The organism is Desulfomonile tiedjei (genome assembly GCA_016212925.1).
Taxonomy (GTDB): domain Bacteria; phylum Desulfobacterota; class Desulfomonilia; order Desulfomonilales; family Desulfomonilaceae; genus JACRDF01.
Window position 1 is genome coordinate 1 of record JACRDF010000047.1, and the last position, 460120, is coordinate 460120.

A 460120-nucleotide genomic window follows, 5' to 3' on the forward strand; every position below is an offset into this window, starting at 1 on the left:
ATCGGCGGAAGCTGCACTGCCGGCCATGCTATAGAGTTTTTTGAAGGGGGTCCGGGGGAAAGCTTTTTTGCACAAAAAAGTTTCCCCCGGAAATTCCCTTCTAAAAAATTTGAGGAATGCAAAATGGAAAAACGAATAAGGGTAGTGGTAGCGAAGCCGGGGTTGGACGGCCACGATAGAGGCGCCAAGGTGGTGGCCCGTGCGTTGCGGGACGCGGGCATGGAGGTCATTTACACGGGATTGAGGCAGACGCCTGAAGCCTTGCTCAAGACCGTGGTACAGGAAGACGCGGACGTGTTGTGCTTGAGTTCTCTTTCAGGGGCCCATGATTATCTCTTCCCGAAGATAGCTCAGACATTCAAGGACAACGGCATTATTGACGTATTGATCCTTGGCGGCGGTATAGTACCGGAAGAAGACATCCCCCACCTGAAGGAGTGCGGCATAGAAGAGATCTTCGGGCCCGGCACCAGAACCGACGACATCGTCGAATACATCCGTACCCACCTGAAGAAGTGAACTGTGGAACCGGCGACCCGACAAGCGGTCAGGCCGACGGGATCGGATGGGAATATGCTTCCGAGCCAGGGGCCTGCGGGAAGATACTCTCAAGGTTTCTTCCGGCAAAACCCTGGGCATGAAATAGCTTGATTGCAGGAGGTTTAAACATGGCGGACATTACCATGCCTATGAACGGCAAGGTTATAGCCCTAAACGCTGAAGTAGGCCAGGCTGTGGCCGAAGACGATGAACTCGTAATCATAGAGGCCATGAAAATGGAACTCCCCGTGGTGGCGACGCAGAGCGGCACAGTTAAAGAGATCAAAGCCAAGGTCGGCGAATCATATCAGGTTGGGGATGTGCTGGTCATAGTCGGTTAGCAGTGAGACGGTGAGGCCTTGTGAACTCAGTGAGGAGGCATCGAAACTTATGTTGCAGCCTCAAAGTGCGATGCCCCTTCGGTGCTCTGATCGTTCGCGTCCGGAACCGGCAGGTTCATGCGTGGAGGTGAATCGTGTGGGATGATTTCAAGGAAAAGACGGTCAAATGGGAGAGTGAAATCCGGGAAAAAACAGCCAAGAAGCCCGAACGGAAGGCCGAATTCTCTACGGTCTCCGAGTTGCCCGTGCAAAGGGTTTACTGGCCGTGGAGCGCGGAGAACTTCGTTCTCGAACAGGATCTGGGTATTCCCGGCTCGTACCCGTTCACTCGCGGAGTGCAGCCGAATATGTATCGAGGCCGTTTGTGGACCATGCGTCAGTACGCAGGATTCGGCAGTGCCGAGGAGACCAACAAAAGGTTCAAGTACCTAATTGAACAGGGCCAGACAGGACTATCCGTGGCATTCGATCTGCCGACCCAAATCGGGTACGACTCCGACGCTGAATTGGCCGCGGGTGAAGTAGGAAAAGTGGGCGTGGCCATAGACAGCGTCGATGACCTGAAGTTGCTCTTCCAAGGCATAGATCTTTCGTCGGTCAGCACCTCCATGACCATAAACGCGCCTGCGTCTATCTTGTTGGCCATGTACATTGCCGCGGCCGAAGAGCAGGGCACGAATGCCGCTAAGCTAAGAGGCACGATTCAGAACGACATACTCAAGGAATACCCGGCAAGGGGCACGTACATCTTTCCTCCAGCGCCCTCGATGCGTATAATCACGGACCTTTTTGCCTTTTGTAATCAGCACGTTCCTCTGTGGAACACCATAAGCATCAGCGGATATCATATAAGAGAGGCGGGCTCCACTGCGGTCCAGGAAGTAGCGTTCACGCTTGCCAATGGTATTGCCTACGTTCAGGCCGCGGTAAGCGCAGGGCTTGACGTGGACAGCTTTGGCGAGCGGCTGAGCTTTTTTTTCAACGCCCACCAGGACTTCTTCGAGGAATGCGCCAAATTCCGCGCTGCCCGCAGAATGTGGGCCCGTATCATGAAGGAACGTTTCCACGCCAAGAATCCTCGGGCCATGATGCTGCGATTCCATACGCAAACGGCAGGGTGCACTTTGACTGCGCAGCAGCCCGATAACAACGTGGTCAGGGTGGCCTTCCAGGCGCTTTCAGCCGTGCTCGGAGGGACTCAATCTCTACACACCAATTCCAGAGACGAGGCCTTCGCCTTGCCAAGCACGGAATCCGTGCAAATAGCGCTGCGCACGCAGCAAATCATCGGATATGAAACAGGGGTGCCTGATACGGTTGACCCATTGGCGGGATCGTACTATGTGGAAGCGCTAACCGATGAAATAGAGCGCCGGGCATTAGAGTACATCGAAAAAATAGATGAAATGGGCGGGGCTGTCAGAGCCGTGGAATGCGGTTATATCGAACAGGAAATACAGGATTCAGCGTATCGTTTCCAAAAAGCCGTGGAATCCGGGGAACAAGTTATAGTAGGGATGAATCGCTTCCAAACCGATTGGATTGCGCCATCCGGCCTGCTCAGAGTAGATCCCGCGGTCAGGCAAACTCAGATTCAGCGTCTCGAAAAGCTACGGGCTGACAGAGACTCAGCCGTAGCGGCTAATGCGCTGGGAGACCTCAAGAAGGCGGCTCAAGGTTCGGAAAACATTGTGCCTCCGATCCTGGAGGCGGTCAAGAAAAGGGTTACTCTCGGTGAGATCTGCGCGGTGATGCGGGAGGTGTTCGGCGAATATACTCACGCGTCCCAGTGCTGATCCATCAGCAAAGCAAGACAGTAACAATTCGCTTTCACATAGCATTTCTCTGCAGTTCTGTGGGAATGGCAGACCTCCGCCGGAATGACGCGCATAGGCAATCGGACATCATTCTCGGCATTTCCTCGAACGCTGCATGTTTGATCAAGAATCGGAGCGACGAGAGGAATCACTCGGCCTCTCTGCGATCAACCTATTCCCCAACCGAGGAAAGAGCCGAGCGAATTAACAAACATCGCAACGAAATAGGCCAGTGTAGTGGTATACAAAGCCGCGAACAGAGGCCATCTCCAGGTGCCGGTCTCCTTTTTTATGACGACTAAGGTGGTTATGCAGGGGGCATACAGCATCACGAAAACCAGGAGAGTAAAAGCTTTCAGAGGGTTCCATCCGGAATCTTGTTTGAGCGTATCGGAAAGATTACCAGCCTCTTTGGTGTCGACCTGGCCAAGGCCGTAAGCTATGCCCAAGGTGGAGACCACGACTTCCTTGGCTGCAAAGCCGCCGACAAGGGCAATATTGGTTTTCCAGTCAAAGTCCAGGGGCGCGAATATTGACTCGAGGGCCACACCGAGGCGGCCGGCTACGGAGTTTTTTAACTTTGCCGCCTGTTTCCAGTTTTCGATTTCTCCTTTTTCATCGGTGTATTTAGCATAGTCTGCAACCAATGCCGCCCCCGCAACCGAAGTATTTCCTTCCTTTTCAGAGTCCTTATTTTTGCTGTTAACTTCCAAGTCCTTTGCAAAGTTAAAAAAAACCGGGTTTTCCTTTTGAAGATCAGCGCCGGCCCCATTGTTGAATTCTTTTTGAAATTTCTCGAAAGCTTCAAGATCTCCTTCAGATTTGAACGTGTCCCGAACCGACGGCTTGGAGAGGAAATCAGAAACAAGCTTCGCTTGCCCATCTTCATAGGCTTTCATTTTGTCTGCAGGGAGTTCCGGAAACGTCATCAGTGCCCACAAAACGATTGATACCGCCAGGATGATGGTGCCGGCCTTCTTAATGTACATCCAGGTCCTCTCCCACGAGTGTATAAGCAGGCCCTTGAGCGTGGGAACCCGGTAGGGTGGTAATTCCAAAACAAAAGGAGCTGAAGGTCCACTCAGTATGGTTGAACGAATGACCCTGCCTGCCAGCAGGACCATGCCCCATGAGATAAGGGTCATATAAAACATGATGAGCGCCTTTTCACTGGAGAAAAAGGCACCGATCAACAGGGCATATACAGGTAGCTTGGCGCCGCAATTCATCAACGGCGTAACCAAAATCGTGGTGAGCCGCTCTTTGGGCTCTCTCATCGTGCGCGTGGACATGACTCCCGGGACCGCACATCCCCCAACAAGGCCGCCGGAAACCATGAGAGCGAGAATAGATGCGCCGTGCAAACCAAACGCGTGCATCAACCGGTCCATCATAAATGCAATCCTGGCCATGTAACCCGTGTCCTCGAGGAAAGCGATAGCCAGAAACATGAGGGCAATCAGAGGAGTGAACGAAAGAACTCCACCCACACCCTTGATAAGGCCATTTACGATCAAGGACTGCACCAGCCCCTCCGGAATGATGTCGGCCGCTACACCGGCCGTCCAATCAAAGAAAGCCTGGCAAGCTCGCTGAGCAGGATCACCGCCCTGAAAGGTCAAGGTGTAAACGCCATACAGCACCAGTAGCAGAATAATGGGCCCCAAGAGCCTGTTGGTAAGCACTTTGTCGATTTTGTCACTCAGATGCACGCGGTTGGCGCTGTCTACCTTGACCGCCTGCTTCATTGCGCCGGAAATGAAGCCGTATCGAGCGTCGGTAAGAGCAGTCTCAGGGGTATCGCCGATGATACCGGCCAAATGCTTGCGGCTGTCCTCCACTTGGCGAAACACCCCGTCGCGTCCGATCATCGCTTCGATTTGGCTGCCGATTTCGGTGTCTCCTTCCAGCAGTTTAAGGGCCACCCAACGGTGGGACGGCTGTTCATCCTCTATTCCCGCTTGATGCAGTTTAGTTTCGATCTTGCCTATTTCTTCTTCCGCCTCAGCCCCGTACCGAACCAGTTTCAAGCCCCTGACATTGCCATTCGAACGGGCAGAATCCACAGCCTTCTGCAGCAGATCTTGAATCCCTGTTTCCTTCTTTCCATTGGTCGAAACCACTGGCACGCCCAACAGTTCCGAAAGATGTTGCTCGTCAATATTGATCCCGCGGCCTTTTGCCACGTCTATCATGTTAAGCGCAAGAACCACGTTTACCCCCATTTCCAGGAGCTGCACCGTCAGGTATAGGTTGCGCTCAAGATTGGAGGCGTCCACCACGTCCACAACCACATCGGGTCCCCCATCGACAATGAAGTTCCGAGCGATGATTTCTTCCAGGGACAGGGCTGTCAAAGAATAGGTTCCGGGGAGGTCGACCACCTGTATCTCGTGGCTATCGTGAATCACCCTACCTTCTTTTTTCTCTACGGTTACTCCCGGCCAGTTCCCCACATGCTGCCTAGCCCCAGTGAGAGCATTGAATATGGTGGTCTTTCCCGAATTGGGATTGCCCGCCAGTGCTACGGTCAACTTGTTTCGAGGCATAAGCCTTCCTCCTTCAATTATCCGAGGCCGGTGTACTCATCAAGATTGACGCGGCCTGATATTTTCTAAGAACAACCAATGTTAGTTAGTCCTGTCTAATCAAGTTCGTGCTGCCTGTCAAGTATTTTTTTCCTCGCTTCGCCACAAGGACAGCGCATGGTAAATTCGAGGAAGGAATTGACCCGTAGGAAACGATCGTTCAAGCATGCGCAAGACATGCTGATAGCACCATCATGACCTTTTTCATGAAAACACTCCTCTGTGAAACTTGGGAATGCAGAAGATTCGGCCCGGTCCGAATTCCCCTGCCGACCGCTTGCACAAAGGGAGAAGCAGGGTCCGCGATGAACAAGGGCTTGACAAACCCGGCACCCTTGCTAAATTGGATGCAGGTCGAACACAGGACTGGGCCCCAAGAAGATAAGGAGCGATTTTCGTGCATTTGGGAACACGCAAAGCTTTGATGATTTGGATTACAGTGCTGGTCTATGCCCTTTCAGCGTGTGCATTCATCGCTCCGGGTCATTGCTGCTCCGGGCATTCCCACAGTGAGGGCGTGGCCCATGAAGATCACGATCACGTGATCGCTGGCTCTCCGTCTGATGAAGCCTTTTCCCACTTGTCGCCTCTTCCCAGTGAGCTCGCGTGGTCCCATAGACATTGCTGCGGACAGGGACTGCACGGCGAAGGAGAGAGAATCGCCTTTCACGCGGCGAGCCACCAAAGGTCAACCAACCCGAGCCGTCTGATAACATGGCTTTCACCGTCGGCCGAAGTGGTCCACGGGTCACCTGAATCTCCCCATGTTGACAGCTACGCAAGTTGCACTCTTAGCCGGGCCTCAGCCCGGAGCCCCGCACTGGAATCTATCCTCACGGTTTCTCTGCTTATTTGATCCCACCAATTAGCTGCCTGACGCTGCTCGGGGTTGTGTCGCGGCCTTTGGACGCGCCCGAGAATTGCGAGGTTTCCCATCTGTCGCGACTGAAAACTCAGTAAGCCGAAAGCCTTGCCTCGCGTTGAGACCGGTCGCCGCGTGAGCCATGCTGATTGTGCTCGTAGACCCATGTCGCAGCATAAGGGTTGAGCCGCAGTACAAGATTTCGGTCACGGCTGATATTCGGATTCCTGACCTCGCAAGGATATTCGCGTGTCGATAGATCGAGCAGCCCAGGAAGGCACGTCGTCTCATAAGAAAATCAAAGAACCTACAGTCTGCATGTTTCTGGATCGTTCCCGCAATCCGGGGCATCTAGGCAGATGAAACACTGAATCCAGGTTGATTCTGCTATCTGAGAAAAACCACGTGCAGAAGCTGGCTTTCAAAAGAATAAGGAGAACACCGTGAAAGGACTGATCACTGTTCTAGCGATACTGTGCCTACTAATTACAACGCAGGTGGCTTCCGCCAGAGGTGGAGCCAACTACCGTTCGGCCATCGACCGTAAGTGGAAAGAGGTTCAAGCGGAGAACAAGAGACGAGATCAACACTTCAAAAAAATCGAACAGGAAGCTAAGAGATCATTGCGTGGCATCCCTGGTCAGGACGGACCTGCTGAAAGCATTCCCTATCCCGGATGCCGTACGTGTCCTTAATTATAAGGAGTTGAACTGACCCTCTTTGGAGGAGCGCCGAGATCGGGATGACTTTGAGGAACCGAATCATGTTCAAAAGAGAATTCATAGGTATCTGCTTGGTACTTCTTGTCGGGATAGCCGCATTAGTATTCTTAGGCATGACGGAAAAGAAGGCTGTGGTGTCAAGCGGCGATCACGGTCATGGGCATGGGCACGGCCAAGATCAGGATCATGGTCATGACCATGCCGCCGATGTTGGTCCGAACGGTGGGAAACTACTGAAAGAAGATCCGTTTCAACTGGAGCTGGTGATTTATGAAAAGGGAACGCCTCCGCATTTCAGGGTATACGCCTCGAACGATCACAAACCCATAGACCCGCAGGATGTGACGCTATCAATAGAATTGGAGCGTCTGGGTGGGAGGCTCACCGTGTTTCATTTCAAACCCGGCCCGGGTTACCTCTTCTGCGAACAGGAAGTCGAGGAACCGCACTCCTTCTTCATAAAAGTCCTCGCCGAATGGAAGAGGCAGAAGTTTGACTGGCAGTACTCACAGTACGAAGGCCGGCTCGCCTTACCACCCGAACTGGCACAAAAAATAGGAATCGAATCCGCTATTGCAGGACCGGGGAAAATCAAATCCCTCAAGCAGTTGCCGGGTGAGATTGCTCTGAATGAAGATCGGCTTTCGCACGTAGTCCCTCGGGTGCCAGGGGTGGTCCTCGAATCAAAAAAGAACTTGGGAGACAAGGTCACCGAAGGGGAAATCCTGGCCATAATTGACAGTAGAGAGCTGGGAGAGGCCAGAAGCCGATATCTCGTGGCACTGGAACGAGAAAAACTTGCCAAGTACAACTTTGAACGAGCCCAAAACCTGTGGGAAAGGCAGGTCGTTCCAGAAAAAGAATTCCTAACGACACAGAAGGCGTTTCTTGAAGAAAAGATTGAACGGGCTGCGGCCGCCCGCAAGCTCCAGACTTTGGGGCTTTCGGAGAAAGACATCAGCGATCTCGCAGATGGGTCCCTCAAGAACCTCACCCATTTTATCATTCGAGCAGCATTCGACGGCGTTATTGTCAGGAAACACCTCTCTCCTGGAGAGTGGGTGAAGGAAGACGCCGAAATCTTTGCCATCGCCGACCTTTCCGAAGTCTGGGTTGAAATCACCGTGTATGAGAAGGACATGGAATCCGTCTATATAGGTCAGGAAGCAACCGTTCGAAACGGGGTTTCGGACCTGGAGGCTGTCGGAAGGGTGTCGTACATCGGCCCCCTCGTGGGCGAACAGAGTCGTACTGCCAAAGCACGAGTTGTGGTGCCGAATCCAGAAGGAAGATGGCGGCCGGGACAATTTGTCAAGGTTCATTTGGTGCGTGAGGAAATCACGGCTCCGGTGGTCGTACCCAATGAGGCGATCCAGAGTTTCCGCAATTGGTCAGTCGTTTTTTTTCAGCACGACGACCAGTACGAAGTTCGCCCTCTGGAACTCGGCAGAACCGACGGAAAACTCACCGAAGTGCGCAAAGGTCTCTCCTCTGGCGAGCGATACGTGACTCGAAATAGCTTCGTCCTGAAGGCCGAACTCGGTAAGGCCGGAATAGCCCATGAACATTAGGAATGCATAATGATAGCAAGAATCCTCAAGTTCTCGATTCAGCAACGATGGACCATGATCGGTCTGACTCTGCTAATGGCCGCGCTCGGCGTGTACAACCTCGGAAGGATTAACATTGATGCGGTCCCCGACATCACCAACATTCAGGTTCAGGTCAGCGCTTTAGGGCCTGGATTATCCGCTTTGGAGATGGAACAGAGAATCACGTATCCCGTAGAAACCGGACTTGCCGGGCTACCGGGACTCGTCCGGACTCGCTCAATATCTCAGTATGGGGTCACGCTGGTGACGGCAATATTTGAGGACGGGACCAATGTGTATTTCGCCCGCCAACTCGTCAGCGAACGTCTTCAAGAGATTAAAGGAAAGCTTCCGCCCGGGATTGAGCCAACTATGGGCCCTATTTCCACGGGTCTGGGCGAGATTTTCATGTGGACGGTGGAGGCTTTGCCTGGTGCCAAGAAGCCCGATGGAACGGCATACACGCTCATGGACCTGCGGACAATCCAGCACTGGATCATTCGACCGCAACTCAGGAACACTCCGGGCGTGACCGACATCAACACGATAGGAGGCTATGAAAAGCAATTCCACGTTACTCCTGATCCGTACAAACTCATTGCTCACGGATTGACCTTTACCGACCTTACAGCATCCCTGAATGCCAACAACTCGAATGTAGGAGCAGGTTATATCGAAAGGAGCGGGGGCTATTATGTGGTCAGGGCTCCAGGACAGGTGGCCGATCTCGAAGATATTCGGAAAATTATTGTGAAGAATGTCCGGGGTATCCCGATTCTTGTGAGGGATATTGCTACTGTCGAGCTTGGGAAGGAACTCAGAACGGGCGCAGCAACGAAAGATGGCGAAGAAACTGTCTTGGGAACGGTTTTCATGCTCATGGGTGAGAACAGCCGAGTTGTGGCGCAAAGAGCTGCCCAGAAGCTCAAAGAGATTAACCGATATCTTCCCGAGGGCGTTATTGCACGGGCCGTCTACGACAGGACAAGCCTGGTTGACCGCACCATTGATACGGTGCGCAAGAGCCTAACGGAAGGGGCGATACTAGTCATAGTGATCCTGTTCCTGTTCCTGGGAAATATCCGAGCGGCATTTATTACTGCGCTGGTCATCCCGCTGTCCATGCTCTTTACGGCCACCGGCATGGCCATAAACAAGCTGAGTGCCAACCTTATGAGCCTGGGGGCCATTGATTTCGGCATTATCGTGGACGGCGCAGTCGTCATTATCGAGAATTGCGCTCGCAAGCTTACCGAAGCCCAGGAAGAGCATGGTAGAACTCTTAACCAGGGGGAGCGCATCGACATCATCTGGAAAGCATCCCAGGAAGTACGCAAACCGATGCTGTTCGGGGAGCTTATCATCATCATTGTGTATTTTCCGATTCTGGCGCTCAGCGGGGTTGAGGGAAAGATGTTCACCCCCATGGCTCTCACGGTTCTCCTAGCCTTGACCGGCGCGCTTGTTCTCTCGTTCACTTTTGTCCCGTCGGCCGTAGCAATATTCCTGTCACGTGGACTCTCTCACGGAGAAAACTTCGTCACACGCAGAACGAAACAGTTGTATCGTCCGGTCCTCACAATGGTCCTAAATAACAAGAAATTGGTGGTCGTAGCAGCGGGAGTCATCGTGGCCATAAGCGCTCTCGCCGCCACCCGTATGGGAAGCGAGTTTATCCCCACTCTTGACGAAGGTGACGTCGCTATTCACACGTCGCGCATACCGGATACGAGTTTGACGCAAACGATAGAGTTGCAGTCGCTTGTGGAAAAGAACCTTCTCCAAACGTTTCCGCAAGTTGCCATGGTGTTCGGAAAAGTGGGAACGTCGGAGATTGCCACTGAACCTCACCCGCCAGGTACAGGAGAAAACGCCATTATCCTGAAGCCGCGCAGCGAGTGGCCCGATCCAAACCTCCCCAAAGCGGTACTTGTCAAACAAATTGAGGAAGAGGTAGGTAAAATTCCTGGCAGCAATTCGGAGTTCAGTCAGCCGATTCGTATGCGATTTAATCATCTGTTGGCCGGTGTTTTCAGTGACGTAGCGATCAAGGTGTTCGGTGATGATATGGAAGTCATGCTGCATAAGGCTGAGGAGGTAGCCGAACTGGTCAAGAGAATCCCTGGGGCCATGCACGTAAAGGTGGAACAGGTCTCGGGGTTACCGATGTTGACCGTGCAGATGAAGCGCGAAGAGATGGCCAGGTATGGCCTCAACGTCTCGGATGTCCAGGAGATAGCTGAGATGGCTGTCGGCGGAAAGACAGCGGGACTGGTCTTTGAGGGAGACCGCCGTTTCGACGTAGTGGTTCGTCTCCCAGAAGATCTTCGAACCGATGTCGAGGCTTTGCGAGAGTTGCCTATTCCCCTGCCACAGCATGAAACGTTTGAAGGGCCGATGTTATCGTCAGTGAGCAATCCCGAGAGAAAAAAACCGAGATTCTATACCACCTTGGGGTCCGTTGCCGATTTGGTAGTTGTCATGGGTCCCAATCAGATCACTCGTGAAGACGGCAAGAGACGGGTTGTAGTGACCACGAACGTCAGAGACCGAGACCTTGGTTCATTTGTGGAAGAAGCTCAGAAGATCGTTCGGGAAAAGGTCACGGTTCCAGGGGGTTATTGGATCACATGGGGTGGAGAATTCGAGCAGCTTATCTCTGCGGCGAAACGTCTTCAAGTTGTGGTTCCCTTGGCGTTGTTCCTCATCCTCGCATTGTTGTTTGCCGCATTTGGATCACTGCGGTACGCCTTCCTGGTCTTTACAGGAGTTCCTCTCGCCCTGACGGGAGGGCTGGCAGCATTGTGGATCAGGGATATTCCACTTTCCATATCCGCGGCTGTCGGGTTCATTGCCCTTTCTGGGGTCGCCGTGTTAAACGGGCTTGTTATGATCACATTCATCAACAACCTGCGGGAAGAAGGCAAGCCGTTGGAAGAAGCGATTATTCAGGGGGCACTCACTAGGTTGCGCCCTGTTCTGATGACTGCACTCGTGGCATCTGTAGGTTTCATTCCCATGGCAATTGCGACCGGTACCGGGGCTGAAGTCCAAAAACCTCTTGCAACAGTGGTTATAGGCGGTCTGATTTCGAGCACACTCTTGACACTGATGGTATTGCCTGCACTATACGCTCTCGTGGAAGGACGAGGACATAGCGTGATGAAATTGAGTGGTGATGACTGATGCGCCATTGCCTCGGGGGGTAATATGCCAATTTCATGTCCACTCGATCAAGAGGGACGATCCCAGTTTTGGAGTGTTCCATGAAGAACGGTTTCCTGTATATCTTTGCCATAGCGCTGTTTCTGTTAACGCCTCTCATCGCAGCTCCGCACGGACCAGCCAAGGATCAGAAAGGGGAAAGGGTCTTCTGTTGTCACGGGAAGGGGAAATGCGATAATCTGCACGGAAAAGCCGATTGCGAAAAGGAAGGCGGAAAGGTGGTCAAAAGCTGCAAGGAGTGTAAGTAGATCACTAGGTCGTCATTTCAGATAAGCCGTTTCAAGGCCCAGGAGAAGGCGTGGCAAGGATTCTGTGTTGCTGCAACGCTTTCTCCTAGACATGGTCACAAACCGTCATCTGATGCAAGAAGGGCAGAGCATCGAGCCTCTTGAAACGTCTCTGCTATCCGAGCTTTGCCAAGTCCCGAGGACATTTCGCTCGGAAGCCCTCGGGAGGTTCTAGCCGCAGCAAGCCACGTCCCATCGGCGGTCAAAACCTCCAGCGTCGCTGTCCTTGGCGTCCTTTTCTTCTTCGTCTTCTTCGGCCTCGCGGCCGTTGTTGTCATCGTCTTTCTTGGCCACGAGAAGCCAATTTCCGCTGCCGTCAGGATTCAGGACCCCATTCGGGAGAACGATTTCAGATTCGTGGTACCGTCCTTGGAGAGCCGCTTTGTCATAGCTCGTGATATTCTGCGGTCCCGACGTGCCCCGATCCGAAATCAAAAACAAAGAGAGAGCAGTGATCAATAGGACGCCGAGCAAGAATTTCACTTGGTTCTGCATGATTAAATCTCCTTATCGAAGTCGCACAGTCACGGGTTTTCAGAATGTCAATTGCATAGAGAATTCCCCGCCGATCACCGGGTCGATAGTACGGCCTGGACGGGTACCAAAGTTATTTCCAGCCGTACCAGCATTCCATCCCGGAACGGATCTGTCGATGCAAGCGTAGCTGAACCATTTCCCCGGCTGCCAGTAGCCGAGAACTATTGTCGCGGTCCAGCCTTCCAGAAGTTTCCAGTCAGCTCCACAGTCGATCTCGTAACCGAGTTCTCTGTCGGGAATATTGGGTGAGGCGGGGTAACGGTTTAAATTGGTAAAATCCACGTTGCCGTTAATTATGACGTCATTGAAGCCAGCCTCATTGGGGCCGAGGCAACCCCAGCTATATCCGTCAGAGGTTCTCCTCGCCCAAAAAAAGCTGCCGTACACGTTCAAGTTCGCTGCGACAGCGTAATCCATTCGAGCCCCCAAAACGAATGCGTCTCTCAAAAATCCTTGATCTCCCGCCAAGTTGTACGCGTTGAGGCCGAACCCGTAATCGGAGCCTAATATGTAGCCGTACGGCCTGATCACGCTGAAACTCGCGAGATGTCGGTCAAATACGTCGTGTCTGACGAACGCGGCGGCCTGCCTATCGATGAAACCACCGGCCCGACGATCAGGCCCAGGTGCATAGGCGCTCAAGAGGCTCACCTTGACTGGACCGGCGACTAAGCCTGTTTCAACCATGTATTTCCACTGCTCTACGTAACGGTTATTGGGAAGACCATACATCGCGGCCGAATTCGAAAGAGGCAAACCAAAGGGCGCAACCAAACCAAAGGGCGGCGGAATCGGAACCGGGGTCGTCAGAAGGTACCGGTCGGTCCAATAGAGCCAGGCCGCCTCCGCGTTGAAGAATAACCGGCCATTGTTGTACTTAACGTACGCGCAGCCGTGGAAGAGATTCGAGTCGAGAGCCCACGGGGGAGGAGATGCCAAAGGATCAGAGGAGTCCACCAGCACTGCCTCGGGACCGATGTGATAGCTCCCGTACGCAGCGACGACTCCAGCGTTAACAGGACCGCTAAAATAGTTCACGAATGCGAGGACATCCTTGGAGAATGACCCGCTCCTATCTGCCACGCTGAAATATTGGCCGGGAACAAAAAATCCTAATCCCGTCACATATGTCGGGAGATTGTAGGGATCACCGTATCCGATGGTGGAACTCCCAGCGAAGCGGTACGGATAGAAGCCAATACCGATATCAAGAGGACCGTATGGCGCCGCGAGAAGAAGAGATTCAGTCGTAGCCATCCCTGCTCCATCGTACTGGAGCCCGGTGCCGAACGCCCAGCGCCTCTTGCCAATCGCCACAACTCCCACGGGGGTGTTCACCGTGGCCCAAAAGAGGGTCCACTGACCCTCACTAAACGCGTTATTGAGTCCGGGAGCGTTTTGGGTGATATAATTCGGGGTCTGTGGCTGTCCGTACAAGCCAATGCGATACTTGCCCTGAAATCTCAGCGCCTCGTTGACCTTGATCTGAGGCAAAAACTCTACATTGAACCATGACCACCCTGCATCTGCACTGGTGGTGATGTTGGTGTCGAACTGACCGCCGTTCCAGAAGTTGAGATTGGCGGTTCTCGTGCCCGCACCATTGTCCACGTTGTACGGACCGAAGAATCCTTGTGTTCCGCGCTGGTTGTACCACTGGTAGGTCCAATTAAATGCACCGGCCAACTGAAACTCCCACGCGAAGACCGGCAGCGCCATCAAGACGAAGCATAGGCTCAAAGCAGTCACCAAAATTAAAGACCCGGTCGCTCGCATTTTAGTTTTCCTCCTTATCACGCCCCGTGTCCTCATCGTCCGAGCTGACGATGGCCAGGGCTTAACCAACAACAAATTGGATTTACAAACAGGCCGGATTCTCACAGATTATCACAGAGCCAGAGGAGATTCCCTTTAAATCTGTCTGCCCGTTACCTGATCAATCAACCCGATTTGTAAGAGCACTCGATAGTAGTTAGTCACGTCTAACTAAAATCGCGCTACCTGTCAAGAGTTTTTTCTCCCCCTCGTCGCAAGAATAGATGGAGGGAGGTATTGATTTTGCTTCTAGCTGCGCTGTACTATTTGAGACGATCCTGTAATACAAGGTATTACAATGCCTGTCAAGGATAATGTCGTTTGGCCACGAGACCCGGAACAAGCGGGCGCTCGGAGGCCTAAAGTGATTCTCAAAAGGTTTCGCGGAATGAAGCTTCAGTGTTGGTTGGGTCAACGGCGGCCAATAGGCCGCCCTACGGGGGATGAGACCAAGCCTGGGACGGCAAATGTAGGGCGGCCTATTGGCCGCCGCAAATTACGAGGATGGTCAAGTTCGAGCCGAAAGAGGCGCTCCCCAGCCAATCCGTGATTACTTTCGAGAACAGGTATAAAGGCCGCGAAACGCCAAGAATGGCGGCCCGGTTCTGTAGGTGCCGGCCTCCGTGCCGGCACATTTTGCACATACACATCAACTAGTTAGGCCCGGCAGAGACCCCGGATCGCGGTCCGGGGCAGGCTCTGGGCCCTACGGGGCTTCTTGGAACGCGGGCCGCGCACAGGGCTAAATTAGTGGCAACCGTTATAGAGCCGGAAAGCTATAGTCGAGGGATGTCCTTTTAGGATTTTCTGTGGCTTTGTTCCGCGGATTTCTTTTCTTGCGCTCTTTCGGCAAGGCGCCTGGCCCTTCTATCCGTCGCTTCACGATTACGGCGGAAGTCGTCTTCCGACTCCAAAACAAGATCCGGGACAGGAGCAGGTCTCCCCTGTTTATCTAGAGCTACAAAAGTCAAATACGCGGAGGCGGTATGGCGGACCTCGCCTGTGATGAGGTTTTCAGTCTCTACGCGTACACCGACCTCCATGGATGTCCTCCCAACCATGTTCAAGCTTGCCTTGAGGATAAGCAGATCGCCCACGAGGACCGGATAGTGAAAATCCAGCCTGTCTATGGACGCAGTGACGGCAATACTCCGCGCATGTCGGATCGCTACCGCGCCCCCGCAGGTGTCAATGTGCTTCATGATCACGCCGCCGTGGACCTTCCCTGCCGGATTCGCGTCCTGGGGCAGCATCTGGTGGGCCATGACGCACGCAGTCTCTTTAACGGTTTTGCTTTTCATCCTATTTGCCCCGGGAATCCCCATTTAGCGTTTAAGCATCTCAGCAATGTCCGTTAGGCCCTTCTCGGACGCTATCATGAGGGCCGTTTTCCCTTCCCAGTCTTCCGCAGCGGAGTCCGCTCCCGCTGCCAGCAATTGCTTAACTATCCCTTTGTGGCCGTTCCTGGCGGCCAGCATCAGTGCATTGGCCTGCTGACTGTTTTTCGCGTTAGTGTCCGCGGCCTTTTCCAGAAGTAGCTTTACCACGTCCTTGTGGCCGTTTCGGGACGCGCAGATCAAGCTGGTATTCCCCTGTTTGTCCTTTGCATTCACATTGGCCTTGGTAGCCAACAAGGCCTTTACCACCTCGGTGTACCCGTTTCCCGCTGCCGCGATTAAAGCTTCGCCCCGATTATCATTGATCTGCCTTGTGTCTGTTTGGGATGACAAAAGCCTCACCGCCTCGGCATGACCGTTCCTCGCCGCCAGCACCAGGGCGGTAGCTCCGTTCTTGTCCCCAGCCTCCACATATGCTCCAGCCTCCAGCAGAAGGCGCAAAATCTCGGTGTTTCCCGATGCCGCAGCGAGCATGAGGGCCGTGGTTCCGTTGGGGCCTACAAAATTGGCACCGGACCCGCGGGAGAGGAGAAGCCGAACCACCTTGTCGTGTCCAAGCCCGCACGCAAAAATAAGTGCGGACTCCCCTGACTGTGTTTCAAAATTTGTCTGCCCGCCCAGAGCCAAGAGTTCCTTTAATCGCTCAATATCTCCCCGAAGCGCGGAAACCACCACATCGTGTTCCAGGTACCCGCCTCGTTTCATCTTGATCTTCGCGTTTTTTGCAAGGAGGAGACTGACGATATCCGTGTACCCGTTCAAAGCGGCATAGCTAAGAGCTGTTCCGCTATGGAGGTCAGTAGCGTTGACCTCCGCTCCCCACTTCAGCAGGGCCTTCACCACTTTGGTCCGGCCTTTGGATGCGGCCAGAATCAAAGCCGTTTCTCCGGCATTGCCGCGCGCTTTGACATCCGCGCCCTCGTCCAAAAGGAGCTTGACAGCGTCCAAATGGCCCCCCAGTGAGGCAAGGGCCAGCGGCGTCAAACCATCGGCATTTCTGGTGTCTACTGCTGCGCCTGCGTCCACCAGCAGCCTCAGCACCTTGACATACCCACCTTGTGCAGCGGCCGATACCGAATCGGCCCGGGAATTGTTGGTAGCCCCTACATCCGCACCTTTCCCGAGAAGAATTCGCACGGTTTGATCGTGTCCGAACCTGGAAGCTACAATCAGTGGGGTGTCGTTTTCTTCGTCCCGCGAGTCGACATCGGCCCCGGTATTCAGGGTTTGTTCAACCTTCGAGGCGTTTCCTGCCTTGGCCATGTCCAGAAGACCTTTTCTTAATTCGGATATGGGCACGGCCGATCCCACGAAGGAAAGCGGGAACGCGCCGGAAACCTTTCCTTCCCATTGAGGGTGCTGATGCCCCTTGGTCGCTTCCCTGGTGTGGGCGTCCAAGTACTCGTATGCTTCGCTAAGAGTCACTACTCCGTCCCGGTCCTTGTCCGCGTTACCTTTCAAGCCTTCGATCAGGTAATGCGTAAATACGCTGTTCTTGAGGTTTGGCACCTCCCACGACAACTGTTCGTCCTTGGTCGAATGAATGACCACCTTTCCCGTGGACTTTTTGACTTCTTGAACGAATAGTTCCACCGGTGCCAGCCCTTTCGGCTTCATTTCAGAAAACCCTCCCGAGTGGCACGCGTCTGCTATTATGAGGACCCTCTCAGCGCTTATCCGTTTGAGAAAATCCAGCCCGCTCATCTTGACGGCTGTAGTTCCAAGAAAATCCGGCTCCGAATCATGCGACAGGAACAGGAAATCCGTGGAACTCATTGGGTCGCGGGCCCCATGGCCGCTGAAATAAAGAATGACAGTGTCGTCCTTTCCGGCCTTGGGCAACGTATAATACAGATACTTCTCAATTTCCGACTTTGTGGCCTTCTCGTTGATCAAGTAGGTAACCTTGGTTTCCTTGAAAACCTTATTCTGGGTCTCAAGAAATTCGCCGAAGGCCTTGGTGTCTTTGTCTGCAAGAAGAAGCTTGGGAATCTTCGGGTCTTTGTATTTGGATACACCTACCATAAGGGCGTACAGATTTCCCCCACCCAAGGCCAAGTTGGCTTCTTTGAATTTGACAGGGGCTTTGGGCTCTGCTTTGGCCGTTTCCGCGGCGACCACCTGGAGCAGCAGCAAATGCGACAGAGCCACCGCGACAGCAAGTTTCCAGGCCACCCGTACCAGTCGTATCTTGTAAAACCCTTTTAGACCTTGATTCCGTAGGACGCGCTGGTTCAGCATGGGCGTCTCCCTCCCTGCGGACGGCTTATAGAATTGTATCGGGATAATTGAAACGCGAAGGGTGTGTTGACAACAGGCAAGCGAAGCATCAGGCAATCCTTCACATCGCACCGCAAGATAGTGTGCCACGTGGGGACATTGCGCCAAGATTCAATGCGCTGCGCAGCTATCATAAGGAGAGTATTGCCTTTCGGCGGCTCTAATTTTCCGGATAAGTCAAATCGCAGACCAGAGCATCACAGGTCCACGCTTTGGTCCTTTCGACACCGGCAATACGTAGGAGTTCCTTGTTTTACGCAAATTTCCCCACCGTGAAGAAGCGTCCAAACACGGTTTAGATTCCGGGCTATTTTGCTTCAGGGCCTAGCAAAAGCTCCCAGACAGCGTCGCGAACCGTTGGAGCAAGCTGAGCCTCGCTCACACCCCTTACTATTTTGTCCTTCAACATTGTTCCCTCCGGCGCGCGAGCGAGATTGCAGGTGACATCAAACCCTCGAGCAGCAGGCTCCACGGTAACAAGAACTGCTGTTGTCACATCAAATTCGTCGTTAAGATTTTCCAGCAGTTTTTCTCTGTTGAAGGGATCGACTTTTCCACGTTTGATGGCCTTCGTCAGAGTTGCCGGCGGTATTACGTCGAATCGTTCGTTGACCTCGATGGAGGGTTCGAGGGCCTGGTAAAGAGTATCGACCTTGTCCCTCGACAACGGCTCTTTGAAGTTCCTGAAGAACATCAAGACCGCGGAGCGCTGTCCGGTGGATTCAACGCCTGTCTTAGGCCTTGGAACGTTTTCCCAAGCCACAGAGCTGAGCCCGACCATATATTCCATTTGCTCGCGAGGATAGATGAGCACCACGATGAGGATCGCTGCCACTGCCGCGGCAACTCCGAACGCCGGCCTTCTAAAGTGCTCTGTAATCCACTCCCAAAGCTTGAAAGGTTTTTTCTCCGGTGCCTCAGCTTTTTCGGAAACGGGGGATCGCTCAAGGCGTTCTTTTACCTTGGCCAGAAGTTGTGGTGGCATGGCCTCCGCGGTCGCAGTATATGACTGAAATTCCTCGAAACAACGAGGACATTGCTTGAGATGAACCGACAGAGATGCCTGAGCCGCGGCGCCACTCCGGACAGCTTCGTATATGTCCCATGCTTCCGGGCAGAATGCCTGCTTGTTGTCTCTCAAAGATGCAATTATGGCTCGCAGGCCCTCGACCTCTTTAGAGCACCTGGAGCAATGATCCACGTGCTCCTGGACGATCCGCCTTTGTTCAGGGGCCAGTAGGTCCTCTACGTACGGGAGCAGAAGCTCATCGCAGTGTTCGGAGGAAGTTTTTGTGTTTGAGTTGCTCACCGTCCGATTCCTTTGAGTTAAAGACCGCCGTAGATGCCTCTTAATTTATCCAAGCAGCGTCTTATTCTCACCGTTACAGTATTTTCCGTCGCGTCGAGCATGCTCGCGATCTCGCTGAAGGGAAGCTCATTGTAGTACCTGAGGGTTATCAGTTCTCGGCATTTCTCATCCAGCTCCCGCAGGGCCGTTCTGAGATGCGATGCAAGTTCGGCCTTTTCCATCTCCTCGTCTTGCCCGGCCAGATCCGAGGGGACCATTGTGGTCCCTTCCCCGTCGTTGTCGTGGTGCTCGACGCTCTGGGTGTCGGCGCTTCTTTTTGCAGCTTTTCTCTTCCTATATTCGTCTATCAGCACCCTTTCAGTCACCAGGCAAACGAAAGTCCGTAAAGGCTGCTCCGAATCGTAATTACGCAAAGCGGTCGTAAGCTCGAGAAAAGCCGACTGAGTAATGTCTTGAACGTCTGAGCTAGAAAGGTTCAGACGTCGCCTTACTACGCTCCTCATCAGTCCTATGAATCGGGAGTAAAACTCGTTCCATGCTTCTTCGGAGCCGCGCAAGCACTCCTGCACCAGCAGGTAGTCCTTGTTTTCGCTTCTCTTGTCCATGCCAGAGGGTCTCCCGGTGAATGCCGACGTTCGATGCGGATTTCATATTAGCATCCGATCCACCGGAAAAACAGTGTGCCTCGACCCAAATCGGTTTGCCGCCAACGGCCTTGGAGAATCTGCAAAGCAAGCCCCTTTGTGTCGGAAAGCCTGCCCCGCGCTTCTGAAGAAAAAACGCCAGGGGCGTGCGAAGTCCGGCCCCTGGCGTTTGGGGAAGCGGTCGGTCAGGGGTTACTTGCAGTCCTTGCAGTCTTTGACGACCTTTCCTCCGCCCTTGGTACAGTCCGCCTCGGCCTTCACCTGAGAGCATTTACCGTCTTTGCAGCAATTGATGACCATGGGCTTTTCGCCACCGGGCTTTGCCGCAGGGGGTTGATCAGCGGCCATTGCCAGGGGAGCCGCCAAAGCGAAAGCTACCAGCGTGAGTACCACCAACAAAGTTTTCATCTGAAGCCTCCTAAGTATTGCCGTGAAGCTGAACAGCCTGTCTCGGCTGTTTGGCGGCCTTTTTCAGCCGGCCTATCCAACAATTCGCAGCGGGTGAAAAAACCTGACATCAAAAATGACAAAAAAATGAAAAAGCACCTGGAGGTCTTGTCCTGGCAAGGGCATTCGTTCGCAACTCATGACTGAACGGGGCAGGCGTATGCAGCCATTCGTTTGCGGGGAGGTGGTATATCGCGTGCCCGAATCCTTTACCGGTTCCGCGCACCCGGACATATGAGGAAGTCACCCAGAGAAGGGATGGACAGGAATCCCACGGTCTATCAAGGGGCCGCCCCATCGCCGGAACCCTTCGATTACGATGGGTAGGGCGCGCCCCACGCGCAACAGAGGTTTCCACTGATCGAGAGCAGTGCTACGCTCCGTCACACGGATCCATCGGCCACCTCGGGATCCTTCAACGCTTCTCTCAACGAATCGAACAGAAAGATCTCGCAATAGTCGCAGAGGTAGTTGAGTTTCTCATCCAGTTCCAGGAGGGTGTTGGACGCGCGCATGACGCACCGGTCCGTGTGGCAATGGCGAAGGTTAAACGTGTGGCCTATCTCATGAATAGCCACCTTTACTACTCGATCGAGGAACTGTTCACGGGAGACCGGTTCCCCAAGTAGACCCGCCTTCAGTCGAGCCGAAGACATAACAGCCGACCGGCCGCCCATGTAGGCCTCGCCAAATACATATGTCAGAATAGGATTGCAGATATCGTTTGCGGTTATTCCCAGTATCTTTAGGCTGTTATGAGACAACTCCCGGTCCAGGTACTTTATGAGAGCCATTGCATTGTACTGGTTGCGCGATTCCATAAAAGCGTCTTCAGGAACCGCGATGGGATCACGTAGATCTACCGGAAGGCGCAGGATACCCTGGAGACCGTCCGCCACTACGCGTAGAATATCCTCTCGAACCCTGCCCAGAGGCAAAACTGCAATGATTGCCTTTCCGGGAGTGCGCGGCTCTGGTTTTTTCTCGTGTTCAATCATTCAGCGGGTGGGATACCTTTTGTCAGCGGTTGAGGCCGTATTTGCGGATCTTCTTGTGAAGCGTGGTTCGGTCCACTTCGAGAACTTTGGCTGTCCTGCTGATATTCCACTCTTCTTCCTCCAACACTCGTCGAATATGTTCGATTTCGACCTGCTCCAGTGAACGAGGCGAAAACCCCGCGCCCGCGCAGATGTCTTGACCGGTGAGATACGCGAAAGCTTCCGGTGTTACTATTCTCCTTTTGGAGGTGACCACCGCGCGCTCGACAACGTTTTCAAGTTCTCTGACATTCCCGGGCCAGTCATATTCCACTAATATTTTCATCGCCTCATCATTTATCGAATCCACGTCCCGGTTGGTCTCCCTCGCGAAACGCTGAAGGCACCTTGTGACCAACAGGGGGACGTCTTCTCTCCGGTCCCTCAATGGGGGGACTCTGAGGGTTATCACGTTGATGCGATAGAAGAAATCCTGCCTGAAGGTACCCTGAGCCACCTCGTGCGGGAGGTCGCGATGGGTGGCGCTGATAAGCCTAAAGTCGGCTCGGATCGGCTCCACTCCCCCCACCCGGTAGAAGAGTTTGTCTTGGAGTACGCGCAACAGGTCCACCTGCATCTTAGGAGTTATTTCGCCCACCTCGTCGAGAAACAGAGTCCCATTCTCAGCAACCTCGATTAATCCTTTCTTCGGGCGGACAGCCCCTGTGAAAGAGCCTTTTTCGTGGCCGAAGATCTCGCTTTCCATGAGTGATTCGGGGATCGCACCGCAGTTGATTGGGACAAAGGGCCCGCCCATCCTCTTGCTATGGGCGTGTATGGCCCTGGCAATAAGCTCCTTTCCCGTGCCGGTCTCTCCCAAGATCAGGATGGAAGACTCGCTGGGCGCGACCTCCTTGATAGTATCGAAGAGTTCAAGCATGGGTTTGGACTGACCTATTATTTCATCAGGGCCCCCCCAGCATCGGGTGACTTCATCCCGCAGATACTGTGTTTCCTCCAGTAGCCTTTTGTGCTCCATCAGCTTGGCCACCATAATGCCGAGCCCTTCAGGTTCGAACGGCTTCACAAGGAAATCGTTCGCGCCGAGCTTCATTGCCTGAACCGCGTGATCTACTGTCCCGTAGGCGGTTATTATGACCACCACAGTGGTGGGAAAGGACTTCTTTGCTCTTTCCAAAAGCCCGAACCCGCCCATTCCAGGCATCTTGATGTCTACGAAAAGGATGTCGTAGAAGTTCTCTTGCATGAAGTCCAAAGCCTGCTCGCCGGATTCGGCCCTATCCACGACGGCCCCTTCCTGTTCGAGCCACGCGGCCAGGGATTCCCGCACGATCAGCTCATCGTCGACCACCATAAATCTGTTTTTTCGGCTCATGACCAGATCGACACCTCCACCACCGAACGGCTCAGCCTGCGGATTCCTCAAGGTCCTTCTTGGAAATCGGCAAGGTCAGGGTAAAGAAGGCCCCTTTTCCTTCCTCGCTTTCCACCTCCACATTTCCTCCATGCTGAGCAATTACTCCGTACACCACGCTCAGTCCGAGACCCACACCCTTGCCATGCTCTTTGGTTGTGACAAACGGTTCAAACATACTGCCATGAAGTTGCTTGGGGATTCCATGACCCGTATCGCCAACACGAATTCTCAAGTGCTCCGAATCGGGATATAGGTCCACGGAGAGGCTTATCGTCCCCCCGTCGGGCATGGCCTCAACGGCATTCAATACAAGATTTAACAGAGCTTGCTTAAGCCTGTTCCTGTCGCCGAAAACAGCTGGTAGATTCTCGGCTATTCGTCTGTCGAGCTTTATATTCTGGAGTTCCATTCGATTGCCTATCAGCAGAAAGATCTCTTGGAGCATTGTGCCGAGGTTAAAGAAGGATTTCTCCAGGTCGTCCTGTCGGGCGAAGGAAAGCAGATTGCGGAGGATCTGGCCGCATCGCGCGGATTCCTCGGCTATCAGGTCCAGGTAGTTTTTGAACTTGTCCAACTCCTCCGCAGAAAGAGCGTCGCGGTCCAGGCCCGTACGCATTATTTTGGAAAAAATAAGTATCCCTTGAATAGGGTTGTTGATCTCATGAACAGCCGCGGCAGCCAACTTGCCGAGCGCCACCATTTTGTCCTGATGGACCACGTGAGAGAAATCCCTTGTAATACTGTGTGCTTTCCGGTCGAGTACGGGCGTCATGCCTTTGGTGACGTCTTTCCACACGATGAGAACGCTTTTTTTCCCTTCCGCATTCTCCTTCATCGGATAAGTGCTGACCGTGAAATAACGGTTGGTCCCGTCGGTCCTTGTCTCTTCTCTGACGCTGTGAGTCGAGCGCCCGGTTCGTAGCACTTCCAGGACCGAGCAGTTCATACCTTTCAGATGGCACGGCTCCATGTATCTGTGAATAACCCAGTGGCATGGCCGGTTCAGACAAGCTTCTGCGGACATCTTGGTTCGGTCCAGTATTGCCCTGTTGATGTCCAGCACCTTAAAGTCTTCGTCCACGACCATAATGCTCACCTCGGACCCTGCCATAAGCACTTCCTTGATCAATTCCACACTCTGGAGTCTGTCTTGGGTGGTGCCCAGTTGGCCCGCGACTGTCTTGAGCGTTTGCAGCACATCGACTGCAAAGGACCCGAGGATTCTGGTTTCAGACGGGATTATGTTCATGACATGCTTGCGCAATTCGTGGTCATGCGAAGTTACGATAAGAAGATCGGGCTTTTGCTCCTGAATCAGCGAAGTGTATTCATCGTAGATCGGGAGGTCGGAACTGATTTCTGGTAACTGGGAACGATCGTTTGTGCCCCGATAAACTATTCCCACCGGATCCAGGTTGAATCCCATAGTCTTCAGGGATTCGAGAATGTCGCGGCTCTTTTCAAGGGCTTCATTCCCCCCTATAATCAGTACCTTGAGAGGCGTCTGAAGAGCGTCTTCCTCAAGGTCTCTCTCTTTTGCGGGGCCGCGCGGTCTTGTCATGTTCGTTCGCACCTGTTGACATGATTCTAGCAAAACGTATGGTTGAAGCAAGTGGTGTGTTATAGATTCAGCGACCGCGTTCACTCTTTCCGCGGCGTCAGTCTCATTGGCATCTTGAGTGTTGGCTCAGGGTAAAGCAAGGTGAACATTGTGCAATGGCATAGTGGAAAAACAATCTGGTTTACCGGTTTATCGGGGTCCGGGAAATCCACCGTATCCTCGATGGTAAAAAATATCCTGGAATCTCGAGGAGTCTCAACGGTTCTGCTCGACGGCGACATGCTCAGGTCAGGATTGAATCGAGACCTCGGTTTCTCGGCCGCCGACAGGGCGGAGAACATCCGCCGTGCAGGGGAAGTGGCAAAGATCCTCTCCGATGCAGGCCACACGGTTCTTGCCGCGTTCATAACACCTCTGGAGAGTCTGCGGAGAGCCGTTCGCGGGCTGTTCGAGCCGGGCCGTTACGTGGAAGTATTTCTGGAATGTCCTTTGTCCGTGTGTGAAACCCGCGACGTCAAAGGCCTTTACTGCCGCGCCAGGAGCGGAGAAATCCCGGAGTTCACCGGCATCTCCTCTCCATTCGAAATTCCCGTTGCGTGCGATTTGACCGTCCCCACGGGCGAACAGACTGTCGAGGAATCGGTAAACATGACACTTGGATGGTTGGAAAACCGCTTTCCCGACCTGAGGTTAAGTTGCTCTCCTTGGTTCGGCGGGTCGCGACCGCGGCGAAAGGTAGTTGTTATCGGCCTGGACAGCGTTGCGCCGGCCCTGGTTTTTGGGGAGGCAGGCAAGGATCTGCCAAATCTGAGGGCATTAATGGGTCACGGAATATGGGGACCCTTGGCCTCCACAGACCCGCCCATAACCATTCCTGCCTGGACTACCATGACCACGGGAAAGGACCCTGGAGAGCTGGGTTTCTACGGCTTCCGCAATCGCGCAGATTACGGATACGGCGAGATGTTTACCGTGAACGACTCGCATGTGGAAACCCCTCGTGTTTGGGACTACTTAGAGGATGTTGGACTCTCATCCATTCTCATTGGGATACCTCAAACGTATCCGCCGCGAGCCCACCAAGGCATTACGATTGCCGGCGTCCCGTTACCGGATGTTGAAACGCCGTCAACCTATCCGGCGGATGTGGCCCCCGAGGTCGCCCGTGCTGCAGGCGGAGAATATCTGGCCGACGTGAAAGACTTCAGAACCGCTGACAAAGATCGTTTGCTCGGCGCCCTATATGACATGGTGAACACGCGGTTCAGCGTAGCGCGGGACTTTCTGGTTCACAAGCCTTGGAATTTCTTCATGATGGTGGAAATTGCGCCGGACAGGCTTCACCATGGGTTCTGGCGGTACTTCAATCCGGACCACAGGTTGTACCAACCAGGCAATCCTTATGAGTCGGCCGTTCGGCTTTTCTACAACCACCTCGATTCGTGCATTGGCTCCCTGCTTGCCGTATTGGAAGACGACACCACAGTGCTGGTGGTTTCAGATCATGGTGCACGAAATCTGGTGGGCGCGGTTTGTATCAATGAGTGGCTTATACAAAACGAGTTTCTGGTCCTGCACAGACAACCAGACTCTGAATGTCCGTTGACGCCGGAAATTGTAGACTGGACAAGAACCAAGGCTTGGGGTGAAGGAGGGTACTGCGGTCGAATTTTCCTCAATGTGAGCGGCCGAGAGCCACAAGGCGTCATTAAACCGGAGGAGTACGAACAAGTCCGCGACGAGCTTGCCCAAAGACTCCAGGCAATGAAGGGTGAAAACGGCAGGCCGCTTGCCAACCAGGTCCTGAAGCCCGAGGACATCTATCGCTCCTGCCGAAACATTCCCCCTGATCTCATGGTCTATTTTGACGACCTGAACCGTCGATCGGTCAGTACAGTAGGACACGGCAAGGTCTTCCAATCCGGAAATGCCACCGGCCTGGATGACGCCAACCACGATCGCTACGGCATTTTCATCGCCGCGCGAATGTGGGAGCTTCGTAAAGGGCTGAGAAAGGGCAAGCAAATCCAAAGCGCTTCATGCCTGGACATCACACCGACCATTCTTCACGAATTCGGCTTGACTGTGCCGAGCGACTTGGCAGGCAGAGTGATTACAATCGACGGGGCCGATTATGCTCCCGCCGAGGGCAGAACCAATCGGCCAGCCGTCCGGGATAACAAGGCACAGGCCATGGGGAGTTGCTCAGCGAAAGGGTACACGTCCGAAGAAGAGGAAGTTATAAAGAAACGGCTAATGGAGTTGGGATACCTCTAGCGGCTGGGGGCAACCTCCTGAGAAAGCGGCTTTTGCTGCGCGAGGGCATGAAGGGACATCACCCCCTCAAATCGGGCAAATTTCAGGACGGAATCATGCACTTGGCAAATAAGAGGCTGCTAGCTTGTCATCATACAGAGCCGCATCTCCAATTCTTGTAGGGGCGCATGGCGTGCGCCCGTATTAGGGCGACCACCGGTCGCCCCTACAGGAGCAGGCGATGAGAAACAAGCACTGATACCACGTGGTTGGCGCTATGATTTCCGCGAAAGTGACGCATTATTTGCAAAGTGAACAATTCCGTTTCAGGAAACGGATATGAAGGAGAGGCGCGGCCGAATCGGTGCGAAACACGAGGAAACCCCGCGCCTCCGCCTTTCGATTTAACGAGGTGTTCATCCACACCTTTGAAAGGTCACAGGGTTTTCTTTTCAGGCATCTTCTTTTCCAGGGTCTTCTTTTCCGGAGTTTTCTTCTCCGGCTTTGGGCACTCTTTCTCTTTTGCCTTCGTGGCGGCTTCCTTGGTCGGGAACGGGCCCGCGAGATACGTGGGGGTCTTTTCCGTGGCCTGAATCAACTTGCAAACCCCCTTTTTGTCTTTGATAACGTACCATTGTTTCTCCGCGGCAAATGCGCAAAGAGTGCAAGTGAGAGCAAAGACGGCGACGGTCATTAGCATTATGATTTTCTTCAGCATGTTACCTCCTATGATCGCACCTTAGGAAATCAGAACGATTATAGCTCCGGCTCTAACATGAATCATAATCGCCCGCAAGAGATAAAAATGGGCTCATCCGACATTTGCCGGCTTGAGCCTTCAACGGACATCCCTGCCGTTGAGCCCGCGACCGTTGACCGCAGACCCCTCTTCAGACTTTGCGCCGGTCGATTGCTTGACAAATAGCTCCAGCCGATATTACAAACGGATTTGGTAAATCTTCCGCAGATAGAGCCTTACCGAAGAGGTTTCTTGTCCTCTTAAGAGTTCCACAGAGCTGAGACGGTCCATATGAGTCGATCAACCCCTTCGTTGAATAGCCCCACAATCTCAGTAGTCACCGTCGTGAAGAACGGTGCGGCAACCATTGAACAATGCATCGAAAGCGTCAGAAGCCAGGATTATCCGGTGGAACACGTTTTTGTGGACGGTGCATCACGGGATGGAACGATCGAGATAATCCGACGTCACGCTTCCGAGGCTTCACGGATCGTGTCCGAGCCCGACGACGGGATTTATGATGCAATGAACAAAGGGATCTCCATGACCACCGGGGAGGTGGTCGGTATCCTTAACTCGGATGACTTCTACGCCAATAACCAGGTGATATCTACGATCGCCGGTGTGTTTCAGGACAACGACGTGGATGCCTGCTACGGAGACCTCGTTTACGTGGATCCTTATAAGATCGACTCCGTTATCAGGTATTGGAAGTCACGTCCGGTGACCGACCGGCTCCTTTATTGCGGGTGGATGCCCCCACATCCGACGTTGTTCGTGCGGCGCGATCTGTACGAAAAGCTTGGGGGGTTTCGTACGGATCTGGGATCTGCCGCGGACTACGAACTCACCCTCAGGTTTTTTTTGAAACATCGAATTCGAGCCGTATATATTCCGCAATTATTAGTGACCATGCGGGCTGGAGGGGCCAGCAACGCAACGTGGAGGAACCGGCTCATGGTCAATCTGTGGGTCTATAAGGCATGGAGGATCAACGGGCTGAAGCCCAAACCATGGACGATCCCGGCCAGACTCTTGTCCAAATTCGTGCAGTATTACTCGGGGCGATTGGGAACGGGGCGGATCAGATAAGGGAATTGGGTCAAGAAACCCTGAGACGGACCGCTCCGCGATTGTCGGTGACAGCCTCCCGGCAAAGTTCCTGCAACGCGGTCACGTTTCCCCTTCTTGAGACAATGGCGCGACCCGAGGCCCGCCGCGGCGAGGCAGGTCCGGGAATATCACGTCATAGATGGTGCTCTGTGGGGAAAAAACCATCCAGGCTGTGAGAAATACTATCTTCAAATCAACCCACGCGTTCTGATTCCGCGTATACCACAATTCCAGCTCACCTTTGTACGGCGCGATTTCATCTCTGTAGCATTCGAGAAACGGTTTTGAACTTTGCGCTATAATGGTTTCCTCGTCACGAAAAATAATGGATCCGATTCCGGTCAGGCCCGGTACCATAGTTGCGAGCTGTTGTTTTGCGTCATCGGGATACATTCCAAACGTTCTGGGTGTGAGGGGCCGCGGCCCCACGAGGGTCATCTCGCCCTTAAGGATATTGATTACCTGCGGGACTTCGTTGATTTTGAACTTGCGTAAAAACTTCCCGAGCGGCAATACACGGGGGTCGTCCTTGAGGGTGATGTCACCGGGCCCGATATTGGGGCTGTCTTCGAGCATGGTCGCGAATTTATACATCTTGAACAGTTGTCCGCCTTTGCCCAGCCTAGGTTGACGGTAGAAAACCTTCCCTTCGCCTGTAAATCGCAGGACCACCATGATCGGAAGGGCCAGCGGCAGGAACAGCGCTATTACGCATAATGAAAAAACAATATCAATGCAACGCTTCATGGCTACATTCTATCGTCGAGGTACTTGAACGTTTCTTTATGCGCGAACTCATCGAGCACATTGTTGAAAAGGTCCACGAGGTCGGATTTGGTCCATCTTTTCGTCCGGAGATGGTGCCGCAACTTTGAGAATAGCGAATCCAAGAGGTTGATATCAATAGTACGATCATCCTCTATGACACCGATGTCCACGAACCGATTCCAGTCAACGTGCTCACCGTCCGTGTAAAATTCCTCGAAGTCTTTTTCCCCGGTGGTGTCGCTCTTAAAAAAATAGCACGGCCATTCTCCACGCTCAGTGAGTTCGGCCATCCTACCCCGAGCCTCGTCCTCCGTGTCGCATATTACCGCAGCATACCCTAGATTATCCAGATATCTGACGGCGATGTCCGAAAACGTGACCAGATGCAGCTTGTCGCTGAGTTTGGGAAAAAAGATGTCCCGGTTGGACCCCAGAAACGCGGACAACAAGCACAACATGCCCGATTCATGCTCGGTGATGAAGTACCTTCTCACGTCATTGGGAGCCGATATAGGCTGCCGTTTGCCGATGCGATACCTGAATCCGTCCAGCAAACTGCCGTCCGAAAACGCCACATTTGCGAATCGAGCACTCGACACCCGGATGTGATCGCTTGCAGCCAGCAGGAACATCTCCATGACGCACTTTGAAGCCCCCATCATGTTGACAGGTCTTGTGGCCTTATCCGTGGACACGGAAAAATAGCTTCGTGCCCCACTCTCTTTGGCGTATTCGAGTAGCTTCACGCCGTTGAGAATGTTGATCCGGATCATGCGCATCAACGTATAAGGGTCCCGCTCGCTTCGCACATGCTTGAGCGCGGAGAAGTTCAAGATGTAGTCATAAGGCCCATGCGCGTCCGTGCATGAATCAAATTCCTCGGACCCGACATCCAAACAGAACGTGCGAAAATCTCCTTCGATGTACCCCAGTGAACTCCTGATGTCTCGGACCAGTTCCACAAGATTGTTCTCATTTATATCTATTACGTGAAGGACCCGCGGATTGCGCTGAAAGACCTCTCTTACCGTGGCGCGTCCAATACTCCCGGCTCCGCCTATAATCAGGATCTTCGATTGCTCAAGCAAACCTCGAAGCCGAGCCTCATGTTCGGCAAGGTCGTCCACAAAAAGCTCGACGTCACGCCCTATGAGTTTCAGTACATCATTCAACCGGATACCCTTCCTCGCCGTTCATCTGAAATGCTTGATGTACCACTGTCCCGTTCTGTTCAGTTCATCGCTGAGGCTATAACGGGGAGTCCATTGAAGGACCTCTCTGGCCGTGGCCGTACTTACCGTAAGGGATAGGGCCAGCCGTTTAAGCGACTCACTTTTGCCAACCAACCCAAGGGCGCCTCTGACCAGCCATAGCGGCACCGGTATCAAGCGAGCGGGCCGATCAAGGACGCGGGCTATGGCACGGATCAATTCAGGCGTCGAAATATCAGTCTCGTCGCTGACAAAGAATACGTTGCCGGCAGCGCCGGGGTGGCTGACGCAGCATTCCACCATGTGCGCAAGATTGCGCACCCCCACCAACGAGCGTTTGTTCTCAATGCAGGCCAGGGGCAACGGGACGCCACGATCCACGGCCCGCAAGAGTGCCAGGAAATTGGCGCGAACTCCTGGACCATATACCAGAGGAGGTCGAATAACAACTATCTCTAGCCGTGATTTTGCTGCAATCTCCTTCAATCCGTCTTCGGCCCGCCACTTGGAAGTCGCGTACGGACCAACCGGGTGCGGGTCATCCGCTTCCGAGAACTGACGATCACCCGAGGTTTCGCCGTTCACCTTCACGGTGCTCATGAAAACGAGGCGTCTAACCCCCGCATCTAACGCCTGTGAGGCCAGTTTCAGGGTTCCCTGAGTATTGACTCGCTCGTGAATGCCGGCACTTTGTCCCGGGGGCTCCTCCATCCGGTGAGCGTGGCCGGCGAGATGGACCACCGCCGAAACCTCCTTCAAGGCTTCCGACCAATCAGTGTCCGGCCCCACGTCCCCGATGCGGACAAGACGCGAGCAGCTCGTCTGATTGGAACGGCTGTCTCGAACCGCGCCGACCACCTCGTATCCCGCGTTGCCCAGAACCCGGCAAAGTTGGGAACCAATGAAGCCTGTTGCGCCCGTTACGAGAATTCGTTCCATGGCAGTTCTACCAATCCACACGGGGCCACTCGTTTATCTCGGAACTCAAATGCTTAGGCGTGCCGTGAAGTCATACCAATTGCTACAATTCTTGATCTTTTCCACAGCCCTGGCTCTGAGAGAACCCGTGGTGGCCATAGCTACCCCGGGCCGCGATCCGGGTTCCTTGCCGCCCCGAGCTAGTTGATTTGTAACCGAAAACTGTGCCGGCACGGAGGCCGGCACCCACCAACTTCCAAGAGGCACTTCTAACAATCGGACACTATTGTTGCCACTTGCTATAGCCTCACGCCAGTGCCGATTCACCTGCGCGCTCCCACCCAACCTAAGCGAACGATTACCCTTTCGCTATGACTTCAATTTTTCCACACGGAGGCCGAACCGGTCTATTGCGGCCGGCATTAGCTGCGCTCCGGCTTCTCTGAGCGCCTTTTCCACCGCATCGCGGCGCTCAGGGGGGGCGAGAGTGATCATGCACCCCCCGCCACCCGCTCCGCAGATCTTACTCGCCAGGGCCCCGGCATCCTTCGCTGCCCTGATGAAAGCCTCAATCCCGGGAGTACTGATACCAGGCGCCAGTGTCTTCCTTATTTCCCATTCACGCTGCACGAGTTTCGGCAGATCTTCATACTCACAGGAGAGGACAGCGCCACTCAGCTCGCGAGCCACCTCTCTGATTTGAATTAGTTTTTCTCTTACTGACCCTCTATCGTCTATAAATGCTTTTGTGATTTCCCAGTTGTTCATTCCGGAGAACCGGCCCTGGCCTGTGTAGGACAGCACGAGCCTTGCCTTCAGCCATTCGCTAAATCCGGACTCGTCCGGAGAAGGCCTGCGGGCAAATCCGCGGTACCCGAAATCAATGAGAGAAATGCCCCCCATTGCTGCCGCAATGTGGTCCTGTTTTCCCGTGGGGACACCTATTTGGGCCGCTTCGATGTTGGCCGCAAGGTCTATTATGCCGAGGCGGCTCTCTTCAACGCGCCCCCATTGCATGAGCCCTGCAAGCAAGGCGACCAGAAGAGCACTGGACGCTCCCAGACCCGAACCTGCCGGAGCCTGGTTGGCGGTAATAATCTCCACACCCTCTTCCGGTGGCAAGGCCCTCACGGCCCTGTTTATCAAACCGAGAGGGCCGTCCAGCGGAAGACCATCCGCTCCATGAGCCTCCAGGCTTGCCTTCAAATCTTCGGAAACGATCCTGATGCCATTATTGTCTAGGCCTCTAATCGTCACCGAACTATACAGCGTTATGGCCGCGTTGACCGTGCACCCACCTTCCATGAACAGGTATAGCGGGTACAAATCCGTGGTGCCCCCGGCCAAGTCGATCCGGTTGGGAGCGCTAACTCTGATTTCCATCCTTAGTACCCTAGGTCTTCGTCCAGAATCAGCACTGTAATCTTGGTCATCACCGGACGCTTATGTATGATGCTGGTGATCCTGCATATCCTTTCGGGAGAATCACAATCCATACAGTAGCCTGTCTTCACACAGGGTGTTTTTCTGTTGAGGCTCATGGCCCGAATGGGGGCAGCGACCTCTTCGATGCGCGCAATGGCCGCGTCAAGGTCCGAAACAATCTTGTTCCTTCCCGCTACGAGCACAACTTTACCGGGCCCGAAGGTCATGGCGTTGATACGGTTGCCGCAGCCGTCCCTATTGACAATCTGCCCGGTCATGGTGAGCGCGTTGACCGAGGAAAGGAACAAATCCGCCCGCGATTGATCTTTCCGGCACTGGAGTTCTTCAGGGGTCCCCAGTTTGAACTTCCAATGGTCGTACATCGTCTTTCCCGACTGCTCGAGTTTGGGAATTACGCCGAGCGCCCTTACGGTATGCGTTCCGGCCACACCCACGGACTGACAATCCTCAGCCAATTCCAGGATGTATTTCGCCGCTTCTTCCTTCGATGGAAAGACCAGGGCTTCGAAGCCGTTCTTCTTCAAAGCCTCCAAAGTGGTATCCAATATTATCTTTCGATGGGCCCGCACAAATTCGTCCATGAACTCCTCCTTGTCTAAAACTTTCTTTCAATCCTATTTTGCTTGTTTTGCTTGCGACTGAGTCGTACCCGAATCATGCCTATGCGGGCACCATTCCACAGGTTGGGTGCCCTTAAGAAAAGGCTCTCGGATGATCTTCGGACACACAGACGTAGAACGCAGGCCGGACTGAACACAGATTTTTCTGAAAACCACGTCAGAAGGGGCCTCGGGAGAAACGTCAGGTGTCGTCTCCGGACTCGGCAACAGACTGGAATTCAGCTTTCTAATAGCCGAGGCCCTTCCGTTGCCGCCGGGGACTCGGATCAACAGTAAGGCGTCCGCTCGATATGCGACGCTCCACACTCCAGCCTCGTCACGTACCGATAACAACGAATGGTAAGCAGCGCTCCTGTCCTCTCCCCGACCTTTGACTGTAACGGCGTCAACGCCTTTCATGAGATGGTTGACCAGAAATAATATGGCCGGATTGACTGAAACACTCTTTGGCCCTGCATCGCTTGACGGCGCCCCCCCGACCACGCGTATTCCCGGACCGATAGTCAGGGCAGTACCCAATCTTGCCATCAGACTGTAGCCTTGCGCCAACTCCATGGGGGTGTAGGCTTGGACGCGAACGCCATGATCCGAGGTAGATCGAGCCCCAACCCCAAACTCCTTTAGAACAGACAAGATCGCTTCCTGCGGCAACGCGGCCACGAGTCTTTGCGTCAAGAAGGACTTCTCACTGGTGAAAGCCTGCCTGAAGGTCATGGCTCCAGTCTCCCGGTTCGGAACAAAAACCTGAGACGTGAGAGTGAATCTCGGTTCGTCTTGTTTGTCGGGAATCAGAGCGGGAATGGTTATTACAGGCAAAAGGGCCTCCAAATTGTCGCCGGCGCCAGACCACTTTCCCGGCCCTGGAGCAATAAAAGCTTTGAGTTCACCTTTCGCCGGGTTCGCAAGAATGAGGTGAACCTGAGGGCCTGCGTCACCAAAAAACCTCAAATTCGATTCAGCCCTCGCCTGAAGCAAAGGGTCCAAAGAGGTGAGAACGTCCTGACGAAGAGAGGAAAGATCGCTTCCAGGCAAATCCCGGGGAAGTTGCTCCTTTGCCATGTCGAGCAAGGCTGCGGCTTTCACCGCGGCGGGGCCGGGTTTCCGCATCTTGACAGGGCTGTCCAAGGCTTCCTCGTACGTGTCTCGAGATATCCGTCCTGTTTTGAACATAAGGCCGAGGACCATGTTCCTTCTGCTAAGAGCCCTTTCCGGGTGGCGGTACGGATTAATTACGTTTGGTGCGCGGATCAAGGCTGCGAGCAGAGCGCACTCGCCGGGTTCAAGTTCCCCAAGGTCCTTTCCAAAGAAATGCCTGGTAGCCTCAGCGACCCCTCTGACCGGATATGCCCCCCAATGTCCGAAGTATACTCGGTTAGCATAGGCCTGTAGTATGGTCTTCTTGCTGTAAAGGGCGTCGGCTATGACGGCCAGAGCCATTTCGTTAACTTTACGGCCAAGCGTCTTGTCCGGGGAAAGCAGGGTCATCCTGATCAATTGCTGTGGAATGGTGCTTCCGCCTTGAACGTAACGTCCGGCCCTCAAATTGGTCCTCAATGCTTGTCCTATGGAGTCGATATCAATGCCGCAGTGAGTGAAAAATCGGGTATCCTCGGTGAGAAGAATCGCGTCTATCAGAAGGGAAGGGATTTTTTCCAGAGGGACAGGGCGGCACAATTCGGGTGGTTGTCCTGGTGGCGGAACAACAGCGAGAAGCTCCGGTTCAACAGTGATTTCAGCTACTTCTTCCAGGGACTGCATCACCCTGATGGAACTGATTCTGCGCCAATCCAGAGAAATGGTAACGGGCCCGGTTAATACGCCCTGACGTGACAAAGGCGAATGCCTCAAAAAAATAGTCAAAGCGGAGCCCGACCGACTCCACTGCCCCGGCTCCGCGACTGCGCTGGGGCTCTCGGTGTAGCCTAACCTGCCCAAGCGTTCCAACAGGGCGACTGTCTCGACATCATCGCCGGTCTTAAAGGAGTGGGGGGCTGCATGAATATATATGGGCCATTTGCGAAGCTTGAACTCGAAGGACCAGATTATCAAGCCGACCAGGACCAACGCATAGCATCCGGCAAGAACCATTACGATCTGGGCCACTCTTTTGAGAACTATCAAAAATCGTTTCGGCTTTGAATCCACCTGGTCTCTCTGCCAGCCCTGAGGATTGCTGCGAACCCGAAGCGTGCCGTCTCCGTCTCGCATCTGCCGTGGGAACTATAACAAACCTTGAAAAGAATCAACACCGGCACGGCAGCCCGACCGAGCGATAGGGTGCGCGTTCATACGATGAAGGGACCTCGCCGTACCGGAGGAAAATGCGCCCATGGAACGCGAATTCGTATGAGGAGGCCGCGCATGAACAAGCTAAGGCCGGCGGACCGGCACAGATGAACCAAGGGTGCTCTTTAGACTGGCCGCCAGGGCTGCCCCAACTTCGGGCCATGATCGGAAGAGGCCGGGCATAAGACGGTCAGTTGCGGCTCATCAGGTATGTCACGGCGCGGTCCAGCCCATCCAGTGTAAGTTCAAACATTTGAAAAATTTGGCCTATTACTCCTATGGTCCTCGTCATGGGCCACAAACGAGAGGGGGTCGGATTGAGCCAGGCCGAATGAGCGAACAGTTTGCGGAGCAGGTGAAGCCGATCGACGCTAGGCAGGCCGCTGCGCTCTTCTATGTGGATCGAGCCGTCGGTCGCCATCAGTTCATAAGGTGCCATGCTTGCGTCACCGAGGATAATGAGCCTCGAATCCGGATCCCAGCTTGCAAAGTCTTCGACGCGTTGCGGCTTGTATCTTCTGGGTGCGTCTTCCCAAACAAAGTCGTAGATTGTGTTGTGGAAATAGAAAGTCTTCAAGTCCTTAAACTGCGATCTGGAATAGTTGAACAGCGTCTGAACCACGTCTATGTATGGGTCCATGGACCATCCCCCGTTGTCTATCATGAGGATGATCTTCAGTCTGTCACGGAGGCTTCTATCGAAGACGATTTCGATTTCTCCCGCATTCCTGGTGGTAGCCCTTATGGTCTCGTCCACGTTGACCCAGTCCTTGGGGCCGACTGGAATCATCCTGCGGAGCCTCTTGAGCGCCTCCCCCATTTGGGCTTGGGTCAGGGGCCCTTCGATTGAATAATCCCTGTAACGGCGGTCCATGGCAACTTTGATGGCGGATCGGTTCATGGAACGGCCTCCCACTCGCATCCCGCCGGGATGAAATCCTGAATGGCCTACCGGCGAGGTCCCGCGGGTACCGATCCAGCGACTGCCGCCATGATGTTCTTCGGTCTGTTCCTTGAGTCTGTCCAGGAAATATTTGATCAGATCTTCCGGCGACATGCCCTTCAATTCTTCTTGGCTGATCCCGAGGGCCTGAGCCAGGGCTTCCGGGTCCTTGAGCCACTCCTCCAGCATCTCCCGGGCCGCGTCGGCCAGGTCGATGCCTTGGAAGTCGGGAAGTTCCGCACCGTGGAAAAAGTGAGCGAAAACGCGGTCGTAGATGTCGAAATATCGTTCGCTCTTAACCAGGATGGTCCGGGCCGCCGTGTAGAAGTCACCCAACCCCGTAACCAGCCCGACCTTCAAAGCCTGCTGCAAGCGAAGGAATGACGTGGGGGAGACGGGAATCCCGGAATCCCGGAGTTTGTAAAAGAAATCAACGAACATCGCAATCCCCGCGATCCTACGGTCAACCGCGCACGCGCCGGCTCTGCATGACCGCCTGCTGATAATCGGAGCTTTTTTTGAAAAGTATTCCCAGGAACGGGATCTTCCCCATTACCAGATCTTTGGAGGCAAAATCGGGGTCCTGCCGAAGCGCTCTGACCCAGTTGATCAGCTCTCGGGTAGCCGGCTTTTTTTCTATTCCTTGGAATTCGCGCAAGCGGTAAAAAGTCTTGACGCAGGTGTCCAGGATATCTCGATCAAGGTCCGGAAAATGGACGCGGATGATGTCCCGCATCATGCCCGGTTCGGGAAAGGCGATATGGTGAAAATTACACCGGCCCAGGAAGGGGTCCGAAAGGTCCTTCTTGGCATTCGAGGTTATGATGATTACAGGCCGCACCTTGGCTTTTATGGTCTTGTCTATTTCCATTATGTCGAATTCCATCTGGTCCAGCACATCGAGCATGTCGTCTTGAAAATCGGTATCAGCTTTGTCGATCTCGTCTATGAGCAGCACGACCTTCTCCTCGCAGACGAATGACTGGCCTATCTTCCCCATCTTTATATAATCCTCAATATTGCTTACGTCGCGTTCTGAATCGCCGAACCGGCTGTCATTGAGGCGGGTAAGCGTGTCGTACTGGTACAGCGCTTCTACAAGTTTCAGACTCGACTTCACGTTGAGTACGAGAAGAGACATGTTCAAGCTTTCGGCAATGGCGTGGGCCAGCATGGTCTTACCTGTTCCCGGCTCCCCCTTAAGCAGGAGAGGCATCTCCAGGGAAATCGAGATATTGACGATCTTGGCAAGCTCTTCGTCCAAGACGTATTTGGAGGCGCCTGCAAAAACGGGTTTCATCACGTGATCAGACATAAAATGTCGCTCCTCTTTTTTTTTGAACAGCCGGGATTCGACAATCCTTTTCAACGCAACGGGAAAAAATCTTCGCATGTGGTGAACTACCCATCCCGTAGGGGTCCGAATCCTCGAAACATACTGCAAACTACTTTAATAACCGGGCTGCGGAGCCGAGTCAATCCCCTTTCAACGAAACCGTTGCGCACCCGCACGCACACTCTCTTCTGAGGGGTGAGGAGCAGGGACGGCCTTGTAAGGGTAGGGCCAGACCTCCCGAAGCCGGCGGGGACGGCCTCGTAGGAAATGGCCGCTAGGCCCCGTCCCGGTACCCGGGTCAAGGGAGGCCAACCGGGTCCCCGGCGCGCCAAAACAGGCCACACGGCCAACTTAACGCGCTGTTGCCGCGGTTCACCGCGATTTTTAGCTTGACAACCAATTTTAATGATGGCTATCTTACTCGTCAAATGAAGGCGGCAGTTTGTCCCCGACGTTGACCGTTACGCAGGACAAAAAAAGGTTGACATCGGGGGTTATTTCTGCAATAAACTTTAATCACATCCGTAGCCATATTTTTTTGGAGGCAATCCAAATCTGGTTTGTAAGCTTCCTTTGAAAAGGATTTATGAAAGGAGGATGAGGGTATGGTAAAGAGGACTTTTGTTGTTCTCGGTGTTTTGTCACTGATGTTAATGGCGGCAGGGACGTCCTTCGCCATGTTCGGTTGGGGCGGCGGCTGCGGCGCCGATTGCGGCCCCATGTATGTTCCTGTTGATTGTCCCCCGGTTCCCGGATTCAAAACAATAGTCAAAACTTGGGAAGCCAAGATCGAAGGGCCTTGCCCGGCCCCTATGGCGTGCGGCCCGGCAGCCTGTGGCGATAAGAAATGGGGCCCCGGCCTTATTTGCTCGCTGGTGGCGGCCATTGCTACCCCCATGGACTGGATCTTTGGTGGCTGCGACGGCGTTTACGGCTGCTTCCCCGGCTTCGGCGGCGGCGGCTGCGGCGCGGGCGGTGACTGTGGCCCCTGCTTTGGACCGCTTCCTTGCGCGTTGGCGGCAGTGCCCATGGTTCTTGGTGCGCCCAGCACGATGTTCGAGCAACTCTGGTAATTTGCCCGGTCCGGAGACCGCACGATTCGGTACTGAAAATAGGGACCGGGCTCCTTCAGTTCGGTCCTTTTCACATCCGACAACGAGGCATGAAAACGCGGTCATCCACGGGTAGTGTCGACGAAAAAGAGCTTGACAAAAGCGTGTTTTTCAGATAAATAACGCAATATCAGATTGTGTTATAAATAGAATATCCGTTAGTTTCCGGTTTTATGAACTGGAAGGTCTTGACTGAAAGGAGGATGAGGGTATGGTTAAGAAATCCGCTGTAATTCTTGGAATCCTTGCTATAATGGTGCTAAGCGTGGGGATATCCTGGGGTTACACCGTAGCAAAATGGCCTGTGCCTGGTATTCCCAACACGGTCTACTGTGGTGGCCCTTCCTGTCTGCCTGGTTGCCCGGATGATTACATGCTGAAAGGCCCCGTGGCCCCCGGCTGTGAGTGCGCGTTGATACCTGGCGTCATCCATGCGGCCTTGAGCATTCCTTACAGGGCTCTCGCGTTGCCTTTGACTCCGGCCTTTACCGGGCAGTTCTGCCCCCAGGGATGCTGCCCTGTGGATCTCGGGGAGCCCGCGTATGTGACAGCGGCTGTTCCGTGCACCCCTGTCAACATTTATGTGCCGCCCAAAGGCTGGTAACTCAACAGACTGAAGTGAATACTTGATGCCTATAAAGGCCGGGCGTGCTTACTCCCGGCCTTTGGCGCGTTCTCGCGGCCCGACGCGATCAATAGAAGGCACCGCGCAAGAATGCGGCCCCTCGGATGATAACCAACCTGACCGCTCACCTTTGGCCGATTATTGCGCCGGCTAAATCCACATACCCTTAAAGCCTTAACGACAAACCGGCCCGCTTGGCACTTGGAAGTCGTGAAAACGCGTCCCTCGCCCTCCGGGGGCCTGGCGCGCCAAGACATGAAACGTTACGACTGTTAGGCAATTCCAGCGAAGCCTATCCCAACCCCCATGCCTAAACTTGCCAACAACGAATAGTGGAAATATGTCGCGGACTTGATACCGCGGACGTCGCAAGCTCATCCGCGCATGGACGCTCCTGGCGCGTCGGCGACACCATATGGAGGCTGGGTAGTGGGTCAGTTTGAATTTTCGGATTCGGTGGATGCGGCCCCACCGTCATCGCGGCGGAAGCCGGGGTGGCGGGTGGTGAATATAACAAGTGTCAAAAATAATGTCTGATGGCGCAAAGCGGTTCCGGGAAAGTAGTAGGTGCCGGCCTCCGTGCCGGCACATTTTGCCAATATAAATCAATCACGCCCCTGGCGTGACAGGGACGCCGGTCCCCACTGATTTTCTAGGAGTTCGGGTTGTACAAACGGTCAAGAATTGTGGCAAGTGGTATAAGCCATTACTTCTGGCAAACACTATGGGTGCCACTGACCTAGTGTCCAGGCCGGTGGGGCTTTTGCTGCGGAGTTATCTCCGCGGTTTGAAAGCGAGGTATGGCAAGAGCCAAGAACAGCTCTGCATCAGGCGATGGACCTTCGCTGACGGCAGGCAGGGGAGTGTCAAAACGGAGGCCTCAGCGGCTTTGTTGGGCGGGTTTGCGGTCGACGGCAGGGGCCTTTTTAAGCCGGCCTTCTTTGGGCAGGAAGAAAATGAACGCGCACACGGCTGCGCTCACGAACATGACAAGCCCCCCGATCAAGAACATGAATGCCAGTCCCTGGAGATTTGCAACCCATCCCCAGGCGAGGACTGAAACATTGATGCCTATGCCGAAGGATCCTGTGTACAGGGCAACAACAACGGCGCGGTTGTCTTGGTTCGCTCGGTCTACCATTCTGGCCATCATGGTCGGATAGGACAAACCCTGTACCACACCGAACAGAACGCCCAGGAGCACGGTCTCCGAAACTGAATCAATCTGCGAGGTTGACCCCAGCATCACCCCGAAACCAAGCAAACAGGCGATAATTATCTTTTCTCTGTTCGCTCGATCCGTGACCTGACCGAAAAAAACCCGTATGGCAATAAGGCTGCAGCCATAAGCAACGAAGAATATTCCAGCCTGCAACCCCAGAGAATTGGCGTAAAGAGGAAAGAAGGTGTTCATGGCCGCGAAACCGGACCCGAAGATCGCCGCCATGGTCATCATGGCGAGATGGCCGTCCTGACGTGCTGTAGGAAAGAACCCGGCAAGCGAGGTGCCCGCGGGCCTGCGGTCCGAATCCTTGACCATAAGAGCCAACAGAAATCCCAATAGCCCAAAGCCGGCTAAAAGCAGGAAATATGCGTCAAATCCCCAGGTCAGGTGAACCTTCTCGCCAAGATAAGGGCCCACCGCCACTGCAAGCGATCCTGACACTCCAAAGAGACCTATGCCTTGCGCCCTCCTCTCGGGGGGAACCAGGTCGATCGCCGCTGTCGCACAACCGTTAAAGCAAGCGGCAAAAGCGACCCCCTGGATCAGCCGGACAACGATCATCAAGGGGGAATAGCTTTGGAAGAACAAGAATGCCAGGTTCGTGAGGCCTATCAGGAGGATTCCCCCAACAATAAAAAGCCGCCTTCCGTAACGGTCGATCAGTGGCGCCACAAGTGGTAGGGAGCCTAACGAACTAATTCCAATGGAGCCCATCACCAAGCCCACATCGATATTGTTCCCTCCCAACTTAACGATGAACACCGGTAGAAAGCACCAGGTGGCGACCACGAGAAACAGACAACAATTGGTAGCAGTTATCAACAGGAATTGGGCATTCAACAAACCGGGCATTACCGAAACTCTCCATTACCTCCGCTGGCGCCATTACTAAAAGGTGACAGCAATTCCTAAGACCGGGAGCATACCATCTTGACGCTCATTTTCACAACAGGGATCAGATCAGCAGTTTCAACGCGGTGACCGCAGACCAAGAGCGCGGCGACCGCCATTAACATTTACATGACACATCAAGCCGAATATGGTTCGCGCGTTCCAGGAAAATTCATTCCTCGCTCCAACCGCCGATCTTTGAACGGCAGGCGTCGAGGGGGTCTGCTGCCTGGAGGAACATATTCTGCCGGCGGAGAGGCGGGACCTTCCAAATTGGAGGGAGCCTGATCGTCATCAGACTTAGGACGAACCGAACCGCTGTCCGGCACGTCCTCTTCGAGAATCTTTGGGCTTTCGGCCGGGACCTTTCTTTCCGGAAGAATTGTGGAGCAGCCTGAAATCCACAGTAGAACCGTTGCCAGCATTATCGAACGGACCAACCAAGTAAACATGAAGACTTCCCCTTGCACTGTCTTTGTGCGGGATGGACAAGGCATGAGCGATATACAGGCTCCTAATCTTTTCGTCATTCTCGAGTGTGGGGGACGCGCCCCGGCTCCGTTGAGAACACCTGAGCAGCATACACAATTCTGTTAGCGCATGGGGTGACGCCTATCCCAACGTAAGTAAACCGGGGATCAAGGATGTTCTTCCGATGTTGAGCGCTGTTCATCCAGCCCTTTACTATTTCCCTCGCCCACAATCGAGGCTCTGCCGCCACTGTTCGGAACGCTATGTTTTCTCCTCCGGAAGTGACGCCGACTATTTTCAACCTTCCGGCAAACTTTTGCCAACCTTCCGGGAACTTGTCCGATTCATGCTGCAACTTCCGAAGTTCGCACATGTTGGCGCTATGGGTGCTGGCCAAGAATTGAAGACCGCTGCCCATCATTAAGGGCGCGAGTTTGCGTTGCCGCCGTTCTTCATTAGTATACCTCAGAACCTCCCGTTGCATCGTCAAAATCGGCTCTTTAGCCGCCGAATTGGTCGCTTCTTTCTTATGTTTCTTCTCGAACTGGTTGCCCTGTTCCTTTGCAGGAGTATAATTTCCCGTGCACAAGATGCCCAATGCCAAAATGAGAAAGATCTTCACCTTCACAGTCACTATTCTACCATGCACACGGATTTAACGCCCGTGCGATCCTGATCCATTATGGAATTTCTCAGTGAGCCGCTAACCTCTCAAGTAATCGCGAGCGGCAATTGATAGCACAATATGAATTAATTGAGCCAAAATAGTCTAGCCCAAATTACATTTATTTCGCAATTTCCAATTGATATGTCTTTAAGGCAAGCTTATACTTGCCGGCGACGCTCTCGAAACAACCGTCACGGACCAGATCCCATCGAGCATTTTGTGGCCGGAGGGCATGTCCGAGCCAGGTCCGAAAATCCTTGCCGGGGGCCTCATAAGGTTCGGCTGATCGCCCATAGGCAAGCGGAATTCCATCCAGGTTAACAGTAGACGCTTGGAGGTCTAATTGCAGCCGGAAAATGATGATCAGCACCGAACCGTGTTGAAATGAGCGGCCTGATACCAATCCATTTGCACATGTATGAAGTTCCGCAACCGGTTCACGGGCGGTCCCTGGGGATCTCCTCCGGCACGAACGCCACGTTTGCGGGTCGGCCACTCGGGCTTTGGGCTCCCACCGGCGATCTTCAGGGTTTGAAAACCAAATCGTATCAGATCCTCCCTGCACTTTGGACGGCAATCCGGTTTTCGGTTCTCGTCCTCTTCGCTATCCTGATCCTGAACGGAAAAGCTGCATCAGCTCAGTCAAGAGGCAAGGATGCTCGAATCTCTTTGCTAATAGCGACCGGGATGCCTGGGGGAACGTACTACCAGGTGGGGCTCGGAATGGCTTCGTTGTGGACGACAAAGTTGCGAAAAATGGGAATAAGGGTTTCAGCGGCCATTTCGGAAGGCTCAAAGGAAAACATTGAAGCAATACGCATCGCAGACGCGGATTTGATCCTGGTAGAGCACCTTTTTTGTTCTATGGCATTCAACGGGACGGGCCTTTACCGGGGGCAGCCGTTAACCGAGCTGCGTAGCATCACAACTCTCTGGCCTGATACCGTCCAGTTGCTGATACGTTCCGACAAACTGGCGACTGGCAAGCTCAACGACCTTGAAGGATTGAGCCTTGCCATCGGGCTCCCTGATAGCGGCAGCAGATTTACGACCGAGATGTTGCTAGCGACTCTAAAAGAGGGAAAACAGAGGATCAGCCTGCGGTCCATGAGTCCCATGGCCGGCGCCGAGGCGCTCAGGAACGGTACGGTTCAGGCCATGGACGCGACAGGCGGGGTCCCGGTCCCGCTTGTGGAATCCCTTCTGGAAGATCGCAAGCCCCCGCTGGGGTTCCTTGCCATCACCGATGAACAAATGGAAGCGGTGCGCCAGGACGGATGGAAAGAGGTTTTTCGCTCAATTATTCGGGCAGGAACGTACCCCGGCCAGTCGGAAGACGTCAACACAATTGGTCAGATGAATCTTCTGGCCGTGGCGTCCTCTGTCAATTCAGAGGTGGTCTATGCCCTGACAAAGAGCCTTTTTGAGAATCTGGAGTATCTCGCCAAGGTTCATCCGGCCTGTCGCAGCATAAGCATACAAGGGGCTTTACAAGGGCTCGATCTCCCTCTTCACAAGGGTGCGGTTCGGTACTATAGGGAGCGAAAAATCAAGATCCCTGAACACCTTATCCGTTAAAAGAACGGACCGGTCGAGGCAAAATCGTTGCGTCGCGGATGAGGGCCTCGAATCCGCTAAGATCGTGGTATACTAAGGCCCATTGAAAGTGACACTTCACTGGATTGCCTCGTGTCCGGGTAAGAGCGTCCCCCGCCATCAGGGGATTGCGCCCTTAACAGCGTATCTGGGCGGCATTTTGGCCTCAATTTCAATGCCTTTTCGTACAGAGTCCCAGTGACGATCATACAATTTTCGCAACAAGAGGGATTTAACGCCCTAACAACATCGTAAATAGGCCGAGGAGGTTTTTTCATGAAGGAAGCTGTGATTATAGATGCCGTTCGCACACCGGTGGGGTCCTTTGGCGGCGCCTTGTCAGGAATCCCCGCAGTGGAGCTTGGCACTATAGTTGTGAAGGAACTGATCAAGAGAACCGGGATCAGCGCGGATCAAGTGGATGAACTCATTTTCGGATGCGTGTTGCAGGCCGGCCAGGGCCAAAACGTCGCCCGCCAGGTGCTCATTCGGTCGGGAATTCCGCAAGAAGTCCCTGCCATGACAATCAACAAAGTCTGCGCATCCGGCTTGCGAACGGTTTCCCTGGCTGCTCAGATCATCAAAGCGGGTGATGCGGACGTTATCATAGCCGGCGGCACGGAGAATATGTCCGCAACGCCATATGCCTTATCTAAGGCACGCTGGGGCGCCCGGATGAATGACGACACCCTGCTGGACCTGATGATTCACGATGGGCTCTGGGAAATCTTCAACAACTATCATATGGGAGTGACTGCGGAAAACGTTGCCGAACAATACAACCTGTCACGGAGCAACCAGGATGACCTTGGTCTTTTGAGCCAGCAGCGGGCCGAGAAGGCCATCAAAGAGGGACGCTTCAAAGACGAGATAGTGCCTGTCACCATCCCGCAACGCAAAGGAGACCCCAAAATCTTCGACACGGATGAGCATCCGCGGCTCGGCACCACTCAGGAAACTCTCACCAAGCTCAAACCGGCATTCAAGAAGGATGGGTCTGTGACGGCCGGCAATGCATCGGGGATCAATGACGGCGCGGCCGCTATTCTCGTTATGTCCGCGGACAAGGCAAACGAACTGGGTCTCAAGCCGATGGTCAAGGTAGTCTCTTACGCGTCGGCCGGAGTAGACCCCAAAGTCATGGGGCTGGGGCCCATCCCGGCCACAAGGAAAGCTTTGGACAAGGCCGGTCTGACCCTAAACGACATCGACCTCATCGAAGCCAACGAGGCCTTTGCCGCTCAAACATGCGCCGTGGCCAAGGACCTCGGGTTCGACATGGAAAAGGTGAATGTCAACGGTGGGGCCATAGCCCTGGGGCATCCCATAGGCGCTTCGGGGGCCAGAATATTTACCACCCTGCTCCATGAGATGAAGAAACGCCCGAATGTGAAACGCGGACTGGCCACGCTCTGCGTGGGCGGCGGCATGGGCGCGGCGTTGATAGTGGAGAAGGTGTAGTAAACAGATGCGAGAACGAGGAATTTGCGGGGAGGCCCTTTTTGTAAAAAGGGCCTCCCCGCACCCCTCCCCAAAAACTTCTGTATTCTTGCCGTAAATGGGAGCTTCCGCTAGCAGCGGAAGCTCCCATTTATGGCACGGTACACCGGGTCCTCGAAGCGGCCATGGGGGAAGCCCCGGCGGAGAGAGGCTTTGCCGGCTTTCTTCCGAAGGTCATCACCAGATTTGGGAAATGACGGCCTTGCGACACTGCGCACAGATTGAAGAGTGGGGCTGTGCCCAGTATCCATGAGCAAGGTGCTTGAGCGTGCACACAGACATATGTCATGCAAATGCTCCTTATTGAACTTCCTTGCACAGATTATTCAAAGGCTCTTGAAATCCAGCGCGGCCTGGTTGAAAAAAAGATCTCCCAGGGCGGGCCTGACGTCCTGCTGATCCTGGAGCACCCGCCCACCGTGACCCTTGGGACTCGAGGAGATGAGTCTCATCTGCTGGTTTCGGCCGACGCTCTTGGCCAACGGGGGGTCGAACTGTTCAAGACCGATCGCGGAGGGGAAGCGACCTACCACGGCCCGGGCCAACTGGTCTGCTATCCTATTGTGGATTTGCGAAGACTCAAGCTATCGGTGAGAGATTACGTCCGATATCTGGAAGAAACCATCATAAGATGCCTGGCAGCCTTTGGAGTGGAAGGATTTAGGCAACCCGGAAAGGTAGGCGTATGGGTGGGGCCTATGGAGAAAATAGCCTCCATCGGTGTAAGAATACAAAGGCGCATGACTTCCCACGGACTCAGCATCAATATTGACCTTCCGCTAGATCCGTGCGAACTGATTGTGTCTTGCGGAATGCCCGATGTAGGGATGGTAAGCCTGAATCAACTTATGTCCCCCGCAGTGGAGATCGGGGAGGTTCGGAAGGCAATAGCCTCCGCATTCTCAGATGTGTTTGCAGTCAGCCTCGAATCGAGTTCCCTCGAAGAAGCCATGAAATAACAGCCAATGGCCGTACCGTTCAACTATAGCTGGAGAAACCTGTGGACAAGGCGATTCACCACCATGCTCACCGCTGGCGGCATGGCCTTGGTGACCTTTGTTTTTGCGGCTGTCTTAATGCTGGCGCAAGGGCTGGAGCAAACCCTGGTGGACACCGGATCTCCTGACAACGCCGTGGTTCTGAGAGCCGCAGCGGAAACAGAAGTCTCCAGTGTGATCGACCGCTTGCCCGCGGATATCATTGTGGTCCAGCCGCAAGTGGCTCAGACGGCCGCGGGAGATCCCATCGCTTCGAAAGAAACACTGGTACTGGTTACGTTGCCCAAAAAGGATGCCAACAAACCCGCCAACGTGGTGATTCGGGGTATCGGTCCGCAGGGCATGAACCTAAGGCCGCAGGTCAAGTTGATTGCAGGAAGAAACATACGTCCAGGCACCCAGGAAGTGATAGCCGGAAAGAGCATCGCGGAGAGAATCCAAGGGGCGTCTCTTGGCGGCACATTGCGCTTTGCGATGACGGACTGGACCATAGTGGGGATACTTGACGCGGGCCGGACGGCTTTTGATTCGGAGCTTTGGGTCGACGTGGATCAACTGATGGCTGCTTTTCGCCGAAATCTTTTCTCAGCCATCATTATGAAGGTACCGGGGCAGGACGCGTTTAACGATCTGAAGAAGCAATTGGAAACCGATCCGCGCTTGACGGTTCAGGTAAAACGCGAAATCGAATTCTACAGGGAGCAGTCAGAAGTGATGGCCCGGTTCATCCGCATACTGGGCGTGGCCATGACGGTGTTCTTTAGCATTGGCGCGATCCTCGGTGCAATGGTAACCATGTACACCGCTGTAGCCAACCGGACCGCGGAGATAGGCACTCTCAGGGCCCTGGGATTTCCCAGGCGACATATACTGGCCGCTTTTCTGACTGAGTCGCTTTTTCTAGGCCTTATCGGAGGTGCGGCAGGAATCGGAGCCGGGTCGTTGCTGCAATTCCTTACCATTTCGACTGTTAATTGGGCAACTTTCTCGGAACTGGCCTTTGGCTTCGACCTTACCGCGTCGATTGCACTGTACGCTTTAGGATTTGCACTTGCTATGGGGTTCGTAGGCGGGATGCTCCCCTCCTGGAGGGCGTCCAGGCTGAAGATCGTGGATGCTCTCAGGGCTGAATAATGTATCGGCCCTGAATAAGTTCGGTTGTTTTCGGTCTGAATCCTACCAATGGGGCACCCAAATGGGGTGCCACTGCCGGCTTGTCCAGCAGTGCGACTCCATTCGGAAAAAACTTTTGAGAATCACTATAGAAAAAACCGTAGGAGCCTCTTCTGTCAAACGATGCCTTCTGTATTGGGTGCCACGGACCTGGGTCCTACCAGGTCCGTGCTTCCTGCCGGTTCTATCGCCACAACAACTCGGAAGATTCCTAGCTTTACCGTGCCATCGGCTCGCTTTTCAATGTGGTGTTCAATGCATGGGGCAACCTTGCTGTTTCCCAAGAAAGGCGGCACGGACCTGCCGGAGCCCAGGTCCGTGGCACCCGGGAGGCAATCCGCGAAAACCTTCGAGAACTGCTATCGACCACCATTTTTGAGAATCCATATAAGCGCTTTTGTCAAAGCCGGTTCGCTCTCCATCATCCTTGAACAGAGAATCCTTTGAACCTCAATCTGCCGTGGAGAGAGCCACTCCGGCACGCGTCTATGCACCTGGCGCAATTGGTGCACAAAAGGTCTCTGCCTTCCCGGAACGGCTTCAATCCCATAGGACAAGCCTGGGAACAAAGGTTTTCCTTGCAGCAAGGGGCTTTTGGGGTCTTGATGTCGGTCCCCACATGAAGGGTAAAACGGGTCCGAAAAAGAGAAACCAAAGCGCCCGTGGGACAAAAGAGCCTGCACCAGAAGCGCGGAAGGAAAGAAACCTCCAGGAGCATCAACAGGGCAATAAAGCCGAATTCCAGAGAAAGAGACCGCTCTTTTACAAAGATCATTGCTTCAGTGCTGGTTATTGCCGGAGCGTTGACGTAATTTAGCACCGGGATGCCAATAGCTCCGGCTATCACGGTGCCCGCAATCAGAAAACCGAACCGGCAGATGTTGGCCGGCAAGGCAACAGGCAAAGCCAGCTTCTGATCTAATTCTCTTCCAAGGACCCTCGGCACAAGAGCGCCGCGTAACCAGGCAGCGGCATCCGCGAGCAGGTGATAAGGGCACATCCAACCACACCATACGCGTCCCAACAACAATGCCAGAAACACCGGGAAGATTGCTGCCGTAAGCAGTGGTATGGTCAATTCCCCGGAAGCGAAAACGGCCTGGAAAATCACCACCGGGTCGGCGATTCCCAGACCGCCTATGTTGATTGCGTAGAAGGTTCCTGTGACCGCGTAGATCTCGTACAGATTAAGAACGGGAATCAAAAACATCACGGCGAAGACGCCTATCTGAACAATGCGGCGATAGGGCCTGTACATTAGTCCCAGCCCTCGATACCTTTAGGTGTTTCAAATGGGAATTGGAATTTGGGCGCTTCCGAGGAGCCTTGAATTTTGGATTTCATTTCCAGTAACTGCTCCCCTGTTAATGCCTGGGAGCCACTCGGTCTCTCCGTCGATAGGGTGGTTTCATGATGTTTGCGGGCCCTGCGGAAGTAGAAGCCCGCTTCGTCGGCTCGTCCGAGGCCCGCAGGGATCACATTGACCGCGCGGCGCGGTCTGGTAGGGCATCTTTCCACGCAGATTCCGCAACCCACGCAACCATCGAGAATGACCGGGAAGAGATTATCCTTCAGCGCTATCGCTTTATCCGCAAGAGGACAGACATTGTAGCAGGTGTTGCACAATGCCCCGATTTTTGTGCCGGTGTTTTCGGGCAGAACGTCATGCTCCAGGAATAGATGGCTGTAGCAGATCGTCGGGTCAATCCTCGCCTTGCCCATCGCTACATCTTCAGGGTTTTTCAGCAGCTTGTCCAAAGCGCCTGTAGGGCAGAGCCGGCAGCAAGCCATGCACAGGTAGCACGCCTTGTGTTCTGGCAAAACGTACGGAGTGCCTATGGTGGCTCCCAGTCCGGCGCGTTTAATGGAATTGTAAGGACAAACTTCCAGGCAGCGATTGCATCGTATGCAAAGCGCCATGAACCGTTTCTCGTCCACCGCGCCGGGTGGGCGGAGGCGATTTTCCCGGTAGTTGTTGGTCAAGGGATTTTCGCGTGAGCCGAATAGCCTTTGGAAAAATTCTCTTATATTGGGATTCAAGGTGTTCTTCTAGTAGAAAATCGTTCTTTTCGAAAAGCTTGGGAATCTACCTGTCAAATTTTGGCTTACGCAGCATGGTCTTGTCAATCTTGCCTGATTCGATCTTTTCGATTTCCTCTTCAAAATTGACATAAACGTGAGCAATATCTACGATTTCAGGTATGCTCTCCCGCAGCCGGTAACAAAGTTGTTCCAGGGCCTCATGATCTTCAGCTTCGAGATTTACCACCAGCTCCAATCCGGATTGTGACTTCACGTGAAAAGTCACCTCCGGGAAATCCTTCAGCCGCTCCAGCACTGTTTCATGGGAGCCAGGCTTTATCAGCAAGGCGCTTCCTGTAATGACCATAGAACCCATCTCTTATTAGATCGATTGCCAAGAATAATGTCCGTTGATCCCCAACGGCTCCCCTGCCATTACTGTTTTGCTCACCCGTCGTTCCCGCGAAAGCGGGAACCCAGGGAATCCCGCGAGACGCGGGACTGGATTCCTGCTTCCGCAGGAATGACGAACTGTCGTCCTCCCGAATCGGAAAAAGAGTTCTCACAACCAGTATAGATGCTTGCATTCCCGTCTTTGCAGAAGGGTCTCCCCGCAAATTCCTCCGAGCATCAAACCTTTTCCGGGAAAGGTTCGTCCACGCTGGAGATTATCCTCATGTCGGCCACATCCTTGGGATCTCCGACGCGCTCCATTTTCACCGCGCAGATCTTGAATTCAGGCTGTTTGGACCCTTCGTCGTACGCGTCGATGGTGACCCTGTTTATCATTCGATCCCAATCCTGATCGAACCACGGGACGAAGAGGATTCCAGGGAGCGAAATCTTCACCACGTGAGCGGGCAAAACGTTGAACCCCCGGCGGCTGATGATCTTAACAAGGTCGCCATTTTTGATGCCATAGGCCTCCGCGTCCTTTGGGTTTATTTCCACGTAAGCGTTCGGCTGGGCGCGAGCGATTTCCGGTACTCGCATGGTCATGGTGCCGCTGTGCCACTGCTCGATGACTCGGCCGGTCGTTAGGAAGAATGGATAATCCTTATCAGGCGGCTCTTCCGCTCCTTTGTAGGGCCGGAGGAAGACGTTTGCCTTGCCCTGATGCTTCTGGTCACCGTAGAAATAAATCAGGGCCTGCGGGGGAACTTTGACAATTTCCGGCATGTTTAACAGCGGGTCATGACCCCGAACGTATCGCCTTGCGGTTCCCGGACTCTTGACGTCGGGGCAGGGCCACTGGAGACCCTCCTCGCTCTTCAGGAGACGGTCGTAAGTTATGCCGTACAGTGTGTGCTCCGTCATTTTGACGCATTCGCGGTAGTCGTCCCACGCCATTTTGTAGGAAGCCGGGATATTGTCCGAATTCCACGGAATAAGTTTCTCCAAACCCATTCTTTTGGCAAGCTGGGCAGCGATCCACAAATCGGGCTTGGCCTCCCCGGGCGGCTCAACGCATTTGCCGGTCAGCTGGCTCCTTCTTTCGGAACAGCCGTACACACCGCCTTTCTCATATATGAAAGCCGCGGGCAACAAGACGTCCGCAAACTGCGTGGTGCGGGTGGGAAATATGTCCAGGACCACAAGGAACGCGTCTTTCATCCCCTTGAAGTACTTATGGCCGTTGGGAAGCGACTGGCCCGGATTCGTGGTGCAGACCAGCATTCCTTTAAGGGGTTTTTGGGCGTCATTTTCGGCCCCCAGTTTGTCGAACATTTCCATGGTGTGGAATCCGGGTTTGGGGTCGATTGAGCCCGCGGGGATGTTCCATGCTTTCTCCACTTGAGCCCTTACCTCAGGATTAGCGACCGGCCGCGTGCCGGGCAGAAGGTGGCAAAGGGAACCGGTCTCGCGAACTCCACCGCATGCATTCGGTTGGCCGGTGAGAGAAAAGGAGTCCGCCCCCTCCTTGCAGATGTTGCCCGAAATGAGGTGCAGGTTGTGAATCAGGTTGTTGGCCCAGACGCCCCGAGTCCTCTGATTGAGGCCCATTGTCCACAGGCTCATCGTCGGGGTCTGGGTTGCGAACAGCCGAGCGGCTTCCTTGATGTTAGCCGCCGGGCATCGGGTCAGCTTCTCGACCGCCTCGGGAGTGAATTGTTCCAAAAACTGGGAGTACGCCTGGAAGTCCACTTCCTGGGTGCCGGTGGTGAACCTGCAGAGGTTGTCGATATACCATTTATCAACCCAGTTGTTCTTTACGATCTCACGGGCCATGCAATGGAAGACCGCCAGGTCGGTGCCCGGGTCTGCCGGGAGCCATACGTCTGCAATTCGAGCCGTTGAGGTCAATCTCGGCTCGCAAACTATGACTTTGATTTTCTCCGGGTCTTTGAGCTTCTCCCTGGCCACGCGGCGGAAAATAATCGGGTGGCACTCCGACATGTTGGAGCCGACGATGAAGAACGTCCGCGCTTTTTCTATGTCCGCGTACGAGCCGGCCGGCTCGTCGGTCCCGAAGGTCGTGACGTATCCGCCTACGGCGGAAGCCATGCAGAGCCTCGGATTGCCTTCCACCATGTTGGAACGGAACCCGCCTTTCCACAGCTTATTGAAGGTATAGCTCTCTTCGGACATGCACTGGCCGGAACCATAGTAGGCAACGGAGTCTTTGCCGTGCTTCTGTTGTAACTCCTTGAACTTGCTGGCAACAGTGTCCAAAGCCACATCCCAGGAGACCCTCTTAAACTTACCGTCTCCCTGGCGGATCATGGGGTGCTGAAGGCGGTCCGGATGGTACATGCTCATGTACCCTTTGAAGCCCTTGACGCACAGGAACCCGAAGTTGGTGGCGGCCTGTGGATTGCCTCTGATACCGGCCACTTTGCCTTCTCTGACCCCAACGTACACTCCGCAGCCGGTACCGCAGAACCGGCAGGCGCCTTTGATCCACTTGTCCACGACGATGTCTTCCGCGGCGCCGGCGGCCCCGGCAAAAGGTATATTGAGAGCGCTTGCAGCGAATGCGGCTGCAGACAGTTTAATCATCTCTCTTCGAGTCATATTCATGATGTCCTCCAAAGAACTGAGTAACCTGGTCGGACGAATCTAGAATCCCGGGACATTGAAGCGGTGCTCTCGTCCTGGAGCGAATTTCTCGTAAGCCTGAATCTTGTGCACGGTGAACCAGTGGCCTTTGTGGCAAAAGGAGCAATTGGTAACAAGAGCGTGTTCAGGCATGTGACTAACCTGTGCGGAATGGCATCCGATACACACCGCCTTGTCGGGCCTGGCCCTGTAATTGTTTACATCGCCGTGGCAAATGCCGCATTTTACGCTATTTATTCCGTGCTTGGAGCCCAGCCACTGGTTGTATCCCACGGGGGTTTCCTTCTTGTGGCATTCCATGCAATCCTGCTTGCCGAACTGCACGCGATGGCAATCAGGCAGTTCGCCCGGTGCTAGAGGCGGCGCCTTGAATTCCTTCCACTTGGGGTCCAGGACACTCATGGGTGAGGTTTTCGGGCAGTCGGGACAGTCCTTATCTTGGCTCCCCGCAGGCACTGAAGGGCCGAAACAGAGAGCAAATATCATCAGGAAATAGACCGCCTTTTTCATCGTCTTTCCTCCTCCTTCGACTCTGAAGGACAGCACATGTGCAACTTTTTTGGCCAGTGTCATTACTCGGTCATCCGGGCCGGCGACAGCGAAGCATGCGTCGCCTCATATCCAAGGCTTCTTACCGCTTCCTTTTCAGAGCTTCGACAAGTGCCGGAACCGCGGAGGAACCTATCGCTGCGAGAGTATGTCCCGCCAGAGTCGCGGCCGGTTGCTTTCCAGTGGTTAGAACCTCTATCAAGGGCTCAACAGCTGGTTCCCCAATTTCCGCTAGTGCCTTTGAAGCAGCCGGTGAGGCATTCGGGTCGCTTTTTTTCAAGAGAGCCACGAGATCCGGCACGGCTGCAGCCCCCATTCTGCCCAATGCCTGTGCGGCCGTATCTCTTGCCATCGGATCTTTACTGCCGAGCGCTCCCAGGAGCGCGGGCAGGGCAGCCTGCTCCAAGCTCACCAGTGCGAGGATTACGGCATCCCTTACCTTTTTGTTGCGATCACCCAGGCATTGCACGAGAGAAGGCACTGAAGGGATTGACGCTTTCCCTACGCCAAAAAGAGCCAGTGCCGCGGCTTCCCGTACCATCGGGTCTTCATCTTTAAGCGCTTCCGTCAATGCAGGGACAGCCGGCGCGGCCTCGGGTCCGAGTTCGGAAAGCGCCTCTATGATCGTCATACGAACGACTTCGTTCGGATGCCTGATCGCCTTGGCCAAAGCCGGCACAGTTTCCTTCGCGACCGACCTTTGGCTCTTGACCGCTTTGGCAGCCTGCATGGCGACGGCCGGATCGGAACTGGCCAGGTCTTTGAGCAGGGAATTCAGGTCGTCGGGGGCCTTTGCCTTGTCTTGCGCCATGACGATGAGCGGCAGGAGAATAATCAGCACGGAAGACAGGGCGATCAGCCGCGCCGCATTCTTCCTACATCCGTTGGCAGGAATCTCTTGGGTCTCCCATGTTCCCGTCATGCCACCACTCCGCTCGGCCCGAGCCGCGTTGACGCTACTGTCCTTTGCGTGAATTCGCCCGTTTCAATGGGCACAATGATCTTCAGGATAAACGTCAATATCAGCAGGCCAATAGACCAAACGCCAATGGTTACAAGCAGTTCGATAGTGGTCGGAACATACTCCCAGACCTCTCCCAAAGGAGCGGGAATAAACCCCGGAATAATCAATCCCATGCCTTTTTCGATCCAAATTCCCACTATAGTAAGCACACAGCCGAAATTCAGGGTGGCGAAATTCTTACGCGTCGCAGGAACTATGAAAATGACGAAAGCGACCAGGTTGAAGGCCGTGGCGAACCAGATCCAGGAAACGAGAACGCCTTTGCCATGAAGCCCCACGTAGAGATACTGCAGAGGAGACAAATGATGGGTATCCGAGTAAAGCTCCTTGAAGAACTCGGCACAGAGCAGAAACAGGTTAATGGCCATGGCTATGGAGATCATTTCAGCGATTTTGAACAGCGCCTCGTCCTTGACGTGGAATCGCGAATATTTTCGGACTATCTGGTACAGGAGGATCACCAGTGCGGGGCCGGAACAGAAAGCGGACGCCAGAAACCGCGGGGCAAGAATAGACGCGTTCCAAAATGGCCTCGCAGCCAGCCCGTTGTATATGAACGCGGTTACTGTGTGGATGCTGACTGCCCACGGAATCGATAGCAAAATGAACGGCAAGATGAACCGCATGTCCGCGGGCTTCTCATGATAGGCCTGCCAGAGGATGTAACCAGGGATGATCAGGTTGAGGAACATGTAACCGTTCAAAACCACGATGTCCCATCCAAGCATAGACCGAGGGAGATTCAGTATCCCGAGGCCCGGTAACAGGTGCCAGATTCTGTCCGGTCTGCCCAAGTCCGCGGTCACGAACATCATGCACATGGCCAGAGCGCTGACCGCCAGTGCTTCCCCGACAATAACAATGTCTTTTATGGGACCGAAGTCGTACAGGTACGCTGGTATTATAAGGAGGACCGCGGCTGCCGCAACACCGACCAGAAAAGTGAAATTGCCTATGTAAAAGCCCCAGGACACGTAACTGGTCATCCCCGTGACGATCAGCCCCTGCTGGAGCTGCTTGGTGTACGCCACAATGCCTGTTGCCGCCAGGATCAGGAGGATTCCGACCCACGCGTAGTATACGGTTGGACCTTTCGCCAGCCTTCTGCCAACCTCGGATATGAATCCGAATCTCGCCATGACGCGCCTCACCTGTCAGATGGAGAAAAAGTAATAGAATTTCGGTTGAGTGTTCAAATCTTCCTTCAGGCGAAAAACTCGCTTGGTTCTGATGATGGTACTGATCTCGCTGTTCGGATCGAGGAGATTGCCGAACTTGCGGGCTCCCACCGGACAGACCTCAACGCACTTGGGGTACTTGCCCGCACGGACCCGCTGAATGCAGAAGGTGCATTTTTCCACTACATTACGCATCCGAGGACGATTTCCCAGATAATGGGTAACGGGATTTACCTGATCGCTGGGTATCACAGGCTCTGCGAAATTGAACCACCGCCCCATGTACGGGCAAGCTGCCATGCAGTAACGACACCCTATACACCAGTTGTAGTCCACGACTACCAGACCGTCAGGCTCGGTCCAGGTGGCCCTTACCGGACACACTTTCGTGCAGGGAGCGTTCGCGCAGTGTTGGCACTGGACGGGCATGTAATAGTACCCCTTTTCGGGCACTTCTTCCGGATCGTAATAGATGTTGGATTCCTCGAGGTCCATGTTCCCGTCTCGGAACCTCAAGACTCTGATATAGTGAATTTGAGGGTCTCGCGACTGATTGTTTTCTTCCACACAGCCGTAAACGCATCTCCGGCATCCGATACAACGCTGGATGTCGAGTGCGTATCCGAACAGAGTGCCGTCGATAGGGCTTTCCGTCCCTACCACGAAGTCCTTCCCGTATTTCTGTTTGTACTCGGCCTGTAACCGGTCTACGGTCTGTTCGATCTCCTTCTTGGTCATTCTTTGAAACTGTTGTTGAAAGAACTCCTGCCACGTGCAGGAACTTACAGCCATGGTTCCCAGAAGGCCGGCGATCCCGGTAAGAAAGGTTCGCCGATCAGGGAGCACGGCTTGCCTTTTGGCGGGTAGCGATCCTTCCGCCTGATCGGGGGCGGGGCCATCCGGAGAGATTGGAGCTTTCTTCGTAAGACTGTCCTGCGTGTCGCTCATGGATCTGAACCTTTAATGGCTTGCTACCTTTTCCTTGGGCGTCCAGGGCTTATGCGGAGGGGGCATAGGCTCTATGGGCTTGAATTTCGGAGAGTGTGGATCGTGGCAACTGATGCACAGGTAATAACTCTTCTCTCCGTTCCAGTTTCCCGTCCTCCGGCCGTGGATGCCGTTTCGCCAGTCGCGGTATTTGGTTCCGTGACACTTGCCGCACAAAAGATATGAGTGCTCAAAGCCGATCAAATTCCCGTCACTAAGCGGCAGAAGATAGTTGCGATCGTCGGGGTTGTGACAATCCAGGCACCAGACCCGAACTCCGCCGTGATTGAGCTTTACGTTCCGATGGACAAGGAGATCTTCCCGCCTCTTGAAATTGACGGGAAAATCCTTCTCCGGACCGTGGCATGCACGGCAAGGGGTAATGGTTCTTGGAAGGGGTTTGATCGGCACCGGGAATTCATCAGGACCCGGTGGGGCCACTTCCTCCGGCGGGGCCTCTGTCGGTCTCTGAATTGGGGACTGGGCGCCACCTATTCCGAAGTGGACGCACAGACCCAACAGAACCGCCAGGAGCATCACGAGAGCATTTCTTGGGATTCGGATGATTCTTTTCATGAATCCGCCCTTACATCTGGAGGCCGGCGGCCTCGACCGCTACTTGACTTCTTTTCCGCCGTACCTCTTCTTGTAGAACTCATCCAGTTTCTGCAGCTCTTCTTTGCTCATACCGTCCTTGTACCATTTGTGCTGCGGGTCTTTGAAAACGTATTCGTTAAGGATGGGCGCGGCCTGGTCCTTGCCTCCCATGATTTTCTCCACCTCAGGGAGAAAATTGACATAAAAGTGCTTGGCCACCTCGTAGAGACCGTGCCACCAGGCGTAGTCGGGTCCCATCATGGACGCACCGTGTCGGCCGCGGCGTCCCTCATGATGCCACAGTTCCCAGTAGGTCCAGTCCAGCTTGTCGTCGAAGTCAGCCTTGGAAATCTTGCCCATATCCATCAATTTCTGTCGGACATTGGTGGCTGGGATTGCGAACTTGTTATTGTACAGCTCAACGTAGTCATCGAACTGGCTGTAGAAGCCGTCAATCATGAAATCACCGTGACACTGACGACAGACGTCCTTCATCTTTTCTCTGCGGTCCTTCCATTGGGTCAGCTTTTTCGAAATGGCCGGCCGCAAAGTCCAAGAAATGCGTGTTCCGACATCGTGTGTGGCTGCTTGATTAGGCGTGGCGCCTATGTGACAAGTGGCGCAGGTCGCTGAATCTTGATAATCGATTCCGACCACCCACTCACCTTTGTCCATGTTCATTTTATCTCTGTGAGCCTGATACAGAATGCCATGTTTGGATTCGTTGTACACCTCGATCTGTGGGTGGTCGGGGCCGAGGTGACATTTGCCGCACGCGTCAGGTCGCCGCGCCTGCTCTTTGGAGAAGCCGTGCCGGGTGTGGCAGGCTGAGCAACTCCCTTTGCTTCCGTCGGGGTTAATGCGGCCGATTCCCGTGTTGGGCCAAGTGGTCGGGTCGAGCCTGCCGTTTGCCAGCACCTTTATGTTGGAGCCGTGACACTGGCGGCAACCGGTGGCCACTGCGGCAGCCCCCCCTAGCACCGTGCCCAGATAATTGTCCGCGGAATTCAAAATGTCCGCGCCCTTGGCGTGGTGGGACACCTGTTGTTGTTCGAACTGCTCTTTGTGGCAGCGCGAACAATCCTTGGGGCTCACCAGTGTTGCTATCCAAAAGCCTCGATGGTCATAGCCGTCCGTGTCTCCCGGCGCCTTCTCCGTCTTTTTTTCGGCTTTGTGGCAATCGTAACAATTGACCCCTGCCTGCCCCATTTTCCCTGACCGCCACAATTTGTGGAGCCCCGGAGTCTTCAGCTCATGGCATTTGATGCAAACCTGCCCTTCAGGTGACCCGTAAAGTTTGGGGTCTACCTTTACCGCGGCAACAGCCGGATGAGAACAGACCAAAAGCCCCAGTGCGACCAGGATGAGAAGTTTTCTCATGGCATCCACTCCCTGTATCCCTCCAATTAGTGCTTTTGAAGACTTGGGCTATGCCGGATCAGGCTCTACGGCATCCAAAACCATCGTGCAGACCATCTCTTTTGGCTGCCAATATGCCCTCCGGCATGCAAGGCGTTAACTCTCACCACAAATCAATGTTACACGGAACGTCGTAAGCTTGGTGTAAAAGTTTGTAAAGAAACTGTAAAATTCGGCGACCTCAATGCAACCGCCCACTTGATTGACAAGGGGTCGCAAAGACCATAGAATTTATTCACTTGACCTCTTGATCTTCTGCACTTCAATACCATATCGGATTTGCGTCACAAATGCTCAGCGGCTTGAAAACATTTACCGGTCACAAGATCTCTCTGAAATTTCTCTTGAGCAGCTCTGTGACCATCGCAGTAGTATTCGTATTAGTATTTCTATGGTTTTCCAGGCAACAAGAGAATCATATAATGGAGCAGGTCAAGAAGCAAGCCATAATTCTTCATAAGCAAGTTGTGTTGACTCGCCAGTGGGTCGCGGACCACAACACGGTTTTGATTCCGAAAACCGACAAAGTGCAATCGAATCCTTTTCTCAAAGACCCCGACATGGTGGCTGCGGACGGCTCTGTCTACACTCATTTAAGCCCGTCCGTGGTCACCAAACATTTGTCCGATCGCGCCGCGAAAGGCGGGGCGTATTCATTTAAACTGACAAATACCGATAGGCTCAACCCGAACAACGTTCCGGATGAATTGGAGACCGAGGCGCTCAACCTTTTTCGCTCCTCTCAGACGGAGGGGATTTTCAGGACCGAACAGAAGGACGGCAAAACCATTCTTCGGTATATCGCGCCGCTTTATGTAAGTGACAATTGTGTCCAGTGTCATATGGTTCAGGGTTACAAACCGGGCGACGTGGGAGGGTGTCTTAGCGTTTTCATACCCATGGATGAGGCGCGAGTGGCAATTAATGAGAATAAAGCCATTCTGTTGGGTGGAGGACTGGTTTTTGGAGGCTCCTTGATAGCGTTGCTGTTTCTCGCGACCCGGACGCTGGTTTTCAAGCGCATAGGGGATATTAGAGCTTCAATGAGCAGGCTCAGCTTGAATGAAGGCGGTCGTAGCCTCGGGGAAAAAGGTGATGAACTCAAGGAGATCGCAGATTTCTGCTATCTGCTTGACGAAAAAATGAAAAACCAACACGAAGAATTGGAGCGTAAGATCGACGAGGCCACGAGAGACCTTTCCGAAACCAACAAAAGCCTCGAGACAGCCAATAGAGAGCTTGAGCAGTTGAACAGGGCAAAGTCGGACTTTTTCTCCGATGTCTCCCACGAGTTGCGCACTCCTTTGACAAGTATCAAAGGCGCGGTGGATACCCTTGAAAGAAAATCTTCCTGCTCGGACCCCGTGTATCTGGACATCATAAAGAGAAACTCGAACCATCTCATCAAAATTGTAGTTGATTTCCTGGACTTCTCCAAAATGGAAGCGGGCCAACTGGACTTCAACTTCGAACAGGCTTCGTTGAAGGAAGTGGCGGAAGACGCAATACTTTCTCAACATGCTATCGCGCAAAAGAAATCAGTGGACGTGGTCCTCGACGCAGCAGAAGACATCTGGATGAATTTCGACCAACAACGGGTTTGCCAGGTTCTGGTCAATTTGTTGTCAAATGCGATAAAGTTTTCGCCGGATCACGCCACGGTTGTTGTAAAGTTGGAGTCCATCGACGACAAGGCGATGGTTTCGGTCGAGGATCAAGGGCCGGGTATAGATCCAAAATATCACGCTGCGGTTTTTGAAAAGTTCTATCAAGTCCCGGCACACAATCGGGATAAGATGCTTCGCGGCTCATCCGGCATCGGCTTGGCAATCTGCAAAGGACTAGTCAAAGCTCATGGTGGTGACATCCGGGTACAGAGCGAGCCGGGCAGGGGGAGTCGGTTCGTCTTTACACTCCCCAAACAGGGATCACATGGAATCCTGCCAGATACTCTTAGTTGATGACGATCCCGACATCCTCACGATTCTCAAGGACAATCTTGAGTTGGACGGATATCAGGTTCTTTCCACGGTGACAGGCCGAGAGGCCCTGCAGCTGTTTGAACGCGCCCGACCGGACCTTATCATACTGGATCTTTCCCTTCCGGACATTGACGGCATTCAGGTTTGCCGCTCTATCAGAGAGAAATCACAGGTGCCTATCATCATGTTGACTGCCAGAGATAGGGTTCCGGACAAAGTTCTCGGTTTGGAAACCGGCGCGGACGATTATGTGGTGAAACCTTTCGACTATTTGGAGTTGTCCGCTAGAGTGCGAGCCTGTCTGCGGAGGCGGCCGACCCCTGTGTCTGTTGAAGAAGTGTTGGAAATTGGCGATCTAAGAATTGATACAGGCAAAAACACGGTCTGGAGGGTGGGGGAAAAGATCTCCCTGACGCATCGGGAATTTCGTCTGCTTCTTCTGCTGGCCAGGAACGCGGGAAAAGTCCTTGAAAGGCGGGCTATTCGACTTGCGCTTTGGCCCGAAGGAGAGCTTTATAAGGATAGCCGTGCCATTGATGTTCACGTTCAGCATCTCAGATCAAAGTTACAAGACAATCCTACTAAACCCGAGTACATAAAGACCATACAAGGGGTCGGCTACATGTTGACGATCCCCGGAGAATAGACGGCCCGACGGATTTCCACACGACGAACGGCTTACAAAAGGGGGTTTGTAATGAAAAAGTTGATGATCTTGCTGTTGAGCCTGATCTGTAGCTGTTTTCTTTTTCTGGACATTGCGCCGGCCGGCGACCAAGAGGTCGTTGACGCCATAGTGGAAGCACGCGCTGCGGTGAAAGAGTTCGCTCTCCCGTCCGCAAAACTCCCTGACCTCACCGCGGACAAAGCATACAAACTGCAAAAGAGCTTGGCAAAGGCAATCATTGCTAAGGGCGACACCGTCAGCGGGTTCAAAGCAGGTCTAACCTCCGAGGCCGGCCAGAAGAGGTTCGGCGTCAGTGCCGCTTTGCTGGGCCCGCTATTCCATTCCGGCGAACTGGGACCTGGCGCTGTTGTGGACAGGAAAGACTTTGTTCGGTTGTTTATAGAGAATGAAGTCGGGTACGTGGTCGGCCAAAAGATCAGCCAGCCGGTCAAGGATGTGGAGTCTCTGAAAAAAATGATCAAAGAGGTCTTTCCGGCCGTGGAGTTGCCTGACCTCCGATTCGCGGACATGCAGAACCTCAAAGGACCGGACATTATTGTAGACGCGGTATCGTCGGCCAAGTACATCATCGGCCCGAGGGTCCCGGTGGACAAGGTTGACGCGTCCAAAGTCGACGTCACCCTTACCTGTGATGGAACGGTGGTGAACCACGGTAAGGCCGCAGACACCCTGGGCGATCAATGGAAGGCCTTGCTTTGGCTTGTAAATGGCGTTGTGGAGCAGGGCTGGACCATAGATCCCGGACAGATCTTAATCACCGGCGCAATGGGCAACATGATTCCCGGCAAGCCCGGAAAGTACGAAGGGGACTGGGGGCCACTGGGCAAGCTGTCCTGGACGGTAAAGTAACCCTGGTAGGTGCTGTGAAGAATGTGAACCGCTGCCCTGTCTGAGACGACACGATCGATGCGGTTCGCTTCTCACCGCATCCTACGGGCTGTCCTGGACGGTCAAATAGCGCCACGAAGCCACAGGATTTGTTTCTTATTCAGTTGCCATCGCCGAAATGGGGTTTCTGGGCAGTGGCACCCATGAGAAAGAAATTACGTGCGCTTGACGCATTGCTTTGGGGGCCGGCGCCTAGCGCGTAGGATACGGTCACCAGGGGGAGCCGTCCGGCGAAACGCGAGGTTCGCGTCCTCATGGGGCATCTATGTTCTTCCAGGACAAGTCACAGCTTTCCATTTCGAATACGTCGTCTTTCCCCTTACGCTGCCCGCTCGCGAGCATAAGATCATCTGGAACCGTCACAAGAAAAACATCAATTGCGTCGCTATTGGAAGGATCGGACCTGATTTTCTCGATGGGGCTCGGCGAAGGCATGGGCTCCCCATCCTCTATCATACCTTCTATGTGGAGGCACAGAGCTTCCAAGGCCAATTCACGTGCTGTCTCGGCAGAGTCCGCCGCGGTCACGCAGCCGGGAAAGTCCGGAAAGTCCACCCCATAGTCGCTGTCTGGGTCTTTGCTCAACAATGCAACGTATTCAGCCATTTGGATTTCCTCAGATCATAAGAGACTGAGCCCCGATTGCTTTTCGATGCTTTTCACGGTCCGTATCGTCATGTCCTTCTTGGGATGAGGAACCGTCACTTTGCCCTTCTTAGTGGCATGTTTGAACTGGATATGGCTCCCTCTTTGTCGAATTCTGAACCATCCGTCAGCCTCCAGTCGCCTGATGACTTCGTGACTGGTCATGAGCAAGTATGAACCTTTCTCCTGACCGCGTCAACACTGGACTTGCAGGACACCATAGTATCTCCCGTGGAGACAAAAGCGTATAAACACTGAATGGGTCAATAAAATCGCGTTGTTTTTGGTCTGCTCCAACTTGTTAGAAATACATACTATATTCATCACAACAAGTTCCGAGTCTTTATGTCCATATACCTTTCCAGGACCTGTACCGACATTCGATTCGGCGGGGTGTCTATCACCAGGACGCCAGCCGACTTGAGACGGGTTAGGGCACGCTCGCGGCGTTCAAGCATTTCCGCTGCGACCCCCTGGCGGTACAAATCCTGTTTCTCTTCCGGGACACTGTCCGCCAGTGCGGCTACCTCCGTGTCCGACATTGCCACCACAACGGGAAGATGACGCGGACGAAGCCCCAAGCTGTACCGAAGCAGCCCCTCCGACGCGCGTTCATCTATAAGGTCCGTAAAAAACACTATCAATGCCCTTCGTTTCAATCTCGCGGAAAGATCGGACAGGGCAAGGTAGAATCGAGGCTCTTCCATCCGTGGTTCCAGCGCGTATGTGGAATCGAGTATGCGGCCAAACTGATCCGGGGTTCGCGCGGGAGGCACCAGGCAGAGCACGTCCCGGGCAATCATCATGGCGCCGACTTTGTCCCCAAGATTGAGAGCTGCATAAGCCAGCAACAAGGCTGCATCGAGTGCGTAGTCAAGTTTTGTTTTGCCCAGCACTCTGGCGGTCATCATCCGCCCCGCGTCAAGGACGATAAAAATGGTTTGGCTCCGTTCCACGCGATTCTGTCGGACCACAGGGTTGCCCCTCCTGGCCGAGGTTGGCCAGTGGATCAGCCTGAAGTCGTCACCTGCCACGTAGTCTCGCAGGCTGTGGAACTCGGTCCCATGACCCTTTTTCCAGAGCGGGCGCGTTGCTTCCTGCGCCACACTTCGCCTCAGTTCCAGCTTTTGGCGCTCGATCAAAGCCAGCCCTGGGTAGAGCTTTATGTTCTGAGCGGCCGGAATCTCTCCTCGTTTCCAAACGAGCCCCATCGGTCCCGGCAGCCAAAAGTGGATATTGCCGAACCGCGCGCTCCCGCGCTCCAGGGCGGTCACCCGATAAACGACACGGGCGTCTTGAGCAGGATGCACTACAGCAGTCGCCGGAAGATGCTCTGTACGGCACTGGGGCGGCACATCGTCCTGAATGATGATGGACACGGGTTTCCCGGTCCTATTGGCTATTTCAAGGGCAACCTCGGTTGGGCGGTCCACAGCAAGGGGATACGGCAAAGGTCTCTGAATAAGGATGCCGTTTGTCGAAGGGCCCGCGAGAAGATCGAAAAAGGCCGCGAGCAGGAGCACGACATTTGCGAGCAGCGGGATTGCAAGCCCGAATGGGAAATAAAAATAGCCGGGAATCAGAGCCGCGGAAACGCACCCGAAGATGAAGAAAAATCTTCCTGAAAAAAAGAACGGGAGCCCCCGTATGCGATCTCCATTGCCGGCCCTGGTTGAATTCATCGGGGTACCGGTATGCGACCCAAGATATTGTCGAGAAAGTAGTCGGGAGTCAGCCCGTCTATGAGGGCTTCGGGCCTCAAGATCAGCCGATGACGGAGTACGGGAAGCGCCATGTCCTTCACTTCGTCCGGGGAGACGAATTCCATACCCCTCAAAGCACAAAGGGCCCTGGCAGCCTTAAGAAGGGCAACGGCAGCCCTGGTTGACGCACCCAACTGCACGTAGGTCGGGTCACGGGTTTCCGCGGTAATTCGCTGAATGTACCCCAGCACGTCATCCTTGATCACGATCTTCGGCAGGTCCCGCCTCAGGTCAAGGACGTCCTTTTTCGCAGTGAGTGGCTTGGGAATGAGCGCGTCCACATCGTGAAGATCAACTCCCTCCGAGTATTTCCGGACCACTGCAAGCTCGGCCTCTGGAGGAGGATAGTCCACGATGACCTTCATCATGAACCGATCCAACTGGGTTTCAGGCAATGGGTACGTCCCTTCGTATTCTATGGGGTTCTGCGTAGCCATTACGAAAAACACGTCCGGGAGTGGATTCCTAACTCCATTAATAGTTACTTGCCTTTCTTCCATGGCTTCCAGAAGCGCTGCCTGCGATTTTGGCGGAGTGCGGTTTATTTCGTCCGCGAGCAGAATTTCGGTGAAGATCGGCCCCTTATGTAGAGCGAATTGTCCGGTTTTGGCATTGAAAATATGCGTTCCTACGATATCGCTGGGAAGCAGATCCGGCGTGAACTGAATGCGCCGGAATTGCGCGTCGATCAGTCTGGCAAGCGTTTTGGCAAGGAGCGTTTTTCCCAGACCGGGGACTCCTTCGAGAAGCACATGCCCCCCCGCCAAAAAACACGTGAGCGTCTGTTCCGCCACCTGCCCCTGTCCCATAATGACACGGGCCATCGCCTGCTGAACCCTTTTCATCCCTGTTTGGTTGTGTCCAGGACCTTCCATTGTGCCTCCGACTATACGGGGATATTATTCCTCAACATTTTGCCGCAACCCCCAGACCCGTCAACGTTTAAAGGCCCACCCCTTCCTGATTCCCTCGCCAGGCAGACCATCTCCCAACTTCAGCTGCGCTTTGGCAAGCCTGCCAGCCAGTTGCACCACCCGCTCCGTATCTTCGTTGGTCTGGAGAGCATTGCGGCAGTCTCGCACAAGATCGGAGATTTCGTCGGCCTCGGAGTCGCCCGGCAGCCGGTTATGAATACCACCTTTTTCGATGGCGTTCACCGGCACACCTGTTCTTTTTGATAGTCTTGACAAGAATCGTTGCAGCATCGCTTCCAACGCCACAGATCCGGCTTTGCACGAAGCAAAGACGTTGGCCATCGAATCAACGTGTTCCAAGGAAGACCTTCCCACGGAACGGTCAAGCGGGCGGTACCTGCCGGTTTGGCCGGCCCTTCTGGAATAGAAGAAAAGCCCGACAAACAAAACGCTCTGAAGCATTATCCACGCGAATACCGAGGATCCAACGTAGCTCCACAGGCTTTCCGAGACTTGATGCCCGTGATGATACTCGTCAAAAAATATGTGCTCCGGCCGACCGTCGCCAAGCAGTAACGCGGGTACCAGCCTCACGTTCTGCGCTTGTCCAATGAACCGGTTTTGAATCATGGTAGAGTCGGATACGGCTATCATCTCCCCTTTTCCCATCTCTTTGGCAAGCACGACCGGGCCTGCCTCATCACCAGCCAGGGCGCTCCAGCCTTGGGGAGCAGATGTCCATCTATTGAGGTTCGATACGCTAAGCTCGGTTATGCCCTCCAGGTGCCGGGAAGAAACATCCACGTTGCCGCGGGAACCGCCGGGAAAAGTTTTCAGTCGCAGGCCAAACTTCAGCGCCAGTCGCCGCGCGGGTCCAGTCCGAGTCGAAGAGGAATCCCCTCCTGATCTGGCCGATTCCTTCTTGGCCGCCTTGGAAAATCCTCCTTGAAAGAATACAAACTTGTTGCCGCTTTTGATCCAATCCTCGAGCTTGGCCAGTTCACGTTCAGTGAAAGGTATTCTCCCTGCATCGACTACTATGAGAACGCTTTGCTGCGAGCCCAGATTCTGGAACGACTTGCGAAACCGGCTGACAGGAAGCTTGAATTCCTCCAAAAGCATATACAATGCTTTGCAGCCTTCGGGAGCTGCGGAATAAGAAGAAGGAATAGGAAGCCGCTCCAGGTCACTGGAGGACCCCAGGAGAGCTGCGGAAATTACGGCTGTTGCCAAAAAGCCCAAGAAAATCATCAAATTTTGGCGCAGAGAAGACATGACCGTCACGTCCCCTCCGGCAGACGAAGGCACAGGCTCCGGACGTGTTCGTATTCCGACCGATCGCAGGAGCCGTTGCCGTACCGTACCTGGTTGAAGCTCGGGATCATTTCTCTAACAAGTTCACGGAGCTTATCATTGCTGATGCTCTCAAGTATTTCTCGATTGGTTTTTCCACGATAGAATAACAAAATCCCCTGCTCGTTGAGCTTGAGCAGGGCGAACCGGAACAGGTTTATCAGTGCTTCCGAGTAGTCACCCTTTTCACCCAACCTTGTGGCTTCATCCCAGGCATCACGACTTCCTGAAACGCCGGCCTCTCCCGATTCAGGTCCAATAACGCTGGTGTTTAACAGGGCTCGCCTCCTTGCAAATAGGCCGAAAACAAGTACCAATATATAGATGACCAACAGCGCGGCAGAGCCTAGTAAAAGCATCTTCATAATCAGCCAGCCCGTGTGTTCATCAATCTTGGGGCTTGCCGACAGAGGCAGCCTTTTGAGGATTCGGGCCATCAATCTTGCCAACTCGTCGGACAACCGCTGCCACAGATCTTCTATGAAGGATAGCGTCGCATCTTCTTTGAACTCCGGCCTGGAGAGTATCTCCTCGAGCAAGGTCTCGGGCGCTTGCGGGAGATTGTATCTCTCTTGGAAGGTCGTATCAGCTGCGCTTGCGGGGGCGGCCGATAGGATAAGACACAAGAAAACAGCCGTGGCCCACTGGAGAACGGACATGAATATGCGCGAAGACAACTGACCTACCGATGAGATTCTTTCGTGTAATTCCAAGTCGCTGCTACAGACGTAGGCATGGAGAGCACCGAGCCTCGGCGTCGCCGCCAGGGTACCACGGTAGCCGTCGGCCCTCGACAGTGTTGCGCGGTCGACCGCGAACCGACCTAAGCGGGGGTTCGCACAATTCAATGAGGCAACCGCATATTGATATGAACGGCTTCCTAAAGGTTGTTGGGGTCTTGTCAAAGGGTAGCGCTCCTGAAAGCAATGCACTTCAGAATACGGAATGCAGAATTGCAGGATACTCTATCGGCCTGAACCTTCTCCAGGGGCAACATCTTACCTAAGTTTCGGCCTTGGTGGGAATCTGTTTTTGAGCCGCGTTGATTTAACGCGCTAACGGCTCTTAAGGGAAGGACCTTCCCCGCTACCGGTCATCAAGACGATCCTGATGGGGAACAGGACCCTGACGCGGAACACGAGTCCGAATCTACGCAGGTCTCGCAAGAAACGCCCATCACCCTCTGGGCCGTCTGTTCATCGGCTTGAAAAGTTGGACCCAATTCCTCCGGGTCAGAAGCTCTACAAACCGGGCATTGCCGCGGCGCATTCTCAGCCGTGAAGAAAATCTTCGAGAATTCCTTGCCGCATTCTCGACACTTGTAGTTGACGATCGGCATGGCAACCTCCAATGGGGCAATTCTCAGGTCGGCCTTTTGACTCCGTCACCTCGCTCCGGCTCCTCGATCGAGGAATCCTCAACGACCAACTGCTTTCTGAACTCAGCCACTGCCAACTCATGCCGCGCCGCAATTTTCAGCCGTTTCTTCCACTTCGGGTCCTCATCAAAGATCTCCATGTTGGCGGCCGCCCCCAGCAGCGCGTCAAAATCGGGCTCTCCCAATTCTTTCCATAATGCTAAATTAATAAGTTCCCAAAGCTTCATTCCGCGGTTGAGCGATTCTTCAATTGCCATGGCAAGAAGATATGAGTTCATGGTGAGCTTGACCGAAATGACCCCCTCCGGCCAGTTCTTCGAGGCTTCCGACTGCGTTAAGGAACATTGAGACATGAACACCTCCTGCGATAGCCACTTCGGGTTGAGGTCCTAAAATTCAGATGCGCACTTCTGCAGAAGAATTCAAAGAAATTTGGGACGAATCCACATTCGTCGATGCCGTCACCCGAAGTTTAATAAACTAAAGGACACGGCATACCGTGTCCTTTGAGAAACAATATCAACGAGTCTGCTTACTTGTGGGCTCGTCTCGCTATCTAGCTCGACCGCTTTACTTGAGCGCCATCAGACAACAAAACGGGCCCGCACCTAAGGCCGAGTTTCGCAAGGTGTTTCATGGTGACGCAGGGGCCCGGAATGCCGGGCCCCTGCGGGCCGGTGTTCCCGACGTTTTTCTATCAATCCAGGCGCTTCACCATCCAGGACCTTACTTCTCGGTCACGTGAAAAGCATCAGGGCTACCGTCGTCGGGTAAGAAACGATTACAAGCTCTATGTTCTTCGGCAAAAGCGTTCACCCAGACCAAGGTTTGTAATTTAGCACAGTCCAAACAATTGCTTCGGGGTCCGGGGTGTCACAAAGATTTACTTTTTGCCTTTACCCCAAACGCCGGGACAGTCTTTGCAATCGGAAACTTTTATTCCCTTCTTTAAGGAACAGTTTTCTTCCTTGGTTTCCAAACATTGTCCATCCTGAAAACAGCATTTGATGTTGGGTTGAATTTGCTTCTGTTGCTGCGGGTCTACGGCGAATGCTACCGTGGCTCCAGCCACAAAAGCCATCAAGGTCAATAATACCAGGATTTTCTTCATCACAATTCCCCCTTCAGTTCCAGAATTTGTCCCCAGGGTCAAAAACCCGCTTTTGGGGTGCTTAGCGCTGAACCAACAATGACCAAAACAGTCTTATATCAGATCGGCATGTTCCGGTCCAGGAAGAAACATTCAAAGCGGATTCAAACATCCTCAACAACACCTATCATATCTATTGGAGCTATCTTTGTTCAATTCTCGGGTATCACATACTGCTGCTCGGTCAAGTCTGCAACTGTTTTCGGCTCCGCCTGATTTCAGTCGCCCTGTCAGCCAGCTTCTTTGCCTCTTCGGGCTTTCCCATCTTTGTGTAAACGTCGGCCAAGTCGGTCAGCACGTTGGCGACCTTGGGATGGTCGCTTCCCAGGTTTCGTTCAAAAAGCATTAGAGCCCTGCGGTACAGGGGCTCCGCTTTCGAATATTGTCCTTCCGAGCAGTACAGGGCCGCGGACACGTATAGATTTGCCGCGTGGCCAAATGAGGCCTGTGTTTCCCCACCATGCTGGGAAAAATCCTGAAAAGCCAACACAACGCCTGTGAGGTTTCCTTTGGAATCGTGAACCGGCACCACATTATGTTCGATATTTATCTCAGTTTGGTTTTTGGAAACCAATATATGTCTCGCGCTGCCCTGTACCGTTCCGGCTTTTAAGGGCATCGGAACAGGGTTCTCCAATATCTCGCCGGTCTTTTGGTCCCTCAAAACATATACTTCGGTGAAATGTTTCCCAAAAGCGCTTTCTTGGCTCCAGCCGGTCAGAGTCTCGGCGGAATAATTCATGTGTTTTATGATGCCGTCCGAATCGCTAACTATAACCGCTTCTCCCAATATGTTCAAAGTTGCGGACAACCAGACGGCGCTATCCTTGATCTTCTTTTCTTGTTGGTGTCTGTAAAGGCAGACTTCGATGGTGGTCCGCAATTCGCGTTCGGAAGTGGGTTTTATAAGATAACCGTACGGCTCCGTCATCTTAGCTCGGTTCAGCCTATGTTCATCGGCATAGGCTGTAAGATAAACTACCGGGATATCGTGCCGCTCCCGGATTCGCCCCGCGGTCTCGATGCCGTCGAGATCGCCGTGCAGCTTAATATCCATCAGAATGAGGTCCGGTGGCACTTTGTCCACCCTCGATATGGCCTCTTCTCCCGACGAAACAATAGCGTTTACTCGATAGCCCATGGCTTTGAGAGCTTCTTCCAGCTCCATGGCCACGACCACCTCATCCTCGACGATCATTATTTCCGCACTTGCTGCCATCATGGGCCCTGCCTCATGTATCCAAGCCGCCCTCCAGTGCTTCAAACTCTATTCTGAACTCCGTTCCCGGTTCTGTCCGGAGTTCCATTGTGCCATGAAGCTGCAGCTCAGTAAGATTGCTAACCAACCTCAAACCCAGAGATTCCGAATTGCGATAATCGAAACCCGGTGGGAATCCCTGACCGTTGTCTCCTACTATAAGCCTGTACTTGCCGTTTGCCAGGCTACGAAGTGAGACTTTGATGTGCTTTGGCCCTTCGCTGCCAAAGGCATGCTTCAGGCAGTTGGATATCAACTCACTCACTATCAGGCTGCACGGAACAGCAGTCCTGATTCCAAGATAGATCTCATCCACGTCCATTTCAAGTGATATGCTGTCGGTGTCGGAAGAATACGAACGAAGCAGTTCTTCCGTGAGAGTTCGCAGATAGGCACGGTAGTCGATTCTCGAAAGCGTCCCCGAACGATAGAGCTGCTCATGAATCAGGGACATGGACCTGACGCGGCTTTGGCTGTCCTGCAGCGCACCGGCGACCTTTTCATCCTTGACCGCCCTACTCTGGAGCGCCAGAAGACTGATTATGACTTGCAGATTGTTTTTTACACGGTGATGAATCTCGCCAAGGAGGACTTCCTTTTCTTTTAGCGAAGCCCGAAGTTGATCTTCCACCTTCATTCGCTGAGCAACTTCAAGCTGGAGCAGCTTGTTGGTGGTTTCTCGTTCTCCTATTTCATTCTGGAGGCGCTCGTTGATGGTTTTCAACTCCAGGGTGCGCTGCGCCACGCGCTTCTCGAGTTCGTCTCTGGAATCGCTCAGTGCTTTCTCTTGCTTATTTTTCAGGACCAGTTCTCTCTTCTCGGCTGTGATGTCTTCCACAATCACCAGAATGGCCCTTTGTACCCCCAATCTGAGCGTGCGGAGGTGAATTCTTCCCCAAACTCTCCTTTTGCCTATCTCCAGGATGGCCTCAGCCACCAAGGCCTTCCTTGTCGTAAAGACCCTTTCCACCAAGCCTTGTGCCCTTTCGGCCACTCCCGCGTTAGCAAAAAGACTTGAAAAAGGCCTCCCCAGAACATCTGCGTAGTTGCTGCTGATTTTGCCGCAAAAGTGGTTGGCAAAGACAATGGAGAATGACTGGTCCACAAGCAATGCAGGTATCGGCAAGGCATGCAGGAGATTTCGGAATGAGGAAGCTCTGGCCCCGCCCACGTTAAAGCTTCCTGACTGGGTCAGGTTCTCTGTAAAGAGCGTGCTGAGATCTATCGTTTCCGTTCCGATGCGCCCTGTCTCAGGCTCGTCCCGCAGGTCATCGGACACGTCAAAGGACTCGAAAGTAGGTAGTGTTTTTTCACGCATTGGCTTTCGCCGACATTTATTCGGGATCAATGCTCACTGCAACCAATACCGTTACATGCTGACGGCACTTGCGCAAGCTGTTCTGCTCGAAAAGCCCTTTTTTGCGGCCAAATCACGCGCAAAATCTACGGCAAAACGTTCACCGGTCTTTTCCAAGATAGCGCGGACACAATAAGCAAAAGAATGATCTCGTTTTGCTACCAAAGGTCTTTCATGTTCCGCAATTAAAACAAATACAATCCGCCAAGCTATCCTTCACATAATTCTCACCCTCAGCATGATTGTACCAGCCCGTGTACAGATGTCAAGTAAAGCTTTTTATTCAGCCTTTGGCCTCGCCCGCCGCATGCTGGAAACCGCGCCTACATGACGATTGCCGGCCTGCAAAGAATCATCCGGTTTACCCTTACCGGAAATGTTTATGCGGTAACTTGACTGTGCAAGCTTGGGTGTCTATCCTCAAAGGCAGAGGATATTATAAATCAACATTTTTACCGAAAGAAACAATTGTTTCTATTTTTTGAGCGACCAAAGAGAGAATTGATCGGCGGACATAACGGAAAGGAGGAAAATAAATTGGAACTGAGCCGCTATGACCCGGGATTTACTGGGGAAGAACAGAGTGGTGTGCCGCTTCTTAAAGCTCATGATCGCTTTTCGAAAAGCGCATCCGTCGCTCGGGCGAAGTCGTTTTTGGAGAGACGACATCAGATGCTTCGGCGTCGACCCCGAGGTTGACTGGTCTTCCGAATCCCGCAGTTTGGCCTTTTTCCCAAGCGGAGAGTCTCTGCGAATATGGCCCAAGGAAAAACGATGTGAGCCGGTGAATTTGACCGATCCTCACCGCCGAGCACTTATCGCCAGTTTTCTCAGTATCTCCAAAACCTCTCCCTCGCTGTCGGTTCAACTACCCTAACCAGCAGAATTTTCTGAGGACTTCGTGTTGGTTCAACCGTGATGATGCCTCTGCATGAACAAGTCGACTCCATCCAACATTATGCTAACCCCGGAATACCCCCAACCTTTCCGCTCACCGGCTTCGTCATATCATCGGGAGACGCCTCAAAATGCCAGCACCAGGTCTCCTCCTATGCCCCAGAAATACTCCGACATATGTATTGTCTGGCCGACCGATTGCAAAAAAGTGTTTGACGGTGAAGCAATAACATTAGTGTCGGCGAACTGAATCTCCGGCGCAGAGCCTTTCATGCTCAGATAGGCCCATTTTGCCTTTACGTCCACGTTCAGGGAATTTCGCAACGGGAACTGAGCGGCCCCCCGGACTTCAAGATAGTACCGCTTCAGACCGGTTGCATTCGTCGTCTGACTGCCTTTGATAAACGCACCACCTGGTTCGGTTTGTATCCCGTCCCACGTGAACTCGTATCCTCCTAAAAGATAGGGGGCACAGAGAAAGTCAACATGCCATGCGCCAACCTGGGGGAACCCTATTACGGTATTCTTCAACCTTGCCCCGATGAGGAGCCCCTGGTAACGAAAGGCCTGGTTCATGGAAAATGCGTCGGTGGAAGGAGCGCCGGAAACGGTGAGAATACCGAAGTTGTTCTGCCAACCGGCCAGTCCCGGAAGAAAAATAAATAAGTTAGCAGGGTCCGAGGGTACGGCCGCGGAATAGGGGTCCAGACTGCTGGCAATCCTCGTGTACTTGTACCCGACAAGGAAGTCGACTCCCGGGAGAACAGGAACCATCCCAAGAATGTCCCAGTTCCAAACCCGGCTGCGGTTGTCGAGCGTGATCACCCCTTCCATGTTGTCGGGAAGAAAGAGGGTGGCCAGGGTTGCACGGCCCCCGGTAACAGCGCTTCCCAAGCCCATTCCCGGCGACGTGGTTTGCTTGAACTGGGTAATCCGGCCGATGTTCGTCTCAAAATTCAGAACCAGAATCTCGGCGTCCCCGGCTCGCAAACCCCATTGCAATGAAACGTAGGTGTCCTCAAGTCGGGTCTCCCTCCGGTGGCTGAAAGCGTCGAACTCCGTCTGTGTGTCAAGCTGTCCGGGACCGGCGGCTATGTTATGGTCAACGCGAATGTAGCCTCGTCCATAGAAAAGCCCGGCCTTGAAGTCCCCCGCTCTCAAGCTGGGCAGAGATGGCCACGATCCGAAGTCTCCGAACAGTGAAGTTCCCGGACCGGACGAGAAAGGGAGCGTCTGAGCCCCCGCAGTGGTTGCGAGAACAAGACTGAGCAGCAAAAAGACGACACCCCCCCACATACGACAACAGTTGCACATGCTACCCTCCTGAACATCCACACGCCAATGAGACCGTTGGGAAAACGTACAACCCGGCAACCCCTCCCAGGTTGCACCGGTAAACAGCAACAATCCAGTATCCTGGCCCGCACTTAAGATACCTAACGGGCCGCCTGTGGTCCTCCCGGCATTTCCCCCGGAATAATGCCGCTGTCTCCCCATTCTGCCCGTTTGGCACCCGTGAAGAGTGGAGGGATTGCTCCGCCGACCCTGAAAAGCTCGCCGTCGGAGTCCCACGCGGGCGTCCGCAGGCAAAACCGTCGTCACGTTGATGAAAAGGCCACTTTGTCCAGTCTCTGAGCCTACAACACCCTCCGTCACTCCGTCAACCATTTCTTCCACCGCGCTGTAACTCCTCAGTTACGGGTGGAATGTGAAGGGGCCTCGTTCTTTCTCACGATTTGTGGACGAATGGATTAGACAAGTGAGCCGCGTCGGGGGACGGAGCTTCTGTAAGGGCGGGGTGATGGCTATAGACAATTGTGCTCTGTGTTTGGAGAAGCAGCGCAGGATTGATGATCTCGAAGAGGCCCAACCCTCCCCGCGCGTAACTGAATGGTTACTATTCAACCTTTGGACCCGCCCATCCCGACCGATCGGAATATCATGCGCATTGCGCGAGGCTGTCCGAATTTCTCAAAAACCCGAATATGATGGAAATCGTGTCGCGATTCTACTGTCATCACATCCGGTTCAAGAGGAGCGGAAAGACCGTTAAACTGCTCCTACAGTCCCTGTCCTCTCTTGGAGATGATCGAGATGAGAGAAATAAAGTGCATGCCGGCCTCGCCCGTCGCGCACTGGAAATCACGCTTCCATGACGATTGCCGGCCTGCAAAGAATCATCCAGTTTACCCTTACCGGAAATGTTTATGCGGTAACTTGACTGTGCAAGCTTGGGTGTCTATCCTCAAAGTCAGAGGATATTATAAATCAACATTTTTACCGAAAGAAACAATTGTTTCTATTTTTTGAGCGACCAAAGAGAGAATTGATCGGCGGACATAACGGAAAGGAGGAAAATAAATTGGAACTGAGCCGCTATGAAGACAGGGTTGAAACTAAAATTCAAGAATGGAACGAGCGGATAGAGCAGTTGAAGATCGATGCGCAAGACGCCGGTTCTGAGAGAAGAAAGGCATGCGAGGAGGAAATCGAATCACTGATCGCCAACCGTGAAGCTGTCCGTCGCGGCCTCCTCCGACTGAGCGAAACCGGAGAGGAATTGTGCTCTTCATGTCCTGCGGAGCAGGCTCCTACGAAGGAAGGGCTGGGCGAGGAAGAGGGTTTACTGGAAAGGATCGTCTCTGAGCCCTACGACCCGATTAGATCGCCAAGGACCACTTACGGACGGGAAGACTGAGGCATATAAGCCGGCTCGATGCACACTTTTTTCTGCTGTGGCTCCAGGGGTCTCCTGTCCCGACGACAAAAGCACCTTTTGAAAGGAGGACCCGCAAGGTAAGGTCGTGGGAATTTTTTTGCCGCGTTCCTGGTTTTGTGGCAAAGTTGAATATAATGATTCTCAGAAGTAATTGCCGACACCTGCGATGAGACAGTGGGGACGGCCCCGCGTGCGGAACGCGGGGTTGCCCGTCCTTCATGCAGGGGTGAGCCGCCTGTCCCGACAATCCGTGGCCGGGCGGAGCGAGTTCCGGACAAGGCATTCAGCCAAGTCATCAGGGGGGAGAAAATACATTGTACAAAGATCTTTTTCGCCCCCCGGGGGGACGTCATGGACAAATGGACTGCGATCGAAGGTGCTCCGTATCCGTTGGGCGTCAGCTTTATTCAAGCTGAGAAAGCCTACAATTTTGCCCTTTACTCCAAACACGCCACCGGACTGATCCTCAATTTATACTCCGAGGACGATTCGGCGACTCCGGTGTTCATCCACCGCTTCAATTACTTGAGGAACAAGTCAGGCCGTGTCTGGCATTGCCGCATCCCGGCCGAGGTCGTGGACCAAGCCCTTTATTACGCATACCAGGTGGAAGGTCCGTTTGATCTGGCTGAAGGCCATCGCTTTGACGCGTCCAAAGTCCTGCTCGACCCATACGCCCGCGCAATATGTTTTCCACGTGCCTTCTCTCGGGAAGCGGCTATCGGTCCGGGGTCCAACGCGGGCAAAGCCCCACTAGGTGTGATCCGTTGCCCCGAGAAGCCGTTTGACTGGACGGGCGATCATAAGCCGATGCACACCAGCGACACGATCATCTATGAACTGCACGTTCGGGGCTTCACGCGCCGAGCCAACTCCGGGGTCGATCCCGACAAGCGAGGGACCTTCGCCGCGCTGGCCCTGAAGATCCCTTACCTTAAAGAGTTGGGTGTGACCGTGGTGGAACTTATGCCGGTGTTCCAGTTCGACCCTCAGGAGGGCAACTTTTGGGGTTATATGCCGATGAGCTTCTTTGCGCTTCATCAGGCGTATTCCGGGCGCAAGGACTTCTCCGAACAGCTCGACGAGTTCAAAGCAATGGTCAAGGCCTTTCATCAGGCGGACATCGAGGTTGTCCTGGACGTGGTGTTCAATCATACGGGTGAAGGCAAGGAAGACGGGCCGACGTATGGTTTTCGAGGCATTGACAACACCACGTACTACCTGCTGGAGGCAGATCGCAGCCGATATCGCAATGACGCGGGCACGGGCAATGTGCTGCACACCGCGAACCGTTATGTGCGCACCATGATCCTCGACAGCCTGCGCTACTGGGTTAAAGAGACCCATGTGGACGGTTTCCGTTTCGATCTTGCGACCATCTTCACCCGAAATAGCGACGGCTCCATCAACCTGGCCGACCCGCCGATTGTTTCAGCAATCCGCACTGACCCCGACCTTGCCAAGGTCCTTCTAATTGCTGAAGCGTGGGACGTTTCCTCTTATCAGCTCGGGCGAAACTTCCCGGGCTCCATGTGGTTTCAGTGGAACGGACAGTATCGGGATGACGCGCGCTCGTTTGTAAGGGGGGACTCGGGGCAAGTCGGCCGTTTGATGCAACGGCTTTACGGAAGTGACGACCTGTTTCCCGATTCCTTGATTGAGGCTTATCGCCCATTCCAAAGCGTGAACTATATCACCTCCCACGACGGATTTTGCCTCTATGACCTCGCTGCGTACGATAAGAAGCGCAACTGGGCCAATGGCCATCAAAATATGGATGGCACAGACAATGACCTGTCCTGGAATTGTGGCTGGGAAGGCGACGAAGGCCTGCTCCCGGCGGTGGCCGCGCTTCGGCGGCGGCAAGTGAAGAATTTCTTTTGCCTGTTGATGCTTTCCAACGGCACACCGATGTTCTGTGCGGGCGATGAATTTATGAATACGCAGTTGGGAAATAACAACCCGTACAACCAGGACAACGAGACCACCTGGCTCAACTGGGATTTGCTGGAAAGGAACAAGGACGTATTCCGCTTCTTCAAGCTCATGATCGCTTTTCGAAAAGCCCATCCGTCGCTGGGGCGCAGTCGCTTCTGGAGAGATGACATCAGGTGGTTCGGCGTAGGCCCCGAAGTTGACTGGTCTTCCCAGTCCCGCAGCATGGCCTTCTTCCTGAACGGAGAGTCGCAGAAGGATCAAGGCATCTATGTAATGATCAACTCTTCCTCGGAGGAACTCGAATTCGCTATTCAGAAGGGCACAAATTGGCGCCGCGTGGTAGATACGGCCCTGGACGGCCCTCACGACATCGCGGAGGCAGGGCAAGAAGAACCGCTGACTAGCCTCACTTACCGCGTGAAGCCCAGGTCAGTGGTTGTGTTGTTGGGTAAACCCGCCTGATAGGACTACGTGCTCTGCAACTGGAAAACCGTGACCTCGGGACGGACGTTAAAACGCACGTGCAGAAGGTGGCCCACGCCTCGGCTGATGTACATTCGGCGACCTCCGCTGAGGGCGAACTCCCCGGCAATATAACGTCGGTTGCGGCACGGCAATAGCGGCGGCCGAAAAAACGGCGGTTTGCACTGGCCCCCGTGTGTGTGGCCCGAGAGGATCCATCCCTCGTAACCGTCCCAGACCGGCAGATCAACCGTATCCGGATTATGACTCAGCACCAGTGCGGGTGATGCAGATTTCAGGAGGGCTGCCGCCCGCTCTTTGTCGAAACGCTTAGCCAGCAGGTCGTCCAGCCCTACGATCCGGAGCCCTTCGATCTCATGAATTTGATTGCGGAGCACAGTTATGCCGAAATCCGAGACAATATCGACTGCCTTTGCCGCGACCTCCGGGTGTGACCAATTAGGACCGTAATCGTGGTTCCCGAGAGTGGCCACCGTTGCCAGACGTCCCATTGGGAAATGCCGATAGACCGACTCCATCCTCTTGAAGGCTCCCGTATAATATGACATCAGGTCGCCCGTCACCACAACGATGTCCGGCCGAAGCGCGGCCACCCGCTGAAATGTGGCTGTCACGTACTCATCGTTTACTCCTCCCACGTGGATGTCGCTCAGGTGGGCCAGTGTTCGTCCCTGCAACGAACGCGGCAGTCCTCGAATCGGCAACGAACGGTGCACGAACTCCACCCAATGGGGCTCTATCTCGAAGGTATATATCCCGACACCTGCACCAGCAGCCAACGTGGCCCCCGAAGCCCAAAGAAATTCACGCCGTGTAAGCAATGAAACCTCTCTTTCGTGCCGCCTAACGGCAAAGCCGATCTGCCGAGTGCTTTAAGGAGCGGAGCACCCGATTAAGGTCAGCAATAGTCTCGCAAGATATGCCTCAGTATAATCACCTGGGGAGAAGCAGGCTCATCTTTGTGATTTTCACAACGTGCACTTACACTTTCGCAATACACTTGATTTCAACCATAAACTCGGGGAGCGCCAGTTGCTGGATTTGCACGAGAGTGCTCGCCACCACCGGCTCGCCTCCAAAGACCTCCTCCCGACACTTCGCCCTTGCGGCAGACGCTGCACGAATATCTGTTACAAAGAGCACCTCGTCCACGACGTTGTCGATGGTTGCGCCATACTGTTTGAGCAACTTCTGGACGTTAGCATAGGCTTGGAGCATCTGAACGTTCATATCTCCCGGCCCGACGATATTTCCCTTGTCGTCGTGGCTCACCTGGCCGGAGAGATAGATGGTATCCCCAACTTTGACCGCCTGCGAGTACCCATACTCCTTTTCCCAGGGCATACCAAGACCTTTCGATTCTTTGCTGATTGCCATAGCGCCTCCTTTTCGATTTGGAAAACCTAATGTGTGAAATTCGGCCACACCCTGATCATACCATTTACCTGAAAATCTCATCGTGGCAAATTTCTATTTATAGGGGATGAATTGTTTCCATGATTCCGCAGGCTTCGCTTCGGGAGATGGCACAATATTGTCATTGCGGGGACCGAAACCCCGCGTTCCGCGGGAAAGCAACCAGCTGATTAATCGCAGCAACATTAGGTTTGGGCTGCTCTCAGACCACCCGCGAAACTGATTGACAAATCAATCACCTGCTGGTATCCATTTCCTATGCAATATCCAAATAGTGTCAACGACAAGAAAGCCAAAGAGGCCGTTATCTTCGACGCGGCGTGCCGCGTAATACGCGAAAAAGGATTCCATCAGGCCCGAATAACCGATATCGCTCACGCCGCAGGAATTTCCTACGGCCTGGTGTACCACTATTTCAAAAGCAAGACCGACCTGTTCGATGCAATTCTCAAGGAATGGTGGGGCGGCCTTTTCTCCATGATGGACCGCTGCGACGCGGAAGCGGCATCCGTGGTTGAAAGGCTTTCGGCAATCGTGAATTACTTTCTCGACCAGTACGAGAAGCGCCCCGATATGGTCCATATCTTTGTAACGGAAATCTCGCGATCTTCCTCAAATCTCACTACACCCCGAGTTGAATGGCTCAGGAACTTCATGAAACGGACGGAGAAGATTATCGCCGTAGGCCAAGCGCAGAATATTTTGCGTTCGGATGTGAAGGCCTTTTACCTGACCTATATTTTCTTAGGCGCCATAGACAGCTTCGTATCGGTAATGGTCGTTGAAAAGCTCCCTCTGAAGGGACGAACACAAAAGCAACGAATCGCGGCCGCGCTACTGGAAGTCTTCCTGAACGGAGCACGTCCCGCCCGAGCGTGATAGGAATTTGGGCATGTTATAGGGAAGACTTCTTTACACAATAAAGGATTCCCCCGGAAGTCCGCTGGAGGCGATATTCATGGATTTTGCCTTCACCCCTGAACAACTCATGTTTAGGGAGCAGGTCCTCAAGTTTGCCCGCCGTGAAATCGTGCCACGAGTGCAGGAACATGACCTGAAGGGCGAGTTCGACTGGGAGTCGTGGCGAAAGCTGGGCGAATTCGGCATACTCGGCCTTCATTTTCCGGAAGAACTTGGGGGCTCCGGCGGGGACGTGGTGACATCGGTGATCGCCGCGGAGGCCTTGGGCGAGGCCGGAGTCGACGGCGGCCTCACACTGAGCTACGGCGCTCACACTTATCTTTGTGCCGACACTATCTTTCGCCACGGCACAGACACACAGCGACAGAGATACATTCCAAAACTTGCCCGCGGCGAATGGGTAGGCTGCATGGGATTGACCGAGCCGGCCGCTGGCTCTGATGTGGCTTCTCTGAGGACCCGCGCGGAGAGGCAAGGCGATTCCTGGGTCCTTAATGGGTCGAAGATGTTCATCACCAACGGCGCTATAGCCGATGTGGCCGTGATCTACGCCAAGACCGATCCCGCGGCAGGACACGCGGGCATCTCAGCGTTTATCGTTGAGAAAGGGACGCCGGGGTTTTCCGTGAGCCGCAGCCTCATAAAGATGGGGGTGAGGAGTTCGCCCACATCGGAGTTGGTTTTCGAGGATTGCGCGATTCCCCTGGAAAACCTTCTGGGCCAGCAGGGAAACGGATTTCTGATGGCCATGCAAACGGTGGAATGGGACCGGAGCGCTCTGCTGGCGCCGTTTGTTGGGGCTATTTCATTTTTGATTCAGCGCTCTTGTCGTTACGCTCAGGAACGCGAGCAATTCGGCCGCCCCATAGCGTATTTTCAGGGAATCAAGCACAAGATAGCGGACATGAAAATCTTCCTGGAAGCAGCGCGGTCCCTGGCGTATCGCATAGCGTGGTGCAAGGACCAGGGCAGGCCTTTGAACCATCTTGAAGCCGCGGTGGCAAAGCTTTTCGTGGGGGACTGGTCTCTTAGACCCACCAACGATGCAATGGTCCTGTTCGGAGGATACGGGTACTGTCACGAGTACGACATTGAACGAGTTTTCCGGGATGGCAGGTTGGCCCCGATAGGCGGCGGCACTTCCGACGTTCAAAAGGTGATCATTTCGCGTCTAATGTAAGGATTGTTTCTCATGAACTTTGACTGGACGCAGGAAGAGCTGGAGCAAAGAAACAGCATCACAGGTCTCTTGGATGAACCGTCCGTCGCGGAATTGCAGGCCCTGGAAGAGGCTGACACTGCGGAAATAAAGAGCATCACGTCCGAATGGCTCATGCGGTTGGCTAAAACGGGTTACCTTGCCCTGGGGATCGCGGGAGCGAGGCGAGCGGACACCTTAAGGCTAATAGCCGCCCAGGAGGAACTGGCTTGCGCGTCCGGTTCCCTGTTCCTTTCCGTTGAGACGACCGCGAGATTGTTCGGTGGGCTTATCACAGGCTTCGGCGAGGACTCGCAGGTTGGCGATTTGTCCGGGCCCCTGCAAAAGGGTGAAATAATAGCCGCGGTGGCAGTCAGCGAGGCCGATGAATCAAACGCGGGCACCGGCTTTCTTACTGAGGGCCGTGCCGCGGCAAACGGTTACGTTGTGACCGGTCGGAAGAGCTTCGTTACGAACGGGCCGATCGCAGACCACATCGCAGTCTTTGGACAGGTGAATGGCCAAACGGCCATTTTTCTCGTCCAGCCGGAGCTTCCAGGCGTGGTAATCGGGCCGCGAATCCGAACAATGGGTTTTGACGGCCTAACCGTGGCTTCTCTTGAGTTGGACGGTGTCCAACTTCCTGCAACAAGGGTGTTAGGCCCGTTTGATGACCGCGCGGCGTTAGAATTCCTCAGAAATATGGAAAACATGGTGCTGGCAGTAGCATCTGTAGGACTCATGGAGAGGACCATCTCAGCGGCCCTGTCTTACGCTCGGACGCATCAACGAGGGGGCAAGGCAATCTTCAATCACCAGGAAATTCGATTCAAATTGGCCGAAATGCTGACACTGAGCCAGTCTTCAAGGCTTTTGGCGTGCCGGGCAGGATGGCTTTTCTCGATCTCCGACCCCGAAGCGCTGACGGTTTTGCACTGCGCCAAAGTCTTTGCCGCGGAGGCCTCCGAAAGGGTCGCTTCCACGGCCATGCAAATCATGGCAGGGCAAGGCTATTGCCGGGGAAACGTGGTTGAACGCGGGTATCGTGAAGCAAAGTACGCAGCTATAGCTGGAACAACCTCTGAAATAGCTCGCATGTCCATCGCAGAGGATCTTCTGGAACGGTACAAGGTGTAGGCCGATGGAAGTCATAGATAGTCGCATCGACACTACCAGCGATGAATACAAAGCCAATTATGCCCATATGGAAAAGCTCGTCGCCGACCTCAAGGCCGAGCTGAAAAAAGCCAGAGAGGACCGCTCCGAAAAAGCGATCAAACGAAACGAAGAATTGGGGAAGTTGCCGCTTCAGAAGAGGCTCGACTTGCTGCTGGACCGGAATACTCCTTGGCTCGAGATAGCTCCGCTGGCTGCCAGGGGAATGTACGACACTAAAGTCCACGGTGCAGGCTCTCGCGGGGGTATAGGCATCGTTCAAGGCCGAGAGGTCTTCGTTCATGCCAACGATCCCATGATAAAAGGCGGGACTGTGTATCCGATGGGGGTCAAGAAGACACTCCGGTGTCAAACCATCTCCATGGAGAACAACCTGCCCATGATAATGCTGGTGGACTCAGGCGGCGCGTTCCTGCCGTTACAGTCCGAGATCTTCCCGGATGTGGACGACGGAGGAAGGTGCTTTTACAACCAGGCCTTGATGTCCAAAATGAACATCCCCCAGATTACTGCTGTCATGGGCTTGTGCACCGCGGGCGGCGCGTACGTTCCGGCCATGTCGGACCACGTCGTACACGTGACAAAAACCGGCGCGATCTTTCTGGGGGGACCGCCGTTGGTTAAGGCTGCCACGGGAGAAGAAGTGACAGCGGAAGAACTGGGCGGCGCGATGGTCCATTGTCGCGAGTCCGGTGTTTCCGATTATTTTGCAGAAGACGATGCTCATGCTTTGCAGATTGTCCGCGACATCGTTTCCATGCTGCCGACGCAAGAGAAATCCCGCATCCCCCGGAGACCTCCCGCCGATCCTCTTTACGACCCCCAAGAAATCTGGGGGATAGTGCCCCAGAAGGTCTCCACGCCCTACGATGTAAGGGAAATAATCGCCCGATTGGTGGATGGCTCGGAATTCCTGGAATTCAAAGCCCTGTACGGGCCCACCTTGGTTTGCGGCTGGGGCTACATCCACGGGTACCAGGTCGGAATACTTGGCAATAACGGTGTGTTGTTCTCGGACAGTTCCCTCAAGGCCACGCAGTTCATCCAGCTTTGCGACCGCCAGGGCATTCCGCTGGTTTTCCTCCAGAATATCAGCGGGTACATAATCGGCAGGGAATACGAGCGAGGCGGGATCACTAAAGACGGCCACAAGATGGTCCACGCTGTTTCAACCGCCACTGTCCCCAAATTTACTGTTATGATCGGCGCGTCTTTCGGCGCGGGGAACTACGGGATGTGCGGCCGGGCTTATTCACCTCGATTTCTCTGGATGTGGCCCAATGCTCAGATCGGGGTCATGGGAGGAGAGCAGGCCGCGGATGTTCTGGTCTCAGTGAAAAACGATCAGCTTGCGCGCGCGGGCGAACCTCCCTTGCCTGCTGAATTGGTCGACAGCATAAAGGGGCCGATCATTGCCGCGGCTTTGAAAGAAGGGGACGCGTACCACAGCACCGCGAACCTGTGGGACGACGGGATTCTCGATCCTGCAATAACTCGTGACGTCCTTGGCCTCGCTATTTCCGCTTCGCTTAACGCGCGGCTGGCCGACCGGGATCGAGGCCACGGCGTCTTCCGTATGTAAAGGTGTTTGCCGGATGTTTTCCAAGATCCTGATCGCCAACCGGGGTGAAATTGCAGTCCGGGTCATGCGAACCTGCCGAGAGATGGGCATCAGTACCGTCGCTGTTTATTCGGAAGCGGATCGTGAATCACTCCATGTTTTCACCGCTGATGAGGCTGTCTTTCTGGGTGAATCGGACCCTAGATCGAGTTACCTCAACATCGACAAGATCGTCGACGCTGCAAAACAATCCGGCGCTGAAGCCATTCATCCCGGCTATGGGTTCCTCGCGGAGAACCCCCAATTTGCCGCACGAGTCGCCGAGGAGGGCCTGGTTTTTATCGGACCGCCCGCGGACGTAATGGCCAAGTTGGGGAACAAGACCACCGCCCGAAGGATGATGGCGGAGAGCCATGTACCTATCATTCCGGGAATGACGACGTCAGAGGTTGATCCGGAAGGTCTCGTCGAAGCCGCGGACGCGATGGGTTACCCGGTACTTGTCAAGGCTGCTGCCGGTGGCGGCGGGAAGGGCATGCGCATTGTCGAACGCCCGGAAGACTTTGTCGAAGCAGCTGCAATGGCATCGAGCGAGGCTCTGAGCGCGTTCGGAGACGCGTCCATATACTTGGAAAAGTGCCTGGACCGGCCACGGCACATTGAATTTCAGGTCCTGGCCGATACTCACGGCAACGTGGTTCACCTGTTTGAGCGGGAGTGCTCCATCCAGCGGAGGCATCAGAAGATAATCGAGGAGACCCCTTCCACTGCTTTGGATGCCGGTCTTCGCGAACGAATGGGCGCATCCGCGGTAGCCGCAGCAACGGCCGCAGGTTATGTCAACGCGGGAACAGTGGAATTCCTGCTGGATCGTTCCGGAGAGTTTTACTTTTTGGAGGTCAATACCCGTCTTCAGGTCGAACATCCCATCACGGAACTGACCGTGGGAATGGACCTTGTGCGGAAGCAGATCGAGATAGCCGCGGGAATGCCGTTGCCTTTCACCCAGGCACAAATCAGCCGCCGCGGTCATGCCATAGAATGCCGCATCTATGCTGAAGATCCGGAAAGCGGTATGATGCCGTCCCCAGGCAGAATTCTCCTTTCCCGGTCTCCGGAGGGTCCGGGTGTTCGTTACGACCACGGCATTTACTCCGGCTTCGAAGTCCCGGTCCATTATGACCCGATTCTCGGAAAGCTGGTCGTATGGGCCGAGAATCGTCCCTCAGCCTGCGCCAGAATGATCAGAGCGCTTAAGGAGTGCGTGATACTTGGCGTGAAGACCCCCATCGAGTTTCTATTGGATGTGGTGTCTTCCGCGGCTTTTCAGCGGGGCGATCTCCATACCTGCTTTATCGAAGAGAACTTCGCTGAATGGAAGTCGGACGAAGCTGCCAACGATGCAGCGGCAATTGCTTTCGTGGTTCATGATCAGTCGGGGGCTTCGCGCTCAGACCGAGGTCAAGCGTCCGACCAACCGGTGGACTGGGCCTCCCCGTGGCAAAGACTGGGCCAATGGGATTCGGCCCGATGAGACGAAACGTAGTTCTCCGGGGGAGTTTTTTCTAAATGGATTACAGGCTTAGAATCGGAGATCAGCTTTATCCTGTGGAAGCAGGCCCGCGGGATGCAGAGGGCCGCGGTGAGATGACCGTGGACGGGAGGCCGTGTTCCGTCAAGGTTGAATCCGTTTCTTCCCAACACGTCCGTCTGTCAATGTGCGGGAAAGCCGCGAACCTTTATGTTGTGCCGGATGGGCAAGGCGCCTGGATCTGGCACGACGGCCGCGCTCGCCTGGTTGAAGATGCCGACAAGATAGAGCCGAGGAAAAGCCGTGGCCCCGGAGTTGCCGCAAGCGAAGTGACGCCTCCGACACCCGGCTCGGTGGTTCGAGTGCTGGTACAACAGGGGCAGACCGTTGAAAAAGGACAGGCGTTGGTGGTGATCTCTGCAATGAAAATGGAAATGACTCTTAGCGCTCCGTACGCGGGTACGGTGCGGGCGGTGAATGCCCAAATGGGCGCGCAGGTGGCCCCCGGGCAGATCCTCGTGGAAATCGACCCGAGGGAGGAAGTGGAAGAATGACCGAACCCGAACTTCTTTACGAAGTCAGAGGCCGAGCTGCGTGGATCGTCATCAACAGGGAGGTTCGCCGCAACGCCCTGAGCGTTGAAATGATAGAGTTGTTTTTCGATTACCTGAACAGGGCCGAGGCGGACGAGGCAGTTAGGGCGGTCTGTCTGACCGCGGCGGGGGATAAAGCTTTCTGTTCAGGCGCGGATCTCGCTTCCGCTGTCGGCGGAGAGGACCACATGGCCGGGGCCATGAAGTATGCAAACCTCCTGAAGCGAATGTCCACTTTTCCAAAGCCGCTTGTGGCAAAGGTCAACGGCCATTGTCTCGCGGGAGGCATGGGGTTGATGCTTTCCTGTGACATTGTTTACGCACGGGAAGGGGCTAAGTTCGGGACGCCCGAAGTGAATGTGGGCCTCTTCCCGATGATGATAGGCGCGCTGATTTTCCGCAACGCGGGCCGGAAAAAGGCACTGGAAATGATATACACAGCGCGAATGATCTCCGGGGCGGAAGCGGAGCAGATGGGGCTTATCACCAGGACCGTCCCGGCCGAGGAGTTGGATTGGGTCGTGAATGAGGCGCTCTCCGACATCGCGGCAAAAGCACCCTTGGCTGTGGAAATAGGTCGCAAGGCCCTGGCCGAGGCCGAGGATCTGCCGCTGAGCCAGGCCCTTGACGTCCTGTGCGAACGACTCGCGGATGTTGCGGCAACAGAGGACGCAATCGAAGGACTGACTGCCTTCGTGCAAAAGAGACAACCAGCCTGGAAACGCCGCTGAAGGCGGAAGGACTTTCGGGAGAATTTCCGGGGAGGGCGAACAAAAAGGCCCTCCCCGGACCCCTCCCCAAAAACTCTTATATCTTGCCGCCGCCGGCGTGGGAAAGCACTAGGGTTTGGAGCGGGTGTAACGTTCGATATACGAATTAAACTCTTCCAACAAGGAGATCCGTTACTTCATGCCGTCACTATGGATCAAAGACAACCAGAACTATGAAAGGCCGTGCATGATAACCTGCGCCCTGTCAGGGGTAGTAGCAAACAGGGATCAGTGCCCGGCGATTCCGTACAGACCGGAAGAGTATGCGGCAGAGGCCAAGCGTGCGTACGAGGCCGGGGCCGCGGTGGTCCACATCCACGCGCGGACGCCCGACGGCGCGCCCAGCTACGAAGTGCAGGATTATCGCAACATATATGACGCGGTAACCGCCGAATGTCCGATCATTATCAATTTCTCCACCGGCGCGATTAACATAAGCACCCAGCAGAAAATCGCTCACATCCAAGGAATTAGACCTGCAATGGGCGCTCTGAATATGGGCTCCATGAACTACGCCAAGTACAGCGCGGAAAAAAAGCGGTTCGTTTTCGAGTTTGTATTTCCAAATCCGTTCTCGGAGATAGTGCAGATTGTCCAGGCCATGAACGAGGCAGGAACCAAACCGGAGCTGGAATGCTTTGACATGGGGCATGTGGGCAATTCTTATCCGTTGATAGACATGGGCCTTCTCCAGCCGCCCTATCAGTTCAGTCTCATCATAGGGGTCTTGGGCGGTGTCCCGCCCACGGTCCCCAATCTGGTGAACATGGTGCAGGCCCTGCCGCCTCAAAGTGACTGGGAGGTGATCGGGATCAGCCTTGACCAGTGGCGCCTCGTCGCCGCGGCAATTGCCCTGGGAGGCAACATTAGAGTGGGGCTGGAGGATAACTTCTACATGAACAAGAATGTCATGGCCAAATCCAACGGCGAATTAGTGGAGAAGGCCGCGCGTATGGTCAGGGATCAGGGACGGGAGCCCGCAACAGTGGAAGAGTGCCGCGAGCGGCTGAAACTAACTAACATATAACAAACGTATCAGGAAAAGATGATGCAATTTGATCTGGGCCTCAGTTATGATGAGCTGGAAAAGGGGATGAAGGCCTCGTTCAGCAAAACCATTACCGAAACCGATGTATACCTGTTTGCCGGGATCAGTGGAGACTTTAACCCCCTGCATGTTAACGAGGAATTCGCACGCCTGACGCCCTTTGGTCGGCGTATTGCGCACGGAGCTTTGCCGCAGTGCCTCATAGCCCCTGTTCTTGGGACAAAGCTTCCCGGACTGGGGACCATTGCACTGGAGATAACCACCCGATTTGTTGCACCGACCTTTTTCGGCGACACCATCACGGCAAGTGCCGAGGTCGTGGAAAAACTCGAAGCCAAACGTCGGGTCAAAATGAGTCTTCTGTGGACTAACCAGCGGGGAGAGACAGTGGCCAAGGGTGAAGCCGTAGTCATACCTCCGCCAAAACAGGAAGATCTATTTTCCAAAAAACAAAGAGAGGGAAAGAACATGGCGCTTACTTCAGTTAAAGAGGTTTTCGAGAAAATGCCCCAGGTTTTCAACGCGGCCAGTGCCGCTGGTGTGAATACGACTTTCCAGTTTCACATTACCGGCGCGCAGGGCGGGGATTGGAATGTCGTCGTGAAAGACAGCACCTGCCAGGTTGCCGAAGGTGTCCACGAGAGCCCCAATGTGACCCTGACAATGGCCGATGAGGACTGGCTGGCCATGTGCAACGGCACGCTGAACGGCATGACGGCTTTCATGACGGGAAAACTCAAGGCATCCGGCGACATTATGGCTGCACAGCGGATTCCCACGCTGTTCCCTCTGGGGTAACAACAACTTTAAACCGGGCCGGGACTATACACATTTTCTCGGCAATCGCCGGATCTAATTGTGTCATTGCGAGGAGTGAAGCCACTAAGCAATCTCCTTTGACTGGGATGCTGGGGGTCTCTTCGGGCTCACGTCCTCGCAATGATCCCGCTGAACGCGGGACAGCCGTTGACCTTCACGGGCTTTCCTGCCAGTCATCAAAGCTTTCAAATTACCCGCGACCACCGCGCGGCTGCGGCCACGCGTGCCAATGAACAGCAGCTCCAATCCTCATTTGCCTAATGCGAGGAACAAGTGATGTCAGGCGATCTGGACTATTTCAAAGAGACCCACCACATTCTCCGAGACACGGTAGCCAGGTTTGTGCAGCGCGAGATTAAACCCTATGTCGAGGAATGGGAGGAGGCCGGCGAGTTTCCACGGGAACTCTACGGCAAAGCCGCGGACATCGGACTTCTGGGCCTTTGCTGCCCGGAGGAGTGGAGCGGCATCGAAACGGATGTGTTCCACGAGGTGGTGGTGACCGAGGAACTGACCCGCTGTGGGTCGGGCGGTCTGGCCGCGGGGTTGATGTCTCATTCCATAGCGCTGCCCCCCATCGTTTCTATGGGCACGCAGGAACAGAAGGCACGTTTCATACCTCTGGTTTTGAGCGGCGAAAAAATCGCGGCCCTCGGCATCACCGAACCGGGAGGCGGCTCAGACGTTGCCAACATTCGGACCCGTGCGGTAAGGGATGGGGAATGGTACATCGTCAACGGGACCAAGACCATGATCACCTCGGGGACTCGCGCCGATTTTGTGACAATGGCGGTGCGGACCGGAGGACCGGGGTCCAAAGGGGTAAGCTTGCTCGTGGTGGAGACCGATTCACCAGGGTTCACGGTTTCCAAGAAGCTAAGAAAGATGGGTTGGTGGGCTTCCGACACAGCGGAACTGTCCATGAACGATGTCCGCGTTCCTGCGGCAAATCTCCTTGGTGAGGAAGGCGCGGCGTTCTACGGGGTGATGCAGAACTTTCAGAAGGAAAGGCTATACCTGGCCTTGATGGCAAACACCACCGCGCAAATGGCTTTGGATGAGTCCATAAAATACGCTCATATTCGCGAGGCATTCGGCAGACAGCTCACCGGGTTTCAGGTGACGAGACACAAGCTGGTAGACATGGCGGTCCTGGTGGAAGTAAGCAAGGAATTCACATACAGGGTCGCGGCAAAGATTCAAGCCGGCGAAAACATGATCAAAGAGATCTCCATGGCCAAGATTTTTTCTACGGACATCTGCGACCGTGTCTGTCACGCCGCGGTTCAGATTCACGGCGGATACGGGTACATGAGGGAATACCCGATCGAAAGGCTCTATCGTGACAGCCGCATATTGTCCATCGGTGGAGGTACCACCGAGATAATGAAGGAGATCATTTCAAAGATCATCCTGTGAACCCGGTCTGCTGACACCTGTTTCATTCCACAAGAATCCCGGGCAATGCTCGTATCTACATATCCATTGCCAAGTTTTTCATCCGAATCGCGGCCGGGGTATTATCAAGAGCCCGCGGCCTCCACCGTCTCCCCACTGTCAATCCCTGTATGACGGCGGGCACGGCCCGCCCTACGGAAGGTGTGTCGCCCAATCGTAGGGCGGGCCGTGCCCGCCGATTGTATGCGTCAGCGATAGAATTGACTGAACCACCTTGTCGGACCAAAAAATCGGCAAGCACTACAATTTCCGACGCGGAGCCGCGGCCTCACCCGGCGATTAATTCACTCATTGACAATTCACGCCTTTATTTTTAACTTATTGAATAAAATACTTCATTTAGAGAAGGGCACAGCCCCATGTCCGATGTCGTGTACAAGAGCGATATGAGCATTGATGAAAGAGTGCTGATGGCAATGGTCAGGATTGCCGAAGGCTTCAAGAAAAACACCTCAGCGCTCCTGAATCGCTGGGGCCTGACATTCTCTCAATACAACGTGCTCAGGATCTTGGATGCCTGCGAAAGCGGCCAAAATACCATGAGAAACGTGAACCGAATCATGTTGGTTTCGAGCGCCAACTTGACGGGCATAGCCAAGAGATTGGAAAGAAACGGCTTTATTGTCAGGAAAAGCGACCCGAACGATGACCGGATCAAGAGGCTTCAAATCACGCCAGCGGGAACAAAGGTATTAAAGGCTATCTACGAGCACAAAGAACAGAACCTGAAAAGATACCTGATGAAATACTCCAACGAAGAGAAGTCCGACCTATTGGAGACACTGCTAGATATATCCAAGCAGACAAGGAGAAAATCGCAGCCCAAGTAATGACGAACTACTTCTACAAAGGCGTTTAGATGACACTTCGCGAAATCACCTCCCAAGCCATGCAAGTAGTCGAAGTATCGCTGTCTATCCTCGACCAGTGGGCGAAAACCAGCAAATTTGCCTACCCTGTCTTTCTCTCTCTCGTTGCGGCGTTCATTTTTTGGGTCACATTTTCTTACTTGCCGGAAAGGGAAAGACGAAGGAAACTGCGTCCAGTTGTTGAGCTGGCATTGTTTGAGACCTATACGAATCTCTTTTATGTATTCGACGCGATCATGGGGCATCACAACAACAGCCCTTCCGACTATCAAAGCGAGATCCGTTCAGGCCAGCTATGCGAAGATGCCATCGCGATGGGGCTTGCAAACAAATGCCTAAACGCTTCCTATTTTTACGACCATCGCATTAGAGGTAGCCTCTTGGTTATTGGTCCAGAGGTCTTGGAGCGCTCGCAATCCATAGACGAATTGGCTAACAAAATCATCAGCCTTCACACTTATGCAACAGCGAAAGAAATAATTCTCATTGAAAGAATCAGGGAGAAACTTCGGGAGTATGATTTTGACTCGGGCAGCGTCAATGCAAGCGCCGAAGTCGTGATTAATGGGATATCTTACTTTCCAGTCAATCCTACCATCAGTTACCGTAAGCGCAACCTTTGTCAGCTTTACAAACTCTTTTGCGAGCTACAACAAATTGTACTAAATAGGCGTCGCATGGACCGCGATCAATTTATTTACAAAATACAGCACTTGTTCCACGCCAAAAGATATAAATCGTGCAAGAAATTCATAGGTAAGCATGGGCCAAAATTTAGCAAAGATAGCACCGTATATAACGGATATTTAGCTCTTTGCGAAAGAGGCCTGGGAAACACAAAAAAGTTCTATGAAATAATTAAAAGCGTATATAAGCTGCGCCCGTACGGTGGGGCACTCGTGTCTTCCCGAGATATGTTCAAAGACTGTATAGACGACAAGAAGCTTGTGGAAATCTTGGCTGCGTATCACTCAAAGCAGGAAGTTGCTGCATTCCAAGAATCGGTGCGAGAGGACGGAGAGAGAAAGCTGTCATTTGAGCGTACGAACAAAGCCCTGGTCGAGTACTACAGGTCAAAAGCTGAAAGTGCCCGGGCTGGAGGAAATACTGCCTAACAATCCCTCCTACCGGACTTGTACTCCGCTGCGCTCCGTGCCCTCCGGAGAAGGGCAGATTAGTACGGCGGTCATAATGATGCGTAATATATTCTGGTTAATATTTTGTTTTCTCAGCGATCCCGCTTAGGCTCAAGAAGTTGCTTTCTTGCGAGTTACTTCTATTCCTGAAGCTCGATACCTTGAAGTTGAATACAAACCCATCCCAAGTGATGCTGTTTTCATGGCGCCGGTTCTAATGAAAAAGAAGCGAAACAACGGTTAGTGTCATCCCCTTCAAATAGCCTGCCACCTTGGCATGTGGCAGCGACTAGCCGGTCAATACCCGCTTTGGGTGCCACGGACCTGAGCTTGCTCAGGTCCGTGTTTGCCTATGATCCAATCCAACAAAATACTGGCTATCGCCGCTGTATCAGCCGCGTTTGAATTTGGTTTGCGTGACCGCTACTTCCTCCAAGCGCCGCAACGGTTGCTCTGCCTTCTCGTCAAGGTATTTCAGTATCTTCTCCGGGGTGATGGGCAGGTCTTTGCAGCGATAACCCGTGGCGTGATAAACGGCATCGGAAATAGCGGGCGCCGTCGGGGATGCAAGGCCCTCTCCGCATTCCTTGGCCCCCAGAGGTCCTTCCGGTTCATACGTATCAACGTGGGTTACTTCGCTAGGCGGCATGTCCATAGCCATCGGCATTTTGTAGTCCGCAAAGTCGGTGTTGAGGGTTTTGCCCCCGTCCATCACGCACTGCTCATAAAGGGCATACCCGAGGCCCATTTGAATGGAGCCGTTGAGCTGTCCTTCAACGTTTCTCGGGTTGATCACCGTTCCACAGTCATGGGCTGTCCACATCTGTTTGACTTCTACTTGCCCGGTCTCTTTATCGACCTCCACCTCTGCCACCTGAGCGCCAAAACCAAAGGCAGGGGTCACCAGGCCTTTGTCCCTGGGAGTGTATGAGCCCCGTGCGACGAGGGGTTCTCCCCGATTTGCCTTCTGCGCCATGGCAACGGCCTCTCCGAAGCTCATTCCATACGATGCCTTGGTTTTAGACTGCACCCTTCCGCCTTTACATTCAATCTCGTGGATGACGTTGAGATTAAACCTGGCCGATACCGCGGCAAAGAGCTGCTCCTTAATCTTTCTGGCCGCGTCGAGCACAGCGTTCCCGCCCATCAGGGTGATGCGGCTTCCCCATGCACCCAAGTCGGCCTGAGGGGTCATGGACGTGTCAGCGGAGGTTATTCGGATGTCCTCCATAGTCAGGCCCAGCTCTTCCGCCAGGATCTGTTTGAGGACCGTGTCCGAACCCTGTCCTATATCCGCTGCCATGGTGAGCAGATGCACCGTGCCATCTGAAAACGCCCTGACTTCAGCAGCAGAGAAAGGATACTGGGTGTTGAACCAGTTGAACACTCCGCCGGAAATAAAGCTGTAGCACCCGATACCGATCCCCTGACCCGGCTTGAGGTTTTTCCGTTTTTCCTTCCAGCCGCTCATCTCCGCCACTGACTTTATGGTATCAATGAAGCCGCAACTGGAAATGGTGGCGGTTTCCGGAATTACATCCCCGCTCACTTGCGCGTTCTTCAACCTGATATCAATGGGATCTAATCCCAGCTCCTCTGCGGCCATGTTCATCTGGATTTCACTGGCGTAAAGAGACTGCGGTGCGCCAAAACCCCGCATGGCGCTGGCGGGTGGTTTGTTCGTGTACACGTGTTGCCCGTGAAATCGGTAGCTGGGGTAGCGGTAAAGCATGGCGCCGAAGTTGCCGCACAGGAACGTGGCAGTGGGTCCCATAGCGTTGTAGGCTCCACCGTCGAGCAGGATTCGCAGGTCCTTGGCAACCAGGGTCCCGTCCTTTTTAAATCCCACTTTGGATTGGATCTTCATTGGGTGTCTGCGCCGGCCTGCGAGAAACTCTTCTTCCCTGCTAAGGGTAAACTTCACGGGCCGGCCGGTCTTCTTGGCCATAAACGCGGCGCAGAATTCCCAGGCCCTCAATTCCATTTTCCCGCCGAACCCGCCTCCCACGAAAGGCTTGATTACTCGGATGTCGTTTTCCCGCATGCCGAGCGTCGAGGCCAGGAGGCACTGCACTATGTAAGGCACCTGAGTGGACGTCCAGAGGGTAATCCGTCCGTCCAAATCAACTTGAGCCAAGGCAGAGCAGGGCTCCAGATATGCGTGGACCACCGCGTGAACGTTGAACGTGTCTTCCCGGACATAGTCAGACTCTGCAAAGCCTTTTTCCACATCTCCGTACTCGATCTTTCGATTCACGCTGACATTGCTCGGGCAGTAATCATGGAGGACCGGCGCGCCGGCTTGTATGGCGGAATCAACGTCGAAAATCCCCGGCAATTCCTCGTATTCCACCTTAATCAGTTCCAGAGCTTCTTCTGCGGTTTCTTTGTCTACCGCGGCCACAGCGGCTACTTCGTCGCCTATGAACCGCACCTTGTCAACCGCCAGCGGATACTCGTCCTGAGTTTCTGCAAACAGCCGCCAGTTGCCATATTTTATTTTAGGCGTGTCTTCCCCGGTGATTACGCATTTCACTCCGGGGAGAGCCACTGCCTGGCTAGTGTCAATGTGCTTGATTGCCGCGTGAGGGTACGGGCTCCTCAATATCCGTCCGTGTAGCATCCCCGGGAGCTTCATATCATCCGTGTATATGGCAGATCCCCTGGACTTGGTCTCGGCGTCTGTCCTCGGGACATCTTTTCCGATAATGTTGTACTGTTTCATGGTCATTCCTTTCGCTAGCCTCTCTTTGCCCGTTCATAGGCTTCTTCAAGGGCACGCCGGGTCAGCACGGCCACCATTCTCTTTCGCCATTCCGCGGTTGCTCGCACATCCGTTATGGGCTTAGCTTCTTCGGCAGCCTGATCGCCTCCCTGTTCGATAAGCTCTTTCGTCCATGCTTGGCCCTTCATAAGGCCTTCAGTCTTTGTGGCTCGTAAGGGGACGGGGGCAACCGCGCCAAGGACAATGCCGGCCTCTTTGCAGCCTTTACCATTGAAGACCGCCATGACACCTACTCCAACGGCAGCGATGTCAACTCCGCAGCGGCAGGATATGCGTTTGTAGGACGCCCCTGATTTAGGCGGGGGAGCCGGAACACGTATGGAAGTCATGATCTCCCCGTTCTCCATCACCGTAATTCCCGGTCCCTTGAAAAACTGATTCAAAGGCAGCCGTCGTTCACCTTTGAGGCTTACCAATGTCACTTCCGCTCCCATTGTCATAAGAGGAGGCGCACTGTCGGCAGAAGGCGCTGCATTGCAGAGGTTGCCGGCAACGGTGCCCATATTGCGAACTTCCACGTTCGCCATGGAAAGAATCGCATTGACTAGGGCTGGATAGTAATTGAGGACGTCCGGATGGGACGCGACTTCTGCGAGTCGAGCCGTCGCTCCTATGGTCAGGCCTTCTTTAGCATCAAAACGGACCCCGTTCAGCTCGTCAATTCCCTGAATCCCGATGATCGCCTTGGGCTTAAGACGGCCATGATTCATTTTTACCAGAACATCCGTTCCGCCTGCCAACAGATGAGCGCCCTCTCCCCGGTCCGCGAGCAACTTCAGGGCCGCTTCCAGCGTTGTCGGCGCAAAATATTCGAATTTTGGCATTCTCATCGGTCTACCCCTTCTTCCTCTTCATGCTTTCCGCAGCAACTCCAACGGCTTCCACAATCTGGTTGTATCCTGTGCATCTGCATAGATGCCCGGAAAGGCCGGCCCGAATTTCCTTTTCACTGGGTGAAGGATTGTGGCTCAAAAGATTCAGAGCCGACATCTCCATGCCGGAGGTGCAAAAGCCGCACTGAATAGCCCCGGTTTTGATAAAAGCGTCTTGTATGGGGTGAAGCTCTTCACCCGAGGGGGCTAGCCCTTCGACGGTCCTGACTGCTTTTCCATCCACGGAGACGGCCAAGGTCAAGCATGAGCTGACGGTTCGGCCGTCCACCATGACCGTGCAAGCCCCGCAATCACCGGTGCCGCAGCCGAGTTTGGTCCCGGTCAGGTTAAGGTCTTCGCGAAGCACTTCATTGAGAGTCCGCCAGGGATCGACGGTCAGTGAATATTCGTCTCCATTCACTTTGAATTTGATTTGGTGTTTCATTTCCTTTCACCTCTATCCAAGTACCCTATAGGATGGCTCGATAATTCGTTTCATCGAGCATCATTCAAGGGGTCATTTGTTTGATTCCGAGTCCTGCCGGGCACGGCGTGCCGTGCCCTCTTGAGGTATCCCGCAAAATTCATTGCGCATCACCATATCGGCTCTTGAGAACTCTATGGAGTATTTTTCCGGTTGCGGTTCTTGGCATCTCCTCTTCCACTATGAAGTCAATGCTTTTCGGCCGCTTGTATCCGGCGATTTTGCCTCGCGCAAAGTCGATGATGCTTTGGGCCAAGGCCTCTCCCGCGGCATGTCCCTCATTCAGCACCACAACAGCCTTGATCGCTTCTCCCCATTTGTCGTCCGGTACCCCGATTACTGCGGCGTCCTTTACTGCCTCATGATGCCGGAGCACCCCTTCCACTTCGGAGGGATAAACGTTCTCGCCCCCGGTAATAATCATGTTCGCTTTTCTATCAACCAGCGTGTAATAGCCCTCCTCGTCACGTTTGGCCATGTCGCCCGCGGAAAACCACTCTCCTTCAAAAGCCTCTTTTGTCTTTTCCGGGTCTTTGAAATATTCCTTGAAGACGCAGGGTGCCCGGTAAAACAGTTCCCCGACTTCTCCATCCGGGACCTCATTGCGGTCTTCGTCCAGTAGTCTGATACGATCCGTGCCAAAGATCTCTTTGCCGATCGAGCCTAGCTTGCGCAATTGATCTTCCGGTCTCAGCAGGGTTGCCAATCCTCCTTCGGTGCTGCCGTAAGCCTCCCAAAGCTCCGCATTTTTGAAGTAATCCATAATGGCAAGTTTAAGCTCTTTGCTCGCCGGAGCGGAAGAGATAAGCAGTTGCCGAATGGAAGAAACATCCATCCGTTCCTTAAGATTGCCGGGTAAATCCAGGATCATCCGATAATGGGTAGGAACCAGTGAGGTAAAAGTGATCTGATACCGTTCGATAGCCCTCAGCAAGTCCTCAGGATCAAAGCTCATCCTATTGTAGACAAAAACCGGCGCGGTTACCAGGGTGTAGGGGAAGGAATACTGTATGGAATTTACATGACACATGGGCATGACAAGCATGGCTTTGTCCGTCGGCCGCACACCCATGTTCACATTGCTCAACATGTAATGAGCGAGGTGGCTTTCATGGGTCCGGACCACCCCCTTGGGCCGCCCGGTGGTCCCCGAAGTGTACATGATGTTCCACGTATCATCCCCATCCACTAAGTGGTCCGGCTCATCCGATGAAGATCTTGCCAGCAGCTCTTCATACCCGATGTATCCTTCGGGCGCGGGCCCGTCCCCGAGATAGATATATGCGGATTTAGGGACCTGAAGCCTGTCTTTGATGCGATCTATCATTGCCACAAAGGGCTCTTCGACAATAAACCCCTTGCATTCCGAGTGATTAACAATGTACTCAATTTCGGGTTCAGCCAGACGAAACATTATCGGGACAACCACCTGGCCGCCCTTGGCACAGCCCGCGTAGATGTCCATCCATTCCCCGCGGTTGTAGGAAATGACGGCGAAGTTATCCTTGGAACCGATTCCCAAGTCTTTCAGACCGTTTGCAAAACGGTTGGACCGGTCGTTCCATTCTTCAAAAGTGAATTCCCTGTTGGTGTCCTGCCATCCCAATTTCTTGGGGTAGTTGATGGCATTCAACTTTAAGACAGCACCTACGTGGATCCATTTGCTCCTGTTCATTTCTAAGCCATCCGTGCTAATCATGCTGTTGCCAAATCGGCGGGCACAGCCCCATAGGCGTTAACTTTAGTGCCTAACCTTTTCGTCCCAGAGGGACGAGACGAAAGTAGCCCGGCGATTTAGAAACTGTCTCAAAACTGACAATTTCAACACATGGTCGGTAGGGGCGGTTCGTGAACCGCCCGAAATCAGGGCGCTTCTCGAAGCGCCCCTACGCTGAAATCCGCCCATTTCAGGGTTTTGAGACAGTTTCTTTATGGCCGGGAAAGCGGACAAAAACGACCCGAAGTCCCGGCAGGGACGATTGATTGTCAAGGTTCTGCGAGTATCCGTTCAGCCGTCCCTCCGGGACTGAAAAATCTCTTTTGGGCTGCTCGTTTACCGGCGATAAATCGCCGGCCTACTCTCAAATGTTCCTCCGGAACACTAGGGAGGACGACCTTTAAGTTAACGCCTATGGGGCACAGCCCGCCCTACTTGCGCAGGTAGCTGTCCTCGATCGCTTTCACCAAATTCGTCATGGCGACATAGAAGGGCGTTGCGATGCCCAATTCCCGTGCATATTCGACAACTTTCCCGCCAAGGAAGTCGATTTCCGTGGGTGTTTTTTGTGCGATGTCATAGCACATGGAGTCTTTATGTGCGCCGGCCTTTTCCAGATATCCCATGGCGGTTCGGAGGTATTCCTCTCCGAGGTCATAGCCCTGAGCCTTTGCCACGGCAAGGGCTTCCCTGAAGCAATTGTCGGCTATTTCTCTGGTGGGAGGAAAATCAAGCACCTGTTTCAAAGTTCGGTCAGTGACTGCGCATATGGATGCCATAGTGCATTTCATGATCATTTTCTTCCACACGTAGAGCTTGATATCGTCCACACATTCGGTGTCTAAGCCGCTTTTTGTAAGCAATTCCGCGATTCCCGATCCGAAATTCCTATTTTCCGGGGTCAAACCTCCCAAGTGATTCGGCCGGTTGAAAAAGGCCATTTGGACTTCACTCGGCCCTTTCAACGAGACACCGTAATTCAACGACATCCTGAAAGCTGCATCAGGGCCGAATGCATCGGCAATGACATCTTCGGTCCCCAATCCGTTATGGGTGCTGACGATCTTCGTGCCGTCCGTGAATACTTCCTTCAGCTCCTCCAAAACCCGCGGGAGATGAAACGTTTTTGTGGAAAGAAATATGAGATTTGGATTAAGGTCTTTGACCATTCCAATCCGGTCCACGAACTGATTGACAGGAACTTGGTAGGTCACTTCCCCGGAGATCTTGATTCCATTTTTTTTGAGGTGTTCTCCCAAGCCGGGTCTGGGATCGACAAGTATGGTCTGCGGATCCTGCTTGAGCAAAGCCGCGGCCAAAACCGCGCCCGTCGCTCCAACTCCCACTACGGCAATTCTAAGATCGTCCATGACTCACCTCATCTACTATCTGATACCTGCGTGGTTTCTTGGGAAGCGTCTTCAAACCCTTCTTTCCTTGCCCTCCCAATACTGTTCTCTGATCACCCTCTTGAGGATTTTTCCGGTCGGGCTCTTCGGGAGCTGCTGCAGAAATTCTATAGACCGGGGTTTCTTGTAGCTGGCGATGTTATTCTTGCACAGAGTAATGATTTCTTCTTCAGTGGCCTTCATACCATCCTTCAAGACCACAAAGGCCTTGACTGATTCACCCCAATAATCATCGGGAATTCCAATGACCGCCGCTTCCAACACGGCTTCGTGGGTATAAATGACCTCTTCGATTTCTCGAGGATAAATGTTCTTGCCTCCGCTGATAATCATGTCATGCTTGCGGTCGACTATGTACACGTATCTTTCGTCGTCAAATTTGCCGAAGTCCCCGGTGTAGAGCCAACCGTTCCGGATGGTCTTTGCAGTTTCTTCAGGGAGGTCCCAGTACCCCATGGTCATGGCCTCGCCACGGACCACAATTTCCCCAACCTCTCCGATGGCCACGTCATTTCCAGCGGCATCAACAATTCTTAGTTCATAGTCCACAACGGGCCGTCCCGCAGAAGCCAGCCTGGCCATTTGAGCCTCGGTACCTTGGAGCACATGGTCCTCGGGCCCCAAAGCCGTCGTGCAAGGTCCGGTTTCGGTTTGGCCATACAATTGGAAAAACCGGCACTTGAATCTTTTCATGGCTTTCTTAAGCAATTCCACCGGCATGGGAGAGGCCGCGTACATGAGCAATCTGAAACTGCTCAGATCGTATTTTTCCGGCATATCCACCTGCAGCATGGCGTTAATCATGGTGGGCACAAACTGGCAAGCGGTAATCTTTTCCGCGGAGAGGATGTTGAGAACTTCCAGTGGGTCAAAGCCACCTTCTCTTCTGATGACAATAGTATTGGCCATAAGGATGTGGCGCAAATTATCCGCGAAGGTAATGTGATAAAGAGGGAAAAGGAACAAAGCTCGGTCGTCGTGCCTGAGCCCCAGCTCCAGCGCGCTGGTCATCATATTTATCAAATCGTGACGATGTGTCCTCATCGCTCCCTTGGGTCGCCCTGTTGTGCCCGAGGTCAGGAAGATACTGCCGACATCACCATCCGAAACACCCGCACTCGGTTCCGTGTCTTCCCCTCGTTCAACCAGATCGCCGTATTGCTTGAATTCACTCGATCCGCTGTGCAGCGAAACAGGGAATTCAATGAATTCCAGTTCAGAGGCACTCGACTTCACCATCTCATGGAAATCTTTGTCAAAGATCAGAAAACGGGGCTTGAGGTACTCGAAGATCTGGAGCAATTCCTTCTGCTTGAGAAGATTATTTATGGGGACAAAGATTCCCCCGGACTTGGCACACGCAAAATATAACTCGATGAACTCGGGACAATTGTGCAGGAGTACAGCTACTCTGTCGCCTTTTTTGAGTCCCATCTTCAGCAGGCTGTTGGCGAGGCAATTAACCCGCCGATTCAACTCGGCATAGTTGATTCGCTGATCGCCAAAAACCAAAGCGGTCTTATCCGGATAGTTGAAAGCGGATCTCCGAAGGACATTTCCAACACTCATGAGCATCGCCTCTCGTTCGACTTCAGGTTGACAGGCCACCATCGCCGCGGGTCGATCTACGACGGAATTCGCATGGAATTGCCCCGCCCGCGGCCGAATGCCCCCATTGGTCCGAGATCAATAGTAGTTCGGTGGGAATTTCGATTTCTCGTCTTCCCACAGTACGCCCAGTTTGTCTTTAAAGAAGGGCCCCAGTCGCTTAAACAACTTGGCCCAGTGGGTCTGCCCCTGTTCCAAGCCCTCAAGTATTTCAGCCACAAGTTCAGGCAGGCGATGAAGTTCTTCTTTGGGGAGGAATGAAACCGCTCCCAGTTTTACGGCCAGATTGAGACTCTCAACGTTCACCGCGTGGGCCGTCAACATAGCCGCGGGAAGTTTGTTCGCACGGCAAGCCTCAAGAAGAGCGAATCCGTTTACGCCCATTATGTCCAAGATGACGAGATCAAAGGATTCTGAGCCAATTAGTGCGCGGGCCTCATCAAAACTTTGGGCGGTGACAACCTGAGAGGACGAGAGTACCTCCACCACCGTGTTAAGAATATCAGGCTCGTCGTCCACCATAAGAATCCTTTTTCCCTCGAGTATTTGGCTATTCATTTCATCCTCCCGCTTGCGTTTGGGAAACAGCAAAACGCTTCCACACGAGTAACAGTGAGAATCCGGTTTCTTGCCGGACTTGGCACTAAAATTGTCATGGATTGAGCCCCAGGCTGCGGCTGATAATCAGCTTCATGATCTCGCTTGTACCGGCGAAGATGGACAGGCAACGAACATCCCGATACAGCTTACACACTCGGTATTCTTCCATGTATCCGTAACCGCCGTGTAGCTGAACGGCTTGATAAGCGATCCTGTTTACCATTTCACCCAGCCAATATTTGGCCATGGAGACTTTCTGAACGATATTCTTGCCTGCGATGTGATCCCTTATCAGGGTATCCAAAAAGGTGCGGCCAAGTTGGACCTCAGTGGCCATATCAGCCAACCTGAAGGCGCTGTATTGAAAATTCCCGATGGGTTTGCCGAAAGCCTCGCGTACCTTCACGTAGTTGAGCGCCTCCTTCAGCGCTTCCTCTGCCAGGACCTGGCACTTGATGGAAACCTCCAGCCGCTCCTGCTGGAGCTTCTGCATCATGTACTTGAAGCCGTTGCCCTCTTCTCCAAGCAAGTTAGCGGCAGGAACCCGGCAGTCCTCGAAGAAAAGTTCAGCCGTGTCCTGCATATGGTACCCCATTTTATGCAATTTCCGGCCACGATGAAAACCTGGAGCGTCCTTGTCCACAAGAATGAGGCTGATGCCCCGGTGACCGGCATCCGGATCGGTCTTGACCGCCACTACAATCAGGTCCGCAAAATAACCATTTGTAATAAAGGTCTTTTGTCCGTTGATCACATACGAATCGCCATCTTTTACCGCTCGCGTGCGAATCGCCGCCAGATCGGAACCCGCGTTCGGCTCGGTCAGCCCAATAGCCGTAACCACTTCGCCCGTTGTACACCCTGGAAGCCACCGCTTCTTGATGTCCGGCGACGCGTAAGAATAGATATATGGAGTGGCAACATCACTGTGCAGGGGAACTTCGACGCCGAATGCGTTTCCCCGCAATAACTCCTCATTAATAATGACCGAATACTCGAATCCTAGTCCCAATCCCCCGTATTCCTCAGGAAGCCAGGGACACAAATAGCCTTGCTCCCCCATTCTGAGCCATATACTCCGCGGTACGGCACGCTGCTCCTCCCATTCAGAAACATGCGGGGTGATTTCTCCGGCCACAAATCTTCTGAAAGCGTCTCGGAAAATCTGGTGCTCTTCAGTGTTAAACATCGTCTCATCCATTCAATCAACCTCTTCGGTCCAGTGCTTTCGCACTACCTTCATTACATAAGCCCGCTTGGCAGATAGGTAGCCAGTTCTGGGAATATGAACAACAATATCATGCATATGATCATGGATATCAGGAACGGGTACACTCCGCTGTAAATGAGGCTCAATGATTCCTTGGTGATATTCTTCACCACAAATACGCAGATGGCAACAGGAGGGATCACGGACCCGATACATACGGTGCAGGCCACCATAATGGCCGCCCATAAGGGGTCATAGCCTAATTTTAATATTACGGGGTAGAGAATGGGGGTGGCTAGAATCATGAACGCCAGATCATCAATAAAGGAGCCACCCAGAAGATAAACCACCAAAATGATCACCATTATCGCAGTTCGGTGCAACGGAAGCCCCATGATCCAGTCCGCGGATACCTGAGGTATATTGGTGACGGCGATAAAATGCCCCAGTACGGCTGAGAACGCGATGAGCAGGAGGACCATGCACGCGGTACGCAGTGCTTCCCGGAGTGACCGGGCGTATCCTTCGAATCCGATATCTCTCTTCACAACACATAGAATCAGAACGGCAAACGCGCCGATACTTCCCGCTTCAGTCGGCGTAAAAAAGCCGTTCATAAGCCCGCTTATCAAGAGGATAAAAATAACTATAGGCCACACCACGGCAGGAAGGGACTTCCACCGCTCCGGCCACGAAAACTTCTCACTTCTTGGCCCGAGATTCGGGTTGATCTTACACCACCCCAAAATCACGAAAATGAAAAATGAAGACATGAGGAGGCCCGGCAAAATCCCGGCCATGAAAAGCTTCCCGATCGACTGTTGCGTGAGAATACCAAATACTATGAGTGTTATGCTCGGCGGGAGAAGGACCCCAAGGGTTCCGACCGTGGCGACTATTCCGGTGGAAAGTTTCTTGCTGTAGCCGTACCGTGACATCTCCGGAACGGCAACGCTGGCAAACGTAGCCGAAGTGGCCACTACAGAGCCGCAGATTGCCTTGAACACCGTGGCGCCCATCACCGTGGCTACAGCCAGTCCGCCGGGGATGTGTCCCAGGAATTTGTGGTTCGCGTCGTACAACCTTTTTGCAATGCCTGCATTAAATGCAATCTGCCCCATGAGGACAAACAGGGGTATTGCGGTCAACCCGTAAGAAGCCAAAGAATCGAAAAAATCATTCGCCAGAAGCGAGAGAGCCGGATCAAATCCGTTGAGAACGGCAAATCCCAGGAAACCGATGATTCCCATCGCAAAGGCCAGCTCGATCCCGGTTAAGAACAGTGCCAAGAGGACGAGCAGAGAAAGCAATCCAAAGACTACCTCATTCATGTTCCTCTCCAGAAATTGCCTTGGAAATGCCCGAGAGAAGGACAAGGCACTCCACAAAACAGCAAAAGGACAGCCCGAACGCGACAGGATAATAAGGGACCTGCAAGGTGAGGGAGACCTCCCCGGTCATGTAAAGGTCACTCCCTTTCTCAAAAAGGCCCCAGGTCAGTAAGGCAAAAATTCCAACACCGAGAAGTCTGTTGAAAATCTCAACTGCACGTTTCTTTTTGTCGGAAATCGACTGAGTTATGATGTCCACGTTTACGTGAGCGCCGTCCAGACTGGTCTGTGCGAGGGCAAACCCGGTGACCAGGGCCCCGGCAAAGGACATCAACTCGTATGTTCCTGTGATGGGCCTTCCCAGGTAACGCAAAATCACATCAAGGGCTGTAAGCAGCATCATAAGGGTGAGGAGCGCTGCCCCCATCACGTTCAGGGCGTTGCCGGATACCCTGGTAATGCGAAGAAATCCTTGCATTCTCTCTTTCTCCTCTGCTGCCAACGATACGCCCGGAGAGCCCCAAGTACTGATACTCCGGGGCAATCTCCGGGCTTTTTCCGGCTACTTCTTGTACTGTTTGAAAGACTCAGTGATGAACTTCACCGCTTCGTCCCCGGGCAGCCCCTTTGCCTTCATGTCATTGACATAGGCTTCAACCAGGGGCTTGGAGCCAGTCTCGTACCAGCGAGCCTCTTCTTCGGGAGTCAGCGAGGCTATTTCAACTCCTCTCTTTGTCAGCCAGTCTTTGCCTTCGGCGTCTATCTCGGTCCACATCTTGCCGTATTTCTCGATGTATTCCTGGCTCATTTCGTCGATAATCTTCTGGACATCGGGCGGGAGCGAAGCAAACTTCTTCTTGTTCATCGCAATCACAAAGGCTGCAGAATAAGCCGTCCCCAGGTTCTCGGTCGTGTATTTTATGTGTTCTCCTGTCCGGAACCCTTTCAATGCTTCATAACTGGACAGACACCCATCAACGACTCCCTTTGACAAGGCGTCATAGACCTCGGGCATGGGCATGGCAACGGCCGCGCCTCCGACTAAGCCGACAAATTTGGCATTCGAACCGTAACAGCGTAGCTTCAGCCCCTTAATATCTTCGAGCTTTTTGACAGGCTTTGTTTTTGTGTGAACCAACCCATAGGGCATGGCATGGAACCACAGTACCTTCACATCGTCGAATTCCTTTGGTTTGAATTTCGCATAGACTTCATTAGCTATCTTGGTAGGGCCGGCTCCCGGCGGAAAACCTATGGGTAGGTCCAAGACCTGAGAAAAAGGAAACCGCCCCATTGAATAGCCCAAAACATGGTTGCTCACATCGGCGATCCCCTTAACCACCGCATCGTAGGATTGCGCCGCGGGGACGAGGGTTCCGCCGGCATGATAGCTAACCTTCACCTTGCCGGCTGTCCGCTTCTCCAGCTCCTTACCCCACTCCTGCAAAAGGACATCTTGCTGATGTCCCACGGGAAACCAGTTGGTGACCTTCAGTGTCGTTGCCTTTTCCTCAGCCAAACTGACGGTGGTGGCCGAGCAGGCAACCAAAAAAACCAAAAGCGCCAAAACATGGATACCAAGTGAGCGTTTCATGATTCCTCCCTCGTTTATCAGTCGCTTTTTGTTACATGGCGATGTTATTGCCATGATGGGGAATGCCTTTCGGAGGCAGGTTGTGTGAAAGCGCCGCTTTTTCCGGAAGGGAAGATTACGGCTCGACCATCCAAGAAAAGCGGGAAACAATGCAGTGGAGGCAAAGCCTCGGAACGAGGAACTTCGCGCCATCGTGGCACGATCCGAATCTTCTCCCGAGCTTTATACCGGTTGCCAGAAGTAATGTCCGTTTGGCCACGAGATGATCAGTCTGGTTCGATCTCGTTCCCAGGCTGAGCCTGGGAATGCCTGCCGTCCGGGCTCCAGCCCGGACACATAGAAACTGGCTCAAAAGCGACGATTTCACCGCGCCATAGGTAGGGGCGGTTCGTGAACCGCCCGAAGTCAGGGCGCTTCCCGAAGCGCTCCTACGAGGGAACGCGTTCATTTTAGAGGTTTGAGACAGTTTCCATATCCTGGGTGCTTCCTTATAGCGCCTTAGGGGAGGCAGAGCCTCCCGGTACGCGTTCCCAGGCTGAGCCTAGGAACGAGGGATGAAGTCCTCCAGCCCGATTCTCCTATTTGGGTAAATCGTCCGGAGAGTCCCAATCCTTCATGTGATGCATCCACGGGGCCCGGTTTACGAACACATCGTGGGCCAGAGGAACCGGCGGATGGGACTTCCACTTGGGATCGAACTCATTTTTTACCTTGAGCAGAAACTCATGGTAGTTAGGCCCGTACTTCGGCCCCGTGAGATAGAGCGGTTGATGCGGACCCAGCAGGGAGGTATAGAAACGGTTCTTTATGTTCATCTTGGACGTGTCTACATAGAATTGGTCAACCTTGTCCGTGTCGTCGTCGAGGTCCCAGTAGACCAGAAACTCGGAGTAGCCCTGGTGGCCCAGTTCAAAGCTCTGGAACCAGCCGGGATCGCCGTAATCAGGCATCAGCGGCGGGGTGTATTTCTTCTTCACCTCTGCATACGCGGGGCCGTGGTCCGGTGACTGACTTAGAGTTTCAATGACATAGTCAACCGACACATACCCACCGCACATGAGCCACATACCGGCCGAGTCTGCATTCTTGATCCAGGACTCGTCCGAAGGCTTGGTCCGGCGTGCTTCACCGCCCACTTCACTCATGATGTCCATCAGGACACGTTCGTCGTATTCCATCTGTTCTTCCGAGGTATAACCAATGAGGAGGACCCGGACGATAAAGAAATTGGCGACGGTCTCCTCGTTTTCCTTGCTCCAGATGTCCCAAAACTCTTCTTTGCACTCCGCCTTGGCGATGGCGCGCCAGAACAGGGGGACTTTGGTGACCGCGCCGCCAATCTCGGCATGGCCGATTTCCCTCATAGCCTTAACCTGGGCGTCCTTTGACGGCACGATGAAGTTGATCCACTTTATCCGCTTCTCCGGGAGGGCCAGAGCGGTATTCGGCGAAATGCCCGTGGGTTCGAGGCGTTCGGGCTGGAAGGGAAGGGTCTTGATGGCCATTCTGGTGACAATCCCGAGGCAGCCGCGCAGGCCGGTATATCCTCTCAACAGTCCTCTAAGGTCCGGTCCGGGGCTTTCACCCCAGAAGGGATCATCGCTGTTAGCCAGAGAGCCCATCCTGAGGAGTTCACCGTCCGGCATAACCACTTCAGTCCCGAGGATGCGCCTATGGGGAAGCCCGATCCGATGGCTCAAAGGAGACCAACCGTCGCCGATCAGATTTGCAATGGCCGAAGCTTGCGCTCCGCCTCCGCCGATCACCACATACGCCCCATGTTTCATGCACTCTTCCTGGATGGGCGAGTAGATCATGCCGGGGCCTACTTCCACGTAGAAGTGCTTCTCATCGAGCACGAAATCGTTCATGCGTTTAAGGTCGATCAGCAGAGCGTCTTCCACGTGGGGATGCGAGCGTGGCCCATAAAAGCCCGTGCTGTAAGGCACGTACGGGATGTCGTTGCGATAGCAAACCTTGACGATCCTCTGAACATCCTCCGTCTTTTTGGGCATGATCACGCATCCCGGGACCTTGGTCATGACCCGTTCATATCCCAGGCCGTTTTCGTATCCTCCGGGGCCGCTTCTGTAACCCTCGCAGATCACCGGATCGTCGGAAATATATTCCGGGCCTACAATTGCCTCTAATGCTTTATAGATTTCCTTGGATATCGCCATGATTGATCTCCCTCCGCTAACCTTGAATGGATGCGCAGATTACTTCCGAAATATCCAGCACCTGCACATCACCGCGGCCGGCTTTAACGGCCTGGGCGAAATTGTTCTTGCACCAGGGGCAGGAGGACACCAGCGTCTCCGCGCCGATCTCCCTGACCTCCTCAAGCCGATGCGAGGCCGCCCACTTCGCGAAATCCGGATATGTTTCCTGGACTCCTCGACCCGCGCCGCAACAGAAGGCATTTTCTCTGGTCCTCGGCATTTCTATGAGGTTCACGCCGGGGATGGCCTTGAGGATGTCTCTGGGCTGGGCGTATAGCCCGTGGGTTCCACGCCTTCTCTTGAGCCTCGGTTCCACACATCCCATCCACTGGCGCTTTCCTTCGTACGGAGTCCAAGGATCGCTCAAGCGGCTCAAGCTGCATGAATCGTGATAGGTCAGCCGCGTTTCAAAGGGCTTTTTCATTTTCAGGGCGCCGTCCTTGATCTTCGCGTCCACATACTCCACGAGATGCACGACTTCGAACCCCAGATCGCTGGTAGAGATATTGAGCAGTTTGGGATAGTCCACCTTCCACATGCGGTAACCTTCGGCGCAACTGAGAAGAAGAGTTTTAGCTCCGGTCTTCCGAACTTCATCCACGTTGCGTTGCGCCAAGGCCTTGGCTTCATCGAACAAGCCTGCGGAAAAGAGCGTGTTGCCGCAGCACCATTCGTCCGGCATGAGCATGAATTTGGTTCCCGCGGCCGTGAGGATCTTAGCGGTGGACTGGGCGATTTCCTTGTTCACATAAGAAGCGGTGCAACCCACAAAGTACAGTAAGTCGGCCTTCTTAGCAGGGGTGATTCCCTGAGGGAGCCATGCGGTGCGTTTCTCGTGCGGTGCGCCGTACATATTGTGTTTCTTGGCTATGTTCTCGGCGATTTTCTTGTGCGCGGGTAAAGGCCCGACGCCGTCTTTAACTGCCTTGACCCTTAGCGACTCCAGCGTCAGCCCGATTTCCAGGTCGAGGTTACGTTTGCACCCCACGTCGCAGGCGCCGCACAATGTGCAGGCGTAAATGACCTCCAGGGCCTTTTCGTTCCAGTCCAGCAGCCCTTCGGCCATAGCATGTCCGATTCGCATCTTTCCGTATGCGCCGTACGCGTCAAACTCATATTTGGTCGCGCTGGGGCAACGTGTCATGAACTTCGCACCGGGCATGTACGTGTGATCGACCCAGGTGCAGCCTTTGCATTTGATGCAGCGGCTCATGTCGTATACGAAATTCTCTATATCGGTGATATCGAGCTTGAAGTCCGATTTGGGCTTGTAATATCTGATAGGTTCATCGGCCATGGTCGTTCCCTCCTCAGAAGCACAGGTTTGAAGGATTCATAATATTGTTCGGATCGAAAACCTTCTTCAGCCGCTTGAGATTTGCCGCGTACGAAGCGGCTTTTTCGTACACAATGGGCGCCAGATCGCCGTAAGGTCTGGTAAAAACCGCCCCATCTTTGAGAAGCTCAGCCGCGGCCTCCTTGTAGAGCGCACGAATGGTTGCCTTCTCGGCCTCGTTCGCAGGATCGTAGAAGAAGGTGAACTCCGGCCTGCACGCCCGGTTGTGCTCAATCGGCTGAATGTAAATGCCGATATCACTGGCTGGATAGCCGTATCGAGTTGCGATCTCTTTGACCTTGGTAACGAAATGCTGCGCCTTGCCAGGCCGTGTGTGGAAAAATAGGCCCTGGCAAGCTCCTTTGACCTGATTCTTCCAGTGGGGAACATCCGCAGGCCAGGGGTTGCGGAGGATCGGCAGGAGCTTGTTCCGCAGGCCGGGGAAGCCGGGAAGGTTCTCGCCCAGCCTGAGATTCGAGAACTCGTCCCTTAATACCTGAGCAAGGAAGTTCTCTTCATAAGCGATCTTCTCTTCAGGGCGTCTCAGAAGTCCGCTGATCACCAGGATCAGAGTCCAGGGCGGCAATGCGGTTTTCAGTTTGTCAAAATCCGCGGGCCATTCCTGTGCAAGGATCGCGGCCAGATCTACCTGGTTCAGGAGCACGACCTCCTGGCCGATTCTTCGCGGCAGGATGCGATGTAGGAAATCCATCGCATAATCGAGATCGTCAATCCGCGCGAAGAGGACTTTATCCATCTTCGGGATGAATTCCATCTTCAGGTTCGTCCAGGTGACCACGCCCATAGTCCCCTGTGCGCACTGAAAAAACCTATAAAAATCAAGACCCGGACCCGAAGGATTCCCGCCCTTTGATGGAGAGTCGGGGTACCCGTTGACGCTGGCCGAACCCATTCTGAAAACCTCGCCGGTTGGCCACACCACTTCCATGGCCTGGAGAGGCTCGCCGTAATCGTACACCTGGTTGGTCGGCTCTTCCCGCTCCATGAAATCGGTTAGGACCGAACGCTCGGCAGGAGGCGTCAGAGGCATAATCACTCTGAAGCCCTTTTTCTTTAGCTCGTTGGTGAGCTTGTCCCAGGTGACACCGGCCTCGAACCTTACCCGACGGTTGTCAGGGTCGATTTCCAGGATCTTGTCCATCCTGGACATGTCGAGGACCAGGCCGCCTTCTTTGGGAATGGTCGCTCCGTAGAAATGGACCTTGGAGCTGCACGGCACAACCGGGATGTTGTTTTCGTTGCAGATTTTGACGATCTCCGAGACTTCCTCGGACGTCGCGGGCTTCGCAACGTAATTAGGAGCCCCGGCAGGGTAATAGCTGAAATCGGTCGCGTAGGCTTGCAGTTTAGCAGGGTCATCGGAGAAGTTTTTAGCGCCTACGACTTTGGATAATTTCGATTTAGCGTCCACGGTTGACCTCCGTTTCTCTAGGGTTTCGCCTATAATTCTTCGTAGCGCCGGCATCCTGCCGGTGAAGCTGGTTCACCGCCGAGAGCGCTGAGTTCGCAGAGAAGATGCGCAGAGAAAATGCTCGGTGTGTCCCGCGCAGAACGCTGGACGCACCGAACACTCCGCGTTCTCCGCGATCTCTGCGGTGAATGATCTTTTGTCTTCCTGCTCCGCGAACTGTGCTCTCTGCGGTAAATGTCTTCTCTTCCTCTTCATGGGCCGAGGCCCTTAAGATCTAATTTACTTACACGCTGATAGTTAACATGTTAACTATTTCTTCCAGATTTACCGACCGGCGAGAACTTTGTCAAGTTTTTTTCTTGGGAGTGTTTCAAAAAAAAACGGAGGGCGGGGTGTGAGTCTTCGGGCAGCTCTCGTCATTCCGGCGAACGCCGGAATCCAGTTCTGCTTAAGCGGGATTCAATCCCGCGTTTCGCGCGGAACTTCTGGGTCTGATCCTGTCCGCTCGCTCTTACTGTTCCGCGTCCTGTTGCCGCGACTCGTAAGCAAAATAGTCCAGATAATTTGGATAGATAGTTGCAAAACGCCAAAGGACCACGTCAACCACCGACACCCGGTCTCCAACAATTCTGGCGATGTCTTCACACAGGTCCCGCGGATTGCTGTAACCGGTGGCGGCTGCTGTCCTTTTCAAATGCCTATCTGGCTTAACTTCATCGAGACCAATGTTCTTTGCTAAATGATAAGATGTCGCGGGTCCCATAAAAGGTAATTGCTGAATGAAGTCAACACCGTGATGTCCGACAAAATTCTTGAAGGCTGGGAATCCCTTCTTCGTGATCCGTTCTGCAATCGTTGTAATCGCCTTCAACTTTCTGTCATTGGCGAATATGGTCGACGCCTCCTGCCTGCACACTTCGGCGTTATCAGCTATGAGGCTTGCACTTCGCCACCAGTAGAACGCCTGGGAAATCGGCTCGAATTTTCTTCGGATAACGGTCTCCCGCATCCCTGCCGACAATACCACCCAAGCTGATTCCCTCAAGAAATCGGTTTCAGTTACTTCCGAGAAGCAAATCCGAGCCTGCCATTCGATCTCCCATTCAAAACCCTGCTCAATGACTGCGTCTTTCAGAAGGAGATAGGTTTCCGCGAGCTTGGTTAAATGTTGGGGCGTACGGTCCAACGGTTGCACAGAGAAATCCTTTCTAAGCAGCTAGTGCCGAAGGTGAATTCAGTTCAGCTAAGATGAACCATCTCCGCTACCTGGGCTCCCCTGACCTGACGCGCCCATCAGCCGCTTATGGGCGTCTCGCTCTTCGGCATAAATATGACGGTATTTTAATGGGTTATCTAATGTTGAGTTAAGGTTCGAACCTTCCGCGAAACGGACCCCCTAAGAGCTACCGCAGCTAGACGATGCTGTCAAGGATAGGATGATTTTTCCGCACCCTCGCTTCCCGTTGACTGGCCTTCAAAGGAATCAAGGGCCGTTTCCCAGATTCCTTTCTTTTTCGGCTTCATGAAACTTATTGCTAGCTTCTCGGGACAATCGTTTCTTAATGGATCTTAATGACTCATGAGGGTTATTGTCCAGGCATTTGCTGTATGCCACCTTCCTGAGATGGGCCTGCTTAAGCCTTGCGAATTTCCGATTCCTGATTGTGGGTAGATCCGCACTGTCCAGGTATGCCTCCTGCAGACTGCAGAATGTTTCCAGGCTCACTGGTTCATTACCCTCCAATGTCGTTGCGATTTGGTGTCTGATACGCGAATACCTCTGGACTGCTTCCCGGTGCCTTGCTGACACGTGTGCAGGGTGCCACGCGAGACGGGTCACTGTAATTGAAAGAGTCAGAGCAGCCCAAAACGCCAACATCCATTTGAAATTGTCTGCAGACATGCCGACGGTACGGTGCAGGAAGTCCTCGCAGACGACCGATAGAGACAACAAGAAAACTGATGATACCAGAGCGCCAACATCGAGCCCAACATCCCAGCGGTGGTACCACTCTGCTTCCATGCTGTGCATTGAGGCCATTTGGTTGGCACGCCTCTTGAGATCCCTCAACTCCGCCGAGCAATCCTGAACTGCTTCATTCATCTCCGAAATGCCCCTGCCACACGGTCAAATCCATTTTGGCGTCGGCTGACGCGAGCCGTTTACCCATGCGGCCCAAGAAAGCGGCAACACGTTGTCTCTCTGTGCTGTCTGCTGCCCCCAAATAATCGTCGACATGTAAGGATTGGCGCGTACTGTCCGATATTGGTCGGGATACGTTCTCTGCTGCATATTCAAAAAGATGTTTGAGCATCTCTTGATATGATCTAGTCCCGCTGTAATCCCTAAAGGCATTTAGGGCTAAAGACTCTATGTGATACCCCGTCAGCTGAGCGTTGGAAGGCATGGATTGCTGGATCGCCTTGAAAAGCTTTATCACCGGAACGACTTGTCCGCCGCAATTCATATTGACCTCTGTCAGTTTCTTGGCAAAGGTAAGGGGCCTCACGACGTTGCTCCAATTGTTCCCTTCTGGGTCCGGAACACGTAATCCCGTCGCGGTGCGTAACGATGGCAAAAGCTGGATTTGCGTGCCATCTGAGTAAGACACCGTCACCGCCATACTTCCTACATGAATATCCGTATCAGGTAACCGTTCCTTAATCCTTTCCGCAAAATAACTGAGCAAGTCATTTGGTGAGTAGTCCTCAAGTTCGGTGCCCTTAACGTTTACCAGTATATCTACGTCGCTGAAGCCATTAACGTATGTATGTTTCGAGACCGAACCTCCAAATTTCAGTTCCACAAAGTCTTCAATTTCAGCCGACAACTTCTGTTTAAGTGTTTCTACGTGTCGATTGATAGCTTCCGAGTCGCGGCGGTTGTATTCGGAGAGCTTTTCTTTCAGGAATTGATTCAACTCCTGAGTATACTCTGTCTCCCTTACCTGTTGCTCAACCTGAGACCCGGCACTTGGCCTACTCCCACTTGATTTGCCGCCGCCTCCTCCCATCTTCTGCCTCCTACTTATGAATTCCTATTTCCTCAAGAATTCCCACGAACCTCCCTGGAAAGGGATCTATTCGTTCAAGCGTCCTGAGGTCATAGGTCGAAGCGAAGCGTTGCATGTCGCCCTGGAGTTTTCGCAAGAACTCCAGATTTTCCAAGCGATAGGTAGTTTGGAGTTCCTTCGTGGCTTTAGTGAGTTCCCAATCTATTAAGGCAGCCTGAGCCATATACCTGCCTAAACCGGATCTAAAGGAGTAGCGAAGCCAAGCCAGCCCATCAAAGATATCCGCTCCGCAAAGAAAATAAAGAACGCTCCTGAGAGGATCAAGGCTACCAAAGACATGTATTGGCATTTCCGACCCTTGGCCAATCAACAGCATGCGTAAACCAAGAATGGTCGTACACCTTTCCACAAGCGAAGCCCCCAACTCTTGTTCGACAGCCCCAAGGACGCTGAACTTCACAATAGCAGAAATGTGCTGCCGCACCGCTTCAAGATTTATCACTTCTCCAGAAGTCTCGGGTTTGAGCAAGAAGTCAACGGCATAATTGTTGTTGGCTTCGAGCAGCCCGTTTGCCCTAGTAATCTGTTCAGTCAAAGACTTATACTCGTTATCGTCATAAGTGACTACAACGAGGTCCGATCTGGGTTTCAGTTCACTCAACACTTTCGAATAATGTTCAGGGTCCCATGCAGTGGTTTTCAGAGTACTGTGGTATGCTTCCCCGTCTGCCTCATACAATTCTTTCTTTTCGTACCCACCGCTGTCTATGAAAAGCAGATCGGAAGCGTATATATCTCTCCTTCGGACAATGGCGCGATAACAGAGATCATAAGCACTAATCAAAGAACATTCCGTGATCTCATCGCTCACTTTCCCAAAGATGTCGGCTAAGTCACTGTCAGTGAACCCCTTGCTGCTAAAGGATGGAACCAAGATAGGAGTTTCGATGCCGTATGGCATGATCTTGCGATTTCGGCAAATGTCAGTGATTGAGACCATTGGCTAACCTATCCTTACATGACGGACAGACACCGCACGGATGTTTCGGGCCAATCTCGCAACTAAAAGTCATTTCAAGCGGAATCTTTTCGGCGTGGCAAAAGGACAATATCTCCGTTTTTGTGAGGTCTACAAACGGAGCCTGCAATTGCAGCACCCCCTGAAAATAGCCATCCAATAGAGATTGAAGGTGCTGAATAAAGACTCTTGAGCAATCAAAGTAAGGCGTTCCCGTGTGAATGCCTAGTCCTATTGAGGTGTACTGATGTCCGTGAGCTGCGGCGGCTGCGAGCACAAGAAGGGCATTTCGACACGCAAATTCATACTCAACCCTTCGTACGGGTACCGGCAAATTCTGAAGCCCTACCTCGATCCCATAGTATGCCGCAACAGCCTTGACTGCTCTTTGCTCTGCCGCCGCTGTAGGCTGACCGTAATCGTAGTGAAGTCCTCGAACTGCGTAATCTCTGAGCAGGAAATAATGGAGAAGAGCAGTCGAATCTATCCCTCCTCCCATCAGAATCAGGATATTTCTTGCCATAGTCTCTTCTCCCCGTTTAGCGAGGATTGGTTCTCAAGCTGCGTCTACCTCCTACAATGCGATCCGTTTCATCCGCACAGTAGTTTCTTGAGGCTCGTGACCGCTCCCAGCAGCCCAAGTATCCCAAAAGACAAAAAGATCCATCTGAAGCAATCTGAATAGCTGAAATGCTTCTCCCAAACGGATTTTCCACCCTTGGTCTCTTTTCTTTTGATCTGGGTTTCGTGCTCTTCTCGGTTAAATATCTTTGCTATATGAGGTACATTTTCCGAATCGGCATATTCAGTTTGATTTTCGAAGAATTTCAGGGCCGCTTCCGCACCGCGAACAAGCTCTTTATTTCTTTTGTCCAGCTTCCAGAATACAAAAGAGATCAGAGGCAGAAAAATGCCTACTAAGAAACCTAACCATGGCGATTGATAGTCTTTGTGAAATGTCGTGACAAGTGCTGTTGACAATAGAGCAGAAATCACAATATAGAAATTGAAAGTCGTCAATCGCTGTGCGGCGTGGACCTGGAAATAGTTCCATGCCTGATTACGCAGAAACTCTTCCCCTGGACCGTCTTCACACATCTCAGCCTTCCTCCAATGAAAGGGCTCTCGCCAAAGAGCGGGACTAATTGGGTAAAGTTATTCCGGCGTGGATCTGATGTCTTCCCCCCTAAACTTGCCTAAGTTGTTGATCAGACTAAAATACCTTATGGACACTTGTTTACTGCAACGAGTGGGAGGAGTCAAGGAAAAGCTCTGGCAGCGAGTAAAGAAAGAGATCGTTCACCGCAGAGAGGTAGGGTTCGCAGTTAGGAAGAAGATCATTCACCGCAGAGTGCGCTGAGTTCGCAGAGAAGATGCCCAGAGAAGATGCTCGTTGCGTCCCGCGCGGAACGCGGGACCGTGCCCCTACCAGTCCGCGCTCTCCGCGACCTCTGCGGTGAACTTCTTTGTATTTTATTTTCCTTTGAACACTGGAGGCCTTTTCTCAAAAAAGGCCCTTGGACCTTCCTTTGCATCCTCGGATTGAAAAACAGGATCTGCCAAGAATTGCTCCAACCGCATTCCCTCGGAAAGGGGAAGATCCATCCCCCTGTAAACGGCCTCTTTGGCAGCCTTTACGGCAAGGGGGGCATTCCGGCAGATCCGTTCAGCCAGTTTCGTGGCTTCGGGGAGCAATTGATCAGGAGCCACAACCCTGTTGACAAGCCCGATCCGATAAGCCTCCTGAGCATCGATCCTTTCTCCGGCGAGGATCATCTCCAGGCTCTTGCCTAGAGGGACAAGCCTGGGAAGCCTTTGGGTCCCACCGGCCACCGGTATGATCCCACGGCTAACTTCGGTGAATCCAAAGGTAGCAGTTTCGGAAGCTATTCTGATGTCACAGGCCAGGGCGATTTCCAGGCCACCTGCCAAACAATACCCATTGATCGCGGCTATGATGGGCTTCCATATCTCAAGGTTGCGCGTGATCCCTCCCAGCCCCGGTTCCGTTTCGGCCTTTGCCTTCCGCTGGTCCGCAGTTGTGCTGCTATAGTACTTGGCCAAGCCCCTGATGTCTGCTCCTGCGCAAAAAGCCTTGCCACCGGCCCCAGTGATAATGGCTACCCAGAGTTCGGGATCGTCGCGAAAATCGATCCAGGCCTTGTTCAGTGAAGCCAAAGTCTCCGCATCGAGAGCGTTCATGGCCAGCGGTCGATTGATTGTAAGGATCGCTATTCTCTCCGTTGTCTCAAACTTGACTGGCATGGTAGTTGGCATCCTTTCCGGTCGGCCTTCACACATTCCACAAGAAAGGCGTCAAGTCCCGTCTTGGCTCATGTGAGAGTCTCGTGATCGCCGACGATAGCCTAACATAAACCAAGCATAGACCTGACGTCTTCCTCGCAGCAAAACCGCCTAAGTGGTTGATCAGACTAAAATACCTTATGGACACTTGATTACTGTAATGGGTGGGAGGAGTCAAGAAAAAGCTCTGGCAGCGAGCGAAGAAAGAAGAGATCATTCACCGCAGAGTGCGCTGAGTTCGCAGAGAAGATGGCCAGAGAAGATGCCCGATTCGCACGGCGTGCGCAACGGACACTCCGCCTTCTCCGCGCCTGCCCCGGACCGCGATCCGGGGACCTCTGCGGTGAACTGATTTTTCGAGTTTCTTGGCAGGCGGCCATCCTCCACCCGTGACTGAGTGCCTGCGAAGACGATCAAGGCAGCAGGTTCATGTAGCTTCATCCTTCCCATTGTCTCGGTAATGCCAAGCCCTTTTCGGGTGAGGACTAATCCGGAAGAAATCGTTGACGGGACGGTCTGGGGTCAGGTACGCTCAAAAAGATGATAGAAGGGATTTTTCAGTAACGTGACGAAAGGAGATCACTATGCGTTGCGATCTGCACCACACTCACCTGTTTGCCTCAGATCTCGATGAGAGCATTAAATTCTATCGCGATATGTTCGGTGCCGAAGTGGTTTTCGACACCGAGGTTGCAGGTGCACGGAACATCATGCTGCGCATTGGAACCGGTCACCTCAACTTTTACGATCAGCCGCCTAAGGATTCGGGCCGCGGTGCTGTTCACCATCTCGGCATCCGTACCGATAACCTCAAAGAACTTGTCGCCCATATGGAGGCCAAGGGATTCCATTTCCGAAAGCCCATAACAGATCTCGGAGCGCTGAAGTACGTCATGGCTGAGGGACCCGATAGAGTATTGTTTGAGTTGTTTGAGACCCAGGCACTGTAGCTGTATGGCAAAGAAAAAGATCACTCACCGCAGAGAGCGCCGAGTTCGCAGAGTAAGGGCACGGCATGCCGTGCCCCTACAACTCCGCGATCTCTGCGGTGAAGCTCTTGTGCATTTCTTGAACCAGCGCCCACCCGAAACGTGCGCAGGAGCGAGGTCTAGAAGCATCCTCGGAATTACTGTCGGAATCGAATCGCACTGCGCAAAACAAGCGGGCAGTAGCATGCCGGTCGATCGGACGGTGCTTCCAGGACGCGGTCCGTTCATTCTCCGCCTGCAAACCGGCAAAACGCGGCTGTTCAATTTCCCTTGCCGATCATTTAGAATCGACCGGCCTATCTATGCCGGCATCGGCCTTGCTCCCAAGCGCGTCGAATGCCTTGGCTGCCTCAGCATCGATTGCTTTGAATCGGGCATCCTCCTGTTTCTGCTGAGCTTGTCGGATCCTCCATTCCTTTTCCAGCTCCAATCGAGAGGAACTGTCGCTGGCGTGAACATAGACCGGTGTCAGCAGGGCCAGGATTACACCGAGGGCAATAATCTTTTTCATCGTCTTCCTCCTTTTCTGGGAGATCATCGTTGTTCTCGTTGCATGCGACTTGGAACTCGACACATTGGGTGCCTTCAGAGGCATCATGAAATCCCGTCGCGCCAAATCACGAATGCACGTAGACTGTATAAAAAGGTGTTGAAACCACCACGGAACAGGAATGGTTCTCAAATCCGGAGGATGATCGTACAGAGAAATTTAACGGGGTGATCGAGTTTCACGTGTGAGTACATGGGTGAAACAACTAGGCTCGAAGAAGCGGTAAGCGAAGCTGCCGTTCCCGGTAAAGCAAGGACCCGGCTCAAATTCCCACCCAATAAATCCTGCTTAACATCAGAGCTATTCAAGGAAGCTAGCCGCTGTGGGCACGGCCCGCAATGAGAATCCGCTCCACTTACCTGCACTGCCGAGAAGCAGGACGGATGAGGATTCGCGGCTGAAGACCCATTGTCGTGATGATTCGTGTCACAGCAGCAACACGGTGGCATTACCAAAGCAATGAGAGCTATAGGAAGACCCACGCATATAACGATTTGCCGAAGTCTTTCAGGAGCCATCATCCACATTGTCGTTGCGTCTCCACTTCACTAGGGTCTTCTCATACATTGGAACCCGCGGTGTTTATGTCAAGTGCAGTACGGTAATTGTTCAGTTCTTCATCCAGTTCCCTGATTTTAGGACTTTGAGACTTGCCCCGCGTCCAAATCCTGCAAACCACAGGGCAGATTCACCCAAACAGCCTAACGTCCGTGATGCCCACCGCCATGATGTCCGGGCGCTCCGACAAAAGGTTCAGGCTCTTGAATTCGTTGCTGAGCCGGACGCTTCCTTGTCCTTTCTACAGAGCGATCTTTCGATGGGGTGGCTTCCGGACTTGCTTCCGGGGCAGGGGTTGTGTTTTCGCCAAGGGTTGAAGCCCCGCCGGCGCCGGGCTGCACTCCGCCTTCCGCATCCTTCTTGGCCGCGCGGGCTACTTCATGAAGCTGCACGATCCACTTGCCGTCATATTCAGTAGCAAATTTTCCTGCTTCCGCTTTGTCGCCGAACGGTATCAGCTCATAACCCATGAGCCCTTTCACCTCACTGCCGAGCACGAGAAAGGCAGTGGGAAGCTCTATCATCTTCTTGGTCGCGAAATCCGTCACGTACTGTCGAGCAATATCTGAAACATCGATGTTGTATTTTTGTGGAACAGAGTTGTACACGAACAGACATCGCGCCCCGTCGAATCCCACGACATGCCCGTCTTTGAAGACCGCGGCGGCAACGCCGTGGAACCCGACCACACGACCATCCTTGAAGTTAACAGCGACACCTTGCTGGTCCTTGCCGCCAACCTGCATCCCGCAAACCGGACACTTTTGCGAGATATCCACTTTGGAGCCATCAGGCAGTTGCAGAAATTCTTCAGCCTGGGATCTCAGAGGAGACATCGCGACTACCGCAGCCATCAATATAACGGCCATCCATAATAGAGCACCCCTGTGCCTTGCAGACATTTTACTCTCCTTCTGGCTGGTCCGCCGATTGGATCCTTCGTTTGAATTCGATCTCTTTTTCCAGGCAATATATTGTTGGGACAACGAACACCGTTATGAGGTCGAGGAACATTCCACCGACAATCGGCAAAGCCATGGGTACCATGACGTCCGCGCCTCGACCCTGCGAGGTGAGGACCGGAATGAGAGCCAGGATCGCGGTGGCTGAGGTCATGAGAGCCGGTCTGATTCTTTTAATCCCGGCTTCAACCGTGGCTTCTCTGATTTCTTTTATGGACTTGAAATTGTGCTGTGCGAACACCTGGTTCAGATAGGTCGAGTAGATCACACCGTCATTTGTGGCGATCCCAAACAGGGCGAGAAAGCCCACCCACACAGCAACGCTCAAGTTGTACGTCCTGACCTGAAAGAGATGGCGCATGTGAACGCCGAAGACACTAAAATCAAGGAACCAGGGTTGCGAATACAACCAGATCAGCAGGAATCCGCCAGACCACGCTACAAAGATCCCGGAAAAGACGTTCAGAGAAGTCGGAACGGATCGGAACTGAAAATACAGGATCATAAAAACCAGCAGCAGCGTAGCAGGGATGACTATAATCATGGTCTTCTCAGACCGTACCTGGTTTTCGTAGGAACCTGTAAAGATATAGGAAGTGTTCTCAGGAAGCTTCAACTCGCCGGAGTCGATCTTTTCCTTCAAATACTTGGCCGCGTCCTCCACGGCCGTGACTTCGGCAACTCCGGGTTTCTTGTCAAAGAGCACGTAGTTCACCAGAAAGGTGTTTTCGCTCTTTATGACCATAGGCCCGCGAATGTACTTGATGGTGGCCATCGACTTCATAGGAATGTGGACGCCCCCGACTCCTGGAACCAAGATGTCACCCAGGGCCTCCACTGAATCCCGCAACTCCCTGTCATAGCGAACCCGCACCGGGTACCGCTCACGGCCCTCCACGGTGGTGGTTATTCGTCTTCCTCCAATGGCTATCTCTATGACATCGTTGACATCCTGAACGTTCACGCCGTACCTGGCAATGGCCTCTCGATCAATTTCGATTTCAAGGTAAGGGACGCCTATATTTCGGTCTGCGATGACAGAGGAAGGCTCAACAGAAGGAACTTCTCTGAGATAACGTTCCATCTGGAGGCCTACTTTTTCCAACTCTTCCTGGCTGTTGCCTCGAACCTTGATCCCCATTGCGGATCGCATGCCTGTTTGGAGCATTACTACACGTCCGGCAATGGGCTGGAGCCTGGGAGCCACGGTTGTCCCTGGCAGATGAGCAGCCTTGACTATCTCATTCCATATATCGTTGACCGATTGGATTTCCGGTCTCCATTGGCGGATAGGTTTGCCGGTTTTGGGATCGAGGACATGATGCCCGGTTTCAGGATCAGTCTTATACTCAGGTATAAAGTTTACTATGGTTTCTATCATTGAGATTGGCGCAGGATCGAGCGCGCTCTCCACTCGACCGATCTTCCCCACCGCGGACTGGACCTCCGGAATGGACTTTATGGCAAGGTTCTGTTCGTGAATCACGTCCAGCGCCTGCCCAATGGACGCGTGCGGCATAAGGGTGGGCATGTACAGGAAAGTGCCTTCTTCCAGGTCCGGCATGAATTCTTTGCCAAGACCGGGAAAGACCCCCGAGAGCTTCTGCCAGACGCGGCTCGCGCGTATCGGGTCCTTTAGCGGCGCGGCCATGGGTTTTCCGCCCGTATCCTTTCCATGGCTCATTCCCGGCATACTCGGCATCGGCTTTGACTCTTCGGGCATTTTCTCCATTTGCTCGGTTGGCGCAGGAGGAGACCAACCGAAGATTCGGGTGGCTGTGTCGGGAATGAACCCAAAGATCCTGTCGAATCCGAGCCATATCATGAGCCCGAACATGACCAGGGTAATCGGGACGACCAGAAACTGGGCCTTGTGATTTAACATCCAGGCCAAAGCCTGACGATAATACCCGGTAAAGATCTTTCGAATACCCAGAAGCCCGAAAATAAGCCCCGCGCAAAAGACAAGATTCCTCAGCAGTCCTCTTTCCGGCCCCAAAGGAAGCCAGTGCTCGGTGAGCAGCAGGATCACTACCCCGAGCGCCACCAGGTTCATCGCAGTAGGGGTTTTTCCCCTGATATGAGGCGGGAGAAACAGCGAAACGAGCTTGATGGCCGCCAGGATCAGGACGCCCAGCCCGATGGACCAGGAAAGAGCATATCCTATCCAAACCCCGGCAATGGCGACCAATCCATAGGCAATCGCTAGGGTATTTGTCCGAAAGTTCCTTTTCGTGAAAACGATATGGGCGAGCGGCGTAATGACGGACAGGGCCAAAACGAGCGAAGCGGTTATTGCAATCGTTTTGGTCCATGCCAACGGCGTGAACAGCTTTCCTTCAGCACCCGTTAGTGAGAACACCGGAAGAAAGGCTATAATAGTCGTTGAAGCGGACGTGATTACCGCTCCGCCGACCTCGCTCGCGGCCTCATGGACTAACTTGAGACGACTCTTCTCCGGCGGATCGTGTTCTATGTGCCTCAAGATGTTTTCCGTGAGGATGATTCCCATGTCCACCATGACGCCAATGGCAATCGCTATGCCTGACAGGGCCATGATGTTGGCGTCAATTCCCATCAATTTCATGACAATGAAGGTGAGGAGGACAGCCAGGGGCAAAATGAAGGAAATCAACGCGGCGCTCGCCAGATGATTCACCATGACCACCACGATGATTATGGTGACTAGGATTTCCTCGGATAACGCCCGCTTCAGCGTGTCCAGAGTTTCATAGATGAGGTTAGTGCGGTCGTAAAACGGAACAACTTTGACCTGGGACACTGTGCCATCAGCAAGGGTTTTCTTGGGAAGACTTGAAGAAATCTCTTCAATTCTGGCTTTGACGTTCTTTATTACCTGTAGGGGATTCTCCGCGAATCGGACGACGACCACTCCTCCGACGGCCTCTGCTCCTCCTTTATTGAGTGCTCCTTGCCTGAAGGCCGGCCCTTCGGACACTGTGGCAACGTCTTTAACGTACAGAGGAACGTTGTTATCTACTTTAACCACGGCTTTTTCGAGGTCGTGGACGGATTTGACGAATCCCAGCCCGCGGATTACATAGTCAGACTTGTTAAGCTCGATAGTGCGAGCCCCCACGTCAATATTGGATTTCTGTACTGCGCTGAAGACATCCATGAGGCTTACGCTATGGGCTCGCAACGCATTTGGATTGACGTCTATCTGGTATTCCTTGACGTACCCTCCCACCGACGCGACTTCGCTTACACCTTTTGCGGATTGCAGCAGATACCGGACGTACCAATCCTGGGCGGTCCGTAGCTCGTCCAACCCGAACTCTTTGCCTTCTAGGGTGTACCAGAATACCTGTCCCACAGCCGTGGCATCCGGTCCCAAGGTTGGTTGAACGCCGACCGGCAAAATGCCGGGCTGGAGCGAGTTGAGCCGCTCCAATATCCGGGTGCGTGACCAGTAGAACTCAATCTTGTCCTCAAACACCACGTATATGGTTGAAAATCCGAAATACGAGTAACTCCTGATTGCTTTTACACCAGGAATACCCAAGAGTTGTACGGTCAGTGGATAGGTAATCTGATCCTCGACGTTTTTTGCCGAGCGGCCTTCCCAAACCGTGAACACTATCTGCTGATTCTCTCCAATGTCCGGAATCGCATCCACCGGCACCGGGTTTCGGGGTAACAGAGGAATGTCCCAGTCAAAGGGGGCAACGGCCAGGCCAACGAGGAAGACCGCCAGTATCAGGACGAACACCAGGAGTTTCTGCTGTAGCCAAAAGCCCATCATTTTTGAGAAAAGCGTTGGCGCTACGATCTCCGATTCGTCATTTTGATTCGCCATCACTGTCCCTCCTTCCCATGAGCGGAATGGGGATCTTTTTCAGCCTCGGGGGCCTTCTTAACCGGGGCTTTTGACTCCTGCTCAGGTGTCCCATGTCCGGCGTGAGCGTCAGGCGCAGGAGGCATTGTCATTGCGGGAGCCTTCTCAGCAGTGGCTTTTGACTCTTGCTCGGGTGTCTCATGGCCGGTGTGATTTGTCTGGAGTTCAGGCCCTGCAGAGATTGCCTCCGGGGCCGATGGTGCACCTTTGTTCGCCTCAACCGGATTCATCATGCTGGGTTGGCCAGAAATCTGAACCGAGCTGTCAATCTCGAAATTCCCCTTGACAACCACGCGTTCCCCCTCTTTGAGGCCGCCGGAAATTACGTATTTGTTCCCCGCCCTCGGGCCTAAAACCACATCTCTCTGCTCGTACGTCGGCTGCTTCTGATTCGGGACTTCTACATAGACAAGGGATCGCTTTCCGGTAAATAAGACCGCTGTCTCGGGCACTATAAGTGGCAGGACTGGATTCTCGACTCCGGAGTATCCGTATGCTGAAGCCGGTTGCAAGGGCTGTTGAGTTTTGGGGCAGGTGCCGGGGACATCGCTCACTTCTTTGGGGTCAAACGGGCAGATATATTTTCCCACCCATTCCGGCTTTATTACCCTCCCCTGGTCGTCTACTTCCGCTTCAAGCTCGGCATTGACAAACATATGGGGTTTTAATTCGTAATCCGGATTTTCTGCATCAACCCTCACCTTGATAGTCCGAGTCCCCATTTCTAAAACAGGCTCTATGAATATGACCTTGCCCTTGAAGGTTTTTCCGGGAAATGACGGCGTCGTGAATGTGACCTCCTGCCCGTACCTGATCCACGGGAGATCCGGCTCGTACGCATCGAGCTTTACCCATACGTGGGACAAGTCATTGATGACGAACATGTCTTGGCCTTCTTTCACGAATTGGCCCAGGACCGCCTTTTTTTCCATCACAATTCCGTTGATAGGCGCTCTGAGGGTTACGTACAGCTCCGGCTTCTTGCTTTCGCGAATTCGCGTGACCTGGTCCGTTGTCATGCCATACTGCTTGAGCTTTTCCTCGGCTCCACGGATGACACCTTCTTCGTCTTTGCTCCTAATGCTCTCGAACAGCTCCACCTGGCTTTTGATTAGCGTTGGACTCCAGACGGTCACCATGGGGTCGCCTTTGTTCACCTTGACTCCGGTGAAGTCTATGAAGACCTGGTCAAGGCGTCCATCAATGCGCGCAGTGAGCGTGGCCACCCTGGTCTCGGCGTCGAAGACCATTCCGACCATTCTCAGCTTCTTCACGGCCTTCTCTCTCTTTACTGCGGCCGTCTGCACCTTCGCCAGCATCTTGGATTCTTCAGACATGGCATAGCGAACCGGACCTTCGCTTTTGGATTCGACCCGCGCTGGCAAACCGTGGGCATGTCCCCCGGAAACAGGGCTCTTTGTCTGCTGTTCTGCCTGACTTGTTTGAGGGGCTTGAGACTCATCATGGCCTTTCTCGTGTCCTGAGCCTCTCAGAAAGTAGATCGCCAATGTCGCGACAATAATCAGTGATCCTATTAAGACCCACTTCAAAGTCTTCTTTGATATGGTCACAGTGTCATTCATGTTTTCCCCCGGTTTCTGAGCCACGTAGCTTTTCTTCCCTAGAACGTGGCCGAATATACTCGGAGCGACTCACCCACAGAACGTCATTTCCACGATTCAATTTCAGCCACCACGGAGGGGGTGAGTCAGGATACGTGTTACGTTAGTCTTCTGTACCGGGGGAATCAAGAAAGGAAAGAGCAGGTCTGCAAGAGGAGGGACAGAGGTTTCTCCAGATGAGAAAGAAACGGTCGAGTATTGGCCCAAGCCGTTTTCAGAGACTCTCTGGCGTCGATAGTAGCCACAGGTAACGCCAAGGCTTGATATTGCGGGAGCACGGACTCAGTTTCGGTGAGTCTCGCCGGGCTAAGGTCTTGGGGGCATCGAAAGGACACGCACCCATCATGGCACTTATGGTTCGCCGCATTCTTGTGTTTGCATGAGGAATCGTGATGAGCGGCTCGGCAGCTATCGTCTGCACACTCGATCAACTCACGCGTATCCGTCGGACAGCAACAGCCGCTGGACACGCCTAAAGCGGCATTGGCCCAGACAAACAACAACATGATGATGACCGTGATCGGACGATTCATGCAGCACTCTCCATTTTGCTAAAAATGATTCGTATCTTTCCAAAGTCAAGACCTGCTGGGATCTTTGGAGGAGAAACCAGGTAAAAATGGTGTCCCTTGGTTCCCCGACGGCTCCCCTGCCATTTCTGCTTTGTTCACACGTCGTTCCCGCGAAGGCGGGAACCCGGGGAATCCCGCGAGACGCGGGACTGGATTCCTCCCCCTGTTTTGACCGGGGTAAACTTGGGGATCGCAGGAATGACGGAATGCGGCCGTCTCGATAAAAACAAGGAAGATTGCCCCTACATGCCTCTTTGAATTCGTATCAAAGAGCAAACCGATCCCATGCGTACGGCTCGTGCATGACCCGAAGAAAGGACAAAATTCGTTCTCCACAGCCCTCCCTTCTCCTTTTTTCACTCCCCGATTCGGCATAACCTGCAGCACTTGCCAAGTTGAGCCTATGCACCCTATTTTATGTATATCAACGAGAAGTCGTGATCACAATGGCGTGAAATAGGTCAAAACACCGTCTAAAGGGTCACAAGGGGCAAAAGTGAGAATCGGGCATCGGACAGACCCTGGCAAAGACAGATCCAACAATGAGGACAGCTTGTACGTTGACCTGGACCTGGGATTATTCATAGTGGCTGATGGCATGGGCGGTCACAACGCGGGAGAAGTGGCGAGCGCATTAGCGGTGGAAGCGACCGCGAGATCTGTGCGGGAAGGGCTCAAGGCAGGAAAAGAGGCAGAACAGGTCATTCGCGAAGCGATCGCCTGGGCAAACGAGACGATCCTGGCAAAGTCTTTGAACAATCCCGCGTGGGAGGAAATGGGCACGACAGTGCTGATGGCCCTCACTACCGATCATCAAGTGATAATCGGGCATGCCGGGGACAGCCGGGCCTACTTGATCCGACACGGCGAAATACAACAACTCACTGACGACCACACTTTTGTATCCGAATGGTTGAAGGAAGGGCTGATCACTAAAGAACAGGCCCGAACGCATGATCAGCGCCACGGGCTGACAGAGGTATTGGGAGTAACTCACGGTGTGGAAGCGGAGGTTTCCGTCTGGCCCTGGGAGGATAATGCGTGCCTGCTCCTGTGTTCCGACGGCTTGACGGACATCCTCGACGATACGGAAATTCTCACGATTGTAGAAATTGCATCCGAGCCCCAAACAGCCTGCGACAACCTCGTCAGCGAAGCCAACACAAAAGGGGCCCAAGACGATATTACCGTCATACTGGTCTGCAATTGATCACGCGAACCCGGCGAGGGCCTCACATGGGATCTTCGTTGACACTCCTCGCACAGCGGAATCCCACGTCCTCGAAAGCCATGGATGGGTCCTGGGCAATGCCGGGAAAGAGGGTCGACCCGTGCAGCAGGGTTCCTCTCATTCCCCCGAGGACTACGAACTGCGGTTTCCTTTCGGGTGCAAGAACCACCCTTGTACCCCATTCACTTACGTTTCTCATTAGGCCTCTTATACCGTCAGCATTTGGATCAAAATCGCTCACTGGATAGGGGACTAGTGATGCCCCGCCATATTGGTAGGAATCTACCGGTCTTGTCTGCCTGGGCGAATTTGAGCGGCTCTGTTTTCGACCGACATCTCCCGTGGTCTCTTCCCCTTTGTATGCTCCCACCCACGACTCCATTTCCGTCTCAAGATCGTGGGTGCTACGGGCAATCTCAGGACTGCCTTTCTTCAACGGAGCTTCCTGTCGGCCTGCTGCACGGAGCCATTCGGCTTCCCTGGGCAGTCGCTTGCCATAGAATGCTGCATAAGCCGCAGCTCCGAACCCGGTCACCTTCACCACCGGATGTGAGGCGACACCAGCATACTGTAACAAGAACCTGCCATTTCGATACACGATCGGTTCGTAACTGCCATATACGGGCCCCAAGACGAACCAGGGCCGGCCATCGCCTCTGACTATGCCGTCTTCGACGTTGACCTTGGAAAGCACTTGGTTAAGGAATTCCACATACTTGTAGTTGGTGACTTCAGTCTCATCCATATAGAACGCGGGCACTTCAATCAGTTTGCCACCTTCAGTGCCGACATAATCGGGGAGCCTGATCTCGCCTATAGGAACCAGGTGCATTGTAGAGCCGTCTTTGCCTGACAAAGTGGCCACCGACGGCTCGTATTCCCGAGGCGCATTCTCTCCACCCATGGCCTTCTCCGATTCTGTCGGTTCCGTCACCTCCGGGGTGGAAATATGCGAGGGCGCGGGGGCGTCGTGCGTCATGATGAAGTGGTGGTACAGATTCGACAAGCCCACGATAGCCAGCAATACCAGTGCTATGGCAATCAACTGCTTGCGATGGAGGCCTTTGAGTAACGGTCGATCCGCTGTCTCGGCCCTCTCGATCAACCATTCCAGAGGGCCCCGAAGATCCTTTACGGACGGAGTTCTTTTCTGTAAATCCTCGGCCGTGGCTTGTTGGATGATGATATCTAGCCCCTTCAAAAACGGGGTATGGGGGTTTGAGAGGCACACCCCTTTCAAGGGACACGCGGTCTTACTGTCCACCATTTTTCCCTGAACCGCTTCGTAGAGAATCTTCCCCAATGCATATACATCGGCTCGGGCATCAGTTTCCCCAAGGTCCATAAATTGTTCCGGAGCCATATATGTGATGGTACCTTCCACGTGGTGGCTTTTGGTAAGCTGGGCCCACTGAGGTCCTCCCGCAATGCCGAAATCGGTGATCTTAGGCGTAGAGCCGTCCAAGAGAACGTTCTCGGGTTTCATATCGCGATGGACGATTCCAAGTGCGTGAACCGTCTCCAGGCCGTCAAATATGGGCAGAAAGTATGTTCTAATCCAGTGCCTGAGATCTCGTTCGCTGTCATGGTAACCCTGGTAAGGCATCGTGTCCCGGAGCGTGCGTCCGCCGGGTACGTATTCCATGACCACGTATCGAATCACGACTGCTCCATTTTTGAATATCGTGGCAGCATCCTGGTCGTAAACCTGAACCACATAGGGATGGCGGATCTGGGCCATAGCCATGGCTTCCCGATGGAACCGCCCGATCTCGGTTTCCACCTCCTCCTGGTCGTCTCCGAATTCCGCGAGATACTCAACCGAGACAGTCTTCACCACCACTTCTCGGTTCAAGTTAGTTTGCCGGGCTCTGTAGAGTTCTCCCTTGCCGCCAGTGGCGATATGTTCAAGAATCTCCCACTTGTCGTTGAGCACCATTCCCTGTTGCAGTAGAGGACTCTTGTTTCGTGAACTGGTGGAAGTGGTCTTGGAATCCATGTCAAACTACCTTAAGTTAAGGTTGTGCCTCCAACCGAATTAGACAACAGAGAAGCAGACTGTTTAGCCGCCAAGTTTCCCGCTTGTTTGGTCTAGTTTCATCTCAGCGCTTGGGATCTCTTTCAGTTTCTGTACCGCCTGTCGCTTGCCCTTCGACTCGTTGGCTTGTTGGCACACAGTATATTGCAGCGCAGCCCCGGCTGCGCCGAAGGGAACCGAAATCAAAAATGCTATCGCGTCCAGTATTCCGTCTCGCTTCTTCATCATCTTTCTCCTGGGGTATGGAAACCCCTGTGCAGAGAGAACCTGTGGGAAGTCCTCGCGGTCAGCCCAGACCCGCCGGCCTTCGTCAGAGTTGATCTTCAGTTAGTCGTTAAATCCGGCGCGTAGCTAGCGTCCGAGGACGGCATTTTTGTCGTCATGACAAAAGGAGGCCATGCACTGGGAAGGAATTCAAATCAACAGATAAACTGTTTGAAGGCGGGTGATTGGGAATTTCAGTTGGACGTCAACAAGCGAAGCGCTATCATGGCTCACGATTGTTACCGCAAAGGCTAAGAGATGTGGAGGGGCTGCGATACTTGCACCCTGGCCCTTCGGCAATACCTTTGTCGGAGTATTGGCTACGTGAAGATAAGGACCTCGCGCAGAAAGTGCTAGGCAATGACAACAGGGTTGTACAGTCAATATTTGGTCGAGAACGCGGAGATGATCGTGACCGTCTGCGGGAGATGCCAAGGAATTGTGCGTGCAATCATGCGCGATATGGTGCTTTTCGCCCTGGACCCCAACTGCGCCGCAAGAGCAGCTCATAGCCAGACCTGTCGTCACCAGCGTGACATACGCCAACGTTAGAATACACCCGAGGATCTTTCTTATTTTCGACGTGCTCATACCAATATCTCAGTGACCCACTCTGCTTCTGAACTCCCTAAATATCAGGGTAATAGCGGGTGCTTAAGATGTCAAGCGCTTTCTTGATCAATTAAGTAGGTGACGAGCAGTCCGATCCCTACCAGATGGCTAGGGTGTTGCTAGGATTTGGGACCGCGCACATAAGTTCACACGCGGGCTTCCGCGGGGTCCCGAGAGCCTGCCAGCAACATAGATCCAACACAAAAGCATAATAGTCAAGTAGTTATGTCATAATATGAATGTTAAATATCCGAAGATGGCCCAATATAACTCATCCTATTTCTAGAGTTTTGAACTAATACACGATAATTTCATTTTTTTCTTGACATTACAGAAAGCCAATGCCAGTACACCGACAAAAGTTCGGTTCGGGAGGGCGGGTATGTTGAGAAGAACCCAAACGCTATTAGTCTGCCAAATTCTCGTGGTACTCCTTTTCGCATCGGTTTCATACGCCGGGAATCTCACCCAAGCCGGTGCTCAGGGACATCACGACACCACGTTTTCACCTCCTGCCCCAGGGTACACCGTTGGCCCAAAGATCGAATCAAGGGGTATTTTCAAGTGCCGTCCGCAAGGGTACGGGCACTCACTCACCGGGCCATCCCGTGACCACCCCGGCATGCAGGCGTCCGGGCACGAATCAGAATGTGCCCTTCCCGTGCATCCGACGAGGGGATGGGAGTTAGCTGCCGACGCTTCCTTCGCTAGAACAAAAGGCAAGGTGCGCTTTTCCACAGGAATGCTCTGGGGCTCATACGGCCTCGATGACATAGACCTGAATGCCGACATGGGAATGGACGATCACGGGGTGATGGCTTCGTTCATGGCCATGTACAGGTTCAGACCGAAGTGGTCTTTCCGGTATTCGATTATGCCTATGACTATGATGGGTTCAGGACAAGCCGGAAGATCCTTTGTGTTCGGAAACGCTCAGTACACCGCGGGCCAACAGGTTAATATGGAATGGCAGCATCTGGAGCAGCGTTTCGGACTTATCTATGATGTCGTTCACGCCCACGCCTCCAGAATTAGCGTGTTCGGCGACTACGTTCGTGTGGCCGACAGGATAAAGGTCATGCAGATGCAGTTTGGAATGGGCAGCGGCATCATGGACAATGACCTCAACATGGCCATGGCGGGCCTCGAATTCGAGAAGTGTCTGAAAGCGACCCGCACAAAGGCAGCTCTCTCCCTGGGATGCAAGGCCGGCGCGTATTTCCTGGACGATGCCGTCGGCGCGGAAGCGGAAACCGCCTTGAGGTACAGCATACCAATGAACTGCGGGCGATGGGGCTTTGCAAAGGGTGGTTACAGGTATCTCACGTACAAGAAAAAATCCAGTGACGCGAGGATGTTCGATATGGCCATGGAAGGAGGCTTCCTCCAGATGGGCCTTGTTTTCTAAACGGAGACTGTGGCCTGCGATCAACTCCGATAGGCAGCCTGTCAGCCCTTCACTCTTAGCTCGACCGCCTCTTCATCACTCCCAGCTCAGTGGCGGTCGGGCTTTCTTTTCTAAGACGACCACGATTGGACCCGGCAGGACTTTGTCATCAATGGAGATAAGCATTCAACACGTACTGCTGTACCATCCGTTGCGTGTTGAAAAATGAGGCGTTGAAGGCTATGCTGTGCCGCATGATTTCCGTCCATTTGTCCCTGTCCCCGTAATACATGGGAAGAATGACCTTTTCCAGTTTGTCGTAAATCTCTTGCGCCTCCGATGTGTGACCATCCGATTCCACTGACCTTGATCCGACGGACCATCCGGTAACGCCCTCCACATGGCCTTCAATCCACCAGCCGTCGAGCACGCTAAGGCTTGGAATGCCGTTATGGGCCGCTTTCATACCAGAAGTGCCCGACGCCTCCAGGGGCTTTTGAGGTGTGTTAAGCCAGAGATCGACGCCCGCGGTCAGTAGCTTTGCGAGGTCCATGTCGTAATTGACGAGATAGGCAATCTTGATGCCGTCTTTCAACGCTTGGGCGGCTTGGAATACTTTCTTGATCAGTTCCTTTCCCTGCCAATCCTGTGGATGGGCCTTTCCCGCGAATATGAGCTGGATTTTTCCCGCTTGGCTCGCGATGCTCCGGAGCCTCTCCATATCCGAGAATATTAGATCCATTCTCTTGTACGGGGTCGCCCTGCGGGCAAATCCGATAATGAAGGTCTCACAGTCCATCCCGGTGTTGGTCTCCTTGTTCACGTGATCGCAGAGCAATTTCTTGGCAGCCACATGAGCTTCCCAGATCTCTTGTTTGGGAATGCCTAAGCTGTATCTCAGGGTAAACGAGTCTGTAGTCCATCCGGGGATATATTTGTCGAAAAGCAATTTGAAGCTGTCTGACGTCCATGTATACGAATGAACCCCGTTGGTTATGGAATCCACGGGATAGGCGGGGAACATTTCTTTCGATACTTCACCATGTCTCTTCGCCACCCCGTTTACATAGTGGCTCATGTTCAAGGCCAGCAAAGTCATGTTCAGGCGATCTTTGCCGCCGAGCATCTTTATGATATCCGGCGGAAATCCCCCTCCAAGGAATTCCTCGACCATGTTGTAAGAAAAATGATCGTGACCGGCCGGCACTGGGGTATGGGTGGTAAAGACACAAGATTTTCTTACAGCCTCAAAATCCCATTCAGGGGCTTCTTTTCGCCGGCGTTCCCGGAGCAGTTCCATGACCAGCAAGCTGGCGTGGCCCTCATTCATGTGGAATCTTTTGAGTTTGCTGTAACCCAAATTCCCAAGCATTCTGACGCCACCGATACCCAGGATCATTTCCTGGGAAAACCTGCATGCCTCATCGCCCCCGTACAGGCACCGGGTCAGGCTTTGATCATCAGCACTGTTTCCTTCGAGGTTGGTGTCTAAAAAAATGACCGGCACGCAATAGCCGGTCATCCCAATCATGTCGTATTGCCAGGCAGCTACCTTCACGGTCCTGCCGCGTATCCGTATCTCAATGTATTCGGACAAACATCTCAAGTAATCACTAGGATTCCAATCAACCGGCAGTTCGATTTGATTGCCCTGTTCATCCAATTGCTGGCGGAAATAGCCCTTCCCATACAATAAGGTGACCCCGACGACGGGCACCTTCAAGTCTGCGCAGGATCTGAGCGTATCACCCGCGAGAATGCCCAACCCGCCACTGTAAGTGGGAACATTGGGACTAACAGCAATTTCCATCGAGAAGTACGCGATGCTTCGCTCCTGCTCAAGTGTTATGGCGCGGCTTTCAATCACTCTGAGATATTTCTCCGGCACCCTTTCAAACAGGTTCCTGCAAAACTCGGAACAGAAATAGTAAACTTGTCCTTCATAATGGGACCTTAATCGAGTGTCCTCTTGAACCACCATTCCACAAACGGGGTCTCGGGCCATTCAAGATCTCCTTCTTAATATCTCATGAGGGTCACTGCATCATCTTCTGGCTCCCTCAAGTTTTGCTCCGCTGAGATTCGCTCCGTTGAGGTTTGCGCCCAAAAGGTCAGCATCCGTCAGATCAGCTCCCGTCAACACTGCCCCGGACAGATTTGCACCCGAAAGATCTGCACCAGGAAGGTTTGCACCGTTGAGGTTGGCAACACTCAAGTTCACCCCGGCAAGCTCTGCACCCGGAAGATCGGCAAAAGATAAGTCAGTCCTTGACATATTCGCTCCGCTCAGCCTTGCGCCGGACAAAACAGCTCCCGACAGATCGGCTCCGGACAGATCAGCTCCGGAAAGGTCAGCCCTGGAAAAGTCCGTTGCGCCCAAGGCGGCTTTGCTCAGATTCGTGCCCGGTAGGGTAGCTCCGGACAAATCGGCAAATGACAATATTGCTTCACAAAGAGCGGCTCCGGACAACGCCGCTTTACTCAAATCAGCTTGCCCCAGATTTGCTCTGGACAAGTCCGCGCCACACAAGTTGGCTCCACACAGGTTTGCCTTCCAGAGAACTGCCTCTACCAGCTTGGATGCCACCAGTCCGGCCCCGAGCAAGCTGGCTTCCGATAGGTCGGCATTGGACAAATCTGCTCTATCCAACCTCGCCACGGTTAGCCTCGCTTTGGACAAATTTGCTCCGGAAAGCTGTGCGTCCGAAAGGTCGGCCGAATTGAGCCTGGCTCTGGACAGATTCGCAAGAGACAAATCTGCGCCGTGAAGATCCGCGAGAGTTAAGTCAGCGCCAGACGCAGCGGCATACTCGATCAATGCCTTCAGCGAATCGGCTTCGGCAGAGAAGATTAGTTCATGTGTAAAAACAGCCTTCACTTCGATCGTGTTCTGCATATGGCCTCCCTTAGTATTTAATTGGAGTAGGCAGGCTCAAACCGTCTGAATACCTTCCTATCCCTCGTATCGTAGCTCAAGTTGACTGTTTTGGTCAAGAAAAGCCGGTAGGAGTTGGGATCGCTATTTTTGCCCGCCCGTGCATAAGGAACTGAAGCGTTGCGCTCATCTGTTCTTGGCTTCCTGCTGTGCCCGCCAACTTAAAACAAAAGGTAGATCCGGGCCCTCTGGAATTGAGATACAATACGGATAGGGGTTGTTTGAAGGCGAACTCGTATGACGGGATGTGGTCTGAGCAAATCGGACAAAGATTTTTGGTAATGACCGTATGTCTTTTCCAGATCGATAGAAATCTTGATGAAGCTTCTGATCCAGCGCATGACAACTGGTCTCCTAGCGTCTTCGGGTAGGGGTCTTATTACTGTTACAATAAAACCTTGACAAATAGTCGTCGGTCCTTTATGAAGTGGTTGTGGCCCATTAAATCACGTTCGTCGCGGTGAATCCATGGATAGAATGAAGGCCCTGTGCATTAGCATATTACCGGCCTTTCGGAGCCGAAAGGCCATGTCGGCAGGCCCAAGGATTGCGTCCCTCTTAAGACGCTCGGTGAATGTAAAGTTGTTCTGGCAACAAGGCTCGACAGTCTGTTAAGCCTTTTGAGGATCCCATGGACCTGAAAAAGTTTCTGCGAGCGCCTTGGGGCAGGCTTATGGATATCCCGGAAGAGGTCCCCAGGCCAAAGCGTTACAGCATCATCCGCCGAGACATCTCGATCCTCATGCTTGTGATAACGGTCGTGCCGCTCGTACTTATGGCACTGATCAACTATCACCAGTACCAGTCTGCGTTGAAAGATGAGATCGTGGCCCCGTTAAGGCTGTTGGTGAACAAGGCGAAGCATTCCTTTGAGCTGTTTCTTACCAACCGGCTTGCAACCGTACGTTTCATCGCGTCCGCGTACTCCTATGACGAGCTTGCCAACGAGAAGAATCTGAATCGAGTCTTTCGCGAATTGAAGCGCGAGTTCGAGGGATTTGTCGATTTGGGGCTCATCGACTCTAAAGGCATCCAGGTGAGCTACGTGGGGCCGTACGATCTCAAAGGCAAGGACTATTCTTCCCAAGAGTGGTTCGAGCAGGTGAAGGTCAACGGTATGTACATTAGCGACGTATTCATGGGATACCGCAAATTCCCGCATGTAGTCATTGCTGTCCAGCATACGTCTGAATCCGGCAATTCCTGGGTTGTGCGGGCAACCATAGACACGCGGCGCTTCGACGAGATTATTGCTGCAATGGGGCTTGATCCTCAAAGCGACGCTTTTCTGATTAATAGGGACGGTATCTTGCAAACTGTCTCCAAGTTCTATGGGAACGTGCTTAGCGAATGCCGGGATTGCGTGCAGCCGCTCAGCTACGAACCGACGGTTGTTCAGAAGGCCGACTCCAGGGGCCGCGAAGTTCTTATGGCGTATGCGTATTTTAGCCGTCCCGATTTCATCCTTATGGTGGTGAAGCCGCAAGGAGAAGTGCTGAAGGCTTGGTACACGCTCAAGAGCGAGCTTCTCCTCGTTTTCGTGGCCAGCCTGATCATTATCGTGGTGGTGGTGTTGAGACTCGCACGGTTACTGGTAGACCGAATGCAAATGAGCGACGAGAGGCGGGAATTGGCCTTCCGCGAACTACAACACAGCCACAAACTCTCTTCCATAGGGAGGCTCGCAGCCGGCGTGGCCCATGAAATAAACAACCCCATGGCTATCATTAATGAGAAAGCCGGCCTCATGAAGGATTTGATCGAATTCGACCCTCAGTTTCCCAATCGAGGAAAATTCCTGGGGTTGGTTGCAGCGATCGCTCAATCGGTGGATCGATGTAGGACCATAACCCACCGACTCCTCGGGTTCGCCAGGAGGATGGAGGTTGAGATAGAGGTCCTGAACGTCAATGACGTTGTGACGGAAACCGCAGGATTCCTGGAGAAGGAAGCATTGCACCGGAATATCAGGCTGAGGCTGCATCTTGACGAAAAACTACCGCGTATAGCCTCGGATCGCGGCCAGCTCCAGCAGGTTTTTCTGAACATGTTCAACAATGCTTTCGAGGCTGTCCAAGATGGTGGTCTGGTTTCCGTGGCCACATGGGACCGCAACCCCGATACCGTGGGCGTCACTATTCAGGACGATGGGGTCGGGATGTCGGAAGATACTCTGAAACACATTTTTGAGCCGTTCTTCACCACTAAGAAGGGAACAGGGACCGGCCTCGGCCTATCCATCACTTACGGCATAATCAGAAGACTTGGCGGTGACATCGAGGTTCAAAGCAAGGTTGGACAGGGGACGCGGTTCACCGTATTCCTGCCCAAGAAGCCCGGAGAGGGCTCGGGGGTCTAGGATGGAAGACTGGAAGGTTCTACTGGTTGACGATGAACAGGAGTTTGTGTCGACTTTGGCCGAGAGGTTGGCGCTCAGGGGAGTGAAGGCTGATGTGGCGTACGAGGGCGAACAAGCTCTCGAGCGAATCGTGAAAGATCCGCCGAAAGTGGTGGTGCTGGATCTCATGATGCCCGGCATGAGCGGCCTTGCGGTGCTTGAAGCAATCCGATCCGACCATCCGCAAATTGAGGTAATACTCCTGACCGGTATGGGCGGGACAAAAGAAGGGATAGAGGGGATGCGCCGGGGCGCCTTTGACTATCTTACGAAGCCGGTGGATATAGACACATTGATGCGAAAAATCGGTGAGGCAATGAAGAAATCCCACGGAAAGGCTGATTGAATGGAAGCCCGAAAAGCTGCTTTCATGGGTAAGATCACAGCCGGGGTCACCCATGACATGAAAAATGTCCTGGCGATCATCAAGGAATCTGCCGGCTTGATGGAAGATCTGATGGCGTTGGACAAAAATAATGCTCTTCCCCACAAAGAGAAGTTCTCTCGGTCCTTGTCCAGGATCATGGATCAAGTGGCCAGAGGGGTGGATCTGTCTACCAAGCTGAACTCGTTCGCGCATTCTCCGGACGAGCAAGAAACCAATATGGACTTGAACGAGGCCATCGGCCAGACTACTTTTGTTTGCCACAAGGCTGCCAGTCTAAAAGGAATGTCCGTGAAGGCGGTTAGGCATGAGAAGTCCGTTCCGGTGGTGGCGGATCCCCTGGCGCTACAGATGCTTCTCTTCCAGTGTGTTGTTCAACTGATGGACATCGTTGACGCGGGCAGCACCATCGTCCTCCGACCGGTTCCGGACAACGGACGCTGTGTGGTGATCTCCAAGCCGGACGAGCCTGGCGCGGTCGGCACACAGAGAGCGCGGGTTGAAACAGCCGGCCCTCGCTGGCAGGAGCTGCAGCTTATCGCCCGTAGCCTCAAGGCTTCGGTCGAAGCCGATGAGTCGGCTCCAAGGATCTTTGTAAGGTTTCTTGGGGAGTGAACATGATTCTAGTTGGCAATCCAACAAGTGGCATGTCCGGACCCGTACTTACAGTCACGACGCCGCGGTCGTTATTCCATATCGTGTTACAGAAATAACTTGCCATTGACATTTGAAGGTGCTACAAAAAGACCATGGGAAAGAAAACCGGCCCCCTGCAGATGACCGAGGACCAGAGGCAGCAACTGGAAACCTGGGTCCGTGGCAAGACCACTCCCCAGCGTGTGGCGTTTCGGGCTCACATCTGCATCCTGGCCGCGGACGGTCTTCCCGTTACGGATATTGCCCAACGAATGAATACATCGCGGCCGACCGTGCTGGTGTGGAAGAAGCGATTTGAAGAACAGGGCCCGGAAGGACTCGTCAGGGATGCCCCCCGAGGGCCGAGCCCACGCAAGCTCGACGAAGCAACGACCGAGGCGATCATTGAGACAACTCTCAACAGCACACCGCCTGATTCCGAACATTGGACCACCAGAGCGTTGGCTAAGGCCTTGGGCGTGAGTAATGCCACGGTTGCTCGGATTTGGAAGTCCCACGGAATCAAGCCGAAGAAAAAGAAGGGTCGCAGGTCTGCGAAAGACAAACCTGTCAAGGAAACGGGTTCCGAATTGCGTGCCGTTTATTTTGATCCTCCGATTCACGCGCTGATCGTGTCCGCGGGACCATGGCCGATTACCCCAATACGGCGTGAAAAGGGCGTCGGGTTGTCAGGGGAGCATTACCCCGATACCGGGAGCGAGAAGGAGCTTGATTGCACGCTGTGCTTCCATGCGGCGTTGAATCTCCTGAACGGAGGTCTACCGGATCAACGCGGGGACCGTCCGAACCCCGAAGACTTCGGGAAGTTCCTGCGCCGCGTCGAAGAGGAGATTCCCGGCGGTCAGGAGATACACGTTGTGCTCCTTGGCAGCGCGCGGCAATCGTATCCCGATTCGCAGCATGCATTCCAGCATGGCCGCTTCCACGTCCATGCGTACCCCTCGTGGACGCTTACGGAAGAAACACTGGAAGACGTGGTGCTCCGTTCCACAGGGATTCCTCTAATCCAGGGAACGGCCGGCGACGTGCACGATGTAATTTCAGAGATAGACCGTTTCGTCCGAGGTTTAGGGACCAAGCAAGAGCCGTTCGTCTGGGTGAAGAGCACTGACAACATTCCAAGGCAACCGGATGGGTGTAAAGTTATCTTGGAAACAATACGCCGGCTGGGATGGCTCATGATGAATCGCATGCGTTCCACCTGGCGCCATAGCGAGGAGGTCCCCCTCCAGGAGGAGATCCCCATGAAATGGAAAGAGAAATTCGAAAGCTGGTTCGCGGCCGTTGCCTTCGCGGAAGAAGGTGAACACGAGACGGCCCGCCAGATAGCCGGGACACCAATCCCCGAGACCCGTGAGGTGCCAAAGATTCTGCCGTCTCTGACCACCACCTTTGCCGCTGCCGCGTTTGCAGAGGAGAACTGCCACGAAATGGCCCTGGAGATGTTGGCTGGGACTCGCCGCCGCAATTCCTTCTTGGAAGCCGTGGGGCTCAAAGGCGTCCGGGTAAGGTATGTCGTGGCTCCGGCTGAACCCTCTTTCGCGGAAGCAGTGGGGTTGGCCGGAGTGAAGTTCCGGATGGTGGCCTTCCAGTTATGATTACGGGTTGACCCCTCGATGAGACACATACTTTAAGAGATCAACGCGGACCACTATCGAAGCCGGTTGTACCAGGCAGGGCTGGAGGATAAGAATGCAAGAATTCAAAGTGTTGATGGTAGATGATGAGGAAGATTTCGTAAAAACGCTTGCTGAACGCATGGAAATGCGGGACCTTTCGCCGGACGTGGCCCTGAGCGGTGAACAGGCTCTACAGAGGGTTCAGGACGATGTCCCGGACGTCATGGTGCTGGACCTCAAAATGCCCGGTATCGACGGCATGGAAGTCCTCCGGCGGGTAAGGCAAGCATATCCCCAGGTGCAAGTGGTGATCCTCACGGGCCATGGATCGGAAAAAGATGAAATGGAGGCCACGCGGTTGGGGGCTTTCGCCTACCTTCAGAAACCCGTGGACATGGAAAAACTTATCAAGACCCTGAGAGCGGCCTACAAAAAGAAAATGGAAGACACCATGGTCGCGGCGGCTTTCGCTGAAGAGGGTGAGTTCGGTACCGCGAAGGAAATCATGGGAGACAAAGAAAAGAAACGTCCATGAGGAGGCAGAACCATGGCAGTCAAGGTGCTTCTCGTCGATGACGAGCAGGAATTCGTGGACGCACTGGCCGACCGTCTGGAAACCAAGGGATTCATAATAACTAAAGCTTTTAGCGGAGAAGAGGGCCTCGCCAAGTTGCGTGAGAAAGAAGTCGACGTGGTAGTCCTGGATGTCCTCATGCCGGTAAAAGACGGCACGGAAACCCTGCGTGAGATCAAGCAAGCAAATCCTCTCGTGGAAGTGATTATGCTCACAGGGCATGCAACCATTGAGTCCGCGATCGAGGGCCTGAAGTTGGGCGCATATGACTATCTGATGAAGCCTACGGAAACCCCGAACCTGATCGCGAAGATATTAAGGGCATATGCACGCAAATCCGAGCAGGAAGAGAGGATTCGTCGGGCTGAAATCGACAAGATCGTGGCCACCAAGGGGTGGTAGCCCGGAGGCTGGAGACTTGCTTACCGGCGCCGCATCACTTGTTGCTCGGCCGCCGAAGCTGCGAACTGCCGTTGCGCACAAAGGCTTTGTATTTTGTCTCGATTCGTTTCAGTCAGAATAACTAACAGGAGGGTTTTCGCCGGCAGAGCGGTAAGATTATCCGGGGAATGAAGCCGTGAGCCAATATGTGCTCGAGTGGTGTCAAGCGCCTGTTTCCGGGGATTAGCTGAGTGGAAACATGGCCGATTCCACAGAGGCTTCCCCGGCGTATTACCGTCAGCCGATCCTGATTTCTTGGAAAAGTAAGGTCAAGCCGCGGCTGCCATGTTCACCCGAATGTGGGACTTAGGGCCGCTGCGAGGGGACACCATGGTGTCAATAAACACTGGCGCACCCAGTGGATTGACGCCAACAGGATTGGTTTGTCTAAACCGCGGAAATCCTTGGTTTGAACACTACGGCCGGCGCCGAATTTGCGGATTAGGATCAATCCCGGACGAAAGAAGAGGAGAACGAGATGACGAGATTGGGAAGACTAGCCTTGATCGGATGTCTGTCCCTTTTGTGGGTATGCTTGATGTGTCAGCCACTGCTTGCGGAAACCGCAAGTTCCGCGCAACAAGCATCGGCAGACTTTCCCTGGTGGATGTGGCCTCTACTTCTGCTCGTCGTCACATTCGTCATGGGGGTGGCGGCCGTACTAGGAGGCGTTGGCGGGGGTGTTCTGTTCGTCCCTATCATAAGCGGCTTTTTCCCTTTTCATCTGGATTTCGTCAGGGGTGCGGGCCTGCTGGTGGCTTTGGCTGGGGCTCTTGCCGCGGGTCCCGGTCTCTTGAAGATGAATCTGGCCAGCTTGAGGCTTGCGATACCCGTGGCTCTGATCGCGTCGTCATTCTCCATCGTGGGCGCGATGATCGGTTTGGCTCTCCCGACAAAAATCGTGCAGATTGCGCTAGGAGGCACGATCCTTGGGATCTGCATTCTGATGCTCATAGCCAAGAAATCGGAACTCCCGGATGTCCCCCAGGCTGACGCCCTGTCGCAGGCCCTGCGTATTCACGGGGTTTATCAAGAGGCCACAACAGGCCAAGTTATCGACTGGAAGATTCATCGTACCTGGCAAGGACTTGTGTTGTTCATTGCTATTGGGGTCATGGCTGGAATGTTCGGCCTCGGCGCGGGATGGGCCAACGTCCCGGTGTTGAACTTGCTGATGGGCGCTCCGTTGAAGATCAGCGTTGCAACCAGCAAGTTCCTCCTGTCCATCACGGACACGTCTGCGGCCTGGATCTATCTCAACAACGGCTGTGTCATACCCCTGATCGTGATTCCCTCTCTCGTCGGAATCATGTTAGGTTCCTTTGTGGGCGTGAGACTTCTAAGGGTGGCAAGACCCACTGTCGTTCGATGGATCGTGATCGGCATGTTGGGATTTGCGGGGCTGAAAGCTCTCCACAAGGGTCTTTTCGGATAACGTCTTACCGCAAGGGAAACACTCCTTGCACGCTCAGCACATCGCGGAGGTGATTACGTGAATCACGACTCGGAGAAGTCTCTGCAAGCTAGACCGGAACAGTTAATCTATGCGAGTATCCTGGAAAAGGGGATGCTTTTGGGGCTACTGCTGGTGCTGGTGACCTATGCAATCTACGTGCTGGGTCTCATCAAACCGTACGTTCCCACGGACGAGATCACAAAATGCTGGGAAATGAATGTCCACGACTATCTCGATCATTGCCACATCCATGCCGGGTGGGCCTGGGTCTCGTTGCTCGGTTACGGGGATTTTCTGAATTTTGCAGGCATAGTGCTTCTGGCAGGAGTGACCTTAATTTGTTTCATCTCGATTGTTCCGGTGCTCTGGAGGCAAAACGACAAGCTATATGCTGTTCTGGCCCTCGGTGAGGTGATCATCCTTGGCGTCGCTGCCAGCGGAATTCTGGGGGCCGGCGGGCACTAGCCCGGTTAGCCTTTGATCATTGTTACTGTCTAAGAGTCATCGTGTCTGAGAATGATTCCCGGTCTGAGAGAAGGAAACTGTCATGCCCATAGCAAAGAAGGTTAGAGATCTGCTGGTACCACTGACTGAATATGCGACGACCAAGGTGGACAAAAGCCTTCGCGAGGCCATACCCACTCTCCGTAAACTCTATTGCCAGGTGGAGGAGGGCAGGTGCACGCAGGCCGGCCATCGTCACATCCTTGTTCTCGATCACTCAGGGGAGCTGGTTGGAATTCTTAGTTTCAGAAGCATCCTTCACGTCCTGATACCCGAAATCGCGGGCGGCCTGACTGCCAAACTAGAAGCACTGGGAATTTCCATAGCGTTTGCTCAGGCTGGTACCGCGAATCTTGACGAGGCCCGTGCCAGCTTTCGTGCCAGGGTGATCAGAAACGCGGAGACTAAAGTGCAGGATGTCATGCTTAAGGTCCGAGGGACCATAGAGGCTGACGCAGAGCTGATGGACGCTCTCAAATTGATGTATACCAACAAGATTACAGTGATCCCGGTTTACGAAGGGAAGCAGCTCGTCGGTGTTTTGCGAGAATCAGACCTTTTCCTGCACGTCGCGGAAATCCTCACGGAATGATAGTCACTTGGCGACTAGTACCGTTTTGCTTCAGTTTTTATAATGACAAATCTGTCCATTGAAGAACGTTCCTTGTCGCGGCTGACAAAGAATTCATAAGGAAACCGCCTCTTGCTGTGACGGGCAGAGGCGGTTTTTCTTTTACCAAATTGTCTTGAAACTGCGCGGCTCACCATGCACAATTAATAAGGCTGTCCTGAGGAAAGCGTGCACGAGTACCATTCCTACGTTTTCCGGCTCTAATTGATCCTGAAAGGAAACAGAAGTTAATGAATACGAGGGGGCAGGTTTTTCAAGAAAGGGCTCTCCTGATACTCATATTATTCGTCGGACTTCTACTTATCGACCCGCTTATCCCGGCCTCCGTAGCCAATCTCCCCTTTGCCGTAATAGGAGTGGCCGGGGCCTGGCTTCTCACCGAAAAGAAAAGCTTCTCAAGACACCTGATACTCGTCATGGCGCTGGCGGTCCTGGTTTTGTTTTCTTTCGCCAAGCTTTCGCCTCCTCACGTGCTCGAAACGATACGCGTGCCGGTGGGTTTGTTGCTGCTGGCCTCCACTCTGACGCTGTACGCGCTGTGCGCGGGTTTGATTCTCATGGCCATGTTAAAGGCCACCGAAGTCACCCATCATCAGATCATTTCCGCCGTAAATCTCTATCTAATCCTGGGAATGTTTTGGGCGCACTTTTACACCATACTCGATTGGCTTCAGCCCGGAGCGTTCGGATTGCCTTCTCAGGGGGAACACCCGGCTTCACAATTCATTTATTTCAGTTTCGTTACCTTGGCTACGTTGGGTTACGGAGACATTACTCCAAAGACCGAATTTGCGCAGAGACTCGCCATAACAGAGGCGATCGTGGGACAGTTCTATGCATCTGTGGTGGTGGCCTACCTTTTAAGCCTTTTCATTCGCCAGAAGCTTCAAGCCAAAGGTGAGGGTCCCAAGGACGGGACGGGTCCGTCCGATTGACAACAGCCAATAGACTCATCACGTAGCCATGCATTCCGAATAAGGCACAATATGGTCGATTATCCGGTTATCATTTTTGCGGCGTTGCTAATCTTTTTCTACGGCCTGATCTCGCGTCTGTCTGAACAGTCCCCGATCACTGCACCGATGGTATTTGCCGGAATCGGCATTTTGGCCGGTCCACTGGTTTTGGACCTGTTTGAGGTCAAGGTCACAGCTACTATCGTCAGACTAATTGCCGAGATCGCGTTAGTCCTGATCTTGTTCGTGGATGCCTCGACAGTAAATCTGAAAACACTGCGAGGTTATCGTGGCATTCCATTCCGGCTGCTCGGCATCGGGCTTCCATTAACCATGGTATTGGGTTTTGTGGCTGCCGCGATAGTGCTGGGTTACCAAAACCTGTGGGTTGCCGCGCTTGTGGCTCTTATTCTCTCGCCCACGGATGCGGCCCTCGGCCAGGCGGTAGTTACCAGTGAGCGCCTCCCCGAGCGAATCCGTCAGGCCATCAACGTGGAAAGCGGGCTTAATGACGGCATAGCATTGCCTCCGATTCTGATGTGCCTGGCTGCCCTTTCAGGCGGTGAGAGCAATGGGGGTCACTCTGGTTCGTGGCTGTTCTTTCTCCTGCGTCAACTTACGCTCGGCCCACTTGCCGGAATTCTGATCGGCTGGTTTGGGGGCCGCCTGGTGGATGAGGCCTGCCGCCGGGGCTGGATGCAGCCGACATTCCAGCGCCTGGTGGCCGGGTCATTGGCCGTGCTTGCCTACACAGGGGCCGAAGCCCTTCACGGCAACGGGTTTATAGCGGCTTATTGCGCGGGTCTATTCCTTGGCACACAGACGCACGACACACGCGAGCGGATTCAGGAGTTTGGTGAGGCGGAAGGCCAGCAAGTGGCCCTTTTCTTGTTTCTGCTTTTCGGCCTGGTCATGGTTCCCGCGACAATCAGATACTGGGATGCCGAAGCGTTTTTGTACGCGGTTCTGAGCTTGACGGTCATCCGCATGATACCTGTGGTTTTGTCGCTGCGCGGAACAGGCATTGACAGACCTGGCACCTGGTTCATAGCGTGGTTTGGCCCGCGGGGCATTGCTTCGGTCTTATACGTCCTCATCGCAGTCGGCACGATCGGTTTCGCGGGTTATGAAAGGGCTTTTGCCGTGGTCTCCCTGACAATCCTGTTAAGCATCTTTGCTCACGGCCTCTCGGCCCTTCCGCTGACCCTCTGGTATGCACGATACCTGGAAATGCAGGAACTGAAGCACTGAAGCCGGGTAGCTCGACATCCTCCGATGCCGCCGGAGACCACACTACTTTGTAGTCCACTTGTTTAGCCGCCTCTCAACTTCCTCTTGAGTCAATGTACCCTGGGTGTCGGCCAATTCAACGCCCCTACGGACTTTTTCGACCACATATAAATGGTACTGAATATCTTCCAAAGTGCAGTCATCCGGCAGTCTGCGTAGCAGAGATTCGACTTCACTTTTTGCTGTACCCATTTTTGCTCTCCTTTGCGTGCGCCCTGAATGCCTAGCTATGATCATACAGAGTGCGCCACCGGCATTTCAGTACACTTCGTCATGCGTCCCTACCGTCTGCAATAGAATGGCCTCGGAGTCCTTATAATCCACGATTTGAAATACAATCCTCAGATCGTACCCTGCACTGGCAGCCCAAGATCCTGCAAGGTCTCCTTTGAGCTTGTGAGTCTTCAGCTTGGGATGTAGAACATCTTCTGATAACAATTCTAATGCGGTCCTGAGGTCTTCCTCCACATCAGGACGTTTCTTGAGAATGCGCCTAGCCGCGCGGACAAAAGCGCTGGAGCGAATCAGCGTGCGTTTCACGGGATGACTTCCTTCATGAGATCTTCCACTGTAGTCGGATCACACCGACCTTGCGCAAACTCCTCCCGAGCCTCCCGAATATCATTAGCCAACCTTTTTCGGCCCTGCTCCGCTATTCGGCGCCGGACGATGACGAGCAGAGTCTCCTGTTCGTCCAGGGACAACTTTCCCACCGCTTCCAACACTTCTCCAAAGTCTGCTGTATTTTCCATGAGTCCTTTCCTTTGCGGCAGTCCCGGAGCTTTCCGCAGCTCACACTGAGCCTTCGTGCGAAGGCTTGGACATCCCGTCTCAGCCTGGTTCAGCCGAAACCGGCTGATGGGCCTACCGATGTTGCGGTTTCCCGCATCAATGCAGTTCTAAATTTGGACGCTGAGTTCGACGATGTCAAGCAGAAGAATGCCCGCTGACGCCGATTGCTTCTCCGCGTAATCTGACGTGGTCAGCCTCAAGTAAGTACCCGCGCGGCCTTTCCTACAACTCCCCTTGGTCGCTGAAGCCATTTCTGGTCGACAATTATGGATGGTGGCCCTGGGCTTCTCGGAATTCCCGGAAGGAGGCCTCTGTGCCGTTTACTCAGGCTGGTCCAGGCTTTCGCCCTGGATGATTTCCCAGACCTGCCGCCGAAGCACCGGAACTTCATCGGTGGCCGTTGACCACACAATGTCCCATTGCACAGCAAAGTATGCATGGACGGCGATGTTGCGGAACGCCACTATGTCCCGCCATTCTATCTGCGGATGCGTATCACGGAATTCCTGAGGGAGATGGGCAGCCGCCTCTCCAATGACCATGAGCTTTTGGAGTGTGGCAGCCTTGTGGAGTTCGCTGGCTAGGAACGTGGCGGCATCCATCCCTTTGAGAAATGCCTGAATCATGTCGCAGGCCTCAAGGATGTCCTGTAAATAGAGGTGTTCACGCCGCATATAGCACTCGTGCCGTGGCCAGAACATGGTCACGAATAACCGGCTTGAGCCCGTCTTTGGGGACTAAGTCGACCTTGCGGCCCAAAAGTGCTGCCAGTTCGCGCTGCATTCTGGCCAAAGTTGAAAAGGTGACTCTCGCTGCCGGCTGGAAGCTGACTAGCAGATCCATATCACCCTCGGGACATTGGTCCGGGTTTAGCATGGACCCAAACAGCGCAAGCTCCCGGACTTGGTAGCGGCGGCAGATGCCTGCCAGCTCTGCGATTGGAATGTGAAGGGGTACCGATTCGTTCATCATCATTCCTGTCTGAAGACCCTGCCGCGTGTCAGTGCAAATGAACACATTGGCAAGCCCCATCAGGATTACACGTTTCCGATGACTTTGCAAACGCCAACAATCCACTGGGAGTAGAAAGATACCCCGGTCCAAGCGTCGATGTTCTGGGGGCTTTATTTGCCACTCTGTAACAGGTATATGCTCTTTCTGAGCCAATCATTTACGATGCTCTCGACTCCGGCTCCTCTTTGTTCAGCCCTTTTGCGCCTCAGATCGAGAAATAAGGGAAGCGTTCCCAGATTCCAGAGTTTTTACAGACTATATAGTGGACCGGAATGGCCAAGGCAAGTCCCCTTTTTTCGTGATTGTGAACCGCGGCGAGTAGAGGTGCGTGTCCGTTTTTCTCTTCTTATTCTCTGCGCTCTCTGCGTGCTCTGCGGTGAAATGGCTTTCTGCCGGATCTTGTGGCTCCGCGTCGTCCCGGATTGTACCGAGGGCCACATTCTTGTCACGATCCTGCAATGATGCTATCCTAATGGCCAATTATAGAACCAATCACGTCTTCTCATTTCTCCGAAAGGGCACTCGTGCTTGCTCCAAACGCACGAACGCCGACAAAGGAAACCTGGGGAGGTCCTCGTGGACAGCACTATCCGCCGTGGGACAAATAACGGACAATCTCTTCGAGAACGCGCGTTCGACAAGGACGTTGCCAAGAAGGACGCCTTCGAGACCGCGTGGAAAGACTGTGAAGCCCGTTACAGACAAATTGTTGAAGATCAGACAGATCCGGTCGCCAGGTTCTGGCCCGATGGAACGTTAACCTTCGTAAATAGGGCATATATCGGCTTCTTTCAAACGGCCGACGAGGAATTGCTGGGCGCCAGCTTTTTCGACTGCATGACTGACGAACATGCCTTGGAAGTGCAGAGCCGGATCAGATCGCTTGAGCCCGCAAAACCCAATTTTCGATGTGAGCACGAGATCGCGGTACGGCCCGGCGAGTTACGATGGATTAACTGGACCTTCCAAGGAATATTCGATCCAGAGGCGAACCTCGTCGAGATCCAGACAGTGGCACGAGACGTCACGGATCGCAAGCGCGCGGAAATAGCTCTGAAGAAGAGCGAAGCCCGGTACTCTCATCTGATAAACTCCATTCCGGATGGCGTGGTTGCCTATGATCCCCAAGGCAACGCCACTTACGTTAACGACGGTTTTTCTCAGCTTTACGGATGGTCCCAGGAGGAAGTACTGGGCCGCTCTATCGAGTTTGTTCCGCCTGAAGAAAAGCAAAGGACCCTGGCCGCGTGGCAGAAAACCTTTGAAGGTGAACAAGTCCTTCTCGAAACCAAGCGGATTCACAAGAGCGGGAAGGTCCTTGAGATCCAGCTCAGGACTGCGATACTGCGCGACCGTGCGGGCAGCATAAGTGAAAGCATCGTCATTCACCGTGACATCACCGAACGCAAGAGAGCCCAGGAAGCCCTCCAGAAAGCCTACGGCGAACTTGAACTCAGGGTGGAGGAACGTACAGCGGAACTGGCTCAAATAAATGAAAAACTCCTGTCTGAAATTGCTGAACGAAAACACGCTGAAGAAAGACTCAGAGAGAGTGAATCGCGGTACAGAATGCTGGTCGAAAACGCTCCTCTGGGGATTATCTCGTGTGACTTGCAGGGCCGAATAATCCAGGTTAACTCCAATTTATTGACTATATTGGGATCGCCATCGCCGCAGGAAACCAAGGCCGTCAACCTGCTCACGCACCCGCCGCTGGTCGAAGCCGGGATCTCGGAGGAAGTCCGTCGCTGCCTGGAAACCGGCTCTCGTGTATTCGAGTGCTCGTACACCAGCAAATGGGGGAAGTCCGCCTGGCTCAGATTTCACATGGTTCCCACAAAGGATAACCTGGGTCGAGTCAACGGAATTCAGGCCATTGTGGAAGACATAACCGACCGAAAACACGCTCAGGATGCACTATCTGAAAGCGAGGAGCGGTTCAGGGCGGTTTTCGAGACCGCCCAGGACTTGATCTTTCTCAAGGATAGAAACCTGGTGTTCACTCATGTCAACCCGGGATACCTCAGGACATTGGAGTTGGACGAATCGGAAGTCATAGGGAAAACCGGTGAGGAAATTTTCGGGGAACAGGAAGCAAACTACATCATGGACCTGGAAAACCGGGTCCTTGGCGGGCAGGTGGTGGAGGCAACATACAATTTGAGCACCTCCGGCCTGTCCAAAACGTTCCATTGTATCCGAGTGCCGATGCGCAACCGTTGGGGAGAAACGATCGGCATCTGCGGGATTGCCCGTGACGTCACCGAGCGGAGAGCCTTGGAACAACCCTGTCCACGCCCCGTGGCCCGATACAGGTCCTCGCTTATGGAACGCACTTTGGAGCAGGTCCGACTCGCGGCCCAAAGCGAGAGTATAGTGCTGTTGTTGGGAGAGAGCGGCAGTGGAAAGGATTTCCTGGCCAAATATCTCCACGATCATTCGAGGAGAGCGGGCGGGCCGTTTTTTGCGTTAAATTGTGCAGCTCTGACAGCCTCCATTGCCGAGTCGGAACTTTTCGGCCACGAACCCGGGTCTTTCACAGGGTCTCGTGGGAGAAAGCGAGGGCTGCTGGAGATGGCCGAAGGCGGGACCCTCCTTCTCAACGAGGTGGGTGAACTTTCCCAGGAACTTCAAGCCAAGCTCCTCACGTTTCTGGACACCCAATCTTTTACTCGTGTCGGGGGAGAGAAGACCATCCAGGTCAATGCCAGGTTAGTAGGAGCCACCAACCGAGACCTGGAACATGAAGTGGAACTGGGCCGGTTCAGAGAGGATTTGTACTATCGGCTTAATGTTTTCGTAATCCGAGTTCCTTCGTTGAGAGAGAGGAAGGACGATATTCCTTTTCTGGCCCGAGACCTGTTGGAAAACCTCTCCATGAAACTGGGACGCTCTGTGCCTCCTATCCTGGATGCCTCGGCACTGGATGCACTTTCCAGGTACGAGTGGTTCGGCAATGTTCGAGAGCTGAGGAACGTTCTGGAAAGGGCCCTCATTTTGTGCCGTGGCGATGTGATCAAGTCGGACGACATCAGCATTCCGAAAAGAAAGGCCGATGAGGCCGGCGATGACAAGGAGATTCCCGTTTCAGTCGATGTGTCGGGCTCCGGCAGCATGAACCAGGCGCTGGAAACGGCAAGAAGAACAATGATTGTTGAGGCCCTGAAGCGTTGCGACGGGAATGTTTCGGCCGCGGCACGGGCTCTCGGGGTAACTCGAGATGCACTCAGATACCACATGAAGTCGCTCGATTTGGAGCGACGGCAACCCCCCGATGGGGAGCGAGGTCGCTGGGTGTAGAGCTACCACGATAATAAGTTGATTTCACGCAGATAATTCACCAAATACTTCCATGTGGGTGCGTTGCCCCCACATGAACGAAAAATGCGGCCCCTCCCCCCAAATCTCCATCACCGTCCAGTCCTATCCTAATATGTTGATATATCGACTATTAATCGGCATCACCTGTCAGCCCTTGGATTGGCATATCCCTTGCAGCTAGACGGGCACTCCTTTTCTCTGAAAGGAGGAGGTTCTGGTGTCGGCCTTGAGTTTGACGGCCGGGCGATGGGGACTGTCTCGGGCGTCAAAACCGGAAAAAAGACCCAGGGGTTCTAAGTTGCCGACATTATGACTCCTTGCATGGATGAGGTCACCCCGTGGAATCGGGGTGACCATCCCCCACAGAATTCCACGCCAGGGCATTGGCACGAATGAAGCCTGATTAGCCGAGGATCTAGTGCGCTTAACAACCCTTAGAACCAATACCAAATCGCCTGGCAGATTGCACCGGGAATACCTGCGAAAAAAGCGCTTCGCATTTTCCGGTCCCGGCAGAGAGGTCCCTGCTTTGGCGGATTTCTGTGTCGAGCCGCAGCTCTTGGAATTCTGGAAACTCAAGAAATCGTTTGCCAGGACGCGTGCGTCGAATTTCATCATATATTGGGGTGGGATAGAACGCGCGATCAAGACAATCCGACACTCTGCCGTGCGGCCTCTGTCTCCGCGTCAGAGATATGTTTGCTTGACGGTAGTAGCCCTTCTGCTAATTCCTTTACCCAACCCGTTGCAGTCTCTCAGGGAAGATGCCAGGCGTTGGTCTTCAAATCGCTGCGGATACAAATTGCACAGGGTTTTGTTGGTCATAGCCGTTGCACATACTGCAAAACGCAGACATTCTCGCTCCGAGTCGCCTGAAATCCCAGGCCGAACGATCTTCTTCGTCGTTGCCACAGGGCGTTCTCCACCTTCCGTTGTCGCCGTGCCACCCGGGTAGCCTCCCTTGAGGTTGCGGTTGTCACTACCCCGTTAAAACAAGACTTTCCGGAAACAATTGGTGCGGCATTGAGCGGCCCGAGCACTACAGGGGATAGTTTGTGCCGAACAACAGAGCCGCTTGAGCAGGTCAACAGCAATGCAACGCCTCCGACCACAGGCGGCGTTCCAGCTTATCTCGAGATGAGAAAGGAGTGTTGAAGGTGGCACAAACAGATTTCACTCCGGACCGGGATTGGACTGCAATAGCTAACAATCCTAAATTTCAGGAAATCTCTCGAAGGAAGATGTCTTTCCTCATCGGGTGGTGGTTATTTTCCACCATATTCTATTTCGGCCTCCCGATTGCAGCGGGCTATACCACTGAGCAGTCCGACTTCTTTAACAAGCAGATTATCGGGCACATTCCCCTCTTGTACCTGTATGCCCTGGCGCAGTACGGTGTTTGCTTGTTTATCGCCATCTACTACGACTACTGGGCAAACAAGACTGCGGACAGGCTCACCGGCGAATTGCTGGACGAGCTGAAGCTGAAATGAGGAGGAAGAGCCAGATGAAGAAAGTATGCTGTTTGATAATTCTAGCCCTCTGCATGGGCTTACTGATTACCGTCGCGGACCCGGGGACCACCTTTGCCGATCCTGAGACCGCAATTGCCAACGCCGTGGTGGCCCAGGCCCCGGCGGCTCCCGCTTCAGCAAAGGCCAACAAGGCCCTCACTCTGGGGATGTTCATCGTAATTATCGGAATCACCCTTTACATAGTTTATTGGGCGGCCCAGCGAACCAAGACCACTGCGGACTTCTACGCGGCCCGCTCTTCCATCACAGCCTGGCAGAACGGTTGGGCTATCGCGGGCGATTACATGTCCGCTGCCACGTTTCTCGGCATGGCCGGACTCATCTGCTTGAACGGGCTTGACGGGTTCCTGTATCCCACCGGCTGGATGGTGGCTTTCGTGACCGTTCTCCTGGTCATGGCGGAACCTTGCCGTAACTCAGGCAAGTACACCGTGGGAGATGTCCTTTGCTACAGGGCCAACCCCAAACCGGTTCGTGCCTGCGCTGCGATCGCGACCGTTGCCGTATCCACCTTCTACCTGACGGCACAAATGGTGGGCGCAGGCAAGCTGATGAATCTCCTGGTGGGAATCGACTACACATTATCCATTGTGGTAGTGGGCATTTTGATAATCATTTACGTGGTTTTCGGTGGAATGATAGCCACGACGTGGGTTCAGATCATAAAAGCCGCTCTGCTCGTGGGTGGCGGCGTCATAATTTCCATTCTCGTTCTCGCCAAACTGGGCTTCAATCCGGTAAGGCTCTTCAACGAAGTCGCAGCGAGCCCTCAAATTCAAGACTGGGTCAGAATAAAGCACTTGCAGCAAGCGGTGGCTCAACCCGGATTCGATTACGGGCAGAGATTCCTGGAGCCGGGGTTGTTCCTGAAGAACGTGTGGGATCAAGTTTCCCTCGGAATGGCCACCTGTTTGGGCACCGCGGGAATGCCTCACATCCTTATGCGCTTCTTCACGGTGCCGGACGCCAAAGCCGCTCGGAAGTCAGTGGTCGTGTCCATGTTCCTCATAGCTACCTTCTTCATACTGACAACGGTCATGGGCTACGGCGCCGCACTATTTCTGACCCCCCAGGGAATTACCGCGGTAGACCCTTCCGGAAACATGGCCAACCCACTTCTGGCTCGGTACCTGGGTAACTGGTTCCACCCATTATTCGGGGACTTCTTCCAGGCTTTTGTCTGCGCGGTTGCTTTCGCGACCATTCTGGCAGTGGTTTCCGGTCTGGTGCTTGCTTCTTCCGCTGCGATCTCCCACGACATCTACACAAACATAATCAAAGACGGCAAGGCAGAGCAGAAGCAGCAGGTAATAGCCGCCAGGATAGCCGCATTCTGCGTAGGGACCGCTGGACTGCTCATCGCACTTTGGGCAGAAACACAAAACGTGGCTCACCTGGTTGCGCTGGCATTTGCAGTGTCCGCTGCCGGAGTCCTGCCGACTGTTGTGCTCTCTCTATTCTGGAAGAAAATGAGCACAGCGGGAATTTGTGCCGGACTAATGGTGGGAACCTTTGTCGGTATAGGTCTGGTTCTTGTCTCGCCCAACATGCAATATCCGAAGCTAATTGCGGCAGGAGACATGAAGATTGTGCAAACGCTCGAAAAGAAGCAGGCTGAAGGCGCAACTCTGAGCGAGGCAGACAAGGCCAATCTGCAAAAGGCCAAAGCCTCGTACGAGAAGAACAAAGACGGCACCTCCCTCCTCGGGCTGGACGAACCTTGGTTCAAATTGAGAGTCCCCGCCATCGTGTGCATTCCCGCAGGGCTTTTTGCGGCTTGGTTTTTTGCCTGGCTATTTCCAAGTAAACGGGAGCAGGACCAGTTTGACGAACTCTACGTTCGCCAGACCACTGGCATCGGGGCCGCTGGGGCAGTGAGTCACTAGGCTTTCAGGGCCGAATTGAACGGAACGCCGCTTCAGGTTGTGGCCGAGGGGGCATTTTCGAGAGGCCATCTATTTCAGGCTGAGGCGGTTGGTCGAGCGGTTCAACCAAGGGACCTTCAGGCGGGGTCCTGGTTGAACCGCCATTCACTAAGCTGAGAGGAAAAACCCGCAGATAAGTTGTCTGGAGGTCAATATGACATACAAAGAGGCGTTCAAAGAATCCTTGGAAAACCCGGAGGCTTTCTGGGGACGAGCCGCCGAGGAAATTGACTGGGACAAAAAATGGGACCGCGTGCTGGATCAATCTAATACCCCATTTCTTAAATGGTTCCCCGGCGCGGTGATGAACACGTGTTTCAATGCTGTAGATCGCCACGTTCTTCGAGGCAGGGGCAATCAGAACGCGATCATCTACGACAGCCCGGTAACCGACACCATCCGGAAATATACCTATTCCGAACTTCAAGAAAGGGTTTCCAAGCTAGCAGGCGCTCTCAAGAGCCTGGGCGTAAACAAGGGTGACCGAGTTCTCATCTACATGCCGATGATCCCCGAAGCCGTGATGGGCATGCTCGCCTGCGCCCGTTTGGGCGCTGTCCACTCGGTGGTTTTTGGAGGCTTCGCACCGAAAGAGCTGGCGATACGAATCGACGACGCTTCCCCGAAAGTCATTCTGTCCGCGTCATGCGGAATCGAGGGGAAAAAGGTTTTACCGTACAAACCCCTGCTGGATGAGGCTATCCAACTCGCGGGACCAAAGCCGGAAAAATGCATTATTCTTCAAAGGCCCCAGGCCAAGGCTGACCTCAAGCCGGGCAGAGATCTCGACTGGAACGAGATGGAAACCAATGCCACACCCGCGGAATGCGTTCCCGTGGCCTCCACTGATCCATTGTATATTCTCTATACTTCCGGAACGACCGCGGTGCCCAAAGGTGTGGTCAGAGACAATGGCGGACACGCAGTTGCATTGATCTGGAGCATGAAGCACATCTACAACATAGATCCGGGAGACGTATACTGGGCTGCCTCGGACGTTGGCTGGGTGGTGGGCCACTCGTACATCGTGTACGCTCCATTGTTGAAAGGCGCTACGACCATAGTCTATGAGGGTAAACCGGTCGGCACTCCGGACCCGGGACAGTTTTGGCGGGTCATTTCCCAGCACGGTGTCAAAGCTCTCTTCACCGCGCCCACCGCCATCAGAGCCATAAAGAGAGAAGATCCCAACGGAGAATATCTGAAGAATTACGATATCTCCAGGTTTGAAACGCTTTTCCTCGCGGGTGAAAGGCTGGACCCGGACACCTATCATTGGGGCACCCAACTGCTTCAAAAACCGGTCGTCGACCATTGGTGGCAAACCGAAACCGCCTGGGCAATCTGCGGCAACTTCAAAGGTCTGGAGTATTTTCCGCCAAAGCCGGGTTCGGCGACCATGCCTATGCCGGGATACAATTTGAAGGTCCTGGATCCCGTCAGTGCCAAAGAACTCGGCCCCAACGAGATGGGCGCCCTCGTGGTAAAACTCCCGCTCCCACCCGGAAACTTGCCGACTTTGTGGAACAATGACCAGAGATTTGTCGAGTCGTACATGGCGCCATTTCCCGGGTATTACATAACCGGAGACGGTGGGTACATCGACGAGGATGGTTATGTATTTGTCATGGGACGCACTGATGATGTTATCAACGTCGCGGGTCACAGACTCTCCACAGGAGGCATGGAGGAGGTCCTGTCGAATCATCCGGACATTGCCGAGTGCGCGGTGATCGGTGCGGCCGATGATCTCAAGGGTCAGCTTCCCCTTGGGTTTGTAGTCCTCAAGGCAGGAGTCAATCGATCAAAAGACGAGATCGTTGCCGAGCTGGTCCAAATGGTACGCAAGGATATTGGAGCTGTCGCCGCCTTCAAGAAGGCCGTCGTAGTCGGCAGGCTGCCGAAAACTAGGTCAGGCAAAGTGTTGCGCGGCACCATGCGAAAGATAGCCGACTCGGAGCCCTACAGTGTCCCTGCCACGATAGATGACCCGACGAGTCTGAATGAAATCGAAGAGGCTTTGAAACAAATCGGTTATGCCCAGAAGGCCGCCGGCTGACGGGGTTTAAGGCCTATTTAATACCAGTTCGCAATAAATAACCTGACTTTGGGTGGACAGGTGGCATGTCTCTGGAGCGAAGTCAGGTCCGCCGTTCGCAGCGGAAGGGACATGCCGCCTGTCTTATAGGGAAAATGGCGAACTGGTATAAGGCAGGGAATAAATCATAGGACCGGCAACAATCCCGTCCGATGGCGCCAGAGGGCTTTTGACCCATTCCCCTCTGGCGTCTAATTTGATTGATGGTAACAGTTCACCGGGCTTCCACCGCGAGGAGGCGTGGAAGCCCGGTGAACTGTTACGATTGATAGCCGACGCCGCCGGTCATGGCGGCTTTAGATCCATGTAAAAACGAGATCAGGAGGATTTGATGGAAGCGGAGAAAGGGAAGCAGGTCAAGATCTTCGATATTACTCTCAGAGACGGCTCCCAGAGCAAGGTTGCCACACGCATCAAGCTTGATGATCTTCTGAAGGTTGCGACAAAACTGGCGGACACCGGAATTTACGGCGCTGAAACATGGGGCGGAGCCACGTTCGACGTGTGTGTCCGTTTCCTGAGAGAAGATCCGTGGGAACGAGCCCGCGCTCTAAAACAGGCCATGCCCAATGTGAAAAGCATGATGCTCATTCGCGGGCAGAATATAGTGGCTTATTCGAATTTTCCGGACGACGTTGTCGTAAAGTTCGTTGAGGCCGCTGCCCGCAACGGAATAGATGTGTTTCGCATCTTTGACGCGCTGGACGACATAAGAAACCATGAGGCTGTGGTCAAGGCCGTCAGGGCCGTTGATAAGACCGCGGAGGGAGCGGTTTGTTATACCATAAGCCCTGTGCACACAATCGAGAAGTTCGTGTCCAAGGCCAGGAAATTGGAGGACATGGGTGTTCATCAAATTGCAATTAAAGATATGGCAGGTCTGATAGATCCTCAGACGACCTATGAGCTTGTTTCAAGCCTGAAGAAAGCAGTGGATGTTCCCATACACCTTCACACCCACGACAATTGCGGAATGGGCATGATGTCCGTCCTCAAGGCCGTAGAGGCCGGATGCGACATGATCGATTCGGTGCTCAGCCCATTCTCGGGTGGTACCGGGCATCCGTGTACGGAATCTCTCGTCTACTCTCTGCACCGTTTCGGTTACCAAACGGGCTGCGACCTGGAGAAACTTACCAAAGCCGCGGAAGAAGCCAAAATCATCAGGACTTATTACAACGAGTTCGAAGCTCCGTACAGCGGTGTGGATTGCAAGATGCTGGTGACTCAGATCCCGGGAGGGGTTATGTCCAATCTCAGCAGCCAGCTAAGGCTTCAGAACGCTCTGGACAGGCTGAACGAGATCGTGGACGAGATCCCAAGAGTGCGGGAAGACCTTGGGTGGATACCTCTGGTCACGCCGACATCGCAGATAGTGGTTTCGCAGGCAACATTCAATGTCCTTCTCGGACGATACAAGATCATAGCCAACCACACGGCAAACCTTCTGAAAGGCCTTTACGGAGAGACACCCGCGCCCGTGAACAAGGAGCTGCAAGATAGAGTGCTCAAGGGCGAGAAGCCTGTGACCCTGCGTCCGGCAGAGCTGATGCCTCCCATGTGGCCCGCGCTGGAAAAAAAGTTTCCCGGCCTCTCTGCAGAAGAAATCCTCATTCACGCCATTTTCCCTCATGAGGCGTCGGGGTATTTCGAAGAAAAGACCAAGGATGCCGCGTAAATCGTAGGCTCTTTTCCGTTTTTCGTGAAAGACCGACTAGGCAGCCGGCACTTTTCGTCAAGGCTGCGGCAGGTCGCAGCGACAGTTTTTGTCGAGCAATACGCATAGCTCCAGGTTGTTACACCAATGCGCCGTCAAAGAAGCGATCTAGGAGGGATCTGAGTTATGGTTGGCCGTTAGAATCCCCCCTGTCCCCCCTTTATAAAGGGGGGGAAGTCATTGCATTACCCCCCTTTGCTAAAGGGGGGCTGGGGGGATTTTGCAAGACTGACTGGTTCCGGAAGTTACCTCTTTTATTGCGCATTCGTATCATTAGGAGGAAACATGATTGAAATAAGATTCCACGGCAGAGGCGGTCAAGGGGCCGTGACTTCGGCCGAACTTGTTGCCCAAGCAGCTATCGACGCGGGCAAGTACGCCACGGCGTTCCCGAGTTTCGGCCCTGAAAGAAGGGGCGCTCCTGTCGTGGCTTTTGCCAGGGTGGACGATCAGCCTGTTCGGTTAAGATCAAAGATCTACCGTCCCGACGTGGTAGTGGTTTTGGATCCTTCACTGCTGGAGATCGCCAATCCCGCGGAAGGTATCCGCGATGGAGGAATCCTTATCATCAATTCTTCCGGTGACCCCGCGTCAATCCGAAAAAAGCTCGGGTACGAGGGGAAAATGGCCTTAGTGGACGCGAGTAGCATAGCCAAAGAGGTAATAGGACTTCCCATCACCAACACCACCATGGTGGGCGCGCTCATAAAGGGGACGAATCTGCTGTCTGTGGATTGGCTCAAAGAGCCATTCAAACGCCGGTTCGGCAAAATCGCGCCGAGAAACATTGAAGCAATGGAAAAGGCATTTACGGAAACCGCAATCGCGGAGTGACGCGCAACGGACTGCATAGTCCTCGAGCTACAAAGCTCGATGCATTACCAAACATAGAGGACCAGATGACCAAACCAATGGAGAAAATCACGTGGCAAGAGATAGCCACCGGCGGAGTCATTACCGAGCCCGGCAACGCCTCGTGTTACCACACGGGGACCTGGCGGTCGCAGAGACCGGTCTATCTCGAAGAGAAATGTATCCGGTGTTGGAGATGTTACATTATGTGTCCGGATGCGGCCATATCTGCGGATTATCCCAACAACTGCATGGTCTGGAATTTCGACTATTGCAAGGGTTGCGGCATCTGCGCTTACGAATGCCCGGTGGATGCCATTGAGATGGTGGAGGAGATGGTGTGATGGGGCGAAAAGTAGGAATTGAGGTTTCAATAGCTGCGGCCGAAGGTGTCGGACTCTGCGACGTGGATGTTGTGGCGGCTTATCCCATTACGCCCCAAACACATGTGGTGGAACATCTGTCTGAACTTGTGGCTGCCGGACACCTTGACGCCGAGTTTGTGCCGGTGGAATCGGAGCACTCGGCCATGAGTGTTTGCTGCGGCTCTGCAGCGGCGGGCGCCCGCACCTTCACGGCCACGGCTTCTCAAGGACTGGCCCTGATGGCGGAGATCGTCTACATAGCGGCATCAATGAGATTGCCGATTGTGATGTTCCTCTCCAATCGTGCCCTGAGTGGTCCGTTGTCCATCTGGAACGACCATTCGGACACCATGATGGTGAGGGACGCCGGCTGGATACAGGTTTTCTGCAAGAACGGCCAAGAGACGTACGACGCTATTTTTCATGCATTCAGGGTCGCTGAAGATCAGGCGGTGTCTTTGCCGGTGATGATAAATGTGGATGGCTTCATCCTGACTCACGTAATCGAGCCGATAGAATTCTGGACTAAAGAAATGGTCGGGAAATACCTCCCGCCGTTCAAGCCCTTGAACCGCCTTCACCCGGACAAAGTGGTCAGCATGGGAGCGTTCGGGATGCCGGAAATCTACCTGGAACAGAAGATGGCTCACAATGTTGCTCTAATCAACTCAAAACCTGTCGTAACAAAAGCCTGGGACGAAATGGCCGAACTGACGGGAAGAAAGTATTCTCCTGTCGAACTCTACAGAGCCGAAGACGCTGAAACCCTGATCGTGGGCATGGGAACTATTTGCGAGACGGCTTCGTTGGCCGTGGATCAATTCAGGGACGCGGGCAAAAAAGTAGGCCTGGTGGAGCTTAGGCTCTGGCGGCCTCTCCCTTCTGACGAGATACGTAAAGCGCTTGCAGGGGCCAAGCACGTCGTGGTGCTGGACCGGGCGATCTCTTTGGGCGGGGCCAATGCTCCTGTAACCTCTGAGATCAGGGCACTTCTCTACGACGAGCCTAAAAAGCCGAAAGTTCATTGCATGATAGCAGGAATAGGCCAAAGAGACGTTACTCCGGAAGACGTGGTCAAAATGGTAGAAATGGCGCTTTCCGGAAACTTTGACTATCACATCTACGGAGTCCGTGGGTGATCAGAACTACGATATGGAGAATATCTATGGCCGAGGAAGCCGATAAGAAAAAGGTGTTGAAACCGCTCAAGAATTTTCCCACAGAAGAATACCTCAATTCAGGTCATCGTGCATGCCAGGGATGCGCGGAAGTTCTGGCCGTCCGGCATGTGCTCAAGGCGATCGGGCCGGACATGGTATTGGCGATGGCCACCGGGTGCATGGAGATTATTTCGTCACCATATCCTCTAACCTCGTGGAACGTTCCCTGGATACACGTGGCTTTTGAGAATGCCGCGGCGGTGGCGTCAGGGGTGGAATCGGGCCTCAAGGCGTTGAGGCGCAAGGGCCGCATACCCGACCGGGATTTGACCGTAGTGGCTATGGGAGGGGACGGCGGCACCTCCGATATAGGATTCCAAGCCCTCTCCGGAATGATGGAGCGCGGCCACAAGGTGATTTACGTGTGTGTGGACAACGAAGCCTATATGAATACCGGAGTGCAGCGGTCTTCGTCCACGCCCTTCGGTGCCACCACGACTACGTCTCCTGCCGGAAAGGTCACTCCCTCAGGCCAAACCACATGGAAGAAGGACATGACAGCGATTGCAGCCGCGCACGGGATACCCTATGCTGCAACGGCTTGTCCGACTTTTTATACGGACCTGATCAAGAAGATCCAGAAGGCCAAGGCGGTGAATGGGCCGAGTTATATTCATGTGCTGTCTGTCTGCCCCACGGGCTGGAGGATTCCCCCTGAAAAGGCCATTGAATACGGCAAGCTGGCGGTGGATTCGGGAATTTTTCCACTCTATGAAGTGGAAGCCGGCCAGTGGAAGCTAAACCGAAAGCCCAAGCAGCTCATGCCTGTGGCGGAGTATTTCAAGGGACAGGGCCGGTATCGCCACTTGGAGGAAAAGCTGACGACCTACATACAGGGCAGGATAACCGAGAGGTGGGAGCAACTCGTTCAGCGTTGCGGGGCCGACGGGGACAAATGAGGCTGCTGTTTTTGCAGGAACGAGGAATTGGTCCAGGCGAAAGCTAGTACTACAGGAATGCTTCCCACTTCAAAGTGCTTTGTCCCGATCTGCGATCCAAGGCGGACCATGAAAACGAGAAAGCACGGACCTGCGTTAGCAGGTCCGTGGCACCCAAACCCGGCAAAAGGGTAAACCGATTGGGTGATACGGGAAACGAGGCCGGGAAAGCGGACCGACGATTCGCTCGCTCGCTTTTTCGGCAATTCAAAAGTCTTGACACACCAGGTACCCTAAATTATAAAATATCTTTATATGTTACTTGACTTTGCCTCCCGGCCATTCAGGACCACGGGCGTGAAGCAAGAATCAAGATTGTAGGACAGCAACGCTCGTGTCTCGGCGCCTTCCTCTTAGTTCCCAACTTCCCACCGGGAAGAAGCAATTGCACGTACAACAACCGGCTCTTGTAGAATTAACACGGGTACTTCTTCGCTAAGGAGCAGAAAAGTGGCTTCTATCAACATTTATGTCGGAAACCTGGCCTTCACCACCACCGATGATCAGCTCAAAGAACTGTTTGAGAACTATGGACAGGTTGAATCGGCCACCATAGTTTCCGACAAGTTCACGGGCCGGCCGAGAGGTTTCGGCTTTGTCAAGATGCTGGAACGTGAAGAAGGTCTGCGCGCAATCCAAGAATTGGACGCGAAAGACTCTATGGGCCGCAGTCTGAAAGTCAACGAGGCTCGCCCCCGCACTGATCGTCCCGATCGGCAAGGCGGCGGTGGGAAAGGCTCTCGCTGGCGATAAGCCTTCACCTTTCGAACTGATGAATTGAGGCTTACAGTGCGACTCGCGCGCGAGGCCCTTGCTGCTCCCGGGCGAACCTTGTATCGCTGATGGTTGGCTCTGCTTTGAGCAATCAACCATCGCACACCCTAATTGCCATCCCCTCCCGATGCCTCGACCTTGCACCCGACCCTTTCCATTTTCGGCCCAAACAGCCTCCTTATACCGATGCGCCATAAAAAATACGACATTCCCGACGGTTGTCATTGCGAGGGCGTCAAGCCCGAAGCAATCTCAGCGGTGAGAGATTGCTTCGTCGCTTCGCTTCTCGCAATGACAGCTCACAAACGTATTTTACGAAAATAGTAGCGCATTGGCATTAAGCACTCAAGATGTTGACTTGGCGTGCCGCACGACGCATAGTGCACATAATTACGCTATGAGGGCTCTCGAATTGGAACTTGGGGAGGCGGGGAACTATGGGCACCGAACCGGGCATTTTTGTGGGCAAGGGCGACTCCCGGATTATTTTGACTCTTAGTTTTGCAAATCGCCACGGGCTTATAGCAGGCGCCACCGGCACCGGGAAGACCGTTACGCTGCAAGTTCTTGCAGAAGGATTCTCGAAGAGCGGAGTCCCCGTATTCATGGCGGATGTGAAAGGCGACCTTTCCGGCATAAGCACGGCCGGCGACGCAAAACCGAAGCTTGCTCAGAGAGCCAAGAAGCTCGGCATGAAGGATTATTGTCCCGAGGGTTTTCCGGTAGTGTTCTGGGACATTTTCGGGGAACAGGGGCATCCTATTCGCGCGACCGTTTCCGATATGGGGCCACTTCTCCTGGCACGTCTCCTGGAATTGAACGAGGTTCAAGAGGGCGTCCTCAATGTGGCCTTCAAGGTAGCCGATGACAACGGCCTGCTGCTACTGGACCTCAAGGATCTGCGCGCTCTTCTTAATCTTCTTTCTGAAAATGCGAAGGATCTTATGCAGAGGTACGGCAACGTGAGCAAGACCTCCGTTGCGGCTATTTTGCGTGGAATTCTGGTGCTCGAACAGCAAGGGGGCGAAAAGCTGTTCGGGGAGCCGGCTCTGAACCTTAAAGATATCATGCGAACCGACCCCAAGGGATACGGCCAGGCAAATGTGTTGGCAGCGGACAAGCTTATGGAACATCCAAGGCTCTACGCCACTTTCATGCTCTGGCTCATGTCGGAGCTTTTCGAGGAACTCCCCGAGGTCGGAGACCTTGAGAAACCTTTGCTCGTCTTCTTCTTCGACGAGGCTCACCTGCTTTTCGACGAAGCGCCGAAAGCATTAATGGAGAAGATAGAGAAGGTCGTTCGACTCGTCAGGTCCAAAGGTATCGGAATCTACTTTATTTCGCAGAACCCCCTCGACATTCCGGAAACCGTTCTTGGACAGCTCGGCAACCGTGTCCAACATGCTCTGCGAGCATTCACTCCTAAGGACGAAAAGGCGGTTCGGACAGCCGCGCAGACGTTCAGGCCAAACCCTAAGCTCGACACTGTTCGGGCGATCACTGAACTTGAGGTCGGTGAAGCTCTGGTTTCCACCTTGGAAGCGTCAGGAGCGCCAAGCGTGGTTCAGCGTGCTCTCATTGCTCCTCCCTCATCGAGGATAGGTCCCATCAGCGTGGACGAGCGCATGACGATCATTAATTCAAGCCCATTGTTTGGCAAGTACGAGGATTTGATTGATCGAGAATCCGCCTACGAGCAGCTTAAGTCCCGGGGCGCGCGTATAAGCCCTGGGCCTGCGCCCGACGCAGAGGCCGGCAGTCAAACCCAAATGCCGAATGAGAAGGGCTGGGGGTTACCAGACATCCTGACCGGTGCCGGCAGAAAAGACAGTGTCCTCGAAGCTATGGCGAAAAGCGCTGCCAGGAGCATCGGGAGTTCTATCGGCAGACAGATAGTGCGGGGGATTCTGGGATCCATTCTCAAGGGAAAATGACCAGGAAGACCGCTCTTAATGGCAATGGAGGCGAGAGTCTCCTGCCATGCGAGGTGAACCTGAAAGGAAGATCTTGTCTGTCGAAATAATGCTTGCCATCATTCTCGGAGCACTGCTCCATGCGACTTGGAATGCTCTGGTCCGTTCGGCAGCTGACAAATTGTTGGATAGTGTTCTCGTTATCGGAGTTGCGGGCGTTTTAGCCGGAGGTTTGTTGCCGTTCATGCCCCTTCCCGCGGTGGCGAGCTGGCCGTATTTGATGGCGTCCGTCGTGGTGCATTTAGCTTATTTCCTATTCGTAGGACTGGCCTATCGCGATGCTGAACTCGGCTTCGCGTATCCGATCATGCGAGGAACTGCCCCGGCGCTCTCAGCAATTGGTGCGACCTTGGTGTTGAACGAGTCGCCGCTTCTGCTGGGATGGGTGGGGGTTTTCCTGATTTCTTTCGGAGTTTTGGTTCTTTCGTTCGATTCGTGGCGAACGGGATCATTGAAGACTTCTTCGTTGGTGTTTGCGCTCTCGAATGCGATTGTGATCGTAATCTATACTCTGGTTGACGGACAGGGGGTTCGGCTGTCGAACAACGCGATCAGCTACATCGGATGGATGTTTTTCTTGATCGCTGTCTTTATTGTTCTTGCGTCCATCGTGATGCATCGAGGTATGGTGGCAAGCCTTTTGCGACCGAATCTGGTAAGAAGCGCGGTGGGTGGCGCCTGTGTTCTGGGATCATACGGGATTGCGCTCTGGGCAATGACGCGAGCACCTATTGCGCTTGTGGCTGCCCTGCGGGAAACGTCCGTCATATTTGCAGTGATCATTGGAGCCTATTTCTTGGGTGAGCGCATCACTGGCCTACGCGTCCTGTCGGTCCTAATGGTTACTGCAGGGGCCGTCGCCATAAAAATTTCATGAATGGTGTCTCGCTCTGCCCTACAGTCATCTCTGTTTGTTCGATTGCGAATTCGTTTGAAATGTCAAGGTCCGGCCGTATTGTTTCCCCGGTTTCCCCAGGAGCCGTAGCGCATGGAATAAACCTTGGTCACCTCGGCCCCGAAATAGAATGCCTGTGCCGAATAATAAACCCAGACCAGTAATAGAAAAAGCGACCCCGCAGCCCCGTAAACGGATTTCAACACCGAAGAAGAAAGATACAATCCGAAAAGGTATTTTCCCGTCAAGAACAGGAACGAAGTAACGAAAGAACCCACTAGAACAGCTTTCCATTCCATATGCCGATCCGGAATCAGCTTGTAAATCAGGACAAGCAGTATGGGAATCATTCCAAACTGAGTAATCAAGCGTAACTGGCCCAGGATGTCCACTGGAATAACAAAGGCTTTGGCAAAAAAAGAACTTACCGCTGACAATACGGTGTTTGTGATTACCGCGGCCAACAGAAGAATTCCTATTCCCACTACGCAAACAAATGAAACTATCCTTGAACGTAATAGCCTTAACAAACCGCTCTTCTCTCCCGGATCCACGCCGCAGATTGCATTAAGCGATGACTGCAATTCGACAAAAACCGCTGTGCCTGCTATTACCGCGCCGATTACGGCAATTATGGACAAGTGCCTGCCGGTTAGTTCGGAGCTAAGGATCTTCAACAGGGATAGGACGTATTCCGCGGATTCAGGATTTATCAGATATTCGAATCTGGCAATCAGCTCCGATTCAGCCCTAGAGTTGCCAATCACCAGGCCCGCGATGCTCAGAGCCATAAGAAAAGCGGGAACAATGGAAAACATCGTGTAAAATGCTAGAGCCGCGGCCTTTCTAATGGCGTTATCATCCACGAACGCCCTGATCGTCTGCGCAACAAATCCAAAAACCTCTCTTATCCAGTGCGGGCAAATCTCCATCAGAAATTCTTGCACAGTGCTGTTCCCCTCTAACGTGGAGATGTGTGTCGAGACCTGCGGTGTCAGACTTGTGGCACGGAAGTCAACTGCAGGTATTGAATCCCCATTCGTTATTATCAGAAAGTCTGCGCTTTGACCTCAAATTTCGGGGTGCTGCCAGGTCCCTCCAAACTGACTACAAGTACCGAAAGGGATTGAAAAGGATTGTTAGCGATCGAAACCTTTCATAGTTCGTTCAGGGGGAGTGATCATGTTGTACCGATAATGATCTTTACTTCTCGATGTTATCCCGCATTTTTCCTCTTGCCAGGGACGCAAAAACTCCCAAAATGCAGAGCACTGCACATATTGTGAAAACCGCATCCACGCTTTCCAAGAATGCCGGATAGAGGCTGGGAGTTATCTGGGCCCGCCCCATGGTGAGTGAAAATACCAAGGTGGCGATGCCCATGCTGAGCATTTGTCCGAGCAAACGCATCGAGCCTACCACGCCGGATGCTACGCCGTAGGATTGCCTTTCCACAGAACCCATAATCGCGTTCATATTGGGAGAAGAGAATAGGGCAAAGCCGAATCCTATGACGAGCAAATCCGAAACGATAAAAGTCACGCTTGTTCCAAAGCCCAAGAAGGCCAATCCCAATAAGCCCACGGCAGTTATGCCCATTCCTGCCGAAGCGAGTTTCTGAGGTTCTATTCTATCTGAAAGCTTTCCCGCGATTGGTGAAAATGCGGCCATGGTCAAGGGCTGAGCAACGAGCACAAGTCCGGCGGTTCTGGGGTCGTATCCTTTGATGTACTGTAGATACAGGCTCAGGACAAAGGCTATAGCAAACGTTGCACTGTAATTTATAAGTGCCGCGAGGCTTGAAAAGGCAAAGACACGGTTCATGGTAAACAGCCTGATACTAATAACGGGGAACCGGGCCCTCAGTTCCCACAGAAAAAATATAACCATGGTTGCGATGCCGGCAGACAAGAGGCCCAAACTCATCGCTGAAGGCAGGCCGGAAAGCCCGATCATAATTGCCGTAATTGCAATGGCATACAACAAAGATCCTACCAGATCTATTTTTTCACTTTTCGCATCCGCCCAGTCCGCTGTCAATTTGGTGGCAGCCGTATAAGTTGTGAGCATTCCCAGCGGCACCATTACCCCAAAAATGCTTCTCCATCCGTAAGAATGCGTCAGGATTCCTCCCAAGAAGGGTCCCGCAGACAGACCGATGTAAACAGCGGCCACAGTCCACCCGATCGCTTTGCCCCTTTCGGAAGGCGGGAAAACTGAAGTCAAAATGGCCATGCCTGTGGCCAGGACCATGGAGATGCCCATTCCCTGAAGAATTCGGAAGCAAATTAGCATTTGAACATTAACGGACAACGTGCATAGAAAAGAGGAAAGCGTAAATACCGCCATACCCGTGACATATACCTTTTTGCGCCCGATGATGTCGCTTGCTTTGCCAAAAGGTACCAGAAACACGGATGCAGAAAGAAGATAGGCCGTTGAAATCCATGTTAGAAGCACAGCGTCGAGCTGGAATTCCTTCTGTATCTCGGGAAGCGCTACGGTCACTGCCGAGAGCATCAGAGGGGTCAATAGGGAGCTTGTTATAGCGACAAAAAGAACCGCTCGCCTCAGGGCATGATCACCCATGAGAGTTGTTCCTCTTATTCCTGTTCACCGAAACCATCGGCTTTGCGTATCGGAACTAATCCGCCGCGGACCTTGGCGTTGTGAACTGAATTGAAGTGCAGGCTGGAGGTGACGGATTTCGACCTTTAAAGCTGCCTGCGACGGGACATCGGAAATCCCCTTAACAGTTCTACCAGACGAACGCAGTTTAGGATAGGCCTCAAATCTTGGATGCCGTAATCCGGAAGGCCAAAAGCTGTGACTGTGCTACAACTGGCGGTAAAACCTCGATGGGACAAGACGATGTTGTGTTATTTTGTAGGGGCGGTTCGTGAACCGCCCTAATTCAGGGCGCTTCTCGGAGGCCGTCTCAAAAGTACCCTACGGCCTCCAATGGTGGCACGATGGCCTGTAGGGGCGGGGTTTATCCCCGCCCGTCTTGTGAGGCCCGGTATAGCGGGCGGGGATAAACCCCGCCCCTACACTGGCTTTCTGCGTCGACGGGCAGTACGCCACGAGGTCCGTTCCCTGCTGCGCCGCGTGCAGGCAATTACAATCGTGCCACGATTCCATACAACGTTCGACTTTTGAGACAGCCTCCTCGAAGCGCCCCTACCACACCAGAACGGCCTACGGAGGTTTTGCAACCAGTTGTAGGCAAAGAATAATGTCGGATTGAAAAGAGCGCCTGTGTATTTGGCGGCCACCGGCCTCCGTGCCGGTGGACAGTGCGCACACAAATCGACCAAGCCGTGGGCGAGGTCCGGCAGGGACCCCGGATCGCGGTCCGGGGCAGGCTCCGGACCCTACCAATTCTTTGGAATCAGGCTTTGCGACAAGGTCAGCGGTTTAAGTAACCGCCATATGCGGTGCATGTGCCGGCTGCATCCGATGCAAGGAGTTCCGGCACATCAGGTGGCCTGGCCCTCTACTTTATAAAGCTTTGCTGCGTTTCCGCCGAAAATCATGGTCTTGGTCTCTCCGTCCGCAGGACCGAGGGCCTGGAACCCGAATTTCTTCTGAAGATCTTCAGGGATCTCGAGCCTCCTAAATGCCTCGATCTGCCATTGTGGTGAACCATACCAAACTGAATCCGTGCCCCATAGGATATGGTCCCTCCCCAGGCCCTTGATCAGAGTGCCCAGGATCCCCGCGCAGTAATTGGGAGCGCTTACCGAAGTGATACCGAACGTGGAACCAAGGTCCGCGTAAACGTTGTTAACGTTGTTGTTTTCAGGGATGCGCGCCAGATCGGTTACCCAGGGAATGTACCCGGATTTTTCAAATTCGCCGATATCCGCGGCCGATGGTTCCCCGCCGTCGCGCAAAGCCGCATGATAAATGATGAAATTCAGTTGCGGCCAGTCTTTTGCTGCTTTCCCCAGATCGTCGACCTTGCCGTACTGCCAAGTTGTCGGCATTATGACCTGGTATTGGGACGGCAGCAATCCCTTATGAATGCACACGTTTATGATCCCGGCCTTGGCCATTTTATCGTAAGCCGGATACATGAGCTTCTCGTCGTCCAATCGCCACGGGTATTTGGAGGCTTCGAACGGAATGCCGGTGGTGTACCCTTTCCACGCGTCGGGTTTGAATTCACTGATGGCTTGATCCAGGTCTTCCATCCACCGGGGATGGCCGGGAGTCACCAGCGCATGAGAGTACAACACCTTCCGGCCGGCCTTCTGATTCACAAGGTCTCTTGCCTTAGCCATTTCATCATTGCGCAGGAACCACTTCTTGGGATCATCGTTCGGCGCGCTCGAAAGCATCGCGAGCTTGGTGTCACTCAACTCGTACACTTCTCGATAGAAATTATCGAATCTCAATTTCTCCAAGTCCAGCTTTTCAGCTTTCAGGTCCGGGTTCCACTTCTTTGCCCCTTCCCGCAAGGCCAGCATTCTTTCTTCGGCGTACGCGGGGCTCACAAAATGAGTCTGCACATCAAAGATGAACTGCCCGGCAAGAGCTTGCTTTCGCTCTGCAGCCATTGCGAGATCTGCCGCCTCGGCTTGGTCAACTGCAAAGAACTGCCCGAATACGCAGTTCATGGCCATAAAAGAGACTGCCATGCCGCAGCCGGTAGACAGAAATTCCCGTCGGTTCATGCCCAGTTTCTTGCTGAACTTTTCGGTAAACTCTTTCGCGAGCTGCTCGGCTTTACGCTGGTGTTGACTCTGGTGAGGTCTTGCCGATTCGTCTGCCGGGATGGTTTTCATTGGAACTGGAAATGCAAATTCATCTATACGATTCATAATCAATTCCCCCTAATCAGTAATTGCGAGACCAGAGCATGCCCGGTTTTTTAAGCCCGCCGACAGCTCACTGATCCTCCGGTATTGTTTGGCCATAGAGTACTACAAAACGCGTCTCATGAATTATCAAGCTTACCGGGACCGATTTCACAACCGTTTCCACAATTGTTCCGAAACCGGCCCTTCACGGAGCGGTCTGCGGACTCAAATCGGGCTGAGGAAGCCCGAGAACGAGCGCAGAAAGAACATGGCATTCCGGCAATCTCGGGAGTATCCCGAAAGAATGCCTGTCACAATAACCAAAGAAAATGCGTTGCTGCTTCTCAGGAGGACAAGTTTGCCAAGAAATCCTTCCAAGGCGTTGCCGGCAGAGTCTCGGTTTCGCTTTTCCCGTACGCACGGATGATCATCGCGGCCCTTGCCACCTGCTTGGGATCGTCAGATTCGACAACGTCCACGACGTCGAAGCGCCCGAAGGTTGCGAAACTCTCTTTCCACTTTACGCCCGGGCATTCTTTCTTGATCTTCTCACTCACGGTCTTGGCTAATTGATTAAAGTCCTTGGGGTCTCCAAAGGCCGTGGGAGATATGCGGCTTAAAATTACGAATGTTGCCATTTCGACCTCCTGTGAAATTTGGTTGATGGTTATTAATTGTGATGTTAACCAACTACGCCAGAGGCCATTCTGCTTCACGTTTCAGGTTTCTGCATTCAGCTCGATTTGTCAACCACTTGGTGTCGGCTAAACCGATTGACTATGCCATGGCTGTCATAGATAATTCCGGCAACTATCACACCTATTGGGGGAACCCCATGGAAAGGCTGGGCTACTGGCTCAAAGAGATTAGGGCCCCATTTCTATCGCTGCCGGTGGTTCTGGTCTTCCTGGGAACATCTGTTGCAGCGGCCGATGGATCGTTCCACTTCGGTCGAGCGCTTTTGGCCATGGTAGGCCTGACATTGCTCCACATAAGTGTAAACGTGTTAAACGAGTATTCCGATTACCATACAGGAATTGACTTCCACACCTCTCCCACGCCTTTCAGCGGGGGCAGCGGAATGCTGACATCCGGCTTGATCGCCCCTTCTGCTGCTTATGTGGTAGGTATTGCCTGCCTGCTGGTGAATGTCCTTATAGGACTATTTTTCATATGGCTCACAAATTGGTGGCTTCTTCCTTTGCTGCTGGTAGGCGCCTTCTGCGTCTTTTCTTACACAACCCTCCTGGCCAAGCATTCTGTGGGAGAGCTGTTCGCTGGAATGGGACTGGGCCTTTTGCCGATTATGGGCTCTTATTTTGTTCAGACCGGGCATTACTCATACCCCGCGTTTGCGGCTGCAATTCCCGCGGGAATACTTACGTTCAACCTTCTGTTGCTAAATGAGTTCCCGGATTTGGAAGCGGACATCAAGGGAGGCCGCAGGAATCTACTTATAACATTCGGAGCCGAAAGAGCGGGAAAGATCTACACCGTGTTGCTGGCGTTAATGTATGTATGGATCGCCGTATCAGTAGCCGGAGGCCTCATCCCGGTCTGGGGATTGGCAGCCATGTTGACCCTTCTAGTGGCTTGGAAACCAATGAAGTGGGCTTGGAGCGACATTCACAATAAAAACGCTATGGTCCCGGCCATGGCCGCGAATGTAATGACCAACCTTGCCACACAGGCCTTGCTTGGGGCAGGATTCTTGGCCTCTATTTATCTCTGAATCGCCGGCTTCTGACCAGGTCGCTCGCGCGCATTGCAAAGTCGTTGGCACATAAAGCGCAAAGTGAACAGCCCGCGGACCGGTCGGTTTTCCTCTGTGAGTAGGATATGGTGACCAGCGGGAACGGCAGTAGTTCCTTTTTTGCACGAGTGATGCGGTTCACTGCGCTCACCGCATCCTACCTTGGCTGCGCGGTGGCAAACGGAAAGCCGCTACTTCACATTGTAAGGTCACGCGGCAAAGATCTTCAGGCGACAGCCCTTTTCTCCTCATTTTGGATGATAATCTTAAGGGAGGGGTTAAAGGGCGGAACGGGTAAACCCTGCTGTTCAAGAAGGGCAATGTGCTCCCTCATTCCCCATTTTGCTTTATAGATACAGTCCTCCACTGAGTGTCCGATGCCTGAAAAACCTTGCAAGTCAGGGGAATAGAAGCCGAAATAATCAGGTTCTTCGGTGGCCTCGATAATAAGTGTGTACGGCAGATCGATCATCCCCTCATTCTCCATCCTCATCGCCAATGCCCGAAGCCTTCAAGCCTCAAGCAATATCCTCACCTGCCAATCGTCGCTTCAAAATCCGCAAAGGATGTGCAAGGGGATCTTTCTTCATAGGGGTTTGGCCTCTTTGAGGATTCGGCGGCGCAGCAACCAGTAGAGCCCGTTCTCACTGACAACATCGACTCTGCGGCCCAGAAGCTCCCGGAGATCCGTGAGCAAGGCGCCAACGTCCAGGAGACTTCGGTCAGGCTCCATGTCCACGAGGAAGTCCACGTCGCTCGTGGCATCCGCCTCTCCTCGGACCACGGAGCCAAAGACCCGGACATTGCGAGCGCCATGGATGGCTGCAATCCGAAGGATTTCCTCCCGCTTTTCTTTGAGAAGGTCCTGAATGGTCATAGGCAGACTTCCCTCGTTAGCCATGACACAACGCTTCGGACGAAAGGCTTCGCCGAGGCCGTACGTGGTCTCGCCAAGGTAGCGTTCGGTGCTGTCCTCGTCGGGGCTTCATGCTCTGTTGCAGGGGGGGTCCCACTTTTCGAGCAGGTCCGACTCTTCCCCCCACCGAGCATCCCGGCCCTCAGGTGTAGCGTGAACGTGGACATGGGTGCCACCCAACCGGACCACGCGGGAAAGCCGGTCATGCGCCAAGAGCCTGTCCCTCAGATTTTCGGCCTCCCCAATGAACAAGGGGGCCCATCGCCCGGGGGCCGTCTCCTTCGCGAAGACGTAATTGCCTGGCTCCTCCCTGAATGGCGCACCTATGGGAAAGATAGAGTACTTGTACACTTTTCCGGACGCCCCCTGCCACATATAAATAAGTTCGGCCATGGCTACCTCCTTTCTGCTTCAGGCCTTTATGCCTACCCAAGAAGTCTAGCAAGTAACCGGTCGGGATGTCTATCTAATTTGTGGAGCCGGGGATGGGAGTCGAACCCACGACCTGCTGATTACGTAGGAAAAGAGGCCGGAGCCGCCGAGCCCCCCCAATCTGTTCCGCCCTCCGACATTGACGAACAAATCCGGGCCGTGGCGCGGGAAGTGTTCCAAGAGATGATTCACGACATGGAGATTGAAAGACGCGTAAGCATCGAGATCGACGATGTACCGCCGGAGCCAGAAGTAATCAAGGGGGAAGGGAAGGGCAGGAGAGAGAACCGAGATTACGTCAAAGTATCTGTCACTGTGGACAAGGTGCTATGGGAGAAATTCACGAAAGAGCGGAACCGCATGAAGGTTTCAAGTGGACGGCTCATGGACATTATCCTGTGGCGTGCCTTTGGACGACCGCGTCTCTCTTATCAGCCCCAAAAAGCCTCAAAGGAATAATTCCTCGATGACTGGAGCATCCCGTTCGGCAGAGTCGTTCCTGTTCAACCATCATCCACAGATGCCTCGCGCCAGTGTGCGAAATCCTCTTCACTAAATGAAAACCATCCCCTATCTTCCGTCCACAACCTGTAGGGAGGCCGCAGAGACGCATTATATTGATCCCATTGCACAGAGAGATAGAGATGACCCACACGCTTCTGCCAGTAACTTACCTCGCTGAAAGATGGCGTCTGTTCTTTCGTGCTAACTGTACTAGAGATACACGGGACGAAGGACCTCGCGAAGTCCTGTAGATCTGTAGGCTCGCTTACATAGCGCGACTGGTGATAGAGTTCCGCTAATGGGTGAATGCGATTGGCAGTTGGCAATGGCGTTTGAACAGAGAGCACATCACGTGCATTGCCAACATAGTCGACAAGGACCATATTGACTCCAAACCTGGAATATTCGGCATACTGAGCGAGAGGTATTTGGGGCTGAACAGGGGGGGCGGGAGACAGGATGACCGTCCCATCACGAACATCCAGACAACTCATTAGAAGCGCGACAGAATTCATGATCCAATCAAGTTGCGGTCTCCGTCCGCCCTCTCCCTCCCAAGCAAGCAAATCCAAGTCTGGCCCGACCCTCCACCCCTGCTGATCTTCGAGGAGAAAACTCTGCTTATCCGTATGGCATATGGACATTTCTCCTAGATCGCGAACTAGGCTCCATCGGGTTTGGCAACCATTCTTTGTACAGGAGACAGAAAGTATTTCCCAGAGCGTACCGCAGGGAATCCATCCAACTGGGACGCCGTGAACAGTAGTAAGCTTCCAAAAGGTCTCAGGAGTTAGCCCCCGTCTTATGCAATCTGCTAGCTGTGCCCAAAGTAATCCGAGCCCTTGATCGAATGCGTCGGAAAGGCGCATCCATCCAGGAGGTAAATCCGTACCACCCAAATGGTATGCAGGAACCCTCCCAGGGGTGATCTCGGGCTTAAGACTTCCGCGTGCGTCTATCAAGGCCGGAGAATGAGAGTGGATGCGTGAATTGGAACTGCCTAACCGCAAGCGAAGTTCCATACCATAGGAAGGGCGACCAGGAGGACCTGAGACAAGGATTCCATCCATGCACACTGGCACGCTGTTCCATTCCCTGAAATCACTTTCAAGCTCGCTGTTTGTTGGCAATAGATATAGTCCCCATTCTTTGCTTCCTCCCTCTATTTTTCCGCGCCACTCTGCCTCGGTGTTAGCTAGACAGGGTACGCCGACATCATCAATCAGAACGGATTCCCGGACGAACCCCCCCAAGAAAGCTGATACTTGGGATAGATCTTGGTGAAAAGATTCACGGTTCCCCACCCGGGCCTTTTCTAGTGTGGTCGGAATTATCTCCGGCTTGGCAGGAATGCTCACCTGCTCCTTAAGTTCTGGAACATCGCATATTCCAACAATAGGGAACTCAGTGGCCAACGCATATCCTTTGAGTACAGGGCATAGCTCAACTTTGTCAGTCCAACGATCGAGGAACGACGGCTTCTGACGCGATATTATGGATACCGTAGTCCCGATAGATTGTTCAGGGGCACCCTCACGAACAACTAGTAGCCCACTCAGTCCGCGGACCTCCACCACAAGTGGAGCCCCCCATTGCCGGCCATGTCCGTAGTCCCGCCGGGTTTTAATTGTGATTCTGTCACCCAACATAAAACAGGACATGAAGCCGATACCAAATTGCGAGCAGGGGTCAAAGTCATTTCCAGAAGCCTTCAGGCGGGTCCTCTCGCGCTCAAAAAATGGCGAGCGATAGAAGCTCCTTCCTACCTTAACAAAGTGGTTCTTTATAATCTCTTCATCCATCCCGGCTCCGTTGTCGGAGCATTCCAGCACTTCGTAGCCATCTTCATCAACATAATGCCTAAGCTCCACTGTTCCATCGTTCCACTGGACGCCCGCATCTGAAAAAAGTGCCTTGCGATAGCGTAAGGCATCGAGAGAGTTCTGAAGCAACTCACGAATGCATAGGTGCGTTTGTCCGTAGAGCTTGTCAGTCATGACCAGGCGCACCACTTCGTCAGTCGAAAGGGTGAATTCAAGGTCGTGGAAGCGATAAGCATCATTAAGTGGCTCGATTCTGGAGCGATCAACGTGCGTTGGAAGCTTCAATTCGTACCCTTCGATTTCCCGTGGTTGCAGGCGGAAGATTTCTTTGCTAGCTGCCAGTTCGTTGTCGATCCAGTCCATATACCTCCGCGCTGCAGCCTCATATGCGGGATGTTCGCATTTGATGCTGAACCGAATACGATCCTGGGATATTTGCCACCCCTCGACCGAGCGGTGCTTTTCCCATTCAAGCAAACTGACAGGGGAAGTGAAGTGAATACTTTTCAGAAGAACCTCAGGCGTGCGGTCGCGGTCAAAATCGAGAATGTCTGAAAGTCTCAGTACTGTTGCGAGAAAGGGCAAATTCACAATAAACGTGCCAATCTGTTCGTCGTAACGAAATCCTGTCCGGGAAATCAGTCCATCGGAGGGGAGTACGTGCGATTCACACAGCGACGCTAAAAAAGGTGCAAGATTGACGCTTTGCATTTCCAGGCGCTTGTCATTTCCATAGACTGATCGGATGAATTCACCAGTGCGGTTCCCATGAGTCTCGCGAATGTAGTCTGTCAACATGGCAGTGTCCAGTTCCGTCAGTTGCCCAGCAAGCTGAGCTTTACGAGCGTCTGCGCAGAGAGGGGAGTTCAATTGCGCTGCCGTTTCACGATAGTTGGGGTGCTCTATTCGCCAATTGTCACGGAAAAGCTGAAAATCCGTGTCACCCTCCAAGGACGAGAACTCCTGCTCAGACAGGACCATGCCTTGGTCGTGAAAGAATGCGGAGAGAATCAGGAGAGCCAGCTCAATGATGTTGAGACGCTCGGCTTCGGAGCCTAACACGAGCCCCATCAATTCAGTAGTCCTTAGTAAATGCCGGTCGTCGTGCAGAGTGTATTGGGATGCGTAACGATACATGGCCTTCATACGATCAACAGCCTCTTCACAGAGACGCGGGATACTAGCCGATAAGAATTTAGCGTCTTGGCCGTCGCTTTCAGAAAGAATTTTCCACAGGCGTGTTTCTTGTACCGTAGTCACCTGTACAATGCGTGTCATCTTCTGTTCCTGCCAAATGCGTCTGAATACGGATTCGCTAGTGCTCCCACAGTATGTAGCTTTACCACACCCCCCGGAGAAAATGAACGTTCCTATATCAATGGTAGCGTGCTTGCCATACCTGTGTGAATCATTATCGCCGAGAAAGGTCGCTGTTTGCCCTAACCGAAAACTCTGAATTCCGCACTCAGGTTATCCCTGGGTTATCCCTCCAAAAAAAATAGGCCCGCCTCGACCGGCTAACCTCTTGTAATTTCTGGAGCCGGGGATGGGAGTCGAACCCACGACCTGCTGATTACGAATCAGCTGCTCTGGCCACTGAGCTACCCCGGCTTAATGCGGTGGAGAAACAACAACAGGGCACAAAATAGAACAAACAGGCTGTTTGTGTCAACATTTTGACTTTGTGTCAAAGCAAACTTCAAGGGTAAGGGCACGACAGGCCGCGCCCTCACTGCCGATCACGAAAGCCCCTTATTCGATGTAGGAAACCGGCACCGGTATGAAAGTCATGATGAACAGAATCACCGCTATCCATCCCACCAAACGGCGTTTTCCGTCCAGAGGCATGTCCGGATACAGCGGTGGGGGATGCTTCAGGCCTAGTATCAATACCAGCACCGCGAACATGAACCAACCGGGCCATAACAAAATTCCAAGGGGGATAAGCGCGGCAAAGATGGCGAAACTAGTGATACGTGCGCCTCTCGGGCCGAAAAGAGCATACATGACATGGCCGCCGTCAAGCTGGCCAATGGGCAGCAGGTTCATTGAAGTCACGAAGAGCCCGAACCAGGCCGCAAGCGCGGTAGGATGCAATAAGATCGTTGCATTGAAAGAGAATTCCCCAAATCTTAGCAAACAGAGCAACTCCAGAATAATCGACGAGCCAAACGCAAAGCCCGTGCCGCCAGTGACCTGAGGCTGGATTTCCGAAGCGACAAGGCCCAGAGCCAGCAGAGGTATGGCAACCACAGCCCCTGAAATCGGCCCCATCGCGCCCACTTCCATAAGGACGTTTCGGTCGGGAATCGGGGATTGGATCTTGATGAACGCGCCGAACGTGCCCAGCGGAGGTATTGCGGGAATAAAATACGGAAGAGTCACCTGTAGATGCCGCCGTCTCCCCGTAAGGTAGTGTCCCATTTCATGCACCAGTAGAATAGACATGAGCGGCACGGAAAATACCCAGCCACTCAAGAAAAACTCCAGCCAGGAATCCGTCTTCTGATTGGCATACAGACCGCCGACGGCTGTGGTAGTGCATGCTGTGAGGACAAAAAGCGCTAAATGAACCGTCCAATGTCTTCGCTTAATCGTACCCTCCTAATTTTCACGGGCATCCTTCCAATTGAGCAATGAAATTTCTCAGCAGAGAGCCTTGCTCTCCTTCAGGTGCCTTTGGCAAAGGCCCTGTTAATTTAGGGCTCACAATCAACCAATTTCGGCAGATTCGCCTTCCGACAAATGCGCGATGGTTCTTCGGAGATGAATGGGCTCGTTGAATTGCGGATCAGGCGTAGTGACTCGTAAAACCTCTTCCACCGTGGTGACCCCATTGAGCATTTTTCTTATGGCGTTCTCCCACAAGGTACTAAACTTTTTCTTTTTTGCCATCTCTTTCAATGCGATCATATCCGGCTTTTCGACAACAAGCTTACTTATGTCATCATCAACAGCGACAATTTCGTATATGCTTTCTCTCTTGAAATACCCGGTGTCCCGGCACTGGTGGCAGCCTCTTCCTCGCTTTAGCACTATCTTTTCAGGGCCCTCGAAATTGAACCCTCGTTTGTTGAGGTCCTTGAGGGTCACGGAGTGTTCGGTCACACAAAAGGGACATATCCTTCGGATCAACCGCTGCGCCAGGAGGCCGATGACGGTTGTGGACAACAGATATGCGGGAATCTTCAGGTCCAGCATCCGGCCTATGGCTGTCAGAGCATCGTTGGTGTGCAGGGTGGAAAACACCAGGTGGCCGGTCAACGCTGCCTGAACGGCCAATGATGCCGTTTCTTCATCCCTGATTTCCCCTATCATTATTATATCCGGGTCCTGGCGCATCACGTGGCGAAGTATCGGTCCGAAGGTCATTCGCTCCTCAGGGTTGTGCAGCATGCTGATCGCGGGGTTTACGGAAATCTGATTGAATTGCTCGAACACCATTTCAACGGGATCTTCAATGGTGGTTATGTTCCTGTCCGCGGTGGCGAGGACCTGCAGGCCCGAGTACAGAGTGGTGGTCTTACCGGACCCTGTGGGTCCCGTAACAAGAACGATCCCGAATGGACGAGTCAAAAGCCCCTGGAATATGGCCAAGTCGTAGGGGGTAAAGCCCAGCGCTTCCAGATCCATAAAAAGCAAGTCAGGGTCTTGAATCCTGCATACGGTTTTTTCGCCGAACGCAGTGGGCACCGTGGAGACGCGTACTTCAACCTCCTTGGAGCGCGTGTTGAGCTTGATTCTTCCGTCCTGAGGCCGCCTTTTTTCTGCGATATCGATGGAGGCCATGCCCTTGATGCAAGAGGTGAACGCCTGATGAAGCGGGCCCGGAATCCAGTCGATGTCGTGAAGCATGCCGTCAATGCGCATCCTCAGTAGGCTCTTGTTGCGTTTGGGCTCGATATGAATGTCGCTGGCTCTCTGGGAAATAGCTCTGCGGAACATGGCATCGACCGCGGTGCGAATGTTCTTGTCTGTATGGGAGATTTCCTCCAGGCTCTTGATATCGGCCAGCCTCTCCAGATCGGCCAGTTCTTTGAAATACTTGACATGCTTTTCCGCCGCGGCCTTGATGGAGCCTTTGAATCCATGAAACTCCAGGATGATCTTCATGATATCGGATTTGGGCGCTATGACTATCTCGATGTCCTTGCCCGTTACCCGGGAAACGTCTTCGAGGACCTCGCGCTGGGAAGGATCGTACATAGCGACCCTCAATTTTCCGTTGATCTCCTGGATCGGAATCAAAAGGAAACGGTCGGCAAACTTCTGTGGCAAGAGGCGAGTGACAAAATCGGGGTCCAATTCGAGGGCGTCGAGCCTCATAAAGGAGTGTCCAAGGTGCTTGGCGATGGCCTGGGTGATAGCGGCCTCATCCACTACGCCATGTGGTCCTGAAAGCTTCATACCGGCTATTATTTCAGCCGCGGTGGTCTGGTGCGCATGGGGCACCGAGCCCTTGACCTGTTTGGCGTGTTCCTGCGCGAGACGGTCCTTGATGTAGTTGTCCGCTCCCTGAAGCTTCAAAAGCGCATTATCGTCAAGGAGTCCGCTGGAGTAGAGAATCTCTCCTATCTGAATGGCGTCGTTATATATTTCCACTGAGGTCACCCAAAGCACTCAAAGGCATTGTTATCTGAGAATACCGGATGAATATGAGGTCTCACAGCTCTTGGAGTGAAAAACGCGTTCTTGCAGGCGTGTGTCCCACGGATTTGCTTTCGAGCCGGCCATCGGCAGCGAACTCCACCGTTCACCTGATTCGCGCAATCAAACGAAAGAGGAAATCCCCCGCAATTTCCCAGATCGAACGCCACTCGAAATTGGACACGCCGCTCGCAAGCGCGGTTCTCGCGCCTCCAGCGATCATAATAATTGTTGCTGTGCTGAGAATCAATAGGTAGTTGATGCTGGAGGTAAGCGCTCACCAACCTGAAGTTGCTGCGTGAGGTGCGGTGAACGCTTACCGTCGGAGGACCTGGACTACTGTTTGCTACTGGTCGTCGGCTTTTTCTCTGAGTTCTTTTCCGGTCTTGAAGAAAGGGAGCCTTTTCTCATCTACCGCTATCTTGTCGCCAGTTTTGGGATTTCTACCGGTGTAGCCCTTGTATTCTTTGACCATGAACGACCCGAACCCCCGGATCTCGATTCGATCACCGCTGATCAGGGCATCGGACATAGTGTCAAAGACCAGATTGACAATTTCCTCGGACTTCCGTAGGGGAAGATCAGCATCCTTGGCCAGGGCCACAATGAGATCTGACTTGTTCATGGCAGATTCCTATCTCTACGGGTTATTTCGCTTTCTTTGCAACTTCCTTGAGTGCCCTGGATGCGGAAAACCGAGGAGCCTTGCCGGCCGGGATCTTGATTTTTTGGCGTGTCTGAGGATTGACGCCTGTACGGGCCTTTTTCTTGATTACCTTGAAGGTCCCTAAATCAGCGATGCGGATCTTCCCGTCTTTTTTCTTGAGGGAATCGTGGATCGCTCCCACAAGGGCATTAAGAGCCGCGGAAGCAGACTTCTTCGTGATCCCAGCTTGTTCTGCCATACGATTGACGAGTTCAGCTTTGGTCATGACAACAACCTCCTAAAAAAGTAAGAAGCTTCAAGGATTTGAAACTACACCGAACGATTGCACCATGTTATCTATAGGAATTTGAATTGTCAAGAGAAATTGCAGGACGTTGAAAAATTCCCCAAAAAAAGTCTACCATTCAAGGATAATTCACTCCGGACCGTTTTCTCTTGACAATCATTCCAGGCGCTATTAATCGGTCTTTCGAGGTCGTACTTATGAATGAAACATCTCTCCTCGAACATCTCGAAGAAGTTGCTACCAGACTCGGAGTGGAACTGAGGTATGAAAACCTTGCAGTGGTCGGCATCAGGAGCGACGGCGGGTTCTGTAAAGTGGGGGGCAAACCCATGATCCTCATTAACCGAAAAGATTCCAGGCGCCGACAAATTCAGATTCTCGCCCGTTCATTGAACAGACTTAACCTCGATGGAATTTTTATACCGCCGGCCGTCCGAAAAGTGATTGAGGCGTATGACAATTGATGCCCACAGGTAACTAGTCTGCGGGCGCGCTCCTACGATTTTCCGGAGAAGGGCCTGGGGAGAGCCACGTTGCACTGAAGGGGATTGTGCACTTGGCAAAGAAGAGACTGCTTAGCTTGTCATCATCCGGATATGCATCTCTGTTCCCGTAGGGGCGCATGGCGTGCGCCCGCATGGGGGCGGTCCCGCGTTCTGCGCGGGATCGCCCCTACAGGAGCAGAAGACGACAACGAAAGCGGATACCATGTGGTCGCCGCTATGATTTCCGAGGAAGCGGACCATTCTTGGTAAAGTGAACAATTCCGTTACTGAAAAAGTCCTCCCCGAGAACAGAGTCTGTAAAGTGGCCTACAACCTAATTCTCGATCTGCCTTGCAGCGAACGTTTGGGCGATTTTGAGGCCCTCAAACAAAAGAAACTTGAAGCCGAAAAGCTGCTCGCCGCCTGGGCGTGGAAATCGGGTCTAAGTGGCTCTTTCCCACTCATAACCTGTTTAATGGGCGGGACAGGAACGGGCAAGAGCACCCTCTTCAACTCCTTGGCCGGCCGGAAGATCAGCGCGGTGGGCATGAGGCGACCTTGCACGGTCAAGGCCGTGATCCTCGCCCCCGGCGGATCGGGAAAAGAGATTCAGGAATGTCCTTTCTTACGTCTCGACCCTGAAGGCAACGCGGACCTCGTTATCGAAGAGGAACCTGAGACCGCCAAAATCATCCTCGTGGATACGCCCGATTTTGACAGCATCGAACTCTCGAACCGTGTGATAGCGGAGAACTTTTTCATAATAAGTGACGTGCTGGTGTTCATAACCTCCCAAGAGAAATACGCGGACCTGACAGGCCATCAGATGGCCGAGCGAGCCAAACAATGGGGGAAGAACACCGTTTTTGTTATGAATAAAGTCAGTTCAGATGCAGCCTTCAACGATTTTCGCCGTGCCCTCGAATTGCGAGGCCACTTATCGGAGCCAATAAGGATCGAACGTGTACCAGGGTCGCCTGAACTGATCGAAGGTCTGCGCACAAGGCCGGGGATTTCCGGATTGGTATCGGCCGAACCCGAGCGCGGAGGTTCAGAAAGACTTCGATCGAAAGAACTGGAAAGGCTGAATCTGCATACCGCAGCGGCCCTTGTGGATCTCGAAGGGGCCCTCCGTGGCCAAACGCAAAGAATATCCGCGGTCAACCGAAAGGTCGAAGACATCTTTGAGGCCACGTCCGATGAGATGGAACACCAGCTTGACGCCATTGTTTCCGATGATATCGAAGTTCGAAGCCGGGAGCGTTTGCAGGAGTTGCTCAGGAAGTACGACATCCTGTTCGTTCCTAGAATGATGATTCGCAATGCGCTGAAGTCAATCTTCCGGTCGGTGGCTGAATTGATTACCGGCCAATGGGGAGGAACGCGGGCCCAGGAAGATGAGAAACAGATCAGGAGCGAGGATTTCGAGGGCACCAGGGCGGCGGTCAGGCTTAAGCCTTTGGAATCTGCGGTGGCTCGGCTTAACCTCAGAATTGCCGAACTGTTGTCGTCGGACCCGACGTTGCAGGATATTCGTGAGGTGGCCCGCGAAGATGTCGCCCGATGGGGTTCGCCAAAGATTCAAGAACTCTACGATCAGGCTTTTCCCGGTGTGGAACATCTCTTGGATGCCGAGTTCAATCGCTTGCGAGAAGGACTCTCATCCGCAGATGAGATCAAGCTTTATGGGTCCTACACGCTTTGGGCTCTGTTGCTTATTACGGCTGAAATAGTAGTCGGTGGCGGCTTTACCCTGCTGGATGCATTGCTGAACACCGTAATCGTGCCCTTCATTCCTAAATGGCTCTTGAAGCTCAAGGTGTTGGACGTGCTGCGCGATATAGGCCGCCGCGTGGACGAAGAACATAGGACGGCCTTGCGAGGAATCCTGAAAAAACAAGCCAATCTGTATACAGAGCGATTCTCAGTGCTTCTGCCCGACGCAGAAGCACTGGAACGGCTTCGCCTCCGTAGGATCGACGTCCAAAGCCAACGAGCGAGGTGACTTTTTACGGGAGTTCGATGCTTGTCGGACCTCAGTTGGTACCGCGTCGCCGTGGCAGCTTGACTCAATCAGGCTAGCCCGTGGCCGCAATTGCCCACGCGATACCGCATGGCGCTGCACCCGGGAATCGATCCGACGAAGGCCTGCTTGAGGAATAGTGCAAAGTTTCTTGGCCCTACTTTACTCCGCCGGCGGTTTGTCATACAAGTCGGTGGGTCTCATACCGATTCGCGGTTAAAAAAGTGACTCGGGTGTCCATGTTGTCCGGCACGGACCTGGAAACCAGGTCAGTGGAACCCAATATTTTCAACTTCGAACGGGTGTTGGGTGCCACGGACCTGCCCAAGCAGGTCCGTGCTTCTTCTATGCGGCGTTCCGGGGTTGCTCGCAAATCAGTCTCAGAGCTATATCCCCGGGGAACGGTCGCGTTCCGCAGCAAGAAACTTTTCAGCTAAAGGGCTGTCTAGCTAACCGAACACATGTTCGCGTCGCAGGGCACAGCGTTAGCAATGAATGTTTACGACCGCCTTGCCGGTGTAGTGGCTAGTGCATAAATGTTTAGTAGTTTCCTAAAAGGGAGAGCATAATGATCCTGGTTTTCAACTTCGCATCTGTTATTCGATGGATGCTGGCAGCAATGGTGGTGTGCATGTTGATTCCTACAAAGTCCGATGCCATGGAGAATAGGTTAAAGCATTTTACTTTGCCAAACGGCCTTCAGGTCTTCGTGAATGAAGACCACGCGCGCAAAGTTGCAACCATCCAGTTATGGGTGAATGTCGGGAGCGCGGATGAAGTTGGCCCCGAACTCGGGATCAGTCATCTTATCGAGCACATGGCCTTCAAGGGCACCAAGCGCAGAGGCGTGGGCAAGATCGCGTCCGAGATAGAAGCGCTCGGTGGAGAGACTAATGCGTACACAAGTTGGGATGAAACCGTTTTTCACGTTACAGTGCCTTCCAGCGAAGTCTCGGCCGGTATGGACATACTTACCGACGCTGTGCTGTATCCGTCGATTGATCCAGGGGAGCTTGATAAAGAAAAGCAGGTGGTAATAGAAGAGATCCTGGAAGGAGAGGAGCGGCCGGAACGGAAGATTTCCAAGCTAATTTTCAAAACCTCTTATGTAAAGAGCCCTTACCAGTACCCTATCATAGGATTTAAAGACCTCGTTGAGAAGATGACTCGTGAAGACATTCTTACGTTTCGGAAGAAATGGTACGTGCCCGAAAACATGTTCCTCCTGGTGGTCGGGGACGTGGATCCCTCCAAAGTTCGCGACGAGGCGGCACGGCTGACCGCGGACCTGAAGCCCACCGGTTTTTTCAGGCCTCCGAAGCCCGATGAACCGGTCCAGGAGAAAATCAGAACCGCGATCGTGCGAGATGTCAATACGCGGGAGACTCGCCTCAGCATGGCTTTTCATATCCCCTCCATGCAGGGAAACGACGTGAATGCCCTGGATCTGGTGGGTGACATACTCGGCGCGCGCGAGAGTTCCAGGTTGATCAGGGTCCTAAAGAAGGAGAAGGGGCTCGTAAACTCTATTTCCGCTCATGCACTGACGCCAAAGAGCCCCGGAATCATGGCCGTGTCTGCCGGCCTTGACTCAAAAAACCTGGAATCGGCAACCAAGGCGATAATGGAGGAATTGGCGCTTCTGGGCAAGCAGCCTCCTTCACCCGAAGAATTGGAAAGAGCCAAGGTTCATATTGAGTCCCAGCACATTTACGCCAGGGAGACGGTACAGGGAATGGCAAGGAGTATCGGCAGCTTTCAGGCCGACCTTGGCGACGCGTATTATGAAGAAAAGTATCTCACTTTAAATAGAGCGGTCACCCCGGACCAGATTTCGGCCGCGGTGAAGAAGTATCTAGTGCCGCCCAACCTGTCGATTGCCGTCCTCCTGCCGGAAAAGGACCTGCCTGACCTCAAGGACGAAACCCTTGAGCAAATCGTGACTCCGTTTCGTCCCGGCGTCGCGGAGGCCACGGCAACCACGGCAACTGCAGAAGGCGTGGTGACACGAACCCTCGGAAACGGGATTCGCGCGGTCTTGGCGCGGGATGACTCCAATCCGGTTGTGGCTTTCAGAATTGCATTTCTCGGTGGCAAGCGCTTCGAGAACAAAGAAAATGAAGGCATCATGAATTTCATCGCCCAAATGCTGAACAAAGGCACAGGGAAGATGACCGAAGTTGATATAGCCCGAAAAGTCGAGGACATGGGCGGAAGGCTGTCAGGGTTTTCCGGGTACGATTCCTTTGGCTTCGCGGGAAGTTTTTTCAGCAGATACGTGGACGACGGGCTCAAATTGCTGGCAGAACTCGTCATGTATCCGACCTTCCCGGAAGATAAGCTGGAACGCGAGAGAAACCTGATCATCAATCGTATCAGGACAGAGCCGGATCGCCCGGTGCAATATGCGATCAACGTGCTCAACGAGGAGGTATTTCCGCACCACCCGTACGGATTCGTAAAAGAGGGGACGTTGACTACTGTCGCCGGATTCACGGCACAGGACCTCAAACAAACTTACGAACGGTATGCGGTCCCGGCCAACATGGTCATAACTGCGGTAGGAGACATAAATGTCCAAGAGATGATGGGCCGAATTGAAGCTGCGTTCGGCGCAATTCCGCCGAGGAAATTCGATGCGCCGGAAGTGCCTGCCGAACAGCCGCTGACCAAAGAACGGAATAAGGTGGTTCGTATTCCAAGAGCCAAAGCCCACCTCGCTGTCGGATTTCGTGGCACTACTCTTGCCGATCAGGATCGTTATGCGCTGGAAGTCCTCAACAATATTCTCGCAGGACAGGGAGGGCGGCTCTTCCTGCAACTTAGGGACAAAGAGTCTTTAGCGTACGTGGTCACCTCGTTTGTCCGGCCTGGGATCGATCCGGGAGTGTTCGCGTTCTACATGGCTTGTGACGATAGCAAACTCGATCAGGCTGTTAAGGGGATGTTCGGCCAGGTGGAGCGAATACGCAAAGAGCGTGTGAGCGATGAGGAACTCAAGAGAGGCATCACCAATCTGGTTGGAAATCACTTGATTGCATTGCAGAGTTCCTGGTCCCGGGCTGAAAATACGGCCTTGAACACATTGTATGGTCTGGGATATGATTATGAGAAAGAGTACGTCGCCAAGATATCCGCTGTCACGGTCGACGATGTCCTCAAAGCGGCAAAAAAATATCTCGACCCTGCAAAATGCGCGGTTGTCAAAATCGTGCCCGAAGAAAACGAAAGCAGGAAGGAATAGCCTGACAAAAGAACCGATTCAAAGACGAGTAGAATTCAAACGCCCGGACGGGGGTCACGATTGAGCGCGGTTACCGGTTCCATTCGTAGTTTGAAGCCGTCCCAGCGGACCCGAATAGAAAGGCTGGCCCTAAGAAGGGTCCCGGCAAACCGGGTTGTAACACAGGAGATTTCGCGGCAATTGACGGAACTGGCCTCAGAAATCGGCCGTCAGATAGGTATCCTGGTCGATCGAAAAGGCAACGTTCGCAAAGTCATTGTCGGCGATGCGCGCTCCATTTTTATACCCAAACTCGATGGTTGGCGTGTAGGCGCGGGCCGGCTAAGGGGCCTGCGCCTTATTCACGTACACCTAAGAGATGAACCTCTAAGCCGGGAAGACTTGACCGACCTGGCCCTTCTGCGACTGGATTTGATCGCATCCATAGGCGTAGACAGCCAGGGATTGCCCACAGCGGTGCGCATAGCTCACCTTTTGCCCGAAAATCCCAAAGGTGACGTCTGGCAATTGCTGGAACCGATCCAGGCGTCACGTCTGGACCTGGACTTCACTGCGTTCATCAAATCCCTGGAAGACGAGATCTCGCGTTCGGTAAAAGCCCGTTCCGTCAAGGGCGACAAGGAACGTGTGTACCTTGTGGGCCGAACCACAGGCAGCGAGTGGGACATTGAAGAGTCCTTGAAGGAACTGACTGAACTGGCCGCCTCCAGTGGAGTTGAAGTAGTGGGATCCATGATTCAGCGCAGAGAATCGGTTGATCCGCATTTCGTAGTCGGCAAGGGAAAACTGAAGGAGATAGTAATTGATGCGCTTCACAAGGGCGCGGATCTGCTCGTGTTCGATGCCGAACTTAGTCCGGCTCAGGTAAAGCACATTGCCGATTTTACCGAACTAAGAGTAATCGACCGAGCGCAACTTATTCTGGACATTTTTGCTCAGAGAGCCAGGTCCATGGAGGGCAAGATACAGGTAGAACTGGCCCAGTTGAAATACGCTCTGCCGAGGCTGGCGCAAAAGGACGACGCTCTGTCAAGGTTGACCGGTGGTATCGGGGCCAGGGGACCTGGTGAAACCCGGCTGGAAGTAGACCGCCGACGAATTCGCAGTAGAATCGACTTCCTGGAAAAACAGAAGGAACAGCTCGGCAAGAATCGAGCTTTGCGTCGTGAACTGCGCAACAGAAGACAAGTGCCGGTTATTTCTATAGTGGGGTACACAAACGCCGGAAAATCAACACTCTTGAACAACCTCACCAAGTCGGATATATTTGTTGAAGACAAGCTGTTCGCGACTCTCGACCCTACAAGCCGCAGGCTTAGGTTTCCGAGAGAAACGGAGGTGATCATTACCGACACGGTCGGGTTCATTCAGGATCTTCCGGAGGCCCTTGTAGCTGCCTTTTCGGCCACGTTGGATGAGTTGGCGGACGCTGATCTCCTCTTGCACGTGATCGACTGCTCCAATCCGTCGTTCGAGACCCAAATGAACGCTGTGGAAAAGCTGATTGAAAGGCTTCACCTCATTGATATACCCATGATAAGGGTGTTCAATAAGAAGGACATGGTCGATTCCGAGACTGTCGAGCATATTTGCGCCCGATACGATGGGATAGGTATTTCGGCTATAAATTCCAAAACGTTCCCACCGCTTGTAAACAGGATGGAAGATGAAATCCTCCGGAACCTGTCAGCGGAAAGGGACTTGAACTACGAATCCCAACTGCAACCGCGCCAGGGAGTCTCCTAGTGGAACCGTGCAGCCCTGAAGAAAAAAAACGTCTTATTATTTCCCTGGCCGTTCTAGGTGGAATGACCCTAGTGCTGCTGGTGCTGGCCGCGACAGGTAAATTGGCGCCCCTCGTGCAAACCTTGTTGGAAACTTTCCAAGGCAGGGAACAACTGCGGAAATATGTGGAAAGCTGGGGTACGGCCGCACCGGCCGCTTTTGTATTCGTGCAGGCCCTCCAAGTGGTGCTCGCCCCCATCCCGGGGGAATTTACCGGCGCAGTCGGCGGCTTTATTTTCGGGGTTGCGCCAAACGTGCTGTACTCGACAATCGGCCTGGGTGTGGGGTCTGCCATAGCTTTTCTTGCGTCGAGAACCGTGGGTCTTCCCTTGGTCAAGCTTGTAGTTCCATGCCACTGCCTGGAGAAATTTCATTTCCTGGTCAATCGTCGCGGAACATTCATAGCGCTGATTCTCTTCACCTTACCGGGTTTTCCGAAAGACATCCTTTGTTTCATCCTCGGCCTGAGCCCCATGGGATTCCTGACTTTTCTCTGGGTTTGCACTTTGGGCCGAATACCCGGAACCATGATGCTGAGTTTCAGCGGTTCCGCGTTTTACAATCAAGATTGGTATTTGCTGGGTCTAGTAGCCGTGGTTTGCCTTGCATTTATTGGAGCCTTTCTTCTTGCAAGGGACAGGATTGAAGTCTGGTTGAAGAAAAAGAGCGGAGCAGCCTTCTGACCAACCGGATTCGGTCAATCAACATTGACCTAAGCGATCACGGGTTGTTCCTCATCGGGAGATACCATGGAAATTGGCGCCGTTAGCCCTTGCGGAGAAGAAACCGAAGAGGCATATAACGGCTGCTTCCTGGAATTTATCAAACGTCTGGTGCTCATCAACAAGAACGAAAAGCTCTTCCCCAAACAATGCCGAACTTGTGGGACATCTTTCCCCTCCCTTGCTGATTACCTCTGTGCTACCGTCCCCAAAGCCCACTCGTGGCAGGATTGTGAAGAGGTTATGGGCAAGCCGTTTACCATGTTGTATCGGCATTGCACCTGCGGAAACACGCTTGTCCTGACCCTTACGGAAGAGACTTTTCCCATGCTTCGTGAGCTGTGGTCCATGCTCCGAAATGAGGCGGAAAAGAACGGGAGGCCCCTGGATCAAGTGGTGGGGGAGTTTTCCGAACAATGCGATAATTACATGTTCAACCACATTTTCGACTGCGAGTCCCAGCTTCCTTGCGGCCATTCGCAAGACCTCCAACACAACAAGTAAAACCAAGTGGTTTTCAAAAGGCCCAGACGCGGGAGGAACCGTAGACCAGCCGCCACGGAAGAAACATGTCCTCTCACAAAGAGCTTCTCATCGTCTATCATTCGCAGTCCGGCAACACGGAACGCCTAGCAGAAGCAGTGGAGCAAGGCGCTCTGAAAGTGGAAGGCGTCGGAGTGCGCCGAATCAAAGCCGCCGCGGTGACCGCCGAGCAGTTGTTGGACTGTCGGGCTCTGGTCGTATGCAGCCCGGAGTATTTCGGTTATATGGCGGGTGCGATTAAGGACTTCTTTGACAGGACCTATGAACAAACACGTGAGCAGGTAGTCGGCAAATCCTACGCAGTGGTTATTTCCGCAGGCAATGACGGGGCAGGCGCGCTGAACAGTATCGAACGCATTATTCTGGGCTATCGCTTGCGAAGAGTTCAGGAACCGGTCATTTGTAGGGGACCGATAACCGAAGATATGCTTGAAAATTGCCGCAACCTGGGCCAAACTCTCGCGGCCGGAATTGCGCTGGGAATCTTTTGAAGGAGAGGAAAATGTGGGGAGGCCCTTTTTGTAAAAAGGGCCTCCCCGCACCCCTCCCCAAAAACTTTCATATACTGGCCGGTTGGCAGCTTCCGCTGCCAACCGGCCAGGTAATACCAAGTCGCGTTCACATAGCGAATGGTCTGTCATACCGGTCGCTATTATTTTCGGAACAGAAGTAACGAGATCTGTCGTTGCGAGGAGCGCAGCGACGAAGCAATCTCAGCGCTGAGAATGCTTCGGGCTCGACGCCCTCTCGCACGGATCTGCAAAGCTCAGGTCCGCGGCGCTCTGCGGGCAAAGTTAATTGGCTGTTGGGTGCCACTGCTGGCTTGTCCAGCAGTGTTTTCAAAGCATGCACTGCTGGACAAGCCAGCAGTGGCACACTACACTCAACAGCCGCTCTTGAGGAGTTCGGAAATGCCCCAGTCCAATGACGACAAGCTGCCGCTCCGCAACGCCATGCAGGCGTCTTTGGAACAAACCATAGGTAAGTCAGATCTTTCCAAGCTTGCACGAGACCTCGACGAAGTAGCTTTAGACTCCCTTTTGGAGCCTGGCACCCTGCGAGACATCCCGATTCTAGGCACGTTTGCAAAAGGCGCCAATGTAGTGCTCAGCGTGAGGGACTTCTTTTTTCTTAGGAAGTTGTCCAAGGTACTGCTTTGTCTTGACAGCGTACCGTTGGAGACTCGAAATGAATTTTCCAACAGACTCAAATCGGATCCCAACTTTCGACAAAAGTTAATGGACAGTGTAATTCTGCTGATCGACCGGCTTGACGATATGGAAAAGGCGGAATTTTTCGGCAAGATTTTTTCAGCATATGTAAGCTCTCAGATTGGTTATGACGATTTTCGGATGTTGAGCTATGCACTAGATCGACTTTACCTAACAGATCTTCATACGTTGAAGGAGTTCTACAGTGGTCCAACCCCCACACAAGCTTTTCAGAAAACCAATTACGACTCTTTGTGGCGGTTGACCATGTGCGGCCTTGTGTGCATAGCTGATACGGCCGCGGTGAGAGCACGCGGCGAATTCGGCCTTAACGGGCTCGGCAAGCAATTTACAAGAATTGCCTTAAGGTAAGCTTCATGACTCGCGATATACTTTTTGATCTGGGAAATGTCCTTGTGCCTGTGAACTGGGAGAGGGCATTTCAGCGCCTTGGGCCGCACCTGCCCCTGGAAATGGCCGGGCTCCTGAAAGACGACAGGTCCGCCTTTGTGGCACTGTTTCGCAAACCTGCCATCGCGCTGGAGAGCGGCAAGATGGGCTTCACCGAATTTCACGGTGTCATGTCCGGCATTCTTGGGATCGACATGAATGAAGAGGATTTTCATTTTCTATGGTGTGACGTTTTCACCATGGATAAGGCAATGGTAGCGCTCGGGGAATCGCTGTCAAACGAATATGGTACGTGGCTTATGTCCAACACCAGCGAGGCCCACTACGATTGGATAATCAAAAAGTTTCCCCGTGTGGCCTTTTTCAAGGACGCTGCGTTATCGTTCGAGTTAGGGGTCATGAAGCCGGCCACCAGGTACTACAAGGAAGCGATTAGTAAGTTCGGGATCGATCCCTCAACCGCAGTGTTTATCGATGATTTGGAGGAAAATGTGGACGGCGCAATACGCGCGGGAATTAACGGCATCCTCTTCCAGGGGCTGACGCCGCTGCTTCAGGATTTGCGTAAGCTGGGAGTGAATCTGCCTGATTGAAGGAGTAGAGGACTTTGAACCAAGGTGAGAAACCTATCGACGGATTTAGGTTCAGCGCGGTGGCTGCAGGTATTAAGAAAGCCGGCACCACAAGGCTTGATTTAGCGCTAATCGTGTCAGAAGAGCCGACCACGGTTGCGGCGGTTACCACAACTAACCTTGTTTTTGCCGCGCCCGTGGCAATAACTCGCGACCGAGTGGCGAAAGGCGTTTCTCGCGGGGTGTTGATAAACTCCGGCAATGCAAACGCCTACACCGGGGAAAGAGGCTTGCAGGATGCTCTGGACTTGACGCGCGGAGTCGCCGAAGCCCTCGCAATTGACGCGGACCTCATTAGCCCGATGTCAACAGGGGTGATTGGCAATCCTCTACCTCTCGATCGGATGCGAGAGGCCATTCCCGCATTGGTCGCCGGCTTGGACCCGTACCGGTACATGGACGTGGCCCACGCCATGATGACCACTGATACAAGGCCCAAGACGCTTCTGCTGGAGGGTTCGGCATCAACCGGACCGTTCAGAATCCTTGGGATGTGCAAGGGTTCGGGAATGATTGCTCCCAATATGGCCACAATGCTTGCGGTCATTCTGACCGACATTAGGGTTGAGGCGTCGTTTTTACGGGACTGCTTGATCGATGCCAACGAAGCGAGCTTCAACTCTGTTACGGTAGATGGGGACACAAGCACAAATGACACCTTGATAGTCCTGTCAGGCGGAAGAGGAGATGCCATTGAACTCTCGCCCGGCCGATCGGACAGGGAAGCCTTCCGGTCATTACTGCAGCAGGCCTGTTCGGATCTTGCCCGTCAGATCGCCCTGGATGGCGAAGGAACCACGAAGGTGGTGGAGGTGCGAATCACCGGCGCTCCCAGCAATGCCGCGGCTGCAAAGATAGCGCGGACCATTGCCGAATCACCGCTGGTAAAGACCGCTTTTCACGGAGAGGACCCCAACTGGGGCCGTATAATCTGTGCGGCAGGGCGAGCGGGAGTCTCTTTTGATCCGGACAGGATTGATCTTTATATCGGTGATGTTCCGATAGTCAAAGACGGCCTCTTGGTTGAGGGTGATTGGGAATCGGCCGCGCACAAAACCATGTGTGCGAAAGAATTTGCGGTGCTTCTAGACCTTAAATCGGGAAGCTCCGAGGCTCGAATCCTCACTACCGATCTCTCAGAGGAATACGTCACCATAAACGCGGACTATAGATCATAGAACAGTTTAGGTCCGCAAAGTGGCTCAAAGCACGGACATGTCATTCGCGTCGGATAACCAATGGCCTAACAATGAGAGTGCCACTGCCGGCTTGCCCAGCAGTGCCTGCCCCAAAGGAACACTGCTGGACAAGCCGGCAGTGGCACCCGGCACATATGGAATCGAGATGATTAAGTTTTCACAGGCTTAAGGAGTCGCATATGACCAAAGACACGCGCAGATGGCTTACCGGAATTATTGAAGAGTTTGTCGAAACCTCTCCCGAAAATTCCCTCAAGATGGAACCGGACGAAAAGGCGTGGGATGAAGTTCTCGTAAGTTTTTCTTCCGGGGCTGATCCGCTTTTTGAGGATTACAAGCATCTGGTTGGCGATTTCCACTGGAAGCCCGTTGAGATCTTTTCACTTGCTTTTCCCGACACCGTGGTCAGGCCCGAGGACCTCACCGTTATCAGTTGGGTCCTACCGCAGCGGGAAGCGACAAAAGCGGACAATCGCAAAGAGACTTTGTATCCGGCTAGGCGGTGGGTTCATGCCCGCTTTCCGGGCGAAGAATTCAACAATCATCTCCGGCGCCACGTGGTCGAAGAACTGAAGAGCGTTGGTATCAAGGCTGTGGCTCCAGTCCTCTTTTCTCAGTGGAGCATGGAGCGGTCGCAGGTTTACGGATTTGCCTCAAAGTGGTCGGAGCGACATGCGGCTTATGCAGCGGGCCTGGGCACCTTTGGCCTGTGTGACGGGCTCATCACTCCAAAGGGAAAAGCTCACCGGGTCGGCTCCGTGGTGGCCAATCTGGCCGTTCCCATTGAAGCCAGACCCTACGACGATCATCACGCTTACTGCCTGTTCTTCTACGACGGTTCCTGTACTGGTTGCCGCGAACGGTGTCCTGTTGGAGCCATAACCGAAGAGGGACATAACAAGGAAATATGCTGGAACCATGCGGGAGTGACTTGTGCGCAGTATGCGAAGGAGAACTACGGTTTTGACGGCTATGGTTGCGGGCTCTGCCAGACTCGCGTGCCGTGCGAATCCGGAATTCCGAAGAGGATTCTTAAAGACATGAATATATAATGCTTCCGAACCTCGGGTCATAGCAGTTCGCGTTCAAACAGTGAAAAGTCTGTTAGGTCCGGCGCAGACCTGGGCAAGCTGTGGACCGTGGCTCTCCAGGGCGGCTCTCGATTGGCTGTTGGGTGCCACTGACCTGGGCACCAGGTCAGTGCTGAGGACTTGTGGTGATTGCCAAAACTGATGTTCGTTGGCCCCCGACGGCCCTCCTGCCATTTCTGCTTTGCTCACCCCGTCGTTCCCGCGAAGGCGGGAACCCAGGGAATGCAGGGAAACGCTGGACTGGATTCCTGCTTCCGCAGGAATGACGGAATGGAGTTCCCCCGAAACGGACAAAAATTTGACAACTGCCATAAGGCATCTTCACCGTTTGAAAGCGAACTCAAATCAGGAGATTCGCAGGCTGTCACCGTGAGGCGGAAACAGGGAACAGGGGTTGGAGTCCGGGGAAGACCCTTCCAGAAAAAGGGCCTCCCCGGTCAAGCGCTCACCGACTACTTGCCGGCCGCGAGTTTGAAGAATTTCTTCGGGTCGTCGGTGACAATGTAGATCACTCTCACATCGTCCGCGTTGATGGCCTGAGCTTTGGGAAAAGTCTTTTTCAGCTCTTCAACCCTCTTCTTGGCCGCGTCGAGGATTTTGTCCCGCTCCCCGAATACCATAGTGCCTGTAGGACAGGATTTCACGCATGCAGGTATCATATCGTTGGTGATCCTGTCGAAGCACATGGTGCACTTGGACATGAGCTTTGTTTTCGGGTCCTGACGGGGAATGTTGTACGGGCACCCTTCAAGGGTAGCCTTGAAGTCAAGTTCCTTGGTTTTGGGGGTATAGAGGACCGCGCCGGTTTTCTCGTCCACTACGATCTCATCTTTTTCCGCCGCAGCCATGCACCCCGGTGAAAGACAGTGCCGGCACTGCTCGGTGAAGAAGTACCAGTATTGCTTACCGTCGCCGTTGGTACCCTCGGAGTACCGCACTATCTTGTAAGTGTCGAATGAGAGATCCAAGGGATTCTCATGTGTCCCGACCTGTTTGGTTTGCGTTCCGGGCAATTGATTCCATTGCTTGCACGCAACCTGACACCCTCGGCACGCCGTGCACTTGGAGGTGTCAACTAATATGGAATAACCTTCAGCCATTTTGCACCTCCTATGCCTTTATCACGTTTACCATGAAGGCCTTGGACTCAGGGATCATGGTGTTGGGGTCTCCCACGTTGGGCGTGAGCAGGTTGGCGCTTTCGCCGCCTTCTTTCGGGACCATCCACCCGAAACACCACGGCATACCGACTTGATGAACCGTAAGTTGTCCAAGCTTGAAGGGCTTGAAGCGGGTTGTGACTATCGCGAAGCATTCTACTTCACCGCGCACCGACGAGACTTTGACTTTCTCGCCGTTCTTGATCCCGCGCAGCTTGGCGAGTTCTTCGCTCATTTCCACGAACATTTGAGGTTCGGCCTCTACCAGCCACGGCTGCCAGCGGGTCATGATCCCTGTCTGCCAGTGTTCCGTGACTCGGTAAGTTGTGGCCACAAATGGGAAGCGAGGATCGCAGGTGAGGTGCTTGTCCAGCTCGCCCTTGAAGATCTTGATGGTCGGGTTGACGAACTGGCTGGAAAAGGCGTTCTTTGGAACCGGACACTCCAGCGGCTCGTAATGTTCCGGGAACGGCCCGTCATTGAGCCCCGGTCCGAAGATACGTCCGAAGCCTTCCGCTGTCATGATGAACGGGTATTTACCGGCCTTTTCATCGCTCAGCGGCGGCGCGGGCCCGTCGGGCACATCGCCGACCCACTTGCCGTCCTGCCACTTCAGCAGAGGACGCTTGGGGTCCCAGGGTTGGCCGTTCAGGTCAACCGACGCCCTATTGTAGATTATCCTCCTGTTAACGGGCCATGCCCATGCCCACTGTGGAAAAAGTCCGAGTCCAGTAGGATCGTCTTTTTTCCTCCGAGCCATGTTGTTGCCGTCGGCATTATAGCTCTGGCTGTAAATCCAGTTGCCGCAGGATGTGCTCCCATCAGCCTGGAGCATCGGGAAGGCGGGAACGGGATCGCCCTTCTTGAACTCTTTGTCCGCCACTTTTGTGTCTTTCAAGAAGAAGCCGTTGATCTCCTTAGCCACTTTGTGGGGATCAAAGTGGCCCTTCGTGTCAACATAGTCCCACTTCAGGTTGAGTACCGGCTCAGGCGCTTTGCCGCCCTTTTTGTACATCTCACGGATCTTGTCCATAAGAAGGACCATGATGTCGCCGTCAGGCTTTGCGTCGCCGGGGGCATCTACGGCCTTGTAACGCCACTGGGCCCATCTTCCGCTATTGCTGATACTTCCTTCTTTCTCCACCGAGGCTGCGCACGGGAGCATGAATACCTCGGTCTTGACGCTCTTTGGATCCATTCCCGGGCCCTTCCAGAAGGAGCCGGTCTCGTTATCGAATATGTTTACGTTCACCAGCCAGTCCAACTTGGCCAAGGCTTGTCTGACTTTGTAGGCATTCGCGCCGCTGCAAGCCGGATTCTGGCCCCAGGCGAAAAATCCCTTGATGCCGCCCGAATACATAACATCAAATAGATTCAGCCAGGAGCAGTTCTGACCGGGCTCCAGCTTGGGCAGCCATGCGTAACCAAAATCGTTTTCCTTGGTGGCCTTGTCACCCCAGAAGGATTTCAAGAGGCTTGTCGCGTACTTAGGGAAATTGGACCACCAGTTTACCGACCGAGGATCTTTAGTGGCGGGAACAGGCTTGAAGTACTCCTCCAAAGTCTGCTGGGTGGCCAACGGCATCCTCAAGTAACCGGGGAGGATGTGAAACAGGAGGGCCTGGTCAGTGCTTCCCTGAACGTTGGATTCGCCGCGCAGAGCGTTTACGCCGCCTCCGGCGATGCCCATGTTGCCCAGCAGTAGCTGAATGATGGACATGGCCCGAATGTTCTGGACGCCGACCGTATGTTGGGTCCAGCCCATGGCGTACATAATGGTGCCCGCTTTGTCCTTGACGCCGGTGGTTGAGTACAGCTCATAGACCGCAAGCAGGTCTTTCACCGGTGTTCCTGTAACTTCGGAAACTTTCTCGGGCGTGTAACGGGAGTAATGGGTTTTGAGAAGCTGAAAGACCGACCTCGGATTCTCGAGCTTCATGTCCCTTACAGGAATGCCATTGTCATCCTTCTTGAGCGCCCACAGGGACTTGTCGTACGACCGGGCCTTTTCGTTGTACCCGGCGAAAAGCCCATCCTTGAAATCAAACTTGTCGTCAACGATGAGCGAAGCATTGGTATAGTTTATTACGTACTCGGGGAAGTACTTCTTGTTGTCGATGATGTACTTGATCATGCCTCCCAGGAACGCTATGTCCGTCCCGGAACGCAGGGGAGCGTACAGATCGGCTTTCGATGAGGTTTGGGTAAAACGGGGGTCGACCGAAATCAGTTTGCCGCCCTTATCTTTGGCCCTTTGCACCCATTTCATGGATATGGGATGGTTGGCGGCAGCGTTGCTGCCCATTATGAGGATAACATCACTGTTCTTGAGGTCGATCCAGTGATTGGTCATTGCGCCGCGCCCGAACGACTCTGCCAGAGCCGCAACAGTGGCGCTGTGTCATATCCGGGCCTGGTGCTCGATGTAAACAAGCCCCAGCGCCCTCATCATTGCTTGAAGCGGCCAGCATTCCTCGTTGTCCAGGGCCGCGCTCCCGACGTGGGCTATGGCTTCGAGACGATTAACCACCTGGCCTTTGTCGTTCTTCTCGATGAAATAGGCGTCTCTGGTGGCCTTAACTCTCTTTGCGATTTCAGTCAGAGCCCAATCCCAGGACTTTTCCTGCCACTTGTCGCTGTTCGGCGCCCTGTAAAGCACCTTCTTGAAGCGGTTGGGGTTGTCTGCGGTGGTTTGAAAAACCGACGCGCCTTTGGCGCACAATGAGCCTTCATTGGTCGGGTGGTCCGGATCGCCTTCGATGTTTATGATCTTCTTGGCTTTTGTGTCGGTGCTACAGAGTAGTCCGCAGCCGACAGCGCAGTACGGGCAGATCGACGTAGTTTGCTTGGCGGTCTTCATCTTATCCATCTTCAGTTCCGCGGCATAGGCCTTTACTGGTCCCATGTCGATTCCCAGAGATGAAAGCGCCAAGCCCGCTCCGACGGCGCCAGAGATCACAAGGAACTCTCGGCGTGTCACACTCATGGCGTGCTCTCCTTTCTAGTAAAATGGGAAGTCATTTCTGAACCGGGCAAGAAACCTCGAGTCTATATATGAAGTGGGTTGACCCCAGACTTTGAGAAACACCAATACATTGCTCCCGGAGAAGGGCTCCGCAAGGACCTCTCCCCAAGGGCGAACATCAGGCGGCTATGTAGTTGTGATGGGAAACGGAAACTGCACCTATTACACTCTGCAAGGGACATATTAATTTAAGGGATAATATAGCGTCAATGCTGAATTCTCAGGTAGGAATTGTAACATGCTGATTAAATAAGGGATGATCTATCGAGGCGGCTCTCTGAGGTCATGTCAAACGAGACGTAACCACCTTTTTTCGGTCATGGTTTTGGTAGGAATTCAGCGCGAAACGGATTCCCCGCGCGGCGCGGGTAAATCAACCGCTTTATTATAGCACTTCTCGAAAGTTATGGCAGATTGAACGGTGGGTGCCACTGCTGGCTTGTCCAGCAGTGCGATTCTATTCGGAAAAAACTTTTGAGAATCGCTGTACCCGTTGTCAACGCCTCATTCCTCGCCCTTGAAGACAACCAGCAGCATTTTGAAGCGCTTCGCAGCGTGCAGCGCATGGGGCACATTTGCAGGCATGGCCACGACCTCGCCCGAGCCGACCACCATTTCCGTGCCGCCGATGTTTATCAACGCCTCTCCGTCCAGCACCTGCACGAATGCATCCCCTGCGGCTGTGTGAGTGCTAAGACCTTCTCCTTCAGCGAAAGCGAAAAGGGTCAGGCTGAACGTCTTGGCTTGAGCAAATGTGCGGCTTACAACACGGCCTTCCTGGTAATCGACCATGTCCACCAGAACTTGCGGCGCGGCAAATTCGATATTCTTGATGAAACGGCCTTGATGCATCTCCTTCACCTTCCTTCAACAAATTGGACGAATCCGGTCTAGGAAAAATCGTTCTCACAAGGTTTCTTATATCGCGATGCCAAAAATAATGTCCCATTTTCTACGAAAGACCCCGCGTCTGTCGGTAATGTGCCACGGTTGGGAGAATTTCTCTTCATCGGGTGCCACTGCTGGCTTGCCCAGCAGTGTTTTCTGTCGACGCACTGCTGGGCAAGCCAGCAGTGGCACCCAAGCAATAATGTCACGCCTAGCATGCTGAACGAAAAAGGACGAAATTTTCGACAATAGGTATAATCATCGCGACAAACAGGCGCAATGGCGCTTGATGTGATATTATCTCGTAAGCCTTATTGATAAGGATTTCGACCCAATTTGGAAAACACCTTCCGACGAAACGGAGAACGACCCGATGGTAAGAGCCAAAGTCTGGTTCAGGTGCGCTGCCATGCACGACCCTGTGATGCCGATACTGGTTAGCCCCGCCGTGATCGGATGGAAGGGACGCAACAGAGTGATCGACCTGACGATCGAGCGTGAATTCACCGGAGCGGAACTGGTGAAGCGGATGAAAGGATGGATCACAATAGATCCGAAGCGGGCCATCAGCTTATTTGAAACCTACGGCCGCCTGAAATGCTTTGACAATGGGGAACTGGTGGTCGAAGTCGAGGACGAAGAAGCTCTGGAAGCCCTGAAAAAAGACCTGGCCGCGAATTTCGGCGATCAATGCGATGTGGAACGCATCGGATAACGGATGGCTTTTAATGAATGAAATCGGGGTGGTTTCTGCAAAGATGGGGTCACTGAGCCGCTCCGTCCAAGGTGATCTCTATAGATGAGTCAATGGCAGACGTGACCCCTTTTAAAGTTGGAGGCCTGTAGTAGTTGCCGGGGACTTTGACCTTGTTGCGAGCACCGTTTCCAAGGGATTGGTAGGGTCCAGAGCCTGCCCCGGACCGCGATCCGGGGTCCCTGCCGGACCGAACTGATTGATTTATCTTCGCATGGTCCACCGGCACGGAGGCCGGTGGCTACCAAATGCAAAAGGACTCCGCGGATTCGCGTTGAGGGGTCACGTCTGCTCTTGGCTCATGCTGAGCTGTCGCTCGATGGCTTTCACTCGTCCTTTCAGCCTCTTGTCGGCCTTCATCGCATTCTCGACGCGAGAAACTACGCTGCTCACGCTACTATAGTTGCGCAGCCTAAAGGCTTTCCCTATGATCGCCAAGGTCTCGCCGGTAAGACGTCGGGCAAGATAGATGGCTACGTTTCTGGCTTGGTTGTTCACCCCCCTACGACTCGACAACAGCCGGCTGGGCCGTACTTCATAGTTCGCACATACGGCCTTTTTTATGGCGTCCAAACCTGGAGCCAGCCACCGCGACTCTGGGGTCTCCTGAGGATCTCTAAGGTTGTGAAACTTCGCCTTCACCCAGTCAATAAAGCCCTCTGATCCCAGGATGGATGGAAGATTTTTTCGAGAAAACAGACCCGTGAGTTTATCCGATTCCGCTTCTGCCATGAACTCCCGGTACGCCGCGGCCTGCTTGGCCTTGTCCTCACAAAGCATGGGGAGGACAAACTCACGGTGCAGCCAATCCCACTTGCGTGAGCCAAAGAGATAAGCCTTGTGGCTACTCCAGGCGTATCTGTCCAGCCTGCTTACCAGGTCCGCGCGCAATGGGTTGCGATGGATGTATCGGAGCAATGGCAATAAATAGCTGTCCGCTTCCACCAGGATGGCCTTGTACCGTCCTCGGAACAGAGGGCCGTCGCATTTGTGGGACCGATTGAACCGCTGAGTGTGCACTCCATCCACATGTCTCATGAACCGCGAAAGACCGGCGCCAGGGGTCTGGACCAACAGGTGGTAATGGCTCGGCATCAGGCAGAACCCCGCAATCCGAACATTCCACATCGCGGAGCCCTGCCGCAGAAGTTCCACGAAGCGCAGATAATCCTCCTGATCGCAGAAGATCTCTTCGTGGCGTCTGCCTCTGTTCATGATATGGTACCACGCGTCCGGGTACTCAATGCGTAAAGGTCGTGACATAGCCGAACCATATCATCAGCCGGCAAATGAGTCAAGGGCAGACTTGACCCCATTTGATTGTATGTCCCTGCTTTGGAGGGTCAGAAAATATGCTGAGCGGCCTCATGAGTCCGCAGGTTTTGATCGCTCCTGGGGTGGCAGCGAAGGACAGTACCTCTCATCTATTTCTATCAGTCCGCGGCATTTGGCACGTAGCCAAAGACTAAAAGCAAGCGTGAAAGGAACGCAGGTGATAAGAGCCATGAGAGCTGGCAACCATCGGCTGCCCGTCGTAAGCCAAGTGTATTTGGCAACCGAAAAGGCAGTAAAAGCCATCACAGGTATCCCTAGTCTCAGCCAAAGCGACATCCCCCTACGTATCCTTGCATACTCTTTGGCTGACGGGACAATGTATCCGCGGTGACTGGAGTCCCAGAAACTCTTCCAAGGAAAGAACAACTTTCGACCTTCTTCAGAAGCATATAATTGCCCGTCGATAGCGCGATCGATGTAATCCTTGCCCGTGGTCCTTTTCGATTTACAGGCTGCGCATTCGCAATCGACATTCCAGGACATTTTGACTTGCGATTCCGGCAATCTCATTTCCGATATAATTCTTTTGACCAGTCCTGGGTCCTCGAGAATGCACTTGTCCGCTTGCACTCTGTAAATACCCTCTTGAGTGCTGAAGACTACCCGCCCTCGTGGAAAGTGGTAAGCATTGTATTTCTTAAGCTGAGGGAAGCATGGGAGCAGACCTTCCTCCCAATACTCAGGATATTCTTTGTCATAGATTTTGACATACTCCGACCTATCGGCTCGTGCTGTGGGGACGCCTTCCCAGTATAATTGCCCGGCCACAAAGTAGAATAAACCCACACAAGGGCCGGATTTTTTGGACTGATTCAATTCCCGAGACTCACCTGGAGGCGAGGGGGTGCCATTATGGTCCTCACTCTTCATCACGGGTTCCTCCGGAGCTTTTTCTAGATCCAGATTTAACACAACAGCGCCCACCTCTTTTCCTGCTCCCATCACTGCGCTCCGCACGACTTCAAGTATTCAAGCACTTCGGCTTGACCGTCCATTTCGGCTAGCCTTAGAGCTGTCACGCCAAACATGACCGTTATGTTGCATTCGGCGCCATTTTCGACAAGCGCCTTGATGACTTCGAGATGGCCTCCCCCGCCAATGGCGCCTACCAAAGCCGTAGCGCCATCTTTTCTCTTGGCGTTCACATCTGCCCCCTTTTCGAGGAGCAGTCGCGTCTCCTCCAGGTAACCGCTATTGGCTGCCAACATCAGGGCCGTGACACCCTCTTCGTTGGCCGCGTTGATGTCTGCGCCTTTTTCGATCAGAAGCTCAAGTACCTGCCTCCTACCCATTCCAGCAGCAGCCATTAAGCTTGTCACGCCGGCCTTGTTCCTGGCATTGAGGTCGGCACCTTTCTCCGTTAGCAACTTCACGATATCCAGGCTGCCCTTCTCAGCAGCGTACATTAGAGGAGTCTCACCATTCTTTCCCCTGACGTTAACATCGACCCCTCTTTTCAGGAGAGATCTGATCAGCAAGAGGTCCTCATTCGCCGCTGCGGTCAAGAGTTGCTCGTTCCCGACAGGCCCCGTGTCCCTTGAGCACCCAAGCCACGGCACCAGCGCCAAGACCAAAACCACAGCCAACCACAGCTTTGTGATCAAGGGAATGCGTCGAGTTTTCATAAAAATCTCCGGTTCATGCTGCAAGAGCGTTGGAATTTACCGCGGAGAGCGCGGAGGACGCTGAGACAAAGAAGAAAAAATGAATTTATCTGTGATCTCTGTGGTCTCTGCGGTGAACAGGCTTTTCCCCCGCTCTGTTCCCGATCCTGGTATGCTCTGAAAAATCCTCGTATCCCATAACGATAACAACTCCTCCCGAAGTAGTGCCGACCCCAAATAGCAGTGCTAAATCAGTTAAGATTACGCAGTAATTATTAGGAAAGCCGCTGTGACCGCTGGCTCCCCGGTCCCCCGGCAAAGTCATGGGATAAAAGAAAGAGGTTGCCTTAGAGGCGCCTCATGGAGATCTGCATCCATTATGCAAAATACCGCCCGCGTCTCAAGAAAAAACACACTTCGAGATTAAGCTCTTGGTTAAGGGCTGGGGAAAAATCAAGGAAGGCCGGGAAAACAGACCTGGCCCATGACCCAAAACGTCATACCGATTTGCAATGAGACTCGGAACACGCTGCGAAGAGGCACGGACCTGCTCGGGCCGGTCCGTGGCATCCAACGCCGGCGTGAAGTTGAAATATTGGGTGCCACTGACCTGGAAACCAGGTCAGTGCCGGCCGAGTTGGAGGCCTATAGCAATTGCCAAAGATTTTGACCTTATTGCAAGCACCGTTTCCAAGGGATTGGTAGGGTCCAGAGCCTGCCCCGGACCGCGATCCGGGGTCCCTGGCGGACCGACCTGATTGATTTATCTGTGCATTGTCCACCGGCACGGAGGCCGGAGGCCACAGAATGCAAAGGCACTCCGCGGATTCGGACATTATTTTTGGCAACAGGTATATAGAGGTTCTCGAGAGTAATCACGGATTGAAATGCGGGTGCCACTGCCCGCTTCATCTTGACTCGCCCCGTAATTTGCGGCGGCCATAGGCCGCCCTACGTTTGCAGTCCCAGGCTTGGTGTCCTCTCCCGTAGGGCGGCCTATTGGCCGCCGTTGACCCAGACGCCACTGTGGGTTCATTCCGCGAAAACTTTTGAGAATCAGTATAAGTCGCTTCTTTGAAGGCGAAGCGGTATCAGAACGAAAAAACGGAGCCAAAAGGTCAGCTCCGTTTCATGAGATAATTCTCATTGTGGCAACAGGGTTTTTTGCTGTTGCCTGTTTTGTCTCAGGATTATGTAAACTCGTTAACTCCTTGCCCCATAATGCTCCTTTCGTTTGGGCCGACAAATCAGCCGTTAGAAGCAGCATTCGACGCGTCGAGATAATCTCTGCCATCATGGTTGCAGAAAGAACCAACGGAGTCAATGGAAATTTATAAGTGAGCGTATCTATTCATTTATGATGGGAATCTTATGGGCGCCGGTCATTGCGAGAAGTGAAACGACGAAGCAATCTCATTTTCGGTGGGACGGGCATCTTGCCCGTCATTGCAGGAGACAGGCGAGACGCCTGTCCCACCAATGGAGATTGCTTCGCTCCGCTCGCAATGACAAAATTTTCCCGCCCGCAGGGCATGAATAGCAGTGAGCCGCGGTCGCGTTCGACGCACCTCTACCGCCGCCAGGTAATCTTGGCCTCATTTCTCAAGGGTAGCCTGTGATATTGGTATTTCGGATAGCCAACCATCATCGCGCCGAAGGATTGATGGCCCTTGGGAAGTGCAAGGGTCTCCTGCATCGGCGGATAGAAGGTGGCCGCCGCATTGAAATATCCCGCCCAGCAGGCCCCCAGCCCCAGAGAGAACGCGGCCAGCTCCAAATATGAAAGAGCTATGACGCATGCCGATTGAGTAGGCGGAACCGCCTCACCATGAGCCACGATCAAATGCGGCGCGCCTCGGAGCACCCTGTCTACTCCGCCTTCCCAGATCTTAACCACTCGGTCGAAATGCATCGGCTCAGCCACTTCAGGGTGGTCCTTGATCATTATTCGCATCCAGTCCACCACAATACCTGCCAGCCTTTGTACTTCGTCTGCGTTGTCGATGACCAGCCAGTTCACGGGTTGCCAATTGTGGCCCGAAGGCGCATATCTAGCCATCTCGATCAACTGGCTTAGGGTCGCCTGATCCACGGGGTCTTTCTTGTACGTACGAATTGAACGTCGCGCTCGGAAGAAATGCTCGGTTTGTTCCGCGGTCGGCAGAAGGTCTTTGCGCACGGGAGGGCAATTCTCCGTCTTCATGGTGTTCAGAGACATCGCACTGTGCGGGCAAACCGCGACGCAGTGGCCGCAATTGATGCAGAGTTCCGCACCGCCGTCAATCAGGGCGGGAAAAGACTCTTTGGTCTTCATTTCAATAATCCGCGCAGGGCACTCCGCCACACAGTGTCCGTCACGCTTGCACTTTTCCTGGTCGACCGTAAACAAACTCATAGTCATTCCTTTCCGTTCCAGGTGGTTCTGCGGAGTTATTTCTATGCCCCGAGGAAGTCGGCCCCGCAGGTTCCGTCTCTGACCCAATCCAGTATAAGGAAGATCTGGTATGGAGGCAATACACCTTGCCTCAGCTCTTTGTCCGGGATTTCCCGGAGGTCTTTATCCTCTCACTGCTACTTTCTTGTTACAACGAGCGGGATAAGGGATTTCCCTCGGGCCGACGCGAGTTGCATCATGTAGTCCTTTCCCGTGGCCGGCGGCTCTTTGCGCTCGGATTCGGGCTTTGCTTGCAGCGAGAGTGCTTCGCTGGGACACGTGGTAACGCACAACCCGCAGCCGATGCACCGGTCACGGTCCACTACCGCCACCTCATTGTCTCCCACTTTGATGGCTTCCATTTGGCAGCGGTCTACGCAGGTCTCGCAAGCCGAGCAGGCATCCGGATCGACTGCCGCGTAGTAATTCGCCAAAACCCTTTCCGCAGGTTTGGGGTCCATTTTGATTGAACGAAGAATCCCGCAGCAGTCCCCGCAACAGTTACACATACCGCCCGCGTCTTGAGAAATGAACGGCTGCGGCACGAGGCCGGCTTCGTCGCACTTGTCGATTATGCCAAGAGCCTCCTCTTGTGTGATAAAGCGGGCCATGCCTTTATCAACGTAATACTGAGCGTGGCTTCCAAACTGAAGGCAGACCTCCAGCGGTTTGTCGCATCCCTTGTCCAAAAGGCCCTGCTGCATCCTGCATATGCAGTTTGCCGCCGCGATCTTGGCCTTGGTTTCAATAATTTTCTTCACGTCTTCGTACGGCGCCACGGGCCACAAATGGTCAATTGACTTGTTGACCGGTATAGTGCGCAAGGGCGGCATCTGGCCTAGCCCCTTTTTGCCAAGGGCCTCCACGAAATACTGCTCGCACAGTTCTGCCAGCCCCCTGTCCAGGTCTTTTGCTTGATACTCCCAAGAGCCGACGACAAAAGGCGCGGCCCCGTATTTGGAGCTGTCCTCCTTCTTGACCCTGAAAATGAGGCCCTTGTCTACCATGCGTTCCAGCATGGCAGCCACCGCGGCCGGCTCCTTGCCACTTCGTTGAGCTATGGCTTCGGGTGGTTCCAGCATCATGCTGAGATGCAGAAACAGCTCGGCTTCTTCTTCCGAAAACAGCTTCTCCAGGATTTTCAGTTCGACTCCGGATTCGGTTGAAGGAAATCCCATTGAATACTGGTCCAACTGTTCACGCAAATCGTAGTATACTTTCGCGGTCATCTTGTCCTCCCGGATGATGAGTTGCCAGCTCTGGAGCTAGCAGGCCTAGGTTTTTGGCAACGAGGAATTGAACGGGAATCCACGTTTCCACATGTCACACCGCTGTTACCCGGCACGGAACGAATCGGTGGAGCGGCGTCGCTGCTACAGGGTCCCTGTTGGTATTCTTCGTCAGCCGATTCACGTTGGCGCCGTGTTTTCGGCCTGTGTGTATTAGCCCGAACCCGTGAGGCATGATGACCTGACCCCGTCGGGCCGCGTCCGTAACTTCCAAGTCGATATCCTCCGACCCTGCTTCGGTCGTTACTCTCACGGTCAGGCCGTCTGCAAGACCAAGGGCGACGGCATCGTCAGGGTGCATCATCAGCGTGCAGGGTCTGCTCTTTCCCTTGTTCCAGGCCGGGTCCCTCATGATCGTGTTCGCGTTGTAATCCATGTGGCGACCCGCCGCGAGTAGGAGCGGGTAGTCCGGATTCATGCGCAGGCCTACCTCTTCACTCTGAACGTCTATACCCTTGATGGCTTCCGCGAGTTCGGGAATCAAAACGTTTATTCGCTTATCCTCGGTTCGGAGTTCATCCAGAGGATTTGAAGCATCGCATTTGCCGATCCAAATCCCTTCGGGGTGATCGATAATGGCCTTAAAAATCTCTTCCCCCATAGTGGGTCCGGGATTGAATCCCGCGCGGGCGGCGTTCTCCCGGGAGGATTTGGGCGCGACCTGCAACATGCCCCATAGTGCGGAAAGATTTACAGACCCAAGCGCCTTCCCGAGCGTCTTACCGAGAATGAAAGGCATGAATTTCATCGCACGGGGCTCACTTTGAGCGAAAGCCATAAGCTGCATGCCGAAATTCATGCGGTCTCCGAAGGCTGCGTCGTGCAGCGTTTGAGGAATTTCCGGGAGTAGACCAAGCCGGTCCGCGAGTCGTGTGAGGATCTCTCCCTCCTCCAGGCATTCTCCCTCAGCTTCAACTACCGGGCGCCGCATCTGGAAGAATATTTCGGGGAAGTTCCAAGTGAAAAACGTTCCATCCCATTTTTCGTACGCAGATTTGGCTGGCAGCACGTAATGGGCAAGACTGGCCGTCTCGGTGAAGGCCACGTCTACCGCCACCAGGAGGTCGAGGGCCTTGAAAGCCTGTTCATAGGCCGTGGTATCCGCATACGATCGCAACGGATTGGAGGCGCTCACAAATACCGCACGCAGCCGATCCGGCCGATCTGCCAGTATCTCTTCAGGCATGACGTTTGGCGGAAAATAGCCCATGATTGCAGGAAAATCCGTGGCCGTGGTACGCCAGGTCTTGGGGTCACGTTCGTCGGAATGAGAGCCGATAGGCATTATGGAGCCCGGTATGAAGTTCCCTCCGGGGGCCCCTATGCGTCCGCAAATGGCTAGAAGGATCAATTCCAGGTAGGACGTGACGGTACTGTGGCGCCCCATAAGGATGCCCAAATCCGAGTGACATGACCATTTCCGAGTGGAGAGGAGCCGGCAGAGGTCGAAAACCTGATCATAGTCCAGTTGGCAAAGGGCTATGGCAGGACGGGGGTCGAAGTCAAGGAACCATGGCTGAATCTCGTCGAAGCCGCTCACGTGGTCTGCAATATAGTCGGTCTTTTGCCAACCCTCCCGAAGAATAATACTGATCATGGATCGAAAGAGCAGGGCGTCCGTACCCGGGCGAATCGCCAGGTGAATGTCCGCTTTCTGTGCGGTCTCCGAACGTCTGGGATCGATCACCACGAGCAACTTGTCAGGGTCTTCGGAAATTCTCTTCAGATGCCGCCGCGCTTGCGGCATTTGGTGGCTCATCCAGCCGTTCCAGCCGACCGCTAGCAGCATGTCGGTTTCTTTGTGGTCAGGGTGGGTCCCCAAGTACTGACGCCCCAACCCTCGTCCGTTTACCCAGAAGTAGCCTGTCAGCTCCTGAGCAAGCGGGCTGTAGTGATAGTGCGACCCCAATCCTCGCAGAAGGCGCACCCCGAACGCGGCCTCAAAGTGGCACCCCTGGCCGCCTCCGCCCATGTAGGCGAGGGAGCGAGGCCCGTAGGTTTCGACGGTTGATTTGAGCTTTTCCGCAATCTCGTCCAGTGCCTGGTCCCATGATACCTCTTTGAATTCTCCATTTACCCGTTTGAGAGGCATTTTCAGACGATCTTCGTGGTGTTGATAATGAGCTATTTTCAGCCCCTTGCGACAACAGTACCCCTCGCTGCGAGGGTTTTGGTTGTCAGCGCGAACCTTGGTTATCCTGTTCCCCTCGACCATCACTTCGAGGCCACAGTTTTGACCGCAACACGCACAGCTCGTTTTTTGCCACGATGACATTTCGCCCTCCCATCACTTTTGACCTGCACGTTTCACTGAGAGTTGATTGTCAGGCCATTAGTTTGTCTGCTAACTATTCTGCCAAAAAAAACTAGTCCCTCAGGTCTTTCAAGAGTCTTTTCAGAAGGACTTTCTCTTCAAAGGACAGATTCCGCAGAATTTCTTCATTGGCCTTGTCCCGTTCTTCCATCAGCTTCGGCGCCAGCGTTTTACCCCGGTCCGTGAGATATAGCTGCAGGAACCGCTTGTCTCCTGGATCGGTTTCCTTGACGAGCCACCCCGCTTCGGCCATCCGGTCCAGGATCCCGGAAAGAGTAGCCGGATCCAGTACTAGCTTTTTTCCTAAATCCCCCGCTGATATTCCCTCGCTTTGACATAACGCGCCAAGGACGAGGTGCTGGATTGGAGTCAGACCATAGGTGGCCATGCGATGCTTGGCGACGGCATGTGCGCGTTGATAGGCTTTGGCCAACAGGTAGACTATACAGTCCTGATAGGGCATCCTGAACATCCTTTCGTATACAAACTACCGGCAGCCGAGTTCTCTGTCAAGAAAAAATAGTGAATAGGTTCCACCTTCCGTGCAGACAACGTTCCTTGCTCGGCTCATGTGGCACAATTCACCACAAATTGGTATTTTTAGGAATGAGGTCAGGAAGTGAACAGAAAAAGCTAGTCTTCGATTTGCCTTTCCGATTGATTCCATAGGAGTAACCTTGCAGCAGGACCGCGAAAGGTGGGATAAGCGCCACCTGGAGGAGAGAAGCACTGCTCCGACACCAGATCCTTGGCTGGTGGAACACGCCGGCATGCTCGAATCAGGGCAATGCCTCGATCTGGCCTGCGGCCGGGGTGGGAATGCGCTTTTTGTGGCGGAGAGAAGGTACACGGTCCATGCCGTTGATATAAGTCTCACTGCCCTGTCCGACCTGCAAACCGAGGCAAATCGGCGCAATCTTGACGTGCAATGCATCGTTATGGATCTGGATTACTGCTCACTCCCGGCAGGTCCTTACGACCTTGTCCTGGTGTTTTACTTTTTCGAACCGCGACTTATGGGCGCGATCAAGGACTGCCTCAAACCGGGCGGTTTGATCATCTACGCCACCTACAATCACAGGCACACGAGTGTGAAGCCCGGATTCAACGTCGCGTATCTTGTGCCGCCCACAGGACTCGTCCCTTACTTCCCCCACTTTGAAATACTTCTCAACGAACCATACGCGGGGGAAAACGGAAACATAACCCGTATGATCGGCCGAAAAGAACCTTGTAAACAATAGGCCGGTCTGTCATATTCTCGGACCGCGAGCGTCAGCGCAGGAGTGGAAATGGTTTCAAAACCTGCGAGTTCCTGGAAGAGTTTTCGGGGAGGCCCTTTTTGTTCGGCCTCCCCGGACCCCTCCCCAAAAACTCCCATGATTTTGCACCATTGTCGCCGCCGGCGACAATGGTGTAGTGTGGCCAACAACGATGTCGGCTCCATGCTAAAGGGTTTTGAAACCGCTTGTGCTATAGAGTGCCGCAAATAGCATGCATAATGATGGCCGCTTTCATAGCGTGTTAGATCTCCGGAGGTATTGCAAGCTATTTGAGGGACAGGACACTAGAAAGGAAATAGAAGCTGTTTCAAAGAGCTGGGACGAGCGGGGCAAATGTTTGCAGGCCCGGAGCCATCTCAGGAACCCTCGTAGGGTTTGAAACAGCTTCTAACAACCTATACCCATGAACCAGGACCTGTCTTTTTCGTTCGGCCGCAACTGGCGGAATTTCCTCAAGAGCTTTGATCGAGAAAGGCTGCGGATAGCTGAAGCCTCACTCAGGGAGTTCCTCAATCTGCCTGACCTGAAAGGCCGGAGCTTCGTGGACATCGGTTGCGGGAGCGGTTTATTCTCGTACGCTGCGTTCAACCTGGGCGCGGAGAGAATAGTCAGCTTTGACGTAGACCCCGAGAGCGTACAATGCTGTAAATACCTCCACGACTTGGCCGGGAAGCCGTCCAACTGGGAGATTCACGAAGGCTCCATCCTGGACAGGGGTTTTGTTTTAGGGCTCGGGACCTTTGACCTGGTTTATTCGTGGGGAGTGCTTCATCACACGGGAAAAATGTGGGAGGCCATTGACGCCGCCGCCGGCCTGGTCAATCCGGGCGGGCTCTACTACATAGCCCTTTACAACAAAATCCTGGCCAGAGACGGCGGCGCGGCATGGGTTCACTCATTCTGGCTGGCAGTGAAGAGAACTTACAATTCTTGGCCGAGGCTGAGCGTTTATCTGCTCGAATACCCGGCCCTGGCCGCATACTTGGCTATGGTGGCCGCAAAAGGGCAGAATCCGTTCACGCATGTGAAGAACTACAGGTCCCACCGGGGAATGAGCTGGCGAACCGATGCAACAGACTGGTTAGGCGGATATCCGTACGAGTTTGCTACGGTGGAAGAAGTGTTCAGGTTCATCAAAGAAAAATTCCCCGACTTCAACCTCGTCAACATTAAGGTCACGAGCGGCCGGGGATTGAATTGGTTTCTTTTTGAAAATACCGTGAAAAGATGAGACCGGTTCACTTACGCGCTCCCTCTCCAGGCGGCAGCGGGAGAAGGGTTGCCGGACCTTCCGTCCACTTTAGCCGTTTGGAACTCGGTTCATCAGCTATTTCACGGCGCTGATTTGGCCCCACCTACTGAGCCGCCACTGCCTTCAATATGTCCACTACTTCGGCGTTTCCTGCGGATGAAGCCCACATGAGCGCGGTCCAGCCGTTTCTGTCCCGAGCATGTGGGTCAGCCCCTGCTTTCAGCAGTGCGTTCACCACATCGGGGTAGCCCTCGGAAGCGGCGACAATCAATGCCGTAGCGCCGTACTGATCTCGAGCCTCCGTCTTTGCCCCGGCATCCAGCAGTTGGTTAACCACGCCCGCATAGCCCCGCCGCGACGCCCTCATGAGCGCGGTCCAGCCGTAATCGTCCTCGGCGTTAACCCTGACGCCTTTGTCCAGGAGAAGTGCGACCACGTCTTGAAACCCGCGGCGACAGGCCTTCATTAAGGCGGTAGCCCCGTATTGATCACGTGCTTCCAGGTCCGCGCCTTTCTCCAGCACAAGCTTCATTATTTCCGAATTGCCGTTGGCAGCTGCCCACATCAACGGCGTCCAGCCGTTTTTGTCCTTCACATGAATGTCAGCGCCGTTTCCCAGAAGGATCTTAACTACGGCTGTGTGACCTTCTCGGCAGGCCAAGATCAACGCGGACCAGCTTTCCGCATCCCTCGCGTTGACATCCGCGCCGCTTTGCAGCAGTTCGTTCACACTTGCCAAATTACCCATGCCTGACGCATGTATGAGCTTGTTTTGCATTGGCGCGCCGCAATGGGGACATGCGTCGGCCAAGGTGGAGACCCTGTCTCCGCATTCGTAACATGTGCTTAGTGCCATTGCATCTTACCTCCGTCGATATCTTTTGGGAGGGCTCCAGCCGGGCCTTCAGTCCCTCATGATAGGCCGGAGAGCCTTCCGTGCGTGGGCCGTGCCATCGCCGGTTTCTCCGCGGCGGGTTTGGCTCCATGTAATCCGAACCAGCTGTCATGCCGCCACGTAGGTATCCAGGCTTTCGACTATGTCTTGATGGCGCATTGACGCAGCCCACATTGCGGCGGTCCAGCCGTTTTTGTCCCGTGCACGCAGGTCGGGCTTCCAGTGCAGCAAGAGCCTTACCACGTCGACGTGTCCCTCAGACGCGGCAAGAATCAAGGCGGTTCGGGCGTCGCTGTCCCTGGCATTCACATCCGCACCGCTTTCCAGAAGTAACTTCACGGCCTTAACGTACCCGCCTCGACAGCCTCTCATCAACGCCGTGAAACCATCGCTGTCCGCCGCATTCACGTCAGCTCCACCGGCAACCAGTCTTCCCGCCACATTGGCGTAACCACGCCTACAGGCCTTCATCAAAGCGGTCGCGCCGTACTGGTCGCTCGCGTTAACAGCAGCGCCGGCATCCAGAAGCATATCCACCACATCGCTATGGCCTAGGGACGCGGCCCAAATTAACGGTGTCCAGTGGTGCTCGTCTCTTACTTCGATGTTGGCCCCGGCTTTCAGCAACAAGCTGACGACCTGCACGAGTCCCTCACGGCAGGCCAGAGTCAGAGCCGACCAGCCCTGATCGTCCTTGGCTTCAACATCCGCACCTTTTTCAATAAGCAATCTGACCGTGTCGGGATGGTCGTTCAGTGCCCCTCGCATCAGCGCGGTCACGCCGGAGCCAGGACGCAGTGCGTTTACGTCCGCGCCGTAGTCAAACAGGCGTTTAAGCACTTCCGGATGGCCGTAGGCTGCTGCCCATCTGACCGCTTTGGGGTCGGGATAAGCGCTCTGCTGCAACAAAAGTTCCACCACGTCGGCGTGCCCGGCTCGTGCAGCCTTTAGCAGAGGTGTTTCATCCTTATCGTCCCTCGCCTCCATGTCCGCACCGTTGTCCAGGAGAACCCTTGCGACTTCCACGTGCCCTCGGGCGCAGGCTTCCATTAAAGGTGTCAGGCCATGGTCCGATTTGTCATTCGCGTCTGCTCCCGAGGCTATTAGAATTCGGGCTACCTCCGGGTCTCCTTGAGCCGATGCCCATAGAAGCGTCCCCGGGTCTACTTTGGTCCCTGCGTCAAGGAGCATCCTTATGATCGGAAGGTTCGAACTTGCCACACCCCACATGAGAGCCGTAGCCCCAGCCTGGTCTGTCGCGCCATAATCGGCCTTATAATCCAGCAGAAGCTTTACAACTTCTTCATGCCCCATCTCGGCCGCTTTAATTAAGGGCGTCGAACCCTTTTTGTCCTTGGCGTTTACATCGGCTCCTCTAGCCACAAGCTCCTGCAAGCCCTCCACGTTTCCAAACTCAGCCACGTGGACCAGCTTGTTCTCCATAGGTGCGCCGCAGTGAGGGCAGGCATTGGCTAAGCTGGAAACCTTCCCGTCACATTCGTAGCAAGCCATTAAAGCCATTGTTTTGCACCTCCACTGAATCGCTCGAAGAGATCCGCTGGGTCTATGTACCCATGGGCGGGAAAAGCGTCTCTCAATCATTCTGAAAAACAAATGAGCAATCGCCGTGCCAATCGGCCTTTATTAATCGCCGAGACTAAGGGTTGGTAATTTAAGAAGAAACCTGCGGTTGCTTGTTCTGCCGGCAGCGACGGTGCTAGGAGCATGTTATAATTCTTTACACCATGTAAAAAGACGGTTGCTTTTGTGGAGGTAGGTAAGCCAGGACAGACTTATTGTTCTCCCATGCTCTGAGCGCATGGGCCATAAGCCGATATGCGAAGATCTAAGGATTACGCTTTCGCCTAGTATTCGGCTCCGTGCGCTTTCAAGAGTTTCACCGCTTCCGCGTGGCCGGCAGAGAAAGCCCATAGCCATGCCGTCCAACCATTCTTATCCTTTGCGTGGATATCCGCTCCCGCGACCAGAAGTTCCCGGATCGTTTCCAGGTGCCCTTCAGACGCGCTGATAATCAATGAGGTGGCTCCATATTCGTCCTTGGCCTCCGTATCGGCTCCACTGTCCAGGAGGATTTTTGCAATATCGGCGTAGCCGCGCCGCGCGGCTCTCATTAGAGCGGTGCGACCCAATTTGTCTTTAGCGTTCACATTGGCGCCATCGATTACAAGGAGTCTCACCACTTCCGGGTAGCGCCGCCGCGCGGCCTTCATTAAAGCTGTTGCGCCATACTGATCGGTGACCTCAGTATCCGCACCTTTGTCCAAAAGGATCTTGGCTTCCTCCGCTTGTCCCACGGAGGATGCCCACAGTAGAGCCGTCCATCCGTAATTGTCCCGAGCATGAATATCAGCGCCTTTATCTACGAGAAGCCGGACCACTTCCGGATGGCCTTTGAGACAAGCCTTCATTAAAGCTGTCAGCCCGTCTTGGTCCTTGGCATTGGGGTCGACTCCTTGAGCCAGCAGGTGTTCGACTTCAGTTACGTTGCCTGATTCGGCTGCCGCGAGCAATTGGGCTTGCATTGCATGGACCTCCTTTGAAAGGCCTTCGAAAAGAAAGCGGCTGGATAGGCCTTATTTGGACGGCTAAGAATCCCTCCCGGTGACAGAAGGAAACGCAATCCACTTAAGTTTTAAGCAAACGTCGTGCCAAAAACTGGGGGACATCCGGCGTCCCTGAGGGCTCGCGTCGTTCCGGTTCCCGGGCTCTGCCTTGAAACCAGAAAACTGTCTTGAGGAGTTCTCTGCACAGGCAGTCCCTGTACAAGCCCTGGCAGCCGATCCCGATCCGGTATCTTCTATTTGGTTGTTCGATTGACCATTTCCGCAAGCCATTCGTGTACGGGTGAGAGATCTTTAAATCTTTTGAAACAGTAGTCGAGGATTTCGTCGGAATAGAATTCTGACGGGATCTCAGCCTCTGTCATTGCGTAAAAACCGTTGTGGAGCAGTAGTTCAGCATTTTCGTGGGCCGCGTCGTATCCCCTGGGAATCTTTTTATAATACTTTCCGCCTACCGTGTTGTTCGGTTTTTTCACAACTTGCTTGACTGCCTTCACCAACTCCTTGCCGTATTTCGGGTCAACCACAGAATCGCGATAAGTTTCCAATATGGGCTTGGGGAATAAGTGCATTCCCGCTGCGAGGAACAAAGTGGGGGGCTCAAGATGAAAGTAATATCCGGGGCACTCCATCTTACGCCGGTTACCTTCCCAGAAGAAGATCCCGAGGTGCGTTTTGTACGGGGATTTATCCTTGCTGAAACGCGTATCTCGATATGGGCGAAAGATGGACTTGTCCAATCGAGGATCGGCTATGATCTTGGGTGATAGTTTTTTAAGAAGCTTTCCCATCTCGAATACGAAATCCTGAGCAGGGTCCAACACATATTTATTGAACTCGTCCTTGTGCTCGCTGAACCACGTTCTGCTGTTGTTCCGAACAAGGTCCGAGTAAAACTGAACGCACTCGCGTGGAAACCCATTGAAGTTCGATTTACCGGCCATATTCATGCCTCCTTTTCGAGGATCTATTGGGCTGCAACCTGGAAAAGAGAATCCCCCTCCCTTTTATAATACGCCTAAGGTTTCAACTTCTACTGATTCTAGTCCCTTATTGAACATAAGACACGAGGGGGAAGAGTTCCAAGGTCTTTTTGACTACGCTGAATCCCGATGGTGAATCCGGCGCCTGTTTATGGATACTGCAAAGGAGTGCCGAGCGACGAGCTGCTTACCGTCAGGCCGGCGCGGCATTGCAGGTAACTCACGCTCAGTCTGTTTGCACGCACTCGCAGGAACGCGGACGATTCAGTGTTTCCTCCGGAACTTATTCATCTCCTTCCTGGCTCGCTCGAATGCGCTCCCATACTTCTTCTGGATTTTGCCGATAATCTGATCGCGTTTCCCGGCAATTACGTCCAGTTTCCGGTCGGTAAGCTTGCCCCATCCTTCCCTGATTTTGCCTTTGAATTGTTTCCAGTTGCCTTCGATCCGAGTCCAGTTCATTTCTTTTCTCCTTCCCGCCTGCACCCGAAGGTCGAGTTGCTCATTCAATTGACCCCTGCAAGTAAGTTTAGTAACTAAAAAATTGACCGGCGTGTTTGGCATCCACTGCAAGGTGATGGAATGATTAGAACGGGCGCCGAGACACGCTAGGAGGGCTACGAGACACGCGATCTATTGGTAACAGGTACGCCAGAGAAGTCGAGAGGTATACCGAATGAGCAATACAAAACCGCTAACCGAAACGGAAGTGCGCGAATTGATTGAACTGTGGGGCCGACTTCAAAACGAACATGCTCCGATCGTAGATCTTCTCCCCATAATAGCCGAGGAGGGATTTGAAATTCGCTTCCGCGACAAGGTCTGGCGAGGCCTTCGGGGATTCGAAGATCATCAAGAAGTGAAGCGGCAATTCTTTGACGAGGAACACGTTTACGAATCATTCGATGTTACGGTATTACCTGATCGGGCTGAAGCTCGGACCGTCATGCGCTGGGAAGCGTCACATCGAGAGGCGCCGGCCCCCCGAAGCAAGCGACTAAAGGCAGTTTTTTATCACTCTTGGGTGATCAAGAGATCTGCTGCCAGCGGCATGCCCGTAATTGTGAAGCATTTCGTGGATTCATGTGAGTTTCAGCCGGGTTTTGCACCGTCTCCGGAGGCCCCGCCGGACCCGCATCTGAGAGAAACGGACTGACGCCTGTGCGCGGTCAATTGAGTGACATGGCTGGACCGGGGGTCCGGCAGGTCTCCGTAGAGGGGTCAACCATAGCGTAGGCTTCGCGTTCGTATTCAGTGAGACAACCTGCCGCGCTCGCCGCATCCGTTGCCGAGAGGCCATGACGAATTAACCGCGTCCAGGCACTGTTTTACGCCATAACGCGGTCCGGGAGTCGTCCCTCTTCCGGACGGTCGCAGTTGTCGGACACGCCGCATGGTCGTGAGCGATTTTCTGACACGGCCAAAAATCATAATTGCCTGATTGTATTAGTTGGTGCTGAATAAATTGTCTGATTGCCGCGCATTTCTATAATGCAAGAAAATGGATGACCTTCTCGCTCCGGGGGACTCGGCTTAGCATGAACAGTTCGTTATTACACAATGTTATGTTAACCGGCCAACCCTCCGAGCGTGTTTGGCATGAATCATGCTTAACCTATCAGCAAGTCAAAACACCATCTTAAGGGAGGGTTGTCTTTCAGAGTCGGTTGCAAAATCTTAGTAATTGCTAATGGTCACGGCACGGAATTTTAATTGATAGCTCCCGGATTTGATGCGGGCAAGAAACAGGGTCCCCGCGAATTGTTTTTGTTTAATGATGTTGATCGGGTCGGGCCCAATTGATCATAAATCGTCCGTGCTGCGTTATTGTTGGGGGTAAAGGTTTTGCGATCGACTTTGAATGATAACCGTCAATTGGTATGAAGGCGAGGTGATTCCACTTAAATTGATTTGTCGAAGTGGACGACAATAGTACTCGAAAAAATTTGCCCCTTTGATCGAGACCGAATTGCGGATTCTCGAACCCCACTTCGACCGACTCGCCCTCCGGAACCTGCCGACAGTAATGGCATGACCAGCACTGTCGGCTTTTATTTTTGCTTCATATGACTTACGACTTTTGATATGGGGGCAAGGTATGCCGGTCCGAGTCGGCAGAGCAGCTAAACAGACCTATCCCTTTGCAGCCCTACGTTCCATACATACAGCCACGGGACAGCCAGGCTGCAAAGTTCGTCGCGGGACCTGCCGCCGACCTTCGGAGCCTACAACAAGAAGAGGTGGTGTGCACGCGCAGGAGCGGTGACCCCGTACCCCCCGGTACTACCAGGCGTGCGAGGTCATCTCCTGCGGGTGCAATAGACGAAGGATTAAACGCAACCGGTGGGCTTGGGAAGCCCGGCCACTTTACAGGCCCCCTTGGCAGGCCCTGACGGGAACAACTCGTAAATCTTCTTCAACTTGAAGCCCGTGTCCTTGCACACCTTGCGGATCATCGGAGCTATGTTGAACTCCAAATAATAATTCCTGAGGTAGTGGACCACTTTCCAGTGTTCATCCGTCATTTCCTGAATACCTTCAGTCTTGGCAAAGAGACGAGCAACTTCTTCGTTCCACAGATCAGGATCCTGAAGAAACCCGTCCTCATCAACGTCAAAAGTTCTACCTTCGATTTCCAGCGTAGGCATACGCAAGCCCTCCTTTATCTCAAGTTTGCCGGATTATAACCGGGCAAATCGTGTAATTTTATCGATGTTATCACTAGTGCGAAGCAAACACAACCTGCGATCTTGCCTCAACTAGCAGAAGTTACCTTATTTTCCAAGAAAAAACTGTGCCCGCCGCAAAAAAAATACCTTGGACCCCACGCCAAGAAGGACCTCGAATACGACGGCCGCCCTTAAACGCAGCCGCCTTTCCCTCGAGAAGTCTGCCTGCAAGCGCGCCCGATCATTTCTTCTTGATCTTAACCTCCGCGTCTTGAAGGTATTTCTCAAGGGCTTTTCTTACCGCAGGCCTTTTTTCAAGCGCGAGGGCCTCCTTGTACACTTGGACAGCCGCGGGATAGTCCTTCATGATTTCGTAGACCAGGCCCATCAAACCGTACGCGTCAGGGTAATCCGGATTTAACTGCACAGCCTTTTTTAGATCGGCAATGCTTTTATCATATTCGCCTTTTTTGGAATAGGCGATTGCGCGGTTGTGGTAGGCGACAAAGAAATTCGGATTGTCTTGTAAAGACTTTGTGAACATCTCGATAGCCCGGTCCCACTTTTCGACGCGGAGGGCAAACTCTCCCTGCTCGTAGTAGTCCAAGTAGTCCTGAGCTACGACCGGCCCCGCTATTATCCACCACACTGCCAGAAGTGTCGGAATTATTCTGCCTAGGACTGCTACTCTTTCCATAGGGGGTTCCCGGACCTGTAATGAAGTTGTGTATAATACCAGCAAATCTCTGCAAGGCAAAGTTTTCTTTTTGTCTCTCGCCGCCGCGGGGGCTTCACGCCGGAAAGGTCCGAACTATCTCCCAAGGGCGCCCGGGCTCGAGGATGCGAACACCCCCCGAGACACACGGGATCGCCTTTCCGGATGCCGCGTCCCGGTGCAAACGGATGGTTGCCCCTGGCATCAAGTTTCAGGTTGCGTGCGTGCGGCAATCTGCGACGGTCCTGTTGGGCCGGCACCCTGGTCCTAACCATTCTGCTCTTCCCAAGAATCGAATGGTTGCTGCTCGGACGAAACTTAGGTTGCTCCCGCGGATCAAGATCTGATAGCTTGTCCGCAGTTGAGGGACGAGCATGCTACGCCGAGGCGTGGAAGCCCGGCGAATCATGACGATCTGAGGACAGAGGAGGCAATTGACACCCTTCATGGCCGCTATATCTACAGGCACTATTGTACCGCCAAATCTGACGTCTGAACGGTTTGAGTATCTGGCCGGGGCCCTTGATCAGGAGCCCTCATGGATCTTGAAAAAGCTGATTACCCTCCTCTCTTCCAGGGTTCAAGTGGACGATGAGGTGGTGGAAAAGATCCGTCAACTCGCTCGGACAGGGCCGATCGTGTACGCCATGAAGTACCGCAGCATTTACGATCTTCATTTTTTGAGGCTGCGATTCGCGGAACTGGGGCTGCCCGTGCCGGCCTTCGCCTTCGATGTCTCAGCCATGGACAGTTGGTCTCTGTCCAAGGCCGTAAGAGTGTGGAGGGCCGGATTGAACGGCCTTCTTCACGAACCAAGGCATAAGAAGACGGTCAATGAGGAAGATGTGAAGGAAATCCTCGATGGTGGCGGCGCGGGAGTGGTCTTTCTGGTAGATGAAAAGACCGCGCGCAGTCGTTACATCCATCCGTCGGAAGATCCCATCCGCATACTCCTTGACCTGCAAGGAAAGTTGTCAGGCGCGATCGCTGTGGTTCCCATATTCATACTGTACGACAGGACCCCGCGTCCCGCGATTAGGCCCTTCTGGGAGATCTTTCTGGGGGACCCCGACAATCCGGGTCCTATCAGGAGGCTCCTCATTGCTTTGCGGAAATGGACTGTCCCGGAATTCCTAATGGGCGAACCAGTTCATCTGGTTGGAGAATTCGAGGAATTTGGGTCCGAAGAGTCCTGGGAAGAGCTTCCTTTCACGGTGCGCCAAAAGCTCATAGCGGGCATAAATGAAAGGATCAGGGTCAACCGAGGGCCGGAAAAGCTGTCTCGCACTGAAATCAAAGAGAGAGTTTTGCAAGACCCCAGGGTCCAGAGAGCCGTAAGGGAAGGTGTGTCCAACGAGGACCACACAGAAGAGAAAATCCGGAAGCGGGCCGAATCATTTGTGGACGAAATAGCCGCGGACCAAACCAGCCAAACTTTGCACTTCCTTTATTATTTGCTGAAATGGCTCCTAACGAGGGTTTTCGACGGGATGGACCTTAGCCCGTCGGGGTTCTCCGTTCTCAAACGGGCCAATACGCAAGGATCTCTGATCTTTACGTCGTGCCACAAGAGCCACTTTGATTACCTGATCGTGGGCTATCTGTCTTTTATCAATCAGATGCCCGTCCCTCACATGGCTGCCGGCAAGAATCTCGCTTTTTGGCCGGTGGGACGAGTGCTGCGCACCGGCGGGGCTTTTTTCCTCAGACGAACTTTTGGGGGGCTGGCGCTTTACACGCACGTCTTCGCGGCCTACCTGAAGGTCCTGGTCAAGGAAAAGGTCAATATTAATTTCTACATCGAAGGCGGGAGAAGCCGGACAGGCAAGCTCCTGCCTCCGAGAGTAGGCATGTTGGCCTTTCTCGTCCAAGCGGTGGAAGAAGGAGGGGTCGAGGACCTCACTTTTGTTCCCACCTTCGTAGGTTACGACCAGATCCCGGAGGAGAACGACTACTTACGTGAACTTGCCGGCCGTGAAAAGCAGAAGGAAACCTTCGTCTCTCTCATTCGCGCCAGGGACATTCTGACCAAACGGTTCGGGAAGGTCTACGTAAGATTCCATGAACCCCTATCCTTTGTGGAATTCTGCACCAAAATGGGAGTGCAGCCAAATGAGGGACGATTGTCCCAAAAAGAGACACGCAGGCTCCTTACGGATTTCGCGTATTATCTGATGGACGGAATTGTAAAGGTCGGGGTCATAGGTCCGGTCGATTTGTTTGCCGCTGCATTGACCTGTTCTCGTCGCAATCGCGTTGATCACGATAGGCTCATGAAGTCCGCTGCCTATCTTTCCGATATGCTCCGTGTCGAAGGATGCGAGTTTGCAGCAAGCCTCGACAAGTTGGAAAGCGCCGTACAACCGGTGCTGGGGCTTTTCAGGATGCGAGGCTTCGTAGAGGTCGAACCCGTGGGTGGTGCGAAGGCCTCGACTGAGTACATTGTCAATGGATCAAAGAGAGCAAACCTGGAGTTCTACAGAAACGCCCTGATAAACTATCTTTGGGCTGGATCACTGATTTCGAATATCATACTCCGGAATGATTCAGGGGCTTCAGGGTTTACCCCGGCCATGGCCGAGGAGTTTCAGTTCCTGAAGCAGCTATTGTCAAAGGAGTTGATTTGTAATCCCTTGGTGGGAGACGACGAGATCATGGAAAGAACGCTGGGGCTCTTCCGCGACCAGGGTTGGGTAAGCGGTGGACAGCCGCTTAACCGAGAAGCGCTGGAATGTCTAAAAGGAGTGACAGCTGATTTGTTGGAGGTGTACTATCTGGTCCTGGCAACCGCTGAAACAGTGGAAGAGGGAGGGATTTACCAGAAGGAATTTATCAAGAAAATGGTGAAGACCGCCCAGGAGATGCACGCGGGCCAGGAGAGAGACTCTGTGCCTTCACTGCCCTCGGTTACGGTCGGTAATGCTGTTCTCCGATTTTCCGAAATGGGAATACTTGAATACAGGCAGTCCAAAAAGTTTTTGAAAGGTGTCGGCGATCATGCCCAAAAGAATGAGGTCCGGGATCGCCTGGCCAAGGCCCTGGAATAATGCTCACCGACCCCTGTGAGTTTTTCGAAAATGTGCCGCCTTTCTCGTGAAGACGTCTTCTCCGTGGCCTATGACCCCATAGCCGCCGTAAAGCTGGAACCAACGGTAAGATTCATCGAGAGTTCTATCCGCGTCGGTGAATTCGTTCGGTCGGAAAGGGTTCATCCATCTCCTCACACCGAAGCGTCGCTCGTACGGGTCGCCTTTTGACGACGGATAACTCATCGGGCTGATCAGGGGATAATCGACTCCGTATGGTTGAACTTTGAGGGTGGTAGCTGGCCATGCAAACGCGACTGAGGCGCTCAGTGCGATGGCAGCGACTACGATAAGGGCGGCAAGATTTCTCATATCATTTTCCTAATCTTCGCTTAAAGGAATTGCGCAGAGCGTTCCACACTTAAACGGTTGTCTAATAATAACACATATCAAGTTGATTTGGCAAGCATAAACGGCCTGTGCTGTTGGTAAGCATTCAGTTACGCGAGGGGGCCCGCGGAAAACCGACTCACCGCTGAGACCACAGAGTTCGCAGAGAAGATGCACGGTGCGCACTGACGTGTGCACCGTGAACTCCGCGTTCTCCGCGATCTCTGCGGTGAGAGATCTTTTGTCTTCCTGTGTGAAGGCGCACATGACTGAATGGTTACTGCTGTTGACCATTCGCTTGCACGGGGAGGCTTCACCCAGCCGGGAAAGCGGCCCCGCGTGCCGCGCTGAGTCACCGCAGAGACCGCGGAGAACCGTCACCCCGGCGAACCCAGGATCGGCGTTCTGGGGCAGGCGCCGGGGTCCAGGGAGGCTGAATTCCGGCCTCGCTTTTCACAGGGACAAACTTGGCGGTCGCCGGAATGGCAACAAGGGCACGCTCTGCCTTTTCTGCGGTGACCGCCATTTTGCAGCCTCCCCGTGCAAGCGCATGGTTCCTTTTCGGGTCGGCATTTGGCATTGACAGACATTCACTGTTGCGATAGATTACATGATTGTCGGGGCGTAGCGCAGTCTGGTAGCGTACCTGAATGGGGTTCAGGTGGTCGCTGGTTCAAATCCAGTCGCCCCGACCAGAAAAGAAGAACAAGACCGTCGAGTTGGCGAAGCCAATTCGACGGTCTTTCTTTTTCAGGGTCTTCGTCAGCACGCTTGCTCAAATGTGCGGCTGGGTGCTACATTGCCAACGCCCAAGGCGAAGCTTGCAAAAAATAGGTCTTGTGTCCCCGAAATTCCTGAACACCTGTGGTGTTCGAATAGCGTCTATCAAGGGGGTTTCAAAGTCGTACCCTGCGACTCGGTGATTTGGCCCCTAGAAATTGATTGTGGTGCACCCGAAATTCCTGAGGGATGAGTCGCAGACAAACATGCTTGCCTATGCATGCGCACACGTTGTAATATCAGCAAGACTCGGTATTTTTTACCGGACGGTATAGGAGGATTCTGACATCCGAGCCCCAAGATGGCGAAGCAGTCTTGCTGGTCCCTACAGAAATCATGGAATAGTCCTACTGCTAAAGGCATGGCAAACAGGGTGGCTTTGAGGGAAAAGAGTGATCACAGCCTCGTGATGCCAAGATCGGTCATCGGAACATGTTCCCCAAGCTTTGAGCTTTTCATGAACAAGGGCTAATACCGTGTCCGTAGAAAAACTCAGCGCCAGAAAAATACTGGTAGACTGGGCCAATAAACAGTCGAATTGGGTTCGTGCCATCGTTTCTGAAGTCTTGAACACCGCCCAAACCGTATCCGACGATGCCGTTGATGAGATCTACAAGATGTTACTGGCGGAGCGGGGACTGAGCGACGAACCAGCTCCATTCATTCCAAAGTTGCTGCTTGAGGAGGGCGACGTTGATGCCACGGAACGCCTTACCTTAGCCTATATCAAGGCCGTCGAGGGAGTAAATCTTCTCGCTTCGGGCCAGGAAATATTCTTCAATCCTCGAATGACCGTTCTATTCGGCGAAAACGCTTCTGGAAAGAGCGGCTACGTTCGGATCCTGAAGTGCCTCGCGGCCGTGCGGTCGGCGGAAAAGGTTCTCCCCAACATCAAGGCCACTCAACCAATTTCGTGCCAGGCCACTGTTGGATATAAGGTCAGTGACAAAGAACAATTCTTTGAATGGCAGAATGAAACCGGAATCCCGCCATTTACCCGAGCGAGCATTTTCGACACCCGCGCCGTGGCCCTCCACGTCGACCAAGATCTTGAGTACGTTTATACACCACGCGACCTCGCTCTCTTCCCGCTGGTGACTGATGCGATTCAAGCGGTCAAAGACCGGCTAACCCGCTCTCGGGACGAACGCAGGCCCGCGGGGAATTTTCTTTTGCAGCGGTTCGACGTGGAATCTACAATCTACGGTAAGATTGAAGCCCTTGGTGCGGCGACCGACTTGTCGCACCTCGAAGTCCTTTCGGACGTGAGTGTAGAAGAGGCAGCCCAGCTCCAAGTTCTCCGGAATAAGGTCGAGGCATTACGGGCAACGACAATTACAGCCCAGCTTCAAGTAGCACGGTCCAACCGCGATATATGCGCCAAGCTGCTAGCCACTGCGCGTGCGATCGCGGCCTTCGACTGGGCCAGTTATTCCACTGACGTCAATAAGGTACGGTCAGCAGAACAGCAGTATCGCCGTGCGACGGAGGAGGCATTCGCCGGCCTGGATCTCCCCGGTGCGCTGAGCGACGCATGGAGTGAATTTATCAAGGCTGGCGACGCTTACCTCAAATACCTAGGTCTAGACGACTACCCTGATTCAGGTGACCGATGTATCTACTGCCGCCAGGATCTGGGAGAGGCTGCCTTAGCTTTGCTGAAGAAATATCAGGCTTACTGCAATAACACTTTTCAGGCTCAGCTGCAGTCGGCCCGTGAGGAGATGAAGACCAGAGCCGAGCTAATTCTGGATCTCGATATTCGAGCCATGAAAGATTCGTTGTCCGAGCGGACATCTTTGGTGGGCAAAGAAGACAGCCTAGCGACAACGCTGTCGGCCGGGTTTCAGTTGATTACCGACTGTCTACCTATCCAAGAGCAAATCGGCAAACGGCAGGCCATCGACGCGGCAGGTGTTGTCGCTCGCGCGGCGACCGTCGTAGAGCTTACCGAAGCTGATTGCTCCAAGGCGGAAGATCTCATCGCGGATCTCACTAAACGCGGAAGCGAGCGGGAATTGGCATACGCTCAAGCCAATGGAGAGTTGCGGGAACTGGAAGCTCGACTGACACTGAGACAGATGATGCCTCAGGTTCGGGACTTTGTAGCGAAAGCCAAATGGGCAAGCACCGCCGATACCATTATCGGCAGATTCCCTCAACTTCAGAAGTCCCTTACCGATGCCTCCAAAATGGCTAGTGAGGATCTGCTCAACCAGGACTTCAGCCGTTTTTTTGAACAGGAGCGGCAAGCCCTCCATGCTCCTAATGTGAAGCTCGAGTTTCCCGGACGAGGAGGCCAAGCGAAGCGAAAGAAGTCCCTCACACCCGAGCACAGACTTAGCGACATTCTCTCGGAGGGTGAGCAAAAGGTAATAGCCCTCGCGGACTTTCTCGCAGAGTCTGCGATCCGCACCGTCTCGGCCCCCCTTGTCTTCGACGACCCGGTCAACAGTCTTGATTACAAACGCCTTCAATACATTGTTGACCGGCTTCACGCGCTGAGCGAGATGCACCAGGTCATAATCTTCACTCACAACATCTGGTTCGCTACCTCCATGCTCGCGAAATTCGAGAAAACACCTGACCTATGTTCCTATTTTGATATCACTCATGGGGAAGGTGAGGTCACCGGGATTGTGACAGGCGGCAAGCACCCGCGATACGATACCCCAGCCAAACTGCGCGCCAAAATTAACGATATCATCCAAAGCGCGAGCGCCGAAAGCGGTGAGACCCAACAGGCACTGATCGAAAGCGCCTATTCGCGGCTGCGGTCTTGGTGTGAGGCTGTAGTTGAGCAGGACTTGTTAAAGGGGGTGACTAAGCGCTACCAGCCGAATGTAATGATGACCAAACTCAAAGACATACACCCCGACCGCCTGGCAAGTGCCATAGAAGAAATTTACCGTATATTCGAGAAGTGCTGTCGCATCACCGATGCCCATTCGCAGCCCCTCGAAACACTCAATATTCGCCCTACCATGAAGGAACTCAGGGAGGACTGGGCCGCAGCTCACAGTACCCGCGATGCCTATTTAGCGTAACATTGATCATTGATGGGCCGGTGCTCGCGGAACTCTGGGGACACTTTACTCAATTAGAACGCCGTAGCGCGAATTCGGTGTGGCGTCCCCGGATAGCGGAGATAGTAGGAAGTTGATGTGATCCTACGTGCGGGACTTTTGCGGGAATGGGTTGTGGCCGGTTATGGAATGTCGTGGCCTATTGCAACGGGCTGCCGACAAACCTTGCTGAAATTATTGGTTATTTTGTGTCACAGTTTGCATGGCTTTCGGGTGGTCGCTGGTTCAAATCCAGTCGCGCCTGACCATGCAAAGAAACAATGAAACCGTCGAGTCGGCTAAGCCGGCTCGGCGGTTTTTGTTTTTCAGAGTCTTCGTCAGCACCCTTGAACAAACGTTCGGCTGGGTGCTGCAGTGCCTACTCTCAAAACCAAGCTCTCGGAAAATGTGTATTTTGTCCCTGTAATTCCTGGCGGCATCCGTCAGTCGTGCTGAGCAGAGTCAATAGATGATTCCAGTATTTTTTTCAGCCGCGTTTCTTCCCGAAGCCTTTCAAAATAGCTAAATACCTCGTCAATCAGAATAATACAGAAGAAAACCCCTGATAAAACAATTCCGATGAAGAACCAACCCGCGGCCAAGTAATCTAAATATTCCTTGGTCCTATACGGATAAGACGGATCGGGGAAATTCCTTGGCTCTATCAGTGAAAGAATTATAGATAATCCCGTGCATATTATGAATGGTATGAAACCGGCCAAATATTTTCGTTTGTCGGCTGCCACAGCAACTCTCTCTAACTGTCGCCATCAGGTGCCCAAACTACCAACAAGTTTGTTGAAATATCCGGGCACCCTAGTTTCAAAAAAGACCCGCTTGCCGCTGAAGGGGTGTTGGAAGGAAATCGATGTCGCATGAAGCGCTAGACGTTTGTGGGCTTCGTTCTCTTTTCCATACTTCCGATCACCCACCACCGGGTGTCCAATATCGGCGAGATGCACGCGAATCTGGTGCTTCCGGCCCGTCAACAGATCAACTTCCAGCAAAGCAAGGTCTTTTGTCTCCTTGAGCACTTTGTAGGCAGTATGAGCCAGTTTCCCTTTTTTCTTGTCGGTTGTGGAGTACACGCGGTGAGCTTTGTTCTCTGCCAGGTATGTAGTGATAGTCTCTGAGGGCTTCTCACACTTGCCATGAACGACCGCGAGGTATTGCTTCTTGGTTTCTTCCCACTGGCTCTGTAGACGAAGCTTTGCCTCTTCGCTCTTCGCGAAGACGAGTATACCTGAAGTATCCCTATCCAGCCGGTGAACGATGAAAATGCGTTTCTTGGACCTGGCACAGCCCTTGCGGACATAATCAGTCAGAATGAAGTAAGCTGTTCTTGATTTCTCTGTTTCCGTACTCATCGTCAAGAGGCCCGGCGGTTTGTCCACCACCAGAATGTCCCTGTCTTCGTGGACAATCACGAGTCCTTTCGGCAGAACCCTGGCGTTCGGTCTTGAAGGTCTACTCATATTGAGTGCTCTAGCAGTCGTTGTCAGCAGCGCAGCGCCCGGCGTTCATGGACCGGGAATGAGACGCGGCACCTGGTAAACGCAAAACGAACCCGACCGACCGCGAAATGGTATGTTGCACCCTGATACTAGGGGATTTTCGATTATTCTCATGGTATTTATCGCGTTACCTTAAGAGCGGCCTGGATTACCCCATCAAGACCTTGAAGGAAACGAGACCGGTCTCGCTTTTCAAAAGGAGCCGGACCTCCGGTAATATCCCCCATATCCCTGAGATAGGCCATCAAATCTCTATTCGCAAGAGCACTACCGATGGATTCTTGAGTGAAGACACGCCCTTTCGGGTCGAGCATGCGAGCGCCTTTTTCAAGACACCGCGCAGCAAGGGGAATATCAGCGGATACTCCGATATCGTCTTCACGAACATGCTCCACAATCCAATCATCTGCGGCGTCAAATTCTTTTGCAACAAGAACTAGCTCAAATAGTTCCTCTTGCGGAATTCTCATCATCGAGTTGGAAACCACGTAGACTTTCAACCCGTAGCGGAGGGCCACTCGAAAGACTTCACTCTTTACTGGACAGCCATCTGCATCAACGTAGATCTTGATCAAGTATACCCCTTCTGTTTGCGTAGATAGTACCGTTACCCTGAACAGCTTCCCAAGTTGTGGGATAACAGGCGGTTTCTTTGCTCGGTCAGCTCACCTGACTCCTCCGGCCTCTCCATAGGGAGTTTCCGGAGCCTGTTCAGACATTAGGCACGATTCTACCACACGGATACCTATGTTGGGAATGCCGTTCGGTGGCATGAACGGATGAAGACCCTCAATTGTTTACTTACGCTTCATGTCTGCATGAGGTTCAGGTGTTCGCCGGTCCAAATCCGGTAGCACCGGACCACGGAAAGAAAAATAGAACCGCTGAGTTGGCAAAGCCGATTCGGCGGCTTTTCTTTTTTGTAAGCCTCCCCGGCAAACTTGCTCGAAATATTGGCGGCGTGATTTATGTCGGGAACCTGATCAGGGGAATACGCTCAGAAAAATAGACGAGTAACCCTGAAATTCATAAAGGAGATCTTCGGAATGGTTCTCAGAACAGTCCCTTTGCTCATCGCTGCTCTTCTCTTGGCCGCTCACTTTCTACGGGCCGGAAGCCTTGGATTGACCGCGGCGACCATTCTGATGCCCTTGCTCTTGCTGATTAGACGTCGATGGAGTCTGATCATTGTGCAACTCTCAGCCTACGTTGGAGCTGGGGTTTGGCTTTACACAACCATAAATCTCGTGCAGGAGCGCATAATGTTCAATAGGTCGTGGGGCGCGGCGGCAATTATCCTTGGCTCGGTAACACTATTTACCATTTTTGCGGGTTTGTTGCTAAACTCTCGTGCCATGAAGAACAAATATCCCTCTCGTTAGCTTTGGAACCTGAGCAAAGCGACCAATGGTCAGATCTACGCTTGACTCATGTTCAGCCATCGCACGGAATCACGAGGCCCAGACATGAGCCAAGACGAGACTTGACCCCTCTTCTCGTGTAGGAGCGCATAATGTTCAATAGGTCGTGGGGCGCGGCGGCAATTATCCTTGGCTCGGTAACACTATTCACCATTTTTGCGGGTTTGTTGCTGAACTCCCGTGCCATGAAGAACAAATACCTCTCTCATACCGATTCGCCATAAAAAATATAAAAACGCCGAAAGTTGTCATTGCGAGGGCGTCGAGCCCGAAGCAATCTCAGTGGCGAGAGATTGCTTCGTCGCTTCGCTCCTCGCAATGACAGCTACTATTCTTGATGTTACGAGAATAATAGCGAACTGGTATCATTAGTCCTGAAAGTTGAAAAAAGGCCGATGGCCAGATCTATGCTAGGCTCATGTTCAGCTATCGCCCTATATCAGGAGGAGCGCACAAGAGACAAGAAGAGACTTGCCCCGTCTTTGTTCCCGAGTTCCGTTTGGGCGGAGAGGTTCACGCCTGACGAGAATCGGAAATGAACGGAACAACACAATTTGACTATCCAAGTTCAAAGCTGGTTACGCCAAACCATTTGTCCAGCGGAAAAGTAGGTTCCTGTCTGTTATACATTCTTGTGGTCCGGAACACTTCGGTCATACCGTAGCTTTGAGCGATCGTTACCGCCTCAGGATTTCTTGCGGGCGTGTCCAGATAGATTTGCATGCCCATCTTCACGTCTGTTGTGAGAGCCTCAAACAATCTCCGTGCAAATTCTGCATTGTCCGCGAAAAGGGGGCCAATTTTGAATCCTTCTCGGCATTCCCTTATGACCCCATATGCCGAGAGTTTGTTATCTTCAATTATGCCCAAAGCTCTTGTGCCCGGTCGGCTTATCCAGCATTTCAAAAAGCTTTCTCTCGAAAACCCGAAGACCTCACAATCGTATGCAGTCACCATTAAGAATGGCACCCGGGAAAGGTCAATGACTTCAGGAGCAACGGCCCATTGCTGACCTTTGATCCATTTAAAGCGATAGTTCGTATAAGCAGGTTTGAATTCGGGCTTTTTGTGGGAAACGAGATCCGGCCTGACACTGTCAAGCCCGACGCACCGGTTTTCCAAATATCGCAGGCCCTCGTCCCACAATTGCACCCCATAGTTCTCGTTTCGGAATTCCGGCTTAACAATGTAGAAACCCATGAATCCATACGAGTCACCGTACGCAACCGCCGAAACCATTGCAACAGGCTCATTATCCGATAATCCAATCAGAAAGCCATTCGGATCGGCAGCGTAGAAACAATCCGAATCATGGATTCCGGGATTCCAGCCTTCCGCTTCAGCCCAATCTATGGCCATGTCAATTTCACTTGCGTTCATTCGACGTATGGAGAAAGAGCCCGAATTCATATAAGAACTCCCCTTTGGCGGATTGCCTCTTGTCGAACGTACTCCCATTATGGGTCGTCGGCTACCGGTCAGGGACAAGGCCTGAAAAGCGGAGGCCGATTTCATGCCACACCGACACGAGTTCATGGGAGTCGAGAGAGGTATCTTTAGATCTTCACGTGCCGTGACTCCAGCAGTTCGGTAACGACCAATGTTACCACGACAGTCTGTCCGGCGAAACGAGATTGTTGGGGGCAAAGGCCCACAACGAAGCCTGGAAACGCCTGTGGGCCCGTCCCGCGCTGAACGCGGGATTGCCGGTTGCCTTCGGGCGGGTTCTCGGGAATGGGCATTCAAAGAAGCGACAAAAGCCATGGTCGGCAGAGCCGCAGGCCGCTACCATAAGGTGGTGGCGGTTCCGCGGGCAGCCCGCCACGTTCATTTGTACGAAGGCGCATTGGCGTAACACGTGACTCGACCCAATATATTGACTTAGATGGCGCCACATCTTAGAATGGTTCTTAACAGTTATGTTTTTTCCATGTGGAATTGAAGACTTGGCCGCTCTGGTTACGGCCAATCGGAAATTATTTGCGAAAATCGCTAGTGCCCTAAATCAGGGCACTGTGACGAGAATTGATTGACTAGCCTTTTGCGGCTGTGGGAGAGGCTCGGGAAGTCTCAGAGCCGGTGCGCAGATGATGCAAGAAGTATCCCGCCGAGAGGGAAAGAATGAACCCCGCGACGCATAAAGCCGGCGGCAACGGCCTTGAGCGGCTTTGGCTGTGGATTGCCCTCCTGATCCTTATGAGCATCCACTTTGGGGGCGAGGTAATCTTCCGTTGGCACGTCTGGGACGTACCTCCCTCACAAGACACGATAGCATGGTTTGAACTGTGCAAAGATTCGGTCATTTGGATCATCGTAACCTTTCTCATTATTCTGCAGGTTAGGAAACGGAGGGAACTCCAACGTGCCAACCATGAATTGCAGAATGCCCGTCGAGAACTCGAGAGCCGGGTTAAAGAACGGACCGAAGAATTGCGCAAGGCCAACCTGTGGCTCGCTCACATTCTCTCGTCGAACCCGGCGAGCATCTACGCGGCAAAGCCGTGCCATCCTTATGACTTCACCTTCATCAGTGACAGCATCCGATCACAGACGGGTTACGAGCCTCGGGATTTTACCAAGGACCCCTATTTCCGGTCTGCCCATGTGCATCCGCAGGACGAGCCGAAGGTCGTGGAGCACCTGGAAAACCTGTTTCAGAAAGGAAGCGGAGTCATAGAGTACCGTTTCTTGGGGAAGGACGGAGCATATCGGTGGATGCGTGATGAGATAAACCTTATCCGCGACAAGGCTGGAGAACCGGTGGAGATCATCGGAGCCTGGTTTGACATCACCGATAGAAAGAAGTCGGAAGAAGCCCTATTGTCTAGTGAAATGCGGTTTCAAGCATTCATGGATTATAGTCCCATTCTCGCGTTCCTTAAGGATGATCAGGGTCGCCATATTTATGGCAACAAGAATTGGAAAGGGCTTTTCAGCCTCTCTGACGAGGATTTCTTCGGTAAGAAGGCTTCGGAGCTTTTCTCGGTTGAACTCGCAGAGCGCTTCGACGAAGCCGACAAGGCGGTTGTGGAGGCCGGCAAAATGGTGGAAAGAACGGAAGCCGTCTTAGACCCTGACGGTATGGTTCGGTACTATTTGGCATTCAAGTTCCCACTCCGCGATGCAGTGGGCCAAACATATCTCGGTTGCGTGGCCTTGGATATCACGGATCGGCATCGCATGGAGAAGGAACTCCAAGCCTCCGTGAACCAAAAAGCGCTGCTGCTCAGAGAGATCCATCACCGAGTGAAGAACAATCTTCAGGTCATAAACAGCATGCTCGAACTTCAGTCTCGCTTCAGTGACGGAAAGCCCACGGCCGAAATCCTCAGAGATGCTGAACGGCGTGTCAACGCCATGGCGCTTGTACACGAAAAACTTTATCAATCCGAAAACCTTGCCGGGATCGGCATCTCGGAATATCTCCAAAGCCTCGTGGGTGATGTTTACGGGTTTTACAGGCTCGGGGAAAGTGGCGCCATCAAGGTGAGCACCGAGGTCTCCGGGGCCTCTTTCGGAATTGATACCGCCATACCATTGGGGCTGATTGTGAGTGAACTTGTCTCCAATTGCCTCAAACACGCCTTTCCTGGGGGGCGAAAAGGAGAGGTGAAAATAACCCTGTGCCCCGTTGGTGAAGACGAGTTTGAACTTCGGGTGGCGGACGACGGCATCGGCTTGCCGGAATCCGTCGGTTTTGAGAGCCGGGAAACATTGGGACTGCAGTTGGTTGGCAGTCTTGCCGCACAGATTCGCGGAGAAATCAGCGTGCTGAGGGACAGGGGCTCCGAATTTCGGCTGAGATTCAAAGGAACCAAAGTGCGACGAAGGGGAATGGAAAATGATGCCACATCGGATCATGATTGTGGAGGATGAGAGGATTGTGGCCCTGAATATGGAGGTCGGGCTGAGTGATCTGGGCTACGAGGTGGTTTCGGTGGAATCGAGCGGGGAGAATGCCATTGCCAGTGCCCGCGAAACATCCCCTGACCTCATCCTAATGGATATCATGTTGGATGGGGAACTCGACGGGATTGATGCGGCAAAAGCGATTAAGTCCCATTCCGACATTCCGATCGTATACCTGACCGCGTATTCCGATGAGAGACTCCTCTCAAGGGCAATGGAGTCCGTACCGGCCGGATATTTAGTAAAGCCCGTGAGCGCAAGATCGGTGCATGCTTCCATACAAACCGCTCTTTCCTTTACGGAGGTCATGAATTGCCTGAAGCAGAGTAAACCTCCAAATAGCGGTGTCGTAGAACTCGAAACTCGGTCGGTCGGTCCTTTCCGGCCGGCAATTGTATATGACCTTAAGAACGCTTTGGAAAGAGCCTTGATGGAGTGTTCGCTGAACATTGACTTTGATGGCCGAACCTTGCGAGAGGTCACCGAGCAAGTCACTCGCTCGATGTGTTTGGGCGCTCTTCAGCGGTGCAAGGGTAACAAGAGGGAGGCAGCCAAACTTCTGGGGATTTCTCGTGACTCTTTGTATCGCTACCTCAAGGAATTCGGGATCCTCCCGGACAGCCAAGCCTGACCAAGCATCAATCGGAATGACGATCGCAGGCCGTTAAGCCGGAATGGGCTTGACGGCTTTTTTTCTTTCAGATACTTCGTTACGGAACCTGAGCGTACGTTCGCTTAGGTCCTGCACTCCCGAAAGCAACACTACGAACAGAAGTGAAGCGGGTATGAGGTTCCCGGATCTTGGAGGAATTTGGAGGGAGCGGATGACTTTACAGTATGAAATCACTCTGGATGATCTAGTGGCCTTTAATCTTTATCATTTTGATCATTCGCGAGCTGTTTTGCGGAACCGGTGGCTCAGCCGGTACGTTGTGCCGGTCATGCTGGGATTGCTCATTGCGGTCATCGACTTCCCGCCGCCCCTGATCTTGATCCTTTCATGGATTTTGTTTACCGGACTGTGGATCGCAACGTGGCCCTGGATTGAACGAAGAATAACAAGAAAACACGTAACCCGCTTTCTCCTCGAAGGACAAAACAAAGCAATGGTTGGAAAACATGCTCTGAAGCTCCTTCCCAATTCAATAGTCGAGACTACCGAGTACGGCGAGACCACAGTCGGTTGGGCCGCGGTGGAAAAAATAATCAGAGCGGATGATGTGATCTACGTTTACGGGAGCGCTGTGACTGCTTTTGTGGTGCCAAGGCGTGCATTTCAGACCGAAGAAGCCTTCGACGAGTTTTTCCAAACCGCGGAGAAGCTCAAGAGATAGTCTACCTGCTGATCGGATTCTCCTTAAATCGCCGGCAGTGGAGAGGTCGGTTGTCCCTCGAATAACCGGCAGATTAACGGAAACGGTAACCATTCAGTCTTGCGGGGGTGGAAGGGATTCTTAGCCCTGAAGGGGCGTACCAATGGTAGCCACGGGTGTAACCCGTGGGCCGGAAGCACTGCCACAGCCCCGAATCACCGACCCTGAAGGGGTCGTCCAATACCGAAGTCCAACTCACATTCATGGTCGACCCCTCCAGGGTCGGTGATCCAAAAGATTGTGTGGGCCATTCTCCACGGGCTTACGCCCGTGGCTACCGTCGGGCTGCCCCTTCGGGGCATGGGAGACGCTCCCGCACGTAAGTGAATGATTACCGGAAATGGTGATTTTCAGTTGATCTCGGCAACCGGATCATGTAATCATAGCCGCGCAATGATAACCTTTCACCAACCAGAACGGCTCAGGTGAAAGTTCCTGACCTTATTAGCAAGCCATCCCGGCCAAACTTGAGCAAGTACGCCCCCTCTCCACTGGTGTCATATGCGGAGGGCCGGGCGTCAAAGTCATAACCGCGCTGATGTGGGGGTCCGGCCGCAACCTTTGTTCGCTTGACCCAAGGACGAATAAACAGCCTCCCTAATAGATTCACGTGTACTTCTGGTGAAGCGAGGAAACCGCGTAGGAAAGCCGCGACAAAGATAGGTTTGCATCGCGGACAAAACACTTTGAAAACAGATTGAGATTGCCCATTTTCGAGGAAGGGGGTGACCCCGGACAACGCGTTGGGCTTGGAAAACCGTAAGCGTTACTGGAAGGTAAGCAATGAATAGAAATAGGGGGATTGATCGATGAAGACCAAAGGACTTCTTGTTTTGTTGGTGATCTTTCTGGCCTTGATGTCAGGGAATTCCGAGGCCGCAGACGTTCCCGGCGTGACGGATACTGAGGTCGTCGTGGGGGTGACCACTCCATTGTCCGGTCCTGCCGCTCTGTGGGGTGTTACCGGTCAAGGCATGAAAGCTTGGGCGGACTACGTCAATGAACAAGGCGGAGTCAACGGCCGCAAGATCAAAGTGATACTGAAGGATGACGCCTACAATCCAACCCGCGCCCTAGCCAATCTTCAGGAAATGAAAGGCAATGTGTTTGCAGTTTGCGGTTTGCTGGGCACAGCGATTCTCAATGCAGCAAAAGATTTCTTCCTGGAGAACAAGATTCCGTTGATCACAGCTTACGGGGATGTGCGCATCTGGGAAAAAATGCCGAAAGACAAACGTGGCTACGTATTTATCTCGTATCCGGACTATGAAGACGAGGCGGAATACCTGGCCAAATACGCTGTCAATAAGCTGGGAGCAAAAAAGCTGGCCCTATTCTATCAGAATGATGATTACGGCAAGGAGGCAATGACCGGAGTCAAGAAAGCTCTGGACGCGGAGAAAGGCAAAGGAGAGCTTGCCGGAGCGGTGCCTTACGAGGTTACCGAAAGAGCCCTCTCTACCCATGCACTGAAGATGAAGGAAACGGGAGCGGACACAGTTCTCATCTATACAACCCCAACCCACGGGGCCCTGATCCTCAAGGAAATGGCCAAGATCGACTATCGGCCCAAGGCTCTGACAACTTTCACCCTCGGCGACCCCATAATGTATAAGGTTGCCGGTGACGTGTGGGAAGGGACATATATTGCCCTGCCCGGGAATTCAGGTATCCCGGGAGCCGATCCCGCGTCCGACAAAGTCGCGGAAATCATGTTGAAATACGATCCGCAGATCAAAGGCAAAGAATACCTGGCGTTGTTCGGGGCCGTCTCGATGATGCACTTTGTCGAGGGGCTCAAAAAGGCGGGCAAAAACCTGACTCCTGAATCCATGATCAAAGGCATGGAACAGATCAAGGATTGGAAGCCCGAGGGCATAGGAGCGCCGGTCACATATACCGCGGATCGCCGCCACGGGGTCAACGCTTCCCGCATGAGTCAAGCCCAAAAGGGCAAACACGTTCCGCTGGAAGACTACACGATTTTCAAACCGCGGTTCTAGTTTATGGCTCTTCTCGAAGTCAATAAGCTGTTCATCAGTTTTGGAGGCATCCGCGCCCTATCGGGGGTCGACCTACAGGTTGAGGAGCATGAAATTCTGACGGTTATCGGTCCCAACGGTTCCGGCAAGACCACGCTCTTCAACTGTATTTCCGGGGTGTACCAGCCCACCACGGGGGAAGTACGGTTCCAGGGGAAGAGCCTTAACGGGCTCTCCCCAGACGCTATCGCGATTCGAGGGATAGCTCGGACGTTCCAAAACCTCAGGCTTTTCCTCCATATGGATGTCCTCGATAACTTACTCCTGGGCAGGCACGCTAAATTCCGGAAGAATCCCCTTCACGCTGTCCTGCGGATGAGAAGTGAGGAATTGCGGCACCGCGAAGTGGTGGAGGAGATCATTGACTTTCTGGATCTTCAGGCTTATCGGCAGGCGCGGGTGGCAGACTGCCCTTACGGCGTCCAGAAACGTGTGGAAATGGGACGTGCCCTTGCTTTGGAGCCCAAACTTCTCATGCTCGACGAGCCCATTGCAGGTCTGACTTCCGAAGAAAAAGAGGAGTCAGCCTATCGAATCATGGAAATCAAGGGCAGGTTCAAGACTGCCATACTACTGGTAGAGCACGATCTTCGTATAGCGTCGAGGCTTGCGGATAGGATGGTGGCGTTCGAGTCCGGCATAGAGATAGCTAGAGGGACCCCGGAGGAAGTTCAACGCAATCCGGAGGTTATCAGGGCCTATCTGGGCGACGGCTGAAATCTCTTTCCGACAAAAGCCCAGTGTTTGGAGCTGACACACCATCCAGGCGTGCCCTTCAACGCGGGTCATCGGTACATAGAACAGCCTTTAGGGGCCGAAAGGATTGACCCGCAGTATTTCCAAGGACTTACGATGCAAGCCCGGGGAAATACTGCGGGGATAATAGAGTTTTTTGGGAAGGGTTCGGGGAACCCTTTTTTGCAAAAAAGGGTTCCCCGAAAAGCCTTTGTTCTTCCCGCCAAAAGGATCGGTTACATGGTGGATCAGCAAACGTCAGAGCCCCTTCTCAAGATCGCGGGTATAGAAACCTTATATTTTGACAGAATCTATGCGCTTCACGGGCTTTCTCTGCAGGTCAAGGAAAAGGAAATTTTTGCCGTCCTGGGGCCGAACGGGGCGGGGAAAACCACGCTGCTCAAGACCATAGCAGGGCTTCTCAAGGACCAACCCAAAAAAGGAATCATAGAATTCACAGGACGGCGCATTCATCGGCTCGCCCCGGAGCGGATCGCATCCCTGGGGGTTGTGTACGTGCCGGAAGATCGGGGCTTATTTCGCGAACTGACCGTTGAAGAAAACCTTGACCTCGGGTGCTGGGGACGCAAAGACAAGGGCATCCGTGATGATCTGGAACACCTGTACAAATTGTTCCCCATTCTCAAGGGGAGATCGCGGCAACAGGCTGAAACTCTCTCCGGTGGAGAGCAGCAGATGCTGGCCATAGCAAGAGCAATGCTCCGAAGGCCAAAGCTGCTAATGCTCGATGAGCCTTCCCTGGGCTTAGCTCCAATGGTGGCAAGGGTGGTCTACGACGCTCTTCGAGAAATTAGTCAGGGCGGAACGACCATCCTGCTGGTTGAACAGAACGCTCGCCTTGCACTGAGCATCGCGAATTACGGATACATAATGGAAGCCGGACGCATTGTCCTGGAAGGCACGGCCGAACAGCTTTCAGAAAACGAGGACGTGCAGGAGCTTTACCTCGGCCTGGGCGGAGAGGCCGCTGCGTCTCCCAAGGGATGGAGACTCTACAAGAAGAGGAGGAGATGGTAATGCCGGTAGAGGCTCAAAGCTTCCCGGAGCTTTTCTTCAAGCAGGTGGAACGCAAGAAGGATGCAGTGGCTCTGCGGCACAAGGAATACGGCATCTGGAAGAGGATCTCCTGGACCGAATATGGGACGCGGGCCAAAGAGGTGGCAGCCGCTCTTATTTCTTCGGGGATTCAGCCGGGAGACGCGGTGGCCATCCTCGGGGACAACTGTCCTGAATGGCTCTTCTGTCATATCGGGACCATGTCTGCCGGCGGTGTCACTTGTGGCGTGTATCCTACCTCCGCCGCGGAGCAAGTGGCCTACGTGGTAGGCCATTCCGAAGCCAAAGTCCTGTTCGTGGAAGATGAAGAACAAGTTGATAAGGTGCTCCAAATCCTCGATGAACTCAAAGTGGCCCAAATTGTTGTCTGGGACCCTAAAGGCTTATGGGGTTTCGCCCATGAGCAAATCGTTTTTTTTGACGAGTATCTCGAACGCGGCAGGGAAAAGCTGCGCCAGGACCCGCAATGCGTCGATCGGCGGATGAAAGCGATCAAGCCGGATGATACGGCAATGATCATTTACACATCAGGTACCACCGGCCGCCCCAAAGGCGCAATGATCAGCCACCACAATATTCTGAGTATCACTGAGTCGTTCATGTCGGCCAGCCAGGCCTTCGAATCCGATGAAATGGTCTCTTATCTGCCCCTCGCTCACATTTATGAAAATCTCATCTCACTCTTTATGTCGGTCCGGGCCGGGTCAACGGTGAATTTCGTCGAGAGCATGGACACGCTTTCGCAGAACCTTCGTGAAGTATCTCCGACAATTTTCTGCAGCGTGCCTCGAATCTGGGAAAAGTTTTCCTCAATGATCGAAATTAAAATGTCCGACGCGCCTCCGGTTAAGAGAACCCTTTACCGTATTAGTATGGCCCTCGGTATGCGCTACGTGAAAACCAAGGCCGGGAGTAACGAACGGTTTCTCTGGAGCTTTCTATACTGGCCGTTCTACTGGCTGGTGCTTTGGCATTTGAAGCGCCAACTTGGCTTTGAACGAGTCAGATGGGCGGTGTGTGCGGCTGCACCGGCATCACCTGAGCTTTTCGAGTATTACAATGCCTTGGGCATTCCTCTGAGGGAAGGGTACGGCCAAACTGAGAGCAGCGGCGTAATCGCGATCCAGCGCATCGATCGACCCAGATGGGGATACGTAGGCGAGCCCGTGGAAGGCATGGAAACCAAAATCGCGGACGATGGAGAGATTTTGGTCAAAGGGGCCGGAGTCTTTAAAGGATATTTCAAAGACCCGGAGCTAACCGCGTCAACCATTGTAGACGGATGGCTCCATACTGGAGATGTCGGGGTTATGGATGATGGGTTTCTCAAGATCCTCGATCGGAAAAAGGACATTCTTATCACGGCCGGAGGGAAAAACATCACGCCAGCGTTCATTGAAAACAAGCTTAAGTTCAGCACTTACATACAGGACGCTGTGGTCATTGGCGACGGCCGCAAGTTCCTGTCGGCCCTCATACTGATTGATGAGGACAATGTAACCAAATACGCTCAGGACCACAGGGTCCCCTTCACTACTTTCGCAGACCTGACACAAAATCCGGAAATTCACAAACTCATTGAGCAGGAAGTCTCCAAAGTTAACAAGACGCTTTCCCAGGTAGAATCCATCAAGAAATTCGCGCTGCTTCCCAGGAGATTCTACGAAGAAGACGGCGATGTCACCCCTACCAAGAAAGTGAAAAGGCGTTTCCTGGAAAAGCGTTACGCAGACCTAATAGACTCCCTTTACCGAAAATGAGCAACAAATGGACTTGATACAATCCTATCGCGAAGAGCTTCAACTCATTCGAAAACCCTGGACCCGTGTGTGGGTCGGCGCCATCGTGCTAGCGCTGTTTCTACTGCCCTTGTACGGGCCGGAACACGTAACGTACATCGCAACTATCATTTGCATCTATGCCATCGGTGTGCAGGGCCAGAACCTCCTTATCGGATACACCGGCCAGATATCTTTTGGGCAGGCGGGCTTTCTGGCCATCGGCGCTTTCACTTTCGGCCACCTGGCTCGGTTGGATATCCCCTGGCCGGTGACTCTGCTGTGCTCCGGAGTCACGGCGGGGCTATTCGGCGTCCTTGTAGGATTTCCTTCTCTTCGGCTGAAAGGGCCGTACCTGGCCATCGCTACAATGGGGTTCGGAATCGCGGTCTACCAAATTCTGGCGAACTCCGAACTTCTGTCCGGCGGTCGCATGGGGCTGACGGTTCCGAAACTGACGCCCATCCTGGGCATGTCCAAGATCACCTTTAATTACTATTTTAATTTCATTATAGCTCTGCTCTTCACTTTAGCTTCGTACAACATCATTTCGTCGTACATGGGCCGCGCATTCATAGCGATACGAGACAACGATATCGCTGCGGAAGTCGTTGGAGTGAATCTTACCCACTACAAACTGCTATCTTTCGCTGTCAGCTCTTTCTACACGGGCATTCAGGGTGGGCTTTACGCCCTATTTATCGGATACCTGGAACCGAACATGTTCACCTTCATGGAGTCCATCACCCTGTTCGTCGCTGTGATCATCGGCGGGTTGGCGTCAGTGGAAGGCGCTATCATGGGAGCCGTCTTTGTCATCCTCGTGCCGCAGCTCCTGAGTTCGTTCAAGCAAATGGTCCCGGTGATCTTCGGCGTAACAATACTTGTCATCCTAATATTCGAACCCCTCGGCCTCGCAGGCCGCTGGTACAAAACAAGACTCTACCTCCGAAACTGGCCGTTTCGGTAGGAAGCGGGAGAGGCAGGGAAGAAGAAAGAGTGAGGATTAATCCGGGGAACCCTTTTTTGCAAAAAAGGGTTCCCCGGACCCCTCCCCAAAAACTCTTGTATCATGTGGTTCCCAGGCAGGGCCTGGGAACCAGGATCAAAACTTGCTGTCCGATTCGTCTCTTGCGACTGTGCGTGAAGGCATTTCTCGCGTTCAAAGAGAAGCAGTGGACTCGCAGGGCGGATTCACTCGTCCGCCGTTGTCCTGGGGTCTCGTTGGGACTAGGGCAGGCACGGGGACCTGCCTCTACGCAAACTAACTGCATTCGGACAAAAATTTTGGCTCCGGGCATAAATTGTGTAAAAGGGCTTTTTAGCTCGTGCCATTTCAACAGCTTCATGTCGTATCCGCTGTTTCGCCTCCGCTGCCAGCGGAGGCGAAACAGCGGACATGACATAGGAGTTTTTGCGGAGGGGTCCGGGGAGGGGCTTTTTGCAAAAAGCCCCTCCCCGGAAACTCTTCAAAATTCCAAAGGAAGCCCATATGCAGCAATTTGGTCAGTATTTTATTTCGGGGTTATCGACGGGCAGTCTTTATGCGTTGGTAGCGTTGGGGCTGGTATTGATTTACCGTTCCACACGAATCCTAAATTTTGCGCATGGAGATATTACGACCTTCGGGACGTTCGTGGCTTTCATGCTGCTGGGGATGGATTCGCCTTTCAGCGTGGCATATGGTGTTGCCCTGCTTGCCGGCGCGGCGCTGGCCATGGCGTTTTATTTTGTCATCCTGGTGCCCGCTCAGAGGCGTGATGCCACTCAACTGGGGCAGATCATTCTTACTTTGGGACTAGGTCTCATTCTTCAGGGCGTCATATCGTACTTTGGCGGGACTGAACCTCAGGCTTTCCCATTTCCCTTGTCTGAAACGAAGATTTATAGGCTCGGCGGCATCACCATAAGTCAGTTGAGCCTTGGGACTCTGGGGATCAGTTTGCTGTGCTGTCTCCTGTTTTACCTGCTCGTGCAAAAAACCCGTTTGGGCCTGGCCATGAGGGCCACTTCGGAGAATCTGACCGCTGCTCAGACTCTCGGAATTCCGACGCGAAGCATATTGGCCTTTTCCTGGGGCCTTGCGTCAGCCCTGGGCGTGGTGGCCGGGCTCTTCCTCGCGCCAGCTCTGCTTCTCGATCCATTCTTCATGCTGGAACCTTTCCTTAAGGGGTTTGCCGCTGCAATACTCGGAGGACTCAACAGCCTTCCGGGCGCGATTGTCGGCGGACTCCTCCTGGGCATAGCGGAAGCCCTCACCGGTGGGTACCTCTCCATCGCGTTCAAGAACAGCCTCGCATTTATTGTTATTATCTTTGTGCTGCTCCTCAGACCGGAAGGGTTGCTGGGAGAAGAGTTCAAGGAGAGGGTTTAGCGCTCCCCCGGCAGAGTGGAAGGGCATGGGAACGATGAGGTGAACGTCGATCTACAGTTGTCCCCCGGACCTGTCGGTTTCATGTCATTGCGAGGAGTGGAACGACGAAGCAATCTCTGCCTTCGATCGCCGAGATTGCTTCGCTACGCTCGCAATGACAGTCTGGGTGGCCCGGACGTGTGGTGGGACAGGCTTCCAGCCTGTCTATTAGGATGACCGGCAAGATGCCGGTCCCACCAGCGGCTCGCGCAGCGACAGGAGGTGATTTCCAGCCTGCGAATAGCACCGACAGACGTTGGATCGGTCAGTGCTCTCGAAACAGCCCCTTTCGTTCCTTCGGAACCCGGAGGCAGTGGCCTCCGGGCCACCCCGCGGAGCACGATTCCCGAACGCCGATGATTTGTGAGAGAGTTTCTTCTTGCCTGACTCTTTGGGGCAGGCGTCCCGCCTGCCTCTCCATTTCACGCCCACCATTATTGCCTTTCTATAGTGATTCTCGAAAGTTCCTTCCGAGTGGACCGGCACTGCTGGGCAAGCCAGCAGTGGCACCCATAGGTCCATCGGTCATTACTTTCGAGAACTGCTATAAAGATGCAAGCATTTTCCCTTGACACCGTGGGTTGCCTATTTTATGATCTCCATCAATTGATGGAACACTTAGATGGAATATCCAGATGGCGACCCCGCTCGAAAAAGCACGCAGAGACCCTGACTCCATGAAGGCGAGAATCCTTGTCGCGGCTCGACGCGTATTTGGGGAATACGGGTTTCATGGCGCTACCACAAGGATGATCGCCGAGGAAGTCGGGATTGACATTTCAACCCTGCACTACCACTGGGGAGAAAAGGGCGACCTTTACCAAGCGGTGGTCCTGGATATCAACGAAGACCTGCGCCAACAGCTCATTGAAGTGGAATCCGTGATTCACGGTCTGCCGCTGGCCCAGCGGATGGACATCGCAATTGATATGATGACCGACTATCTCTTCGACCATTCCGAAATCTCCAACCTCATTCTGTTTCGTTACTTTGCCAAGACTCGGGATGAATCTATCCTGGATATTCATGTGCCGGAGCTTATCTCCGATATTGCTCGCTCCATGGGGCTTTGCAGCGACAAGAGGGCAGTTCCGAAGCCTGAGAGCATGAAAGTCCTGGCCGTTATGAATGCGATATACAGCTTCATCTCCGGTGAGGATTTTTTTCGATCCATGCTCAAGGTAAAAAGGGACGAATACACCTCGATGGTGAAACAAACCCTGAAGTTCATTCTGTTGCCCGCGTTCGCTGGTGGGCAAACAACCGGAGAAACGGTATAGCCTCACGGATGAGTCCCGCCGGGCGCGGGACACATCCGTGGCACCAAACAGTAACGTGTTGGGAGCTGAAGTTCAGGTCGCTCGCGTACCGGAGCCTCGGCCCAGGTTTGACGAAATTGCAGGAGTTTTTGGAAGGGGGGTGCGGGGGGAAACTTTTTTGCAATAAAGTTTCCTCCCGCAAAAACCTCCTTTCAAACTCTCTTCCCCGTGGAGGCGATGAGATGGCTCTTGATCTTGGGAGTATTGGCAAGAAGATCGGTCCTGTGACCAGGGAGTACGACTGGAAGGATGTCGTGCTTTATGCGCTCGGTGTGGGGGCTGGGTTTGATGATCTGGAATACTGTTATGAGAGTCGGCTGAAGGTCATCCCCAGTTTTTCCATCGGAGCGGTGTTCGACTTCCTTGCGCAGGTCGGAATCAGTGCAAATGTGGACCTCGCGGGTGTGCTCCACGGGGAACAGGACCTCATTTTTCACAACCCCATTCCCGTCGAGGGAACGCTTTCCACAGAAGGCTCGATCACTCACATTTACGATAAGGGCGCGGACAAGGGCGCACTGGTGGTGGCCGAGGCCGACACGTACCATTCCAACGGTCAGAGGCTTTTCACCAATATCTGCACGGTCTTCGGTCGTCGCGACGGCGGCTTTGGAGGCCCTGACTCGCCCAAAGAGCCCGTGGAGTTCCCGGACCGGCCGCCGGATTTCGAGGAGCACGCGGTCCCTTCGACCAATCAGCCGTTGCTGTACAGGCTAAGTGGGGACATTTTCGCGCTTCACGTGGACCCCGAGTTCGCGCGGCTTAGCGGCTTTGAAAAGCCGATCATGCATGGCCTGTGCACTCACGGTTACGCGTGCAGAGCGGTGATCAAGCACTTGTTCCCCGGCGAGCCTGAGCGAATGAAGCGTTTCCGCAACCGGTTTTCGCGGACTATCTATCCGGGCGTGCCTATAAAGACCCAGATATGGAAACTTGAGGAGGGCAAGGCCCTCTTTAGGACGATCAACGCGGAGACGGGTGAAGTGATCATCGACCGCGGGGTTGTGGAATGGTTGACACGCGAAGAGATGGAAGATCGCGACCGCAAGCAGGGGATACGGTTTGATGGAAGAGTGGCAATCGTAACCGGCGCAGGAGCGGGCCTCGGCCGTACCTATGCTTTGGAATTGGCCAAGCGTGGAGCGAAAGTCGTGGTCAATGACCTCGGGGGAGCCAGAGATGGTTCGGGCGGTGGATCTGCCAGCCCCGCGGACAAGGTGGTGGAGGAAATCCGAGCCTTGGGTGGCGATGCGGTAGCCACCTACGATTCCGTGGGCACGGCCGAAGGCGGCCAAGCCATCGTGAGCAAGGCTGTGGAGGCCTATGGCGGCGTAGATATACTGATAAACAATGCGGGAATCCTTCGCGACAAGAGCCTGGCAAAGATGGAGCCGCAGGAATGGTCCGGCGTGCTTTCAGTGCATCTTGACGGCGCGTACAACGTAACCCGGCCCGCGTTTCTGAAAATGCGAGAGGCCGGTTACGGCAGAATCATCTTTACTACCTCCGCGGCAGGGCTTTTCGGGAATTTCGGCCAAACAAACTATTCCGCCGGCAAGATGGCGCTGGTCGGCCTGATGAACACTCTCCGGTTTGAGGGCGAAAAGCACAACATCAAGGTCAACGCGATTGCGCCGTTAGCGACGACGCGATTGACCGACGACCTTCTCCCTCCGGATCTGACGTCAAAGCTCAAGCCGGAATTGGTAGCGCCGCTGGTGGTTTACCTGTGCTCTGAGCAGTGCCCGGTGACGGGATCGATCTACAACGCGGGCATGGGCTATTACAGCCGCTCCGCAATTGTCACCGGCCAGGGGGCTACTATCGGCAGCGGGAAGGAGATCCCCAGCCCGGAACAGGTGGCCGGCCAAATGAAAAGCATAGCTTCTCTCGAAGGGGCGAAAGAATATGCCGGAGCCACGGCGGTTCTGATGGCCATGTTGGAGAATTTGACTCCGAAGCCCGATGAGCAGGGTGCAGCAGCCCCCGGCCTGACTGTCCAAAAGGTCTTTGATCGAATCGCTGACGCTTTTCAGCCGGAAAAGGCTGCGGGAGTGGATGTGGTATTCCAGTTCCGGCTCACCGGCCCGAGTGGGGGCGTCTGGCAGATGATTATCAAAGACGCGAGATGCGAAGCTAAGGCTGGAGAGCATGCCAGCCCTACAACTACGATCAACATGTCCGATGAGGATTTTCTGAGTCTGATTGCCGGAAAGCTGAACGCGATGCAGGCGTACACTTCAGGCAAGTTGAAAATCCAGGGTGATCTGATGAAGTCCCAACTCATCGAGAAGTTGTTCAAGTTTGGATCCATCTAAGGTAACCGTTCACCGGTGACGAGCCCACGCGCCTCGGATCACGATGGGGGAGGCTTGGAGAGGGAGATGGTCTCCCCCTCCATCCTCATCGGGCGCTGAGCCGCCTCAAGCCCGGTGACCAAAAACTGGAGAGCCAACCATGATCGGCATAACTTCTTACGGCGGCTATATTCCTCGACTGCGGCTGAACCGCATGAGCATTTTTCAAAACATGGGCTGGTTTGCTCCGGCAATTGTCATGGTGGCGCAGGGTGAGCGGTCTTTCTGCAACTGGGACGAGGACAGCCTGACCATGGCAGTGGCCGCGGCCCAGGATTGCCTCAAAGGTGTGGACAAACAGGCCGTGGATGCGCTTTATCTTTGCTCCACCACGCTCCCGTTCAGCGACCGGCTCAACGCGGGTATCCTGAAGACCGCGGTAAATCTGAAGAACAACATCCTCGCCCAGGACTGCACATCGTGCCTCAAGGCGGGTACCACGGGGCTGATAACAGCTCTGTCCGCGGTCCAGAATAACGACGTGCACGAGGCTATGGTTGTCGCTTCGGACAAACGGGAGGCCAAAGCCGCGTATTTCTACGAGATGTGGTTCGGTGACGGCGCGGCCGCGGTGATGGTAGGAGACTCGGACGTAATTGCGGAATTCAAAGGCTCTTACTCGCTTTCTCACGATTTCGTGGACCACTACCGCGGGGACCGCAACCAGTACGATTACATGTGGGAAGAGCGATGGGTTCGTGACGAAGGCTACTCCAAGATCATTCCCGAGGCGGTTTCGGGCCTGTTCCAGAAGCTTTCCATTTCAATGGACGATGTGGACAAATTCGTTTTTCCATGCTTCTTCAAGGCCGAGCATAGAAAGATAGCTCAAAAGCTCGGAGCGGGCCCTGACAAAGTGGTGGACAATCTGCACGAGGCTTGTGGTGAAACCGGCACGGCCCATCCACTGGTCATGTTTGTTCAGGCCCTCGAGAACGCGAAGCCCGGCGATCGGATTCTCCTGGCAGGCTTTGGCCAAGGCTGCGACGCTCTGTATTTCCAAGTTACTGAAAACATCACCAAATTGCAGCCAAGATCTGGAGTTACGGGCTCTCTGGAAAACAAGAAAACCATAGACAACTATCCTAAATTTCTGAAGTTCCGCGACCTTATTCAAACAGAAATGGGTATCCGGGCCGAGGTCCCTTCCCAGACCGCGATGACGGTCCTGTGGCGCAAACGCAAAATGCTGCTGGGAATGGTCGGCGGGAAATGCACCAAATGCGGAACTCCGCAGTTTCCCAAGATGGATATATGCGTTAATCCGGAGTGTCGAGACAGCCACACGCAGGAAGACTACGAATTCGCCGAAGTCCCTGCCACGGTCAAGAGCTTTACCGGCGATTTGTTAGCCGTGTCGTTGGATCCCCCGGCTGTATACGGCATGGTCCAATTCGACGGCGGCGGCCGTTTCATGGCCGACTTTACCGATTGCGAGCTGTCTGACGTGAGAGTAGGACAGCCTGTCAAGCTTTCCTTCCGGAAACGATATACGGATAAGGACCGAGGCTTTACAGGCTACTTCTGGAAGGCAGTCCCGATGCCTATCCCAGTGCCCGCGGAAGGGGAAGCACAGGAGATCCGCTTTGACGGAAAAGTAGCGGTGGTAACGGGCGCGGGCGGCGGCTTAGGTCGTGTGTACGCTTTGGAACTTGCAAAACGAGGAGCCAAGGTCGTGGTCAACGATCTCGGCGGCGCGCGCGACGGCGCGGGCCAAGGTTCGTCCAGCCCCGCGGACAAGGTAGTCGAGGAAATAAAAGCCCTGGGCGGCGAAGCCGTGGCATCTTATGACTCGGTGGCCACACCCGAAGGAGGCGAGGCGCTGATCAACAAAGCCGTCGAGGCCTTCGGTCGCGTGGACATTCTGATCAACAACGCAGGAATTCTCAGAGACAAGACCATTGCCAGAATGGAGCCTCAGGAATGGGCCTCGGTTCGCTCAGTGCACCTTGACGGCGCATACAACGTCACTCGTCCGGCCTTCCTCAAAATGAGGGACAACCGCTATGGACGCATCATCGTGACCACGTCTTCGTCGGGGCTTTACGGCAATTTCGGCCAAAGCAACTACTCCGCGGCCAAAATGGGACTCGTCGGACTGATGAACACGCTGAAGCTGGAAGGCGAAAAGCACAACATCAAGATCAATGCGATCGCTCCCACCGCAGCGACACGTATGACCCAGGACGTTATGCCGCCGGATCTGTTTGAGAAGGTCCAACCCGAGTTTGTGGCGCCGATTGTCCTGTATCTTTGTTCCGACGCGTCTGCTGAAACCGGGATGATATTCAATGCAGGAATGGGTGTTTTCAACCGGGCCGCAGTGGTTACCGGACCGGGCGCGGTAGTAGGCGACGGCAAAACCCCGCCTACGCCCGAGCAGATTCATGAGCAATGGAATGCGATCAATGATCTCCACGGAGCAAAAGAGTCTTACAATCTTACAAGCGCTCTGGGAGACATGTTGGAAGCCTTCGAGCCGAAAGATAAGGCCAAGAGCGAGACCGGCGGCGGATTGACGGTCAAGGCGGTTTTCGATGGCATCGAAGCGGCGTTCCAGCCGGACAAGGCAGCCGGTCTGGATGTCGTCTTTCAGTACCGGATCAGCGGCCCGGGCGGCGGTGAATGGTACGTCGAGGTGAAGAACGGCAAATGCCATGCCGCTCCGGGGACACACGATAAGCCCACCACCACCATCGTAATGTCGGATGAAGACTTCCTGGCCCTGATGACGAAGAAACTCAACGCCATGCAGGCCTACACGTCGGGTAAACTCAAAATCGAAGGCGACCTGATGAAGTCTCAGCTCATCGAAAAACTATTCAAGTTTTAAAGAGGGGAGGAGAAGAATTGCCGGGAGGAAACTTTTGTGAACAAAAATTTCCCCCGGCGCCCCCTTCAAAAAACTTTCTATCATGACCAAAAAAACTCTTGTTGTGACTTGGGGCGCCTGGCCTCAAGGAGCTGAAGATTCTTAAGTTTTGGAAGGAAGTTGGATGAATGCAGGCCAGCCATTACCGCCGATCGCGGTAATGGCGGCGAGATATGGGAGTTTTTGGGGAGGGGTCCGGGGAACCCTTTTTTGCAAAAAAGGGTTCCCCGGCAATCCCCTCTCCCGAAAAAACCGGAGGAGCGAACATGGCTACAGGAATTAAGGACAAGGTGGCGATATTAGGGATGGGTTGCACCCGCTTCGGTGAGCGATGGGATATGGGCGCGGAAGAACTGATGGTGGAAGCCTTCACCGAGTGCATGAGCGACGCGGGGATAGATCGTGACGAAATCCAGGCTGCATGGCTCGGCACCTGCATGGATGAGGTCAATGTAGGCAAAAGCGCGTTGCCGCTGTCCATGACGCTTCGCCTCCCTTTAATCCCGGTGACACGCGTGGAGAACTTCTGCGCGACCGGCACTGAAGCCTTTCGTGGTGCGGTTTACGCTGTGGCCTCGGGCGCGTACGACTTTGCCCTGGCAATGGGAGTGGAGAAGCTCAAGGACACAGGCTATGGCGGGCTCCCCAATCCCGGTTCGAGCTGGGGATCTCTCAGTTGGCTGTGGTGGCCGAACATTACCGCGCCCGGCGCTTTTGCCCAGTTGGCTACGGCTTACGCGGCCAAATATCGCATCCCTGACCAGGAGCTGAAACGAGCGATTGCTCATGTTTCGGTAAAGAGCCATTCCAACGGCGCGCTCAATCCCAAGGCCCACCTCAGAAAGCCCGTAACCGAAGACCAGGTCATGGGTGCTCCCATTATTGCCCATCCGCTCGGGCTTTTCGATTGCTGCGGCGTGAGCGACGGTGCGGCCTGCGCGATCGTCACGACGGTGGAAAAGGCGAAGGAAATGGGCAGAAAGGACTTTGTTACGGTAAAGGCCCTCCAATTGGCCCTCAGCAGCGGCGAAGAGATGGGCTTCAACGACTGGGACGGCGACCATTTCCTTACGACCGAACAATGCAGCCTGCGGGCCTACAAGGAGGCCGGAATAACCGACCCCAAAAAAGAAATCAGCATGATGGAGGTGCATGATTGTTTCTCCATCACGGAGCTGGTCACGTACGAGGACCTGCATATTTCCGAAAGAGGCCGAGCAGTCTATGACAGCCTGGACGGCTTCTACGATCGCGATGGCGGGGGCGTCCCCTGTCAGGTGGACGGCGGCCTGAAATGCTTCGGGCATCCCATTGGAGCCTCGGGTTTGCGAATGCTTTACGAGATGTATCTTCAGTTGAATGGCCGTGCAGGGGAAAGGCAACTCCCCGACCCGCGATACGGCCTGACTCACAACTTGGGCGGCGTCCCGTTCATGAACGTCTGCAGCATAGCTATCGTCGGGAAATTGTGAGAAGGGACTCCGCGAGATTTAGTCGTCTGAACGCACGTTTCTAGGACACGGCGCTCGCTAGGCCGCAAAAAACCATTGCGCCTTGCATCGTCGGTCGAGGGTATCTCAAGTGCTAGAAATTAGGGCAATAATGAATTCCTCGGCGGAGGATGTCCTGTCGTTTAAGACGTGTTGCAGCATCCGGGTCTGGGATCAGAACCTGGAGATTCACGTCAGGAATGTAGGCGATCGAGCGGTCATTGTGCCCAGTTACCTGGACCTGGCGGGGGAATACGGATCAAAACGTATCGACACGTTGATGCCCGCGGGAGAGCAGCGTATTGAGCCGGGTGAAATCAAGGCGTTTTATTGCTACATGGACGAGGCATTGTGGAGCAAATCCCGCCGACTGGTTCTTCACGACAACGATGGGAATGAATACGCGACTGAAATATCTAGATAGATAGGGGAGATCCCCATGGAAATCATAAATTACACTGAAGAGCACAAAATCTTCCGGCAGGCCCTGCGCAAGTTCTTCGAGAAAGAAGTCATTCCGTACGTCGAGGAGTGGGAAGAGGCAGGGATAGTGCCCAGAAGCATCTGGAAGAAGCTGGGCGAACAGGGCTTCCTCTGTATGGACGTGCCTGAAGAATACGGCGGAATGGGAGCGGATTTCCTGTATTCAGTGATCATGATCGAGGAATTGGTCCGCACGAATCATTCCGGATTGGCTGCGCCTCTCCACAGTGACGTAGTTGTTCCGTATATCACGGCATTTGCCTCCGAGGACCTGAAGCACAAATACCTTCCCGGTTGCATTTCCGGGGACATCATTTCCGCGGTTGGTATGACCGAGCCCAATGCAGGTAGCGATCTTGCATCCATGCGTACCACAGCCGTCGAAGACGGAGACCATGTGGTCATCAACGGCCAAAAGACATTCATCTCCAACGGCATTCTCTGCGATCTCCTGGTTCTGGCAGCCAGGGACCCCAAAGAGCCCAACCCCTACCAGGCCATCGACCTCTATCTGGTGGAAGCAACCACACCGGGGTTTGAAAAAGGCAGAAAGCTGAAAAAAGTGGGCTGGCACAGTCAGGACACGGCTGAGTTGTTTTTCAATGACTGCCGGGTGCCAAAAGCCAATCGGCTCGGCCAGAAAGGCTCCGGCTTCCTGATGCTCATGGACAAGTTGCAGCAGGAGCGGCTGTTGGTAGCCATATCCGCAGTGGCAGCCGCGGAACGTATGCTGGAAATGACTATAAAATACGCGAAGGAACGGACCGCATTCGGCAAACCAATCAGCAAATTTCAGTACAACCAGTTCAAGATCGTGGAGATGGCCACTGAAGCTAAGTTGGGCCGTACCTTCGTGGACAAGTTGATCGTGGACCATATGGAGCACAAAAACGTTGTGGTTGAAGTCTCCATGGCCAAATACTGGACCACGGAAATGGCCATGAGAGTGGCCGACGGCTGCGTTCAGCTTCATGGCGGCTACGGTTATTGCGAAGAATACCCCATCGCGCGTGCGTGGAGAGACATCCGTGTCATGCAGATCTTCGCGGGCACCAATGAGGTCATGAAAGGCATTGCCGCAAAATTCATGGGGCTTTAGCAGGGGAGGGGCCAATGACAGCCTCGTACAGGATTATTGACGTCTGGATGCAACATCCGAACTTGGACTTCACCAACCATCCCATGTTCGAATCACTACGGAGATGGACGGGGATGGAGAAGGCCACGGTTGAGATTCCCGTGGAGTTCACCATAGCCACAATGGATCAAGGTAAAGTTCAGAAGGGCCTGGTGAGTGCCTGGTGGGGGCCTCAAGGCGCGCTAATTTCCAATGACGAAGTAGCCTCAATTGTCGAACGATTCCCGGATCGCTTTATAGGGATAGCCTCAGTAGATTTGTTCAGACCAATGGCCGCAATCCGTGAACTCAGGCGTTGCATAAACGAATTAGGATTCAAAGGGCTCAGAATAGTCCAATGGCTCTGGAACTTACCGCCGACAGATCGCCGGTATTATCCTCTCTATGCTGAGTGTGTCCACCTTGATGTCCCGGTGTGTCTTCAGGTGGGGCATACCGGTCCTCTGTGCCCGTCGGAGCCGGGCCGCCCGATTCCTTACATCGACCAGGTTGCGCTTGAATTTCCTGAACTCAGAATAGTCTGTGGTCATATCGGATATCCGTGGACTTTGGAAATGATTGCCGTTGCCACAAAACATCCGAATGTCTTCATTGACACATCGGCATATGTGGCGAAGCGTTATCCGGGGGAGCTTGTAGAGTATCTCAACAAGAACGGTCGCGGAAAGGTTCTTTTTGGCACCAACTATCCCATGGTAACTGCGGAACGATGCCTGAAAGGGCTCGATGCAATCGTCTCGGATGATGAAGTAAAGGAGTTGTTTCTTTACCGCAATGCCGAAAAGGTCTTTAAGCTGGGTGTGGGTGACGGGCAACAATAACCCCCGCTTATCAGCTTCATTAGTCAACTCTGCAAAACGCCATCGGGCACTCCTGTACATGGAAATGGAATTGCCGCGTGTTCGCAGTCAGCAAGAAGACTCGTCCAGTAAATATGAAGGACGGCGCACAGTCCGCCATCACAATTTATACCGGCAACATGGATGATTCGTCACCGGTGGTGCTTTTTGTGCCTGCGCTGGGTGTGACTTCCGATTTCTACGAGCCATTTGCTGTTGCCGGCACAAAACGCGGTTGGATTGGGGTTACCGCGGACCTGCGTGGAAACGGGCGTAGTTCGGTCCGGCCTTCCAGGCAAACGGATTTCGGTTACCACGAGATAGTCTCCTATGATCTGCCCGCTTACGTGGATGCCGTGAAACGGGAGTTCCCGGAAAATCCTTTTTTCATACTGGGCCATAGCTTGGGGGGCCAGCTCAGTACGTTGTATTTGAGCACCGAGCCGGAAGGCGTAGTGGGGCTGATTCTTCTAACCTCGTGCTCCGTTTTTTTTCGCGGCTGGAGTTTTCCCCACAACATAGGCGTGCTGTTCGGAACTCAGTTGTTCAGAATGCTGGCTGAAATATTCGGTTATTTCCCGGGCCAAAGAATAGGATTTGCCGGAATTGAAGCCCGGCAAGTGATGCGGGATTGGGCCAACGAAGCACTGACAGGGCGGTACAAAGTTGCCAATAACCACCATAACTTTGAGAAGCGCCTGAGCGAAATCACCACACCGGTCCTGGCAATCAATTTTGAGAAGGATTTTCTCGCGCCCAAGAAAGCTGCGGATAACTTGTGCCGAAAAATGGCCAACGCACGCCTTACTCAATGGCATTTGACCGAAAACGATCTCGGACCCGGCCGGATCGGACACTTTCAATGGGCGCGGAATCCCGAACCCCTTGCCACTAAGGTCGACGAATGGATACGCCATGTTCCCATCCGGTCTAATGCAGGCCGTCAAAACTAAAATCACACATTCCCGATACACACGTGGAGGTGTCACGGGCCATGTCATCCGTATTGGTGAAGCCTTTCATTAATGCCGTAAGCCAGAAGGATAAACGGCTCACCGATTTATCCTCCCGCGGCCATAAGATACTGGGATATTTCTGCACGTATACTCCCATAGAGTTGATCCATGCATCCGGATTCGTCCCTGTCAGGGTGCAGGGAGGAGGCGGCGCTACCACGAAGGCCGATACGCTGACTCCCAGCTTTATCTGTCCCTATATGAGGCAGGCGCTGGAGAAGGCCTTAACCGGCCAATACGATTTCCTTTCAGGCGTAGTGCAGGCATACACCTGCGATGTTGCATGCGGGCTCGCGAAAATCTGGCAAGAAAACATTTCCGGTGAGATCTTCCACACCATTCCATTTCCGTACAACGATTCCGAAGGCTCCCGAGCCTTCTTCCAGTCCGCGATTGAGGAGCTGAAGTTCAGAATGGAGGAGATCGGGGGTGAATTCACCGAAAAGGCCCTGGATGACTCCCTTGAGCTTTACCGAGAGATAAGAAGTATGGTCATGGACCTGTACCGCCTTCGTTATCGGGGGAAACTACCACTCTCGGCCGGTGAATTCCTCATGGTCATTCAGAGCGGATTTGTGACTCCTCCGGAGGATTACCGCCGGATGCTGGAGGAGTTGATCGCGGGGTTGAGAAAAACTGAAGCCTCCGATGCGGGCGGAGTTCCTGTCCTGGTGTCCGGTAGCCTGGTAGAGGAGCCGGGAGTCCTGGAACTTTTGGAAGAATGCGGAGGCAAGGTTGTGGCGGATGACCTTTGCACAGGCCTTCGCCATTTCGATCCTCCTGCTGGACAGGGCCTGACAGCCATAGAGCGTCTTATTGACCGTTACATTAATAGATTTCCATGTCCGGCCAGATCCAGGGCCGAAAAGAGGGCTCCACTGATCCTCCGGTTGATAAGAGATTCCCAGGCCAAAGGAGTAGTTTTTTTGTTCCAGAAGTACTGCACCCCTCATCTGGCCGACCATCCGATGCTCGCCGAAGAACTCAAGAGACATGGAATACCCAGCGTCGCAATTGAAATGGAGGAAGCCGGTATGGGGGAAGGTCAAGTTAGAACCCGTCTGGAAGCATTCTTCGAGATGTTGGGGAGATAAAATGGACGAATCCAAGAAGTCCAGGAAGAGGCTCCGTGCCGCCAAAGAACTCCACAAGGTGGTCGGTGAATACTATATGGAATGTGCCCGGGCCAAGGCGCAGGGGAAACCGGTAGGATGGATGCCTCCTATGAACGGGGCCATAGAGATATTCTACGCTATGGACCTGCAACCGCTGTTTCCCGAAAACTGGTCCCCGGTCTGTGCGGCGTTCGGGATGTCCCCCAGGAATTTCGAGGTCTCCGAGAGAATGGGCTACTCCCGGGACCTCTGCGGATATCTCAGGAATATCATAGGGTATGTGCATGGACTGATGAACGAAGAGGCGACACCGCTTGGCGCGCTTCCGGAGCCGGACATCCTGCTGTCCCCCGGCGGAGGTTGCATCCCGGTCATGAAGATATTCCACGCGCTGGAACGCAGGTTTCCCAAGGCCCGTGTGTTCACCGCGGACCTGCCCCAAGTGGCGGTTGAGGACATCCGGCAATATCATTTGGATTACGCGGTCAGCGAAATGCGCCGCCTCGTAGACTTCCTCACCGAGACCACAGGCCGCAAGCTGGATTATGACCGGCTGAAGGAAGTGGTTGCGCTCTCCGATCAAGCGTGCGCTCTGTGGGATGAGATTATGACCTACAGGAGGCACGTTCCGACACCTTTCTCAGCGGCCGAAATAGGTATCATGTTCGTTATGGTAACCCTCCAGGGGACTCAAATCGCGGTGGATTTTCTCACCAATGTCAGGGATGAAGTGAGACAGCGGGCCGAGGCGGGAATAGGCGTCGTTGAAAACGAGAAGCTCCGGCTTTTCTGGGACAACATCCCGCTTTGGTACAACATGCAGTTGTTCAATTACTTCGAAAAGGCGGGCGGAGTGGTGGTAGCGGAAACCTACTCCGCGGCCTGGTCCCTGCGACTGGACGCAGACCGTCCTCTGGAGGCCTTGGCTCTGAAAAGTCTCAAGTCCTACCCTCTCGTCTCGTGCGTGTCCATCAGGAAACGCATTGAGATGGTGGTCAAGGCGTGCAGAGAATACTCCATTGACGGAGCGATCCTACACCGCAACAAATCCTGCGTCCCCATTACCTTGGGGCAGATGGACATAAAGCGAGCCCTGGAAAAGGAACTCGGGATTCCCTCGGTTATCATTGACGCGGACCACATGGATGCCCAAAACTTTTCTTTCAGTCAATTTCAGACCCGGGCTGACGCATTTATAGAGATGTTGCTGGCGAAAAAGGAACTGGCCCAGTGAGTTCCCAAGCTATCCACAGGGTTCTTCGATGCAGTTCGTACTTAAACAGCATCTGGCACGATGGAGATGGTCATGGCACACAAAACGATAGTCAAGACGTTCATCGACAACGCCCGCAGTTTTAACAACGACACAATTATCAAGTACAAGAAGGAGCCGGGCGGGCCGTACAAGGACCTGGCCTGGGGGGAACTCCGTGATATGGCGTTCTCATTCGCCTGCGGGCTGATCGACTTGGGCATGCAGCCCGGGGACCGGCTCGCGCTTCTTTCCTTCAACAGGCTGGAGTGGATCGTCACCGACCTTGGTACCATTTTGGCCGGAGGAACGAACGTCGCGCTTTATCACACCAATACTCCGGAGCAATGCGAGTACATCATCAACGATTCAGGCGCCAAATTCGCGGTGGTGGAAGATGAAATTCAGCTTGCCAAGGTCCTGGCACAGAAAAGCCAATTGAAAGGGCTTGCCAAGGTCATCGTGATCGCCGGACCGGTCCCGGACGGGGACGACGAGATCATCTCCTATGAAACGCTCTTGGCCAAAGGTGCAGCTCTGAGAAGCGAACATGAGGCTGAAATCGAGCGGAGGAGCGGCCGTGTCGATCCTGACGATATGGCTGCGATCGTCTACACCTCGGGGACCACGGGACCACCCAAAGGGTGTATGATCAGCCACAGAAATCTTGCCTGCGTCCTGGATTCCATACACCAACTCTTTCAACTGGACCCGCAGACCAATCTGTCTCTCATGATCTTGCCGTTGTCGCATCTCTATCCCAGGGTATCCAGCTATTATTACAACATATCTATGAACATACCTCTTGCCATCGCAGAGTCTCTCGATACCCTGGGCAGTAATATGGTGGAGGCGCATCCCACTTTCATCGCGAGCGTGCCCCGTGTATTCGAGAAGGTGTATGCTCGCATTGTGACCTCCGTGGAAAAGGGTTCCGCGTTCAAGCGTCTTATATTCGGTTGGGCCGTAGGCGTGGGGAAGCAAAGAAGCCGTAAACTCAATGCCCATCAACCCCTGTCGTCGCTTCTAAAGCTCAAATTCAACATTGCCGACAAACTGGTGTTCACCAAGATCCGTGAAATGCTAGGCGGAAGGCTGTTGTTCGCTGTTTCCGCCGGCGCGCCCCTGTCGGCCGAGATAGGGGAGTTCATGCACAGCATCGGGATTCAGATTCTGGAGTTTTATGCTCTCACGGAGACCATCTCCGGCACCATGACCACATTCGAGCATTGCCGGTACGGAACGGTGGGCAAACCCATGCCGGGCGTGGAGGTCAAACTCGCGACCGACGGAGAGATCCTCATTAGAGGAAACAACTTCATGGGGTACTTCAACAAAGCCGAACTAACCGCCGAACTGCTGAAGGACGGCTGGATCTGCACCGGCGATGTGGGGCGCTGGGACGACGGAGGTTTCCTGGTCATCACCGACAGGAAGAAAGACCTAATAATAACCTCCGGCGGAAAAAACATCTCCCCCCAGAACATTGAGAACATGTTCAAAGGTATGCCTCTGTTTTCCAATGTCATGGTCCACGGGGACCGGAGAAAGTATCTAACCGCACTAGTGACTCTGAATCGGGCGGAAACGGAAGCCTTGGCCCAGGAGCGGCGCATGTCTTACGAAACCTACGAAGAGTTGACTCAAAGCCCGGAAATCCGAGATCGAATCCGGAAATACATGGACGAAGTGAACAATAAATTGGCCCGATATGAGACGATAAAGAAGTTTATCATCCTTCCCAGGGAGTTCTCCCAGGAAGAGGGTGAAATCACCCCTACGCTCAAGCTCAAAAGGAAGTCCATCAGGGACAGGTACGGAGACCTGCTGGACTCCTTGTATGAAAAGGATGCCTAAGCACCACAATGTACTACGCAGGAATCGATGTCGGTTCGCTCAGTACGGAAACCGTCATTATTGACGACCAAGGGAAGACCGTTTCATATGATATTTCGTCCACTGGAGCGAATAGTAGGGTAGCAGGCGAGAAGTCCTTTCACAAAGCGTTGGAGCAGGCGGGGATTTCAGACGCGGACCTCAAATTCACCGTGGTCACGGGTTACGGCCGCATCAGCCTACCCTTTGCAAACAAAGCAGTCACCGAGATTACTTGCCACGGCCGCGGGGCATACCACCTGTTTCCAGGGACTCGCACCGTGCTCGACATAGGAGGCCAAGACAGCAAGGTCATCAGGCTCGCGGACCGGGGGCGAGTTGTTGACTTCGCCATGAATGACAAATGCGCCGCCGGCACCGGCAGGTTCCTGGAAGTGATGGCCCGAGCACTGGAAATTGGGCTGGAGGAAATGGGGCCTCTGTCAATGAACTCAAAGGAGGACATATCGATCAGCAGTATGTGCACCGTTTTCGCCGAGTCGGAGGTCATTTCCCTGGTAGCTCAGGCCAGACCCATAGAAGACATTCTCAACGCGCTTCACGAGGCCATATGCAGCCGGGTGTTCGCCATGTTGGAACTTGTAGGGGTAGCCCCGGAAGTGACCATGACAGGCGGTGTGGCTAAAAACACCGGCATAGCCGCGAAGGTCCGGCAACGAGTCGGCGGAAGCTTGAACGTACCGGTCGAACCTCAAATTGTCGGGGCCCTGGGAGCCGCGCTTATTGCGAGAGATTGTGCTAAAGGTGGATCTTGAGCCCGATGAGGCCAAAGTACTTGCCCAAAGCCTTGCCGTGACTTCCGGTTCCCAGGCTCCGCCTGGGAACCCTTGTCTTCCGGGCTCTGCCCGGAAACACATGTTATTTCAACCCAGTCAGGGAAGCAGGGCCTCCCGGCATACACTCCCGGGCGGAGCCTCGGAACGAGGAAAGAGCTATCTGTATTTCATTTTACATTGACCAAACAGGACTCATTCCGTGCCAAATTCTCCTGGCCCGAACAGGCAATTCGCTGGGTTCTTGTCAATGAGGCCATACTCGTTCATGATCTAGCTGATGAAGATTTCAGACGGTGTAACCGACGAACAACTCGTTCAGCAAGCTCAGGGAGGCTCGGAAGCCGCTTTCAATACGTTGGTGGAACGATATACCACGTTGGTCTACCGTCTTGCTTATAACATCACGAATTCTCCCCAAGAAGCTGAAGACATTGTCCAGGAGACTTTTCTGAGGGTCTTCAGGCACCTCGACGGGTTCTCTCCGTCCAAAGCTTCCTTTAAGACATGGCTGCTGACCATAGCGCGCAATCAAAGTATCAATGTCTTCAGCGCGCTCAAGCGAAAAGCCTTAAGGTTCCTCGGTGACTCCGGTGAAGAGGACCGAAACTTCCACCAGGCGGACAATCCCTTTTCTTCGCCGGAACAGGATTCCGAGACGCTGCTGGGATCGAAACAGGAATACCGTAAAGTCGAGCTGGCGATCGACTCGCTCCCGCAGCGACAACGCGAAGCGTTGATGCTGAAAGCTCAGGAGAACCTGAGCTATGAAGAAATCGCCGAGGTTATGAAGACTTCCGTGTCCTCGGTAGAGTCGCTGATTTTTCGCGCTCGCAAGAGGCTTATGGAAATTCTAGAGGAATAAGCATGCAATACTTCGCGGGTATTGTCTTACTTACCGGTATATAGTGTTGGAGGCTAGGTCCATGAATTGCAGCCAATTCCACAAGCAGATTTCGTTGTTTTTAGACGGCGAACTGGCAGAGCCCCTGAGGGAAGCACTAAAGCTTCACTTGGACCGGTGCCCGGATTGCCGGAGAGTTTTCGAGCGCATGGCTGCAATGAACAATGAATTGCAGTCCATCCCCGGCCCTGTGCCGTCCCGGTCCCTGGCCCGGAGGATCAAGGAGCGCGTAGAATTGGAGCGAACCCGCCGGGAGGGAAGAGAACTCTTTCCCGCGTGGAGTAGAGTGCCTCTGATGGCGATGGTGATCCTGCTCGCTGTGGGATTGGGGAACCTGGCCGGCCGCTCTGTAACTGACATGCTAAATATCAACAGGACGGAAGCCATGCTCGACTATATGATGCCGGATCAGGACGGATCGCTCGCTGAAGTCGTAATGACCATCGGCGTTGAGGAGAATTCACGATGAAGAAGGCTGTCTTTATCGGTCTTTTCATTTTTTCAATGGCCATTAATCTCGCTGTTGCCGCGACGGTGGGCTGGCACCTCTGGTTGCAACGCGGAGCCGGGATGGGAGCAGGCCCTTCTGCCGCCGGGACAGCGACGTTGACGCGCGAAGATTTCCGCACCATAAGGCAAATGTGGCCCCGAGAAGCCCGTGCACAGATGATGGAAGCAAGAAGCAGGATCATGGAGAAGAACCTGGAAGTATTAGACGAAATTGCGAAACACCCCGGAGACATACGAGCCGCGGATCCTAAAATCAACGAACTGCACGTTCTCAAGGGCCAGATTGACCGAGAAGCGTTTTTGCGAATTAGCCAAACCTTGGCGAGCCTTCCGGACGAAAAGCGGCAGGCCTTTGCCCTCTTCTTAAAGAATCGAACGTGCATGGGACCTGGAATGGGCATGGGCCGAGGCCCCGGCTTTGGACCGGGCGGTATGGGGTGTCCGGTGCAGTCGCAGTAAGCAATCGCCGGGAGACCTTGTCTGCAAAGTCACTGGGTTGCTTGCCTGAACCAGCCATAGTTCCACAACACCCTCGGAAAAACCTCGACATCCAGCTTACTGAGCGGCATCCACTGTCGGTGGACCCCCACTCGATGTGCAATATGGCCTTTACTGGAGGGGGCCACGGTGTCCCGCGTCCTGCGGGACCACACCAAAAAGGTTTCCTCCGTAAATATTCCTGCGCGGGATTTTCCTCCGGCCCTTGTAAACAATATCAGGTATCAAAAATCTGGCGACAAAGGAGATTCTGAGATGAAGTTTAACAAGGTCACAGTCCTTGCGGCATCTTTGCTGGTCCTGTTGCTGGCTTCGGTTCTTTATGCCGGTCCTGGAGGCTGGGGAGGCGGCCCCGGCGCCATGGGAAGAGGCGGTGCTTTCTGGGGGGATTTGTCAAAAGAGCAGCAGGAGAAAGTGACTTCTCTAAGGCTGGAGTCCCTGAAGAAGCAGGAGGCGCTTAGGGAACAGATGGCCAAGAAGAGAATCGAATTGATGGAAATGACTTCCAAAGACAAGGCCGACGAAGGGGCCATCCAAAAGACGAGGGAAGAAATCTGGGCGCTGCAGGACCAGATGCGCAACGAAGGCCGTGCCATGAGCACTAAGCTCAGATCGGTGCTTACCCCGGAGCAGAAAGAGAAATTCGGTAACTTCGGGCCGGGTGCAGGTTGTGGGTTCGGCGGCGGCCGCGGTTTTGGCGGATGCTGCGGAGGTGGCCAGGCAGGATTCGGCGGGGGCCGGGGCCCTGGTGGATGCTGTGGGGGACCACAGGGAGGCTCGACCAACCTCTGATTCGCGGCTGTGCATTAGTGTAGAAAGCCCCTTCAAGGGGCTTTCCGTGTTTTGAGCCATTCAGTTATTATTGTATAGGCGGCGGGCCTTAGCCTGTGGCCATTCATCAGATCGTTTAATCTACCAGCGAGGACCAGTTCCTCAATGGCATGGCCCGTGGCCAGCTTGCCGTGGCGCCATCGTTGCAACTCCGGTCCATAACGTTCGATCAGCCCATCGGCCAAGGCCCTGACAGCATTGGCGGTGTTGGCACCCTTTGCCTCAATTTCCACCTCACTATGAAGGATTCCTCCGGAAGCAAATTGATAAGTCACATCGTCGATTGCAAGTTCTGCGATCTGAGAGCCTCCTTTTCGATCGGTTACGGCCTTGCAGCGGCGTAGCAAACTGCGTTTCTGGATAATCGTGAAGCCCAGTGACTTCATGGTTTCAAGAGGCCCGACCGGATCAAAATCCTCCACGTCCGCTCTACGTAATAAGCCAAGGCGCTGAAGTTCTCGCAAAACCCTGTCCAGAGCATCCGGCGACCACAGGGCTTCCATCTCCAGTCGTTCCAGGCCTCCCCATTCGGTCGGATGGGACGGTCCTTTCAATGTGATCCAAATGTCTGAGCGGGACCTTCTTATTCTGAGCGCGTAATGATTGGCGCTCAGGGCCCTTTCGTCCGTGTCCAGGTACGCGTCGTCAAGGGTAACGGAAGAGGCTGGGGCTAGATGATATCCGCGGATTGCCGAAAGGCCTGAAAGCTCCTCTTCTATCTCTTCGGGCCGGTCTGAACAAATTAAGAGCGTTATCTCCGTCTCAAAGGCAATCCGATCGGTCGATTCGAGGCTCATGCGGGCCTTCCGATCATTTGCCGACCCCTTCCAAGTCCAGAAGGGCCTTCTTGATCTTCAACCCCGAACCGTACCCTCCGAGAGTCCCATCAGCTCTGATCACTCTGTGGCAGGGTATCAGTATTGGAATGTCATTCCTGCCGTTGGCCGAACCGACGGCACGAGAAGCTTTTGGGCGTCCCACGGCTCGGGCCACTCCCGAGTAAGAACTGGTTTTGCCATAAGGGATTTCCGTAAGAGCTTTCCAGACTTCTCGTTGAAACGGGGTCCCGGAGGCCGGGTCCAGGGGCACAGTGAAAGTAGTGAGGTTTCCAGCAAAGTAGCGGTCCAGTTCGTCAATCAGCCTGATCATGACCGCGTTTTTGCTTGAAGTCTCAGGCGCAGCCGGTTGTGGTATAAAGGAAACGGAACGCACACCCCGGGCGGACGCCCTTAGTTCCAACCACCCGACCAAATTGGAAAAGTAATGATGGACAACTTCCGGCTCAGTCAACTTGTAGGCTCCTTTGATGACATTCTGGCGATGACGGCATAATACTACCATGTTGATGGCGGAACCACCGTGGTCTTACAGGACACGTCCGACAGGAAAGTCTCTTGGCAGCTCATTTCATGTCAACCATAAGAAACTTATCGGCTTTTGCAAACCCCTTCTTGAAGTACCACTTGACAGGCAAGCCGTCACCGGTCCTCGGCGGGTACAAAATAACCTACAATTGTAACCTCAAGTGTAGACACTGCCCTTACTGGAATAGGTCCGTGCCCGAGCAGGATTTTCCACGGGTTCGAAATACTCTGGAACGCCTCAGAGGGATAGGCGTGCAGATCCTCATATTGGAAGGCGGCGAGCCCTTGCTGTGGCGAGATGGCAAAAAGAACATTCGCCACGTGATCGAGGCGGCGCGAAGGCTTTTCCGGTGCGTCTGCATAACCACCAATGGCACGCTTTCGTGGGCAGATCTTGAGTTGGACCGCGTCTGGGTCAGCCTGGACGGTCCTCGCAGAGTGCATGACGAAATTCGCGGCCAGGGCGTTTTCGACAAGGTGTGGAAAAACCTGGAGCAAGAGGGGAACGGTCGGGCGCTCGTGAGCACCACCATCAGCACAGCCAATTCCAGCACTATACAGGAACTGCTCCAAACCCTCCGCGGCAGGGTAGCAGGAGTCACCATTCAGTTTTATTACCCGTACGCAGGCCTCCCTGACCCTCTATTCCTTCCTTTCAGTGAAAGGGCCCCGGTGCTGGAAAAGCTCAAGCAAATGAAAAAGGACGGGTATCCGGTGGCCAATTCTCTCATGAGCCTGGAGGATTTGAAAAAGGAGCGATGGACCTGCGAGGAAAAATTCTTGGCCAATGCCGAGCCTGACGGGACAGTTTTGCACGGATGTTATTTGAGGAACAGGGGTGCTTCAAAATGTTCGCTGTGTGGGTTCTCGGCTCACAATGAGATGTCCCTTGCCTTCAAAGGAAAAATGGAGGCAATAAGGACCGGCATGGGGATCTTTTTTCCGTAGGGATTCAAAGTGGATGTGCGGGGGACCTCCTAGAGGTTCTCCCCGCGATCGACCGCTTATTTGGATGAAGTCTGATATCAATGGCCTTTAGCCACGTACTCCACTCTTGGTTCCGGGAACATCGGCAATATAGGTTGTTCCATCAAATTAAACGGCTGGCAGGTCCTGGTTCCCGAAGCGAGCGCAATGTTAATCGCTTCACCCACATCGCTGATAAAGTGAAGAGTCATTTCTTCCTTTACGTAGTCAGGGAGATCTCGCAGACTGGACTGGTTCTTTTTCGGGAGTATAACTTCGCGAACACCAGCGCGGCGTGCAGCCAACAGTTTTTCTTTGATCCCACCAACCGGAAGTACTCGGCCCCTAAGCGTTAACTCCCCGGTCATAGCTACTTCTCTGCGCACGGGAACCCCAGTAAAGAAGGATGCCAGCGCAACGGCAATCGTTATTCCCGCTGATGGGCCGTCCTTCGGAATGGCTCCCGCAGGGACATGAATGTGCAGGTCGGTCTGGGACAGAAGCCTCTCCTCAATACCGTGAAGGCTGCAAGTGTTTCTCAGATAGCTGAGTGCCGCTCGGGCTGATTCCTGCATGACGTCCCCGAGGCAGCCGGTCATTGTGAGATCCTTTTGCCCCCGGAACCCCGTTACCTCCACAAATATTATGTCTCCACCACTTTCCGTCCACGCAAGGCCAGTGGCCGTGCCTACCTGGTCTTGCTCTTCCGCCAGATCGAAATAGAACTTCGGCGGGCCGAGAAGCTCCTCCACGATTTCGGGTCGTATCTCTTCCCGCAAGGGCAATCCTTGGGTAATCTCTCGCGCTACTTTGCGGCACACAGCGCCGATTTGCCTTTCAAGGTTCCGGACGCCCGCTTCCCTAGTGAATGCCCTGATGATGTATCGAATCGCCTCAGGGGTGAAGCCAATCGGGTATTCACGGACGCCGTTGTCTTCCAGGGCTTTTCGAATGAGAAACTGCTCTGCAATCTTCTCTTTTTCCTCATCGGCATATCCCGGTATGCGGATCACTTCCATCCGGTCGCGCAATGGGGCCGGAATGGGGTCCAGCTGATTGGCTGTGGCGATAAAAAGAACCCCACTCAGGTCGAATGGAATGTCCAGATAATGATCGCTGAAGGAATTGTTCTGCTCCGGGTCAAGGACCTCGAGCAAAGCGCATGCAGGATCTCCCCTGAAGTCTTGCCCGATCTTGTCCACCTCATCGAGCATGAAGACGGGGTTCCTATTTCCTGCCCTACGGATCTCCTGAATGATCCTGCCCGGCATAGCTCCAATGTAGGTCCTGCGATGGCCCCTTATTTCGGCTTCATCACGCATGCCTCCCAGCGAAATCCTTTGAAACTTTCGGCCGAGTGCCCTCGCGATGGATTTCCCCAAGGAGGTTTTGCCCACGCCGGGCGGTCCGACGAAACAGAGAATGGGGCCTTTGTTATCCTCCTTGAGCTTGCGAATCGCCAGAAACTCCAAAATCCTGTCCTTGACCTTCGCCAGGTTATAATGGTCCTGATCGAGTATCCTCTGGGCCCTTGCGATGTCGAGGTTGTCCTCGGTCGTGGTACTCCAAGGCAAGCTGGTGATAACATCCAGATAGGTTCTGGAAACAATGTATTCCGGTGAGTGAGGAGGAATCCGTTCGAGTCTTTGCAGCTCGCGAGTGGCCACCTCCACTGCGTCGGTGGACATCCCGGAATCTCTTATCTTTTGGTGAAATTCCTTGATCTCGGTGCTATGGGGATCTTCCTCCGAGCTAAAGTCCTTTTGCATTGAGCGCATCTGCTGCCGGATGCCGATTTCTTTTTGACGTTTTGCGTATGCCGCGTTCGAAATCGTATCGTTTGCGGCTTGAAGCCTTGGCTGGAGTGAGTGGACATCGGCTTGCAGGTAAGAGAAAGCGCCCTTAAGCCTGGCAAGAGGGTCTTCGATCTCCAGAATGCTTTGCTTTATGTCAGCTTGCAGAGGCAAATAGACTGCGATCAGGTCGGCTAGCCGGCCCGGGTCCTCCGCTCGCTCGATCATGGTCATGGCGTGGTCACTGATCGGTCTGCCCAAACTGAGGCTTAATTTGAAGAGCGAGGCCATGCTGCGAACCAATGGCTCCAGCAACTCTTGCGGCTCGCATCGTTCCTCGATCATGCTGACCTCACCCATGAGGTAAGGGTCATGCTGGATTTGTTTGATCAAACGCACACGGCAGATGCCGTCGGCAATGGCCTTGACGCCTCCGCTCTCCAGTCGCACCACCTGCTGGATGCGAGCCAGCGTCCCGACCATGCAGATCTCTTCACGAAGCGGATTCAGTCTATTTTTGGCTTTCTGATAAAAAAGGCCGACCAGATTCTCGCCGTCCACGACGGATTCGGCGAGTTTGACAACCCGAGATCCCTTCAAAAACAGCGGAACCATGACATTTGGGAAGACAACCATATCCCTCAGAGGAAGAATAGGTACAACCGTGGGGAGATTCTCCACAAACTTTGAAGATTTCATAACGACACCACACCCATCCCGCGAAGAATTGATTGCATGCGATTTAATGGTCAAAAAAATGTAGCGCTAACATATCTGATTTTAACGGAAAAGTCAAGAACGACGCGAAAAGGGGCTTGCAGAAGTTGTGACAGGGGGGTTTTTCGTATGATGATGCTAGGTAGGTTTAACACTAGAAATCAACATTTTGTATAAACTTTCGCGTCAACTAGTTAATATATTTTTTTCACGTCGATGCCGGGGGGATCGCGAGCACGAAACGGCCGCCTCTGATGTTCAACACAATTGCTAAAAAGAGATCAATTCAATGAGATCCTCGCGGGTAAAGTGCTTTATGAGCGACTTGTCATCCTGTTTGACTATGGAATCCATGAGACGCCTTTTCTTATCAATGACCCAGTCGATTTTTTCCTCAAGGGTATTTTCCGTGATTAACTTGAAAACCTGGACGCCTCGCGTCTGCCCGATCCTGTGAACCCTGTCGGTGGCCTGCTCTTCCCGAGCGGAATTCCACCAACGGTCATAATGAATCACTACCGACGCGGCGGTGAGGTCGATTCCGAGACCCGCGGCCCTCAGTGAGGCGCTAAACACCATGCAATTGGGATCTGAGTTGAATCGCTTTATTGCCTCCGCTCGCTTCGGAGTCCGGACATTTCCCTTTATGGTTGCGAATTCAATCTCCTGATCCGACAGAAACGATTCTATAAGGTCCAGCATCTTCACGTACTGACTGAAGACCACCACCTTTTGCCCCGAGCCCAGACTTTCATCGAGAAGCTCCAGGAAGAGGTCCCATTTTCCTGAAGCGTACTTGCGGTAGTCCCTGCCTTCCCCTTCAAGCAAAGCGGGGTGGTTACAGATTTGCTTGAGGTAGTTTAAGACCGCAAAAATGTGCATATAAGGGACTTTTTGATCCGGGTCCTTCAGGGTCATCACCAGATCTTTGCCCTGGTTTTCGACCACGTCCCGATAGAAACGTATCTGGTCCTCTGTCAAAGAGCACCGGCGAATGTCCTCGATCTTAGGCGGCAGTTCTTTGAGCACCTGTTCTTTTTTGCGGCGCAGAGTGAACGGCTGGATCATCCGGGACAGCTTCTCCCTGGTCGGTCGGTCCGAGGCCTCCTCAATAGGGTACCGAAAATGGTTCTCGAAGAGCGAATTAGACATCAGATAACCTGGGAGCACTATATCGAAGAGGGACTTCAGATCCGTGACCGTGTTCTCAATAGGGGTGCCCGTCAGACCTATAGTGCAGACCGCTTCCAACGCCTTCACAGCCGCGTAGGTCTTTGTCGTCGCATTCTTTACGGTCTGAATTTCATCAAGAACGAGCAATTCAAAGCGGTATTCCGCCAACATCTCTATGTCCCGCAGCGCGATCCCGTACGAGGTGATTATCAGGCTATGGGCTGCAAAGCCTTCTTCGAACGACCGATCCGTGCCGTGATAAACATAGGGGTCAAGGTATGGCGCGTAAGTCAGGACTTTGTCTTTCCAGTGACTCAGGACCGTAGTCGGACAAACCACCAGGAAGCGCATCATTGGCCGGCTCCTGCTGACGTGGTGATTTATGCCGGTCATCAGCGCCATAACCTGATGCGTTTTCCCGAGCCCCATGTCGTCGCACAGGAGCCCTGAAAAGCCATTCTCATAGAGGAACCAGAGCCAGGCGTAACCGTTTTTCTGGTACCCTCGGAGCTTCCCCTTCATCGCGCTCACTGAGGGAAGCCGGCCTGGTGGTTTGAGCATCTCCAGGTCCTCGAACCAGGACTTTGTGCCGGTCGAGGGAAATCGCTTCTCCAGACGGTCGTGCATGGCCAAGAAACGCAGGTACTCGGTTCTTCCCACCGTCAGACTGTTATCTTTGAGATTTGGCTGGTCCTCGAGCCCGTCCATCCAGGAAAAGGCGGACGACATTGTATCGACCCACTTATCTCCGTGGACCAGGAAGCGGACCTTGCCCCGTCTCGCGTTGAAAATCTCCTGGAAGGACATACGAAAGTCGCCGAAATTATATTTAATGTCGAGCGTGATTCCCTCGTCGCCGGAGAACTCATGATCCACCGTCACGCTTTCGTACTGTTCAACGGTCTGACGGTTTAAAAGGCCGGGTTCCATGAACAGCCCGGGCTCGGTTCTCAATGAATCACCGCAGGCTTCGAGGAAAGTGGTGATCTGCTCCGCGGGCACGAAGATTTTCTTCTGAGGCGAAAAGTACTCTGCCGGAAGACCGCTCGCGCTTACGGCGATCCTGAAAAATCCCCAATCGGGGAAGAAATAGTATGTTCCGAAAAAGTGTCGTTCGAGCTTGGTCCTGTCCAGATACGCATCCTGCGCGTCCGCGTCCGGATCGGGGTTTTCCACGATAGGAGTGATACACAGCGACGATGAGGCCGTCCGATCGATGCGATAGCCCGTCTTCAGGGGTTGGGGATGTATCGGCAAATCTGTTCCGATGGCCTCTTTTTTCTCTCCCATTTCGATGACGACACCGACAAGATTTCTTGGCGGCACCAGGCGGAGAATAACGCTTTCCGCTTCGTCCAGGGCTTCCACAATGAGTTCTTGCTTATGTTCGAGAAATCGGAAATTGAATGTGCCTCCGCTGCGCCCTGCAGCAAGGAATCCCACCTTAGCGATACGGTGCCAGACACTGTCCTCAAGATGCTGGCGGATGGACTTCACTCCTCTCCGATTGATTTCCTCCTCTGCATCGGTGAGCTGCCACGGCCTTCGGCGGAGGAACGGGACGTTCGGATCTTTTAGCTTGCGGCCGTACATCCGGCGGAAAAGCGTGGAATCTATGTCCCTTCGTATAATGTCGAAGAACTCGTGCAAAAATTCCTCGACCAGACGCTCGCCCGGCATAAAGGCCAAAATTTCGTTTTGGTTGCGGTCCGCAAAGACAATCCGCAGGCCTTCGCCTCCGTGATTCACCTGTGTTCTAAAGCCCAGCACCGAATCACCGAAGCTCTTAAAGCCGAACCAGCTGATCTCGTACCAGAAGCTGTCCTGAAAGTCTTCTCCCAGGGATTTCAGTCGCCCGGTTTGAGGGTCGGGCCGCAGAACATATCGGACAAACGAGACAATATGATGGCAATAGGTCCGTGTGCTCGATCGGAAGCACCCGCAGGTGGCCCGACTGAGGACCTTGGTCTCTGGGTCAAGGGTTATGTGGACGTTGACTCCCTTTCCGGAGCCTTCACTGACAAGGCCGAAGTATGATTCTCTTCCGAAGTTAATATGCGAAATTCGCGAACTCTCCGCCAGGTGGAGCCCTTGTTCGAGCACTTCCGTATTGAATTGGCGAGTGATCTCTGCTGGTAGCTCTCCCCCCCCGGTTGCATCCGCAACGGTCTTCTTCAATTGTATCACTTTTCCGAACACTTAAATCTCCTGTAACCAAACCCCCAGTCTATAGACCACGGGGCGTGGATACCACAACCAATAGGGGTTGTCAATCTTTAAATTATAGATTTAAACATTGAAGACAAGGGATTTTTATAAAAGAATTTATAGTCATAAAATTAACCTAAAAGTTAATCATGCGCCGCCTGTAATTTCCTAATCGCGAAAATCACTACGGAAATCGCGATCCATGACTGAATCAGAGACGTAAGGACACTACGGATTGTGTCCTTCCGGCAAACCTCCACAATCTGTCAGTCACAACCAAGCGTAATCATTCAGTTACGCGGGGGAGTTGCCACTTTTCTGCCATTGCGAGGAGTGAAATCCCGCGTTCCGCGGGAAAGCAATCTCGGCCTTTAGGCGCTGAGATTGCTTCGCTGCGCCCGCAATGACATTCTTTCGCCGCTGGAAACTGAATGGTTTCAACCTCAATGCCATCGCGCTTGTGAGAAGCTGCTTTTGCTGATAACATTCTTCGGCCCTGCGCGAGCAAAAGAAGCATGAAGGGGAGTCCAAACGTCGGCCGGCAGCCGGCGTCAAATGCACGGGATACTGCGCAATGAACAAGAAGAAAATCGCTCTGTTGGTTGCACTTGTCTTTCTAGCTGTGGTTGGGCTTGGCGTGATGGTCCATTTGAGAGATCGAAACCACGTGGAAGGAAAGATCTTCGTCAGCGGAAACATCGAGGCCACCGAAACGGATCTCTCTTTCAGATTGAGCGGCCAGATAATCAGTCTCCCGATAGAAGAAGGGGACCGGCTGAAAAAGAACCAAGTGGTCGCCAAGCTCGATATTGACACTCTTACGGCTCAGAAAGGAGCAGCGGAAGCTGATCTGGCTAATGCCAGAGCCGTTCTGGACGAACTAGAGGAGGGCACCCGCGTCGAAGAGATTGCACAGGCCAGGGCCCAATGGAAAGCGGCGGAAAGCAGGCTCAAACTGGCAAAGGATGAATACCATCGCTATCTGGCGCTGTTTAGGGAAGGGGTGGTATCAGCCTCCAACTTCGACTCGAGAGACAGCACTTACAAAGTCGCGCTCGAAGATTACAACAATTCGACCCAACGGCTGAAAGAACTCGAAACCGGGCCCAGAGAGCAGCAGATTCGCGCCGCGCGGGCACGCTGGGAAGGGGCCCAATGGAACCTCGAAAGAATCAAGCTCGATATCGAACATTCCACATTGGCGACCCCCACGGCCTCGGTGGTGCTGGTCAAAGCAGCGGAGTTGGGGGAGGTGACTCTGCCGGGGGCCACTGTGGCCACGGTTGCAGCCATAGATGAGGTCTGGCTCAAGGGTTACGTGAGCGAAAGAGACCTCGGCAAGGTAAAGCTTGGGCAAAAGGCCGAAATCACTACCGACACATTTCCCGGCAAGATCTATCCCGGTGTTGTGACCTTTATTTCATCCAGAGCAGAGTTCACACCCAAAAATGTTCAGACGCGAGAAGAAAGGATCAAGCAAGTTTTCAGAGTTAAGGTAACGATCCAAAACCCGGAGCAGGAGTTGAAGATCGGCATGCCCGCGGAAGGATATGTCGTCGTGGATGAAGAGCATGCGAAAAAAGCGGGGGTGTCGACGCGTGGGAAATAGCGTGGGTCACAATCCGGAAACACCGTCGATCATCCGGACTGAAAAGCTCTGCCGCGACTTTGGTGAGGTCCAAGCGGTGCGGAACCTGGACCTGGAGGTGAAGCGCGGCGAACTCTTTGGCATTGTTGGGCCTGACGGCGCGGGCAAGACCACTACCATGCGTATGCTGGCAGGCATTCTAGCCCCGACTTCCGGCAAGGCCTGGGTTGACGATGTCTCAATCGTAGACGACCCTGAGGAGATAAAAGAGCACATAGCGTACATGCCTCAGCGGTTCGGTCTGTATCAGGACCTGACCGTAATGGAGAACCTTGTCTTCTACGCAGATCTTTTCCAAGTCCCCAAGGCAGAACGCGGCCCCAGGATCGACACGCTGCTGGGTTTCAGTCGCCTGGCTCCCTTCAAGGACAGATTTGCCGGGGCCCTGTCCGGAGGGATGAAACAGAAGCTGGGCCTTGCCTGTGCCCTCATCCATTCGCCCCGCCTGTTACTCTTGGACGAACCCACCAACGGGGTTGACCCGGTCTCCCGCCGTGATTTCTGGAAGATCCTTTACGACCTTGTAAAGGAGAAAATCTCTATAGTGATTACGACCGCTTACCTCGACGAAGCTGAGCGAACCAACCGCGTGGCCTTGATGCACAAGGGATCTATCATTCAGCTGGGTGAGCCTCGCGCGCTAAAAGGCATGGTCAGCGGCCTAATGATGGAGCTTGTCTGTTCGGGCCTGAACCGTGCCAAGGAGGTGCTTTTGCGCGTGCCTGAAGTCATCGACGCAAATGTTTTCGGCGACGCGCTCCATGTCCGAGTGAAGGACGAGCAGTATGCTGATGTGGTTCGCGAAACACTCCAGCGGGAGGGCATGAAGATTGATTCCTTGAGGAGGATTACGCCCGCGATGGAAGACGCTTTCCTGTCGCTGATCCCTAAGAATGATGTGTCCAAAGCATCAGCCGAGGAAGTGCGGTGAAAAAGCAGGCTGAAGGGGTAGAGGTCTTCGCTGATAACCTCACCAAGGTCTTTGGAGAGTTCAGGGCCGTTGACAACGTCAGCTTTGAAGTGGAAAAGGGCGAAATCTTCGGTTTCCTGGGTCCCAACGGAGCGGGAAAGACCACCACTATCAAAATACTCTGCGGGCTGCTTGCCCCTACCTCCGGAGCCGCCAAGGTTGCCGGATTTGACGTGGCAACACAACCTGAGGAAATCAAGAAACATATAGGGTACATGTCGCAGAAGTTCTCCCTGTACGAGGACCTGACGGTGGGGGAAAATCTCGACTTTTTCGGCGGAATTTACAGCCTGGAAAGGGAGAAAAAGAAGTCGAGGGATACATGGGTGCTGGAGATGGCCGGACTGACCGACAAAAGGACCAGCCTCACCGGAGACCTGCCGTTGGGATGGAAACAGAGACTTGCACTGGGATGCGCGGTCCTCCATGAGCCTCCGGTATTGTTTCTCGATGAACCGACCTCGGGGGTGGACCCCCTTTCTCGCCGCAGCTTCTGGGAGTTGATCCACGACATGGGCCGGCAGGGCGTGACCGTGTTTGTTACAACCCACTACATGGAAGAGGCAGAGTACTGCAATCGCCTCGCATTGATGAGCCGCGGGAAAATAATAGCTCTTGGGACCCCCGGTGAACTGAAAAAGAACTGGATGATCGAGTCGGTCATAGACCTGGAATGCGATGATCTCATGAAAGCGGCTGAACTGCTGGAGCAGGAGCCGGGCTTCACGGAGGTGGCCGTATTCGGGAGCCTGCTGCATCTGGTCGCGGGGGACCCGGATTATGCTGTAACGAGAGCCAGAGAAGTCTTGACCGAGGCCGGGATTGAGGTTTTCAGGATAGAGCCCATCACCCCGAGCCTTGAAGACGTGTTTGTAACCCTGACGGCCAAAGATGGTAACTCCGACTCGTGAGTCCGGGGAATCACTTAGTTGCGAAGCGCGGCACTCTGTCATTGCGAGGGCGCAAGCCCGAAGCAATCTCCATTGGTGGGACAGGTTTCTCGCTTGTCCATTGGAATGACGGGCAAGATGCCCGTCCCACCGAAAAAGAGATTGCTTTGTCGCTTCGGTCCTCGCAACAACATTTTTGTGCCACCCGTAACTGAATGGGTACCATTCCGATGAACGCTGGAACATCTCAAGGACTGTTTCTCAATAAGCCATGAATATTGCTCGCACCCTAGCAGTCGCACGCAAAGAGACCAGACAAATTATCCGGGACTCGCGATCTTTGTACCTTGCACTTGGTATCCCGGTCATGCTGATGATTCTGTTCGGCTATGCCCTTTCCTTGGACGTGGACAATATTCCGCTGGCCGTCTGGGATCAAGAGCGCACCCCCGCGTCACGGGAATTCATCGATAGACTGACCAGCTCGGGCTACTTCACGGTGGTTTTGCGGACCGAATCGTATCAGCCTATTGTACAGGCCATCGACAAAAACGAAGCCAATATGGGGCTGGTAATTCCTTTTGATTTTAGCAGGAATTTGAAACGTGGCAGGCCCACCAGCGTTCAGGCGGTCGTGGACGGTTCGGATTCGACCAGGGCCGGTTTGGCCATTGTGTACCTGGAGACCATTGTTGCCACCTTCGAAGATGATCTCCGAAAGCAGGCGCTTACAAGCCAATCCGTCCAACAGAGGATCAATCCGCCTGTGGAGCCGCGTGTCCGGCTGCTCTACAATCCTGAGCTTCAAAGCAGAAACAACATTGTCCCTGGCCTCATTGCCATAATCATGATGGTTATTGCAGCGCTGCTCACATCACTGACCATTGTGAGGGAAAGGGAGCTGGGCACTTTGGAACAGCTTATTTCGACCCCATTGAAACCCAATGAACTGATATTGGGAAAGTTGATACCTTATTTTGTGCTGGGTTACGTGGATCTCCTGATGACCTACGTAATGGGGCAATACGTGTTCAATGTACCTTTCCGAGGAAGCCTGTTGTTGATGTTTTTCGTCTCCGGCATATTCCTGATCGGAGCGCTTTCTCTGGGGTTCTTCATTTCCGTGGTCGCTTCCAACCAGTTCTTTGCGACTCAGGTAGCGCTCTTGGGAACTTTCCTGCCGTCGTTTCTTCTATCCGGCTTTGTATTCCCGATTTCCAACATGCCGGACATATTGCAGATAGTCACGTACATCATTCCTGCCAGGCATTTCGTTACCGTCCTGCGAGCCATATATCTAAAGGGCGTCGGCGTAGAGGCCGTACTTGTGCCTTTTCTGATGCTCGTATTTTTTGCAGTGTTTCTCACTTTCCTTGCAACCGTGAAGCTGAAAAAGAGCCTGCGATGAGCGACAATATGACCCCTGATTCAAAAAACAATCGAGCTGCCGCCGGCCGCGGTGGAGAATCAACGCGAAGCTGGATCGAGAGGCTTTTCTCTCCCGAGTTGGTTGAAAGTCTGCGCCGGATAAAGACCCTCATGCGCAAGGAGTTCATTCAAATATACCGCAACAAGCAGAATTTCCGCCTCATACTCATTGCTCCGTTCATGCAGCTCATTATTCTGGGTTATGCGAGTCGCCTGGATGTAAAAGATGTGCAAACCGTCGTTGCCGACCTCGATCGGAGCGCGCTCAGCAGAGAGATAATAGATTCCTTCTCCCGTTCGGGGTACTTCATCATCAAGCAGACGGTAGATTCGTACGACAAGGTCGATCGATACCTGGAGACCGGCCAGGCTGCCCTGGCCATCTTGATCCCGCCCGATCTGGAGCGGCGAATAAAGGGAGGCCAAACCGCGCAGGTTGGGGTCCTGATTGACGGGGTGGACACCACCACGGCGGGCACTGTATCCGGATACGCCCAATCTATCCTGCTGCGGTTTTCCTCGGACCTAACGACTAAACGCGTGGGCAAAATGCAGGGACTGATGTTCGATTCTCCTATTCCCAGGCTGGTTGTCCCGTCATTGGCCAATGCGAGCAGGGCCTGGTTCAATCCTAACTTGAACTCCAAAGACTTTTTTGTGCCCGGCGTGGTGGTCATCATCCTCGTTGCGACCACTATTATCATGACGTCTGCGGTGATTGTCCGGGAAAAAGAGATCGGCACAATAGAACAGCTAATGGTCACGCCCATATCGCGTCTTGAGTTGATCTTGGGCAAGATACTGCCATGTTTCGCGATAGTGATAACAATCATGGCGGTCATCATGCCCGTTGGATTGCTGGTTTTCGATGTGCCTTTCAATGGCTCAAGGCTGTTTTTTCTGCCCACCGGAATGGCCTTCCTGATTACCATCGCGGGAATCGGCATGACCATATCAGCCTTCTGCCAGACGCAGCAACAGGCTATCCTTTCATCGTTTATGTTCTTGCAGCCTTCTGTGTTGCTTTCCGGATACGCATTTCCCATCGAGAATATGCCGATTGTCATCCAATACCTCACGTACCTCAATCCCATGCGGTACTTCATAAGCATCGTCCGAGGCGTGTTCCTAAAGGGCACCGGATGGGATGTCCTCTGGCCGGAAGTCCTACCAATCTGCATCATGGCGGTCTTCTTCATCGCCGTCGCTTCATTCCTCTTCAAAAAACGAGTCGATTAGGCAAGAGTGGGAACGGAGAAAAAGGAAAGGGCAGGGAAGAAAGGAGGGGGAATAGTGCGGGAGGCAACTTTTCTGTAGAAAAGTTTCCCCCCGCAACCCCCCTTCCAAAGACTTTTGTATCATGTCCCGTTGCCAACGGTTCTCTTTTTCCGGTCAGCATCGAGCCAATGAGGATCATCAATCTCTGTCACGGCTCTAGAAAGTCAGAATGTGCTTGATCGCGGCAGCAAAGTGCAGGAATATAGGGCGAAAATTCTCACGTGGCGATCCACGCCTGCTCAGCTAACTGGGTCAGCGATCCGCGTCAATGCCGACGTTTTGTGTAGGGGCACGGCACGCCGTGCCCTTTTTCCTCCCCGGATAGAAGAAAAACGCGGGGCGTTCATCCCTGCAATTCATAGCTGCTCACAAAAGGAGTAGCGGCAATCATGTCCTCAAACCTCATACGCTGGCTGCATCTCTCTGATTTTCATGTCGGCAAGGATGACTACGGCCAGCGCCGTTTGTTCAAGTACATTCTCGAGAACGTCCAGGCCAAGGTTGAGGCCGGCGAGGCTCCTCATTTGGTCTTCATTACCGGAGATATTGCCGATAAGGGACTGCCAGATCAGTATAGGCTCTTCGAAGAAGAGTTCCTGCAGCCGCTTCGTGAAAGCCTTCCCGCGGATTGTGCCTCGCGTATCTTCATCGTTCCGGGGAACCACGATGTTGATCGCACCAAGGCCGAGGCGGTTGCCACGCACGGAACCCTCTCGCGTGTTCCCCGATTTCTGGACCCCACCCAAGAAGGATTGTCAAAACGCAAGGTCATCTTTGAACGATTCGAGGCATTTGCCAATTGGCATCGCGGTAAATTAGACGATCATTGGCTTTTCGGCCCGGAAGGAGCTTTCTGGGCAACTCATGAACGCGCAGGGTGCCGCATTGGCATTCTCGGCCTTAATACCGCGTGGCTTTCCTTCAACGACAATGACAGGCATCAGCTTTCCGCGGGCAAATCGATTATCGAAGATGGCTTGGAAAAAATCAAAGAATGCCACATGCGGATAGTTTTAGGGCACCATCCCATAGACTGGTTCTTGGATGACGAGGTTGAATCCGTACGCGCGCTCTTCGGCAGGCAAGGTGTCTTGTACCTCCACGGACATTTACACAAGAATCAATCCCGCCCTGATAGCGGCGCGGAAAATCCATTCCGGATAATTCAGTCGGGAGCGGCCTTCCAAGAGAGGGAAAAGGAAAGGTGGGTGAATCGTTTCCTTTGGTGCGGTTTGGATTTGGAACATGGTCGAATAGTTGCCGAGCCCCTGAAGTGGTCCAAAGATTGTCAAGAATGGGCCATTGATTCGGATGCTTTTCCTGAGAAACTAAGGGTCGCAGGGCAAGATCTCTGGGGAATTCCCTTACCTGGTCAAGAAGGACCAAGAGCCACAACCGCCGAATCGCATCCTCGAATTTGGAACATTCCCCACGCGTACAATCGGAACTTTACCGGACGCGTAGCACTCTTGGAGAAACTCGAGCAAACGCTGAATTCCTCGGCAAACAAAGTTCGTGCTGCGGTTTTGCATGGCCTGGGCGGCGTCGGAAAGACCCAGATTGTCTTGCGACACGTTTATGACCGGCAGGAGGACTACTCGCTGGTCTGGTGGCTGCGTGCGGAAGAGCCGGCAACTTTGGCGCTTGATTATGCTGCGCTCGCTCCGAAACTGGGGCTTGGCCCTGACTCGGTACCCCAAGAGGCTATTCAGGCTGTAAAAAGTTGGTTGGCAACGCATGACGGCTGGCTACTCGTATTTGACAATGCCGAGAAGCCAGAGGACCTGAAGGAATATCTGCCGCAACGCAATGGCGGAGCGATCATTACCTCCCGGAATCCGAACTGGCTGGCATCGGCCGAACCAATCCCTGTTGGTGTCTTGCCACCAGAGGACGCAGCGGATTTCCTGGTAAAGCGAACCCGTAATCAGGACCGGGAAGGCGCTCTTAAATTGGCCGAAGAGCTTGATTGTCTGCCTCTGGCCCTTGAGCAGGCCGGAGCGTACATCGAAGCCTGTGGTTCATCTTGCGAAAAGTATCTGAAACTGTTCCGCGAACAGCACGATAAGCTTCTGAAACAGGGCAAACCCCTTGATTATCCCGACACTGTTGCCACGACATGGAAACTCTCTTTTGAATCGCTCCGCAAAGAATGCCCCGCGGCCGCGGATCTGATGGAACTTTGCGCCTTCTTCGCACCCGAAGCCATACCATTCGATCTTTTCTCTGAGCATCCCGAGCACCTTCCCGATCCTTTGAAGGACGCTGTCAAAGACCCATTGCAATGGGACGAGGTCAAAGCAGCTCTCAAGCACTATTCTCTGGCCGAGGTTACCCAGGATTCATTGTCCTTTCACAGGCTGGTTCAATTGGTGGTCAGAAACGGAATGGCACCAGCTGCGCGGAAACGTAAGGTCGCTGCCGTGATGCGTCTGATCAATGAAGCGTATGGCTTTAAGGACGACGATCTGGAGACATGGCCTAGGGCTAAACAGCTCCTTCCGCAGGGCCTCTCCGCGACAGAATACTCACGCTCTGAGCAGGTGGATGACGAGCCCACGGGGCGCCTTTTGAATGAAATGGGATGGCATTTAAGGATCCTTGGCCAATTCTTAGAGGCCAAGGGTCTACTGGGAGGGGCTCTAACCATAGCCGAGAAGGTGTATGGCCCAAACCATCCCGTAGTGGCAGCCGTTCTGAACAACCTAGGGTTGGTGCTTCATGATCTCGGGAATTTGGAAGGAGCCAAGGGGAATTTTGAGAGGGCGATGAAAATAGATGAAAAGGTGTATGGCCCAAACCATCCTGCAGTAGCAATTCGTCTGAACAACCTCGGTAGGGTGCTTCAGGCTCTCGGGGATCTGCAGGCAGCCAAAGCAATTTTTGAGAGGGCGATGGAGATCGACGAGAACATCCACGGCCCAGACCACACAGCGATCGCGAGGGATCTGAACAACCTTGGCTCGGTGCTTCATGAACTCGGGGAGTTGAAGGCGGCTGAGGCTAATTATGTGAGGGCCCTGAACGTAGGCAAAAAGGTCTTTGGCTCGGACCATCTCAGGGTCGCCACTGTTCTGAACAACCTCGGGTTGGTGCTTCATGATCTCGGGGATTTGGAGGGAGCCAAGGCCAATTTTGAGAGGGCCTTGGCGATAGACGAGAAGGTCTACGGACTGGCGCATCCGACGGTCGCGATTCGCCGGAACAACCTCGGCATGGTGCTTAAAGATCTCGGGGATTTGGAGGGAGCCAGGGCGCATATTGAGAGGGCCTTGGAGATAGACGAGAAGGTCTACGGCCTGAACCATCCCGCGGTCGCAATTCATCTGAGCAACCTCGGCGGGGTTCTTGGGAAACTCGGGGATTTGGAGGGAGCCAAGGCTCACTTCACGCGGGCCTTAGCGATGTTGCGAGGCGCGTGGGGCGACGATCATCCCAAGACGAGGCTCGTGTTGAAAAACCTGAAATCGCTTAAGAGCGACTGACGAGCGCGGCCGTTCAGGTTGCTACCCCTATTACCTGCCAGCCTTTTAATCCATTGCCAAAAGAAATGTCCAAAAACTCGGTCCGGTCAAGGCTGTCGGCAATGACCGGAAACGGTGGGCACAGCCCGCAGGGATCTCCATTGGTGGGACAGGCTTTCAGCCTGCCCATTACAATGACCGGCAATCCCGCGTTCTGCGCGGGACGGTCCCACCGAATAATACCGATTCGCAATAAAAAATATAACATTGCCGAAAGTTGTCATTGCGAGGGCGTCGAGCCCGAAGCAATCTCAGTGGCGAGAGATTGCTTCGTCGCTTCGCTCCCCGCAATGACAGCTACTATCCTTGATGTTACGAGAATAATAGCGAACTGGTATCAAAACCCTAGAATGGAGAGGTTGCCTGGTAGGGGCGCTTCGAGAAGCGCCCTGATTTCGGGCGGTTCACGAACCGCCCCTACTGACCGGCCGGTGAAATCCTCAGTTCTGAGACAGCCTCCGCGGGCATCTCCTGGGCGCTTCTGCTATTACGAAAATATATGAGAGTTTTTGGAAAGGGGGCGCGGGGGTCCCGCGTCCCGCGGGATTGCAAAAAAGTTTTCCCCCGCATGCATTTGGCCCTCCTGGTTTCCACAAATCTCTTGACATACACCGTCCGTGTTCGGTAAGAATAGTTATAAGACGAACTGGTCAGTCACTAAAAATCTTGACTGACCGTTGTGTTTTAATGAAGAGAAGAATGAACCGGTTCACCGGGACAATCATTGCGCCGCGGAATTGCGATGGGGGAGATGGTCTCCCCCTCCACCCTCACCGCGCGCACCACGCCAAGGCGTGGAAGCCCAGGTGACCCAATAAAGGAAGCAAATGAACCCGTCCGTTGAAAAAGATATCCTGAAGGTTGTCTCCCAAACCAAGGCTCATAAAGACACCTTCGCAGTCCCAAAACTCATCACCCTGCTCAAGGCGCACCTTGCCGACGAATCGGACGACCACGCGAGCCCTGAAGAAAAAATCCTCGCGTTCGTGGAAAAGGCTGTTGATGCGCTTGCCGCGTCGCCAATCTATTCCGATACGCTTGTAAGGGACTTCTATCGCAATGTGCTGGATGTGGTTGACGCGTCGGGCCTGTCCCGGAATAGCCTGCTGGAAGATCTCCTGTTCCAGAGCCTGCGCAGACCCGCGGATGTAGAGCGCGCGAAGAGAAAGAAGCTCAAGGAAGCCCGGAGCAAAATCCTGGAGGCCGCACTGGATGAATTCTCGGAAAAGGGGTACCACGCCTCCACCATTGACTCCATAGCAGAACGGGCGGGCATCGCAAAAGGGACCGTGTACCGGTATTTCAACACAAAAGAGCAGCTTTTCAACGCGTTGAAAGACGACACCATCGGCGAATTCGTGGAACTGGCCCGCAAGGACCTGAGCAGGGAAGAAGATGTGGTCATGATCATCGAAAGCATCATCAAGATGTACCTCAGCTTCTTCGAGAAGAATTCGGCCTTTTTCAAGGTCATTACTCAGGAGCACAAGGATTTCGGCCGTGAGTTCTCCGAAAAGTTCATTAACGGGCTGATCCTGGGCCTGCCCGGTCTGAAAAGGCGCTGCTGGAAAGCGTCAAGACATGGCGCCCTCAAACAGATGAACTACTTCACCGTGTTTTTCGGGATCATCGGATTCCTCAACGGCGTGATCCAGAAATGGCTCCATGAGGGAGCTGAAGGTTCCCTTCTGACCGAGATAGATACTGTAAAGGAAGTCCTTTTTTACGGTTTTGTCGTCAAGCCTGACCAAATTCAGACAACTACTACACTCAAGGTGATCTCATGAAATTAGTGCTGCCGTTTGGCCTGGAGATACCGGTACTTTATGTGAATCCGCGGATCAATGCGGATGCCGGTCTCATAGAAGAGGCCTCCCGTGCGGGAGGCCTCGGAATTGTTGACCATGTGACATCAGGGCCTGCGAATTTTCATGTCCCTGGGGACGTTCCTCACGGTTTGAGGGTCTCGGTCAAGGAACTCCAAGGGTTGAATCTCGCTGCCAATGTCCGGCTCGCGTTGATTCCGTTGGAGGATTCCGAATCCGTGGCCGAGCTGGAACCCGGCGCTCTGAAGGCTCTGCCTGTACCCGTTCTGATCGAGGTAGGTAGCGCACAGCAGGCCCAGGAGGCTGAAAGCGCAGGCGCGGCAGGCCTGGTGGCTCGCGGAAACGAGGGGCCCGGATGGGTGAGTGAAACCAGCGGGTTTGTGCTGATTCAGGAAATTCTCGCGGTGTCGGGACTTCCTCTTTTCCTTCAGGGCGGAGTTGGAATGCACACGGCAGCCGCCGCGGTAGCCGCTGGCGCCACAGGTGTTGTCCTGGACGTGCATTTGCTTCTGTCTGAAGGTTCAGCTATCCCTCAGTCCTTGAAGGATTTCCTGGCAGGGCTCAGCCTGCCCGCAACCGTGACCTTGGCTGAAGGATCGTCTAGGCCGCTCCGCGTTTATTCCCGAGTCGGGACCAGAATGGTCCGGGAGCTGAAAAAGGATGAGGAGTCGCTCACGCCGGAGGAATTCCCGAATTATTGCGACCGCCTCGCGCATTGCCTGCGGAATCCGGTGGGTGAGCTTGACAAAGATGAAACGCTCCTTGCCATGTCCGAAGACATTGTTGCAGCGAAGGGTCTGAGCAAGGAGTTCGGTACTGCCGCGTCAATACTGGCTGCTTTTGGCCGCAAAATGTCCGAGCCAGTGGCCGTGTGGCCGTTCGGCGAGGATTCCGAGGTTTGCCGCGGCCATGGGACTCGCTTTCCCATCGTCCAGGGCCCTATGGCTCATGTAAGCGATAATCCCGATTTTCTTTCAGCCGTGGCACAGGCGGGCGCACTGCCGTTCCTTGCCATGGGCAACATGCCGGGCCCGATTGCACGGGAAGGGATGGAGCTTGCCGCCGCAAAAAACCGCGGAAGATTTGGCGTCGGTCTCATCGGATTGGAAGTCAACCGCAAATGCTATGAATCCCACCTGGAGATCATGAGCGAGAATCCCCCACCCTTCGCGATTCTCGCGGCGGGAGGGGTAGAGCTTGCCAAGCGCATCGAGGCTATCGGAACTGCCTGCTATTTACACTGTCCTTCCCCCGCGATTCTCGCGGAGGGGCTCAAGAGTGGTCTCAGGCGGTTTGTATTTGAAGGAAGCGAATCAGGCGGCCACATCGGCTCGCTGGGAAGCCTCATCCTTTGGAATGCCAATCTTACCGAATTGGACGCGGCATCCCGGAATGGTTTGGACCTACATGAGGTTACGGTGCTTTTTGCCGGCGGCATAGCCACCGGCCGTGCCGCGGCTTTTCTCGCGGGGATGGTATCCGACTTTGTGACCAGGGGCCTGAATGTGGGCCTGCAAATGGGCACGGCCTATCTGGCCACCAAAGAGGCTGTTTTCACCTGCGCGATCACCCCAACTTACCAGGCTCTGACGCTCGACAGCAGAAAAACGGTGGTCATCGGCCGCACTGTGAACACCAAGGCACGCGCCGCGGGTTCGCCAATGGCTTCGGAGCTTATCGAAAGAGAGCACGAGCGTCTCAGAAACGGCATGCCACTGCGTGAGCGCAAGGAACTCTACGAAAAGGACAACTTGGGCGCTCTCAGGCTTGCGGCCAAGGGTTGCGCGATTGATCCGAACACCGCGACCTGGGACTGCCCGGTTTTTTGCGATCTGCCCGCGGAAGAACAGGTAAACCGAGGGCTTTACCTCATGGGGCAGGTGGTTTCGCTCTTGCGTGAACCCTGCACCATAGAGGCCCTGCATTCGGAGATAATCCACGAGGGTCGGCAAATCTTCGAGATGCGACTGCCTCAGCCTGAGGACGAACAAGTTCAGGCCCAGGACCTCGCTTTGCCCGAGGAAGTTCCAGTGGTGGAACACGTAAAAGAGCCCATTGCTGTGGTGGGCATAGGACTGCGGTTCCCCGGTTCGGATTCGCCCGACTCGTTTTGGGAGCAGATCATGAGCGGCCGCAGCGGAATCGTGGAGGTGCCTCCCGACAGATGGGGAGATTCCGCTTTCTACTACCATCCGGATCCCAAGGCGCCTGACAAGACCTACACAAAGATCGGCGGCTTTATAACGGAATTCAAGTTCGATCCGCTCAAATACCGCATTCCGCCGGCTGTGGCCCAAAAGATGGACCGCACGCAGCAGCTTGCCGTCACCTGTGTCGCGGACGCTCTGGCGGACGCGGGTCTGAATCCGGCTGATTTAAAGGGAAAAAGGGTCGGAGTCATAATCGGCAACAGCATGGGCGGTGAGACAACCGACCGGTACGCGGAGCGAATGACAGTGCCGCGCACAATTGCTTGTCTTGAGGAAGCATTCTCCTCGCTGAACCTTGACGACTCGACGAAGACCAAATTGATCGAAGAATTCCGATCCCGGTATTTGGAGGATTTGCCGGACATCACCGAAGATTCATTGCCGGGAGAGTTGGCAAATGTGATTTCCGGACGAGTGGCCAACGTTTTCAACCTGGAAGGTCCCAATTTCACGGTCGATGCGGCCTGTGCCTCGTCAATGGCCGCGGTGATGAACGCTGTGGCCGCGCTGAGGGGCGGCAGCATAGACTACGCGGTGACCGGCGGCGTGGATTCGATGATGAATCCCGCGTCTTTCGTGAAATTTTGCAAGATAGGAGCGCTTTCGCCTGATGGTAGCCGCCCCTTTGACGAGGGGGCCAACGGTTTTGTAATGGGCGAAGGCGCGGGGATGATGCTGTTGAAAAGGCTGTCCGACGCAGTCAGAGCCGGCGACCGAATCTATGGGACAGTAGTGGAGATAGGGTCTTCTTCTGACGGCAGGGGGAAAGGCATTACCGCTCCCAATGCCGCGGGCCAGGAAAGAGCCGTCCGTGCATGTTTCGACGCAGCGGGAATCGACCCGGCTTCCGTGGGGCTTGTGGAAGCTCATGGAACCTCGACGCCCGTTGGGGACTCTACCGAGCTGAGCGTGCTGGACAAATTCTTCCAGGGCGCGGGCTGCGCCAAGGCGTCCATAGGTCTGGGATCGGTGAAATCTCAGATAGGGCACCTTAAAGCCGCGGCAGGCGCCGCAGGAATAATAAAGGCTGTTCTCGGTCTGCACAAGCGGACCTTGCCTCCTACCGTAAACGTTCAGCGGCCCAACCCGTGTATTGATTGGGAATCCTCGCCGCTTTCTTTGGTAACCGAGGCCCGGCCGTGGGAAGTAGCCGGCGGCCATATCCGCAGGGCCGGTGTAAGCGCTTTCGGATTCGGCGGCACCAATTTCCATGTGCTTGTACAGGAACACGTACCCGGACTCCGGGTGATTTCCGGTGAGAAAAAGGCGGTCCAGCCGGTGGAATTCAGGCCTCCGGACTGGCCCAAGCCACCGGAAATGACCATAGAGGGCGATGCTTGGGTAATCGGTGGTTCCGGTCCCGGCGATCTCACCAAGCGAATTGAAAAGCTCTTGGAACAGATTACATCGGCAAACGCATCTTCGCTTGCGGCTGCTCAGCGTGAAGAATCCGCGGGCTGTGAGTTCCGCTGCGGATTTGCAGCCCAGGATGCTCAGGCTGCCACGGAGAAGCTTTCGCTGGTTTTAGAGGGATTGAAGGACCCCGCCAAGAGGGCGTTCTTCCCTGCCCGCGGTATACATGTGGCGCAAGCCTCGACCAACCGGGCCGCGTCGGGAGTGGCGTTCCTCTTCCCGGGTCAGGGATCGCAATATCCGTTCATGCTCCGGGACCTTGCCGAGCGCTTCCCTGTGGTGGCCGAGACATTTGAGGAAGCCGACGACATCCTTGCCTCGTTGGGGCTCCCCACGGTCAGCTCCTGCGTTTTCCTGAACGGCGCGGCCAAAGCTTCTGCCAAAGATCAGGCGGACGCCATGAAGGACACACAACTCCTTCAACCCATGATTCTAACCGCGAATACCGCAATTTTCAGACTCTTGGCCAAAATGGGAATTCATCCTGCCGCAGTTGCCGGGCATTCCCTGGGCGAGTATGCGGCTTGCGTGGCAGCGAGTGTTTTCTCATTCGGCGATGCACTGCGGGCCGTAGCAGTTCGAGGCCGAGAAATGGCCAGGGTCAGCATTGCAGATCCGGGCCTCATGATGGGCATACCCGCGGACGCACGGGTCGTAGAAGAAGTCCTGGCAGAGGTGGACGGTTACGTGGTGGCCGCGAACAAAAATTCGCCCAAACAAACCGTGATTTCCGGTGAGACCGCTGCTGTCAAGCAGGCAGGCGAGTTGTTCAGAGCCAGAGGCTTGGAAGGCGTCCTTCTTCCTGTTTCAGCGGCCTTCCATTCCGGTGTTGTGGCCCCGGCCCGCGAGCCTTTCATGAAGACTTTGGAGAAACTGACTGTCAATCCGCCGCTGGTACCTGTGCTCTCCAACGTGACCGGTGACTTCTACCCTGTCGGACCGGCTGCGCCCGGCAGAATTCGTGACCTTTTGGGGAAGCAATTCGCAGCGCCCGTGGAGTGGGTCAAAACGCTGCGACGGCTTTACAGCGAAGGCATACGAATCTTCCTGGAATGTGGACCCAAGCGGGTGATGACCAACCTTACTTCGGACACTCTGTCCAATGATGCGCTTGCACTCCCGACCAATCATCCGAAAAAGGGCGGCATCATCCAACTCATGGAAGCCTTGGCGGCATTGGTCGCGGAAGGGGTCCTGGTCGACATCGGTGCCGCGGAAACCCTAGAAGAAATCGCCAGGCCCGAAACGTACCGCAAAAGGCCCGAACTGAAGATCGCGCCGGAACCAACCACGGTTCGACAGACCACCGAGACTGCACCTCCACTGCTGAGAGGGCTTCTGGACTCCGAAATTGAACAGATGGCCGGCCAACCCGAGTTTTCGAGATTTCTCGACATTCAGGGTGAGCCTATTCGGGCCCTGATCAAGGCGGGCTTCCAGTCATTTGTCACGAACATATTGCCTATGGAAGAGAAGGTGAGGCAGGTCGAGTCCGAGGGGATGGACATGTCCCCCGTCGTGATCAGCGGCACCGCTGCGGGCTTGCCCAGCGATGTGAGGTTCCCCTTTGACAGGGCGACCCTTGATGACCTTTTGCTGGGCGGAAACTTCATAAAAAGAATACCGGAAGACAGTCGGCGGAGCATGGTGGAAAAGAACATCGAGCGGCTTCTCAAAGGGGCTGATGGAGAAGTGGACCTCCAGAAGGTGGAGGATGTTTCGGGCGTCATCAAGCTCGCCGGTTTTTTCAACGATGAGGACATCATAGAAGAGTACGGCCTGGACGAGCGCCTGGCCAGGTCTATGGATGTGACCACTCGTCTGGCCGTTGCTGCGGGGATTGAGGCGTTGCGGGATGCGGGCATTCCTCTCGTCCAGGAAACACGCACGACAAGCATAGGCCAGGAATTGCCTGGCTCGTGGACGCTGCCTCCGGCTCTCAGGGCCGAGACCGGGATTATTTTCGCGTCGGCATTTCCCGGTATGGCTTCTCTGGTGGACGAGGTCACTCGGGAAACAGCGGCTAGATACGGCGCAGGAGCCAAGAAGCGGCTAATTGATTTCTATACCGGCCTTCTGGGGCGAATCGGGGACGACGCGGAGCGCGCGCGAATAACAGGGTGGTTCACCGAGGAGTTCAGCCATCTCAATCCCGCGGGCTCCGAAGAGCTTTACACTTTCAATCGGGATTTTCTTCTCAAGGTCATAAGCATGGCCCACGCGCAGTTGGCCCAGTTCATAAAGGCTCAAGGTCCCAACACTCACGTTGATGCGGCCTGTGCAGGCACCACGCAGGCTGTTTTGTTGGCGCGAGACTGGATAAGGACCGGCCAGGCGAAGAGAGTGATTCTAGTGGCCGCGGACGATGTCGCCGGCAAAACCTTGCTGCCCTGGGTTGGTTCCGGGTTCCTCGCCATGGGAGCGGCCACCACTAATGGTAATCTGTCCGAAGCGGCACTTCCCTTTGATGACCGACGTCATGGGCTCATATTGGGCTCTGCGGCTGTCGGCATAGTCCTGGAAAACCACCTGCTCGTCAAAGAGCGGGGAATGGAGCCCATAGCTTCCATAGAGACGGGAGTAGTGGCAAACAGCGGCTTTCATGGCACCCGCCTGGACGTGGAACATATCTCTTCGGTCATGGAGAAGATGATTTCAAAGTGGGAAAAACAGTCCGGCCGGTCCCGTGACGACCTGGCCAGAGAAGTCTTCTTCATGTCCCACGAAACCTATTCTCCCAAGCGAGGAGGAAGTTCTTCAGCCGAGGTCAAGGCGCTCCGAAGTACCTTTGGAGACAAGGCCCGCGACATACCCATAGCCAACACAAAGGGTTTCACCGGCCATACCATGGGCGTTGGAGTAGAAGACGTGGTGGCCCTGCGGTGTCTCCAAAAAAAGCTCTTGCCCCCCATTCCCAACCTGAAGCAGCCTGACCCCGAGTTTGCCGATCTGAAGCTCAGCCGCGGCGGGGCCTGCCACGCAAACTATGCCTTGAGATTGGCCGCGGGATTCGGATCTCAAATAGTTATGGCTCTGTATAAAGTGGTCAGCCGGGAAGAAAACCGCATCACAGATCTAGCCACGCACCGAAACTGGTTGAGACAAGTAACGGGCTACACAGACCCGATTGTCGCGGTGGAGCAGCGTACGCTGCGAGTCGTGCAGCGGGCCGCAGCCCAAGTCACGGCACTTGTGGAGGCAGCCCCGCAGAAGGTCCCGTCGCCTGAGGCCGAAATGGACGCAGGGCAGGCCAAATCAGCGACAGGGGCCGACGAAGTTAGAACCAAGATTCTGGCCCTGCTCTCCGACAAAACCGGCTACCCCGCGGATATGTTGGACACCGCGCTGGATCTTGAAGCAGACCTGGGAATTGACACGGTCAAACAGGCAGAGTTCATATCCGAGGTCAGAGAGACCTTCGGCATCCCCAGAATAGAAGGACTAAAGATAGCCGATTTCCCCACAATAGAGCACATTATCGAGTTTGTCCTGGCCCATACCGAGCGATCCGGCAGTGGTTCGGAGGGGGAAGAGACGCAGTCGAGCGGTTCGGCTGAGGGTGAAACGGAGGTGCGGGAAAAGATCCTCGCCCTGCTTTCACAAAAAACCGGTTATCCGGCCGATATGCTGGACACCGGGCTGGATCTGGAGGCGGACCTGGGAATTGACACGGTCAAACAGGCCGAGTTCATTTCCGAAGTGCGAGAGATTTTCAGCATACCCAGGATCGAAGGACTGAAAATAGCGGACTTCCCGACGATCAATCACATAATAGCGTTTGTGCTGGAGAGAAGCCGCAAGGCGGCTGATACCAAAGCAACCATCGAGACTGCCGGGAAGCAGGCCGAGACGGGAACGACACGAGAGCAGGAGATCGGTCTGTTCGAAACCAGATTGGTTAGTTTGCCTCCCTTGGAGAAAATTGCGGCCCCGGAAGTGGATACCCTCATCATAGCCGGTGGACCTGTGAACCTGGCGGATACGATAGACGAGGAGGCCCAGCGGTCAGGTCTCGGGCACGTTGTGAGAATAACGGAGCCTGTTCTCCCGGATGGTCATGCGGACAAGCGATTGGGAATAATCAACCTCTTTCCCCTTGAGAACGACCCGGACGCAGTGCGCAAAACTTTTGAGCTTTACCTTGCCGCCGCGCAGGCCTTTGACCAAGGCCCGGCATTTCTAGTCACAATGGCGTCTGAAGACGGCGCTTACGGATTTGAAAATCCCTCTGCCGTCGGGTACAAGGCCGGCGCCGTGGCCGGCGCTACCAAATCATTCGCCCGTGAGTATCCCGACACACTGGTAAGGATGCTGGATGTGCATCCGGACCTGTCGCCTGAAAAATCGGCTGCCCTAGTCTTTCGAAGCCTGAGTGAATCCTTCCCAATGGAAACCGCTGTGGGCCCTAAGGAAGACCTCAGGACCATCCGACTGGTTCCTGTCATGGAACAAAGCGAAGAGCCGGGGTTCAGATCCGGTGAGGTTGTTCTTGCAACCGGCGGGGCCAGAGGCATTACCGCCGCGTGTCTGAAGCACCTTGCCGAACAGCATCAGATTTCTTTGGTCATACTAGGCCGGACAGTCCTCTCCAGCAGGGCGGAACGGCTCGCGGAATTCGGACCGGAGGAATGGGAACAGGAGAAGCGGAAGATCGTCGATCGTATGAAGAGAGACGGAAAGCCCCCCACACCGGTAACCGTCGAAAAAGAGCTTTCCAAGCTTCGTGGAGAAGCCGAAGTATATAAAAACCTGCACGATTTGCGTGCCACAGGTTCTGAGGTGATTTACCGCCCCCTGGACATTCGTGATGGAGCTGCTGTGGATAAGGCGATTCAGGAAGTCGCCGAGCTTTGTGGCCGTGTCGATTTGGTAATCCATGCAGCGGGCGTTGACGTGAGCCGAGCGCTGCGCAACAAAACCATTGAACAGATCGAAACCGTATTTTCCGTCAAAGTGGAGGGAATGCGCAATCTCCTCGATTCCCTCGATCGGCATGGTATGCCGCCCCGCCGCATCGTGGGGTTTGGCAGTGTCGCCGGCCGTTTTGGTAATATGGCTCAAGTTGATTACTCCGCGGCCAACGACGCCCTGGCGCATTTGCTTCGCAGGGCAGACAGAGAAATGGACGCAAAGGTGTCCATAATCGACTGGGCGCCGTGGTCCGAGATAGGAATGGCCACCAGAGGCAGCGTGCAGCAAACTTTGGAAGCCGCAGGCATTGATTTCATTCCTCCTGACAGAGGTGCTGAGATCCTTGCCCGCGAACTCGCGCGTTCGTCCGATGCGGTGGAGGTTTTGGCCGGAGGGAGGCTCGGCCCGTTTGAAGCCGACGCGTTCCATCAAGCAGGAACCGAAGCCACCCGTAAAGTGAGCCTGGCCGGGCAAACCGGTGAAGTGGTTTCCATCTTGCCGGGCGAATATGTGAAGGTCAGATTGTTTCTGAATCCGTCCCACCCGCTTCTGGATCACCACAGAATCGACCGCGCGGCGGTATTGCCGGGTGTTGGAGGAATGGAGATCATGCGTGCAGCCGCGGAAATGATAGATCCGGCGGCTTCACGATCGGGTTTTGGAGAGGTCCGTTTCCGGAGTCCGCTCAAAGTCTTTAAAGATGAACCTTTTGAAGCTGAAGTGGAAGTCGTTCGCTCTGAGCGTACGGCCGACAGTGCTTTGTGTTACCGGGCGCGAATTTCTTCCTGGTTCGTGAACAAGGAAGGTCGAAAGATGGGTTCGCCCCGCTTGCATCATGAATGCACCCTGACAATAAGCGAGGAAACTGAAACCACAGACCTCAACGGGAACAAACCCCAAGAATTCGGCCGATGGAATGAAGCGGTCTGGGTGACCGCTCGTGACATCTATTCCGTATTTTTCCATGGGCCGGGCTTCAGATTCCTGGATCACATATTGTTGGAGGGCAGCGCAAAAGGCGTGCGGTTCAGGTACGCGGACACCAAAGAACGGCCTGCCATGTTTGCAGACACTCTACCGGGTTGTGTCGAGGCTTGTTTTCAGGCAGCAGCGGGCTTCGCTGTGGAATCTCGCGGGATCATGGCTTTGCCCACGGGCATAGATCGAGTCACGGTCCATTCTACAGGCTCCATGCCGTGCGAAGGTGAACTGATTCCGGTACGGGAGGCGTCCCACGCTGAGTTCGAGGGGCGAAAGGTTTTTCATTTCGATGCGGTGGTCAAAGACGGGAAAGGCAACTCGTTGATGACGCTGGAGGGCGTCGAAATGGTCGAATTGGAAAGCTCATCAGGTTTCCCCGGAAAAGTCTTTGAACAAATCGTGCCTGTGAAAAGCCTTTCAACGGAGATCAAAGCGGGCTCAAAAGGGTTTCTCAAGGAGATGCTCGACGAAGATGAGGTTCGGCAACACGCGGCAAAGGCCACTCCCAAGAGAGCCAAAGAGTGGCTGGCGGGCAGATTGGCCCTTAAAAAGAGCGTTCAGCGCCTGTTGGCCGCTTCGTCCGGCGAGATGCATGCGGGCAAGACCATCCTAATCCTTCAGGACGACCTCGGCCAGCCCAGGGCGGAACTTTCCACCAAACCGGGTGCTCGCGTCGGTGAAGTCTCTCTGTCCCATTCCAACGGTCTCGCGATTGCCGCAGCGTCTGTTCCCGGCACGTTCCGAGGACTGGGCGTGGATATGGAAAAGGTAGAGGCTCGAAGCGAAAGCTGGGTCGCGGATTATTTTACGGAGGAGGAGATCCTTGCAGCGGGAGAAAACGACAGAAGGTGGGGCCGTCTCACCGAAATGTGGTGTCTCAAGGAGGCGGCTTTAAAGGCCCTGGGAACAGGTCTGAGGTTTGATCTTAGAGATATCAACGTGGCCGACTTGGATGAGGCCGGCCAGGCCCGACTGGAATTCCGCAACGAAGCGGCAAGGTACGTGGATGAATCAATTGACGGTTCATTTGAGGCCCGTGTGGAAGAAAAGGAAGGCATCGCGGTTGCCAGAGTCCTGATCAGGAAGACCTGACCAGCGAGCTATTGACGTAGGGACATTGTGAATAGATACTCTTTGGCAAAAAGGGTTGCCGGAAACGCGGTCGGCTTTAGTGAGCAACACCGGAGTCCGAAGCGCACCTGAGCGTGACACCAAATGCAGGGCGGACACGCAGGAGTGCCCTTACCTTGGCCAGAGCTATCTTCACAGCGTGAAAGCGGACCCCTATGAAACGCGAAATGGGCTTTCTGGTACTGATCTATTTTGCAGCCCACTTACCTATCTTAGTGACCACCGGTAATTTCTATGATGACTGGGTCTATTTTCACCCTGACCCGACAGTAACGATGAAGGCCTGGTCCAATGTAGGCAAACCATTGGCCGGCCTTTTTCTCAATTTCCTTCAAGACGCGGGCGGTTCTTTTGCAGCCAGACTTTGCACTTTTTTGACGTATCTTGGCGCCGCGCTACTTCTCTATGGCATCCTAACACAAATACACGAGATAGATCCTGAGGTTAGATTCTGTCTGGTATCTATCTTCATGGTTTTCCCCGCGGATACTACGCGAGTATTGTCGATGTTGTCTTTTGATTCTGCGTGCTACTTTCTTTGCTTCTTAGGATTTTGGTTATTGTCGAGGTACTTGATCTCAAGATGCATTACACTTCGTGTCGCGGCTCTCTTAGCCTTCTTCGTCAGCTTTTGGGTGAATTCTTTGCTGGTATTCTATGCCTTGGTTTTTGCATACATCTGGTATCAGGAGCGCGGTATGCTTCGTTCTTCTCGCGAATGGCTGTCCCTTCCGTTACGTTACGCGGACTTCATAGCTTTACCGTTAGTATTCTGGGTTGTGCAAAGGATCTGGTTCCCGGCCGCCATCGCGGGGTACAACGAACTTGAATGGGGTTTCTTGTCTCCCAGGCTCTGGGCTTATTTTATAAGGGAGGGGTTGGTCAAGCCCGTAGTTTTTTCGGTGGTGCCGCTGAACCCATTGCAGGTTATAGGGATTCTGACCGGTACCACGGTCTTGTATTGGCTTTGGCCTCGCGGAACCGCCCAAGGCCCGGAGAAAGGGCGAGTGGCCGCTCTTCTAATGGTCATTGGCATATTGTGCCTGGTCCTCGCTATGCTCCCGTATCTTGCAGTGGGAAAGGCATCTACCTATGAGGATTGGGGTAGCAGGCACGGTCGTTTACTACCTCTGGGCGCCGGTTTTGTCATATGTGGCATAATTTGGCAATTGAGCAGCCTTGTGAAGTTGAACAGCGCTTTCCGCGTGTTGCTGGCTTCGTTGGTTCTGAGCGTTTTCGTAAGCGCCTCCTTTAAAGTGTATATGGAGTATTGGAGAGACTGGTACAAGCAGCTGTCTCTTGTGAGGGTACTCAAGGCCAGTGACACGATTAAAGATCACACTTCCTTTCTGTTTAGCGACCAGGCTCAACAATGGAACGTGAAGAAGAGAATCCTACGTTATTATGACTATACGGCGCTGATGAATCTTGCCTTCAATGATGAGCGAAGATTCGGAATCGACGAGCGAACCAAAGACTGGCAGTCCCAAGCGGAATCGCTTTGTCGCGAGCTTCGCGGACCGAAAAGCGGCGACGAGATATACCTGGCAAAAGCCGTTCGTCTTACGCATTGGGTCCCGAAAATGCCTGAGTATAAAGTCACGATCTTGCCTATCATCCCGGAACTCAGCGCAAGCAGCCTGTTTCGACTGAAATTCCGTGAAATTTTCGACAAGTCAAGATTTGGTGAGACGCTACCTCAAATAGTTCGTTTGGAATTCAAGAGGCTTCAACTCTGAATCGCCTTGACCTTGAGATACTCCGGCGTGACCAAGCTCATCTGTTTGATCCGGCCTCTAAGTACACTTCGAATTTTTCGATTGTGGCCAACAGCTTGTAGTTTGCCATAAAATTCTTTTGCCATCCATTGTGCGATAAACAATCTAGTACACTAGGAACCCCTCCTGGAGGTTTGAATGTGTCGACAAAAATTAGTTTGGGTTTTAGCTTCATGACGTCTTCGCCAAGTTCATTTAACATCATTCGCACTTCATCATTTGGGCTCTTCAATGTATCTTCGTTGGTCGACGAGTTCCATGGTGCCTTTGCCCTAAGATAAAGGTACTCTATAGGCCAAAGATTGGGAAAATACCGTGATCCAGGCCGACGATCCGTTTGCACAACGACCGGGCATCCCGGATCGAGGGAGTACGAAAGGAATAGTACTCGATCGCCTCGAGAAGTATAGCTTTTGACAATTGCGATGAAAGGTTCCCGGTAAGCGTTGACCGCATCCCTCTTTGCCACCCGATGACCAGCGAGTGCTACGTTGCCTAAAATCAACCCCAAACAGATTAATGTAATGGCAATTGTCCGACCGGTAGATGTCGCTATGCCCTTTCCGCGGGGATAAAGCTCAAATACCCGATCGAAAAAATCAACTGAAAGCAACGCGAAAAAACCTATAGTAGGAAACAACTGATAGAACCAGCCTTTGCCTTGAGCCAGAAACATGGCGTAGGTCAACAGCGTCCCTATCACCAGCGCTTCCATCGGAAGTCTACCGTCGGTTTCGACCTTACGCGCCATGACAAGCGAAATGACAGCCAAAACAACCGCAAAAAAACAGAAAGCCGGGAAGAACGGGATTGACCTTAACGCGATTTCTGATAATCCCCATCCGTACTCGACATAGTAATTCGCAATGAACGGCAGCCAGCGACCAAAGAAGGCTTCATTCATCTCACTTGAGCCAAAAGCAAAGAAAGCTGCGTAAAAGCCAAACCATATGATTACAGTCAGGACTTCGGGGCGGGCCAATTCGCGAAATCGCCTGGATCTGTAGCAGAGGAACGTCTCAACACCAACGGCCGCGACCACGAAATGCGGTTTCAGCAACAGGAATGCACCGCATAGCAGCCCCGAAGCCACGGCGAGCAGCTTTCCCGGCTCTTTCCCGGTGTGACGACAAAGCCTGATGTACAAGAAAGGTATGTATGTAATTACAAATAAATAATCCCTTTCACCCAACCAACCAAACGCAGCCACGTACGCGGCGAATGAGATCAGCACTGAGGCACGCGCAAGTCTCGAAGGATACGACATACCTGTTGATAAAAATCCAAGCAAATAGAACACCGTCGCTGCCGAGTAAAGAGCCAGACCGGCAGACATTGCGTGGAAAACCAATGTTAAATCAAGTTTCAGATGATCCGAGACCAATACGGGTAATAAATGAATCAAGAATGCCGCCGGTGGATTAGTGTCGATGAAATCCACGTATGGGACAGCGCCTTCGAGCATTAGCCTGGCCCCGCCAAGGTACACGGCACAGTCAAGATTGAGGGGAAGGTTGCTAAGCAGAGCTATGGTCAAAAGCCCACAACATGCCGCCACTAACGACAATACCCCTGCCGCCAAGCTCAGGGTGGTTCCGGCAGGCGAAGATATATTGCAAGCCGCCCTGTCCGGCGATGGCGTCATGAACCCTCTTCCGCGGTCTCAGAGGAGATCGGATCGTCACTTGGCCTGCGCCAGACTGCCAGGATGGTTTTCCCGCAGGTATATGCAACGAAGAAATCCACAAAGCGAGAAAGTCTTACCAAGAGAGTGTCCCAAAGCCTGAGCAGGCCGGCGGTGGGCATCGAGCGGCGCAGCAGAACACGATTTGCAAGAGAGGCCAACATTCCCAACGAATCAAGGTAGGCAACACGTACCTCAATTAAAGGCTCAGGCATTATCTTTCTCAGGGACTTGCCGTTGTAACGCCGATAATGTCCGACAGCAGCGTCAAAAGGGCTGAAGAAGAATGAATGGGCCGGAGCGACAATAATCATCGTTCCTTCCGGCCTCAACAAACCGGCTGCCCTCTGCAACTCCCCGCCGTCATCCAGGATATGTTCCAGCACGTCGATGTAAATGATAGAATCAAATTTTTCGTAGGAAGACACATCTGCTATTGTTTTTACGCGGATTTCAACCAGGGACTCCAGACCGTTTGCGCGCAGCGACTCTTGACCACGTCTTGCCAAATCCCGGTCAGGTTCCAGGCACACCCATTTGGAGCACCAGGGGCCATATAAGGTCAGGGTCTTTGCACACATTCCCGACCCGACCTCCAAGACATCTCCCCGAATGAACGGTTTCACTTGATTGGCCAAGTAACTAATCCAGTTGACGGTTTGGCCCATCATTTCAAGTTCGCCGCCACTATATTTGTACGAATCAAGTCTTGGATCGGAGTTCTTCATAGCACCTAACGAACTGGAGGCATTGCTTCCGTGAAAATGAGTCTATCGCGGAGCGACGTTGCAGGGTGGCGAAGGCAAAAAAGAGGGCGATCACGAATAGCTGCAGCACCAACAACATGAGGATTCCCAGTCCGGCAGTAGTCCAGCCGGGTATGGCCAGTCCGGCAAAAAACTGCATGGACAAAACGACAGATGTCGTCAGTAACAGAACAACTCCCGCCATGACACTGGCCACGAGCAGCCGTGCGCCAACTATATCCGAGAAAACCGACATGGCGCTTAATCCATGGGTAACCAGCGCGGGAAGGTTCATTTTTGACTTTCCGTGCAATCGCCTGGATCTCTCCAATGGAACCATATCAATCGGTAGTTTCGCTTTGAAGACAGACGCAGCATAGTGATTCCACACTTCCGCCGTACTCGTAACGTCAGGCAGGAGTTCGTACGGGATGATGCTGAAGTTGCCCACTCGGATCTTTGTGTTGGTGAGAGCGTAATGCGCCCATCTATAAAGCCAATACAAGACCTTGAACAGAACCCCCTCTGTCCGACGAGACCTCTTCGCAAATACAATTTGGCCAAAATTTCCGGCCTCGAGGCGCTCAATAAGCCTGGGAATATGGTCCGGAGAATCTTCTCCATCGCCATCCATCACGACCACCGCTCTACACGGAACGTTTTCGTAGATGTGAGCCAAGCCGATGGCAATGGCTCGCTGGTGTCCGACATTGCGAATTAGCCTGAGGACGCCGACTTTTGTTATGCGTTCCAATCTGAGGGCGATTTCTTTCGGAGGCGGCTGAGTGGATCCGTCATCGACGAAAAGGATTTCCGGTCTGTAAATCATTCCCGAGAAAACATTGTCAATGCGAGGAAGCAATTCTATGGCACAATCCCAATCATCAAACACAGGGATACATATTATAATCCGATTCTGGAGCGAGGTCTCGTCTGCCATTGTCCCTTACGCCGATCCAAACATTATAGGCACCATGAGCCGTGCATCTTCAGTACCTTCGCTGAACGAAAGCCTTTCTATATGGGCAAGCCGTCAAGTCAACTTTGATTTGCCAGCCAAATTGAACGCCTTTGCAGGATGATTCCTTGGGGAGGGCTGACTAGAAGGGGTTCCCAACCTATTGCTCGGCAAATCACCTTATTTCTTACCTCTCCTTTTTTTACCATCTTTACCCCTTAAGAACAATTCCGGTGAGCGCTTTCAATTTGATCGTCAGTGGCGATAAGCGATTCAAAAAATACCTTCCAGCCGGGCCGGGGCAATTAAGGTAGCCTCTCCGTCACTCAAAACCCGTTCCAGATGATGTTGAATATTTCGTCAAACATGCTCCGCGGCACCCCTATTTACTGGAACCTGCCCGCGGCGGGGTCTGGGAGCAGGCAACATGGCGCACCGACGAAGCGTTGCCGCTGTCCGCATCGACAGTTATCAGCCTATCGAATCCTTCGGAAAGGACCCTATTGCACAAGCCGGCTTCATCCGGGTCCAAAGGCCTGTCCTCATGGCTCTTCAGACGGTAAACAGCGTACTGATTGATCAAGGTATCTGATCGCACGGGGCAGTCAGCGCTTGGCAGACCGTCGATCAAGGCCATTCCTGTTATAGCAGGAGCTATGAAAGGAACTGCTGCGCACACGGGCATCAGGTCCCAGTAAGCGCGGTTCGATTGCGGGATGAATATCAGAGTTTTCTTTCTTTCTTCCGGCGGAAGGGCCCGCAAGTCCTTCAAGACCTGCACAATCTTGTACCTGGGATTCTTTTCCAAGTTTTGCTGGGCCTCGTTGAATAAGGGAACCCTCTCATTGGCGAGCAGATTCCATAGCGAGAGCCATGCCATTCCTCCCGATTCCTTCGCCACGCGCTGTTCCATACGACCGCAAATAAAGTTAGGAGAGTTCGTCCCGGCCAGTGCGCACCTGATGGCCACATTTGACGAGACCATGCGAAAGACCGCTTGCGAACCATTCGTTAGGAGGCATCCAATCCATCCGATCCCCACCACAAAAAACAGCACGTAAGCCAGGGGAACGTGTCTCCAATCAAAATGCCCCTCTTGTGGCCCCACAAATAGTTCAACGACTTTCTTCTGTACCGCATCGATATTGGCCAGCAAAAGGCCCAATGAAAACCAGTTTTGAAAATCCATGAAATAGATTCCGCTTCCACCAGGAATCGCCAACAAAAAAGCAGGAGCGGTTCCGGCAAGACATGCGACTGCGACTACTTCCGCATCAACAATCCTTTTTTCGCGCCAGGCCTCCGTTAGGTCTCCGAGCCTGGTCACGCTGCTTTGGTAGAACCGCCAGATGATGAAAACCCATGACCAGAAATAGAAAAACATCAAAAAGAAAGGCTTCCAGGCAAACGCGACGTTGGAGATAAAGAAGCCGAAGGGATAGATATGAGCAAAGCCAGACCCCGGGTTTGTTGTAAGCTTGACCGCAATTACCAACATCAATGCGCTCAATAACAAAGAAACAATAGGAGTTCGAAAGCGCCACAAACGCAACCTGAAGAAAAGATAGGCATAGATGGCAACCAGGAGGAACATCAGAGAAATCTTCATAAGACCTACGGCGAACAGCAGCATGGGAATTGTGCAGATCAGTACATGGTCAGTCGCCGTCAGAATCCCGGGTGGCTTTGCACTCCTGCGCCATACAGACACGACCAGGGATAGAACGCCGAAACACCATGCGAGACCCACGGTGTAAGTGACGGAAATGAAATGCAGGTCTCCACCAAGGGCCATATTTCTGGCTGCCTCCGTCGGCAGAAAGCCTATCATACCGGTGAAAAAAACTAGCCAAAACGCGTAGTGGCTCCTCAGTTTTCCGGTAATTCTACCGTCACTGACTACTTCCCGGACCTCGACAACAAAGATGAGCAGACGTGAGAGCCAAAATGGTATCGCGATCACCGGGAAGCCAAGCTGCGCGAACTTGATCGTGTCCATGCGCAGGATTTCTCCGATTCCCGCGAAACACCAGTAAGCGCCCCAGTGATACGAACAATAGATCAAACCATCGAGCCCGGTGCTGGGGATACCATATGTCTGAATCATACCGGACAACGATGCATTCAACAGAATGTCCTTGCTCAAATAGTAACCGGCAGCCAAAGCCTCCTCGTAGAGCGGGTTCTGATATCCGGAACCCCAAACCGCTCCCGCTACCCAAAGACCGAATAAAAGCGACAAGAGTAGAAAAAGCAGGCTTCGGCCAATGCCGCTCCCTCGAAGCCAGCCCAAGAAGCTCACCGCAAAGAAGGCAAAACCAAGAACCTCAAAGGCGGTCAAAGCAGTAACACCCACGGATCGGCCCGCAAACCCGGTAATCGGTAAGACCAAGAAAGCGGCCAACGAGATCGCCGAGTCTGAACTTAGCCACGAGCCGTCCGGCTTCAGGCCCAAAAGCCCGACCAGCGAGCGGAAGATGGGCGGAGCAAAGAGGACGAACAAACTCAACGACAAGGTTTCCAGAGCAACCGCCACTGAATTGTCTCGTAAACCTATACGAGCTGCAACGTAGAGGCCGGTGAGAACTCCTGCGACCACAGACGCGAAAATCGCGGCAGTTAACCTCGCATCATCCGAATGTGCAGGCTGAGAACAGGATTGTTCCATCTCGGCGGACATGGCATTCCGAGTTGCTTTGCTTGAGAATTGTATCTCTGACATGGACATTGTTGCTTGGCTTTAAACAGTGACCAATGGCCGCTATTCCGCATATCTCCTGTTAATAAGGTACGATAAAGAAGTCACGAAGTTAGGCGAACTCTTGCAGCCACAGCTCAAGAATCAAGAGAGAATAGACCAGCAAAGCCCAATTGCAGTCTTGAGCAGTCCTGCCCTGCAAAAGCTCTTTTACGAACGAGCGGTCAACATAAGATCCAATTTTGGTCGTGGGGCCGAGAAGACAGTCCATGGTGAGAGGCCTCATCTCATTTTTCAACCACGACAATAGCGGGGGATCAAACCCCGACTTGGCTCGGTTTATCACCTCGTCCGGGAGGCGATCACGATACGCGTCCCGCAGTACAGCCTTTGTCCGGCCAAAACGCAATCGGTAAGAAGCGGGAAGCCGCGCGGAAAATTCAGCTATCTCGTGATCCATCAAAGGGGACCGGGCTTCCAAGGATGCCGCCATACTGGCCATATCCATCTTCACCAGGAGATCGCTCAAAAGGTTTATTTGCAGGTCGCAATCCACCAGAGCGTCCATGTCGGCAATATTGTTGGTGGGCATGAGGGATTCGATCCAGTCCTCAGTGCCGCGCATAGTCTGTTTGATCCAAACCTGTGCCTTAGTAGATTCCCGCAACGTGTCCACCGTCATTATCAAATACCGTTCCCCTCCGCGAGCAATCAGGGCCCTCAGAAAACGAAAAACGAACCCGGCCTTTGATTGTCGAGAGCCGGATCGGTTCTGTGAAATTTTCACCGCGGCCCTAAGAAGCGGCCTGGGAACAAAGGAGAAGATCTTGAGGTACCGTGCGGCCAAATATCGCCTATATCCGGCGAATAGCTCGTCTCCTCCGTCGCCGTTGAGAACCACCTTCACGTGCTGAGCTGCCAATTTGGCAATCTTCATGGTCGGAATTGCGCTAGGATCGGCGTACGGTTGGTCATAAGCCTTTGCCACCTTGTGCAAATCATCCACAAGACTCGGTTCCAGGTTCAAGACATTATTGCGTACACCCAGTGCCCGGGCCGTCCTTCCAGCGATGGTTGATTCATCAAGGTCCGCGTCTCCCATGGCCACGGTAAAGGTTTGAAGCGATTCCCCCAGAGACCGGCTCGCTTCGTACGCAATTACGGACGAATCGATCCCACCTGACAGAAATACCGCCAACGGCACATCGCTCCGAAGACGAAGCCGCACCGCTTCTCCCACCAACTCGCGCGTGTGCTGCAAGACTTCAGGGTATGAGATCTTCAGTTTTGGCTGGAATTCCAAGGTCCAATATTTGGCGATCCGCGAATCTCTCCCGTCGAAAACCATCCACGAGCCGGGCGGCAGGGCATACACTTTGTCATAGATGGTGTCAGGCTGAGGAATCACAGCCAGCGACAAGAAATCATAGACACCCTGGTCTCTCACTTGCCAGGCAGCTTTTGTCTGCGTACCAAGGATTCGCAATGCCTTCAATTCGGAAGCAAAGAGCAGATTGCCGTTTTGAAGCGTGTAGTACAGTGGTTTCTTTCCGAACCGGTCTCGCGCTGTGTAAATGAGCCGGTTTACCGAGTCCCAAACGGCAAAGGCAAACATGCCCCGCAAATGTCGGCACATGTCGACCCCGCACTGCTCATACAAATGAACCAGCACCTCGGTGTCGGATTGCGTTTTGAAGATATGGCCTCGGGAAGTCAGATCGGCCATAAGTTCGCGGTAATTATATATTTCGCCGTTGAAGACTACGGCCAGAGTGCCGTCTTCGTTGAATACCGGCTGGTGACCTCCTTCAAGGTCGATTATTGAAAGGCGCCTGTTTCCCAGGAAGACTTGGTGCTGTTGGTACAAACCGGTGTCATCAGGCCCGCGATGCCGCATCGCATCCAACGATTCCTCGATGATCCGTTTTTCAATTCCTGCGGCAACCCAGCCGCCGTTAATTCCGCACATTAACCAAGCTCAATGCCCGCAGAGTCATACAAGGCTACCGCCTTTAAGCGACGTTTCACCGACGTTAGATTTTACTATTCTTGCAGGATGGCCGACAGCCACCACGTGCCCAGGGAGGTCTTCAATAACCACGGAGCCTGTCCCCACAATGGTATTCCCACCGATTGTTACTCCGGGCGAAACCACGGTCCCCGCGCCGAGGAAGGTGGCCGGCCCAATTGCCACGTTTCCGCATAAATGGCACCCCGGCGCTATGTGGACGCCGTCGCGGATCGAGCAATCATGGTCGACCGTGGCGCCGGTATTCACTATGACGCTATTTGCGATCCTCGCGTCTGAATTGATAACGCAGCCTGCCATCACCACGGAATTTGCACCGATTGAAACTCCTCGAGCCAATTGAACTGAAGGATGAACAGCGCTGATCAATTCATAACCATGATCCTCAAGCCATTGCGCTACGCTCAATCTCTGAAAATTATCGCCTATTGCAACGAAACATTTCGCCACGAGTTCGGATTTGGCTGCTGCACGCAAGTCTTCTCTGCCCCCCAGGACTCGATAGCCGAAAAAGGTCCTTCCTTTGAGGCCGGCATCGTCGTCCACTATAAAGGCCGGCTTGTACAGCCCTTGCCTTTCCATCACGTCCAGAACAACCTTTGCGTGCCCGCCCGCGCCGAATACGAATATTTGATCCAATGTTCCCTCGCCCAAGGCTCAGTTTGCAGCCGTTTCTTCAAGGTGTCGTTGCGAGAAGTAGGTCCCGCAGTCCGCGGGAAAGTCATTTCCCGAGATTGCTTCGGATTTGGGCTATCGCGTGACGGCCAATTTCAAGGCAGGATATGCCTTACACAGACAAAGGCTTCAGCGTGCTCCATACCCACAAAGCCGCCTCGATAGCGGCTCAAAACCATTATCGACTCCGGTGACCGTTCGTGCGGGTAAGCCTTGATTTGAGATTCATACAGATTGGCCGCGGCAATTTTGCGATCAATGGTTGTCGAGACATCGCAGAAGACGTTTGGCACAAAGGCCGCTGTCATTGCAGGAGAATTCCAGTTGGTGGAGGAAAGCACCTCATAACAGTAAATGCACCGCACAGTTGTTTGGAGCGGCCTGGCTGCAACCATGGCGCTGCTATGGACAATCTGGTGATCACGGTTAATGTCCCCCGGGAAGGGCAAAAACAACAACTCCGGTTCAATCTGACGCAGGAATGTGGATATCCTATCATTGATCTCGTACTGGGGCAGCGTATCCAGTTTGATGGACGGCAAATCCGCGAAGTGCGTCTTTTTGACCCCCAAGAGGGCATGGGCCCTGACGGCTTCTTCTCTGCCTCGCTCAATCAACTTGGGATCGAACAGCTCGTCGCCCTTGGTGATAATCAGGACGTGGACTTCATTGCCCGCGTCCGCGTATTTGGCCATTGTGCCGCCGGCCCCGAACACTTCGTCATCGGGATGAGGCGCTATGACAAGCATTCGCATTGGACAGAGTCTCCTTGACACTGTGGATGTCTGATGTGAACATACTGATTGTCGGAGCATAACAGAAAGGGTTTTGCTCGTGTTGAGGCTCGAACGGCCGGTACGGCGGGATTCATCCGAACTAACGCCTTTCCCACATTCCAGAGGGTCAAATGACTCAGATTGAATACAGATCCTACATGCCGGGAGATGAGCATGCCATCCTGGCCTTGTTTCGGGAAAGCTTCGGCAGCCGAACGATGACCATGGACTACTGGAAATGGCGCTTCCGTGAGAATCCGGTTGGACAAATATTGATAGAATTGGCATGGGACGGCGATAAGCTCGCGGCGCACTACGGGGTTTCTCCCGTGCTTATGAGCATCCAAGGCAAAGACGCTCTCTGTGGTCTTTCGGTCACGACCATGACCCATCCCCACTATCGAGGCCGAGGGCTTTTTCCTGTTCTTGCGGATCGTCTGTATCGCCGTATGGCTGAAACGGGCTATCTCATGGTTTGGGGATTTCCGAACAAAAACTCGCACGAAGGGTTTGTTAGCAGGCTCGGCTGGCGAGACATATGCGAGATCCCCATGCTCAGGCTGGACCTCGGAAAAATGAAACACAGGCCCGAGCGGACCGCCAAGATCGGTGAATGCACTGTCTTTGACGATGGTTTCAACCAGTTGTGGGCATCCGTTTCCGCGAGACATGCCATAGCCGTAAAACGCGACGCTACATACCTTCGATGGCGATTTCAATCCAATCCGGAGAACAAATACCAACTCATCTGCTACAAGGATGACGATCAGCTACTCGGGTACGCTGTTTGGAAACTTTACCAGGGAACAGACCTTGAAATAATAGATCTGGTGGCTGTTGAACAAGAGACGGTGGGGACCGCTCTTGTGGCGGCTGCGGTGGAAACCGGCCTCGGACTCGGGGCTGAAAGCGTCAAAATGTGGCTTCCGAGACACAATCCATTGCGTGCGAACCTGGAACGCACGGGCTTCCGGGAAGGGCCACCAATGACTTTTTTCGGGGCTCGTTCTTTTGATTCAGTGCCGTACGGAACGAATTGGTCTGCTGAAAGTGCGTGGTTCTATTCCATGAGTGACTCGGATGTCTTCTGATCATGATTTCGGAACTGACCACCGCTTGTTCGGCCCTCGCCCCTTCCATCCAAGGCCGGGCCAGGTGTCCCGGTAAATCTTCCGCATGTGGCGTGCCCCTCTTGATTTACTCCTGAGCCGCTCAATACGGTAATGATGGCCAAAAGAAAGATCTTCGCATCGAGCATAAGCGACCAATGGTCCACGTACCACAGATCCAGCTTGAACTTCCGCTCCCAGGTATTCGCGTTGCGGCCATTGACGCCGGCCCAGCCGACTATTCCCGGCGGAACTTCGTGTCTGCGTCGTTGCTCCGGAGTGTAAAGGTCCCAGTATTCCACGGGCAAAGGCCGCGGCCCTATAAAACTCATTTCGCCCTTCAAAACGTTCCACAACTGCGGCAGCTCATCCAATGCGGTTTTGCGAAGGGCCCCGCCCAGGCGGGTGAGGCGCTGAGCGTCGGGCAGCAGGCACCCCGCGTCGTCGCGATCGTCGATCATGCTTCGAAACTTCCACAGGCGAAAAGGCCTTCCATGCAGTCCCGAACGGCTCTGACCGAACAGAACCGGAGCGCCCATGCTCAAGCGGACAGCGAGGGCCACTCCCAGGAACACCGGAGAGAGCAGGAACAGCCCCAAGAAGGCTGCAACCAGGTCGCAAGATCGCTTCAGTCTCCGCGTCATCTCGATCCACCTGAGCCTGGAGCTTGTACGGGATCTTTTTGACCGGCCCTCACATGAGCCAGCCCCTTTTGGTTAACGCGGAGCATGTACTCGTGAAACAGGGCATCCCATATAGCAGTCTGCTGAAAATCCCTCAGAACGCGCTTTCTCGCTTCCCTGCCGTGTCGCAGCCGTAATTCCCTGTTTTCCAGATACGTTCCTATGGCGTTTGCCAGCGACAGCGCTTCCCGCGGAGGGACAAGAGTGCCGGTCTCGCCATCCTTAACCGCGTCCACGCAACCCGTGACCCTGGTCGCCACGGTGGGGACCTCCATGGCCGCGGCTTCCAGCACCACATTTGGAAATCCTTCCCGGTACGTGGGGAGAACCAGCAAGCTCATAATGCTGTACAAGGAGGGCATCCGCGAATTCTCCACAGCCGCTATCCTTGCTATCCGAGGGTCGTTCTGCAAAGCGTTCAGCGTGGCCGCGGAAACAGGATCCTGAGCTTCCGTATGCCCGATGATCAACAAAAAGCAATTGCCGCGATTTCTAATGCTTTGCCACGCCTCGATCAGTTCCTCTACGCCCTTGCTTTTAACGATCCGGCCCACGAAACCAATTACGAAAGCATTGTCCGGGATTGCCAGTTGCTCGCGCAATTCGTCCCGGTCCGAGTCGGTCACTCGTGTGGGATTGAAGCGGCCTTGTCCATCGACCCCGTTACTGCTGCCGTGGGCGAGAAGGCTTATCTTATGAGGCGAACACAGGCGTTCGGACATGAGCGAGGCCGCAACCGACTTGCTCACAGGAAACACCCGTTGTGCAAGCAAACATGTCACTGACTCCAAGGCCCTTAGGAGATGTCTGGAGCTTCCCGACCGGGTCTCGGTCATGAGACCTCGGACCGTGTAAAATCTTATAGGCACGCGCGCAAAGGCTGCCGCGGCCATTGCCAGCACGGAGGCCTTGGCCGTTGAACCATGAACAATGGTCGGGCGGATCTTCCGGAACAGCCTGAACAGGCGCCACAGTGCTACCAAATCGGAAAATGGGGAAATCCAGCGGCTCATGGGCACCGCGTGCACTTCCAGGCCATCCCGGGATGCCATGTCTTCCAGCATCGGACCTGGAGATGACACAGCGACAACCTGGAGGCCCTTTCCCCTCATGTAAGCTATCTGGTCCCTGAGGAGATGTTTCAACGTCACGGGAACCGTGACAACGTGGACGAGTTTAATTGTCATCAGAGCTTCTGAGCCCATGAGGTCAGGTTCGGGACAAGGCTCCAGACGCGATTGCTCAGCATGCAACATCTGGAGCATGCCTTGTACAGCCCGCAACTTCTCAGTTCGTTTCTGAACTCGCGGTACACGGCAGAATTGTAGACCTCGGCCACGGACGCTATCCTAAGGTCCCCCATGGTGTTTCCCAACATGCAATTCAGAAGCCTTCCGTACGGGTCTATGTACACGAAGTTCCACGGCGCCAAACACTTAGCGGCGTACGCATAGTCGGGATCGGAGTACCATCTTATTATTTCGTCAATCCCCATGTGCATCGGAATGGTATACGTGAGCACGTCGAGTTCCTTGGCCCGCAGTGTCAGCCTCTGCCAACTTTCCCGAAGTTTCTCAAAATCCATGGTGCGAAGGTGCTTCGGAAGGTCCAGGTCGTCACCTTTGTCACTTGCAGAGGGACTCGGTCCGTTTCCGGGTAAGGAGTAATTGAGCATCCCGATTCTTACCTCAGCCCTGAATTGCTTTGCGATTTGCGGCAAATGTTCGAGGTGTAGATAGTTTGAGGATGTAAGCGTCACACCAAGAGCCAGGTTCGGCCGCGTGCTTTGCCGTGATTCCTTGCTCTTACGAAGGGCCTCCAGGCCTCTGAGCGCGTTTTCAAAAGATCTCGGGTTCTTGCATATTCTGTTGTGGATCTCTTCAGGCCCTTCGAGGGAAATGGAAACCGTGGACACACGGAGGTCCACCAGGTCTTCTGCGGTTTCAGGGGTGAGCAAAGTGCCGTTTGTTGCAATGGCCAAATCCAGACCATTGGATCGGATATGTCTAATCAGATCTCCGGCGAATCCGAGAAGAAAAATTTCGCCGCCGGAAAGCGCAATTCCCTTCACTCCCGAGGTCTTCAGATCATCAATAACCGATTTCCATTCGTCGAGCTTAAGTTCACTAAGTTTTTCAGCGTATTGTAGCATCCTCGAATCTTCATGCCTCAGATCGTGGGCCTGAGGGCACTGTTCGCATCGAAGATTGCACCTGTACGTCAGGTCGATCCAAGCCGTTTCGGGGAGAACCGACTTGCCGTCGCGGGCGAACATATATTTCCGAATATATCCGCTAGTTACTGTTGTAATGGTCGAATGCAGAAAAACCATCACTTGGAACAGTCTGGGATATTTTCGGAGCAGATCTATCAGGCGTTGTTTCATTGGTGCTAATGGATCATCGGGCCTTATCGGCCGCTGGGTTCGCCGTGGGTGACACTCGTGACTTCCCGACAATGCCGCGGCGGCGATAAAGCCATGACAGGATCAAAGCGCTCAAGGCCAAATATTGAAAGAGAGAGATAATCTGAATGCCGCGGCTTCCGTGGGAAGGGGACAAGTCCAGGTACTGGATTTTGCTCCCCAAGAGAGTAAGCAGGATCAGACCTCCCGAGTAGGGACTTGGATAGTCGGGTACCGGCCAGAGGACTCTCTCCGAGAGCAGTTGGCAGAAGACCAGGACAACTACCAGAGGGAGTGTCAGCAATTCCTTGTTGTCCTCTATTGCCCGTCCGACCAGCAGATAAACCACCGGCATGGCCCAGAAGAGGAATTTCACTGTGTCAGTGCCGCCTATCCATGCAAGGGCCGCGAGGCCCAGCAAATAGACCAGCATAAATTGGTTGGTCCGCAAAAACGATCCTGTCCTCCGCCAGTTGTACAACAACAATACCAAAACCGGGCCGTAAGCCACGAACCAGCTATGTATGTAAAGGGCCAACGACTGATTGTAACCCCAAACAACCGCTCTCTTGATGTATGAATAATTCGACGTAGGGGTAACCAAATACAGCACGGCGAGCCAACTCAATAATGCAAAAGCCAGGGGCAGAAAAAGTGCCGTCGGTGTTTGCCCGATCATTCTAGATACTGTTGGCTGGGCTGGTGCTGCCGACAGTGAGTCTTGGCGAGCCACCGGATTCGCGGCAAACAGCGATGCGATCGGTATAATCAGACACGCTTCTCGAAAGGCAACGCCCAGAAAGGATACAAATGTCAGACAAGCCACCTTGCCGAACGTGGGTTTTACTGCTACCCGTTGAATCGCAAGAAGCCCCATGAGCAAGAACGCCAGCAACCACGGCTCTATATATGCCGGATGATAGTACACGTATCTGACCGGCCCATGCCATTGAGCCATAAAAATAAGGACCAGGAAAGCTCGAATTGTCCAATCCTGCAAGTAGAGTCGAAGCCAAAGTGTGAGCAAAATGACCGTGATCAGGTTGCCGACAATATTCACCACCTTGAAGCCCAGCAATAGGTCATGCTTGAACAACGAGGCGAGAAGGGGCGTTCCGATGCGATAGACAAAAGGGGCTGCTGCTTCAGGCAGTTTTCTTTGCGAGAACTGCTCGGCCATAGAGTAATACTCTACGCCGTCCCAACCTCTCCCGCCGTTCAGAGAAACCGGTTCCTGAAAAACCTGGCTGCCCAGATTGACCAAGATAAACGCGAGGAGGATTATCGAGACCTCTATTGCCGCACTAGGTTTGGAGCATTTTCCCATTATTTAAGGCAAGGGTTTGAGTTTGTTCCGAGTGGCCCGGAGAAATCCAAGGCCGGTCTAAGTGCTTTCGTTCCATAGGACGTGGCGCCGCAATGGCTTCTAACATGCTTAATGGGATCTAAGCTGCTGAGCTACAGGCCTGAGAATCAACTCGTCCAACAACAATTTTGCAACCTCGCGATGCAGAGCTTTACTGGGAGGAGCGTCGAAAGGGTTGACAACGAGTCCTGAAATTTTTCTGCCACTACCCAAACTAGCCGCATTCGGATAAAAATTTTGGGACTCGGTATAGACCTCTGACCGGTCCTTGCTTCGGGCATGATACCGCCGGGTCGGCCGGGATCTCACTTGGCGGATCCGAATTTGGCGGCAAAGGACCTCGGGCCTTGCCCGCCTTGGTTTCTTATTGAATGAGACAGAATTTCCCTCAAGAACAAGGGGAAGAATGATAGGACCAGCAGCGCGGGAATCATTTGCACCCTTTGCCTCACCATCAGCCCTTCGTTGGGAAGATAGGTAAAGAATATCGAAAACACCAGGCAGACAAGAACAGCCGCCTGTATTGCAGGAGTCCTGATTGCCAGACGCCGTTCGAACGGTGTCATTCTGAGCCATCCGAAAATCATCAAGAGCGTGACGGTCCAGGTTTCCATCGAGCTGATCAAGATCCTGAATGATCTGATCTCCCAGGGGAAAGGGCGAAAGAATATGGAAGTGAAGCCGGAGACGAAAAAGATCGCCCCTTCTCCTCCATATTCTATTTTCGAACTGCCCGCTTCACCGGCCAGCTGCGCGCTTTGCTGCCTTGCCAGGCGATCAATTGCAGAAGTTGGGGATGAAAGCTCAACACCGACCGCTTTGTGTAATCCAGCTTCGACAAAGGGGAGTGCCATCAACAGTATTACGGCATAAACTCTTTGACCGCGTTGGAAAAAGCTTACGCTGGCGCAAGAGCCCAGCCAGACTGCGCAAACATGAGGACGCAAAACAGCCATCACTACCACACCCGCAATAGCTCCCGGATTCAACAGTTCGCTTGAATTACGCCGGGGAAACACGAGAGAAAAGACCTGACATCCTCCCCAATACATGAAAGCTTCCTTCAGATTGCTGGTGGCCCAAAATACCGTTGAGGGGAAGAAAATGATAAACAAGAGCCAAAAGGATTGTGTCCTGCCGTAAGGCAAAAGGCTGCCAAAGGATCTGGAGAGGACCAGCCCGCCCCAAAACGCGGCCCAGCCGTTTATCACAACAGGCAGCGTGGGAGAGCAACCTGTTATTAATTGGAGATAGGCAAGATATGCGAGGTAAGCCTCATTTCCCAAAGGCCATGCCTCCTGGAAAGGCCAGTGACCTCTGCTGATTTCCACCGCGGCTTTTGTTGCCTGTGTCCAATGAACATATGCATCCATGGGGGACAGGCCCAACAGCAGGTAGACGTACGCTTCGTTGAAGAACGAGAACACCAGCCAAATTACCCCGCCCCAGGTAACCATCCGGCGAAACTGCTTCGTGAAGGGAAGGCCCTTCAAATAATGATTCACCAAAAAAGGCACCGAAATCATCAGCGGGATGGCAAACAGAATGTCGCTAATATCTCCTTCAATCACTGCTTCGACCTCGATGTAGAGTGGTACTCACCATTCATCCCACAGGATTCCTTGAGAACAGCCCAGGCGCCCTCTCGAAATCCCGAACAAAGCTTTGCATCCGGAGCTGCTCCCTCGTATTATAAGCTGAATGAAGCATAGAACCCACGGCTGCTTGGTTTCGGACCCGGAGATCAAATCTATCGCTGACACTGATTCCTCGAATTGGAATGCGCCATAATGCAGGCAAGCGCTCGGATTCAGGCAGAGGTTGACCTCCGGAAAATTCCCCTTCCGGACTCCCGGTGGCTTAGCTCTAATTGGGCCATCATTTTTGCCTTATGGTCGCTGTGGCTGTCCATCACTTATTTTGGCTTGGGGCCGCTGTCATTCGTCTTTCTGCATGATACCGGCGACAGCGCATTGCCTTATCGCATCGCGTTGTCTTCAGCAGTGATCAACCGCATCTGGGGCTACTGGGACTTCCAGAAGGTAGTGGGAATTGACAGCCTGTCAATGCAGGTCTGGCCCTTCCAACCTGATGTGATGGTGTTCGCGCTTTTGCCCGGCTGGTTGGCGTACGGCCTGATAAAGTTTGTTCAGCGATTTATGGCCGGATATTTTACATTTCGTCTTCTGACCGGGCCCGCCGGGCTTCCGCCGGCACCCTCGCTGTATGCAGGCCTTGTTTACGGTGCCTACGTTCAAGCAGGCATGAATGTGAATATTTCCGGCTTTTCCCTGGACAACGGATTCCTCACCGAGGCAGGGTTGCCTTTTGTGTTGTGGGCTCTTTCCCGTCTGGATGCCTACGCTTTCCGATCATACATATATGCTGCACTTGTCGGGCTGTTTTTCGCTTGTACCGCTTGGTTTCCCAATGCCGTATACCTTTTGCCTATGGTTTTCTTTTGGTTTATCGTGGTGCCGCCCAAGGAGGGAAGGCGGTTCATGCTCATTCCATTGTCCTTTACCTTAGCCTGGAGCATTGCTTCCCTGCCACTGGCAAAGGCCTTGATCGAGAACGTCCCTCTTTCGCATCGTGCGGACTGGCCTGGGCCGATGGGACCTTCTTGGGACAATCACGTCTTGCATGAGTATATGCTCAGGAAAGTCGCGTTCTCCTGGCAAATAATACTGGACAATGCATGGGCGCTGGGCCTCGCTGTCGTCGGTTTGTTCGTTTCCCGCCGCCGCGATCGTCGCCTGCTGGCCTTGGTCCTCGCGGCTATGCTTTGTTTGGTATTTCAGCCCATATACGGACCAGTCCATGAGTTCTTTCATCAGCACTTGGTTTTCCTGAAGGCTGTAAACTTCAACAGGGTATATCTCTTGGTGCCCTTTCTTTTGAGTCTGGCAGCCGCTTTCGGAGCGAGCCACATACCTTTTAAAGTTTCTATCCCAAGAGCCCTTAGTGGAACTCGGTGTCGGGAACTCTCGATCAGATCGTTGCTGATTGGTTTAGCCGTGATATGGGTTTTGGGCCAGTCCTGTGTCATCCAGGTCAGAAACATGTATCACGCGACGCTGGGGGCCAACTTCAAGGAGTTCTACCTTCATCCTGCCGTTGAGCAACTGTCGCTCCATACGAAACACTTACCTCCCTTTCGAGTAGCCACGGTTGCCGAGGCCCTTCGACCTCCGGCCTGCTTGTGGACACTAGGTTTTGAGACTCCGGACGGGTACGTGAACGTCTACTCCAAGAGATACCAGGAATTCTGGGAGAAGGTGATTTCTCCGTTGATCCTTTCCAATCAAGATATCTTCAGGTTCTTTCACAATTGGGGCAGCAAGGTGTACCTTTTTTCACCTTCCTATTTCAATCCCTTCCCCAGGTTCGACAGGGCTCAGTTTGCTCCGCTCCGACTGAGAGATCACTACAACCTTTCCTTGCTTTCTTTGGCCAATGTTCAGTTCCTTGTTTCGCCGGTCCGGCTGGCGGACGAGAATCTTTCTGAATTGCCGCGCGTGGAAACAGGCAATCTAATCGCTTTTCAGCAGCAAGGGGTTCTGAGCAGACTAATCGACTATGTGGCTGGCAAGAAGCCCTTTGCACCTCTGTACATATACGAAAACCGACTATTTATGCCTCGGTTCCTTCCAATGACCAAAGTGGAATTGTTCGATCAAAGTTCGGACCTGCTGGATGCTCTGGGAAAGGCCGAATACGAGCAGCTTCGGACCACGGCATTCCTGAAGAAATCCGACGTTGGCACATTGCCTCTTGATCAGCTCTCATCGGGGAACGCCGAAGTAAAACTGTTGGACTATTCTGCCGATAGAATAGTCCTGGGAGCCGATGCTGCCTCTGATTTCATATTGGTAATCAGCCATAACTACAGCCCCTACTGGAAGGCCTCGATCGATGGGAGGCCGGCAACGGTTTTCCCGGCGGATCATACGTTCCAAGGGTTATATGTCACAAAAGGACGACACGAGATCACGTTGAGGTACCAGCCGCCGTACGCGCCGTTTTCCCACGATCGGTGATCGTTCAGCTCTCCCAGCTTACCCACCAGCCTGGGCCCGCACTCGTGGCCGGCATTCGGCGTACAGTTCCAGTAGGCGTTTTGCTCCGGCTTCGGCTGAAAACTCTTGTTGGATGCGTTCGCGGCCTGCCTCGCCGAGTCGGCGCGCCGAAGCCGGATCAGTGAGGAGCCTGACCACTGAGTCGGCCATGCCCCGGATATCGTCCACATCGTGCAAGATGGCTGTACGACCTTCTTCCACCGCCTCGGCCAGGCCCGGAATTCTCGATCCCACCAGCGGCAGGGAAGCCGCGTTAGCTTCCAGCGCTACCACCGGAAGTCCTTCATAAAACGACGGAAGCAAGAAAACATCGCAATTTCGCATTATATCGGCTACATCGTTTCGATGCCCCAGAAATAGGACCGAAGTCCCCAGTCCGAGATTTTCCACCAGGGCTTTGATGGATTCCTTCAAAATGCCTTCTCCGACCAGGAGAAGCTTTGTCTCAGGGCAATCTAGCAGCACGCGCTCGAATATCGCGATGAGGCCGACATGGTTTTTTTGTTCCATGAAGCGGCCTACATGGAGAACCAAAGGCGCCTGTGCAGACAGTCCCAATGCTGTTCTGAAATCCACTCTGCTTTGCGGAGTCGGAGCCGGCGGCACATCGGTCCCGAGGTAAAGAACTCGACATTGGCCACTGATCCTGCACTTATCCGGGGCCATGTTTTCCAGCACGCCTTTAGAAACGCCGGTAACCAGTTCAGAATTTCTCACGGCATAGTTGATGCTTATCCGACCGTACAATCTGCGCAGTTGAGTCAAGATGGGGAGCCTGAGCCACCAATTGTGCGGATCATCTATCCTTGTGGTGTGAAAGGTGGAAATGACCGGGACACCTGCTCTGTGTGATATCCAGACGGGGAAACCGCTGTACACGCCAAGGTGGTTATGAACAACATCATAACGTCCAGTCTTCAACAGGCGTTCCAGGCCTCGCATAAATCCGATATGAGAAGGCCGCAAAGGGCAGTGGTAGACCTCGGCCCCGAGTTCTTCCGCCTGCCATGCCCAAGGACCCTTGTCATCTCCTTTACAGCACACGTCCATACGGCATGCATCTCTCGGGATCACTCGCAGCATGGTCAGCAGCCAGCTCTCCAGCCCGCCTCTGTTAAAGGCATTTATCAGGTGCAAGACTCGGATTGGGCGCTAGCCTCCATTTTCTTTCCGGGTGCTGTTTGCTCGGTGTATGCATCTTGAAGCTCGCGAATACTGTTTGAAAGGTTGAATGGGCTTTGTTCCACTATGGCAAGGGCTTCTTGAAAGGAGAGCCTCGGAGGGGCGCTAATCAAGTCGAGAAGTTGCCCGGCCCATTCGGACGGTCCGTGCGAAAGAGACAACCGTCGAACAAGGGACGGCACAAGGTCCGCTTCGCGAGGGACCTGCTCTGAAACAAGACATGGAAGCCCGGCTGCTTGCGCCTCCACCAGAGCGAGCCCGAGACCCTCAAATACCGACGGGAACAGAAACAGGTCCACACAATTCAACAAAAGGCGGGGCACATCAGAACGAGAGCCAAGAAAAAGGACCCTCTCCCTAAGATCGTCCTGTTCGGCCCGTTGGCGAACGATTTCTTCCTCGGGTCCGTCACCCACAAGGATTAGCCGCAGCCTGGGCTCCAATCTCAAAGCATGAGCAAAAACCTCCAACAGGAACATATGATTTTTGGCTCGCGTAAATCTGCCCACATGGCCTACCACCGGCGCATCCGATGGCAACCCTATCTCCTCACGAACTGCTCTTCGATCATAGGTGTGGTGGAAGGGTGTTGTATCAATACCGCAAAAGAGAGTCTTCCATCGGCCATCGGACTCCCAGTTCTCGCCGAACAGGTCTTTAGCCGCGGAACGGCTTGCAGCAAACCCTACGGTACCGTACTTATCGATCCAGTGGTCCATCAAGGAATAGTAAGCTCGTCTGAAAAGTCCTTCCTCGGCAACAATCGCGGACGCGTCACTGTGACTGTGTACGATGCGAACCGGTACTGCTTCTTTGTAAGCCAATCGTAACACAAGCCCGCTGAAACGATGGCAATGGCTGTGAACGATGTCGTAAGGACCATACTCCCTGACGAGCCTCGTGAAGTGGCGGGCGTATAGCCAAGGTTTTCGGTGATACGGACAGTGCAAGATGCGCGACCCCAGGGCCCGCGCTTCGTCATCGTACGAGCACGGATCGGCCGTATGAACGAGGAAATCCATCTGAAGAACGTCGCGACTCGTATGGCGAAGCACGTTCATCAGCCACGTGGTAATGCCGCCGCGTTCTAATCCGTCCACAACATGAAGTACGCGCCTTGGCCCCATTCCCATCTTTTTCTATTTCAAGAGAATTCCATAGCGAGCGCCCGTTTCTGAACGTCGGCCCCGGGCGCCTCCAGGAGGGTCCCTTTGTTGCTGAGGAAATAAACAATGTCCGCGACATCTACCAGGGCCTGTTGATGGGAAATTGCTAAAACGGTCATAGTCCCCTTCAACCGCATCAGCGTTGAACATATTTCCGCTTCTGTCTCAGGGTCCAATGCAGAAGTAACCTCATCGAGGACCAGAAGCGCAGGTTTTCTCACCAGGGCCCGAGCAATGGCGATTCTCTGACGTTGCCCTCCTGAGAGCTTGGCGCCCCGCTCCCCGACCGTGGTGTGAATCCTTTGGGGCAACTTGGAAACGAATTCCCATGCGCCGGCAGCCTTAAGAGCTGCTTCCGCATCCGTCGGAGTAAGCGCGGGATTAGCCAATGTGACGTTGGCATATATCGTGTCGTGAAAGAGGATTGTCTCCTGCGGCACGTAGCCGATCATAGAGCGCCAGGCCCTCATGTCCACATCCGACATGGGGAGGTCGTCAACATACACATCGCCTTCCTGCGGTCTTATCAGACCGACCACGAGATCTGCGATAGTTGTCTTACCTGCTCCGGATGGGCCTGCCAAGGCCGTAAAACTCCCCGAGGGGACCCGCAAGCTAATGTTATTCAGGACTCTTCGGTCTCCGTACGAGAAGGCAACATTGCGAAAGGTGATGTCTCTGCTCAGGACAGGTTTTTCGCCGCCGGTTGTCAACTCGGTTTCGCTTGAGGCACGGCTTATAGCCTCATTCAGGGACCAAAAAGCGCTTTCCACTCTAGCCAGATCCTGATACTCGTTTTGTATCCCGTTCACGCGGGTCAGCGCTCTCCAGAACAGCAGCGCCAGTAGTACCACGGTTTCAAGTTCCGCGTTCCACCACACAAGGGCACCGTAAAGGCCGAAGGCCATGAGCACAGCCAATATGGGCTCATACAGGGCGTAACGGCTTTCGTAGCTGAGGATCTCCTTTTGCCTTGCCTGGTTCATGCTCTTGGCATCGGATTCCAGGAGCTGTCCCAGCATGTTCTCGGAGGCCATGGCCTTGAGCGGTTTTATGCTGCTGAGGCCTTCCACAAGTCGTGCGGAAATGGAATTGAGCAACTCGGTCTGGCGTATCCCTGATGCGCGGGACAGGTCCACGAATTTTCCCAGCAACCGGACTCCGATCAAGCTGGCAGCCAAGGCAGCCAGGGTAATCTGCCACGAGACGAGCAACGAAACAGCAGCGTACACTGCCACCTGAACCGAGAAAGCCACAACCCGGCACACGCGCCAGTACCCTACTGCCGCCCTTTCAGCCTCAATAGTTATCGCATTGGCGAGAGAGCCCTCCCGCTGCGTTATAAAGAACTCCCAGCGCGCTTTCATCAGGGCTCGGATCAAGGAAAGACGAAGGTCGGTTTCTACTTGTGCCACCGTGTAACCCGCTTGCTTCATGCCTACAAGGACAAGAGCGGCCTTGGCAGCCACCATAACCACTATCACGACCAGAAGTGTGGGCAGAGACGGTTCCAGGCCCAACGCACCAAGCATGTCCCGCACATATCGGCCCAGTTCGGAGCCGCTGTGCGGCCCCTGGCCTGTCACAAGGCCGAGCAGAGGCACGAGGCTCGCCACGCTTATTCCTTCGGCCAGACCTGCCAATAACAGGCATAGTGAAGCGATGAGGCTGCGCCTGGGGTGAGCCAGGACAAGCGATCGGATGAAGCGCATTCCCCATCTTTTGTCAGGGTCCGGCTGTTGGGAAAAGACCATGTTTTCGAGCTTTAGCACTGTGTCTGGGGGATGGCGGCTCATCTCGCGTAGCCGCCGTAGCGAAGGGTTAAGCGAAACGTCAGGGCGTCGGCTGCTTCCACCCCAGGGCTTTGCTTATCACATCAGCAAGGCTGGGGAACCCACTGTCATCCAGGTTGTCCCGGGCGAATTTTTCAGCTTTCAGCTTCATACCCTCGGCCGATTCAGGTTCGGTGAAAAACCTTGTTATCATGGCCCACAATTCCTCCGGGCGTCGCGCAATGGTCACGCCTTGGTCGAAGAAGTCAAGGGCAAAGTCGGGCCTTTTTGCCATCGGCTCCTTTTCAGTGACAAAGGATATGACAGGTTTGCCCAACAACATGCAGTGAATCAGCGCAGTGCCTCCGAAATTTATCGCGACGACCAGATCGGTTTCGTTGAGTGCGAATCGAAGCTCGGACGAAATGGGCATCATTTTTTCCGCCACATTACTTCCTGCGGCTTCGATGAACTCCAGGTCGGGGCTGTTGGGATGAACTTTTATGGCCAGATCTATTCTGTCCGCGATGTTTGAGGGCGGCTTCACAACTGCTCTAAGAGCCTCCAACTGAGCACGCGGGGACGTGTACTTGTTCAAGTTGGGGCCCTCGCCGGTCGGTTCCACCAAGACCAGTACGCGCCACTTTGAAGGTGAAGAGAAAGCCTGTGAAGGTTTAACAGGATACTCATCCCTGGCGAGCAGATCCTTGCAGCCGACCAGACGAGACGCGGGCAGGCCGGACCTTTCATGGTGAACTCTTTGAAGCCGGCTGCCGTACAGGATGGCATCGCCGTAGGCCAGGTCCTTGTAGTACCGGCTCATCCCTGCGTGGGGAATCAAGAACGTGGGAATCCCCAGCCGATTCGCCGCTTCACACGCCAGTATGAAAACCGTATCCGACCTGGAAGTAACCAGGAGGGCGGCAGGCCGATGGTCTTCCCATAATTTCAACCAGAACCTGAAGTTGTGCGTGTGCAGCTTGGGCCAGCGATATTTGCAATAGTATCGGAAATGAAATCCCAGGTGCATCAGGGGCTTTTCCCACTGGGCGCCAACCGACGCGGCCAAGGCCTTCTCGTATCCGTGCAGAAAACGTGTTTCCAGGGCGTGATCGACTCTCGGGAGCAGCCGGGATGGGAATGCGGCCACCCAGGAAGATAAGGGCCAGGTAGCGCTCAGTTGAACCGGAATACCCCATTCCGCCGTGGTTTGCCCTGATGATTCAGCATAAGGGCCTCCGATCACCGCGGCGACCTTTCCCGGAAAGTGAGCTTTCAGGTGCTCAACAATGTGATTAACGCGGAGGGCCTCTTCATGTCCCAGCACCAGTACCAGGCTTTTCTCGGGGAAAGGTGCCGCGCTTCGGGAAGGCTTGTTGCCGGAGCTATTGATAAGTGCTTGGAGCCTCTTGAGCCCGGAAGCTATGGTATCAACCCAGAAAGGGGCCTGCAACGGATCATGCCGAATTAATCGCGTCGCCTTCCCGGATAGCTCCCGGTTCCACATGGCATTGCAGACATCAGAATCGCCATTCCAAATTGAGGCTCGAGGAAAGAGGTTTCGGAAGAAAATAAACTCGTTGCATCCTCTGCTTTTGAATGCCTCCGCCAGCTCCAGCGACAGTATGGCGTTTTGCCAAAACCAATTAGTCGTATAGCGATCAATGTCCGGCCAACAGATGCCGTCCACAGTGAACTCTTCTCGGACCGGTTCGAACCAGTTCCGTTCACAAACAATAGCTGTTTCCAGGGCTTCGACGAACTTCTCAGGATCGAGCCAATCATCAATTAGCGTGTACGGCGCGCCCGCTCGGTTTGCCCATGCCATTGCCGGGGAATCTAGTGCGACCAATGTCCAACCGCGTCGGTGAAGGCCTCTCAAAAAGCGCGTGGCGTTTCTGCCGGTCAGGTCTGCCCCGAAAAAGAGCACTAATTTACTCATACCCGGGTTTGTCACCCTCCGACCAATTCCCACGTCAGGGGAGTGCCTCTAACAATGTCCCGTGCTGCCTTACGCCCGACTATATGTTCGAGGAACTTCGGAGGTAATCCGTGTCCCGGCCGGATGGATCGCACGTTAACTTCCGTAAAGGTCTCGCCGGCCTTCACGCTCTCCACCACAAACAAGGACCTTCTAAAGGCCCTGCTCTGGGATTCATTCTCTGACGCGCCGTAATGGACAGCTCCCAATGAGCGCGATACCGTTCTGACTGCATCCACCATGGCTTTGAATTCCTGCGGCTCCAGCGAGAATGCACTGTCCGGCCCCGGCGTGGAACGGGAGAGCGTGAAGTGCTTTTCTATGATGCAGGCGCCTAGAGCCACCGCGGTAACGGGCACGGTCAAATCCAAAGTATGGTCTGAAAGGCCCACCGGGACCTGAAAGGCTTCCGAAAGATGAGGAATTGTCAGGAGGTTCATTTCTTCAGGAGGCGCGGGGTATGCGCTGGTGCATTTGAGCAATGCCAACTGACTGCAACCGGCATCATGGACCGTTTGCACAGCCTCGTCAATTTCAGCCAGGGTAGCCATTCCGGTTGACATGATGATCGGTTTCCCGGTCTCAGCAATCTTTCGGAGCAGAGGAAGGTCCACAATTTCAAAAGAGGCCACTTTGTAGCAGGGCACCTCCATCTTTTCCAAGAAGTCTACCGCAGTAGCATCAAACGGTGTGCTGAAGAGATCCAGCCCAAGATCGTCCGCGATTCTTTTCAAACGCGGCTGCCATTCCCAGGGAGTGGAGGCCCGGCGATAGAGTTCGTAGAGTTTCTGCCCATGCCAAACCGTGCCGTGAATTCTGAAGTACTCGTTATCGCAGTCGATGGTAAGGGTATCGGCTGTGTAAGTTTGGAGTTTGACAGCGTCCGCTCCACAGGATTTCGCGGTTTCGACTATACGGACCGCCTGATCGAAATCCTGCCCGTGGTTGGCCGACATCTCCGCAACCACGTATACCGGGCTATCCGTGCTGATTTGTCTCTGGTTGATGAATAGCGGTAACATGCGGAACCTGTTCGAGCATCTTTGAGAAGGTGATAGCCGGCCGTCTGCCTGACCGGATTATCTCCAGCGATCTTTCGCCCGCGTTGAAAAGCAGGTCGATGCAACTGGCGTACGGCATGAAGGGTTTGAAGACCTGCCGGTATTCGGGATGGTCAAAATTTTGGAAGACGACCTCTATGTTTTTTCTCTCAAACGCACCATGCTCTGTGGTCAAATAAGAGGCAGAGCCCACTGGCGATAAATAGATGTTTGCTCCGACTTCCTCACAAATGTTCGCCAAGAGTTCGGAGCGGCTTCCTTGAGCGTCGATTTCAGTGGCCACTTCAAATCTGGCGTCTATACCTATTTCGGAAGCTAGCCAGCGGATCACGCCAACGTTCAATTCCCCCAGGGTAGAGCAGTTCCGGAGCAAGAGGGCTTCGAATCCGGCAAAATATTTGTGAAAGAAAGGGCTCCTGGCATAATTCACTTCCATGCAACGAACGTGATCTTTTGGAAACGAATTTGAGCGCCTGATTTCAACATCCCGGATCAATTGGCCGCGCCTTCCTTTAGTTAGAACGGGAACGGTGAGCCATTCCAGTCCCTTGTCAGTCCTGATCCGGTTCCTCTGCTGCCATGATTGCTTGGAAAATTGCACGTTGTCCAGAAAAACAAAGACCGTACTTTGATCGATGAGGTCGAAATATCCCAGCCAGGGCAAATAGGTCGGCTGCATTATTACGCAGACTCGGTTTTCAGCCATGGACGGATCTCCCGGTGGTGGCCGATCGGGACATGACGGCCGGTCTCACACGCTTGTTTTCAGGTAACCCGGACTTCAGGCTGACTGAAACCATCTGTTGAAAAAAGTTCTGCGTGCAGGGATGACCCACTATGCCGACCAATCAGCAATCAAGTGGCCATATTTCTTAAACATTTCCTGGGCAGCCGGATCCGATTCCAGCAAGGAGGCTATCGTTGCTTGGACTTGAGCAACCTTGTCCGAACGGCCCAGCATCCGATAACACTCCATCATGCAATGCCATCCTATGACGTGAAATGGATAAGATTCCACTATGTCGTTGTACAGTGAAATCGCTCTTTCATATGAGCCCTTAACTTTGTTCGGATTGTTTATGAAGTTAATTTCAAGATTCGCGATGTAGGCAAGTTCGTTCAAGTCCTGGGCAGAAATCTCACGCGTATCGAAAGTCCGTTTCACGAAAATGGTTTTGGACCACAAGTCGGCATCATCGCGGATATATCCCAGCTTCAGAAATTGGTCATACATCTCCGAACCGACGAGAGGAGTCGCTGTCAAGAAAGAACACCAGTCCATATCAAGTTCTCTCACATAGTCGATGGTTTCTCGCATTTGCTCCTTGGTCTCTCCGGGAAAGCCCAGGATGACATAACACCTGACTACTACACCCTTGGATCTCAAATATGAAGCTACGTATTTGGCCTTCACCAGATCGACATTTTTCTTTATGATATGTTTTTGAACGTCCGGTGAACCGGATTCTATTGCCAGGTAAGTCATAGTCATCCCTGCGTCGACGAGATCATCCATAAGTTCCGCGTCCAGGGAATTGATCCGTAGACCGCTGGTGAAATGGAGTTCCAAATTGGTGATCTCCAATCCTTTGATGGCTTTTAATAAACGTTGTGTCCTCTGTTTTGACGCTGTAAACAAATCATCGCCTGGGATAAACAATGTCACACCATATTTCTCGTGCAGCAGTTTCATTTCCCCCACCACGTTCTCAACGGAGCGACTTCTTACCGTACGGCCGTGGACCGTGTGACCGGAGCAGAAGGTGCACTTGAACGGGCACCCCCTCGTAGTAACAATTTCCGCCATCTTGGCGGTAGCTGCATTACCGATGCTTTTCCTTCGGCCCTTCTGAGAAACGTACTTGTTCATTTCTATGAGTTCCCAATCAGGAAAAGGTATTTGGTCCAGGTCTGTTATTGGATGAGCCAATTCCAGCGAAGATGTTTGTTCAACGCTTGCGTGTGAGTAGACCCCCTTGACCGTGATGTCTTTGGAGCCGTCGAACTGATGCAGGAAATCAGAGAAAGCGATTTCCCCTTCGCCTCGGACAACATAGTCCACATTCTTGTTTTCAAGAACCTGTCTGGTGCAATTGGTTGCATGAACTCCGCCGACAACGGTTTTGGCTTCGGGCCAAATAGTTTTAAGTTCGTCAAGACACAGGGCGAAGAAATCATGAGATGCCGAACAGCCAAACGAAAAAGCCAAGATATCCGGAGCAAAGGAAGCATGATTTAAGGCCAGGTGTCTTATAAACTCCCGTGCAGTGGGATAAGCCGATACGTTTGCGCTGTCCAAGACATAATCCAGTATTCCAACTCTTCCTACGTCGTTATGCTTGCGGATGTACGAGGAGAGATACAATATTCCCAAAGGTATCGAAATAGGCATATACGGGCTGGGCTCCTTTGACGAAGGGCCGCCAAGGCTTGCCAAAGGTAACGTCAGGAGGTTTACAAACAAGATTTCTGGCTTCATGATTTCATCTCCGTGTAAATAGACCAGCGGCTGAGCGCCACCTGGTACAGATTTGGAGCCGACACAAGATCCGTAGGCCCATGTCCATGCGTTTTCATGAGCATCATGGAGAGATTGGAGCACTGCCGGGCCCGGCAAATCCTCTCAGTTAGGGACGGCGTGGCGTGATTTTGCTTTGGAGAATCACTTGGGCCGGCTTCACCCATTTTCACCTCTTCAACCGCGCATTGATATCGATCAGTCAGACGACACGGGGTGGCCGTGTTTTCTGCCCCATATGACTACATCCGAGTTTGATATGAGCATGCCTTGCTGTAGGTTCTGATAATCCACGTGCAGAATCCCCGCTGTTGTGACGTCCAGGGCCAGACGACGCTGCAGCATCTCAACGAGTTCATGGTCATGATAAAAGACGTTTACCAACCCTTTCTCTCCTGTTTCCTCGGTGTTCAACAGAAAAGCGTTTTTGTCGATCTGTTGACCGCGACCGTAGCGGAAATCGCGAACGGTTCGTGCTCTAAGGAAAACATAAGCACCTGCCCTGAGAGACTCCGATGCATCGGCCAGAAGCGCTTCTGCGCGACCTCGTTCGAGATAGTATAAAGAATTAGGGATCAACAGCACGTCAAAATGACCTTTCGACACTTGTTTCAGGCCTGTGGAAAGATCATGCAAAACAAATTCGTAAGATCCGCGGGCAGAACTCTCTGCCGCAAAGTTGTGCAAGGCGTCTTGGACTGCCACTCGATCCTTGTCTATTCCGACCACATTCCAGCCGAAGTGATAGAAGAGCATGAGGTTGTTCCCGTTACCGCATCCCAGTTCCAGGACATTGCCCGTTCGTCGATCGAAGCCTGTCTTGAAGAAGAACCTCGTTACATAAACATCGGGGAACCGGAGGCCTTTCATTTCCGCGAGGTTCATTTATCCCTTCCGTTCCTTGACTGTCGAATCGTTCATCACTTCCGCCACCCGCAATGCCCCTCGCCCGTCTAACAAGCTTCGGCCTTTCCGGCTCATTTCCCGCCGCTTGTTTGAGTCTTGGCATAAGCCGGCAAGGGCTGCGGTTATTGCCTCCACGGACAGTAATTCATGCTGTCCCAGGCTGATGACAGCCCCGGCAGAATCCAGCGCTGCCACATTTTGTTCCTGATTGTCTGCAACAATAATTACGAGCGAAGGAACACCCATGAACAGCAGTTCAGCACAAGTGCCTCCCCCGGCTGAAGTTGCCACATCAGCCCATGCCATCAGTTCCGGCATATTGACGGGGTTGGGCTCCAAGCGGACGGGCACAGATGAATCGGCTGCCGCAAGGAGCAACTCCTTATAGTGCGGATTGGCCCCACCTATCACAGCTACCACGTCAAGGCCGCTAACATCGGCCTTCTCCAGAGCCTTCAGAACTTTGGAGGTAAGGTTTTCCTTGTCGCTGCCCCCGATGGTCACGAGGACCTTTCCAGCCACCTCGGGAATTTCGAGGGTTTTATGGCCCCAATTCGTGAATTCACGGCGCAAGAGCGCGTAACGCGGTCCGAGCAAAAGTCGTGAATAAGTCTCCCGGTTCCCGTAAGGGATTTGGAATGCGGCGAAATCCTGATTGACAATAATATCGGCCCAGTAGTGATTCGAATGGCCATAATCGTCGATCACCAACAACCGAAGCTGAGAATCTTTGACAACTCTTTGGAACTCGGCCTCAAAGACGTACCCGTCCAGTACCACCCATGTTGCGTCAAGTTTTTTGGCCGCCGAAGCAGTAGCGTGAGCGTCCTGCCGGCTTCCCGGAACTTCCTTGACGTTCAGTAGATCGATACTCTCTGACATCAGCCTTTGCCGAACCGGCTGTGAACCGGTCGCCATGGCGAAAGTCACCTGTCCGCCCAAATCCTGCCACGCCTGTGCCAAGGCCAGGGACCTCATCACATGACCCATGCCGATCTCTGCAGAAGCGTCCGTGCGAACTAAAATGTTCAAGGGTGCTGGCTCCTCCGCATACTCGAGGCGAGCAGATCGGGATGCTCTTCAAGAAAAGCGAGTATCTCTGCAGTCCGAAAATCCAGGCGGGGGGAAAAGTATTCGCAGATCCTCCGAACGATCTCCAGATCACCCGGCTCGTCAACCGCCAGGTGAATTTCCGGTTTCTTAAGAGCCGGTGGAGGGCTTTCCGATCGCGAGTGGAACCGGTCAGGATGCGTGGATATGTAAGTTGCCACATGTTCGCGATAGTAGGTTTCGGCCGGAGAGGTCTCAGCTAAGCAGCGCTCGAGGGCCGGCAGCGTCGCCAGCTCTACGTCCCCCAAGCCCACCGGATAACCTTCAACGGTAATATAATCGACCGGTCCGAGCCGATAAATTCCGATAACCTTGTCGATTACACTTGGATCTATTAAGGGGCAGTCTGCGGTAATTCGAATAAGGACGTTGGCACGAAACGCGCGCGCTGTGTCAATGTACCGGGAGAGAACATCGTCTTCGCTTCCCCGAAAAACCGGCACACCCAAAGAGACCGACAAAGCCTCTACAGCATCGTCTCGCGGAAGCACGCTTGTGGCTACGATCACGTTGGAACCAAGCCTGCTTTGCCTGCATCTGCGGATAACGTACTCCAGGACCGTGCCGTTCGCCAACTCCGCCAACACCTTCCTGGGGAGTCGTTGCGACCCGGTTCTGGCCTGAATGATTATAGGAATCGCCATGAAAAATACAGAGTCCTTACGCGTCGAGGCCCAGGCCGGCGACCGCGTCAACCACTTGATCTACGTGCTCGTCGGTCATGAGCGGAAAGATAGGGAGAGATACTATCCGCTGGTACGCCTGTTCGGCAACCGGGCAGAGGCCCGGGCCGGTGCCAAACCTCCGGCGGTAGAACGGGTGAAGATGGACCGGGATGTAGTGGACGTTGACCCCTACGCCTGCTTCTCTCAATGCCCTGAAAATCCCGGTTCGGTCACGCTTGAATTCGGTCTCGTCAAATTGGACCACATAGAGATGATAGGCATGAGAGACGTCCGCTTTTGTGATTAGAGGCTCAACTCCGCGAATTAGCGAGAATGCTTCGGTGTACCGCGCGGCTATTGCCTGACGCCGCTTCACCCACCCTGATAGTTTCCCGAGCTGGTTCAACCCCAGCGCACACTGCAAATCCGTCAACCTGTAATTGTATCCAAGCTCGACGATTTCGTAGAACCAGGAGCCTTGCTTGGTTCGCTCACTGTGGTCAGTGCTGATGCCGTGATTTCTAAAGCGCCTCATGCGCTCAGCCAAATCTTCTCGATCGGTGGTGACAATCCCGCCTTCGCCGGTGGTAATGTGCTTTACGGGATGAAAGCTAAAAGTGTTCAAATCCGCCAGCGAGCCCACAGGTTGCCGCCTGTACGCAGCCCCGAGAGCGTGGCATGCGTCATCGATCAGGGCAAGGCCGTGAGTTCTCGCAATCTTTCTTAATGAATCGTAGTCGCATGGTTGACCCGCGTAATCCACGGCGATTACAGCTTTGGTGCGAGCGGTAATTTTCTCTTCTACTTGCTTCGGATCGAGCAGAAGGGTTCCCGGTTCCACGTCGGCAAACACGGGGATTCCACCCTGGAATACGACGCAATTGGCCGTGGCCGCGAACGTCATAGGCGGGACTATAACTTCATCCCCAGGTCCGATTCCAACGGCGTGAACGGCCGCGTGCAAAGCCGCTGTGCCGCTGCTCACAGCGACGGCGTACCTGGCGCGGACCCGTTCCGCAAAGGCTTCTTCAAACTCGGAGACCCTGGGGCCCGTGGTGAGCCAATCTGACCGGAGGACTTCGACGACGGCTTCTATGTCGTCCGCCTCAATCCATTGCCGGCCGTAAGGAATGGACACCTTTGCCACGCCCTGGCGGGTGCTACTGATTCTTTTCTTCCGCATGTTCGGGGTCGGTCGATCCAAGGATCTGCCTCAGATCTTCCGCAGAAAGCCATCTGTCATTGGTGTCACTCGAGTAACGAAAGCCGTCTTCGCAGATCTTGCCGCCGTTTCTGCCGGCGTAATCTTCAGCGGCTTCTTGAAACGGGGGAAGAATCACATAGTTGTCATCATATTCCACCGTCCAGCGGGCATCATCTTCCGGAATAAGGACCTCGTGCAGTTTCTCGCCAGGCCGGATTCCGATAATTGTCGTAGGACATTCCGGTGCGACGGCCTTTGCGAGATCGAGGATGTTCATGCTCGGGATTTTGGGGACAAAAATCTCGCCTCCCTCCATACGTCCTAGGCAACTGATCACAAAGGCAACCGCCTGGTCCAGGGTCAGCCAGAAACGCGTCATCCTTGGGTCCGTGACAGGCAGCAGGCCGGATCGCGCCATTTGCACGAAAAAGGGGATCACGCTCCCGCGGCTTGCAAGCACGTTACCGTACCGGACAACGCCGAAACGGGTGTTGTGGGGACCAGAGTACGAGTTGCCTGCTACAAAAAGCTTGTCAGCGCACAGCTTGGTCGCGCCGTAAAGATTCGCGGGAGAAGCGGCCTTGTCGGTGCTCAAGGCAATGACCTTTTTTACGTTTCGGTCTATTGCTGCGTCCACCAGATTGGCTGCCCCCAGGACGTTGGTCTTGACGGCCTCGATGGGATTGTACTCGCACGCGGGGACCTGCTTCATCGCAGCAGCGTGCACCACGATGTCAACTCCGTCCAAGGCCCTGTACAGCCTCTCTCTATCCCGGACGTCGCCAATGAAATAACGGAGGCATTTGTGGTTCAAGCCGGAGGCTCGCATCTCGTGTTGCTTGAATTCGTCACGACTGAATATGATGAGCTTCGCGGGGTTATGGAGCTTCAGGGCTGACTCGACGAACTTCTTGCCGAACGAGCCTGTCCCACCGGTAATCAGAATGACTTGATCATCTAAAATCATGGAGATGTCTCCGCGAAATCCCCGGGCGATCTGCGTTCATCCGGTATTGGAACCGTCCTGAATTTCGTCGATGGGTTGGATGTGGTAGGTGGAACACGAGATATGGTACGGCGATTCCAAAGGATCATGTTTGGTGGAGCTTGCGGTTGAGAGCTAAAGGGCAGGCTTCGCCCCCGCGCTAGCAAGGTATGGTAGCGATTTCACTAAATTGTCTTGCCTCTGAGCCACGGCGTTTAACATTGAGTCATTCGGCCGCGGTGGTCTCCGCAAATCGCCGCTGCCAACGATCGCAGAGCGTTTGTACAACACTCCCAAACCTCCCCACTCCCGGTTTACACCCGTAACTAAGACATCCGGGCCACACGTGACGCGAGAAACCGCTAGATGGATCGCTCGCAGCGGTGGGACCCGAAAATGTTATCGGGTCCGGGCCTGGAATCCCGTCCCCGCAGACTATTGAAGCACCTTGAGTCGTCCAAGAAACAGGTGCTCCACAAAAACCGCTTCCCTGTTGTCATATCGGTGGTGTCGGCACCGGCAAACTTGCCGGTGAACAACCGATCCGTATTTCTCCGGACCGTTTCCGATCTCCCAAACTTTCGTACATCATTGAATTATGTACTGATTTGCCCAGTAAATCAAGCCATTTTGAGCCGCTTGGAGTAAACATTCATTTACGGCAAGCGGGAAAGTATCATAGCAAGCCCGCTGAAAACCGCGAAATGCGATCTATTCCTTCACAAAGCCGCTGATATCTATCCGATTATACAATGAGGTCTCAGGTGCAAACCTGTGTCGCCAACCTCGCCGGGGATTTACAAGCTGTAAGAAATGCTGACACGAGCGCCGAGGGTCATGAAGCCGAACCGCCGGATCATTGGGAAAAAACGCCCCTGGTTTGCAGCAATTAGATCCATTTCTGCATTGGTGAGTCCTGGCATGGGGGTTGCAACCATCCTGTCAGCAACTGGCACCGTGGTGCCGCGGAACAAGTAACTTTCTTGTGGCGGGCGGCACAACAACCTCCGCTGCGAACGGCGACTTTGACCTCGTGGAGGGGGCATGCCGCGGGTATTGCTTGAGGGAACTCACATTGGTAAACGGAAGCGACGTCCATGAACAGGTCGTTTCGGATCTTGATCGCCGATAAAAACCGTCACGTTCGGGAGTTCTTGCGCCGCGAATTCCGGGAGGCGGGATATAGGGTTCAGGTCGCCAAAGATAGCCAGGAAGTGATCATGATGATTGACGTAAAAGAGCCGCCGGACTTGCTGATCCTGGATCTCGAAATGCCACAGGGAGACGCTTTGGAAACTTTGGAATGGCTGGAATCCCGACTGCCTCCTCTGCCCGTCGTGATTCATTCATTTCCTGCGGAACACCCTAGTCATGCGGCCATTGACAATGCGGCCGCTGTGGTTGAGAAGGAAGGAGACACGAATCGACTCAAAAAAGTGGTAGTGGATGTTCTCCGCCGCTATTACCCGGAGCGTTTCCGCCCGAGCGTCTCAGGTCCAAATGGCTGAGCAGGCGAGAGCGTGGAAATGGCTCCGGCAACTGTGATCAAGGGAGTAGAGCATGCATCTACCGCCCGCGAGGAGGACCTCCATGCAAATATTGCCGCGCGCAGGATGATGCCCCGCATTTACAGCCGCTGAACCGGTGCCTGGACCGTGGGCTGCTACGGTGTGGTGAGTGGAATTTCAATGGCTCTTTCATCCCGAGAGGATTTTGAAACCGCCGATAACAGGTTATTGCGGTACTAACGGGTAACCGAGGAGGATTTCGATGGCCTCGCCCCACTATGGCACTCTTCGCTTGAAGATCATAATTATGACGCTCTCGTTTTCGTTGGTGCCCCTGCTGGTGATGGGGGTCACAATTTATTATCAGTTCAGCTCCGCTTATAACAACAAGCTTATGGAAGCCTTGAAAACCTTGGTTCAAAACAGGCGTGGCTCTCTGGAACTCTTTTTTGATGAGCGAATCTCCCAACTTACCAGTGTCGCGCACACCCATAGCATGGAGCAACTCAAGGATGAGGCATACTTGAACAAAGTCTTCCACATCATCCAGTCACGTTCGAGGTCTTACATTGATATCGGAGTCATAGACGACTATGGAAATCATGTTGCTTACGTGGGGCCATACTATGAAAGGCTGAAAGAGGTGAATTACGGAAACGAGGAGTGGTTCCACAAGGTCATGTCATCCGGAGTTTACATCAGCGACGTTTTTCTTGGTTTCAGGAAAATCCCACATTTCATTATTGCGGTGACCGCACGCGATGGTAACAGGACCTGGATTCTGCGCGCAACCATCAATTCCGAAATCATAGACAACATCGTGAGGGCCGCGCAGTTGGGAAAGAAAGGGGACGCGTTTATCATTAACAGGAACAATGTCTTGCAGACGCCCCCAAGGCTTTCCGGTGAACTCCTCGGGCGCCCCATGACGCCAGACTTTTCGTCCTATGTAGGCACCAACGTGGAAGAAATGGACATCAAAGGGGAGAAAAACCTCTTTGGCACGACTCAGATTACAGGCAAGGATTGGATCCTCGTTGTCAAAGAGGACCCCAAAGATGAAATGGCCCCCCTCTTTAAAACTCAGTACATGGAGGCGCTGATATTGCTCGGAGGGATCCTGCTGGTTGTCACAGGAACCATTCTTACCACTAGGTCCATGACTAACGAGCTGATCCGGATGGAGCAGGAGAAAGCCATTAGCGACGATCTGGTGGTGCAGTCGAGCAAAATGGCCGCGCTAGGGAAGCTTGCCGCAGGCATAGCCCATGAGATTAACAACCCGCTGGCAATCATCGGTGAAAAGGCCGGTTGGATGAAGGACCTCCTCGACAAAGAAGATGTCAGGAACAGTGAAAACTTTGAAGAGTTCGCGGATTGCATCAAGAAGATAGAGCGTCAGGTGGAAAGGTCCCGGACCATAACTCACCGGCTATTGCGTTTCGGTCGCAGAATGGAACCTACCACCGAGGAAGTGGTGGACATCAACAGGCTACTGGCCGAAACCCTTACCTTCCTTGAGAATGAAGCATTGTACAGAGATATCACAATCCGGACGGAGTACGATGGCGGAATCCCTCAAGTGACCACGGATTCTACTCAGCTCCAACAGGTGTTTCTTAACATCATAAACAATGCCATCGATGCTGTGGGTAAAGGCGGGACCATTAGCATAAAGACCACCTTGAATTCGACGAACAGCCGCAATGTGGTGGTTGAGATTGCCGACAACGGTCCGGGAATCCCCAAAGAGGTCTTGGGTAAGATTTTTGACCCGTTTTTCACCACCAAAAGTCCGCAGGAAGGAACAGGATTGGGGCTGTCCATAAGCTACAGCATAATGGAAAAGTTGGGTGGAAGAATCGCGGTAGCAAGTGAGCCGAACGAGGGCACAACCTTTACGATCACGCTGCCGGTGAAATAAACGAGCAAGGTCTTGGAACCGAATGCGACAGGAGACAGGGATGCTATCGTACAGAGTTCTAATTGTAGACGATGAGGAGGAGTTCGTTGAAACCATCGTCAAGCGGCTCAAGGATAGAGGCCTGGCTGCCGAAGGCGTTACAAGCGGGCGACAGGCTCTGGATCTGATGGAGACCAAGGATTTCGACGTAGTGATCCTCGACGTAAAGATGCCCGGCATGGATGGAATAGAAACCCTCAGGGTAATGAAAACCAGACGACCCCTCACGGAAGTGATCATGCTTACCGGCCACGGATCGGTAGACTCAGGGATACAGGGGTTGCAGCTTGGGGCATACAACTACGTCATGAAGCCTGTTCCTCTCGACGAACTTCTGGAACAAATGAACCAGGCCTACGAGCGGAAGCTCATTGAGGAAGACCGGAAATCGAGAGATGAAGGGGAAGAAGCCGCCCACAGCCATTAATGACCGTCATAGAGCATCCGGAATTAAAAGGCGCCGCGCGAGTTCAAAACAATGACAACCCGCGACCTGCACGCTTACCTGATCCCTGCTCTGATCCTCCTTTCCGCCGTTCCCGTCGGACTGTTGGCCGGGGTTTCCATTGGCCTGGGAGTGGCTTTGTTGGCCGGGGCATGGTTTTTTCATGCCTGGAGCTTGTCACGCAAATCTCATGGGGTCGATCAGGCAAATCGCTGCATTGACGAACAGGTTTGCCGTGCCCGGGAATTCGCGACCGTCGATGAGCTTTCAGCCGGCATAGCCCATGAAATAAATAATCCGCTGGGCATAATAGCGCAGGAAATTGAATGGATACAACACGTCCTGAAAAGTGATTCGCTCAAGGGCCTGAAGGACCTGGATGATTGCAAGGACTCGTTAAGAGAAATCGCACAGCAGGTTGATCGCTGCAAGGAGATCGTGCACAAGCTGCTGAGCCTGGCGCGAGAAGCAGAGCCGGTGATTCAGTGTGTGGACATAAATCACCTGATAGAAAGCATGACGGATCTCGTCGAACGGGAAGTATCAGACAAGAACATTAAAATTGTGAGGAACCTTCAACCTGATCTCCCCGCGGTGTACAGCGACCCTCCGTTGTTGCGTCAAGTTATTCTCAATCTTCTGGTAAACGCGTCGCACGCCATAGAAAAGGATGGAATAATTAGCATAACTACGGTCGCCGAGAATGGAGCCGTGGAAATAGTGGTCAGGGACACGGGCTGCGGAATACCGAATGAGAATCTGCAGCGGATCTTCACCCCATTCTTTTCAACAAAACCCCAAGGAAAGGGGACGGGGTTGGGATTAGCCATTTGCAGGGGCATCATCGAAAGACTGGGAGGCTATATCTCAGCTACCAGTGACGTCGGCCGGAGCACGGCCTTCACGATTCATCTGCCAATCCAACGGTGCGTTCAAGGGGAGACCTGACATGCCAACTCAACCAAAGGTTCTGATTGTGGACGACGAAGAACGCTTCAGGACCACCATGTGCAAATTGCTCACCGTCCGGGGCTTGGAGGCTGTGACAGCCGGAAGCGGGAAAGAAGCCATCCAAAAGCTTCGGCAAAACCCGTATGACGTGATTATCCTGGATGTGAGGATGCCGGAAATGGGTGGGGTTCAGGTCTTATCCGAAATTAAAGAAATCGATCCGCAGGCGGAAGTGATTATAATGACAGGATACGCATCCGTGGACACGGCCAAGGAGATAATTAAGCTGGGCGCGTATGACTACGTTCTTAAGCCGTACGCGATCGAAGAACTTATGGAAAAGATCGAGGCGGCGTATGACAGAAAGATATCCCGAATCCGCCTGACGGGCGGCGACACCACCCATTCTCAAATTCCCTAGAAAAGATCTCCTCACAGGGCCGCTTTGTGCGCTCACGGCTATGCAAGTTAAGGTTTGTACCGGTTGCCAAAAGTAATGTCTGTTTGGCCATGAGGCGTTCAGTCCGGTTTTCAGAACGTATCGAAAGAGCCTACTTTGCCGGACCGCGATGACGCCCGTCGTTCCCGCGAAGGCGGGAACCCAGGAAATCCCGCGAGACGCGGGACTGGATTCTTGCTTTCGCAGGAATGACGGAATGGAGTGCCTACAAATCGGACAAGAAATATGGCAACTGCTATAAGAATCCCGAACCGGTCTGTCCGAAGCCGAATTTGCATCAGGATATGGGAAGATGTCCAAATCTCTGTTAAGGTCGGTTTTTGGCGCAACCATTTTCGTAGTATCCGTGACGGCAGGATTCGCGCAAATGCCTGTTCTCCAAAGCAACCCGGTAATAGATACCCCGGAATTACTGGAATGGCCTTACGATCGGGAGGGAGTAACCCCTAATCTGAGCGATCCGTCGTCCAACACTCTCCATGACTTCCATGCCCAGATTTCTTCGTGTGAACTGGTGCTGTCGACAGAAGGCAACTATTATCCGGCCCTCAAGGACATGTGGCCGTTGTTTCTTGACAAGTTTCAAGATCAGCCGCTCCGTAACTGGTTCTATACGACGAGCCCGCCGGTGGCGCTTCAGCAATTGCGGAACCGGAATCTTCAGATAGGCAACCTGTACGCGAAGTGCAGACCGCAGGTTGTCGTGGCCACAGAGAAGGTTATTAGGAAACTTCAAGAAGAAGGATTTGCCGAGGGCGAGGCATACTCGCTTTACCAGGATCAGGGCTGCGTCATACTGGTCAAGCGGGGAAATCCCAAAGGAATTCGTTCGTTCTGGGACCTGGCGCGCGCGGATGTGCGATATGTGTCACCCAACCCCCAACTTGAACCGGGGGCATTCGAGAACTATGCCGGCACTCTTTATGGAATAGCCTCGAATGACACCAATCCACCTGGAGACATGACACCGACACGCCTGATTGATCGTATTTTCAATGGGGCAAGCGGAAACCCGCTCAAATGGCTCGCGGGACCACGCATCCATCACCGGGATGTGCCTTGGTCAGTCGCCTGCGGCAAGGGTGACGCAGGACTCATATTCCATCACCTCGGCCTGTATGCCAAAGAGACCTTTCCGGAAAGGTTTGATATCATCCCTCTCGGAGGGACAGTCTCAGACCCAAAGCCTTTGAAAGGGACAATCGTGCAGACTAGGCTCTTGACTCGAATAAAAGGCGATTGGACATCGAGACAACTCGAGGCACGCGAGAAACTTGTCGAGACCTTCCTGTCAGAAGATTTTACGAGGATATTGCAGAAACGGGGAATGAAGAGACCACCGGGATTCGTGCCGCTTGGTGATTGACGTCATGCCATCGTGACGTTTTCAAAGGTAACCACAGATTAAGACCGTCTTACAAATGAGCGCAAGCACGTACCCACCTATAGCCGATTATGGATTCATTGCAGATAGCCACTCCTGCGCCCTGATATCAAAATCAGGCTCGATTGATTGGTGCTGCCTCCCACGGATGGACTCCCCTAGTTGCTTCGGGGCACTGCTCGACTGGCGAAATGGAGGATACTGTCAGATCGTTCCGGTTGGAAAATTCAGAACGACGCGGCGCTATCTGGAATCCACTCTGGTCTTGGAAACCACCTTCGAGACTGAAGAAGGACAAGCGCGGGTCCTGGATTGCTTCACTATGCGAGGAAGGGGTAAACATCATCCATATCATCAGATTCTTCGAACGATCGAAGGTGTGACGGGGAGCGTGGAACTCAGATTGGAAATTGTGCCGCGTTTTGAATATGGAGCAATGAAACCATGGATTAGGAAGGACCCGGAAGGCCGTTTCTTGGCCATGGGGGGCAGTCATGGACTGGTTGTGTTCGGCAACGTTGAGCTGAAACTCAAACATCGTCATCATCTCGAAGGCTCCTGTTCAACCGTGGAAGGACAGCGCGTGTACCTGTCCGTTCTTTTCGGCAAGCCTGAGGACATTGATGATGGCCTGTTGGAGATACCCGAATTAGACGAATTGGACCGCCGCCTGCAATCGACTGTGGGTTGGTGGCATGCCTGGTGCCGCAAGGGTCGGTTTCCCGGTCCCTTTGCTGACCAGATAAAAAGATCAGCTACAGTGCTTAAAGGACTGACCAATGCTCCTACAGGCGCCATAGCGGCCGCGGCAACTACCTCCTTGCCGGAACATCCGGGTGGGTCTCGCAACTGGGATTACCGTTGCTCGTGGATTCGGGACTCGTGTTTCACGGTGGAGTCACTGGTCGAGTTGGGTTTTGTCAAGGAGGCCAACGCGTTTCGACGGTTCATAGAACGCAGTGCGGCAGGTAGCGCAGATCAGCTCCAAGTAGTGTTCGGATTGGGTGGCGAACGCAGGCTCCACGAACTGGAGGTAAAGGAACTGGAAGGTTACCGCCACGCCAGGCCGGTCCGGGTCGGAAACAATGCCTGGAAGCAGAGCCAACTGGACACCTATGGTGAGTTGCTTGATCTGGCCTACCGGTGGCATTCCCGCGGTGAATCCCCGGACGACGATTACTGGGAGTTCTTGGTAGAACTGGTCAATGCAGCAGCTGATTCCTGGCAACGGCAGGACCGTGGCATCTGGGAAACTCGGAGTGAACCGCGTCACTTCGTTTTCTCGAAGGCAATGTGCTGGTGTGCGCTTGATCGCGGAATTAAAATGGCGGAAGAACTTGGATGTCCGGCTCCGCTGGACAAATGGAAAAAGGCCTGTGAGAACGTGCGGCTGGCAGTCGAAACAAGGGGTTACGACGCAAGACGCGGGGTGTTTATTCAGGCATTCGATCATCCGGTTATGGATGCCGCCTTGCTGCTCCTCCCAACCTTTGGTTTCGTGGAATATGGGGACGAACGGATGATCAACACGGCCGATGCCGTCTGGAAAGATCTCGGGGAAGGGGGTCTTCTTCGCCGGTACCCCCCGTACGATGACGGGTTGCCGGGTTCCGAGGGCGTTTTTCTCCCGGGCTCTTTCTGGTTGGCCCGGTGCCTGGCTCTGCAAGGGCGCGTGGACGAGGCCTACCAGGTTTTTGAACACGCCCTTTACACTGCCAACGACCTGGGTCTCTTTTCCGAGGAATACGACACCCAGGCCAACGAAATGCTCGGCAATTTCCCGCAGGCGTTGACCCATTTATCCCTCATTTCGGCAGCAACGGTTCTCAGCGGCACGAATTCGCCATCAGATGAGTGAAATTGTTGAAGGCGGGCAGGGCTGCGGGACGCTTCTATAATGAGCCGGCGGCCCCGCAACACGCGGGGTGCCGCCATGTTTACCTCTGTGAAAAGGTGTTTCTATAGTGATTGCCAAAAGTGATGACCTATTTATTATAGGGAGTCTCAAAGGTTTTGTCTGAACGGGATCGCACCGCTGGACGACCTCATTCGGGAAGAGCTTTTGGGAACAACTATCGAGCCCTGTCTGTCAAGCTACGCTTTCCGTATTGGGTGCCACGGACCTGGGTCCCACCAGGTCCGTGCTTCCTGCCGGTTCTATCGCCACGATAACTCGGAGGATTCCCAGCTTTGCCGTACCGTCGGATCGCTTTTCAATGTGGTGTTCAATGCATGGGGCAACCTTGCCGTTTTCCAAAACAGCCGGCACGGACCTGACAGAGCCCAGGTCCGTGGCACCCGGGAGTCAATCCGTGATTACTTTCGAGAACCGTTATAAGTCAGGATTTTTGGCAACGCCTCTAAGCCTGAGGTTCGCAGAGGGCCGCTTCGTCGAGCGTGTAGTTTCCGGCAAGGAAATTCTTGGCCAACAATTCTACGCTGGCCTCGCAGCGCATGAACATGTCCATTTGCCTGGTGTATTGAAGGAGGCGGCCGATTAGGTCGAGTTTATCTGCGGTGACAGAACCCTCGTATTTGTAGAACCGAGCGTCCACGCGGTCTTCACGAACTTCCACCTGAAAATCGAGAGCGTGGAAAATTGCTGCAATGGCTCGGGCCCTTCTGTTGCGTCGAACATCGTCCGCGGCGCCACCCTTGAACGAAAACGTTATATAGTTCTTGTTGACGCTGTCGCTGCAATACGAATCCAGGACACTGTAGTGATATCCGATTCTGGAACTGAAGTTCAGATAGTGATCGGATATTATGGCGTAGCTTCGATCTCCGAATCGTTCAGCCATGTTGTTCGGAGCCAGCATCTGCTCCCTTATCACGGATAGGAACCCTCCCACGTCAATGGGCCGCGGCCCCTGGTATCGAAGGTCTTCACGGAGCATCCCCCTGAGCAGCGCGAGAAATGGAACAGAGGCAATTTGATCGATCGTTACTCGTCGGCCAAAGAGCAATGCCTCGGCCAGACCCCCTCCCAGGTCGATAATGTGCAGATCCAGGGGAATTGGAGCCACGAGCTTCCTGGCGCCGCCGCCGCTGGTGTCTGAAACGAGGTCGCTTATCTGAAACATTTCTTTATAGGAGAATTCATGCACAAGTCGCATGACGTCGTGAAGTGTCTTGCAGTATTCAGGAGCGAAGTCCACAGATCTTGGATTCACCAAATTTAGCGGCACAATCCAATCGGCCACGTGTCGAAGGGTCTGATAAACCGGGGTGCCTTTCATTGCCGATTCTCGCGTCTTTTGAAGAGCAATCAATTCCGGTACGTGGCCCAGATATACCCTGCCTGAATAAGCATCCACAGTGATTTCTTCCTCAGGAGGGATATCGGAGGTCGCCACCTTCGCGTCCAATAACGTGGGAATCCCGAACTCTCGCGCCAAGGAAGCCATATGCCCGGTGACGCTACCCGCATCAGTCACGATGGCCTGGGCTTTCTGCATTACCATCACAAATTGGGGGGTCGAATGCTTGGCCACCAAAACCGCACCTTCGGGAAAATTGGCCAGGTCTTCGTCGGTTCGTACGTGAAACGCCGGCCCGTGACCAACTCCGGGGAACGCTACAGCCGCGCCTTCCACAACAAGAAGATAACCCTCTACCCTTGGGAAAAGCGAAGCCCTTATCCCGCTCTTTTCAAGATCTTCCAGATGCAGAGGCCGCGTTTGCAGCACTAGTATGCGGCCATGTGGATCCAAGGACCATTCGATGTCCTGGGGGTATTGGTAATGCTCTTCCAGCTTCAGGGCGTACCCTGCCAGAGTCTCTATTTGGCCTTCGGAGAGGCATGGTAGGTTTCTCTTTTCAGGATCGACAGGCAGCTCGGTCAGCCCGCCCAGCGGGTTAACGGTCAATTGTACGGGCTTGTTGGAGACCTTGGTCTCAACAATTCTTGGGCCGCTTTTGGAAACCGTATAGCTGTCAGGAGTTATCACACCGTCTACCGCATAGGGTCCGAGTCCCCACACCGCGTTGATGAGAATACTGTCTCCCAAAGGCTGAGAAGGGTGTCTGGTGTAGACAACTCCCGCGGCCACAGACTCTACCATTTCTATGCACGCTACACTCATGGCTATATCTTCGTCCCGCATCCCCTTGTTCAGGCGATAGGATATGGCCCGGGGAGTATACAAGCTCGCGATGATATACTTGTACGTTTCGATAATCTTGTCATGCTGCACATTCAGAATTGATACGTATTGCCCCGCGTAAGAGAGTTCGCTGTCCTCTCCAATGGCACTGCTCCGCAAGGCCACCTTGGGCATGCCGTCACGGTCGTCATCGCGCTTGCCGATTTTTTCCACCATATTCGCGTACGCAGCGAGAATGGCCTCACTCAGCTCCACCGGCACACGGGCGGAAATGATCAGTCGCTGGATTTCTTCGCTCACGTTGTTCAGGGCTTGAGGGTCAATTGGGTCAAGGTCCATTCTCTTCCTGTTGATCTCATCAATGAGGTCATTGCTTTCGAGAAAGAATTCATAAGCCCTGGTAGTGATCGCAAAGCCTTCGGGGACAGGGACGCTCGTTTTGCTCACCAGTTCTCCAAGGTTGGCGTTCTTTCCGCCTACCCAATCCACCATCTCCTTGGTTATACTGGTGTAAGGCAATACGAATTCCACTGGCGGCAGCTCTTTTCTTCTTCCCAATTCCTCTTTGATGGCCGCGTTGATTCTTTCGAGTACCCCGAAGAGCATCGGGTACTTGTGGCCCGAGAGGTCGTCCAAGCTCTTCACCATCCGGAGCGTGTGAAATACCGCGCGGGCGGCCTGGGACCCTATATAGGACATTCCAAAGACTTCCTGTCCTCGCAGTTTTTCCTCGAAATCAGTGATAATATTTAGCAATTGAGTATTGGAAGCCAGCAGGTCCTTGAAGCAAGTGTATTTGAACTTAAATATCCTGGAAACCTTTTCCGCGGAGGCAGCATCGCGACCTTGACGCTTCCAGCCTTGGATTCTCTTCAGGAGGTTCGTGATGACTTCGGCCATTATCCGGTTCCGGGAAGCGTTCCCACTTTGATTCGAGGCAAGATTGATTTTGTTCGTTCCCGCGCGGGGAATTCAACACACCACTAGTGGGCTAGCAATAAGCGTGCCCTCTGATGAGTTAAATCCGGCGCGTAGCTCCAGTATGATACGGCATTTCATACAGAGTCTATCACGGTGACGGCCCTGAGGCCAGTTTCCCGCTTTGATTCCCCGGCTTGGACCTCGTCCCCCGGAATCGGTCCTTTGCCCCCGGTCTTTACAGTCTGTAAAGAAAACCGACAGACGGATCTTAGTACACCCGCTCTCACCTGCCGCGAATGACCTCTTTGGTTTCCATTTTATCACTGACAGACAGGCTTTTCCGGACATGGCCGCCCTTGGCACGCGGGTTGCAACCTCCGACTTAGACTCGCCTACAAAAGTCGCAAGACTTCGCTTTAGAAAGCAAGGAGGTTTTTTCGCATGAAACGCATCTATTATCTCCCACTGGCCTTTCTCAGCTTGGCCTGCCTGCTAATACCGGACCTGATAATGGCCGCAGGACCAAAGGCCGAAATGCTGATCGTCGTGGCCGACAATCGGGTAGTGGACTGGAGCTTCACCAAGTTCTGGATTGATTATTACAACACCGACCCGTTCATGTTCGGACTTTGGTGCACCATCTTCACCGCGTTTCTGGGTGTGTCCTTCGGCCTTATTACGGACCAAATCATGAGGCACACCGGCCTCGATCTGTCAAAAAGAACGATCGTCGAGCATTGATTCCGGAACACGACCAAGGAGGTAACACAGTATGGAATGGCTATACATGTACATGCCCATTGCCGGAATTGACATTTTCTGGCCGGGCCTGTTGCTCATAGGGTTTTCAGTTGGAGTCATCGGCGGCTTCTTCGGCATGGGGGGCGCCTGGATGGTAACCCCGGGTTTAAACATCCTGGGCTTTCCAATGGCCTTTGCCATCGGCACTGACATAGCGCACATTGCAGGAAAGTCAATGGTCTCCACCTTCAGGCACTCCAAGTTCGGAAACGTCGACTACAAGCTCGGTCTTGTCATGGTGGTCGGGACCGTCATCGGAATCGAGTGCGGCGCGCAGATAGTCATGTGGTTGGAACAAATCGGCCGCGTTGGACCTGTGGTCCGCTGGGTGTACGTTGGCGTGCTCTTCCTCATAGCTGCAATGGTTTTCGCCGATTACAGGAAGGCTATTCAGAAGAAGAAGGCAGGCGTTACAGATGAGCACGGCGCGGTAGGGTTCACCTGGTACAAGACGCTGCACAAGATCAACATTCCACCCATGATGCATTTCAAGGTGGCCGGCATCTACTGTTCCGCGTGGCTGCCAATTGCAGTGAGCTTTCTCACAGGTGTGCTGGCCGGATTCCTGGGTATTGGCGGCGGCTTGCTCCGCATGCCCGCGCTGGTCTACCTGATAGGCTGTCCGACTCACATCGCGGTGGGGACTGACTTGTTTGAAGTTATGATATCGGGTCTGTACGGCACGTTCACTTACGGTGTGAAGGGCCGAATTGAGATCTGGGCGGTATTCGTAATGCTGTCCGGAGCTGCCATTGGCGCTCAAATCGGAACCGTGGCCACCAAGTACGCCAAAGGATATGGCATCCGCATCGCTTTCGGCCTCGCCGTGGTCGCTTGCATGATTTCGATCATCCTGAAGCAATTTAAGTATGACATTCCCGCCACCGTGGTCATTTTAGGCGCGGTTGGCACCATCTGTGTATACATCTGCGGCATCATGTTCAAAGGCGCCGCTAACGAACTTAGGGAAAAGAGAGCAGCCGCCCTCGCTGAGGCGTAGCGTTCCCACGAGAGGAGAGATTTGAATGAGGACCAAGATTCTCTGCTGTTTGATATCGGTGATACTGGGCGTCTGCTTCGCATTGCCGGCAATGGCTGCAAGCGTGGCCCAAGGCAAGTGTGTGGCCTATGACGATGCTAAGAAAGTGTTAGTCATAGAAGAATTCGATACCAAGTTCACCAAAGAACACAAATACGGCCAGCCTACGGGTAAACAGGCGAGCTTTGACGTGACCGACGCTCTGGTCGGCGGGGGCACGCCCAAGCCCGGGGACTTGTGCAGAATCGCCTATGAGGAGAAAGGCGATAAGAAAGTAGCTGTCCGGGTTATGAACATCACCAAGACCGACATAATGAGAAAGTAATGTTGCCGTCGGTCCGATGTGCTCAGGACTGCGTCGGAGCCCAATTAAGCCTCATGGTCCGACGCAGGATTCGAATTGACCGATTTTGCCAGAGGGCCTGGGAGGATGCTTTTGGAGAGAGGTTATCCTCCCAGCGCACCTCAATTTTTTGGCACATGCTATCCTGCCGGCGGCCCCCCAATATTTTGAGGACCCAAATTCAGGTTAAAGAAGCATAGAACAATTTGGTCAGCCGAAACCGCTTGCTTCGGTCGATTGAAAAGGCGTTGAGCCGTGAGTGGCCTCACTTGCTCCTGAAGACGATCAAATGAAGTAGCCGACGACATATCTCAGGCCCACGACACTGATTATGGTCGCAAGTGCCGGCCTGATGACTGCCCCCGGAACGTACTTTTGACAAGCCGCTCCCAGATACATTCCCACGAACCCGCCGATTCCAAACAGAAATCCGAGGAGCCAGTCCGGTCGGACAGACTGACCAGGAAGAGCCACGTACGGACCAAAAAACTCATAAAACATGACCCCTCCTACGGATGTGACGCACGTCCCCATGAGAGTGGCCCCGGCTATGGTGTGAATCGGCAGTCCGAAAAAGGACACTATGAATGGAGCTATTATCGCGCCGCCACCAATCCCGTAAACGCCTCCAATCAATCCCACCACAAGTGAGAGCGCAAAGAGTCCGGTAGTGTGGAACCGAAAACATTCACCGAAGAACTCGTATTCGGTGCAGGAGAGAGTCCATTTGGTGGTACAAATGGCAGGCCGACCGGGATTTGAAACCATGCCTGTCTGCGCTGCAGGACGCTCACGCATTCTTGCCTCTGCAGCCTTTTCAGAAGTCTTCTTGCCTCGATCCTTCACCAACTGATAAAGCATTCGCCCGCCAATGTAGAACAGGACGCACCCTACGAAGAGCTTGAACGCCCTTGGGTCCGGCAAGTACCATACTCGTATGAAGAGTCCCAGGACGAGTCCCGGCAGCGTGCCCGCGATGATATTCCACGCCAAAGGCCAGTTCATTCTGCCTTCTTTGAAATAACGATAAACCGCGCTTGGGATGCCCACGATGTTGAACACCAGGTTCGTCGGCGTTACCGCAGGGCTGGTGAAACCCAGGATGCTCATCTGGAAGGGCAAGATGAGGAAGGCTCCGGATATGCCCCCCATTGACGTGAAAAATGAAATAACCATGCCCACAAGCGGTGGAATCCATATTGCTGTCTCAACTCCTGAAACAGGAAAAGTCATAGCAGCCTCCAGGGCGGATTATTTGAGCGATAGGCATCTCCGGGCGCTGTTTGGTTATTGACTTATGACACGCTTTTAACTAAAATCGTGTCAATATGATGAGCCACTCTCCGATTGTTGTCAAGCGTTTTTCGCGGACGCTATTGGGCACAGGAACTCGATGTGCTAATACTCTTTGATCGAGGAATGATTGGGATCCGGGATGGTGAGACAGGAAACTATGCCAAAGGATAAAGATAAGAGATCTGGATTTTCGAATCTCGTTGGTACGCGTTCAGATTCCAACATTCTAAACCCAGCCCGCATCTATGCAGTCCCACACGAAAGCCGATGCCTGGACCCTACTCAGTTGGCCAAACTGGAACAATCTTTTCGCTCATGGGCAGATGCTTCACCACGCGCCGACACACGCACTTCCAGAAGACGTATTTTATTGATCTTTCTGCTAATTCGTTACACCGGTGCGCGGCTTAATGAAGTATTGACCCTTGATCTCCGCAAACATATCGATGTTTCCAAACGCGTCGTGCATTACGGCAACGTCAAGGAAGCTGACAATAGGCCTCACCGCGAGGTACAGATTTCATCGGAATTGATGTCTGAAATTCAAATGGCGTTGAATGACTCCGCTTTTGGCGAAGAGGTGGGTTCATTGCTAAGGGTGGATCAAGGGCATGTCCGACGCAAGTTTTATGAACGGTCTGTGGCCTGCGGTTTTGCGCAAGATCTCGGTTCCCCGAATGCCATTCGTCGGGCCAGGGCCGTTGAACTGATGCGAAGCAACATGCCGTTGCCGGTGGTACAACGGGTTCTCGGCCATTCGACTCCGAATCTTACCGCGTCCTTGGTCACGTTTTCTGACGAAGATATCCATCAGGTCACGAGACATTTCATTGAAAGGGAAAGCCGCAGGAAAACCAGCGCGCGTAACACATTTTTCGGAAAAATCGGCAATGTTCGGAGAGGAGACATTCAATCCCGAGTCGAACTTGTCACCGTCGGCGGAGACGTGGTGACCACTGTGATTACCAACAACAGTCTGAAGGGGCTGGGACTGAAAGTAGGCTCATTGGTTATCGCTGAAGTCAAAGCGCCCTGGGTCATATTGCAGAAGGCGCATGTCGAACCCTTGTGCACCGCGGAGAACATGTTTCACGGTACAGTGACCCAAATCCTCCGCGGCAAAATCACCACCGAATTTATTGTTCGCATACAGGACGGCACGCAATTGTGCTCTCTGGTGACCGAAGAGAGCAGGCGCAAGCTCGACATCAATGAAGGTGACAAGGTTTGGGTAATGTTCAACAGCTTTGCCGTAATTTTGCATGTCGATTAGCTTAAGGTATTCGAGAGTAACGTCTCCGGAATGATGCTCTTGGAGAGAGGTAATCCTACCAGCGCACCTCAATTTCATTTCTCCCGGCAAATACCCGCACCCAAACTAACTCGCCATAACATATCGGTTGCGGGAAGTACCGTCGAAAGCCTCGGATAACTCAAAGCCGTTGGCACCGAACACAGTCGGCGGGCACGGCCCGCCTACAGGAGGCGGCCCTCCGGAACCGTAGGGCGGGCCGTGCCCGCCGCATTATGGTGACTGCAAAAAAGAACCGCGAGAAATCGGCGTCTTCTTGCCAATAGCTGGGACGATTCCGAAAATACTTTTGGCCACGCCCGTAAATTGCGCGGACTTAGAATGGCCAAACCAGAGGAATGATCAGAATCGCTGTAGTTGCCGTTATAATGTCCATGGGAATACCTACGCGAAGAAAATCGGAGAAATGGTATCCTCCAGGTCCATAAACCATCATGTTCGTCTGGTACCCGAAAGGAGTGGCAAAAGCCACCGACGCAGCCATCATGACCGCCATGGCAAAAGGTGTGACACTCACGCCAAGGGTTTGAGCAGTGGTCATCGCGATGGGGAAAACGAGCACCGCTGCCGCCGCATGCGAAATGATTTCGGTCAGTACCAGAGTCAAAAGGTAGATGGCCGCCAGATTCATCCAGGCATTCGACCCGGCAAGCGCTGTCACACTCGATGCGATGCCTTCCGCGGCTCCTGTTTTAAGCATGGCCGCGCCCAGCCCAAGCGCAGCCGCTATGGTCAGTAGCACCCCTGTATCTATGCTACGTCGCGCTTCGGTCCCACTGACACAACCTGTCATGATCATTAGGCCAGCGGCGAGCATAGCAGCCTTAACCATGCTTAGCCACTCCAGGGACGCCAGCACGACCATGAGACCCAGTATGGCCAATGAAACCCAAGCGCGCTCATGTCGAGGTGGGCTGGAATCCTCGATGGGGCTTACCAGATAGAAATCTCTCGAATTGCGCTGCTGCTCGATAAAACTTTCATGTGCTTCCAACAAGAGAACATCACCGGGACGCAGTATGATGTTTGCGACATTTTGCTGAAGCCGCTGGCCGTGCCTTGCAACGGCCATCACCACCGCGTCGTACCGGGAACGGAACCGTCCCTGCCGGACAGACCTGCCGACGATCGGGCATCCCGGGGACACGACCGCTTCAATGAGCAGCCGCTCCGAGCGAGGAACGTCGAGCCTGAAAACCTGATCTGTTGCAGGCTTCAGACCTTTGATTTTTTGCAGCTCAGCCACTGCCTCCCCACCTCCAACAAACACCAGGCGGTCCTCGGCCTCCAGCGGCTCATCGGACGCGACCGCCGCGATCACATGTCCTTTCCTGTCGATCTCAGCCACATACGCGCCCGCGAAATGTCCCAAGCCGGCCTCTTCCAAGGTCTTCCCTACGAGACTGCTGTCAGGCTCCACTATCATCTCGACGGTGTACTCGCGGGCGCTCTCGAACTCGCTGGATGCAGGGTGTCGATCCGGAACCAACTTCATCAGAGGAATAATGAAGGCTATTCCGATTATCCCTATCGGAATGCCGACCCAAGCCGGAGCGAAGAAACTGAACGGCTCCATTTTGGCCTGATGGGTAATAAGCCCGTTGACTATGAGATTGGGCGCGGTACCGATGATTGTGCACATCCCGCCCACAATCGTCGCATAGCTAAGTGGCATCATCAGGTCGGAAACGCGAAGGTCGTAGCGTCGGGCCCAGTCCTTCACAGCGGGGATCATGATCGCTACTTGGGGTGTATTATTCGTAAAATTGCTGATGACGGCGGCTGGTATCATCATTTTCAGTTGCGCGCGGAGAGTCGATGCAGTCGGTCCCAGCAGCCGTTCCACGATGATCTGCGTCACACCTGTCTGCCGGAGGCCCTCAGCCACGATATAGAGCACCCCTACGGTCACCATGCCTTCATTGGCCAGTCCGGCCAGGGCGTCTTGAGGCGTCAATATCCCGGTAATCAGAAGGAGCGTCACGCCTCCCATGAGCACGGTGTCCGGGCCGATGTCCGTCAGGGACAGAAACCCAAGCATTACAGCGACCACAGTGATCGTATACCACGCTTCAAACCCCATTCCGGCCTCCGGCAAGCAACAGCGTCGCCAAATCTATGTATTTCGCCATGACCGACGATCTTCCACTTCAAGAAACGTTAAATTTGAAGACCAGATAGACGGAACTCCCTTCGCTCCGTCACGGGAATTACTGGATAGGGACCGGTCAGTCTTGGAGCAACGAGCACTAGATAACAGAGGCACTAAACTTCCGGTTGCAACTATCTCTGACAAGGTCGTAACAATTCTCGGGCCATAATGATAGCTCCAAACCGGCCGAATCGTCTCCTGGTTTTTTGGCCAAACTAGCGAACCTGCTGAGGGCGACCCACAGAAACGGGGCGCCCAATAACGTGAAAATTTTCAAAAGAAAAACTAATTTCGTAGCTCCGAATGGTCCTCGGTTCCCAAATACAAACATCTATCCCAAAAAATTTGCATTCACCCATCAGTAGTCAAGGTGGCATCAGTTGACGGGATCGACGAGAAGGTTCTCCATGACCAAATCCATGAAGGCTTCGGCTTCTTGGCGAGTGAACAGACAGGCAGACGCGTGCAGGAGGAAATTCAGTTGGTTGCGAAACACATAGACAATTAGCAGGAGATGGGTGTTGGAGAGCAGCTTGTACCCCACGCCGTGAACCTCTGAAAGAGTAAAATCACCGCTGTGGGTAAAGCAGGTATTTGCAGTGGGCTTTCCGTTCTTCGTTTCCGGCCAGATTACTCCCAGCAGAGTTATTGCCATTGAAAACTGATGCTGGTTCATGATGAAGTTGACGATTTTGCTTCTGGCGGCAAACGGAAAAGGCCTGAGCACTGCGTTCATTCGGGAGATGTCCTGGTAAAACTTGAAATCCATCTGCCTGCGGAATTGTTTGATACGAGACAAGGCCACTGATTTTGCAAAAGCTGCGGGACTTTTCCGCTCTTCGGGCTGTGACCTGAAAAAGATCAGTCCACTATTATTAACGGTGTTGAAGGTCCTGAACCGCCCTTTCATATTGACCGTCATGGATGTGGTCAAGATCCCGGGCGTTTTGTTGAAATGTTCATTCCATCGGTCAATAGCTATGTTGGTGCCAACCACCAGGTGATCCACCAAAGAGCCTCTGCCGGACGATGGCTTCGTGATGGCCTCGGTTTGTGCGATAGATAGTTTTCGCTTTACGTGATGTTGCCTGGCATCCTGTAGGCTACCACTTCCCGCAGGGAGCGTAGTCTTGTCCATGAAATGCCCCAGTGTGTCCCGTACGTTTGAGAGGACCTGCTTGAAGGAAGGTTTTTTCACCTGCACCATTCTTTTCTGCAGGGTGGACATCGCGTGCGGTTGGCAAGCCCATTCCGGCTTACTTCCTTTCATGATTTTGTCGTACCTCTCGAACATCTTCTTCCCCACCTCCGCAGCGGTCCCACCGTCGGCCACCACATGGTGGGCTACCTGCGCGATCACATGGTGGTCCTCGGCTACACGAACGATGTGGTATTTCAGCGCCGGCTTGTTGAAGAGGTCCCAGTGAGCGTCAAGTCGCGGGGCCAAATGGTCCATAAGGCTGGATAAAACCGAGGATGTTCCTTCAACCTGGAGTTCGGAAAACACTACTGGAATGGTAAAATCCGGGCGATATTCCCTGAGGAGGTAATGTCTCCCCCAATTTCTAACTTCTTTGAGGCACGTCATAAGCTCCGGAAAATCTTGAGGAAGCTGACTAATTGCTAACCTCAGACCATCCAAGTCAAACGGTCCTTGCGCCTCGACGGCATTCATCAAGACGTTCTTTGTATTGCCGTGGCTGGAAAGCGCCAGCATCTCTGACAGCGCATCCAGCTTGGAAGAGGTTTCTCGCATCCTCGCCCCTTGCGAATGGTAGGCCTGCGCATCTTATTCCGATGCGCATTCAAGATGGTGTACTGATTTCCAGTGGAGCCCCACACTCACGGTTCACCCAGCGCCTTCAAAATCACTCTCATGGTGATCGGGGCCAGATTATAGGATTGCAGCTCTCCTTTTTCCACCCATGCGGCCTCGAGCGCGTCCGAACCCGCGCGAAGTATTCCACCAGTCGTCCGGCACAAGTAGTCCGCCAATACATAATGATGCCGGATAAGGCCGGTCTCGTCCGGGAAAATTCGTTCCACCAGTTCCACGAGGTCGAGAGGCTCCACGTCCAGGCCGGTTTCTTCCTGCGCTTCCCTGGTTACCGCGTCCACCAGGGTTTCCCCGACTTGAACCAATCCGCCGGGAATGCTCCATTCTCCCAGGGAAGGAGGCGTTCCTCGCCGAACCAGCACAATCCGACTCCCCTCAACGATAAGCGCGCCTACTCCTACCAAAGGGACCGGGGGATACTCTCGCTGTATTTCACGTTGCTCTGTCAAAGATTAGACTACCAAATAAACGCGGCAACCCCTCCCGATGATTGGAGTCCAAAAGGGAGGGGCTGACTTTACGCTTCATTTCTATATACACAATTCATCCGGAAGGGCAGCGTCCCTTCAGAACCTAAACCTCTGAAAAGAAATACGGCTTGAGGCACTCGGTGCGCTCGGTGTATGTCTTCGGGTCCAGGAACCAGGTCACTGCACTGAAAGAGCTGAGTAGCGAGTTCCCATCCTGGGGAGTGAAACAAAAGCCTATAACATCATGGCCCTTTCGAACCTCCAAACAAGGCTCCACTATTACCGTCTGGTTCAGGATACGCCCGAAATAGCCATGATCTCGCCCGAAGGAAAAGACCTCGCAGGCCGCCTGCTTCTTGGTCATGCTGATGCGCTCATCACTTCTGAATCGAGCGATCACCTCTTCCTTGGTAACGGCCCTCTTGAGCTTCAAGGTAAAGTATATGCAGTGCATGTACTGAGTATTTAATTTCAGAGCCGAGGAAAACAGGTTCAGATCCAGTCCTCTGGTTCGAAATAAATGGTAGGCGTCCCGCGCATGATGGGTGCCGAAAACCGGGTCTCCATGTTTGCCCACGTCGGGCGAGGGCACAAAGCCCTTCACCTGGCTGATGTCATTGGCCCTCCTGATGCACAGGAAACGCGCTTCCTCCAGATTGTCGTCGCCGTCCACCAGGGCCACTGAGTGGATCAGTGCGCACAGGTTGTGAGTGTTGCAGCTCACAATCTGAACATACCGATCTTTCCCGACTTCCAGGGCGTCATCGTTGATCCCCCGCGCGTACATCTTGCCGAATCCGAATTCACTTCCCTGGGCTATGAATCCCTTGGTGTTGGCCAGATATTTCTCATAGAATTCGTGTTTGTTGGAAATGCCGACTCCCGAGGGAGTGCAATCCACAACCACATCCGCCTTGGCCAGCGCCTCTTCGTGAACCATTGTCGGTTTTAGCCCAAGGGCCTCGAAATCTCCGATTTTGTCCTCGTCGGTAATCAACTTTGCCCCTCGGGCAATAAGGGCCTTAACTTTCGGCAAATCCCGCGGGAGTGGGGAACGCTTGTGAAAAGTGATTTCGGAGAATCCCGCTTGGTCTTTAAAAGAGCATAGCAATCCGATAAGCGGTTCCCCTATGGTGCCTGTCCCTACGACATGAACCACACCTTTGTCCTTGCCCATTTCCCTCTCTCCTTTCAGGTGATTGTAGTATTTCGGAATAATAAGGTAGGTTAACAGTTTTCTGCCAACGGCGCAACAATAGCGACGGGATGCCGGTTAGGCATTCAGTTACAGGGGGGAGAGGAGCCGGAAAGTCTATTTGGTTGACTCAAAGGGAACTCCATCAGCCGAAATCGTCACTCCAGCGAAAACCGAGGTCCAGGAGCTTCCGAGGATTCTGGATTCCGGCCCCGGTTTTCACCGGGGTAAACTTGGGGATCGCCGGAATGACGGCAAGAACTCCCGCACATAGGTGAATGCTTACGGATGTCAGCAGTCATTCCCGCTTCAGAAAAAGGGCGATAAAGTCACCCCACACCCTCTCTTGAAGAGGGCGCAAGTGGATTCTTCCCGCGAAACCAAACAGTTGCCGATGCCTCATTCCATCGGGGCTCAGGAAAACGGCAAGAACCTTTGCAGCGAAAATCTTCTTTTCCGGGGCTCTGTTTTCTCCTCTTCCTCCTCTTTCGGAGGTTCTTCCGGAGCAGTTGCTTGCTGCGGCTCCGAATCAGGGGAAACGCCCTCGTCTACGGCCTCGGTCGCGGCCGGGATTGGCTCTTCGGGCCTTACCTCTATTTCCTCCGCCTCGACGGCAAGCTCCTCATCCCGAACTTCGGCCTGTGCTTCCATTTCCACGGGTGGGGGTTCTTCCGAAGGGAAGGATAGGTCCTCGGTTCCCGGAGTGAAGAAATCCTCGCCCTTCAACGTGATTCTCGGCTCCGCGGGCCCTTCTTCTTCTATTTCTGCTGAAACCAATTCTTCTTCAACAAAGCCGTATTCCGGGATTACCTCGGAGGGTATCTCCTCTTCCCGAGGCGGTTCAGGTCTCTTTTTGGTCCTTCTTCTCCTCCTCCCGGGTTTCTTGGCCTGCCTTTTTTCTTCTTCGCCCTCGACGGGCTCCTCACTCCTTACCTCGACTTCACCCGCTACGGGCAAGGGCAGGTGTTCTTCGATGGATTCGAATATAGGCTGTTCGGTTATTTCTTCTCTTATGGCCTCCACTGCGATGTCCTTGTCCGGGAGAGCGTGTCTGACCTGAATCGTGATGCGAGACCCGTGCTGATTTTCCAATTCCACCAGAGGCGAGCGCATTCTGTTCAGCAAGTACTCAGCCACCCTGGCCGGGACGGTGGCTTTGACTTCGGCAACATCGCTCTTGATCAGCATGGACTTTATTCTTCTGAACACGGACAACGCGGCCATTTCGGGCGAGCGCACTTTTCCGTGGCCGTCGCAAAGCGGGCAGTCGAGGTACTCTCCGGTGCCTAGAGACGACTTGAGCCGTTGCCTGGAGAGTTCCAGCAGCCCCAGGGTCGAGATACGCAGGACCTTGCTTTTTGCTCTGTCCTTTTTCAGGACTGCTTTCACGGCCTTTTCGACTTCCTGCTTGTGGTTTTTGTGTACCATGTCAATGAAGTCGATGACTATGATCCCTCCAAGGTCCCTCAGCCGGAGCTGCCTCGCGATTTCGGGCGCGGCTTCCATGTTTACGCGAAAAGCCGTTTCCTCAATGCCCTTTTCTTTGGTCGCACCGCCGGAGTTAACATCCACGGTCACCATTGCTTCCGTCGGCTCAATCAGGATGTATCCTCCCGATTTGAGATTGATTCTCTTACGATAGACCTGCTCTATCTGCTCCTCGAGTTGGTACTTGTTAAAGAGAGGGCGTTTTTCCTGATAGAGTTTCACCAGATTCTCATATCGGGGCATGACCTGATGAAAGAAGTCTCTAACCCTTCTGTGAACCTCTTTATCGTCTACCAGTAACTCGGATATGTCAGAGGAAAAGTGTTCCCGAATGGATCGAATGACCACGTCATGCTCTTTGTGAAGCAGGCATGGCGAGGGTTTTTGCTCCAAAGTAGTCTCTATGGATTGCCACAGTCTCAGGAGGTAATCGAGGTCACGGATAAGGTCGGTCTTAGTCCGCCCCATACCTGCCGTCCGTATGATGAACCCCATATTTTCGGGCATCTTCAACTGCTTGAGGATTTCTTTCAGTTTCTTTCGCTCTTCTTCGTCTTCGATTTTCCGGGAGACGCCGCAAAGCTCGGTTCCAGGCATCAGCACTAAATAGCGGCCCGCGATCGAAATGTTGGTTGTAAGGCTGGCCCCTTTGTGCTGGCGTTCCTCCTTGTTTACTTGCACAAGGACGTGGTCGTCTTTCTTGAAAACATCCTGGATGCGGGGGCGCCTGCGGCCCCCCTCAAACGACTCGGGGAAGTAAGAGGGATGAACGTCATTAATCGACAAGAAACCGTTGCGACTTGCGCCGTAGTCAACAAATACCGCCTGCAGAGAAGGCTCCACCCGGCTGACCACAGCTTTGTATATGTTTCCAAGCGTGGGTTCGTGCGTTTTGACTGCAACATCAAGCTCTTCGAGAACGCCGTCGCAAACTACAGCCACTCTGCATTCTTCGGTGTGGCTGGCGTTTATGAGCATTTTTTTTACCATTATTTTATTCTTTTCCTTTAGAGGCCGAACCGGGACAACCTTCGGTTGGGCCCGCTTTTGACCGGGTATCTGCCCGCCAAAGTAGGGGGGCTGTCAATCTATAAGGTTTTTGATCTCGTTCCACAAATGATTTTTGCCATAACCATTGTGCGAGGAAAAAAAAACCACGGGAACTTGAGAGCCGACCTCAGCGTTTATTATTTTTTTCTGGCGCCCCATCTCGCTGTTGCTCAGCTTATCCGCCTTGGTTGCCGCAACTATGAAGGGGATTCGATGAAACAGGAGATAGTTGATTAAGCCCATGTCCGATTCCGTAGGCGGACGCCTGGCATCTACGATGACCACGATCCCGGCCAGCTCTTTTCGATCCTGCAAATAGCCTTCGACCAGCTGTCGCCACCTTGCCTTCTCCTCTAGAGGCACGCGCGCAAAACCGTATCCCGGAAGGTCCACGAAAATCAACCGATCGTTGATGACAAAGAAGTTTAACTGTCGGGTCCGTCCGGGGGTCTTGGATGTCCGCGCAAGGTCACGGCGTCCCAGGAGTACATTGATCATGGAGGACTTACCCACGTTAGAACGTCCTGCGAAGGCTATTTCAGCCAATCCGTCCCGGGGATAACCTCTTTTGTCCTGCGCGGCCCGAAGGAAACTCGCGCTCAATATTCTCATTCGAAATATGCCTACCGCCACGGGCAATCCGCCGAAGACGGTCGGCTCCGCGGTATCCTCATGAATTTCACTATGTCCAACTAGAATTTAGTGATATTTCTCGTTACCTACAACTGGAAGCGAACAATTATGGCCGGCGTCGGAAGGCCGACCGCATTACGGCTTTCCCGGCAGCGCCGGAAGTCTTTCGATATCCAGGACGTGTACGACTGAACGCGGCCGGAAGGCAGGCATGTTTGCGTGTCCAGCCCCCGACAGCTTGATATATCATAAACCGGGGCTAACATCTGGTTCTTATTTTACCGCTCAAGCGTTGAGAAGGAAAGGGTTGGGGTTCAATTGATGATTGAAGCCGCCGCCGGGAAAGGTGAAAGGTCCGCCGAATGACAGAGGAGAATGATCGATCTTATGCAATTGCATTTCCCCGGACCGATGCTTAGAATAGGGAACGCTTTGCACAGAGATTAATTTTGTCCCGGCTTTTGAAAAGCCAACATGGCCCCCCCTTGGGGGTCCAATTCCTTTTTGGGGAGGAAAGAAATGAATGTCGAATCTTTCGTAAAGGAAAAAATCAAATGGCTGGGCCACGCGAGCTTCCGGATCGACGGCTCCAAATCAACCGTTTACATCGATCCTTGGAAACTCCAGAGCGCCCTTCCCGCTGACGTGATTTGTATTACCCACAGTCATTTCGACCACCTGTCCGAAGACGATGTCAAAAAAATCCGCAAACCGACCACGGTCATAATAGGACCGTCAGATTGCAAGGCAGGCTTCGGAGATGCTTTCAAAACTATTGCTCCGGGGGGAAGCCAGACGGTCGGCGATGTAACCGTAGAGGCGGTGCCGGCCTACAACACGGACAAGGACTTCCACCCCAAAAAGAACAACTGGGTGGGTTACATTGTAACTGTGGACGGGGTTCGCATCTATCACAGCGGCGACACGGACGTGATCCCGGAGATGGCAAACCTTGAGATAGACGTGGCTTTGTTGCCGGTTGGCGGCACCTACACCATGACGGTGAAGCAAGCGGCAGATGCTGTCAAAAAACTGAAGCCAAAGGTGGCGGTCCCAATGCACTGCGGGGACATCGTCGGCACATTTCAGGATCGGGAGTCCTTCCGAGACGCTTCAGAGGCCTCTGTGGTCATTCTCGACGTTTCTAAGTGAATAAGGGGTCCAAATAGCAATAATGAATCTTGAACAAGCGGAAAAGACGGCACCACAGGTGCGAGTGCGCTTCGCGCCGTCGCCAACGGGATATTTGCACCTAGGCGGCGCGCGTACCGCTCTGTACAACTGGTTGTGGGCAAGAAAGAACGGGGGCGTTTTTGTACTAAGGATAGAAGACACTGATGTGGAGCGTTCCACAGCGGAATCCGTGCAGGAAATCCTTGACGGACTGACCTGGCTGGGGCTCGATTGGGATGAGGGACCTAATCTCCAGAGCGAAAACCTGCCCAAACATGTGGAAGCGGCGCACAGACTCCTTGAGACAGGCCATGCCTATCGGTGCTTTTGCACTCGAGAAGAACTGGAAGCCCAGAGAAAAGACGCTGAAGCGCGAAAAGTGGCGTTTATGTACGACGGGCGTTGCAGAGGCCTATCTCCTGACAAGATTAGCGAGAATCTGGATCGAGGTGTTCCGTACGTGATCCGTTTCGGGGTGCCTCGCGATCCATCGTCCACCGTTGTTTTTGAAGACGCGGTCTTCGGCCGAATGGAAAAGAGGGGGCGAGACATAGAGGATTTCGTTATCCTGCGCTCTGACGGACGCCCACTATATATCCTGAGCAATGCAATCGACGATACACTCGACCGCATAACCCACGTGATACGAGGAGCGGACGGCCTGGCCAACACTCCAAAACAAGTGCTGATTTACAAGGCCCTGGGCGTTGAGCCCCCTGTTTTCGCGCATATGCCGCTTACACTTGACAATAAAAAGGCCAAGCTTTCGAAAAGAGCCCACGGAGAAGTAGTCACAATCTCCTTCTACAGGAGAATGGGATTTCTTCCCTGGGCGTTGTGCAATTTCATGGCGCTGCTTGGGTGGTCTGCGGCAGACGGCCGGGAGTTCTTCACTCGCGAGGAGATTGTTGAGGCCTTCGATCTTTCGAGAATCAACAGGGCCAACTCGATCTTCAACTATGTTCCCGGTGACCCGAAGAACTGGACAGATCCGAAGGCAATACACTTCAACGCCACCTATATCCGGAGCATGCCCCTTGAAGAGCTTATTCCGTTCGTAAGAGAAGAACTCATCGAAGCCGGGCTTTGGCGGGATTCGTTCGGCCATGGGGAGCGAGACTGGTTCCTCAAAACCATAGACTTGATTCGGGCGCGCTTTCATACTGTTAAGGACTTCTCGGCTCGGGGGCGCTGCTATTTCTCGGATGACTTCGAATTCGATGAAAAAGCGGTGAAGAAAAACCTTGGAAAAGATCCGAGGCTGCGGGAATTGCTCCCCGAGCTTGCTGCAAGACTGCACGCGTTGCCCGAACTCACTGCGGCGTCTGCCGAGGAAGTATTCCGGACCTTTGCCGAGGAACAAGGGGTGGCAGCGGGCCTCCTAATAAATGCGGCCCGCACGGCCGTGTCAGGAACATCGGTCGGGCCGGGCCTCTTTGAAATGCTGGAGGTCGTGGGCAAGAAGGCGGTGGTGGAGCGAATAATCAAGGCCAAGGACCTGGTGGCGGCCAACCCTGGTTAATGCGGCTGCGGCTCCAACGAAAAAAAAAAGCCCGACCGGGGGGTCGAGCTGGGAGACGCCGTCACACGGCCGGGCTCACAAAAAACAATGGCCGGTGACTAGTCGAGGAAACTCTATTCTCGTCTTGAGCAACGCTCCGGAGTGATCGGGTCTGTCATTGTTCGTCGCCCCGGAGTTGACGATATGGCCTCTCGGTTCACCGGCCGACGGCAATCCAGCAATTAGAATATGAAGCCCATTTCCACAAAGCCACCTTCGATGGCGTTGGTCAGGATAAAGTCCTGCTGAGTCTTCTTGTAATCCACGAAGCGGTACCCCCCTTTCGCATAGCCGGAACGCCCGCAGTTCAGCGGGATCGAGTAGCGCCCACCTAGCTGAATGTCCCAGCCCTGCGCATCATCTCCGAAGATGACGGCCGCTTTGTTGTCGAGAGAGAAAATACCCCCGTTATTTGCAGTTTTTACGCACTGTTGGAGCTGCATTCCGACGAGCGTCGAATCTCCGCCTTTGCTGAAAATGCCTGTAAAAAACCCGCAAGTCGTGCAGTTGACGGTGATCTTGTCGTCGGTATGCACCCAGCCGGCATAAATACTCAGAGAGGAACTGCAGGTTTTCAGGGCGTCGTACACCAACTCCAGCGTTTGATACGTATGCTGCCACTTGGATTGCATCTGCAATCCCCAGGTCAGAGGGATGTTGCCGAAATAAGTCACTCCACCCCAGTTATTCCCTCCCTGGAACGAGTCGGTACCGCCGCTAAAATCCCAGCCGAGCACAGTGTAGCGGATGGCCCAGTTCGGACGGAACTGATACCGGGCGGTAAACTCCGGCACAGTATAGTGAGCCGGTAACCCCAGGGCGTTGAGATCAATCTCGTTTTGCGCCCCCCATGCCAAGAAGGGCGTATAACGAGGCCAAGCCACAATTCCTCTGGTCCGGGCGAAAATGGCCTGCACGCCCATCTCCCATTGGCCGGGCCTGGGCGTAGGTAAGATGCACCCGGGAAAGGCTGCGCCCACAGGGCCGCAAACAGCCGCAGGCTTGACTTTGGTTATTCCCAACGGAGGGAGTGGTGGTGGATAGACAACCATGGCGGCGGGTGCCGCTGCCCTAAAACTCGGACGGTTGGTTTTGGCTTTATGAGCGGCCGTTGCGGGCGCATTGACACCCTGGTTAGGTTTTAGCAGGATGTCGAGCGACTCGTCAGGGGCGGCAGCCCAAGAAGCGTTCAGGAAGATGGTGGATAGGAAAATGACTAGGCATACCAACGGCGTAGAAGGTATTCTTCTCAACATACCCTTCCTCCCAGCTCGAAATGTTGGATATCGCTTTAAATGATAACCGAAATAATTGTCAAGAAAAAAATTAACTGTTTTTCAATTATTTGAATAGATTTCCAAGAATCAAGTAGATGTCAAGTCGTAACTCACTGATTATACTAGCTCCAGATCCGCGGGTCCCCGGCCAAAATTCAGCGTGACACCCCTGGAAAAATCCTCCCAGCCAACTCACTCTTGACAGCGCAGGGGGAATCGGATAACGCTATCCCTTCAATAAACCAGGGCAAAATTCCTTCCCCCTACCGGGGGGGTCGGACACCTACCCGTCACCTCGGCAGGGTATTTGTTAAAAAATGAGCAATGATATCAAAGGTAAAATGGAATATGCTGATAGGGATTTTAGGAAATCTTCCAGGTGCGCGGCCTTGCCTCCCGCTGCAATGACCGGCCGTGGATCGGCGAAACAAGGGAAAAAAGTCCCCAGAGGGGGCCAGCTCCTTGGGGTAATGGGCGTGATTCTGCTCACTCTGATTCCCGCGATTTCATCCGCCGGCGAGCCGCCTCGTTTTAACCGGCAGCTCGAAGCCATCATAAGGGGTGAGATACAGGAGAATGTGTCTGTGTCAGTGCAGGTGGTGGACCTGGACACCGGACGCGTGCTGATGGAAAAGAACCCTGATCTCCCTTTGGTTCCCGCGTCCACCATGAAAGTGGTGACCAGCGCGGCGGCCCTTCAGGCGCTCAATCCTGATTTCACGTTCCGGACTGAGGCCCTGGTCGAGAAGGCGCCGGGATCATCGGTGGGCAACCTATTTCTCAAGGGGTATGGCGATCCGTATCTCGTGAGCGAAGAATTGTACGCGCTGACGCGCGCGGTCAAGGAAAAGGGGCTTGAAGAAATACGGGGCGACATCGTAGTTGATGATTCCTACTTTGTGCCGGGCATCCCCTTGGATGAGAACGAGAAGCTCGGCCACAGGGCTTATCACGCCCCATACGGTGCGTTATCTTTAAATTTCAATTCCGTGAAGATCGTAATTCACCCCGGCGAGAGACCTGGTAAACCCGCGCGCGTCGTGATTGATCCGATGTCCGAATACGTCACAGTGAAGGCTGACATCAAGACAGTAAAAGGCGCCAGACCGTGCCAGGCCACCATCAGCAAAGAGACGACCGGGGAAGATCGAGAGATGATCACTCTGGAAGGCGAGATAGGAGTGCAGTCTCCGTCGAAAGGCCGTTACGTGAACGTTGCCTCGCCAAGTCTCTACACTGGTGAGGTCTTCAAGGAGTTTCTTCTAAGAGAAGGAATCAGGGTGACAGGCCGCGTGATTCGCGGGAAGGTCCCGCCCTCCGCTGTGCTGTTCGAGGAATTCAATTCCCGTCCGTTGGGCGTGATCGTGTATTGGCTCAACAAGTTCAGCAACAACTTTATGGCCGAGCAGATAAGCATGGCCCTGGGAGCCAAGGTGCTCGGCCCCCCGGGCACGCGGGAGAAAGGGCTGTCTGTCATTCGCAAGTATCTGCTCTCATGCGGAGTAAAGGAAGATTGTTTCGCTCTGAGCGAGGCCAGCGGTCTTTCGAGAAATAACCGCTTGAGCGCGTCGGCCCTGGTGAAGGTACTCCTGACAGCAGCCCGCGATTTTTCTTACAGTGCCGAATTCATGGCCTCCCTGGGTGTCGCGGGCGTGGACGGGACCCTCAAAGAAAAGCTCACCGACCCTGTGGCTAAAAGAAAAATTAGAGGAAAGACCGGGACACTGAGGGGTGTGAACGCGCTGACCGGGTACGGGGTTTCACGAGACGGGAAACGCTTCGCTTTCGCAGTGTTGGCGAACAGCCAGGACAAAAGCGCAGGCTTTATCAATCATGCGGACAAGATCGCCCGGCAAATACTGGATGTCCCCATGAACAGTCGCTGATGAGGCTTTGCCTGGTGCGGCTCGGGGCTCTTAATCAAGCGTATATGAGGCGCCTGCCTTTGGGTTCAGGTATCTCGCGTCCGAACTCCTTGGCTGTGTCCAGCCAGAGGTCAATGGCGTCCTGGCAATTGGAAAGGGCCTCGTTGGGTGTATGCCCGTGAGCGGCGCATCCGGGCAATTCGGGCACCTCCGCGATGAAAGCCTCGTCGTCCTTGCTCCAATAAAGTATGATCTCGTACTTGTGCACTATTTTTCCTCCAGTCTTCCGAGTCCGTACTGCGTAAGTACGGCCCGAACCTGTCGGACTTGGTATGGCTTGGCCATTTGTCCTTCTGCTTGAAGATCGATCAGTTCCCTGACACCTCCTTCACAAAAACATGATGACCACCTCGAGTTCTCTCTTGAAAACCCAGCCGAATTAACAACCCCCTCAAATCGTCCAATCGGACGTTGGCATCGGAGCGTGCGCTAAGCACCTGTGCGAACAGCTTAGCATACTCAGTCATTAAACGGCCTCATCATGGCTCGATGGGTTCGACGAGGTTGTCGAACCTCTCGCGGTCGATGAGATAATATGTGCCGGTCCCTTTGGTGCATGTCAGCCCTCTCTGATCGTTAATTTCCGCTGCCAGATGGATTTTGTCCCCGTCACGGGACTCGATGCGGCACCTCACCTCTATTCGCTGCTCCACGTATACAGGCTTGAGGAATTGCACGTTAAGATCCGTTGTCACGCCCATTTGACCGGTGAAATGATTCGTGGTCCATCCCATGATCTCGTCGAAGAGCCCGCTTTGTATTCCACCGTGAAGTATCCTGCCGAAGCCCGCGTACAAAGGGGAGGCTTCCCATTGCAGTACCAACTCTTTCGGTTCGGTCTCGGTTTCATGGAAGGCCAGTTTAAGCCCTATGGGATTGTGCTCCCCGCAAAAGAAGCATTTCCCTGTCTGATACGGATTAGGTATAGGTTTCAAGCGGCGCATCCCCTTCAGGAGTCCTGAGTCGTTCGGCCGATTTTGTGTCCCACCAACGAATGATTTAGCCCTCTAACGATTTCGACTTCGATAAGGTCGCCCACACGAGCGTCGTTCGCAGCATCCAGATTTACGATCTTGTTGGTGCGAGTCCGGCCGAAAAGCTGGCCTGATTTCGGCGAGGTCCCCTCAATAAGGACCTCTTCCACAGTGCCTTCTGCTGCGTGGTGATACTCCTGGGTTATCCTGTCTTGCAAGGCATGGACCTTGGCCAGGCGTTCGGCTTTGATCTCTTCCTCGAAGTGGAGCGGCAATCTGCGCGCGGCGGTGTTCGGCCGAGCGGAAAATTTGAACGAAAAGATCTGGTCGAACCGGATTTCCTCCAGCGCTTGCAGAGTTTGCTGGAAGTCCTCCTCGGTCTCACCCGGGAATCCTACGATCATGTCCGCGGTAATTGCCACGCCGGGTACGGCCTCGCGCAATGTGCGGATTTTTGTCCGGTATTCGGGAAAAGTGTACCCCCGGTTCATGGCTCGAAGGATTCTATCCGACCCACTTTGCAGGGGCAAATGGATGTGTTCGCACACTGTTCCGAGATCGGCCATTGCGTTCGCGAGATCGTCGTCAAAATCGCGCGGATGCGAAGTGGTGAACCGCACCCGCAGCAAACCGGGAATTTGGTCCAAATTCGACAACAAGCCTGCAAATGAATCGCCGTCGCGGCGGTCTTTGCCGTACGCGTTGACGTTTTGGCCCAGCAAGGTGATCTCCTTCACCCCGCGGGCCGCCAGTTCCTTGACTTCGGAAATAATTTCGGTTCTTGCACGGCTCTGCTCGGGCCCGCGAGTAAACGGGACCACACAATACGAGCAGAAATTGGAGCAGCCCTGCATGATGGTCACAAATGAGCACACAGGGCTTCGACCCTTGCGAGGCGCGGCAATATGAAGAGAGCCCGCGTCGGAGCAGAATGACGCCTCGACTATTCGACTCCTATCGTGCTTGATCTTCTCTATAACGGCGGGTAATTCGGCTATCTGGTGCGTACCCAGGACCGCGTCCAAGTCCCTAACTCGCTTAAGCAGCTTTTCCTTTTCTTGCTGGGCCACGCATCCCGCTACAACGGCAACCATGGCGGGGTTCTTTGCTTTATATGACGTGAGCTTTCCCAAAGCGCTGTACACTTTGTGTTCAGCCTTTTCTCTAATGGCGCAAGTGTTAACGATGAACACATCGGCCTTGTCCGCCTCGGACGCGGGCGTTAGCCCCAGGCCTTCCAGCAGGGACGCCATTTTTTCGGAATCGTGCTCGTTCATTTGGCATCCGTAAGTCTCAATGTAAAAGGTTCCCTTAGCCACTTCTCGTACCTGTGATTATTGTCGTTTGATGTGCTTGTTCCAGGACATTTGCTTTTTTATCATGGACGGAGAGACGACAAGAGTCAATAAACGCAAAGGGAGTATGATGTTGTTCGGGGCGGTGCGAAAGAACCGCGCGCGAGTAGACGCCACTCCTTGAACTTTGCCGAATAACTAGCGGAGAGTAAAGCGGTTTTTAATGGCAATTTTGTGTCTTGGTGTTCGCGGAGATTCCTTTGTTAATCAAGCAGCTTATATGACTTGATTAAAAATTACACAGGGGCATGAAGTACTAGGTGGAAAATTCTTCACGTTTCGGCCGCGCATGGGAATTCCGTGGGTTGACGCCGAACATTCAACAGGCCGGAATTTCAGGCAAAAAAATAGCCCGCCTATTGCAGGAGGGCTGAGGGTATGGTTAAAGGAGTCGTTGTTCAAATAATTATAGAGCAAGACGCGTGCCAAAACAAGAGATTGGCAAGAACCCCAAAAGCGTCGGGTTGCCGAAACAGGCAACAACTCTAGCGGCGGGCACGGCCCGCCCTACAAGCGGCGGTTCGACAAAGGTAGGGCGGGCCGTGCCCGCCGACACTGGTCACTGGCTACAGCATTGACTGGACCACTAGATCAATGGCTCTTGTGCGTCATGGCCGGTTTCACAAAAGCTTGTCCACCTCGCCCACAAGTTCGCGTACGGCCTCTACAGATTTTTCAAAGCCTTCCTGCTCGGTCGGGCTCAAATCAAGATCCACGACCTTTTCCACGCCGGCCTGGCCCAATATTGCCGGTACTCCGACGAATATTCCTTTCTCGTTGAACTCTCCGTCCAAATAAGCAGCCACTGGCAAGAGTCTCTTTTTGTCGAGCAAGATCGACTTTGCCATCTGGATCGCGGATGCTGCAGGCGCGTAGTACGCGCTCCCGGTCTTCAGAAGACCGACGATCTCTGCTCCTCCCTGCCGCGTTCTCTGGACTATCTCTTCGAGCCGTTCCGGGGAGATGAAATTCGTCACGGGAATGCCCCCTACGAAGCAATAACGCGTGAGAGGTACCATCGTGTCCCCATGCCCCCCAAGCACGAGCGCGTGCACGTCCTCGACCGACACTCCTATTTCGTCAGCCAAAAAACACCTGAACCGCGCGGTATCAAGAACGCCGGCCATGCCCACGACTCGCCTGGGTTTAAAGCGCGACTTCTTCCACGCTGTGTAAACCATGGCATCCAGTGGGTTTGAAACCACTATCATGATTGCGTCCGGCGAATAACTTGCCGCTTTTTCCGCAACTTCTCCGACTATCTTGACATTGGTAGCCAGGAGGTCATCCCGGCTCATACCGGGTTTTCGAGCAATCCCCGCGGTTATGATGATCAGGTCGCTGCCCTGGGTCCTTTCGTAGTTGTTCGTGCCGAGCACCTTGGTGTCTACGCCCAGCACCGGCGCGGCTTCAAACATGTCCAGACCTTTGCCTTGAGGGACTCCCTCCAGGATGTCCACCAGCACTACGTCTCCCAATTCTTCCGCGGACGCGTAGGCAGCGCAAGACGCTCCCACGTTACCGGCTCCAATCACAGTGATTTTCTTCCTACCCATAATTGCACCCTCCGATAGTTTTTCCTGTTGCAGTAGATGCCTGTAAGAATGTCACGGATGGTTGTGTCCGTGAACCAGCGGCCGCGTATCAGGCGTGGAAAGACGCGGCCTTATTCGAATGTGGATTAAAGCAAAGAACTCGCGAGGAACCCCCTGTACCCAGAGCTTCTCCCCCCAAGCTCGTGTTTTGTACGCAGAGAACTCCGATATTCTTAGCCACGAGCGAGGCAGGTGTCAAGCAATCAACCGGCAACGCTCAGGGTGTCGGAGCAATCTTCAAAACGCGAATTCCGTCCTTCGAATAGACTACGGGAAATGAAACGCCGTTCAAGGCCGCGAAATGAGATCTTGTGCTCACCAGTCGATGAATGAACCCGTTAAAGGGTTCAAAGTAAACCTTGTCGTTTTTCATCAACTTCGGCGGGAAGTCCTCATCTCTGACCACCAGATAGTCTATCCCATGACGCCGCCCGAACCTGCGGATCTCTTCCGAATCGTCCGAATAGTACGCGCGGAACAGGTCAAAGGTCCTTGTCTTGATTACATCCCAGTACTTGTCACTCCAGGTGTGGGAAAGCTCATAGGTCACGAAAGCCTTCCGCCGCGCGAAGGTAGGGACGTTGTCCATTAACTCGGGATGGCCTGCAATGAGGCTCGTTTTTGGCACGCTCTCCAGAAACGTGTACAGAGGCGCGTACCGGGAATAATCATATATGCCTACGTTCCAGTTTCGGGCCGCTCCCAATACGACCAGGACGCCGACTAGGATCACCAGAGACTTCCGCTTCAAACCGAGGTAATCACAAACCACCCCAAGGCTGACCCCCATCGCGGTGCAATAGAAAATGTTCAGGGAAAACTCCACGTATCTGCGAGGTAAGAAGAGCCGCATCATCAGCACGTAGGCCATGAAATACAGTATGAACGAAGCCGGCAAGAGATATCCGAAGACCCGAAAGCCTCTGATATCGATGTTTTTGTCAGGCCGCGTAAGAGCAAAAACAATTACAGCCGCAGCGGCCAAGCCGGCGATCCATCCGATGATTTGGCTGGAATCGTCCACAGGGAAGACCAGAATCCACGGCCGAATCACTTCGTAAATCAATGAGGGTCCGGGCAAAAAGGCGTACCGTCCCTCCGCGGTATATTCGATTTTGTCCGCCATTGTGGCCCATGTCACAATATTCCCGAACTCTGCGGGCTCAAGGAAAACGTATTTCAACGCCATCAACGCCACACCGAGAGCAATAGGCGCGTTGACCAATATCATGTGCCGAATTGTGCCGCCGAAAGTTCCCGTGGACTCCCCGCCTCTAAAAGAAGCAACTATAGCCGGGCCGTAATTCTTTGCCAGGAAGATGGCGTGGGTCGCCAAACATAGGACAAAGATGTAAGGGTTGAGGACTGATTCCAGGAGTATGACGACTGCACAAGCCCAGAGATTCTCACGAGCAAGGAAAAACAAGTAGGCCGCGAGTAACGGGAATGCAAATGACTGAGACAGTCCTCCTGAAATCTTTCTTATGAAAGTGCTGAAGAAGAAGAACGCGCAGACGACCAACAGGGCCGCCATCTCATTGCGAAATTGCAGGGCCAGGCCGAAGAGAAAAGCAGCTGTGACCACATACAGGATCCCGGCCACCACCTTGCTGAACTGCACTGGGTTCACAAATGGCGAAGCTAAATAGTAGACCGCCTGCACTCCCCACGGGACGTAATTCCTCGCGTACCGGGAAAGAAGATCGTCCTGGAAAAGCTCCCGGTCATTCCATTGGTGCATCCAGTAAATCTGCTGGCGCACGTCGTCGTTAATCACGTACGGATTCGTAAGCGCCTGCCAATGACCGATCACGTACACCAGCGAGGCCGCACATATCACATAGATTAGATAGCGACGGGTTTGGGACGTTTGATACCAAGTTGCGTTCAAAGGCGTGATCTCGGCGGGGGCCGAAAGCATTAGAGCTTAGCAAAATCCCCCCTGCCCCCCTTTAAGAAAAGGGGGGTAATGGGGGTGAACTGTCCCCCCTTTTCTAAAGGGGGGCAGGGGGGATTTGATGGTTAGGCGCCCGCATTAGCCAATATTGATGTCGTCTGTGTAAGCGCACACTCATGTGAGTTACAGAGGGCGATTCTAAACCAAGAAACCTGGGCAGGGGAAATGTTTTGACAGAGTCCTCAGGGAAATAGCTTCCATGGTCCGTTGTGTGTCCCGAAAGGAAGGCACCGAAAACGCTCAAAAATTGTCGTACATGGATCGATGGATGGTCGGTATGAGGTCTTTGATCATCCTGGAGATTGCCTGGCGTCTGTTGGTGAGTGTTCCGGAAATCGTGTCAGTCACATTGTACGGATACGACGCGGCCAGATCCTTATGCCACAAGACTTTCTTGCTGTCGGATCGTTCCAGGGTGCAGACCACTTTCAGCGTGCCCATCCGCGTCAACTCCTTGCCGTCAGCCCGGTACGTAGAAGGGGTGTCGTTGTAATCCGCGATCACGGTCTTGAGGACGACATCCCCCCCGCTCCGGATCGGCTTCAGTCTGGTTCCGAGCGCGAATTCTTGGCGCAAGTCGTTTGTGAGTTCGGTTTCTATCCCTGTCACTATGGTAGTGTTCACAGCGCTTTCCAGGACTATCGTCTTGAGTTCGGCGGGATAGGGATTGTCTCCCGGACCGCCGCTAAAATGGTAACCGCAGCCAAAAAGAAACAGGAGCGCGAAAGCTGACGAAAGCGGCCAACGAGAGCGCCACAATTGTCGGGTGCCGATGGATCCCGTCAATCCAATAGGCAAGCGATCCCGCCAATGGCGGGACTGTCCCGGCAATAGAGATTGCTTCGGGCTACGCCCTCGCAGTGACATGTTCATAACATCCTGTAACCTCAAGCGGAGCTAAAGGCATAATCCATTGCAAAATAACCTCTCCCGCAAATTCTGGGCTTCAGAGCACGTTCCGTTTAGCTTACCACCACGTTCAGGAGCCTTCCCGGAACAACGATCATCTTTCGGATGGTCTTGCCTTCAAGGAATTTTTGAACATTGGGGTTTGCTTGAGCCGCTGCCTTGATCTCATCCTCGGAAGCCTCGGCTGGAACGGTTATCTCACCGCGCTTCTTTCCGTTAACCTGGATCACGATGAGCAGTTCCTCCTGTTCCAACAAGGCCGGATCGTACGAAGGCCATGCAACGCGGGTCAGGCCCGGCTCGCGGCCCAGCGCTTCCCACAATTCCTCGGCCACGTGCGGAACAAACGGTGAAAGCAGGACCACGACCATTCGGATGGCTTCGTCAAGCGCGGCGGCAATGTCCGGGTCCGCGTCGGCTTCTTCCGGGGTGATGCGCGCCAGCTCGTTGGTAAACTCCATAACCGCCGCGACCGCGGTGTTGAAGTGGAACCGGCCTTCGATGTCCTCAGTGACTTTCTTGATGGTTTTATTCGTAAGCCTGCGGATGAAGCGGGCCCTGTCACTCTCTTTTTCTCCCGCACCCTTGACGACGCGGCCTTTGTGCTGGTGTACGAGATTCCACACCCGTCCGATGAACCGATAAGCCCCTTCTACACCTTCGGAAGTCCAATCAAGGTCCCTCTCGGGCGGGGCCGCAAACAAGCAGAAAAGCCGAACCGTGTCCGCGCCGTAACGGTCAATAAGTTCTTCGGGGTCTACCACATTGCCCTTTGACTTGGACATTTTTGCCCCGTCCTTGATGACCATTCCCTGGGTGAGGAGGTTGGTGAACGGTTCATCGCTCTTCTTGATTTTCATGTCCCGGAGAACTTTTGTGAAAAACCTTGAATAGAGCAAATGAAGGATCGCGTGCTCGATTCCGCCTATGTACTGATCCACGGGCAGCCAGTATTGATCCGTTTCCGGGTCGATGATTCCTTTGGTGTAACGAGGGCACGCGTACCGGTCGAAATACCACGAGGACTCCACAAAGGTATCCATGGTGTCTGTTTCGCGGCGCGCCGGCTTTCCGCATTTTGGGCATTTCACGTTCACCCACCACTCCAGGTCGGGCAACGGTGAACGCCCACTCTCCGGGAACTCGATGTCCGTCGGAAGCACCACCGGCAGGTCTTGGTCCGGGACCGGCACCGCGCCGCAGTCCTCGCAGTGGATGATCGGAATAGGCGCCCCCCAGTATCGCTGCCTGGAGATCCCCCAGTCCCGAATCCGGTAATTAATCGTTGCGCCCCCTTTGCCCATTGAAGAGAGCTTTTCGCTGATGGCCTTCATAGCGGCCACGTTAGCCATCCCGTCAAACTCCTGGGAGTTAACGAGATTGCCTTCTTCCACATACGCCTCGGTCATGGCCCGGGGATCTAGTTTTTCCCCATCAGGCTGAATTACCACGATGATGTCCAACCCGTACTTGCGGGCAAATTCAAAATCACGCTGATCGTGAGCAGGCACCGCCATTACCGCGCCTGTGCCGTACTCGTATAGAACGAAATTGGCTATATATATCGGCATCCTGCGGCCCGTTAACGGGTTGATGCAAAAGGCCCCGGTGAAAACCCCTTTCTTTTCTGCCTGATCTCCGACTCGGCTTTCCCAATCCTGGGTCAATACCCTATTTATGAAATCCTTGACCTCCTGTTCCTGTGGCGTCCCTTTGGAAAGCTTCAGACAGAGCGGATGCTCCGGCGCGAGACTCATGAATGTAGCGCCATAGAGAGTGTCCGGCCTCGTTGTGAAAACCTCGATGGGCTCACGTCCGCCTTCCAATTCGAACAGAATCTTTGCGCCTTCACTGCGGCCGATCCAATTGCGCTGCATGGTGAGCACTTTTTCAGGCCACCCCTTGAGTTTGTCGCACCATTCGAGGAGTTCACCGGCGTACTGCGTAATCTTGAAAAACCACCCTTCCTGCTCTTTCTGTACAACAGGGGTGTTACATCGCCAGCACGCTCCTGCAACGACCTGCTCGTTGGCGAGGACCGTCTGACATGGCTCGCAGTAGTTGACTATGGACTTTTTGCGGTACACGAGGCCTCGTTCCAACATTCGTAGAAACAACCACTGTTCCCATCTGTAGTACTCGGGATGACACGTGGCGATTTCCCTGTCCCAGTCGTAAGAAAAGCCCATGCGTTTAAGCTGCCGGCGCATTTCATTGATGTTGTCCATGGTCCAAATTGCCGGATGCGAGCCATGTTGAATGGCCGCGTTTTCGGCAGGCATTCCGAACGCATCCCAGCCCATGGGGTGAAGCACGTTATATCCCTTCATCATCTTGAAACGAGCGACCACATCGCCTATGGAATAATTGCGTGCATGCCCCATATGTATGCGGCCCGAGGGGTAAGGGAACATTTCCAGCAGGTAGTATTTCTCTTTGGAATTATCTATATCGACCTTGAATATCTGTTCAGTATCCCAAAAGTCTTGCCATTTTCTTTCGACTGCCTCGGGGTTGTATTTTCCGTCCATGGTTCCTCCCTTGGAATCGCGCTCACCAATCAACCGCTCTCTTCTAACACAGGGAATGCGCCTCTTCAACGGCTTTCGTTCTTGACGCACTGAGCCAAACGTTCTATTTTTACTGATTACCCTGGTTTCACTTGAGTCAGGTGGGTCAACATTAAACACATTAGGGCGTCGGCATGAATGCACATTCCATAAGTCCGGACGGAGAGGCGTTCCTTCTTCCTTCGGAAGAGGACTATGAGCGGGAATTCGAGCGTTTGAAAAGCCTTGCAGCTCAACACAGGGCAGAGGGCCGCGAAATAGTGGTCGTAGTCGGCCTTGGCTTTGTGGGCGCGGTTATGGCCGCGGTCATCGCGGATTCAACGGACGATACCGGAAATCCCGGCAAGCTTGTCATTGGTATGCAAAGGCCGAGCACTCGGAGTTTTTGGAAGATCCCTCTGATCAATCGAGGCCTGGCCCCCATGAAATCCGAGGACCCAAAAGTCCCTGAAATTATCCATCGCTGCGTGAACGAGAAAAAAACGCTGACAGCCTCCTTCACGTACAAGGCTATCGAGCTGGCGGATGTTGTGGTGGTAGATGTTCAGTGCGATTACATCAAGGAATCTCTCAAGGACGTGGGCACGGGCTACGTCCAGATGGAGGACCTGGAAAAATCTCTTGAGATTATTGGAGAGACGATCAAACCTGATGCCCTGGTGCTGATAGAGACCACAGTCCCGCCGGGCACCACCGAACAAGTGGCCTATCCATTGATCAAGAAGGCCTTCCGCCACAGAGGCATCGACCGGGAGCCGGTGCTGGCTCACAGCTACGAGCGAGTTATGCCTGGAGCGAACTACGTGGACTCCATACGGCATTTTTGGCGAGTGTGCGCGGGGATAAACGAGGAATCCCGTGAGAGAGTGGTCAAATTCCTCCACGAGGTTCTTGACACCAAGAATTACCCATTAACCGTGCTGGAACGACCCATCGAATCGGAAACAGCCAAAGTGGTGGAAAATAGCTACCGTGCGGCCATTTTGGGTTTCCTAAACGAATGGAGCCTCTTTGCTGAACGCAACGGGGTCGATCTGATAAAAGTGATAGAGGCAATAAAGGTCAGGCCCACTCATTCGAACTTGATCTTTCCCGGCCCGGGCATAGGCGGGTACTGTTTGCCAAAAGACGGAGGCCTGGCGGTCTGGGCGTATCGCCACCTGATGGGTTTTGAGGACGAACTCTTCAAGATTACGCCGCTATCCATAAATATCAACGACAGCCGTGCGCTTCATGTCCCGGAACTTGCCCGAGACGCATTGCGAAACATGGGGAGGTACATCCCCGCGTCCAAGGTGACCATTCTGGGAGTGTCGTACCGAGAGGACGTCGGGGACACCCGGTACAGCGGATCGGAGGTGGTCGTCAGACGCCTCGCGGAGATGGGCGCCGAGGTTTGTGTTCACGATCCTTATGTTGATCACTGGTGGGAATTCGAGGCCCAGGACAATTACCCCACACCGGGAAAAGGTCGGGCGCGCTTTTTCAGGAGCCAGAAGAAGCTGAAGGATTTGCGCGTGGAAAAAGACCTTTGGCACGCGCTTAAAGACGCTGACGCGGTAATCCTCGCGGTGCGCCACAAGCAGTATTTGGATCTCGACCCGGTCAAGGTGGTCGAAGCCGCGGGGGGGCCGTTGGCCGTGATAGACTGCTTCGGGATACTCAAGGATGACAAGATTCGGCGCTATTTCGAGTTAGGGTGCGAAGTCAAAGGACTCGGCAGAGGCCATATCAACAGGCTCAAAAAGCTGTACAAAAAACACCGCTAGAGACCGCCCACAGGTCCCCAACTCTGCTCTAGCCCTGGGCCGCCGCGGCCTTCATCGCGAGGACAGGCTGTCTGAACAATGCAAATCTGAGCCAGGTGAAAGCGAACTCCAGGAGCTTCACATCATCATCTCTTAAGCCCGCCACCATTTCGGCGTCCAAATCGAACTTTTTCAGAAACCCGCTCTTGAAGATAAAATCCCTGAATCTATCGGTGTTGTAGCAGGCCATTAGAAACATTTGTAGGTGTTGAGCGCCTAATTGGATCTCCCCGGATCGCGTCTTCAGAACATAAAGCTCCATGAGCAGATCGTTGAGCCTGTTGTATTCTTCCATGCCCTGATCCGAGAGCCACTCCCGAACCTTCCATTCGCGATCCTGCTCGAACCCGCGACAATGAGCCTCCCGGACGGTAAAATAAAATTCCCGGCGGCTGCCGTCAAAAGCCCTGGAAGTGGCTGCACGTCCCAACGGATAAATCCGACACGCTCCCGGCCTATCCTCGTAAACGGAGCATCCCTGAGGAGTGACGAAAGGGCACCTCTTGTCCGTTGCCGGGTCCATTTTCATCAGGACCTCCGGAAAACCGTGGCCCGTTTTCCATCGGATCACCGCGTACTCGTCCAGGAACTCTCCGGAAGAGATGCCTATTCTCCTGCTCAGCCTCAGCACATCGTACGGCGTGAGTAGAAGCTCCAACTTGCCGCAGCATTCCGTAAAGCACGACACATGCGGGCCGCACGCAAAGCAAAAAGTGTCATCCGGGGACAGCCTCGAATCTATGTCTAGAGCAGAGGGCTTATCCGACTCATTGTTGCTCAATATCATTGCTCCCTTCTTCCCGATTCATCACGGCCTTTTCTGGCGAACAGAGCGAAGTCGATGAGACTGCTGAAAGTGTAGTCTGCGTCGTTATCCTTTTCCGCGGCGATTCGCACTGTTCGGGTGCCGGCTCTGCGGCCGGCCGCAACGTCCGACGGTGAATCGCCAACCATGAACGAACCGGCAAGGTCGATGCCGAGGTCCATGCTTGCGCTCAGAATCATTCCGGGCTCAGGTTTTCGACAGTCGCAGCCTTCAAATTCCTCATGGGGACAATAGTAGATTCCGTCAATCCGGACGCCCTGGGCCTGAAGCTGTGCAAGCATAGCCTCGTGAACCCCTGCAAGGTCCTCTTCGGCCATGAATCCTCGAGCTATTCCCCTTTGATTGGTGATCACCACCAGAAGAAATCCCAGTTCCTTGAGGATGGACATGGCCTCAACCACACCCGGAATCAGCCTGAATTGCGACTTATCGGAAACATACCTGTTTTCCGGAAGTTTGAAATTGATCACGCCGTCGCGGTCAAGGAAAATGGCCTTCTTGGGGAAACCTGTATCAGAAGGTGCTGACATGGCGGGCTTTCGTTCTTTTGCTCTCCGCAAATTTCATTTGATCGGTAGAATTTCAATCCGGAGAGAAGATAATAAGGCCCACGGAAATAGAGGTCAAGCCGGGGGGATGACATCGAACAGCGTCTAATCAAGCTTGTAGTGATAAATGCAAATCATATTAATCTATTACAACTATCACCTGATAGATCTGCTTTGTTATGGGCACAAGTGCGGGGGTTTTTTGAAGGCTAGGCCAAGGCGATTCCTGCGACAAGGCTCTGTATTTAAAAAAGCCTGTTAATACGAGAAATAATAAAGGTTGCCCTAAAAAATCGTCAACCATTTTTAAGAATTTACTTGACATAATCGCGCCAATGAATAAAGAGACCACCCCAGGACATTCAGTCAAGGAGGGAAGGGTATGGTGATAATAAAGCCCTTGAAGGTATTGGTTTGTCTTCTTATTCTGGCAACTCTCTCCATTGTCCCTGCCGGATGGTGCTACAATGGCTCCGAGCTTTTGGGCCCATCGAGTATCCAGGGAGATGCGCTCTCCGCTGACCCCCGGTCGCAGCCGACTCAGCAACTACGCTCGCGAACCAGGACAGTCGCGCCCGTGCAGGCTGCTCCGACCTACTCCTCAAACCCCGCTGTTATAAGGCATACTGCAAATCCGACTTACGGCGCCGCTCAGAACGCCTACTGTCCCCCCCAAGGTTGCGCGGTTCCAAATCAGCAGTATCCGCCTGTTTCGTCGCCGTTTGGTCTGTTTAGCCCTCAGGGGTTTTCATACGGTTCCTGCGGCTTTTACCTTTTCAGGCCAGGCGCGAGGCAATGGCAGTTTAACGCCAAGCTCTGGTACGCAAAGCTGAATTCAACCACAATCCTGTGGGGTACCAATTTAGCCGGGGGGCCGGGGACCGAACTTGACTTTCAGCGGGACCTCGGGCTGTCCAAATACCGGTACATACCGGAGTACGAGGGGCGCTATAACCTGCGCTGTAATTGGGGAATCAGGTTTTCCTTTATGCCTCTCATGTACAGCGATAACAGCGTGCCCCAACAAACCTTTTTCTTCGGGAATAACATATACCCGCTGGGCCTTCCGATCCTCACAAAGTGGGAGCGCTTTATCTACCGATGGGACCTGGTCTACGACTGGTTCCAGGCCCCGCACGCGGTCTCAAGCATATTCGCCGGGTATTCGCTTTACGATGACAAGCTGTCAGTGAGCAACACCGCAGCGCGAAGGACCCGATCCCGGGGCTTTGGACTTGCATACGCAGGCGGCAGCATAGACCGGGTCATCAGAAATGTCGGTTGTGGAGCGGCGTCTGTGCACTGCAAGGCCTCTGTCCAGTTCCTCGAGGGGTTCATCGGCTGGGATGGATACGCGACGGGTCGATTTACCGTGCCCATGGATTGCGGTCGCTACGGGTACATAGAAGCCGGGTGGAGATGGATGGTACTCGAACGGAGTTATCCGACCGATAAGGACGTGACCAGTCTCGACGGTTTAACAGGCGCGGTAGGACTTGTTTTCTAGGCGCGAATTGGGCGGCAGGTTGCAAATCAGGTAGCCGGCCGTGGGTATCAACCGTTTATCAAGGGGGAGGGGCGTCGCCGCTCCGGGGTTCCCGGAAGATTCCATTGGGCGCACTCCTTCCAAAGGTTGAATGTCCTACAACCTGGCGGCAGCAAGGGGACATTCTCGGGAACAGTATTTTTGTGCGGCGACGCCCGAACCGGCCCGGCCTCATCAGCCGGGCCTTTTGTTCTGCAAATTGTCGAACCTGATCGAGCGCTTGCCTATTTCTCCGCAGTTTGCTTCAAAAAATGCTACAAGTGACGACTTGGTCACCTTATTATAGACGGATGCCATAGACCTTTGAGCATCAGGGGGCTTGGGGCCGACTGACTGTAAATAGACTTGCGCTCGGGCGGTCTGATTGTGGAGAATCAAATTAGGAGTAGGCCATGAAAGGCGGAGAAGGTACCACGACAAATGACCCCGGCGAGTGTGCCCGGCCAGGCGACACCGGCGGCATGTGGCCTATGGAGGATAACCTCGTCATTCTCCAGAGTATGCGCGATGAGGCCAAACAAGGCGGCGGGGGCAAACGAATAGACCAACAGCATACCAGGGGAAAGCTAACGGCGAGGGAGCGCCTGGATTTGTTGCTTGACGAAGGCTCATTCGAGGAATTCGATGTCTTGAAAGCAGGCAGAGGAGGTCACCTCGGCGAGGATAAGGAATATCTTACGGATGGCGTTATTACCGGCCACGGAACAATCGACGGCCGCGAAGTGTTTGTGTTCAGCCAAGACTTCACTGTGATCGGTGGATCACTGGGCTCAGCTCACTCCGAAAAGATTAGCAAGGTGATGGATCACGCGGTGCGAGTGGGCGCGCCCGTCGTGGGCTTGAACGATTCCGGCGGGGCCCGCATCCAGGAGGGTGTCGATGCTCTGGCCGCGTACGGCGAAATATTTAATCGGAACGTCAGGGCCAGCGGGGTCATACCCCAGATTTCCTGCATCATGGGTCCATGTGCAGGGGGGGCCGTTTACAGTCCGTCGATGACGGACTTCACGTTTATGGTAGAGAACACCTCTCACATGTTCGTGACAGGCCCCAATGTGGTGAAGAGCGTGATACATCAGGAGATAAGCTTTGAAGATCTGGGTGGGGCCGGCGTTCACGCACAACAAAGCGGAGTGGCACATTTTGTGGTCCCCAACGACGTTCTGTGCCTTCGGCAGGTCAGGCGCCTGATCAACTATCTGCCGTCAAACAATCAGCAGAAGCCACCCTTTTTGGACCTCCGGGATCCGCCCGACAGAACCGACCCGGCACTGGACCATCTGGTGCCGGCCAATCCTAACCAGGCCTATGACATGAGGGTGATGATCAACAGCGTCCTGGACGGTGCGGAATTCTTTGAAATCCATGCTCATTTTGCCCGCAACCTGATTGTAGGGTTCGGACGCCTCGGCGGCCAGACTATTGGACTGATAGCCAACCAACCCGCGTACCTTGCGGGAGTCCTAGACAGCGACGCGTCGGTGAAGGCCGCGCGTTTCGTTCGTTTCTGCGACGCGTTCAACATACCGTTGGTCTGTTTTGTGGATGTGCCCGGGTTCATGCCCGGCCCCGAGCAGGAACACGGCGGGATAATCCGCCACGGAGCGAAGCTGCTTTATGCGTTTATAGAGGCCACGGTGCCGCGCATAACGGTCGTGGTTCGCAAGGCTTACGGAGGCGCGTACATTGTTATGAACTCCAAACATATTGGAGCTGACATAAATTATGCGTGGCCCACAGCCGAGATAGCGGTCCTCGGGCCGAGGGGAGCTGCCGAGGTCATTTACAGAAAAGAGATCCAGGTGGCCGGAGACCCCACAGCCCTTCTGATGGAAAAGGAACAAATCTACCGGCACGCCTTTGTAAACCCTTTCCTGTCCGCGAAGAGGGGTTACATCGACGATGTTATTTTCCCCCGAGAAACCCGTGGAAGACTTATCCGGAGCCTGCAATTTCTCGAAGGAAAAGAAACGACCAGACCAAAACGCAAACATGGGAACATCCCATTGTGAGTCGCTGAACCATTAGATGAGGTAAGTTGTTGTTCAAGAAAATCCTTGTCGCCAACAGAGGTGAAATAGCGGTCCGAATAATGCGGACCTGCAAGCGAATGGGTATTCGCACGGTTGCCGTCTATTCGGAAGTGGATTTTCGATCTCCCTTCGTCCGGGAAGCCGACGAAGCCGCTATGATAGGGCCTGCGCCGTCGCGTGAGTCATACCTGAATCAGGAAAAGATTGTCTCCGTGGCTCGCGACTATGGCTGCGACGCTGTCCATCCCGGATACGGCTTCCTATCGGAGAATGCGCGTTTTGCAGAAAAGGTCCGGCGCGCCGGACTCTGTTTTGTAGGTCCGCCGGCTTCGTCTATCGCAACTTTGGGAGACAAGATTGCGTCCAAAACGTTGGCCATAAAAGCCGGTGTGCCGGTGGTGCCCGGGCACCATGAGCCGCTGAAGGACCCGGAAGAGGCCGCGGGATTGGCCAAAACCATAGGCTTTCCCTTGTTGCTAAAGCCCGCCGCAGGAGGGGGCGGCCGCGGGATGCGGATAGTAAGGGGGCCTGACGAGTTGCTTGACGCTCTTGCCGCGTGCAGGGAGGAAACGCGTAAAAGTTTTGGCGACGACAGGATCTTCATTGAGCGATACATTGAACGACCGCGTCATATCGAAGTTCAAATTATGGCTGACAGTCATGGTAACGTAATCCATCTGGGCGAGAGGGAATGCTCCGTACAACGGCGTTACCAGAAAGTAGTTGAAGAGACGCCGTCCATGGCAGTGGACCCGTCTCTACGGGACCAGATGGGCAGTGTGGCATGCGCGCTTGCTCGAGAAGTCGGGTACACCAATGCGGGCACAGTGGAATTCATAATGGACCCGGAGAAGAACTTCTACTTCCTCGAAATGAACACGCGCCTCCAAGTGGAGCATCCTGTGACCGAAATGGTCACTTCCTTGGACCTGGTGGAGCTGCAGATTCGTGTGGCTGCCGGCGAGCCTCTGCCACTGAAGCAGGAAGATGTTACTATTACCGGATGGGCTATCGAAGCCCGTATCTGCGCAGAAGACCCCACCAGAGGATTCGTGCCCACCACAGGCATAATTACCAGGTATGCCATGCCCCGCGGAAAAGGAATTCGAGTGGATTCCGGGATTGAAGCCGGCAGTGTGGTCAGCATCTACTATGATTCCTTGTTGGCCAAGGTGATAGCTTTTGGAGAGGATCGTGAAGAGGCTAGACAAACCTTGATGCGTGGCCTCAACGGATACCATATCGAGGGCTTGACCACCAATGTGGACTTTGTAAACGCGATCTTGGATCATCCCGCATTCGTCCAGGGTGATCTTTCAACGGACTTTATCGAAGAACACTTTGAATCAGGGCACAGCAAGGCCCCCGCGAGGATCGAAAACCTTCATTATATGACTATGGGAGCCGTGCTCATTTACCACACGAGAGAGAATCTAGTGCGGGAGTCGCTCAAACCCATGGCCGCGGTAGTGGGTGGCGCGCACCTTCCAAGGGAATCTCACGAATACGTGGTGAGAATGGACGAAGGCGTCTTCACCGTGACCCTTCATGGAGACCAGGCCACCCGCAAGTGGCAAATAGAGGTCAACGGAGCGACCTATGAGGTCATCACGCCTGAGTTTGAGTACTATCGGCGCCGATTGAAGCTGACAATCAACGGCTCTCGCCACATGTTTCGGTTCCGGTATCAGGACGATCACATTCGAGGCTTCTTTTGTGGCATTGTTCGGACCTTCGAGGTCTACACGCCCCGCGAATGGAATCTTGTCAAGTACATGCCCGAGAAGAAACAGGCTGTTCAGCAAAATGTCCTTAAATGCCCCATGCCCGGATTGGTGGTCGCGGTTTGTGTCGAGGAAGGGGCTTACATTCATCGCGGAGACGAATTGGTGCGCATGGAATCTATGAAAATGGAGAGTGGGATTGCCTCCCCCCGTGACGGATATGTTGAAAAGATACTCGTCAAACCTGGGCAGACCGTGGAGACCGACGACACGCTATTGACATTTGCAGATTCCTGGCGAGAAGATGAGTGAAATTCTTGACAGGTGGGAGAGACGCTGCTTGGCCAATCCATTACGAATGTCTTGACAGGTCGCAAGCGAGGTGCTAAAAAAGTGAGTTTACATGCCTCAAGAGGTGTAACATGAAGACCTGGACCCCAAAGCAAGGGGAAGTTGAAAGAAAATGGTTTGTGATAGACGCCAAGGACAAAGTCCTCGGAAGGCTGGCCGTTGAAAGCGCTCGAATCTTGCGAGGAAAACACAAACCGCAATTCGCCCCGCACATGGACACCGGCGACTTCGTCATCATTATCAATGCATCCAAAGTGCGGCTTACCGGCAAAAAACTCCAGCAAAAGGTCTACTATCGCCATAGCGGTTATCCCGGCGGCTTGAAAGAGACCAAGGCCATCACATTGCTGAACGAGAAGCCGGACAGAATGCTAAGGCTCGCAGTGAGGGGCATGCTGCCGAAAAACTCGCTGGGTCGCGCTCAATTGACCAAGCTCAAGGTCTACGCGGGCGAGACACATCCCCATGCCGCTCAGAAACCCGAAACTCACGTGTTCTAGCTCTGGAGACGCAAAATGAGTGATGATCGACATTACGCGACAGGAAAAAGGAAAAACGCCATTGCCAGGGTGTGGCTTAAAGCCGGCTCAGGGAATATTGTGGTGAACGATCGCCCCCTGGAAGCTTATTTTGGCCGCCAGACTTCCAGAATGATTATTATGCAGCCGTTTGAATTGACTCAGACCGCGGGACGTTTCGACCTGGTGGTTAATGTTCAAGGCGGAGGGCTATCCGGCCAGGCAGGCGCGATTAAACACGGCATAAGCAAGGCCCTGCTGGAAGTGGACCCGGCTCACCGCTCCACACTCAAGGCCGCAGGTTTCCTGACCCGAGATTCTCGCATCAAAGAACGCAAGAAGTACGGTCGACGCGGAGCGAGGGCCAGCTTCCAGTTCTCGAAACGTTAATTCCAGCGAGCGCTCCGGGGGCCGGGTTTCTTTGGATCCAATGACCCCGTGAAGTGCTCACCGCCTTGTTTCCCACTTTGAAAGAGCCGGGCCGTTACTTGTGAAACGACCCGGCTCTTTACAGTTTGCCACCTCAAACAACTCTTATTCGCGAATCTCTCCGAATTCCCGCATGACAGCTGTCATGACCTGTCCCGCAGCACCCGTTAAGATGTGGTCCATAAACTGATCATAAGGTGTGGGAGAAAGGTTCACCAGCACAACGCGCGCGCCGGCTCGTTTTGCCTCCAGTGGGAGAAGATTCGCCGGCTGAACTACCAGAGAAGATCCAATAGTCAGGAAGAGGTCACAATTGCGCGCATGAGCGAAGGACTCCTCTAAAACTTCGGCAGGGAGGGATTGACCGAATGCAATGGTCGCGCACTTCAAAGGGCCTCCACAGTGCGGGCAGTAAGGCACCGCTGTATGTTCCCGGTCCATCTTTTCGGTGATCTCCTCCCTTGGCCAGCGAGCCTGGCAATCGAGGCAGGTGACTTCTCTTACGGTGCCGTGAAGTTCGTATATCTTCTCAGGCGAATTTCCGGCTTCTTGATGCAGGCCGTCAATGTTCTGGGTGACCAGAGCAAGGAGTCGACCGCTTTTTTCAATCTCGACGATGGCATCATGAGCCGCATTCGGCCGGGCGCTACTCATTGCAGGATATCTCTCCCGGTCGTAAGCCCAGTAAAGCTTCCGATACTTTTCGTGTGAACGGAATTTCTGGTAGGTCAAGTCATCCTGGTTGTATCTGGACCAGATTCCGCCCGGAGATCGAAAGTCAGGAATTCCGGATTCCGTGGAGATGCCCGCACCTGTAAACGCAACTATCTTTCCGGAATCGTAAATCAAACGGGCTACCGCGCTAATCTTGTCCGGATCCATTTTTTGTGCCTCCAGACGCCGAAGATCACTTGTCTTTGTCGAAGGATTTTGGTCGAGGGGGGATTTTGCAGCTTGATTTTCTCATTTCGGCTTTGACGTCAACGATCTTGTCCAGGATCTCCGCCAGTTCATCAAACCCTGAGCCATCGGGTTTGAGGTCGGGACTATTTGCGGAACGCTGGTATTCCGATCTAAGGCGAGCCAACTGTTTGGTCAGGGCGGGACAGCTCGCGGCCGAAGCCACAACAGGAAACATGATACTCAACAATAGAAGTGCTGTGGCGATTTTGATCACAGGGTTCTCTCCTCCACGACTGTACAGCAACGAAGCTTCCCCGACACAAGCGAGACCAATACGGAAATCAAAGACTTGAACAGGGCTTTGTCAGCGCTCCTGTTCTAAGGAGATGGCACTCACGGTTAATCCACCACAACCTTCTCCCCTGCGTTCAGGCCAGACAAAATCTCGACTTTATCATCGCTCAGGACGCGCCCTGTTTTGACATTACGAATTCTAACAACACCGTTGTCCGAAACCCTCACTGTCTCCAACTGCCCCACTACATTGACGGCCCGTTTGGGGATCACGATTACATCAGATGAGCGAGTCCGGAAGGTGAGGGTCCCGTACAAGCCCGGCCCCAGACCGGATGACTGCGACAGGGGAGCCTTGACCGTGACGGTTCTGGTTCTTTCATCGCGCTGTGGGACTATCTCGCGAATGGAAGACTCCTGTTTCAGGTTTACGGACGGCACGGCCACGGTAACGGCCTTTCCGACATCCAGATATGGCGCGTACTGTTCTCCCACAGGCGCCACCAGTTCCAGTGTTCCCGGCATATAGACGCTCATGAGCGCCCGGCCGGGCGTTGCCAAATCCCCCACGTTCACGCTCCTATCAGACACGATACCATCAAAAGGCGCTGTGACAACGCCGTAGGAAAGCATGGTCTTCGCCTCATCAAGGGCCGCTGAGGCTCTCTGTTCCGCTGCTTGCGCGGTCTCAAAGCGCGCCAACATGTCGTCATAATCCTTTTTGGCTACCGATTCCTTCTCGAACAGGATCTTGTAACGCTCGAAATCATTTCTTGCCTTGACAAGGTCAGCCTTTGCACTCTCCAGCGCGGCTTTTGCTTGAGCCTCCTTTTCGGCCAGCTCTTTGGTATCGATCCGCAGAAGCACTTGTCCCTTCTGAACCTGTGCGCCCACATCGACGTTCAGTTCCACCACGTACCCGAGGACGCGGGACGCCACCCGTGCCGTCTCCCTGGAAGAAACCGTCCCCGAAACGGTGACGTCACCTGTAGTACGGACGGTCTCGGCCGGAACGGTCTTGGCCGCGGACGGTTGTCCCGGAGGGACGGGTGTGGTCCCGCCAGGAACCTTGGAATGAAATCCCCCCTGAACCCAGACCAACGCTAGGATCAGCCCGGCCAAACAAATGGCCGCCACGAGGATTTTCTTCTTTTGCAGGACCATTGCTGCTCCCTCGGTGCGGGAAGAAGACACGGGGAGACGTTTCCGTCAAAAAGAGTCTCCCAGCGGATTTCCTGCGTCAGTTCTCCGTCATGACAAAATCGTCGTATTCGATTTCGAAGCGTAGCTTGTGTTTTGCTTCTTCTTGAGCCAGCCCCGAGAACAGAATCTGAAGATTCTCGTCTTCGGTGGTCGCGGCCAGATCCGTGTACATCTTGAATGCCTTTTTTTCCTTTTTCATGGCCAGGATCAGCGCTTGCTGGTAATCCATGTCGGCCGTGGGCTCGACATCGACCAAATAATCGCCGATCTTGAGGTCCAAGACCTTTCCTTCGACAGGGGCCAACTTCTTGCCGGCTTTCACGTCCAGCAACTTTCTCTTGTGTCCCATCTCTTCTTTTGCGAAATCCGTGAAGATTTTGCTCATCCAGGGCCTGTCCATGCGACCGGCCAAATCAGTATAAAACTGGGCTGCCTGCTCTTCCTGCCCGATAGCGAAATCCAGGACCTCATCCACCGATTTCCATTGTTCCATATTCGACCTCCAATGATGGTAAATTTCTTATGTGACCGCTTTCCCTAAAGCAAACTCCTCTGAACCTGCTCGTCTCCAACGAGGCAGAAATAATTCTTACCTCAGTCATGGCCCCACATCAACGCTGATGAAACGGACCGCTTCAAACGAGTTTTTTCGCCGCTGCAAGAGCCGCGTCGTAATCCGGTTCATCTCCTATTTCCGAGACAAGCTCGATATATTGCACCGTTCCCGGCCTGTCTACAACCAGAACCGCCCTGGCCAACAAACGCAGATCTTTCATAAGAAGGCCGTAGGAGGTTCCGAAAGACGCGTCTCTGTGGTCGGACAATGTCTCGACTTCTTTGACTTCGTTCGCAAGGCACCAGCGCCTCTGCGCAAACGGCAGGTCCATGCTGACGGTCAAAACAGCTACGTCAGGCCCGAGACGAGTCACCTCTTCATTGAATCTCTTGGTCGAGGCCTCGCAGACGGGCGTATCAAGGGAAGGAACTGAAGAGATTATGCAGACCTTTCCCCTGTAAGAAGAGAAAGACACCGGCTTAAGATCATTGGCAACGACTACAAAATCCGGAGCCTTGTCTCCCACCTTGATTTCAGTGCCCAATAGTATTACCGGATTTCCTCTTAAAGTCACAAGCCCCGAACGCTCGTTCATTCGCGTGTCCTTTCGCAGTCAACTAGCTCGCCAGGACTTGGTGCAAACCTGGCGGGGTTCAGCCGCAACGCGGAATTTCGAAATCTTTTTGCCCCGAAACCTCTCATATCAGTTCGCAATAGATAACCTCACTTTGGGTGGACAGGTGGCATGTCTCTGGAGCGAAGTCAGGTCCGCCGTCCGCAGCGGAAGAGACATGCCACCTGTCTTATAAGGAAAATGGCGAGCTGGTATCAATAAGCCTCCTCGGAATTCAGGGACTCATCGGTAACTTTGTCCCTGAACAGGTGATAAACCCAACCCTGATATAGGATCACGATGGGAACAAATATTAGGGCAACCACGAGCATGATAGTCAAAGTCATGGGCGTGGAAGATGAATTGAATGCTGTCAGGCTATACGCAGGATTTAGGCTCGAAGGATAAAGGTTGGGGTAAAGCCCCACCACCCCGAAAAGCGTGGCCGTAACAATAGTCAGGCAGGAAGCGAACCATGCTTTCCACCACGATGCCTTGGCAATGAACAGTCGAGTCACCAGAAGGGAAGCCACAGTTATGAGGGGGATAACAAAAAGGATAGGGGAAGCAAGGTAATTGCGGTATAGGGGTGTTGCAAACCACGTGAAAACGAGAAACACTACAGCCACCACCAACAGAACCAGCCATAGGGCTTTGGCAAGGGCTTCGGCTCTTTCGTAGAGCACTCCCTCGGTCTTGACGGCCAGCCACAGTGCGCCATGTAAGAGGAACATCACCACGAAGAGAAATCCTCCTGCTATCCCGTACGGATTCAGAAGTGTGAAAAGGGTGCCGTGGAAAACCCCTTTTTCATCAAACGGAATTCCCTGGAAAATATTGGCAAACGCAACCCCGAAAAGCAGCGCGGGGAGAAAGCTTCCGATAAACAGGCAAGTATCCCACAAAGTCCTCCAGGCGCGACCTTCGATTTTCCCTCTGAACTCGAACGAGACCGCTCGAATGATCAAAGCAAACAAAATCAAAAGCAGTGGAGTATACAGCGTGCTGAACATCACCGCGTAAGTCGTGGGGAACGCAGCAAAGGTGACCCCTCCTGCAGTGATAAGCCACACTTCGTTGCCATCCCAGAACGGCCCCATCGTGTTGTAAACAATCCTTCTTTCCTGGTCGTTTTTTGCCACAAACGGCATGAGGGTCCCCAGGCCGAGATCAAAGCCGTCAAGCATAAAGTAGATGGCCCAGAGGATTCCCCACAACAAGAACCAGATCGTCTGAAGCATTTCCAAGCCCGCCTTTCTCAGCCGATGGCCCCTGCAAGAGGAGCGGGACCTTTGCGTATCTCTCCTATAATCAGCACAAAGGCAGTAAGCCCCAGGAGCGAATAGAGTAGTATGAAAGCAATCAAGGATACCAACACCTGATACGCCGCGATGGGGGACACTGCTTCAGAGGTCTTCATCACTCCGTACACTATCCAGGGCTGACGCCCCACTTCCCTAACCAGCCATCCCAATTGCGCAGCAATGTAAGGAAGCGGGATCGCGTACATCATAATCTTTAGATACCAGCGCCTCGACTCAACATTTTTCTTCAGATAGGTAAGATACATGCCAATCAGCGTAACCAGAGCAAACAGAAAGCCCAGTGCGACCATAAACCTGAAGGACCAGAAGACCAATGTCACCGGAGGTCTTTCATCCTTGGGCCACTCTTTTAGGCCCTTAACTTCCGCGTTCCAGTCGCCGTAGACGAGCCGACTTAAGAACTTCGGAATCCCAAATGCCTCGACTATATTGCGCTCTCTCGCCTCGTCAGGAATAAGAAGCATATAAAAAGGAGCCCCTCTCTGGGTCTCCCAAATCGATTCGACCGCCGCGAGCTTTGAAGGTTGAGCTACGGCCATCTTCCTGCCCTGGAGATCTCCCACCACTATTTCCGCAAATGAAAAGATGAATGAGAAAACCAGCGCCATCCTGAAGCACTTGGAAAAGAGGGCCTTGTGGCTGTTGTGAAGAAGGTGATATGCGCTCACGCCGACGACAAAGAAACCTGCCACGATGTACCCGAAAAAAACCGTGTGCAAGAACGTTAAGATGGCAAAGGGTTGAGTGATGATTGCCCAGAAGTCAGCCAGTTCGGCTCTGCCATTCCTTATTACATAACCTACCGGTTGCTGCATAAAGGAATTGGCGACCAAAATCCAGTAAGCCGACATGGTGGAGGCTATCGCCACAATCCAGATGCAGGCCGCATGAAACTTGGCAGACACCTTATTCCAGCCGAATGCCCATATCGCGATGAAGGTTGATTCCAGGAAGAAGGCTACGGTAGCCTCGATAGCCAAAAGTGAACCAAAAATATCGCCCACATATTTCGAGTATCCCGCCCAATTAGTTCCAAACTGAAATTCAAGGGTCAAGCCCGTAACGACGCCGACCACAAAATTGATCAGGAAAATCCTCCCCCAAAACTTGGCCATCCTCTTGTATTCTTCGTTGCCGGTCCTGACGTAAACGGACTCCATAATCGCTATGAGAATCGACAATCCCAAGGTTAATGGGACAAATATGAAGTGAAACATGGTAGCCACGGCAAACTGCACGCGCGACAGCCATAGAACGTCCATGACTCGTGTTTTCCTTTCCGAGGGGGGAACCAACCCGGCTGTAAATTGATGCCCGGCAGCGGCCCAATTCAAGGGGCTGGGCGCAATTAATTCGCCGGCCGCTCTGCTTGATCGAGGCGGGCCAGAGCTTGTCTTGCTACTCCCGTAACCGTATCGCTAATGAATCGGTTGTCAATGAAAGACCGGAATTCCGAACTATCGGCCAACATGGCTTCAAGTTGAGCGCGAACCTCAGTCACTCCAAGCAGCCCGGCCGCCTGGGCGGCCAGGCCTCTGACCGTGGGATTGGGGGATTTCAAGTATTTTCCCAGAAGAGGCGCGGCCCCGCGCACCGCGTCCGGCCTAGCTCGAGCCATTCTCACAACGCCCCACATTACGCCCTGTTGCAGCACCTCGTATTCCAGGAAATTCCTTGACTCTTCCATGTAGGACGTGAACATAGCCGCATACTCGTCGGCCAATCCCTCGTTACGGGCCATGATCTCCGCCATGGCTTCCGGCGCTCCCCATCCGATGCCTCCGGATTCCTCATTCAGGCTCCACATGAGTCTTCGCATTACTGTGCGAGCCCCCTCCATATCGGTTTCCGCAAGGTTATTCACAACCGCGCCCATGGCGGTGATTGCTTTCCATCTGATCGCCTCCTCCTTGTGGAGGAGAAAAGAGAACAACGGGTTGACCACCTGGCGACCAGGCAAACTACACAGCTCTTCAAGGGCCTGGTCGAAGTCGTCCTGCTCGAGAAGCCCCAGGACGTGTTTCTTTAGATTTCGTCCTCCCCTGGCTTCAGCAGACAAAGCAAACACCTCCTGCCGATTCCGCTGTCGCGGAGTTGACCTCAACGTTCACTGCTTCTCCGCAGTGCCGTCATCCTTAACTGCCTTGGCGATTTCCTTGCCCATTTCCACGCATTTCTTGAGTCCTTCGTGATTGGGCATGTACTGCAAGCTCACCCCAGGATGCACGACCTTCACCTTCATTTCTTCCAAGGCCTTGGTCAACAGCCGCACTGATTCTCCGCTCCATCCGAAGGAGCCGAATGCCGCGCCGACCTTGTTTGCCGGCCTCAACCCTTTCATATAACAAATCATGTCCGCCATTCGCGGCAGCATATTGTTATTGAGAGTGGATGAACCCAATATTACCGCCTTGGCGTCCAGAAGCTGCGTCATGACATCGCTGCGATGGTTGACTCTCAGATCCAGCATCTGGGTGCTCACCCCGCTTTCGATCAGTCCGTCGGCAATCGCCTTGGCCATGGTTTCGGTGCTGTGCCACATGGTGTCGTAAATTACCAAGGCCTTTTGTTTGGGCACCAGCGAACTCCAGGAGTCATAGGCCGCGACAATTTGGCCCGGGTCTTTTCGCCAGATCAATCCATGATCCGGGGCTATCATGTCTATTTTAAGCCCCATTTTTTGGACTTCTCCGATAAGCTTCTTGATGAGGGGCGAGTAAGGCATCAGAATATTGGCGTAGTACTTGGTCGCATGTGCCATGAGTTCCGCGGAATCCACTTCATCGTTGAATCGTTCGCTCGTGGCCCAATGCTGCCCGAAGGCATCACTGGAGATCAGCAGCCTGTCCTCCTTTATGTAGGAAAACATGCTGTCCGGCCAGTGCACCATACGGGTCTCGAGAAACGAGACGGTTCGCTTACCGAGACTGATTTCCCGGCCGCTCTCCACCACTTCATACGGCCAATCGTCCTTGTGGTAGTGTTCAAGAAGCGCTTTCTTGCCCCTTGGCGAGCAAAACAGCTTCTCGGGCTTGATAATTTCCATCATTTCCGGGAGCGCGCCCGAATGATCGGGTTCTACATGATTTACCACCAGGTAATCGATCTTCGCCGGATCGATTACTTTGTAGATATTGTGGAGCATATCCATCTTGAAAGGCTTCTTGACGGTGTCGAACAGGGTGACCTTGTCATCAAGGACAAGGTAAGCGTTATAAGTCGTTCCTTTTTCCGTCGAGTAGCCGTGAAAATCTCGCACGGTCCAATCCACCGCTCCTACCCAGTGGACACCTTTTTTTATCTCAACAATGGTTCGCAACTTAATCCTCCAAAGCACAGTTTTGTGTACGAAATAAGGCTAACCCCACTCCCCGCATTTCGTGAGGAAATTTCTGGCGGTCCTCCTGGAATTATGGGGCAATCAGGCTACTATCCCGCCATGCAGGGAGCGCGGCGGCCTGTTTATCATTCCGGAGCAAAAGATTCCTTGTCGGCTCCACAAATCGGACAGACCCAGTCCTCGGGTAAATCGGCAAACGCTGTGCCCGGGTCCACACCATTATCCGGATCCCCAAGGGCCGGATCGTAAATATAACCACATACTTGACATACGTACTTTTGCATTGCTACCTCCTGGTAAAAATATGAATGCGATTCATCAGATTCATCTAATGAACTTTGGTTTTAGGTCACCTATCTATCGGCGATCTTCTTGCCGATTTCTCGGCCATAATCCTGCGCCATTTGCATACCGCCCTGCAACGACGCGGATTTGAGTCTCAACGGACTGCCGACCATGTCCATGTTAAAGATGTTTAACATCGTATCGTAAATGCGATCCGCAGCTTCGCCGCTCCAACCGAATGCTCCAAAAGCGCCCCCGACCTTGCCGGCCACCTGGGCCTTGGCACATAAGAAAAGCAACTGTTTCATGGCCGGCATCATGTCCCCATGATAAGTAGCCGAGCCAAAGACGTAGGCTTCGTACCCATTCAGGTCCTCTTCCGTTTGCAGTTGCGCGGCGTTCGCCACTTTTGCGTCCGCGCCGGTGAAGCGGACCCCTTCGGCAATAAGGTCCGCGATGCCCTGGGTTTGGCCGGTTCGGGTGGCATAAGCTATCAATACTTTGGCCATCTCTAGCGTTCTCCTGTCCTATTTGGACGTCCGAGGCACGTGGAATTCTCATCGAGCATCGGAGGACAAATCCCTCGCGGTTGCGGCAGACCTCCCCAGTTCGAAAGCCTGCTTGAGGAAGTCCGGGTGTTTTCCTATTTCCCCTTTTCCTTCGACGGATTTCACCAGAACCCCTCCTTCATACCTCATGTCCAGCGCATCGAAAAAGTACTTGGCCACCAACTCCGCTCCCTGAAACAAGTTAGCCCCTTTTGTGGCCCCCGCTGCGATGAGGTACCCACAACCGCCCGCGTATGTTCTTTTCTCCTCTGGGGTCTTATCGAGCAATCGGCGGCACCACATAGCCTGGCACCGGTCGATGAGAGCCTTGGCCTGCGCGGTAATACCGTAGAAAAAGATCGGTGATGCCAAGATGATCGCATCCGCCTCCAGCAATCGAGGGTAAACCGACTGCATGTCGTCATCAACTACGCATTCGCCGGTTTCATCACATCCGCCGCATTCTATGCAACCGGCTATTTTCAGATCGCAGCACCGTATCGACGACACATCCGCTCCGGCGGATTTGGCACCGTCAAGAGCTTCGTCAAGGAGCATGTCGGTGTTTCCGGCTCGCCGCGGGCTACCGTAAATTCCAAGCACTTTCATTAAATTGCTCGCTCCAGCCGGCGCTACGTCGGTCAGTCACCGGCGGTCGGGGTTGATCGCTTTCAGCCAAGCCGAGGATCCTGGCCCTTGCTTCCGCAGTCCGGTATGTAACAGGTCACGTTGACAAACTCGCATTTGTCATTGCACCCCGGGCAGGTGTCCGGCGGGATTGCTCCCGCGTCGGCCTCGAAAGTGTAACCGCATTTGGGACATTTCCACGTGTTCTTTTCCATTAAACATCTCTCCTCTCAGCATCTGTTCATTAATTGAATCAGCCTATTTCTTCTTATTTTGCAGAAGGAACTTGAGATGATCGACCATGTCCTGAATATTTCGGGACAGATGCCAACGGCCGTGGGCGAAGACACCATAGTCCGCTCCCACCATGGCCGAGGCGAAGCGGGTGGAATTGGCATAGAATAACCACTCCTGGGTCCACTGCCTTTCTATGGCTTCGTCGAACATGTTGCTCTTATCAGCGACCTTCTCGTCCCAGGCCTTGAACAGTATATTGGTCGCGGTGAGAGTCATTTCATTGGTAGTGTTGATGGTATTCTCGAAGCGTTCCCAATGCCCTTTGACCCAATCTTGCGTGTGACATGCATTGCAGACCTTCTGTATCGCTTCGCGGCGTTTGGTTTGCTCCTCGGGATCGATCAAGAACTTCGCAGCGGGCTGTCCTGTCAGCGCTGTGGGCAAAGGCTGCCCGTCTTGATTCCTTATTATCGTCGTGTCCGGCGAGATGGGATGAGGGTGAGCGTAGGGCAGTCCGAATATTCTCCAGGGCAAGCGATCGTTCATCCGGTGAGTTCTTTTGGCGATCACGTCACCTTCAGGACTGACAAGAAGAGCGACGTGACAAACCGCACAGGTTGGGCCGGCAAAATCTTTGCCCACAGTCCAAGGAACGCTCTTGAATTCCCACTCGTCTCGCAGGGAGAAAAACAGATTGCCGTGCTTGCTCACGGAATAGGCCTGGTATGCCGGAACGTCCGGCCCCTTATGGCACTGGGAGCACGTGTAGGGCTTTCTGGCCATCTGCAGAGAGAATTGGTGCCTGCTGTGGCAGGGCGTGCACGATCCCTGACTCCCGTCCGTGTTTAGGCGTCCCACGGCCTGATTGGGCCAACCGGCAAGGACAGGGAATTCCATCTCGCCGAAATCGGTATCCCTCTTGTTCATGCCCTTTACTTCAATCGCAGTGCCGTGGCACTGAAAGCAGGAGTCGGCAAGGGTCTTTTCGTCAGGGTTGGCGGTCGATGTTTTCATGTCCTTGAACGTCTTTATTCCGTTAATGTCCTTGCCAAGGGTCTTGTACAGGTCGTTTTTTGCAAGATTGGCCCACGCGTGGGACATGAGATTCTTGTCGTATTCTTCCGCTTCTGTGGCGTGACAGACAGCGCAATCCTTGGGCGTCACCAAAAGGTGCACCTTCTGATCGTTGTGATTGAAGGTATCCTTGTGCGCATCCGGATTCAGCATGTGGCATTCCGCACAACCCACAACCACCGCGGAAAGTTTGTCGGGAATCTTCCGGTCCGTGATTCGCCGCTGCAACTCGGGCTTCTTGAGCGCCTCCTGCGGAGTGACGGTTGCGTGACGGCTGCGCCTCCAATCCGCGACCATCCCTGGAGTGGCGGTAGAATGGCAATCAATGCACTCCTGGGAAAGATCGCTAATAGGGGGCTTATCAGCTCCACTCGCACCATCAAGGGCGGACAAACCGACGAGAGCAGCAAGGAAGCAACACCTTAACAAAGACTCTCTCATTTTCGCGCACCCCCTGAGCCGCATAGCCCTGTTGAAAACAGGCGTCACGTTCCATCATTTCCCCGGCATAAGAAGAAAAGTGTCTTCTACTTCTCCAATTTGGCCAGTTCTTTGGCCAGGTCCTCGAGTCGGGGCATTATGTTGATGTCGTGTACGTCAATGTGACGAATTACGCCCTTCTTATCGATGACAAACAGCGCGCGCTCGGATACGCCGTCGCTTCGCAGCACCCCGTATTTTGCCGCCACCTCGCCGTGAGGCCAGAAATCCGATAGCACGGGGAACCAGAGCTTCCCCATCTGCTGAGTCCACGCATAAAGGGTCGGGACGTTGTCCACGCTGATACCGATTAGCACGGCGTCAGTCTGATCGAAAATATCTTGGGCAATATTATAACCCGGCCACTGCTGTGAACAAACGGGCGTCCACGCGGCCGGCACAAATGAAAGAACAACGTTCTTTTTGCCTCGATATTCGCTAAGCGCGACTCGGCCGCCCGCAAGATCAGGCAAAATAAAATCCGGGGCGGGGTCGCCTACCTTCATCTTCGACCCGCTATCAACGGGTTTCAGTTGACCGGGATTGTATATGCAGTAATCGAGAACGTCTCCGAACGCCGGAGCGGCAAGCGAGCACAGCACAAGAACTGCAACTACAATGCGCGAGGCAAGCACGTTTCGCTTTTCCAGGGTGTCCATGACTCCTCCTTGGCCCCCCATCAGGGAGCTAGAGGTAGACTCTTCAAGAACGCCTCAGCCGCGCTCAATTCCCCCACATGCACGTTGACCAACTCGAGCCCCTTTTTCCCACGCTTTTTGACAGTTATGAATGTGGGAGTCCTAACAGGCTGCGAGAAGGCCTTTTGAACGACAAAGTTGTCGTCCGGCACAAGAGGAAAACGGATCGCGAATTTCTTTCTGAATACATCAACCTCGAAAGGGGTATTGCCGGTGCCGATGCCTATGAGTTTGACCTTTCCACTATGCGCGGGATTCTTCTCTATCAATTCATGGCATTGATTAACTTTTGGGGCTTCCTTTTGGCAAATCGGGCAATACATGCTGAAGACCTCAATTATAATATACTTCCCTTTTACGTCCGCAAGCTTGAAATCGCCTGCAGTCGTAAGTCCAAGGTATTTTCGCTCCGCGGGATTGTCGGGCCCCGCGAACTTCATCTGCGCGAGCTTTTCAACATCGACTCGTAACGAATCCCCCGCGATGCCGGGTACACCCACAGCAACCGATAACACGCCGGCCACGGCACACAGAATCAAAATTCTTTTCATGGTTTCACCCGCCAAGAATGACAACACCGCTATTCTGATCCCGCGACCGAACGGCAGTCATAAATGATTCCGGCCGCTTGACTCAAGCGGTGGCGCTCCCGGGAATGCTGAGCGGCTGGAACATCTTCTTGCTCGCGCCGCAAACAGGACATTTCCATTCTTCAGGAAGGTCCTCAAACAGGACCCCTTTGGGTATCTTTCCTTTTTTGTCGCCTCTTGCGGGATCGTACAAGTAACCGCAATTTGGCGTCTGACACTGCCAGATTTGCGCAGGCTGAGACATTTTTCTTCTCTTTACTCCGTTTCAACAAATCTTGTTTTGCCGTCCGCGAACAGCTGGGGCAAGCCGTTCGGCAATGGTAGTAACTGAAGTGGAGGGAAATCTTCGTTCAGACCAATTTCCCTCCCGGAAATTCGTTCTACTCGACTGAAAAATATCTTTGGCACTAATCTCGATGGCGCCGGAATCAGGCTCAGGCCTTCCACAATCCGTGAAGGTTACAGTATTCCCGGGCGGTAAAGTTACCTTTGACCGGAAACACTGCCTCGGGGGCTTCCCCAGGCTTCAGGAATTGCCGATAGGCCTTTCCGTCGGACACAATTTCAATCCACTCAATGTAATGTTTTTCTTCCATTGGATGGGGAACGCTCCCCACTTTTACCTTGAGGCCATCGGACAGCATTTCCTGGACCGGGACATGCTTTTCACGAGCCGCGTCCACGGTGTTCTCTACAAACAACTTCATGGGCTGCTCGCAACAAACAAGCTCTCCCGCCCCCTCGTGAAGCATTTCCACTATGTTGCCGCACACTTCGCATTTGTAAATCTGGAGTTGTTGGGTCATCGCATTACCTCCTTAAGGCTGCTCAACAATTTTGGTGAACGTTTCGTAATGTCACCGCGGTACCGGTGATACCAATTTGCCGACGAGAAACTAACTTTACCCCACCCTGCGACATGCCGAGTCTTACTTTATGGAACGCTCAAGTATATAAATACACATCGCCGGGTAGCAAAAAACCGGAGTCCTATCTCTCAATATCACGATTACCAGTTTTCACTCAACACTTCATAATAAGCCTGGGGATGTGCGCAGGCAGGGCACGACTCCGGAGCCGCAAGCCCCTCGTGCAGGTAACCGCAATTGATGCAGCGCCAAACCACGGGGACATCCTTCTTGAATACTTTGCCGGCCTCTATGTTGGCCAGTAGCCCTAAATAGCGTTTCTCGTGGTGCTTCTCCGAAATGCTTACAGCTTCCCAGATCGTTGCAGCGGCATCAAAGCCCTCAGCCTTTGCCACCTTGGCGAATCCAGGGTACAGCTCGCTCCATTCGTGACGTTCTCCTTCAGCCGCGGCTCTCAAATTCTCGGCTGTTCCGCCGATAATTCCAGCCGGGAAAGGGGTTTGGACAAGGACGTCGCCCCCTTCGAGGAGCTTAAAGAACCTCTTGGCATGCTCCTTCTCCTGATTGGCCGTTTCATCGAAAATCAGACTGATCTGGACCAAGCCTTCGCTCTTTGCCTTTGAGGCAAAATAACTGTACCGGTTTCGCGCCTGGGATTCCCCCGCAAAAGACATAATAAGGTTTTTCTCGGTTTCAGAGCCTCTAATTGTTGCCACAGCATTCTCCTTTCTTCATTTTTTTCGCAATTGACGCCTTCGGGAACCGCCTTTACAGCCCGGGCATAGGCCCCCAAACTCCAGGTGATGCCAAAAGATCTCGAAATCGCTTGCCTCTGCAGCAATCTTGTCAATCTCGGAAATCAGGGCCACAGGAACATCCGCAACCCGCCCGCACTTAGTGCAGCGCACATGGTAATGATTGGCGGTCACAGCATCGAAGCGCTTCTGTGTGCCGGCTGTGCCCAGCTTCTGTACCATTCCGCACTCGGAGAGTATCTCAAGGTTACGATAAACCGTCCCCAGGCTGATCTTGGGGAGCCTCTTGCGAACCACCTCATAAAGCTCGTGAGCCGTCGGATGCGTACGGAGCTTCTCGAGTTCCGCGAGCATGATGCGGCGTTGCCGGGTCGTTCGGACTTGGCTTTGGGCTTCGGGTTCAGATGTCATTAGTAATAGTAACCATTACTAAACTAAATATACGGCCAAATTTCGCCTGTCAAGTCTTTTGAAAAATTAGAAGGGCTTTCTTGTTGTGAGCCTTACGGATCGGAAAAGTTCCTGGAATTCTCTTACGGGAGCAGCGGAGACCGTGGTGCGGGATCGGACTGGGCCGGAAGCCATCATGGAGGGTGCCGGCCCCATCAAGAAAACAGGTGGCCTTTGTGCCGATCCCAAAATATGCTAGTTGCCGAACCGATGTCTGAAATTAGGGTCTTTTCGCCGGCCGCTCACCCGCGATTTCTTCTCAGTCACCGAACAAGGACACAAATTTGAAGTTCAAAGAATCGAACAGCCCTTGATCGGTCAGCTTTAATTCAGGGATGGGGGTGAGGGCCATAAAAGACAGCGTCGCGAAAGGGTTTTCCAGGGTGCAGCCCATTTCGTGAGCGCAGCGGACTACCTCTTCCAGCTTGTCACGAACCTCTTCGATGGGTTTGTCCGACATCAGCCCCGCGATTGGCAGGGGGAGCCGTGCCAGGACGTGGCCATTGTCGACGGCCGTCATGCCGCCTCCCATGCCGGCTGCTTCGTGTGCCGCTGCCAGCATGTCCGCATCGTTGGTCCCCACCACGATGATGTTGTGGGAATCGTGCGCTACGGTCCCGGCAATGGCCCCGCGTTTGAGTCCGAATCCACGAATCAAGCCTACGGAAAAGGCTCCGGTGCCATGGTGTCGTTCGATAACCGCTATTTTCAGTATGTCCCGCGGCGGGTCCGCGACAACGCGACCGTCCGAAACAGGGGCTTCTTCAACCACTTTTTTGGTAACTATTTGCCCCGGAATGACGTGGATTATCTTAACCATTTGTCCTTCAGCCGGAATCGAAAGGTCGGAGACCTTGCTCCAATCCACATTGACGCTGTCGCGCACTTTCAAAAGGCCGTGAGACTCGATCGAGGACACCAACTTCCCATTTTCCGCTACAAGGCGGCCCGAACGGTACACCTGGCTTATCTTGATTTCCTTGAGGTCTTCGAGAACCAGAAGGTCCGCCTCGTACCCGGGCAGGACAGCGCCCAGCCCATTCAGTTTGAAATGCGACGCGGGGTTGATGGTTGCCATTTGAATGGCACGGACCGGGTCGATCCCTTTGCTCACCGCGGTTCGAACGAGCCTGTTTATGTGCCCTTTCTCGAGGATGTCCCCCGGCTCCAGGTCGTCCGTAACGAAAAAACAATTCCGTGAATCGTGGTCTTTGACCAGTGGGAGCAGGGTGTCCAAATTCTTCGCAGCTGATCCTTCGCGGATCATGATGCGCATCCCGGTTTGAAGTTTTTCACGGGCCTCTTCAAGGGTGGTGCATTCGTGATCCGACCGTATCCCCGCGGCGATGTACGCGCACAGTTCCTTTCCAGAAAGGCCGGGAGCGTGCCCGTCCAGCACCTTATTCTTGAACACCTCTATTTTTGCCAGGACTTCGGGGTCGGCCATGAGCACCCCCGGATAGTTCATCATTTCCGCCAGACCCAGGACCCGCGCGTTATCCCTGAATTGTTCCATGTCCTTATGGCTGAGCGAGGCCCCGGAAGTTTCAAACGGAGTGGCCGGCACGCAAGAAGGGAACATGATGAAGACCCGAAGCGCCGCGGCCTCGCTCGAATCGAGCACGTACCGGATGCCCTCCAATCCTAAAACGTTTGCGATCTCGTGAGGGTCGGCAACCACGGTGGTTGTCCCAAGCGGCGCTACGTTGCGCGCAAACTCCGGGATGCTCAGCATGCTGGATTCCAGATGCAGGTGCCCGTCGATAAACCCCGGAGCTATATAGCGGCCGTGCAAATCAATTGTTCGCACTGCTTCATAGTCCCCGAAGCCCACGACAAGGCCTTGATGAATTGCTACGGAAACAGGATGGATGCAGCCCGCGAAAACGTTTACCAGTTGGGCATTTTTAAGCAGAAGATCAACAGGCTCTTTTCCCAGAGCTACTTCGATGCGGTGTGCAAGATCCATTTGTTCCTCCCCCGCGTTTAAGTCACACCGACGCGGTATTGATTGCAGTGCGGCATCCACAGTCTTCATAGGTGATTGCGGGCAACGCGTTGAAGAATATTTTCTTCACGTTCTCCACGTTTCTGTTCATAGTGTCCGCGATCATTTCCCAGGTCACGGGCTCCTCGGAATGGTGCCACGCGTCGTAATCCGTACTCATCGCGGCCACCGCGTAGCAGATGCCGGCCTCTCGGGCGAGAACGGCCTCCGGCACCGTGGACATGTTGATGATATCTCCACCCCACATGCGGAACATCTTGCTTTCGGCTCTGGTGGAGAAACGCGGCCCTTCGATTGTCACTACGGTACCCTTGGAGTGGTGAGCCACGCCTTCCTGGACCGCGGTGGCGACCAGAATCTGTCTGAGACGTTCGCAAAAAGGATCGGCCATCGAGATGTGCACCACCTGATCGCCTTCGTGAAAGGTGCTTCGGCGCTGTCTCGTCTGGTCAATAAACTGGTCGGGAAAGACGAGATGGCCGGGTTCGATCTCTTCCCTCAAGGAGCCGCATGCCGTGGTAGCGATGATGTGGGTCACGCCCAGGTCTTTCAGGGCCCAGACATTGGCCCTGTAGTTTACGGCTGACGGGCGGATGCGGTGGCCTTTGCCATGCCGGAGGATGATACTCACTTCCGTGTCTCCGGCCTTGCCGACAACAACGTCGCCGGAGAGGGGGCCGAAGGGCGTCCCTTTTTTCACGATCTTAACATCCGTGAGGAAGTCCGGATCATCGAATCCCGAACCGCCTATCATGCCTACCTTGACCACGCTTTTTCTCCTTCCGCGCTTGCCCGACAATACCTTAGTCTCTGGTGAAAATATTTTTGTGCAACCCCGCGGCACCGGGACCCGCGGCAATTTCTTTGGCCGGCCGCTGATTTTACGGTTCCAGACCTGTTTGTGTCAACACAAAGAGACGATTCACCAAGCGATGCACCGTAGAATTAGCCTGCTCGGGGCCGCTGTTTTGGGCTGTTCTGAGATTCGCGCAGGCCGGCGCGAAGGACAATTTCTGATTGACATTCCGAAAGGTTGTCAACTAGATTGCGGAATATAGAGGAGTTTCGACAACGTCGCGCTTCCGCTGGAGGGGAGGGTCCTTCTGCTCGTACGATCTGTCACGCGTATTTTCACCATTCTTCTTGCGGGGATATTAATGTTCCTGCCCATGTGGGGTCATGCCCAAATTGCCGCACGGGGGGAGGCCCTTTTCCTGGGTGTGAAAAAGTCGGACCGCGTCGGGAAAACCTCTGCAATACCTGATGGTAAACCGGATGCGGTTTTTTCCCTCACCTTGAATCCACAGCCCTCGAAAGCAAGAATAACCGAAATTGAAATCCAGGCTGTTTCAGGGAGTGCCGGGATTTGGAATACGCGCGGCAAAAGCCCTGATATAGGATTTGTGGGAGTGGCCAAGGCCAAAAACCCTGCCCAGATTGTCAACCCAAAGGGGGGGGAGTTAAATCTCAATCCTCTCGAAGACAAGGGGTTGCTCCTTTTCATTACAGAAGACCCTGCCTTGAGTCAAACAGACCGCAGGTTCCAGGTCAAAGTCAGCCATAAAGACGGGTCGGCATGGACGGTGCCGGTCAAAGCCGAAGCGGCCGCGTCCCCGGTCGACGCCGGTGTCAAGGCCGGTGCATATCCTGTGCGGATGTCCGCGGTGTTGAAGGGCGTTTCGAATTACGATGCCGTCGGTCCCGGTAAGAGCATAACGGGCGATGACAAAGCGGACGGGCTGTTTGTGTTGACCGTGGAGGCCAGAGACAAGCAAATCACGGCAATTGAGATAAGGAACGTCGATGGTGTGGCTTCGGCATGGGACACAGTGCCGAACAGCGACAAACCCTCCGTGGGCGTAGCGCTGACTTCCGATCCCGTTCGTCTTTTGAACAACCGTGATGGCAGCGTGGCAATTCAGGTCAAGGACAAGGTGGATTTGAACCTCTACGTCGCAGACAACGGCAGCATTGCGGCCGGAAAGACAAACTACCGCATCTCGGTAAAATTCAGCGACGGTGGCCTTTCGTGGTGCCCTGTGGAGAAGGCCTCCGCCACGGCCCCCTCGGCCGCGGAGGAACCCAAAGTCGGTACCTCCAGAGTGAATTTCCTTGGAACATGGCTTGGATTTGTCTCCACGGACGCCGTGGGGCCTTATTTGGGTTTGAAGCCTGACGGGAAAGCGGACGCGGTCTTTGGTCTGGACATTGAAGTTTCCCCCCCCAGCCATATCACAGGGATTGAAATCAGCAGCGTAGACGGGACACCAAGGAAATGGAGCACCGGTTCGGAACCTGGGAGCTGGGGCCTTGGTGTGGCCTATCAGAATTCGCCTTCGACCCTGCTCAACAAGTCCGACAGCTCAGTGATGATCCCCCTTGACAAGCGGCTCCAGTTGTATTTGTACGCGGCTGACCCCGGCGATCTGGCAACGACCAGCCAACGCTTCAGAATTGTGGTGAAACTCGCGGACGGCTCTTCGTACCAACAATTTGTCCAGAGATCGCCTTCAACAACAGCCACGGTGGCGCCTTCGGGCGAAGAGCCGGCCAGAGCCAAGGGGATAATTACCTGCGAGTTCAGGGGGTTCATAGCCGATCTCGTCAACACGTCGACAAGGCCGGGAAAGGACGGCTACCTGGACGGGACTTTCATAATGAGTATCCAGGTCGATGACAAGAAGCTGGCCAAAGTCGAGATCAAAGGCAACGATGCGTCGGTCCGCTGGTCGAGCGAGCCCAAGGCGCCGGTCATGTTCCTGGGGGTTGCGTTGTACCCGAACATCTACAAATTAGTGAACGAAAAGGGCGGCGCGATGCAGGTGCCTATTTCCGGCCGCCGTACGCTCTATTTGTACGCCGCGGACAACGGCCTGTTGTCTGATCCGAAATCTCTGCTGACCGTGGTCGTTACCTTTACGGACAAAACCACGCTCTCCACGGAAGTGGTTAAGTAACCCAGGGAATTTCAAGAGAGATTTGCTTACTCCCAAAATTTTCCTGCCGAAATTGCATATTTAAGAGCGCATTGTTCCGATCCGTTCGAGGTGTAACCAATGAGAGAGGTGGTGCTTGAACACCCACGCCCTGTTGAGGAAAGTCCGCTCCGGCCGGCCGACGTTCCTGTCCCGGAGGCCGCGGAAGGGGAGATACTGATAAAGGTCCAAGCGTGCGGCGTTTGCCACACGGACTTGCATACAGTGGAAGGAGACCTGGCACTGCCGCGGCTGCCCCTCGTGCCCGGTCACCAGGTGGTCGGCCGTGTCCACAAGACAGGCCCGCAGGCAACGAGGTTTTCCGCGGGAGAGCGCGTTGGCGTGACGTGGTTCTACTCAAGCTGCGGCTTATGCAGATTTTGCGAGGAGCAAAGGGAAAATCTGTGCGAACAGGCTCGATTCACCGGTTACCACGCGGACGGCGGGTACGCGGAATACATGGTCGTGCCGGAGCGATCCGCCTTTCCGGTGCCGGAAGTCTTCTCGGATGCGGAAGCCACACCGCTCCTTTGCGGCGGAGTCATAGGATACCGCGCCATGAGGCTCAGCGAGATCAAACCCGGTGGGCGGCTCGGTTTATACGGATTCGGAAATTCCGCGCATATTGTGATCCAATTGGCGGTTCACATGGGTTGCCAGGTCCATGTCGTCACTCGCAGCCGCAAGCACCAAGACCTTGCCGAGGAATTGAGCGCGGTCTGGGTGGGTTCCGCGGGTGACACCCCTCCCGGGCCGATGGATGCTTCGATAATATTCGCTCCTGCCGGCGACCTTGTGCCGCAGGCTTTGAAGGACCTCGGCCGCGGCGGTACCCTGGCCCTGGCCGGCATCACCATGAGCCCGATTCCTCAGATGGATTATAGCCTCGTGTACGGTGAGAGAACGATCCGCAGCGTGGCAAACACCACCCGCTGCGATGCCGAGGAATTGCTGAAAGCCGCGGCCGAAATCCCCGTCCGAACGGTTGTCGATACCTTCCCCTTGGAAGAGGCTAACAAGGTCCTCCACATGATGAAAACAAGCGCCTTGAAAGCCGGCGCGGCTTTGATTGTTTGATCATTGCGGGGAGCCCCTTTTTGCAAAAAGGGGCTCCCCGCACCCCTCACCAAAAACTCCTAATATTCTTTCTTGCTGGTCAGCCTCCGCCAACTGGCGGAGGCTGACCAGCAAGAAAGGTATCGAGTCATTGCATAGGGCATGTCGCAAGGCTTCTAAAACAACTAGAATCAATGAAGGGGGATCCTGGCGGCATGACCGAGCGCGTTTCGATGACTATCGCAGCGGCACCTCTGCTGCGCCAGACCACAGAAAGTGTCTCAAAACCCTGAAATGGACGCATTTCCGGGTAGGGGCGCTTCGAGAAGCGCCCAGATTTCGGGCGGTTCACGAACCGCGCCGTACCGACCATGTGTTGAAATTGTCAGTTTTGAGACAGTTTCCACATCTCTAGGCTTCTAACGCGGCTTCACGGCAGCCGCTCTAAATTTTGCTAATTCCGGAGTAGGGCGGGCCGTGCCCGCCAATTTCTTGATTCGGAGGCTACACGCCGCCCCTGAACTATCATCGAACTGAAAGTCATGCACCATGACCGCAATTCCGTGGTTCCATCTATTCCCATTTATCACAGCGTCCACCGGCTTCTACTCCGACGGCAGGCATTTTGACACCAGTAATCCCAAAATACTTCTTGGGTTGCTGATTGGGGGGAGTATCCCCTATTTCCTGCCCGCGATCCCTGCTGCCGTGACCAAGTGGCTGATCCTCACTTTGGCTTTTAAGACTAGGCCCAGGATAGCAAGAATAGTCCTGGTTGCCGTGCTGGAGCCACTTTGCTTTATGGTGATAACGGCTTTGCTCCCCTATACCTTGTTTCCTCTCCAGCCCGATCTTTTTGAACCTCCCCTCATCCTTCTCATTTATCCAGTATTCCTCATGCTCCCCAACCTGCTTCTCTTTCCACCAAGGGGCCAACTCGCGGAATCGGGCTACCACTTCCCTAGACGGATGCTCTACGCGTTTGCTATCGGGCTAATCTACTGTACCTATTTTCCTTTGGTGCTCTTGACTCTCGGAATTTGGCTTGGAAAATACTAGTAGGCTGCTATTTGCAGGATCAACTGAGGATATGCTACGGTACTTCGCCGAGCGATCGAAACCCAACGGCTCAAGACTGGAATCGTATTCTCCATAATGAACAAATATCTGCCAACTAGGAGTGGTCGGAGTCGTGCTTTTGTCTCGTGGTACTGGCTTTCCCGGCTAAGACCCGTCTTGACACACTCACAGCGGTTCGCTATCCTGTAAGAGGACGAATCAGCCTGTTCTCCGCCCCGGAGGTTGACGTGATAGTAGCCAAACCCAAGGCTTTTGCTGATATACGACAAATGACCCAGGGATATTCTCGTATACTCGTCGCGGGATGCGGCACATGCGTGGCCGTGTGCCTGACCGGCGGAGAAAAAGAAGCGAGCCTGCTTGCAACGCAACTAAGATTGGCTGCGCGGGTCGAAAACCAAAACCTTTCCGCCGTTTCTGCAACGGTGGAACGCCAGTGCGACAGGGAATTTCTGCACCTTTTTCGCGATCACATCGAACATGTGGACGCTGTTGTTTCCTTGGCATGTGGCGCGGGCATTCAGTTTCTGGCTGAAACCTATCCCGATACTCCTGTATTTCCCGGCGTGGATACCACTTTTATAGGCGTGGCCGAAGGCGCGGGCATTTGGACCGAGCGCTGCAAGTCGTGCAGTCAGTGCTATCTGGGAATCACAGGCGGCATTTGCCCCGTGACCATGTGCGCGAAAAGCCTATTGAACGGCCCATGCGGCGGACCCAACAAGGGAAAATGCGAAACCGACCCGGAAAAAGACTGCGCCTGGGTTCAGATAATCAACCGGCTGGCAAGTCAATCACGGTTGGACATTCTTAGGACCGTGGTACCGCCGAGCAGGAACGATTTGCAGACCCGGCCCTGGAAGGTCGTCCGTGACGAGTATCAGAAGAGGTTTTCCACTGACTGATCCATTTGACGTGTCGTTTACGGAACGGCGCCTTCTTTGAGGTCTATCCGCAATAGCTGGTAAAGAGATGCACAAAAAAGTGGCCATTATCGGCGGTGGTATTGCCGGCCTCTGGAGCGCGTGGGAGTTGGCGCGGCAGGGGATCGACTCCACTGTTGTCGAACGGTCGGCTTTTCTCGGTGGCCACGTGGCCGGGTTCGCGTGCAAGGCCACTGACCGGTGTCGCAGATGCGGCGCGTGTCTGCTGGAAGATGTGCTTCAAAACGTGACGAAATCGGACCGTATCAGCTCGCTGCTCCGAGCGGAGGTCTTCAAGATTGAGAAGACCAATGGCGGCTTCGATCTGACGGTTTCTCAAAAGCCGCAGCGAATCTTCCCCGAAAAATGCACCGACTGCGGCGATTGCGAAGCAAACTGCCCTGTGCCAGGTGCTCTGGTCCGCTCCCCTCTGACGAATCAACTCTCAGTAGATGAAGAAGTGTGCCTTTTTTACAAAGACGGTTCGTGTCGCGCATGCCTCGAAGCTTGCACCGCAGGCGCGGTCAAATTGGATGGGGCCGTTCAGGACATTCAACTTAATCCATCCGCTGTGATCCTCGCGACGGGTTTCAAGCCCTTTGACCCGACCAACAAACCGCGATTCGGATACGGCAGAATCCCAGGGGTTGTGGCGGCTCCGGAGTTGGATTCCATGCTCAGGCGGGACAATTGGCCCGGTGACCGGAGAATGCGGTCCATTGCTTTTATCCAGTGTGTGGGCAGCCGGGATGCGAAGATCGGCAGGAACTATTGCTCGCGCGTTTGCTGCGGGTACGCCATGAGACTGGCGAGGCTCTTGAAGTACCGCTTCCCTGAAGTTGAACCCAGCATGTTCTATATGGATATTCAGACCTACGATCGCGATTTTGACCGCCGCCTTGCTGAAGCTGCACGAGAAGTGCGGCTGGTGCGCGCGATTCCAAGCGAGGTGCGCCTTGGGCCGGACGGCAGCCCGGAAGTGATCTATCACGGTCCGGAAGACCACCGGCTATCGGAATCATTTGACATGGTGGTGTTGAGCGTGGGGATCTCCCCACATGCCGCGGACCTGTTCGGGGCACTCGCAGGCTTGTCCTACAACCGGGACGGATTCCTCGGCGCCGACGGCGAAGGCGTAACCACCGGCCAGGAGGGCGTCTTCGTTGCCGGCACAACCCAGGGGCCGCGTTCGATCAGTGAGACTGTTTCGCATGCCATCAGCGCGGCGGCCGCGGTTTCGTCGTATTTGGGCAATTCCCGATAATGGAGCATCCTGGTGAACGAGCAACTCGCTGAATCCATCTTCCTGTGCCGGCCCTTTCAGCCTGGCGAACCGGTTCTCAACCGTGTGCTGGTCATGGGAGGCGACCAAACGGGACTGGAATTGGCGAACCGGCTTGGCCGCGAGGGCCTCGAAGTGCTGCTGGTCGGGAACGAAGCCGGTGCGCAGGTTAGTGAGAGCGTCAAGGTGATGGCCGGTTCGGTTCTGGAAGAAGTCCATGGCTTTGTAGGCAGATTCGAGGCGGTCTTAAGGACCGCGGGTGAGCGTTCCCGCGAAAGAGTAGGGTTCATCGTGGCTGCTCAGCCCGCTGAGATAGTCCCCAAGTACGATGCGTACGGGCTGTCCAAAACCCCAAGGGTCATGGCTCTCTCCGATCTGGAGAGTATGCAACGCTTTGGTGACAGTGTGGAGCCGCGGCGTGGCGACTGGTTCCATGCGGCTTTCTTGCTGGGGCTTCAGGGCGAGTCCGAGCCCACGGAATTTGCAAGGGTCTTGAAAGCCATTCAGCGGCTCCAAAATGAAGAACGGGTGCAGTGTTACGTTTTTACAAGGAATTTGAAGGTCGCAGCTTCGGGGCTCGAAAGGTTGTATCGCGAATCGAGAGAACAAGGGACGGTTTTTTTCAAGTTCGATACCGATGGCTCGGCATTTGAGGACGGTCCGGAAGAGTTTTTAATGACCTTCAAAGACCCGTTGTTGGGCCTGGAGATGGAGCTTGCACCGGATCTATTGGTTGTGGATGAAAGACTCAACCCGCCGCGCTCCTTGGGGCCGCTCGTGGATGCCATACCTTCTTCGCGTGCAGCAAGCCCTTTCTTGAAGCATGACTCGACACGATTTGCAGGCGTGGAGACGGCTAAAGCGGGGATATTGGCGGTCGGGCCTTCGCGAGGAGTTTTCGACGCGGAGACCATTGCCGGGGACATTGAAGCTGTCGTACTGGCTGTCAAGAAGCATATCCCGGATTCTCTCAATTCCGCTCTTGCCGGTCCGCCGGAGATCGATCCTGCCAGGTGCACAATTTGTCTGACCTGCGTCCGCCTCTGCCCGCATGGGGCCATCAGTTTTCACAAAAGAGCGGAAGCAGACCCTGCCAGTTGCGTTCGGTGTGGCATTTGCGCAGTGGAATGTCCGATGCAGGCGATTCGCCTGGAGCCGCCCGCTGGCGAGGAGGATTTGATCGAACGGATTCGGAGGGGCCTCTCGAATACCGGGGAAGGCGCCAAGAGGATAGTAGCGTTCCTGTGCGCTCGGTCTGCCGCGCAGGCCCTCGAGTCCGTGGGGATGCCCATCCGGCGGAAGATAACCCCAATTATTGTGCCTTGTGCCGGAACAATAGATCCAGGCCACATTCTCGCGGCTATGGAGGAGGGCGCGCAAGCGGTACTCGCGGCCGGCTGCTACAAAGGCAACTGTGCGTCGGTCTATGGAACTGTCCTTGCGGCCGAAAGGACGAATCAAGCTCGGCATGCGCTCCAGGAAGCCGGTATTGATCCTGACCTGGTGATGTTTGCATCTGTCGCGGGCAACACCCCCGCCACGCTGGTCCAAACGATCCGGCACCTGGAAGCTGCTGTCGATCGGGCATTCGCAAAAAACAAGTAGCCCGCGGCTGTGAACCTTCAGAAACCACATGCTCAAAGGAGCTGTTAGATGAGCCGTATCCGCCTCAATACACTGGACCCGTCTTTCAAACACCGCGTGGCACAACAGCGGGGCGGAGAAGGCATACGGGCCTGTTTCGGGTGCAAGGCCTGCACCGCGGCTTGTCCAATCGAAGTGGTGGAAAAAAGGTACGATCCCAGAAAAATCATACGCATGGCGCTCCTTGGAATGAAGAAAGAGGTCCTGGAAAGCGATTTTATATGGCTGTGTTCGTCCTGCTACGGTTGTCACGAAGTGTGCCCGCAAAATGTCCGATTCACCGAGGTGATGTTCGCTATTAAGAATCTGGCTGTAGCCGAGGCCTGCGTGCCGCCGGGCCTAACCGGCCAAAAGACATTGCTGAAAGCCCATGGCCGATTGTACGAAGTTACTGACTTCGAGAACGAGAAGCGTGAGAAGCTGGGACTGCCTCGCATTGTGGAGCACCCCGAAGATTACGAACGTCTATTGCATTCACGCGAAACCGAAAGTTAGGTTTTTTACCGCGGCAATCCTTGGTTTGCGTGCCGCGAACTTGTCGAAGTGAAAGAGTACCTGATGGAAGCGCTTTTGTACCTGGGATGCACGGTCCCGGTGAGAAATTTGAACTATGAATTGGCTGCAAGGCTCACCGCGGAGAGGTTGGGTATCAAGTTCCGGGACCTGGAGTCTTTCGGATGCTGCGGATTCCCTCTGAAGTCTCTCGATGCGGAGGACACCCTGGTTGCCGCGGCAAGGAACTTGGCTTTAGCCGAAAGAGAGGGCCTGGAGATTTGCGCGCTCTGCAACGCTTGCGCAGGGACCCTGGCCGAAACTGCCCATACTCTGGAGACCGATCCGGAAACCAAGGCCATGGTGAATGAACGGCTTGCGGCAGTGGGCCTCCGGTATGAGGGACCGGTCCGGGTCAGGCATTATATGAGGCTCCTCTGGGAGGAAGTCGGCCCGGCCGGGATAAGAAGCGCCGTGACAAAGCCGCTCGACGGAGTGGTTCTGGCTCCGCATTACGGCTGCCACTATCTTAAACCCTCAGAATTGACCGTTGGTTTTGATTCCCCCGATGTTCCCGCAACATTGGCGGAACTCATCGCAGCCACCGGTGCTCGTTCGGTGGACTATCCCTCGTTGAAGGAATGCTGCGGGGGCGGGGTTTTAGGGATCTCCGAAGAAGTGGCCAATGCGCTGGCAAGCATAAAACTTCAGGATGTGGCCGAGACGGAAGCGCAGGCGCTGGTTCTCGTGTGTCCGTTCTGCAACGTCATGTATGAGGGCCAACAGAAAAAGATCTTTAAGGAAGCCGGCCTTGACCTGAAAGTTCCGGTGGTCTATTATCCCCAGATCCTGGGGCTGGCACTAGGGCTGTCTTCGCAGGAACTCGGATTTAAGCTCAACCGGGTAAAACCTTCAGAACTTTTGAAAATCGTCGAGGGCTAACAAAGCAGGAGACCTTCGGAATATCCCTTGGAATGAAAGAGATAATCCCGCGAGGCGCTGCAAATAGAGGACGACGGGGCAGAGCGTGGAACTGTAAAATTGGGTCGGGATATTTGTCTTACCCGCGAAGGAGGTTGCTATGGAATATGAGGGCTATGTTTTTCCGGATGACCTGAAGTACGAGAAGAATCATTTCTGGGCAAAAGTGGAAGGGGACCTGGTGGTCACCGGTGCAACAGAGTTTATCTCAAAGCAAGCGGGTGACATAACCTTCGTTGACCTCCCGGAAGAAGGCGACGAGCTGACCCAAGGCAAGCCGTACGGTTCCATTGAGTCGGGCAAATGGGTGGGAAGGATTTACGCTGTGATCTCCGGCGAAATAGCCGAGGTCAACGAACTGCTCGAGGACGAGCCTGAAAAAATGAACGAAGAGCCCTACGGTGCCGCGTGGATTTGTAAGATTCGCCCATCGAACCTGGAAGCGGATTTGGCTAATCTCATGTCTCCTGATGACTCGTTCAAAAGCTTCATCACGGACGAAATCAAGAAGATCGAGGAACAGAAGAAATAGTACGCCATTCAAAATAGTGTTTCTCTATTCGCGCCTGTATTGTCACAAATGGGGAAACCTCACGGGGTTTCCCCTCCTGAGACCCTTTTCCCCTTGGTAAACAATCTATTGTGCAATTTCGTTGACGCTGAACTTTGTTCCTGATAGGGGTAAAGCCCCGATCAGGGGCACAACATCCCCGTGGTGCGCCCACCCAAGGAGTGTTCCATGGAAACCATGAACTTGCTGGATATAACGATAAAATACTTTAACGTAATCGTATTTGTCATGTGCGTTCTCTTCGGGATGATTTCCCTTTTCGCTTCATGGATCGCGTGGCGGGAGATTCATCGGAAGAAGAACATTATTCGTAGCGTAGTAGCCGCATACAACATCGCCGAAGATACGCTGGAGAGAGGGCGCACACCAATAGGCGATTTCGATATGGATCCCGCGATAGTTCAAACCATCTTCAACAGCATGCAGGAGATTCTTAACGCAATTTACGGAGAGGTGACAGGCAAGCCGATTCCCCCGCGCGAGGAGCGTACCCACGGATCAGGAAGATTCGCCGCAATGCGGGCTATCGGCAAAATCTGGAAAAGAGAAGAAGCGAGTGATCGGGTCAACATCGATACCGAGGTGCCGGCCTTGATTTCAGAAGAACGGGAGCATCATCAGGGCATCTCGGCCCCATAACCTGTCAAAATTAGGCAACATCCCTCACTTCGCCTCCAGCGAAGTACTTGCCCAAGGCAATTTGTCCGGCCCTACGGATTGCAGCCTGGCAAGGTATTCCTCATAATAGGCTTTCTCCTTCAAGCTGGCGCGGCAGCCAGGGAAGACCACCACGCTGATCTTCGCAAGACCTTTTTCAGAGTTATCGCCTTTCTTAGATTTGTCACTTTTTTCGAAATGGTTCAAGACCACCGCACACCGCTGGTCACTGTTCCTAAGACGAATATTGTCGATCATCGGGAAGTCATAGAAACCCACCCACATTTCCGCACCCTGCAAGTCCACAGTCTTGTCTTCGTTGCGCGTAATGATCTGCAATCTGACCTCAAGTTCCTCGGTCTTCTCATTTTTCCTTAACACTTGAGTCCGGACAAACTTCCTTTCCTTTTTTTCCCCAATGCCAAGCATGAGATATTCACTTGTGGGGCTTTCACCATCTGCGGCGCTTTTGCCCTCCAGACTTAGAACGAGGGGCTGACCGTATCCCTCATTTACGTCCTGTACCTGAGTCAGATCAACTGTGAAATCGGCAGTATTTCCTCCTTGTTCCAAGACAGAGAACTGCCTTTTTCTTATTTCCTCCGCAACGCTTTTCAGGCGAGCTTTCAGCTGTTCATCGTCTTTTCCTTCGTCACTCTTTGAGAGAAGCTGTCGTTGAACGTCATAAAAAAGCGCTCTGAGATCAATAGAATCGTGAAAGTTCTGGGCCAAAAGCTCGAGCTTTAGGATCTCATCGCTGACCCTCATTTTGTCGTCCTTTTTCCCGACCACGGATTGAATTATCTGTTGGAACATGTCCTTGCGAAGAGCGCTATCGGCACTTTCTCTTTGGCTCATGATTTGGGAAAAGAGCCGGTGTTTCTCTTCTCGCTGCTTCTGGGCTTCCATTGATTTTGTTTCATCCTGCCTCTGCTTCTCCATCGTGTTGTTGACCCAAACGCCCATCACAAACAGGACCAAGGGTAACAGTATGGCGCTCAATATCCTGGATACGCCCTCAAGCCTGTCCCAAAAGTCCCTCTGCTTGCAACCATCATTGTCTGCGCTCATGCTCACCTCCCCGATGAAATAGTCAACGTTTCCGGTATCAAATGAACATCACATCGGACAGGTCTCGAATATGACGAAATGGTTTTGCGGTGGATCGCAGGACTCCCTTCATTGGGTCCTCTGGTTACCTCCAGTTGACACTCTCCTCGTACATTAGCAAACACGCTGTACAAGCCGAACATATCCGTTCGTGCCAGTTCCAATTTTTGAGCATTACGGGAAATGATGACGACTAGATCTTTCTGGGGAACCCCGTTTAGTCTTACGATTCCCCAAATTTCCCCGGCGAGCACCGGGGCGGCAAAAAAGGTCACAAATAGCGCCAATACACAGGCTTTTTTCATGTTTCCCCCCATCCCTCACTAATTCGCGAGCTACGAAATTGTCTCCTCAAACAGGTTTCCCGAAGCACGACTGATTTGAACTCTCCATTCTGATGTTGGACACCATTTGCGCATTCTCCCTCAAACAATTTGAAGAAGCCGCGGTCAAGCTCGATAAAACCGAATTCATCAACAAGGTGTTCCTCGAATAAATTGAGGTTGCCCGTATACTAGGTTTGCCCTCTGCATGTTTGGTTGCGTTGTACCGGTTCCGAGACTAATTGTGGGCCATGCGTACAATTGGCAGCCCGTTGGCTGTGATCTGTGAGGGTTGCCCTATGATTTGGAAGAAAACGCCTGGAAATCTGCAAAATGGTCGTAGCAAGGATGACTGTTCAGGTGGTTACTGCTTGCCCACCTTTGCCTAGCCCGAGGCCACATATCTCAATTTTTTCGCTCCCAGTCCCCCTCTGGGAAAACAAAAATTGGCTCTAAAAACAGATTACGAGGAACAACAATTGGGTGTCAATATATTTTTTCAAAATACCGAACGATTGTGCGGGCCGATCAATATTCGCGTTAGCAAAAAAAGAGAGGCCCAAAGCAGGGAGAATGCGAATCCCCAACCGGGCTTTGCCGTTATCCTTGTGAAATCCAATGGCGGTTGCGTATCCCAAACTCTTTTCTTCCACCGCCAGATCGCTTCTTGCCATCATAACCCTGCGTTTGTACAATTTACGTGCTATACTAAGTGGATTAATTCCCTCTTGGGGGACGGACTCCTTTAATCGAGATAAAGTCGGGAGAAATTAGATGGAAACCGGGACAGAAACAGTTAAACGAGGTCACGCCCAGATGCTCAAGGGCGGTGTAATCATGGATGTGGTCACTCCGGAGCATGCCCGGATCGCGGAAGAAGCCGGCGCGTGCGCGGTAATGGCCCTGGAGAGGGTCCCCGCGGACATCCGAGCCCACGGCGGAGTTGCCCGCATGAGCGATCCCGGCCTCATCCTGGAAATAATGAAAGCCGTAACGATTCCTGTGATGGCAAAGTGCCGCATCGGCCATTTCGTGGAAGCCCAGATATTGGAGGCCATTGGCGTCGACTACATCGACGAAAGCGAGGTCCTCACGCCCGCGGATGAACAGCATCACATCGAAAAGTCTGCTTTCAAAGTGCCGTTTGTTTGTGGATGCAGGAATCTCGGCGAGGCCCTGAGACGCATCGGCGAGGGCGCTGCAATGATCCGGACCAAGGGCGAAGCGGGCACAGGTGATGTCGTCGAGGCTGTGCGGCACGCCAGGGCTGTTATCGGTGAGATTAGGCGGCTGACGAACATGCGGCCGGATGAATTGATGGCTTACTCAAAGGAGATCGGGGCTCCTTTCGAGTTGGTGAAGGAGACGGCTGAGAAAGGGAGGCTGCCGGTGGTCAATTTTGCCGCAGGAGGAGTGGCCACTCCCGCGGACGCGGCCCTTATGATGCAACTCGGAGTGGATGGCGTATTCGTCGGATCAGGCATATTCAAGAGCGGCAATCCTGCGCTCCGTGGCAAGGCAATTGTCGAAGCGGTAACACATTACAGTGATCCCAAGATCCTCGCGGATGTCAGCAAAGGGCTCGGCGAAGCCATGGTAGGCATCGGTGTGACCGAGCTGCCGCAAAATGCGAGACTCGCCGGACGGGGTTGGTAGAAATCGGATGAGGATCGGAGTTCTGGCGCTGCAAGGAGATTTTGAGGAGCACTGCGCGGTTCTAAGGCGACTCGGCGTTGAGCCTCGCGAGGTGAGATTACCGGAGCATCTGGAAGGGCTGGACGGATTAATCATACCCGGAGGGGAAAGCACTACCATAGGCAAGCTAGCCGCGAGGTTCGGCCTTCTTGATGCGCTACGAAGACTGGCCGATGCCATCCCCGTGTGGGGGACGTGTGGCGGGTTGGTTTTCCTTGCCAAAGATGTGGGAATGGATCAGCCGCTCCTGGGTATCATGGACATGGTGGTCGAGCGAAACGCTTTTGGCCGTCAAGTGGACAGCTTCGAGGCGGATCTGGAAATCCGAGGGATAGAAGGGGGAGGATTCCACGGGGTCTTTATCAGGGCCCCGGTAATAAAAGAGGTGGGACCCAAGGTGGATGTGCTCTGCCGCCTGGCTGACGGAAGGATAGTTGCCGCAAAGCAGGGACATGTTCTCGTCACGTCGTTCCATCCTGAATTGACAGCGGATGATCGTCTGCACAAGTATTTCCTTGATATCGTAGCCGGCGAGAAGAACTGACCTGACGCCAACCTGGCGATTCTAGGCAGGGCTTGTCGGGACATAGCCAGTGCAAAGGAAAGTCAACTGATCTCAATCAGTAAGGGCACAGCATAGAGACCGTCTCAAAACTGGAAAATCTCCTGCAACCGTCGTCACATGTGGTAGTTGTAGGGGCGGTTCGTGGACCGCCCGCAATCAGGGCGCTTCTCGAAGCGCCCCTACACCGGCCTCCTACAGTTTAAGGTTTTGAGAGAGTCTCCATCCAGTGCCTTTACAGGTCCCACAAAGCCAATTTGCGATTCCTTATCAGAATTTGGCGATAGCTTATAAGCGCTCCTAATATCATGAACAAGTTCAAAGCAGTCGTGGAATATGATGGGACGGCTTACCACGGCTGGCAGTTGCAGAAGGACCTTCCCACGATTCAAGGGCAGATGGAGAAAACCCTGGAGCGTATAGTGGGCAAGGCGACCCGAGTGCACGGTTCCGGACGGACTGATGCGGGCGTCCACGCTGTAGGGCAGGTGGCTCACTTTTCGACGGATTGGTCTCATACTCCGGAGGAGCTTTGGAGGGCATGCAATGCCTTGCTGCCCCCGGACATTGCAGTGCGAAGCCTGGAGCACGCGGCCGATGATTTTCACGCACGGCATTCCGCGCACTCGAAGACCTATGTATATCAGATTCTGAATCGTCCTCTCCGGTCACCCCTGTTACGCCTCTACTCATGGCACATCCCTTTGCCACTCGACTCATCCTTGATGGCAGCGGCAGCGGCACACCTGGTGGGAAGCCACGATTTTGCAGCATTCGGGTCCCCAACCGACGGCACTACCTCGACCGTCAGGGAAGTTCTCCTCGCGCGATGGGATGGAAATGCAAGTCACTGTATTCTAGAATTCACTATTTGTGCTTCAGGGTTCCTCAGGTACATGGTCCGGTCCATAGTGGGCACACTGGTAATGGTGGGTAGGAAAAGGATTCAGCCCGAGGACTTCTTGCACATACTTGAATCGTGCGATCGGTCTCAATCAGGGCCGACCGCGCCTCCACACGGCCTGTTGCTGAAATCGGTGGAATACGAATCGAAACAGGCGATAAGCCTGTCCGACGCAATACCATCGCGGAGCAACCTTGATGTTTGAACCTGTTTACCTGCGGACGCTCAGGGCGGGCGCTCTGTCTGCGAAGGTTGAAAAAGCGCGGGAGATGCTCAAAGACTGTTACGTGTGTCCTAGAAACTGCCGTGTGAACCGGCTGGAAGACGAGACCGGATTCTGCGGCATCGGAAAACTTGCTAAGGCCTCTTCGGCCAACCCTCATTTCGGAGAAGAGTCGCCACTTGTAGGCTCCGGAGGCTCAGGAACCATTTTCTTTACCTCCTGCAACCTCAAGTGTGTTTTTTGCCAGAACTACGAAATCAGCCACCTCATGGAAGGCGAAGATGTGGATACCCCGACCCTTGGAGGGGTTATGCTGGGCCTGCAGCGCATGGGATGCCACAACATCAACTTCGTGACACCCTCGCACGTTGTTCCGCAGATCCTCGAAGCGGTAAACTGGGCGGCTGGAAATGGTCTCCAAGTCCCGCTCGTGTACAACACAGGGGGGTACGATTCCGTCGAAACTCTGCAACTTCTCGATGGAGTGGTAGACATTTACATGCCGGATATCAAATTCATGGACCCGAAGATCTGCAAGGATATGATGGACGCGGAGGACTATCCTGAAATCGTGCACCACGCTATTCTGGAGATGCACAGGCAGGTGGGGGACCTTGAGCTTGACAGCCGTGGAATCGCCACGCGAGGGCTCCTGGTCCGCCATCTGGTGATGCCCAACGAGCTTGCCGGGACCCGTGAAGCCATGAGATTCCTTGCCAAAGAGGTCTCCGCAAACACGTACGTTAATATCATGGATCAATATAGGCCATGCGGTCGAGCCTTTGATCAGCCGGAAATCAACCGGTCGGTCAATCATCAAGAATACGTCGAGGCTATCGGGATGGCACAGCAGGAAGGGATAACACGACTGGACGAAAGGGTCGGAGCCAGAATGAGGTTCTTTTAGGAAAACATCATCGACCGGCGGACAGGGGAGACGGATCATGAAGTTTTTTGGGACTTGAATCTTCGCATTGTCTGTTAAGTTCAAATGCTAACAGACGTTTTTTTAAACATCCAACGAAGGAAGGCCATTGCTTGGGTGCCACTGCTGGCTTGCCCAGCAGTGCCCACACGCAAAACACTGCTGGGCAAGCCAGCAGTGGCACCCGCTGCGGACAGGTCGCCCAATTTTCCCGCACCGGCGTGCTCTGGTGGGTCTCCTCATAGTCGTTTGGACGCTGCTTTTAGCAACCGGTACATTTAAAGGAAAGGAAGCAGGATGCGTAGAATTAATCCGCAGTATGCAGAAATGATCCGGGCCGGGGTAAATGAATCGCCATACTTCCAATTGTTGTCAATGAAGCTTGTCGAATTCGACATCGGTAGTTCGCTGCTGGAAATCGTGGTCGAAAAAGCAAAGCACCTTCAGCCCTTCGGATTTGTTCATGGCGGGGTTTTCTCGTCAATCGTAGACGCGGCCACGTTTTGGGCGGTATACCCGGAAGTTGATGAGAATACGGGGATGACGTCCGTGGACCTGAAGCTCAACTACCTGGCCCCATGTTCTGACGGCAAGCTAATTGCGCGAGGAAAGCGGATCAAACTCGGGAAAACCCTTGGGCTGGGCAAAGCCGAGGTGACCGACCAGGACGGTCGCATCCTCGCTCATGGAACCTCCACACTGATCGTACTCCCCGATCTGACCTTTGCCAACAAAGGCGCTCTGCCCCCGAAATTCATCCATGAACAGTGAATGGGAAAAGGCTTTTGGTGCAAAGACGCCTCGTAGCCATGCCCGCAGCCGTTTTTTCAGAAGGCGCTTTCCGATGATTCGCGTTTGAACCCTTGACGCGGTCTGCAATGATCTGGTACAAGCTATGTTCTAGGTGTAACGATGAATCCTTCCCGACGTCGCCGAGGAAGCGGCCGTCGCCGGTGACCGGGAGAGGGCGATCTGGAGTTACTGAACCCGTCAGGTCCGGGAGGAAGCAGCGGAAGTAATCTCGGGGATCGGCCCCCAAACCCGATCACCGGTCACGGTCGTTTCCCTTCCAATCGGATGTCTCACAAGCATGCCTTCTTATCTCGTTTTAGCTCGAAAATACAGGCCAAGCACATTCAGTGACGTGGTGGGTCAGGACCACGTTGTAAAGACGCTCCAGAACTCTATTCTTTCAGGCCGCGTAGCGCACGCTTTTCTGTTTTGCGGGGTGAGAGGAGTCGGCAAAACCACCGTGGCCCGGATTCTTGCAAAAGCCCTGAACTGCTCCGGCCGGCAAGAAGGACAGACCGATCCGTGCAACGAGTGCTCTTCGTGCAAGGAGATCGGCTCGGGCATTAGTGTGGACGTTCAGGAGATTGACGGGGCTTCTCATACTTCCGTGGAAAATATTAGGGAAATTAACGAGAACATAAAATATCCCCCTGTCAGTTCACCGTACAAGATCATTATCATCGACGAAGTTCACATGATTTCCATCAACGCATTCAATGCGTTGCTAAAGACCCTCGAAGAACCGCCCGCGCATGCGAAGTTCATCTTCGCCACCACTGAGGCGCACAAAGTCCCGCCCACGATCAATTCTCGGTGCCAGCGGTTCAATTTCAAGACCATTACCATGCGGGATATCATCTCTGGCATGTCGGGGATTCTTGCCCAAGAAGGTATTGAAGCGGATGAAGAGGCCCTGGCTCTTATTGCCAGAGAAGCACAGGGTTCGTTCAGAGACGCTCTGAGCCTACTCGACCAGGTGATAGCGTTCGGCGCCGAACGGATAACTTCGGACGATGTGGTAGGAATCCTTGGAATTGCAGGCCGCAACTGTTTCGGCCGTTTAATGGGTTCAATTCTCGATCGGGATCGCGCTTCAGCTCTGGGTTTGATTCACGAAATCTTTCAGGAGGGTTATGACCCGGAACAGTTTGTCCTGGATATGATTCAGTACTTGAGGAATCTGATTATGGTTGCGGCTGTGCCGAAGAGCGCTCGGCCCGACGGCATGGTAGACGCTCCGCCCTCTGAAGTGGAAGAAATGGAAGCCCTGGCCTCCAAAACCTCGGGAGAAGAACTCCAGAACCTGTTCAGCATTGTGCTTCGCAGCGAAGCCGAGGTGAAGCGCTCGGGCAATCCTTCGGTCGCGGTAGAGATGCTGGCGCTAAAGATGGCTTACGCACCGAGCCTAAAGGACCTCTCGGAGATAATCCATATCATTGATTCCAGCGCCACAGCCGGAACAGGCGCTGCACGTCCCGAAGCTAGAAGCGCGATCGAGCCGCCTGCTCGTGTCAAATCGAAGGGGCCTGCAAGCGACAAAGCCGCTGTCCCGAACAAACCGGAGACTAAACGGTTTGAGCCTGAGGAAGATGTGCAGGAACCCCCCACGGACTCGTTCACCATAACCAGAGTTGTACCCGTGCCCGCGGGCAATCCGGACGAAGTCTGGGCAAGTCTGAAGGACCGATTGAGCGAGTCAGGGGCGGACGGGTTCCTGCGAGCCATCATGGACCACGGGAACCTCATTTCATTCGGGCCCACGGAAGTGGAGATCGGTTTTCACAAAGCATTCTACAAAGAAGAATTCGAAAGCAAATTAAAAACCAAGCCACAAGTTATGGAAATATTCGAGGAATTCTTCGGAGACGCAAAACTCAAGATCCTGACTCTGGCGCAGGAAACTTCTCTGGATACCCAAAAACCCTATTCGGTTCAGGCTGACGGCCAAACCGATCTGGACCGGGCCCTAAGACATGAGGCGATAGAGAATCCTATCACCAAGGCGGTATTGGCTGAATTTGAGGATAGCTCCATCGAGGAAATCAATATACTATCCTCCAAACCGTGACAGACCGTAACGTTGTTTCTCGCGATCGAGGAGGCGGAAAGCCTGCCCACTTGACAGACCGCGGGCAAACTTTTAACCTTAACGATACAAAGCCCTTGTGCAGGAGAATGGTCATGGCAGGATGCAAAAGTTGCTCGGGATGTTCTCCGGAACCGAGCCCACAGGTAACCAAGAAGGCCGAGAAATTGGAAAAAGGAGAGCGATCCGGCAACCCGCGTTATCCCCTCATCTTTGTTGGCAAACAGGCAATCTACACTGATGACAGCGCCCAAATGATTGTAACAGTTGTCTCGGACAATTCGGATGATGCTTGCGACTGCTTTAGTCTTAAGCCTCAACGGATACTCAAGGACGCCCGGGAACGGCACAAGTTGGACGAACCCTTTGAAGCAACCCAACCTGCCAGTGAGAATTGCTGGAAATTACGTGCCCTGATTTGATGCATTAGAAAAGGCAGATTCTGAGTCAATTTTCAGAGTCATCGCTTAATGCGGCCACTGTTTCTATTGCGCTAAGCGCGTCCAAACCTTTACACCCACACGGATAACATTTCCGGCCGGATCAAACCGGCGGCTGTTGTGCGGGTGTATACCTCAGTGGTAGAACCCGCCGACATTGTGAGCAGCCACGGTTTTGCGGTTGCCCCGCGGCGGCCGGGGTTGAATTATGTAAGAGCGATTGCATGCAAGTTGTCTTAGCCTGGCGAAAAGGGAAAGACTGCAATGAAAGATTATTACCCTGAGCAATTGGCGGAGCAGAATGGTGAGGGAGGGAAGCCTGCGCTGGTAGCGGTTAATGACAAGGTATACGACGTTTCCGGCAGCAAGAGATGGATTCGCGGCAGTCATATGAAGCGCCATCAGGCCGGTCAGGACCTGACCAATGAGATTCAAGGCGCTCCACACGGGTTGGAAGTTTTCGAACGCGTTCTTTTGGTGGGCAATTACGTCCACCGTGCCGAAGAGCCATCCGCGGGATTAAAAGGAAGGATCGAGGCATGGTTGGACCGGCGGCCGTTTTTCAGGAGACATCCTCATCCCGCGGTAGTCCATTATCCCGTTGGCATGCTTTCCGCTGCGCCGGTTTTCTATGTGCTCGCTCTGGCAACCGGCTCTTCTCGAACGGAATGGGTTGCGTATTGTTGCTTGCTTGTCGGTTTATTGACCATTCCTGCCGCCATGGTCACGGGCTATTTCACTTGGTGGATCAACTACGACCTGGTTGATTCGCCCATAATCCTTATGAAGCGCAGGCTTGCGTGGATCGCACTGTTTGTGGCCCCTATTTCATTTTGTGTAAGGACTTTTCTGGTGGTCGATCCGCTTCGCATCGGTGATTCTTTTGTGATGTTTTACCTCGCAGCCACATTCATACTGGCTGGCCTGGCAACGTACATTGGTTTTCTCGGCGGAAAACTGACCTTTCCGTATAGCCACAACTAGAGCGACCATACCGCACAAATCGGTACGGATCGGCCCGAACCGAACCCTCCCACGGAGCGTCCATGAGACAACAGGCCGTCGGTGAACTTGCAGAACCCCGAACCCGTGTGACGGTTGCGAAATTGAAACTGCTATTCGGGCTCTCCCGGACTCCTCACGGCCTGCTGGATTTGGCAACCCCTGCAATGGCTGCGTTATTGTGTTTGGGGCATTTCCCGCCACCGTCAGTGGTAATTGTTGGGTTGATCACCGCTTTCGCCGGTTACACCGCGGTCTACGCCCTGAACGATCTGGTGGATTTTCACGTGGACAAGGAAAGACTGTCCGCCACGAAAGATCTGGAAGACACGCGTCGTGTTGATGAAATCATGGTCAGGCATCCGTTGGCCCAGGGATTGATCCCATTCCGGAGCGGCCTTGCCTGGTTCAGTTCGTGGGCTTTGGTGGCACTCGCGGGAGCTTGGTGGCTCAATCCTTTCTGCGCGGCCCTCTTTGTAGGGTCTGCTACCCTGGAAATCGTGTACTGCAAACTTTTGCGGATCACCCATCTCAAGGTAATACCGTCTGCAATTGTGAAGGCCACCGGAGGGCTCGCAGGGGTTTACGCTGTGACCCCCTCCGCTCCTATGGGATTTGTTGCGGTCCTTTTTCTTTGGCTCGCCGCGTGGGAGGTCGGGGGCCAGAACATTCCCAATGACATTGTGGACATGGAGGCGGACCAGCGAGTCTCGGCCCGGACTACCCTGACCGTGAAAGGGGTCCGGGAGTCAGTTTTCAGGATCGTTGCCGCGGTTTCCATGGCGGCGTTCGGCGGCATAGCCGTTTACTGGGTTGCCGGTTCCGGACTCAGATGGATCTATCCCTTGGGGGCTGTGGTCCTTGGCTGGAAGCTCCTTTTGGAGCCAGCGCGAACACTGTATTACAATCCCGGCGAAAACGCGGCCGCCTCACTGTTCAACAGTGCCAGCTACATGCCCGCGGCGTTCCTCGTGCTTGCCGTTCTGTCCATCTACTTTCCCTTTTGATGGGAATCCTCAGAGCCTCGGAGCGTCTATCAGGTAATAAAGATGGTCGGCACAGATCAATCCAAGAAGGAACAAATGCTCATGAATTGGCCCGAACGGGTCTGGATATACAGCCCTGTTCGAGTCTTCTTCCTGAAACGCGAAATGGACAAGTGGATTCGACTGACCGGGAACGCGCCGGTGGATAATGCACTGGAGGTCGGCTGCGGTTTGGGCAAGGGAGCGCAACTCTTGGTGGAAAAAATGGGCTTCAAGCGAGTAACCGCTTTCGATCTGGAAGAAATCCTAATCCGCCGCGCATACAGGAACCTTCCCGCCCGATTCCGGCAATCAATCGGCTTTTACGTTGGCGACGCGCAGGACCTGCCCTTCTCGGACAATGCTTTTGGCGCGGTGGTCAACTTTGGCATCATCCACCATGTCCTGGATTGGCGCCGTTGCATCCGAGAGATCGGCAGGGTACTGAAAAAGGGCGGTATATTCTATTTTGAGGAGATTTTCCCGCCCCTGTACGCGAACTTTCTCCTCAAGCGCATGCTTCGCCATCCGACCGAAGACCGCTTCTACGCAACCGAATTTGTCGAGGCTTTGTGTAAAGCCGGTCTTCGCCTCGTGGAAGGAGTAAACACCAACTCCAGATACGGTATTGTCGGAGCGGCACTCAAGCTATAAGTGCGATCGAAACATCCGTGTCAGGTCGGGCGAAATAACCTCGGTATGAATCCCGGCACTTCGGATCTGTACTTCCGATACTCGTCACCTAACTTCGCCAGGAGCCTCTTTTCCTCGATTCGCGCGCCGATTATCAAATAAAGGGACAGCGCTATATTGGTGACCAGAGCGGTGTCGTTCAGGTTTCGGCTCCATAGGAGTATGAGACCGGCCAGGAATTGCGGATGGCGTACAACTCCATAAATTCCCCAGGTGACAAGCTCGGTTTCACTCGCACGCGGTCGCGAACCGATCCCCAGGGCACTCAAGCCCAGGAAGCGCCATATGTTGATCCATCTGAAGGATAGGTAGAACATTACGGCAGCAACCACCCACAAGGATAGCTGTGCCCATCGGAACGGTCCGTGCCAGTGCCAGATACTCGTTTCGCCTTCCCTAGGAATGAGCCACCACACCAAAGCCAACGTGGCCACCGCCACAACACTGTAAATCAGCCGATAGTACGGACCGAGGTAGTGGCTTACAACGCGGGTTTTGCCTATGGGGCCTTCGCTATTCAGAAGAGAATGGACCACACACCAGACAATCCAAAGAGCCGCGGTGGTCGCCAGTCGCCCGGCTTGCGACCAATCCATCATGGTAACTCGCAGGTTTTGAAAGCATTTCTAACGTCACGCACCCGTGGCGCTTCGTTTGCGGATCTCGTCACGGAGCATGAACATATTAGCGGCGAAGGAGCAATTCTCCAGGTATCGGACCAGCCTGCTCGGGTTCTTCTTTCGCACCACGAAAATTTTTCTCCAGAATTGGACCGCGGTTGAGGGACGCAGTCCCAGCATTTGGATAAGCTTGCTGAAGATCGTCAGGTTCTGCATCCTTTTGTTCCACGGGGTGCTCGGATTCTTACGGGCGTTGGTGGAAGGATCGGCCGGCTCCATCCCCATTGCCCGACGAGTAGGTCGCATGGACAGACAGGAGCGGGATATTCGCTCCAGACAGCCGTTCGGCTCGTACAATTGGGCCCATGCGTCGGCCCACTCCTGCATTATCTCTTCCACAGGGCGACTCGGAACAAAATTCATCCGCGAAGCCAGGGTCTCCCCACTGGTAATTTCGGGCCGAAGCCTGCCTTCTTCCAGCAATCGATTCCATAGCTTGGTGTTCGGCAGGGCTTGCAAGACGTTGACGAATACCAGCCCAAGGCCCGCAGCTTGTACAAGGTCCAGAATACGTTGCTGGACTCCCGATTCCTCGCCGTCGAATCCGATAACAAAGCTCGCAATTACTGTCAGCCCGCGGTCGTTCAAGGCGTGGAGCGAGTCCACGACCGGGTTGTCAATGTTTTGCATCTTGCGGTTGCGGGCCAGGACCGCCTGATCAGGCGATTCCACCCCAACGAGCACATAGGAAAAATTCGCTTCGGTCATAAGATCGATCAGATCGGGGTCCTGGCCCAGATTGATGGATGCCTGGGTTGCGAATGAGAAGGGCTCGCCTCGAGATTTGCTCCATGCGACGATCTCCCGTAGAATGGGCTGAGCGCGGGATTTGCTACCTATGAAGTTGTCATCACTTACGAATACCAGGCCCGTCCAGCCGAGACGATGGAGCGATTCCAGTTCCGCAACCACTTGGTCAGGAGTTTTGTAGCGCATTTTCCTGCCATAGAGATTCACAACGTCGCAGAATTCGCATTCAAAAGGACATCCTCGAGATGTCTGTACGGCCATGGAAAGGTAGTTGGAGAGGTTCAGTAGGTCGTACCGAGGAGTTGGGGATGTGGTAACGTCCGGCTTGTCAGGAGCTTGGATCACTTTTCCGGTTTGCCTGGCTGTTATGGCCTCCAATATTTCTTCGCGGATAGTCTCGGCCTCCCCGCGGACGAGCACATCCGCTCCCGCCTCCAACACCGGCTCAGGGACAGAGGTCACGTATGCCCCGCCGCAGACCACAAATTTTCCTCGCGACTTGGCTTCACGTACAAGAGCCAACATACCCTGGCTTTGGAGAATCATTCCCGAAATTAGGACGACGTCCGCCCATTTCCAGTCCGCTTCCGACAGATCGGTGCAATTGAGATCGACAAGTTTCGGTTCCCAATCTTCCGGCAACATGGCCGCGATGGTAATTAGCCCCAGCGGTGGGGTGAAGGACTTGGCTCCGATGTTGTTGCAACTCTTGGAAAAAGACATCAATGAAAGCGGCAAATCCGGATACAACAACAGTACTTTCATGGTTACTCTCCCCCTGATAGCAATTCGCAGCGACTATATGAATCCGGTTCACAATCTGCGACCGTACGACGAAGCACTGAAATTGAGACAATCGCTTCGCAGAGATTGGCCGGCAAGCGCAAGGCCCTGGGATACCGCCTGGTCTTTACGCGAGCGCGAAGCCCAACCTTCGTAGCGCCTGCATCTTGCCGGTAGTTCTGGTTGGCTCTTTACGCGAGCGCGAAACCCCACAGCGAATTGCCATTTTCAATGCGCAGCCGTAATTACCCCCTCCATGGCTCCACAGGAGCCGCCGATCTTACCGGCCCGGCGTATGTACACCCCAAGAAAACTTGCCGGATTTGCCATTACTAGGGCACGGCGTTGAAGCAGGCCCGATCTCGGAGACCAGAGATCTCCCGATTTCCCTCACCATTCTCTCAGCCTCTGCAACGCACAGTATAACATTGTCAATAGCTTCAATTTTTTTCTGATAAGCGCTGAATTCGGAATTCGATTTCATCTTGCACCATTGGATCGAACCTTTATTATACTTCCTGACGAACCACAATATCAAAGTGCTTTGGGAGGGCGGGTGCCGTCCGCGGAGAAGTCTTATCCCAGATCGGTACTATCCCGCGACCCTCACCGCATTGAGGAGCCCCTTCAGTTCCGATTCCTTTCCGAGATGCACCCGGATGATTCGCCGGCCTTTGTTTTTCAATGCCTCGTAGTCGCCGATAGATTGAGCGGACTTTAGCACGGAGAATGAATAAGGCTCTCCGGGAATAGGAACGTCCTCTTCGTCCTCTGATGTGACCAATATGTACACCCCTTTGTCCGGCCCTCCTTTGTGAATCTGGCCTGTGGAATGCAGATATCGTGGGCCGAAGCCCAAAGTCGTGGCAACCTTGAACTTGTCTCTAAACTCCTCCCTCACGGCTTGGAGGATGTCAATGTTTTCGGTCCTCGGCCGGATAAAAGCATTGATCGCCACATAGTCCGCCGGTTTGATGGACGCTACAAATTTTCCCAGGGCCGAGGTCAAACCAGGATCTCCGACCGCAACCTTCTCGCCGTCGGGTATTTTGTTCTCCTTCTTGTACGCTTCAAGCAGCCTCTTGGTGATATCTTTAGATTCCTGGACGTTCGGCTCGTCGAAAGGGTTTACCTTGAGAATCGCGCCGGCAACAGCCGTGGCAAATTCCCACCTGAACATCTCCCGGCCGATATCGTAAGCCGAGTGTAATCGCTGGGTTACTACCGGCTGCCCTGATTTCTCCAGCGCGGAAATATGCTCGTCATAGGAAGTGTCACCATCCAGCCGCGAGTATACGAAAAGGCGATCATGGCCGTAAGCATCGGGATGACCGACCGGTTCTCCGGCTACCGGAATGACACCTCTGCCTTCCTTGCCCGTGCTTTCGGCCACGAGCTGCTCCAGCCAGGTGCCGAAGCCACTCAATGCAGGGGAGATGATGAGCGTCAATTTGTCTTTGTCCGCCAGTGCAAGCTCCCCCATTATAACCCCCAACCAGGTGCCGGGGCTTTCCAGCGAAGGGACCTCCGGGCCGGAGGCCTCTACTGCCTGAGCGGCCCTCATCAAGAAACGATCCAATTCCATCCCGATGAGAGCAGCGGGCACCAAGCCGAAATAGGACAAAGCACTGAACCTTCCCCCTATATTTGGAGGGTTGAGAAAGACCCTCCGGAATCCGTGTTCGGATGCCATCTTGCCAAGGCCTGTTCCGGGATCCGTGATTGCGATGAAGCTCTTACCCGCGTCAGGTCCCAAGGCCTGCTCCATCCTTGCACGAAAGTACTTGTACAAGGACATCACCTCTATGGTGCCGCCCGATTTGCTGGACACGATAAAGAGGGTCCGTTTGAGATCCAGGTTGCGGTCCACATCCAGAATTGTGCCAGGGACCGTTGTATCGAGCACCTTTAGATCGAGATATCCGTCAGCAGCGCCAAAGCAATCGGCAAACACTTCGGAAGCTAAACTGCTGCCTCCCATTCCGAGGAGAACCGCGGTGGTGAACCCGGATGACCTTATCTCGTCAGCAAAGTCCTTGAGGCGCTGCTTCTCGCCTATCATAGTCTCGACCGCCTGGAGCCAGCCGAGCCTCTGACCGATCGCGCTCCGAACATCAGGATCCCCGGCCCACAGGGCTGTGTCGCCGGTCCAAAGACTCTCAGTGGTCTTGTCCGCGTCGAGTCTCGCGAGCGTTGCGTCCACCCGGGGCTGAAGCGCACCCAGCGAAGCCGATCGGTGGCCCCAGCCGCGTAGCAGCCGGGTTCTCTTTTTTTCAATCTCCTTGAGAAGCATGTCGTAGGAATCCGCAAACGCTTTGACTCCGTTTTCAAGGAGTTGATCCATGATTTCGCCGATGTTGATGCCCATTGCCTCCAGTTGTCCAAAGACCTCACGAGCCTCATCCACACCTTCTTCGATGCGAACAGCGGGTGTTCCGTGGTCCTTGTACGCCTCCAGGGTGACATGCGGCATGGTGTTGACAGTGTCCTGCCCGATCAGAGGGTCCACATAATAGGTGTCAGGGTACGAAGGATTCTTGGTGCTGGTGCTTGCCCAAAGGACCCTCTGGGGCCTCGCGCCGCGACTCTTCAGGGAGGCAAAACGCTCTCCGTAGAAAATCTCCTTAAACAGCGCATAAGCCATCTTGGCGTTAGCGATGGCTGCTTTCCCCACTAATTCTGAAGCCAGACTCTTGAAGTTGGGATCGGTTATCTCCTCCAGCCTTTCGTCAACCATGGAGTCCACCCGGCTGACAAAGAACGACGCCACAGAAGCGATTTGGCCGGGGTTGCCTCCTGAAGCCACCCACTCTTCCATGCCCTCCACATAGGCCATGGCTGCATTGAGATATTGTTCAAGGGAGAAGATCAGAGTGATGTTGATATTGATGCCGGATGCGATTAGATCCTTGACTGCCAGCAGCCCTTGAGGTGTGGCCGGGACCTTGATCATAAGGTTTTTTCTGTTCACCAGCTCGAATAGGCGCCTCACCTGCTCCAAAGTTCCCGCCGTGTCGTAGGCAAGTCGTGGAGAGACTTCCAGGCTCACATAGCCGTCCATGCCTGAGGTTTCGTCGTAAACTCCCTTTAGCAGGTCCGCGGCCTCACGGATGTCTTCTATAGCCAAGCTCTCGTAAATGGCCTCTACATCTCTGCCCTGGTCCACCAAGACGTGCAAATCATTGTCGTAGGTCTTTTCGCTGGAAATCGCTTTTTGGAATATGGTCGGGTTGGAAGTTACCCCTCGGACTCCGTCCTCATGCACAAGCCTACCCAGCATGCCTGACCGCAACAATTCGCGGCCGAGGTTGTCATACCAAACAGATTGTCCAAGGAAACTCAGCTCTACCAATGGATTGGTCATCAAAAGCCCCCGCGTGGTGCTGCTTACCTTCAGATTGGACTTGACATAAAGGATGCAAGTGACTAACAATGAGCATGCTCGATCATACACGAATCGAGAGGCATCGACAACGGAGATGCACGCCGGTGTTGAAATGGACCTGAAGGAATACTTGGAGATTCAACGGCGCGAAATAGAGCGCCACAAATGGATCGAGTCGGAGAAAGCAGGCAGAGACCTCGGAATGGACGCGGCCATTGATTGGATCTTGAAGTACGCGGACGTATTCAGCGACAATCTCGGCAAGCAATCGGAATCTTGAGTTAACTGCACTTAGACTCCCTTCCTCCTCTTGTCCCGAGCGGCAGACGCTAAAGGTTTATGCCGCGCAGCACCTGTCTATAATCCCCATCAATTTCCATAGATTTGGTTCCTCCGCGCTACTGCCCTTATCCAAAGTGCTTTCCCCTTGGACGGCCTGGTTTTCTCTCGAATCTCTACTTGATCATCAGGAAATAAATCAAAGGGGCGATAGCCAACCGGTACCACGCGTACGGTGCTAAAGACCAACGCTGCACGAGACTGATGAAAGTCTTCACGGCCAGAGTGGCAGAAACAAAGGAGACAACGAAGCCCACCGCGAAAAAGCCCAGATCGGAGAACGCCAGCAAATGCCATTCCTTGAAAAGATCGTACGAAGTAGCTGCGATCATGATGGGTACAGCGGCCACAAAGGAGTATTCCGCCGCCACTTTTCTGTCGAGGCCCGAAAATAAACCGCCAATAATTGAGGACGCGGACCGGGACATCCCCGGCCATAAGGCAAGACACTGGAACAAACCCACAGCCAGCGCTTGCTTGTACGTCAGCCCGTCGAGATCCTTGACGCCGGAGTCAGGTTTGAACTTCTCCGCGAGAAGTATCCCGATTCCCCCTACGCCCAGCGCCCAAGCCACGGTCATCGGAGAAAACAGATAGGTCTTAATCATTCGATGAGCCAGAAATCCGGCTATCAGTGCGGGAAGTGTGGTTATGGCGAGGAGCGCCAGGCCCTTCCAGCCGGCAAAGCCGTGTTCCACTCTGCTATTCTCGCCATTGAATGGAATGAGTGCTGTGAACCTGTTCCAATACAGGACTACCACGGCAAGAATCGCCCCCAACTGTATGAACACCTCAAAGGCCGATGCCTTTTGGCCCGAAAAATTCAGCAAATTTCCTGCCACAATCAGATGGCCGGTAGACGAAACAGGCAAGTACTCAGTCAGCCCCTCGACTATTCCTAGTACGCCTGCGACCCAAAGATCACTCATCAAGAATCCTCTGGTTCAAAACCGCTGCCAAAAGCGGCTCCGTAAAGATTGCTGTCAACGACCACGATGGGCAGCGAGCGGCCGAACGCCCGCGTGGGGGCACGGTACGCCGTGCCCCCGGCGGCTCTAATTCGCAACACGTTTGACTGGATCTCGATGCCTCAGCATGCAGACGACGCGTCCCTCACTTGGCCTCGATCAACTCCACATCAAAGATGAGGGTGGCGTTGGGAGGTATTACTCCTCCTGCGCCCTGTGCGCCGTAACCCAATTGCGGGGGAATGGTCAATTTCGCGCGGCTACCGACTTTAAGGAGCCCTATTCCTTCATCCCATCCTCGGATGACCCGGCCCGCGCCCAACGGGAAACTGAACGGCTCGTTGCGGTCCCTGGAACTGTCGAACTTCTTCCCGTCTTCCAGGGTCCCGGTGTAATGCACTACTACGGTTTGCCCGCTTTTGGGCACCGGACCGTTGCCCTCTTTAAGGACCTCCACCTTCAAACCCGAGGGGGTGGTGAAGGCTTGAGCCGCGTGACTAACCGTCGTGGCCAATAAAAAAAGACATCCCGAGAATAGAGCCATTGAAAGTAAGCTTATTTTCAACACAAACTCCTTTTCTGAATTGAATTCGATCTTTGCCTCTTATCAGGCGTTTTTCAGCATGTCCAGGCAATTTTGCCCTCATTGGGCAGGACCCAAAAGGTTCCGAGCAACATACGCTTGTTACAACCGAGCAATATCACATCGTGGAAGGGAACGTTCAAACGTAGACCTCGCGTAATGCTTGTCAGAGCCGGATTTGATAACGGCTAAGAAGATTTCTTTTTCGGCTTGGTTTTTGATGGGGCTTGGCGGGACTTGGAGGTATCCCATTCGCCGGAAATGGATGGGTCTATGCCCTCCTGTGCCATCCGAGCCATTTCACCGATGTTTATCGTTTGCGTGTCTCCGACAGTGAGGCCCGGGGTGTCTTTTTCATGCTGGCCGACAGTCTCCCCGCAATGGGGACAGGTCTCCTTCCCCGACTCCAATTGTGCCGTCGTCAATTTCAAACGTTTCCCACAAGAACACGTCCAAATCTTCATATTCTCGTTCATTTTGCCGCCCGCTGCCTTCGGAGGTCGTCCCGGCAAAGGGAATGCCTCCCATTATCGTTCAAATATCCTAAGCCATTTCCAACCAATGTGACACACCTTAATAATCTAGGCCCGCGGCTCAAAACAGGGTAGGGAATGTCACTCTCCCAGGTGACTGCGAGGACAGGAGGCATTCCATGGCCTTCTTTACTCCTTTATCGTCTTCGAGTTCAGCTAGCTTCAACAGGTCCACCCGTTGTTTGCCCATCCCTTCCGCGGTGACCTCTTCCATGATGTCGGGTTCGAGGCCCTTACCTTCTATATCACGACCGTCGGGCGTGTAATAGTGTGCCGTGGTCAGCCGGAGGGCAGACCCGTTCCGTAGAGGGTACACCGCCTGAACTGAAGCCTTGCCGAAGCTTTTCTCTCCGACCACCCGGACATCCGGCCGACCCTGGAGCGCGCCGGCCAAGATCTCCGAAGCACTTGCCGTGCCTTTGTTAATCAGGACAACAATCGGCACTCGAGGAGAATTAGTCTTGGGGCTGGCTGCAAATTCTCGATTCAGCTGCCGGTTGCGGCCTCGGATAGAGGTTATGGTTCCTGAAGGCAAGAACTGGTCAGCCACGTCGATGGCCTCGTCGAAAAGACCCCCTGGATTGTCGCGAAGGTCAAGGATGAGACCTTTCGGGTTTTCCTTGCCGCGAACCGACATACGGCTCAAAACCTTTCTGACCTCATCAGCGGTGTCTTGTTGAAAGTTAACGATTCTCAAGTATCCTATGCCTGAGCCAAGATTCAGATATCGAACCGGAGGAATGTGAATCACCTGGCGGCGAATCCGCACGCGACGGATTGCTCCGGATCGACCGTCCCGAACTGCGACCGACATGACCGATCCGGCGGGCCCTCGGACTTTGCGCAAGACTTCCAATAAAGGCAGCCCGTGGAGCTGTTGGCCGTCGATCTCGACAATGGTATCCCCGGCCTGTATGCCTGCCTTGAACGCGGGAGATCCTTCAAATGGAGAAATTACCACATAATCCCCGTCTTTGGTGGTAACCACCATGCCCACTCCGCCGAATTTCCCGGAAGTCCCTATAGACAGTTCCTTGAGCATACCCGCGTCCAGCAGCCCCGAGTTGGGGTCCAGGCCTGGCAGCAAGGCATTCAGCACCATCCTGAAAACTTGGTCTTTGGGAATGCGGCAGCGGACCGCCACCCCCTGAACAAATGCCATGAGACAATCCCGCGGGTTGCGGTCACAGTCGCCGGGGAGCACAATTCCGTCCGCGCAAGGAGGCGGCAGAGTCAGTGTTAGCCTTGCAAGAGGACCGAGAAAGATTTCGTCGTCGGACAATTCCTCAACATAATTCTCTTTGACCAGTCGAATCGTATCTTCAAAGAATTGTGGAGCGCTGCCGTGAGAGGAACCACCTCTCGTAGCCCCCTGTTGGGCATCAACACGTTGCGCGACCGTAAAATCACTCAGGAGTAAAGGTCCGGCTCTGTGCCCTGACGGCTGGCGGCCTACTGTATCCGCGGCCGCCGGCAAGCAGAGCGTCAGCAAAAACAGCAGCCAGATTGAGCGATAATAACGAGGCAAATGCTTTTCCAGTCTTTCAAGTCAGGTACATGCGGTCGTCAATGAGCAACTCATCGGATTAGTCGTCTCGGCGACCACGTCAACGACTTGAATCCTGAGAAGAACGCACCGTGAGGACAGGGCAAGTTGCCTTCCTCACAACATTTTCCGCAGTGCTTCCCATGATCAAGTGCTTGATTCCGGTCCATCCGTGGGTACCCATTACAATTAATTGCATTTTCTCTTCTCGGGCGAAACGGACGATTTCGGAAGCAGGGATGCCGACCCTGGAATACGTTCTGACTGATTTGAGTCCTCGGCGGCATTCCGCGCCAATGAGTTCAAGTGCCTTGTCAACAGACTTCTGAATGCCTTCGAGGGCTGATCGTATGTCCAGCGGCACTTCTTCCTCCAAAGATGGATACCCTATCTGGGAGGAATTAATCACGTGGAGGATCGCCAACTCCGAGGCAAAGGCCTGGGCGTAATCCACCGCGCACTGGCGAGCGGCCGTGGAATTCTCTGAGAAATCAGTGCTGAACAATATCTTTTTGGGCACCATGTTCAACGACCTCATCCCTGGAGAGTTTTTTCCACTCCCGGACATCCTCTTTTATCAAATTAGAGCCTCTTGCCAAAGAGATCAAGCAAAGAACCCCCGTACATACGCGGCAGCCCAATTCCTCTGCTATAATTGCCTGGTGCTAATTTACCGGAGAAAATTGCCGCGAGCAATTCGCTGCGTTAGTGTGCAACTTGAGCCAAGCGTGAAATAACAATGACTCAATCCGATCCTGCAAAGAGCCTTCTATCAAAGGTCCGGGCCACCATTCGGCAATACCGAATGATCGAACCGGGTGGGGGGGTTGTCGTAGGCGTATCCGGTGGGCCGGATTCCATTGCTCTGATCAATATCCTCAACGCTCTGAAATCTGAAACGGGATTCCGGATTGTCGCCGCGCACATGGACCACGGGCTCCGGGAGGATTCGTGGAAGGACGCAGAATTTGTGCGGGAAATGTGCGACAAAATGGACATTCCCATCGAGGTGGTCGCACAAGATGTCCGCGCGATGGCCGCCAATGAAGGGGTGAGCATTGAAGAGGCCGGTCGCCGCTGCCGTTACAAGTTCTTCGAAGATGTGAGGATTTCTTCCGGTGCGAATGTCATTGCCACGGCCCATCACATGGATGACGAATTAGAGACGTTCTTCTTGCGGATTTTCAGGGGATCGTCGCTTCGTGGCATGAAAGGCATCGCGCCTGTCAGAGGACAAATCGTTCGTCCCCTCATACGAGCGGAAAGGGCGGAAATAATCAGTTTTCTTGAAGCCCGGCATCTTCCTTACCGAGTGGACCCAACGAATCTGGAGACTGAAACTGACCGCAACTTTATTAGGAATCGCTTATTCCCGGCGATCAGGGAACGGTTCTCCAACTTCCGGGACCCACTCCGACGCACCTTGGCGATGCTGGCCCAAGAAGATGAATTCCTCGACGCTCAAGCGAAGAAACTCTGCTCAGAAGCTGTTTCGGGCAGCGAAGACAGCTTGGTATTAGACGTTGAAAAACTGCGCTCAGCTCCTAATGCCCTGACTGCAAGATCGGTTTTGCTCGCGCTGTATGATTCGTCCGGCCGCGACGAGCGTTGGAGCAGGTCGCACATTCAGGCTTTGATCAAGGCGCTCTACAGCGTCAACCCTTCAGCGCGTCTTGACCTACCCGGCGGCCTTGTCGCCAAGCGCGAATACCAAACGCTTAGAATCCTTCGCGAAAAACCTGGCACGATTCCGACAGCTCTCGACATGATTGTAACCGGTCCGGGGGAAGTGGAATTTGCCGAAACTGGTTTTACCTTGAGATTTCGATTACTGGAGGGCGACGGCAGGTTCCCGAAAGCACCTGGCGGCGAGGCTACAGCTTTTTTTGATGCCGACAAGGCAGCCTTTCCGCTGACTTTGCGGCCTTTCCGGCCTGGTGACAGGATCAAACCTTGGGGATTGGACGGAAGTCGAAAGCTCAAGAAGCTATTCATAGACATGAAAGTACCGGCCGGCTTGAGACGAGTAATTCCCTTGCTGGTCAAAGAAGGAGAGATATTGTGGGTGCCGGGGATTCGACGCGGTCAGGCCGCGGCCGTGACGCCTGAGACCCGCCGCATCCTGGAAGTCACGCTTGCGAGAGGCCTGGACGAATTGACGGATGTCGGATTCACGCGTTCGGATTAATGACAAGGTTTTGCCCCTTGTGGAAGAGAAAGATGTGGGCCGCAAGTTCCTATTACATTATCAAGTATTATCGAAATTTCCTATTTGATTAATTGATCAAAATTATGTAATAAAATATTATCTCGCATGTTTGATTCGAGAGACCTCCGCAAAAACCTCTTGCGTGTCACAGTAAAGCCCAACCGGAGTTAATCCTTGACCTATTCCCCCAAGCTGGCGTTATGCAATTTCTTTCCCGATACAAAAATCCTCAAGCAGTTTGCGCTCGAACACGGATTTCAAGGCATTGACTGGACGTTTAACAGGGAAAACCTTCCGCGCACGAGGGTGGAAGAGTTGAGGCTGGCGAAAAACATTTCCACCCTGCATCCGCTTGAAGTGCGATACCACCTCTTCTTTACCGATACGGACCTCGGAGACGTTGACGCGCACAAAGCCAAGAATGCCGCAAGGCTCCTGCATCACGCTTGTCGGCTAATTTCGCGGTTGCGCGGCCGGCGCATAACCGTCCACGTAGGTCTGGGCAGGGATTCTTCTTCCGGCCTCTGCTGGCAAACAACCGTTGAAGGCCTGGCGGACCTGACAAGATTCGCAGCCGGCATGGGCATACGCGTCTGTCTCGAAAACCTAGTGCGAGGCTGGACCAGCCGCCCTGCGCTCTTTGAAAAGATCCTCGTGAAAAGCGGTTGCTGCGCGACTCTGGATATTGGTCATGCTCGATGCAGCGCGTCAGTGCGGAACGGGTCTTACCGAATAGAAGATTTTGTGCTCGCGCATCCGGATCGTTTCCTGAACGCGCACATTTACCACGAGGAAACCATGCAAGGGCATCAGCCGCCGGTGACATCGGCGGACATCGAAGATCGCCTGCGCCTGTTGTCGCGGCTTCCATTTTGCGACTGGTGGGTGCTGGAACTCAGGGAAGAAAAGGCCCTCTTGCAGACCCTGCGGGCAGTGCGGGAATTCCTCCAAACGGAAGCACGCTCAATTGCGACTTCCCGGGCCGCGCGTTATTAGGAGCTTTTAAGAGTTCACAACGTGCAAGAATTCTCGGAATTTCCCGGTATGCTAAAGGAATCCGCCTTTGTCATTGCGAGCGCAGCGAAGCAATCTCTGCCTTGCAGCGCTGAGATTGCTTCGTCGCTTCACTCCGCGCAATGACACTGACTCGCATGCTGGCCAGGTCAGGGATTTGAGACCTAATTGCGGGACACCACACTACGACACGCCCAACTCTTCGCCTGCAGTTTTGTAAGGTTTGGGGAACTCCGGCTGATAGTTTTGATAGAAGGTTACGGGATAGCGCGCACCGATCTTCTTGCCGGCTTCTTTCAAGCCTTGAATCAGCGGTTCCAGGCCGCTTGCGGGCAAAGCAAAAACCATCTCTTCATCCTGGGTCATTGAGAATATCCTGTCGCCATTACCGGGAATGGCAATTCGGGGGGCCCGGCTCTTGAACGGCGCGATAAGATACTCAGCGCATTCGACCTTGCCGCCGAAGTTCCCCGCGACTCGCTGCCCCTGGTTGTACACCCATCCCTGCGTTAAACGCATGACCTGAGCAGGGTTTCCGTACAAGACCACGGTGTCCGGCTCGAACGTGGCTTTCTCAAGAGGCGCCAACAGTATGGCTTCGAATTCACCCTTTGCCAGAAACTGCATGGACCCGGTTTCTTCCTGGGCCGCGGCTGCATCTTTGAGAAAGCCCACCTCGCAGAAAAGCTTGCCAAGGACTTTTCTTTGATCCACCGCGGGTGTCAGGCCGAAGGCCACCATGGCCGGAACGCAGATCAAATCTGCTGTTGTCACCCCTACAGTCCATCCGTAGACACGCGCCATGGTTACCGCCTGACAAATTGTGATTTTCTTCCCCAACGCGGTGGAGGGCCGACGCGTTTTTTCAGGGAACAGGTCCTTGCTTTTGAGGAACTTCACTGCCATGGGAAGGGTTTTCAGCCGCAGATCGTTGTGTATAAACGTCGCCGCTTCTCTGTAGTCCATTTCCGTCCTCCTTTAAAATGGGCTCCGCCTGAAAGGGGAAAGTACGCCACCCCGCCTTGGCGTAATATAGTGACATCAAAAGTGATTCCGGTTGACACCGGCTAAGTGTAACTGTTCGCCGAAGGGCGGTCAACATCGAAGTCCCTCAGCCAACCGGACGCTGCACGGACATCATGCGCCTTGTTTGAAATACCGCCGACAATAACGCGTGCCGGTTTGACTTGGTTTGGTCCTTCGGGTAGAGTCGCGGCAGCTTCTCGAATCACAGCTCGGTAAACACACCGCCAGTTCAATGAAAAAGAAAATTCCGGACAATTCCGCCGCGGAAGGCGGGCAATCCCTCTATCTCATTTTCGGAGACGAATTTCTGGTAAAGGAGCGCGTGGCACGGCTGGTAGACGAAGCTTTGGACCCTGAGCTTCGCGGCACCAATCTGATCGTCTTGGATGGGAGCACGCTGGACCTTGGAGAGCTTTCGTTGCAGCTTTTCACTCCGTCTTTATTCGGTGGATCAAGGGTCATTCTGGTAGATCAGACGACCTTGTTCATGGGGCGGTTCGATCAGCGCAAACTTGTGGCCAAGGTTTTGGATGCCTGGGCCGGCGGTGATAGAAAATCCTCCTTCAAAGCTCTCGGACAATTGCTGAACCTTGCCGGTCTTGACTCCTCGGCAATAGAACGAGGCTCTGATTGGATCAGCGAAGTGCTTGGCGAGGGCGCTCGGCCCCAGGACAGGGACAACCTGGCTCGCGCAGCACAGGCTTTCATGGAAGAAGGCCGAAAGGTCGGGGGCGCAGCGGACGAAAGTTTCTTGGAAGAACTCATAAGTTCCCCTTTTCCGGAAGGAACAGTGCTGATTTTCACCGCGCCTGAGGTGGACAAACGCAAAAAGACGTTCAAGGTCCTGGAAAAAAGAAGCCAGGTAATTGAATGTGCGGTGAGAGAGGAAAAATTTGGCGTCGGACTGGAAAAATCGTTCTTCGACCAGCGGGTCCGCGACGCGCTAAAAAGGGCCGGAAAGAAAATTTCCCAGGAAGCCCTGGAGACAATGTACGCGCGTTCGGGGAAACAGCTCAGGATGATCCACAGCGAGGTGGAAAAGCTGATAGGCTACGTTGGCGATCGCAAAGAGATCAGCGTAAAGGACGTGCAAGACCTATTTTCCGATTTTCACCAAGTGGCTTTTTTTGAGCTGAACAATGTCTTGCGGACCGGCGACGTCAAAAAATGTCTGCCCGCGCTGTACGAAAACCTTAAGATCGCAGAGCACCCGTTGCAGACGTTGGGACTAATTGCCAGTGAAATGCGAAAGCTTATGGTTGCTCGAGAGATGCTGTTCACGATTTTTCGATCCTCATGGAAGCCCGGAATGCAGTACAAGGAATTTGTTTCAATCTTGAACAAGGTTCGCGAGGAAAATCCGGCTCTTATGGCAAAAGGCAAGCTCAAACTGCTTTCCATGAAAGATTATCCTCTCTATTTGTATCTTCGCGATGCGCAGCGATTCCCCATGGCGAGGCTCACGCGAATCATGGAAGCCGTTCTTGAAGCCGACGTGATGATGAAATCGACCAGGGTGGGCAGCCGCTCGCCTGAAACCATAGTGGAAAACCTTGTGCTGACTATCTGTAGCCAACCCCACCCCAAGTCGCGAGCAGACAAAACTACAACGCTGCACCGCTGAACCAGGAAAACTATTTACATAAGAGACGTTCCCCCGTAGATTCTCTCATTGGAAGCGTAGTCTACCGTGATAGTTCCGGCCCTTTGCCATACGGACTTCGGGAGGTAGCGTGCAATGACCTCGAAAAATCGGCGAACGCTGATTCGAATAGGAGCAGGAGTGGTTTTCTTCGCCATCCTGCTTTGGCTGATGAAGGCCCTCGAATCTGTCACCACCGTGATTCTGGTGGCTTTCTTTTTGGCGTATATATTGAACCCTGTGGTAGAGCGCCTGGCCGCGTGGGGGTTAGGCCGGTCCCTTGCCGCATTTGGAATACTTGTCATTGTGCTGCTGATCTTCGTCGGCTTAATTATGGCACTTGTGCCCGCGGTGGTCGATGAAATATCAGCCTTTGCCGTCCTTGCGCCCAAGTATGTGATAACTCTCCGGGACCTTATATTTTTTACCGCCGAGAAGCTGAACATCCCCATCCCTCAGGACTGGGATCAAGTTGCCACCATGCTCGCGGAAAAGGGCAAGGAATGGCTTCCGAGGGTTTCAACCGTTGCCACGGGGGTGCTTGGCTCAGTTTTCAGGTCTACGTTGCAGATACTGTCCGTTATTCTCCACGTCGCGCTCGTGCCCATAGTGGCATACTATTTCATGGTCTCGTTCGCCAACATCAAAACCGGGATAGCCGAATTAATCCCGCCATACACGAGAGAAACCGTCCTCGGGAGGCTTGGGGAAATAGACCTGGTGCTCGCGGGATTCATCAGGGGGCAATTGACCATCGCGCTGATCATGGCCGGGCTCTACACCATCGGGTTCCTTTTGATCGGCATCGACCTGGCCATAGTGCTGGGAACCATCTCGGGATTACTCTTTTTCATTCCTTATCTGGGCACCCTTTTCGCTCTAGGGGCCGGAACCGCGATGGCTCTGGCAAAGTACGGGGACCTTGCCCACATGTTTTATGTCGTGGGCTGGATCGCAGCAGTCCAAACCTTGGAAGCGTACGTTTTGACTCCCAGGATAGTTGGCCACGCTATCGGGCTGCCTCCTGTGGTGTACATTTTGGCGGTTATCTCGGGCGCGGAACTCTTCGGGTTTGTAGGCATGCTGGTTGCTATTCCGGTTACCGCTATTCTGCTGGTGCTGCTGAAGAGCGCTGCTCAGGCATATCGGACGTCTTACCTGTACAATGATCCGACAGGGCAGGATTAATGGCTAAAGGTGTCCTGTTCGTGGTGTCCACACCTATCGGCAACCTCGAGGATATTACGGCCCGTGCCGTCAAGACCCTGAAGGCCGTAAGTGTAGTTGCCTGTGAGGACACCCGCCAGAGTCGAATACTTATGCAGCGGTGGAACATTTCCACGAAGCTGATGAGCCTGCACCGCTTCACCGAGAGCCGCAAAACACAGGCCATCCTGGAACGCCTCGACCAAGGGGAAGACGTGGCGATAGTCACCGACGCGGGGACACCTGCTATTTCGGACCCCGGCCACCGAATTGTCCGAGCCGCCCTTGATGCAGGATTTCAGGTCTCTCCAATCCCCGGACCGTCATCGATCACCGCGGCTCTTTCAGTCTCGGGTATGGACTGTTCCACGTTTGCTTATCTTGGCTTCATCCCGCGCAAAGACAACCAGAGAAAAAGCTTCTTTGAAAAGATCCTTAAGGCGGAGAGCACCTGCATCTTTTTCGAAACACCGCGTCGAATCCTGGAAAGCCTGAAAGTCGCTGTCGAGATTTTGGGATCGCGGCGTATGGTTCTATTTAGAGAGTTGACCAAAATACATGAAGAAATCCTCTCAGGGACCGCGCAAGACCTCCTCGAAATCCTGACAGGCAGGGACGTGATCAAAGGCGAAATAGTAATCGTGGTTGAAGGTGAAGCCTCGACCGCGACAGCGATTGATCTGGACGAAGTTGTCGAGGACCTTATGAAAGAAGGCCTTTCGGGCAAGAGGTTGGCCGACGAGGCGCACCAGCGGTTCGGGGTAAAAAAGAGCGCCGCGTACGAGAAATTCTTGGCCTTGAAGAGGTCCAAGTAGGATGCAGTGAGCCAAGCGAACCGCGTCGCTCGGGCCACCGCCGCATAATTCCGGTCAGGATCTCCGATCCATATCGCACTTATTTGTAACTGAAGACCCCTTCACGAAATACCGGCTTCCCTTGGGTATTGAATACCGCAAACGGAACCGTTTTCTCTTTTTCCGGCCGGTAGCTGACGACGGTAAGCACTTCCCCGGGAACAACCGGCTTGCCGAACCGGCCGGCTATGGACGCCACCCGCGTGATGTCGTTGTCTACCAGGTGCTTGGTGAGGGCGTTGCAGATCATGGCCATGACGCAGGCCCCGTGCATGATCGTGCGCGGCAGGCCCGCCATTCGGGCGAGGAATGTACTGGTATGGATAAAGTTGTTGTCGCCGCTGGCTCTCGCGTAGAGGATTTGCTGTCCCTCTTCGGTGGGAAGCGAAAGGCGGAACATTTCCGGGGCTGACTGTTCTTGAGGGGGCTTGGTAGGCCCTGCGCTGTTCTTCGACTTCACCAGGAATCCGATATTGCCTTGCACCGCGACTCGGCCTTCAACCAGTGCCGCGGCGGACACCTCCAAGGTTTCACCCCGAGGGCTGGTAGAAATATTCTGTATTCGGGCCTTGATGGAGATTTGATCTCCTTGCTTGATTGGAGCGAGCCAAGACACGGATTGGGATATCTGAACGGTCTTCAATAGATTCAGTCCAAGGGACTTATGCGCCCATATGTCTTTTACCAGCGGAATAATCAGCTTGCCGATGAAGAACGGCGGCGCCAAGGCCTGAGCCGCATCGTAAGAGGGGTTGTCGTCGCGTGTGGCCCGGGCGAATTCCGCTATCGCGTCCCTTGTTACGGGCGGAAATTTCTGCTCCGCTGTGTACCCGATCATGGCCCGGTTCATTTTACGGGACCGGGCATTGCGCATCATGGACAAGAATAGCTGCATGGTGGAGGTCGGCATTTTTGCTCTTCCTTTATTTGTAAGATCCGCGGAATGAAGTGATGGGGGCCTGAATCCGCATCATTTTGATTGACACGGATGGTAAGTCGGCCTAATAAATAAGTAAAATATATTGATGTTATCAAAACGATAATTACAGCTTATGGTGGCGAAACATGGGTATTCTCGAGATACGGCATCTGAGGCTGATCAAGACCCTGTCGGAGACCGAAAATCTTACCCGTGCAGCGGAAAAGCTTCACGTTTCCCAGCCTGCCCTTAGCCAGCAGTTGAGGGAACTGGAGGATAGGCTGGGCACCGTGCTTTTTCAGCGCACCAGGAGAAAGATGATCCTCACCAGAATGGGCGGATGGGTCCTGAAGGCTGCCGAAAACGTGCTGGAAGAGCTGAACCGGGTCGAACGCGAAATTGGCAAGGCGGTGCACGGCGAGACCGGAGTTTTGCGCATCGGGGTTCATTGCATGCTGAGCTACCAGTGGCTCCCCTCTTTAATGCGCAAGTTCCATGAGATGTATCCCCAGGTGGAACTCATGCTCAATAACTCTCACACATTTATTCGCGACCTCAAATCCGATGCCTTTGATCTGGTAATTACCGGATTTCCGGTGGACCATCCCGAGATCGACCACCGGAAGTTGTTCGAAGACGAGGTCGTGGTGGTTTCTTCGCCCCACCATCCCATGAGCGCCAAAAAAACGGTCAGTGAGGCGGATTTCGAAGATATCACGCTCATTTCCCTCGTGGAGAAGTCCAAAGACCTTTTGTATCAGTACTACCTTGTGTCGGCAGGGGTCAGGATCCGCCGCTTCATGACCATCGAACAGCCTGCGGCCATCATTGACATGGTGCGTTCCGCGTTCGGGGTGGCGCTTTTTCCCCGCTGGTCCGTGAAGACATTCCTCAACAGCGGTGAACTCTGCGCGTCGTCGCTCGGGCAAGGCGGGGTGCGGGTGGAGTGGCGAGCGGTTTTCCTGAAGTCCAAGCAATTTCCCATGTATCAGGAGGCATTCCTGAAACTGCTTGCCGATGATCCACTGCAATATTTCTCAAAAGATGAAACTGCGAAACCCGGGTAGGGTGTGGTGAGCGAAGCGAACCGCATCGTTTACGCTAGGCCTGGGTCCCGGCTTTCGCCGGGACGACGGGAATGTGCCATCCGGAAAGACCTTTGGAGAATCGCTATAGAAACGAAGCTGACGAAAAAGACCCGTCTATAACCAGGTATCCCATTTCGGGGCATCCTTGTATTTCCGCTCTGCTCGTTTGAAGGTTTTAATCAGTGTCCGCGGTTAGCGGACCCAATTCCTGCTTATTAATTCTGAGGCGCTTATGTCGTGGACTTTCTCGCCTTCTTCTTAGCCTTTTCTTCTCCTTTTGCCTTTCTTTTGGCCTTTTCTTCTTCCCACAGCGGCTTTGGGTCCGCCGCCAACACGCACGTTGCTAATTCCTCCAGACTCATCCCTTGAGCAGAAAGCTTTTTCAGCCTTTCAGCCCTGTTCTTCCTTTCGGTCTTGCTCTCCATTCGGTTTTTCTCCTACAAGAAAGTCTATGCCTCCCTCTCAATTCAAGGTCATCCCGGCTTCACTCGGCTTGTAAGAGAGCCTCTTTCCAGCGATGCCCCGAATTGCCCCTCTGGTCCTCTCCCCATCATCGACTTTGCGATAGTTCCATCTGAATTTTCAAAAAGGGCTCTCCCTGCAAATCTTCACTCCGTCTTCGCCTTCACGCGGCTTAGCCGGGACGACGGGAATGTGCCACCCGGAAAGACCTTTGGAGAATCGCTATATCTTTCCCCCTTTGAGGCTTCCGCTGAAAGCGGAAGCCTCAAAGGGGGAAAGCGCAGGGAAGTTTTAGGGAGGGGGCGCCGGGGGTCCCGCGTCCCGCGGGATTGTCAAAAAGGGTTCCCCCGGCAATTCGTTTCTTCTTTCTTCTTCTTCTTCTTCTTCTCCTCCTCCTTACCCCTTCACGCCGCCTCTCCCGCCTTGGTCAGCTCCGCGGCCCAGGTGTCTGCGAGGGGGAAGTCCACCACGAATTCGGAACCGCCGTTGTTTGCGCATTCTTCAGGAGCTTGGCACTCCTGGCAGAATTCAACGCTTCGCGGGGGCTGGCCGTCGGAGCCTACCAGCAGGGGACAACGTTGGCTGGTGAATGACAGTCTGAAGCCATAAAGCTCGGAGAACATCCGGATTCTGAGAAGGTCCATCCCTTTTCCGCCGGCGTTGAAAGAGTACGGTCGGCGGCTAGCGTAGTCTTCCGTTTCCTGAACCGGGTAGAAGCCTTCAAATATGAATTCCTTTGCGTCTTCAGGAATCCCGATGCCGGTATCTTTCACACGGAGAATGTACCTGTCTCCCTTTACTAGACCGGTAACCGAGACCGTTCCGTGGTCCGGGGTGGCTTCTATAGCGTTTCGGACCAAGCCCTCCACTATCGCTACCAGGACCTGGTTGGGAATCAGCAGTTCCGCGTCCGCCAGGTCGAAATCCAGCTTCAATGTTCGCTTTTCCTGCTTCATTTTGGAGCGGATGTAGTCAATAACCATGTCCCCGAAACTTCTGACATTGATCCGTTCCAGCTCATCCCGTCTTGTCGGAAAAGTCTTTTCCAGCCATTTGTGAAGCAGGGAGGTGGCTCGCCGGATCTCCGGGGTATATTCGGTTTGGACTTCCATAAGGTCCAGAGCGGCCTGAAGAAATCCGGTGATCATTCGCTTCTCCCACGAATAACCGGTACGTATGATGCTCTCGACCTGGTTTTCGAGCCTGTTGAGGCTCAGCACATGGCGATTCATTCGTTCGATAGGGCGATCGAAATCTTTGGTGCCCATTTCAGCCAGCTTTTTCTGCATAGTCGCGATAGTGCCGCGGATGATAGCCAAGGGCGTTCGGAGTTCGTGGGACAGGTGATTCAGGACTTTAGTTTTTGCCCGGTTGAGTTCCTCCAATTCTCGGTAGGACTTCATCAACTCTTCAAAGAATGTGGCGTTTTCCACAGCTAGAGCAACGACACCGGCCAGAGAGCTGAGTATATGAACGTCCTCTTCCGAAAACTGCCCCTCACTTTTGTTTATGACCACTAGCACTCCAAGGGTTTTTTCCCTGGTGTGCAACGGCACTATGATTTCATTGCGGATGTCGAATCCCGTGCGCGTCTCAAACGGCTTGAAAAATTGCGGATTGCTAGCGGGATTGTTTAGCAGAGCAGGTTCCCCGGTCTGAAAGACCTGACCACTGATGCTGGCATCGAGGGGGAGACGCAATTCCGAGGTGCGAGCAGGGATAAGGCCACGGTCGTCCTGGACCTCGCGCCAATACAAGTCGCCCCGATGCTCGTCGTACAACAACACTCCCGCGGCGTCGGTATCCATAGCGGATCTTAATTCGCTGACCACGACGGACAGCAAATGATCCAGATCCATGGTGGCGGCAAGTGCCATGCTGGATCGGTAGATCATCTCCAAGTCGTCTCTGGATTTCTTCAGCTTTTCGTAAACCTGGGCGTTCTCAATAGCGAGCGCAATACTACCAGCCATAGACAGAGCAAGTGCCTCATCCTGATCGGAGAAATCGCCGCCGATCTTATTCATGGCCATCAATACGCCGATGGTCTTTTCTCTCGTGTTCAGCGGAACCTGAAGCACCTTGTGAATTTCAAATCCGCTTTTTTTCGTCATTTCCGGATAGTACCGGGGATCTTTGGAGACATCATTCACTCTGGCCGGTTTGTTGTTCTGGAACACCCAGCCGGCTATGCTTCCCTCAAGGGGGAGGCGCAATTCCTCCGATTGAGGAGCCAGGATATGTCTGGCGTCACGAATTTGCTTCCAGTAAAGATCACCGCGGTGCTCGTCATAGAGCAACACGCCTGCGCCTTCGGTCAGCAGGGCTTTGTTGACTTCGTCGATGACGATTGCAAGCAACTCCTCCAGATCCACAGTGGAGGCAAGCGCTTGCGATACGTTGCACAGGATGGAAAGATCAAAAAGCTCGTGGTGCTCCTGATCCATAGCGCTATCCATAAGATCGCCCACCATCTTTTCGAGTTCTTTAACTCGTCTTTCCAATTCCTCGTAGGTTGGGTTGGGCATCAAATGCACTCCTGGGGAGTTTTGAGGGCAGCTCGGCACGTGTCACGAAAGTTGTTAACTCCCGTAAAAAACTCTCGCATCATTATAACCCACAAATATTGACCTCTCCTAGTCAGCTTGAGGACCCCGTTGTCATTGTTCAGTGCCCCGGCCAATCGGAACAGGGAAAGCTCTTTCCAAAGGGTTGCCAAGAATTCTCCGTTGAATTTCACCTCTGCCTTTGCCACATCCAGCGAGGTTCCAAACAGTTTCATCATAAAATCGTATTGAATCTGTTCAGTCCTTGAAAAGTCTCTCCTTGCCAGGAGGGGTAGTTTTTCTTGCTCAACGGCCTTTATATAGTCCGCAATCGAGAAGGTATTCGCGAAGCAGGCCCCATGAACGTAACCAAAAGATCCGCTTCCTGCTCCAACGTATTCGTCAAAATCGACGATATATTCGTCAATCATTGTTTTCTTTCTAGAGAAACACCAGGCCGTTCCGCAAGTGTAATTTTTGTTAAGCCTTTCGGCAATACGGTCATAGAAAGCCTTTTCCTGACGATAACTTATGGGGCCGAAGCGGCGGGCCAGCTCTTTCCGGGTAATATCCGAGACCATGAGGGGGTAGAAAGTGACCTGATCGGCCGCCATCTCGTCAATAATCTCCAGATCTCTCTCAAGCATGAGCATGGTTTGAGTCGGAAAATTGAAAATCATGTCCACGTTTAGCGTGTCGAACATGCCCATAATTTTCGCGAGCTTGTCACGGATCTCGACGCCGCTGCCGTATTTATGGTATCGCTCCATGGCTTTGAGCAGGCCGTCGTCAAAGCTCTGCACCCCCACCGAAAGCCTGTTGACGCCGCTGTTTTTGAGGATCTTCAGGGTCTCATCCGTCAGATGATTCGGATTGGTCTCCACGGAGATCTCTCTGACTCGAAACAGTGTGCCCAAGTCCTCTAACAGGAGGCCCATCTCTTGCGGAAGCACGGTCGGGGTGCCTCCGCCGACGTAAACGGATGCGAAATCGAATCCCAGTTCCGCATACAGCCGGATCTCACGATTCAGTGCCTTGAAATATTCTCTGGCCAGGTCTTTTTCCAGGACGAATCGGTTGAAAGAACAGTAAGGGCACAACTCTTCACAAAAAGGAACATGGATATAGAGGAGATAGTCCTTCCCCGGCTGAGGCCGCGGGGGCTCGATGTCTCCGAGACTGCCGAATTGCAGGATCTTTGAATATTTGCGCTTAAGGTATGCTGTGAGCACACTTTCCACGATCATCCGAAATGAACTCTCCGATTTCACTTTCAAAGGGTGGCCATTCGACAACCGGCCTTCACAATCCTGTCAGGTCAGTCGGGATTGGAACCAAGCCGAAAAAGGATCTCCAACTGATGCAGACGTCGCTGAAACAGCCAGAAGTCCCGCACAGCCATAACAAACCCGGCCCTGAAACTAGAACTCTTTTAGCAGTAATTTAGTCATTATGCCAGGGCTTCACCCTCAGCCACTTAAGCATGTACTCATGCGGGGCGTGTGACTTATGGGGTTCTCCCCCGCGGCGGCCAACAGTGCGGAGGCCGGTATGGGCAGCACCGTAGAAAAAGCGGGGGAGCCTTTTTATGGTACTGACCTCACTTGTTCAAGCAGATGAGAAAGGAATTCCCTGAAATGCTCATCTCTCGAAGATCCCTTCGCCTGTTCCAGAGCCTTCAGAGCGTCCTCACCGCCGATTCGTGCAAGAGCTTGAGCCGAGGCATAACGAAGGTTGCCGGGCGCACTATCGTCCAGGAGGATCATAGCCAGCCCCGGCACAGCCGCTGGATCTGCTTTTGTCATGAGAGCGTCGATGGCGTGCTGGTCCTCCTGTTCTCGGGCTATGGCAAGAAGTTCTTCAACACTCTTTTCGGGGTAGCCTCGGCGGACTTCGTTCATGTGTCGACTTTGTCCGATATCAACAGCCATTGTAATCAGGACTACCGAGGATACAACCGTGATAGCAGTGCCGACCCGTTGCAGCCGCTTCCGTCTTTTCCACCATCCCACACACGAAACTGCGCCCCCGACGAGCGTCAGTCCTCCGAAGAAGCACAGGAGGAGGAGCCTGGACATGGCCTCCATGTTGTACATGTCGCCGACAAAGCGATTGGGATACCGGAGATCATAGACACAGTAGAAACACGCAGCGGTCCCAAGTCCAAAGAATAGGACCCCTGCCCAAGCCCAGGTTCCTCCGTGGTCTGTATTTTGGAACGAAGTCGCCATCGGATCGGCTCGCTTCGGTGATCATTCCCGTTGCATTACTGCACTGACTTATACCGATTGCTAAAAACAATGTCCGTTTGGCCACGGGATGTGCAGTCCCGTCGGCAGACACTAACCAGGCATTCCCCGCAACACGCGCTCCTCGTCCCCGTCGTTCCCGCGAAAGCGGGAACCCAGGAAAGTTTGCTGGATTCCTGCTTTCGCAGGAATGACGCGATATCACCCCGACAAATCAGACAAAAATTCCGGCAAACGATATATAGCTGCATACGGAAGGAGAATAATCTCTCATGTTGTTCCGAGACCAGGCTGTTGCAACCCAGCCCTCTTCCGCCCACTGTTTTGAAATCGGTTCTTAAGATTACGTCTTCGTCTTCGACTCCGTCAACCCTCCTCCCTCGCGTTGTCGTAATATACGTCTGACTCTCGTTGGCAGAATGGTCCGAACTGCAAACCAATTCTAGGCGTGTCTCGTTGCTTCTGATAACGTGGCCTTTGGGGGAATCGCCAGGCCCCCAAATTGTTTGCCGGGAGGTCGCGATGAAACCCAATGAAGGGCGGGATTTGAACCCGCAAAAGGGCACCAGAAAATTGCTTAGTGTTCTTCTACCACTTTTCCTGGTAGCAGTGGTTCTATTCTCTACCGCCTGTTTATGCGCACCGTCCATTTTAGGGCGCGGGCTGCATCTGGACAAGATAAAGCTGCCGCCGGGTTTTGAGATTAGTCTGTATACCGATAAGGTCCCCGGCGCACGTTCAATGACGCTAAGCCCTAAAGGCGTTCTTTTCGTCGGCACGCGCGAGGAGGGTCGAGTTTACGCGGTAATTGACCGCAAAAAAAGCAACAAGGCTGATGAAGTTGTAACAATTGCGCAAGGGCTGACGATGCCTAATGGTGTAGCGTTTCGGAACGGCTCGCTGTACGTTGCCGAGATCGGCAGGGTTTTGCGCTTCGACAACATCGAGGACCGGATTCACAATCCGCCAAAGCCTGTGGTTGTTAGTGAAGGCTTTCCGAGTGATCGACATCACGGATGGAAATTCATTCGTTTCGGGCCTGATGGAAAGCTGTACGTCCCAGTGGGTGCCCCATGCAACATCTGCCTGCGTGATGACCCCCGGTTTGCCACAATTATGAGAATGAATCCGGATGGCACTGACCTGGAAATATTCGCATCCGGAATACGTAATTCAGTCGGGTTTGACTGGGACCCCCGCACCCGCGAACTGTGGTTCACGGATAACGGTCGGGATTGGCTTGGTGACGACCGACCGCCGGATGAGTTGAATCGCGCGCCCAAAAAAGGGCTCAACTTCGGTTTTCCGTTTTGCCACGGCAAGGATATTTCCGACCCCGAGTTCGGGGTCAAGCGTCCCTGCAAGGATTCTGTTCCGCCGGCCATGGAACTGGGGCCTCATGTGGCTTCTCTCGGCATGCGCTTTTATACGGGGGAAATGTTTCCGCAGCAGTACAGGAATCAAATATTCATAGCGGAGCACGGTTCGTGGAACCGGAGTGTGCCGGTCGGCTATCGTATCACCCTGGTTCGCCTTGAAAATAATCGCGCAATCAAATATGAGGTTATTGCAGAAGGTTGGCTCCAGGGCTGGAAAGCGTGGGGTCGGCCGGTGGACGTGCAGGTAATGCCCGACGGAGCGCTCCTTGTGTCGGACGATTCGGCCAGCGCAATCTATAGAATCAGTTACAAAAAATAGGGACTCATCAAGGTTGATGAGCAGGTCCGATATCTACATAGGAGGGAATCGAGACCAAATTAAACGGTGGGTGTCCACGTGTAATACCAGTTCGCTATTATTTTCGTAACAACAGTGACGTGAGTTGTCATTGCGAGCGAGGCGAAGCAATCTCTGCTTTTAGGCTTTGAGATTGCTTCGTCGTTTCACTCCTCGCAATGACAGAGACGTGCCGATCGCTCCGCGTGACTGAAGGCTTACAAGCAAGGAACGCTCCCACAGCGTCACGCGATGCACTTGCCTGTCCTGATATTTAATGCGCTTCCGTGTGCCGACCCCCGCTGTCGCTGTTTGCTTGATCCAAGATGGGATGCACGTACAGGTCTCTTTGGGGCATCGGAAGGTCTATCTCTGCCTGCTTGAACGCTTTAAATATTGCAAAATTGAGTTGATGGATAAGCCTGCCTTTGTCCTTGGGATAACCGGTCCAGCATAGCAGTTCGAAGTCCAGGGATGAATCACCAAAGGACCGCAACCGCACTCGAGGTCTCGGTTCGGACAAGACCAGAGGGTTTTCGCCGGCTACCTTGAGCAACACCTCTTGAACCTGGTCCACATCAGAGGTATCGACAGTAACCGAGACCTTTATCCTGACTCTCATTCGAGGATAAGGAGCGCTCTCGTTAATAATCTTGGTGCTAACGATTACGGAATTGGGCACGGATATGAGGACGTCGTCCCTCGTCAAGATTCTAGTGCTTCTGAGACCTATATCGACCACCTTTCCGCGCTCGCCGGTACTCAGCACAATGTAGTCGCCCGGCTTAAAAGGGCGATCGAGAAAGACACTTATTCCGCCGAAGAAGTTTGCCAAAGTGTCCTTAGCGGCCAAGCCCACAATAAGCCCCGCAATGCCGGCAGAGGCCAGGAGAGGGGTCAGGTTTATCTGCCACACCGCCAGCACCATGAGCCCCCCGATGATGCCGACAGCGGCCAATCCTATGTTTTCAGAAAGTCTGAGGAATTCTGACGCACCAGGGTAGTACCCGCCTAGCCTGGAACTGGCAAGCTTCAGTGTTTGCCCAAGAACGACTATCCATATAATCGCCAGGCAGGTCTTAGTCGCGCCTGACACCAGGAAATCGATACGCTCCGGCGGCATAATCCAGTTGACTTCGGCCAGAATCCCCACCAGCGCTACGCTGACCCACAAAGGTCCGCGAATGATCTCGAAGAGTTGAGTACTTATTCCCAGTCCGGACCAGCGGGACAACGCCAGCGCGATTCTTCGCCCCATCAGTCGTGCCATGCTCGCGGCGACGATGGTGGCCAGCGCAATAATGATGGCTCCGACCAGTGGAGCGACCTCCATCTCGGCGAGCCATTGATTGATCAATTCCATGGTAACCTCCAACTGTCCAACCTCCTGCTCGTTCTTACTTTCAATTTAATCACCCCTGGATTTGATGGACAGGCAGGTCGCTTTCGCGGCAATCCCGCGGGCATTGCCGCCGGCCGCTACCATGATGTGGTGGCGGTCCAGCCGGCCGCGGGGTGCCCGCCATGTTCTCTCGTACGAGAGGGTATAGCGGTTCTCGAAAGTAATCACGGATTGAATTGTGGGTGCCACTGCTGGCTTGTCCCGTCCCGCGTTTCGCGGGATTCTTGGAGGATGCACTGCTGGACAAGCCAGCAGTGGCACCCAATCGTCAAGGTGCGTCATGGCCTGAAATCGCGCAATTTCGCGTGCATATCGCGCCACAGGCCCTTGACCCAAGGAGGAAGGTCTTTCTCCGCCGCAGGGGGGTAATTACGCAAATCCCGTGGCGCAATGATGACTGAAACCTTGTCCATGCCGATACGGGCCGTGAGCACGAACAGCTCTTCGATGGCCTCGTCCCCCATGGCCAGGCAACCGATCGACAACGCCTTTCCATGAATGAAGATGTCTCCGCCGAGGTGCTGTCGTCCGTCCAGCTTCGCCTGCTCCTGATCGAAGGCGTTGGGGTAGTTCAGCTTCATGGACAGATGATAGTTGCTGTTCGGGTTGAGGGCCACGATTCTGTAGAAGCCTTCCGGAACCTGGCGGTCTCCTTCCCGGAGCTTCGGTCCCGGCCTCCCACTGGCTTCCTTCACGTCGAACGTCTTCACGAAAGTCCAGGCGTCTCTTTGTCGTGCCCAGAGTTCCAGGAGCATCTCTTCTTTCAGAGCAACAAGGGTGATCCCCGCGGGCGGGTACGCAACACCGCACTTCTGAAAGCATGGTCGCAAACGCTGCTCAGCCTTAGGGCCATGGAGTGAGACTACCTCATCAACCGTTCGCTTACCCTTCAACGTCAGATAATATGGGAACCAGATCGCCCGGCCGTAGAAGTAGAGAAGTAGGCCCAAAACCATGAGCACGATCGACAAGGTCAAAATGATTCGCTTTCGCATCTTCATGCTACGCTACGGTGCGCGGCCACCGGTTCATCCGGCGTCGGGGATAAACCATGGTTTAGGCATCTATCGTCTTTGGCCGTGTTTGGCCGGTGAGACAGGCATCTGAGTTCATATGAGCCTGAATTATGCCGCAGTCTTGCCATTTTTACCCTTTTGGCACTCTTCAGGGGTAGAAGGTTGCCTCTCTGACCGCGAAAAGGACTCCGCGGGGAGTACAACACTACCGGACGCAGGCAAAACCGTCGTCATGTTGGCGAAAGAGCCCCTTTTTTCCTGATTCTGAGCGTACCTCACCGTCAACCTTACCGTCAACCCCTTTTTCCCGCTCCCGTGGGACGCAGGATGCCCTCAATGCTTACTGGCATGAAAGCGCATTGGCATCATATGGCTTTAAAAGCAGATTCACGATTGGAAGGGCTCGCGGTCATCACCATCTGGTGGTCCGGTACACAGGCTTCTTGGGCATTATCCATAGGAGCAGTATTCCGACAACAAAGCCTCCCATGTGGGCCCAGTAGGCCACGCCACCAACATCGCCCCGTGCTCCTATCTGCGCGGTACCGCTGATGAATTGAAACGCGAACCAAATGATAAGGAATATAAACGCAGGCAATTCAACGAATCGAATAATAATGAAAATGATCAATAAAGTGTGTATCCGCGCATGTGGAAAACTTACCAGATAAGCCCCCAAGACACCCGAGATTGCGCCACTGGCCCCTATGGTCGGGATCTGAGATCCCGTGTTGAAGAAAACATGGATAAGTGACGATCCCAGCCCGCAAAGTATATAAAAAATCAAATACGTGATGTGGCCCAGCCGATCCTCGACGTTGTCCCCGAATATCCACAGAAACCACATATTGCCAATGACGTGTAACCATCCGGCATGCATGAAAATGGAAGAGAAAAGAGGCACTATCGCGTTGTCGGTAAGGCCCCCGGAGTATCTGTAAAAGTTTAAAAACCGAACCGGGATGAGCCCATATTCAACAATGAATTGATCCGCACGAGCCCCGAGGGAAACTTCGTAAAGCCACACGATGCTGTTAATTACGATCAGGACAATCGTTACAATGGGAACCGTGGCTGAAGGATTGCTGTCCCGAAGCGGTATCATAGTTGCTCCCCTTCATCGCGGCTGATATCAATGCTTCTTCAATCTCGCGGGAGCGAGCGCCAGCATGGGACCAATTATTTCATCAAAAGCTTTGGCCGCGGGAGAAGTAGGATATTCCAACACAAAAGGCTTACCATCGTCCGATGCGGTTACCAGCCTGGGATCGATCGGAATTCTTCCCAGGAAACGGAATCCGGTCTCGCGAGCCAACCTTTCACCGCCTCCGGACTTGAATAGGTCGTGCATGGTTCCGCATTCAGGGCAAACGAATCCGCTCATGTTCTCGATGATACCGAAAACCGGCATACCGAGGCTCTTGCAGAATCGGATGGATTTCTTAACGTCTTTGAGCGCCACCAATTGAGGTGTGGTAACTATGACGGCTTGAGATCGGGGGGGCGCCATCTGGCAGATGGAAAGAGGCTCGTCACCGGTCCCGGGTGGGGCGTCAACTATCAAGAAGTCCAGGTCACCCCAATCGACCTCTGCAAGAAACTGCCATATCATGCGGTGTTTCATCGGTCCGCGCCAAATTACCGCTTCTTCCGGGTGGTCCTTCATGACAAACTCAATGGACATGACTTTGAGATTGTCATTGTATCGGACCGGCACCAAGCCCTTTTCAGACATACCTGAAGCCACCACCCCTTCGAGCTTCAGCAGAGTTGGAACACTCGGACCGTGTATGTCGATGTCCAGGAGGCCGACCTGGCGATCTGCCGCGGCCAATGACGCTGCCAAATTCACCGCCAGGGTACTCTTGCCCACGCCGCCCTTTCCGGAAAGAACCATGAAAGTGTTCTCGATTCTCGTCAGCGTGTCGGCAAGCAACAGATCTTCGCGCAATTCCTGTATCTCTTCTCTCGAGAGTGACTTCTTTTTCTCATCCATTATCAACATCCTGCCTGATAAACGGTTTTTGAGCCGGACGAACGAAGTGGAGTTCAAGCAATGCCCACGCTCTCCAGGAGTTTTTTAGACTTCACCCGATGAACGTCAAGGCCCACTTCCTTGGAAGTAAGACCCAGAGCGAGACCCACAAGCTGGGTCAGGTAAAAGGTCGGAATTTTTTCCTTCTCTTTGTTCTTGCGTGCCAGGACTATCTGGCCCATGTCAAACTGCTCGAAACACGAAGGACAAATCACCGATATAGCCTGAATGTTGCGTTCGTGGATATAAGCCAGCTTTTGCTTGGTGATGGCATAGCCCGCGTCCTGGTCTGCGTTGGCACCAAGCGGCGAGCCACAACAAAGGAACTTTCTGGAAAATTCAGTCGGCTCCACCCCGATGATGGAGAGAAGGTGATCCATTTTTACCGGCACGTAGGATTCCGCGGCCGACAGCTCTTCCGGATACATGACCTTTGGTGGTCGAAAGTAATGGCACCCGTAGTGGCACCCGACTCGCAAGGGAACTTCCCGCACCTGTTCCTTGATCATCTTGTCGACCACCGTATCCTGATACAGCACGTCAAGGATGTGGGTAACCTCGATGGTCCCTTTGAAGTGATGATGGTGCTCTTCCAGGATCTTGTTGACCTTTCTCTTCTTGGCTTCGCTCTGCTTGAGAATCAGGTTGGCCTCTTTGAGCGTATTCACGCATCCGGAACACAGGGTTAAGAGGTCCAGCCCCGCTTCCTCGGCCAGACAAAGGTTTCGGGCAGCCAGCGCCAACCAGGAATCGTAATGGACGAGCTTCATGCTGGTAGGCGGAGGACAACAAGAAAACGGTAGATCTACCAGTTCTATTCCGAGCCTGTCGCACACGAGGCGAGTAGCGGCTTCAAAGCCGGGATATTTTATTGGGATGGCGCAACCGAGAAACAACGCATACTTCATGATATTCTCTTGGTAACTTCTTGAGTGGCATGGCCGGCAGAGCTAAATCTCGACAACTTCCTCCAAGCCGGTTTTTTTCAGAATCTTCCGCACCTCCTCGACGGGCGCAGGCGGCAGAGGCGCAAGTCCATGATGCGCCCTCATCTCGTCGAGCTGGTGCACGATCATCGAGCGCCCCGTTTTGGCCAGCAGCTCAATCGCCACACCGAGCCGGCTGGGTATATTGCCTCTACGAGCCGCGGAATTGCGCAGGGCTACAAGGAGATCCGAGATTGGGATTTTCTGCGGACATCGGTCTTCACAGACGTTGCAGGTGCAGCAAAGCCAGATTTTTTCGTCCTCAACCACCTCGTCGTGTCCCAGGTTGAGACACTTAAGGATGGCGCCCCTGGGACCGATCGCGGGAGCCACCTGCATCGCGGGGCATGAACCGGTGCAACGAGCACATTGGTAGCACTCGTAAAGATCTTCTCTCGGAAAGTGTTTCCAGATCTTTATGGTTGTCATGTTGTTTCGCTCTTCTTGATCAGCGATTTTCTGAGCTTTTCAGCCGCGCTTTGAATCTCTTTGCGCGAGACCTTTTGCAATCCCTGCTCCATTTCCTGGATCACGCGTGCGAACTGGGCCCCTTCGGCCGCGGAAACCCAGGCCAGTCTCAGCCGGTCCTTATTTATCCCGAGCTTCTCCATCCGCTTCCAATACTTTTCGACCCTTCGGGCGGTGTTCTGATTGGCGTTGTTGTAATGACAATCCGCCGGATGGCAGCCTGAAACCAGCACCGCGCCGGCCCCCTGCAAAAACGCCTTTTCAATCCAGCGCGGTGATACCCGAGCTGAGCACATGGTCCGTATGATTCGGACATTGTGAGGATACTGTATTCTCGAAACGCCGGCGAAGTCGGCCCCAGCATAAGAACACCAGTTACATGCAAACGCCAGGATTTTGTTGTGAGGATCATGCGCCAGAGCCATATCGATTTGGCTAACTATTTGATCTTCAGTGAAGTGTGTTTGGTCTATAGCCTGGAATCGACATTCGGGCACGCATGCTCCGCAGCCCTGGCATGCCGCTTCTATGACCCGAAAATAGCCCTGTTCCTTGCCGCCTTCAATTGCATGGTACGGGCATACCCTCGCGCACAAGCCGCACGCGGTGCACTTGTCAGGGTCGATCTTCGCCGTTACCGCGGGTACTTTGACCTCCCCTTTGCTCATGAGAATATTAGCCCGGGAGGCAGCCGCGGATGCCTGAGTTACCGAATCCTTTATGTCTTTGGGACCTTCTGCCGCTCCTGCCAGGAATACCCCGCCAGTGGTGGTGTCCACAGGTCGGAGCTTCGGGTGAGCCTCCATGTAGAATCCGTCCGTATCAGTGGCAAGGTTCAAGAGCCGCTGGAGCACCCCTGCGTCTTTATGAGGCATGATGCCCACGGAAAGGATTACCATGTCCATAGTGTACCGATACGGATTTCCCAGAAGAGTGTTTTCCCCGAGCAACGTGAGGTTGTCGGTACTGATATCTTCAATGATCTCGCCCGGTATACCGCGGATAAAAGTCACGCCCTCGCGTCTCGCCCGCTGGAAGAGGTCCTCAAACCCTTTGCCAAAGGCTCGGATGTCTATGTAGAAAACGTAGATCTCGGTCTCAGGCCAGTGTTCCTTTATGAGAAGAGCGTCCTTGATTGTGTTCATGCAGCAAACATTGCTGCAATACGGATTGCTGCGCTTGCTCCGGGAGCCTATACACTGAAGAAACGCAACCCTTTGAGGGCGTTTGCGGTCCGACGGCCGAATAAGCTCCCCGGAAGACGGGCCGCCTGCATTGATCAGCCGCTCGAATTCCAATGTGGTGATCACATTCGGGAATTTGCCGTATCCGAGTTCGGTTAGAGAAGTGGGATCGTAAACATCGACGCCGGTGGCCACTACGATGGTCCCCACGTTGATTTCCAGCATCTCGTCCCTGGCGGAAAAGTCGATGCACTTGTGAGAGCAAGCCTGAAAACATCGGTCACAGGCCACGATGCCCTGATTGTTGAGGCAGCGGTCCATGTCGATAAGAAAGGTGGACGGCACAGCCTGCGCAAACGGAATATAAATCCCATGGCGAATGGTCAAACCCGCGTTGAACTCGTCCGGGGCCAACTGAGGACATGCTTGAATGCAGTCACCGCAGGCGGTGCACTCTTTCGTAACGTACCGGGCCCTTTTCAGCACTTGCACCCGAAAGTTGCCAATATGACCCTGAACCTCCTTGACCTCCGCCAGAGTCAACAATTCAATATTCGGATGACGGCCCACTTCGCTCATTTTCGGCGCGAGTATGCAGATGGAGCAATCCATGGTGGGGAAAGTCTTGTCTATTTGAGCCATGCGGCCGCCGATACTGCCGGTCCTCTCTATTAGATATACCTGGTAGCCCGCGTCGGCCAGGTCGAGTGCCGCCTGAATCCCTGCTACGCCGCCTCCGATGACCATCGCCTTACGAGCCACCGGAACGGTCAACTCGAACTGCGGCTTCAATCTTGCGGCCCTGGCTACAGCCATTTCCACCAGATTCTTGGCTTTTTCCGTGGCCGCGTCCTTTTCGTGGAGATGCACCCACGAGCAGTGCTCTCGGATATTTGCCATTTCAAGCAGGTACGGGTTCAAACCTGCGCTTTCGCATGCGGCTCTGAACGTAGGCTCGTGCAATCTAGGCGTGCAGGAAGCAACCACCACGCGGTTCAAATTGTGTTCCTTGATGTCGGCTTTGATCTGTTCCTGGCCAGGCTCCGAGCAGGTGTACAAGGAGTCTTTGGCCAGAGCGACACCAGGCAGAAGCCGGGCGTGTTCCGCGACCTCCTCACATCGTACCGTGCCTCCGATGTTCTTGCCGCAGTGGCAAACATATACGCCGATTCGCAGGTCGTTAGAGTCGGCGTACTTGGGTGTTTCTTCGGTTTTCTCTTTCAATTCAACTGTGTCCTCCGGCAATCCGTCTGGTCCGTCGGGAAAACCTCTCTGTAACGTCGGTCGAGCGCCGCTTTTCGGCTTCCGGCTCAAGCGGGTCGGAAGTTTTATTGTCTGGGTCAAGGGCCCTCGGCGTGCGAGCGCCCGAACTGGTGATTTCATTCGAACGTGGCTCCCGGTTTGGAAAGCCGTGGGATTGCCACCCAGGCCGACTGTCTGTTGAAAGGCCGAGTCAGCGGCCCTCGGGTGGCCGGCACCGACTTCCCGGATATCAAGACAATTCAATGAACTCCGGGATTTCTTTCTGTTCCGGCCAAAACCTTTTGCCCGTATTCATAACCCAAATCAAAGGCCGAGATGTTAAGGTCCTCGGTTCCCGCGGGGATCGAGGCCATCACAGCCGCTTTCATCGCCTCGTAACCGACTACTCCTGACAGCGCGGTGACGGCTCCAAGCATCACGATGTTGGCGGCGATCTTTTTCCCCATTTCTTCGGCGATGCGTGTGGAAGGCACTCTGTAGACCGTTATACCTTCCGGCTCCACGTTCAGGTTAACCAGGTCCCGATCCAGGATCAGCATGCCATGGGCGCGGATGGAATTTCCGTACGTTTGTAACGCCCCCTGGCTCATTATCACCAGCACGTCCGGCTGCCCGACTTTGGGATAGTGTATGGTTTCATCCGATATGACCACGTCCGCGCTGCACGAGCCCCCCCGTGCCTCCGGGCCGTAGTTCTGTGTAAAAACAGCGTTCTTCCTCTCAAAAAGAGCGGCGGCCTTTCCGAGAATGTGGCCTGAAAGGATTATGCCCTGTCCTCCGAATCCCGCGAGCCTTATTTCCTGTTTCACGGTCATGCGGATCTGCCCTTTTCCTTGCCTTTCAGTTTGGCCTTGGCTCGAGCGACGACCATGCCGGCGTAATTCTCCATAAAGTCCGGCCGAACGGTGTCCACGAACGTTCCGACCACTATTTTGCCCCTCAGGCGGATTTCCACGTCGCTTGGGTCGGCCCCATTGCGGACCTCCGACATCTCTCTGTAATAACGCATTTCATCGAGGCCTGCCCCGAGCTTGTTGGGCCGACCGTAACCTGTCGGGCAAGGAGCAATGACTTCTATAAACGTGAACCCCTTCTTGTCAAATGCCTGGGAAATGGAATGCACGAGTTGTCTCGGATGAAACGTCGTCCATCTAGCCACGTAAATGGCGCCGGCCGCGTGGGCCACGTGTGGTAAATTAAACCCCGGTTCAGCGTTGCCCAACGGTGTAGTGGATGTCTTGGCCTCCAGAGGGGTAGTCGGCGCAACCTGCCCTCCGGTCATTCCAAAATTGAAGTTGTTTACACAAATCACCTTCAGGTTTACGTTACGGCGGGCCGCGTGGATGAGATGGTTCCCGCCGATAGCGAAGAGGTCGCCGTCGCCGGAAAATACCGTCACGTTAAGATCGGGTTTGGCTAGCGCCAGTCCCGTCGCGAACGGGATCGCTCTTCCGTGGGTGGTGTGGTATGAATCCATGTCCAGGTACCCGGCAACCCTGCCCGTGCAACCGATGCCGGACACCACGGCACACTCGTCCACCGGAATGCCTTTGCGCCGTATGCTTTCAATGAAGCACGTCAAAACCACTCCCAGACCGCAGCCTGCACACCAGATATGAGGAATCCTGCCGGGTTTCAGATACTTGTCATCCGGATGCAGGCCGTGGTCCTTCTGAATTATCTCATCGGCAGCTTGTAAATCGAAAGGTTTCAGATCCCTGAGGCGTACTTTCATGGGGTCTCCCCGTGAATTGTTGTATCAGATGTACTCTCCCGCAGCATCCGCGATCTCCTCGGGCGTGTGGATGGACCCGCCCATCAAGGCCATGAGTACCGTTTCAGCCTTACCCTGTGCAGTCCGTTCCACCTCGTAGGCCATCTGTCCATAATTGATTTCCGGGACTATGAACGCCTTAACTCGGCCTGCCAGGCTCCGGATCAGGTTGGAAGGAAAAGGCCAAAGAGTGACCAGTCGCAACAGGCCGACTTTGTGTCCCCGTTTTATGAGGTCTTCCACCGCCTGGCGGCCGACCCGTGAAGCGCAGCCATAAGCCACCACGACCACCTGCGCATCATCAAGGCCCACGCCGTCAACCTGGATGATCTTGTCCGCGTTTTTTCGTATCTTGTCCACCAGATGGCGGACGTTTCGTTCCTGAACATCGGCTGTTATATCCGGGTAGCCCCGTTCGTCGTGGGTGAGCCCTGTCACGTGAACGTGATAACCCTGTCCCACTACGGCCATTGGTGCCGGCATGCGACCGGTTGTCTCGAAGGGCAAATAATCCCTGGGCGACTGACTGGGGCTTACACGTGCAACGACTTTTAGCTCTTCCCGTTTTGGAATGACGACCTTTTCCGTCATGTGGCCGACTACCTCGTCCGACATGACAAATACGGGCTGCCGATATATCTCGGATAGGTTAAAAGCCTGCACGGTCAGGTCAAAGCATTCCTGGGGTGAAGAAGGAGCGAGCGCTATGCAGCCGTAGTCCCCGTGAGAGCCCCATCGAGCCTGCATCACGTCCGCTTGTCCAACGAGCGTCGGCAAACCAGTGGAGGGCCCCCCGCGCTGGACGTTGACAACCACACATGGTGTTTCCGTCATCATGCCCAGGCCGACATTTTCCATCATAAGAGAAAATCCGGGCCCTGACGTTGACGTCATGGATTTCACCCCGCCCCATGAAGCGCCCAATATGGCCGCCATGGACCCAATCTCGTCTTCCATTTGGATATAGACTCCTCCGACTTCGGGAAGCCGCCGAGCCATGCGCTCCGCGATCTCGGTAGCCGGAGTGATCGGATAACCTGCAAAAAACCGGCAGCCCGCAGCAATGCCGCCTTCGGCACAAGCTGCATCGCCGTGTATAAAATGCTCTCCGCTGAGAATGTCCTTGTCCGCCATGTAACAGTCCTAACAAATGAAAGCCGCAGTACAAGCCGAGGCATTACCGACAATTAGAATGGAAGAAGCCCACAGGAGATCGAAAACTCAATAGGATTTGCCTAATACATGGGGAAATTTTCTTAATTAAGAAATTTTCCCGGTGCTCTTGTCGAAAAAACTTCTCATCTTATTCGCTGTGCGGTGCCGGCTGCCGGCGCTGCAAAGCGAACAGAGTACAGAAGTTTTTGGAGAGGGGTGCGGGGAGGACCTTTTTACAAAAAGGTCCTCCCCCCATTCTTCAACTCCTCAATCCTGCTCAAGACTACTTCTTTCTATATCTCTGGTCCTTTCGCGAGTAACGGGTGGTCACCTTCTGGATGTCATCTTCCGTAATCTTTTTAGCGGCTTTCAGCTCGGTGAAGATAGCGAATTCCGGACATATCAGGCTGCACAGTCCGCAGTCAACGCAGTCTTCGGCCTGAAATGCCAGTTCAGGCGGATGGTAGCCCTTTACGTTGAAGCGTTGGCTCTCCTTCAGGCATTCGTTAGGACAAAACTCGATACAGAACCCGCAACCCTTGCAACGATCCTCAATAATATGGACCGTTCCGTGAGGCATGGAATGAGCCTCGGCATCAAGAGGCAACCGCCAAAATTTCATAGGCTAAGCTCCATTGGAGACTGTCTATAAGGCTTTCAGTATAAATGTTTTTCGTCAGGAGTCAATTCGTCCTCCGAAGCGCCCTTATCCGAAAAGGCCCAGCAGCTTCTTCATGAAGGGCAGGCGCGTCCCGTACGGGGCATATCGAAGGTTTACGTCAAGCCAAAACGGTCTTTTGAGAATTGATTTTTGGTTCGAAAATGTGTCGAATCCCGCCTTACCGTGGTACCGTCCCATACCGCTGTCTCCCACGCCGCCGAAGGGCAGGGATCGCGTGGAGAGATGGACGACCGTGTCGTTGACACAGCCGCCGCCCGACGAAGTCTCACGAAGGACCCGTTCCTTGGTCTCGCTATTGTCGGAGAAAAGGTAAAGGGACAGCGGTTTAGGGCGACTGTTGACCATCTCGATTGCCTGGGACAAGGTTTCGTACTCCACCACCGGCAGAATGGGACCGAAAATCTCCGATTCCATGACCTTGTGATCCATCGACACGTTATCAATGACAGTGGGCGCGATGTATTTGTCGCCCGGATCTGTTTTTCCGCCGATTATTATGTCCCCTTCCGACATTAGGCCGGACAGGCGTTCAAAGTGCTTGCTGTTGACGATCCTGGAGTAGTCCGGGCTCGCTTGGGGATTTTCGCCGTAGAACTTGGTTATGCAATCCTTTATGGTTTCGAGCAGATCTTTCTTGATCGCCTTGTCCACCAGCAGATAATCCGGAGCCACACAGCTCTGCCCCGCGTTGAAGAACTTTCCCCAGGTGATCCGCCGTGCAGTCACGTCCAGCCTTACGTTGCGGTCTACGATGCAGGGGCTTTTGCCGCCAAGTTCAAGTGTGCAGGGCGTGAGATGCTTAGCCGCGGCCATGGCGATTTGTTTTCCTACATTCGTGCCGCCGGTAAAGAAAATGTGGTCGAATCGGTGTTCCAGTAGGGCCTGAGCAGTTGCGCCCCCACCTTCCACAACGGTGACCAGGCCGGGATCGAAGTTTTTGCCAATCATTTCGCCCATCAGGCGGGATGTGTTGGGCGCCAGTCTCGATGGGACCACAATGGCGCAATTACCCGCGGACATTGCGGCTATCAGCGGACCGAGCGTCAACTGGATGGGGTAGTTCCACGTTCCGATGATGAGCGTGACACCAAGGGGTTCGGAATAAATGGAACTCAAGGCCGGAAAATGCACCAGCGGCGTCCACGTGCGCTTGGGTTTAGCCCAAGAGGGCAATTTGGCGCACGAGTGGTCGATCTCCTTGAGCAGCAAAGCAATTTCGCTCACGTACGTCTCGAACCTCGACTTCTTCAAGTCCAGTCTCAGAGCTTCGTATATTGCCTCTTCGTGATCGAGTATTGCCTTTTTCAGAGCCCTTAACTGATTGACCCGAAAGGAAACATCGTAGGTTACGCGAGTATTGAAAAATGTTCGTTGCTTCTCAACCAACGCGGCGATTTCTTGGATTTCCATGCCAGCTTCCTTTCTTCGGTCCTTTATGTTCCGATGAGCTGTGTCAGTTGTGGGGGGTGGCAGATTCAGGTCCCTTACTTTGCCGCTTGTACCAATTTCCTAGGTAGAACGCAACTTCCTATGGCAATCCTCGCGTCGGAAGGCGAGCCCTTTTTCATCATCGTGCCACAGACGAGTCCCGCGAGGAGCGGGACACGTCCATGGAACCAACTCTCGGTGGCATCTTCTTGGTGGCGGCCTGAGCAACGATTCGTTGCCGGTCCGGAGCGAGTTCGTTTGTTGATAAGACGGCCCGGTAAGCCCTCAGTCACGGGCGGCAAAAGATTGTCATTGCGAGCGAAGCGAAGCAATCTCCTGCACCGCTAAAGCCTAGATTGCTTCGTCGTTTCACTCCTCGCAATTGTAGATGTTAGATAATTCGTGGACGAGGTATCCTCAGACAGGGGTAATAAGTCCATGAGAATCAACAGCCAAGATCAGACGATAAAGAGGAACTACATCCAGAAGTACCG

Annotated in this window: 374 protein-coding genes, 2 tRNA genes and 1 other RNA gene; 166 read left to right on the forward strand and 211 right to left on the reverse strand. The window is 53.7% G+C overall.

The window, feature by feature from the left end; genetic code table 11:
• The first annotated feature begins 123 nt into the window (after positions 1-123).
• The 3 genes from HY913_18970 to HY913_18980 all read left to right on the forward strand — a co-directional run bounded on the left by HY913_18970 (position 124) and on the right by HY913_18980 (position 2677).
• The gene (locus HY913_18970; protein MBI4965366.1) at positions 124-519 is read left to right on the forward strand and encodes a cobalamin B12-binding domain-containing protein; all 396 of its coding nucleotides are present in this window, start codon (positions 124-126) and stop codon (positions 517-519) included.
• A 149-nt stretch (positions 520-668) separates the two neighbouring features.
• Positions 669-881, forward strand: coding sequence for an acetyl-CoA carboxylase biotin carboxyl carrier protein subunit (locus HY913_18975; protein MBI4965367.1), 213 nt, complete (start codon positions 669-671; stop codon positions 879-881).
• 134 nt (positions 882-1015) lie between these two features.
• On the forward strand, positions 1016-2677 hold the full coding sequence (locus tag HY913_18980) for a methylmalonyl-CoA mutase family protein (protein MBI4965368.1): 1662 nt from the start codon (positions 1016-1018) through the stop codon (positions 2675-2677).
• Between the two features lie 188 nt (positions 2678-2865).
• Here the strand turns inward: HY913_18980 and feoB are convergent, their stop codons facing one another.
• Positions 2866-5247 (reverse strand): ferrous iron transport protein B, encoded by a 2382-nt coding sequence (gene feoB, locus HY913_18985; protein MBI4965369.1) that lies wholly within the window; start codon positions 5245-5247, stop codon positions 2866-2868.
• Between the two features lie 1344 nt (positions 5248-6591).
• Here feoB and HY913_18990 point away from each other — a divergent pair.
• The 4 genes from HY913_18990 to HY913_19005 all read left to right on the forward strand — a co-directional run bounded on the left by HY913_18990 (position 6592) and on the right by HY913_19005 (position 11935).
• Positions 6592-6843: a hypothetical protein gene (locus HY913_18990; GenBank protein ID MBI4965370.1), complete on the forward strand. Its 252-nt coding sequence runs from the start codon at positions 6592-6594 to the stop codon at positions 6841-6843.
• A 68-nt stretch (positions 6844-6911) separates the two neighbouring features.
• Complete coding sequence (locus HY913_18995; protein ID MBI4965371.1) at positions 6912-8441, forward strand: efflux RND transporter periplasmic adaptor subunit; 1530 nt, start codon at positions 6912-6914, stop codon at positions 8439-8441.
• 9 nt (positions 8442-8450) lie between these two features.
• A complete protein-coding gene (locus HY913_19000) occupies positions 8451-11648 on the forward strand; it encodes a CusA/CzcA family heavy metal efflux RND transporter (protein ID MBI4965372.1) in 3198 nt (1065 codons plus the stop codon).
• A gap of 80 nt (positions 11649-11728) precedes the next feature.
• Entirely contained in the window at positions 11729-11935 is a 207-nt protein-coding gene (locus HY913_19005; protein MBI4965373.1) for a hypothetical protein, read from the forward strand.
• Positions 11936-12145: 210 nt separating this feature from the next.
• Here the strand turns inward: HY913_19005 and HY913_19010 are convergent, their stop codons facing one another.
• The 10 genes from HY913_19010 to HY913_19055 form a co-directional block, all read right to left on the reverse strand.
• Positions 12146-12469, reverse strand: a complete 324-nt coding sequence (locus HY913_19010; GenBank protein MBI4965374.1) for a hypothetical protein — start codon at positions 12467-12469, stop codon at positions 12146-12148.
• Between the two features lie 39 nt (positions 12470-12508).
• Positions 12509-14287, reverse strand: coding sequence for a hypothetical protein (locus tag HY913_19015; GenBank protein ID MBI4965375.1), 1779 nt, complete (start codon positions 14285-14287; stop codon positions 12509-12511).
• Positions 14288-15123: 836 nt separating this feature from the next.
• Positions 15124-15627: an acyl-CoA thioesterase gene (locus tag HY913_19020; protein MBI4965376.1), complete on the reverse strand. Its 504-nt coding sequence runs from the start codon at positions 15625-15627 to the stop codon at positions 15124-15126.
• A 24-nt stretch (positions 15628-15651) separates the two neighbouring features.
• Positions 15652-17964, reverse strand: a complete 2313-nt coding sequence (locus tag HY913_19025) for an ankyrin repeat domain-containing protein (protein MBI4965377.1) — start codon at positions 17962-17964, stop codon at positions 15652-15654.
• Between the two features lie 346 nt (positions 17965-18310).
• Entirely contained in the window at positions 18311-19312 is a 1002-nt protein-coding gene (locus HY913_19030) for a zf-HC2 domain-containing protein (protein ID MBI4965378.1), read from the reverse strand.
• 17 nt (positions 19313-19329) lie between these two features.
• Positions 19330-19917, reverse strand: coding sequence for a sigma-70 family RNA polymerase sigma factor (locus HY913_19035; GenBank protein MBI4965379.1), 588 nt, complete (start codon positions 19915-19917; stop codon positions 19330-19332).
• A 231-nt stretch (positions 19918-20148) separates the two neighbouring features.
• Positions 20149-20364: a hypothetical protein gene (locus tag HY913_19040; protein ID MBI4965380.1), complete on the reverse strand. Its 216-nt coding sequence runs from the start codon at positions 20362-20364 to the stop codon at positions 20149-20151.
• Positions 20365-20786: 422 nt separating this feature from the next.
• Positions 20787-21401, reverse strand: a complete 615-nt coding sequence (locus HY913_19045; protein MBI4965381.1) for an archaemetzincin family Zn-dependent metalloprotease — start codon at positions 21399-21401, stop codon at positions 20787-20789.
• Positions 21402-21423: 22 nt separating this feature from the next.
• Positions 21424-22776 (reverse strand): sigma-54-dependent Fis family transcriptional regulator, encoded by a 1353-nt coding sequence (locus tag HY913_19050; GenBank protein MBI4965382.1) that lies wholly within the window; start codon positions 22774-22776, stop codon positions 21424-21426.
• Between the two features lie 31 nt (positions 22777-22807).
• Positions 22808-24379: a PAS domain-containing protein gene (locus HY913_19055; GenBank protein ID MBI4965383.1), complete on the reverse strand. Its 1572-nt coding sequence runs from the start codon at positions 24377-24379 to the stop codon at positions 22808-22810.
• Between the two features lie 150 nt (positions 24380-24529).
• Here HY913_19055 and cysC point away from each other — a divergent pair, with 150 nt between their 5' ends.
• Positions 24530-26656, forward strand: coding sequence for an adenylyl-sulfate kinase (gene cysC / locus HY913_19060; protein ID MBI4965384.1), 2127 nt, complete (start codon positions 24530-24532; stop codon positions 26654-26656).
• Positions 26657-27071: 415 nt separating this feature from the next.
• Here cysC and HY913_19065 read toward each other — a convergent pair whose 3' ends face one another.
• Positions 27072-27353 carry a hypothetical protein gene (locus HY913_19065; GenBank protein MBI4965385.1) on the reverse strand — a complete coding sequence of 94 codons (282 nt, stop codon included), beginning with the start codon at positions 27351-27353 and terminating at the stop codon, positions 27072-27074.
• 312 nt (positions 27354-27665) lie between these two features.
• Here HY913_19065 and HY913_19070 point away from each other — a divergent pair, with 312 nt between their 5' ends.
• Positions 27666-28466 carry a glycosyltransferase gene (locus tag HY913_19070; GenBank protein ID MBI4965386.1) on the forward strand — a complete coding sequence of 267 codons (801 nt, stop codon included), beginning with the start codon at positions 27666-27668 and terminating at the stop codon, positions 28464-28466.
• An 81-nt stretch (positions 28467-28547) separates the two neighbouring features.
• On the opposite strand, the gene HY913_19075 is transcribed toward HY913_19070, so the two are convergent.
• The 8 genes from HY913_19075 to HY913_19110 form a co-directional block, all read right to left on the reverse strand.
• Positions 28548-29234 carry a sugar transferase gene (locus HY913_19075; protein ID MBI4965387.1) on the reverse strand — a complete coding sequence of 229 codons (687 nt, stop codon included), beginning with the start codon at positions 29232-29234 and terminating at the stop codon, positions 28548-28550.
• A gap of 2 nt (positions 29235-29236) precedes the next feature.
• Positions 29237-30427 (reverse strand): UDP-N-acetylglucosamine 4,6-dehydratase, encoded by a 1191-nt coding sequence (locus tag HY913_19080; protein ID MBI4965388.1) that lies wholly within the window; start codon positions 30425-30427, stop codon positions 29237-29239.
• 21 nt (positions 30428-30448) lie between these two features.
• Positions 30449-31405, reverse strand: coding sequence for an NAD-dependent epimerase/dehydratase family protein (locus HY913_19085; GenBank protein ID MBI4965389.1), 957 nt, complete (start codon positions 31403-31405; stop codon positions 30449-30451).
• A gap of 348 nt (positions 31406-31753) precedes the next feature.
• A complete protein-coding gene (locus HY913_19090) occupies positions 31754-32767 on the reverse strand; it encodes a GHMP kinase (protein MBI4965390.1) in 1014 nt (337 codons plus the stop codon).
• Positions 32768-32769: 2 nt separating this feature from the next.
• A complete protein-coding gene (locus HY913_19095; GenBank protein MBI4965391.1) occupies positions 32770-33411 on the reverse strand; it encodes a lactate utilization protein in 642 nt (213 codons plus the stop codon).
• A gap of 33 nt (positions 33412-33444) precedes the next feature.
• Positions 33445-35595: a transglycosylase domain-containing protein gene (locus HY913_19100; GenBank protein MBI4965392.1), complete on the reverse strand. Its 2151-nt coding sequence runs from the start codon at positions 35593-35595 to the stop codon at positions 33445-33447.
• Between the two features lie 331 nt (positions 35596-35926).
• Entirely contained in the window at positions 35927-37120 is a 1194-nt protein-coding gene (locus tag HY913_19105; protein ID MBI4965393.1) for a hypothetical protein, read from the reverse strand.
• Positions 37121-37142: 22 nt separating this feature from the next.
• Entirely contained in the window at positions 37143-37994 is an 852-nt protein-coding gene (locus HY913_19110) for a MoxR family ATPase (protein MBI4965394.1), read from the reverse strand.
• 626 nt (positions 37995-38620) lie between these two features.
• Between HY913_19110 and HY913_19115 the strand changes: the two genes are divergently transcribed.
• Together HY913_19115 and HY913_19120 are read left to right on the forward strand one after the other, a co-directional pair.
• Entirely contained in the window at positions 38621-39088 is a 468-nt protein-coding gene (locus HY913_19115) for a hypothetical protein (protein ID MBI4965395.1), read from the forward strand.
• Positions 39089-39338: 250 nt separating this feature from the next.
• Entirely contained in the window at positions 39339-39731 is a 393-nt protein-coding gene (locus HY913_19120) for a hypothetical protein (protein ID MBI4965396.1), read from the forward strand.
• Between the two features lie 901 nt (positions 39732-40632).
• Here the strand turns inward: HY913_19120 and HY913_19125 are convergent.
• Together HY913_19125 and HY913_19130 are read right to left on the reverse strand one after the other, a co-directional pair.
• Positions 40633-41829 (reverse strand): MFS transporter, encoded by a 1197-nt coding sequence (locus HY913_19125; protein ID MBI4965397.1) that lies wholly within the window; start codon positions 41827-41829, stop codon positions 40633-40635.
• A gap of 565 nt (positions 41830-42394) precedes the next feature.
• The gene (locus HY913_19130) at positions 42395-42973 is read right to left on the reverse strand and encodes a CAP domain-containing protein (GenBank protein MBI4965398.1); all 579 of its coding nucleotides are present in this window, start codon (positions 42971-42973) and stop codon (positions 42395-42397) included.
• 417 nt (positions 42974-43390) lie between these two features.
• Here HY913_19130 and HY913_19135 point away from each other — a divergent pair, with 417 nt between their 5' ends.
• From HY913_19135 to HY913_19150, 4 genes are all read left to right on the forward strand, one after another.
• Positions 43391-44584 (forward strand): TAXI family TRAP transporter solute-binding subunit, encoded by a 1194-nt coding sequence (locus HY913_19135; protein ID MBI4965399.1) that lies wholly within the window; start codon positions 43391-43393, stop codon positions 44582-44584.
• 294 nt (positions 44585-44878) lie between these two features.
• A complete protein-coding gene (locus HY913_19140; protein ID MBI4965400.1) occupies positions 44879-46063 on the forward strand; it encodes an acetyl-CoA C-acetyltransferase in 1185 nt (394 codons plus the stop codon).
• 326 nt (positions 46064-46389) lie between these two features.
• A complete protein-coding gene (gene lipB, locus HY913_19145; protein MBI4965401.1) occupies positions 46390-47061 on the forward strand; it encodes a lipoyl(octanoyl) transferase LipB in 672 nt (223 codons plus the stop codon).
• 6 nt (positions 47062-47067) lie between these two features.
• Positions 47068-48234, forward strand: a complete 1167-nt coding sequence (locus HY913_19150) for an ABC transporter permease (GenBank protein ID MBI4965402.1) — start codon at positions 47068-47070, stop codon at positions 48232-48234.
• A 460-nt stretch (positions 48235-48694) separates the two neighbouring features.
• On the opposite strand, the gene HY913_19155 is transcribed toward HY913_19150, so the two are convergent.
• The 10 genes from HY913_19155 to HY913_19200 all read right to left on the reverse strand — a co-directional run bounded on the left by HY913_19155 (position 48695) and on the right by HY913_19200 (position 59070).
• Positions 48695-49531, reverse strand: coding sequence for a 4Fe-4S binding protein (locus HY913_19155; GenBank protein MBI4965403.1), 837 nt, complete (start codon positions 49529-49531; stop codon positions 48695-48697).
• Positions 49531-50193: a 4Fe-4S dicluster domain-containing protein gene (locus tag HY913_19160; protein ID MBI4965404.1), complete on the reverse strand. Its 663-nt coding sequence runs from the start codon at positions 50191-50193 to the stop codon at positions 49531-49533. Before HY913_19160 ends, HY913_19155 begins: the two co-directional genes overlap by 1 nt.
• 166 nt (positions 50194-50359) lie before the next feature.
• Positions 50360-50662, reverse strand: a complete 303-nt coding sequence (locus HY913_19165; GenBank protein ID MBI4965405.1) for a chaperone NapD — start codon at positions 50660-50662, stop codon at positions 50360-50362.
• 263 nt (positions 50663-50925) lie between these two features.
• Entirely contained in the window at positions 50926-53316 is a 2391-nt protein-coding gene (locus tag HY913_19170) for a molybdopterin-dependent oxidoreductase (protein ID MBI4965406.1), read from the reverse strand.
• A gap of 39 nt (positions 53317-53355) precedes the next feature.
• On the reverse strand, positions 53356-53865 hold the full coding sequence (locus HY913_19175) for a hypothetical protein (GenBank protein MBI4965407.1): 510 nt from the start codon (positions 53863-53865) through the stop codon (positions 53356-53358).
• Positions 53866-53986: 121 nt separating this feature from the next.
• On the reverse strand, positions 53987-54826 hold the full coding sequence (locus HY913_19180; GenBank protein MBI4965408.1) for a HEAT repeat domain-containing protein: 840 nt from the start codon (positions 54824-54826) through the stop codon (positions 53987-53989).
• Positions 54823-56067, reverse strand: a complete 1245-nt coding sequence (nrfD, locus tag HY913_19185; GenBank protein MBI4965409.1) for a polysulfide reductase NrfD — start codon at positions 56065-56067, stop codon at positions 54823-54825. Before nrfD ends, HY913_19180 begins: the two co-directional genes overlap by 4 nt.
• Positions 56068-56082: 15 nt before the next feature.
• Positions 56083-57054: a 4Fe-4S dicluster domain-containing protein gene (locus tag HY913_19190; GenBank protein MBI4965410.1), complete on the reverse strand. Its 972-nt coding sequence runs from the start codon at positions 57052-57054 to the stop codon at positions 56083-56085.
• A gap of 12 nt (positions 57055-57066) precedes the next feature.
• The gene (locus tag HY913_19195) at positions 57067-57669 is read right to left on the reverse strand and encodes a hypothetical protein (protein ID MBI4965411.1); all 603 of its coding nucleotides are present in this window, start codon (positions 57667-57669) and stop codon (positions 57067-57069) included.
• 39 nt (positions 57670-57708) lie between these two features.
• Positions 57709-59070, reverse strand: coding sequence for a cytochrome C552 (locus HY913_19200; protein MBI4965412.1), 1362 nt, complete (start codon positions 59068-59070; stop codon positions 57709-57711).
• Positions 59071-59399: 329 nt separating this feature from the next.
• Here HY913_19200 and HY913_19205 point away from each other — a divergent pair, with 329 nt between their 5' ends.
• The 3 genes from HY913_19205 to HY913_19215 are packed head-to-tail and all read left to right on the forward strand — an operon-like array spanning position 59400 to position 62628.
• A complete protein-coding gene (locus HY913_19205) occupies positions 59400-61070 on the forward strand; it encodes a DUF3365 domain-containing protein (GenBank protein MBI4965413.1) in 1671 nt (556 codons plus the stop codon).
• A complete protein-coding gene (locus HY913_19210; GenBank protein MBI4965414.1) occupies positions 61042-61737 on the forward strand; it encodes a response regulator transcription factor in 696 nt (231 codons plus the stop codon). The genes HY913_19205 and HY913_19210 overlap by 29 nt, the downstream gene beginning before the upstream one ends.
• Positions 61738-61788: 51 nt before the next feature.
• A complete protein-coding gene (locus HY913_19215; protein MBI4965415.1) occupies positions 61789-62628 on the forward strand; it encodes a fumarylacetoacetate hydrolase family protein in 840 nt (279 codons plus the stop codon).
• A 291-nt stretch (positions 62629-62919) separates the two neighbouring features.
• On the opposite strand, the gene HY913_19220 is transcribed toward HY913_19215, so the two are convergent.
• The 12 genes from HY913_19220 to HY913_19275 all read right to left on the reverse strand — a co-directional run bounded on the left by HY913_19220 (position 62920) and on the right by HY913_19275 (position 74696).
• Positions 62920-63273 (reverse strand): type II toxin-antitoxin system HicB family antitoxin, encoded by a 354-nt coding sequence (locus HY913_19220; protein MBI4965416.1) that lies wholly within the window; start codon positions 63271-63273, stop codon positions 62920-62922.
• 15 nt (positions 63274-63288) lie between these two features.
• Positions 63289-63477: a type II toxin-antitoxin system HicA family toxin gene (locus HY913_19225; GenBank protein ID MBI4965417.1), complete on the reverse strand. Its 189-nt coding sequence runs from the start codon at positions 63475-63477 to the stop codon at positions 63289-63291.
• A gap of 158 nt (positions 63478-63635) precedes the next feature.
• On the reverse strand, positions 63636-64994 hold the full coding sequence (locus HY913_19230; protein MBI4965418.1) for a DUF58 domain-containing protein: 1359 nt from the start codon (positions 64992-64994) through the stop codon (positions 63636-63638).
• Complete coding sequence (locus HY913_19235; GenBank protein ID MBI4965419.1) at positions 64991-65920, reverse strand: MoxR family ATPase; 930 nt, start codon at positions 65918-65920, stop codon at positions 64991-64993. The genes HY913_19230 and HY913_19235 overlap by 4 nt, the downstream gene beginning before the upstream one ends.
• Positions 65921-66010: 90 nt before the next feature.
• Positions 66011-67264, reverse strand: a complete 1254-nt coding sequence (locus tag HY913_19240) for a DUF4350 domain-containing protein (GenBank protein ID MBI4965420.1) — start codon at positions 67262-67264, stop codon at positions 66011-66013.
• Between the two features lie 5 nt (positions 67265-67269).
• Positions 67270-68019: a hypothetical protein gene (locus HY913_19245; protein MBI4965421.1), complete on the reverse strand. Its 750-nt coding sequence runs from the start codon at positions 68017-68019 to the stop codon at positions 67270-67272.
• Between the two features lie 419 nt (positions 68020-68438).
• Positions 68439-68681, reverse strand: a complete 243-nt coding sequence (locus HY913_19250) for a hypothetical protein (GenBank protein MBI4965422.1) — start codon at positions 68679-68681, stop codon at positions 68439-68441.
• 23 nt (positions 68682-68704) lie between these two features.
• Positions 68705-69073 carry a hypothetical protein gene (locus tag HY913_19255; GenBank protein MBI4965423.1) on the reverse strand — a complete coding sequence of 123 codons (369 nt, stop codon included), beginning with the start codon at positions 69071-69073 and terminating at the stop codon, positions 68705-68707.
• Positions 69074-69603: 530 nt separating this feature from the next.
• Positions 69604-69831 carry a hypothetical protein gene (locus HY913_19260; protein ID MBI4965424.1) on the reverse strand — a complete coding sequence of 76 codons (228 nt, stop codon included), beginning with the start codon at positions 69829-69831 and terminating at the stop codon, positions 69604-69606.
• 223 nt (positions 69832-70054) lie between these two features.
• Complete coding sequence (locus tag HY913_19265) at positions 70055-71092, reverse strand: response regulator (protein MBI4965425.1); 1038 nt, start codon at positions 71090-71092, stop codon at positions 70055-70057.
• A 10-nt stretch (positions 71093-71102) separates the two neighbouring features.
• Positions 71103-72446, reverse strand: coding sequence for a PAS domain-containing protein (locus HY913_19270; protein ID MBI4965426.1), 1344 nt, complete (start codon positions 72444-72446; stop codon positions 71103-71105).
• Positions 72447-73508: 1062 nt separating this feature from the next.
• Positions 73509-74696 carry a hypothetical protein gene (locus tag HY913_19275; GenBank protein ID MBI4965427.1) on the reverse strand — a complete coding sequence of 396 codons (1188 nt, stop codon included), beginning with the start codon at positions 74694-74696 and terminating at the stop codon, positions 73509-73511.
• Positions 74697-75744: 1048 nt separating this feature from the next.
• Between HY913_19275 and HY913_19280 the strand changes: the two genes are divergently transcribed.
• A complete protein-coding gene (locus HY913_19280; protein MBI4965428.1) occupies positions 75745-76080 on the forward strand; it encodes a hypothetical protein in 336 nt (111 codons plus the stop codon).
• Between the two features lie 372 nt (positions 76081-76452).
• A complete protein-coding gene (locus HY913_19285; protein MBI4965429.1) occupies positions 76453-78501 on the forward strand; it encodes a glycogen-debranching protein in 2049 nt (682 codons plus the stop codon).
• A 5-nt stretch (positions 78502-78506) separates the two neighbouring features.
• Here HY913_19285 and HY913_19290 read toward each other — a convergent pair whose 3' ends face one another.
• Entirely contained in the window at positions 78507-79382 is an 876-nt protein-coding gene (locus HY913_19290; protein ID MBI4965430.1) for a metallophosphoesterase, read from the reverse strand.
• Between the two features lie 121 nt (positions 79383-79503).
• Entirely contained in the window at positions 79504-79899 is a 396-nt protein-coding gene (locus HY913_19295) for a RidA family protein (GenBank protein MBI4965431.1), read from the reverse strand.
• Between the two features lie 297 nt (positions 79900-80196).
• Here HY913_19295 and HY913_19300 point away from each other — a divergent pair, with 297 nt between their 5' ends.
• The 12 genes from HY913_19300 to HY913_19355 all read left to right on the forward strand — a co-directional run bounded on the left by HY913_19300 (position 80197) and on the right by HY913_19355 (position 92997).
• Positions 80197-80817: a TetR/AcrR family transcriptional regulator gene (locus tag HY913_19300; protein ID MBI4965432.1), complete on the forward strand. Its 621-nt coding sequence runs from the start codon at positions 80197-80199 to the stop codon at positions 80815-80817.
• A gap of 79 nt (positions 80818-80896) precedes the next feature.
• Positions 80897-82039, forward strand: coding sequence for an acyl-CoA dehydrogenase family protein (locus HY913_19305; GenBank protein MBI4965433.1), 1143 nt, complete (start codon positions 80897-80899; stop codon positions 82037-82039).
• A gap of 12 nt (positions 82040-82051) precedes the next feature.
• Entirely contained in the window at positions 82052-83194 is a 1143-nt protein-coding gene (locus HY913_19310; GenBank protein MBI4965434.1) for an acyl-CoA/acyl-ACP dehydrogenase, read from the forward strand.
• A 4-nt stretch (positions 83195-83198) separates the two neighbouring features.
• A complete protein-coding gene (locus HY913_19315; protein MBI4965435.1) occupies positions 83199-84815 on the forward strand; it encodes a methylcrotonoyl-CoA carboxylase in 1617 nt (538 codons plus the stop codon).
• A 13-nt stretch (positions 84816-84828) separates the two neighbouring features.
• Positions 84829-86328, forward strand: a complete 1500-nt coding sequence (locus HY913_19320) for an acetyl-CoA carboxylase biotin carboxylase subunit (protein ID MBI4965436.1) — start codon at positions 84829-84831, stop codon at positions 86326-86328.
• 35 nt (positions 86329-86363) lie between these two features.
• On the forward strand, positions 86364-86879 hold the full coding sequence (locus tag HY913_19325; protein ID MBI4965437.1) for a biotin/lipoyl-binding protein: 516 nt from the start codon (positions 86364-86366) through the stop codon (positions 86877-86879).
• A complete protein-coding gene (locus HY913_19330) occupies positions 86876-87649 on the forward strand; it encodes an enoyl-CoA hydratase/isomerase family protein (protein ID MBI4965438.1) in 774 nt (257 codons plus the stop codon). Before HY913_19325 ends, HY913_19330 begins: the two co-directional genes overlap by 4 nt.
• 178 nt (positions 87650-87827) lie before the next feature.
• Positions 87828-88715 carry a 3-keto-5-aminohexanoate cleavage protein gene (locus tag HY913_19335; protein MBI4965439.1) on the forward strand — a complete coding sequence of 296 codons (888 nt, stop codon included), beginning with the start codon at positions 87828-87830 and terminating at the stop codon, positions 88713-88715.
• Between the two features lie 21 nt (positions 88716-88736).
• Positions 88737-89534 (forward strand): SCP2 sterol-binding domain-containing protein, encoded by a 798-nt coding sequence (locus HY913_19340; GenBank protein MBI4965440.1) that lies wholly within the window; start codon positions 88737-88739, stop codon positions 89532-89534.
• Positions 89535-89831: 297 nt separating this feature from the next.
• Positions 89832-90974 (forward strand): acyl-CoA dehydrogenase family protein, encoded by a 1143-nt coding sequence (locus HY913_19345; protein MBI4965441.1) that lies wholly within the window; start codon positions 89832-89834, stop codon positions 90972-90974.
• A gap of 398 nt (positions 90975-91372) precedes the next feature.
• On the forward strand, positions 91373-91843 hold the full coding sequence (locus tag HY913_19350; protein ID MBI4965442.1) for a MarR family transcriptional regulator: 471 nt from the start codon (positions 91373-91375) through the stop codon (positions 91841-91843).
• 29 nt (positions 91844-91872) lie between these two features.
• The gene (locus HY913_19355) at positions 91873-92997 is read left to right on the forward strand and encodes a hypothetical protein (GenBank protein ID MBI4965443.1); all 1125 of its coding nucleotides are present in this window, start codon (positions 91873-91875) and stop codon (positions 92995-92997) included.
• 412 nt (positions 92998-93409) lie between these two features.
• Here HY913_19355 and HY913_19360 read toward each other — a convergent pair whose 3' ends face one another.
• The 20 genes from HY913_19360 to HY913_19455 form a co-directional block, all read right to left on the reverse strand.
• The gene (locus HY913_19360) at positions 93410-95743 is read right to left on the reverse strand and encodes a molybdopterin-dependent oxidoreductase (protein ID MBI4965444.1); all 2334 of its coding nucleotides are present in this window, start codon (positions 95741-95743) and stop codon (positions 93410-93412) included.
• Positions 95744-95757: 14 nt separating this feature from the next.
• Positions 95758-96633 (reverse strand): xanthine dehydrogenase family protein subunit M, encoded by an 876-nt coding sequence (locus HY913_19365; GenBank protein MBI4965445.1) that lies wholly within the window; start codon positions 96631-96633, stop codon positions 95758-95760.
• Between the two features lie 4 nt (positions 96634-96637).
• Entirely contained in the window at positions 96638-97120 is a 483-nt protein-coding gene (locus HY913_19370) for a (2Fe-2S)-binding protein (GenBank protein MBI4965446.1), read from the reverse strand.
• Between the two features lie 139 nt (positions 97121-97259).
• Positions 97260-98834, reverse strand: a complete 1575-nt coding sequence (locus tag HY913_19375; GenBank protein ID MBI4965447.1) for an AMP-binding protein — start codon at positions 98832-98834, stop codon at positions 97260-97262.
• A gap of 473 nt (positions 98835-99307) precedes the next feature.
• A complete protein-coding gene (locus tag HY913_19380; protein ID MBI4965448.1) occupies positions 99308-100246 on the reverse strand; it encodes a 2-dehydropantoate 2-reductase in 939 nt (312 codons plus the stop codon).
• A gap of 51 nt (positions 100247-100297) precedes the next feature.
• The gene (locus tag HY913_19385) at positions 100298-101854 is read right to left on the reverse strand and encodes a long-chain-fatty-acid--CoA ligase (protein MBI4965449.1); all 1557 of its coding nucleotides are present in this window, start codon (positions 101852-101854) and stop codon (positions 100298-100300) included.
• A gap of 117 nt (positions 101855-101971) precedes the next feature.
• Positions 101972-102451 carry a response regulator gene (locus tag HY913_19390; GenBank protein ID MBI4965450.1) on the reverse strand — a complete coding sequence of 160 codons (480 nt, stop codon included), beginning with the start codon at positions 102449-102451 and terminating at the stop codon, positions 101972-101974.
• A 94-nt stretch (positions 102452-102545) separates the two neighbouring features.
• A complete protein-coding gene (locus tag HY913_19395) occupies positions 102546-103694 on the reverse strand; it encodes an acyl-CoA dehydrogenase family protein (protein ID MBI4965451.1) in 1149 nt (382 codons plus the stop codon).
• 41 nt (positions 103695-103735) lie between these two features.
• Positions 103736-105034 carry a TRAP transporter large permease gene (locus tag HY913_19400; protein MBI4965452.1) on the reverse strand — a complete coding sequence of 433 codons (1299 nt, stop codon included), beginning with the start codon at positions 105032-105034 and terminating at the stop codon, positions 103736-103738.
• Entirely contained in the window at positions 105027-105512 is a 486-nt protein-coding gene (locus HY913_19405) for a TRAP transporter small permease (protein ID MBI4965453.1), read from the reverse strand. Before HY913_19405 ends, HY913_19400 begins: the two co-directional genes overlap by 8 nt.
• 84 nt (positions 105513-105596) lie before the next feature.
• The gene (locus HY913_19410) at positions 105597-106628 is read right to left on the reverse strand and encodes a TRAP transporter substrate-binding protein (protein ID MBI4965454.1); all 1032 of its coding nucleotides are present in this window, start codon (positions 106626-106628) and stop codon (positions 105597-105599) included.
• A 578-nt stretch (positions 106629-107206) separates the two neighbouring features.
• A complete protein-coding gene (locus HY913_19415) occupies positions 107207-108808 on the reverse strand; it encodes an FAD-binding oxidoreductase (GenBank protein ID MBI4965455.1) in 1602 nt (533 codons plus the stop codon).
• A 16-nt stretch (positions 108809-108824) separates the two neighbouring features.
• Positions 108825-110147 (reverse strand): (Fe-S)-binding protein, encoded by a 1323-nt coding sequence (locus tag HY913_19420; GenBank protein MBI4965456.1) that lies wholly within the window; start codon positions 110145-110147, stop codon positions 108825-108827.
• A gap of 13 nt (positions 110148-110160) precedes the next feature.
• Positions 110161-111618: an FAD-binding oxidoreductase gene (locus HY913_19425; protein MBI4965457.1), complete on the reverse strand. Its 1458-nt coding sequence runs from the start codon at positions 111616-111618 to the stop codon at positions 110161-110163.
• A 511-nt stretch (positions 111619-112129) separates the two neighbouring features.
• Positions 112130-112813, reverse strand: a complete 684-nt coding sequence (locus HY913_19430) for a hypothetical protein (protein ID MBI4965458.1) — start codon at positions 112811-112813, stop codon at positions 112130-112132.
• Between the two features lie 288 nt (positions 112814-113101).
• Positions 113102-113722, reverse strand: a complete 621-nt coding sequence (locus tag HY913_19435) for a hypothetical protein (GenBank protein ID MBI4965459.1) — start codon at positions 113720-113722, stop codon at positions 113102-113104.
• Positions 113715-114632 carry a nucleotidyltransferase gene (locus HY913_19440; GenBank protein ID MBI4965460.1) on the reverse strand — a complete coding sequence of 306 codons (918 nt, stop codon included), beginning with the start codon at positions 114630-114632 and terminating at the stop codon, positions 113715-113717. The genes HY913_19435 and HY913_19440 overlap by 8 nt, the downstream gene beginning before the upstream one ends.
• A gap of 10 nt (positions 114633-114642) precedes the next feature.
• Positions 114643-115632 (reverse strand): hypothetical protein, encoded by a 990-nt coding sequence (locus HY913_19445; GenBank protein MBI4965461.1) that lies wholly within the window; start codon positions 115630-115632, stop codon positions 114643-114645.
• Complete coding sequence (locus HY913_19450; GenBank protein MBI4965462.1) at positions 115616-116173, reverse strand: 7-cyano-7-deazaguanine synthase; 558 nt, start codon at positions 116171-116173, stop codon at positions 115616-115618. Before HY913_19450 ends, HY913_19445 begins: the two co-directional genes overlap by 17 nt.
• Positions 116174-116241: 68 nt before the next feature.
• A complete protein-coding gene (locus HY913_19455) occupies positions 116242-116748 on the reverse strand; it encodes an ABC transporter ATP-binding protein (protein MBI4965463.1) in 507 nt (168 codons plus the stop codon).
• A gap of 76 nt (positions 116749-116824) precedes the next feature.
• Here HY913_19455 and HY913_19460 point away from each other — a divergent pair, with 76 nt between their 5' ends.
• The gene (locus HY913_19460; protein MBI4965464.1) at positions 116825-117010 is read left to right on the forward strand and encodes a hypothetical protein; all 186 of its coding nucleotides are present in this window, start codon (positions 116825-116827) and stop codon (positions 117008-117010) included.
• A 113-nt stretch (positions 117011-117123) separates the two neighbouring features.
• Here HY913_19460 and HY913_19465 read toward each other — a convergent pair whose 3' ends face one another.
• On the reverse strand, positions 117124-117915 hold the full coding sequence (locus tag HY913_19465) for an enoyl-CoA hydratase/isomerase family protein (GenBank protein ID MBI4965465.1): 792 nt from the start codon (positions 117913-117915) through the stop codon (positions 117124-117126).
• Between the two features lie 623 nt (positions 117916-118538).
• Between HY913_19465 and HY913_19470 the strand changes: the two genes are divergently transcribed.
• Complete coding sequence (locus HY913_19470) at positions 118539-118904, forward strand: VOC family protein (protein MBI4965466.1); 366 nt, start codon at positions 118539-118541, stop codon at positions 118902-118904.
• Positions 118905-119220: 316 nt separating this feature from the next.
• Here HY913_19470 and HY913_19475 read toward each other — a convergent pair whose 3' ends face one another.
• The 5 genes from HY913_19475 to HY913_19495 form a co-directional block, all read right to left on the reverse strand.
• Positions 119221-119454, reverse strand: a complete 234-nt coding sequence (locus HY913_19475) for a hypothetical protein (protein ID MBI4965467.1) — start codon at positions 119452-119454, stop codon at positions 119221-119223.
• 740 nt (positions 119455-120194) lie between these two features.
• Complete coding sequence (locus HY913_19480) at positions 120195-120953, reverse strand: nitrous oxide reductase accessory protein NosL (protein ID MBI4965468.1); 759 nt, start codon at positions 120951-120953, stop codon at positions 120195-120197.
• A gap of 1 nt (position 120954) precedes the next feature.
• Positions 120955-124833, reverse strand: coding sequence for an efflux RND transporter permease subunit (locus HY913_19485; protein ID MBI4965469.1), 3879 nt, complete (start codon positions 124831-124833; stop codon positions 120955-120957).
• Positions 124833-126455 carry an efflux RND transporter periplasmic adaptor subunit gene (locus HY913_19490; GenBank protein MBI4965470.1) on the reverse strand — a complete coding sequence of 541 codons (1623 nt, stop codon included), beginning with the start codon at positions 126453-126455 and terminating at the stop codon, positions 124833-124835. Before HY913_19490 ends, HY913_19485 begins: the two co-directional genes overlap by 1 nt.
• 164 nt (positions 126456-126619) lie before the next feature.
• Positions 126620-127027 carry a hypothetical protein gene (locus HY913_19495; GenBank protein ID MBI4965471.1) on the reverse strand — a complete coding sequence of 136 codons (408 nt, stop codon included), beginning with the start codon at positions 127025-127027 and terminating at the stop codon, positions 126620-126622.
• 535 nt (positions 127028-127562) lie between these two features.
• Here HY913_19495 and HY913_19500 point away from each other — a divergent pair.
• Complete coding sequence (locus tag HY913_19500; GenBank protein ID MBI4965472.1) at positions 127563-128276, forward strand: Stp1/IreP family PP2C-type Ser/Thr phosphatase; 714 nt, start codon at positions 127563-127565, stop codon at positions 128274-128276.
• Between the two features lie 22 nt (positions 128277-128298).
• Here the strand turns inward: HY913_19500 and HY913_19505 are convergent, their stop codons facing one another.
• Positions 128299-130296, reverse strand: a complete 1998-nt coding sequence (locus HY913_19505; GenBank protein ID MBI4965473.1) for an SUMF1/EgtB/PvdO family nonheme iron enzyme — start codon at positions 130294-130296, stop codon at positions 128299-128301.
• Positions 130297-130359: 63 nt separating this feature from the next.
• A complete protein-coding gene (locus HY913_19510) occupies positions 130360-130560 on the reverse strand; it encodes a hypothetical protein (GenBank protein MBI4965474.1) in 201 nt (66 codons plus the stop codon).
• 1033 nt (positions 130561-131593) lie between these two features.
• Between HY913_19510 and HY913_19515 the strand changes: the two genes are divergently transcribed.
• The gene (locus HY913_19515; protein ID MBI4965475.1) at positions 131594-132619 is read left to right on the forward strand and encodes a hypothetical protein; all 1026 of its coding nucleotides are present in this window, start codon (positions 131594-131596) and stop codon (positions 132617-132619) included.
• Between the two features lie 148 nt (positions 132620-132767).
• Here HY913_19515 and glgP read toward each other — a convergent pair whose 3' ends face one another.
• Together glgP and HY913_19525 are read right to left on the reverse strand one after the other, a co-directional pair.
• Positions 132768-134603, reverse strand: coding sequence for an alpha-glucan family phosphorylase (gene glgP / locus HY913_19520; protein MBI4965476.1), 1836 nt, complete (start codon positions 134601-134603; stop codon positions 132768-132770).
• 39 nt (positions 134604-134642) lie between these two features.
• Positions 134643-135494 carry a pentapeptide repeat-containing protein gene (locus tag HY913_19525; GenBank protein ID MBI4965477.1) on the reverse strand — a complete coding sequence of 284 codons (852 nt, stop codon included), beginning with the start codon at positions 135492-135494 and terminating at the stop codon, positions 134643-134645.
• Between the two features lie 670 nt (positions 135495-136164).
• Here HY913_19525 and HY913_19530 point away from each other — a divergent pair.
• The 11 genes from HY913_19530 to HY913_19580 all read left to right on the forward strand — a co-directional run bounded on the left by HY913_19530 (position 136165) and on the right by HY913_19580 (position 146405).
• Positions 136165-137892 (forward strand): two-component sensor histidine kinase, encoded by a 1728-nt coding sequence (locus HY913_19530; GenBank protein MBI4965478.1) that lies wholly within the window; start codon positions 136165-136167, stop codon positions 137890-137892.
• 1 nt (position 137893) lies between these two features.
• Positions 137894-138277: a response regulator gene (locus HY913_19535; protein ID MBI4965479.1), complete on the forward strand. Its 384-nt coding sequence runs from the start codon at positions 137894-137896 to the stop codon at positions 138275-138277.
• On the forward strand, positions 138278-138931 hold the full coding sequence (locus HY913_19540) for a hypothetical protein (protein MBI4965480.1): 654 nt from the start codon (positions 138278-138280) through the stop codon (positions 138929-138931).
• 134 nt (positions 138932-139065) lie between these two features.
• Positions 139066-140571 carry an IS630 family transposase gene (locus HY913_19545; GenBank protein MBI4965481.1) on the forward strand — a complete coding sequence of 502 codons (1506 nt, stop codon included), beginning with the start codon at positions 139066-139068 and terminating at the stop codon, positions 140569-140571.
• A gap of 94 nt (positions 140572-140665) precedes the next feature.
• Complete coding sequence (locus tag HY913_19550; GenBank protein MBI4965482.1) at positions 140666-141127, forward strand: response regulator; 462 nt, start codon at positions 140666-140668, stop codon at positions 141125-141127.
• A gap of 12 nt (positions 141128-141139) precedes the next feature.
• Positions 141140-141568, forward strand: a complete 429-nt coding sequence (locus tag HY913_19555; protein MBI4965483.1) for a response regulator — start codon at positions 141140-141142, stop codon at positions 141566-141568.
• Between the two features lie 517 nt (positions 141569-142085).
• Positions 142086-143042 carry a sulfite exporter TauE/SafE family protein gene (locus HY913_19560; protein MBI4965484.1) on the forward strand — a complete coding sequence of 319 codons (957 nt, stop codon included), beginning with the start codon at positions 142086-142088 and terminating at the stop codon, positions 143040-143042.
• 57 nt (positions 143043-143099) lie between these two features.
• Positions 143100-143528 carry a DUF1634 domain-containing protein gene (locus HY913_19565; protein ID MBI4965485.1) on the forward strand — a complete coding sequence of 143 codons (429 nt, stop codon included), beginning with the start codon at positions 143100-143102 and terminating at the stop codon, positions 143526-143528.
• 82 nt (positions 143529-143610) lie between these two features.
• Positions 143611-144159 carry a CBS domain-containing protein gene (locus HY913_19570; GenBank protein MBI4965486.1) on the forward strand — a complete coding sequence of 183 codons (549 nt, stop codon included), beginning with the start codon at positions 143611-143613 and terminating at the stop codon, positions 144157-144159.
• 269 nt (positions 144160-144428) lie between these two features.
• Positions 144429-145133: a hypothetical protein gene (locus HY913_19575; GenBank protein ID MBI4965487.1), complete on the forward strand. Its 705-nt coding sequence runs from the start codon at positions 144429-144431 to the stop codon at positions 145131-145133.
• 51 nt (positions 145134-145184) lie between these two features.
• Positions 145185-146405 carry a cation:proton antiporter gene (locus HY913_19580; GenBank protein MBI4965488.1) on the forward strand — a complete coding sequence of 407 codons (1221 nt, stop codon included), beginning with the start codon at positions 145185-145187 and terminating at the stop codon, positions 146403-146405.
• Positions 146406-146447: 42 nt separating this feature from the next.
• Here HY913_19580 and HY913_19585 read toward each other — a convergent pair whose 3' ends face one another.
• From HY913_19585 to HY913_19605, 5 genes are all read right to left on the reverse strand, one after another.
• Positions 146448-146636 carry a hypothetical protein gene (locus tag HY913_19585; GenBank protein ID MBI4965489.1) on the reverse strand — a complete coding sequence of 63 codons (189 nt, stop codon included), beginning with the start codon at positions 146634-146636 and terminating at the stop codon, positions 146448-146450.
• Positions 146637-146702: 66 nt separating this feature from the next.
• Positions 146703-146984, reverse strand: coding sequence for a type II toxin-antitoxin system mRNA interferase toxin, RelE/StbE family (locus tag HY913_19590; GenBank protein ID MBI4965490.1), 282 nt, complete (start codon positions 146982-146984; stop codon positions 146703-146705).
• Positions 146981-147196 (reverse strand): hypothetical protein, encoded by a 216-nt coding sequence (locus tag HY913_19595; GenBank protein MBI4965491.1) that lies wholly within the window; start codon positions 147194-147196, stop codon positions 146981-146983. The genes HY913_19590 and HY913_19595 overlap by 4 nt, the downstream gene beginning before the upstream one ends.
• 360 nt (positions 147197-147556) lie before the next feature.
• Positions 147557-147910: a DUF86 domain-containing protein gene (locus HY913_19600; protein ID MBI4965492.1), complete on the reverse strand. Its 354-nt coding sequence runs from the start codon at positions 147908-147910 to the stop codon at positions 147557-147559.
• Positions 147900-148205, reverse strand: coding sequence for a nucleotidyltransferase family protein (locus HY913_19605; GenBank protein ID MBI4965493.1), 306 nt, complete (start codon positions 148203-148205; stop codon positions 147900-147902). Before HY913_19605 ends, HY913_19600 begins: the two co-directional genes overlap by 11 nt.
• Positions 148206-148826: 621 nt before the next feature.
• Here HY913_19605 and HY913_19610 point away from each other — a divergent pair.
• The 12 genes from HY913_19610 to HY913_19665 all read left to right on the forward strand — a co-directional run bounded on the left by HY913_19610 (position 148827) and on the right by HY913_19665 (position 165845).
• Entirely contained in the window at positions 148827-151550 is a 2724-nt protein-coding gene (locus HY913_19610) for a PAS domain S-box protein (GenBank protein MBI4965494.1), read from the forward strand.
• 1262 nt (positions 151551-152812) lie between these two features.
• On the forward strand, positions 152813-153064 hold the full coding sequence (locus HY913_19615; protein ID MBI4965495.1) for a DUF485 domain-containing protein: 252 nt from the start codon (positions 152813-152815) through the stop codon (positions 153062-153064).
• A gap of 14 nt (positions 153065-153078) precedes the next feature.
• Positions 153079-154992, forward strand: a complete 1914-nt coding sequence (locus tag HY913_19620; GenBank protein MBI4965496.1) for a cation acetate symporter — start codon at positions 153079-153081, stop codon at positions 154990-154992.
• Between the two features lie 193 nt (positions 154993-155185).
• Positions 155186-157090, forward strand: coding sequence for a propionyl-CoA synthetase (locus tag HY913_19625; GenBank protein ID MBI4965497.1), 1905 nt, complete (start codon positions 155186-155188; stop codon positions 157088-157090).
• Positions 157091-157460: 370 nt separating this feature from the next.
• Complete coding sequence (locus tag HY913_19630) at positions 157461-158807, forward strand: pyruvate carboxylase subunit B (GenBank protein ID MBI4965498.1); 1347 nt, start codon at positions 157461-157463, stop codon at positions 158805-158807.
• Positions 158808-159131: 324 nt separating this feature from the next.
• Positions 159132-159680 (forward strand): 2-oxoacid:acceptor oxidoreductase family protein, encoded by a 549-nt coding sequence (locus tag HY913_19635; GenBank protein ID MBI4965499.1) that lies wholly within the window; start codon positions 159132-159134, stop codon positions 159678-159680.
• Between the two features lie 65 nt (positions 159681-159745).
• Positions 159746-160042, forward strand: coding sequence for a 4Fe-4S binding protein (locus HY913_19640; GenBank protein ID MBI4965500.1), 297 nt, complete (start codon positions 159746-159748; stop codon positions 160040-160042).
• Positions 160042-161202, forward strand: coding sequence for a pyruvate ferredoxin oxidoreductase (gene porA / locus HY913_19645; GenBank protein MBI4965501.1), 1161 nt, complete (start codon positions 160042-160044; stop codon positions 161200-161202). Before HY913_19640 ends, porA begins: the two co-directional genes overlap by 1 nt.
• Before the next feature lie 26 nt (positions 161203-161228).
• On the forward strand, positions 161229-162182 hold the full coding sequence (locus HY913_19650) for a pyruvate synthase subunit beta (GenBank protein MBI4965502.1): 954 nt from the start codon (positions 161229-161231) through the stop codon (positions 162180-162182).
• 489 nt (positions 162183-162671) lie between these two features.
• Positions 162672-162974, forward strand: a complete 303-nt coding sequence (locus HY913_19655) for an RNA-binding protein (protein ID MBI4965503.1) — start codon at positions 162672-162674, stop codon at positions 162972-162974.
• A 458-nt stretch (positions 162975-163432) separates the two neighbouring features.
• Positions 163433-164929 (forward strand): DUF853 family protein, encoded by a 1497-nt coding sequence (locus tag HY913_19660; GenBank protein MBI4965504.1) that lies wholly within the window; start codon positions 163433-163435, stop codon positions 164927-164929.
• 46 nt (positions 164930-164975) lie between these two features.
• Positions 164976-165845 (forward strand): EamA family transporter, encoded by an 870-nt coding sequence (locus HY913_19665; protein ID MBI4965505.1) that lies wholly within the window; start codon positions 164976-164978, stop codon positions 165843-165845.
• 62 nt (positions 165846-165907) lie between these two features.
• Here HY913_19665 and HY913_19670 read toward each other — a convergent pair whose 3' ends face one another.
• From HY913_19670 to HY913_19685, 4 genes are all read right to left on the reverse strand, one after another.
• Entirely contained in the window at positions 165908-166810 is a 903-nt protein-coding gene (locus HY913_19670) for a YihY/virulence factor BrkB family protein (protein MBI4965506.1), read from the reverse strand.
• Between the two features lie 256 nt (positions 166811-167066).
• Entirely contained in the window at positions 167067-168452 is a 1386-nt protein-coding gene (locus tag HY913_19675) for an MFS transporter (protein ID MBI4965507.1), read from the reverse strand.
• Between the two features lie 890 nt (positions 168453-169342).
• The gene (locus HY913_19680; GenBank protein MBI4965508.1) at positions 169343-170692 is read right to left on the reverse strand and encodes an amidohydrolase family protein; all 1350 of its coding nucleotides are present in this window, start codon (positions 170690-170692) and stop codon (positions 169343-169345) included.
• Positions 170693-171012: 320 nt separating this feature from the next.
• Positions 171013-171306, reverse strand: a complete 294-nt coding sequence (locus tag HY913_19685) for a GYD domain-containing protein (protein ID MBI4965509.1) — start codon at positions 171304-171306, stop codon at positions 171013-171015.
• A 41-nt stretch (positions 171307-171347) separates the two neighbouring features.
• Here HY913_19685 and HY913_19690 point away from each other — a divergent pair, with 41 nt between their 5' ends.
• Positions 171348-172400 carry a prenyltransferase gene (locus HY913_19690; GenBank protein MBI4965510.1) on the forward strand — a complete coding sequence of 351 codons (1053 nt, stop codon included), beginning with the start codon at positions 171348-171350 and terminating at the stop codon, positions 172398-172400.
• A 247-nt stretch (positions 172401-172647) separates the two neighbouring features.
• Here the strand turns inward: HY913_19690 and HY913_19695 are convergent, their stop codons facing one another.
• The 3 genes from HY913_19695 to HY913_19705 all read right to left on the reverse strand — a co-directional run bounded on the left by HY913_19695 (position 172648) and on the right by HY913_19705 (position 173730).
• Positions 172648-172893: a type II toxin-antitoxin system HicB family antitoxin gene (locus tag HY913_19695; protein ID MBI4965511.1), complete on the reverse strand. Its 246-nt coding sequence runs from the start codon at positions 172891-172893 to the stop codon at positions 172648-172650.
• A gap of 114 nt (positions 172894-173007) precedes the next feature.
• Complete coding sequence (locus HY913_19700; protein ID MBI4965512.1) at positions 173008-173298, reverse strand: nucleotidyltransferase family protein; 291 nt, start codon at positions 173296-173298, stop codon at positions 173008-173010.
• A gap of 108 nt (positions 173299-173406) precedes the next feature.
• Positions 173407-173730 (reverse strand): hypothetical protein, encoded by a 324-nt coding sequence (locus HY913_19705; protein MBI4965513.1) that lies wholly within the window; start codon positions 173728-173730, stop codon positions 173407-173409.
• Between the two features lie 222 nt (positions 173731-173952).
• On the opposite strand from HY913_19705, the gene HY913_19710 reads away from it, so the two are divergent.
• Positions 173953-174228, forward strand: a complete 276-nt coding sequence (locus tag HY913_19710; protein MBI4965514.1) for a hypothetical protein — start codon at positions 173953-173955, stop codon at positions 174226-174228.
• 44 nt (positions 174229-174272) lie between these two features.
• Here HY913_19710 and HY913_19715 read toward each other — a convergent pair whose 3' ends face one another.
• The 6 genes from HY913_19715 to HY913_19740 form a co-directional block, all read right to left on the reverse strand.
• A complete protein-coding gene (locus HY913_19715; GenBank protein MBI4965515.1) occupies positions 174273-177374 on the reverse strand; it encodes an ATP-binding protein in 3102 nt (1033 codons plus the stop codon).
• A 257-nt stretch (positions 177375-177631) separates the two neighbouring features.
• Positions 177632-177707, reverse strand: a tRNA-Thr gene (locus HY913_19720).
• Between the two features lie 141 nt (positions 177708-177848).
• Positions 177849-178574: a site-2 protease family protein gene (locus tag HY913_19725; protein ID MBI4965516.1), complete on the reverse strand. Its 726-nt coding sequence runs from the start codon at positions 178572-178574 to the stop codon at positions 177849-177851.
• A 234-nt stretch (positions 178575-178808) separates the two neighbouring features.
• Complete coding sequence (locus HY913_19730; protein ID MBI4965517.1) at positions 178809-180698, reverse strand: type II/IV secretion system protein; 1890 nt, start codon at positions 180696-180698, stop codon at positions 178809-178811.
• 391 nt (positions 180699-181089) lie between these two features.
• On the reverse strand, positions 181090-181368 hold the full coding sequence (locus HY913_19735) for an integration host factor subunit beta (GenBank protein ID MBI4965518.1): 279 nt from the start codon (positions 181366-181368) through the stop codon (positions 181090-181092).
• A gap of 22 nt (positions 181369-181390) precedes the next feature.
• The gene (locus HY913_19740) at positions 181391-181675 is read right to left on the reverse strand and encodes an HU family DNA-binding protein (protein MBI4965519.1); all 285 of its coding nucleotides are present in this window, start codon (positions 181673-181675) and stop codon (positions 181391-181393) included.
• Between the two features lie 218 nt (positions 181676-181893).
• Here HY913_19740 and HY913_19745 point away from each other — a divergent pair, with 218 nt between their 5' ends.
• The 11 genes from HY913_19745 (at position 181894) to HY913_19795 (ending at position 195003) form a co-directional block, all read left to right on the forward strand.
• The gene (locus tag HY913_19745; GenBank protein MBI4965520.1) at positions 181894-182160 is read left to right on the forward strand and encodes a hypothetical protein; all 267 of its coding nucleotides are present in this window, start codon (positions 181894-181896) and stop codon (positions 182158-182160) included.
• A 343-nt stretch (positions 182161-182503) separates the two neighbouring features.
• Entirely contained in the window at positions 182504-184186 is a 1683-nt protein-coding gene (locus tag HY913_19750) for a 50S ribosome-binding GTPase (GenBank protein ID MBI4965521.1), read from the forward strand.
• Positions 184187-184772: 586 nt separating this feature from the next.
• Entirely contained in the window at positions 184773-187448 is a 2676-nt protein-coding gene (locus HY913_19755; protein MBI4965522.1) for an insulinase family protein, read from the forward strand.
• A gap of 33 nt (positions 187449-187481) precedes the next feature.
• On the forward strand, positions 187482-189194 hold the full coding sequence (hflX, locus tag HY913_19760; protein ID MBI4965523.1) for a GTPase HflX: 1713 nt from the start codon (positions 187482-187484) through the stop codon (positions 189192-189194).
• Positions 189194-189916 carry a TVP38/TMEM64 family protein gene (locus tag HY913_19765; GenBank protein MBI4965524.1) on the forward strand — a complete coding sequence of 241 codons (723 nt, stop codon included), beginning with the start codon at positions 189194-189196 and terminating at the stop codon, positions 189914-189916. Before hflX ends, HY913_19765 begins: the two co-directional genes overlap by 1 nt.
• Before the next feature lie 66 nt (positions 189917-189982).
• On the forward strand, positions 189983-190459 hold the full coding sequence (locus tag HY913_19770; protein ID MBI4965525.1) for a hypothetical protein: 477 nt from the start codon (positions 189983-189985) through the stop codon (positions 190457-190459).
• Between the two features lie 65 nt (positions 190460-190524).
• Complete coding sequence (locus HY913_19775; protein ID MBI4965526.1) at positions 190525-190989, forward strand: NAD(P)H-dependent oxidoreductase; 465 nt, start codon at positions 190525-190527, stop codon at positions 190987-190989.
• Positions 190990-191409: 420 nt separating this feature from the next.
• Positions 191410-192081 carry a hypothetical protein gene (locus HY913_19780; GenBank protein ID MBI4965527.1) on the forward strand — a complete coding sequence of 224 codons (672 nt, stop codon included), beginning with the start codon at positions 191410-191412 and terminating at the stop codon, positions 192079-192081.
• A gap of 5 nt (positions 192082-192086) precedes the next feature.
• Positions 192087-192713 (forward strand): HAD family phosphatase, encoded by a 627-nt coding sequence (locus tag HY913_19785; protein MBI4965528.1) that lies wholly within the window; start codon positions 192087-192089, stop codon positions 192711-192713.
• A 35-nt stretch (positions 192714-192748) separates the two neighbouring features.
• A complete protein-coding gene (gene argJ, locus HY913_19790) occupies positions 192749-193930 on the forward strand; it encodes a bifunctional glutamate N-acetyltransferase/amino-acid acetyltransferase ArgJ (protein MBI4965529.1) in 1182 nt (393 codons plus the stop codon).
• Between the two features lie 200 nt (positions 193931-194130).
• Positions 194131-195003: an epoxyqueuosine reductase gene (locus HY913_19795; protein ID MBI4965530.1), complete on the forward strand. Its 873-nt coding sequence runs from the start codon at positions 194131-194133 to the stop codon at positions 195001-195003.
• Positions 195004-195494: 491 nt separating this feature from the next.
• Here HY913_19795 and HY913_19800 read toward each other — a convergent pair whose 3' ends face one another.
• The 3 genes from HY913_19800 to HY913_19810 all read right to left on the reverse strand — a co-directional run bounded on the left by HY913_19800 (position 195495) and on the right by HY913_19810 (position 200079).
• Complete coding sequence (locus HY913_19800) at positions 195495-196142, reverse strand: 4Fe-4S dicluster domain-containing protein (GenBank protein MBI4965531.1); 648 nt, start codon at positions 196140-196142, stop codon at positions 195495-195497.
• Between the two features lie 10 nt (positions 196143-196152).
• Positions 196153-199188 carry a formate dehydrogenase-N subunit alpha gene (fdnG, locus tag HY913_19805; protein MBI4965532.1) on the reverse strand — a complete coding sequence of 1012 codons (3036 nt, stop codon included), beginning with the start codon at positions 199186-199188 and terminating at the stop codon, positions 196153-196155.
• A gap of 543 nt (positions 199189-199731) precedes the next feature.
• Entirely contained in the window at positions 199732-200079 is a 348-nt protein-coding gene (locus HY913_19810) for a cupin domain-containing protein (protein ID MBI4965533.1), read from the reverse strand.
• 409 nt (positions 200080-200488) lie between these two features.
• Between HY913_19810 and HY913_19815 the strand changes: the two genes are divergently transcribed.
• On the forward strand, positions 200489-200830 hold the full coding sequence (locus HY913_19815) for a hypothetical protein (GenBank protein ID MBI4965534.1): 342 nt from the start codon (positions 200489-200491) through the stop codon (positions 200828-200830).
• A 321-nt stretch (positions 200831-201151) separates the two neighbouring features.
• Here the strand turns inward: HY913_19815 and HY913_19820 are convergent, their stop codons facing one another.
• From HY913_19820 to HY913_19850, 7 genes are all read right to left on the reverse strand, one after another.
• Positions 201152-202084 carry a transposase gene (locus HY913_19820; protein ID MBI4965535.1) on the reverse strand — a complete coding sequence of 311 codons (933 nt, stop codon included), beginning with the start codon at positions 202082-202084 and terminating at the stop codon, positions 201152-201154.
• A gap of 150 nt (positions 202085-202234) precedes the next feature.
• Complete coding sequence (locus tag HY913_19825; GenBank protein MBI4965536.1) at positions 202235-203146, reverse strand: hypothetical protein; 912 nt, start codon at positions 203144-203146, stop codon at positions 202235-202237.
• Positions 203146-203829, reverse strand: coding sequence for an ankyrin repeat domain-containing protein (locus tag HY913_19830; GenBank protein MBI4965537.1), 684 nt, complete (start codon positions 203827-203829; stop codon positions 203146-203148). Before HY913_19830 ends, HY913_19825 begins: the two co-directional genes overlap by 1 nt.
• 1549 nt (positions 203830-205378) lie before the next feature.
• The gene (locus HY913_19835; protein ID MBI4965538.1) at positions 205379-206203 is read right to left on the reverse strand and encodes a nitroreductase family protein; all 825 of its coding nucleotides are present in this window, start codon (positions 206201-206203) and stop codon (positions 205379-205381) included.
• 176 nt (positions 206204-206379) lie between these two features.
• Entirely contained in the window at positions 206380-207471 is a 1092-nt protein-coding gene (locus HY913_19840) for a 4Fe-4S binding protein (protein ID MBI4965539.1), read from the reverse strand.
• 94 nt (positions 207472-207565) lie between these two features.
• On the reverse strand, positions 207566-209806 hold the full coding sequence (locus HY913_19845) for a molybdopterin-dependent oxidoreductase (protein ID MBI4965540.1): 2241 nt from the start codon (positions 209804-209806) through the stop codon (positions 207566-207568).
• 91 nt (positions 209807-209897) lie between these two features.
• Complete coding sequence (locus HY913_19850) at positions 209898-210308, reverse strand: MarR family transcriptional regulator (protein ID MBI4965541.1); 411 nt, start codon at positions 210306-210308, stop codon at positions 209898-209900.
• A gap of 214 nt (positions 210309-210522) precedes the next feature.
• On the opposite strand from HY913_19850, the gene HY913_19855 reads away from it, so the two are divergent.
• Both HY913_19855 and HY913_19860 read left to right on the forward strand, forming a co-directional pair.
• On the forward strand, positions 210523-211089 hold the full coding sequence (locus tag HY913_19855) for a class I SAM-dependent methyltransferase (GenBank protein MBI4965542.1): 567 nt from the start codon (positions 210523-210525) through the stop codon (positions 211087-211089).
• Positions 211090-211531: 442 nt separating this feature from the next.
• Positions 211532-212359, forward strand: a complete 828-nt coding sequence (locus tag HY913_19860) for a class I SAM-dependent methyltransferase (protein ID MBI4965543.1) — start codon at positions 211532-211534, stop codon at positions 212357-212359.
• Positions 212360-212483: 124 nt separating this feature from the next.
• Here the strand turns inward: HY913_19860 and HY913_19865 are convergent, their stop codons facing one another.
• The 5 genes from HY913_19865 to HY913_19885 form a co-directional block, all read right to left on the reverse strand.
• Complete coding sequence (locus HY913_19865; protein MBI4965544.1) at positions 212484-213236, reverse strand: ankyrin repeat domain-containing protein; 753 nt, start codon at positions 213234-213236, stop codon at positions 212484-212486.
• Positions 213237-213383: 147 nt separating this feature from the next.
• A complete protein-coding gene (locus HY913_19870) occupies positions 213384-214796 on the reverse strand; it encodes an ankyrin repeat domain-containing protein (protein MBI4965545.1) in 1413 nt (470 codons plus the stop codon).
• A gap of 344 nt (positions 214797-215140) precedes the next feature.
• A complete protein-coding gene (locus tag HY913_19875; GenBank protein MBI4965546.1) occupies positions 215141-215818 on the reverse strand; it encodes an ankyrin repeat domain-containing protein in 678 nt (225 codons plus the stop codon).
• A gap of 275 nt (positions 215819-216093) precedes the next feature.
• Positions 216094-216801: a DUF2461 domain-containing protein gene (locus HY913_19880; protein ID MBI4965547.1), complete on the reverse strand. Its 708-nt coding sequence runs from the start codon at positions 216799-216801 to the stop codon at positions 216094-216096.
• Positions 216802-217104: 303 nt separating this feature from the next.
• Complete coding sequence (locus HY913_19885) at positions 217105-217302, reverse strand: CsbD family protein (protein ID MBI4965548.1); 198 nt, start codon at positions 217300-217302, stop codon at positions 217105-217107.
• A gap of 214 nt (positions 217303-217516) precedes the next feature.
• On the opposite strand from HY913_19885, the gene HY913_19890 reads away from it, so the two are divergent.
• The gene (locus HY913_19890; protein ID MBI4965549.1) at positions 217517-217996 is read left to right on the forward strand and encodes a hypothetical protein; all 480 of its coding nucleotides are present in this window, start codon (positions 217517-217519) and stop codon (positions 217994-217996) included.
• A gap of 1174 nt (positions 217997-219170) precedes the next feature.
• Here the strand turns inward: HY913_19890 and HY913_19895 are convergent.
• Both HY913_19895 and HY913_19900 read right to left on the reverse strand, forming a co-directional pair.
• On the reverse strand, positions 219171-219488 hold the full coding sequence (locus HY913_19895) for a TusE/DsrC/DsvC family sulfur relay protein (protein ID MBI4965550.1): 318 nt from the start codon (positions 219486-219488) through the stop codon (positions 219171-219173).
• A 262-nt stretch (positions 219489-219750) separates the two neighbouring features.
• On the reverse strand, positions 219751-220206 hold the full coding sequence (locus tag HY913_19900) for a tetratricopeptide repeat protein (protein ID MBI4965551.1): 456 nt from the start codon (positions 220204-220206) through the stop codon (positions 219751-219753).
• Between the two features lie 563 nt (positions 220207-220769).
• Here HY913_19900 and HY913_19905 point away from each other — a divergent pair.
• On the forward strand, positions 220770-223271 hold the full coding sequence (locus HY913_19905; GenBank protein ID MBI4965552.1) for a 1-acyl-sn-glycerol-3-phosphate acyltransferase: 2502 nt from the start codon (positions 220770-220772) through the stop codon (positions 223269-223271).
• Between the two features lie 3 nt (positions 223272-223274).
• On the opposite strand, the gene HY913_19910 is transcribed toward HY913_19905, so the two are convergent.
• Positions 223275-223622: a hypothetical protein gene (locus tag HY913_19910; protein MBI4965553.1), complete on the reverse strand. Its 348-nt coding sequence runs from the start codon at positions 223620-223622 to the stop codon at positions 223275-223277.
• A gap of 636 nt (positions 223623-224258) precedes the next feature.
• On the opposite strand from HY913_19910, the gene HY913_19915 reads away from it, so the two are divergent.
• Together HY913_19915 and HY913_19920 are read left to right on the forward strand one after the other, a co-directional pair.
• A tRNA-Pro gene (locus HY913_19915) sits at positions 224259-224335 on the forward strand.
• A 561-nt stretch (positions 224336-224896) separates the two neighbouring features.
• Positions 224897-227467, forward strand: a complete 2571-nt coding sequence (locus tag HY913_19920) for an AAA family ATPase (GenBank protein ID MBI4965554.1) — start codon at positions 224897-224899, stop codon at positions 227465-227467.
• Between the two features lie 461 nt (positions 227468-227928).
• On the opposite strand, the gene HY913_19925 is transcribed toward HY913_19920, so the two are convergent.
• The 3 genes from HY913_19925 to HY913_19935 all read right to left on the reverse strand — a co-directional run bounded on the left by HY913_19925 (position 227929) and on the right by HY913_19935 (position 229574).
• Entirely contained in the window at positions 227929-228231 is a 303-nt protein-coding gene (locus HY913_19925; protein ID MBI4965555.1) for a hypothetical protein, read from the reverse strand.
• A gap of 24 nt (positions 228232-228255) precedes the next feature.
• Positions 228256-228960, reverse strand: coding sequence for an RluA family pseudouridine synthase (locus HY913_19930; protein ID MBI4965556.1), 705 nt, complete (start codon positions 228958-228960; stop codon positions 228256-228258).
• 158 nt (positions 228961-229118) lie between these two features.
• On the reverse strand, positions 229119-229574 hold the full coding sequence (locus HY913_19935; protein ID MBI4965557.1) for a YaiI/YqxD family protein: 456 nt from the start codon (positions 229572-229574) through the stop codon (positions 229119-229121).
• A gap of 471 nt (positions 229575-230045) precedes the next feature.
• Between HY913_19935 and HY913_19940 the strand changes: the two genes are divergently transcribed.
• The gene (locus HY913_19940) at positions 230046-230381 is read left to right on the forward strand and encodes a hypothetical protein (GenBank protein MBI4965558.1); all 336 of its coding nucleotides are present in this window, start codon (positions 230046-230048) and stop codon (positions 230379-230381) included.
• Positions 230382-230978: 597 nt separating this feature from the next.
• On the opposite strand, the gene HY913_19945 is transcribed toward HY913_19940, so the two are convergent.
• Positions 230979-231830 carry a GNAT family N-acetyltransferase gene (locus tag HY913_19945; GenBank protein MBI4965559.1) on the reverse strand — a complete coding sequence of 284 codons (852 nt, stop codon included), beginning with the start codon at positions 231828-231830 and terminating at the stop codon, positions 230979-230981.
• Between the two features lie 711 nt (positions 231831-232541).
• Between HY913_19945 and HY913_19950 the strand changes: the two genes are divergently transcribed.
• The 3 genes from HY913_19950 (at position 232542) to HY913_19960 (ending at position 235663) form a co-directional block, all read left to right on the forward strand.
• Complete coding sequence (locus HY913_19950) at positions 232542-234296, forward strand: PAS domain S-box protein (GenBank protein MBI4965560.1); 1755 nt, start codon at positions 232542-232544, stop codon at positions 234294-234296.
• On the forward strand, positions 234262-234960 hold the full coding sequence (locus HY913_19955; protein MBI4965561.1) for a response regulator: 699 nt from the start codon (positions 234262-234264) through the stop codon (positions 234958-234960). Before HY913_19950 ends, HY913_19955 begins: the two co-directional genes overlap by 35 nt.
• 193 nt (positions 234961-235153) lie before the next feature.
• A complete protein-coding gene (locus tag HY913_19960) occupies positions 235154-235663 on the forward strand; it encodes a YcxB family protein (protein ID MBI4965562.1) in 510 nt (169 codons plus the stop codon).
• A 73-nt stretch (positions 235664-235736) separates the two neighbouring features.
• On the opposite strand, the gene HY913_19965 is transcribed toward HY913_19960, so the two are convergent.
• Entirely contained in the window at positions 235737-235907 is a 171-nt protein-coding gene (locus HY913_19965; protein ID MBI4965563.1) for a hypothetical protein, read from the reverse strand.
• A 604-nt stretch (positions 235908-236511) separates the two neighbouring features.
• Between HY913_19965 and HY913_19970 the strand changes: the two genes are divergently transcribed.
• The 22 genes from HY913_19970 to HY913_20075 all read left to right on the forward strand — a co-directional run bounded on the left by HY913_19970 (position 236512) and on the right by HY913_20075 (position 263001).
• Positions 236512-237705: an ABC transporter substrate-binding protein gene (locus tag HY913_19970; GenBank protein ID MBI4965564.1), complete on the forward strand. Its 1194-nt coding sequence runs from the start codon at positions 236512-236514 to the stop codon at positions 237703-237705.
• 3 nt (positions 237706-237708) lie between these two features.
• Positions 237709-238461, forward strand: a complete 753-nt coding sequence (locus HY913_19975) for an ABC transporter ATP-binding protein (GenBank protein MBI4965565.1) — start codon at positions 237709-237711, stop codon at positions 238459-238461.
• A 258-nt stretch (positions 238462-238719) separates the two neighbouring features.
• The gene (locus tag HY913_19980; GenBank protein ID MBI4965566.1) at positions 238720-239517 is read left to right on the forward strand and encodes an ABC transporter ATP-binding protein; all 798 of its coding nucleotides are present in this window, start codon (positions 238720-238722) and stop codon (positions 239515-239517) included.
• Positions 239517-241316 (forward strand): AMP-binding protein, encoded by a 1800-nt coding sequence (locus HY913_19985; protein ID MBI4965567.1) that lies wholly within the window; start codon positions 239517-239519, stop codon positions 241314-241316. Before HY913_19980 ends, HY913_19985 begins: the two co-directional genes overlap by 1 nt.
• 7 nt (positions 241317-241323) lie before the next feature.
• Complete coding sequence (locus HY913_19990; protein MBI4965568.1) at positions 241324-242304, forward strand: branched-chain amino acid ABC transporter permease; 981 nt, start codon at positions 241324-241326, stop codon at positions 242302-242304.
• Between the two features lie 522 nt (positions 242305-242826).
• The gene (locus HY913_19995) at positions 242827-243708 is read left to right on the forward strand and encodes a branched-chain amino acid ABC transporter permease (GenBank protein MBI4965569.1); all 882 of its coding nucleotides are present in this window, start codon (positions 242827-242829) and stop codon (positions 243706-243708) included.
• Between the two features lie 716 nt (positions 243709-244424).
• On the forward strand, positions 244425-245027 hold the full coding sequence (locus HY913_20000; protein MBI4965570.1) for a TetR/AcrR family transcriptional regulator: 603 nt from the start codon (positions 244425-244427) through the stop codon (positions 245025-245027).
• Positions 245028-245248: 221 nt separating this feature from the next.
• Positions 245249-247384 (forward strand): SDR family NAD(P)-dependent oxidoreductase, encoded by a 2136-nt coding sequence (locus HY913_20005; protein ID MBI4965571.1) that lies wholly within the window; start codon positions 245249-245251, stop codon positions 247382-247384.
• Positions 247385-247523: 139 nt separating this feature from the next.
• Positions 247524-250256, forward strand: coding sequence for an SDR family NAD(P)-dependent oxidoreductase (locus HY913_20010; protein ID MBI4965572.1), 2733 nt, complete (start codon positions 247524-247526; stop codon positions 250254-250256).
• A gap of 305 nt (positions 250257-250561) precedes the next feature.
• On the forward strand, positions 250562-251767 hold the full coding sequence (locus HY913_20015) for an acetyl-CoA acetyltransferase (protein ID MBI4965573.1): 1206 nt from the start codon (positions 250562-250564) through the stop codon (positions 251765-251767).
• Positions 251768-251897: 130 nt separating this feature from the next.
• Positions 251898-252209 (forward strand): hypothetical protein, encoded by a 312-nt coding sequence (locus HY913_20020; protein MBI4965574.1) that lies wholly within the window; start codon positions 251898-251900, stop codon positions 252207-252209.
• Positions 252210-252224: 15 nt separating this feature from the next.
• Positions 252225-253367: an acyl-CoA dehydrogenase family protein gene (locus HY913_20025; protein MBI4965575.1), complete on the forward strand. Its 1143-nt coding sequence runs from the start codon at positions 252225-252227 to the stop codon at positions 253365-253367.
• Between the two features lie 14 nt (positions 253368-253381).
• Positions 253382-254227: an amidohydrolase gene (locus HY913_20030; GenBank protein MBI4965576.1), complete on the forward strand. Its 846-nt coding sequence runs from the start codon at positions 253382-253384 to the stop codon at positions 254225-254227.
• A 77-nt stretch (positions 254228-254304) separates the two neighbouring features.
• Positions 254305-255198, forward strand: coding sequence for an alpha/beta fold hydrolase (locus HY913_20035; protein ID MBI4965577.1), 894 nt, complete (start codon positions 254305-254307; stop codon positions 255196-255198).
• A 41-nt stretch (positions 255199-255239) separates the two neighbouring features.
• Entirely contained in the window at positions 255240-256355 is a 1116-nt protein-coding gene (locus HY913_20040; GenBank protein ID MBI4965578.1) for a 2-hydroxyacyl-CoA dehydratase, read from the forward strand.
• Between the two features lies 1 nt (position 256356).
• Positions 256357-257610: a 2-hydroxyacyl-CoA dehydratase gene (locus HY913_20045; protein ID MBI4965579.1), complete on the forward strand. Its 1254-nt coding sequence runs from the start codon at positions 256357-256359 to the stop codon at positions 257608-257610.
• A gap of 72 nt (positions 257611-257682) precedes the next feature.
• Complete coding sequence (locus HY913_20050) at positions 257683-259485, forward strand: long-chain fatty acid--CoA ligase (GenBank protein MBI4965580.1); 1803 nt, start codon at positions 257683-257685, stop codon at positions 259483-259485.
• 8 nt (positions 259486-259493) lie between these two features.
• A complete protein-coding gene (locus HY913_20055) occupies positions 259494-260279 on the forward strand; it encodes a 2-hydroxyglutaryl-CoA dehydratase (GenBank protein ID MBI4965581.1) in 786 nt (261 codons plus the stop codon).
• Positions 260280-260577: 298 nt separating this feature from the next.
• Positions 260578-261162, forward strand: coding sequence for an RNA polymerase sigma factor (locus HY913_20060; protein MBI4965582.1), 585 nt, complete (start codon positions 260578-260580; stop codon positions 261160-261162).
• A 61-nt stretch (positions 261163-261223) separates the two neighbouring features.
• Positions 261224-261670, forward strand: coding sequence for a zf-HC2 domain-containing protein (locus tag HY913_20065; GenBank protein MBI4965583.1), 447 nt, complete (start codon positions 261224-261226; stop codon positions 261668-261670).
• Positions 261667-262170: a periplasmic heavy metal sensor gene (locus tag HY913_20070; protein ID MBI4965584.1), complete on the forward strand. Its 504-nt coding sequence runs from the start codon at positions 261667-261669 to the stop codon at positions 262168-262170. Before HY913_20065 ends, HY913_20070 begins: the two co-directional genes overlap by 4 nt.
• Positions 262171-262464: 294 nt before the next feature.
• Positions 262465-263001, forward strand: coding sequence for a periplasmic heavy metal sensor (locus HY913_20075; GenBank protein MBI4965585.1), 537 nt, complete (start codon positions 262465-262467; stop codon positions 262999-263001).
• Between the two features lie 32 nt (positions 263002-263033).
• Here HY913_20075 and HY913_20080 read toward each other — a convergent pair whose 3' ends face one another.
• A complete protein-coding gene (locus tag HY913_20080) occupies positions 263034-263837 on the reverse strand; it encodes a CYTH domain-containing protein (GenBank protein ID MBI4965586.1) in 804 nt (267 codons plus the stop codon).
• A 13-nt stretch (positions 263838-263850) separates the two neighbouring features.
• Entirely contained in the window at positions 263851-264381 is a 531-nt protein-coding gene (locus HY913_20085; protein MBI4965587.1) for a methylated-DNA--[protein]-cysteine S-methyltransferase, read from the reverse strand.
• Positions 264382-264449: 68 nt separating this feature from the next.
• On the opposite strand from HY913_20085, the gene HY913_20090 reads away from it, so the two are divergent.
• On the forward strand, positions 264450-265352 hold the full coding sequence (locus HY913_20090) for a radical SAM protein (GenBank protein MBI4965588.1): 903 nt from the start codon (positions 264450-264452) through the stop codon (positions 265350-265352).
• A gap of 77 nt (positions 265353-265429) precedes the next feature.
• Here the strand turns inward: HY913_20090 and lon are convergent, their stop codons facing one another.
• Together lon and HY913_20100 are read right to left on the reverse strand one after the other, a co-directional pair.
• Positions 265430-267862 (reverse strand): endopeptidase La, encoded by a 2433-nt coding sequence (gene lon / locus HY913_20095; protein MBI4965589.1) that lies wholly within the window; start codon positions 267860-267862, stop codon positions 265430-265432.
• A 288-nt stretch (positions 267863-268150) separates the two neighbouring features.
• The gene (locus tag HY913_20100; GenBank protein MBI4965590.1) at positions 268151-271252 is read right to left on the reverse strand and encodes a DEAD/DEAH box helicase; all 3102 of its coding nucleotides are present in this window, start codon (positions 271250-271252) and stop codon (positions 268151-268153) included.
• Positions 271253-271835: 583 nt separating this feature from the next.
• Here HY913_20100 and HY913_20105 point away from each other — a divergent pair.
• From HY913_20105 to HY913_20145, 9 genes are all read left to right on the forward strand, one after another.
• Positions 271836-272870 (forward strand): efflux RND transporter periplasmic adaptor subunit, encoded by a 1035-nt coding sequence (locus HY913_20105; GenBank protein MBI4965591.1) that lies wholly within the window; start codon positions 271836-271838, stop codon positions 272868-272870.
• Positions 272833-273840, forward strand: a complete 1008-nt coding sequence (locus tag HY913_20110; GenBank protein MBI4965592.1) for an ABC transporter ATP-binding protein — start codon at positions 272833-272835, stop codon at positions 273838-273840. The genes HY913_20105 and HY913_20110 overlap by 38 nt, the downstream gene beginning before the upstream one ends.
• Positions 273837-274790: an ABC transporter ATP-binding protein gene (locus tag HY913_20115; GenBank protein MBI4965593.1), complete on the forward strand. Its 954-nt coding sequence runs from the start codon at positions 273837-273839 to the stop codon at positions 274788-274790. The genes HY913_20110 and HY913_20115 overlap by 4 nt, the downstream gene beginning before the upstream one ends.
• 250 nt (positions 274791-275040) lie before the next feature.
• Positions 275041-276177 carry an ABC transporter permease gene (locus HY913_20120; protein MBI4965594.1) on the forward strand — a complete coding sequence of 379 codons (1137 nt, stop codon included), beginning with the start codon at positions 275041-275043 and terminating at the stop codon, positions 276175-276177.
• Complete coding sequence (locus tag HY913_20125) at positions 276174-277436, forward strand: ABC transporter permease (GenBank protein MBI4965595.1); 1263 nt, start codon at positions 276174-276176, stop codon at positions 277434-277436. The genes HY913_20120 and HY913_20125 overlap by 4 nt, the downstream gene beginning before the upstream one ends.
• Positions 277437-277864: 428 nt before the next feature.
• Positions 277865-280960 (forward strand): tetratricopeptide repeat protein, encoded by a 3096-nt coding sequence (locus HY913_20130; protein ID MBI4965596.1) that lies wholly within the window; start codon positions 277865-277867, stop codon positions 280958-280960.
• 866 nt (positions 280961-281826) lie between these two features.
• The gene (locus HY913_20135; protein MBI4965597.1) at positions 281827-282786 is read left to right on the forward strand and encodes a TetR/AcrR family transcriptional regulator; all 960 of its coding nucleotides are present in this window, start codon (positions 281827-281829) and stop codon (positions 282784-282786) included.
• On the forward strand, positions 282783-293432 hold the full coding sequence (locus HY913_20140) for an SDR family NAD(P)-dependent oxidoreductase (GenBank protein ID MBI4965598.1): 10650 nt from the start codon (positions 282783-282785) through the stop codon (positions 293430-293432). Before HY913_20135 ends, HY913_20140 begins: the two co-directional genes overlap by 4 nt.
• Positions 293433-293626: 194 nt before the next feature.
• A complete protein-coding gene (locus HY913_20145; GenBank protein ID MBI4965599.1) occupies positions 293627-295210 on the forward strand; it encodes a hypothetical protein in 1584 nt (527 codons plus the stop codon).
• A gap of 37 nt (positions 295211-295247) precedes the next feature.
• Here HY913_20145 and HY913_20150 read toward each other — a convergent pair whose 3' ends face one another.
• The 7 genes from HY913_20150 to HY913_20180 form a co-directional block, all read right to left on the reverse strand.
• The gene (locus HY913_20150; protein ID MBI4965600.1) at positions 295248-296714 is read right to left on the reverse strand and encodes a hypothetical protein; all 1467 of its coding nucleotides are present in this window, start codon (positions 296712-296714) and stop codon (positions 295248-295250) included.
• A gap of 176 nt (positions 296715-296890) precedes the next feature.
• Positions 296891-297661: a class I SAM-dependent methyltransferase gene (locus HY913_20155; protein MBI4965601.1), complete on the reverse strand. Its 771-nt coding sequence runs from the start codon at positions 297659-297661 to the stop codon at positions 296891-296893.
• Positions 297636-298619 carry a glycosyltransferase gene (locus tag HY913_20160; protein ID MBI4965602.1) on the reverse strand — a complete coding sequence of 328 codons (984 nt, stop codon included), beginning with the start codon at positions 298617-298619 and terminating at the stop codon, positions 297636-297638. The genes HY913_20155 and HY913_20160 overlap by 26 nt, the downstream gene beginning before the upstream one ends.
• A 400-nt stretch (positions 298620-299019) precedes the next feature.
• Complete coding sequence (locus HY913_20165; GenBank protein MBI4965603.1) at positions 299020-301359, reverse strand: hypothetical protein; 2340 nt, start codon at positions 301357-301359, stop codon at positions 299020-299022.
• Between the two features lie 88 nt (positions 301360-301447).
• Positions 301448-303304 (reverse strand): asparagine synthase (glutamine-hydrolyzing), encoded by a 1857-nt coding sequence (asnB, locus tag HY913_20170; protein ID MBI4965604.1) that lies wholly within the window; start codon positions 303302-303304, stop codon positions 301448-301450.
• 24 nt (positions 303305-303328) lie between these two features.
• Positions 303329-304003, reverse strand: coding sequence for an acetyltransferase (locus HY913_20175; protein MBI4965605.1), 675 nt, complete (start codon positions 304001-304003; stop codon positions 303329-303331).
• Between the two features lie 131 nt (positions 304004-304134).
• Positions 304135-304794: a PIG-L family deacetylase gene (locus HY913_20180; protein ID MBI4965606.1), complete on the reverse strand. Its 660-nt coding sequence runs from the start codon at positions 304792-304794 to the stop codon at positions 304135-304137.
• Between the two features lie 152 nt (positions 304795-304946).
• Here HY913_20180 and HY913_20185 point away from each other — a divergent pair, with 152 nt between their 5' ends.
• A complete protein-coding gene (locus tag HY913_20185; protein ID MBI4965607.1) occupies positions 304947-305906 on the forward strand; it encodes a GNAT family N-acetyltransferase in 960 nt (319 codons plus the stop codon).
• On the opposite strand, the gene HY913_20190 is transcribed toward HY913_20185, so the two are convergent.
• The 5 genes from HY913_20190 to HY913_20210 all read right to left on the reverse strand — a co-directional run bounded on the left by HY913_20190 (position 305876) and on the right by HY913_20210 (position 311948).
• On the reverse strand, positions 305876-306568 hold the full coding sequence (locus HY913_20190; GenBank protein ID MBI4965608.1) for a sugar transferase: 693 nt from the start codon (positions 306566-306568) through the stop codon (positions 305876-305878). The genes HY913_20185 and HY913_20190 overlap by 31 nt on opposite strands.
• Complete coding sequence (locus tag HY913_20195) at positions 306565-307794, reverse strand: glycosyltransferase family 4 protein (GenBank protein MBI4965609.1); 1230 nt, start codon at positions 307792-307794, stop codon at positions 306565-306567. Before HY913_20195 ends, HY913_20190 begins: the two co-directional genes overlap by 4 nt.
• Complete coding sequence (locus HY913_20200) at positions 307794-308993, reverse strand: radical SAM protein (GenBank protein ID MBI4965610.1); 1200 nt, start codon at positions 308991-308993, stop codon at positions 307794-307796. The genes HY913_20195 and HY913_20200 overlap by 1 nt, the downstream gene beginning before the upstream one ends.
• Before the next feature lie 13 nt (positions 308994-309006).
• Positions 309007-310338 carry a hypothetical protein gene (locus tag HY913_20205; GenBank protein ID MBI4965611.1) on the reverse strand — a complete coding sequence of 444 codons (1332 nt, stop codon included), beginning with the start codon at positions 310336-310338 and terminating at the stop codon, positions 309007-309009.
• 344 nt (positions 310339-310682) lie between these two features.
• Positions 310683-311948: a hypothetical protein gene (locus HY913_20210; GenBank protein MBI4965612.1), complete on the reverse strand. Its 1266-nt coding sequence runs from the start codon at positions 311946-311948 to the stop codon at positions 310683-310685.
• A gap of 219 nt (positions 311949-312167) precedes the next feature.
• On the opposite strand from HY913_20210, the gene HY913_20215 reads away from it, so the two are divergent.
• Positions 312168-314417: a YfhO family protein gene (locus HY913_20215; GenBank protein MBI4965613.1), complete on the forward strand. Its 2250-nt coding sequence runs from the start codon at positions 312168-312170 to the stop codon at positions 314415-314417.
• Between the two features lie 18 nt (positions 314418-314435).
• On the opposite strand, the gene HY913_20220 is transcribed toward HY913_20215, so the two are convergent.
• The 12 genes from HY913_20220 to pseB form a co-directional block, all read right to left on the reverse strand.
• The gene (locus HY913_20220; protein MBI4965614.1) at positions 314436-315539 is read right to left on the reverse strand and encodes a glycosyltransferase; all 1104 of its coding nucleotides are present in this window, start codon (positions 315537-315539) and stop codon (positions 314436-314438) included.
• Between the two features lie 44 nt (positions 315540-315583).
• Complete coding sequence (locus HY913_20225; GenBank protein ID MBI4965615.1) at positions 315584-316771, reverse strand: glycosyltransferase family 1 protein; 1188 nt, start codon at positions 316769-316771, stop codon at positions 315584-315586.
• Between the two features lie 11 nt (positions 316772-316782).
• Positions 316783-318600 (reverse strand): ABC transporter ATP-binding protein, encoded by a 1818-nt coding sequence (locus HY913_20230; protein ID MBI4965616.1) that lies wholly within the window; start codon positions 318598-318600, stop codon positions 316783-316785.
• A gap of 37 nt (positions 318601-318637) precedes the next feature.
• A complete protein-coding gene (locus HY913_20235) occupies positions 318638-320518 on the reverse strand; it encodes a hypothetical protein (GenBank protein MBI4965617.1) in 1881 nt (626 codons plus the stop codon).
• A gap of 11 nt (positions 320519-320529) precedes the next feature.
• Entirely contained in the window at positions 320530-321579 is a 1050-nt protein-coding gene (gene pseI / locus HY913_20240; protein MBI4965618.1) for a pseudaminic acid synthase, read from the reverse strand.
• Positions 321536-322324: a WbqC family protein gene (locus HY913_20245; protein MBI4965619.1), complete on the reverse strand. Its 789-nt coding sequence runs from the start codon at positions 322322-322324 to the stop codon at positions 321536-321538. Before HY913_20245 ends, pseI begins: the two co-directional genes overlap by 44 nt.
• A 129-nt stretch (positions 322325-322453) precedes the next feature.
• Complete coding sequence (locus HY913_20250) at positions 322454-324097, reverse strand: B12-binding domain-containing radical SAM protein (protein ID MBI4965620.1); 1644 nt, start codon at positions 324095-324097, stop codon at positions 322454-322456.
• Positions 324098-324334: 237 nt separating this feature from the next.
• On the reverse strand, positions 324335-325021 hold the full coding sequence (locus tag HY913_20255) for a class I SAM-dependent methyltransferase (protein ID MBI4965621.1): 687 nt from the start codon (positions 325019-325021) through the stop codon (positions 324335-324337).
• Complete coding sequence (gene pseG, locus HY913_20260) at positions 325022-326074, reverse strand: UDP-2,4-diacetamido-2,4,6-trideoxy-beta-L-altropyranose hydrolase (GenBank protein MBI4965622.1); 1053 nt, start codon at positions 326072-326074, stop codon at positions 325022-325024.
• The gene (locus tag HY913_20265) at positions 326071-326796 is read right to left on the reverse strand and encodes a glycosyltransferase family protein (GenBank protein MBI4965623.1); all 726 of its coding nucleotides are present in this window, start codon (positions 326794-326796) and stop codon (positions 326071-326073) included. Before HY913_20265 ends, pseG begins: the two co-directional genes overlap by 4 nt.
• 16 nt (positions 326797-326812) lie before the next feature.
• Entirely contained in the window at positions 326813-328000 is a 1188-nt protein-coding gene (gene pseC, locus HY913_20270; GenBank protein MBI4965624.1) for a UDP-4-amino-4,6-dideoxy-N-acetyl-beta-L-altrosamine transaminase, read from the reverse strand.
• The gene (gene pseB / locus HY913_20275; protein MBI4965625.1) at positions 327978-328988 is read right to left on the reverse strand and encodes a UDP-N-acetylglucosamine 4,6-dehydratase (inverting); all 1011 of its coding nucleotides are present in this window, start codon (positions 328986-328988) and stop codon (positions 327978-327980) included. Before pseB ends, pseC begins: the two co-directional genes overlap by 23 nt.
• Positions 328989-330103: 1115 nt before the next feature.
• Between pseB and HY913_20280 the strand changes: the two genes are divergently transcribed.
• From HY913_20280 to HY913_20310, 7 genes are all read left to right on the forward strand, one after another.
• Positions 330104-330514: a response regulator gene (locus HY913_20280; protein ID MBI4965626.1), complete on the forward strand. Its 411-nt coding sequence runs from the start codon at positions 330104-330106 to the stop codon at positions 330512-330514.
• 262 nt (positions 330515-330776) lie between these two features.
• Positions 330777-332438, forward strand: coding sequence for a two-component sensor histidine kinase (locus HY913_20285; GenBank protein ID MBI4965627.1), 1662 nt, complete (start codon positions 330777-330779; stop codon positions 332436-332438).
• A gap of 40 nt (positions 332439-332478) precedes the next feature.
• Positions 332479-332904: a response regulator gene (locus tag HY913_20290; GenBank protein ID MBI4965628.1), complete on the forward strand. Its 426-nt coding sequence runs from the start codon at positions 332479-332481 to the stop codon at positions 332902-332904.
• 51 nt (positions 332905-332955) lie between these two features.
• A complete protein-coding gene (locus HY913_20295; GenBank protein ID MBI4965629.1) occupies positions 332956-333870 on the forward strand; it encodes a two-component sensor histidine kinase in 915 nt (304 codons plus the stop codon).
• A 1-nt stretch (position 333871) separates the two neighbouring features.
• Positions 333872-334294: a response regulator gene (locus HY913_20300; protein ID MBI4965630.1), complete on the forward strand. Its 423-nt coding sequence runs from the start codon at positions 333872-333874 to the stop codon at positions 334292-334294.
• A 331-nt stretch (positions 334295-334625) separates the two neighbouring features.
• Complete coding sequence (locus HY913_20305) at positions 334626-335699, forward strand: substrate-binding domain-containing protein (GenBank protein ID MBI4965631.1); 1074 nt, start codon at positions 334626-334628, stop codon at positions 335697-335699.
• Positions 335700-335754: 55 nt separating this feature from the next.
• Positions 335755-337575 (forward strand): glycoside hydrolase family 15 protein, encoded by a 1821-nt coding sequence (locus tag HY913_20310; GenBank protein ID MBI4965632.1) that lies wholly within the window; start codon positions 335755-335757, stop codon positions 337573-337575.
• A gap of 502 nt (positions 337576-338077) precedes the next feature.
• Here the strand turns inward: HY913_20310 and HY913_20315 are convergent.
• The gene (locus tag HY913_20315) at positions 338078-340723 is read right to left on the reverse strand and encodes a phosphoenolpyruvate synthase (protein MBI4965633.1); all 2646 of its coding nucleotides are present in this window, start codon (positions 340721-340723) and stop codon (positions 338078-338080) included.
• Positions 340724-341185: 462 nt separating this feature from the next.
• Between HY913_20315 and HY913_20320 the strand changes: the two genes are divergently transcribed.
• From HY913_20320 to HY913_20330, 3 genes are read left to right on the forward strand one after another with little or no spacing between them, the layout of a single operon-like run.
• Positions 341186-341485, forward strand: coding sequence for a hypothetical protein (locus tag HY913_20320; GenBank protein ID MBI4965634.1), 300 nt, complete (start codon positions 341186-341188; stop codon positions 341483-341485).
• 31 nt (positions 341486-341516) lie between these two features.
• The gene (locus HY913_20325; GenBank protein ID MBI4965635.1) at positions 341517-342545 is read left to right on the forward strand and encodes a sulfite exporter TauE/SafE family protein; all 1029 of its coding nucleotides are present in this window, start codon (positions 341517-341519) and stop codon (positions 342543-342545) included.
• 25 nt (positions 342546-342570) lie between these two features.
• The gene (locus HY913_20330; protein MBI4965636.1) at positions 342571-342909 is read left to right on the forward strand and encodes a hypothetical protein; all 339 of its coding nucleotides are present in this window, start codon (positions 342571-342573) and stop codon (positions 342907-342909) included.
• Between the two features lie 303 nt (positions 342910-343212).
• On the opposite strand, the gene HY913_20335 is transcribed toward HY913_20330, so the two are convergent.
• A complete protein-coding gene (locus HY913_20335; protein ID MBI4965637.1) occupies positions 343213-344160 on the reverse strand; it encodes a sulfite exporter TauE/SafE family protein in 948 nt (315 codons plus the stop codon).
• 220 nt (positions 344161-344380) lie between these two features.
• On the opposite strand from HY913_20335, the gene HY913_20340 reads away from it, so the two are divergent.
• A complete protein-coding gene (locus HY913_20340) occupies positions 344381-345496 on the forward strand; it encodes a TOBE domain-containing protein (protein ID MBI4965638.1) in 1116 nt (371 codons plus the stop codon).
• 355 nt (positions 345497-345851) lie between these two features.
• On the opposite strand, the gene HY913_20345 is transcribed toward HY913_20340, so the two are convergent.
• The 6 genes from HY913_20345 to HY913_20370 all read right to left on the reverse strand — a co-directional run bounded on the left by HY913_20345 (position 345852) and on the right by HY913_20370 (position 354339).
• Positions 345852-347618: an SLC13 family permease gene (locus tag HY913_20345; GenBank protein ID MBI4965639.1), complete on the reverse strand. Its 1767-nt coding sequence runs from the start codon at positions 347616-347618 to the stop codon at positions 345852-345854.
• Between the two features lie 445 nt (positions 347619-348063).
• Complete coding sequence (locus HY913_20350) at positions 348064-349443, reverse strand: hypothetical protein (GenBank protein MBI4965640.1); 1380 nt, start codon at positions 349441-349443, stop codon at positions 348064-348066.
• An 86-nt stretch (positions 349444-349529) separates the two neighbouring features.
• Complete coding sequence (locus HY913_20355; protein ID MBI4965641.1) at positions 349530-349955, reverse strand: NUDIX hydrolase; 426 nt, start codon at positions 349953-349955, stop codon at positions 349530-349532.
• Between the two features lie 142 nt (positions 349956-350097).
• On the reverse strand, positions 350098-351171 hold the full coding sequence (locus HY913_20360) for a hypothetical protein (GenBank protein MBI4965642.1): 1074 nt from the start codon (positions 351169-351171) through the stop codon (positions 350098-350100).
• 432 nt (positions 351172-351603) lie between these two features.
• Positions 351604-353667, reverse strand: a complete 2064-nt coding sequence (locus tag HY913_20365; protein MBI4965643.1) for an Rne/Rng family ribonuclease — start codon at positions 353665-353667, stop codon at positions 351604-351606.
• Positions 353668-353760: 93 nt separating this feature from the next.
• Complete coding sequence (locus HY913_20370; protein MBI4965644.1) at positions 353761-354339, reverse strand: YihA family ribosome biogenesis GTP-binding protein; 579 nt, start codon at positions 354337-354339, stop codon at positions 353761-353763.
• A 540-nt stretch (positions 354340-354879) separates the two neighbouring features.
• On the opposite strand from HY913_20370, the gene HY913_20375 reads away from it, so the two are divergent.
• Both HY913_20375 and HY913_20380 read left to right on the forward strand, forming a co-directional pair.
• Complete coding sequence (locus HY913_20375) at positions 354880-355512, forward strand: MBL fold metallo-hydrolase (GenBank protein MBI4965645.1); 633 nt, start codon at positions 354880-354882, stop codon at positions 355510-355512.
• Between the two features lie 22 nt (positions 355513-355534).
• Positions 355535-357055: a glutamate--tRNA ligase gene (locus HY913_20380; protein MBI4965646.1), complete on the forward strand. Its 1521-nt coding sequence runs from the start codon at positions 355535-355537 to the stop codon at positions 357053-357055.
• A 221-nt stretch (positions 357056-357276) separates the two neighbouring features.
• On the opposite strand, the gene HY913_20385 is transcribed toward HY913_20380, so the two are convergent.
• A complete protein-coding gene (locus tag HY913_20385; protein MBI4965647.1) occupies positions 357277-358350 on the reverse strand; it encodes a hypothetical protein in 1074 nt (357 codons plus the stop codon).
• Positions 358351-358688: 338 nt separating this feature from the next.
• Between HY913_20385 and dacB the strand changes: the two genes are divergently transcribed.
• Positions 358689-360257, forward strand: coding sequence for a D-alanyl-D-alanine carboxypeptidase/D-alanyl-D-alanine-endopeptidase (dacB, locus tag HY913_20390; GenBank protein MBI4965648.1), 1569 nt, complete (start codon positions 358689-358691; stop codon positions 360255-360257).
• Between the two features lie 34 nt (positions 360258-360291).
• Here the strand turns inward: dacB and HY913_20395 are convergent, their stop codons facing one another.
• From HY913_20395 to HY913_20425, 7 genes are all read right to left on the reverse strand, one after another.
• On the reverse strand, positions 360292-360504 hold the full coding sequence (locus tag HY913_20395; GenBank protein MBI4965649.1) for a type II toxin-antitoxin system HicB family antitoxin: 213 nt from the start codon (positions 360502-360504) through the stop codon (positions 360292-360294).
• 271 nt (positions 360505-360775) lie between these two features.
• Positions 360776-361231 carry a PaaI family thioesterase gene (locus tag HY913_20400; protein ID MBI4965650.1) on the reverse strand — a complete coding sequence of 152 codons (456 nt, stop codon included), beginning with the start codon at positions 361229-361231 and terminating at the stop codon, positions 360776-360778.
• Between the two features lie 14 nt (positions 361232-361245).
• Positions 361246-362547 (reverse strand): tRNA (N6-isopentenyl adenosine(37)-C2)-methylthiotransferase MiaB, encoded by a 1302-nt coding sequence (miaB, locus tag HY913_20405; GenBank protein ID MBI4965651.1) that lies wholly within the window; start codon positions 362545-362547, stop codon positions 361246-361248.
• Between the two features lie 698 nt (positions 362548-363245).
• A complete protein-coding gene (gene mdh / locus HY913_20410) occupies positions 363246-364181 on the reverse strand; it encodes a malate dehydrogenase (protein ID MBI4965652.1) in 936 nt (311 codons plus the stop codon).
• Between the two features lie 256 nt (positions 364182-364437).
• Positions 364438-366111: a hypothetical protein gene (locus HY913_20415; protein MBI4965653.1), complete on the reverse strand. Its 1674-nt coding sequence runs from the start codon at positions 366109-366111 to the stop codon at positions 364438-364440.
• A gap of 306 nt (positions 366112-366417) precedes the next feature.
• Positions 366418-367044 (reverse strand): LptE family protein, encoded by a 627-nt coding sequence (locus HY913_20420; GenBank protein ID MBI4965654.1) that lies wholly within the window; start codon positions 367042-367044, stop codon positions 366418-366420.
• A 95-nt stretch (positions 367045-367139) separates the two neighbouring features.
• Entirely contained in the window at positions 367140-369617 is a 2478-nt protein-coding gene (locus HY913_20425) for a leucine--tRNA ligase (protein ID MBI4965655.1), read from the reverse strand.
• A gap of 173 nt (positions 369618-369790) precedes the next feature.
• On the opposite strand from HY913_20425, the gene HY913_20430 reads away from it, so the two are divergent.
• Positions 369791-371425, forward strand: a complete 1635-nt coding sequence (locus HY913_20430; protein ID MBI4965656.1) for a nucleotide sugar dehydrogenase — start codon at positions 369791-369793, stop codon at positions 371423-371425.
• Between the two features lie 28 nt (positions 371426-371453).
• On the opposite strand, the gene HY913_20435 is transcribed toward HY913_20430, so the two are convergent.
• Both HY913_20435 and HY913_20440 read right to left on the reverse strand, forming a co-directional pair.
• Entirely contained in the window at positions 371454-372251 is a 798-nt protein-coding gene (locus HY913_20435; protein MBI4965657.1) for a YkgJ family cysteine cluster protein, read from the reverse strand.
• A complete protein-coding gene (locus tag HY913_20440; GenBank protein MBI4965658.1) occupies positions 372248-372820 on the reverse strand; it encodes an HAD family hydrolase in 573 nt (190 codons plus the stop codon). Before HY913_20440 ends, HY913_20435 begins: the two co-directional genes overlap by 4 nt.
• A gap of 400 nt (positions 372821-373220) precedes the next feature.
• On the opposite strand from HY913_20440, the gene HY913_20445 reads away from it, so the two are divergent.
• From HY913_20445 to rpsI, 5 genes are all read left to right on the forward strand, one after another.
• Positions 373221-374345: a hypothetical protein gene (locus HY913_20445; GenBank protein MBI4965659.1), complete on the forward strand. Its 1125-nt coding sequence runs from the start codon at positions 373221-373223 to the stop codon at positions 374343-374345.
• Between the two features lie 509 nt (positions 374346-374854).
• A complete protein-coding gene (locus HY913_20450; protein ID MBI4965660.1) occupies positions 374855-376396 on the forward strand; it encodes an acyl-CoA carboxylase subunit beta in 1542 nt (513 codons plus the stop codon).
• Between the two features lie 29 nt (positions 376397-376425).
• Positions 376426-378453, forward strand: coding sequence for an acetyl-CoA carboxylase biotin carboxylase subunit (locus HY913_20455; GenBank protein MBI4965661.1), 2028 nt, complete (start codon positions 376426-376428; stop codon positions 378451-378453).
• A gap of 110 nt (positions 378454-378563) precedes the next feature.
• A complete protein-coding gene (gene rplM, locus HY913_20460; GenBank protein ID MBI4965662.1) occupies positions 378564-378992 on the forward strand; it encodes a 50S ribosomal protein L13 in 429 nt (142 codons plus the stop codon).
• Between the two features lie 15 nt (positions 378993-379007).
• Positions 379008-379400 (forward strand): 30S ribosomal protein S9, encoded by a 393-nt coding sequence (rpsI, locus tag HY913_20465; GenBank protein MBI4965663.1) that lies wholly within the window; start codon positions 379008-379010, stop codon positions 379398-379400.
• Between the two features lie 144 nt (positions 379401-379544).
• Here the strand turns inward: rpsI and HY913_20470 are convergent, their stop codons facing one another.
• From HY913_20470 to mtnP, 22 genes are all read right to left on the reverse strand, one after another.
• Complete coding sequence (locus tag HY913_20470; GenBank protein MBI4965664.1) at positions 379545-380321, reverse strand: Sir2 family NAD-dependent protein deacetylase; 777 nt, start codon at positions 380319-380321, stop codon at positions 379545-379547.
• A 25-nt stretch (positions 380322-380346) separates the two neighbouring features.
• Positions 380347-380616 (reverse strand): hypothetical protein, encoded by a 270-nt coding sequence (locus HY913_20475; GenBank protein MBI4965665.1) that lies wholly within the window; start codon positions 380614-380616, stop codon positions 380347-380349.
• A gap of 125 nt (positions 380617-380741) precedes the next feature.
• Entirely contained in the window at positions 380742-381800 is a 1059-nt protein-coding gene (locus HY913_20480; protein MBI4965666.1) for an efflux RND transporter periplasmic adaptor subunit, read from the reverse strand.
• Positions 381801-381876: 76 nt separating this feature from the next.
• On the reverse strand, positions 381877-382332 hold the full coding sequence (locus HY913_20485) for a ferritin family protein (GenBank protein MBI4965667.1): 456 nt from the start codon (positions 382330-382332) through the stop codon (positions 381877-381879).
• Between the two features lie 142 nt (positions 382333-382474).
• On the reverse strand, positions 382475-382990 hold the full coding sequence (tpx, locus tag HY913_20490; GenBank protein ID MBI4965668.1) for a thiol peroxidase: 516 nt from the start codon (positions 382988-382990) through the stop codon (positions 382475-382477).
• A 233-nt stretch (positions 382991-383223) separates the two neighbouring features.
• Positions 383224-384249, reverse strand: a complete 1026-nt coding sequence (gene cydB / locus HY913_20495; protein MBI4965669.1) for a cytochrome d ubiquinol oxidase subunit II — start codon at positions 384247-384249, stop codon at positions 383224-383226.
• A 17-nt stretch (positions 384250-384266) separates the two neighbouring features.
• Complete coding sequence (locus HY913_20500) at positions 384267-385595, reverse strand: cytochrome ubiquinol oxidase subunit I (protein MBI4965670.1); 1329 nt, start codon at positions 385593-385595, stop codon at positions 384267-384269.
• Between the two features lie 86 nt (positions 385596-385681).
• Positions 385682-386392, reverse strand: a complete 711-nt coding sequence (locus HY913_20505) for a HEAT repeat domain-containing protein (GenBank protein MBI4965671.1) — start codon at positions 386390-386392, stop codon at positions 385682-385684.
• Positions 386393-386440: 48 nt separating this feature from the next.
• Positions 386441-387652, reverse strand: a complete 1212-nt coding sequence (locus HY913_20510) for a flavodoxin domain-containing protein (GenBank protein ID MBI4965672.1) — start codon at positions 387650-387652, stop codon at positions 386441-386443.
• Between the two features lie 146 nt (positions 387653-387798).
• Positions 387799-387957, reverse strand: coding sequence for a rubredoxin (locus tag HY913_20515; protein MBI4965673.1), 159 nt, complete (start codon positions 387955-387957; stop codon positions 387799-387801).
• Positions 387958-388026: 69 nt separating this feature from the next.
• A complete protein-coding gene (locus tag HY913_20520; GenBank protein ID MBI4965674.1) occupies positions 388027-388467 on the reverse strand; it encodes an FprA family A-type flavoprotein in 441 nt (146 codons plus the stop codon).
• Positions 388468-388515: 48 nt separating this feature from the next.
• A complete protein-coding gene (locus HY913_20525) occupies positions 388516-389115 on the reverse strand; it encodes a flavodoxin family protein (GenBank protein MBI4965675.1) in 600 nt (199 codons plus the stop codon).
• Between the two features lie 62 nt (positions 389116-389177).
• Positions 389178-389348 (reverse strand): hypothetical protein, encoded by a 171-nt coding sequence (locus HY913_20530; protein ID MBI4965676.1) that lies wholly within the window; start codon positions 389346-389348, stop codon positions 389178-389180.
• A 43-nt stretch (positions 389349-389391) separates the two neighbouring features.
• Positions 389392-390885 (reverse strand): cytochrome c3 family protein, encoded by a 1494-nt coding sequence (locus HY913_20535; protein MBI4965677.1) that lies wholly within the window; start codon positions 390883-390885, stop codon positions 389392-389394.
• An 86-nt stretch (positions 390886-390971) separates the two neighbouring features.
• On the reverse strand, positions 390972-391583 hold the full coding sequence (locus tag HY913_20540) for a peroxiredoxin (protein MBI4965678.1): 612 nt from the start codon (positions 391581-391583) through the stop codon (positions 390972-390974).
• A gap of 20 nt (positions 391584-391603) precedes the next feature.
• Positions 391604-392173, reverse strand: coding sequence for a TlpA family protein disulfide reductase (locus HY913_20545; protein ID MBI4965679.1), 570 nt, complete (start codon positions 392171-392173; stop codon positions 391604-391606).
• 82 nt (positions 392174-392255) lie between these two features.
• Positions 392256-392456, reverse strand: coding sequence for a rubredoxin (locus tag HY913_20550; protein MBI4965680.1), 201 nt, complete (start codon positions 392454-392456; stop codon positions 392256-392258).
• 190 nt (positions 392457-392646) lie between these two features.
• The gene (locus tag HY913_20555) at positions 392647-393018 is read right to left on the reverse strand and encodes a desulfoferrodoxin (GenBank protein ID MBI4965681.1); all 372 of its coding nucleotides are present in this window, start codon (positions 393016-393018) and stop codon (positions 392647-392649) included.
• Between the two features lie 203 nt (positions 393019-393221).
• Positions 393222-393797, reverse strand: a complete 576-nt coding sequence (locus HY913_20560; GenBank protein MBI4965682.1) for a rubrerythrin family protein — start codon at positions 393795-393797, stop codon at positions 393222-393224.
• Positions 393798-393812: 15 nt separating this feature from the next.
• Positions 393813-394247 carry a transcriptional repressor gene (locus HY913_20565; GenBank protein ID MBI4965683.1) on the reverse strand — a complete coding sequence of 145 codons (435 nt, stop codon included), beginning with the start codon at positions 394245-394247 and terminating at the stop codon, positions 393813-393815.
• A gap of 298 nt (positions 394248-394545) precedes the next feature.
• Positions 394546-396255 carry an adenine deaminase gene (ade, locus tag HY913_20570; protein ID MBI4965684.1) on the reverse strand — a complete coding sequence of 570 codons (1710 nt, stop codon included), beginning with the start codon at positions 396253-396255 and terminating at the stop codon, positions 394546-394548.
• A 22-nt stretch (positions 396256-396277) separates the two neighbouring features.
• On the reverse strand, positions 396278-397063 hold the full coding sequence (gene mtnP, locus HY913_20575) for an S-methyl-5'-thioadenosine phosphorylase (GenBank protein ID MBI4965685.1): 786 nt from the start codon (positions 397061-397063) through the stop codon (positions 396278-396280).
• Between the two features lie 388 nt (positions 397064-397451).
• On the opposite strand from mtnP, the gene HY913_20580 reads away from it, so the two are divergent.
• The 10 genes from HY913_20580 (at position 397452) to HY913_20625 (ending at position 407937) form a co-directional block, all read left to right on the forward strand.
• Complete coding sequence (locus HY913_20580; protein MBI4965686.1) at positions 397452-399251, forward strand: hypothetical protein; 1800 nt, start codon at positions 397452-397454, stop codon at positions 399249-399251.
• A 99-nt stretch (positions 399252-399350) separates the two neighbouring features.
• The gene (locus tag HY913_20585; GenBank protein ID MBI4965687.1) at positions 399351-400346 is read left to right on the forward strand and encodes a zinc-dependent alcohol dehydrogenase family protein; all 996 of its coding nucleotides are present in this window, start codon (positions 399351-399353) and stop codon (positions 400344-400346) included.
• A gap of 528 nt (positions 400347-400874) precedes the next feature.
• Positions 400875-401384 (forward strand): hypothetical protein, encoded by a 510-nt coding sequence (locus tag HY913_20590; protein ID MBI4965688.1) that lies wholly within the window; start codon positions 400875-400877, stop codon positions 401382-401384.
• A 248-nt stretch (positions 401385-401632) separates the two neighbouring features.
• Positions 401633-402310 (forward strand): methylenetetrahydrofolate reductase C-terminal domain-containing protein, encoded by a 678-nt coding sequence (locus tag HY913_20595; protein MBI4965689.1) that lies wholly within the window; start codon positions 401633-401635, stop codon positions 402308-402310.
• A gap of 67 nt (positions 402311-402377) precedes the next feature.
• Positions 402378-403592, forward strand: a complete 1215-nt coding sequence (locus HY913_20600; protein MBI4965690.1) for a CoB--CoM heterodisulfide reductase iron-sulfur subunit A family protein — start codon at positions 402378-402380, stop codon at positions 403590-403592.
• A 12-nt stretch (positions 403593-403604) separates the two neighbouring features.
• Positions 403605-405215 (forward strand): hydrogenase iron-sulfur subunit, encoded by a 1611-nt coding sequence (locus HY913_20605; GenBank protein ID MBI4965691.1) that lies wholly within the window; start codon positions 403605-403607, stop codon positions 405213-405215.
• Between the two features lie 48 nt (positions 405216-405263).
• A complete protein-coding gene (locus HY913_20610) occupies positions 405264-405749 on the forward strand; it encodes a 4Fe-4S dicluster domain-containing protein (GenBank protein ID MBI4965692.1) in 486 nt (161 codons plus the stop codon).
• Positions 405750-405812: 63 nt separating this feature from the next.
• Positions 405813-406688, forward strand: coding sequence for a CoB--CoM heterodisulfide reductase iron-sulfur subunit B family protein (locus tag HY913_20615; protein ID MBI4965693.1), 876 nt, complete (start codon positions 405813-405815; stop codon positions 406686-406688).
• A 139-nt stretch (positions 406689-406827) separates the two neighbouring features.
• Positions 406828-407259 (forward strand): glycine cleavage system protein GcvH, encoded by a 432-nt coding sequence (gene gcvH, locus HY913_20620; protein ID MBI4965694.1) that lies wholly within the window; start codon positions 406828-406830, stop codon positions 407257-407259.
• A 207-nt stretch (positions 407260-407466) separates the two neighbouring features.
• Entirely contained in the window at positions 407467-407937 is a 471-nt protein-coding gene (locus HY913_20625) for a hypothetical protein (protein MBI4965695.1), read from the forward strand.
• 24 nt (positions 407938-407961) lie between these two features.
• On the opposite strand, the gene HY913_20630 is transcribed toward HY913_20625, so the two are convergent.
• Complete coding sequence (locus HY913_20630) at positions 407962-409026, reverse strand: hypothetical protein (protein MBI4965696.1); 1065 nt, start codon at positions 409024-409026, stop codon at positions 407962-407964.
• Positions 409027-410162: 1136 nt separating this feature from the next.
• Here HY913_20630 and pdxS point away from each other — a divergent pair.
• The 11 genes from pdxS (at position 410163) to HY913_20685 (ending at position 419696) form a co-directional block, all read left to right on the forward strand.
• Positions 410163-411044 carry a pyridoxal 5'-phosphate synthase lyase subunit PdxS gene (gene pdxS, locus HY913_20635; protein ID MBI4965697.1) on the forward strand — a complete coding sequence of 294 codons (882 nt, stop codon included), beginning with the start codon at positions 410163-410165 and terminating at the stop codon, positions 411042-411044.
• Positions 411045-411051: 7 nt separating this feature from the next.
• Positions 411052-411627: a pyridoxal 5'-phosphate synthase glutaminase subunit PdxT gene (gene pdxT / locus HY913_20640; GenBank protein MBI4965698.1), complete on the forward strand. Its 576-nt coding sequence runs from the start codon at positions 411052-411054 to the stop codon at positions 411625-411627.
• A 326-nt stretch (positions 411628-411953) separates the two neighbouring features.
• A complete protein-coding gene (gene truA, locus HY913_20645; GenBank protein ID MBI4965699.1) occupies positions 411954-412754 on the forward strand; it encodes a tRNA pseudouridine(38-40) synthase TruA in 801 nt (266 codons plus the stop codon).
• Complete coding sequence (locus HY913_20650; protein ID MBI4965700.1) at positions 412747-413679, forward strand: radical SAM protein; 933 nt, start codon at positions 412747-412749, stop codon at positions 413677-413679. The genes truA and HY913_20650 overlap by 8 nt, the downstream gene beginning before the upstream one ends.
• Positions 413680-413994: 315 nt before the next feature.
• On the forward strand, positions 413995-414468 hold the full coding sequence (locus HY913_20655; GenBank protein MBI4965701.1) for a PaaI family thioesterase: 474 nt from the start codon (positions 413995-413997) through the stop codon (positions 414466-414468).
• Between the two features lie 184 nt (positions 414469-414652).
• Positions 414653-414747, forward strand: an RNA gene (gene ffs / locus HY913_20660) — signal recognition particle sRNA small type.
• A 40-nt stretch (positions 414748-414787) separates the two neighbouring features.
• On the forward strand, positions 414788-416557 hold the full coding sequence (gene dnaX / locus HY913_20665; GenBank protein ID MBI4965702.1) for a DNA polymerase III subunit gamma/tau: 1770 nt from the start codon (positions 414788-414790) through the stop codon (positions 416555-416557).
• Between the two features lie 113 nt (positions 416558-416670).
• Complete coding sequence (locus HY913_20670; protein ID MBI4965703.1) at positions 416671-416997, forward strand: hypothetical protein; 327 nt, start codon at positions 416671-416673, stop codon at positions 416995-416997.
• A gap of 282 nt (positions 416998-417279) precedes the next feature.
• Entirely contained in the window at positions 417280-417999 is a 720-nt protein-coding gene (locus tag HY913_20675; GenBank protein ID MBI4965704.1) for a cytochrome b5, read from the forward strand.
• A gap of 62 nt (positions 418000-418061) precedes the next feature.
• Positions 418062-419024, forward strand: a complete 963-nt coding sequence (locus tag HY913_20680) for a UbiA family prenyltransferase (protein ID MBI4965705.1) — start codon at positions 418062-418064, stop codon at positions 419022-419024.
• Between the two features lie 75 nt (positions 419025-419099).
• Positions 419100-419696, forward strand: a complete 597-nt coding sequence (locus HY913_20685; GenBank protein MBI4965706.1) for a class I SAM-dependent methyltransferase — start codon at positions 419100-419102, stop codon at positions 419694-419696.
• A 20-nt stretch (positions 419697-419716) separates the two neighbouring features.
• On the opposite strand, the gene HY913_20690 is transcribed toward HY913_20685, so the two are convergent.
• The 3 genes from HY913_20690 to HY913_20700 form a co-directional block, all read right to left on the reverse strand.
• On the reverse strand, positions 419717-420334 hold the full coding sequence (locus tag HY913_20690) for an isoprenylcysteine carboxylmethyltransferase family protein (GenBank protein ID MBI4965707.1): 618 nt from the start codon (positions 420332-420334) through the stop codon (positions 419717-419719).
• A 33-nt stretch (positions 420335-420367) separates the two neighbouring features.
• Positions 420368-421930 (reverse strand): B12-binding domain-containing radical SAM protein, encoded by a 1563-nt coding sequence (locus HY913_20695; protein ID MBI4965708.1) that lies wholly within the window; start codon positions 421928-421930, stop codon positions 420368-420370.
• 610 nt (positions 421931-422540) lie between these two features.
• The gene (locus tag HY913_20700) at positions 422541-425312 is read right to left on the reverse strand and encodes a bifunctional transaldolase/phosoglucose isomerase (protein MBI4965709.1); all 2772 of its coding nucleotides are present in this window, start codon (positions 425310-425312) and stop codon (positions 422541-422543) included.
• 58 nt (positions 425313-425370) lie between these two features.
• Between HY913_20700 and HY913_20705 the strand changes: the two genes are divergently transcribed.
• On the forward strand, positions 425371-425613 hold the full coding sequence (locus HY913_20705; GenBank protein ID MBI4965710.1) for a hypothetical protein: 243 nt from the start codon (positions 425371-425373) through the stop codon (positions 425611-425613).
• Positions 425614-425788: 175 nt separating this feature from the next.
• On the opposite strand, the gene HY913_20710 is transcribed toward HY913_20705, so the two are convergent.
• The 4 genes from HY913_20710 to HY913_20725 all read right to left on the reverse strand — a co-directional run bounded on the left by HY913_20710 (position 425789) and on the right by HY913_20725 (position 429825).
• On the reverse strand, positions 425789-426601 hold the full coding sequence (locus tag HY913_20710; GenBank protein MBI4965711.1) for an undecaprenyl-diphosphate phosphatase: 813 nt from the start codon (positions 426599-426601) through the stop codon (positions 425789-425791).
• Between the two features lie 184 nt (positions 426602-426785).
• Complete coding sequence (locus HY913_20715; protein ID MBI4965712.1) at positions 426786-427184, reverse strand: FKBP-type peptidyl-prolyl cis-trans isomerase; 399 nt, start codon at positions 427182-427184, stop codon at positions 426786-426788.
• A 633-nt stretch (positions 427185-427817) separates the two neighbouring features.
• Positions 427818-429284, reverse strand: a complete 1467-nt coding sequence (locus tag HY913_20720) for a S41 family peptidase (protein MBI4965713.1) — start codon at positions 429282-429284, stop codon at positions 427818-427820.
• Positions 429285-429363: 79 nt separating this feature from the next.
• Entirely contained in the window at positions 429364-429825 is a 462-nt protein-coding gene (locus HY913_20725; protein ID MBI4965714.1) for a universal stress protein, read from the reverse strand.
• Positions 429826-430041: 216 nt separating this feature from the next.
• Here HY913_20725 and tilS point away from each other — a divergent pair, with 216 nt between their 5' ends.
• On the forward strand, positions 430042-431490 hold the full coding sequence (gene tilS / locus HY913_20730; GenBank protein MBI4965715.1) for a tRNA lysidine(34) synthetase TilS: 1449 nt from the start codon (positions 430042-430044) through the stop codon (positions 431488-431490).
• Positions 431491-431685: 195 nt separating this feature from the next.
• Complete coding sequence (locus HY913_20735) at positions 431686-432507, forward strand: sugar phosphate isomerase/epimerase (GenBank protein MBI4965716.1); 822 nt, start codon at positions 431686-431688, stop codon at positions 432505-432507.
• Positions 432508-432708: 201 nt separating this feature from the next.
• Here the strand turns inward: HY913_20735 and HY913_20740 are convergent, their stop codons facing one another.
• Positions 432709-433491, reverse strand: a complete 783-nt coding sequence (locus tag HY913_20740) for a DUF169 domain-containing protein (protein MBI4965717.1) — start codon at positions 433489-433491, stop codon at positions 432709-432711.
• Positions 433492-433783: 292 nt separating this feature from the next.
• Between HY913_20740 and holA the strand changes: the two genes are divergently transcribed.
• The 3 genes from holA to rsmI all read left to right on the forward strand — a co-directional run bounded on the left by holA (position 433784) and on the right by rsmI (position 437214).
• The gene (gene holA, locus HY913_20745) at positions 433784-435175 is read left to right on the forward strand and encodes a DNA polymerase III subunit delta (protein ID MBI4965718.1); all 1392 of its coding nucleotides are present in this window, start codon (positions 433784-433786) and stop codon (positions 435173-435175) included.
• Between the two features lie 114 nt (positions 435176-435289).
• A complete protein-coding gene (locus HY913_20750; protein MBI4965719.1) occupies positions 435290-436381 on the forward strand; it encodes an AI-2E family transporter in 1092 nt (363 codons plus the stop codon).
• A complete protein-coding gene (rsmI, locus tag HY913_20755) occupies positions 436381-437214 on the forward strand; it encodes a 16S rRNA (cytidine(1402)-2'-O)-methyltransferase (protein MBI4965720.1) in 834 nt (277 codons plus the stop codon). Before HY913_20750 ends, rsmI begins: the two co-directional genes overlap by 1 nt.
• Positions 437215-437293: 79 nt before the next feature.
• Here the strand turns inward: rsmI and HY913_20760 are convergent, their stop codons facing one another.
• Positions 437294-438163, reverse strand: coding sequence for a MaoC family dehydratase N-terminal domain-containing protein (locus tag HY913_20760; GenBank protein ID MBI4965721.1), 870 nt, complete (start codon positions 438161-438163; stop codon positions 437294-437296).
• 155 nt (positions 438164-438318) lie between these two features.
• On the opposite strand from HY913_20760, the gene HY913_20765 reads away from it, so the two are divergent.
• Positions 438319-439239 carry a LysR family transcriptional regulator gene (locus HY913_20765; GenBank protein ID MBI4965722.1) on the forward strand — a complete coding sequence of 307 codons (921 nt, stop codon included), beginning with the start codon at positions 438319-438321 and terminating at the stop codon, positions 439237-439239.
• Between the two features lie 251 nt (positions 439240-439490).
• Here the strand turns inward: HY913_20765 and HY913_20770 are convergent, their stop codons facing one another.
• From HY913_20770 to HY913_20785, 4 genes are all read right to left on the reverse strand, one after another.
• Positions 439491-439685, reverse strand: a complete 195-nt coding sequence (locus HY913_20770; protein ID MBI4965723.1) for a hypothetical protein — start codon at positions 439683-439685, stop codon at positions 439491-439493.
• A gap of 441 nt (positions 439686-440126) precedes the next feature.
• Complete coding sequence (locus tag HY913_20775; GenBank protein MBI4965724.1) at positions 440127-442250, reverse strand: GAF domain-containing protein; 2124 nt, start codon at positions 442248-442250, stop codon at positions 440127-440129.
• Positions 442250-443515 (reverse strand): coproporphyrinogen III oxidase family protein, encoded by a 1266-nt coding sequence (locus HY913_20780; GenBank protein ID MBI4965725.1) that lies wholly within the window; start codon positions 443513-443515, stop codon positions 442250-442252. Before HY913_20780 ends, HY913_20775 begins: the two co-directional genes overlap by 1 nt.
• Positions 443516-443854: 339 nt before the next feature.
• A complete protein-coding gene (locus tag HY913_20785) occupies positions 443855-444499 on the reverse strand; it encodes a HEAT repeat domain-containing protein (GenBank protein ID MBI4965726.1) in 645 nt (214 codons plus the stop codon).
• A 540-nt stretch (positions 444500-445039) separates the two neighbouring features.
• Between HY913_20785 and HY913_20790 the strand changes: the two genes are divergently transcribed.
• Positions 445040-446215, forward strand: a complete 1176-nt coding sequence (locus tag HY913_20790) for a sorbosone dehydrogenase family protein (GenBank protein ID MBI4965727.1) — start codon at positions 445040-445042, stop codon at positions 446213-446215.
• Positions 446216-446507: 292 nt separating this feature from the next.
• On the opposite strand, the gene HY913_20795 is transcribed toward HY913_20790, so the two are convergent.
• The 12 genes from HY913_20795 to HY913_20850 form a co-directional block, all read right to left on the reverse strand.
• Positions 446508-447596, reverse strand: coding sequence for a mechanosensitive ion channel family protein (locus tag HY913_20795; protein MBI4965728.1), 1089 nt, complete (start codon positions 447594-447596; stop codon positions 446508-446510).
• A gap of 317 nt (positions 447597-447913) precedes the next feature.
• A complete protein-coding gene (locus HY913_20800) occupies positions 447914-448636 on the reverse strand; it encodes a L,D-transpeptidase family protein (protein MBI4965729.1) in 723 nt (240 codons plus the stop codon).
• Positions 448637-449063: 427 nt separating this feature from the next.
• The gene (locus tag HY913_20805; protein ID MBI4965730.1) at positions 449064-449756 is read right to left on the reverse strand and encodes a rhomboid family intramembrane serine protease; all 693 of its coding nucleotides are present in this window, start codon (positions 449754-449756) and stop codon (positions 449064-449066) included.
• Between the two features lie 27 nt (positions 449757-449783).
• Positions 449784-450647, reverse strand: a complete 864-nt coding sequence (locus tag HY913_20810; protein MBI4965731.1) for an Mrp/NBP35 family ATP-binding protein — start codon at positions 450645-450647, stop codon at positions 449784-449786.
• Between the two features lie 53 nt (positions 450648-450700).
• The gene (locus HY913_20815; GenBank protein ID MBI4965732.1) at positions 450701-451594 is read right to left on the reverse strand and encodes a CoB--CoM heterodisulfide reductase subunit B; all 894 of its coding nucleotides are present in this window, start codon (positions 451592-451594) and stop codon (positions 450701-450703) included.
• Between the two features lie 42 nt (positions 451595-451636).
• A complete protein-coding gene (locus HY913_20820; GenBank protein ID MBI4965733.1) occupies positions 451637-452101 on the reverse strand; it encodes a 4Fe-4S dicluster domain-containing protein in 465 nt (154 codons plus the stop codon).
• Entirely contained in the window at positions 452098-454548 is a 2451-nt protein-coding gene (locus HY913_20825) for a hydrogenase iron-sulfur subunit (protein MBI4965734.1), read from the reverse strand. Before HY913_20825 ends, HY913_20820 begins: the two co-directional genes overlap by 4 nt.
• A 278-nt stretch (positions 454549-454826) precedes the next feature.
• Positions 454827-455402, reverse strand: coding sequence for a 2-oxoacid:acceptor oxidoreductase family protein (locus tag HY913_20830; protein ID MBI4965735.1), 576 nt, complete (start codon positions 455400-455402; stop codon positions 454827-454829).
• The gene (locus HY913_20835; GenBank protein ID MBI4965736.1) at positions 455399-456322 is read right to left on the reverse strand and encodes a 2-oxoacid:ferredoxin oxidoreductase subunit beta; all 924 of its coding nucleotides are present in this window, start codon (positions 456320-456322) and stop codon (positions 455399-455401) included. The genes HY913_20830 and HY913_20835 overlap by 4 nt, the downstream gene beginning before the upstream one ends.
• A gap of 24 nt (positions 456323-456346) precedes the next feature.
• Positions 456347-457495 (reverse strand): 2-oxoacid:acceptor oxidoreductase subunit alpha, encoded by a 1149-nt coding sequence (locus HY913_20840; GenBank protein MBI4965737.1) that lies wholly within the window; start codon positions 457493-457495, stop codon positions 456347-456349.
• 304 nt (positions 457496-457799) lie between these two features.
• Complete coding sequence (locus HY913_20845; GenBank protein ID MBI4965738.1) at positions 457800-458138, reverse strand: ferredoxin family protein; 339 nt, start codon at positions 458136-458138, stop codon at positions 457800-457802.
• Between the two features lie 84 nt (positions 458139-458222).
• Positions 458223-459608 carry an aldehyde dehydrogenase gene (locus HY913_20850; GenBank protein ID MBI4965739.1) on the reverse strand — a complete coding sequence of 462 codons (1386 nt, stop codon included), beginning with the start codon at positions 459606-459608 and terminating at the stop codon, positions 458223-458225.
• Positions 459609-460120 lie beyond the last annotated feature (512 nt).

Bases quoted from the DNA above. Each gene is read 5' to 3' on its own strand.
- HY913_19310 (MBI4965434.1), top strand. From the start codon at position 82,052: ATGAACTTTGACTGGACGCAGGAAGAGCTGGAGCAAAGAAACAGCATC.
- HY913_19360 (MBI4965444.1), bottom strand. From the start codon at position 95,743: ATGAAACAGTACAACATTATCGGAAAAGATGTCCCGAGGACAGACGCC.
- HY913_20300 (MBI4965630.1), top strand. From the start codon at position 333,872: ATGCCAACTCAACCAAAGGTTCTGATTGTGGACGACGAAGAACGCTTC.
- HY913_18975 (MBI4965367.1), top strand. From the start codon at position 669: ATGGCGGACATTACCATGCCTATGAACGGCAAGGTTATAGCCCTAAAC.
- HY913_19540 (MBI4965480.1), top strand. From the start codon at position 138,278: ATGGAAGCCCGAAAAGCTGCTTTCATGGGTAAGATCACAGCCGGGGTC.
- HY913_20725 (MBI4965714.1), bottom strand. From the start codon at position 429,825: ATGGTGCCCAAAAAGATATTGTTCAGCACTGATTTCTCAGAGAATTCC.
- HY913_20140 (MBI4965598.1), top strand. From the start codon at position 282,783: ATGAAATTAGTGCTGCCGTTTGGCCTGGAGATACCGGTACTTTATGTG.
- HY913_19320 (MBI4965436.1), top strand. From the start codon at position 84,829: ATGTTTTCCAAGATCCTGATCGCCAACCGGGGTGAAATTGCAGTCCGG.
- HY913_20365 (MBI4965643.1), bottom strand. From the start codon at position 353,667: ATGGTAAAAAAAATGCTCATAAACGCCAGCCACACCGAAGAATGCAGA.
- HY913_20050 (MBI4965580.1), top strand. From the start codon at position 257,683: ATGGCACACAAAACGATAGTCAAGACGTTCATCGACAACGCCCGCAGT.
- HY913_19075 (MBI4965387.1), bottom strand. From the start codon at position 29,234: ATGAAGCGTTGCATTGATATTGTTTTTTCATTATGCGTAATAGCGCTG.
- HY913_20485 (MBI4965667.1), bottom strand. From the start codon at position 382,332: ATGGAACAATGGAAATCGGTGGATGAGGTCCTGGATTTCGCTATCGGG.
- HY913_19220 (MBI4965416.1), bottom strand. From the start codon at position 63,273: ATGGCTGAATACGTTGCATTGTTGAGCAAAGACCCAGACAGCGACTAT.
- HY913_19755 (MBI4965522.1), top strand. From the start codon at position 184,773: ATGATCCTGGTTTTCAACTTCGCATCTGTTATTCGATGGATGCTGGCA.
- HY913_19350 (MBI4965442.1), top strand. From the start codon at position 91,373: ATGTCCGATGTCGTGTACAAGAGCGATATGAGCATTGATGAAAGAGTG.
- HY913_19820 (MBI4965535.1), bottom strand. From the start codon at position 202,084: ATGAACAGAGGCAGACGCCACGAAGAGATCTTCTGCGATCAGGAGGAT.
- nrfD (MBI4965409.1), bottom strand. From the start codon at position 56,067: ATGGCGAGATTCGGATTCATATCCGAGGTTGGCAGAAGGCTGGCGAAA.
- HY913_19260 (MBI4965424.1), bottom strand. From the start codon at position 69,831: ATGAAGAAAATCCTGGTATTATTGACCTTGATGGCTTTTGTGGCTGGA.
- HY913_20345 (MBI4965639.1), bottom strand. From the start codon at position 347,618: ATGGGGTTTGAAGCGTGGTATACGATCACTGTGGTCGCTGTAATGCTT.
- HY913_20430 (MBI4965656.1), top strand. From the start codon at position 369,791: ATGAATGCACATTCCATAAGTCCGGACGGAGAGGCGTTCCTTCTTCCT.
- HY913_19365 (MBI4965445.1), bottom strand. From the start codon at position 96,633: ATGAGAATGCCAAAATTCGAATATTTTGCGCCGACAACGCTGGAAGCG.
- HY913_20555 (MBI4965681.1), bottom strand. From the start codon at position 393,018: ATGACCCAACAACTCCAGATTTACAAATGCGAAGTGTGCGGCAACATA.
- HY913_19495 (MBI4965471.1), bottom strand. From the start codon at position 127,027: ATGAATCGTCCGATCACGGTCATCATCATGTTGTTGTTTGTCTGGGCC.
- HY913_19405 (MBI4965453.1), bottom strand. From the start codon at position 105,512: ATGCAAGGATTTCTTCGCATTACCAGGGTATCCGGCAACGCCCTGAAC.
- HY913_19445 (MBI4965461.1), bottom strand. From the start codon at position 115,632: ATGGTCTCAATCACTGACATTTGCCGAAATCGCAAGATCATGCCATAC.
- HY913_19810 (MBI4965533.1), bottom strand. From the start codon at position 200,079: ATGCATCAAGGCCGTTTCATCAAGAATATCGAATTTGCCGCGCCGCAA.
- HY913_19535 (MBI4965479.1), top strand. From the start codon at position 137,894: ATGGAAGACTGGAAGGTTCTACTGGTTGACGATGAACAGGAGTTTGTG.
- HY913_19065 (MBI4965385.1), bottom strand. From the start codon at position 27,353: ATGCTGAAGAAAATCATAATGCTAATGACCGTCGCCGTCTTTGCTCTC.
- lon (MBI4965589.1), bottom strand. From the start codon at position 267,862: ATGAAATCTTCAAAGTTTGTGGAGAATCTCCCCACGGTTGTACCTATT.
- HY913_19885 (MBI4965548.1), bottom strand. From the start codon at position 217,302: ATGAACTGGACTCGGATCGAAGGCAACTGGAAACAATTCAAAGGCAAA.
- HY913_20310 (MBI4965632.1), top strand. From the start codon at position 335,755: ATGAGCGCAAGCACGTACCCACCTATAGCCGATTATGGATTCATTGCA.
- HY913_20215 (MBI4965613.1), top strand. From the start codon at position 312,168: ATGCAGGCAAGCGCTCGGATTCAGGCAGAGGTTGACCTCCGGAAAATT.
- pdxT (MBI4965698.1), top strand. From the start codon at position 411,052: ATGAGGATCGGAGTTCTGGCGCTGCAAGGAGATTTTGAGGAGCACTGC.
- HY913_20770 (MBI4965723.1), bottom strand. From the start codon at position 439,685: ATGGAGAGCAAGACCGAAAGGAAGAACAGGGCTGAAAGGCTGAAAAAG.
- HY913_19865 (MBI4965544.1), bottom strand. From the start codon at position 213,236: ATGGCACTAAGCACATGTTACGAATGCGGAGACAGGGTCTCCACCTTG.
- HY913_19230 (MBI4965418.1), bottom strand. From the start codon at position 64,994: ATGAATTCAACCAGGGCCGGCAATGGAGATCGCATACGGGGGCTCCCG.
- HY913_19630 (MBI4965498.1), top strand. From the start codon at position 157,461: ATGGAAGCGGAGAAAGGGAAGCAGGTCAAGATCTTCGATATTACTCTC.
- HY913_19525 (MBI4965477.1), bottom strand. From the start codon at position 135,494: ATGCAGAACACGATCGAAGTGAAGGCTGTTTTTACACATGAACTAATC.
- HY913_19465 (MBI4965465.1), bottom strand. From the start codon at position 117,915: ATGCCAGTCAAGTTTGAGACAACGGAGAGAATAGCGATCCTTACAATC.
- HY913_20075 (MBI4965585.1), top strand. From the start codon at position 262,465: ATGAAGTTTAACAAGGTCACAGTCCTTGCGGCATCTTTGCTGGTCCTG.
- HY913_19250 (MBI4965422.1), bottom strand. From the start codon at position 68,681: ATGCCGATCGTCAACTACAAGTGTCGAGAATGCGGCAAGGAATTCTCG.
- HY913_20020 (MBI4965574.1), top strand. From the start codon at position 251,898: ATGAATTCCTCGGCGGAGGATGTCCTGTCGTTTAAGACGTGTTGCAGC.
- HY913_19010 (MBI4965374.1), bottom strand. From the start codon at position 12,469: ATGCAGAACCAAGTGAAATTCTTGCTCGGCGTCCTATTGATCACTGCT.
- HY913_19315 (MBI4965435.1), top strand. From the start codon at position 83,199: ATGGAAGTCATAGATAGTCGCATCGACACTACCAGCGATGAATACAAA.
- HY913_20150 (MBI4965600.1), bottom strand. From the start codon at position 296,714: ATGCTCGAAGGCGCTGTCCCATACGTGGATTTCATCGACACTAATCCA.
- HY913_19050 (MBI4965382.1), bottom strand. From the start codon at position 22,776: ATGAGCCGAAAAAACAGATTTATGGTGGTCGACGATGAGCTGATCGTG.
- HY913_20380 (MBI4965646.1), top strand. From the start codon at position 355,535: ATGAATCTTGAACAAGCGGAAAAGACGGCACCACAGGTGCGAGTGCGC.
- HY913_19505 (MBI4965473.1), bottom strand. From the start codon at position 130,296: ATGGATTCCAAGACCACTTCCACCAGTTCACGAAACAAGAGTCCTCTA.
- HY913_19020 (MBI4965376.1), bottom strand. From the start codon at position 15,627: ATGAAAAGCAAAACCGTTAAAGAGACTGCGTGCGTCATGGCCCACCAG.
- glgP (MBI4965476.1), bottom strand. From the start codon at position 134,603: ATGGCCCGAGACCCCGTTTGTGGAATGGTGGTTCAAGAGGACACTCGA.
- HY913_19370 (MBI4965446.1), bottom strand. From the start codon at position 97,120: ATGAAACACCAAATCAAATTCAAAGTGAATGGAGACGAATATTCACTG.
- HY913_20125 (MBI4965595.1), top strand. From the start codon at position 276,174: ATGAGCGACAATATGACCCCTGATTCAAAAAACAATCGAGCTGCCGCC.
- HY913_19940 (MBI4965558.1), top strand. From the start codon at position 230,046: ATGGTTCTCAGAACAGTCCCTTTGCTCATCGCTGCTCTTCTCTTGGCC.
- HY913_20105 (MBI4965591.1), top strand. From the start codon at position 271,836: ATGAACAAGAAGAAAATCGCTCTGTTGGTTGCACTTGTCTTTCTAGCT.
- HY913_19295 (MBI4965431.1), bottom strand. From the start codon at position 79,899: ATGGCAATCAGCAAAGAATCGAAAGGTCTTGGTATGCCCTGGGAAAAG.
- HY913_19235 (MBI4965419.1), bottom strand. From the start codon at position 65,920: ATGAAAAGGGTTCAGCAGGCGATGGCCCGTGTCATTATGGGACAGGGG.
- HY913_19460 (MBI4965464.1), top strand. From the start codon at position 116,825: ATGTCTTCCCCCCTAAACTTGCCTAAGTTGTTGATCAGACTAAAATAC.
- HY913_20675 (MBI4965704.1), top strand. From the start codon at position 417,280: ATGAAAGATTATTACCCTGAGCAATTGGCGGAGCAGAATGGTGAGGGA.
- HY913_20470 (MBI4965664.1), bottom strand. From the start codon at position 380,321: ATGGATCCGGACAAGATTAGCGCGGTAGCCCGTTTGATTTACGATTCC.
- HY913_20200 (MBI4965610.1), bottom strand. From the start codon at position 308,993: ATGAAACAACGCCTGATAGATCTGCTCCGAAAATATCCCAGACTGTTC.
- HY913_20205 (MBI4965611.1), bottom strand. From the start codon at position 310,338: ATGGGAAAATGCTCCAAACCTAGTGCGGCAATAGAGGTCTCGATAATC.
- HY913_19155 (MBI4965403.1), bottom strand. From the start codon at position 49,531: ATGTACAGGCCCTATCGCCGCATTGTTCAGATAGGCGTCTTCGCCGTG.
- HY913_19415 (MBI4965455.1), bottom strand. From the start codon at position 108,808: ATGGCGATATCCAAGGAAATCTATAAAGCATTAGAGGCAATTGTAGGC.
- asnB (MBI4965604.1), bottom strand. From the start codon at position 303,304: ATGTGCGGAATTAACGGCGGCTGGGTTGCCGCAGGAATTGAAAAACGG.
- HY913_19600 (MBI4965492.1), bottom strand. From the start codon at position 147,910: ATGCGGCGTGAACACCTCTATTTACAGGACATCCTTGAGGCCTGCGAC.
- HY913_19845 (MBI4965540.1), bottom strand. From the start codon at position 209,806: ATGTCATCGTGGCAAAAAACGAGCTGTGCGTGTTGCGGTCAAAACTGT.
- HY913_20295 (MBI4965629.1), top strand. From the start codon at position 332,956: ATGACAACCCGCGACCTGCACGCTTACCTGATCCCTGCTCTGATCCTC.
- HY913_19825 (MBI4965536.1), bottom strand. From the start codon at position 203,146: ATGGGAGCAGGAAAAGAGGTGGGCGCTGTTGTGTTAAATCTGGATCTA.
- HY913_19200 (MBI4965412.1), bottom strand. From the start codon at position 59,070: ATGAGAAAACTTCTCATCCTGGTCGCACTGGGGCTTTTGGTCTGTTCT.
- HY913_19965 (MBI4965563.1), bottom strand. From the start codon at position 235,907: ATGAATGTGAGTTGGACTTCGGTATTGGACGACCCCTTCAGGGTCGGT.
- HY913_20710 (MBI4965711.1), bottom strand. From the start codon at position 426,601: ATGAGTGATCTTTGGGTCGCAGGCGTACTAGGAATAGTCGAGGGGCTG.
- HY913_19375 (MBI4965447.1), bottom strand. From the start codon at position 98,834: ATGAACAGGAGCAAATGGATCCACGTAGGTGCTGTCTTAAAGTTGAAT.
- HY913_20545 (MBI4965679.1), bottom strand. From the start codon at position 392,173: ATGAAAAGAATTTTGATTCTGTGTGCCGTGGCCGGCGTGTTATCGGTT.
- HY913_19625 (MBI4965497.1), top strand. From the start codon at position 155,186: ATGACATACAAAGAGGCGTTCAAAGAATCCTTGGAAAACCCGGAGGCT.
- HY913_19270 (MBI4965426.1), bottom strand. From the start codon at position 72,446: ATGCGTGAAAAAACACTACCTACTTTCGAGTCCTTTGACGTGTCCGAT.
- HY913_19135 (MBI4965399.1), top strand. From the start codon at position 43,391: ATGAGCGGCCTGATACCAATCCATTTGCACATGTATGAAGTTCCGCAA.
- HY913_20145 (MBI4965599.1), top strand. From the start codon at position 293,627: ATGAAACGCGAAATGGGCTTTCTGGTACTGATCTATTTTGCAGCCCAC.
- HY913_20535 (MBI4965677.1), bottom strand. From the start codon at position 390,885: ATGAGAGAGTCTTTGTTAAGGTGTTGCTTCCTTGCTGCTCTCGTCGGT.
- HY913_19120 (MBI4965396.1), top strand. From the start codon at position 39,339: ATGGTTAAGAAATCCGCTGTAATTCTTGGAATCCTTGCTATAATGGTG.
- HY913_20265 (MBI4965623.1), bottom strand. From the start codon at position 326,796: ATGGCGATTCCTATAATCATTCAGGCCAGAACCGGGTCGCAACGACTC.
- HY913_19580 (MBI4965488.1), top strand. From the start codon at position 145,185: ATGGTCGATTATCCGGTTATCATTTTTGCGGCGTTGCTAATCTTTTTC.
- HY913_19510 (MBI4965474.1), bottom strand. From the start codon at position 130,560: ATGAAGAAGCGAGACGGAATACTGGACGCGATAGCATTTTTGATTTCG.
- HY913_20790 (MBI4965727.1), top strand. From the start codon at position 445,040: ATGAAACCCAATGAAGGGCGGGATTTGAACCCGCAAAAGGGCACCAGA.
- HY913_19615 (MBI4965495.1), top strand. From the start codon at position 152,813: ATGTCTTTCCTCATCGGGTGGTGGTTATTTTCCACCATATTCTATTTC.
- HY913_20685 (MBI4965706.1), top strand. From the start codon at position 419,100: ATGCTCATGAATTGGCCCGAACGGGTCTGGATATACAGCCCTGTTCGA.
- HY913_19355 (MBI4965443.1), top strand. From the start codon at position 91,873: ATGACACTTCGCGAAATCACCTCCCAAGCCATGCAAGTAGTCGAAGTA.
- HY913_19895 (MBI4965550.1), bottom strand. From the start codon at position 219,488: ATGCCTACGCTGGAAATCGAAGGTAGAACTTTTGACGTTGATGAGGAC.
- HY913_20795 (MBI4965728.1), bottom strand. From the start codon at position 447,596: ATGGAATTGATCAATCAATGGCTCGCCGAGATGGAGGTCGCTCCACTG.
- HY913_19490 (MBI4965470.1), bottom strand. From the start codon at position 126,455: ATGAATGACACTGTGACCATATCAAAGAAGACTTTGAAGTGGGTCTTA.
- HY913_20785 (MBI4965726.1), bottom strand. From the start codon at position 444,499: ATGGCGACTTCGTTCCAAAATACAGACCACGGAGGAACCTGGGCTTGG.
- HY913_20610 (MBI4965692.1), top strand. From the start codon at position 405,264: ATGAGCCGTATCCGCCTCAATACACTGGACCCGTCTTTCAAACACCGC.
- HY913_20445 (MBI4965659.1), top strand. From the start codon at position 373,221: ATGGTGATAATAAAGCCCTTGAAGGTATTGGTTTGTCTTCTTATTCTG.
- HY913_20565 (MBI4965683.1), bottom strand. From the start codon at position 394,247: ATGACATCTGAACCCGAAGCCCAAAGCCAAGTCCGAACGACCCGGCAA.
- HY913_20285 (MBI4965627.1), top strand. From the start codon at position 330,777: ATGGCCTCGCCCCACTATGGCACTCTTCGCTTGAAGATCATAATTATG.
- tilS (MBI4965715.1), top strand. From the start codon at position 430,042: ATGACTCAATCCGATCCTGCAAAGAGCCTTCTATCAAAGGTCCGGGCC.
- HY913_19420 (MBI4965456.1), bottom strand. From the start codon at position 110,147: ATGGCCGATGAACCTATCAGATATTACAAGCCCAAATCGGACTTCAAG.
- HY913_19285 (MBI4965429.1), top strand. From the start codon at position 76,453: ATGGACAAATGGACTGCGATCGAAGGTGCTCCGTATCCGTTGGGCGTC.
- HY913_20845 (MBI4965738.1), bottom strand. From the start codon at position 458,138: ATGAAATTTTGGCGGTTGCCTCTTGATGCCGAGGCTCATTCCATGCCT.
- HY913_20010 (MBI4965572.1), top strand. From the start codon at position 247,524: ATGATCGGCATAACTTCTTACGGCGGCTATATTCCTCGACTGCGGCTG.
- HY913_19175 (MBI4965407.1), bottom strand. From the start codon at position 53,865: ATGAAAAAGGCGGTCTATTTCCTGATGATATTTGCTCTCTGTTTCGGC.
- HY913_20220 (MBI4965614.1), bottom strand. From the start codon at position 315,539: ATGCTGCGAGTGATCCCGAGAGATGCATGCCGTATGGACGTGTGCTGT.
- gcvH (MBI4965694.1), top strand. From the start codon at position 406,828: ATGGAATATGAGGGCTATGTTTTTCCGGATGACCTGAAGTACGAGAAG.
- HY913_19970 (MBI4965564.1), top strand. From the start codon at position 236,512: ATGAAGACCAAAGGACTTCTTGTTTTGTTGGTGATCTTTCTGGCCTTG.
- HY913_20160 (MBI4965602.1), bottom strand. From the start codon at position 298,619: ATGGCAGACGAGACCTCGCTCCAGAATCGGATTATAATATGTATCCCT.
- HY913_19450 (MBI4965462.1), bottom strand. From the start codon at position 116,173: ATGGCAAGAAATATCCTGATTCTGATGGGAGGAGGGATAGATTCGACT.
- HY913_19170 (MBI4965406.1), bottom strand. From the start codon at position 53,316: ATGAATATGACTCGAAGAGAGATGATTAAACTGTCTGCAGCCGCATTC.
- HY913_19840 (MBI4965539.1), bottom strand. From the start codon at position 207,471: ATGACCGCGAAAGTATACTACGATTTGCGTGAACAGTTGGACCAGTAT.
- HY913_19735 (MBI4965518.1), bottom strand. From the start codon at position 181,368: ATGAACAAGTCAGATCTCATTGTGGCCCTGGCCAAGGATGCTGATCTT.
- rpsI (MBI4965663.1), top strand. From the start codon at position 379,008: ATGAGTGATGATCGACATTACGCGACAGGAAAAAGGAAAAACGCCATT.
- HY913_19705 (MBI4965513.1), bottom strand. From the start codon at position 173,730: ATGGCCGAACTTATTTATATGTGGCAGGGGGCGTCCGGAAAAGTGTAC.
- HY913_19995 (MBI4965569.1), top strand. From the start codon at position 242,827: ATGCAGCAATTTGGTCAGTATTTTATTTCGGGGTTATCGACGGGCAGT.
- porA (MBI4965501.1), top strand. From the start codon at position 160,042: ATGGGGCGAAAAGTAGGAATTGAGGTTTCAATAGCTGCGGCCGAAGGT.
- HY913_19975 (MBI4965565.1), top strand. From the start codon at position 237,709: ATGGCTCTTCTCGAAGTCAATAAGCTGTTCATCAGTTTTGGAGGCATC.
- HY913_19570 (MBI4965486.1), top strand. From the start codon at position 143,611: ATGCCCATAGCAAAGAAGGTTAGAGATCTGCTGGTACCACTGACTGAA.
- HY913_20135 (MBI4965597.1), top strand. From the start codon at position 281,827: ATGAACCCGTCCGTTGAAAAAGATATCCTGAAGGTTGTCTCCCAAACC.
- HY913_20830 (MBI4965735.1), bottom strand. From the start codon at position 455,402: ATGACCGTGAAACAGGAAATAAGGCTCGCGGGATTCGGAGGACAGGGC.
- HY913_20185 (MBI4965607.1), top strand. From the start codon at position 304,947: ATGACTCAGATTGAATACAGATCCTACATGCCGGGAGATGAGCATGCC.
- HY913_19640 (MBI4965500.1), top strand. From the start codon at position 159,746: ATGACCAAACCAATGGAGAAAATCACGTGGCAAGAGATAGCCACCGGC.
- HY913_19480 (MBI4965468.1), bottom strand. From the start codon at position 120,953: ATGTCTGCAAGGCACAGGGGTGCTCTATTATGGATGGCCGTTATATTG.
- HY913_19115 (MBI4965395.1), top strand. From the start codon at position 38,621: ATGGTAAAGAGGACTTTTGTTGTTCTCGGTGTTTTGTCACTGATGTTA.
- HY913_20775 (MBI4965724.1), bottom strand. From the start codon at position 442,250: ATGCCCAACCCAACCTACGAGGAATTGGAAAGACGAGTTAAAGAACTC.
- HY913_18970 (MBI4965366.1), top strand. From the start codon at position 124: ATGGAAAAACGAATAAGGGTAGTGGTAGCGAAGCCGGGGTTGGACGGC.
- HY913_19785 (MBI4965528.1), top strand. From the start codon at position 192,087: ATGACTCGCGATATACTTTTTGATCTGGGAAATGTCCTTGTGCCTGTG.
- HY913_19980 (MBI4965566.1), top strand. From the start codon at position 238,720: ATGGTGGATCAGCAAACGTCAGAGCCCCTTCTCAAGATCGCGGGTATA.
- HY913_19745 (MBI4965520.1), top strand. From the start codon at position 181,894: ATGAATGAAACATCTCTCCTCGAACATCTCGAAGAAGTTGCTACCAGA.
- HY913_20780 (MBI4965725.1), bottom strand. From the start codon at position 443,515: ATGATCGTGGAAAGTGTGCTCACAGCATACCTTAAGCGCAAATATTCA.
- HY913_19440 (MBI4965460.1), bottom strand. From the start codon at position 114,632: ATGGGAGGAGGCGGCGGCAAATCAAGTGGGAGTAGGCCAAGTGCCGGG.
- HY913_20820 (MBI4965733.1), bottom strand. From the start codon at position 452,101: ATGACAACCATAAAGATCTGGAAACACTTTCCGAGAGAAGATCTTTAC.
- HY913_19395 (MBI4965451.1), bottom strand. From the start codon at position 103,694: ATGGATGAGACGATGTTTAACACTGAAGAGCACCAGATTTTCCGAGAC.
- HY913_20195 (MBI4965609.1), bottom strand. From the start codon at position 307,794: ATGACAATTAAACTCGTCCACGTTGTCACGGTTCCCGTGACGTTGAAA.
- HY913_20810 (MBI4965731.1), bottom strand. From the start codon at position 450,647: ATGGATGAGAAAAAGAAGTCACTCTCGAGAGAAGAGATACAGGAATTG.
- HY913_19900 (MBI4965551.1), bottom strand. From the start codon at position 220,206: ATGGAAAGAGTAGCAGTCCTAGGCAGAATAATTCCGACACTTCTGGCA.
- HY913_20750 (MBI4965719.1), top strand. From the start codon at position 435,290: ATGACCTCGAAAAATCGGCGAACGCTGATTCGAATAGGAGCAGGAGTG.
- HY913_20590 (MBI4965688.1), top strand. From the start codon at position 400,875: ATGACCGCAATTCCGTGGTTCCATCTATTCCCATTTATCACAGCGTCC.
- HY913_20025 (MBI4965575.1), top strand. From the start codon at position 252,225: ATGGAAATCATAAATTACACTGAAGAGCACAAAATCTTCCGGCAGGCC.
- HY913_20165 (MBI4965603.1), bottom strand. From the start codon at position 301,359: ATGTCAGAGATACAATTCTCAAGCAAAGCAACTCGGAATGCCATGTCC.
- HY913_20015 (MBI4965573.1), top strand. From the start codon at position 250,562: ATGGCTACAGGAATTAAGGACAAGGTGGCGATATTAGGGATGGGTTGC.
- HY913_20155 (MBI4965601.1), bottom strand. From the start codon at position 297,661: ATGAAGAACTCCGATCCAAGACTTGATTCGTACAAATATAGTGGCGGC.
- HY913_19560 (MBI4965484.1), top strand. From the start codon at position 142,086: ATGACGAGATTGGGAAGACTAGCCTTGATCGGATGTCTGTCCCTTTTG.
- HY913_20760 (MBI4965721.1), bottom strand. From the start codon at position 438,163: ATGCCGACCTCCACCATGCAGCTATTCTTGTCCATGATGCGCAATGCC.
- HY913_19550 (MBI4965482.1), top strand. From the start codon at position 140,666: ATGCAAGAATTCAAAGTGTTGATGGTAGATGATGAGGAAGATTTCGTA.
- HY913_19330 (MBI4965438.1), top strand. From the start codon at position 86,876: ATGACCGAACCCGAACTTCTTTACGAAGTCAGAGGCCGAGCTGCGTGG.
- HY913_19470 (MBI4965466.1), top strand. From the start codon at position 118,539: ATGCGTTGCGATCTGCACCACACTCACCTGTTTGCCTCAGATCTCGAT.
- HY913_20600 (MBI4965690.1), top strand. From the start codon at position 402,378: ATGCACAAAAAAGTGGCCATTATCGGCGGTGGTATTGCCGGCCTCTGG.
- HY913_19945 (MBI4965559.1), bottom strand. From the start codon at position 231,830: ATGAATTCGGGCTCTTTCTCCATACGTCGAATGAACGCAAGTGAAATT.
- HY913_20525 (MBI4965675.1), bottom strand. From the start codon at position 389,115: ATGAAAGTGCTTGGAATTTACGGTAGCCCGCGGCGAGCCGGAAACACC.
- HY913_19035 (MBI4965379.1), bottom strand. From the start codon at position 19,917: ATGGACAAGAGAAGCGAAAACAAGGACTACCTGCTGGTGCAGGAGTGC.
- HY913_20800 (MBI4965729.1), bottom strand. From the start codon at position 448,636: ATGAAGATGCGAAAGCGAATCATTTTGACCTTGTCGATCGTGCTCATG.
- HY913_20765 (MBI4965722.1), top strand. From the start codon at position 438,319: ATGGGTATTCTCGAGATACGGCATCTGAGGCTGATCAAGACCCTGTCG.
- HY913_20070 (MBI4965584.1), top strand. From the start codon at position 261,667: ATGAAGAAGGCTGTCTTTATCGGTCTTTTCATTTTTTCAATGGCCATT.
- HY913_19740 (MBI4965519.1), bottom strand. From the start codon at position 181,675: ATGACCAAAGCTGAACTCGTCAATCGTATGGCAGAACAAGCTGGGATC.
- HY913_20255 (MBI4965621.1), bottom strand. From the start codon at position 325,021: ATGAACCTCGCGGAAATGAAAGGCCTCCGGTTCCCCGATGTTTATGTA.
- HY913_19950 (MBI4965560.1), top strand. From the start codon at position 232,542: ATGAACCCCGCGACGCATAAAGCCGGCGGCAACGGCCTTGAGCGGCTT.
- HY913_20235 (MBI4965617.1), bottom strand. From the start codon at position 320,518: ATGAGTAAATTAGTGCTCTTTTTCGGGGCAGACCTGACCGGCAGAAAC.
- HY913_19910 (MBI4965553.1), bottom strand. From the start codon at position 223,622: ATGAGAAATCTTGCCGCCCTTATCGTAGTCGCTGCCATCGCACTGAGC.
- HY913_20245 (MBI4965619.1), bottom strand. From the start codon at position 322,324: ATGGCTGAAAACCGAGTCTGCGTAATAATGCAGCCGACCTATTTGCCC.
- HY913_19455 (MBI4965463.1), bottom strand. From the start codon at position 116,748: ATGTGTGAAGACGGTCCAGGGGAAGAGTTTCTGCGTAATCAGGCATGG.
- HY913_19225 (MBI4965417.1), bottom strand. From the start codon at position 63,477: ATGACCAGTCACGAAGTCATCAGGCGACTGGAGGCTGACGGATGGTTC.
- HY913_19955 (MBI4965561.1), top strand. From the start codon at position 234,262: ATGATGCCACATCGGATCATGATTGTGGAGGATGAGAGGATTGTGGCC.
- HY913_19485 (MBI4965469.1), bottom strand. From the start codon at position 124,833: ATGGCGAATCAAAATGACGAATCGGAGATCGTAGCGCCAACGCTTTTC.
- HY913_20425 (MBI4965655.1), bottom strand. From the start codon at position 369,617: ATGGACGGAAAATACAACCCCGAGGCAGTCGAAAGAAAATGGCAAGAC.
- truA (MBI4965699.1), top strand. From the start codon at position 411,954: ATGAACAAGTTCAAAGCAGTCGTGGAATATGATGGGACGGCTTACCAC.
- cydB (MBI4965669.1), bottom strand. From the start codon at position 384,249: ATGCTTCAGACGATCTGGTTCTTGTTGTGGGGAATCCTCTGGGCCATC.
- HY913_19025 (MBI4965377.1), bottom strand. From the start codon at position 17,964: ATGCTGAACCAGCGCGTCCTACGGAATCAAGGTCTAAAAGGGTTTTAC.
- HY913_20325 (MBI4965635.1), top strand. From the start codon at position 341,517: ATGGAATGGCTATACATGTACATGCCCATTGCCGGAATTGACATTTTC.
- HY913_20110 (MBI4965592.1), top strand. From the start codon at position 272,833: ATGCGAAAAAAGCGGGGGTGTCGACGCGTGGGAAATAGCGTGGGTCAC.
- HY913_19385 (MBI4965449.1), bottom strand. From the start codon at position 101,854: ATGAGTGTTGGAAATGTCCTTCGGAGATCCGCTTTCAACTATCCGGAT.
- HY913_19325 (MBI4965437.1), top strand. From the start codon at position 86,364: ATGGATTACAGGCTTAGAATCGGAGATCAGCTTTATCCTGTGGAAGCA.
- HY913_19665 (MBI4965505.1), top strand. From the start codon at position 164,976: ATGCGAGGTGAACCTGAAAGGAAGATCTTGTCTGTCGAAATAATGCTT.
- HY913_19530 (MBI4965478.1), top strand. From the start codon at position 136,165: ATGGACCTGAAAAAGTTTCTGCGAGCGCCTTGGGGCAGGCTTATGGAT.
- HY913_19715 (MBI4965515.1), bottom strand. From the start codon at position 177,374: ATGACACGCATTGTACAGGTGACTACGGTACAAGAAACACGCCTGTGG.
- HY913_19205 (MBI4965413.1), top strand. From the start codon at position 59,400: ATGCTCAGCGGCTTGAAAACATTTACCGGTCACAAGATCTCTCTGAAA.
- HY913_19695 (MBI4965511.1), bottom strand. From the start codon at position 172,893: ATGATCGATCTGCCGTACACACTTATTATCGAGGCCACCGAAGAACCT.
- HY913_20500 (MBI4965670.1), bottom strand. From the start codon at position 385,595: ATGGACGTTCTATGGCTGTCGCGCGTGCAGTTTGCCGTGGCTACCATG.
- rsmI (MBI4965720.1), top strand. From the start codon at position 436,381: ATGGCTAAAGGTGTCCTGTTCGTGGTGTCCACACCTATCGGCAACCTC.
- HY913_20655 (MBI4965701.1), top strand. From the start codon at position 413,995: ATGCGTAGAATTAATCCGCAGTATGCAGAAATGATCCGGGCCGGGGTA.
- tpx (MBI4965668.1), bottom strand. From the start codon at position 382,990: ATGAACGAGCGTTCGGGGCTTGTGACTTTAAGAGGAAATCCGGTAATA.
- HY913_20530 (MBI4965676.1), bottom strand. From the start codon at position 389,348: ATGGAAAAGAACACGTGGAAATGTCCCAAATGCGGTTACACTTTCGAG.
- HY913_20340 (MBI4965638.1), top strand. From the start codon at position 344,381: ATGCCAAAGGATAAAGATAAGAGATCTGGATTTTCGAATCTCGTTGGT.
- HY913_19085 (MBI4965389.1), bottom strand. From the start codon at position 31,405: ATGGAACGAATTCTCGTAACGGGCGCAACAGGCTTCATTGGTTCCCAA.
- HY913_19710 (MBI4965514.1), top strand. From the start codon at position 173,953: ATGATTCACGACATGGAGATTGAAAGACGCGTAAGCATCGAGATCGAC.
- HY913_19300 (MBI4965432.1), top strand. From the start codon at position 80,197: ATGCAATATCCAAATAGTGTCAACGACAAGAAAGCCAAAGAGGCCGTT.
- lipB (MBI4965401.1), top strand. From the start codon at position 46,390: ATGCAAATGCTCCTTATTGAACTTCCTTGCACAGATTATTCAAAGGCT.
- HY913_19265 (MBI4965425.1), bottom strand. From the start codon at position 71,092: ATGATGGCAGCAAGTGCGGAAATAATGATCGTCGAGGATGAGGTGGTC.
- HY913_20040 (MBI4965578.1), top strand. From the start codon at position 255,240: ATGTCATCCGTATTGGTGAAGCCTTTCATTAATGCCGTAAGCCAGAAG.
- HY913_19040 (MBI4965380.1), bottom strand. From the start codon at position 20,364: ATGAAAACTTTGTTGGTGGTACTCACGCTGGTAGCTTTCGCTTTGGCG.
- dacB (MBI4965648.1), top strand. From the start codon at position 358,689: ATGAGCAATGATATCAAAGGTAAAATGGAATATGCTGATAGGGATTTT.
- HY913_20080 (MBI4965586.1), bottom strand. From the start codon at position 263,837: ATGAGCCTCGAATCGACCGATCGGATTGCCTTTGAGACGGAGATAACG.
- HY913_19345 (MBI4965441.1), top strand. From the start codon at position 89,832: ATGTCAGGCGATCTGGACTATTTCAAAGAGACCCACCACATTCTCCGA.
- HY913_19190 (MBI4965410.1), bottom strand. From the start codon at position 57,054: ATGAGCGACACGCAGGACAGTCTTACGAAGAAAGCTCCAATCTCTCCG.
- HY913_19775 (MBI4965526.1), top strand. From the start codon at position 190,525: ATGTCCTCTCACAAAGAGCTTCTCATCGTCTATCATTCGCAGTCCGGC.
- HY913_19160 (MBI4965404.1), bottom strand. From the start codon at position 50,193: ATGGCGCTTTGCATACGATGCAATCGCTGCCTGGAAGTTTGTCCTTAC.
- HY913_20360 (MBI4965642.1), bottom strand. From the start codon at position 351,171: ATGGGCAAGGACAAAGGTGTGGTTCATGTCGTAGGGACAGGCACCATA.
- HY913_20420 (MBI4965654.1), bottom strand. From the start codon at position 367,044: ATGTCACTGCGAGGGCGTAGCCCGAAGCAATCTCTATTGCCGGGACAG.
- HY913_19045 (MBI4965381.1), bottom strand. From the start codon at position 21,401: ATGATTGAACACGAGAAAAAACCAGAGCCGCGCACTCCCGGAAAGGCA.
- HY913_19850 (MBI4965541.1), bottom strand. From the start codon at position 210,308: ATGCCCTATCAGGACTGTATAGTCTACCTGTTGGCCAAAGCCTATCAA.
- HY913_20305 (MBI4965631.1), top strand. From the start codon at position 334,626: ATGTCCAAATCTCTGTTAAGGTCGGTTTTTGGCGCAACCATTTTCGTA.
- HY913_19685 (MBI4965509.1), bottom strand. From the start codon at position 171,306: ATGGCAACATTCGTAATTTTAAGCCGCATATCTCCCACGGCCTTTGGA.
- HY913_20055 (MBI4965581.1), top strand. From the start codon at position 259,494: ATGTACTACGCAGGAATCGATGTCGGTTCGCTCAGTACGGAAACCGTC.
- HY913_20515 (MBI4965673.1), bottom strand. From the start codon at position 387,957: ATGCAAAAGTACGTATGTCAAGTATGTGGTTATATTTACGATCCGGCC.
- HY913_19210 (MBI4965414.1), top strand. From the start codon at position 61,042: ATGGAATCCTGCCAGATACTCTTAGTTGATGACGATCCCGACATCCTC.
- HY913_19620 (MBI4965496.1), top strand. From the start codon at position 153,079: ATGAAGAAAGTATGCTGTTTGATAATTCTAGCCCTCTGCATGGGCTTA.
- HY913_19110 (MBI4965394.1), bottom strand. From the start codon at position 37,994: ATGTCTGATCACGTGATGAAACCCGTTTTTGCAGGCGCCTCCAAATAC.
- HY913_19015 (MBI4965375.1), bottom strand. From the start codon at position 14,287: ATGCGAGCGACCGGGTCTTTAATTTTGGTGACTGCTTTGAGCCTATGC.
- HY913_20290 (MBI4965628.1), top strand. From the start codon at position 332,479: ATGCTATCGTACAGAGTTCTAATTGTAGACGATGAGGAGGAGTTCGTT.
- HY913_19140 (MBI4965400.1), top strand. From the start codon at position 44,879: ATGAAGGAAGCTGTGATTATAGATGCCGTTCGCACACCGGTGGGGTCC.
- HY913_19340 (MBI4965440.1), top strand. From the start codon at position 88,737: ATGCAATTTGATCTGGGCCTCAGTTATGATGAGCTGGAAAAGGGGATG.
- HY913_20480 (MBI4965666.1), bottom strand. From the start codon at position 381,800: ATGGTCCTGCAAAAGAAGAAAATCCTCGTGGCGGCCATTTGTTTGGCC.
- pseC (MBI4965624.1), bottom strand. From the start codon at position 328,000: ATGCGGAAGAAAAGAATCAGTAGCACCCGCCAGGGCGTGGCAAAGGTG.
- HY913_19125 (MBI4965397.1), bottom strand. From the start codon at position 41,829: ATGCCCGGTTTGTTGAATGCCCAATTCCTGTTGATAACTGCTACCAAT.
- dnaX (MBI4965702.1), top strand. From the start codon at position 414,788: ATGCCTTCTTATCTCGTTTTAGCTCGAAAATACAGGCCAAGCACATTC.
- HY913_19390 (MBI4965450.1), bottom strand. From the start codon at position 102,451: ATGAATAGCCAAATACTCGAGGGAAAAAGGATTCTTATGGTGGACGAC.
- HY913_19000 (MBI4965372.1), top strand. From the start codon at position 8,451: ATGATAGCAAGAATCCTCAAGTTCTCGATTCAGCAACGATGGACCATG.
- HY913_19555 (MBI4965483.1), top strand. From the start codon at position 141,140: ATGGCAGTCAAGGTGCTTCTCGTCGATGACGAGCAGGAATTCGTGGAC.
- HY913_19930 (MBI4965556.1), bottom strand. From the start codon at position 228,960: ATGAGTAGACCTTCAAGACCGAACGCCAGGGTTCTGCCGAAAGGACTC.
- HY913_19150 (MBI4965402.1), top strand. From the start codon at position 47,068: ATGGCCGTACCGTTCAACTATAGCTGGAGAAACCTGTGGACAAGGCGA.
- HY913_19240 (MBI4965420.1), bottom strand. From the start codon at position 67,264: ATGTCTTCTCTGCGCCAAAATTTGATGATTTTCTTGGGCTTTTTGGCA.
- HY913_20320 (MBI4965634.1), top strand. From the start codon at position 341,186: ATGAAACGCATCTATTATCTCCCACTGGCCTTTCTCAGCTTGGCCTGC.
- HY913_20700 (MBI4965709.1), bottom strand. From the start codon at position 425,312: ATGACCAATCCATTGGTAGAGCTGAGTTTCCTTGGACAATCTGTTTGG.
- HY913_20065 (MBI4965583.1), top strand. From the start codon at position 261,224: ATGAATTGCAGCCAATTCCACAAGCAGATTTCGTTGTTTTTAGACGGC.
- HY913_19990 (MBI4965568.1), top strand. From the start codon at position 241,324: ATGGACTTGATACAATCCTATCGCGAAGAGCTTCAACTCATTCGAAAA.
- HY913_19275 (MBI4965427.1), bottom strand. From the start codon at position 74,696: ATGTGCAACTGTTGTCGTATGTGGGGGGGTGTCGTCTTTTTGCTGCTC.
- HY913_19545 (MBI4965481.1), top strand. From the start codon at position 139,066: ATGGGAAAGAAAACCGGCCCCCTGCAGATGACCGAGGACCAGAGGCAG.
- HY913_19005 (MBI4965373.1), top strand. From the start codon at position 11,729: ATGAAGAACGGTTTCCTGTATATCTTTGCCATAGCGCTGTTTCTGTTA.
- HY913_20540 (MBI4965678.1), bottom strand. From the start codon at position 391,583: ATGGACACCCTGGAAAAGCGAAACGTGCTTGCCTCGCGCATTGTAGTT.
- HY913_20375 (MBI4965645.1), top strand. From the start codon at position 354,880: ATGAATGTCGAATCTTTCGTAAAGGAAAAAATCAAATGGCTGGGCCAC.
- ade (MBI4965684.1), bottom strand. From the start codon at position 396,255: ATGGATCTTGCACACCGCATCGAAGTAGCTCTGGGAAAAGAGCCTGTT.
- HY913_20330 (MBI4965636.1), top strand. From the start codon at position 342,571: ATGAGGACCAAGATTCTCTGCTGTTTGATATCGGTGATACTGGGCGTC.
- HY913_20850 (MBI4965739.1), bottom strand. From the start codon at position 459,608: ATGGAAATCCAAGAAATCGCCGCGTTGGTTGAGAAGCAACGAACATTT.
- HY913_20085 (MBI4965587.1), bottom strand. From the start codon at position 264,381: ATGGTAGTATTATGCCGTCATCGCCAGAATGTCATCAAAGGAGCCTAC.
- HY913_19660 (MBI4965504.1), top strand. From the start codon at position 163,433: ATGGGCACCGAACCGGGCATTTTTGTGGGCAAGGGCGACTCCCGGATT.
- HY913_19800 (MBI4965531.1), bottom strand. From the start codon at position 196,142: ATGGCTGAAGGTTATTCCATATTAGTTGACACCTCCAAGTGCACGGCG.
- HY913_19780 (MBI4965527.1), top strand. From the start codon at position 191,410: ATGCCCCAGTCCAATGACGACAAGCTGCCGCTCCGCAACGCCATGCAG.
- HY913_19770 (MBI4965525.1), top strand. From the start codon at position 189,983: ATGGAAATTGGCGCCGTTAGCCCTTGCGGAGAAGAAACCGAAGAGGCA.
- HY913_19830 (MBI4965537.1), bottom strand. From the start codon at position 203,829: ATGAAAACTCGACGCATTCCCTTGATCACAAAGCTGTGGTTGGCTGTG.
- HY913_19195 (MBI4965411.1), bottom strand. From the start codon at position 57,669: ATGAAAAGAATCATCCGAATCCCAAGAAATGCTCTCGTGATGCTCCTG.
- HY913_20230 (MBI4965616.1), bottom strand. From the start codon at position 318,600: ATGAGCCGCCATCCCCCAGACACAGTGCTAAAGCTCGAAAACATGGTC.
- HY913_19575 (MBI4965487.1), top strand. From the start codon at position 144,429: ATGAATACGAGGGGGCAGGTTTTTCAAGAAAGGGCTCTCCTGATACTC.
- HY913_20000 (MBI4965570.1), top strand. From the start codon at position 244,425: ATGAAGGCGAGAATCCTTGTCGCGGCTCGACGCGTATTTGGGGAATAC.
- HY913_19595 (MBI4965491.1), bottom strand. From the start codon at position 147,196: ATGGAAAATACAGCAGACTTTGGAGAAGTGTTGGAAGCGGTGGGAAAG.
- HY913_20625 (MBI4965695.1), top strand. From the start codon at position 407,467: ATGGAAACCATGAACTTGCTGGATATAACGATAAAATACTTTAACGTA.
- rplM (MBI4965662.1), top strand. From the start codon at position 378,564: ATGAAGACCTGGACCCCAAAGCAAGGGGAAGTTGAAAGAAAATGGTTT.
- HY913_20580 (MBI4965686.1), top strand. From the start codon at position 397,452: ATGTTCCTGCCCATGTGGGGTCATGCCCAAATTGCCGCACGGGGGGAG.
- miaB (MBI4965651.1), bottom strand. From the start codon at position 362,547: ATGAACGAGCACGATTCCGAAAAAATGGCGTCCCTGCTGGAAGGCCTG.
- HY913_19815 (MBI4965534.1), top strand. From the start codon at position 200,489: ATGGTAAGAGCCAAAGTCTGGTTCAGGTGCGCTGCCATGCACGACCCT.
- HY913_19650 (MBI4965502.1), top strand. From the start codon at position 161,229: ATGGCCGAGGAAGCCGATAAGAAAAAGGTGTTGAAACCGCTCAAGAAT.
- HY913_20005 (MBI4965571.1), top strand. From the start codon at position 245,249: ATGGCTCTTGATCTTGGGAGTATTGGCAAGAAGATCGGTCCTGTGACC.
- HY913_20840 (MBI4965737.1), bottom strand. From the start codon at position 457,495: ATGGCGGACAAGGACATTCTCAGCGGAGAGCATTTTATACACGGCGAT.
- HY913_20440 (MBI4965658.1), bottom strand. From the start codon at position 372,820: ATGTCAGCACCTTCTGATACAGGTTTCCCCAAGAAGGCCATTTTCCTT.
- HY913_20315 (MBI4965633.1), bottom strand. From the start codon at position 340,723: ATGGCCGAAGTCATCACGAACCTCCTGAAGAGAATCCAAGGCTGGAAG.
- HY913_20385 (MBI4965647.1), bottom strand. From the start codon at position 358,350: ATGTTGAGAAGAATACCTTCTACGCCGTTGGTATGCCTAGTCATTTTC.
- HY913_20585 (MBI4965687.1), top strand. From the start codon at position 399,351: ATGAGAGAGGTGGTGCTTGAACACCCACGCCCTGTTGAGGAAAGTCCG.
- HY913_20650 (MBI4965700.1), top strand. From the start codon at position 412,747: ATGTTTGAACCTGTTTACCTGCGGACGCTCAGGGCGGGCGCTCTGTCT.
- HY913_20435 (MBI4965657.1), bottom strand. From the start codon at position 372,251: ATGATATTGAGCAACAATGAGTCGGATAAGCCCTCTGCTCTAGACATA.
- HY913_20335 (MBI4965637.1), bottom strand. From the start codon at position 344,160: ATGACTTTTCCTGTTTCAGGAGTTGAGACAGCAATATGGATTCCACCG.
- HY913_19255 (MBI4965423.1), bottom strand. From the start codon at position 69,073: ATGTCTCAATGTTCCTTAACGCAGTCGGAAGCCTCGAAGAACTGGCCG.
- HY913_19875 (MBI4965546.1), bottom strand. From the start codon at position 215,818: ATGCAAGCCCAATTGCTCGCGGCAGCCGAATCAGGCAACGTAACTGAA.
- HY913_19835 (MBI4965538.1), bottom strand. From the start codon at position 206,203: ATGAGTTTGTTTACGGTCGACCAGGAAAAGTGCAAGCGTGACGGACAC.
- HY913_19180 (MBI4965408.1), bottom strand. From the start codon at position 54,826: ATGACGGGAACATGGGAGACCCAAGAGATTCCTGCCAACGGATGTAGG.
- HY913_19880 (MBI4965547.1), bottom strand. From the start codon at position 216,801: ATGGCCGGTAAATCGAACTTCAATGGGTTTCCACGCGAGTGCGTTCAG.
- HY913_19515 (MBI4965475.1), top strand. From the start codon at position 131,594: ATGTTGAGAAGAACCCAAACGCTATTAGTCTGCCAAATTCTCGTGGTA.
- HY913_20090 (MBI4965588.1), top strand. From the start codon at position 264,450: ATGTCAACCATAAGAAACTTATCGGCTTTTGCAAACCCCTTCTTGAAG.
- HY913_19095 (MBI4965391.1), bottom strand. From the start codon at position 33,411: ATGGACGAATTTGTGCGGGCCCATCGAAAGATAATATTGGATACCACT.
- HY913_20715 (MBI4965712.1), bottom strand. From the start codon at position 427,184: ATGGCTCTATTCTCGGGATGTCTTTTTTTATTGGCCACGACGGTTAGT.
- HY913_20280 (MBI4965626.1), top strand. From the start codon at position 330,104: ATGAACAGGTCGTTTCGGATCTTGATCGCCGATAAAAACCGTCACGTT.
- HY913_19605 (MBI4965493.1), bottom strand. From the start codon at position 148,205: ATGAACGAATCGGTACCCCTTCACATTCCAATCGCAGAGCTGGCAGGC.
- HY913_19400 (MBI4965452.1), bottom strand. From the start codon at position 105,034: ATGAATGAGGTAGTCTTTGGATTGCTTTCTCTGCTCGTCCTCTTGGCA.
- HY913_19585 (MBI4965489.1), bottom strand. From the start codon at position 146,636: ATGGGTACAGCAAAAAGTGAAGTCGAATCTCTGCTACGCAGACTGCCG.
- HY913_20130 (MBI4965596.1), top strand. From the start codon at position 277,865: ATGTCCTCAAACCTCATACGCTGGCTGCATCTCTCTGATTTTCATGTC.
- HY913_20060 (MBI4965582.1), top strand. From the start codon at position 260,578: ATGAAGATTTCAGACGGTGTAACCGACGAACAACTCGTTCAGCAAGCT.
- HY913_20520 (MBI4965674.1), bottom strand. From the start codon at position 388,467: ATGGCCAAAGTATTGATAGCTTATGCCACCCGAACCGGCCAAACCCAG.
- HY913_19960 (MBI4965562.1), top strand. From the start codon at position 235,154: ATGACTTTACAGTATGAAATCACTCTGGATGATCTAGTGGCCTTTAAT.
- HY913_20680 (MBI4965705.1), top strand. From the start codon at position 418,062: ATGAGACAACAGGCCGTCGGTGAACTTGCAGAACCCCGAACCCGTGTG.
- HY913_20120 (MBI4965594.1), top strand. From the start codon at position 275,041: ATGAATATTGCTCGCACCCTAGCAGTCGCACGCAAAGAGACCAGACAA.
- HY913_19215 (MBI4965415.1), top strand. From the start codon at position 61,789: ATGAAAAAGTTGATGATCTTGCTGTTGAGCCTGATCTGTAGCTGTTTT.
- HY913_19105 (MBI4965393.1), bottom strand. From the start codon at position 37,120: ATGTTCGTTGATTTCTTTTACAAACTCCGGGATTCCGGGATTCCCGTC.
- HY913_19090 (MBI4965390.1), bottom strand. From the start codon at position 32,767: ATGGAAATCAGAGTTAGCGCTCCCAACCGGATCGACTTGGCCGGGGGC.
- HY913_19335 (MBI4965439.1), top strand. From the start codon at position 87,828: ATGCCGTCACTATGGATCAAAGACAACCAGAACTATGAAAGGCCGTGC.
- pdxS (MBI4965697.1), top strand. From the start codon at position 410,163: ATGGAAACCGGGACAGAAACAGTTAAACGAGGTCACGCCCAGATGCTC.
- HY913_19380 (MBI4965448.1), bottom strand. From the start codon at position 100,246: ATGGACGATCTTAGAATTGCCGTAGTGGGAGTTGGAGCGACGGGCGCG.
- HY913_19870 (MBI4965545.1), bottom strand. From the start codon at position 214,796: ATGGCTTTAATGGCTTGCTACGAATGTGACGGGAAGGTTTCCAGCTTA.
- HY913_20370 (MBI4965644.1), bottom strand. From the start codon at position 354,339: ATGAGAATATTGAGCGCGAGTTTCCTTCGGGCCGCGCAGGACAAAAGA.
- HY913_20550 (MBI4965680.1), bottom strand. From the start codon at position 392,456: ATGTCTCAGCCTGCGCAAATCTGGCAGTGTCAGACGCCAAATTGCGGT.
- HY913_19410 (MBI4965454.1), bottom strand. From the start codon at position 106,628: ATGAAACGCTCACTTGGTATCCATGTTTTGGCGCTTTTGGTTTTTTTG.
- HY913_20815 (MBI4965732.1), bottom strand. From the start codon at position 451,594: ATGAAGTATGCGTTGTTTCTCGGTTGCGCCATCCCAATAAAATATCCC.
- HY913_20835 (MBI4965736.1), bottom strand. From the start codon at position 456,322: ATGAAAGTACGCCTCAGGGATCTGAAACCTTTCGATTTACAAGCTGCC.
- HY913_20250 (MBI4965620.1), bottom strand. From the start codon at position 324,097: ATGAAGCCAGAAATCTTGTTTGTAAACCTCCTGACGTTACCTTTGGCA.
- HY913_19435 (MBI4965459.1), bottom strand. From the start codon at position 113,722: ATGAATGAAGCAGTTCAGGATTGCTCGGCGGAGTTGAGGGATCTCAAG.
- HY913_20695 (MBI4965708.1), bottom strand. From the start codon at position 421,930: ATGAAAGTACTGTTGTTGTATCCGGATTTGCCGCTTTCATTGATGTCT.
- HY913_19860 (MBI4965543.1), top strand. From the start codon at position 211,532: ATGAACCAGGACCTGTCTTTTTCGTTCGGCCGCAACTGGCGGAATTTC.
- HY913_18995 (MBI4965371.1), top strand. From the start codon at position 6,912: ATGTTCAAAAGAGAATTCATAGGTATCTGCTTGGTACTTCTTGTCGGG.
- HY913_19635 (MBI4965499.1), top strand. From the start codon at position 159,132: ATGATTGAAATAAGATTCCACGGCAGAGGCGGTCAAGGGGCCGTGACT.
- HY913_19055 (MBI4965383.1), bottom strand. From the start codon at position 24,379: ATGACAAGACCGCGCGGCCCCGCAAAAGAGAGAGACCTTGAGGAAGAC.
- HY913_19795 (MBI4965530.1), top strand. From the start codon at position 194,131: ATGACCAAAGACACGCGCAGATGGCTTACCGGAATTATTGAAGAGTTT.
- HY913_19890 (MBI4965549.1), top strand. From the start codon at position 217,517: ATGAGCAATACAAAACCGCTAACCGAAACGGAAGTGCGCGAATTGATT.
- pseI (MBI4965618.1), bottom strand. From the start codon at position 321,579: ATGTTACCGCTATTCATCAACCAGAGACAAATCAGCACGGATAGCCCG.
- HY913_20690 (MBI4965707.1), bottom strand. From the start codon at position 420,334: ATGATGGATTGGTCGCAAGCCGGGCGACTGGCGACCACCGCGGCTCTT.
- HY913_19165 (MBI4965405.1), bottom strand. From the start codon at position 50,662: ATGGTCATTACAGGAAGCGCCTTGCTGATAAAGCCTGGCTCCCATGAA.
- HY913_19690 (MBI4965510.1), top strand. From the start codon at position 171,348: ATGTTAACCAACTACGCCAGAGGCCATTCTGCTTCACGTTTCAGGTTT.
- HY913_19675 (MBI4965507.1), bottom strand. From the start codon at position 168,452: ATGGGTGATCATGCCCTGAGGCGAGCGGTTCTTTTTGTCGCTATAACA.
- feoB (MBI4965369.1), bottom strand. From the start codon at position 5,247: ATGCCTCGAAACAAGTTGACCGTAGCACTGGCGGGCAATCCCAATTCG.
- HY913_20225 (MBI4965615.1), bottom strand. From the start codon at position 316,771: ATGGGAATGGGGCCAAGGCGCGTACTTCATGTTGTGGACGGATTAGAA.
- HY913_20045 (MBI4965579.1), top strand. From the start codon at position 256,357: ATGGACGAATCCAAGAAGTCCAGGAAGAGGCTCCGTGCCGCCAAAGAA.
- HY913_20805 (MBI4965730.1), bottom strand. From the start codon at position 449,756: ATGATACCGCTTCGGGACAGCAATCCTTCAGCCACGGTTCCCATTGTA.
- HY913_19700 (MBI4965512.1), bottom strand. From the start codon at position 173,298: ATGACCATTCAGGACCTTCTCAAAGAAAAGCGGGAGGAAATCCTTCGG.
- HY913_19305 (MBI4965433.1), top strand. From the start codon at position 80,897: ATGGATTTTGCCTTCACCCCTGAACAACTCATGTTTAGGGAGCAGGTC.
- HY913_20350 (MBI4965640.1), bottom strand. From the start codon at position 349,443: ATGCGAGAAACCTCTTCCAAGCTGGATGCGCTGTCAGAGATGCTGGCG.
- HY913_20190 (MBI4965608.1), bottom strand. From the start codon at position 306,568: ATGACGCGGAGACTGAAGCGATCTTGCGACCTGGTTGCAGCCTTCTTG.
- HY913_20450 (MBI4965660.1), top strand. From the start codon at position 374,855: ATGGAGGATAACCTCGTCATTCTCCAGAGTATGCGCGATGAGGCCAAA.
- pseB (MBI4965625.1), bottom strand. From the start codon at position 328,988: ATGATTTTAGATGATCAAGTCATTCTGATTACCGGTGGGACAGGCTCG.
- HY913_19985 (MBI4965567.1), top strand. From the start codon at position 239,517: ATGCCGGTAGAGGCTCAAAGCTTCCCGGAGCTTTTCTTCAAGCAGGTG.
- HY913_19475 (MBI4965467.1), bottom strand. From the start codon at position 119,454: ATGAAAAAGATTATTGCCCTCGGTGTAATCCTGGCCCTGCTGACACCG.
- HY913_20670 (MBI4965703.1), top strand. From the start codon at position 416,671: ATGGCAGGATGCAAAAGTTGCTCGGGATGTTCTCCGGAACCGAGCCCA.
- HY913_20615 (MBI4965693.1), top strand. From the start codon at position 405,813: ATGGAAGCGCTTTTGTACCTGGGATGCACGGTCCCGGTGAGAAATTTG.
- HY913_20740 (MBI4965717.1), bottom strand. From the start codon at position 433,491: ATGGACTACAGAGAAGCGGCGACGTTTATACACAACGATCTGCGGCTG.
- holA (MBI4965718.1), top strand. From the start codon at position 433,784: ATGAAAAAGAAAATTCCGGACAATTCCGCCGCGGAAGGCGGGCAATCC.
- HY913_20030 (MBI4965576.1), top strand. From the start codon at position 253,382: ATGACAGCCTCGTACAGGATTATTGACGTCTGGATGCAACATCCGAAC.
- mdh (MBI4965652.1), bottom strand. From the start codon at position 364,181: ATGGGTAGGAAGAAAATCACTGTGATTGGAGCCGGTAACGTGGGAGCG.
- HY913_19070 (MBI4965386.1), top strand. From the start codon at position 27,666: ATGAGTCGATCAACCCCTTCGTTGAATAGCCCCACAATCTCAGTAGTC.
- HY913_20180 (MBI4965606.1), bottom strand. From the start codon at position 304,794: ATGCGAATGCTTGTCATAGCGCCTCATCCCGATGACGAAGTGTTCGGG.
- HY913_20630 (MBI4965696.1), bottom strand. From the start codon at position 409,026: ATGAGCGCAGACAATGATGGTTGCAAGCAGAGGGACTTTTGGGACAGG.